The 440,723-nt window shown below is 60.4% G+C and carries 438 protein-coding genes, 4 tRNA genes and 4 pseudogenes (2 of these 446 cut by a window edge); 190 read left to right on the top strand and 256 right to left on the bottom strand.

All coding sequences use genetic code 11. From position 1 onward, the window contains the following. On the top strand, positions 1–876 hold the 3' portion of the coding sequence (locus FHT87_RS13815; protein ID WP_183735715.1) for a mechanosensitive ion channel family protein. 633 nt of this gene lie to the left of the window's left edge; only the last 876 of its 1,509 coding nucleotides appear in the window; its start codon lies off the left edge, out of view; the stop codon is at positions 874–876. 3 nt (positions 877–879) lie between these two features. On the opposite strand, the gene FHT87_RS13810 is transcribed toward FHT87_RS13815, so the two are convergent. Continuing rightward, complete coding sequence (locus FHT87_RS13810) at positions 880–1,365, bottom strand: YcgN family cysteine cluster protein (protein WP_183735714.1); 486 nt, start codon at positions 1,363–1,365, stop codon at positions 880–882. 188 nt (positions 1,366–1,553) lie between these two features. Here FHT87_RS13810 and FHT87_RS13805 point away from each other — a divergent pair, with 188 nt between their 5' ends. The 3 genes from FHT87_RS13805 (at position 1,554) to FHT87_RS13795 (ending at position 4,998) form a co-directional block, all read left to right on the top strand. After that, positions 1,554–3,740, top strand: a complete 2,187-nt coding sequence (locus tag FHT87_RS13805) for a transglycosylase domain-containing protein (protein ID WP_183735713.1) — start codon at positions 1,554–1,556, stop codon at positions 3,738–3,740. 129 nt (positions 3,741–3,869) lie between these two features. Next, the gene (locus tag FHT87_RS13800; RefSeq protein ID WP_183735712.1) at positions 3,870–4,457 is read left to right on the top strand and encodes a DUF1214 domain-containing protein; all 588 of its coding nucleotides are present in this window, start codon (positions 3,870–3,872) and stop codon (positions 4,455–4,457) included. Further along, positions 4,450–4,998 carry a DUF1254 domain-containing protein gene (locus FHT87_RS13795; protein WP_183735711.1) on the top strand — a complete coding sequence of 183 codons (549 nt, stop codon included), beginning with the start codon at positions 4,450–4,452 and terminating at the stop codon, positions 4,996–4,998. Before FHT87_RS13800 ends, FHT87_RS13795 begins: the two co-directional genes overlap by 8 nt. A 650-nt stretch (positions 4,999–5,648) precedes the next feature. Here FHT87_RS13795 and FHT87_RS13790 read toward each other — a convergent pair. The 3 genes from FHT87_RS13790 to FHT87_RS13780 all read right to left on the bottom strand — a co-directional run bounded on the left by FHT87_RS13790 (position 5,649) and on the right by FHT87_RS13780 (position 8,311). Beyond that, the gene (locus tag FHT87_RS13790; protein ID WP_183735710.1) at positions 5,649–6,299 is read right to left on the bottom strand and encodes a MarC family protein; all 651 of its coding nucleotides are present in this window, start codon (positions 6,297–6,299) and stop codon (positions 5,649–5,651) included. 191 nt (positions 6,300–6,490) lie between these two features. Then, entirely contained in the window at positions 6,491–7,360 is an 870-nt protein-coding gene (locus FHT87_RS13785; RefSeq protein WP_210277831.1) for a transporter, read from the bottom strand. A 780-nt stretch (positions 7,361–8,140) separates the two neighbouring features. Next, positions 8,141–8,311: a hypothetical protein gene (locus FHT87_RS13780; RefSeq protein ID WP_183735708.1), complete on the bottom strand. Its 171-nt coding sequence runs from the start codon at positions 8,309–8,311 to the stop codon at positions 8,141–8,143. Positions 8,312–8,853: 542 nt separating this feature from the next. Here FHT87_RS13780 and FHT87_RS13775 point away from each other — a divergent pair. Both FHT87_RS13775 and FHT87_RS13770 read left to right on the top strand, forming a co-directional pair. Further along, a complete protein-coding gene (locus tag FHT87_RS13775; protein WP_183735707.1) occupies positions 8,854–9,060 on the top strand; it encodes a hypothetical protein in 207 nt (68 codons plus the stop codon). Positions 9,061–9,317: 257 nt separating this feature from the next. Then, complete coding sequence (locus tag FHT87_RS13770) at positions 9,318–10,367, top strand: DUF2336 domain-containing protein (protein ID WP_183802537.1); 1,050 nt, start codon at positions 9,318–9,320, stop codon at positions 10,365–10,367. A gap of 130 nt (positions 10,368–10,497) precedes the next feature. On the opposite strand, the gene FHT87_RS13765 is transcribed toward FHT87_RS13770, so the two are convergent. From FHT87_RS13765 to FHT87_RS13750, 4 genes are all read right to left on the bottom strand, one after another. Continuing rightward, positions 10,498–12,084: an ABC-F family ATP-binding cassette domain-containing protein gene (locus FHT87_RS13765; RefSeq protein ID WP_183802534.1), complete on the bottom strand. Its 1,587-nt coding sequence runs from the start codon at positions 12,082–12,084 to the stop codon at positions 10,498–10,500. A 125-nt stretch (positions 12,085–12,209) separates the two neighbouring features. After that, the gene (locus FHT87_RS13760; RefSeq protein ID WP_183802531.1) at positions 12,210–12,548 is read right to left on the bottom strand and encodes a DUF1491 family protein; all 339 of its coding nucleotides are present in this window, start codon (positions 12,546–12,548) and stop codon (positions 12,210–12,212) included. 37 nt (positions 12,549–12,585) lie between these two features. Continuing rightward, positions 12,586–14,034 carry a methyl-accepting chemotaxis protein gene (locus tag FHT87_RS13755; protein ID WP_183802528.1) on the bottom strand — a complete coding sequence of 483 codons (1,449 nt, stop codon included), beginning with the start codon at positions 14,032–14,034 and terminating at the stop codon, positions 12,586–12,588. Between the two features lie 126 nt (positions 14,035–14,160). Next, positions 14,161–15,135: an oxidoreductase gene (locus FHT87_RS13750; protein ID WP_183802525.1), complete on the bottom strand. Its 975-nt coding sequence runs from the start codon at positions 15,133–15,135 to the stop codon at positions 14,161–14,163. 54 nt (positions 15,136–15,189) lie between these two features. Between FHT87_RS13750 and FHT87_RS13745 the strand changes: the two genes are divergently transcribed. Next, positions 15,190–16,257 (top strand): AraC family transcriptional regulator, encoded by a 1,068-nt coding sequence (locus FHT87_RS13745; RefSeq protein WP_183735701.1) that lies wholly within the window; start codon positions 15,190–15,192, stop codon positions 16,255–16,257. A 2-nt stretch (positions 16,258–16,259) separates the two neighbouring features. Here the strand turns inward: FHT87_RS13745 and FHT87_RS13740 are convergent, their stop codons facing one another. Both FHT87_RS13740 and FHT87_RS13735 read right to left on the bottom strand, forming a co-directional pair. Continuing rightward, on the bottom strand, positions 16,260–17,213 hold the full coding sequence (locus FHT87_RS13740) for a peptidoglycan-binding domain-containing protein (RefSeq protein ID WP_183802522.1): 954 nt from the start codon (positions 17,211–17,213) through the stop codon (positions 16,260–16,262). After that, on the bottom strand, positions 17,185–18,723 hold the full coding sequence (locus FHT87_RS13735) for a HAMP domain-containing sensor histidine kinase (RefSeq protein ID WP_183802519.1): 1,539 nt from the start codon (positions 18,721–18,723) through the stop codon (positions 17,185–17,187). Before FHT87_RS13735 ends, FHT87_RS13740 begins: the two co-directional genes overlap by 29 nt. Positions 18,724–19,173: 450 nt before the next feature. Between FHT87_RS13735 and FHT87_RS13730 the strand changes: the two genes are divergently transcribed. Continuing rightward, entirely contained in the window at positions 19,174–19,698 is a 525-nt protein-coding gene (locus FHT87_RS13730) for a DUF5330 domain-containing protein (protein WP_183802714.1), read from the top strand. Between the two features lie 210 nt (positions 19,699–19,908). After that, positions 19,909–20,331: a SufE family protein gene (locus FHT87_RS13725; protein ID WP_183802516.1), complete on the top strand. Its 423-nt coding sequence runs from the start codon at positions 19,909–19,911 to the stop codon at positions 20,329–20,331. Between the two features lie 59 nt (positions 20,332–20,390). Here the strand turns inward: FHT87_RS13725 and FHT87_RS13720 are convergent, their stop codons facing one another. The 10 genes from FHT87_RS13720 to FHT87_RS13675 all read right to left on the bottom strand — a co-directional run bounded on the left by FHT87_RS13720 (position 20,391) and on the right by FHT87_RS13675 (position 28,523). Next, entirely contained in the window at positions 20,391–20,816 is a 426-nt protein-coding gene (locus FHT87_RS13720) for a YciI family protein (RefSeq protein ID WP_183802513.1), read from the bottom strand. Between the two features lie 272 nt (positions 20,817–21,088). Beyond that, complete coding sequence (locus FHT87_RS13715) at positions 21,089–21,520, bottom strand: MucR family transcriptional regulator (protein ID WP_007821525.1); 432 nt, start codon at positions 21,518–21,520, stop codon at positions 21,089–21,091. Between the two features lie 438 nt (positions 21,521–21,958). Beyond that, positions 21,959–22,291, bottom strand: a complete 333-nt coding sequence (mnhG, locus tag FHT87_RS13710) for a monovalent cation/H(+) antiporter subunit G (RefSeq protein ID WP_183802711.1) — start codon at positions 22,289–22,291, stop codon at positions 21,959–21,961. A gap of 2 nt (positions 22,292–22,293) precedes the next feature. Then, positions 22,294–22,611, bottom strand: a complete 318-nt coding sequence (locus FHT87_RS13705; protein WP_183735696.1) for a cation:proton antiporter — start codon at positions 22,609–22,611, stop codon at positions 22,294–22,296. After that, positions 22,608–23,087 carry a Na+/H+ antiporter subunit E gene (locus tag FHT87_RS13700; protein WP_183802708.1) on the bottom strand — a complete coding sequence of 160 codons (480 nt, stop codon included), beginning with the start codon at positions 23,085–23,087 and terminating at the stop codon, positions 22,608–22,610. Before FHT87_RS13700 ends, FHT87_RS13705 begins: the two co-directional genes overlap by 4 nt. Further along, a complete protein-coding gene (locus FHT87_RS13695; RefSeq protein WP_183802510.1) occupies positions 23,087–24,631 on the bottom strand; it encodes a Na+/H+ antiporter subunit D in 1,545 nt (514 codons plus the stop codon). Before FHT87_RS13695 ends, FHT87_RS13700 begins: the two co-directional genes overlap by 1 nt. A 100-nt stretch (positions 24,632–24,731) precedes the next feature. Next, a complete protein-coding gene (locus FHT87_RS13690) occupies positions 24,732–25,109 on the bottom strand; it encodes a Na+/H+ antiporter subunit C (protein ID WP_183802507.1) in 378 nt (125 codons plus the stop codon). Beyond that, complete coding sequence (locus tag FHT87_RS13685; RefSeq protein WP_183735693.1) at positions 25,109–25,528, bottom strand: Na+/H+ antiporter subunit B; 420 nt, start codon at positions 25,526–25,528, stop codon at positions 25,109–25,111. Before FHT87_RS13685 ends, FHT87_RS13690 begins: the two co-directional genes overlap by 1 nt. Positions 25,529–25,826: 298 nt before the next feature. Next, the gene (locus FHT87_RS13680; protein ID WP_183802505.1) at positions 25,827–28,187 is read right to left on the bottom strand and encodes a putative monovalent cation/H+ antiporter subunit A; all 2,361 of its coding nucleotides are present in this window, start codon (positions 28,185–28,187) and stop codon (positions 25,827–25,829) included. 132 nt (positions 28,188–28,319) lie between these two features. Next, positions 28,320–28,523 carry a hypothetical protein gene (locus tag FHT87_RS13675; RefSeq protein WP_183735691.1) on the bottom strand — a complete coding sequence of 68 codons (204 nt, stop codon included), beginning with the start codon at positions 28,521–28,523 and terminating at the stop codon, positions 28,320–28,322. A gap of 213 nt (positions 28,524–28,736) precedes the next feature. On the opposite strand from FHT87_RS13675, the gene msrB reads away from it, so the two are divergent. Further along, positions 28,737–29,150: a peptide-methionine (R)-S-oxide reductase MsrB gene (gene msrB / locus FHT87_RS13670; protein WP_183735690.1), complete on the top strand. Its 414-nt coding sequence runs from the start codon at positions 28,737–28,739 to the stop codon at positions 29,148–29,150. A 30-nt stretch (positions 29,151–29,180) separates the two neighbouring features. On the opposite strand, the gene FHT87_RS13665 is transcribed toward msrB, so the two are convergent. Continuing rightward, positions 29,181–30,257, bottom strand: a complete 1,077-nt coding sequence (locus tag FHT87_RS13665) for an FAD-binding oxidoreductase (protein WP_183802502.1) — start codon at positions 30,255–30,257, stop codon at positions 29,181–29,183. Between the two features lie 77 nt (positions 30,258–30,334). Between FHT87_RS13665 and FHT87_RS13660 the strand changes: the two genes are divergently transcribed. Then, entirely contained in the window at positions 30,335–30,874 is a 540-nt protein-coding gene (locus tag FHT87_RS13660) for a GNAT family N-acetyltransferase (protein ID WP_183802499.1), read from the top strand. Continuing rightward, positions 30,871–31,617: a class I SAM-dependent methyltransferase gene (locus tag FHT87_RS13655; RefSeq protein ID WP_183802496.1), complete on the top strand. Its 747-nt coding sequence runs from the start codon at positions 30,871–30,873 to the stop codon at positions 31,615–31,617. The genes FHT87_RS13660 and FHT87_RS13655 overlap by 4 nt, the downstream gene beginning before the upstream one ends. Positions 31,618–31,652: 35 nt before the next feature. Here the strand turns inward: FHT87_RS13655 and FHT87_RS13650 are convergent, their stop codons facing one another. The 5 genes from FHT87_RS13650 to FHT87_RS13630 form a co-directional block, all read right to left on the bottom strand. Next, positions 31,653–32,351 carry a pentapeptide repeat-containing protein gene (locus tag FHT87_RS13650; protein WP_183735686.1) on the bottom strand — a complete coding sequence of 233 codons (699 nt, stop codon included), beginning with the start codon at positions 32,349–32,351 and terminating at the stop codon, positions 31,653–31,655. Between the two features lie 104 nt (positions 32,352–32,455). Continuing rightward, positions 32,456–32,965, bottom strand: a complete 510-nt coding sequence (locus FHT87_RS13645; RefSeq protein ID WP_183735685.1) for a GNAT family N-acetyltransferase — start codon at positions 32,963–32,965, stop codon at positions 32,456–32,458. Positions 32,966–33,063: 98 nt separating this feature from the next. Next, a complete protein-coding gene (locus FHT87_RS13640; protein WP_183735684.1) occupies positions 33,064–33,732 on the bottom strand; it encodes a hemolysin III family protein in 669 nt (222 codons plus the stop codon). Between the two features lie 121 nt (positions 33,733–33,853). Further along, positions 33,854–34,174, bottom strand: a complete 321-nt coding sequence (locus FHT87_RS13635; RefSeq protein WP_183735683.1) for a TraR/DksA family transcriptional regulator — start codon at positions 34,172–34,174, stop codon at positions 33,854–33,856. Positions 34,175–34,185: 11 nt separating this feature from the next. After that, on the bottom strand, positions 34,186–34,596 hold the full coding sequence (locus FHT87_RS13630) for a universal stress protein (protein ID WP_183735682.1): 411 nt from the start codon (positions 34,594–34,596) through the stop codon (positions 34,186–34,188). A gap of 196 nt (positions 34,597–34,792) precedes the next feature. On the opposite strand from FHT87_RS13630, the gene FHT87_RS13625 reads away from it, so the two are divergent. Continuing rightward, a complete protein-coding gene (locus FHT87_RS13625; protein ID WP_183802491.1) occupies positions 34,793–35,761 on the top strand; it encodes a VOC family protein in 969 nt (322 codons plus the stop codon). A gap of 64 nt (positions 35,762–35,825) precedes the next feature. Here the strand turns inward: FHT87_RS13625 and FHT87_RS13620 are convergent, their stop codons facing one another. Then, positions 35,826–36,899: an aldo/keto reductase gene (locus tag FHT87_RS13620; protein WP_183802488.1), complete on the bottom strand. Its 1,074-nt coding sequence runs from the start codon at positions 36,897–36,899 to the stop codon at positions 35,826–35,828. 96 nt (positions 36,900–36,995) lie between these two features. Here FHT87_RS13620 and FHT87_RS13615 point away from each other — a divergent pair, with 96 nt between their 5' ends. Together FHT87_RS13615 and FHT87_RS13610 are read left to right on the top strand one after the other, a co-directional pair. Beyond that, positions 36,996–37,895: a LysR family transcriptional regulator gene (locus tag FHT87_RS13615; RefSeq protein ID WP_183735679.1), complete on the top strand. Its 900-nt coding sequence runs from the start codon at positions 36,996–36,998 to the stop codon at positions 37,893–37,895. A gap of 366 nt (positions 37,896–38,261) precedes the next feature. Further along, complete coding sequence (locus tag FHT87_RS13610) at positions 38,262–39,428, top strand: AI-2E family transporter (RefSeq protein ID WP_183735678.1); 1,167 nt, start codon at positions 38,262–38,264, stop codon at positions 39,426–39,428. A 21-nt stretch (positions 39,429–39,449) separates the two neighbouring features. Here FHT87_RS13610 and FHT87_RS13605 read toward each other — a convergent pair whose 3' ends face one another. Together FHT87_RS13605 and FHT87_RS13600 are read right to left on the bottom strand one after the other, a co-directional pair. Further along, entirely contained in the window at positions 39,450–40,232 is a 783-nt protein-coding gene (locus tag FHT87_RS13605) for a polysaccharide deacetylase family protein (RefSeq protein ID WP_183735677.1), read from the bottom strand. A 149-nt stretch (positions 40,233–40,381) separates the two neighbouring features. Beyond that, positions 40,382–40,774 carry a DUF930 domain-containing protein gene (locus FHT87_RS13600; protein ID WP_183735768.1) on the bottom strand — a complete coding sequence of 131 codons (393 nt, stop codon included), beginning with the start codon at positions 40,772–40,774 and terminating at the stop codon, positions 40,382–40,384. 231 nt (positions 40,775–41,005) lie between these two features. Here FHT87_RS13600 and FHT87_RS13595 point away from each other — a divergent pair, with 231 nt between their 5' ends. After that, entirely contained in the window at positions 41,006–43,114 is a 2,109-nt protein-coding gene (locus FHT87_RS13595; RefSeq protein ID WP_183802485.1) for a S9 family peptidase, read from the top strand. A 51-nt stretch (positions 43,115–43,165) separates the two neighbouring features. Next, complete coding sequence (locus FHT87_RS13590) at positions 43,166–43,687, top strand: DUF1697 domain-containing protein (protein ID WP_183802482.1); 522 nt, start codon at positions 43,166–43,168, stop codon at positions 43,685–43,687. On the opposite strand, the gene FHT87_RS13585 is transcribed toward FHT87_RS13590, so the two are convergent. After that, positions 43,684–44,589, bottom strand: coding sequence for an SDR family oxidoreductase (locus FHT87_RS13585; protein ID WP_183802479.1), 906 nt, complete (start codon positions 44,587–44,589; stop codon positions 43,684–43,686). The two genes, FHT87_RS13590 and FHT87_RS13585, sit on opposite strands and share 4 nt — an antisense overlap. 87 nt (positions 44,590–44,676) lie before the next feature. Then, entirely contained in the window at positions 44,677–45,357 is a 681-nt protein-coding gene (locus FHT87_RS13580) for a TetR/AcrR family transcriptional regulator (RefSeq protein WP_183735673.1), read from the bottom strand. Positions 45,358–45,576: 219 nt separating this feature from the next. Between FHT87_RS13580 and FHT87_RS13575 the strand changes: the two genes are divergently transcribed. Both FHT87_RS13575 and FHT87_RS13570 read left to right on the top strand, forming a co-directional pair. Continuing rightward, positions 45,577–46,524, top strand: a complete 948-nt coding sequence (locus FHT87_RS13575; protein WP_183802476.1) for a homocysteine S-methyltransferase family protein — start codon at positions 45,577–45,579, stop codon at positions 46,522–46,524. Between the two features lie 29 nt (positions 46,525–46,553). Continuing rightward, positions 46,554–46,781 (top strand): hypothetical protein, encoded by a 228-nt coding sequence (locus FHT87_RS13570; protein WP_246698228.1) that lies wholly within the window; start codon positions 46,554–46,556, stop codon positions 46,779–46,781. A gap of 15 nt (positions 46,782–46,796) precedes the next feature. Here FHT87_RS13570 and FHT87_RS13565 read toward each other — a convergent pair whose 3' ends face one another. Then, on the bottom strand, positions 46,797–48,251 hold the full coding sequence (locus FHT87_RS13565; RefSeq protein ID WP_183735671.1) for a DHA2 family efflux MFS transporter permease subunit: 1,455 nt from the start codon (positions 48,249–48,251) through the stop codon (positions 46,797–46,799). A 257-nt stretch (positions 48,252–48,508) separates the two neighbouring features. Here FHT87_RS13565 and FHT87_RS13560 point away from each other — a divergent pair, with 257 nt between their 5' ends. The 4 genes from FHT87_RS13560 (at position 48,509) to FHT87_RS13545 (ending at position 53,626) form a co-directional block, all read left to right on the top strand. Further along, positions 48,509–50,011, top strand: coding sequence for a protein adenylyltransferase SelO (locus tag FHT87_RS13560; protein ID WP_183735670.1), 1,503 nt, complete (start codon positions 48,509–48,511; stop codon positions 50,009–50,011). Positions 50,012–50,045: 34 nt separating this feature from the next. Further along, positions 50,046–50,591 carry a glutathione peroxidase gene (locus FHT87_RS13555; protein WP_183802473.1) on the top strand — a complete coding sequence of 182 codons (546 nt, stop codon included), beginning with the start codon at positions 50,046–50,048 and terminating at the stop codon, positions 50,589–50,591. A gap of 119 nt (positions 50,592–50,710) precedes the next feature. Next, positions 50,711–53,050 carry a glucose/quinate/shikimate family membrane-bound PQQ-dependent dehydrogenase gene (locus tag FHT87_RS13550; protein ID WP_183802470.1) on the top strand — a complete coding sequence of 780 codons (2,340 nt, stop codon included), beginning with the start codon at positions 50,711–50,713 and terminating at the stop codon, positions 53,048–53,050. Positions 53,051–53,125: 75 nt separating this feature from the next. Continuing rightward, complete coding sequence (locus FHT87_RS13545) at positions 53,126–53,626, top strand: hypothetical protein (RefSeq protein ID WP_183735667.1); 501 nt, start codon at positions 53,126–53,128, stop codon at positions 53,624–53,626. 120 nt (positions 53,627–53,746) lie between these two features. Here FHT87_RS13545 and bla read toward each other — a convergent pair whose 3' ends face one another. The 3 genes from bla to dmeR all read right to left on the bottom strand — a co-directional run bounded on the left by bla (position 53,747) and on the right by dmeR (position 55,955). Beyond that, entirely contained in the window at positions 53,747–54,634 is an 888-nt protein-coding gene (gene bla, locus FHT87_RS13540; protein WP_183735666.1) for a class A beta-lactamase, read from the bottom strand. Positions 54,635–54,705: 71 nt separating this feature from the next. Beyond that, positions 54,706–55,659, bottom strand: coding sequence for a CDF family Co(II)/Ni(II) efflux transporter DmeF (gene dmeF / locus FHT87_RS13535; RefSeq protein ID WP_183735665.1), 954 nt, complete (start codon positions 55,657–55,659; stop codon positions 54,706–54,708). 23 nt (positions 55,660–55,682) lie between these two features. Then, on the bottom strand, positions 55,683–55,955 hold the full coding sequence (gene dmeR / locus FHT87_RS13530) for a Ni(II)/Co(II)-sensing transcriptional repressor DmeR (protein WP_183735664.1): 273 nt from the start codon (positions 55,953–55,955) through the stop codon (positions 55,683–55,685). A gap of 279 nt (positions 55,956–56,234) precedes the next feature. Between dmeR and FHT87_RS13525 the strand changes: the two genes are divergently transcribed. Continuing rightward, positions 56,235–56,729, top strand: a complete 495-nt coding sequence (locus tag FHT87_RS13525; RefSeq protein WP_183735663.1) for a GNAT family N-acetyltransferase — start codon at positions 56,235–56,237, stop codon at positions 56,727–56,729. A 39-nt stretch (positions 56,730–56,768) separates the two neighbouring features. Beyond that, on the top strand, positions 56,769–57,347 hold the full coding sequence (locus FHT87_RS13520) for a type 1 glutamine amidotransferase family protein (protein ID WP_183735662.1): 579 nt from the start codon (positions 56,769–56,771) through the stop codon (positions 57,345–57,347). Between the two features lie 17 nt (positions 57,348–57,364). Here the strand turns inward: FHT87_RS13520 and FHT87_RS13515 are convergent, their stop codons facing one another. From FHT87_RS13515 to FHT87_RS13500, 4 genes are all read right to left on the bottom strand, one after another. Continuing rightward, complete coding sequence (locus FHT87_RS13515; protein ID WP_183735661.1) at positions 57,365–57,643, bottom strand: hypothetical protein; 279 nt, start codon at positions 57,641–57,643, stop codon at positions 57,365–57,367. A 37-nt stretch (positions 57,644–57,680) separates the two neighbouring features. Then, on the bottom strand, positions 57,681–58,595 hold the full coding sequence (locus FHT87_RS13510) for a cytochrome c (protein WP_183735660.1): 915 nt from the start codon (positions 58,593–58,595) through the stop codon (positions 57,681–57,683). Between the two features lie 153 nt (positions 58,596–58,748). Further along, complete coding sequence (locus FHT87_RS13505) at positions 58,749–59,192, bottom strand: cytochrome c (protein WP_183735659.1); 444 nt, start codon at positions 59,190–59,192, stop codon at positions 58,749–58,751. A 134-nt stretch (positions 59,193–59,326) separates the two neighbouring features. Further along, positions 59,327–59,962 (bottom strand): LysE family translocator, encoded by a 636-nt coding sequence (locus tag FHT87_RS13500; protein WP_183735658.1) that lies wholly within the window; start codon positions 59,960–59,962, stop codon positions 59,327–59,329. A 126-nt stretch (positions 59,963–60,088) separates the two neighbouring features. Here FHT87_RS13500 and FHT87_RS13495 point away from each other — a divergent pair, with 126 nt between their 5' ends. Continuing rightward, positions 60,089–60,790, top strand: a complete 702-nt coding sequence (locus tag FHT87_RS13495) for a YafY family protein (protein WP_183735657.1) — start codon at positions 60,089–60,091, stop codon at positions 60,788–60,790. Between the two features lie 10 nt (positions 60,791–60,800). Here the strand turns inward: FHT87_RS13495 and FHT87_RS13490 are convergent, their stop codons facing one another. The 7 genes from FHT87_RS13490 to FHT87_RS13460 all read right to left on the bottom strand — a co-directional run bounded on the left by FHT87_RS13490 (position 60,801) and on the right by FHT87_RS13460 (position 64,777). Then, positions 60,801–61,838 (bottom strand): dienelactone hydrolase, encoded by a 1,038-nt coding sequence (locus FHT87_RS13490; protein WP_246698227.1) that lies wholly within the window; start codon positions 61,836–61,838, stop codon positions 60,801–60,803. 118 nt (positions 61,839–61,956) lie between these two features. Next, complete coding sequence (locus FHT87_RS13485) at positions 61,957–62,103, bottom strand: hypothetical protein (protein WP_183735779.1); 147 nt, start codon at positions 62,101–62,103, stop codon at positions 61,957–61,959. A gap of 9 nt (positions 62,104–62,112) precedes the next feature. Further along, the gene (locus FHT87_RS13480; RefSeq protein WP_183735655.1) at positions 62,113–62,958 is read right to left on the bottom strand and encodes a metallophosphoesterase; all 846 of its coding nucleotides are present in this window, start codon (positions 62,956–62,958) and stop codon (positions 62,113–62,115) included. 77 nt (positions 62,959–63,035) lie between these two features. Further along, complete coding sequence (locus FHT87_RS13475) at positions 63,036–63,257, bottom strand: hypothetical protein (RefSeq protein ID WP_183735654.1); 222 nt, start codon at positions 63,255–63,257, stop codon at positions 63,036–63,038. Positions 63,258–63,292: 35 nt separating this feature from the next. Continuing rightward, on the bottom strand, positions 63,293–63,703 hold the full coding sequence (locus FHT87_RS13470) for an SRPBCC domain-containing protein (protein WP_183735653.1): 411 nt from the start codon (positions 63,701–63,703) through the stop codon (positions 63,293–63,295). Beyond that, positions 63,700–64,023, bottom strand: coding sequence for a metalloregulator ArsR/SmtB family transcription factor (locus tag FHT87_RS13465; protein WP_183735652.1), 324 nt, complete (start codon positions 64,021–64,023; stop codon positions 63,700–63,702). Before FHT87_RS13465 ends, FHT87_RS13470 begins: the two co-directional genes overlap by 4 nt. Positions 64,024–64,174: 151 nt before the next feature. Then, entirely contained in the window at positions 64,175–64,777 is a 603-nt protein-coding gene (locus FHT87_RS13460) for a superoxide dismutase (protein ID WP_183735651.1), read from the bottom strand. 70 nt (positions 64,778–64,847) lie between these two features. Between FHT87_RS13460 and FHT87_RS31415 the strand changes: the two genes are divergently transcribed. The 4 genes from FHT87_RS31415 (at position 64,848) to FHT87_RS13445 (ending at position 68,477) form a co-directional block, all read left to right on the top strand. Continuing rightward, complete coding sequence (locus tag FHT87_RS31415; protein ID WP_281411217.1) at positions 64,848–64,970, top strand: hypothetical protein; 123 nt, start codon at positions 64,848–64,850, stop codon at positions 64,968–64,970. A 373-nt stretch (positions 64,971–65,343) separates the two neighbouring features. Further along, on the top strand, positions 65,344–66,885 hold the full coding sequence (locus FHT87_RS13455; protein WP_246699603.1) for a hypothetical protein: 1,542 nt from the start codon (positions 65,344–65,346) through the stop codon (positions 66,883–66,885). Positions 66,886–67,018: 133 nt separating this feature from the next. Next, positions 67,019–67,687, top strand: a complete 669-nt coding sequence (locus FHT87_RS13450; RefSeq protein WP_183735649.1) for a class I SAM-dependent methyltransferase — start codon at positions 67,019–67,021, stop codon at positions 67,685–67,687. A gap of 58 nt (positions 67,688–67,745) precedes the next feature. Continuing rightward, positions 67,746–68,477 (top strand): sulfite exporter TauE/SafE family protein, encoded by a 732-nt coding sequence (locus tag FHT87_RS13445; RefSeq protein WP_183802463.1) that lies wholly within the window; start codon positions 67,746–67,748, stop codon positions 68,475–68,477. 38 nt (positions 68,478–68,515) lie between these two features. Here FHT87_RS13445 and FHT87_RS13440 read toward each other — a convergent pair whose 3' ends face one another. Continuing rightward, entirely contained in the window at positions 68,516–68,863 is a 348-nt protein-coding gene (locus tag FHT87_RS13440; protein WP_183802460.1) for a nuclear transport factor 2 family protein, read from the bottom strand. A 190-nt stretch (positions 68,864–69,053) separates the two neighbouring features. Here FHT87_RS13440 and FHT87_RS13435 point away from each other — a divergent pair, with 190 nt between their 5' ends. Next, on the top strand, positions 69,054–70,280 hold the full coding sequence (locus tag FHT87_RS13435) for an MFS transporter (protein ID WP_183735646.1): 1,227 nt from the start codon (positions 69,054–69,056) through the stop codon (positions 70,278–70,280). Between the two features lie 11 nt (positions 70,281–70,291). On the opposite strand, the gene FHT87_RS13430 is transcribed toward FHT87_RS13435, so the two are convergent. Next, on the bottom strand, positions 70,292–71,179 hold the full coding sequence (locus FHT87_RS13430) for a branched-chain amino acid aminotransferase (protein WP_183802457.1): 888 nt from the start codon (positions 71,177–71,179) through the stop codon (positions 70,292–70,294). A 251-nt stretch (positions 71,180–71,430) separates the two neighbouring features. Between FHT87_RS13430 and FHT87_RS13425 the strand changes: the two genes are divergently transcribed. Then, on the top strand, positions 71,431–72,471 hold the full coding sequence (locus FHT87_RS13425; protein ID WP_183802454.1) for a zinc-dependent alcohol dehydrogenase family protein: 1,041 nt from the start codon (positions 71,431–71,433) through the stop codon (positions 72,469–72,471). Positions 72,472–72,577: 106 nt separating this feature from the next. Next, complete coding sequence (locus tag FHT87_RS13420) at positions 72,578–73,492, top strand: adenylate/guanylate cyclase domain-containing protein (RefSeq protein WP_183802451.1); 915 nt, start codon at positions 72,578–72,580, stop codon at positions 73,490–73,492. 43 nt (positions 73,493–73,535) lie between these two features. On the opposite strand, the gene FHT87_RS13415 is transcribed toward FHT87_RS13420, so the two are convergent. Beyond that, positions 73,536–74,354 carry a sugar phosphate isomerase/epimerase family protein gene (locus FHT87_RS13415; RefSeq protein WP_183802448.1) on the bottom strand — a complete coding sequence of 273 codons (819 nt, stop codon included), beginning with the start codon at positions 74,352–74,354 and terminating at the stop codon, positions 73,536–73,538. A 286-nt stretch (positions 74,355–74,640) separates the two neighbouring features. Here FHT87_RS13415 and FHT87_RS13410 point away from each other — a divergent pair, with 286 nt between their 5' ends. From FHT87_RS13410 to zwf (FHT87_RS13395), 4 genes are all read left to right on the top strand, one after another. Then, complete coding sequence (locus tag FHT87_RS13410) at positions 74,641–75,105, top strand: cupin domain-containing protein (RefSeq protein ID WP_183802445.1); 465 nt, start codon at positions 74,641–74,643, stop codon at positions 75,103–75,105. Between the two features lie 88 nt (positions 75,106–75,193). Then, positions 75,194–75,964, top strand: a complete 771-nt coding sequence (tam, locus tag FHT87_RS13405; RefSeq protein ID WP_183802442.1) for a trans-aconitate 2-methyltransferase — start codon at positions 75,194–75,196, stop codon at positions 75,962–75,964. Positions 75,965–76,160: 196 nt separating this feature from the next. Further along, positions 76,161–76,877 carry a hypothetical protein gene (locus FHT87_RS13400; protein WP_183802439.1) on the top strand — a complete coding sequence of 239 codons (717 nt, stop codon included), beginning with the start codon at positions 76,161–76,163 and terminating at the stop codon, positions 76,875–76,877. Positions 76,878–77,065: 188 nt separating this feature from the next. Further along, positions 77,066–78,574 (top strand): glucose-6-phosphate dehydrogenase, encoded by a 1,509-nt coding sequence (zwf, locus tag FHT87_RS13395; protein ID WP_183802436.1) that lies wholly within the window; start codon positions 77,066–77,068, stop codon positions 78,572–78,574. A gap of 34 nt (positions 78,575–78,608) precedes the next feature. Here zwf (FHT87_RS13395) and FHT87_RS13390 read toward each other — a convergent pair whose 3' ends face one another. The 3 genes from FHT87_RS13390 to FHT87_RS13380 all read right to left on the bottom strand — a co-directional run bounded on the left by FHT87_RS13390 (position 78,609) and on the right by FHT87_RS13380 (position 81,142). Next, on the bottom strand, positions 78,609–78,899 hold the full coding sequence (locus FHT87_RS13390; RefSeq protein WP_183802433.1) for a hypothetical protein: 291 nt from the start codon (positions 78,897–78,899) through the stop codon (positions 78,609–78,611). Between the two features lie 277 nt (positions 78,900–79,176). Continuing rightward, positions 79,177–80,535 carry a metallophosphoesterase gene (locus FHT87_RS13385; RefSeq protein ID WP_183802430.1) on the bottom strand — a complete coding sequence of 453 codons (1,359 nt, stop codon included), beginning with the start codon at positions 80,533–80,535 and terminating at the stop codon, positions 79,177–79,179. A gap of 214 nt (positions 80,536–80,749) precedes the next feature. Further along, positions 80,750–81,142, bottom strand: coding sequence for a hypothetical protein (locus tag FHT87_RS13380; protein ID WP_183735635.1), 393 nt, complete (start codon positions 81,140–81,142; stop codon positions 80,750–80,752). 228 nt (positions 81,143–81,370) lie between these two features. Here FHT87_RS13380 and FHT87_RS13375 point away from each other — a divergent pair, with 228 nt between their 5' ends. The 3 genes from FHT87_RS13375 (at position 81,371) to FHT87_RS13365 (ending at position 86,157) form a co-directional block, all read left to right on the top strand. Next, entirely contained in the window at positions 81,371–82,933 is a 1,563-nt protein-coding gene (locus FHT87_RS13375) for a helicase HerA-like C-terminal domain-containing protein (protein ID WP_183802427.1), read from the top strand. 227 nt (positions 82,934–83,160) lie between these two features. Beyond that, positions 83,161–84,957 carry a hypothetical protein gene (locus FHT87_RS13370; protein ID WP_183735633.1) on the top strand — a complete coding sequence of 599 codons (1,797 nt, stop codon included), beginning with the start codon at positions 83,161–83,163 and terminating at the stop codon, positions 84,955–84,957. A gap of 9 nt (positions 84,958–84,966) precedes the next feature. Further along, positions 84,967–86,157 carry a hypothetical protein gene (locus FHT87_RS13365; RefSeq protein WP_183802424.1) on the top strand — a complete coding sequence of 397 codons (1,191 nt, stop codon included), beginning with the start codon at positions 84,967–84,969 and terminating at the stop codon, positions 86,155–86,157. Between the two features lie 14 nt (positions 86,158–86,171). On the opposite strand, the gene FHT87_RS13360 is transcribed toward FHT87_RS13365, so the two are convergent. Both FHT87_RS13360 and FHT87_RS13355 read right to left on the bottom strand, forming a co-directional pair. After that, positions 86,172–86,474 carry an alkylphosphonate utilization protein gene (locus FHT87_RS13360; protein ID WP_183735631.1) on the bottom strand — a complete coding sequence of 101 codons (303 nt, stop codon included), beginning with the start codon at positions 86,472–86,474 and terminating at the stop codon, positions 86,172–86,174. Between the two features lie 185 nt (positions 86,475–86,659). Beyond that, entirely contained in the window at positions 86,660–87,163 is a 504-nt protein-coding gene (locus tag FHT87_RS13355; RefSeq protein ID WP_183735630.1) for a GNAT family N-acetyltransferase, read from the bottom strand. Positions 87,164–87,546: 383 nt separating this feature from the next. Between FHT87_RS13355 and FHT87_RS13350 the strand changes: the two genes are divergently transcribed. Further along, on the top strand, positions 87,547–89,070 hold the full coding sequence (locus FHT87_RS13350) for an ABC-F family ATP-binding cassette domain-containing protein (RefSeq protein WP_183802421.1): 1,524 nt from the start codon (positions 87,547–87,549) through the stop codon (positions 89,068–89,070). A gap of 201 nt (positions 89,071–89,271) precedes the next feature. Here the strand turns inward: FHT87_RS13350 and FHT87_RS13345 are convergent, their stop codons facing one another. The 3 genes from FHT87_RS13345 to FHT87_RS13335 form a co-directional block, all read right to left on the bottom strand. Further along, positions 89,272–90,048 (bottom strand): VOC family protein, encoded by a 777-nt coding sequence (locus tag FHT87_RS13345; RefSeq protein ID WP_183735628.1) that lies wholly within the window; start codon positions 90,046–90,048, stop codon positions 89,272–89,274. A 53-nt stretch (positions 90,049–90,101) separates the two neighbouring features. Then, positions 90,102–90,566, bottom strand: coding sequence for a DUF1579 domain-containing protein (locus tag FHT87_RS13340; RefSeq protein WP_183735627.1), 465 nt, complete (start codon positions 90,564–90,566; stop codon positions 90,102–90,104). Between the two features lie 77 nt (positions 90,567–90,643). Then, positions 90,644–91,384 carry a thioredoxin family protein gene (locus FHT87_RS13335; protein WP_183802418.1) on the bottom strand — a complete coding sequence of 247 codons (741 nt, stop codon included), beginning with the start codon at positions 91,382–91,384 and terminating at the stop codon, positions 90,644–90,646. Positions 91,385–91,473: 89 nt separating this feature from the next. Here FHT87_RS13335 and FHT87_RS13330 point away from each other — a divergent pair, with 89 nt between their 5' ends. From FHT87_RS13330 to FHT87_RS13320, 3 genes are all read left to right on the top strand, one after another. Continuing rightward, a complete protein-coding gene (locus tag FHT87_RS13330; protein WP_183802416.1) occupies positions 91,474–91,920 on the top strand; it encodes a MarR family winged helix-turn-helix transcriptional regulator in 447 nt (148 codons plus the stop codon). A gap of 112 nt (positions 91,921–92,032) precedes the next feature. Next, entirely contained in the window at positions 92,033–92,440 is a 408-nt protein-coding gene (locus tag FHT87_RS13325) for a MerR family transcriptional regulator (RefSeq protein WP_183735624.1), read from the top strand. Continuing rightward, a complete protein-coding gene (locus FHT87_RS13320; RefSeq protein WP_183802705.1) occupies positions 92,409–93,398 on the top strand; it encodes an aldo/keto reductase in 990 nt (329 codons plus the stop codon). The genes FHT87_RS13325 and FHT87_RS13320 overlap by 32 nt, the downstream gene beginning before the upstream one ends. Positions 93,399–93,493: 95 nt before the next feature. Here the strand turns inward: FHT87_RS13320 and FHT87_RS13315 are convergent, their stop codons facing one another. Beyond that, entirely contained in the window at positions 93,494–93,916 is a 423-nt protein-coding gene (locus tag FHT87_RS13315) for an organic hydroperoxide resistance protein (protein ID WP_183802413.1), read from the bottom strand. A 128-nt stretch (positions 93,917–94,044) separates the two neighbouring features. On the opposite strand from FHT87_RS13315, the gene FHT87_RS13310 reads away from it, so the two are divergent. Continuing rightward, positions 94,045–94,521, top strand: a complete 477-nt coding sequence (locus tag FHT87_RS13310) for a MarR family transcriptional regulator (protein WP_183735622.1) — start codon at positions 94,045–94,047, stop codon at positions 94,519–94,521. 61 nt (positions 94,522–94,582) lie between these two features. On the opposite strand, the gene FHT87_RS13305 is transcribed toward FHT87_RS13310, so the two are convergent. Further along, positions 94,583–95,983, bottom strand: coding sequence for an MFS transporter (locus FHT87_RS13305; protein WP_183802410.1), 1,401 nt, complete (start codon positions 95,981–95,983; stop codon positions 94,583–94,585). A 123-nt stretch (positions 95,984–96,106) separates the two neighbouring features. Between FHT87_RS13305 and FHT87_RS13300 the strand changes: the two genes are divergently transcribed. Further along, positions 96,107–97,069, top strand: a complete 963-nt coding sequence (locus FHT87_RS13300; RefSeq protein WP_183802407.1) for a LysR family transcriptional regulator — start codon at positions 96,107–96,109, stop codon at positions 97,067–97,069. Positions 97,070–97,297: 228 nt separating this feature from the next. Here the strand turns inward: FHT87_RS13300 and FHT87_RS13295 are convergent, their stop codons facing one another. The 5 genes from FHT87_RS13295 to FHT87_RS13275 form a co-directional block, all read right to left on the bottom strand. Then, positions 97,298–98,023, bottom strand: coding sequence for a L,D-transpeptidase (locus tag FHT87_RS13295; protein WP_183735619.1), 726 nt, complete (start codon positions 98,021–98,023; stop codon positions 97,298–97,300). Between the two features lie 273 nt (positions 98,024–98,296). Beyond that, positions 98,297–99,109, bottom strand: coding sequence for a L,D-transpeptidase (locus tag FHT87_RS13290; protein WP_183735618.1), 813 nt, complete (start codon positions 99,107–99,109; stop codon positions 98,297–98,299). A gap of 127 nt (positions 99,110–99,236) precedes the next feature. Beyond that, positions 99,237–100,160 (bottom strand): alpha/beta fold hydrolase, encoded by a 924-nt coding sequence (locus tag FHT87_RS13285; RefSeq protein WP_183802404.1) that lies wholly within the window; start codon positions 100,158–100,160, stop codon positions 99,237–99,239. 115 nt (positions 100,161–100,275) lie between these two features. Continuing rightward, a complete protein-coding gene (locus tag FHT87_RS13280; protein WP_183735616.1) occupies positions 100,276–101,901 on the bottom strand; it encodes a cisplatin damage response ATP-dependent DNA ligase in 1,626 nt (541 codons plus the stop codon). Between the two features lie 229 nt (positions 101,902–102,130). After that, positions 102,131–103,141 (bottom strand): ligase-associated DNA damage response exonuclease, encoded by a 1,011-nt coding sequence (locus FHT87_RS13275; protein ID WP_183802401.1) that lies wholly within the window; start codon positions 103,139–103,141, stop codon positions 102,131–102,133. A gap of 157 nt (positions 103,142–103,298) precedes the next feature. On the opposite strand from FHT87_RS13275, the gene FHT87_RS13270 reads away from it, so the two are divergent. Beyond that, a complete protein-coding gene (locus tag FHT87_RS13270) occupies positions 103,299–103,895 on the top strand; it encodes a DUF922 domain-containing protein (RefSeq protein ID WP_183735614.1) in 597 nt (198 codons plus the stop codon). Positions 103,896–103,900: 5 nt separating this feature from the next. Here the strand turns inward: FHT87_RS13270 and FHT87_RS13265 are convergent, their stop codons facing one another. Continuing rightward, a complete protein-coding gene (locus FHT87_RS13265; protein ID WP_183802398.1) occupies positions 103,901–104,467 on the bottom strand; it encodes a dienelactone hydrolase family protein in 567 nt (188 codons plus the stop codon). Positions 104,468–104,607: 140 nt separating this feature from the next. Here FHT87_RS13265 and FHT87_RS13260 point away from each other — a divergent pair, with 140 nt between their 5' ends. After that, a complete protein-coding gene (locus FHT87_RS13260; RefSeq protein WP_183802702.1) occupies positions 104,608–105,579 on the top strand; it encodes a glycerophosphodiester phosphodiesterase family protein in 972 nt (323 codons plus the stop codon). Here FHT87_RS13260 and FHT87_RS13255 read toward each other — a convergent pair whose 3' ends face one another. Then, entirely contained in the window at positions 105,580–107,877 is a 2,298-nt protein-coding gene (locus FHT87_RS13255; protein WP_183802395.1) for an EAL domain-containing protein, read from the bottom strand. A 226-nt stretch (positions 107,878–108,103) separates the two neighbouring features. Between FHT87_RS13255 and FHT87_RS13250 the strand changes: the two genes are divergently transcribed. After that, positions 108,104–109,486 carry a TIGR03808 family TAT-translocated repetitive protein gene (locus FHT87_RS13250; protein WP_183735611.1) on the top strand — a complete coding sequence of 461 codons (1,383 nt, stop codon included), beginning with the start codon at positions 108,104–108,106 and terminating at the stop codon, positions 109,484–109,486. Between the two features lie 97 nt (positions 109,487–109,583). Then, a complete protein-coding gene (locus FHT87_RS13245; RefSeq protein WP_183735610.1) occupies positions 109,584–110,249 on the top strand; it encodes a glutathione S-transferase family protein in 666 nt (221 codons plus the stop codon). A gap of 3 nt (positions 110,250–110,252) precedes the next feature. Here FHT87_RS13245 and FHT87_RS13240 read toward each other — a convergent pair whose 3' ends face one another. Further along, entirely contained in the window at positions 110,253–111,149 is an 897-nt protein-coding gene (locus FHT87_RS13240) for a LysR substrate-binding domain-containing protein (RefSeq protein ID WP_183735609.1), read from the bottom strand. A 174-nt stretch (positions 111,150–111,323) separates the two neighbouring features. Between FHT87_RS13240 and FHT87_RS13235 the strand changes: the two genes are divergently transcribed. Both FHT87_RS13235 and FHT87_RS13230 read left to right on the top strand, forming a co-directional pair. Beyond that, complete coding sequence (locus FHT87_RS13235) at positions 111,324–111,518, top strand: hypothetical protein (protein WP_183735608.1); 195 nt, start codon at positions 111,324–111,326, stop codon at positions 111,516–111,518. Positions 111,519–111,561: 43 nt separating this feature from the next. Then, a complete protein-coding gene (locus tag FHT87_RS13230) occupies positions 111,562–111,915 on the top strand; it encodes an MmcQ/YjbR family DNA-binding protein (protein ID WP_183735607.1) in 354 nt (117 codons plus the stop codon). Here the strand turns inward: FHT87_RS13230 and FHT87_RS13225 are convergent. Continuing rightward, the gene (locus tag FHT87_RS13225; RefSeq protein WP_183735606.1) at positions 111,912–112,532 is read right to left on the bottom strand and encodes a glutathione S-transferase family protein; all 621 of its coding nucleotides are present in this window, start codon (positions 112,530–112,532) and stop codon (positions 111,912–111,914) included. The genes FHT87_RS13230 and FHT87_RS13225 overlap by 4 nt on opposite strands. A gap of 87 nt (positions 112,533–112,619) precedes the next feature. Then, entirely contained in the window at positions 112,620–112,976 is a 357-nt protein-coding gene (locus FHT87_RS13220) for a DUF4406 domain-containing protein (RefSeq protein ID WP_183735605.1), read from the bottom strand. 124 nt (positions 112,977–113,100) lie between these two features. On the opposite strand from FHT87_RS13220, the gene FHT87_RS13215 reads away from it, so the two are divergent. Continuing rightward, the gene (locus tag FHT87_RS13215) at positions 113,101–113,856 is read left to right on the top strand and encodes a DeoR/GlpR family DNA-binding transcription regulator (protein ID WP_183735604.1); all 756 of its coding nucleotides are present in this window, start codon (positions 113,101–113,103) and stop codon (positions 113,854–113,856) included. A gap of 40 nt (positions 113,857–113,896) precedes the next feature. Here FHT87_RS13215 and FHT87_RS13210 read toward each other — a convergent pair whose 3' ends face one another. From FHT87_RS13210 to FHT87_RS13200, 3 genes are all read right to left on the bottom strand, one after another. Continuing rightward, positions 113,897–114,886, bottom strand: coding sequence for a hypothetical protein (locus tag FHT87_RS13210; protein ID WP_183802392.1), 990 nt, complete (start codon positions 114,884–114,886; stop codon positions 113,897–113,899). Positions 114,887–114,913: 27 nt separating this feature from the next. Further along, positions 114,914–115,921 carry an asparaginase gene (locus FHT87_RS13205; protein WP_183735602.1) on the bottom strand — a complete coding sequence of 336 codons (1,008 nt, stop codon included), beginning with the start codon at positions 115,919–115,921 and terminating at the stop codon, positions 114,914–114,916. Positions 115,922–116,108: 187 nt separating this feature from the next. Then, a complete protein-coding gene (locus tag FHT87_RS13200; RefSeq protein ID WP_183802389.1) occupies positions 116,109–116,732 on the bottom strand; it encodes a metalloregulator ArsR/SmtB family transcription factor in 624 nt (207 codons plus the stop codon). A 102-nt stretch (positions 116,733–116,834) separates the two neighbouring features. Between FHT87_RS13200 and FHT87_RS13195 the strand changes: the two genes are divergently transcribed. Next, positions 116,835–118,265 (top strand): MFS transporter, encoded by a 1,431-nt coding sequence (locus tag FHT87_RS13195; protein WP_183735600.1) that lies wholly within the window; start codon positions 116,835–116,837, stop codon positions 118,263–118,265. 75 nt (positions 118,266–118,340) lie between these two features. Here FHT87_RS13195 and FHT87_RS13190 read toward each other — a convergent pair whose 3' ends face one another. The 4 genes from FHT87_RS13190 to FHT87_RS13175 form a co-directional block, all read right to left on the bottom strand. Further along, positions 118,341–119,339 carry an NAD(P)H-quinone oxidoreductase gene (locus FHT87_RS13190; RefSeq protein WP_183735599.1) on the bottom strand — a complete coding sequence of 333 codons (999 nt, stop codon included), beginning with the start codon at positions 119,337–119,339 and terminating at the stop codon, positions 118,341–118,343. A 77-nt stretch (positions 119,340–119,416) separates the two neighbouring features. Then, positions 119,417–121,222 (bottom strand): EAL domain-containing protein, encoded by a 1,806-nt coding sequence (locus tag FHT87_RS13185; RefSeq protein WP_210276911.1) that lies wholly within the window; start codon positions 121,220–121,222, stop codon positions 119,417–119,419. Positions 121,223–121,375: 153 nt separating this feature from the next. Then, positions 121,376–121,618 carry a type II toxin-antitoxin system ParD family antitoxin gene (locus tag FHT87_RS13180; RefSeq protein WP_183735597.1) on the bottom strand — a complete coding sequence of 81 codons (243 nt, stop codon included), beginning with the start codon at positions 121,616–121,618 and terminating at the stop codon, positions 121,376–121,378. 211 nt (positions 121,619–121,829) lie between these two features. Next, positions 121,830–122,378, bottom strand: coding sequence for an HdeD family acid-resistance protein (locus FHT87_RS13175; protein WP_183735596.1), 549 nt, complete (start codon positions 122,376–122,378; stop codon positions 121,830–121,832). A 138-nt stretch (positions 122,379–122,516) separates the two neighbouring features. Between FHT87_RS13175 and betI the strand changes: the two genes are divergently transcribed. The 3 genes from betI to betA are packed head-to-tail and all read left to right on the top strand — an operon-like array spanning position 122,517 to position 126,306. Continuing rightward, a complete protein-coding gene (gene betI / locus FHT87_RS13170) occupies positions 122,517–123,104 on the top strand; it encodes a transcriptional regulator BetI (protein WP_183735595.1) in 588 nt (195 codons plus the stop codon). Between the two features lie 34 nt (positions 123,105–123,138). Then, a complete protein-coding gene (betB, locus tag FHT87_RS13165) occupies positions 123,139–124,602 on the top strand; it encodes a betaine-aldehyde dehydrogenase (RefSeq protein ID WP_183802386.1) in 1,464 nt (487 codons plus the stop codon). A gap of 51 nt (positions 124,603–124,653) precedes the next feature. Next, complete coding sequence (gene betA / locus FHT87_RS13160) at positions 124,654–126,306, top strand: choline dehydrogenase (RefSeq protein ID WP_183735593.1); 1,653 nt, start codon at positions 124,654–124,656, stop codon at positions 126,304–126,306. Here betA and FHT87_RS13155 read toward each other — a convergent pair whose 3' ends face one another. Together FHT87_RS13155 and FHT87_RS13150 are read right to left on the bottom strand one after the other, a co-directional pair. Next, complete coding sequence (locus FHT87_RS13155; RefSeq protein ID WP_183735592.1) at positions 126,307–126,606, bottom strand: type II toxin-antitoxin system RelE/ParE family toxin; 300 nt, start codon at positions 126,604–126,606, stop codon at positions 126,307–126,309. Next, the gene (locus tag FHT87_RS13150) at positions 126,603–126,875 is read right to left on the bottom strand and encodes a YlcI/YnfO family protein (protein WP_183735591.1); all 273 of its coding nucleotides are present in this window, start codon (positions 126,873–126,875) and stop codon (positions 126,603–126,605) included. Before FHT87_RS13150 ends, FHT87_RS13155 begins: the two co-directional genes overlap by 4 nt. Before the next feature lie 203 nt (positions 126,876–127,078). On the opposite strand from FHT87_RS13150, the gene FHT87_RS13145 reads away from it, so the two are divergent. Both FHT87_RS13145 and FHT87_RS13140 read left to right on the top strand, forming a co-directional pair. Next, a complete protein-coding gene (locus FHT87_RS13145; RefSeq protein WP_183802699.1) occupies positions 127,079–127,960 on the top strand; it encodes a sigma-70 family RNA polymerase sigma factor in 882 nt (293 codons plus the stop codon). Positions 127,961–128,052: 92 nt separating this feature from the next. Next, a complete protein-coding gene (locus FHT87_RS13140) occupies positions 128,053–128,634 on the top strand; it encodes a flavodoxin family protein (RefSeq protein WP_183802383.1) in 582 nt (193 codons plus the stop codon). Between the two features lie 22 nt (positions 128,635–128,656). Here the strand turns inward: FHT87_RS13140 and FHT87_RS13135 are convergent, their stop codons facing one another. From FHT87_RS13135 to FHT87_RS13125, 3 genes are all read right to left on the bottom strand, one after another. Beyond that, positions 128,657–129,127 carry a DUF6644 family protein gene (locus FHT87_RS13135; protein ID WP_183802378.1) on the bottom strand — a complete coding sequence of 157 codons (471 nt, stop codon included), beginning with the start codon at positions 129,125–129,127 and terminating at the stop codon, positions 128,657–128,659. A 9-nt stretch (positions 129,128–129,136) separates the two neighbouring features. Beyond that, the gene (locus FHT87_RS13130; protein WP_183735588.1) at positions 129,137–129,523 is read right to left on the bottom strand and encodes a DUF6152 family protein; all 387 of its coding nucleotides are present in this window, start codon (positions 129,521–129,523) and stop codon (positions 129,137–129,139) included. Positions 129,524–129,624: 101 nt separating this feature from the next. After that, positions 129,625–130,071, bottom strand: coding sequence for an Rrf2 family transcriptional regulator (locus FHT87_RS13125; RefSeq protein ID WP_183735587.1), 447 nt, complete (start codon positions 130,069–130,071; stop codon positions 129,625–129,627). 420 nt (positions 130,072–130,491) lie between these two features. Between FHT87_RS13125 and FHT87_RS13120 the strand changes: the two genes are divergently transcribed. From FHT87_RS13120 to cysN, 3 genes are read left to right on the top strand one after another with little or no spacing between them, the layout of a single operon-like run. Further along, on the top strand, positions 130,492–131,235 hold the full coding sequence (locus FHT87_RS13120) for a phosphoadenylyl-sulfate reductase (protein WP_183735586.1): 744 nt from the start codon (positions 130,492–130,494) through the stop codon (positions 131,233–131,235). 17 nt (positions 131,236–131,252) lie between these two features. Next, on the top strand, positions 131,253–132,206 hold the full coding sequence (gene cysD, locus FHT87_RS13115) for a sulfate adenylyltransferase subunit CysD (RefSeq protein WP_183802375.1): 954 nt from the start codon (positions 131,253–131,255) through the stop codon (positions 132,204–132,206). 1 nt (position 132,207) lies between these two features. Beyond that, positions 132,208–133,692 carry a sulfate adenylyltransferase subunit CysN gene (gene cysN, locus FHT87_RS13110; RefSeq protein WP_183802372.1) on the top strand — a complete coding sequence of 495 codons (1,485 nt, stop codon included), beginning with the start codon at positions 132,208–132,210 and terminating at the stop codon, positions 133,690–133,692. Between the two features lie 39 nt (positions 133,693–133,731). On the opposite strand, the gene FHT87_RS13105 is transcribed toward cysN, so the two are convergent. Beyond that, positions 133,732–134,784 (bottom strand): LacI family DNA-binding transcriptional regulator, encoded by a 1,053-nt coding sequence (locus FHT87_RS13105; RefSeq protein ID WP_183802369.1) that lies wholly within the window; start codon positions 134,782–134,784, stop codon positions 133,732–133,734. A 521-nt stretch (positions 134,785–135,305) separates the two neighbouring features. On the opposite strand from FHT87_RS13105, the gene FHT87_RS13100 reads away from it, so the two are divergent. Further along, complete coding sequence (locus FHT87_RS13100; RefSeq protein ID WP_183802366.1) at positions 135,306–136,811, top strand: DegQ family serine endoprotease; 1,506 nt, start codon at positions 135,306–135,308, stop codon at positions 136,809–136,811. A gap of 112 nt (positions 136,812–136,923) precedes the next feature. Here FHT87_RS13100 and FHT87_RS13095 read toward each other — a convergent pair whose 3' ends face one another. Next, positions 136,924–138,351 carry a PLP-dependent aminotransferase family protein gene (locus FHT87_RS13095; protein ID WP_183802363.1) on the bottom strand — a complete coding sequence of 476 codons (1,428 nt, stop codon included), beginning with the start codon at positions 138,349–138,351 and terminating at the stop codon, positions 136,924–136,926. Between the two features lie 99 nt (positions 138,352–138,450). Here FHT87_RS13095 and FHT87_RS13090 point away from each other — a divergent pair, with 99 nt between their 5' ends. Together FHT87_RS13090 and yghU are read left to right on the top strand one after the other, a co-directional pair. After that, on the top strand, positions 138,451–139,110 hold the full coding sequence (locus FHT87_RS13090) for a GNAT family protein (protein WP_183802360.1): 660 nt from the start codon (positions 138,451–138,453) through the stop codon (positions 139,108–139,110). 194 nt (positions 139,111–139,304) lie between these two features. After that, the gene (yghU, locus tag FHT87_RS13085) at positions 139,305–140,183 is read left to right on the top strand and encodes a glutathione-dependent disulfide-bond oxidoreductase (RefSeq protein WP_183802357.1); all 879 of its coding nucleotides are present in this window, start codon (positions 139,305–139,307) and stop codon (positions 140,181–140,183) included. A gap of 330 nt (positions 140,184–140,513) precedes the next feature. On the opposite strand, the gene FHT87_RS13080 is transcribed toward yghU, so the two are convergent. Together FHT87_RS13080 and FHT87_RS13075 are read right to left on the bottom strand one after the other, a co-directional pair. Beyond that, positions 140,514–140,699: a hypothetical protein gene (locus FHT87_RS13080; protein ID WP_183735579.1), complete on the bottom strand. Its 186-nt coding sequence runs from the start codon at positions 140,697–140,699 to the stop codon at positions 140,514–140,516. Positions 140,700–140,954: 255 nt separating this feature from the next. Then, positions 140,955–141,704, bottom strand: a complete 750-nt coding sequence (locus tag FHT87_RS13075; RefSeq protein WP_183802354.1) for a hypothetical protein — start codon at positions 141,702–141,704, stop codon at positions 140,955–140,957. An 851-nt stretch (positions 141,705–142,555) separates the two neighbouring features. Here FHT87_RS13075 and FHT87_RS13070 point away from each other — a divergent pair. Beyond that, positions 142,556–143,533, top strand: coding sequence for a hypothetical protein (locus FHT87_RS13070; protein ID WP_183802351.1), 978 nt, complete (start codon positions 142,556–142,558; stop codon positions 143,531–143,533). Between the two features lie 248 nt (positions 143,534–143,781). Here FHT87_RS13070 and FHT87_RS13065 read toward each other — a convergent pair. Continuing rightward, positions 143,782–143,858 (bottom strand) — tRNA-Pro (locus FHT87_RS13065). A 261-nt stretch (positions 143,859–144,119) separates the two neighbouring features. Between FHT87_RS13065 and FHT87_RS13060 the strand changes: the two genes are divergently transcribed. Then, a complete protein-coding gene (locus FHT87_RS13060) occupies positions 144,120–144,530 on the top strand; it encodes a hypothetical protein (protein ID WP_183802348.1) in 411 nt (136 codons plus the stop codon). Positions 144,531–144,670: 140 nt separating this feature from the next. Here FHT87_RS13060 and FHT87_RS13055 read toward each other — a convergent pair. After that, positions 144,671–144,745, bottom strand: a tRNA-Gln gene (locus FHT87_RS13055). A gap of 158 nt (positions 144,746–144,903) precedes the next feature. On the opposite strand from FHT87_RS13055, the gene FHT87_RS13050 reads away from it, so the two are divergent. Genes FHT87_RS13050 through FHT87_RS13040 form a run of 3 tightly spaced genes read left to right on the top strand, consistent with a single transcriptional unit; the run spans position 144,904 to position 146,575 of the window. After that, positions 144,904–145,200 carry a cupin domain-containing protein gene (locus FHT87_RS13050; protein WP_183735573.1) on the top strand — a complete coding sequence of 99 codons (297 nt, stop codon included), beginning with the start codon at positions 144,904–144,906 and terminating at the stop codon, positions 145,198–145,200. 2 nt (positions 145,201–145,202) lie between these two features. Next, positions 145,203–146,117 carry an MBL fold metallo-hydrolase gene (locus FHT87_RS13045; protein WP_183802345.1) on the top strand — a complete coding sequence of 305 codons (915 nt, stop codon included), beginning with the start codon at positions 145,203–145,205 and terminating at the stop codon, positions 146,115–146,117. A 2-nt stretch (positions 146,118–146,119) separates the two neighbouring features. Beyond that, positions 146,120–146,575: a DCC1-like thiol-disulfide oxidoreductase family protein gene (locus FHT87_RS13040; protein WP_183802342.1), complete on the top strand. Its 456-nt coding sequence runs from the start codon at positions 146,120–146,122 to the stop codon at positions 146,573–146,575. Positions 146,576–146,745: 170 nt separating this feature from the next. On the opposite strand, the gene FHT87_RS13035 is transcribed toward FHT87_RS13040, so the two are convergent. Continuing rightward, positions 146,746–147,651: a DUF1499 domain-containing protein gene (locus FHT87_RS13035; RefSeq protein ID WP_183802339.1), complete on the bottom strand. Its 906-nt coding sequence runs from the start codon at positions 147,649–147,651 to the stop codon at positions 146,746–146,748. A 225-nt stretch (positions 147,652–147,876) separates the two neighbouring features. Here FHT87_RS13035 and FHT87_RS13030 point away from each other — a divergent pair, with 225 nt between their 5' ends. Next, positions 147,877–148,266 carry a hypothetical protein gene (locus FHT87_RS13030; RefSeq protein WP_183735569.1) on the top strand — a complete coding sequence of 130 codons (390 nt, stop codon included), beginning with the start codon at positions 147,877–147,879 and terminating at the stop codon, positions 148,264–148,266. A 4-nt stretch (positions 148,267–148,270) separates the two neighbouring features. On the opposite strand, the gene FHT87_RS13025 is transcribed toward FHT87_RS13030, so the two are convergent. After that, positions 148,271–148,516, bottom strand: coding sequence for a hypothetical protein (locus FHT87_RS13025; protein ID WP_113427151.1), 246 nt, complete (start codon positions 148,514–148,516; stop codon positions 148,271–148,273). A gap of 109 nt (positions 148,517–148,625) precedes the next feature. On the opposite strand from FHT87_RS13025, the gene FHT87_RS13020 reads away from it, so the two are divergent. Both FHT87_RS13020 and FHT87_RS13015 read left to right on the top strand, forming a co-directional pair. Further along, the gene (locus FHT87_RS13020; RefSeq protein ID WP_183802336.1) at positions 148,626–148,823 is read left to right on the top strand and encodes a hypothetical protein; all 198 of its coding nucleotides are present in this window, start codon (positions 148,626–148,628) and stop codon (positions 148,821–148,823) included. Positions 148,824–148,914: 91 nt separating this feature from the next. Beyond that, complete coding sequence (locus tag FHT87_RS13015) at positions 148,915–149,190, top strand: hypothetical protein (RefSeq protein WP_183735567.1); 276 nt, start codon at positions 148,915–148,917, stop codon at positions 149,188–149,190. On the opposite strand, the gene ppdK is transcribed toward FHT87_RS13015, so the two are convergent. From ppdK to FHT87_RS12985, 6 genes are all read right to left on the bottom strand, one after another. After that, positions 149,184–151,850 carry a pyruvate, phosphate dikinase gene (gene ppdK, locus FHT87_RS13010; RefSeq protein ID WP_183802333.1) on the bottom strand — a complete coding sequence of 889 codons (2,667 nt, stop codon included), beginning with the start codon at positions 151,848–151,850 and terminating at the stop codon, positions 149,184–149,186. The genes FHT87_RS13015 and ppdK overlap by 7 nt on opposite strands. A gap of 428 nt (positions 151,851–152,278) precedes the next feature. Then, complete coding sequence (locus tag FHT87_RS13005) at positions 152,279–155,737, bottom strand: chromosome segregation SMC family protein (RefSeq protein WP_183802330.1); 3,459 nt, start codon at positions 155,735–155,737, stop codon at positions 152,279–152,281. Positions 155,738–155,821: 84 nt separating this feature from the next. Then, positions 155,822–156,520, bottom strand: coding sequence for a DsbA family protein (locus tag FHT87_RS13000; RefSeq protein WP_183802327.1), 699 nt, complete (start codon positions 156,518–156,520; stop codon positions 155,822–155,824). Positions 156,521–156,659: 139 nt separating this feature from the next. Next, positions 156,660–156,929 carry a type II toxin-antitoxin system RelE/ParE family toxin gene (locus FHT87_RS12995; protein WP_183802324.1) on the bottom strand — a complete coding sequence of 90 codons (270 nt, stop codon included), beginning with the start codon at positions 156,927–156,929 and terminating at the stop codon, positions 156,660–156,662. Further along, on the bottom strand, positions 156,913–157,137 hold the full coding sequence (locus FHT87_RS12990; RefSeq protein ID WP_183735562.1) for a DUF6290 family protein: 225 nt from the start codon (positions 157,135–157,137) through the stop codon (positions 156,913–156,915). The genes FHT87_RS12995 and FHT87_RS12990 overlap by 17 nt, the downstream gene beginning before the upstream one ends. A gap of 58 nt (positions 157,138–157,195) precedes the next feature. After that, entirely contained in the window at positions 157,196–157,684 is a 489-nt protein-coding gene (locus tag FHT87_RS12985) for a DUF721 domain-containing protein (protein ID WP_183802321.1), read from the bottom strand. A gap of 97 nt (positions 157,685–157,781) precedes the next feature. On the opposite strand from FHT87_RS12985, the gene mutY reads away from it, so the two are divergent. From mutY to FHT87_RS12970, 3 genes are read left to right on the top strand one after another with little or no spacing between them, the layout of a single operon-like run. Beyond that, positions 157,782–158,873, top strand: coding sequence for an A/G-specific adenine glycosylase (mutY, locus tag FHT87_RS12980; RefSeq protein ID WP_183735560.1), 1,092 nt, complete (start codon positions 157,782–157,784; stop codon positions 158,871–158,873). Between the two features lie 2 nt (positions 158,874–158,875). After that, positions 158,876–159,490 carry an HAD family phosphatase gene (locus FHT87_RS12975; protein ID WP_183802318.1) on the top strand — a complete coding sequence of 205 codons (615 nt, stop codon included), beginning with the start codon at positions 158,876–158,878 and terminating at the stop codon, positions 159,488–159,490. A gap of 3 nt (positions 159,491–159,493) precedes the next feature. Continuing rightward, positions 159,494–159,859, top strand: coding sequence for a nuclear transport factor 2 family protein (locus FHT87_RS12970; RefSeq protein ID WP_183802316.1), 366 nt, complete (start codon positions 159,494–159,496; stop codon positions 159,857–159,859). A 122-nt stretch (positions 159,860–159,981) separates the two neighbouring features. Here FHT87_RS12970 and FHT87_RS12965 read toward each other — a convergent pair whose 3' ends face one another. The 3 genes from FHT87_RS12965 to FHT87_RS12955 all read right to left on the bottom strand — a co-directional run bounded on the left by FHT87_RS12965 (position 159,982) and on the right by FHT87_RS12955 (position 161,947). Beyond that, positions 159,982–161,112: a site-specific DNA-methyltransferase gene (locus tag FHT87_RS12965; protein ID WP_183802314.1), complete on the bottom strand. Its 1,131-nt coding sequence runs from the start codon at positions 161,110–161,112 to the stop codon at positions 159,982–159,984. Positions 161,113–161,261: 149 nt separating this feature from the next. Continuing rightward, positions 161,262–161,621, bottom strand: a complete 360-nt coding sequence (locus FHT87_RS12960) for an antibiotic biosynthesis monooxygenase (RefSeq protein WP_183802311.1) — start codon at positions 161,619–161,621, stop codon at positions 161,262–161,264. Beyond that, positions 161,618–161,947 carry an NIPSNAP family protein gene (locus FHT87_RS12955; protein WP_183802308.1) on the bottom strand — a complete coding sequence of 110 codons (330 nt, stop codon included), beginning with the start codon at positions 161,945–161,947 and terminating at the stop codon, positions 161,618–161,620. Before FHT87_RS12955 ends, FHT87_RS12960 begins: the two co-directional genes overlap by 4 nt. Positions 161,948–162,018: 71 nt before the next feature. Here FHT87_RS12955 and FHT87_RS12950 point away from each other — a divergent pair, with 71 nt between their 5' ends. Both FHT87_RS12950 and FHT87_RS12945 read left to right on the top strand, forming a co-directional pair. After that, positions 162,019–162,705, top strand: a complete 687-nt coding sequence (locus tag FHT87_RS12950) for a helix-turn-helix transcriptional regulator (RefSeq protein WP_183735554.1) — start codon at positions 162,019–162,021, stop codon at positions 162,703–162,705. A gap of 160 nt (positions 162,706–162,865) precedes the next feature. Beyond that, on the top strand, positions 162,866–163,555 hold the full coding sequence (locus FHT87_RS12945) for an HAD family hydrolase (RefSeq protein ID WP_183802304.1): 690 nt from the start codon (positions 162,866–162,868) through the stop codon (positions 163,553–163,555). A gap of 157 nt (positions 163,556–163,712) precedes the next feature. Here FHT87_RS12945 and FHT87_RS12940 read toward each other — a convergent pair whose 3' ends face one another. Continuing rightward, on the bottom strand, positions 163,713–164,396 hold the full coding sequence (locus FHT87_RS12940; RefSeq protein ID WP_183735762.1) for a hypothetical protein: 684 nt from the start codon (positions 164,394–164,396) through the stop codon (positions 163,713–163,715). Between the two features lie 264 nt (positions 164,397–164,660). Here FHT87_RS12940 and thrC point away from each other — a divergent pair, with 264 nt between their 5' ends. The 5 genes from thrC to FHT87_RS12915 all read left to right on the top strand — a co-directional run bounded on the left by thrC (position 164,661) and on the right by FHT87_RS12915 (position 171,331). Beyond that, positions 164,661–166,061, top strand: a complete 1,401-nt coding sequence (gene thrC, locus FHT87_RS12935; protein ID WP_183802302.1) for a threonine synthase — start codon at positions 164,661–164,663, stop codon at positions 166,059–166,061. Positions 166,062–166,088: 27 nt separating this feature from the next. After that, positions 166,089–167,387: a pitrilysin family protein gene (locus FHT87_RS12930; RefSeq protein ID WP_183735551.1), complete on the top strand. Its 1,299-nt coding sequence runs from the start codon at positions 166,089–166,091 to the stop codon at positions 167,385–167,387. Between the two features lie 30 nt (positions 167,388–167,417). Next, positions 167,418–168,032: a GNAT family protein gene (locus FHT87_RS12925; RefSeq protein WP_183802299.1), complete on the top strand. Its 615-nt coding sequence runs from the start codon at positions 167,418–167,420 to the stop codon at positions 168,030–168,032. After that, positions 168,029–170,941, top strand: a complete 2,913-nt coding sequence (locus tag FHT87_RS12920) for a sensor domain-containing phosphodiesterase (RefSeq protein ID WP_183802296.1) — start codon at positions 168,029–168,031, stop codon at positions 170,939–170,941. The genes FHT87_RS12925 and FHT87_RS12920 overlap by 4 nt, the downstream gene beginning before the upstream one ends. An 81-nt stretch (positions 170,942–171,022) precedes the next feature. Then, positions 171,023–171,331 (top strand): Dabb family protein, encoded by a 309-nt coding sequence (locus FHT87_RS12915; protein WP_183735548.1) that lies wholly within the window; start codon positions 171,023–171,025, stop codon positions 171,329–171,331. A 12-nt stretch (positions 171,332–171,343) separates the two neighbouring features. On the opposite strand, the gene FHT87_RS12910 is transcribed toward FHT87_RS12915, so the two are convergent. From FHT87_RS12910 to FHT87_RS31410, 4 genes are read right to left on the bottom strand one after another with little or no spacing between them, the layout of a single operon-like run. Further along, positions 171,344–172,243, bottom strand: coding sequence for a zinc ABC transporter substrate-binding protein (locus tag FHT87_RS12910; RefSeq protein ID WP_183735547.1), 900 nt, complete (start codon positions 172,241–172,243; stop codon positions 171,344–171,346). 15 nt (positions 172,244–172,258) lie between these two features. Next, on the bottom strand, positions 172,259–173,131 hold the full coding sequence (locus FHT87_RS12905; protein ID WP_183735546.1) for a metal ABC transporter permease: 873 nt from the start codon (positions 173,129–173,131) through the stop codon (positions 172,259–172,261). Then, positions 173,128–173,868, bottom strand: a complete 741-nt coding sequence (locus FHT87_RS12900) for an ABC transporter ATP-binding protein (protein ID WP_183802293.1) — start codon at positions 173,866–173,868, stop codon at positions 173,128–173,130. The genes FHT87_RS12905 and FHT87_RS12900 overlap by 4 nt, the downstream gene beginning before the upstream one ends. Further along, a complete protein-coding gene (locus FHT87_RS31410; protein WP_281411216.1) occupies positions 173,865–173,993 on the bottom strand; it encodes a hypothetical protein in 129 nt (42 codons plus the stop codon). Before FHT87_RS31410 ends, FHT87_RS12900 begins: the two co-directional genes overlap by 4 nt. Before the next feature lie 133 nt (positions 173,994–174,126). Here FHT87_RS31410 and FHT87_RS12895 point away from each other — a divergent pair, with 133 nt between their 5' ends. Both FHT87_RS12895 and FHT87_RS12890 read left to right on the top strand, forming a co-directional pair. After that, positions 174,127–174,372, top strand: a complete 246-nt coding sequence (locus FHT87_RS12895) for a type II toxin-antitoxin system ParD family antitoxin (RefSeq protein ID WP_183735544.1) — start codon at positions 174,127–174,129, stop codon at positions 174,370–174,372. A gap of 1 nt (position 174,373) precedes the next feature. Further along, complete coding sequence (locus FHT87_RS12890; protein ID WP_183735543.1) at positions 174,374–174,682, top strand: type II toxin-antitoxin system RelE/ParE family toxin; 309 nt, start codon at positions 174,374–174,376, stop codon at positions 174,680–174,682. Positions 174,683–174,729: 47 nt separating this feature from the next. On the opposite strand, the gene FHT87_RS12885 is transcribed toward FHT87_RS12890, so the two are convergent. Further along, complete coding sequence (locus FHT87_RS12885) at positions 174,730–175,215, bottom strand: peroxiredoxin (RefSeq protein ID WP_183802290.1); 486 nt, start codon at positions 175,213–175,215, stop codon at positions 174,730–174,732. Between the two features lie 69 nt (positions 175,216–175,284). Further along, on the bottom strand, positions 175,285–176,064 hold the full coding sequence (locus tag FHT87_RS12880; RefSeq protein WP_246698225.1) for a protein-disulfide reductase DsbD domain-containing protein: 780 nt from the start codon (positions 176,062–176,064) through the stop codon (positions 175,285–175,287). A 201-nt stretch (positions 176,065–176,265) separates the two neighbouring features. On the opposite strand from FHT87_RS12880, the gene FHT87_RS12875 reads away from it, so the two are divergent. Together FHT87_RS12875 and FHT87_RS12870 are read left to right on the top strand one after the other, a co-directional pair. Further along, positions 176,266–176,871: a YqgE/AlgH family protein gene (locus FHT87_RS12875; protein WP_007818010.1), complete on the top strand. Its 606-nt coding sequence runs from the start codon at positions 176,266–176,268 to the stop codon at positions 176,869–176,871. An 89-nt stretch (positions 176,872–176,960) separates the two neighbouring features. Next, positions 176,961–178,037, top strand: coding sequence for a putative zinc-binding metallopeptidase (locus FHT87_RS12870; RefSeq protein ID WP_183802288.1), 1,077 nt, complete (start codon positions 176,961–176,963; stop codon positions 178,035–178,037). Here FHT87_RS12870 and rnhA read toward each other — a convergent pair whose 3' ends face one another. The 5 genes from rnhA to FHT87_RS12845 all read right to left on the bottom strand — a co-directional run bounded on the left by rnhA (position 178,038) and on the right by FHT87_RS12845 (position 181,705). Further along, on the bottom strand, positions 178,038–178,490 hold the full coding sequence (gene rnhA, locus FHT87_RS12865; RefSeq protein ID WP_183735539.1) for a ribonuclease HI: 453 nt from the start codon (positions 178,488–178,490) through the stop codon (positions 178,038–178,040). It abuts the gene before it with no gap. Next, entirely contained in the window at positions 178,487–179,452 is a 966-nt protein-coding gene (locus FHT87_RS12860; RefSeq protein WP_183802284.1) for a homoserine kinase, read from the bottom strand. Before FHT87_RS12860 ends, rnhA begins: the two co-directional genes overlap by 4 nt. 64 nt (positions 179,453–179,516) lie before the next feature. Continuing rightward, a complete protein-coding gene (gene ispH / locus FHT87_RS12855) occupies positions 179,517–180,521 on the bottom strand; it encodes a 4-hydroxy-3-methylbut-2-enyl diphosphate reductase (RefSeq protein ID WP_183735537.1) in 1,005 nt (334 codons plus the stop codon). A gap of 61 nt (positions 180,522–180,582) precedes the next feature. After that, positions 180,583–181,332 (bottom strand): SURF1 family protein, encoded by a 750-nt coding sequence (locus tag FHT87_RS12850; protein WP_183802281.1) that lies wholly within the window; start codon positions 181,330–181,332, stop codon positions 180,583–180,585. Continuing rightward, positions 181,325–181,705 (bottom strand): DUF983 domain-containing protein, encoded by a 381-nt coding sequence (locus FHT87_RS12845; protein ID WP_183735535.1) that lies wholly within the window; start codon positions 181,703–181,705, stop codon positions 181,325–181,327. The genes FHT87_RS12850 and FHT87_RS12845 overlap by 8 nt, the downstream gene beginning before the upstream one ends. Positions 181,706–181,828: 123 nt before the next feature. Here FHT87_RS12845 and FHT87_RS12840 point away from each other — a divergent pair, with 123 nt between their 5' ends. Together FHT87_RS12840 and FHT87_RS12835 are read left to right on the top strand one after the other, a co-directional pair. Further along, positions 181,829–182,485, top strand: coding sequence for a chloramphenicol phosphotransferase (locus FHT87_RS12840; RefSeq protein WP_183802278.1), 657 nt, complete (start codon positions 181,829–181,831; stop codon positions 182,483–182,485). Positions 182,486–182,577: 92 nt separating this feature from the next. Continuing rightward, positions 182,578–183,171 carry a GNAT family N-acetyltransferase gene (locus FHT87_RS12835; RefSeq protein ID WP_183802274.1) on the top strand — a complete coding sequence of 198 codons (594 nt, stop codon included), beginning with the start codon at positions 182,578–182,580 and terminating at the stop codon, positions 183,169–183,171. A 127-nt stretch (positions 183,172–183,298) separates the two neighbouring features. Here the strand turns inward: FHT87_RS12835 and FHT87_RS12830 are convergent, their stop codons facing one another. The 6 genes from FHT87_RS12830 to coxB all read right to left on the bottom strand — a co-directional run bounded on the left by FHT87_RS12830 (position 183,299) and on the right by coxB (position 188,619). Continuing rightward, positions 183,299–184,177, bottom strand: a complete 879-nt coding sequence (locus FHT87_RS12830) for a cytochrome c oxidase subunit 3 (RefSeq protein ID WP_183735532.1) — start codon at positions 184,175–184,177, stop codon at positions 183,299–183,301. Between the two features lie 57 nt (positions 184,178–184,234). Then, positions 184,235–184,840 (bottom strand): cytochrome c oxidase assembly protein, encoded by a 606-nt coding sequence (locus FHT87_RS12825; protein WP_183735531.1) that lies wholly within the window; start codon positions 184,838–184,840, stop codon positions 184,235–184,237. Between the two features lie 4 nt (positions 184,841–184,844). Then, positions 184,845–184,982, bottom strand: a complete 138-nt coding sequence (locus tag FHT87_RS12820; RefSeq protein WP_183735530.1) for a hypothetical protein — start codon at positions 184,980–184,982, stop codon at positions 184,845–184,847. After that, the gene (locus FHT87_RS12815) at positions 184,982–185,938 is read right to left on the bottom strand and encodes a heme o synthase (protein ID WP_183735761.1); all 957 of its coding nucleotides are present in this window, start codon (positions 185,936–185,938) and stop codon (positions 184,982–184,984) included. Before FHT87_RS12815 ends, FHT87_RS12820 begins: the two co-directional genes overlap by 1 nt. 66 nt (positions 185,939–186,004) lie before the next feature. Further along, entirely contained in the window at positions 186,005–187,708 is a 1,704-nt protein-coding gene (ctaD, locus tag FHT87_RS12810; protein ID WP_183735529.1) for a cytochrome c oxidase subunit I, read from the bottom strand. A 17-nt stretch (positions 187,709–187,725) separates the two neighbouring features. Further along, a complete protein-coding gene (gene coxB / locus FHT87_RS12805) occupies positions 187,726–188,619 on the bottom strand; it encodes a cytochrome c oxidase subunit II (protein ID WP_183802272.1) in 894 nt (297 codons plus the stop codon). A 314-nt stretch (positions 188,620–188,933) separates the two neighbouring features. Here coxB and FHT87_RS12800 point away from each other — a divergent pair, with 314 nt between their 5' ends. The 4 genes from FHT87_RS12800 to maiA all read left to right on the top strand — a co-directional run bounded on the left by FHT87_RS12800 (position 188,934) and on the right by maiA (position 192,254). Then, positions 188,934–189,587 carry an invasion associated locus B family protein gene (locus FHT87_RS12800; protein WP_183735527.1) on the top strand — a complete coding sequence of 218 codons (654 nt, stop codon included), beginning with the start codon at positions 188,934–188,936 and terminating at the stop codon, positions 189,585–189,587. 80 nt (positions 189,588–189,667) lie between these two features. Continuing rightward, positions 189,668–191,083, top strand: a complete 1,416-nt coding sequence (gene tldD / locus FHT87_RS12795; RefSeq protein ID WP_183735526.1) for a metalloprotease TldD — start codon at positions 189,668–189,670, stop codon at positions 191,081–191,083. Between the two features lie 12 nt (positions 191,084–191,095). Continuing rightward, positions 191,096–191,587 carry a GNAT family N-acetyltransferase gene (locus tag FHT87_RS12790; protein ID WP_183802268.1) on the top strand — a complete coding sequence of 164 codons (492 nt, stop codon included), beginning with the start codon at positions 191,096–191,098 and terminating at the stop codon, positions 191,585–191,587. 19 nt (positions 191,588–191,606) lie between these two features. Next, entirely contained in the window at positions 191,607–192,254 is a 648-nt protein-coding gene (gene maiA / locus FHT87_RS12785) for a maleylacetoacetate isomerase (protein ID WP_246699602.1), read from the top strand. 15 nt (positions 192,255–192,269) lie between these two features. On the opposite strand, the gene FHT87_RS12780 is transcribed toward maiA, so the two are convergent. Together FHT87_RS12780 and FHT87_RS12775 are read right to left on the bottom strand one after the other, a co-directional pair. Next, positions 192,270–192,578, bottom strand: a complete 309-nt coding sequence (locus FHT87_RS12780) for a pyrophosphatase (RefSeq protein ID WP_183802265.1) — start codon at positions 192,576–192,578, stop codon at positions 192,270–192,272. A gap of 62 nt (positions 192,579–192,640) precedes the next feature. Continuing rightward, on the bottom strand, positions 192,641–193,933 hold the full coding sequence (locus FHT87_RS12775; protein WP_183735523.1) for a D-alanyl-D-alanine carboxypeptidase family protein: 1,293 nt from the start codon (positions 193,931–193,933) through the stop codon (positions 192,641–192,643). Between the two features lie 232 nt (positions 193,934–194,165). Between FHT87_RS12775 and FHT87_RS12770 the strand changes: the two genes are divergently transcribed. Continuing rightward, complete coding sequence (locus tag FHT87_RS12770) at positions 194,166–195,200, top strand: polysaccharide deacetylase family protein (protein WP_183802262.1); 1,035 nt, start codon at positions 194,166–194,168, stop codon at positions 195,198–195,200. Between the two features lie 5 nt (positions 195,201–195,205). On the opposite strand, the gene pdxH is transcribed toward FHT87_RS12770, so the two are convergent. After that, positions 195,206–195,826 carry a pyridoxamine 5'-phosphate oxidase gene (gene pdxH / locus FHT87_RS12765; RefSeq protein WP_183735521.1) on the bottom strand — a complete coding sequence of 207 codons (621 nt, stop codon included), beginning with the start codon at positions 195,824–195,826 and terminating at the stop codon, positions 195,206–195,208. Between the two features lie 63 nt (positions 195,827–195,889). Here pdxH and FHT87_RS12760 point away from each other — a divergent pair, with 63 nt between their 5' ends. From FHT87_RS12760 to FHT87_RS12745, 4 genes are all read left to right on the top strand, one after another. Then, positions 195,890–196,348: an RT0821/Lpp0805 family surface protein gene (locus tag FHT87_RS12760; RefSeq protein ID WP_183735520.1), complete on the top strand. Its 459-nt coding sequence runs from the start codon at positions 195,890–195,892 to the stop codon at positions 196,346–196,348. 289 nt (positions 196,349–196,637) lie between these two features. After that, a complete protein-coding gene (locus tag FHT87_RS12755) occupies positions 196,638–197,822 on the top strand; it encodes a DnaJ C-terminal domain-containing protein (protein ID WP_183802259.1) in 1,185 nt (394 codons plus the stop codon). Positions 197,823–197,944: 122 nt separating this feature from the next. Next, the gene (fabI, locus tag FHT87_RS12750; RefSeq protein ID WP_183735518.1) at positions 197,945–198,763 is read left to right on the top strand and encodes an enoyl-ACP reductase FabI; all 819 of its coding nucleotides are present in this window, start codon (positions 197,945–197,947) and stop codon (positions 198,761–198,763) included. A 34-nt stretch (positions 198,764–198,797) separates the two neighbouring features. After that, positions 198,798–199,412, top strand: a complete 615-nt coding sequence (locus FHT87_RS12745) for a histidine phosphatase family protein (protein WP_183802256.1) — start codon at positions 198,798–198,800, stop codon at positions 199,410–199,412. On the opposite strand, the gene FHT87_RS12740 is transcribed toward FHT87_RS12745, so the two are convergent. Beyond that, positions 199,405–199,665 carry a DUF1344 domain-containing protein gene (locus FHT87_RS12740; RefSeq protein ID WP_112542941.1) on the bottom strand — a complete coding sequence of 87 codons (261 nt, stop codon included), beginning with the start codon at positions 199,663–199,665 and terminating at the stop codon, positions 199,405–199,407. The two genes, FHT87_RS12745 and FHT87_RS12740, sit on opposite strands and share 8 nt — an antisense overlap. Before the next feature lie 246 nt (positions 199,666–199,911). On the opposite strand from FHT87_RS12740, the gene FHT87_RS12735 reads away from it, so the two are divergent. The 3 genes from FHT87_RS12735 (at position 199,912) to ribB (ending at position 205,472) form a co-directional block, all read left to right on the top strand. Continuing rightward, entirely contained in the window at positions 199,912–203,085 is a 3,174-nt protein-coding gene (locus FHT87_RS12735; RefSeq protein ID WP_183802253.1) for an EAL domain-containing protein, read from the top strand. 175 nt (positions 203,086–203,260) lie between these two features. After that, positions 203,261–204,358: a chorismate synthase gene (gene aroC / locus FHT87_RS12730; RefSeq protein ID WP_183735515.1), complete on the top strand. Its 1,098-nt coding sequence runs from the start codon at positions 203,261–203,263 to the stop codon at positions 204,356–204,358. A 10-nt stretch (positions 204,359–204,368) separates the two neighbouring features. Then, positions 204,369–205,472 carry a 3,4-dihydroxy-2-butanone-4-phosphate synthase gene (gene ribB / locus FHT87_RS12725; protein ID WP_183735514.1) on the top strand — a complete coding sequence of 368 codons (1,104 nt, stop codon included), beginning with the start codon at positions 204,369–204,371 and terminating at the stop codon, positions 205,470–205,472. 27 nt (positions 205,473–205,499) lie between these two features. Here the strand turns inward: ribB and FHT87_RS12720 are convergent, their stop codons facing one another. Then, the gene (locus tag FHT87_RS12720; RefSeq protein WP_183735513.1) at positions 205,500–206,690 is read right to left on the bottom strand and encodes a winged helix-turn-helix domain-containing protein; all 1,191 of its coding nucleotides are present in this window, start codon (positions 206,688–206,690) and stop codon (positions 205,500–205,502) included. Positions 206,691–206,816: 126 nt separating this feature from the next. On the opposite strand from FHT87_RS12720, the gene FHT87_RS12715 reads away from it, so the two are divergent. Genes FHT87_RS12715 through FHT87_RS12705 form a run of 3 tightly spaced genes read left to right on the top strand, consistent with a single transcriptional unit; the run spans position 206,817 to position 208,686 of the window. Continuing rightward, positions 206,817–207,491, top strand: coding sequence for an ABC transporter ATP-binding protein (locus tag FHT87_RS12715; RefSeq protein WP_183735512.1), 675 nt, complete (start codon positions 206,817–206,819; stop codon positions 207,489–207,491). After that, entirely contained in the window at positions 207,491–208,099 is a 609-nt protein-coding gene (locus FHT87_RS12710; RefSeq protein WP_183802250.1) for an energy-coupling factor transporter transmembrane protein EcfT, read from the top strand. Before FHT87_RS12715 ends, FHT87_RS12710 begins: the two co-directional genes overlap by 1 nt. 23 nt (positions 208,100–208,122) lie before the next feature. Next, complete coding sequence (locus tag FHT87_RS12705) at positions 208,123–208,686, top strand: biotin transporter BioY (RefSeq protein ID WP_183735510.1); 564 nt, start codon at positions 208,123–208,125, stop codon at positions 208,684–208,686. On the opposite strand, the gene FHT87_RS12700 is transcribed toward FHT87_RS12705, so the two are convergent. Beyond that, positions 208,683–209,084, bottom strand: a complete 402-nt coding sequence (locus FHT87_RS12700; RefSeq protein WP_183735509.1) for an acyl-CoA thioesterase — start codon at positions 209,082–209,084, stop codon at positions 208,683–208,685. The genes FHT87_RS12705 and FHT87_RS12700 overlap by 4 nt on opposite strands. A 186-nt stretch (positions 209,085–209,270) precedes the next feature. Here FHT87_RS12700 and FHT87_RS12695 point away from each other — a divergent pair, with 186 nt between their 5' ends. The 3 genes from FHT87_RS12695 to FHT87_RS12685 all read left to right on the top strand — a co-directional run bounded on the left by FHT87_RS12695 (position 209,271) and on the right by FHT87_RS12685 (position 211,315). Further along, positions 209,271–210,206: a histone deacetylase family protein gene (locus FHT87_RS12695; protein ID WP_183735508.1), complete on the top strand. Its 936-nt coding sequence runs from the start codon at positions 209,271–209,273 to the stop codon at positions 210,204–210,206. Positions 210,207–210,208: 2 nt separating this feature from the next. After that, positions 210,209–210,460, top strand: a complete 252-nt coding sequence (locus FHT87_RS12690) for an exodeoxyribonuclease VII small subunit (RefSeq protein ID WP_183735507.1) — start codon at positions 210,209–210,211, stop codon at positions 210,458–210,460. 87 nt (positions 210,461–210,547) lie between these two features. Then, positions 210,548–211,315, top strand: a complete 768-nt coding sequence (locus tag FHT87_RS12685; RefSeq protein WP_183802247.1) for an SDR family oxidoreductase — start codon at positions 210,548–210,550, stop codon at positions 211,313–211,315. A gap of 87 nt (positions 211,316–211,402) precedes the next feature. Here FHT87_RS12685 and FHT87_RS12680 read toward each other — a convergent pair whose 3' ends face one another. Next, positions 211,403–211,915, bottom strand: coding sequence for a hypothetical protein (locus tag FHT87_RS12680; RefSeq protein ID WP_246698224.1), 513 nt, complete (start codon positions 211,913–211,915; stop codon positions 211,403–211,405). 4 nt (positions 211,916–211,919) lie between these two features. Further along, entirely contained in the window at positions 211,920–212,690 is a 771-nt protein-coding gene (locus FHT87_RS12675; protein ID WP_183802244.1) for a hypothetical protein, read from the bottom strand. 230 nt (positions 212,691–212,920) lie between these two features. Between FHT87_RS12675 and FHT87_RS12670 the strand changes: the two genes are divergently transcribed. After that, positions 212,921–213,844 carry a pirin family protein gene (locus FHT87_RS12670; protein ID WP_183802241.1) on the top strand — a complete coding sequence of 308 codons (924 nt, stop codon included), beginning with the start codon at positions 212,921–212,923 and terminating at the stop codon, positions 213,842–213,844. A gap of 102 nt (positions 213,845–213,946) precedes the next feature. Beyond that, positions 213,947–215,863 (top strand): 1-deoxy-D-xylulose-5-phosphate synthase, encoded by a 1,917-nt coding sequence (dxs, locus tag FHT87_RS12665; protein ID WP_183735503.1) that lies wholly within the window; start codon positions 213,947–213,949, stop codon positions 215,861–215,863. A gap of 24 nt (positions 215,864–215,887) precedes the next feature. Here dxs and FHT87_RS12660 read toward each other — a convergent pair whose 3' ends face one another. Both FHT87_RS12660 and FHT87_RS12655 read right to left on the bottom strand, forming a co-directional pair. Beyond that, complete coding sequence (locus FHT87_RS12660; protein WP_183735502.1) at positions 215,888–216,217, bottom strand: Atu4866 domain-containing protein; 330 nt, start codon at positions 216,215–216,217, stop codon at positions 215,888–215,890. 2 nt (positions 216,218–216,219) lie between these two features. Continuing rightward, complete coding sequence (locus FHT87_RS12655) at positions 216,220–216,957, bottom strand: SDR family oxidoreductase (RefSeq protein WP_183802238.1); 738 nt, start codon at positions 216,955–216,957, stop codon at positions 216,220–216,222. A 174-nt stretch (positions 216,958–217,131) separates the two neighbouring features. Here FHT87_RS12655 and FHT87_RS12650 point away from each other — a divergent pair, with 174 nt between their 5' ends. Next, positions 217,132–218,007: an AraC family transcriptional regulator gene (locus FHT87_RS12650; protein WP_183802235.1), complete on the top strand. Its 876-nt coding sequence runs from the start codon at positions 217,132–217,134 to the stop codon at positions 218,005–218,007. A gap of 66 nt (positions 218,008–218,073) precedes the next feature. On the opposite strand, the gene FHT87_RS12645 is transcribed toward FHT87_RS12650, so the two are convergent. Continuing rightward, a complete protein-coding gene (locus FHT87_RS12645) occupies positions 218,074–220,020 on the bottom strand; it encodes a methyl-accepting chemotaxis protein (protein ID WP_183802232.1) in 1,947 nt (648 codons plus the stop codon). A 311-nt stretch (positions 220,021–220,331) separates the two neighbouring features. On the opposite strand from FHT87_RS12645, the gene FHT87_RS12640 reads away from it, so the two are divergent. Both FHT87_RS12640 and FHT87_RS12635 read left to right on the top strand, forming a co-directional pair. Next, positions 220,332–221,078, top strand: a complete 747-nt coding sequence (locus FHT87_RS12640; protein ID WP_183735759.1) for a TlyA family RNA methyltransferase — start codon at positions 220,332–220,334, stop codon at positions 221,076–221,078. Beyond that, a complete protein-coding gene (locus FHT87_RS12635) occupies positions 221,075–222,325 on the top strand; it encodes a class I SAM-dependent RNA methyltransferase (protein WP_183802230.1) in 1,251 nt (416 codons plus the stop codon). The genes FHT87_RS12640 and FHT87_RS12635 overlap by 4 nt, the downstream gene beginning before the upstream one ends. A gap of 7 nt (positions 222,326–222,332) precedes the next feature. On the opposite strand, the gene FHT87_RS12630 is transcribed toward FHT87_RS12635, so the two are convergent. The 4 genes from FHT87_RS12630 to FHT87_RS12615 form a co-directional block, all read right to left on the bottom strand. Beyond that, positions 222,333–222,806, bottom strand: coding sequence for an SRPBCC family protein (locus tag FHT87_RS12630; RefSeq protein ID WP_183735497.1), 474 nt, complete (start codon positions 222,804–222,806; stop codon positions 222,333–222,335). 4 nt (positions 222,807–222,810) lie between these two features. Continuing rightward, positions 222,811–223,176, bottom strand: a complete 366-nt coding sequence (locus tag FHT87_RS12625; RefSeq protein ID WP_183735496.1) for a metalloregulator ArsR/SmtB family transcription factor — start codon at positions 223,174–223,176, stop codon at positions 222,811–222,813. A 131-nt stretch (positions 223,177–223,307) separates the two neighbouring features. Beyond that, positions 223,308–224,060 (bottom strand): crotonase/enoyl-CoA hydratase family protein, encoded by a 753-nt coding sequence (locus tag FHT87_RS12620; RefSeq protein WP_183802227.1) that lies wholly within the window; start codon positions 224,058–224,060, stop codon positions 223,308–223,310. A gap of 10 nt (positions 224,061–224,070) precedes the next feature. After that, complete coding sequence (locus tag FHT87_RS12615) at positions 224,071–225,849, bottom strand: acyl-CoA dehydrogenase (RefSeq protein WP_183802223.1); 1,779 nt, start codon at positions 225,847–225,849, stop codon at positions 224,071–224,073. 309 nt (positions 225,850–226,158) lie between these two features. On the opposite strand from FHT87_RS12615, the gene FHT87_RS12610 reads away from it, so the two are divergent. Then, positions 226,159–227,151, top strand: coding sequence for a transporter (locus FHT87_RS12610; RefSeq protein ID WP_183802221.1), 993 nt, complete (start codon positions 226,159–226,161; stop codon positions 227,149–227,151). Between the two features lie 54 nt (positions 227,152–227,205). Here FHT87_RS12610 and FHT87_RS12605 read toward each other — a convergent pair whose 3' ends face one another. Beyond that, positions 227,206–227,694, bottom strand: a complete 489-nt coding sequence (locus FHT87_RS12605) for a BA14K family protein (protein WP_183735492.1) — start codon at positions 227,692–227,694, stop codon at positions 227,206–227,208. Positions 227,695–227,837: 143 nt separating this feature from the next. Beyond that, a complete protein-coding gene (locus tag FHT87_RS12600) occupies positions 227,838–229,082 on the bottom strand; it encodes an aromatic ring-hydroxylating dioxygenase subunit alpha (RefSeq protein ID WP_183735491.1) in 1,245 nt (414 codons plus the stop codon). Between the two features lie 391 nt (positions 229,083–229,473). Between FHT87_RS12600 and FHT87_RS12595 the strand changes: the two genes are divergently transcribed. From FHT87_RS12595 to FHT87_RS12585, 3 genes are all read left to right on the top strand, one after another. Continuing rightward, on the top strand, positions 229,474–230,082 hold the full coding sequence (locus FHT87_RS12595) for a DUF6656 family protein (protein ID WP_183735490.1): 609 nt from the start codon (positions 229,474–229,476) through the stop codon (positions 230,080–230,082). A 91-nt stretch (positions 230,083–230,173) separates the two neighbouring features. Beyond that, positions 230,174–231,148: an L-threonylcarbamoyladenylate synthase gene (locus tag FHT87_RS12590; protein WP_183802693.1), complete on the top strand. Its 975-nt coding sequence runs from the start codon at positions 230,174–230,176 to the stop codon at positions 231,146–231,148. 19 nt (positions 231,149–231,167) lie between these two features. Further along, positions 231,168–232,598 (top strand): FAD-binding oxidoreductase, encoded by a 1,431-nt coding sequence (locus FHT87_RS12585; RefSeq protein WP_183802218.1) that lies wholly within the window; start codon positions 231,168–231,170, stop codon positions 232,596–232,598. Positions 232,599–232,651: 53 nt separating this feature from the next. On the opposite strand, the gene FHT87_RS12580 is transcribed toward FHT87_RS12585, so the two are convergent. Then, complete coding sequence (locus tag FHT87_RS12580) at positions 232,652–236,377, bottom strand: DUF1217 domain-containing protein (protein ID WP_183802216.1); 3,726 nt, start codon at positions 236,375–236,377, stop codon at positions 232,652–232,654. Between the two features lie 300 nt (positions 236,378–236,677). On the opposite strand from FHT87_RS12580, the gene FHT87_RS12575 reads away from it, so the two are divergent. Then, complete coding sequence (locus tag FHT87_RS12575; RefSeq protein ID WP_183735487.1) at positions 236,678–237,244, top strand: DUF6101 family protein; 567 nt, start codon at positions 236,678–236,680, stop codon at positions 237,242–237,244. Positions 237,245–237,305: 61 nt separating this feature from the next. Here the strand turns inward: FHT87_RS12575 and ubiA are convergent, their stop codons facing one another. From ubiA to FHT87_RS12550, 5 genes are all read right to left on the bottom strand, one after another. Continuing rightward, entirely contained in the window at positions 237,306–238,265 is a 960-nt protein-coding gene (ubiA, locus tag FHT87_RS12570; protein ID WP_183735486.1) for a 4-hydroxybenzoate octaprenyltransferase, read from the bottom strand. A gap of 55 nt (positions 238,266–238,320) precedes the next feature. Further along, positions 238,321–239,130 (bottom strand): MipA/OmpV family protein, encoded by an 810-nt coding sequence (locus FHT87_RS12565; RefSeq protein WP_183735485.1) that lies wholly within the window; start codon positions 239,128–239,130, stop codon positions 238,321–238,323. Positions 239,131–239,247: 117 nt separating this feature from the next. After that, positions 239,248–239,826: a histidine phosphatase family protein gene (locus FHT87_RS12560; RefSeq protein WP_183735484.1), complete on the bottom strand. Its 579-nt coding sequence runs from the start codon at positions 239,824–239,826 to the stop codon at positions 239,248–239,250. Between the two features lie 49 nt (positions 239,827–239,875). After that, a complete protein-coding gene (locus FHT87_RS12555; protein ID WP_183735483.1) occupies positions 239,876–241,135 on the bottom strand; it encodes a cyclopropane-fatty-acyl-phospholipid synthase family protein in 1,260 nt (419 codons plus the stop codon). A gap of 133 nt (positions 241,136–241,268) precedes the next feature. After that, the gene (locus FHT87_RS12550; RefSeq protein WP_183735482.1) at positions 241,269–243,578 is read right to left on the bottom strand and encodes a Tex family protein; all 2,310 of its coding nucleotides are present in this window, start codon (positions 243,576–243,578) and stop codon (positions 241,269–241,271) included. A 238-nt stretch (positions 243,579–243,816) separates the two neighbouring features. Between FHT87_RS12550 and glyS the strand changes: the two genes are divergently transcribed. Then, positions 243,817–245,994 carry a glycine--tRNA ligase subunit beta gene (gene glyS, locus FHT87_RS12545; protein ID WP_183802213.1) on the top strand — a complete coding sequence of 726 codons (2,178 nt, stop codon included), beginning with the start codon at positions 243,817–243,819 and terminating at the stop codon, positions 245,992–245,994. Positions 245,995–246,046: 52 nt separating this feature from the next. Here glyS and FHT87_RS12540 read toward each other — a convergent pair whose 3' ends face one another. Then, a complete protein-coding gene (locus FHT87_RS12540) occupies positions 246,047–246,256 on the bottom strand; it encodes a 4-oxalocrotonate tautomerase family protein (protein WP_007817881.1) in 210 nt (69 codons plus the stop codon). Positions 246,257–246,353: 97 nt separating this feature from the next. Here FHT87_RS12540 and FHT87_RS12535 point away from each other — a divergent pair, with 97 nt between their 5' ends. Further along, positions 246,354–247,262: a LysR family transcriptional regulator gene (locus FHT87_RS12535; RefSeq protein WP_183802211.1), complete on the top strand. Its 909-nt coding sequence runs from the start codon at positions 246,354–246,356 to the stop codon at positions 247,260–247,262. A gap of 100 nt (positions 247,263–247,362) precedes the next feature. Here FHT87_RS12535 and FHT87_RS12530 read toward each other — a convergent pair whose 3' ends face one another. The 14 genes and pseudogenes from FHT87_RS12530 to FHT87_RS12470 form a co-directional block, all read right to left on the bottom strand. Next, positions 247,363–249,186: a methyl-accepting chemotaxis protein gene (locus FHT87_RS12530; RefSeq protein WP_183802208.1), complete on the bottom strand. Its 1,824-nt coding sequence runs from the start codon at positions 249,184–249,186 to the stop codon at positions 247,363–247,365. Between the two features lie 277 nt (positions 249,187–249,463). After that, positions 249,464–251,287 (bottom strand): methyl-accepting chemotaxis protein, encoded by a 1,824-nt coding sequence (locus tag FHT87_RS12525; RefSeq protein ID WP_183802205.1) that lies wholly within the window; start codon positions 251,285–251,287, stop codon positions 249,464–249,466. A 350-nt stretch (positions 251,288–251,637) separates the two neighbouring features. Continuing rightward, on the bottom strand, positions 251,638–252,090 hold the full coding sequence (locus tag FHT87_RS12520; RefSeq protein WP_183729125.1) for a plant virulence effector HPE1-like domain-containing protein: 453 nt from the start codon (positions 252,088–252,090) through the stop codon (positions 251,638–251,640). A gap of 108 nt (positions 252,091–252,198) precedes the next feature. Beyond that, on the bottom strand, positions 252,199–253,470 hold the full coding sequence (gene purD, locus FHT87_RS12515) for a phosphoribosylamine--glycine ligase (RefSeq protein ID WP_183729121.1): 1,272 nt from the start codon (positions 253,468–253,470) through the stop codon (positions 252,199–252,201). A gap of 91 nt (positions 253,471–253,561) precedes the next feature. After that, positions 253,562–255,499 (bottom strand): DUF2207 domain-containing protein, encoded by a 1,938-nt coding sequence (locus FHT87_RS12510; protein ID WP_183802202.1) that lies wholly within the window; start codon positions 255,497–255,499, stop codon positions 253,562–253,564. A gap of 45 nt (positions 255,500–255,544) precedes the next feature. After that, positions 255,545–256,816, bottom strand: a complete 1,272-nt coding sequence (gene aroA / locus FHT87_RS12505; protein WP_183729115.1) for a 3-phosphoshikimate 1-carboxyvinyltransferase — start codon at positions 256,814–256,816, stop codon at positions 255,545–255,547. Positions 256,817–256,899: 83 nt separating this feature from the next. Next, positions 256,900–257,451: a LemA family protein gene (locus FHT87_RS12500; protein WP_183729112.1), complete on the bottom strand. Its 552-nt coding sequence runs from the start codon at positions 257,449–257,451 to the stop codon at positions 256,900–256,902. A 111-nt stretch (positions 257,452–257,562) separates the two neighbouring features. Next, complete coding sequence (locus FHT87_RS12495) at positions 257,563–259,275, bottom strand: DUF2207 domain-containing protein (protein ID WP_210277840.1); 1,713 nt, start codon at positions 259,273–259,275, stop codon at positions 257,563–257,565. Between the two features lie 269 nt (positions 259,276–259,544). Continuing rightward, positions 259,545–259,804 (bottom strand): annotated as a pseudogene (locus tag FHT87_RS31530) (hypothetical protein). Further along, complete coding sequence (locus FHT87_RS12490) at positions 259,801–260,760, bottom strand: glycine--tRNA ligase subunit alpha (RefSeq protein ID WP_246698105.1); 960 nt, start codon at positions 260,758–260,760, stop codon at positions 259,801–259,803. The pseudogene FHT87_RS31530 and the gene FHT87_RS12490 overlap by 4 nt, the downstream one beginning before the upstream one ends. 84 nt (positions 260,761–260,844) lie before the next feature. Then, positions 260,845–261,237: a PIN domain-containing protein gene (locus FHT87_RS12485; RefSeq protein ID WP_183729110.1), complete on the bottom strand. Its 393-nt coding sequence runs from the start codon at positions 261,235–261,237 to the stop codon at positions 260,845–260,847. Beyond that, complete coding sequence (locus FHT87_RS12480) at positions 261,237–261,467, bottom strand: AbrB/MazE/SpoVT family DNA-binding domain-containing protein (protein WP_183729107.1); 231 nt, start codon at positions 261,465–261,467, stop codon at positions 261,237–261,239. Before FHT87_RS12480 ends, FHT87_RS12485 begins: the two co-directional genes overlap by 1 nt. 60 nt (positions 261,468–261,527) lie before the next feature. Continuing rightward, positions 261,528–261,719 carry a hypothetical protein gene (locus tag FHT87_RS12475; RefSeq protein ID WP_183729104.1) on the bottom strand — a complete coding sequence of 64 codons (192 nt, stop codon included), beginning with the start codon at positions 261,717–261,719 and terminating at the stop codon, positions 261,528–261,530. Between the two features lie 18 nt (positions 261,720–261,737). Continuing rightward, positions 261,738–262,598: a S49 family peptidase gene (locus FHT87_RS12470; RefSeq protein ID WP_183802199.1), complete on the bottom strand. Its 861-nt coding sequence runs from the start codon at positions 262,596–262,598 to the stop codon at positions 261,738–261,740. A 192-nt stretch (positions 262,599–262,790) separates the two neighbouring features. Between FHT87_RS12470 and FHT87_RS12465 the strand changes: the two genes are divergently transcribed. After that, positions 262,791–264,134: an Nramp family divalent metal transporter gene (locus FHT87_RS12465; RefSeq protein ID WP_183802196.1), complete on the top strand. Its 1,344-nt coding sequence runs from the start codon at positions 262,791–262,793 to the stop codon at positions 264,132–264,134. A 28-nt stretch (positions 264,135–264,162) separates the two neighbouring features. On the opposite strand, the gene FHT87_RS12460 is transcribed toward FHT87_RS12465, so the two are convergent. Both FHT87_RS12460 and FHT87_RS12455 read right to left on the bottom strand, forming a co-directional pair. After that, the gene (locus tag FHT87_RS12460) at positions 264,163–264,939 is read right to left on the bottom strand and encodes a methyltransferase (RefSeq protein ID WP_183802193.1); all 777 of its coding nucleotides are present in this window, start codon (positions 264,937–264,939) and stop codon (positions 264,163–264,165) included. Positions 264,940–264,943: 4 nt separating this feature from the next. Then, positions 264,944–265,171, bottom strand: a complete 228-nt coding sequence (locus FHT87_RS12455) for a DUF2007 domain-containing protein (RefSeq protein WP_183729093.1) — start codon at positions 265,169–265,171, stop codon at positions 264,944–264,946. A 109-nt stretch (positions 265,172–265,280) separates the two neighbouring features. Here FHT87_RS12455 and FHT87_RS12450 point away from each other — a divergent pair, with 109 nt between their 5' ends. From FHT87_RS12450 to moaB, 4 genes are all read left to right on the top strand, one after another. Continuing rightward, the gene (locus FHT87_RS12450) at positions 265,281–266,297 is read left to right on the top strand and encodes a polyprenyl synthetase family protein (protein WP_183729088.1); all 1,017 of its coding nucleotides are present in this window, start codon (positions 265,281–265,283) and stop codon (positions 266,295–266,297) included. A gap of 191 nt (positions 266,298–266,488) precedes the next feature. Beyond that, a complete protein-coding gene (locus FHT87_RS12445) occupies positions 266,489–268,321 on the top strand; it encodes a tetratricopeptide repeat protein (RefSeq protein ID WP_183802190.1) in 1,833 nt (610 codons plus the stop codon). Positions 268,322–268,327: 6 nt separating this feature from the next. Next, entirely contained in the window at positions 268,328–269,221 is an 894-nt protein-coding gene (locus FHT87_RS12440; RefSeq protein WP_183802187.1) for a 4-(cytidine 5'-diphospho)-2-C-methyl-D-erythritol kinase, read from the top strand. Further along, positions 269,221–269,772 carry a molybdenum cofactor biosynthesis protein B gene (gene moaB, locus FHT87_RS12435; protein ID WP_183729081.1) on the top strand — a complete coding sequence of 184 codons (552 nt, stop codon included), beginning with the start codon at positions 269,221–269,223 and terminating at the stop codon, positions 269,770–269,772. Before FHT87_RS12440 ends, moaB begins: the two co-directional genes overlap by 1 nt. Positions 269,773–269,795: 23 nt before the next feature. Here the strand turns inward: moaB and FHT87_RS12430 are convergent, their stop codons facing one another. Both FHT87_RS12430 and FHT87_RS12425 read right to left on the bottom strand, forming a co-directional pair. Continuing rightward, the gene (locus FHT87_RS12430; RefSeq protein ID WP_183802184.1) at positions 269,796–270,110 is read right to left on the bottom strand and encodes a hypothetical protein; all 315 of its coding nucleotides are present in this window, start codon (positions 270,108–270,110) and stop codon (positions 269,796–269,798) included. Positions 270,111–270,288: 178 nt separating this feature from the next. Further along, a complete protein-coding gene (locus FHT87_RS12425) occupies positions 270,289–270,807 on the bottom strand; it encodes a glycosyltransferase family A protein (RefSeq protein WP_183729076.1) in 519 nt (172 codons plus the stop codon). Between the two features lie 139 nt (positions 270,808–270,946). On the opposite strand from FHT87_RS12425, the gene FHT87_RS12420 reads away from it, so the two are divergent. Then, positions 270,947–272,104, top strand: coding sequence for a PA0069 family radical SAM protein (locus FHT87_RS12420; RefSeq protein WP_183729073.1), 1,158 nt, complete (start codon positions 270,947–270,949; stop codon positions 272,102–272,104). Positions 272,105–272,380: 276 nt separating this feature from the next. After that, on the top strand, positions 272,381–273,073 hold the full coding sequence (locus FHT87_RS12415) for a ribonuclease HII (RefSeq protein ID WP_183729070.1): 693 nt from the start codon (positions 272,381–272,383) through the stop codon (positions 273,071–273,073). 229 nt (positions 273,074–273,302) lie between these two features. Here the strand turns inward: FHT87_RS12415 and FHT87_RS12410 are convergent, their stop codons facing one another. The 11 genes from FHT87_RS12410 to FHT87_RS12360 all read right to left on the bottom strand — a co-directional run bounded on the left by FHT87_RS12410 (position 273,303) and on the right by FHT87_RS12360 (position 284,444). After that, on the bottom strand, positions 273,303–273,794 hold the full coding sequence (locus tag FHT87_RS12410) for a F0F1 ATP synthase subunit B (RefSeq protein ID WP_183729067.1): 492 nt from the start codon (positions 273,792–273,794) through the stop codon (positions 273,303–273,305). Positions 273,795–273,797: 3 nt separating this feature from the next. Continuing rightward, positions 273,798–274,418, bottom strand: a complete 621-nt coding sequence (locus tag FHT87_RS12405; RefSeq protein ID WP_183802181.1) for a F0F1 ATP synthase subunit B — start codon at positions 274,416–274,418, stop codon at positions 273,798–273,800. Between the two features lie 78 nt (positions 274,419–274,496). Beyond that, a complete protein-coding gene (locus FHT87_RS12400) occupies positions 274,497–274,724 on the bottom strand; it encodes a F0F1 ATP synthase subunit C (protein ID WP_003588243.1) in 228 nt (75 codons plus the stop codon). Positions 274,725–274,791: 67 nt separating this feature from the next. Then, the gene (locus FHT87_RS12395; protein ID WP_183729061.1) at positions 274,792–275,544 is read right to left on the bottom strand and encodes a F0F1 ATP synthase subunit A; all 753 of its coding nucleotides are present in this window, start codon (positions 275,542–275,544) and stop codon (positions 274,792–274,794) included. 61 nt (positions 275,545–275,605) lie between these two features. Next, positions 275,606–275,944, bottom strand: coding sequence for an AtpZ/AtpI family protein (locus FHT87_RS12390; RefSeq protein ID WP_183729058.1), 339 nt, complete (start codon positions 275,942–275,944; stop codon positions 275,606–275,608). 283 nt (positions 275,945–276,227) lie between these two features. Next, positions 276,228–277,406: a cell wall hydrolase gene (locus FHT87_RS12385; RefSeq protein WP_183802178.1), complete on the bottom strand. Its 1,179-nt coding sequence runs from the start codon at positions 277,404–277,406 to the stop codon at positions 276,228–276,230. A 216-nt stretch (positions 277,407–277,622) separates the two neighbouring features. Beyond that, positions 277,623–279,521, bottom strand: coding sequence for a potassium transporter Kup (locus FHT87_RS12380; protein WP_183802176.1), 1,899 nt, complete (start codon positions 279,519–279,521; stop codon positions 277,623–277,625). Between the two features lie 18 nt (positions 279,522–279,539). Continuing rightward, entirely contained in the window at positions 279,540–280,517 is a 978-nt protein-coding gene (locus FHT87_RS12375) for a magnesium transporter CorA family protein (RefSeq protein ID WP_183729049.1), read from the bottom strand. Positions 280,518–280,920: 403 nt separating this feature from the next. Next, positions 280,921–282,075, bottom strand: a complete 1,155-nt coding sequence (locus tag FHT87_RS12370) for an Mrp/NBP35 family ATP-binding protein (RefSeq protein ID WP_183729046.1) — start codon at positions 282,073–282,075, stop codon at positions 280,921–280,923. Positions 282,076–282,611: 536 nt separating this feature from the next. Beyond that, a complete protein-coding gene (locus tag FHT87_RS12365; RefSeq protein ID WP_183729043.1) occupies positions 282,612–283,343 on the bottom strand; it encodes an autoinducer binding domain-containing protein in 732 nt (243 codons plus the stop codon). 276 nt (positions 283,344–283,619) lie between these two features. Continuing rightward, positions 283,620–284,444: an IclR family transcriptional regulator gene (locus tag FHT87_RS12360; RefSeq protein ID WP_183729040.1), complete on the bottom strand. Its 825-nt coding sequence runs from the start codon at positions 284,442–284,444 to the stop codon at positions 283,620–283,622. Positions 284,445–284,557: 113 nt separating this feature from the next. Here FHT87_RS12360 and FHT87_RS12355 point away from each other — a divergent pair, with 113 nt between their 5' ends. The 5 genes from FHT87_RS12355 to FHT87_RS12335 all read left to right on the top strand — a co-directional run bounded on the left by FHT87_RS12355 (position 284,558) and on the right by FHT87_RS12335 (position 288,645). Then, positions 284,558–285,319 carry an SDR family oxidoreductase gene (locus tag FHT87_RS12355; RefSeq protein ID WP_183802686.1) on the top strand — a complete coding sequence of 254 codons (762 nt, stop codon included), beginning with the start codon at positions 284,558–284,560 and terminating at the stop codon, positions 285,317–285,319. Continuing rightward, positions 285,319–286,236, top strand: a complete 918-nt coding sequence (locus tag FHT87_RS12350; RefSeq protein ID WP_183729037.1) for a 2-dehydro-3-deoxygalactonokinase — start codon at positions 285,319–285,321, stop codon at positions 286,234–286,236. The genes FHT87_RS12355 and FHT87_RS12350 overlap by 1 nt, the downstream gene beginning before the upstream one ends. A gap of 32 nt (positions 286,237–286,268) precedes the next feature. Then, entirely contained in the window at positions 286,269–286,901 is a 633-nt protein-coding gene (locus tag FHT87_RS12345) for a 2-dehydro-3-deoxy-6-phosphogalactonate aldolase (protein WP_183802173.1), read from the top strand. 4 nt (positions 286,902–286,905) lie between these two features. Next, on the top strand, positions 286,906–287,793 hold the full coding sequence (locus FHT87_RS12340; RefSeq protein ID WP_183802171.1) for an SMP-30/gluconolactonase/LRE family protein: 888 nt from the start codon (positions 286,906–286,908) through the stop codon (positions 287,791–287,793). A gap of 222 nt (positions 287,794–288,015) precedes the next feature. Next, positions 288,016–288,645, top strand: coding sequence for a PRC-barrel domain-containing protein (locus FHT87_RS12335; protein ID WP_183729028.1), 630 nt, complete (start codon positions 288,016–288,018; stop codon positions 288,643–288,645). A 68-nt stretch (positions 288,646–288,713) separates the two neighbouring features. Here FHT87_RS12335 and FHT87_RS12330 read toward each other — a convergent pair whose 3' ends face one another. Next, on the bottom strand, positions 288,714–290,081 hold the full coding sequence (locus FHT87_RS12330; RefSeq protein WP_183729026.1) for an EAL domain-containing protein: 1,368 nt from the start codon (positions 290,079–290,081) through the stop codon (positions 288,714–288,716). A 127-nt stretch (positions 290,082–290,208) separates the two neighbouring features. Further along, positions 290,209–291,921, bottom strand: a complete 1,713-nt coding sequence (locus FHT87_RS12325) for a response regulator (RefSeq protein ID WP_183802168.1) — start codon at positions 291,919–291,921, stop codon at positions 290,209–290,211. A 183-nt stretch (positions 291,922–292,104) separates the two neighbouring features. On the opposite strand from FHT87_RS12325, the gene mutL reads away from it, so the two are divergent. Further along, positions 292,105–293,919, top strand: a complete 1,815-nt coding sequence (gene mutL, locus FHT87_RS12320) for a DNA mismatch repair endonuclease MutL (RefSeq protein ID WP_183802165.1) — start codon at positions 292,105–292,107, stop codon at positions 293,917–293,919. Positions 293,920–293,986: 67 nt separating this feature from the next. After that, positions 293,987–294,214: a DUF2093 domain-containing protein gene (locus tag FHT87_RS12315; RefSeq protein WP_132652478.1), complete on the top strand. Its 228-nt coding sequence runs from the start codon at positions 293,987–293,989 to the stop codon at positions 294,212–294,214. Here the strand turns inward: FHT87_RS12315 and lpxK are convergent. From lpxK to FHT87_RS12285, 6 genes are all read right to left on the bottom strand, one after another. After that, on the bottom strand, positions 294,211–295,254 hold the full coding sequence (lpxK, locus tag FHT87_RS12310) for a tetraacyldisaccharide 4'-kinase (RefSeq protein ID WP_183802162.1): 1,044 nt from the start codon (positions 295,252–295,254) through the stop codon (positions 294,211–294,213). The genes FHT87_RS12315 and lpxK overlap by 4 nt on opposite strands. Positions 295,255–295,358: 104 nt before the next feature. Further along, a complete protein-coding gene (locus FHT87_RS12305; protein ID WP_183729012.1) occupies positions 295,359–296,081 on the bottom strand; it encodes an HAD family hydrolase in 723 nt (240 codons plus the stop codon). 9 nt (positions 296,082–296,090) lie between these two features. Continuing rightward, positions 296,091–297,410: a lipid IV(A) 3-deoxy-D-manno-octulosonic acid transferase gene (waaA, locus tag FHT87_RS12300; RefSeq protein WP_183802159.1), complete on the bottom strand. Its 1,320-nt coding sequence runs from the start codon at positions 297,408–297,410 to the stop codon at positions 296,091–296,093. A 167-nt stretch (positions 297,411–297,577) separates the two neighbouring features. Then, entirely contained in the window at positions 297,578–297,826 is a 249-nt protein-coding gene (locus FHT87_RS12295; protein ID WP_183729006.1) for a DUF4170 domain-containing protein, read from the bottom strand. A 62-nt stretch (positions 297,827–297,888) separates the two neighbouring features. Then, entirely contained in the window at positions 297,889–298,695 is an 807-nt protein-coding gene (locus FHT87_RS12290; RefSeq protein ID WP_183802156.1) for a 3'(2'),5'-bisphosphate nucleotidase CysQ, read from the bottom strand. 16 nt (positions 298,696–298,711) lie between these two features. Beyond that, the gene (locus tag FHT87_RS12285) at positions 298,712–300,061 is read right to left on the bottom strand and encodes a TldD/PmbA family protein (protein ID WP_183729001.1); all 1,350 of its coding nucleotides are present in this window, start codon (positions 300,059–300,061) and stop codon (positions 298,712–298,714) included. 115 nt (positions 300,062–300,176) lie between these two features. Between FHT87_RS12285 and FHT87_RS12280 the strand changes: the two genes are divergently transcribed. Further along, positions 300,177–301,988: a monovalent cation:proton antiporter-2 (CPA2) family protein gene (locus FHT87_RS12280; protein WP_183802153.1), complete on the top strand. Its 1,812-nt coding sequence runs from the start codon at positions 300,177–300,179 to the stop codon at positions 301,986–301,988. A gap of 21 nt (positions 301,989–302,009) precedes the next feature. On the opposite strand, the gene FHT87_RS12275 is transcribed toward FHT87_RS12280, so the two are convergent. From FHT87_RS12275 to FHT87_RS12265, 3 genes are read right to left on the bottom strand one after another with little or no spacing between them, the layout of a single operon-like run. Continuing rightward, positions 302,010–302,891 carry a patatin-like phospholipase family protein gene (locus tag FHT87_RS12275; protein WP_183802150.1) on the bottom strand — a complete coding sequence of 294 codons (882 nt, stop codon included), beginning with the start codon at positions 302,889–302,891 and terminating at the stop codon, positions 302,010–302,012. Between the two features lie 21 nt (positions 302,892–302,912). Continuing rightward, a complete protein-coding gene (rsmD, locus tag FHT87_RS12270) occupies positions 302,913–303,473 on the bottom strand; it encodes a 16S rRNA (guanine(966)-N(2))-methyltransferase RsmD (RefSeq protein ID WP_183728991.1) in 561 nt (186 codons plus the stop codon). Continuing rightward, the gene (locus tag FHT87_RS12265; RefSeq protein ID WP_183802147.1) at positions 303,454–305,433 is read right to left on the bottom strand and encodes a pseudouridine synthase; all 1,980 of its coding nucleotides are present in this window, start codon (positions 305,431–305,433) and stop codon (positions 303,454–303,456) included. Before FHT87_RS12265 ends, rsmD begins: the two co-directional genes overlap by 20 nt. Before the next feature lie 91 nt (positions 305,434–305,524). On the opposite strand from FHT87_RS12265, the gene FHT87_RS12260 reads away from it, so the two are divergent. Both FHT87_RS12260 and FHT87_RS12255 read left to right on the top strand, forming a co-directional pair. Continuing rightward, positions 305,525–305,962: a nucleoside deaminase gene (locus FHT87_RS12260; RefSeq protein WP_183802683.1), complete on the top strand. Its 438-nt coding sequence runs from the start codon at positions 305,525–305,527 to the stop codon at positions 305,960–305,962. Positions 305,963–305,988: 26 nt separating this feature from the next. Beyond that, positions 305,989–306,264, top strand: a complete 276-nt coding sequence (locus tag FHT87_RS12255; protein WP_183802144.1) for a hypothetical protein — start codon at positions 305,989–305,991, stop codon at positions 306,262–306,264. Between the two features lie 15 nt (positions 306,265–306,279). Here FHT87_RS12255 and FHT87_RS12250 read toward each other — a convergent pair whose 3' ends face one another. From FHT87_RS12250 to FHT87_RS12240, 3 genes are all read right to left on the bottom strand, one after another. Further along, the gene (locus FHT87_RS12250) at positions 306,280–306,909 is read right to left on the bottom strand and encodes a hypothetical protein (RefSeq protein WP_183728983.1); all 630 of its coding nucleotides are present in this window, start codon (positions 306,907–306,909) and stop codon (positions 306,280–306,282) included. Between the two features lie 131 nt (positions 306,910–307,040). Then, complete coding sequence (ileS, locus tag FHT87_RS12245) at positions 307,041–309,947, bottom strand: isoleucine--tRNA ligase (RefSeq protein ID WP_183802141.1); 2,907 nt, start codon at positions 309,945–309,947, stop codon at positions 307,041–307,043. 195 nt (positions 309,948–310,142) lie between these two features. After that, the gene (locus FHT87_RS12240) at positions 310,143–310,331 is read right to left on the bottom strand and encodes a hypothetical protein (protein WP_183802138.1); all 189 of its coding nucleotides are present in this window, start codon (positions 310,329–310,331) and stop codon (positions 310,143–310,145) included. Positions 310,332–310,366: 35 nt separating this feature from the next. Here FHT87_RS12240 and FHT87_RS12235 point away from each other — a divergent pair, with 35 nt between their 5' ends. Further along, positions 310,367–311,581 carry an MFS transporter gene (locus tag FHT87_RS12235; protein WP_183802135.1) on the top strand — a complete coding sequence of 405 codons (1,215 nt, stop codon included), beginning with the start codon at positions 310,367–310,369 and terminating at the stop codon, positions 311,579–311,581. Positions 311,582–311,643: 62 nt separating this feature from the next. On the opposite strand, the gene FHT87_RS12230 is transcribed toward FHT87_RS12235, so the two are convergent. Further along, positions 311,644–312,627: a bifunctional riboflavin kinase/FAD synthetase gene (locus FHT87_RS12230; protein WP_183802132.1), complete on the bottom strand. Its 984-nt coding sequence runs from the start codon at positions 312,625–312,627 to the stop codon at positions 311,644–311,646. A 14-nt stretch (positions 312,628–312,641) separates the two neighbouring features. Further along, complete coding sequence (locus FHT87_RS12225; protein ID WP_183802130.1) at positions 312,642–313,490, bottom strand: TIGR01459 family HAD-type hydrolase; 849 nt, start codon at positions 313,488–313,490, stop codon at positions 312,642–312,644. Positions 313,491–313,798: 308 nt separating this feature from the next. Between FHT87_RS12225 and groES the strand changes: the two genes are divergently transcribed. The 3 genes from groES (at position 313,799) to FHT87_RS12210 (ending at position 317,010) form a co-directional block, all read left to right on the top strand. Beyond that, positions 313,799–314,095 (top strand): co-chaperone GroES, encoded by a 297-nt coding sequence (gene groES, locus FHT87_RS12220; RefSeq protein WP_004675403.1) that lies wholly within the window; start codon positions 313,799–313,801, stop codon positions 314,093–314,095. 57 nt (positions 314,096–314,152) lie between these two features. Beyond that, positions 314,153–315,790, top strand: coding sequence for a chaperonin GroEL (gene groL, locus FHT87_RS12215; protein WP_183749093.1), 1,638 nt, complete (start codon positions 314,153–314,155; stop codon positions 315,788–315,790). Positions 315,791–316,563: 773 nt separating this feature from the next. Next, on the top strand, positions 316,564–317,010 hold the full coding sequence (locus FHT87_RS12210) for a hypothetical protein (RefSeq protein WP_183802127.1): 447 nt from the start codon (positions 316,564–316,566) through the stop codon (positions 317,008–317,010). A gap of 74 nt (positions 317,011–317,084) precedes the next feature. Here the strand turns inward: FHT87_RS12210 and FHT87_RS12205 are convergent, their stop codons facing one another. Beyond that, on the bottom strand, positions 317,085–317,795 hold the full coding sequence (locus tag FHT87_RS12205) for a glutathione binding-like protein (protein ID WP_183802124.1): 711 nt from the start codon (positions 317,793–317,795) through the stop codon (positions 317,085–317,087). A gap of 204 nt (positions 317,796–317,999) precedes the next feature. On the opposite strand from FHT87_RS12205, the gene FHT87_RS12200 reads away from it, so the two are divergent. Next, entirely contained in the window at positions 318,000–318,428 is a 429-nt protein-coding gene (locus FHT87_RS12200; protein WP_183802121.1) for a DoxX family protein, read from the top strand. A gap of 71 nt (positions 318,429–318,499) precedes the next feature. Here the strand turns inward: FHT87_RS12200 and hisG are convergent, their stop codons facing one another. From hisG to hisS, 3 genes are read right to left on the bottom strand one after another with little or no spacing between them, the layout of a single operon-like run. After that, on the bottom strand, positions 318,500–319,195 hold the full coding sequence (hisG, locus tag FHT87_RS12195) for an ATP phosphoribosyltransferase (RefSeq protein WP_183802118.1): 696 nt from the start codon (positions 319,193–319,195) through the stop codon (positions 318,500–318,502). Further along, positions 319,192–320,313, bottom strand: a complete 1,122-nt coding sequence (locus FHT87_RS12190) for an ATP phosphoribosyltransferase regulatory subunit (RefSeq protein ID WP_183802115.1) — start codon at positions 320,311–320,313, stop codon at positions 319,192–319,194. The genes hisG and FHT87_RS12190 overlap by 4 nt, the downstream gene beginning before the upstream one ends. A gap of 1 nt (position 320,314) precedes the next feature. Then, positions 320,315–321,829, bottom strand: coding sequence for a histidine--tRNA ligase (gene hisS / locus FHT87_RS12185; protein ID WP_183802112.1), 1,515 nt, complete (start codon positions 321,827–321,829; stop codon positions 320,315–320,317). A gap of 133 nt (positions 321,830–321,962) precedes the next feature. On the opposite strand from hisS, the gene FHT87_RS12180 reads away from it, so the two are divergent. The 3 genes from FHT87_RS12180 to FHT87_RS12170 all read left to right on the top strand — a co-directional run bounded on the left by FHT87_RS12180 (position 321,963) and on the right by FHT87_RS12170 (position 323,555). Beyond that, positions 321,963–322,721 carry a hypothetical protein gene (locus tag FHT87_RS12180; RefSeq protein WP_183802110.1) on the top strand — a complete coding sequence of 253 codons (759 nt, stop codon included), beginning with the start codon at positions 321,963–321,965 and terminating at the stop codon, positions 322,719–322,721. A gap of 40 nt (positions 322,722–322,761) precedes the next feature. Further along, positions 322,762–323,124 carry a hypothetical protein gene (locus FHT87_RS12175; protein ID WP_183802107.1) on the top strand — a complete coding sequence of 121 codons (363 nt, stop codon included), beginning with the start codon at positions 322,762–322,764 and terminating at the stop codon, positions 323,122–323,124. Positions 323,125–323,195: 71 nt separating this feature from the next. Further along, positions 323,196–323,555 carry a DUF305 domain-containing protein gene (locus tag FHT87_RS12170; protein WP_183802104.1) on the top strand — a complete coding sequence of 120 codons (360 nt, stop codon included), beginning with the start codon at positions 323,196–323,198 and terminating at the stop codon, positions 323,553–323,555. A gap of 65 nt (positions 323,556–323,620) precedes the next feature. On the opposite strand, the gene FHT87_RS12165 is transcribed toward FHT87_RS12170, so the two are convergent. Further along, a complete protein-coding gene (locus tag FHT87_RS12165; RefSeq protein ID WP_183802101.1) occupies positions 323,621–324,670 on the bottom strand; it encodes an aldo/keto reductase in 1,050 nt (349 codons plus the stop codon). Positions 324,671–324,912: 242 nt separating this feature from the next. Between FHT87_RS12165 and FHT87_RS12160 the strand changes: the two genes are divergently transcribed. Next, the gene (locus FHT87_RS12160; protein WP_183802098.1) at positions 324,913–325,617 is read left to right on the top strand and encodes an HAD family hydrolase; all 705 of its coding nucleotides are present in this window, start codon (positions 324,913–324,915) and stop codon (positions 325,615–325,617) included. A 6-nt stretch (positions 325,618–325,623) separates the two neighbouring features. Here the strand turns inward: FHT87_RS12160 and FHT87_RS12155 are convergent, their stop codons facing one another. Together FHT87_RS12155 and FHT87_RS12150 are read right to left on the bottom strand one after the other, a co-directional pair. Further along, positions 325,624–326,109 carry a hypothetical protein gene (locus FHT87_RS12155; protein ID WP_183802095.1) on the bottom strand — a complete coding sequence of 162 codons (486 nt, stop codon included), beginning with the start codon at positions 326,107–326,109 and terminating at the stop codon, positions 325,624–325,626. Positions 326,110–326,117: 8 nt separating this feature from the next. Continuing rightward, on the bottom strand, positions 326,118–326,747 hold the full coding sequence (locus FHT87_RS12150; RefSeq protein WP_183802092.1) for a DNA-3-methyladenine glycosylase I: 630 nt from the start codon (positions 326,745–326,747) through the stop codon (positions 326,118–326,120). A gap of 210 nt (positions 326,748–326,957) precedes the next feature. On the opposite strand from FHT87_RS12150, the gene FHT87_RS12145 reads away from it, so the two are divergent. The 3 genes from FHT87_RS12145 (at position 326,958) to FHT87_RS12135 (ending at position 329,336) form a co-directional block, all read left to right on the top strand. Further along, the gene (locus FHT87_RS12145; protein ID WP_183802089.1) at positions 326,958–327,710 is read left to right on the top strand and encodes a L,D-transpeptidase; all 753 of its coding nucleotides are present in this window, start codon (positions 326,958–326,960) and stop codon (positions 327,708–327,710) included. Between the two features lie 136 nt (positions 327,711–327,846). Continuing rightward, positions 327,847–328,518 (top strand): L,D-transpeptidase, encoded by a 672-nt coding sequence (locus FHT87_RS12140; protein WP_183802086.1) that lies wholly within the window; start codon positions 327,847–327,849, stop codon positions 328,516–328,518. A 122-nt stretch (positions 328,519–328,640) separates the two neighbouring features. Continuing rightward, entirely contained in the window at positions 328,641–329,336 is a 696-nt protein-coding gene (locus FHT87_RS12135; RefSeq protein WP_183802083.1) for an outer membrane beta-barrel protein, read from the top strand. A 16-nt stretch (positions 329,337–329,352) separates the two neighbouring features. Here FHT87_RS12135 and FHT87_RS12130 read toward each other — a convergent pair whose 3' ends face one another. From FHT87_RS12130 to FHT87_RS12115, 4 genes are read right to left on the bottom strand one after another with little or no spacing between them, the layout of a single operon-like run. Then, complete coding sequence (locus FHT87_RS12130) at positions 329,353–329,793, bottom strand: hypothetical protein (protein ID WP_183802080.1); 441 nt, start codon at positions 329,791–329,793, stop codon at positions 329,353–329,355. Between the two features lie 39 nt (positions 329,794–329,832). Then, entirely contained in the window at positions 329,833–331,143 is a 1,311-nt protein-coding gene (gene glcF / locus FHT87_RS12125) for a glycolate oxidase subunit GlcF (RefSeq protein ID WP_183802077.1), read from the bottom strand. A 1-nt stretch (position 331,144) separates the two neighbouring features. Beyond that, the gene (locus tag FHT87_RS12120) at positions 331,145–332,350 is read right to left on the bottom strand and encodes an FAD-binding protein (RefSeq protein WP_183802074.1); all 1,206 of its coding nucleotides are present in this window, start codon (positions 332,348–332,350) and stop codon (positions 331,145–331,147) included. Then, complete coding sequence (locus FHT87_RS12115; RefSeq protein WP_183802072.1) at positions 332,347–333,786, bottom strand: FAD-linked oxidase C-terminal domain-containing protein; 1,440 nt, start codon at positions 333,784–333,786, stop codon at positions 332,347–332,349. Before FHT87_RS12115 ends, FHT87_RS12120 begins: the two co-directional genes overlap by 4 nt. A gap of 136 nt (positions 333,787–333,922) precedes the next feature. Here FHT87_RS12115 and FHT87_RS12110 point away from each other — a divergent pair, with 136 nt between their 5' ends. Beyond that, on the top strand, positions 333,923–334,819 hold the full coding sequence (locus FHT87_RS12110; RefSeq protein ID WP_183728900.1) for a LysR family transcriptional regulator: 897 nt from the start codon (positions 333,923–333,925) through the stop codon (positions 334,817–334,819). Here FHT87_RS12110 and FHT87_RS12105 read toward each other — a convergent pair. Next, positions 334,804–335,682, bottom strand: a complete 879-nt coding sequence (locus FHT87_RS12105; protein ID WP_183802070.1) for a LysR family transcriptional regulator — start codon at positions 335,680–335,682, stop codon at positions 334,804–334,806. The genes FHT87_RS12110 and FHT87_RS12105 overlap by 16 nt on opposite strands. Before the next feature lie 116 nt (positions 335,683–335,798). On the opposite strand from FHT87_RS12105, the gene FHT87_RS12100 reads away from it, so the two are divergent. Continuing rightward, positions 335,799–336,785, top strand: coding sequence for a zinc-dependent alcohol dehydrogenase family protein (locus FHT87_RS12100; protein WP_183802067.1), 987 nt, complete (start codon positions 335,799–335,801; stop codon positions 336,783–336,785). A 64-nt stretch (positions 336,786–336,849) separates the two neighbouring features. Here the strand turns inward: FHT87_RS12100 and FHT87_RS12095 are convergent, their stop codons facing one another. The 3 genes and pseudogenes from FHT87_RS12095 to FHT87_RS12090 form a co-directional block, all read right to left on the bottom strand. Beyond that, positions 336,850–338,007 carry an adenosylhomocysteinase gene (locus FHT87_RS12095; RefSeq protein ID WP_183802680.1) on the bottom strand — a complete coding sequence of 386 codons (1,158 nt, stop codon included), beginning with the start codon at positions 338,005–338,007 and terminating at the stop codon, positions 336,850–336,852. A gap of 41 nt (positions 338,008–338,048) precedes the next feature. Continuing rightward, positions 338,049–338,275: pseudogene (locus FHT87_RS31525) on the bottom strand (hypothetical protein). 114 nt (positions 338,276–338,389) lie between these two features. Next, positions 338,390–339,268 (bottom strand): LysR substrate-binding domain-containing protein, encoded by an 879-nt coding sequence (locus FHT87_RS12090; protein WP_183802064.1) that lies wholly within the window; start codon positions 339,266–339,268, stop codon positions 338,390–338,392. A 269-nt stretch (positions 339,269–339,537) separates the two neighbouring features. Between FHT87_RS12090 and FHT87_RS12085 the strand changes: the two genes are divergently transcribed. From FHT87_RS12085 to FHT87_RS12065, 5 genes are all read left to right on the top strand, one after another. After that, positions 339,538–340,050: an NUDIX hydrolase gene (locus FHT87_RS12085; RefSeq protein ID WP_183728885.1), complete on the top strand. Its 513-nt coding sequence runs from the start codon at positions 339,538–339,540 to the stop codon at positions 340,048–340,050. A 62-nt stretch (positions 340,051–340,112) separates the two neighbouring features. After that, the gene (locus tag FHT87_RS12080) at positions 340,113–341,609 is read left to right on the top strand and encodes an inorganic phosphate transporter (protein ID WP_183802062.1); all 1,497 of its coding nucleotides are present in this window, start codon (positions 340,113–340,115) and stop codon (positions 341,607–341,609) included. Between the two features lie 13 nt (positions 341,610–341,622). Then, a complete protein-coding gene (locus FHT87_RS12075; protein ID WP_183802060.1) occupies positions 341,623–342,360 on the top strand; it encodes a 16S rRNA (uracil(1498)-N(3))-methyltransferase in 738 nt (245 codons plus the stop codon). A 142-nt stretch (positions 342,361–342,502) separates the two neighbouring features. After that, complete coding sequence (locus FHT87_RS12070; protein ID WP_183802057.1) at positions 342,503–343,876, top strand: glutamate--cysteine ligase; 1,374 nt, start codon at positions 342,503–342,505, stop codon at positions 343,874–343,876. 93 nt (positions 343,877–343,969) lie between these two features. Then, complete coding sequence (locus tag FHT87_RS12065; protein WP_183728873.1) at positions 343,970–344,860, top strand: DUF937 domain-containing protein; 891 nt, start codon at positions 343,970–343,972, stop codon at positions 344,858–344,860. An 86-nt stretch (positions 344,861–344,946) separates the two neighbouring features. Here the strand turns inward: FHT87_RS12065 and FHT87_RS12060 are convergent, their stop codons facing one another. Further along, a complete protein-coding gene (locus FHT87_RS12060) occupies positions 344,947–345,246 on the bottom strand; it encodes a DUF1127 domain-containing protein (protein ID WP_183802054.1) in 300 nt (99 codons plus the stop codon). 207 nt (positions 345,247–345,453) lie between these two features. Between FHT87_RS12060 and FHT87_RS12055 the strand changes: the two genes are divergently transcribed. After that, positions 345,454–346,413 carry a LysR substrate-binding domain-containing protein gene (locus tag FHT87_RS12055; protein ID WP_210276698.1) on the top strand — a complete coding sequence of 320 codons (960 nt, stop codon included), beginning with the start codon at positions 345,454–345,456 and terminating at the stop codon, positions 346,411–346,413. A gap of 7 nt (positions 346,414–346,420) precedes the next feature. Here FHT87_RS12055 and FHT87_RS12050 read toward each other — a convergent pair whose 3' ends face one another. From FHT87_RS12050 to FHT87_RS12035, 4 genes are all read right to left on the bottom strand, one after another. After that, on the bottom strand, positions 346,421–347,062 hold the full coding sequence (locus FHT87_RS12050) for a TetR/AcrR family transcriptional regulator (protein ID WP_183802051.1): 642 nt from the start codon (positions 347,060–347,062) through the stop codon (positions 346,421–346,423). 257 nt (positions 347,063–347,319) lie between these two features. Further along, positions 347,320–348,195 carry a dienelactone hydrolase family protein gene (locus FHT87_RS12045; RefSeq protein ID WP_183802048.1) on the bottom strand — a complete coding sequence of 292 codons (876 nt, stop codon included), beginning with the start codon at positions 348,193–348,195 and terminating at the stop codon, positions 347,320–347,322. A gap of 105 nt (positions 348,196–348,300) precedes the next feature. Next, the gene (locus tag FHT87_RS12040; protein ID WP_183802045.1) at positions 348,301–348,717 is read right to left on the bottom strand and encodes an MAPEG family protein; all 417 of its coding nucleotides are present in this window, start codon (positions 348,715–348,717) and stop codon (positions 348,301–348,303) included. A 101-nt stretch (positions 348,718–348,818) separates the two neighbouring features. After that, positions 348,819–349,592: an SDR family oxidoreductase gene (locus FHT87_RS12035; protein ID WP_183802042.1), complete on the bottom strand. Its 774-nt coding sequence runs from the start codon at positions 349,590–349,592 to the stop codon at positions 348,819–348,821. A gap of 102 nt (positions 349,593–349,694) precedes the next feature. Between FHT87_RS12035 and FHT87_RS12030 the strand changes: the two genes are divergently transcribed. After that, the gene (locus FHT87_RS12030; RefSeq protein ID WP_183802040.1) at positions 349,695–350,609 is read left to right on the top strand and encodes a LysR family transcriptional regulator; all 915 of its coding nucleotides are present in this window, start codon (positions 349,695–349,697) and stop codon (positions 350,607–350,609) included. A gap of 4 nt (positions 350,610–350,613) precedes the next feature. Here FHT87_RS12030 and FHT87_RS12025 read toward each other — a convergent pair whose 3' ends face one another. Continuing rightward, positions 350,614–351,162, bottom strand: a complete 549-nt coding sequence (locus FHT87_RS12025; RefSeq protein ID WP_183802037.1) for a hypothetical protein — start codon at positions 351,160–351,162, stop codon at positions 350,614–350,616. Between the two features lie 2 nt (positions 351,163–351,164). Next, positions 351,165–352,649 carry an IMP dehydrogenase gene (guaB, locus tag FHT87_RS12020; RefSeq protein WP_183802035.1) on the bottom strand — a complete coding sequence of 495 codons (1,485 nt, stop codon included), beginning with the start codon at positions 352,647–352,649 and terminating at the stop codon, positions 351,165–351,167. Positions 352,650–353,194: 545 nt separating this feature from the next. Between guaB and FHT87_RS12015 the strand changes: the two genes are divergently transcribed. Beyond that, positions 353,195–354,616: a DHA2 family efflux MFS transporter permease subunit gene (locus FHT87_RS12015; RefSeq protein WP_183728844.1), complete on the top strand. Its 1,422-nt coding sequence runs from the start codon at positions 353,195–353,197 to the stop codon at positions 354,614–354,616. Here FHT87_RS12015 and FHT87_RS12010 read toward each other — a convergent pair. The 3 genes from FHT87_RS12010 to FHT87_RS12000 are packed head-to-tail and all read right to left on the bottom strand — an operon-like array spanning position 354,609 to position 357,338. Beyond that, complete coding sequence (locus FHT87_RS12010; protein ID WP_183728841.1) at positions 354,609–355,007, bottom strand: VOC family protein; 399 nt, start codon at positions 355,005–355,007, stop codon at positions 354,609–354,611. The genes FHT87_RS12015 and FHT87_RS12010 overlap by 8 nt on opposite strands. A 55-nt stretch (positions 355,008–355,062) precedes the next feature. Beyond that, positions 355,063–355,782, bottom strand: coding sequence for an RlmE family RNA methyltransferase (locus FHT87_RS12005; protein ID WP_183728838.1), 720 nt, complete (start codon positions 355,780–355,782; stop codon positions 355,063–355,065). 2 nt (positions 355,783–355,784) lie between these two features. After that, complete coding sequence (locus FHT87_RS12000) at positions 355,785–357,338, bottom strand: Ppx/GppA phosphatase family protein (RefSeq protein ID WP_183802032.1); 1,554 nt, start codon at positions 357,336–357,338, stop codon at positions 355,785–355,787. A 246-nt stretch (positions 357,339–357,584) separates the two neighbouring features. Between FHT87_RS12000 and FHT87_RS11995 the strand changes: the two genes are divergently transcribed. Together FHT87_RS11995 and FHT87_RS11990 are read left to right on the top strand one after the other, a co-directional pair. After that, positions 357,585–357,658, top strand: a tRNA-Gln gene (locus FHT87_RS11995). A gap of 89 nt (positions 357,659–357,747) precedes the next feature. Then, positions 357,748–359,487, top strand: a complete 1,740-nt coding sequence (locus FHT87_RS11990; protein ID WP_183802029.1) for a site-specific integrase — start codon at positions 357,748–357,750, stop codon at positions 359,485–359,487. Between the two features lie 16 nt (positions 359,488–359,503). On the opposite strand, the gene FHT87_RS11985 is transcribed toward FHT87_RS11990, so the two are convergent. Beyond that, positions 359,504–359,740 carry a hypothetical protein gene (locus FHT87_RS11985; RefSeq protein WP_183802026.1) on the bottom strand — a complete coding sequence of 79 codons (237 nt, stop codon included), beginning with the start codon at positions 359,738–359,740 and terminating at the stop codon, positions 359,504–359,506. Between the two features lie 577 nt (positions 359,741–360,317). Here FHT87_RS11985 and FHT87_RS11980 point away from each other — a divergent pair. The 4 genes from FHT87_RS11980 to FHT87_RS11965 all read left to right on the top strand — a co-directional run bounded on the left by FHT87_RS11980 (position 360,318) and on the right by FHT87_RS11965 (position 363,707). Continuing rightward, on the top strand, positions 360,318–360,965 hold the full coding sequence (locus FHT87_RS11980; RefSeq protein ID WP_183802024.1) for a hypothetical protein: 648 nt from the start codon (positions 360,318–360,320) through the stop codon (positions 360,963–360,965). A 1-nt stretch (position 360,966) separates the two neighbouring features. Next, positions 360,967–361,356 carry a hypothetical protein gene (locus tag FHT87_RS11975; RefSeq protein ID WP_183802021.1) on the top strand — a complete coding sequence of 130 codons (390 nt, stop codon included), beginning with the start codon at positions 360,967–360,969 and terminating at the stop codon, positions 361,354–361,356. Continuing rightward, positions 361,349–361,651, top strand: coding sequence for a hypothetical protein (locus tag FHT87_RS11970; RefSeq protein ID WP_183802018.1), 303 nt, complete (start codon positions 361,349–361,351; stop codon positions 361,649–361,651). The genes FHT87_RS11975 and FHT87_RS11970 overlap by 8 nt, the downstream gene beginning before the upstream one ends. Positions 361,652–362,450: 799 nt before the next feature. Further along, positions 362,451–363,707: a hypothetical protein gene (locus tag FHT87_RS11965; RefSeq protein WP_183802015.1), complete on the top strand. Its 1,257-nt coding sequence runs from the start codon at positions 362,451–362,453 to the stop codon at positions 363,705–363,707. Between the two features lie 260 nt (positions 363,708–363,967). Here the strand turns inward: FHT87_RS11965 and FHT87_RS11960 are convergent, their stop codons facing one another. The 3 genes from FHT87_RS11960 to FHT87_RS11950 all read right to left on the bottom strand — a co-directional run bounded on the left by FHT87_RS11960 (position 363,968) and on the right by FHT87_RS11950 (position 367,604). Then, entirely contained in the window at positions 363,968–365,002 is a 1,035-nt protein-coding gene (locus FHT87_RS11960) for an HNH endonuclease (RefSeq protein WP_183802012.1), read from the bottom strand. A gap of 521 nt (positions 365,003–365,523) precedes the next feature. Next, positions 365,524–366,258 carry a DUF3800 domain-containing protein gene (locus FHT87_RS11955; RefSeq protein ID WP_183802009.1) on the bottom strand — a complete coding sequence of 245 codons (735 nt, stop codon included), beginning with the start codon at positions 366,256–366,258 and terminating at the stop codon, positions 365,524–365,526. Between the two features lie 191 nt (positions 366,259–366,449). Then, positions 366,450–367,604, bottom strand: a complete 1,155-nt coding sequence (locus FHT87_RS11950) for a RelA/SpoT domain-containing protein (protein WP_183802006.1) — start codon at positions 367,602–367,604, stop codon at positions 366,450–366,452. 247 nt (positions 367,605–367,851) lie between these two features. On the opposite strand from FHT87_RS11950, the gene FHT87_RS11945 reads away from it, so the two are divergent. Together FHT87_RS11945 and FHT87_RS11940 are read left to right on the top strand one after the other, a co-directional pair. Further along, entirely contained in the window at positions 367,852–369,123 is a 1,272-nt protein-coding gene (locus tag FHT87_RS11945; RefSeq protein ID WP_183802003.1) for a plasmid recombination protein, read from the top strand. Positions 369,124–369,256: 133 nt separating this feature from the next. Continuing rightward, a complete protein-coding gene (locus FHT87_RS11940) occupies positions 369,257–369,673 on the top strand; it encodes a putative Ig domain-containing protein (RefSeq protein ID WP_183802000.1) in 417 nt (138 codons plus the stop codon). A 75-nt stretch (positions 369,674–369,748) separates the two neighbouring features. Here FHT87_RS11940 and FHT87_RS11935 read toward each other — a convergent pair whose 3' ends face one another. The 5 genes from FHT87_RS11935 to FHT87_RS11915 all read right to left on the bottom strand — a co-directional run bounded on the left by FHT87_RS11935 (position 369,749) and on the right by FHT87_RS11915 (position 372,679). Then, entirely contained in the window at positions 369,749–370,168 is a 420-nt protein-coding gene (locus FHT87_RS11935; protein WP_183801998.1) for a hypothetical protein, read from the bottom strand. A gap of 6 nt (positions 370,169–370,174) precedes the next feature. Then, positions 370,175–370,996: a hypothetical protein gene (locus FHT87_RS11930; RefSeq protein WP_183801995.1), complete on the bottom strand. Its 822-nt coding sequence runs from the start codon at positions 370,994–370,996 to the stop codon at positions 370,175–370,177. Between the two features lie 53 nt (positions 370,997–371,049). Further along, the gene (locus FHT87_RS11925) at positions 371,050–371,274 is read right to left on the bottom strand and encodes a hypothetical protein (protein WP_183801992.1); all 225 of its coding nucleotides are present in this window, start codon (positions 371,272–371,274) and stop codon (positions 371,050–371,052) included. Between the two features lie 221 nt (positions 371,275–371,495). Continuing rightward, a complete protein-coding gene (locus tag FHT87_RS11920) occupies positions 371,496–372,137 on the bottom strand; it encodes a hypothetical protein (protein ID WP_183801989.1) in 642 nt (213 codons plus the stop codon). A 224-nt stretch (positions 372,138–372,361) separates the two neighbouring features. Continuing rightward, positions 372,362–372,679, bottom strand: coding sequence for a terminase small subunit (locus FHT87_RS11915; protein WP_183728830.1), 318 nt, complete (start codon positions 372,677–372,679; stop codon positions 372,362–372,364). A gap of 126 nt (positions 372,680–372,805) precedes the next feature. On the opposite strand from FHT87_RS11915, the gene FHT87_RS11910 reads away from it, so the two are divergent. After that, entirely contained in the window at positions 372,806–373,207 is a 402-nt protein-coding gene (locus FHT87_RS11910; protein WP_183728827.1) for a hypothetical protein, read from the top strand. 304 nt (positions 373,208–373,511) lie between these two features. Here the strand turns inward: FHT87_RS11910 and FHT87_RS11905 are convergent, their stop codons facing one another. The 5 genes from FHT87_RS11905 to FHT87_RS11885 all read right to left on the bottom strand — a co-directional run bounded on the left by FHT87_RS11905 (position 373,512) and on the right by FHT87_RS11885 (position 377,454). Then, positions 373,512–373,733: a hypothetical protein gene (locus tag FHT87_RS11905; RefSeq protein WP_183728823.1), complete on the bottom strand. Its 222-nt coding sequence runs from the start codon at positions 373,731–373,733 to the stop codon at positions 373,512–373,514. Positions 373,734–373,872: 139 nt separating this feature from the next. After that, positions 373,873–374,640 carry a hypothetical protein gene (locus FHT87_RS11900; RefSeq protein ID WP_183728820.1) on the bottom strand — a complete coding sequence of 256 codons (768 nt, stop codon included), beginning with the start codon at positions 374,638–374,640 and terminating at the stop codon, positions 373,873–373,875. Positions 374,641–374,926: 286 nt separating this feature from the next. Continuing rightward, positions 374,927–375,496, bottom strand: coding sequence for a helix-turn-helix transcriptional regulator (locus FHT87_RS11895; RefSeq protein WP_183728817.1), 570 nt, complete (start codon positions 375,494–375,496; stop codon positions 374,927–374,929). Between the two features lie 324 nt (positions 375,497–375,820). Next, entirely contained in the window at positions 375,821–376,696 is an 876-nt protein-coding gene (locus tag FHT87_RS11890) for a hypothetical protein (protein WP_183728814.1), read from the bottom strand. 44 nt (positions 376,697–376,740) lie between these two features. After that, complete coding sequence (locus FHT87_RS11885) at positions 376,741–377,454, bottom strand: hypothetical protein (protein WP_183728811.1); 714 nt, start codon at positions 377,452–377,454, stop codon at positions 376,741–376,743. A 465-nt stretch (positions 377,455–377,919) separates the two neighbouring features. Here FHT87_RS11885 and FHT87_RS11880 point away from each other — a divergent pair, with 465 nt between their 5' ends. Then, entirely contained in the window at positions 377,920–381,321 is a 3,402-nt protein-coding gene (locus FHT87_RS11880) for an AAA domain-containing protein (RefSeq protein WP_183801983.1), read from the top strand. Positions 381,322–381,409: 88 nt separating this feature from the next. After that, positions 381,410–381,967 carry a hypothetical protein gene (locus FHT87_RS11875; RefSeq protein WP_183728805.1) on the top strand — a complete coding sequence of 186 codons (558 nt, stop codon included), beginning with the start codon at positions 381,410–381,412 and terminating at the stop codon, positions 381,965–381,967. Here FHT87_RS11875 and FHT87_RS11870 read toward each other — a convergent pair. The 3 genes from FHT87_RS11870 to FHT87_RS11860 all read right to left on the bottom strand — a co-directional run bounded on the left by FHT87_RS11870 (position 381,964) and on the right by FHT87_RS11860 (position 384,008). Further along, positions 381,964–382,758, bottom strand: a complete 795-nt coding sequence (locus tag FHT87_RS11870) for an anti-sigma factor (RefSeq protein ID WP_183801980.1) — start codon at positions 382,756–382,758, stop codon at positions 381,964–381,966. The genes FHT87_RS11875 and FHT87_RS11870 overlap by 4 nt on opposite strands. Next, positions 382,755–383,360, bottom strand: a complete 606-nt coding sequence (locus FHT87_RS11865; protein WP_183801977.1) for an RNA polymerase sigma factor — start codon at positions 383,358–383,360, stop codon at positions 382,755–382,757. Before FHT87_RS11865 ends, FHT87_RS11870 begins: the two co-directional genes overlap by 4 nt. A 111-nt stretch (positions 383,361–383,471) precedes the next feature. Beyond that, entirely contained in the window at positions 383,472–384,008 is a 537-nt protein-coding gene (locus tag FHT87_RS11860; protein WP_183728796.1) for a tetratricopeptide repeat protein, read from the bottom strand. Between the two features lie 173 nt (positions 384,009–384,181). Between FHT87_RS11860 and FHT87_RS11855 the strand changes: the two genes are divergently transcribed. The 3 genes from FHT87_RS11855 (at position 384,182) to FHT87_RS11845 (ending at position 387,057) form a co-directional block, all read left to right on the top strand. Further along, on the top strand, positions 384,182–385,234 hold the full coding sequence (locus tag FHT87_RS11855; RefSeq protein WP_183728793.1) for a type III polyketide synthase: 1,053 nt from the start codon (positions 384,182–384,184) through the stop codon (positions 385,232–385,234). Then, a complete protein-coding gene (locus FHT87_RS11850; RefSeq protein ID WP_183801975.1) occupies positions 385,231–385,734 on the top strand; it encodes an isoprenylcysteine carboxylmethyltransferase family protein in 504 nt (167 codons plus the stop codon). Before FHT87_RS11855 ends, FHT87_RS11850 begins: the two co-directional genes overlap by 4 nt. A 75-nt stretch (positions 385,735–385,809) precedes the next feature. Beyond that, positions 385,810–387,057 carry an FAD-binding oxidoreductase gene (locus FHT87_RS11845; protein ID WP_183728787.1) on the top strand — a complete coding sequence of 416 codons (1,248 nt, stop codon included), beginning with the start codon at positions 385,810–385,812 and terminating at the stop codon, positions 387,055–387,057. Here FHT87_RS11845 and FHT87_RS11840 read toward each other — a convergent pair. The 9 genes and pseudogenes from FHT87_RS11840 to FHT87_RS11805 all read right to left on the bottom strand — a co-directional run bounded on the left by FHT87_RS11840 (position 387,047) and on the right by FHT87_RS11805 (position 395,608). After that, entirely contained in the window at positions 387,047–387,583 is a 537-nt protein-coding gene (locus FHT87_RS11840) for a gluconokinase (protein ID WP_183728785.1), read from the bottom strand. The two genes, FHT87_RS11845 and FHT87_RS11840, sit on opposite strands and share 11 nt — an antisense overlap. A 42-nt stretch (positions 387,584–387,625) precedes the next feature. Continuing rightward, positions 387,626–388,468, bottom strand: coding sequence for a dipeptide ABC transporter ATP-binding protein (locus tag FHT87_RS11835; RefSeq protein WP_183728782.1), 843 nt, complete (start codon positions 388,466–388,468; stop codon positions 387,626–387,628). After that, positions 388,468–389,319: an ABC transporter ATP-binding protein gene (locus FHT87_RS11830; protein ID WP_183728779.1), complete on the bottom strand. Its 852-nt coding sequence runs from the start codon at positions 389,317–389,319 to the stop codon at positions 388,468–388,470. The genes FHT87_RS11835 and FHT87_RS11830 overlap by 1 nt, the downstream gene beginning before the upstream one ends. Position 389,320: 1 nt before the next feature. After that, complete coding sequence (locus FHT87_RS11825) at positions 389,321–390,211, bottom strand: ABC transporter permease subunit (protein ID WP_183728777.1); 891 nt, start codon at positions 390,209–390,211, stop codon at positions 389,321–389,323. A 9-nt stretch (positions 390,212–390,220) separates the two neighbouring features. After that, entirely contained in the window at positions 390,221–391,225 is a 1,005-nt protein-coding gene (locus tag FHT87_RS11820; RefSeq protein WP_183801972.1) for an ABC transporter permease subunit, read from the bottom strand. 86 nt (positions 391,226–391,311) lie between these two features. Further along, entirely contained in the window at positions 391,312–392,907 is a 1,596-nt protein-coding gene (locus FHT87_RS11815) for an ABC transporter substrate-binding protein (protein WP_183728771.1), read from the bottom strand. 347 nt (positions 392,908–393,254) lie between these two features. Continuing rightward, a complete protein-coding gene (gene rirA / locus FHT87_RS11810) occupies positions 393,255–393,734 on the bottom strand; it encodes an iron-responsive transcriptional regulator RirA (protein ID WP_183728768.1) in 480 nt (159 codons plus the stop codon). 111 nt (positions 393,735–393,845) lie between these two features. Beyond that, positions 393,846–394,002: pseudogene (locus tag FHT87_RS31215) on the bottom strand (metalloprotease); the annotation flags it as partial. A gap of 109 nt (positions 394,003–394,111) precedes the next feature. Beyond that, positions 394,112–395,608 (bottom strand): CoA-acylating methylmalonate-semialdehyde dehydrogenase, encoded by a 1,497-nt coding sequence (locus FHT87_RS11805; RefSeq protein WP_183801970.1) that lies wholly within the window; start codon positions 395,606–395,608, stop codon positions 394,112–394,114. A gap of 173 nt (positions 395,609–395,781) precedes the next feature. Between FHT87_RS11805 and FHT87_RS11800 the strand changes: the two genes are divergently transcribed. Together FHT87_RS11800 and FHT87_RS11795 are read left to right on the top strand one after the other, a co-directional pair. After that, the gene (locus FHT87_RS11800; protein ID WP_183728756.1) at positions 395,782–396,093 is read left to right on the top strand and encodes a putative quinol monooxygenase; all 312 of its coding nucleotides are present in this window, start codon (positions 395,782–395,784) and stop codon (positions 396,091–396,093) included. Continuing rightward, the gene (locus tag FHT87_RS11795) at positions 396,093–396,974 is read left to right on the top strand and encodes a LysR family transcriptional regulator (RefSeq protein ID WP_183802676.1); all 882 of its coding nucleotides are present in this window, start codon (positions 396,093–396,095) and stop codon (positions 396,972–396,974) included. The genes FHT87_RS11800 and FHT87_RS11795 overlap by 1 nt, the downstream gene beginning before the upstream one ends. On the opposite strand, the gene FHT87_RS11790 is transcribed toward FHT87_RS11795, so the two are convergent. The 5 genes from FHT87_RS11790 to FHT87_RS11770 form a co-directional block, all read right to left on the bottom strand. Then, positions 396,971–397,141 carry a hypothetical protein gene (locus tag FHT87_RS11790; RefSeq protein WP_183801967.1) on the bottom strand — a complete coding sequence of 57 codons (171 nt, stop codon included), beginning with the start codon at positions 397,139–397,141 and terminating at the stop codon, positions 396,971–396,973. The genes FHT87_RS11795 and FHT87_RS11790 overlap by 4 nt on opposite strands. 30 nt (positions 397,142–397,171) lie before the next feature. Continuing rightward, a complete protein-coding gene (locus FHT87_RS11785; RefSeq protein ID WP_183801964.1) occupies positions 397,172–397,609 on the bottom strand; it encodes a DUF4174 domain-containing protein in 438 nt (145 codons plus the stop codon). A gap of 113 nt (positions 397,610–397,722) precedes the next feature. Next, positions 397,723–397,962, bottom strand: coding sequence for a helix-turn-helix transcriptional regulator (locus FHT87_RS11780; protein WP_183728749.1), 240 nt, complete (start codon positions 397,960–397,962; stop codon positions 397,723–397,725). A gap of 224 nt (positions 397,963–398,186) precedes the next feature. Beyond that, positions 398,187–398,263 (bottom strand) — tRNA-His (locus FHT87_RS11775). Positions 398,264–398,394: 131 nt separating this feature from the next. Then, a complete protein-coding gene (locus FHT87_RS11770; RefSeq protein WP_183801961.1) occupies positions 398,395–398,844 on the bottom strand; it encodes a phasin in 450 nt (149 codons plus the stop codon). 213 nt (positions 398,845–399,057) lie between these two features. Between FHT87_RS11770 and FHT87_RS11765 the strand changes: the two genes are divergently transcribed. Then, the gene (locus FHT87_RS11765; RefSeq protein WP_183801958.1) at positions 399,058–402,792 is read left to right on the top strand and encodes a PAS domain-containing sensor histidine kinase; all 3,735 of its coding nucleotides are present in this window, start codon (positions 399,058–399,060) and stop codon (positions 402,790–402,792) included. A gap of 275 nt (positions 402,793–403,067) precedes the next feature. On the opposite strand, the gene FHT87_RS11760 is transcribed toward FHT87_RS11765, so the two are convergent. After that, entirely contained in the window at positions 403,068–405,020 is a 1,953-nt protein-coding gene (locus FHT87_RS11760; RefSeq protein WP_183801955.1) for an acetoacetate--CoA ligase, read from the bottom strand. A gap of 159 nt (positions 405,021–405,179) precedes the next feature. Here FHT87_RS11760 and FHT87_RS11755 point away from each other — a divergent pair, with 159 nt between their 5' ends. Then, positions 405,180–407,078, top strand: a complete 1,899-nt coding sequence (locus tag FHT87_RS11755; protein WP_183801953.1) for an AsmA-like C-terminal region-containing protein — start codon at positions 405,180–405,182, stop codon at positions 407,076–407,078. Positions 407,079–407,096: 18 nt separating this feature from the next. Here the strand turns inward: FHT87_RS11755 and FHT87_RS11750 are convergent, their stop codons facing one another. From FHT87_RS11750 to FHT87_RS11730, 5 genes are all read right to left on the bottom strand, one after another. After that, entirely contained in the window at positions 407,097–407,915 is an 819-nt protein-coding gene (locus FHT87_RS11750; RefSeq protein ID WP_183801950.1) for an ABC transporter permease, read from the bottom strand. A gap of 3 nt (positions 407,916–407,918) precedes the next feature. Beyond that, on the bottom strand, positions 407,919–408,830 hold the full coding sequence (locus FHT87_RS11745; protein WP_183801947.1) for an ABC transporter permease subunit: 912 nt from the start codon (positions 408,828–408,830) through the stop codon (positions 407,919–407,921). 4 nt (positions 408,831–408,834) lie between these two features. Further along, entirely contained in the window at positions 408,835–409,977 is a 1,143-nt protein-coding gene (locus FHT87_RS11740) for an ABC transporter ATP-binding protein (protein WP_183801944.1), read from the bottom strand. Positions 409,978–410,065: 88 nt separating this feature from the next. Further along, complete coding sequence (locus tag FHT87_RS11735) at positions 410,066–411,163, bottom strand: polyamine ABC transporter substrate-binding protein (protein ID WP_183728724.1); 1,098 nt, start codon at positions 411,161–411,163, stop codon at positions 410,066–410,068. A 128-nt stretch (positions 411,164–411,291) separates the two neighbouring features. Continuing rightward, complete coding sequence (locus FHT87_RS11730) at positions 411,292–412,686, bottom strand: XRE family transcriptional regulator (protein WP_183801942.1); 1,395 nt, start codon at positions 412,684–412,686, stop codon at positions 411,292–411,294. 181 nt (positions 412,687–412,867) lie between these two features. On the opposite strand from FHT87_RS11730, the gene aceA reads away from it, so the two are divergent. From aceA to FHT87_RS11715, 3 genes are all read left to right on the top strand, one after another. Further along, positions 412,868–414,157 (top strand): isocitrate lyase, encoded by a 1,290-nt coding sequence (gene aceA, locus FHT87_RS11725; protein ID WP_183801939.1) that lies wholly within the window; start codon positions 412,868–412,870, stop codon positions 414,155–414,157. 13 nt (positions 414,158–414,170) lie between these two features. Beyond that, complete coding sequence (locus FHT87_RS11720; protein ID WP_183728715.1) at positions 414,171–414,407, top strand: hypothetical protein; 237 nt, start codon at positions 414,171–414,173, stop codon at positions 414,405–414,407. A gap of 106 nt (positions 414,408–414,513) precedes the next feature. Continuing rightward, complete coding sequence (locus FHT87_RS11715) at positions 414,514–415,611, top strand: helix-turn-helix transcriptional regulator (RefSeq protein ID WP_183801936.1); 1,098 nt, start codon at positions 414,514–414,516, stop codon at positions 415,609–415,611. Between the two features lie 7 nt (positions 415,612–415,618). Here FHT87_RS11715 and FHT87_RS11710 read toward each other — a convergent pair whose 3' ends face one another. Then, on the bottom strand, positions 415,619–416,488 hold the full coding sequence (locus tag FHT87_RS11710; protein ID WP_183728709.1) for a LysR family transcriptional regulator: 870 nt from the start codon (positions 416,486–416,488) through the stop codon (positions 415,619–415,621). A 14-nt stretch (positions 416,489–416,502) separates the two neighbouring features. On the opposite strand from FHT87_RS11710, the gene FHT87_RS11705 reads away from it, so the two are divergent. After that, entirely contained in the window at positions 416,503–416,820 is a 318-nt protein-coding gene (locus tag FHT87_RS11705; RefSeq protein ID WP_246698103.1) for a hypothetical protein, read from the top strand. Here FHT87_RS11705 and FHT87_RS11700 read toward each other — a convergent pair. From FHT87_RS11700 to FHT87_RS11685, 4 genes and pseudogenes are all read right to left on the bottom strand, one after another. Beyond that, the gene (locus tag FHT87_RS11700) at positions 416,793–418,634 is read right to left on the bottom strand and encodes a methyl-accepting chemotaxis protein (protein WP_183728707.1); all 1,842 of its coding nucleotides are present in this window, start codon (positions 418,632–418,634) and stop codon (positions 416,793–416,795) included. The genes FHT87_RS11705 and FHT87_RS11700 overlap by 28 nt on opposite strands. A 257-nt stretch (positions 418,635–418,891) precedes the next feature. Beyond that, a complete protein-coding gene (locus FHT87_RS11695) occupies positions 418,892–421,420 on the bottom strand; it encodes a HAMP domain-containing methyl-accepting chemotaxis protein (RefSeq protein ID WP_183801933.1) in 2,529 nt (842 codons plus the stop codon). Between the two features lie 308 nt (positions 421,421–421,728). Next, entirely contained in the window at positions 421,729–421,872 is a 144-nt protein-coding gene (locus tag FHT87_RS11690) for a hypothetical protein (RefSeq protein ID WP_183728701.1), read from the bottom strand. A 166-nt stretch (positions 421,873–422,038) separates the two neighbouring features. Further along, positions 422,039–423,260 (bottom strand): annotated as a pseudogene (locus FHT87_RS11685) (NAD(P)/FAD-dependent oxidoreductase). A gap of 89 nt (positions 423,261–423,349) precedes the next feature. Here FHT87_RS11685 and FHT87_RS11680 point away from each other — a divergent pair. From FHT87_RS11680 to edd, 5 genes are all read left to right on the top strand, one after another. Then, positions 423,350–424,786, top strand: a complete 1,437-nt coding sequence (locus tag FHT87_RS11680; protein WP_183801930.1) for a glutamine synthetase family protein — start codon at positions 423,350–423,352, stop codon at positions 424,784–424,786. A 9-nt stretch (positions 424,787–424,795) separates the two neighbouring features. Continuing rightward, complete coding sequence (locus FHT87_RS11675) at positions 424,796–426,091, top strand: FAD-binding oxidoreductase (protein WP_183801927.1); 1,296 nt, start codon at positions 424,796–424,798, stop codon at positions 426,089–426,091. Positions 426,092–426,226: 135 nt separating this feature from the next. Beyond that, on the top strand, positions 426,227–427,702 hold the full coding sequence (gene zwf, locus FHT87_RS11670) for a glucose-6-phosphate dehydrogenase (protein ID WP_183728688.1): 1,476 nt from the start codon (positions 426,227–426,229) through the stop codon (positions 427,700–427,702). Positions 427,703–427,719: 17 nt separating this feature from the next. Beyond that, positions 427,720–428,418: a 6-phosphogluconolactonase gene (gene pgl, locus FHT87_RS11665; RefSeq protein ID WP_183801924.1), complete on the top strand. Its 699-nt coding sequence runs from the start codon at positions 427,720–427,722 to the stop codon at positions 428,416–428,418. A gap of 68 nt (positions 428,419–428,486) precedes the next feature. Beyond that, complete coding sequence (edd, locus tag FHT87_RS11660) at positions 428,487–430,313, top strand: phosphogluconate dehydratase (protein ID WP_183801921.1); 1,827 nt, start codon at positions 428,487–428,489, stop codon at positions 430,311–430,313. 76 nt (positions 430,314–430,389) lie between these two features. Here edd and FHT87_RS11655 read toward each other — a convergent pair whose 3' ends face one another. Next, on the bottom strand, positions 430,390–430,803 hold the full coding sequence (locus FHT87_RS11655) for a hypothetical protein (protein ID WP_183728680.1): 414 nt from the start codon (positions 430,801–430,803) through the stop codon (positions 430,390–430,392). Positions 430,804–431,316: 513 nt separating this feature from the next. Here FHT87_RS11655 and FHT87_RS11650 point away from each other — a divergent pair. From FHT87_RS11650 to FHT87_RS11630, 5 genes are all read left to right on the top strand, one after another. Beyond that, entirely contained in the window at positions 431,317–431,631 is a 315-nt protein-coding gene (locus tag FHT87_RS11650; RefSeq protein ID WP_183728677.1) for a helix-turn-helix transcriptional regulator, read from the top strand. 180 nt (positions 431,632–431,811) lie between these two features. Further along, entirely contained in the window at positions 431,812–433,557 is a 1,746-nt protein-coding gene (locus FHT87_RS11645) for a type I secretion system permease/ATPase (protein ID WP_183728674.1), read from the top strand. A 3-nt stretch (positions 433,558–433,560) separates the two neighbouring features. Continuing rightward, positions 433,561–434,910 (top strand): HlyD family type I secretion periplasmic adaptor subunit, encoded by a 1,350-nt coding sequence (locus FHT87_RS11640; protein ID WP_183728671.1) that lies wholly within the window; start codon positions 433,561–433,563, stop codon positions 434,908–434,910. Positions 434,911–435,026: 116 nt separating this feature from the next. After that, a complete protein-coding gene (locus tag FHT87_RS31405) occupies positions 435,027–435,866 on the top strand; it encodes a hypothetical protein (RefSeq protein WP_183728668.1) in 840 nt (279 codons plus the stop codon). Positions 435,867–436,045: 179 nt separating this feature from the next. Then, positions 436,046–436,870, top strand: coding sequence for a calcium-binding protein (locus FHT87_RS11630; RefSeq protein WP_183728666.1), 825 nt, complete (start codon positions 436,046–436,048; stop codon positions 436,868–436,870). Positions 436,871–437,385: 515 nt separating this feature from the next. Here FHT87_RS11630 and ugpC read toward each other — a convergent pair. The 3 genes in view from ugpC to FHT87_RS11615 are tightly spaced (at most 35 nt apart) and all read right to left on the bottom strand, a layout consistent with a single transcriptional unit that may run on beyond the window. Beyond that, positions 437,386–438,486: a sn-glycerol-3-phosphate ABC transporter ATP-binding protein UgpC gene (gene ugpC, locus FHT87_RS11625; protein WP_183728663.1), complete on the bottom strand. Its 1,101-nt coding sequence runs from the start codon at positions 438,484–438,486 to the stop codon at positions 437,386–437,388. A gap of 21 nt (positions 438,487–438,507) precedes the next feature. Beyond that, a complete protein-coding gene (locus FHT87_RS11620; RefSeq protein ID WP_183801918.1) occupies positions 438,508–440,160 on the bottom strand; it encodes an alpha-glucosidase in 1,653 nt (550 codons plus the stop codon). Positions 440,161–440,195: 35 nt separating this feature from the next. Continuing rightward, positions 440,196–440,723, bottom strand: the 3' portion of a protein-coding gene (locus FHT87_RS11615) for a carbohydrate ABC transporter permease (protein ID WP_183801916.1). The gene runs 636 nt beyond the window's last position; only the last 528 of its 1,164 coding nucleotides appear in the window; the start codon falls outside the window, past its right edge; it ends in the stop codon at positions 440,196–440,198.

Raw genomic sequence — 440,723 nt, 5'->3', positions numbered from 1 at the left:
GCCAAGGCGCGGCTGACGAATCTGACGAGTCCTGAAGAAGCCCATGGCGTCTCGCTGAAGATCCGGGTCGTGCCCTCAAGCCCGCCGGCGACCATCGAAGAGACGATGCGCACGGTGCTGCTCAGCAGCAACGCCATCCTGAAATCCCCAGCCCCCGTCGTCAGCATCACGGGGCTGGACGGCAACGCTATCGAATTCGAACTCTCCTTCCGCGTCTCCGGACTGGGTGAGGCGACCGCTGCCAGGAACGAGGTTTACGATCTTGTCTATCGCCATACCAAGGCGGCAGGCCTGCAGCTTGCCGCACCCGCGGGTTCGCCGGCAATTCCCGTTGCCGATCCGCAGGAAGAAGCCGGAAAACATCCGAACTCGGCCTGGCGCCTGCTCAATGCCATCCCGCTTTTCTCGACGCTGACGGAAGACGAGAAGGAGTCGCTCGCCGCTGACATGAAGCGGCTGAACTTCCGCAAGGACGCCCTGATTGCGACGCAGGATACGTCGCTGACTTCCCTGATGATCGTGCGGCGCGGCGTTGCCATCGTCGAGCGGCACGAGGGCAGCGAGATCATCGAGCTTGCCAGAATTGCGCCGGGCGACCTGTTCGGGGAACGCGGCGTGCTGATGGGCGCGCTGGAGCCGGCCAATATCCGCGCGCTCACATCGGTCGTGGTCTACGAGATCGCCAAGGACCACCTCGCCGCGATCATGCAGGAGCGGCCAGCACTTGCCGAAGAGCTGGGTCTGCTGCTGTCTCGCCGGATCGAATCCGAGAAGCATCATTTCAGCGCAGGCGTGTCGGCCGAAGCCAGCCATCCAACCACACTGACGACACGCATCCGGCATCTCTTCCAGATCCCTCACAACACCTGGCAGTGACGATCAGCTAGCCTTTTCCTCGGCTTTTTCGGAGTCGTCACCGACCGTCAGCGGCCAGTCGACGACATAGTCCTCGAAATCGTCGATATCGACATCGTTTTCGCTGACGGTGCGGCCGCGAGCCGAGATGCCGGCAGCGTGGACGGTTTCCGGATCCCCCGAGACGAGTGGGTGCCACCAGTAGAGATCGCGCCCCTCGTTGACGAGGCGATAGCCGCAGGTGGGCGGCAGCCATTCGATCTCGGAAACGTTCTCCTTGGTGAGCTGAATGCAATCGGGCACGAAATCCCAGCGGTTCGGATAGCTGGAGCAGCGACAGCTCTCGCTGTCGAGCAGCTTGCAGCGGATCGAGGTGAAATAGACGTCGCCGCTATCCCATTCCTCGATCTTGTTGAGGCAACAGAGGCCGCAGCCGTCGCAGAGGCTTTCCCACTCCTCTTCATTCATTTCGGCAAGCGTCTTGCGCTTCCAGAAGGGCAGATCGTTCATCGTTCGTTTCTTGCAACAGCCGCCCGCAAATTCGCGTGACGACCGTTCAACTCTCTTGTTCTTGTGCGCAAAATCAACCAATTATTCAACATGCTCCGGCTATCCGGAGAGTTGCGGCCCCTTTCAGGCCCCGCTCCGGCGTCCGGGTTTTGACGGCCGCCGAGCGCGATCAGGCGGGAATACAGGACGTGCAGGATCCGGACAACCCACATAATGGGCCAAATAATGCGCCAGATGAGCCCGAAAACGGGCAAGGCAAGAAGCAGCCGTCGAAAAACCGGCATCTGTTGCTGCGCATCGATTCATGGATCGACTCGACCATCTGGAACGCCGGCTTCCGCGCCGCTGAAATCTGGGAAGACACCACCATCTTCTTCCGCCGCTTCCGTGTTCGCGGCTGGAAGCGCATGGTCTTCGAACTTGCCGGCGAAGGGCTGACACTTGGCGCCGTCGGCATGGTGCTGATGCTGGCGCTCGCTCAACCGGCTTTCGAGGCTACCAAGGAAGACTGGCGCAACCGCGGTGATTTCGCCGTCACCTTCCTCGACCGCTATGGCAATGTCATCGGCCATCGCGGCGTGATCCATCAGAATTCCGTGCCGATCGACGAGCTGCCGGATTCGCTGATCAAATCCGTCCTCGCGACCGAAGACCGGCGCTTCTTCGACCATTTCGGCATCGACGTCGTCGGCCTCTTCCGCGCCATGGTCACCAATGCCCAGGCCGGCGAAGTCGTCCAGGGCGGTTCGACCCTGACGCAGCAGCTCGCCAAGAACCTGTTCCTTTCCAACGAGCGGTCGATCGACCGCAAGATCACCGAAGCGTTCCTCGCCTTCTGGCTGGAAGCGAACCTTTCCAAGAAAGAGATCCTCGCCACCTATCTGGACCGCGCCTATATGGGCGGCGGCACATTCGGAGCCGCGGCTGCGGCGCAATTCTATTTCGGCAAGAACATCACCGACGTGAATCTGGCCGAATCCGCCATGCTCGCCGGCCTCTTCAAGGCACCGGCAAAATATGCCCCGCATGTGAACCTGCCGGCGGCACGTGCCCGCGCCAACGAGGTGCTGACCAACCTCGTCCAGAGCGGGCTGATGACCGAGGGACAGGTGATCGCCGCGCGGCGCAATCCCGCAACCGTCGTCGACCGCAACGAGGTGGAATCGCCTGACTTCTTCCTCGACTGGGCCTTCGACGAGGTGCAGCGCCTGTCGCCGCGCTTCCACCAGCGCTCGCTGATCGTGCGCACCACGATCGACATGGGCATCCAGCAGGCGGCAGACGATTCCATCGAGACGTCGCTGCGCGAATATGGCGAGGCCTATCACGCCAAGCAGGGCGCGATGGTGATGATCGAGAATGGCGGTGCCGTGCGCGCCATGGTCGGCGGGCGCGACTATGGCGAGAGCCAGTTCAATCGCGCCACTAGGGCGCTGCGCCAGCCGGGCTCATCCTTCAAAGTCTATACCTATTCAGTGGCCATGGAGAGCGGGATGACGCCGAAGACGACGATCATCGACGCGCCGATCTCCTGGGGCAACTGGAGCCCGCACAATTACGCAAACCGCTATGCCGGCCGCATCACGCTGGAAACCGCCGTTGCTCAATCGATCAATACCATTCCGGTGCGCCTTGCCAAGGAAAAGCTCGGCATTCAGCCGATCCGCGCCATGGCCAAGGCCATGGGTGTGGAAACGCCGATCCGCGACGACGTAACAATCCCCATCGGCACTTCGGAAGTGACTGTGCTCGATCAGGCGACCGCCTATGCGGTTTTCCCGGCCGGCGGCTACCAGTCGCGTCGCCATGGCATCACGCAGATCCTCGATTACGGTGGCGACATTCTCTACGACTTCGACCGTGACGAACCGCCCGCCAAGCGCGTGCTTTCCGAACAGGCCGACAGCTACATGAACCAGATGCTGTCGCGGGTGCCTTATGTGGGTACGGCGCGCAAGGCGGCCCTCGACAACGGCGTCGTCACCGCCGGCAAGACGGGCACGACACAGGCCTATCGCGACGCCTGGTTCGTGGGCTTTACCGGCAACTACACCTGCGCCGTCTGGTTCGGCAACGACGACTATACGTCGACCAACAACATGACCGGCGGCTCGTTGCCCGCCATGACCTTCAAACGCGCGATGGATTATGCCCATCAGGGAGTGACGCTGCGCCCCATTCCCGGCATCGAAAACCCGCTGCCATCCGAACAGGATATCGCCAAGGCGCAGGCCAACAAGCCGAAGGATGGCGCGCCGACCCTCGTCCGCCCGCGCATGCTCTCGGTGCAATCGACCGACATTCTCAAGGGCATCGGCGAAAAGCTGAAGGATGCTGCACCACTCGAGGCGCAGAAGGTCGCGAGCGCGCAGTGATGCTTTCTTATTTTGGCAAACCGGCATAGCTGGTTTGCCAAGACATGGGGGACACATCGCCCCATGGCATTCCACCCTGCCAGAATCAGTGGTAACCCTTTCAACTGATTTGATCTTCAAGGGCGCAAGGTGTTTCGGTTTCCCCTTTTCATCCTGATCACGCTGATCGTCGCCTTCGGCGGCGGTATCATGATTTCGCTTTACGCGCTGGATGCAACGCAGGGGTTCGGAGCGATCAGGCTCGGCGCCTGGGAGGCTTTTCCGGAGTTGCAGACTGTCGATGCGGACCCCTATGCGAAGTCGCATCGGGCGCGTGCCGGCAAGCTGCTCTACGGCAGCGCCGAAGGCCTGACCTTTACCGCGGCTGTGGATGACGACGGGGCGCGGCTCAATGCCGCCTGCCATTACCGCATCATCGGTCAGACGCCGCCGGCGCGCCTTTGGACGCTGTTTACTGCCGACAATGCCGGCAATCCGGCCTCGCTGCAGCCAGGCCTGCCGGCCGCGCTGAATTCATGGACCGTGCTGCGCCGGCCGGACAGCAGCTTCACCATCGACATTGCAACCCGTGCTGTGCCCGGCAACTGGCTGGCACTGCCACAGGCCGGCACGTTCCGGCTGGTGTTGACCCTGTTCGACACGCCGACGGCCGGCAGTTCCGGCGTGATCGACCTTTCGATGCCGAAGCTCACCAAGATCGGGTGCGGCAATGCTTAGGGTGTTCTTCGCCGTCATAACCGGGCTTTTCGGCGCAGCACTTCTGCATCTCGTCATCATTCTCGCGCTGCCGCACTTTACCGGCCGCGATGCGGCGACGCGCGTGGAGGCGGAAGGCGATCCGAACAATTTCTACCTGCTGACCAACCGCTATGACGAGGCCGGGCTCGCCAACGGCGATCCCTTCGTGCGCACCGCCGTCTGCTCCTTCGATGTGAGCGAGGCACCGGTGCATTTCACCGCCAAGGGCAATGTGCCCTTCTGGTCGATCGCGATCTACGACAGCGCCTCCAACGAGGTCTTCAGCATGAATGACCGCACCTCCGTCGGCGGCGCGCTTGACGTGATCACAGCCAGCCCGATCCAACTGACCGATCTGCGCAAGAACCTGCCACAGGAATTACAGCAGACGATCCTGGTGGAGATGGCGCATTCCGAGGGCTACGCCGTGCTGCGCACGCTGGCGCCGCAGGCAAGCTTCGACGAAGCTGCGCGAGCCTTCCTGACAGAAGCGGGCTGCGACGAACTCGACGCCCGCTAGGTGTTTCAATTGAAATCGCGAAGTAAAAGCCACATCCCCGAAAGGAGGGGGGAGGCGTGGGCCAAGCCTGTAAACCGGAGATTAGACAGCCGTTTGATTCGTCGCAAGCGTCGATGGGCGTTTCGGCCTAAATGCAGCGTCTGGAAATAACCTTAGAGTGTCATTTCGCCCTCAGCCGGAACCGACCTCTCCCGCTTCATCAGGCCCGCTGTCGTCGCGGATCACAGGAACGCCCCAATGAATGCCTTTGGTTACCTCCGGCTGCGCGACGACGGGCGCAGCTCGTGGGCGAGGTCGTTCAGTATTCGGGACACCTATCGGCTCTCCTACATCCGCGGGCCTGAAGGACGTCTCATCGGCCTCGCGCAAGAACTCAACTGAGCGCACCGGCGGTAAGTCGCACCGCCGCCAAGTTTGAACGAAGGTTGGCAGCACCCAACGAAAACGAAAAATCCCCATAGACCGGGAACCGCGCTTTCCATCCCGCGGGTTCTTTCCCTGGAGGCCTTCGGACGCCGACCCGGGCCAGCCCAAGACTTGGAGAGCCGGCATCCGAAACCCTTCACAGAAGCGGTCGGCGGCATAGGCAGCTGCGCGCGCTTACGATGAGGCAGGCCTGGTGGTGCGTGTCAATCGGACATTGCGCGGCATCAATGCAGGCCGATCACTCCGTACTCTTGAAGAGCTTCTACGATGCCATGGAAAATGAGCCCCCCGCCCATCGTCGCGACGAAGAAACCGACGATCCGAGTAACCGCATCAATCCCCATAGGGCCTACTCGGCCGATGACCTTTTCGGCATAAGCCAGGCACAGGTATGTCACCAGCATTGTCGCCAGGATAGCCCCCCCGATGGCGAGAAACGAGGCCAGTTCAAGCCGGGAGCCTTTTACAAGCGACGTCATGCCAATGATGGTTGCGATTGCACCGGGGCCGAACATAATCGGCATGGCGAGCGGCACAAAAGCGATATCGCCGTTTTGCCCTTCGGCTGCCGTTGTCGATCCGCCCGGAGGAGAGCCCGAAAACAACTGAAAGCCTATCCGGAGCAGAATGATCCCGCCGACGACACGAACCATGCTCAAGGAGATCCCAAATACTCTAAGTATAAATGTACCAAAAATAAGGAAGAAGAACATGAGGAGAGCCGCGTATATACATGAGCGGCGTGCAATGTCTCGATGCTGTTCCGAACTCTCACCTTTCAGTAGATTAATAAATACAGGTAATGCTTCCAGCGGGTTTATGATCGCCAACAATGTAGAAAAAGTACTGACAAACAATGTCAAAACCTGTTGCATGACCGCTTTGCCTCCAATTTCACGCACAAAGGCTATAAACTTAGCGAATGGCCTGTGGCAGGGCTATCAGGACGCAGAACGATATCGGCCCCTCAGCGGAGCGACGATCCTACGCATCAATAAGACCAGCGGAGTGAAGCCGCTTTCAGAGAGTACCTTCAAAGACTGCCCGATCGCTTGGCCCCTGCCGCTCAACGGGTCGGAAAGAGGAACGTCAACTGTGCGCGCAACTGCCAATCAGGGCCGGTGTCATCCGGCTTAACTATGTTGTAATAGGCGGATACCTGCGCATTGACCGGCTGATGACCTATCTCGAAGATGCGTCCGATGCCGCCGCCGGCCGGGACAGTCCAGCGATTGTCCCCAGCGGCCTCCCAGTTGGCGGTGATGACGGGGCTCGTCGTCAGGTACCAGCCGTTAGCGAGGTTGTAATTCAGAAACGGCTGGAACGTCAGGGCATTGACGTCGGAACGGTCGTCGTCTCCCGCAAAAGACCACAGATTTATGGCCAGAAAGCCCGTCGTTATTTTGAGTGGCTTGACACTCAAGAAGGTGACGAATCCAGGGCCGGCCGACCACTTTCCCGTTCCAAGGAGATTGTTGGTGGCAGTCGGGATTTGAAAGACCGGCCCAGCGCCCCAAACCAAGCTTACATCCGGAGCCAACTCCACGGGCTTGCTCGGCGAAAAGAAGAATTCCGGTGTGAGGTCTCCAAGACCAAAGTGGCTATTGCCAATGTCATCGCCAAATACCCTCTCAGCTTCCTGAAGCTCCTCTCCGGCGAGGAAGGGCTCCTGGTAGATTACTGGCAGGATCGGGCGAATGATCAGATTCCAGTCATCATTGAGGCGAACCGGAAAAACCGGCTGAATATTAAGAACGTTCTGAGTGTTGTCGGTGTTGCCGAGGCCAAAGTTGGTTTCATTCTGAAACGGTAGGCTGATCATATTGGCTATCGGGTTTTGTGCAGCCTCGCGTAAATCCTCTTGAGCACAGGCTGTCGAAACGTGGAACGCCAGCGCGGCTGCGGGAACCGCCACTCGAATCGCATTGCGCATCATCAATTGTCCCCCTAGGCAACGCCCAAGCTTTCGCCATCGCTAATATAGCATCTCCGTTGCTTCGTAGGTTGAATAATGCGGCTACGCAACCAAAGTCCTCGATGCCTGTTGCCAGTCGGCAACAGGCTGTCCCGCAACCGCGTCGATGGCACCATAATTACCGTATCGCCGTCAAGGAGCGCGCCCGCACCGGAACGCTCCTATCATGGGGAAGAATGACGATTCCCGCCCCGAGAAAACATCTGCGCACGACGGATATCTGAACCGCCATCGCGCTAGCGTGGCGGGATACGGATAGTAGCCGCACTGGTCGTAGCGGCCGTTGTAGTAGTTGGGGTATCCATAAGACCGCGCCGCAGTTCCAATAGCCAGTCCGGCGGCCACTGCCGGCGTACCGGCATACCAGGCACCATGGTAGACTGGCATGCCAGTAGTTGCCGCTGTGCCAGGCGTAGGTATTTCCTGTCCGGTCGTCGTGGTACACATGCTCGTTCCCGACACGCGCATAGCTCCCGGTGAAGTCTCCCGGCCAAAATCGCGACCACCAAAGTCTCCACCGCCGAAATCGCGGCCGCCAAAACCGTCGCCACCAAAGCCGCCACCTCCGAAGCCGCCGCCACGGTCGATGAAAAGTGCGGCAGGTCCGCTGGACCCACTAAAGCATGTCGCGCAAAAGTGTGCAGCGATTTTGCGATAACGACATGCGTAAAACAAAGGCCTAAAGCGTGGCAAGCGGATCTGAAAGATCGTAACAACACGCCTTAAAGTTGTTTCCGTGATTTACTTGTTCTTGACGCGCGGCGCGGGATGCGCCGGTTTCTTGTCAGGGGTTTCGACGATCCGCTCGTAACGGACGCCGGTGAACCAGAGGATTTTTGCTTCACGGGGCTCCTTGCCCGTGCGGCGCGGCGCCTCACGCAACCGGTCCGCCAATGCGACTACAATTGCCATTCTCGTCTCCATGCACTGCCCGAGACGGATGAACTTGCGATGGATTTCACCCTGCCCGCCATGCCGCGGGCCAGCGCGTCCTCAAGCGCCGGATGAACCGGACCGAGGGCATTCGCGCCTTTCTCACGGCACTTGATCGAAATACCGTGATGCTGCGGAGCTTCCACGATCCATATTCCCAAATCGCGTCGTTCCTGTCCGAATTGAGACACACGACCGTTAACAGATTACTAATATTCAGCCACTGCTTTAGGCAGTCTGCTTGGCAGTGAGATAACGCGCAGAATGGTTGTTTGGTTTCAGTCGAGGAAAAGAAAAGACAGGCTGAAAACCGGTCGATAAAATTAGAAACAATTCATATAGTTAACGGCTCTTCGCCGCTGAAGCGGCAACTGCGCCGGAGGTGTTGCAAATATGCGTCACGAAAATATTAATTGCGGTGGGGGTCGGCGGGTGTATTCTGCCCTCGTCGGCCAAAAGTTCTAAGGCGATGGCCGCTTGGGAGATTATACGTGCTCTTGCTGTCATACGGAGAGCAACCCATGCCCTTTCTGTATAACTCCGCATTCACTTCAGAAGATTTGGACGTGCTGCGCGGTGCGCTGGATGCCTGGTGCGCGGAAAAGCATATCGACATCAGAAGCGTCGAAGCGCAGTTGGCTGCTTCGACGGCACTCGACCTTTACCACTCGGGTCATGACAATCACGACAAACTGCTGTCGGCACTTAGAGGCCGCAAGAGCCGCTAGATTATTTGCCGGCTATTTATCCACACGTTTAAAAACTGGAAATCGCCCCACGTCCGGGGCGATTGATTTTATTTTGCTGACTCATCAAATTGCAACACGCGAAACGTGTATATTTCTGTTGCATTTTAATAGAATCTTCAGCATGCATTAACCGTGCCGGTGTAGGATTTGTTCATAACCATATGGTCCGACGTGCGTCCCGCCAGCGCTTGTCGGCCCACGGTTTCCCGCTTGTTCTGCGTTTTCAGGGTGTTCTTGTGCGTGACCGGTTTCGAGACCTAGAAGGCCCCATGGCCATCAGGAAGAAGGACGTGGTGTTGATGGCGACTGTCAGCAGTTTCGAGAACCTGTCACATCCGACACGCTCCGAACTGCGCCAGTTTGCCGAACTCTTCATGCCGCTTTTCCAGGCCTCCTCCGAAGAAGCGAGGCGGCAGGCCGTTGCAGCCCTTTCCCAATGCGAGAACATGCCGGCAGCCGTTGCGCTCTTCATCGGCAATCAGCCGATCGAGGTCGCAGCCCCCTTCCTCACCTCCTCCAAGGCAATCGATGACGACACGCTGATCACGATTGCCCGCACCCATGGTGCTGCGCATGTGAAGGCGATCGTCAGCCGCGATGCCCTGTCGCCTGATGTCATCGATGCGCTAGTGGCACTGCGCCAGGCCGAACCGCGTCCGTCCGCCGCCGCACCTGTCGAGCAGCCCGCCATGCCGCTTTCGCCGATGCCTGCTGCGCCGGAAGCAGACCAGGAGGAAGTACAGCGTCTTGCCAATGAAGAGGCGTTGCGCGAGCGCATCCGCAGCCTTGCCGGCCATCTCGGCCGCAATGATCAGGACCGGCTCGGCCTGCGCTCGCTGTCCGATATTCAGGAGGCGCTGCTGGTGCGCTTTGCGCGCTCGCGGGAAGCCAAGCATTTCGCCACAGCACTAGCCGATGCCCTGTCGGCCAGCCGCTGGCTTGCGGAGCGCATCATGCTCGACCTCTCGGGACAGCAGCTCGCCACGACGCTGACGAGCCTCGGCATGGGCTTCCTCGATTCCGTCTTCGTGCTGGAGAAGCTCTATCCGCATCTTGCCGAAGTACCGCACAATGTCAGCCGCGCCTTCCTCGTTCTCGATGCGCTGGACCCGGAAGAATGTCATGCCCGCGTGGAAACGTGGCGTCGCGCCGACCGCTACACCTACAATCCGGAAGCGCCGGCTGCAGCCCAGCCGGCTCCCGCCGCACAGGCACAGCCTCCCGCCTACCGCTTCATCCGGCAGGCGCCGGTGCGTGATCTCAAGAGCGTCAGCCGGGCACGCTAACCGCCAGCTCGGCATATCCTTCGCGGAACTAGAGCATTTCCGTTTATCTTCGAATCACGGAAGCGCTCTATATCCTAGTTTTCACGCAATTCCGGACGCAAAACCGCTACGCACTTTTGCTGGAATTGCTCTATCTTGCAGGCAACGCCAACCGGCGCGTGATCCCGACCATTTCCAGAAACACCTCATCGTGGCTGACGATCAGCAGCGCCCCGTCATAGGCCCTCAGGCCGGCTTCGACGGCGGCGATGGAATCGATGTCGAGGTGGTTGGTCGGCTCATCGAGGATCAGCAGCGCCGGCGGTGCTGCGCCGCCGAGAACGCAGGCAAGGCCGGCGCGCAGAAGCTGGCCGCCCGACAGTGTCGAGACGACCTGCAGCGCCGCATCGGCCCGGAACATGAACCGGGCGAGTGCTGCGCGGCAGGCATTCTCATCCGATTGCGGGTTCAGCCGCCGGAAATTGTCACGGATCGACGTCGCGGGATCGAGAAGGCTGACGCGCTGGTCGAGCATGGAGAAAGAGGTGAGGACGCGGACCGTTCCTTCCCATGGTTGGAGATCACCTGAAATCAGCGCCAGCAATGTCGTCTTGCCCGAGCCGTTCGGGCCGGTGACGGCAATGCGTTCGGGACCAGTGATATCGAAGGACAGTTTGCGGATGATCGGTTCGCCCGCCTCGTAGCCGGCGGTGACCGCATCGATCTTCAGCACCGATCTGCCGGGCGGCAGGCCGGTCGAGGGCAGCTTGACGGAGAGCGGCTGCAGGATCTCGATACGCTTGCGCGCCTCCTCGGCATCCGCAAGCGCCTGGGCGCGGCGGCGCTCGGCAAGGCGGGCATTCTCGCCGCTGGTATTTTCCGCCTGGCGCTTCAGGCCGCCGGCAACGATACGCGGCATGTCGCCCCTGGCGGCCTTCTTCTTGCCGGCGCTGTCCTTGCGCGCCTTGCGCTCGGCCGTTTCCTGTGTGCTGCGGGCGACCTCCGCCACGCGTTTCCTGGCATCGGCAAAATCGTGCTCGGCGGCGGCCAGTTCCAACGCCTTGCGGGCGCGGTAATCGCTCCAGTTTCCGCCATAGCGCGTGGCGCCAAGCGTCGTCAGCTCGACGATGGCATCCATCGTTTCCAGCAGTTCGCGATCGTGGCTGACGATCAGAGCGCCGTGGCGCCAGTTGCCGAGAAGCGAGATCATCGCCTCGCGGCCGTCGCGGTCCAGATTGTTGGTCGGTTCATCGAGAATGAGGAAATCCGGCTCCTCGAAGATCAGGGCGGCGAGTGCTGCGCGGGTGCGCTGGCCACCGGACAGCGCTGCCAGCAGCGTCTGCGGGGCCGCAGCAAGGCCTGATCGTTCCAGGGCTGCATCGATGCGGGCTTCGAGCGTCCAGTCGGCGACAGCAAGTTCGTCGGCGTCAGCCTCGCCGCTTTCGGCACGGCGGAGGACGGAGAGAGCGTCGGTCGCGCCGAAGAGATCGGCGATGGTCTCATCCGGCCCGACCTGCACGCTCTGGCGCAGGATGCCGATGGTACCCGATACGGCGATGGCACCGGTCTGCGGCTGCAGCTCGCCGGCAACCAGCTTCAAAAGCGTGGTCTTGCCAACGCCGTTGCGGCCGACGAGGCCGGTGCGCTCAGCGTTGAAGCTCAGATCGATATTGGAAAAAAGCGGCCGGCCGTCAGGCGTGGACCACGAAAGATTGGAAAGCGTCATGGATGCAGGCATGGAAATCCCCGATGGCAAGGCGAATTGGCGTTGCGATCAGGTTCATATCCATTGAGCACACATCCTGTTGGTATTGCGGATGGCGGTAAACTAGATGGAAAATGGCATAAATTCAAGGCAGGCCGTCAGCCGGCCATCGGCACGAGCGCCGAAACCTCGTCCGCTTCCAGTTCGACGATCCAGAGATCTGGGTCAAATTTGCGTTCGCGGTCCAGCATTTCCCGTACCTTGTCCGGCTCGGCGCGTTCGAGCCTGATTTCGAACAGGCGGTCGCCGCTGCTCTCCTCGTCGAAGAAGCTCTGCGGGGCGGGCGCATAGAGGGTTTCGAGACCATCGCGGAAGCGCTGGCGGATGAAGATGGCACCGGCCTCCTCCGCACCCTTCTTCTCCACGGCAGCAAAATCGCCCGCGGAAAAAACCCTGCGAACGAGAGCGGAAACGTAGATATCGGCGCGCAATCTCATGGGTGCGGTATAGACCGCTCGGCAGGTGGCGGCAACGCTATACCTTCACCGCCAGCCGTAGGCCGCCCCAATGGCGGCCGCGGACAGTGATCGGCGCGGAAATATCCTTCATCATGACGAAATTGCCGGCGCCCATGTCCCGCCGGTAGGTCTGGACGAGGAAGGGCGCGGTGCTTCTGCCGGCAGCAAGGCCGACGCGATCGTTGAAGATGCGGCGGTTACGGCTGTTGGCGGTATTCCAGACGATATCGCCGGGCCGCTGCGGCTGCGAGAACTTCTTGTTGTGGGTCGGCAGGTAACCGTTTTCATCGACGGCTGCACAGAAGGCGATGCGCTCGTCCGAGCCGGCCACCGGCTCCTGGATCGGCGGCAGCAGGCGGTCTGTGAGTTCGGTGAAGGGGGCCATCATCTGCACCGGATCGGTGCCTGATATCGGCTTGTACTGGCGGTTGAACAGGCTCTCCATGCCGATTGTGCCCTCGGCAACGGCACGCTCCAAGGCACGCGATATGTCTGCGGCGACGGATTGCGCCTGTTCGATCCAGTGGCGGTCGGCGGTTTCCACGCCGGCGCTTGCGGTCAGCTGGATTAGCGTTTCGGAGAGCCCGACGACGCTGTCGACGCGTTTGGCCGCTTGCTGCAGCCGGCCGTTGGAATCCAGCACTTCGGCGGACATTTCGCCGAGCTTGGCGACGAAGCCGGCGCAGTCCCTGTCCACGGCCTCGGTCGTATTCGCCATGACGGCGGAACTGTCGAGGATGCGGGTGATGACATGCTCCATGCTTTCGAAGGCGCCGCGCATCGCCTCGGATTTTTGGCGCACGCCGGCCGCACTTTCCCGCGCACCGCCGCCGACAACCGATAGTCGGTCGATCTTTGCGCGAAGCTGCTCCAGCGTTTCCTGGATGGAGCCCGTCGCCTTGGAGGTCTGCAGCGACAGAGCGCGGATTTCGGAGGCGACGACGGCAAAGCCCTTGCCCGCCTCGCCGGCACGGGCAGCTTCGATCGCCGCATTCAGCGCCAGGAGATTGGTCTGGCGGGCAATGGTGCTGATCTCGGCGGCGACCTTGTCCACATCCGTCAGCGAGCGGGAAAAGCCGGAGATTTCCGTGCTGATTTCTTCGGAAGACTGGACCATGTGACGGATTTCCTCGACCGAGCCGGAGAGGCGGTCGGCCGATTCCTTCAGCATATGGCGAGCCTCGGAAGCAGTACCGTCCGTCTCGCGAAGGGAAACGGCGACGGAGCGATTGGTCTCGGCGATCGAGAGAGCGGTGCGGGTGACATCGTCGAAGGCGGCGGCATGGCGGGCGGACATCGCCGCCATGTCCTGGATGGCGCCGGCAATATCGACGAGATCGACGCCGAGCGTGGAGGCCTCTTCGGCGAGACGCGAGAGGATATGGCGCAACGCGTCGCGATCCGGCCCATCCGGCTCATGGGCCGGACTTACGGTATTCTCCTCCACTACTTTCAGCGCCTGCATGATCGAGCTCCCCCAAGCTACATTAGGGAAGCTTCAAACAACATGGTTAACAATTGGCTAAGAATATCGAGGGTTATACTTAGGTCGTAAAGGCCCTACCCCGGCGCCGCATGTGAGCCTATGGCCTCAGCTCTGCGTGAGCCCTGTCAGTCTTTCACTCATCTGCCAGAGACGTTCGGCAAGTTCCGGATCGGTCGCCCAGGGGCGCACGCCGAGCAGTTCCTCGGAGTCGGCGGGCACAGCCTTGGCTATATCGCAGTTCTCGCAATAGACGCCACCCATGCCTTCCAGCTCATCGCTGACGGCGCACCAGATGGTGGTTGCCGCTCCCTGCGCAATGGTCTTCTTGTTGTTTTCGGGGTCGATGACCGGATTGCCGTCGGCATCCACATAGCCGCTCGCCAGCAGATATTCGCGCGACTGGTGGCGGATGAGATCGGTCGTGACGATGCCGCCGGGATGCAGCGAGAAGGCGCGAACGCCGTGCCTTGCGCCGAAAGCGTCCAGCGATACGGCGAATAGCGCATTTGCCGTCTTCGACTGACCGTAGGCGACATAGGGCTGGTATTCGCGGTCTTCGAACATCGGATCGTCGAAATCGATCCCGGCACGGACATGGCCGCGGGAGGAGACGGCAACGACGCGAGCGCCTTCCGCCTGCACCAGCGCCGGCCAGAGACGGGCAGCAAGCTGGAAATGGCCGAGGTGATTGGTGGAGAACTGGGATTCGTAGCCGCGGCCGTCGCGCGTCAGCGGGTTGGCCATGACGGCGGCGTTGTTGATGAGGAAATGCAGCGGCTCGCCGTCTTCAAGGAAGCGATCGGCGAAATCGTCGATCGAATCGGGATCCATCAGGTCCATATAGGCGAATGTCACGCTGGGAACGCTTTCACGTGCGGCCCTCGCCTTCTCGATATTGCGGGCGGGGACGATGACCTTGGCGCCGGCGGCGGCCATCACGCGGGCGGTCTCGAGGCCGAGACCGGCATAACCGCCGGTGACGATTGCCACCTTGCCGGAGAGATCATGGCCGGCAATCACGTCTTCCGCCGTGGACGCTGCGCCGAAGCGGGAACCGATGGGGGCTTGGGGAGTAGACATGAAATGTCTCCTTTCTAGTCGGAAAACATCTATGTCGGCCACGCGGGATTCTGAATGCTTGTAAATCCCGATTTCTTGCGCCATCGTACAAAGATGACCAGTGATCCCCTCTCCGAAATGCTCAGTCTGCTCGATGCCCGCTGCCTGATGGCCGGCGGGCTGATTGCCGGCGGGCCTTGGGCGCTCGCCTTTCCGCAGCCGAACCGCATCAAGATCAGCGCCGTCGCCAAGGGCCGCTGCTGGCTGGTGCTTGATAATGGCAGTGCGCCGATCCTGCTCGAAGCCGGCGACGTCATCCTGCTGAACGGCAAGCATTCCTTCGTGCTGGCAACCGATCTTGCGCTGAAACCGACCGATGCCGTCACGGCCTTCAAGGAGAAGAAGGTCAATGGCATGGCGCGGCACGGCGCGGGCGAGGATTTCCTCTATATCGGCGGGCATATCGCGCTTGGTCCCACCGGCACGGCACTGCTGCTTGATGTGCTGCCGCCCATCATCCACGTGCGGGCGACGCTTGCGGAAGCCGGTGTGCTGCGCTGGCTGCTGGATCAGCTCGTGCGGGAAATGGCCGCCGGCAAGCCGGGCGCGCTGCTTGCCTCGGCCCAGCTTTCGCAGCTCATCTTCGTGCAGGTATTGCGCGCCCATATCATGACATCGGAGCCGCTGACGGTCGGCTGGCTGCGCGCCTTCGGCGATGACAAGATCGCGCCTGCGCTGCGGCAGATGCATGCCGATCCTGCACGCGACTGGCAGCTTGGGGAACTGGCAAAGGCGGCCGGCATGTCGCGCACCAGCTTTGCGCTGCGTTTCAAGACTGTCGCGGGTGTGGCGCCGCTGACCTATCTGACCGCATGGCGCATGCGCCTTGCCGAACGGGCGCTGCGTGAGAGCTCCATGCCCGTCTCATTGCTGGCGCTGTCGCTCGGTTATACGTCCGAAAGCGCCTTCTCCAACGCCTTCAAGCGGGTGACTGGCATCGCGCCGAAACGCTACCGGAGCTCGGCCGCCATCAATATCGGGCCGATCGAAGAAGTGGTCGATGTGGAAGGACGGGCGCCGGCGGTGGACTATCGGCCCATGCGGCTTGCGAACCAGCCGTCAGTCCCGGCGCGGCAGGGATGATATCAGAGCGCGCCGATTTCCTTGAGCTTCTTCAGCACGGCTTCGCTCGGCTCGCCATTCTCAGGCAAATTGTAGTGCTTCTGGAAATGGCGGATGGCGGCACGGGTCTGTTCGCCGGCAACCCCGTCGACGCCGACATTGGCATAGGCCATGTTGGTCAGGCCCTTCTGGATCTTCAGCACCAGATCGACGTTTGAAATGCCTGACAGGGGAACCTGTTTCGGTGTTGATGGAGCCGTCTTGACGGTCTTTTCGGCGCTGCGGATGGCGGCCGCGACCGGATCTTCCTCCGTCGCCTTCGATGTCACGTCCTCCGGCGGTTTTTCGGCGGGAATGGTCGACGGGCCGGCAGCATCGGTCCTGAGCGCTGCGAGCACGTCCGGCGTCGCATCGCCCGACTGTGCCATGCCGACGGTTTCTTCGAAGAAGAGGATGGCAGCACTGGTGCGCGGGCCGATAACGCCGTCCGCATTGCCGTTATAGAGGCCACGGCGGATCAGCTCTTTCTGGATATCCATGACGAGCTGGTTCGGCTGCTGGCCGGGCACTGCAGGCGGTGGCGTGGTTTCGGTTGTGGCGGCGGCATCGTCCGGCCGCTCGATGCGGAATGTGGTAACATCGCCCTGCAGCTCGGGCTGTGGCCGGAAACCCATAACGTTCGGCGCGCCCGGATCGCGGGTGCGGAAGATCGGATGCGGGTGCGTACCGGGCTGATACCAGAGCGCGTTGGCGGCGACGAAGGAGAAGATGACGACGAAGGCGATCGTGCCGCCGGCAACGGAGGGATTGCGGCCGATGACGCCACCGAGCGCGCCCGCACCCTGAAGACCAAGGCCACCCAGCGCGGTGGCACCCTGCAGGCCGATGCCGCCGAGCGCCGCAGCACCGGTCATCAAAAGGCCCGGCTGCTGCCGTCCTTTCCTGCCCTTAGGCGATTTTCGCTTGCGCGCGGCCATCGAAGAGCCCCTCCTCCACTTCTGCGGCATCCACCGCACCCTTCAGCCGCGGCGGAAATTCGACCGCCCCCGTCCGGCTGGTATCCTCGCCGGTGCAGGCGCCGGAACCATCAGCCGCGATCTCGATGGTGATGATGGTGCCCTCGCCCGGCTGGCTGGCAATGGCGAAATGACCGCCATGCAGGGCGACAAGGCCCTTGACCAGCGAGAGGCCAAGACCCGTGCCCTCGAATCGGCGGGTATAATCATTCTGGATCTGGACAAAAGGTTGGCCAAGCGTCGCCAGCCGGTCGGCGGGGATGCCGATGCCGGTATCGCTAACCGTCAGCTTGAGGATGCCGTCGCGCATGGCCGCGTCGACGGTGACCACGCCGCCGGCCTCTGTGAACTTCACGGCATTGCCGACGAGATTGATGAGGATCTGCTGCAGTGCGCGCTGATCGGCCATCACTTCGCCGATGCCGCGCTGGATGCGGTTCGTCAGAGTGACGCCCTTGCTCTTGGCCTGCAGCGTCAGCATCGATTCACAGGAGCGGATCGATGCGCCGATATCGAAAGACTCGAGTAGCAATTCGTAACGGCCCGCCTCGATCTTGCTCATATCCAGCATCGTGTTGACGACGGAGAGCAGATGCGCGCCGGATTCGCGGATCAGGCCGACATATTCGCGCTGGCGGTCGTTTTCGAACTTGCCGAAATATTCGCCGATCAGGATATCCGAGAAGCCGAGGATGGCGTTCAGCGGTGTGCGCAACTCATGGCTGACGGCGGCGAGGAAGCGGGACTTGGCGTCGTTGGCCAATTCCGCATCGGCCACACGCGTCTGCGCCTCGGCGCGAAGCCGCTGCTCCACCGAAACATCATGCAGCTGGGCGATGACGGACGAAAGCATGCCGTCCATATCCCGCCGCGCGGTCATGTCCATGCGCAGATAAGCGAACTGGCGGTGATCGCGCGAGACGGAAGGACGCTCCAATCTCAGATCGACGGTTGCCTTTTCCTCGCCCTGGCGCAGGGCATCCAGCGCCTGCAGGAAAAGGATGCGGTCGGAGATATGAACCTGTTCGAAGAAGCCCCTGCCCTTCGGATCGCGCATCCACGCGAGATAATCGCGTCTGTCGCGACCGCCTGCCGCCGTCACGCTGCCGTGCGGATCGAGGAAGAGCACGAGGCCGGGGCTCATTTCAAGAAAGAGATCGTCGGCGCTGGCTGCTGCCGCGTTCTGGGGGATAGCCTGGCGGGAAAGCGCGATACTGCCGACGGCGGAAAACAGGAAGGCCGCGCAGACGGTGGCGACGCCGGCCGGAAGGGCGACAGCGGGGCTGGTGACGAGCGAGAGACCGAGGGGAGCAGCGACAAGGGCTGCGGAGGACAGGAAGACGAGGCGGCGCAGAATGGCGAGCTCGCTCTGGCGCACAGCTTCGCCGCCGCTCGTCCGGGAGAGCCAGCCTTCCGCTGCCCGGTCCACGAGGGCTGTCGCCCGGCCGCCAATGTCACTCAATACTCGCACGCAATACCTGCCCGAAAAGGCCTTTCATTGCCCCGGACAATAGGCCCCCGCGGCTTAAGGAAAGGATAAGGCAAAGTCGCCCTCCACAGTCCAAAAACGCCAAAAGTCCCGTTTTGGGCCATCCGCACGGCTCTTTGAATTTTGTGGTTAATAGCAGGTAAGCGACGGATTTTCCTTATATTTCAGTATCGCGTTAACTCTTGTGGCAGAGTGGTGGGCCAAAAGCCCAACAATTGCGGGCCGCAGTTGCCACCATGCTTAACGGCGATCATTAGAATTCGACTGAAATGCCCCGAAAATTGCGATCATTAAAATTCGAGACAAATTTGCCGCAAATGCCGACGAATTTCGAAAAGCGGCATTCGCAACTTGGCGGTAGGGTGAAAACACACCGGACAACCGGCCCGATTCGGCAGCAAGACCGGACGGGAAAACAGGATGGGCAAGACAATGTGGTTTCTGATCAAAGGATCATTCTGGTTTGGCCTTGTGCTCGTGGTGCTTTCCGTTTTCAGCTCGGAGAACCCCGACAATGCCGGCCACACGCAATTGCAGCTTTCCGACGCTTTCACGGCGGCTAGCGGCGCCTATGACTATCTGACCGGCATGTGCGCCGAAAAGCCTGAGGTCTGCACCAAGGGTGGCGAAACCTTGACGGCTCTCGGCTACCGGGCTCGCGAAGGCGCCCGTGTCGCCTACGAACTGCTTGACAGCCAGTTCAAGGACGATAATTCCAAAATGGCTTCCGCAAAATCGGCCGTGCCGCAGGCGTCTGTGGCGCTCGCCGCTCCTTCTCTGCCGGAAGCCGTCACCAATACCGTGCGCGAAGCACAGGCTGCGCTCAGCCAGCCAATGCCGCACATGCCGCAGCCCTACCGCCCGCCGGTGGAAGACGGCACTTCGGCCGAACAGGTCGTGACCGGTACCATTCCGGCCGGCACGATCCCGCTGCCGACGCCGAAGCCGGCCATCTGACGAATTTCGCGGGCAATCCGCCCGCACCCAAGCTTGCATCGGTGGTCCGCATGACGCGGAGATGCCCCATGCCTGACGTGCCTGCCCTGTTTATTTCAGCACTATGCTGCGCTGTGAGGATGCCCATCCCTCACGGCGTTTCTTTTTAACGGTTCAAATCTGCGGTCGCTTCGCCTATATGATCAGGTAACAGTGAAAGGCCTGATAAGTATGGCAACCCTCGACCAGATCATCGACGACTTCTCCTTCCTGGACGATTGGGAAGACCGCTACCGATATGTCATCGAACTCGGCAAGGCGCTGCCGGACCTGGCCGAGGAGAAGAAGACCTCTGAGAACAAGGTGATGGGCTGTGCCAGCCAGGTGTGGCTTGTGACGCATACATCAGGCAATCCGGACAATCCCATCATGACGTTCGAGGGCGATTCCGATGCGCATATCGTGCGTGGCCTCGTCGCCATCGTGCTCTCCACCTATTCCGGCAAAATGGCTTCCGAAATTGCTGCTCTCGATGCTTTTCAGATCTTCTCCAAGATCGGGCTCACCGAAAACCTCTCCTCGCAGCGTTCCAACGGGCTGCGCTCGATGGTGAACCGCATCCGCGAGGAAGCACGCGTGCGGGCTGCGGCCTGAGCAACCAAGCGCCCGGAGATATAGCCTCCGGACGCCTCGCGATTCAGTTTCCGATCAGATTATTTGCCGTCGGCCATCTTTTCGCGCAGGCGCTCTTCCTGTTCGACAAGCTCCGGCGTGAAGGCTTCGCCGAAATCGGCGGCTTCGAAGACCTGACGGATTTCGATCTCGCTCGGGCCTGGCATCGGATTGGGGCAACGCTTGATCCATTCGATCGCCTCATCCATGTCCTTGACCTGCCACAGCCAGTAACCGGCGATCAATTCCTTGGTCTCGGCGAAGGGGCCGTCAATCACCAGGCGCTTCGGACCATCGAAGGCGACGCGTTTGCCCTTGGAGGACGGATGCAGGCCCTCGCCTGCCAGCATGATGCCGGCATTGACGAGATCCTCGTTATATTTGCCCATGGCGGCCAGAAGCTCGGTCGAGGGCATGACGCCCGCTTCGCTGTCCGCAGTCGCCTTGACGATAACCATTACGCGCATTGTCTCTTCTCCTCTTATTGCGGCGGCGTGAGCGCCCGCCTTTCCTCAATCTTTTCATGCAATTCCGAACGCAAAACGCTCAAGCACTTTTGCGGGAATTGATCTAGAGACGGATGGGCTGTTGCCAGGCCGACATTTTTGTCGTGCTTTTTTTGAAGATAGATGACAATGGCCGAAAGTCATTCGAAGATGAGCGCCACCTTCGAAACGCGAATACAAAAAAGCCGGGCACCAGGCCCGGCTCTTCGTATCGTCCAGCGGAGGGAGAGGCCTCAGCCCCGGCCGCGCTTGCGGCGCTGTCCCAGGCCCATTTCCTTTGCGAGGCGCGAGCGCGCTTCGGCATAGGCCGGGGCCACCATCGGGTAATCGGCAGGCAGGTCCCACTTCTCGCGATATTCTTCCGGCGCGAGATTATGATGCGTCATCAGGTGACGCTTCAGGGACTTGAAGTTACCGCCGCATTCCAGGCACGTAATCTGCTCGTCCTGTACGGACTTGCGGACAGAGACTGCGGGCTTCTGCTTTTCGACGACCGCTGCCACCGGCTGCGGTACGGATGTGTTGCTCAATGCCGAGTGTACGTCGGAAATCAGATTGGCCAGGTCGCTGACCGGGACAACGTGGTTGCTGACATAGGCCGCGACGATATCGGCCGTCAGTTCCACGAGCAGCTCCGGCGCATTGCCGGTCGCCATATCCGTCATATTCTTTCTCCTGTTAGCATGCTCAAACGGTCCTTCTCCCAAAAGACGAAGAACCCTCTTCGTAGAGCCAAACAGCAAAAGAGCAGGTTGCAGCCTTTGTTTCGAAAAACCGGAAATCCACCCCTAGATTCCGAAGACCGTTCTCTGCGCCAATACTGCCTGAAGGTGAGCTACTACGTATTCTTCCAGGCCGTCACCCAGTTAGACATTGGCAATCAAGGCTAGGGGACTTGGAAGCAGTACGATTCTAATTCACAATCAGAACTCTACTTGAGTTTTCAAATAGCATCGTTTTCCGAAAAGGCCAATTATTAATTACGATTTTCCTAGAAAAAAAATCCATCACAAAGAATTGGTCAGCAGGTCAGCAAGCTTTACTCGTGCTTCCAGTGCATAAGTTTGCGTAAATTAGCTTAAAATTCTGAATAGCCCTCACTCTCAGCGCATTCGCATATCGTCACGTATTGAGATACGTGCTGGGAAATGCCCAGTTTTATGCGAAGCTCTCGCAAGAAGGTGTGCAGAAACAGGCGCCGTCAGGATGAAAAAGAGGAAACCAGCCAACGCTCTGGCAAGTACGGCAAGTTCGCCTGAGTAAAGCCCGGCGGCAAGCAACAATAGGCCGGAACCGACCGTGCCGGCTTTGGAGGCGGCATGCATGCGCGTGTAGAGATCCGGCAAGCGCACGATGCCGATCGCCGCCGCCAGCGCGAAGAAGGCGCCTGCCAGCAGCAGCACAGCGGTGATGACAGCAAGCGCATAGTCCATCATCATCAGCTCCTCCTTCGCGTCTCAGGTCCGGCCTCTCCCACCTCTCCGCGCGAGAGCACGAAACGGGCGAAGGCGACGGTTGCCAGGAAACCGACGAGGCCAAGCGCAATGGCGATATCGATGTAAAGCGAGAAGCCGGTGCGCACGGCGACGACGGCGATGAAGCCGATGGCGATGCCCGTCAGCATATCGAGCGCCAATATACGATCCGGCAAGCTTGGGCCGGCAATGACCCGCCAGACGGTGAGAAAGAGCGCCACGCAGAGGATGCCAAGCGCTGCGATGGCGGCGGCGGAAACGATGGCGGCGGGCGTTATCATCCGAAGGCCTCCATAATGCGGCGCTCGAATCCGTCGGCAATATCGCGTCTGACCGCCAGCGGATCGGCACAGTCCAGCGCATGCACGTAGAGCATGCGCCGATCCCCTGACACATCGACCGAGAGTGTGCCGGGCGTGAGCGTGATGAGGTTGGCAAGCAGAGTGATCTGGAAATCGCTCGTCACCGTCAATGGGAATGCGAGAATGCCGGGAGTAAGCTGCATGCGCGGCGAAAGCACCGTCAGCGCCACCCGCCAGGCCGAAAGCGCCAGCTCTTTCAGGAAAAGGCCGGCAAGCAGGAGGATGTGCAGCGGGCGGATACGGCGCGGCGGCGAACGGTCGGCAAAGGCCTCGCGCACGACGGAAAGCGACAGCAGCGACAGGGCTAGGCCGAAGACGAAATTATGCGGCGAGGCGCTGCCTGTCACGGCGACCCAGGCAATGGCGAGCGGCAAGCTCAGGAACAGGACGATCATCATATAGTCCCTTCCGGAAAGACGGAGAAGATATAGGCGGAGGGAGCGGCAAGCCCGTCGGCCGCCGACCGGGCGAACTGCAGCAATTGCTCCGGCAGGACGCCGAAGCCGATGACGAGGATCGTCAATGCCGCAAGCGGCAGGGCAACCGTCCAGCCGGTCCGCACTGGCGGGAGTGGCAGCGGGGACGGACGCCAATAGGCAAACAGGAAGAGGCGGCCGAAAGCGATGGTGAGCAGGAAGCCGCCGAGCAGGACGGCGCCTGCCAGCCACCAGGCACCGAGATCGAGCGAGGCCTTAACCAACAGCGCCTTCGGCCAGAAACCGGAAAAGGGCGGCAGGCCGCAGGCGGCGAAGAACAGCATGAGCGAAATCGCCGCGAACCAGCCGCTCTGGCGATAGAGCCCCCCCAGTGCGGCAATCGAGAAGGACCCGCCCCGCCTGCCCGCTTCGCCCGCCAGCAGATAGAGCGCCGTCATCAGCACGACCGAATGCAACGCATAGAAGACCGCACCGCCGAGGCCATCGGCCGTACCGAGAGCAATACCGACCAGCATATTGCCGATGCCCGAAATCACCATATAGCCGAGCAGCCGGCGCAGGTCGGTTTCGGCAAGCGTCCCCAATGCGCCGACGAGGATGGTCAGGGCACCGACGACTGATATCAGCAGGCTGAGTTCGTCTCGTTCGGCAGGCAGCAGCATGACGAGGACACGCAGCAGCGCATAGACGCCGACCTTGGTCAGCAGGCCGGCAAAGAGCGCGGAAACGGCGATGCGCGGCGTGTGATAGGAGGCCGGCAGCCAGAAATTCACCGGAAAGGCTGCGGCCTTCATGGCGAAGGCGAGGAGGAAGAGGCAGGCAAGCGTCATCAGCGGCGCGGTGCCACTGAGTCCCGCCGCCCGCTCGGCGATATCGGCCATGTTGAGCGTGCCGAAGCTCGCATAGAGGATGCCGACCGCAATCAGGAATAGCGTCGTGGCGATGAGGTTCAGTACGGCATATTTCAGCGCCCCATCGATCTGCGCCCGTTCGGAACCGAGGATCAGCAGGCCGAAAGAGGAGATCAGCAGTACTTCGAACCAGACATAGAGGTTGAAGATGTCGCCGGTCAGGAAGGCGCCGGTGACGCCTGATATCAGCAGCATCAACAGCGGGAAGAAACCGTACCGCCGGCCGCTTTCGGTGGTGTCCGACAAGGCATAGATGCCGGCGGCAAGGGCAGCGACGGCTGCGGCGAGTGCCATCAGCGCACTGAAGACATCCACGGTGAACGCAATGCCGAAGGGCGGCAGCCAGCGGCCCATCACCATGGTGAGCGGACCATTCTGGGCGACCTGCCGCAGCAGAGCGACGTCGAGAAGCAGCAGGACAACGAGGCCGGCAATGGCGATCCATGCCTGCAGGCGGGGAAAGCTGCGCAGCATCAAGAGCAGCGCGCCGAGGCTGATGCAGAGCGCGACCGGCAGGATCGCCAGCCAATGGACCGGCGGGATCGGGGTGGTGACCATCGCGGCCGAGAGGTCGGTGATGGGGGCGGCCATTAAGCGGTGCCTCCCATGAGGGTCGTCGGGTGGGCACCCCCCTTGTGGGGGAGATGCCCGGCAGGGCAGAGGGGGGTAGGCATCCGCATCTTACTCACCATCAATACCCCAACGGCGGCAACGGCCGGTCTTCAGGTTCGGCATCATGCATGCGGGTCGTATCGTCGGTGCCGAGCTCCTGATAGGCGCGATAGGTCAGGACCAGCAGGAAAGCGAGGAAAGAAAATGAGATGACGATCGCGGTCAGGATCAATGCCTGCGGCAGCGGATTGGCGGCACCCGACGGCAGCATATCGACGCCAGCGGGGATGATCGGCGGGACCTCGCGGGTCAGCCTTCCTGCCGCGAAGATCAGGAGATTCACGGCATTGCCGAGAATGGCGATACCGAGCATGATGCGGATCGAGAAGCGCGACAGCATCAGATAGACGGCCGCCGAAAAGAACAGGCCGACGAGAATGGCAAAGAGCGCCTCCATCACTCCACCTCCCTTTCTTCCAGCGCCAGCGCAATCGAGGCGACGGCGCCTAGCACGACGAAATAGACACCGAGATCGAAAAGCATGACGCTGGAGAGCGGCACTTCCACGCCGAAGACGGTGGGGTAGGCCCAGAGGCCGGTCATGAAGGGCACGGCGAAGAAAATGGAGATCAGGCCCGCGCAGCAGGAGAGCAGCAGGCCGAAGCCGGCAATCACCAGCGGATGAAAGCGGATCGCCCGGCGTACCGCCTGCACACCGAATGCAATGCCGTAAATCGCGAGCGCAGAAGCAGCAATCAGCCCGCCGATGAAACCGCCGCCCGGCTCGTTATGGCCGCGCAGCAGGATGAAGACGGAAAAGAGCAGCATCAGCGCAGTGATGAAGGGTGCGACGGTGCGGAAGATGAGGGTGTTCATGGGGCGCCTCCGCTTCGTCGCGTAGCCGAAATGGTGGACGAGGAAAGGCAAATTACGACCGATCTGGCGCGCCGAAACCTATCCTCCCTCATTCCTGTGCTTGTCACGGGAATCCAGCCACGGCGCATCCGCGCCGTGAAAGACTCATTCCTCATGGCGAAGAGAGTCTTCCGTGCCCAAGGACTTGGGCACGCTGGATTCCTGTGACAAGCACAGGAATGATGGGGAGATGTGTGGCGACGCGCCGCCATTGGCATCGCATTCGCTGCAAAGAAAACGCGCTTTGAAGAGACGTTTCTCATGCCTCCTCCGCATCCGGATCGTTCGTCGCCAGCCTGCGCTCCGCATTCCCGCGGATGCGGATGAGCGCGAGGATCGCGAGCCCCGTCACCGCGACGACGGCGATTTCGCCGAGCGTATCGGTGCCGCGGAAATCGACGATGATGACGTTCACGACATTGGCGCCGTGGGCGATCAGCTTCGAATGGGCGTTGAAGAAATCGCTGAGTGCCGTGTTGAACGGTGCTTCCGTGGCGCGCATCAACAACAGCGCGAGGCCGAGGCCGCAGGCAAGCGAAAGGGCGATATCGAAGAGGCGGCGGGCGCCGTGGCGCGGATCGGTCGGCGACAGGCGCAGCCGGGTCATGACGAGGGCGAGGATGACGACCGCGAGCGTTTCGACCATGAACTGGGTGAAGGCGAGGTCCGGCGCGCCGAAAAGCAGAAAGATCAGCGCAACCGCAAAGCCCTGAATGCCGAGCGAGACGATCGCCGTCAGCCGGTCGCGGGCGATCAGGACGGCAAGAAGGCCGAGCACCGCGATGAGCATGATGCCTGCCTCATGCGGGCGCAGGCCGGCGGGCCAGGCAAAGGCCTGCGGCAATTCGCCATGGAGGATAAGCGGCACGAGGAGGATCGCCGCGACTGAGACGAAGGTGGAGGCGACATAGATATCCAGTCGCCCCGGCTGAACGATGCCGATGACGCGATGGGCGAAACGGACCAGCCCGGCGATGACATGGTCGAAGCCGCGATCCGGACCCCGGACGGAATGCAGGAGAAACGCCACAAGAGTACGAGCGCGGTCGAGCTGCCAGTAGACGGCGATGCCGAGCACCATCGTCAGCAGCGACAGGGCCAGCGGCACGCCGACATGCGGCGCGAGCGTAATAGAGATGATGGTAGTTGTCTTGCCGGCAACGGCAGAGGTCATGGGCGAGGATATCGCGCCATGTGTGAAGCCGGAAAAGAGCGCAGCAAGCAGTCCTGCGAGCGCGAGGACTGCCGGGCCGAGCCAGAGCAGGACCGGCGCCTCATGCGGATGTTTCGGCGTTTCCACCGGCCGGCCGGTAAAGGGCCTCAGCGCCACGGCAAAGGCGATCGCAAACATCAGTGCATTGCCGAAAACCGCAATGGCCGCGAACAGGATGGAATAGGGATCGCCGGCAGCCAGTGCCGTATAGATTTCCTCCTTGGCGAGGAAGCCAAAAAAGGGCGGCAGGCCGGCCATGGAAAGGGCGGCGGCCATCGCGATCGCAAAGGTCAGCGGCATGGCCTTTCGCAGGCCCCGAAGCCGCGTGATGTTGCGCGTGCCAGTCTCATGGTCGATGATGCCGGCGACCATGAAGAGCGCGCCCTTGAAGAGCGAATGCGCCACCAGATAGAGCACCGCTGCCTTGATGGAATAGTCGGACCCGAAACCGGTGAGCAGCACCAGCAGGCCGAGGGAAGATACGGTCGTATAGGCGAGCTTCAGCTTCAGATCCGTCTGGCGGATGGCAAGCACCGAGCCGGTGACGAGCGTCAGGCCGCCGAAGACGGGCAGCAGGATCTCCCATGCCGGCGTCGCGCCCATGACCGGGTTCAACCGCATCAGCAGATAGACGCCGGCCTTCACCATGGTGGCGGAATGGAGGTAGGCGGAAACCGGCGTGGGCGCCTCCATGGCATTCGGCAGCCAGAAATGAAAAGGAAACTGCGCCGATTTGGTGAAGGCGCCGCCAAGCACCAACAGCAATGTCGCGAAATAGAGAGGGCTGCCCCTGACGACATCGCCGTATTGCATGAGCTCGGACAGCTGCGCGACACCGGTCATGCCCCAGAGCAGGAGCAGGCCGGCGAGCAGTATCAATCCTCCGCCCCCGGTGACGACGAGCGCCTGCAGAGCTGCACGCCGTGCGGCCTCGCGCTCGTGATCGAAGCCGATGAGCAGGAAGGAGGTGATCGAGGTGAGCTCCCAGAAGATGAAGAACATCAGGAAGCTGTCGGAAACCACGACGCCGAGCATCGCGCCCATGAAAAGGAAGATGAAAGAGAAGAACCGGCCCTGATCCGGATGCCCCCTCAAGTATCCGCCGGCATAGAGCACGATGAGCGTGCCGATGCCGGTAATGAGCAGGGCGAAGGTGAGCGACAAGCCGTCCAGGAACCAGGAAAAACGGACGCCCAATCCCGGTACCCAGTCATAACCGCCGGTTATGATTTCGCCGTGAGCGATCTGCGGCACCAGACGTAGGAAATGCAGGAAGGCGAGCAAAGGGGCGAGGGCGAGCATCCAGGCGCCGCCTGCGCCTAAAACGCGGATGACGAAGGGGGCAGCGAGAGCACCGATCAGCGGCAGACACAGGGCCAGAAATGTCAGAGCCGTAACATCGGCCATGTCCCCTCCCCGCGGTACGGATGAACGCCAGCAAAATAGCCTTTTCCAAGGCTTAGGTGAATCGGCCGATGGCCTCAAGCAATTTCGGGCGCCCGCAGTGGGTGCCGAAAGTTATTTTCACAGGCTTGACGTTCAGGAAAGGCGTGCGGCGAGACGGGAAACGGAACCATGCAGGATGAAGAAGGCAAGCGGCAGCGGCCAGAAAAGGCAGGCGATCAGCCCTGCAATGCGGTGTATGGTCCAGCGATCGTGGTTGACCCAGCCTTCCAGCAGGGTCACGCCCAAGGCGATCGCGGCGATTGCGCCGTATAGAACCAGAATTAAAGAATGAAACACCTGATGTCCCCGAAAAGCGCACTATTAAGCTTAGTGGCACACTAAAAATAAAGCACGGGTGATTCGTCGTCTTCCCCCAAATTGACTAGGCGACGAATAGGGCAATGAGACGGCAGGGTTTGATCCCAGACCGGATCCCGGACTTGATCAATCGTGCCCCGCGCCCCACATTTGCGCACGAAAAGAGATTGCCCCCGGCGAAAGGAGCACTCCATGGCCGAAACGACCACTAGCCCAAAAGTTCACAAAACCGATGCCGAATGGAAGGAACTGCTGACCCCCGAGCAGTACCGCATCACCCGTCAGCACGGCACCGAACGCGCCTTTACCGGTCCCTATTGGGATTCCTTCGAGACCGGTCTCTATCGCTGCGTCAGCTGCAATGCGCCGCTTTTCCGCTCCGATACCAAGTTCGATGCCGGATGCGGCTGGCCGAGCTATTTCGAACCGGTTTCCCCTGATGCGGTGACCGAACACCGCGACAGCACCTATGGCATGGTGCGCACGGAAATCCGCTGCGGCACTTGCGAGGCCCATCTCGGCCACGTCTTCCCGGACGGGCCGCCGCCGACCGGCCTGCGCTATTGCATCAACGGGCATGCGATGGTTTTCGAGCCCGGCAAGTAAAGGAAAGCGGACCCCACCGGGTCCGTTTTTTCATATCAGGCCAGCCGGCGGGATGAGCGGAGAGCGCCTGCCTTCCAGCACGTGGTCCGACGCGAGCCGGCCGAGCAGCGGCGCGAGAATGACGCCGGGGTGGCCGACCGCAGCATAGGCGCCCTCGACACCGGGCAGGAAACCAAGCCGCGGCATCCCGTCGGAAAAGAAAGGCCGGTAACCGGCGACGGCTTCGACGAGCGTCACGCCTTCGGGCAGGCGCAGGCGCTCATGCATGACCTTCAGTATCCGCTCGCCAACCCTCTCGGGTGCATTCTCCGCCGTATCGTCGATATAGCCCTTGGCGACATGCAGCATGTTGTCCGCCGACTGGCGGATTTCCAGGCCGGGGCCGCGCAGGATGCGCTTCGCGACTGGTTCAGGACAGCGATAGCGCAGGATGATCGAGGGCGAGGCTTCGACGCCGGTGCGGAAGCTCAGATTCTCCGTCAGGCGGTCGACCGCCGTTCCGCCCGCGAGGATCACGAGATCGGCTTCGATCACGCCATCAGGCAAGCGCACGCCACTCACCCGGTCGCCTGAAAGAAGGAGGCTTTCGACCCTCCGGCCGAACGTGGCGGTCGCGCCGGCGGCAATGGCGGCATCGATCAGGTCCCGCGCCAGCCTTGCAGGATCGAGCGCGAGATCGCGGGGCGAGAAGACGGCGCAGGCAGGAGGCTCAAGCAGATTGGGCTCCCATGCGGCGATCGTCGCGGCATCGACCAGTTCGACGTCCGTGCCTGCAGCGCGATGGGCTGCGGCGAAGGCTTCGGTTTCAGCGGAGCTTTCGAGCCAGAAGAGCGAACCGGGTCGCGCAGCGGTGAAGCCACCCGGCAGGTCTGCCTGCAGGCGGGCATATTCAGCCAGCGCTTCCTGCACCAGACCGTAATTTACGGCTCCCGGCGCAATATTGATGATATTCACCCAGCCGAAGGCACGTGCCGTCACGCCGCTGCCCGGTCGTGCGCCCTCCTCCACCACGTGAACGGTGGCCCCGCGCCGGGCGAAATGGAAAGCGAGCGAGGCCCCGACAATGCCGGCGCCGACGATGATGACGCTTATCTTGGCAGACGCCATGGCGCGGTCTCTCGTATAAAGCGGGTTGAAGACGTGGGCGCGGACTTAGGCGCGCTCCGTGACAGAGGGATGAAACAATGGCCGACGTGCGGGAAATCCTGCGCAGCGACAGGTTAATATTGCGCGAAATCACCGTTGCGGACCTGCCGGTGCTCGAGCGTATCTTCGGCGATCCCCTGTGCATGCGATACTATCCCTCCGTGAAGGATGCCGCGGCAACACGCGATTTCTTCGACAGGCTCGCCTTCGGAAGCTACGAGAAGAATGGCTTCGGCCTCTGGGCGGTGATCGACCGTGAGAGCGGCGACATGCTCGGCGACTGCGGGATTACGCTGCAGGACACATCGCGCGGCATGGAGCCGGAACTCGGCTACCATCTCTGGCGGGATTATTGGGGCAAGGGTTACGCCACCGAGGCCGCAACCGCCTGTCGCGACCATGCCTTCTCGGTCATGGGCCTGTCGCGCCTCGTCAGTATCGTCAGCCTGGAAAATCTTCCTTCGCAGAAGGTCGCCGGGCGGGTGCACCAGCGACGGGAGGTCTTCAGCAAGCAGAACGCGGCAGGCGAGACGGTGGAGCGCTATCTCTATATCAGTGACAGAAAGCCAGGTGCATGAGCAAGATTTCCGACGATCCCCTCTACCGCGACCCTTCGCTGGCGCAATTCTACGATGCCGCCAATCGCTGGGGGCCGGATTTCGATTTCTGCATGACGCTGGCGGAAGGCGCGCAGTCCGTGCTCGACCTCGGCTGCGGCACCGGCGAGCTGACGGCCGCCCTTGCTGCAACCCGTATCGTCACCGGCGTCGATCCGGCTGTGGCGATGCTCGATATCGGCAGGGCGCGGCCGGGTGGCGATAGAGTGGAATGGATCGAGGGCGACGCCCGCACCGTGCGCCTCGGGAAGAGATATGATCTCGTCGTGCTGACGGGCCATGCCTTTCAGGTCTTCCTGACGGAAGAGGACCAGCGTGCCGCCCTTGCGACAGTCGCCGTGCATCTCAACCCTGCCGGCCGGTTCGTGTTCGATACGCGAAATCCCGGTTTCCAGAGGGAGCGCAATGTACGCCACAGCAGCGTGCGTCAGCTCGAACATCAGGAGCTTGGTGTGATCGAGGCCTCGGGCGAGTCGCATTACGACGAGGCGACCGGCGTTCTTTCCTACGAGAACGGCTACCGCGTTCTTGCAACGGGCGAGCATTTCGCCGGTCGCTCGAAAATCCTCTATACCCCGCGCGACAAGCTCTCGGGTTTGATGCGCGATGCCGGACTAACCGTCGATGCATGGTACGGCGATTGGGAAGGCAACCCCTTCCATACGCAGTCGCGCGAGATCATTCCGGTCGGGCGGCTTGCCTGAACAGGAAAGGCTCTGTTTTCAAGCAGCTCCGGAGCTCAATCCTGCTCCTGCGGGCAGGGCCAGCTGGAAGGAACGGAAAGCCCCGAAGGCAGCTTGGTGGAGGAATCGCCGCAGGCAAGGTCGATCTGCGCCTGCTGCAGGCCGGTGGCGGCGGACAGATCCAGTCCCTCGATGCGGGTCAGAAACATGAAAGCGCGGTCGAAACTGATCGGTCCTTCAAAGCGCGCGCCCGTCAGATCGGCGCGGGAGAGATTGGCGAGCGCAAAGCTGACACCGGTCAGAACGGCCTTGTCGAAATTGGCGCGGCCAAGCTCGGCCTTCTCGAAATTTGCCTTTGTGAGTTGCGCGCCAGTGAAATCGGCCCGCTGCAATTCCGCGCCGGCAAAGCTTGCGCCATCGGCGATGGCCCCGGCAAAAGTCGATCGATAGGCTTCGATTTTTCCGAAATTGGCGCCCTGAACGCTTGCCTCGGCCAGCGAGGCACGTACGAAGGTCGCCTTTTCCGCATTGGCGGATTTGAGGTTGGCGCCGCCGAGATCGGTCAGCGAGAAATCCGTGCCGGCGAGATTGGCGCCCTGGAGGTCGCTGCCCTGAAGCATCAGGTTCTTCTTGTTGCAGTCCTGCCAGTCGAGTTCCGGCGAAGCCGTACTGCCGCAACTGGCAGCCGCCGCCGGCAGCGAATAGGCCGCCATGGCCAGGAAAGCCGAAAGACCGAGCACCGTGCGTCCAAACATCAACCTCTCCTCCGCGAGTCGCGCCACCAGAGATTCCTACAAGGCGCAGACTACGATAAAAATATGGTTAGTCCTCGCCGGCAATCAATCTGGACAAGGCCCCGTCAGGCCTTCGGCACGCGCAGTTCCATGCAGGTCAGATCGAGCCAGCGGCCGAACTTGATGCCGACTTCGAAAAAGGTACCGGCGACGCGAAAGCCGAGCTTCTCGTGCAGCCGGATGGAGGCGGTATTTTCGGCCTCTATACCGGCGATCATGACGTGGACATTGCCGGCGCTCGCACGCTCGATCAGCGCGCGCATCAGCTTCTCACCGATGCCGGCACCGCGGCAATCCTTGTCGACATAGACGGAATGCTCGACCGTGTGGCGGTAGCCGTCGAAGGCGCGCCAGTCGCCATAGGAGGCATAACCCGCGACCTTGCCGTTCATCTCGGCGACGATGACCGGAAAGCCCCTGCCCTTGCGGGTCTTGAACCATTCCAGGCGGTTGTCGAGATCGACGAGCGTTTCGTTCCAGATCGCCGTCGTGTGCTCGACGGCGTGATTGTAGATATCTCTGACAACAGGAAGATCGGCTTCGGTGGCGTCCCGGATGAGAACGGTATCGGTCATATGGCAGGCTCGGTTCGGAATGGTCTCGTCGGAGTAAGCTTGTTTTTGGGGCATACGCCGGGCGCGGGCCGATGTAAACGCCAGATATCAGCGAGGTATCACGCGGTGGAGACCGACAGGCTGAAGCAGGTCAGCACGGCCGAATAATGCACGGCGGCAGCTGCCACCACGAAGCCGTGCCAGATGGCATTCTGGAAGCGCAACCTCTCCCAGACATGGAAGATGACGCCCAGCGAATAGATGATACCGCCGATGACGATCAGCAGCATGGAGGCATAGGGAATGCGCGAGGCGACGGGTTCGGCCACCAATATGCCGCTCCAGCCCATGGCGAGGTAGAGCAGGATTGCCAGCCGGTCGTATTTGCCCGGAAAGACACATTTGACGAAGATGCCGAAGGCGGCGATCGCCCAGATGACGATCAGCATGCCAAAAAGCAACGAATCGTCGGCGCCACGCTCCAGAAAGGGTGTGTAGGTGGCGGCGATCAGGATGAAGATCGCCGAGTGGTCAAACCGGCGCAGATACCATTTGGTGCGCGAAACCGGCCAGATATTGTAGGAAAAGGAAATGCCGAGCGTCAGCACGAGCCCGACGCCGTAGATCCAGGCGGCAACGATCGCGCCGGCGGGGCTCCAGACGGTGGCATAGAAGATCAGCACGGTGGCACCGATCAGGGCAAAGAACAGGCCGACGCCGTGGACGATGCCGTCGGCGATCAGTTCATATCTGTCGTAAGCCCAACGAATGCCGTTGATTTCGCCCATACACGAACCCTTACCCAGCGGAAGGGATCGTCGCATCGAATTGGCAAAGGCGCAACCGGACGCCTGGTGGCGTCAGGTTAAATCTTTGTGACGAGCCATGCCCGATTTTGATGACCCAGCCTCACATGTCTGCCGCGCAATCCTCGCAAAGCGGCGTCTGCGGCAGGACCGCAAGGCGGGCTTCGGAGATCCGTGCCCCGCAGCGGGCGCAAGTGCCATAGGTGCCCCTGGCGATGCGTTCGAGGGCGGCGTCGATGGCGCGAAGCTCGTCCTCCCCGGCCTGGCCGAGACCTTCCAGCACCTCGTCATTCTCGTTTTCGATGGCACGGTCTTCATCATCGGCCGGCTTGGTGCGGCTGAGGTCCGTGTCGATCTTGCGCAGGCGCGCTGTCAGTTCGTGCCAGCGGTCGCGCAGGATCTTTTCCTGAAGTTTCGTGTCCATGGCTTCAAATCCTACCGATCCACCAGCACCGAGCACTTGGCGTGTCGCACCACGCGATCGGCGGTGGCACCGATGAAATAATTGTAGATATCTGGAATGTGCGAGGCGACCATGACAAGATCGGCGCCATGGCTTTCCGCCGCGGCAATAATGCTGTTGGCGGGCGGGCCGTTGCGGACTTCGACGGTGGCCTGAATGCCGGTCTTGGCGACGAGTTCATTCAGCCGGTCGCGGCCTTCCTTCATGGCATCTTCTACGATGTTTCCCGGGAGCTCGACGGCGACATAGGTCGGAATATCCTCGATGACATTGAGGAGGATGATCTCACCGCCATTGTCGAGCAGCTTTGCCGCCTTGCGGAGAATCTTCTCGCCTTTTTCGATGCCGCCGATTTCAACTGGAACGATGATCTTCTTGTACATGTGATCCTCCTTGAGGCGTTGATCTTCGTTATCAACCTCCTCCCTGGATAGATAAAGCGCATTGACTGATATCAAGTGGGCACCAGCGATCGTCAATGTTTACAGAACGCTTAATCGCCAAAAACGGGCCTTCTGTGAACAATGGGAATGAGCCATATAGGGGTCAAGTACAGCAGCCGAGGGAGCTTAAAGGCGAATGGACCGGCGAAAATTCCTCGCGCTCGCTACGGGCGGCACACTTGCCGCCACCGCCGGTACGCCTTTCAATTCCCGGACCAGTTCCAGGGCAGGAGACCACCCCATGACGTCATCAGAACCATCCTATGCGCTGACGCGCCCTGCCTATATCGACCAGTCGCATCTGGTCGTGAAAGACCTGGCCGCGGTCTCCGGTTTCTATCAGACGATCCTCGGCCTTTCGGTACTCGAAAAGACCGCAAGCGGCGACGTTCTTGGCGTCACCGGCCTGCCGCTCCTGACGCTGACGACCGACCGGGATGCGCGCGAAGCGCCCCGCAACGCCGCCGGCCTGTTTCACACCGCCTTCCTCATGCCCAACCGCACCGAGCTGGCGCGCTGGCTGCGCCATGCCGCGCATAACAATGTGGTGCTCGACGGTGCATCCGACCATCTGGTCAGCGAGGCGATCTATCTCTCCGATCCCGAAGGCAACGGTATCGAAATCTATGCCGACCGGCCGCATGAGAGCTGGAAATTTCACCAGGACGGCATGGTGGAAATGGCGACGCTGCGTCTCGACCTGCAGGCGCTCTATAACAGCGCGCCTGACGATGCCTGGGGCGGCATGGCGGATGGAACCGCGATCGGTCACATTCATCTGCAGGTCGGCGACATTCCGCAGGCAGACGTCTTCTACCGCGACGTGCTCGGCCTGAAGCTGATGGCGCGTTATCCGGGTGCGAGCTTCTTTGCGAGCGGCGGCTACCACCACCATCTCGGCGCCAATATCTGGAACAGCCGCGGCGCCGGCACGCGCGCCGACAACATGACCGGCCTTTCCGACTACACGATCCGCTTCAACGATCAGGAAACGCTCGGCAAGGCCGTCGCAAAGCTCGACGAGCTGGAGATCAAGAGCGAGAAGCGCAACGGCGGCTTCTTCCTTAGAGATCCGTGGGGTATCGGGCTTACGCTGTCGGCCTGAAGCAAACGACAAATGGCGCCGCTTCCGGCGCCATTTTCATTTAAGCTTCAGCCTCTTCCATCCCTCAACGACGGGGCTCGATCGTCACTTCGCCGAACATGACGCCGCGCGTCAGCGGCTTGGCGAGGAAATCGTGCGGGAAGCCGAGAGCGATGGCGCTTGCCTCGGCGAGGCGGGCGCGATGCTCATCCAACAGCACGACGTCGAGCGCACCAAGATTGTCTTCGAGCTGGGCCATCGTCTTGACGCCTATGATCGGCGAGGTGACCGCAGGATTGGTCAGCGTCCAGGCAAGCGCCACCTGCGCCGGCGTCCTGCCGATTTCAGCGGCAATCTCTTTGACCACGTCGGCAATACCGAGATTGCGCTCCGTCAGCGAACCATTGCCGGCGGCGACATTCTTGCGGGTGCCGACGGCGCTTGCCGTGCCGGCGCCGATATCGAGGTCGGCGCGGCGATATTTGCCGGTCAGGACACCCATGCCGAGCGGCGACCAGGGGATGACGCCGAGGCCGAGTTCATGGGCCATCGGGATGAGATCGCGTTCCACCGTACGTTCGATCAGGCTGTATTCGATCTGCAGCGCCACCAGCGGCGCCCAGCCGCGCAGGTCAGCAAGCGTCTGCATGCGCGCAACCTGCCAGGCGGGTGTGTCGGAAATACCGGCATAGACGATCTTGCCGGCGCGCACGAGATCGTCCAGCCCGCGCATCACTTCCTCGACCGAGGTCGTGAAGTCCCAGGCGTGCAGATAGAAGAGGTCGATATAATCGGTGTTCAGCCGCCTCAGACTATCTTCCACCGAGCGGACCATGCTGCGGCGGTGGTTGCCGCCGGAGTTCGGATCCCTAGGGCGCGAGGTGATCGTGTATTTGGTGGCGATGACAAGCTCGTCGCGGCGACCTTCGGCAAAGCGGCCGACAAGCGTCTCGGACGTGCCGCCTGTATATTGGTTGGCGGTATCGATGAAGTTGCCGCCGCGATCGACATAGGCGTCGAACATGCGGCGCGATTCCTGCTCGTCCGCACCCCAGCCCCAATCGGTTCCGAAGGTCATTGCGCCGAGCGACAGCGGCGAGACACGCAGGCCGGAACGGCCGAGCAGACGGTAGCGGTCAAGGGACAATGTATCGGTCATAGGACATCTCCTGTCGTTGCAGACAGAAGATGCGCCTTGCCGATACTAACAACAATGTTACATTATCGGCATGACTTCTTTAGAAAAGATGGCATAATGCGCGGCAGCGACTATGCGGAATTGAAGGCTTTTGCGGCGGTGGCCGAGCACGGCAATTTCGCGCGAGCCGCGGCACGCCTGGGCATATCGCCGTCGGCGCTCAGCCAGACGATCCGCACACTCGAGGAGCGGATGGGCATCCGGCTGCTCAACCGCACGACCCGCAGCGTGGCGCCGAGCGAGGCGGGCCAGCGGTTGCTCACGCAGCTTCTGCCGGCGCTTGCCGATCTCGATCGGGCGGTGGCCGAGGTCGCGGCGCTGCGCGATACGCCGGCCGGGCTGCTGCGCATCAACGCGCCGCGGGTCGCGATCGTCCACAGGCTGGCGCCGCTGATTGCGCCCTTTCATGCGGCCTATCCTGACATCCTCATCGATATCGTGGTCGAGGACAAACTCGCCGATATCGTGGCGGATCGTTTCGATGCCGGCATCCGGCTGGGCGAGATGGTGGAAAAGGACATGGTGAGCGTGAAGCTCGGCGGCGAGATGCGGCTGATCGTCGTTGCCTCGCCCGATTACATCGCCCGTCACGGCATGCCGAAGACGCCTCGCGACCTGCGCGACCACCTCTGCATCGTCTCCCGCTGGCCGACGGATGGCAGCCTCTATCATTGGGAATTCGAGCGCGGCGATGAAAAGCTCGAGGTGGCTGTCTCCGGACCGCTCACCACGACCGACAACGATCTGATGCTGCGGGCGGTGCTCGACGGGATCGGCATCGGCTATCTCTTCGATGATCACGTGGGCGGCCATCTCGCCGACGGCCGGCTGGTGAGCATGCTCGGCGACTGGACGCCGCCCTTCCCCGGCTTCCACCTCTATTATCCAAGCCGGCGCCAGATGCCGCCGCCGCTGCGCGCCTTCGTGGATTTCATCGGGCGACAGCGGGCTGCCTAGAGCCTTTCCTGGTCAGATTGAAGCATTCTGTTGGCTCAAACGGAGTCGGATGGTTGACCGGCCGGCGCGCGTCGTAGCCCAGATCTACGGCCAAGCCGGCCGGTCGATCAGGCGGCCCGTTTCAGCCAACCCCGGTGGTTTGCTTGCAAACCAGCTAGGGCCGGGCATCTTTGCGCCAGGATCAAAGGCGATCGGCTCGGACGTACCTTGGGGTATGCCCTTCTCCATCAGCCTTTGCCCTGACACAAACCTGCTCCGGCAGAATGCTTCAATCTAACCAGGAAAGGCTCTAGAGCCCCCGCGGAACCGGCAGGAACCCTTGCGCGTTGATTGCCGAAGCAATGGGGCTTCGGGGACAGATCGCACATGGATATCGCCAACGGCATCAAGAAACAGGCTGACAGGATCCGTCTTGGCGAGCGCCATATGAGCGCATGGGTACGAACGCTTCAGGAGGAGGTGGAGGAACTTCCGCAGGCACCGGTCCGCCGTGTCGAGAAGGATGGGCTCGACGTCAGCATGGCATGGGCCATTATCGGCATCTTCGGCATTCTGGGGCTTGCCGCCGTCTATCTGATGTCGCTGATCCTGATCCCGATCACGCTCGCGGTGGTCGTCGGCATGATCCTCGGGATGGCGGCGGAGAAGCTTTCGAAGATGGGCGTGCCGCGGCTTGCCAATGCGGTGATCCTTTCCAGCAGCGTTGCGTTCATCGTCTTCCTGCTCTTCAATTCGCTTGCCGGACCTCTGGCGACGCTCGCCAACGAGGCCCCCGGTTTCATCGACCGCACCACGCAGCGCGTGATGCCTTATCTGGAGCGGATCGAATGGCTGCATATCACGCCCGCGACCTTCCAGAGCGGCCCGATGTCCATCGATGCGCTGCTCGAAAACACCGGCAACGTGCTGCACCTGGTGACGACGAACCTGACGCCGGCGCTGGTGCAGGGGCTGATCTTCTTTGCGGCGCTGCTGCTTTTTCTTGCAAGCCGGGTTAGCCTGCGCAAGACGATCATCATGACCTTTCGCGACCGTGCGCAGCGGCTGGCGGCCATCCGCGTCATCAATGCCGTGGAGCAAGCGCTTGGCGTCTATTTCGCCACGGCTTCGCTGATCTATGTGGCGCTCGGCTTCATGATGACGGTCATCGCCTATGCCGGCGGGCTGCCCATGCCTGTTCTCTGGGGCTTCTTCGCCTTCCTTTCGAGCTTCATTCCCTATCTCGGCATCACGATGATGACCTTCGCAGTGGCCATTGCCGGCATCATCGCCCATGATGGTATCGTCATCGGCCTTATCCCCGCTGCGGCCTTCTTCACCGTGCATCTCGTGATGGAGAACCTGGTCTTTCCCGCGGTCATGGGCCGGCGGCTGGAGATCAATCCCTTCATCGTTTTCCTGGCGATCATCTTCTGGACATGGATGTGGGGGGCGGTCGGCGCGATGCTGGCGCTGCCGCTCTCGCTCATCGTCATGACCATCATTGATGAACTGCTGATCGAGGAAAGACCGCAGCCGCAACTGCCGAAGTGACCAACTGAGTAAGCTTCGGCCCTACTCCGTCGTCTTGTCGTCACCGGTATCGGCAACATCCTGCAGGCGGACGAACTCGGTACCCTTGGCCTTGAGGTCGACGAGTGCCCTGGCGACACCCTCGCCGGCCGCATGCGTCGGCTGGTTGATATGGGAGATGACGACGTCGCCATCCCCAGCCGAGGAAATGCGCTTCTCCGTCACTGCAGCACCGAGCAGCGAGCCGCCGTCGCCGTTTATGGAATAGCCAGCGATGCGGTAGCCCATGGCGCGGATCTGGCCGATGGCAGAGAGATCATATTTAGCGGTCGAACCGCGGAACCAGTGGGGTGCCGGAATGCCCGAAGCGAGCATGGCGGCAGCACCGCCTTCGACTTCCTGCCTGACGGCATCGGGCGAACCGGCGGATGGGATGCCATAGACCAGCACCGGCTTGTCGATTGCCGGAATGTGCTTCTCGCCGTGGTTCTCCAATTCGAAAAGATCGGGATTCCGAAGGAAGACGGCAACGGCCTTCGGATTGCGCTTCAGCCAGCGGGCGGTGACGAAGATCGTCGCGGGGATGCGCTCGTTGACCAGCGTCGAGAGAATACGCTCATCGGCCTCGCCCATGCAGGCGTCAAAGGTCAGCGCGACGCGGGCATGGCCTGCGATGTTCGAGCGGGCGATGTGCAGATGCGGCTCGACCAGCTTGGGACCCGCGGCAACGGGCGGATGGGCAGGCACAGCAGGGGGAACTTCCGCGGCAAATGCCGACGAGGCGGCGGCAAGCAGCAGTGCAGAGCCAAGAAGAAGATGCTTCATGAAGAATCAGATTCGGTTGATATTTTAGCTGAAATTAAAGCAAAGATTTAAAGCGGGCCATGTGGCCTGATGCCGCCCGGCGAAGCACGGCTGGCGTCTCAATCCGCCCGCATTCCTGTGCCTGTCACAGGAATGCGAAAGGGCAAAGCTCAATCGTAGAGGTAATATTTGGCCCACTTATCCTTCGGCACCTTGTCCCCGATCTTGTACTTCAGGTCGCGCACATTGATGTGCTGCGGGCCGGTGATGCAGGTGTAGGACAGATGGTACCAGTCACCCTTGCTGCGGAAGACGGCGCCCGGCGCTTCGAGCCGGTCGTCGCTCGGGATCGGATCCTTGAAGGTGTAGGCAATCACCTTGTCCGGCCTGAAACCACTGCCGTCCGCGTTGATGCGGCTCATGGCCTCGGTGTCGCAGCTCTGTTCGAGGCGGGTGGCGGGATCAAGCTTTTCGAGCTGCTTCTTGATGGCAGGATCAACCGCAAAGGCGGACGAAGCCGCAAGGCCGATGAGCGACATAAACAGGACCAGATGTTTCGGCATTGCGGAGAAACCTTTACTGTCATGCATTCTTCATACCGCCGCCGGCAGCCTGCCGTGGCCTGACGCGAGTGTAAATTTCGCGCAGCGCTAGCGGACATTCTTAAATAATGTGGTGACATCAAGGCATCGCGCCGGCCATTTTGTCCCAAGACGGTTCATCGGCTGGTGCTTGATCACGGACCGCCGCGCCTCTATCTCTTGCCCACCGATACCGCCTTTACGGAGCTTTCCTTGACCGCCTTCAAGAACCTGCCGACCCCGCCCGCCGCCGAAAAAAGGCCCGTCTCCGACACGCGCCACGGCATCACGCGCACCGACGACTATGCCTGGCTGCGGGCCGACAACTGGCAGGCCATGTTCAAGGATCCTTCGATCCTCGACCCGGCAATCCGCTCGCACCTCGAGGCCGAGAACGGCTACATGAACGCGGCGATGGAAGACACCAAGCCGCTGCAAAAGACGCTGTTTGCCGAGATGCGCGGACGCATCAAGGAAGACGACAGCTCCGTGCCGACGAAGGACGGCGCTTATGCCTATGGCACGTCCTACGTGACAGGCGGCGAGCAGCCGCGCTATTTCCGCATCCCGCGCGATGGCGACGTGAAGGACGAGACAATCCGCGCCATCCTGCTCGACGGCGACAAGGAAGCCACCGGCAAGGCCTATTTCCGTCTTGCCGGCCTCGACCATTGCACCGACCACAGCCGCGGCATCTGGGGCTATGACGACAAGGGCTCGGAATTCTTCACGCTGAGGGTTCGCGATCTGACGAGTGGGGAGGATCTGCCCGATCTCATCGAGAATACAGGCGGTGGCGGGGTCTGGGCGCCCGACGGTAAGAGCTTCTTCTATTCGGCCCTCGACGAGAACCACCGTCCGTCGAAGGTTTTCCACCATGTCATCGGCACGCTGCAGAGCGAAGACCGGCTGGTTTACGAAGAAGAGGATGCCGGCTTCTTCATGGGCGTCGGCGGCTCGCTGCTCGACGACTTCATCTATATCGACATCCACGACCACGAGACCAGCGAATATCGACTGGTCTCGACCAAGGATCTGACGGCAGAGCCGAAGCTGGTTGCCGTGCGCGAGGAAGGCATCGAATATTCGCTGACAGAAGGCGGCGACGTCTTCTACATCCTGACCAACGATGCCGGCGCCAAGGATTTCAAGATCATGGAGACGCCGGTTGACAGACCGGGCAAGGAGAACTGGCGCGAGGTCGTGCCGCACAAGCCGGGCACGCTCATCATCAGCCATATGGCTTATGCCCGCCACCTGCTGTGGCTGGAGCGCAAGGACGGCCTGCCGCAGATCATGATCCGCGATCGCCGCACCGGCGAGGAACATGCGATCGCTTTTGACGAGGAAGCCTATTCGCTCGGCCTTTCGGGTGCTGCGGAATACGATACCGACGTCATCCGCTTCTCCTATTCGTCGATGACGACGCCCTCGCAGCTCTACGACTACAACATGGTCACCCGCGAGCGCACGCTCTTGAAGACGCAGGAAGTGCCATCGGGCCATAATCCTGACGACTATGTCACCCGCCGCGTCTTCGCGCCGGCATGGGATGGCGAGAAGGTGCCGGTCACCCTTCTCTATCGCAAGGACACGCCGCTCGACGGTTCCGCGCCCTGCCTGCTCTATGGCTATGGCGCCTATGGCATCACCATCCCGGCCGGTTTCAACACCAACTGCCTGTCGCTTGCCGATCGTGGCTTCGTCTATGCCATCGCCCATATTCGCGGCGGCAAGGACAAGGGCTTTGCCTGGTACGAAGACGGCAAGATGGACAAGAAGACCAACACCTTCAAGGACTTCATCGCTGCTGCTGATTATCTGAATCAGGAGAAGTTCACGTCTTACGCAGGTATCATCGCCGAGGGCGGATCGGCGGGCGGCATGCTGATGGGTGCGGTCGCCAACATGGCGCCGGAGAAATTCGCCGGCCTCATCGCTGCCGTTCCCTTCGTCGACGTCTTGAACACGATGCTCGACGACACGCTGCCGCTCACCCCGCCGGAATGGCCGGAATGGGGCAACCCGATCGAGAGCCGCGAAGAATACGAGCAGATCGCCGCCTATTCGCCCTATGACAATGTCGGCGCAAAGCCCTATCCGCCGATCCTGGCGCTCGGTGGCCTGACCGACCCGCGCGTCACCTATTGGGAGCCGGCCAAGTGGGTCGCGCGGCTGCGCGACAAGACGACGGGCGCGGCGCCCATTCTGCTCAAGACCAACATGGATGCCGGCCATGGCGGCGCCTCCGGCCGTTTCCAGCGACTGGAAGAGATCGCGTTCGAATATGCGTTTGCGATCAAGGTGGCAGGCAAGATGTGAGGATTGGATGTGGCGTGCGGCGTGTGCGCCACATCATCAAGGGAGGGAGAAATGGCCGTCTATATCGCGCTGCTGAGAGCCGTGAATGTCGGCGGCACCGGCTCCCTGCCGATGACCGAATTGAAGGCACTCTGTGAAGAGCTCGGCTTTGCCGATGTGAAGACCTACATCCAGAGCGGCAATGTGCTGTTCCGCTCGGATGAGGCCGAAAAGGCGGTCGAGGAGAAGCTCGACGCGGCTCTCGGGAAAAAGATGGGCAAGCGGCCGGGCGTGATGGTACGCAGCCGCAAGGAAATCGACGGCATCGTCGCCAGGGCGCCCTTCCCCGAGGCCAAGCCCAATTTTCTGCTGGTCTATTTCCTGCCGGAGGCAGCCGCCTCCGATGCGCTTGACAAGATGGTGGCACCGGATGGCGAGGAGGCCAAGCTCGCCGGGCGCGAGATCTATGTGCACTATCCCATCGGCTCCGGCCGCTCGAAGCTGAAGCTGCCGGCGCTGAAGCCGGGGACCTCCCGCAACCTCAACACCGTGCGCAAGCTCGCCGATATGGCGGCTGAGATGGAAAACAACTAGGGCTGTCCGCTGCCGCCGGCTGCACCGTAAATCTGACCGGTGGCATAGCTCGCATCGGCAGCGGCAAGCTGCACGTAGATCGAGGCGAGTTCGGCCGGCTGGCCGGGCCGTCCGAGCGGCGTATTGCCGCCGAACTTGACCAGCTTTTCCTGCGTCTGGCCGCCGCTCACCTGCAGTGGCGTCCAGATCGGGCCGGGCGCGACACCGTTCACACGGATGCCTTTCGGCCCCAGCTGCTTGGCCATCGATTTGGTGAAATTCATCATCGCCGCCTTGGTCATGGCGTAGTCGACCAGATTGGCCGAGGGGTCGTAGGCCTGTTCCGACGTCGTCTGGATGATCGCCGATCCTTCGCGCAAGTGAGGCAAAGCCGCTTTTGTCAGCCAGAACATCGCATAGATATTGGTCTTCATCGTTGCATCGAAATCCTCGCTGGAGATATCGGCAAGCGACTGACGCTGCTGCTGGCGCCCGGCATTGTTGACGAGAATATCAAGTCCACCGAGCTGGCGCACGGCTTCGGCGACGATCTTCCGGCAATAGTCTTCATCCCTGAGATCGCCGGGAAGTGCGATACCGATACGTCCTTCCTTTTTAATCAGCTCGATCACCTCCCGGGCATCGGGCTCCTCATCCGGAAGATAGCTGATTGCGACATCGGCCCCTTCGCGGGCATAAGCAATTGCCGCGGCGCGACCCATGCCGGAATCGCCGCCGGTGATCAGCGCCTTGCGACCCTTGAGACGGCCACTGCCCTGATAACTCGTCTCGCCATGGTCAGGCTTCGGCTCCATGTCGCGGGCCAGCCCCGGAAAGGGCTGAGTCTGCGACGGAAAGGGCGGCTTTGGAAATTTGCCACGCGGATCGTGGAAGGTCTTATCGTTGGTGACGGGGCTGTCCATTGCCGCTCTCCCTTCGGTTTGTGCTGCGGAACATAACAGCGCAGGCACCTATCGGTTCCCTGCCGGGAGAGATATGGCATCGCCTGCCTACAGCTGGTCGCTGCCGCCGGCTGTGCCATAGATCTGGTCGCGCCTAACGGCAACGAGGGGCGACTCGATGGCCGGCAGGAACAGCATCTTCACGAAAGTGCGCAGCATCAGCACTTGTTCGGCAAGCGTGTTCGGCTCCTTCAGCGTCTTGGAGAGAACGATGCCGCCTTCCAAGACCGAGGAAACCATGTCGGCGAGTTGGTCGACATCGACGGGCTCGCGCGGCGTATAGACCTCCATGATTTCACGGAACATGCGGCCGAAGCGGCGGCGCCAGGCGAGCACGGCGTTACGGTTGGTCTCCTGTATCTCGCGGTCGAAGAGCCGTTCGTAATAGCAGACGGTCGCCACGAGGCAGCCGGGATGGCCGTTCGGCAGATCGGCGAGCAATTCGGAGAGCAGTTTCAGGCCGAGCAGGAAGGACTGCAGCGGATCATCCATCAGATCGCGCGCGCGGCTGAAGATCTCGTCATAGATGCGTTCGTCATTCTCGATGTAGCGGTTGAGCAGCGCCTTCGCGAGCTCGTTCTTGTCCTTGAAGTGGTAGAAAAAGCCGCTTTTGGTGATGCCGGTTTCGACGATCAGTTCCTCGATGGAAGTGCCGCCGAAGCCCTTCTGCAAGACCGCTGCTTCCGCCACATCAAGGATGCGATTCCGTGTTTCCTGGCCCTTTCGCATATGCCCCTCCTGTACCCACGGTACAGTTTTCAGTGCAACAGGATCGGACCTGCTTGCGCCCCCGGCAGCATCGGCCCATGCAAGGGATTGATTTCAATCCGCAAAATTCGAAACCCTCTGCAGTATACCGCAAGTCGCCTAGTTTGGCAGCCGAATAAGCGTCAGAACATCACCATCGATGGCAGTCATTTCAGGCGCCACGATTGGAGAGGCTTCACAATGGCAAAGTACAGGCATGGGCTTCCGCAGCTAAAGGGCGGTATCTTCATTAGCGATGGCGGCATGGAAACCACGATGATCTTCCATGAAGGCATTGATCTTCCACATTTCGCCTCCTTCGCATTGCTGGCTTCCGAGGACGGTCGTGAGCGCACGAAGAATTACTATCGCCGCTATCTGGATATTGCCCGCAGGCACGGCACGGGCTTCGTGCTCGACACCGCCACATGGCGCGCCAATCCCGACTGGGGTCAGAAGCTCGGCTACACGACGCAGGCCCTGCAGGCGGCAAACCAGCAGGCGGTCGACCTGCTCATCGGTTTGCGCAGCACCTATGAGCGGCCGGAACAACCCATCGTCATCAGCGGCGCCATCGGTCCGCGTGGCGACGGCTACAAGGCGGGTACAATGAGCGCGGACGAGGCGGAGGATTACCACGCCTTCCAGATCGACACGTTCGCCGGCACGGAGGCCGATATGGTCGCCGCCTTCACGCTGACCAATATCGACGAGGCGATCGGCATCGCGCGTGCGGCCAAGGCGCTCGACATGCCTTGCGCCATCTCCTTCACGCTGGAGACGGATGGCAGGCTGGTGACCGGCCGCAGCATTCAGGATGCGATCGAGACGACGGACGCGGCGACTGGCGGGTCTCCGGCCTATTACATGATCAACTGCGCACACCCGACGCATTTCGAGGCCGCGCTTGATCACGGCAGCGCCTGGGTGAAACGCATCTCCGGCATTCGCGCCAATGCCTCGACCATGAGCCACGAGCAACTGGATAACAGCGAGACGCTGGATGCGGGCGATCCTGATGATCTCGGCCGGCGCTATCGCAGCCTGCTTCGCCGCATGCCGCAGGTACGCGTGCTCGGCGGCTGCTGCGGCACCGACCACCGGCATGTCGCAGCGATCTGCGAAATATGCCTGCCCCAGGCGGCGTAAGGGGCGCGAGCGAGGGCAGGATGATGAGAATGGTTGGGGTAATGACGCGCCGGCGCAGCTGGCGCGATTTGTGGCTTGCGATCGCAGGGCGAAGGACGCAAGCCGAACCGGAGACAGTCGTAGAGGTGGCTCTGCAGGATATGGATCTTGCAGCTTTCGAGGACCTCGACGGCCGCATGGCCTACGGGCTTCAGGCGGACCAACGCAGGCAGCGCCCTTTGTGGCGCAGGCTATTGCGGGAACCCGTCGGCCTTTGATGAAGGGAAGGCGCCTCAGCTTCCGGCTGCGGCGCCTTTCGTCTGTTTGCTCCTGTAGCCGCTGATCTCCTCGCCGGCAGTCGGCGAAAAGCGCAGGTTCCAGAACGTGGCGCAGATCGAGATCAAGGCGACGATGATGAAGGCCGTGGAGAAATCGCCAAGCTCAGGCGTTTCGACACCATTGAAGGCCATGGAGCCGTGCAGCGCCAGCGCGCCGATGCAGATGCCGAGCGAGAGCATCAGTTGCTGGAAGGTCGTGTAGAAGCTCGTCGCCGAGCTCATGCGATCCTGGCCGATCTCGTCATAGGCGATGGTGTTATAGGCCGTGAACTGGAACGACATGAAGAAGGCGCTGAGCACCAGCGCGATGAAGATCAGCGGCATCGGCCAATCCGGCCGGAAGGCGGCGCAGAGGCCGTAGCCGATGGTGCCGAGAATGCCGTTGATTATAAGGCTTTTGCGGAAGCCGACGCGGCGGAAGAAGGCCTTAGCCAGCGGCTTCATGAACAGCGCACCAAGCGCGGTGGAAATGACGATCTGGCCCGCCGCGGCAGCCGAAAGACCGAAGCCGATCTGAAAGAGCAGCGGCAGCAGGAAAGGCTGCGCGCCCTGAGTGATGCGCGTCAACGAGCCGGCGATAACAGAGGTGCCGAAGCTCGGCACCTTCATCAGCGAGAAATCCATGATCGGGGCCGGATGCCTGCGGGCATGGCGGAGATAAGCGATGCCGAAAAGCAAGCCTGTCGCGATGAGGAAGATCGCGAGCGAGCCCTGCCCCTCATGGCTCGACAGTTCGAAACCGAAGAGCAGCGAGCCAAGCGAGATGCCCGACAGGATGAAGCCGATCGTGTCAAAGGGGCCGGCAGCCTTGCCCTTCACCTCGTCGATGTAGATCGAGACGAAGATCATGCCGATGATGCCGATCGGCACGTTGATGTAGAAGATCCAGCGCCAGTCGAGATAGGTGACGATGAAGCCGCCGAGAGGCGGGCCGACGATCGGGCCGATCAGCGCCGGCACCAGGAGCCAGGACATGGCGCTCACCATATCCTTGCGGTCGACGCTGCGCATCAGCACAAGGCGGCCGACGGGCATCATCATGGCGCCGCCGATGCCCTGCAGCAGGCGGGCGAGCACCAGGAGCGGCAAGGTCGGCGCGAAGGCACAGAGGATGGAGCCGACCACGAAGACGGCGATGGCCGAGCGGAAGACGGTGCGCGAACCGAAACTGTCCGCCATGCGGCCGCTGGCGGGAATGAAGATCGCCAGGCTGAGCAGGTAGGAGGTCAGCGCAATCGACATGGCCGGTGCGTCGACGCCGAAATCGCGCGCCATTGTCGGCAGCGCGGTCGCCAGCACGGTTGCATCCACGTTTTCCATGAGCATGGCACTCGCGACAATCATCGCGATCACCCGGAAATTGGGTGCTGCGCGCCGAACCATCGGCGCATGATAAATCTGATCCGACATCGTCAGGGATCACTCGCAGTGGCGCAGCGGAGCACACGGGGCGACAGGGCCGCGGGGATGACATGGCAAAAATGCCAAGAGGAGATGATTTTGCTATACGCCTGCAATCATGGCGGCGCTATGTCTTTTATGGCAAATCTGCCTTGCCGAGAGGTAAAGGCAGATCACCATTCCTTGCACTTCATTGCCCTTCGTGAAGGGTGGTTTGCGGCCAAAATCGGCTTGCGTGACCGCACCTGCGGCCCTACCTATTAGCCATGACCTCCGCCCTGCAGAAAAACCGGCCAGACACGGCCTTTTCATTCGACAACAGCTATGCACGGTTGCCGCAGCGCTTCTTTGCGACACAGGTGCCGACGCAGGTGGCAGAACCCTGGCTGATCAAGCTCAACGAGCCGCTGGCGGAGGAACTGGGGCTCGATGTCGAGACCCTGAGACGTGACGGCGCGGCGATCTTTTCCGGTAACCTCGTCCCCGATGGCGCCGAGCCGCTGGCGATGGCCTATGCGGGCCACCAGTTCGGCCAGTTCGTGCCGCTGCTCGGCGACGGGCGGGCGATCCTGCTCGGAGAGGTGATCGACCGCAATGGCCGGCGCCGCGACATCCAGCTTAAGGGTGCGGGGCAGACTCCCTTTTCCCGCCGCGGCGACGGGCGGGCGGCTCTCGGGCCGGTCCTGCGAGAATATATCATCAGCGAGGCGATGTTTGCGCTTGGCATTCCGGCCACGCGGGCGCTTGCCGCGGTGCTGACCGGCGAAGGCGTGCGGCGTGAAGAGATCTTGCCGGGCGCGGTCTTCACCCGCGTGGCGGCAAGCCATATCCGCGTCGGGACCTTCCAATATCTTGCCGCGACCGGTGACGAGGATGGCATCAAGGCGCTCGCCGATCATGTCATCGAACGGCATTATCCCGAGCTGAAGACAGCGGAAAATCCCTATCTCGCGCTCTATGAGGCGGTCTGCGAGCGGCAGGCGGCGCTGATCGCCCGCTGGCTGCAGGTGGGTTTCATCCATGGGGTGATGAACACCGACAATATGACGATCTCGGGCGAGACGATCGATTTCGGTCCCTGCGCTTTCGTGGATGCCTATGATCCGATGACGGTCTTCTCGTCGATCGACCAGCATGGGCGTTACGCCTATGCCAACCAGCCGGGCATCGGACAATGGAACCTCGCGCGGCTCGGCGAAGCGCTGCTGCCGCTGATCGATGCGGACAAAGACAAGGCGATCGAGCATGCCAATGCCAGCATCAAGGCCTATGGCGAGCGCTTCCACGCCCATTGGCTGCAGGGCATGCGCGGCAAGATCGGGCTGATCTCGGCAGAAGACGGCGATCTCGAGTTGATCCAATCGCTGCTGGCGCTGATGCACGCGCAGGGCGCCGATTTCACGCTGACGTTCCGGCGTCTTTCGGCGCTTGCGGACGATCCCGAGGCAGAGACCGAATTCGCCTCGACCTTCCGCGAACCGGCCGCCACCGCCGAATGGCTGGCGCACTGGCGCGAACGCCTGTTGCGCGATCCGCAGGCGCCAACCGAGCGCGCCGCGGCCATGAGACATGTCAACCCCGCCTTCATTCCCCGCAATCACCGTGTCGAGCAGGCAATCGAGGCGGCCGTGGAAGATGGCGATTTTTCGCTTTTCGAGGCGCTGCTGGCAGTGCTTTCGCACCCCTATGACGAGCAGCCGGCATTTGCGGCCTATATGGACCCGCCGAAGCCCGAAGAGCGAGTGCTCCAGACCTTCTGCGGAACCTGATTTCAACCAACAACCCTATTCACTGGAGATAGTGATGACCGACCTTCTCGATATCCCGGTCAAGACCGTTCAAGGGCGTGAGACGACGCTCAACGAATATCGCGGCCAGGTGCTGCTCATCGTCAATGTCGCCTCCAAATGCGGGCTGACGGTGCAGTATGAAGGGCTTGAAAAACTCTATGCCGACAAGCGCGAGAGAGGCTTCGTCATCGCCGGCTTCCCGGCCAACGACTTCAAAGGCCAGGAGCCGGGCACGGATGCGGAGATCCTCGATTTCTGCACCAGCACCTTCGGCGTCGACTTCCCGATGTTTTCCAAGATCTCCGTCAAGGGGCCGGACAAGCACCCGCTCTACAAGAACCTGACGAATTCCGGCGTGGAAACGACCGGCGAAGGGCCGATGCGCGAGCGGCTGAAGGGTGCCGGCCTTGCCGGCGACGACAGCGAAGTGCTCTGGAACTTCGAAAAGTTCCTGATCGGCCGCAACGGCAAGATCGTCGCCCGTTTCGCCCCTGATGTGACGGCTGACGACAACCGTCTCGTCTCGGCGATCGACCGCGAGCTTGCAAAAGCGTCCTAAAGCCGCATCCCAACGGCCACGAATTGTGGCGGTTGAAAGGCAGGCTTCCCGCTCTATCTGCCTGATCGGCGTGTGTTTTTCGCCACCCTCCGATCCGGCTAACCAGCGGGAGCTGCCTTATGGCAATCGTCATTACCTCCATCCTCTTCATTATTTTCGGACTTGCGCTCGGCGCAGGCGGGCTCTGGCTCGTCACGCTCGGCGGCAGCGTTTTTTATCTTTTTGCGGGGCTGATGTTCCTGCTGACGGCAGGCTTGCTACTCATGCGCAAGGCGGTAGCGCTCTGGGTCTATGCAGTGCTCGTGGTCGTTGCACTTGCCTGGGCGATCTGGGAGGTCGGGTTCGACTGGTGGCAGCTCGGCCCGCGCGGCGGCCTCATCATCCTCTTCGGACTCTGGCTGCTGACGCCCTGGATCCGCCGGCCGCTCGGTTTTCGCAGCCCGACCGGCACCTATTATGGCGCCAATCCCTGGCCGCTCGCCATTCCGGTCATACTCGCCATCATCGTCGCCTTCTATTCGATGACATCAGATCCGCATGATCTCGCCGGCGATCTGCCGATACAAACGGTTGCCACAACGCCCGCCTTCGGCGGCAATGTGCCCGATGGCGAATGGCACCAATATGGCCGCACGCCCTACGGCCAGCGATACTCGCCGCTCGACCAGATCACCGTTCAGAATGTTTCCACCCTGAAAGAGGCCTGGCGCTACCAGACCGGCGACGTGAAGCGGCCCGACGATGTCGCGGAAACGACCTATCAGGTGACGCCGCTGAAGGTCGGCAACACGCTCTATCTCTGCACGCCGCACAACTGGGCGATCGCGCTCGATGCCAAAACCGGGCAGCAGAAATGGAAATATGACGCCGATTCCGGCATGAACCCGGACCGCCAGCACCAGACCTGCCGCGGTGTGACCTATCACAGCGATGAAGCGATACCTGCCGGCCAGCCCTGCAAAGAGCGTGTCTACCTGCCGACGTCGGATGCGCGGCTGATCGCGCTCGATGCAACCAACGGGCAGGTCTGCACCAGCTTCGCCGAACAGGGCGTTCTCCATCTGGAAACCGGCATGCAATACAATCCTGCCGGCTACTACTATTCCACCTCGCCGCCAGTCGCCGTCGCGGGCAAGATCATCATCGGCGGGGCGGTCAACGACAATTATTCGACACGGGAACAATCCGGCGTCATCCGCGCCTATGACATCAACAGCGGCGCGCTGATCTGGAACTGGGATTCCGGCAATCCCGACCAGACCACGCCATTGCCGGAGGGCCAGCATTATACGACGAATTCGCCGAACAGCTGGTCGGTCTTCAGCGTCGATGACCAGCTCGGCATGGTCTATATCCCGCTCGGCAATCAGGTGCCGGACCAGCTCGGCATGAACCGCAGCGAGAATGTCGAAAAGTTCTCCTCCTCTGTCGTGGCGCTCGACATCAATACGGGCCAGCTGCGCTGGGTGCAGCAATTCGTCCATCACGATCTCTGGGATATGGACGTGCCGGCGCAGCCGGTGCTGCTCGATCTGACGAAACAGGACGGAACGGCGGTGCCGGCGCTGGTGGCATCCACCAAGCAGGGCGATATCTACGTGCTCGACCGGCGCACCGGCCAGCCGATCATTCCCTTCAAGGAAATCCCGGCGCCTGACGGAGCAATCCCGGAAGATCACACATCGCCGACGCAGCCGATCTCGGATCTCACCTTTTCCCCGGAACCGCTGCAGGAGAAGGATATGTGGGGTGTTTCGCTGTTCGACCAGCTTGTCTGCCGCATCGATTTCCACCGCTACAAATATGAGGGCCGCTATACGCCGCCCTCGCTGCAGGGCACGATCGTCTATCCCGGCAATTTCGGCACGTTCAACTGGGGTTCGGTCGCCGTCGACCCCGAACGACAGCTGATGTTCGGCATGCCGACCTATCTCGCCTTCACCTCGCGCCTGGTGCCGGCAGCCGATATTCCGCCGCGCGGGCAGGACGAGAAGGGCAGCGAACAGGGTCTCAACCGCAATGACGGCGCACCTTACGGTGTGTTCATGGGACCATTTCTCGGGCCGCTGCAGATCCCCTGCCAGGCACCGCCATGGGGCTATGTCGCCGGCGTGGATCTCCGCACCGGCCGTATCGCCTATATGCACAAGAACGGCACGGTGCATGACATGACGCCGCTGCCCCTGCCCTTCAAGGTCGGCGTGCCCGGCATCGGCGGGCCAATGATGACCAAGGGCGGCGTCGCCTTCCTGGGCGCAGCCGTCGACAACTATCTGCGCGCCTATGACGTGACCAATGGCCGGCAGCTCTGGGAAGCCCGGCTTCCGGCCGGCGGTCAGGCAACGCCGATGACCTATATGACCGATGACAACAAGCAATATGTCGTCATGGTCGCCGGCGGGCATGGTTCGGTCGGTACCAAGCCGGGCGACTATGTGATCGCCTACACGCTGCCGTAGTACCGCCGGAGGTAGACACAAGCTCCAGACAGGCTTGCCCCATCATGCTGCTGCTGTTTTTCAGGGGATTTTTTCATGGAAATCGGTAGCAGCCTTTCAATTTACTCCGGCCTTGGTTCGCTTTTCGAGCAGGGCAAATCCAAGAACAAGCAGACAGACGAATTCAGCAGCAGGACGCGCAATCAATCCGGCGCCGGCCTGCAGCCGAGCACGACACCGCCGTCCATCGCCAATACGATGTGGGCGGTGCAGGCCGGCAACGAGACCTATATCAACCCGCCGTCGGAGGCAGAGGCCGCAGCCAAGGCCGCGCATAGCAGCCTGGTCGACCAGTTCTCCGAATGGAGCAACATGGACCCTGCGGAATTCATCCGCGCACGGTATCTCGAAGCACACGGACTGACGGAAGACGACCTGAAGGCCATGCCCGCCGATCAGCGCGAAGCGATCGAGAAGGAAATCGCCGAGCAGATCAAGCGCGAGCTCGCCGGTGTCGAGGATGGCGGAGACGGCAACAAGGAATCCGCCGCGCAATCGACGAGCACGCAGGCCACCGACCAAAATTCGGCCGCCTGATCGCAACGCAAATTCAAAAAGCCGCGGGCAGTAATGCACCGCGGCTTTCGATGCTCGATGTCCGCCGCCTCCGATCCGACAGCCCAGCGGAAAAGATCGTAGAAAACCAGTCCGCCTCTCTCACACCATCTCCGTGATCATCTTGCCGACTTCGGCGAAGACGGGATTGAACTCGTCCATCTTTGCAGCCGTTTCCGCGATATAAACGGCGGCGACGATGGGGCCGCGGTTAGGCGGCCAGATGATGGCGATATCACCGGCCGCACCGTTATCGCCCGTTCCGGTCTTGTCGCCGATCTTCCAGTCGGAGGGCAAGCCTGCACGCAGGCGCGCGCCGCCGGTCGTGTTCGCAACCATCCAATCGACCAACTGATTTGCAGAACTTTCCGCCAGGACCGAGCCGAGGGCGATGTTGCCGAGCGTATCGAGCATGGCATCCGGCGTGGTCGTGTCGCGCGGGTCGCCTTTCGCCGCCTCGTTCAGCGCAGTTTCCATGCGGTCGAGCCTTGTCGTACCGTCGCCGATGGAGCGCAGCCAGTCGGTGAGTGCAGCCGGGCCGCCGAAACTTTCCAGCATCAGGTTGCCAGCCGTATTGTCGCTCAGCGTAATGCCGGCCTTGCAGATCTCGGCCATCGTCATGCCCTCGCCGCCGGCGTGCTTTTCGGTCTCGGGCGAATAGGTGACGAGCTTTTCCTTGCCGTAGGTGACCCGCCGGTCGAGCTTTTCATCACCCTTGTCGACACGGGCGAGAACGAGGCCGGCGGCCAGAACCTTGAAGGTGCTGCACATGGCGAAGGGCTCGCTGCCGCGATAGCCGAAGGAGATGTTCGTGTCGCTGTCGAGAACGGAGACCCCGAGACGCCCGCCGATACGCGCTTCCAGCGCTGCAAGCCGCTTGTCGATATCGTCGTCCTGTTGCTGCTGTGCGCGGACGCGGGTCGTAAAGCCCAGCCCAGGCAGCAGCAATGCTGAACCCATGAAGCTGCGGCGGGTCAGGCTGTGATTCATGAAGACCTCCGGGGAATCAGGTTCACAGGCGTAAGGCCCGATTGCGGCGGCATCTCGGCTTTTTGGCGGAATCAGGCGGCGCGCGTGACTTCCACAGTCACATGCGACAACTCGTCCAGGCTCGAAAGCCGCTCCTTGTAGAAGGCGGTGTCGCGCGACCGCGGCGTCAGCACCGCAACGATCGCAGCATGATGGCCGGGGCCGACCTGCCAGACATGCAGATCGGTAATGCGGTCGCCATCGCCCTCGATCACATCACGGATTTCATCCGGCAGCGTTTCACCCTCCGGGAGCACATCGAGCAGAACAGCGCCTGAGGATTTCAGCAGTCCCCAGGACCATTGGGCGATGATGAGAGCGCCGACGATGCCCATCAGCGGATCGAGCCAGAGCCAGCCATAGAGGCCGCCGAAAGTGAGTGCGGCAATGGCGAGCACCGAGGTCAATGCGTCGGCGATGACGTGCATATAGGCGGAGCGAATATTGTTATCCGCATGTCCATGGTGGCCATGATCGTGGCCGTGGTGATGATCGTGATGGTGATCATGCCCGTGTCCATGATGATGGCCGCCGCTACCGCTCAACATCCAGGCGCTGATGAGGTTGACGGCAAGGCCGATGACGGCGACGGCGATCGCCTGGCTGAAGCTGATCGGCACGGGCGACGTGATGCGCAGGAAGCTTTCCCATCCCATCAGCAGGGCAATCATCGCCAGAATGATGGCGCTCGCGAAGCCGGCGAGATCGCCGAGCTTGCCGGTGCCGAAGGTGAAGCGCGGGTTGCGAGCCTGTTTGCGGGCGAAGAGATAGGCAAGCGCGGAAATGAGCAGCGCGCTGGCATGGGTGGACATGTGCCAGCCGTCGGCCACCAGCGCCATCGAGCCATAGATCGTGCCGGCGGCGATTTCGACCACCATCATGACCGCCGTCAGCGCAATCACCAGCCAGATGCGGCGTTCGTTCCGGGCATGATCCTGCCCCAAGAAGACATGCTCATGTCCGTCTGTATTCGTTCCCGATATCATCGCCATCTCCTTATCGATCCGGCTCAGCGGATATAGGTTCGCAGTACTTCCGATATTTCCTCGACCGCTTCCGCCCTCGCCTTCTCGTCGGCGGCATGCAGCACATGTTCCTGCAGGTGATCGTCCAGCACCTCGCCCGTCAGCCCCGTCAGCGCTCCGCGCACGGAGGCGAGGAGCTGGAGAATTTCGCCGCAGGGGCGCTCAGCTTCCAGCGCACGCTCGACGGCTTCGAGCTGGCCGCGGAGGCGACTGACGCGGGCGATGAGCTTCTTCTTCTGATGAGTGGTGTGGGACATGGTCGTCTCGAAATTAGGATAGGGGGGTACCCTATCCTACATTCCATCAAAAGCAATCCGGTAATGGTCAGTTCCGCGTCCATCTGCCATTGACAAACGAGCGGTTTAGGAGGATTGATCTCCACATGATCGAGACCGCGCACCATAACCGCTCGTATTTTTGGCTGTACCTGTAAAGGGCGGCCGAGACAGATCATAATGTCAACAAGCCGCCGTCAGGCGGCTTTGTTGTATCGGCAGCGTCCTGGCGGCATAAACTTCGAAAAGGACGCGAAGACCATGCTTGAAATCGAAGACAGCGAAATATCGCTCATGCGGCCGCCGGTCGTGACGATCCGCACTGCAAAGCCCCGCGACATATCCGAACTCCACGAGATGATCGGCCTTCTCGCCATCCATCACGGCGATATTTCCGCCTCGACGCCGGACCAGCTCGAACGCGATCTCTTCGGTCCGACGCCATGGATTTCGGCCATCGTCGCCGACGGCAGCGAAGGTCTGATCGGCTATGCCATCCTCGTTCCGCTCTACAGGGCGCAGGAAGGCAAGCGCGGCATGGACCTGCATCACCTTTTCGTGCGTGACGGCCATCGCGGCCACGGTACCGGCCAGCTTCTCGTCGACCGCGCCCGTGAAACGGCACGGCTTGCAGGCTGCGACTACCTCTCCGTCAGTGCTGCGACCGGCAACCTCAAGGCACACCGCTTCTACGAACAGATGGACTTCACCCCTCGCCCGGTCACCGGCATGCGCTATATGCAGTCCCTGTCGTAAGTGGCACCAGCCGCTCGGCCATCTTGCAAGGAGGAAAGCATGACCCGACTGGCAGTGGTTCTGACCGAAGGGTTCGCCGACTGGGAAGTGGGGCAGCTTGCTGCCTCCGCCCGCACCCATTTCGGTTTCGACGTGGTGACGGCAAGCCCCGGCGGCGCGGAGGTGCGCTCGATGGGCGGCATGCGGGTGACACCCGATACGGTGGCCGAGAACCTGCATGGCGACGCTTTCGATGCACTTGTTATCTGCGGCGGCACGATCTGGGAGACAGAAAAGACGCCCAATCTTTCGCCTGTGATCAACGACTTCATCGCGCGCGGCAAACTCACCGCTGCGATCTGCGGCGGGACGCTGGCGCTGGCGCGCGCCGGTGCGCTCGATCAGGTTGCCCATACCAGCAACGCGCCCGACTTCCTCGCCAGCGCCGAGGGCTATCATGGCCAGGCGCATTACCGTGAGGGACCGCAGGCGGTTCGCGCCGGCATGATCGTCACTGCGCCGGGTTCGGCACCGATTACCTTTACGGCAGAGATCTACCGGGCGCTCGGCTTCGGCAGCGAAGAGCTCGACACCTATGTGCAGATCTTTGGTGCGGAGCATCAGCCGAAGGCGGCCTGACCCCACCAAGACACCGATCATTTGAGCCGTCGAGACTCTTTCGGCGGGCTGTCTCCAGGCGCCACCTCATGCACCGGGCGGGTCGCCCATTGGTGAAGCAACCTCTTTACGAACAGAAAGGCCGCAGTCCTTGCCTGCGCCCGATCGCCGGGGTCATCGAGACGGCTCGCGATTTTTGCCTCCATGACGGCAATCGTATCGGAAAACCAGCGCGCGAGAACGGCATTGCGCGCGGCAAGCCGGTCTTGCGTGCGAGCAATCGCAGCGTCTGTTTCCTCAAGGGTCGGGTGCTTCATTGTGGCAGTGTGGCCTGCAGCGCTTGCCCCAGGCAGGCTATTTGCTCGGCACCGCCTTCAGATAGGCGGAGATCGCCTCGATATCGGACTGCGGCAGATGGGCGATGTTCTGCTGCACGTCCACCATCTGGCCACCGGCGGAGTCGAAATCGGGGGTGAAGCCGGTCTGCAGGTAGTTGGTGATATCGGCCTCGCTCCAGGAGCCGACGCTCTTCGAGCCCGGCGTGATATCGGGTATGCGGCCCTTGCCTTCCGGGTTCGGGGCGCCGGCAAGCCATTGGTCGCGGACGAAGCCGCCGAGGGAATCGCGCGGGGTGTGGCATTCGCCGCAATGGCCGAGACCTTCGACCAGATACTGGCCGCGTTTTACCTTGTCGTCGGCATTGGCAAGCACGACGCGGGGTTGATCATTGAAATAGAGAAGCTTCCAGCCGCCGAGCGCCAGGCGGATGTCGAAGGGGAACGGCAATTCATGCGGCGGCGCGACGTTGGCGCTCTTCGGCAGGGTCTTCAGATAAGCGAAGAGATCATTGACGTCCTTGTCGCTCATGCGCGTGTAGGAGCCATAGGGGAAGGACGGGTAGAGATGTTGCCCGTTGGGGCCGACGCCGCGCTTTATCGCATTGCCGAACTGAGCCAGCGTCCAGCGGCCGATTCCGGCCTGCTCATCCGGGGAAATGTTGGGAACATGAAAGGTGCCGAAGGGGCTCTTCAGGGCGAGGCCACCGGCCAGCGTGAGTTTGGCATCGCCTTGCGCGCCGGGCGTGGCATGACAGCTGACGCAGCCGCCAGCCCAGAATACCTTCTCGCCATTCGCGACGTCAGGAGTGCCGAGATTGGCCCAGTGGCTTTCCGGAAACGGATCCGGCGCGGTGACGAAATAAAAAACTGCGCCGCCGATCACGACGACGCCGATGAGACAGAGCACAAAGCGGATGAACCTGCGGACCATGCGCCGCCTCTCCTTCTATCGATATCAAGGGCATTCCGGGATTCGCTGGCCGGAATTCGGTGGCCCGGCCCCACTGCCGGGAGAATAAGGCGATCCGCACCGGCGGCAAGAGCCGGTGCGGAGGACGGGATCATGCGCGAATAGCTCTATCGCCTAGTCCTTCTTGATGCGATAGAGCTGATGACAGCCACCGCAATTGCCGCCGACGGTGTTCAGCGCCGCGCCGACGCCGGCAGCATCGGCCGGAAGCTGGGCAAGCACGGTTTCGGCGTCGGTAGATAGTTTCGCGGCGCGTGCCTTGAAGTCATCCATGTTTTCCCAGATCTTCGGGCTCGCTTCCGGGTCGCCCGTCTCGGTGCCCGGCTTGAACTGGTCCGGGAAGGCTTTCGCCGTGGTGGCGATCGTCGTCAGCGCCGCCTTGACGGCATCCGCATCATAGGGCTTCGTGCCCTTGGCGATGGCGGACAGCGAGCCTGCTGCGCCACCGATCTGTTTCATCATTCCAATGCGCGCGTCATGCGTGCCGTCGGCGGCCATGGCCGAAGCGATGGCAATGCCGGCGAACGCCACAGCCGCCGCTACTGATTTCCAATTCATGATTCTCTCTCCAATGTTCCACCGGCGAAGCCGGCCGAGGGCAATCTGCACCGGGATCATGACAAAATCCATGTGGCCGCATAGTCACGTTTGGCCGGATCCTCATAAAAACAATGTGATAGGAACGAGCTGGCTCAGGCCGTCTTCCACCCTTGCCAAAGGCTGATCGCGGAGATGACGACCAGCAGCAGACCGGCAAGACGGCCGATGACGGCAGTCGTATTCGGGTTGGAAACTAGGAGATCACGGCTGCGGCCGGCGGTCATGGCGAGCGTGCCGTAGACGGCAAGCTGCGTCAGCACGGTCATGATGCCCATGATCAGACCCTGCAGCCAGATCGGCCCATATTCCGGCTTTATGAATTGCGGGTAGACGGCGAGCACGAAGATATAGGCCTTGGGATTGACGAGGCAGGTGACCGCCCCCTGCCGGAACGCCTTCCAAGTGGAACGCGCCGTGCCGGGGCCGACCGCCTCAACCTTGATCGAGCTCTTCATCAGCGAGATGCCGATCCAGATCATATAGCCGACGCCGGCAAAGAGCAGCAGGTTGAAGACACCGGGCAGCATGGCGACGAGGATGCCGACGCCCGCCGCGCCATAGGCCGAATGCACCGCCCCGCCCAGCATGATGCCGCTGGTGGCGGCCAACCCGCGTCTGGTGCCGCCGGTCAGCGCATTGGCGAGCACGAAAAGCATATCCATGCCCGGCACGATGATGATGCCGAAAAGAAGGGTGAAGTAGAGCCAGAGGCTTTCGTGATAGTCCATGTCAGTTGTCCGTCCGTATTTTCCTGCACTTTTTCTGGAAGTGCATTCATTTCAAATCGATAGGCATCTCTATACGGCAGGCCAACTGACAGTGTATTGTCAGGAGCGTGGGAGAAAGGACGATAGATGCGCAAGGCCTCCAGGCTTTTCGAGATCATCCAGATATTGCGGCTGGCGAAGCAGCCGATGACGGCGGCCACCATGGCCGAGAGGCTGGAGGTGACGGTGCGCTCGATCTACCGCGATATCGCTGCCCTGCAGGCGATGCGCGTGCCGATCGAGGGCGGGCGCGGTATCGGCTATATCATGCGGCCGGGCTTCGATCTGCCGCCGCTGATGTTTTCGATCGAAGAGACGGAAGCGATCGTGCTGTCGCTGGCGCTCCTGGAGCGCACCGGCGACGAGGAACTGAAGCTCGCGGCACGGCGCGTCAACCAGAAACTTGCCGGTGCCGTGCCGCCGCCGCTGCGGCAGGCGATGGAAAACAAGGCGTTGTTTGCCTGGGGCACGATCGCCCCGCCGCCCGCAGGCGTGGACCTTGCCATCGTGCGGCGGGCGATCCGCGACGAGCGCAAGCTAATCCTCAGCTATCGCGACGAAATGGGACGCGCGACCGAACGGATGATCCGCCCGATCGCGCTGATCTATTATTCCCAGACGGCCAATATCGTTGCCTGGTGCGAACTCAGGCAGGCGATCCGCAATTTCCGCGGCGACCGGGTGGAGGCCTGTGCCGAAGCCGACGTCTTCTTCAAGGGCGAAGGCGACGGCCTGCGCACGCTGTGGACCGAGAGCTGGACCGAAAGGCCAGTCGCGGCGAATGCCTGAACCGCCGCGGCTACTCCTTGCGCGCGAAATCGGCGAGGAAGGCGGCCTCGATCATCGCCGCCATCTGCACATGGATCTCCGCCCGCGTTCTCGGTTTTCCCGGCGCATCCTCGCAGATCGGGTCGGTCTCGCCGATGCTTTTCAGGAAGTCCGGTGCATCGGGACGGCATTCGGCAAGGAAGCTCAAGTGTACCGCGCCATCGACGGTCTGATAATCGGCACCAGGTATTTCGGCTGCGATATCGTCTGATCTGACCGCTATGGGGATGGTTTCCGGCCGGCCGATATTGATGATGTGAACGGGGATATCGATGGAGCGAAGGCTCTCGCTCGTGAATGCCCGCACGACGGAAGGGTCGATCGCGACGACGGAACGAATGCGCGGGTCACGGTTCGACTGCTCGAACAAGTGCTTGTCCGTGCCGCGCAGATCGACCTTGCCGCTTGCAAACCAGACGCAGTCAGCCATGGTCTTTTCTTCATCGCAGTAACGGGCGTAGGCCTCGCGATCGGCACGCACGCCGGCGACTGCCATCACCGTATGCCCGCCGAGAGAAAAGCCGAGCGCGCCGACATGTTTTCGGTCGATATGCGGCGCCCAGGCGGGATCGGCGGACAGTGCCGTCAGTACGTCGGACAGATCGGCGCTCCGCTGCCATAATTTCGTTGTGTCGGGCGGCGTCGAATCTCCGCGCGTCGTGCCGGGGTGATTGGGACCGGCGACGATGAAGCCGGCCGCTGCAAGCCGTATCGCAAGCCAGTCCAGATTGCCGATGCTGCCGCCGGACCCATGCGAAATCAGGACAAGCGGAAAGGAGCCCTCAGCGATCGGGGCATCCTTCAGCGCGGGTGTTTCCATGAACACCTTGTCCCTGCTGGGCGGCACCGGTGTTCCGGCGCTACCGGTCGGATACCAGATCATCATCTGAAGCGTCGCACTGCGTGCAGGCGCTGGAAGTTCGATCGTGCGCGTGCCGACCGGATCTGCCGCAAAAACGGAACTTGCCGCCAGAAGACCGGCGGCAAGCAGGAGGGAAAGCAATCTCATTTCAGGCCTCATTTCGTGGCTGCACCATCATCAGTGCAGCCGCATCTCGCCCGAAACGTGGAAAATAGAGACCCGGAACGCGATCGAGAGCGTCCTCGATCGCGTTCCGGGAAGCAATTCAGAGCGCCATGCCGCCGGAGACCTCGATGCGCTGGGCGTTGACCCAGCGATTGGCTTCCGTCAGCCGCGAATATGCGCGCATGTTCGGCACGTCAGCGAAGAAGGATGCGCTGGAGCATCGGGCACAGCCCGCGTCGATCGCCACAGAGGTCGCTTAGTAGGATAGCGTGCGGCTGTCTTCGCGACCGAAACCGCGGATCGCCATGCGATCCGTATAGACGTCGATGATGGCGAAGGTGTTTTCGCTCTCGGTATCGACCACGCCCTTGAAATTAACGAAGTGGCAGAAGCCGACCTTGCCGTAATTGCCGACATGGTTATGGCCGTTGAGATAGGCAACGACATTGTCCTGCGAGGACAGCAGTTCGACGACGCGCTCGCGGTCCCACATGTCATGCTCGCAGGGCGGATGAACGGGGAAGTGATTCATGACGATCACCTTCTCATCCGCAGCCTTCGCCGCTTCGATTTCGCCAGACAGCCAGCCGAACTGCTCGTCGCTCAGCGATGCGTTCCACTCATGGGCGTTATCGGCGCCTGCGGCCAGCAGAGTCGCCAGACGTTCGCGGCCGAGCGCACGGAAGGCATGGCCTTCCGGCGGCGCGAATGTGCTGACCTCGTTGCCGTTGAGCACGATGAAACGGAAAGCGTGGCGTTGGAAACTGTAATAGGGCGCCGGCATGCCGACCCGTTCGGCAACCTTTTCCAGATGTTCGGGGGCGACACCGAAATCGTGATTGCCGAGCAGGAAATATGCCTCGTGGCGCAGCGTTTCATAGACCGGCAGGATATCGTCGAAGCTCTTGAAATCGCGGTCGATGATATCGCCGAGCGTCATGACGAAGCTCAGTTCCTCGCCATTGAAGGTCTCGATCGCGGCAGCGACCTTGGCGAGGCTGTTGGCATAATAGCGCCCCATTTCGACCTGCGGTTCGATGGCGGCATATTGCGGATCGGCGATGACGCCGAAGCGGAAAAGGGGAAGATCGGCTGATGACATGCGGCGTGATGTAGAGACCGCGGATGACAGCGATGTGACGGTGCGGCCAACCGCGGTTCTAGCGGAACCCGCATTCCCTATCCTGCCGCCGATACCTGCTCGCGGCGACCGGTGAAATAGGGCAATGCGAACATATAGAGGCCACTGAAGAGCAGCAGGAAAAGCGGCGGCAGCGGCGAATAGACCACCCAGGCCGGCGGCGTGCCGAAGGCCATGGTGGCGAAATTGGCTATGACCGTCAGCGTGAAGATGATCGACAGCCAACGGTGAAGCTGGCGGATAGACTTGTTCCAGTTCAATGCTATTTCCTCCTCAACAGGCCGAAGTCTTTATCTCAGTCTTCGCGCCCCAGAACTTCCTGCAGATTGTCGACGAACCGCTGCCAGCCGAACTTGGCACCCTGATAGGCCTGTTCCTGATCCGGGCGGAAACCGGCCTGTTCCATGCGCAGACGCGTGCCTGCTCCCGCAGGGGTCAGCGTCCAGGTGACGGTGCTTTCGAGGCCATAGGCATCCCATGTGTAGGAGAGCGTCCTGTTCGGCTCGATCTCCAGCACCCGGCAATCGACGGAGCCCCATTCGGCGGTGAACTTGAAATTGTGATCGCGCACAGGCTTGAAGTCACTCTTCATCAGCCACTCCTCAATCAGTTGCGGCTGCGTCAGCGCACGCCAGATTTTCTCCGGCGGGAAAGCAATCTCCCGCTCGACGATGACGGAGCGGATCTCAGTTGCGGTTTCGTTCATTGGTCCATCCTTTTGAGCAAATCTTCCAGAGCGTCGAACCGGCCTTCCCAGAAGCCGGCCATCTCCGTCGTCCAGTCCGCCAGAGGGGCCAGAGCCTTGATCTCGGCGCTGTAATGCGTCTGGCGACCCTCATGGCGGTCGCGCACCAGGCCGGCGGTCTTCAGCACCGCCAGATGCTTCGAGACGACCGGCTGGGAAACCCCTGCCCCGGCCGTCAGAACGCCGACCGTCTTCTCGCCTTCGCGGCACAGACGTTCGAAGATGGCGCGTCGGGTCGGATCGGCAAGCGCCCGGAAAAGTGCGTCCTGAACATTCGACATTAGAATTCATACCTGATTGGCTATGGATTGACTTATAGCCATACGGGTATGAATGAGTCAAGCGGCCTTCGAAGTCATTTGTTTCAGCAGAAATGAAAACACCCGGCGCCTGGTGGCGCCGGGTGCTCAAAAACCAAAGCTTTAGAAGTGCTTACTTCGTAGCCGCTTCGTAGCGTTCCAGGACGTAGTCCCAGTTGATCAGGCTGTCGATGAAGGCTTCAAGGTACTTCGGGCGGAGGTTGCGGTAGTCGATGTAGTAGGAATGCTCCCAGACGTCGACGCCGAGGATCGGGGTGGCGCCATGAACGAGCGGGTTTTCGCCGTTCGGGGTCTTGGAGATTTCGAGCTTGCCGTTCTTGACGGAGACCCAGGCCCAGCCGGAGCCGAACTGGGTGGCGCCGGCAGCGGCGAAATCGGCCTTGAACTTGTCATAGCCACCGAGGTCGGACGTGAAGGCAGCTTCGAGCTTGCCCGGCAGCTTGTTGCCGCCGCCGCCCTTCTTCATCCACTTCCAGAAATGGATGTGGTTGTAGTGCTGGGCCGCGTTGTTGAAGAGGCCGGCATTGGTGCCGAAGGACTTCTTGACGACCTCTTCCAGGGAGAGATCGGCCAGACCAGCTTCCGCTGCAAGCTTGTTGCCGTTGTCGACGTAAGCCTTGTGGTGCTTGTCGTGGTGAAACTCCAGCGTCTCCTTCGACATGAAGGGCGCAAGGGCGTCGTAGTCATAGGGAAGTTCAGGCAATTCGAAAGCCATAACAGATCTCCTCTTGGCAATAGATTGCGTCATCGGCAGGTGAGGCGGAACATAGGAGGGGAAGCACGGAGTGGCAACCGGCGAATTATCAAAAAACAACGACTTCGAGGAAAAATTGCCTCTCGCAACGGGCTCTCTCCAAAAGCGCAAATCACAGGCCGTGCCGCGCTTTGCGGATATGAAGCTGGTATGACTGCAAGACGGGAAGATGGCATAGAAAGAAATAAAATCCCCTCCCCTGCCAAACCCGCATTTCCCTTGAACCACACACGTAAAATGAGCCCTGCTCGCGTCCCGCTCACTGCGCTTACTGCATAATTCAAAATGCCACAGCGTCCTTTGCGCGTCTGAAAAGACGCGCGGCGCTGTAGGGGCGGCCACCGGAATTTCAATAAAAATCTGTTAATTTCTTTTGGGCGCTTTTGACAGGCGATGAGCAGCGCGGCTTAGATGCAACCTATGGCCATCGAAGAGTTTTAGCACAACCTTCGACAGGATTAACTTAATTAGCATAGCATAAATCATTTCAGGGACTTCTGACATCAACTTCGGGGCGTGTGATGGTCATGAGCTTTTTTCGTCGTAATGAAGAACCCGCCAAGCCGGGTTTGAGAGTATCCAGCCATCGCCAGACGTTGTCCGTCACCGAACAGACTGTCCTCGTGGACAAGCCGCCGGTGCAGTACAGCGTTTCGGAAGTCGACGATTTCCAGGCTTTCGGCACAGCGATCGAGGAGAACAAGCAGTCTTCGGAAGAGCTGCTGGTCAGCCTGACGTCGTTGCAGGAGCGGGTTTCCTCGCTGCTCGGCGCACACAGCCACTCGCTCAATGAAACAGGTGCGCTGAGAGCGGAATGTTCGCGTTTGAGCTCTCTGCTCGACTATGAGAGCAATGCGCGGCGCAAGGCCGATCAGGAAAACCAGCGTCTCGTGATCGACAACAAGGAACTGAAGCTCGACAGCAGCCAGCTTCGTGTCGAGGCCGGCACTTACCGCGAAGAACTGGTGAAGCTGCAAGGCGTGCATGAGCTGGCGCGGGAGGAATTCACCGTCGTCGAGGCGCGGCTGATCGATGCCGAGCGCGAGATTCGCGACCGGGCGCTGCAATTCGACGAGGTTTCCTCGCAGCTTCGCCGCACGCAGCAGGACCTTGACGCGCGCAGCCGCGAGCTGGCGAGCACCCGCGAGAAGCTGGAGCTGGAAACCACGGCCCATCAGCTGCTGGCCGAAAGCTCGCGCCGGGAAAACAGCATCCAGCTTCGCGAAATCGCCCGCCTCAATGAAGAGCGCAGCCACCTCAGGACCAATCTTTCGGAGCATGAGGCGCTGGCACGCGGCCTGCAGTCCTCCGTTTCCAACATGAAGCAAGATCTCACCGCTTCCGAGGAGCGTTATCGCCGCCTGGAAGCTGAATTCGAGACGCTGGAAACCTCTTCGACGCTGGAGATCGCCAACCTGCGCACCAAGCACGAAGCAATCGGTTCCAAGTCTGAACTCGTCGAGAAGCTGCTGTCGACCGCCAACAGCCGCAACAAGATGACGGACGAAGAGTTGCAGTCCACCCGCGTGGAACTGAAGCGTACCAAGTCCGAGCTTGCCACGGCTTTGGCGCGACTGGAGCGGATGACCGACGAGATCAACCGCGTGCGCCTCAACGGCACGGAAAGCGAAGCGGCCCGCCGCGAGCTTGCGGCTCACAGCAACGATCTCGTCATGAAGCTGCGCGAGGCCGAAAGCCAGCGCAACAAGCGCGACCGCGAGATCGAAGCTTTCAAGCACGATCTCGATACGCGCCTCGATACCGACCGTTACGAAATCAGCCAGCTGCGGACGAGCCTGGAAATCGCCAAGTCGGAAATCCGCCAGCTTCGCGCCGAACGCGCGATCCTCAGCGGCCAACTCGAAGTGGCACGCGGCGATCGTCCAACCCTTGCCGACGCATTGCCCGTCGAAGAGCCCGTGAAGGAAGAAGTCCGCATGCCGGCTGCCACCTTCGCGCCGATGATCGACATTTCCAACAAGTCGCTGCGCAACGGCATGATCGCCGGCTCCGTCAATGACGAGCTCGCCGCCATCGAAGCCGATCTGCGCACGCCGCCGGCAGAGTGATCCAGGCTCTCTTCGGCGGGAAGAGAACTTTCCGCCGAAAACAAAATGACACGCCTGACAGTCCTTTGCCGTGCCGCCGGAACCGGAGCCTGCCTTCGCGAGTTTGAAGGCAGGGTCTGGAGGAGGCGCTCACATGGAACAAGTTCGAAATCGGGGACACGTACAAAAACAGGCTGAAGACCAGCAGAAGATCTATCAGCGCTGGGCACCGGTCTATGACAGGATCTATCGCAGCATCCTGCGCGACGGGCACCGCACGCTGGCGCGGCTCGCTGCTAACGCCGGCACCGACATTCTGGAAATCGGCGTCGGCACAGGGCTGGTGCTTTCCCACTATCCGCGACGCTGCCGGGTGACGGGAATCGACATTTCCGAGCACATGATCGCCAAGGCGCGAGAAAAAATCGCCCGCCACAAGCTTTTCCATGTGCAGCAATTACAGGTGATGGACGCGCATGCGCTGGCCTTCGACGACAAATCTTTCGATGCTGTCTGCCTGCCTTTCGTCATCACGCTCATCCCCGATCCGGAACGGGTGCTGGACGAATGCGCCCGCGTTCTGCGGCCGGGCGGCGAGATCATCCTTGCCAGCAAGCTCGGCGATGGTATCGGGCTGCAGGGCGCAATCGAGGAGGTGGTGGCGCCGCTTGCCCGGCGAATCGGCTGGAGCTCGTCTTTCCGGATCAGTCGGATCACCGACTGGGCGCGAGCGAGCGGTTTCGATGCGATCGAAATACTACCGGTTTTCCCAAACGGCTTCTTCAAGGTCATCCGCCTCAAGCGGCGCTCGCCGAATGTTTGAGGAGCTTTTTTCACCCTTAACGTGTTTGCATCAGGATCTTCGCTCGTCAGGGATTTTCATGATCACGGATTTTTTCCTCTTCATCGTCGTCGGTTTCTGCGCCCAGATCGTCGATGGCGCTCTCGGCATGGCCTTCGGCGTGCTGTCCACGACCAGCCTGCTGGCGCTCGGCGTGCCGGTCGCCAATGCCAGCGCCATGACCCATGTGACGGAAATGTTCACGACGGCAGCGTCGGGCATTTCCCATGTCTGGCACCGCAATGTCGACTGGAAGCTCGTGGCGCGGCTTGCACCCGCCGGCATGATCGGCGGGGCGGTCGGCGCCTTCCTGCTTGCAAGTGTCGACGGCAAGGTGATCGAGCCCTTCGTCTCAGCCTATCTGATCGCTATTGGCCTCATCATTCTCTGGAAAGCCTTCCACCCGACGCGCAAGCGCGACGTCCGCGACTGGATGGTGCCACCCGTCGGGCTTTGCGGCGGCGTGCTGGATGCGGTCGGCGGCGGCGGATGGGGACCGATCGTCACCAGCTCGCTCGTCGGCCGCGGTCACGATCCGAAGCGAGTGATCGGCTCGACCAGCTTCACCGAATTCGCGGTCACGCTGATTATTTCGATCACCTTCGTGCTGACGCTCGGCTGGTCGGAGCTCGGCTCGGCGGTCGGGCTGATCATCGGCGGCGTGATCGCCGCCCCCTTCGGCGCGATCCTCGTCAAGCGGCTGCCGATGAAACCGTTGATGATCGCGGTTTCGCTCGTCATCATTACGACTTCGGCCATGCGATTCTTCTGAAGAGCGTGGCGCGATCTTTCAGATTCGCTTGACATGCTTCAGGCCGTGTTGCGGCCGAAATAGACATCGACGGATGCTATCCGGTCGCCAGCGAAGCGAAAGCTCTCCATGTTGCGGAAGGCCTTGCCGCCAGCCATTTCGGCGCGGTAACGCACGACCGCCTCATCACCCTGAACCGACAGGAACTCGATGTCGAAGGCATTCAGCGCCGGCTCGTTCGGCCAGCAACGCTCGAAATAGGTCGCGCGGTCGATGTGATCGTCCTGCGGACTGGAAAAAGTGAAATCATCCGTCAGCATCGCGCCGACGATATCCTTGCGGTGATCGATATAGGCTGCGTAGAGATCGCGCAGCATCCGGGCGCGGTGTTCATCCCTATTGCTCATGTCTGCTTCTCCCTATTACCGATTGCATCTTGCAATCAGTTAGAGGCGAGATTGCGACTTTCAAGTGGCTTTTCCCTTTGCCGGCAGGTCTGATTGGGCGGAATCCGTCCTTGGCAGCCTTTGGGGTGATGCGTAAAGTGAGGATCGCCTCATCTTGGCCGCGGCCAGACTGTACCGAAGAAGATCCGCAATGACCGATACCCAATGGGATGCCGCAAAGGCGATGCCCGGCTCCGCCTACTGGAAACGCAATCTCGTCATCTCGCTGCTCGGTTCGTTCACGACCATCGTGGCGATGACGCTGCTTCTTCCCTTCCTTCCGCTCTATGTGGAAGAGCTCGGCGTGAGCGACCATGCGGCTATCGTGCAGTGGTCGGGCATCGCCTATGGCGCGACCTTCTTTGCCGCCGCATGCGTCGCGCCGCTCTGGGGCCGGCTCGGCGACATCTATGGGCGCAAGCTGATGCTGGTGCGCGCCAGCCTCGGCATGACCATCGCCATCTCGCTGATGGGCATGGCCGGCAGCGTCTGGCAGCTCGTGGCGCTGCGTCTCTTCGTCGGCCTGGCGGGCGGCTATGCCTCGGGCTCAATGGTGCTGGTGGCAACAGAGACCCCGAAAGACCGGTCCGCCTGGGCGCTCGGCGTGCTGTCGTCGGGCATCATGGCCGGCAATCTCGTCGGCCCGTTGATCGGCGGGGCACTGCCGCCCATCATCGGCATCCGTGGCACGTTTCTGGCCGCCGGCGGCATGATCTTTCTCGCCTTCCTCGCCACCACCTTCCTCATCAAGGAGGAGAAATCGGCGGCCCGCAAACAGGCGGCCAAGGCATCCGGCGGCTGGAAATCCATTCCCGACAAGGGACCTGTGGTGGCCATGCTCGCAACTGGCCTGCTGCTGATGCTCGCCAATATGTCGATCGAGCCGATCATCACCGTCTATGTGGCACAGCTCGTGCCCGATCAGGGTCAGGTGACGATGGTAGCCGGTATCGTCATGTCGGCGGCAGCGCTCGGCAGCATTCTCTCGGCCTCGCGGCTCGGCAAGCTTGCCGACCGGATCGGCCACTGGCCTGTCATTGCCGGGGCGCTGGCGGTCGCCGGCCTGTTGCTCATCCCGCAGGCCTTCGTCACTGCCTCCTGGCAGCTCATCGTTCTACGCTTCCTGATGGGCGTCGCGCTCGGCGGCCTCCTGCCCTGCATCGCCGCCGTCATCAGGCATAGTGTGCCCGACAGCGCTGCCGGCAGTATCCTCGGCCTTTCCATCTCGTCGCAGTATGTGGGCCAGGTCGCGGGACCTGTTCTCGGCGGCTTCGTCGGCGGGCATATCGGCATGCCGGCGGTCTTTCTCGGCACCTGCGTTCTGCTGCTCGCGGGCGCAGCCTTCACATGGCTGGTGCGAACGAAGGAGGAAGCCTGAGGCTCAGGCTTTTACTCGTCACTCGCCGAGCGGCCATAGGCCCAGTCCATATAGAGCTCCAGCGCCTTGCGGGTGACCGGGCCTTCCTGAAAATTATGGCCGTCGAGCCTGTTGACGCCGACAACCTTGGAATAGTTGCCGCTCGTGAAGATCTCGTCGGCGCCCATGAAATCCTCGACCGACAGTGTCGCTTCGCGCACGTCGAAGCCGGCCTTGCGTAAGAGGACGATGACGCGCTGGCGGGTGATGCCGGCAAGGAACGTGCGGTTGGCGACCGGCGTGAGGACCACGCCGTCCTTGACCATGAAGACGTTCGAGGAAGCGGTTTCGGCCACGTTGCCGTTCATGTCGCGCATCAGGGCATTGTCAAAGCCGCGGCTTCTTGCTTCGGCGATCGCCCGGCCACTGTTCGGATAGAGCGAGCCTGCCTTGGCGTCCGTCGTCGCGGTTTCCGGAGTCGGGCGACGATAGGGCGAAACGGTGAGCGAAGAGCCGCCGTGGCCGCCCATTGCCGCTTCGAACAGGCAGAGCGCAAAACGGGTGGATTCGCCGTCAACGGTCACGACACTGCCTGCCGAGCCGTGCTCGCCCCAATACATCGGCTTGATGTAGATCGGCGTCTTGCCGTCGAATTTCTTGACACCTTCCCAGGCGAGCGCCTCGATCTCTTCGGCCGTCTTGACCGGCTTCAGGCCCATGGCAACGGCAGAGCGGTTGATGCGCTGGCAATGCAGGTCGAGATCGGGTGCAATGCCATCGAACCAGCGGGCGCCGTCAAAGACGGTGGAGCCGAGCCACATGGCGTGCGAGGTCGGCCCGATCAGCGGCGGATTGCCGGCGATCCACTCTCCGTCGACATAGGTCCAGGTGGTCGTGCGGGGTGACGTATCGACGGGCATTGCGGCTCTCCTTGTGAAGTCGGCAAAGCAAAATCCTCCATGCCGGGTACGGTCAAGCGCAAATTGACGGTTGAAACATCGAAGCAAGAAAATGCCGAAGACCGCGTTACGATTGAAATATTGATGCGCGTGTCCTGGTGCTAAAACGATGGGTCCATAAAAGAAAATGATCGAAAGCCGACTGGATGGATGCCACTGCCGCATGCCATCATGGCAGACGGAAAACGCATGCCGGTCCAGGAGATGAACAGATGAAAGCCATGTATTACGAAGCCTTCGAACAGGCGCCTGAGATCCGCACCGTGCCGGACCCGACGCCTTCGGAAGATGGCGTGGTCATCAAGATCGGCGCAACCGGGCTTTGCCGCAGCGACTGGCACGGCTGGATGGGGCATGACCCGGATATCCGCCTGCCGCATGTGCCGGGACACGAACTTGCCGGCCAGATCGTGGCAACCGGCAAGGGCGTGGTGCGTTTCAAGGTCGGCGACCGCGTGACCGTGCCTTTCGTTTCCGGCTGCGGCCATTGCGCCGAATGCCATTCCGGCAACCAGCAGGTCTGCCCCAACCAGTTCCAGCCGGGCTTCACCCATTGGGGCTCGTTTGCCGAATATGTCGCCATCGATTACGCCGATACCAATCTGGTGCATCTGCCCGAGAGCGTGGACGACGCGACAGCAGCAAGCCTCGGCTGCCGCTTCGCCACCTCTTTCCGTGCGGTTGCCGATCAGGCGCGCACCGGCCCCGGCGAATGGATCGCGGTGCATGGCTGCGGCGGTGTGGGGCTTTCGGCGATCATGATCGCCAGCGCGCTTGGCGCCAATGCGATCGCCGTCGATATTTCCGAGGAGAAACTTGCCTTTGCGCGTGAATGCGGGGCGGTGGCCACGATCAATGCCTCCTCGGTTGCCGACGTGGCTGAAGCCGTGCGCGAGATTACCAAGGGCGGCGCGCATGTCTCGATCGATGCGCTCGGCCATCCCGTCACCTGCTTCAATTCGATCAAGAACCTGCGCCGGCGCGGCCGGCATGTGCAGGTGGGCTTGATGCTCGGCGAGCATTCGACGCCGCAGATCCCGATGGCGCAGGTGATCGGCCACGAGCTGGAAATCTATGGCAGCCATGGCATGCAGGCCTGGCGCTATGATGCCATGCTCGCGATGCTCGCCGCCGGAAAGATCGCGCCGCAGAAACTGATCGGCCGGCGCATCAACCTTGCCGAAGCCGTGCCGGCGCTTATGGCGCTCGACAAGGCCGAGGGTACGGGTATCAGCGTGATTACGCAGTTCTAGGACGGTGGGAGGCAGTTCGCGCCAAGGCGGATTACCGGATACGAGATTGCGATCCCACCTATGGATAGGAGAAGCCGCCGGCCCGCCGGCGGCGATGGGGGAGTCCATGAGCGAGACACAACGCAAGCTGACGACGATCTTCTCGGCCGATGTGCAGGACTATACGCGCATGATGGGCGAGGACGAGGAAGGCACGCTCGCCATGCTGAAGCACTATCGCGATGCCATGTCCCGCCTCATCGCCTCGCATGGCGGACGGGTGGTCAACACCTGGGGCGACGGGCTGCTTGCCGATTTTCCGAGCGTCGTCGAAGCCGTTCGTGCGGCGATCGACGTACAGAACGAGCTTGCCGGCAAGAATACGGCGCGGCCCACGGACGGGCGCATGCTCTTCCGCATCGGCATCAATCTCGGCGATGTCATCGTCGAAGGCGACGATATCTATGGCGACGGCGTCAATATTGCCGCGCGGCTGCAAACCTCAGCGCCGGCGGGCGGGATCGTGATCTCGAATACCGTCTACGATCAGGTGCGCAACAAGGTGGCTGTTGGATTCGACTTTCTGGGAGCACTGGAGATGAAGAATGTCGCCGATGCCGTGCCGAGCTATGTCGTGCGCATCGGCGATATCGGAATTCAGCCGCAGGAGCCGACAGCCTCTCCGGATCGTACCGTCGAAATGCCGGCGCCGAGGCCGGCCCCGGCCCCCCCGCCGCGCGGCCGGCTGCGCAAGCTCGCCGGCATCCTGGCCGTCATCGGCGCCATGCTCGTCGTCATCAATATTGCCACTTGGGAAGGCGAGTTCTGGGCCGTCTGGCCGCTGCTTGCCTTCGGCTTCGTGGCGGCCATGATATGGGTACGGATGCAGGACCGGTTCGACCAGCGGATTGCCGCACTTGCCGTTGTCGGGGTCGGCATTGTCGTTATCAACATGCTGACGTGGCATGGGATATTCTGGGCGATATGGCCGCTTCTCGGCCTCTCTGTCGCCGCCGGCATTCGCTGGGCGATGCGCGACTGAGGCTCGGGATGGCGGCGAGATATCGTCCCGCCGCCTGTTTCTATTATTGAGCGACGCCGATCGAGGCGAGGTATTCGGCCGAGGCGATGATCTTCGACTTGTCCTTGATTTCGATGATGAGGCGCGGATTGCTTTCAAGCTTGGCAAGGGCAACGAAGATTGCGCGCCAGTTGACGGTGCCTTCGCCGAGCGCCCAGTGGCGGTCGGCATAACCGTCAGCATCCTGCAGGTGGACGTGGCCGAGCCGGTTGCCGGCGGCATGGACGTAATAGTCGACGGGCGGGGCGCCGGTGGAGCCGTGGGCGTAATGCGCATGGCCGGTGTCGATCGAAACGGCGACGGCCGGTGAGTTGAAGCTCTCGGCAAGTGCCACGCGGATATGCGGGTCCTTGTCTTCGATGTTTTCGATGACGATCGTGCAGCCGATTTCCTCGGCGCGCTTTACCGCGTCGCGCATCGTCTGATGGCAGTAGTCGACGATGTTCTCGCGTTCACCGGGATTATTGTCGAGGTTGTTGTAGCCCCAGGTCGTGTAAGGGCTATGGACGACCATGTGCGTGCCGCCGATCGCGGCGCAGACATCAAGGCCCTGCATCAGGCGGCGGGAGACGACGGAGCGGATATCCGGATCCTGCGAGGCGATGATGAAGCCCCAGAACGGGCCATGGATGCCGACGCGGCCCTTGAAGCCGTCGAGCAGCTTCCTGGCGCGCTCGGCCCGCGGCGTCCAATCGCCGTTCAGAACGTCGGCATTTATGAAGCTCTGCAGCTCGAGATCGCGGGACTTTTCGAAGAGCCAGTCGCGATGGTTTTCGAGTTCGTCGATCGTCATGGCAGCGCCGACGACGGGAAGAGAAGACATGGGGTTGCTCCGCTGATGGTATGCCTGATTGGCGGGGAAGGATCGGCGCGTTCTATGCGCCTCTTCTGTGTCGCCGATATTACAGGGCCGATATTACAGGAATGGCAGCGGCCAACCTGTCGCACTTGCGCAGCGGACGCTTCGTACCGATATGTCCGCGATCGGCTCCAGGGCCTGAAAACATGCAAAAGCCGCATGTTTGCCGCCCCTCCCCGATTTTGCGGCGGTTGCCAAAACGGCCGCGAAGGTCTATCGGACCGCCCCGCAAGAACAAGAAAGAGACATCATGTCCAACTCATTTGTGAAAACAGATACCCGAACGGAAGCAAAAAGCTTCTTCGTACTGGGCGACAAGGTCGAGCGACGGGCTCGCCTGACAGGCAACTGGCTCAACATCTTCGATGTGACCGTCGAGCCCGGCGGCAGGACGCCCCGGCACGCGCATGCGAGCCCGGAAGTCTTCCGGATCATCGAGGGCACGCTGACGATCTGGCGGCTGACCGATACCGGGCCGGAAGAGATCCAGGCGAGTGCAGGCGACATCGTCAGCATCGCGCCTTTCATGGTGCACGGCTATTCCAACAACGGAACCGTCCCCGCGGTCTTTTCGGCCATCGTTGACCGCGACATGGCCGAGTTCATCGAGACCGAGGGCGTTACCGAACAGCCGCAGGGCAGCCCGTCACCGGAAACGGTGGCGCGCATGCGGGCAGCGGCAAACGCCCACGGGATCACGATCCTGGCGGCGTAAGCGCCGTCAGTTTCTCTGCATGCCGCGCAGCGGAGACTGCCCATCATCCGCCGCGTCGAGGACGTGGCCTGATATCAGGAGCAAGACGATGGCATGGTCAGCCAGCCAATATGTGAAATTCGAGGATGAACGTACCCGCCCGGCGCGCGACCTGCTGGCGCAGGTACCGCTGACGGAACTCCGCCACGCGGTCGATCTCGGCTGCGGGCCGGGCAATTCGACCGAGCTGATCATCGACCGCTATGGCGCGCAAAACGTGTCGGGTCTCGACAGCGACCTGAACATGCTGGAGGCGGCCCGCAAGCGCCTGCCGGGCACGGCTTTCGTGGAGGCCGATCTTTCCACGTGGCAGCCCGCCGAGCCGGCGGACCTGCTCTTTGCCAATGCCGTCTTCCAGTGGCTGCCCAACCATCTCGATATTTTCGACCGGCTGATGGACGGGCTGGCGCCGGGCGGCGTGCTTGCCGTGCAGATGCCTGACAATCTCGGCGAGCCGAGCCATCTGATGATGGAGGAAACGGCGCATGCCGGGCCTTGGAAGACGGCGTTTGAGAGGAAGAGCGTTCGGCGCAACGTGCTGCCGCCGCCATCCACCTATTACAGCCGGCTGATCGCCAAATCCTCCCGCGTCGACATCTGGCACACGATCTACAATCACCCGATGGAGAGTGCCGCGGCAATCGTCGAATGGGTCAAGGCAACGGGCCTGCGGCCCTATCTCGACCATGCCGGCGAAGAGCATCGCGAGGCGTTTCTGGCTGACTATCTCGAACGTATCGACCGGGTCTATCCGAAGGCTGCCGATGGTAAGCTTCTGCTCAAGTTCCCGCGGCTCTTCATGGTGGCCGTAAAGGCCTGACCGGGAAATCCCGACGTCCTTGATGCCGGCGGCGCGCTTTGTCGGTCTCCGCAAGCCACACGCAAAGTTTGAAGCGTAGCGGTTCGTCCTGGGATTTCTCAATCCGGACGTGCTTTCGCGACGTTACCGGCGTCGATCGCTATCCATTAAACGCCTTTGCGCCACCACGTGCGGGGCCTGACAAAGAGATTTTGAGATGGTTTCTTCTGTTTCCAATATCCGGCTGCAAATGGCGCAGATAGCGTTGCAGACGATCAAGGGCGGCTCCTCGGAGAGCAGCTCCGGCAGCTTGACCGATCACGACTATTCCAGCCTTCCCTCGCAGTCCCGCTCGGCGCTGTCGGTCATGCTGGACAAGATCAACTCCGGCAAGGCCGGATCGACGGATACCTCCGGCAACACCACCGCCAGCACCGATATCACCACTGCCTCCTTCATGGCTCTGCTGCGCCAGAACATGACGGCTGCGGCAGAGGCCAAGGGCGAAGGCAGCCAGGAGGCTGCGATGCTTGCCGCCTTCAAGAAGGGCCAGCTGACAGTCACCGATCCGACCCAGGGCGTTTCGATCAAGGCCTGGGATGTCACCGATCCCAAGGAAGCGGATGTCGACCAGAAGAAGGGCACCGCAATCGAGACCAGCGACTGGAACGAATTCCTGCGCGACCATCTGCAGCGCGATTCCCACGGGCGCCTCGTCAGAAGCGAAAACGGCAGTTTCATCGAGAAGGGCACCGGCAACGAAGTCTATTTCGGGCAGGTCGGCACGCAGAATTATTACATCACCTGGCCGGTGAAGACCGAAACGAAGCCAGCCACGTCGGATGCCGGCAAGTCGGATACGAGCACGGGCACGTCCAATACCCAGACGCCGGCAGCCGACAGCAGCACAGACAAGTCGACCAAGAGCAGCTAACCTGCTCCTGCGAAACGGATTTCATGGCGCTCGTTTCCGGGGCTTCGGCCCCGGAACTGTTTTCAGGGCATAGCGCCGCACCCGTACCGCCCTGTCAAATGCTTGTTATCATTGGGCTGCAGGTTCTCTTGCGGTAAAGCGGAAGCGCTTTATATTCGGCCGGGACAATCCAGCAGGAGATGGCACGCATGGACGCTCACCCCACACCGCCCGTCACTCTCGTCATCTTCGGCGCCACGGGCGATCTGACACGGCGACTGCTGGTTCCGGCCATTATCAATCTCACGCGCAGCCACCTCGTCGGCAGCGACCTGCATATCCTCGGCGTCGGCATCGAGCCCGGTGACGACGAGTTCCTGCGCAAGCGGCTGGATGACTTTCTCAGTCAGATCAGCAGCGAGGAAGAAACAATAAAGGACGAAGCCTGGGAGAGCCTGCGGTCGCGCATCTCCTATCTGCAGGGGGATTTCACCAGGGACGATATCTTCCTCGAAATCGGCAAGCGCCTCGGCACGACCTGCAATGCAGCCTTTTATCTTGCCGTGCCGCCAAGCTTCTTCGGCCCGATCGTCGAAAAACTTGCCGATCTCGGACTGATGGAAGAAAGCGGGGACTGCTTCCGGCGCGTGGCTATCGAAAAACCCTTCGGCACCGATCTCGAATCCGCCAAGGCGCTGAATGCGCGTATCCTTGCCCGCGTGAAGGAAAGCCAAGTCTACCGACTCGATCATTTCCTCGGCAAGGAAACGGTGCAGAACCTGATGACGGCGCGTTTCGCCAACATGATGATCGAGTCGCTGTGGAACAATCGCTATATCGACCACGTACAGATCACCGCCTCGGAAATCGTCGATGTCGGCACGCGCGGGAAATTCTATGATGCGACCGGCGCGCTGCGCGACATGATCCCCAACCATCTCTTCCAGCTTCTGGCGATGATTGCCATGGAGCCGCCGAACAGTTTCGACGCCGAGGCGATCCGCAACGAGAAGAGCAAGGTGTTGAAGGCACTGCGCATTTACACACCGGAGGAAGCCAGGGCGAATGGCGTGCGCGGTGCCTATACCGCCGGTCCGCTCAATGGCATCGATCTGCCCGCCTATCGCGATACGAAGGATGTTTCGCCCGACAGCAAGACCGAGACATATGTGGCACTGAAGCTCTATGCCGATACCTGGCGCTGGGCCGGCGTTCCCTTCTATCTGCGCACCGGCAAGGCGATGACGGCGCGCGATACGGAAATCGTCATCACCTTCCAGCCGGTGCCCTTTGCGCAGTTCCGCGAGACAGGGGCCAACCGCCGCCTGCCGCCGAACAAGCTCGTCATCCAGGTGCAGCCCGATGAGGGTATGAGCATGGAAATTTCCATCAAATCACCGGGGCAATCCGTCGATACCGTGCCGGTGGCGCTGGATTTCCGCTATGCCGACAAATTCGATATCAGCAAGACGACCGGTTATGAATCGCTGCTCTATGACCTCTTCATCGGCGACCAGACACTCTTCCAGCGCGCCGATGGTATCGAGGCCGGCTGGGCGGCGGTGCAGCCCTTCCTGGACGAATGGGCAAAGGATGACCGCGTTCCGGATCCTTATGTCCCGGGCACAATGGGACCTGCCTGCGGCGACGAGCTGATCGAGCGCGACGGCCGCCAATGGCACGAACTGGGCGTGCTTCTGCACAGGAGCGGCAAATAGCCATTCCTGCCGCTAATCCGATAGAGTAATCCCGTCAGCGGCAGGCGGCAGGCAGCGTGTGGTCACGCTCAGCCGTGCGATAGGCACGCGTGCCCGGCTGTGGGCAAGGCGGCCGGTCGGGCGGAACAACGACGCGGATATTACCGGTTTCGAACGTGTCGAGCGGAATGGAGATACCGCCGCCGCTCGCGTTCGCGTCCGGCACGGTGCCGGGCGGCATGCCGCCGAAACGGCCGGAGTAATCCATATCACCGAGGGCCTGGGCAAAGACCGGAGCGGCGAAACCGAGGAGAATGATCGAGGCTGCTGCAACGACCTTACGCATGACCATATTCCTTCTTATCTGGCCGATATGAAACGAGAATTGGATATCCATCGTTCCAGCCGATCCGGCCGTCGGTGAAAAAATCCGGCATAATTTAATCTAGGAAAGGTCGGTGCGGATTTCCATCCGGCGGCTGATATCGTCGGATGGATTGATCAGATCTCAAAAGGCGATCGATGCGTTGACGAAGGAGGTGCGCGGCTGGCCCACGAACTTGCCGCCATTATTGTCGGTCGAGCGGGCAAAATGCTCGTTGTCGAACAAGCCAGGGCGTTTCTCAACCTGTAACACTTAAGCTCAGGCTCTCGCCCGCGAACGGCCGATCGCCCTCACCTTTCTGACCATGGCCGACGCTCCAGCGAGACGGCCAGACAAGGCGATCAAGCCCTGTCGAGGCGATTGCCTCGAAGGATGACCATGCCTCGGTGCCTGTCCGGCGCCAGAGCACGCCGCCCGGCCCCATGCCGCCGTGCAGAATGATGTGGAGATCGAAATCCTCGCCCGGCGGCAGGTCGGGACCGAAGAAATAATAGGGACTGCGACCGGGATCGCGGCCGAGGACGAGCGCCAGTCGCTGCTGTTTGCCACGCAGGCCGAGCCATAAGGGTGGCAGTCCTTGATCGCCGAAAGCCGAGAAGATCGTCTGCGAAGCGGCACAGGCGTCCGGTGCCATCCGGCCGCTCAGGCGGAGTTCGATGATCCGGTCCGTGCCCATCGGACCCGACCAGAGAGCGTCGCTCACGCCATGGGCAAGGCTGTGCCATTTATGCTCGCTCGCAAGAACAGGAGGCCATTGCAGGCGTTCGCGTACAACACCTTCCGTATCGAGAACCTGATAGCGCAGGCTCTCCTCATCGAGGGCCGCCTGGATGCAATGAAGATATTCGACACCCTCGGGCATTCTGTGCGCGGTCCCCGCCCCCGCCGTGCATATCTGCAGCACACCGCGATGGGCCTGCACATCGAAAGCCAGGATATGGCTGCAGCAATAGGCGAAGACATCCGCCTCCACGAGAATATCCCAGAAACGCTCAGCATATTCATGGCCGATCTCACGCTGATAGGTACCGGCGTAGCCATTGACCGGAAAGACCGGGTGATGGCCGAGCACCAGCTTGTAGCGGGCATCGGCATGCGCCTTCAGCGTCGCTTCCAGCCACTCCGTTTCGACATGGCCTTCGCCGCCGAGACCGCTCCAGAGCGTATGGACGAAGACCATGAGCAGATCGCCTCGGCGAACCCAATAGGCCAGCCCCTCCTGCTCCGCCGGCCCGTTTGCCGGAAGGTCGAGCACGTCGCGGAACACGGCCTCGCTCATCTCGTCATAGGTCGTGTGGTTGCCGGTCGTGTGCCACATCGGAATGTTCGCCCGATCGAGCCAGGCCATCTCGACATCGAACCAATGCCGCCATTGGGCGCGCAGCGAGGCTTCATCCGCCGTCAGACCGACGATCTCATCGCCGGGAAAGAGGATGAACTGCGGCTGCGGCTCGAGCCTGCGCAGGACGGCATTGACGGACGCGAAGGTTCGCTCATGCAAGGCGCCGGCAACACCCGAGCAGGAGTCGCCATAGAGCACGAATTGGTGGCCGCCCGACTTCGGCAGCAGCGCTTCGATCGGAGTTGCGTCGGTCATGAAACACCCGGAAAAGAACGAGGAAATGTTCAAAAACAAAAAACCCGAAAGTTCATGTCAAACTTTCGGGGGTCAGTGCAACGATGCCGTGGGCTTACTGAATTGATGGATCGCCTTACAGCATCGGCCCGAAAATCGGAATCGATTTTCGGAAAGCCTGATGCGTAGATGCAAAGAGTTAGAGCACCGTGCGTCCGAATGGACGCACGGTGCTCTAGACGAACTGGCTGAGGCCAGGAACGGAGGCGACGACCTGGTCGACCACTTCCTCACCGGCATGTTCCTTGGCAATCGCGATGGTCTCCTTGGCGAGCGAGGTGATCTCGCTCATGCCGAGACCTTCACTCATCAGCTGCTGGCCGAGGCCCATGATGCCGCCGCCACCAAGCGCGCTCATGAGGCCGCCGAGCAGGCCGCCATTGCTGGAACCTTCGCCGTTGAACTGGGCGACGAGTTCGGTGGCGCCGGGGATCTTCTCGATCATCTCGGCAACCGGGCCGTCGGCCGCTTCGCGCTGCAGGAAACCGAGCATCATGCCGAGCGCCTTTTCGGCCAGTTCAGGCGAAATGCCCACACGATTGGCGATTTCAGTCACAATCTCATTCATCGTCTGCCTCCTGTTTTGACGTTAACGTCAACGTAATCGAATCGAGGCGGCAACTCAAGCGGCGCTTTGTGAGGCGCCTCTTTCCTGCTTTTCGTTTTAACACAGACAGTTGTCCGTCTCCTGTCGCCTGCTTATAACAGACAAACGATATTTGCATGAATGTGCGGAAAGAGGATTATCGCATATTCTGGAATGAAGCGGCGGCATCGACCGAGGGAGACATTTTACATGCTCGAAGACGGCAAGATTTTCATCGGCGCAAGCCGCAATCCTGATGACAGCATCAACAAGGGCGAATATCTCGACCTCAAATTCGGCAATCGCCACGGGCTCGTGACGGGTGCGACCGGCACCGGCAAGACGGTGACGCTACAGGTGCTGGCAGAGGGCTTCGCGAGAGCCGGCGTGCCGGTTTTCGCCGCCGATATCAAGGGCGACCTTTCGGGCATCGCCGCCAGGGGCGAGCCGAAGGATTTCCTCACCAAACGCGCCGAGCAAATCGGTTTTACCGACTATGAGTTCGACCAGTTCCCGGTCATCTTCTGGGATCTCTTCGGCGAGAAGGGCCATCGCGTGCGCACGACCGTCGCCGAGATGGGGCCGCTGCTGCTGGCACGACTGATGGACGCTTCCGAGCCGCAGGAAGGCGTCATCAATATCGCCTTCAAGATCGCCGACAAAGCCGGCCTGCCGCTGCTCGACCTCAAGGATTTCACGGCGCTGCTCAACTATATGGGCGAGAACGCGTCGGAGCTTTCCAGCCAGTTCGGCCTGATTTCCAAAGCGTCCGTCGGCTCGATCCAGCGGGCGCTGTTGGTGCTGGAACAGCAGGGTGCCGAACATTTCTTCGGCGAACCGGCACTGAAGATTTCCGATATCATGCGCACGTCGAACAACGGTTACGGGCAGATCTCCGTGCTTGCCGCCGACAAGCTGATGATGAACCCGCGCCTCTACGCCACGTTCCTGCTGTGGCTGCTTTCCGAGCTCTTCGAAGAGCTGCCTGAGGTCGGCGACCCCGACAAGCCGAAGCTCGTCTTCTTCTTCGACGAAGCGCATCTGCTCTTCAACGATGCGCCGAGGGTACTGACCGAGCGCGTGGAGCAGGTGGTACGCCTCATCCGTTCGAAGGGCGTCGGCGTCTATTTCGTCACGCAGAACCCGCTCGACGTACCGGAGACGGTACTCGCCCAGCTCGGCAACCGCCTGCAGCATGCTTTGCGCGCCTATTCGCCGCGTGAGCAGAAGGCCGTAAAGACGGCCGCCGACACGTTCCGCCCGAACCCGGCTTTCGATTGCGCCACCGTCATCACCAATCTCGGCACCGGCGAGGCGCTGGTCTCGACGCTGGAAGCCAAGGGCGCGCCTTCGATCGTCGAGCGCACGCTGATCCGCCCGCCGTCCGGCCGCGTCGGACCGGTGAGCGATGCCGAGCGTCAGCAGATCATGGACCGCAGCCCCGTGCTCGGCGTCTATGACGAGGACGTCGACCGTGATTCTGCCTTCGAGATGCTGGCCGCACGCGCCAAGAAAGCCGCCGATTCGGAAGCTGCCAAGCGGGCGCAGGAAGAGGCCCTGGCGCCACAGGAAGGCAGCACCACGTCCGGCTGGACGCTCCCCGGCTTCGGTGGTGGCGACGACGACCAACCCGTGCGAGGCCAGTCCCGCGGCCGCTCCGGCTATCAGCGCGAAACGGTCGTGGAAGCGGCGATGAAGAGCGTTGCGCGCACCGTGGCGACCCAGGTCGGGAGGGCGCTGGTACGGGGCATATTGGGAAGCCTGAAGCGGTAGTACACAGCTGAGGTTGCAGTACTGAGGCCGATAACAAAAAGTTGCAAATAACTTAAGTATCCGCTAAATTAACTTCGGGGATCAGCTTGGAGTACTGCGATGCTGAAGTACCTTATTGCAGTTGCCTTTATTGTTGTCGCCGGAATAACCAGTCCCGAACAGACAAATGCTGCGGGTCCGTGTAATCCTGCGGTTCAGAAGTGTATCTAGGCAAACGATAAGACGCCATGAGCGATCTTATTTACGTTGGTTTCGTAGTAGCCGGCGCGATGACACTTGTCATTGAGGCCTACAGAAACTTCAACGCCCCCAACGCCAGGCATCCATTCGAGCTGCACCCAATTTTGAAGGATGTAGAGGTTCGTAACCTTTGCACGACGGGCGAGATTGTTGCGGGCTTTGCCTTCTATGCGGCGCTTTACCTAATTGCCTATTCTGTCGTCCTGAGTTCCGCCGAGGTCTACGGGCTGCTTTCACAAGCTAACAGCGCGCTCGGTGAGATCGGCGCGACCGATGGCGGCAGCAGCATAACGGAACCCGATATCAATAACGTGCTGCAACTGTCGTCAGGCGACTACAACAAACCAATAATCGTTTCTGCCCTGATCATCTCGTCGCTTTCCATTGGAGCGGTGAAGCCCATAGAAACGACCATGCGGTCGCTCGCCCACCGTCTCGCCGGCGTGCCCAGAGGCATCTATCGCGTCATCGAACACCTGCGGGATGCTGACTATGCCGTGCTGATGGCCGAACACCCAAAGCCGCTTGTAGAGAGCTTCGAAGAGCATGCGGGAGACAAAATGCCCGAGTGGCGAGAACAGATCGTCGATTCGCTTACGGCCATCGATTGCCTGCTGGTCGCAACGGACAGCAAGAACAGGCTGCTTTATTTCCCGCTCTACAATCTGGAACGACTGAGGGGCCTTTCTGAAAAGATTGCGAACGATATCGCCGATCTGCAGGATTCAATAGAAAAGCTGTCCAACGAGGACCCATCGACGCTGCATATCAAATACGCCGAACTCGCAGGCAAAGCGATCATGTGCCGCTCCAACATCATGGCCTTCTTTGCGGTGCTCTACATCCGCAATGATCACGCCGTCTTCAGCTCGCGCAGTCAGCGAGCACGCAAGGGAGATCCGATTGCCGGCCTTAAAGAGGAAATCGAGGCCGCAGAAAAGGATGAGCAGAACTCATTCGGCCTCAGCATTCTGACCGCTTTCGTGCTCGCGTTCCTGGTCACCTTCGCGCTGTACTACAAATGGCACTATTGGCAGGGTATCGACACGCCGACGATTTTCCAGCCTGCAGCCTACGCTCAGAACGTCGACGCTGACCTGCTGACAAGCTGCCAGAAGGCATTCAGCAGTGAGTGCGATCCCATCGTGTATGCCTGGCGCAGTACGCAGATCCGAACCATCCTCGCAACGGTTACCTGGGATCAATTGCAGACGCTGTTGCTGACGGTCTTCAGTGTCCTGTTCGTCATCTTGGGGCGTGAGGTCCGCATCGAGCAACAATCCTGGAGAAGCAACTGGAAATTCACCCAGTTTCCGTTCTTGAAGCTGCTCTCCATGTCGCTTCTATCGGGGCTCGCTGCAGTCTTTTTAACTGCCCTCGTTCAATTGGTACGTCTGTGGTGGGACGCCAATTTCGAACTCACGCAATCACAGATAATCATACTCTTTCAGGATAATGGCCGCTTTTTCGCCCTGCAGGCCATCTCGGGCATTATCTTGGCAATGGCAGCACTGGTCCTGATGGACAAGCACAGTGAACGGCCCGGACGCTCCACGATGATAATCGCAGCAGTGGCAGGAGCAATCTACCTGCTCTATCAATGGGCTCTTGTGTTCCTGAGCTACGGTTTCACACCAGGCCCGTCGCAGGCCTATTTCTCATGGACATTTCGCGATGCTCTGATCTTCAGCATCCTGCCGGTTTCCTTTCTACTGATTTTCGCCTTTCTTCTGGAAGTCGGCGAAGACAAAGCTGAAGGGGATACTTCCAAAGACCAAAGTTAGGGTGGCCAGATGAAAGCAAGCACGCGCTTTACTTTCCTCTTCTGCATGATCTTTCTCGCCGCAGGCCTCATCACGCCACTGCGGTCAACGGCGTATGGTCAGGAGAAGCCAGAACAAACCGGACGGCTGGCGATCGGGGTACGCAGCAAGACTCAACCCTTTTCATACAAGCTGCCACCAGGCGTGATTGACAGTGATGCGACGCGCGGCCCGCTGAGCCGGGCGGGTTATGGCGGTTATATGATCCGTCTCTGCGATGCTGCGCTTGCTGAGATGCTGGTTGATCCGGATATCTCCCCGCCTATCAAGATGGAGAATATCAAAGTCTATGACATCGACGAAGGTACCTGGGTTGGAGAAAAAGCCGCAGTCTCAAACAATCTGGTCGACGGACAGCAGGAGCCTGCCGCATCTCGTTTTCTGAATCTCGGTAGGAAATTCGATATTCTCTGCGACGCTGCGACAATTACCAATGGGCGTCGCGATACCATCGTTTCTCCTCCGGTATTCCTGACGGGAATTGGCTACCTGGCATTGAGAGGTCAGCCTGCACGGAGCGATCCCTGTGGAAAGGCAGATGCGACGCAGAAACTGGTGGACGGCAAGCCTATATCCGAATCCTCGCCCGCGCTGATTGGGCTCGTCGGCGGGACGACGGCGCAAACTCGTGGATTGCAGGCTCTCGTCGACGCAAGGGAGATGCCGGAATACGAGAGTAACCTGATCGCGGAGCTACGACAGGACAAGTCACATATGTGCCAAGACGGAAAGGTTCTCGTGAGAACTTACAAAACCCACGAGGATGCGGCAAAGGCCTTCTGCAATGATCAATCCTTCCGCTATTATGTTGGCGATCTTGAGATCATCCGCACTTATGTCAGCGCAATACCCGGCTGCAGATTCGACAATGGTGCGATCACCTACACCAACGACCGCTACGCCATATTCGGCAAAGCGGTCGGAAGCGACAATACATCCCCGGCCTCAAAAAACATGGAGCGAGAGCTTCTGGTGGCACGCTTTTTTGTCACTCTCAATCAGAAGGTCGTGTTCAACCCTTCGATCCTGGATAAGGCCTACGACGACAGCTTTCCCGGCCTGCCGCAAAGCCGCAAACTGAAACTCTTCTATTGGAGTATTCGCGGAGAACACCTGCCCGATGCAACCGACTCAGCGCCGGAGATCGATAAATCTCAGTGACGCGTTAAGTCGCGTCAGCGCTTACGGACAAATTCCGTGCGCAGGACGAGACCTTTGATCGTATCGTGACGGCAGTCGATCTCCTCCGGATTGTCCGTCAGACGGATCGAGCGAATGACCGTGCCCTGCTTCAGGGTCTGGTTGGCGCCCTTGACCTTGAGGTCCTTGATAAGCGTGACGGAATCGCCATCCTTCAAGACGTTTCCCGAGGCGTCGCGAACCTCGGACGCGGCCTGTGCGGCTGCGGCCATCTCGGAGGCCGGGCGCCATTCGCCCGTCGCCTCGTCGTAAACATATTCGTCGTCGCCACCGGCCATGATATTCACCCTCGATCAGGAATTTCTTCAGTTCATGATCGGCCGCTTATACGATCACGCGCTGTTGCGCAACCGCAGTGACAGACTGGGAAGCGCGTCACGTGGGCCTGCCGGCAAATGGGCGATAAGCATGCCACGCTTCCCTGACAATGCGTCAACATCGGTGAGCGGCAATAGTGTCGGGATCAAAGCGGCCGCGACATGAAGACTTCGGTGTGGCTGATTTCAGCGGGCACAGCGTGAAAAGGCGGGCAATGAACGAAGCCGAAGGCTTCGTAGAGGGAGAGCGCGCTCTTCAAATAGGCTGCGGTATTGACGAGCATGGTAGTGCGTGCGCTCTTCTTCGCTTCGTCGAACACCCTTTGCATCAGCACATTGCCGACGCCCCGGCCGCGAAAAGCGGGGTCCACGAAGAATTTATGGATCTCCATGGCATCCGTCTCGAATGGCGCGAGTGCGATGCAGCCCGCCGGCGCTCCCTCCCATCGGGCGATGAACATCATGGCGTCGTCGGAGCCGTATTTCCGGGCGAGGCTTTCGTGATTTTCGCCGTGGAAAAGCGCCATGACGATTTCGGCGGGAACGCCGTGGGCACGCCCGAGCTCCACATCCAAGGCACCGAGCGCCTCGCAGAAGCCGGCGGCGATCACGAAATCTTCTCTGCTGCCTACCCTTGAAACGGAAATCATCTCAGGTCCCCGATCCCGGCTGATGAAGGTCTTTCATACCATCTGAGCGTGTTTACTGCCATCGTGATCCCTTGTTTCCAGCCGCAAGCAATGGTATTTCTCCGCTGCAACCGAGAAAAAAAAAGGAGGGCTGCGCGTGAATACCTACTTCCGGCATCATCGCCAGCCTGGCCCAGTCAATGCCCTGCAGATGCGTTTGCAGGGCTGACCAGAGACCGTTTCTCGCTAATCTCTTCCTGGTCTGCCCCTAGTGGCATTGCTGCACCTGAATGCCCGCCGTTCAAGCTGCAGCATTTCATAATCCGCCAAGCATAACGCGCTTTTCCGTCGATGGCTGGAAGCCCCGGATATGCGCGATCGCTCGGCAAGACCAGGATCAGATCATGACCCTCATCAATATCCACAATCTCGGCATCGTGCTATCCACGCCGCTGTTTTCGAAGCTCAACCTCGTCGTCAATGCCGGCGACCGGCTTGGCCTCGTGGCCGCGAACGGGCGCGGCAAATCCACCCTGCTCAGGATCATGACTGGCGCACTGGAGCCGACCGAAGGCGAGATCACCAAAGCGCGGGGGCTCACCATCGGCCATGTCGAGCAGAATGTGCCGTCAGCACTTCTCGACGCCACTTTCCGCGACGCCGTCTTGCACGCCCTTGCGCCCGATCAGGCCGAAAGCGAAAGCTGGCGGGCGGATGTCGTGCTGGAATCTCTCGAAGTGCCCGAGGAGTTGCGCGAACGGCAGCTCCGGCAGCTCAGCGGCGGCTGGCAGCGCTTGGCATTGATCGCCCGCACATGGGTGAATGAACCCGATGTGCTGCTGCTCGACGAGCCGACCAACCATCTCGACCTCGAAAAGATCGCACAGCTCGAGAACTGGCTGAATATGCTGCCGCGCGACACACCCGTCATCATCTCCAGCCACGACCGCGCCTTTCTCGATGCGACGACCAACCGGACCCTCTTCCTGCGGCCGGAGCAATCGGCTGCCTTCTCCCTGCCCTACAGCCGGGCGCGTGCCGCGCTCGACGAAGCGGATGCTTCGGATGCGCGACGCTACGAAAAGGATATGAAGACGGTCGAGCAGCTTCGCAAGCAGGCGGCGAAGCTCAACAATATCGGCATCAATTCCGGCAGCGACCTGCTGGTGGTCAAGACGAAGCAGCTGAAACAACGCGCCGAAAAGCTGGAGGAGACGGCAAAGCCCGCTCATCTGGAACGGTCGGCCGGTGCAATCCGGCTCGCCAACCGCGGCACGCATGCCAAGGTTCTGGTGACGCTTGGAGATGCCGAGGTCACGACGCCTGACGGTACCCTGCTCTTTCGCACGGGCCGGCAGTTCATCTGCCAGGGCGATCGCATCGTGCTGCTCGGCCTCAACGGCGCCGGCAAGTCGCGTCTGATCTCGATGCTGAGGGGCGCGATTGCAGAGCCGGAGACGACAAAAGCCGGCATTAAGGCCACGCCCTCGCTGGTGCTCGGCTATGGCGACCAGCTGCTGGCCGATCTCAGCGATGCCGACACACCGCTGCAGACGATCATCCGCCGCTTCGATGTCGGCGACCAGCGGGCGCGTTCGCTGCTGGCCGGCGCCGGGATGACGATCGAGATGCAGGGCAAGCCCGTGAAGCTGCTCTCCGGCGGGCAGAAGGCGCGGCTCGGCATGCTGGTGCTCAGGCTGACGCAGCCGAATTTCTACCTGCTCGACGAGCCCACCAACCACCTCGATATCGAAGGGCAGGAGGCGCTGGAGAGCGAGCTGATGGCGCATGAGGCAAGCTGCCTGCTCGTCTCGCACGACCGCAGTTTCGTGCGGGCGGTCGGCAACCGCTTCTGGCTGATCGAGCGGAAAAAGCTGGTGGAAGTGGAGAGCCCGGAAGGGTTCTTTGCGAGTGTGGGGGCTGGGTAACGGAAATTGGGGGTGGATTTCGTCTGCTGGTGTGCCATTTAGCCCCCTCATCCGACCCTTCGGGCCACCTTCTCCCCGCTGGGGAGAAGGGACGGAGACGTTGCAGCCCCCCACTTCTCCCCATCGGGGAGAAGATGCCGGCAGGCAGATGAGGGGTCACGCGGCACCCCTTACCCTCCTCATTCCGACATTCGGCCACCCCTACCGCTTGCCCGCCGAGAGGCAGAAATAGGCCCCCTGCGGATCCATCCCCTGACAGACCCAGCCGCCGGGAACTTCCATGGGACCGTTGACGACCTTGCCGCCGCCGGCATTGACGCGCTCGATCGCAGCATCGAGCGCCGGCACGGTGAAATAATAGGACCAGAAGGCCATGCCGACCTCAGGCGGGCGGGTCATCATGCCGCCGGTCTGTTTTCCGTGTTCGGCGAAGATGTGGTAGACGCCCATCGGCCCCATGTCGAAGTCCTGATCCTTCGTCCAGCCGAAGAGCTTGGAATAGAAGTCGAAGGCCTTGGCGCCATCATTGGCGTAGAGCTCGCGCCAGCCGACATGGCCGGGCGTGTCGAAAGGCAGCTCCGGCGGCGGATTTTCCATCGGCAGCGGCGTCATGATGCAGAGCACCGCCCCGTCAGGATCGGCGACGACGGCGAAGCGGCCGATGCCCGGAATATCGGCCGGCTGGCGGCGGATGGTCCCGCCATTTGCCGAGAAGTCGCGCGCCGACTGATCGACATCGTCGACGGCGACGTAACCGGTCCAGTTCGGCGGAATGCCCTGCCCTTCCAGCTCTGCCGGAAAAGGCATCATACCGGCGACCCTGACACCGTTTGCTTCGAAGATGGTGTATTCCGGCTGGTCTGCCGCCGGCATTTTGCTCGACGTCCAGCCGACGACCGAGCCGTAGAATTTCGCCGCCGCATCGGGGTCCGGCGTCATCAGTTCGCACCATATGAACTTGCCATGCGTATTGGACATCGTGTTCTCCTCGGTCCACGCTTGAGTTCAGTCTTGAAATTTGCCCGGCGATTTCAGCCCTTTCGGGTATATCTGGCTTCCATGAACTGCTTCCAAGAGCCGTCAGGCTCACGGGTGCTCGATGTGAAGGTTCTCGTGATGTCATCGAGGAAGGTGATCTGCTCGCGATAGTCGGCAAGGCCGCTGCCGTCGAAGGCCGGCCCCTTTGTATAGAGCGACAGGACATTGCCTGACGGCTCGACCTCGCCTTCATAAGTCCACATGTAATCCATCATGGAGCCGATCCAGCTGCCGACATATTTACCCTTGCTCGGGTCGTAGCCAAGCGTGAGTATCGTCGTCGCCTGCTTGCCATCGGTCATTTCGCCGCTGCCTTCAGCGACGAACCAGATACCCTGCAGGGACCGAACGGTCTCTTCCCAGGGCTTCTGACCGGTCATGTCCGGGGCATTGACGGTCCATCGACCGACCATTCTCTCCAGAAAACTATGCTCCTTCAGCACTTCTGCAGTCTTCATCGTCCTTCTCCTCCGGATGATGGGTGGCTGACTAGATGCTTCATGCAATTCCGGACGCAAAAGCGGCTGGAATTGCGTTAGTGGCAGGATGAGGCTTGAGGGGCTTCCTCATATTCATCGTGGCGTTTTACGAAATCCATGGTCGAATCTTCGTTGCGGCCCTTGGGCGCGTGATCCAGGATCATCAGCGTACCGAGGATTTCTTCCGCGCCGCGGGCATAGCTCGAATAGGTATGGAACACTTCGCCCTTCTCATTCCGGTAAAAGGCCGAAAGTCCGGGCAGCTCGTCATTGGCGTCAGAGGGCGCTATTGGAGAGAAGTTATAAAAGACCTTGTCTTTGGCAAGGTCCTCAGGCGTGAAAGATACGTGATAATCGAAGTTGAAATCGCTGCCGAAGGACGAAACCCAAGGGAAATTCCAGCCCATGCGCTTCTTGTAGGCCTCGATCTTGGCGAGCGGCGCACGGGCGACGGCAACAAGGGTCACGTCGTGGTGGTTGAGGTGGGGCAGCGTGCCGTCAAGATGATCGGCGAGGAATGAGCAGCCGGGGCAACCTGCCTCCCATTCGGGGCCGAACATGAAGTGATAGACCATCAGCTGGCTGCGGCCATCGAAAAGGTCGGCGAGCGATTTCGGCCCTTGCGGCGTGTCGAACATATAGTCCTTGTCGACTTTCACCCAGGGCAAAGCCATGCGCTCGGCATTCACCTTGTCTCTCAGATGGGTCGCCTCTTTCTCTCTCAGGAGCAAAGCTCGGCGGGCTTCGAGCCATTCCTCGCGGGAAACGACGGGATTTTGAGTCATCTTGTTCAACATGGTCTGCGCCCTCCTCCGGCGCGCCGGTATTTTCCGGCAGATAGTCTCCTCTTCTTGACTAAATACATTGATATCAATAGAAATAGACCATGTCAAACTCGATCGCGATTCCTTTTTCCACAACGCTTCTGGTGCGGGACACGTGCCTGTGCCTGCATGTGCAACGCGCCGCCCGTGCGCTCGCAAGGCTGTTCGACGACGCGCTGCGGCCCGTCGGCCTTACCAACGGCCAGTTCTCCCTGCTGATGTCACTGAACCGACCGGAGCCGCCGCCGATGGGTCCCGTCGCAAGCCTGCTCGCCATGGACCAGACGACACTGACCGCGGCACTGAAGCCACTGCAGCGCAGGGGCTTCGTCGATGTGGTGCCGAACCCGAGGGATCGGCGCGGCCGTCTGCTCTGCCTGACGGATGATGGGCGGGCGGCACTAAGAGAGGCGCTGCCGATCTGGGAAAGCACGCACGCGGCACTGGAAGCAAAACTGCCGAATGGCGATGCGGATGGGCTGAGGCGCGACCTGCTGCACCTGGCGTGATCCTGCAAAGCCGGGAATCTGACGACTGCAAAATCAGCCACAAAAAGCCTCTTGACTTAGAGTGCACTCGAAGCCGTAGCTTCCTTGGCGTCGTGACGAGAACAGGTGTCTCATGAAGATCAGTGACCTCGCGAAACGGTGCGGTCTGTCGGCTCATACACTGCGTTACTACGAGCGTATCGGCCTGCTGCCCTATGCTGATCGCGACCGATCCGGACAACGCGACTACGACGCTTCCATCCTTTCCTGGATCGAGTTTGTCGGCCGTCTGAAGACGACGGGCATGCCGATCCGCGACATGCTGCTTTACGCAAAGCTTGCCGACAAGGGGAAAGCCACTTTCAGCGAGCGTCGAGAGATGCTCGAAGAGCATCGTGAGCGTGTCCGGGTCCATTTGGCCGATCTCGAAGCCTGCCTTCGCGTCCTCGACGGCAAAATCGCTTCCTATGCGGAGGCGGAAGAAAGGATGAGAGATGACAAACGGAACATTGCAGACACGCCAGCTCGGGCAAGGACTTGAGGTCGGATCGATCGGCCTCGGCTGCATGGGCATGAGTTGGGCCTATGGCGCAACGGAAGCGGACAGGGGCGAGGCGATTGCGACGATCCATCATGCGCTCGATCGCGGCGTAACTCTGCTCGATACCGCCGATGTCTACGGCCCGCATACCAACGAAGAGCTTGTGGGGGAAGCGATCAGAGGCAGGCGTGAGCAGGTTGTGCTTGCGACCAAGTTCGGCATTATACGCGGATTGGAAGCAATGCCTGGCACCCAGACAGTCAACGGGCGGCCCGACTATGCCAAGGCCTCCTGCGAAGGGTCCTTACGGCGCCTCGGCGTCGACCACATCGACCTCTATTATCTCCACCGCGTCGACCCCAACACCCCGATCGAGGAAACGGTCGGCGCGATGAAGGAGCTCGTCGAAGCCGGCAAGGTCAGGCATATCGGCCTGTCGGAAGCCAGCCCTGAAACGATCCGCCGGGCGCATGCCGTGCATCCCGTCACGGCTGTCCAAAGCGAATATTCGCTCTGGTCGCGCGATCCTGAAAACGGCGTGTTGCAGACGCTGCGCGAACTCGGGATCGGGCTCGTCGCCTATTCGCCGCTTGGGCGCGGCTTACTGTCGGGCGCGATCCGGTCCGTCGACGATCTTGCGCCTGACGACTACAGGCGGAACTCGCCGCGATTCATGGGTGACAATTTCGAGCGCAATCTCGAACTGGTCGGCGTGGTCGAAGAGATTGCGCGCCGCAAGGGCGTGACACCGGCGCAGCTGGCGCTTGCCTGGGCGATGGCACAGAGCGAACATATCGTGCCGATCCCCGGCACCCGCCGCCGCAGCCGGCTGGACGAAAATCTCGGAGCGGCCGCCATCGATCTGACGGCACAGGATCTCGAGGAAATCGCCAGGACCCTGCCCCGCGCTGTTGGAGATCGCTACGGCGAAATGGGCATGCGCGAAGTCAACGGATGAACATCCTGACAGTACGAAGTCTTCTCCCCGGCATCCGGGGAGAAGACAGGACATTGTCGCGGCATCAGCGCGTCAGGTCGAGCGCTGCAAGATGATCAGGCAACCGTGACCGGAACTTCGGTCGAGGTGCGCATGGCGTGGCTGTAAGGGCAGACGATATGGGCGGCCGCAGCGAGCTTTTCGGCGGTGGCCTTATCGACACCCGGGATGTTGACCGTCAGCGCAACTTCGATGCCGAAGCCGCCGCCATCTTCACGCGGGCCGATGCCGACGGTTGCGGAAACCGTTGTTTCCTCGGGAATCTTGACCTTTTCCTTGCCGGCCACAAATTTCAAAGCACCGAGGAAGCAGGCCGAATAGCCGGCTGCGAAGAGCTGTTCGGGATTGGTGCCGGTTGCGCCGTCGCCGCCGAGTTCCTTCGGCACGGTCAGCGTGACGTCGAGAACACCGTTTTCAGAAACGGCGCGGCCTGCGCGGCCACCGGTGGCGGAAGCTTTGGTCGTGTAGAGAATAGGCATGACAATCTCCTTTGGTTGGCCCTGTTCGATCGGGTTGGATTTCTAGTATCGCACAATTAAATTGTACGCAAGTGAATTTTGCAAATTGCATTCGGAATCTGAAAGGAGGAGAATGAAGACCTCCAGGGATGGCAGACATGAAGGCGAGAACGGCGAAAGTGATGGAAATACCGGAAGAGGAAAAGCGGCTGGAGAAGCAGCTCTGTTTCGCGGTCTATGCGACGGCGCATGCCTTCACCCGTGCCTACAAGCCCATACTCGACAGGGTGGGCCTCACCTATCCGCAATATATCGTCATGCTGGTGCTTTGGGAAAAGGCCGAACTGCCGGTCAAAACGATCGGCGAACAGCTCGATCTCGATTCCGGCACGCTCTCCCCCCTTCTCAAGCGGCTGGAGCAGAACGGCCTCATCAAGCGCCTCCGCGATTCCCGTGACGAACGGCAGGTCATCGTGTCGCTGACGCCGAAGGGTCAGTCGATGAAGGGCGAGATCAATACGATCATGTCTTCTATCGGCGAGGCGATCGGCTGCACGCTGGAGGAAATGGCCGCCATGCGCGACATGCTGCACCGGCTGCGGGGCAATCTCAACGCCAGCATATAGGCGGAGACGGATTACGGTCTGAAACAGAATGCCCGCGCCTGATAGACGCGGGCAATTTGCGTTATTCCGCGGCCTGATAGGCCGGCTGGCGAACCGTTGCGGTCTTCGGACCGACAGCGGCAAGCAGGGTGATCAGGATCGCCAGCAATGCCACGAAGATGATGCCGCCGACATAGGGATCCCAGCCGAAGTGCGGGGCCGCAGCAAAGATCGCGGAAGCCGCCGCCAGCACGACGCCGCCGCCGATCTGGAAGGAAGCAAAGAGCAGACCGGAAGCAAGGCCCGACTTGTCCTCCTCGACATCGGAGAGCGCGGCGACCTGGATTGCCGGATAGGTCATGGCATAACCGATCCCGAGCGGGATCTGGTTGAGGGCAACCAGAATGATCGGATCGATATGGCCGACCAGTGTCACCCAGAGGATGTAGCTTGTGGCCTGCAGGCCGACGCCGACCGCCATCAGGCCCGTCGTGCCGCGGTTCTGCGCCACCGTGGCAAAACGCGGCGCGAGGAACATGACGCAGACGCCGCCGAAGGCGAAGCAGAAGCCGGTGGCGAAGGCCGACCAGCCGATGACATCCTGATAGTAGAGCGTTGCGATGAACTGGAAGCCGACATAGGCCCCCTGGAACAGCGCGGCAATCGCGTTGGCATGGCTGAGCTTTGCCCTGCGGAAGATATGCAGCGGCACCATGGGATCGGCATGGCGCGATTCCACGATCAGGAAGAGTGCGATCAGTACCACGGAGGCGACGAGCGACCCCCAGGTGAAAAAGTCATGCCAGCCGGCAGCCGCGGCATTGGTGATGCCGAAGACGAAGAGCAGCAGGCCGGGGGTGATTGTCAGCGCGCCGGCCCAATCGAAATGCTTGCGCCCCTCGCCGCGGCGCTCATCCGCAGGCAGGACGAAGGGAGCGATCGCAAGTGTGAGGATCGCGACCGGGGCGCCCATGACAAGCGTCGCCCGCCAGCTGAAGATGGTGGCCGCGCCGCCGAGCACCATGCCGAGCACGAAGCCGGTGGCCCCCGTCGAGGCGAAGACGCCGAGCGCCTTTGCCCTTTTCTCGCCTTCACCGAAGACGGAGAGCAACAGGGCGAGCGCCGCCGGTGCCGTGAAAGCGGCGGCGATGCCCTTTACCAGACGGGCGGCGATCAAGGTCGGGCCGCTATCGACGAAACCGCCGGCGATGCTGGCGGCCGCGAAGATGCCGAGCGACCAGAGGAAGACGCGGCGGTGGCCGAAAAGGTCGGCGACGCGGCCGCCGAGCAGCAGGAAGCCGCCATAACCCAGCACATAGGCACTGACAGCCCATTGAAGCGAGGTTGCCGGCATACCAAGTTCGGTCTGGATCGCAGTCAGGGCGACCCCGATGGTGGAAACATCCATGGCATCAAGGAAGTTCGCAGCGCAGAGCAGCAGCAACGCCAGGCCGGCTCCGCGTGGAGATGGGGAATTGGTCATCAATCTCAGTTCCTTCTTTGCTGCCGCTCTCGCCGGGAGGCTGGCGGGCGGCAGGGAACGAAAAAATGTACAGCTTCAAACCCCATTGCAAATTGATAGTAACCATGCCAGGTATTACTCGTAATGATGAATGATGCCGTCCTTCGCAAAATCGATCTCAACCTTCTGCTCGCCTTTTCAGTGCTGATGCAGGAGCGCAATGTCAGCCGTGCAGCCGAACGGCTGCTGCTCGGCCAGCCCGGGCTTTCCGCCGCGCTCAAGCGGCTGCGCGAGGCGCTGGATGACGAGCTGTTCGTGCGCGTCGGCCGCGGCCTGCAGCCGACGGCGCGGGCGCTGGCCATCGCACCGGCGATCGAGGATGCGCTGTCCGGCATCGAACGGGCGATCCGCCCGCCCACTGGCTTCGATCCGTCAACCTGGCAGGGTGAATTCCGCGTCGGCATGTGCGACAATCTGGAGACGGCCTTTTTCGGCCCTCTCGTCGCGCGGCTGCGCCAGCTTGCACCCGGTGCGCGGCTCGTCGGCATTGCCGCCGACAAGCGCGACGCCGCTCAGATGCTCGATGACGGTGCTTTCGAATTCAGCATCTCCGTTCACGGCGAACCGGCTTCCTGGCATATCCGCAAGCCGCTTTTCGAGCAGTGCTCGATCGCCATCTACGATCCGCAGCAATTGAAGCTGAAGCCGCCGATCAGCGTCGAGGATTTTATCGCCGCGCCGCATATCGCCATCTCCTTCCTCGGCAACGCGAGCACGGCGCTCGATGCTGCGCTCAACAAGGTTGGCCTGAGCCGGAATGTGGTGGCGACGGTTCCCCGCTATTCGGCCGTGCCGCCGGCATTGAGAGCCATGCCGTCGATCGCCGTCGTGCCGGAATCGCTCGGCCGTTGCATGGCGCAGCTTCATAATCTCGAGGTGTCGATGCCACCGATCGAGCTGCCGGCTGACCCGGTGTCGATGCTGTATCGGCGAGTGGACAGGGCGGACGAGCGGGCGGCCTGGTTTCGGCGGTTGTTTGTCGAGGTGGCGGATGCGGCGCTGCTTGCTTCGGGGTGCAAGGCGGGGATTTGCGCTGAGGCGGCTTGAGAATACTTCAAATGGAAAAGGAAAACCGCCCGATCGGGCGGTTTTTTGTTTTGGCTTGGCACCCCTCCAGCCCTTCGCCTGGGCTCAGGGCGTTCGTCGTTACAATCGATTCACTGGATCGATTGTTGCCGCTGCGCGGCATCACTCCGGCCCGGCGCTTTCGCTTCGGGCGTTCGTCACTGCAATCGATTCACTGGATCGATTGCTCGGGCTTCGCCCGACCGCTCCTCACTGCCAAACAACAACAGGGGTTTTGTTGGGGACGCGATCGTAGAGGTCGATGATGTCCTGGTTCAGCAGGCGCACGCAGCCCGAAGAGACGGCCTTGCCGATGGAGCGCCATTCGGGATTGCCGTGCAGGCGGTAGAGCGTATCTTCGCCGTTGGAGAAGATATATAGAGCGCGCGCACCGAGCGGATTCAAGAGGCCTGGCTCCATGCCACCACGCTCGATCGAGTATTTCGCAAGCTCCGGCTGGCGGGCAACCATCTCATTCGGCGGCTTCCAGCGCGGCCATTTCTGCTTCCACTGGATCACACCGTTACCCGACCATGCAAAACCTTCGCGGCCGATGCCGACGCCGTAGCGCATCGCCATGCCGCCGGGCTGGACGAGATAGAGGAAACGCGAGGGCGTATCGACGACAATGGTGCCGGGCGGCTGGCCTGTCGGATCCACGACCTGCTGGCGATAGTAGCGCGGATCGATCTGCTGGTAGGGAACGGCGGGGATGAGGAAGCCGCCGTCTTCGATTGGACCGTACATGACGGCAAGTTCTGCTTCACCGGGCACGCTCGTCGTCTGGAACGGGCGGAAAGGAGAGCGGTAGCTGATCTGCATGCCGCCATTTTCGACCGTATTCGACGTGGAGGCACAGCCTGCCAGCGCGGAAGCCGCTGTCAAAGCCGAAAAGGAAAGAAAGCTACGACGGGAGAGAGGTTTATCGAGGCTCATGACGCGGGACTGATTTCCTTCGTGATGCGGGGCTTGCAATAACGCAGCTCACCCCTGATTCGTCCAATGCCGAAATCGGCTACAGCGCCGCGCGCCTTCAGACGCGCAAAGGACGCTGCAGCACTTTAAATTGCTCATAATTTTATCCCTAAAGCGATTCCGATTTAAGGAATTATGCCAGGGAAAAATCTATCGGCTTAAACTAAATAAACCATAGCATCACGCAGACGTGTCCAGCCGCGGGCAGACGATCTCGCCTGCCCTGTTGCAGCCCTACATCACAACGATCTCGGACTTGGCCGGAACGCGGTCGTAGAGGTCCACTACATCCTGATTGAGCATGCGCACGCAACCGGAAGAGACAGCCTTACCGATGGACTGCCAGTCGGGCGTGCCGTGGATGCGATAGAGGGTGTCCTGGCCGTTCTTGAAAATATACATGGCGCGGGCGCCGAGGGGATTTGCAAGGCCCGGATTCATGCCGCCATTTTCCGCAGAGAAGGGACGAACTTCCGGCTGGCGGGAGACCATTTCGACCGGCGGTGTCCAGCGTGGCCACTTCTGCTTCCACTGGATGACGCCGCGGCCCTTCCAGCCGAAGCCCTCGCGGCCGAGGCCGACACCGTAGCGCATGGCCTTGCCATTGCCTTCGACGAAATAGAGGAAGCGGTCCTGCGTATCGACAACGATCGTGCCGGGGCGTTCGTTGGTCTGGTAATCGACCTCCTGGCGCAGATATTCCGGACGGATGCGAGTGGCGGGGATGGCCGGCAGCGTGAAATCGCCGTCCCTAACCTGGCCGTACATGCCCATATCGAGGCGCAGCGGGTTGCTGACCGGCAGGCCGTAGGTCTGGTTGAACTGCGTCTGATAGAGTTCGCGCGTATGCGGCACCGGCTGATCGGGAAGGGGCTTGACGCGACGCGGATCGACACCCGGCGGCTCGTAGAAGACCGGCGAAGTTTCCAGCACGAAGCGCGCCGGGGAATCAGCTGCGACATCCGGAACGAGAATGTTGCAGCCGCTAAGCGACGTTGCGGCAGCAACGAGCCCGGCAAACGGGAAAGCCCGGCGCAGAAAATTCATGAAACCATCCTCATCAGCGATAACAGAGACAGCATTATCTGCCCGCAGGATGGCATTCGCGGCTGGCGCGAGGCTGGCGGCCGAAGGTGAAATCGACCGAAAAAGCCTGACCCGCATCCGGCAGCTATCAGGCGGCCACACCGTGAAAGAACTGGATGCTTTGCGCGATCTCGGCCGGCAGCGCCGAGGTGTGGTTGCCGGCGACCGTATCGGCTTCGATCTGCGTACCCGCCGCACGGGCACGCGAGACGAGCAGATCGGCGCGATCGTTGAAGTGGGACTCTTCCTTGCCGTGCAGCACGCGCACCGGGCATTTGAAGCTGTGCGCGTAGCAAAGCGCCGTGCGCACCTCGAATTCATGCGCGTTGGAATCGTCGAAGCGGATGTCTTCGGGATAGCGGTTGAAGAAGCGGAAGGCATCTGCGTTGCCTGAAATCGGCACGGCGGCCCGAAAATGATGCGTACTCATCGCCGTCAGCATGGTCAGCGTGCCGCCGACGCTGTGACCGGCGATGAACAGGCGCTCGGGATCGACGCCCGGCAGATGGCGCAGACGCTCGGTCGCGGCGAGCACGTCGTCCACCTCGTCATAAAAGCCGGAGAAATTGCCCATCTGGCCGTTTTCGCCGCGCACGGACGGCATCATCACGACATAGCCGGCATCCATGTAAGGCTTCACGAGCTGCCAATGGCCGATGCCCATGGCATTGCCGCCGTGGAGGAAGAGGATGCCGGGCTTGGGCTTTCGTTCGCGCTTGTACTTCGAAACCCAGGCGGTCAGTTCCAATTCGCCGCCGTAGCCGGAGCGATAGAAGATGCGGTCGGCATCGGCGGGTGCTGTCAGCGGCTCGTATTTGTCCGGCGCCGGCCCCTTCTGCAGCAGCTTGGTGCGGAAGTGGCGACGAACGCCGGCATAATCATGCTTGGCGAGCCTCGGAACGTCGGGCACATCGAAGGCATTCGCAAGGCTTGGCAGCAAAAGAGAACCGGCCATGCCTGCAAGCAGGCCGCGGCGTTGACGGAAAAAGGCATTTCGTTCTTGCGAGCTCATACGCGGCACCCATCATTTCCCCGGCTCAAAAAATCTGCACCGGAAGAGCGCTGCCGCCAATACACATGCTGTTGAAAACGGCGGGCCTGCGTCATTGTTGCGCAGGCAGATGCCATCAACCCGCCTTGGCATCGATCATAGCAATGAGGGTGCGCAGGCGATCGGCCTCGTAGGAGGGCTTGTCGGGGCGCAATCTCGCGATGCGGGGAAAGCGCATGGCGACGCCTGACTTGTGACGAGTGGATCGATTGATTCCCTCGAAGGCAACTTCCACCACGAAGCCGAATTCCTTATCCGCCCGCACTGCCCTGACCGGACCGAAGCGTTCCGTCGTATTGTTGCGCACGAACTTGTCCAGCACTTCGAGCTCAGCATCGGTAAAGCCGAAATAAGCCTTGCCGACGGGAACAAGCTGCTCGCCGTCCTCGTCGTCCGCCCAGACGCCGAAAGTGAAATCCGAATAATAGCTGGAGCGCTTGCCGTGGCCGCGCTGGGCATACATCAGCACGGCATCGACGTTGTAAGGGTTGCGCTTCCACTTGAACCACGGCCCCTTCATGCGGCCAGCCTGATAGATGCTGTCGCGGCGCTTGATCATCACGCCTTCGATGACGGGATCGGGCGGTGCTGCGCGCAGATCGTCCAGCTCCTCCCAGGTCGAGAACGGCACCAGCGGCGACAGGTCGAAGCGGTCATGGGGCGCGCGATCGATGACGTCGGAGAGCCGCCCGCGGCGCTCGATATAGCTGTTGCCGCGCACATCCTGCTCGCCGTCGAACAGCATGTCGTAGGCGCGGATGAAGGCGGGATATTCCTCCAGCATCCTTGAGGTGACCGTCTTGCGATTGAGACGCTGCTGCAGATCGGAGAAGGTGCGGGTCGGACTGTTGGAACGCGCCGTACCGCCGACCAGCAATTCGCCGTCGATGACGCCGGAAAAGCTGATCGATTCCAGGATATCCGGAAAGGCACCAGAGATGTCGTCGCCGGAACGGGAGTAGATCCTGCGCGTCTCGCCGGAGCGGGACAGCTGGACGCGGATCCCGTCCCATTTCCACTCGGCGGCATAATCGGCAGGGTGGAGGGTACCCAGATCGCCCTCTTCTACCGGATTGGCAAGCATGACGGAATGGAAGATGGCGGGCGTGGCGAGCACCGGCTTTTCTTCTCCGCCTTCCAGCCATTTGAACAGGCTTTCATAGGGCGGCTGGAGGCCATGCCAGAGGGTCTCGATCTCGGTGACGTCCCTGCCGCCGAGATCGGCGAGCGCCTGCTTGGCGAGACGGGCGGAAACGCCGATACGCAGCGCCCCGGTCGCCAGCTTGATGAAGGCGAAGCGGCCGGAGGAATCGAGCCGGTCTAGCAGGTCGCGCACGAAGCTGCGCACCTCCGTACGGCCGAGCGAATTCATTTTGACGACCACTTCGCCGAGGCGCGGTTGGGCGAGTGCGGAGCGGTCAATATCGCGCTCATTGTCCCAGACCAGCGAGATCGTTTCGGCAAGGTCGCCGACATAGTCATAGGAATAGTGAAAGAGCACCTCGTCCATGCGCTCCAGCACCAGTTCGCGCAGCATGGCGGGCTTGACGTTGCGCACCTCCAGCGTGCCGGCAATGACGGCAAGGCCGTAGCCGCGGTCTGGGTCCGGCGTGTCGCGGAAATAGTCGGTCAGCAGCTTCAGCTTGCCGTTGCGGCTGGGAGTGAGGACCAGGCGGTCGAGGAGGTCGGCGAAGGCTTTCATGCTGAGCCTCCATCCCTTCTCCCCCGCGGGGAGAAGGTGGCCCGAAGGGTCGGATGAGGGGGCCTCCAGCGCCGAATGTGAATTGTTCGTGTGACAGATAGCTCTTGCCGTGCGGCCCCCTCATCCGGCTGCCGCCACCTTCTCCCCGCTGGGGAGAAGGGATGTTTGGTCGGCCGCTCGCTAAACTTTGCGATTCGTGGTGAGGGGTTTTCGGCAACAAACTCCATCCTCAATCCCCCTCATCCTCATAGCCCACCAGATGCAGCGGCTTGGCCTTGATGCCCTGCAGCTCGCACCAGCGCACCAGCGCCTCCTCGCGGCCGTGGGTAACCCAGACCTCCTGCGGGGCAAGCTCGGTGATCGTCTTGGTCAGTTCCGGCCAGTCGCAATGATCGGAGATGACGAGCGGCAGTTCGACGCCGAGCTGCTTGGCGCGCTGGCGCACCATCATCCAGCCGGACGCGAAGGACGGCAGCGGATCGTTGAAGCGGCGTGCCCAGCGGTCGGCAAAAGCCGAGGATGGGCCAACGACGACGGCGCCCTTGAAGGCGGACTTGTCACGGCTTTCGATCGTCGCCGGAAGGAGTTCGCCGAGGTCGATGCCCTGGCTGATATAATAGTCGCAGAGCCGTTCCATGGCGCCGTGGATATAGATCGGCTCGCCATAACCGGTATCGCGCAGCAGGCGGATGACGCGCTGCGCCTTGCCGAGCGCATAGGCCCCGACGAGGTGCGTGCGTTCGGGAAACTGGCGCAGCGAGGCGAGAAGCTTGCCGGTCTCGTCGATCGGATCGGGATGGTGGAAGACCGGCAGGCCGAAGGTCGCCTCGGTGATGAAGACATCGCAGGGTACCGGCACATAGGCCTCGCAGGTCGGATCCGGGCGACGCTTGTAATCGCCTGATACGACGATGCGCGTGCCGTTCTTCTCGATGGCGATCTGCGCCGAGCCGAGCACATGACCGGCGGGATGGAAGCTCACTTTCACGCCGTTGACGACGAGCTCCTCCCCGAAAGCGACGGGCTGTTGGCTGGCTGAGAAGCCGTCGCCGTAGCGGATGCGCATGATGTCCAGCGTCTGGCGAGTGGCGAGCACATTCACATGGCCCGGACGGGCATGGTCGGAATGGCCGTGGGTGATCAGCGCCCGCTCCACCGGCCGCACCGGATCGACGTAGAAGCCGCCTTCCGGACAATAGAGCCCTTCGGGGGCGGGATAGAGCAGCGCGTCTGGTCTCATGATAGCAAAGATAGTGGGAAATGCGTTTTGCGCCAGAGGGATACACGGTGCCAAATTTAGCCGTGAAGGCGGGCCATGCCGCCCTCCGTCCATTGCATCCGCCCACAAGCCTCGTTAGCTTCGCCCGCGCAGCAGCAGGGAAGCGAATGAGAGACGCATGCGGACTGTTATCGAATACGGACTACTGGCGCTCGGGTTGATGCTGCCTGCCGCGGCCGCGGCAACCGACTGGCAGCCGAGCGAAGAGGTGAAGGCTTATGCGATCACCGGCCGCACCGGCATGGAACTCTACCGGTCCATCGGCGAACGCGGGCCGCAGGCCGGGCCGGGACGGGTCATCGCGCATACGACTTTCAAGCTGACTTGGACGCGCAAATACGAACAGCAGGGCAGTGCCTGCACGCTCACCTTCGCGAGACCGAAGCTCACCATCATCTACACGCTGCCGAAAGCGCCGAATGACCTCCCAGCGGCCACCAAGGCAAGCTGGGAGAGCTTCATCGCTGGCGTGCGCACCCATGAGCGCTGGCATGGCGAGACGATCATCGAAATGGTCAAGGAGATCGAGACGCTGAGCAACGGCTTCTCCGTGCCCGACGATCCCGGCTGCAAGAAGATCAGGCCCGAGCTGACGGTGCGGCTTGGAGAGCTCTCCAACAAACAGCGCCAGCGCGGCCGGGATTTCGACCGCGTGGAGATGAGCGAGGGCGGCAACATTCAGCAGCTCATCCTGAAGCTGGTGAACGGTCCCTGACAGGTTCAGAGCACGGCGAGAAAAGCGTCGACGCGGCTCCAGGTGGCATCCGCCGCCTTTGCATCGTAATCGGGCAGCGACGGATCGGTGTAGAGATGACCGACGCCGGGATAGAGAAAGACCTCCAGGCCGATATTGGCTCTTGCAGCATGCGCGCGCCATGCCGCCACTTCATCTGCCGGCTCGAAATCGTCGGGGTCTGCCAGATGGACCTGAACGGGAATGCCTTCGCGCGCATTGGCCGGAATCTCCGCGATACTGTGCAGCAGGAGCATGCCCGATGTCTGCGGTCGGCTCGACCAGAGGCTTGCGGCAATGCCCGCCCCCATGGAGAAGCCGCCGAGGACGGCCGATGCCGGCAGGTCGGCAACCGCCTTTTCGGCCCGCTTGCAAAGTTCGGCCCAGCCGATCTCCTTGCGAATAGAGAAACCTTCCTCGATCGTCTGCCCTACCCTGCCGCCGTAGAGATCGGGTGTCACAACCTGATGGCCGGCCGCGCGCAGACGGGCCGCGGCATCCCGTTCAAGGGACCGAAATCCGTAGACCGAGTGAAAAAGTGCAATCGCTGCCATCACTATCTCCCTCTTTTGTGGGCTCAACATAGGGTTTCTGCAACGTGAAGGCGAGACTTAGCCGATTAATGCCGCAAATGAGCCAAAGAACCACCGGAATCGCTTTCTAGGCATTTGCCGGCGCACGACCGGAGGGGATGATGGGACAGAAGCTCAAATATGCAGGCGTGGCGGTTCTCGCCTTTGCCGCCGCAGTTTATCTCAACAATACCAGCTTTTTAGCCGAACATCGCGAGAGCAAGCCACTGCTTCTGGCGCATCGCGGCATCGCCCAGCGTTTCGACGAGACGGACCTCAAGAACGACACCTGCACGGCCGCGCGCATGCTGCCGCCGAAGCACGATTATCTGGAGAATACGATCCGCTCCATGCAGGCGGGTTTCGATGCCGGCGCCGACGTGGTGGAGATCGACGTGCATCCGACAACCGACGGGCAGTTCGCCGTCTTCCATGACTGGACGCTCGATTGCCGCACGGATGGGCATGGCGTCACACGCGAACACTCCATGGCCGAGATGAAGACACTCGACATCGGTTATGGCTACACTGCCGACGGCGGCAAGAGTTTCCCCTTCCGGGGCAAAGGCGTCGGTCAGATGCCGACCCTTGACGAGGTACTTTCCACCTTCCCGGACAAACATCTGCTCATCAATGTCAAAAGCCGCGACCCTTCCGAGGGCGAAAAGCTCGCGGCCGTGCTGAACGGCCTGCCGGTTGAGCGGCGCGCCAGGATCATCGTCTATGGCGGCAACGAGCCGATCGACCGGATCCGGCAATTGGCGCCCGATATCCGCACGGCTTCGCGCGCCAGCCTGATGGGCTGCCTCACCGGCTATATCGGCTATGGCTGGACGGGTCTTCTGCCTGACGATTGCAAGAATGTGATGATGCTGGTGCCGATTAATTATGCGCCCTGGCTGTGGGGCTGGCCGGACAGGTTCCTGAACCGCATGCAGGACGCAAATACGCAGGTCTTCGTCATCGGCCCCTATCACGGCGGCGGCTTTTCGACGGGCATAGACAATGCCGAACGCCTCGCGCAACTGCCTGACAACTATTCCGGCGGCATATGGACAAACGAGATCGAGACGATCGCCGATCTGGTGAAGTGATCAGGCGCCGCGCGCCAGCAGCATGACGACGATTTCTTCCGGCGCCACGGGCTTGGAGAAGCGGTAACCCTGCGCCTCCTCGCATCTGGCATGGCGCAGGAACTCCAGCTGCGCGTCGGTTTCCACGCCTTCGGCGAGCACCGAGAGCTTCAGCGTCTGGGCGAGCGAAATGACGGCCGACGCAATGGCGACGGCGGTCTTATCGGCAGGCAGAGCCTCGACCAGCGAGCGGTCCATCTTCAACCGATCGAAGGGGAAGGTCTTCAGCGCGGCAAGCGAGGAATAGCCGGAGCCGAAATCGTCGATCGACAGACGCACGCCAAGCGTGCGCAGCGACAGCATCATGGAGAGGGCACGGGCGGCATCCTGCATGATGACGCTTTCGGTCACCTCCAGCTCCAGCCAGCGCGCATTGAGCCGATGAGTGTCGATCGCCTCTGCCACGTGGGAGGCAAAATCGGGATCGGCGAACTGCTTGGGCGAGACGTTGACGGCAATGGTCAGCGGCGTCAGGCCCATGTCCTGCCAGGCGCGAGCCTGGCGACAGGCCTCGTTCAACACCCAGAGGCCGAGCGGCACGATGAGGCCGGTCTCCTCGGCAAGCGGGATGAAATTCATGGGCGGTATCACGCCCTTTGCCGGATGGTTCCAGCGCACTAGGGCTTCGAGACCGGTGATACGGCCGGTCGCAACATCGACCTGCGGCTGGTAGAGCAGGAAAAGCTGGTTGGCAACGATCGCCTGGCGCAGTTCCTCCTGTTCGCTGAGCGGCAGGTCGACGGCATTACTCACGACGCCGTCGTGATATTGCAGCGTGTTGCGGCCAAGCTGCTTGGCACGGTACATGGCGCGGTCGGCATTGGCGAGCAATTCGTCGGGCGTCGCACCATCCCATGGGAAGGCGGCAACGCCGATGCTCGAAGTGACGGCGATCTCACCAACTTCGGAGCGGACAGGCTTGGAAATCGCCTTCTGCAGCTCGCGCAGACGCCGCATGATGCCGGCATCATGGCTGGACTGATGGACGAGCACGACGAGGAATTCATCGCCGCCGAGGCGCACGACCATATCGGAGGCGCGCACGCAGTTCGCCATGCGGGCAGCTGTCTCCTTGAGCACCTCATCGCCGGCGGCGTGGCCGCTCGTGTCGTTGATCTCCTTGAAATTGTCGAGATCGATGTAGGCAACGGTGACCTTGCGGTTGTTGCGCCGGGCCTGATCGAGGATCTTCGCCATGCGCTCCTTCAGGAAGGCGCGGTTCGGCAGGCCCGTCAGATCGTCGTGATGGGCCATGAAATGAATGCGGTCATCGACACGCTTACGTTCCACGGCAATGCCGGCGATATGGGTGGCGAGCGCCACCAGCTTCATCTCCTGCTCTGTCGGACGCCGAGGCTCTTTCGAATAGAGCGCGAACGTGCCGAGCACATTTTTCTGCGAGGTGCAGATCGGCGTCGACCAGCAGGAGCGGAAGCCGAACTGGCTGACCATCGCCCGGAAATCCTCCCAGAGCGGATCGGTCATGACGTCCTCGACGATGATGGTTTCGCCACGCCAGGCTGCCGTGCCACAGGAGCCGACTTTCGGACCGATGGCGACACCATCGATCATCCGGCTGTAGGCGCCGGGCAAATTGGGAGCCGCGCCGTGGTAAAGCCGTGTGCCCTCGCTGTCGAGCAGCAGCACAGAGCCGGAAATGCCGGTCATCTGGCGCTCGATCATCAGCACCAGTGCTTCGAGGATCATCGGCAGGGGTTCGTTGCGGGCGATCATTTCCAGCAGGTTCGCCTGGCCGCGATAGAGCTCCTCCTGCCGCTTGCGCTCGGTAATATCGCGAGACACGCCGATGAGGCCGACGACCTCGCCGCGATCGTTGCGCAACGGTATCTTGGAGGTCAGGCGACACATGGTGCCGCCATCCGGCATCGGCACGAGTTCTTCCATGTCGATGCGAGGCTCTCCGCCCGACATGATCTCTTGCTCGACATCGAAACACCGGCGGGCCGTCTCAAAATCGAACAGGTCGAAGTCACGCTTACCGGCGATCTCGGCAGCGTTCTCCAGCCCATGACTGCGCGCCACGACAGCATTGGCGAAGACGAAGCGGCTGTCGCGGTCCTTGACGTAAAGAAAATCGGGAAGCTCGTGGACGATCGCCTTGAGGCGGAGGTTCTCTATGCCTTCGGAAAGATGATGGGCAGTCGCGACCATCATTGCCTCCGTGGCAGCTACGATACGTTGTGTCTCGGCACTGAAGCTATCACCAGATTCCCAACGCCGGGCACCCATTCCTTTCATGACGCTGTTTTCTCCCGGTAACCGCAGGCCTATCCACAATAATCACAATTGAAACCGCTTTCTAAAATAACGAGCATTTCCTTCGGGGTGCTTAAATGGAAAGGTGAACAAGACGACAATATTTTTGGGGTTTCTCTTGCTACTCGACCGACGGTTATTCTGCTGTTGCGGATATGTGTCGAAAAGCGACATTTCAGCTGGCATGAATCCTGCGTGAGACCATGACATGAAGAAAGATTTCAGCAGAGTCTCCCGGCGGGATATACTTCGCATTCTGGCGACCTCCGGAGCGGCCATGATGGCGCCGCGCGCTTTTGCGGCTCCGCTCAGTGCGGAGCAGCCCGGCATGCGCGGGTCGATCGATGCGGTGCAGTATCGCGCCATTCCCGAAAGCGGCGACAAGAAGAACCGCAATCTGCAGCAGACGATCGAGAAAGCGGCGCGCGAGAACGTGCCGGTCTTCCTGCCGCCGGGCAGCTATCGCATCTCCAACCTGACGCTGCCGGACAATACGCGGATTATAGGCGTGCCGGGCGCGACGCGGATCGTCTATACCGGCGAAGGTCACCTCTTTGCCGCAGAGAATGCAGGCCGCATCGAGCTTTCCAATCTCGTCATCGACGGATCGAACCGGTGGCTGGCAGACTATGCCGGCGCCCTCCTCCAGTTCACCGGCGTCGGTGAGGTGCTTATCGACAATTGCGAGATCGGCAGCAGCCGCAAACACGCGCTGCAGCTCGAGCGCTGTGGCGGGCGGATCGAACGCAGCCGTATTTCCGGCGCCGGGCAATCCGGCATCTATGCGGTGGAATCGGCAGGCCTCTCGGTCACAGACAATACGGTTTCCGACTGCGGAAATGGCGGTATTCTCGTGCATCGCTGGAAGAAGGCCGAGGATGGCACGATCGTTTCCGGCAACCGTGTTACCAATATCCGTGCCAATGATGGTGGCACCGGCGAAAACGGCAACGGCATCAATATCTTCCGCGCCGATGGGGTGACGGTGACCGACAACCAGATCTCCGACTGCGCCTTTACCGCCATCCGCGCCAATTCCGGCTCCAACATCCTGATCAGCAACAACCAGTGCCGCCGCTCCGGCGAGACGGCGATTTATGTGGAGTTCGAATTCGTCGGCGCCGTCGTCTCCGGCAACATGATTGACGGAGCGGCGAACGGCATTTCGATCGCCAATTTCGATCAGGGCGGCCGGCTGGCCAGTGTCACCGGCAATGTCATCCGCAACCTGACGCTCAAAGGCCCTTACAAACACGAGGTCGGCTTCGGCATCGGCATTGCAGCGGAGGCCGATACGCTGGTGTCCGGCAATGTCATCGAGGACGCGCCGCGCTGGGGGCTGCAGATCGGCTGGGGTCCTTATCTGCGCAATGTCGTCGTCAACGGCAATGTCGTGCGCAAATCGCCGGTCGGCTGCGCGGTTTCCGTCGCCGAAGGCGCGGGTTCCGCCGTGATCACCGACAATATCTTCCAGGAGATGGGCAAGGGCGCCGTCATGGGCTTCGAATGGGACAAGCAGGTCTCCGATGAGCTTGCCGATGATAGCTCCCGCTATAAGCAGCTGACCGTCGGGCGAAACCGCATTTCCTGAGCGCTATCAAAAGCTTTCATCGACATATCATCCGCAGGTGCTTTCTTCGCGGCTGCGCTGGCTTTAGGGTCTGTGTGCAGAAGAAGGGGACATTGCCATGCTGACAATCTACGGGGTCTACCGCTCGCGTTCCGCACGCGTTTACTGGATGGTCGAGGAACTGGGGATCGAATTCCAGTCGGTGCCGGTGCTGCAGGCCAGGCGGCTTGCTAATCCGCTGTCGCCGGAAGCGCCCATCAATACGCTCTCTCCGGAATTCCTCGCCATCAATCCGATGGCGCTGATCCCAGCCATCAAGGATGGCGATCTCGTGCTGAACGAGTCTCTGGCGATCAATCTCTATCTCGCGCGCAAATACGGCGGCGAGCTCGGCGGCAAAACCGTCGAGGAAGACGGTTTGATGACGATGTGGACGGTCTGGGCGGTTTCCGAACTCGATGGCAACACGGGCAAGATCGTCTCGACTTATGATGACGGCAAGCAAAACACCGAGGCGGGACGCGCCGTGATCGATGTCGCCTGCCGCACCATGAAGCGGCCGCTTTCGGTTCTCGAAAAGCACCTCGACGGCAAGGACTGGATCGTCGGCGGGCGCTTCACGGTCGCCGACCTCAACATCGCGGAAGTGTTGCGCTACGCCCAGAGCGAAACCGCTCTCTTCGAGGCGCATCCGAACATCGATGCCTGGATCAAGCGCTGCCAGTCGCGCCCGGCCTATCTGGAAATGCAGCGCAAGCGCTCGCTGGAGCCGGTCGAGGTCTGACGATCAGCCGAAGATCGCCGCCGTTTCAGCCATTTCCTCGCGGATCCAGGCCTTGAAGTCGCGAACCTTCTTCGGCTCGCGGCTGCCTTCGGCGGTTACGAAATAATAGCCGTCGCCGGTATTGGCGCGGATGCCGAAGGGTGCCACCAGCCGCCCTTCCTGCAGCGAAAAGCCGGCAAGGGTCTGCCAGGCGAGCATGACGCCCTGCCCGGCTATCGCCGAATCGAGGCAGAGCGAGGCATCGTTGAAAACATGGCGCACGGCCGGCGGTGCGCCCGAGAGCCCGGCCGCCTGCATCCAGACATCCCATGTGAACATGGCATGGGCATCGATGACGGCCGGCAGCTTCAGGATATCGGCAGGCTCCTTCAGCTTCGCGGCCATCTCGGGAGAGCAGACGGGAAACACCACCTGCTCCAGGAGATGCTCGACCTTGACGCCCGGCCAATGGCCCTTGCCGACACGGATGGCGACATCGATATCGGAGGCGGCCAGATTGACGAGTTTGGTGGTCGCGTCGAGGCGCAGGTTGATTTCCGGATGGCGCTCCATGAACCGGTCGAGCCGGCAGACCAGCCAGCGGGCTGCGAGAACAGGCGCCACCGATATGGTCAGGATGCATTCGTCCTTGCGCTGCGCCATCGCAACGGCTTCCGACAGATGGAGGAAGCCTTCGTTCAGGGCGGCAAGAACGGGCGCGCCTGCTTCCGTCACCAGCATGCCCTTCGGCGTGCGCTCGAAGAGCAGCCGGCCGAGTTGGGCTTCGGCCTTGATGACCTGCTGGCTGACGGCTCCAACGGACACGCCGAGCTCATCCGCGGCCGCCTGAAGCGAGCCAAGCCGACCGACGGCCTCCAGCGCGCGAAGGCCATTGAGATGCACGGAATTGAGATTTCTCATATAGTTTTCCTATAGCAAGAAATCGGTAATCTCAATTGAAAAGCAAGCGCTCGCCGCCGATATTGGCACCATGAGACGATTATCTCCGAGGCTATTGCATGCCCGTGCCGCCAAAGGCGATTGCAATGTCTTGCGCCGATGGCCTTCTTATGCCCTCGAGAAAGGAGAGCCACGATGTCACTGCTGAAGTTTTTCTGGAGCCAAAGAGATCCTGGCACAAGGACCGCAGAGACCAAATATGATTGGGATGACGATCTGCTCGGCCACCCCGATATCGCCTCCATGTCGCAGCGGGAGCTGGCGGACCTGCCTCTGCCGGTGCCCGCACCCAAACGTCCTCTGCAACGACAACTAGAGAAATGCGCCTGAAGCTGTACTATATTCCCGTCGAAGAATAGTCAGGGCGGGCGGTATGACGAAAAGCGTAGACGGAATTCTGGCGCGATTGAAGCGGCTGGCGAAGGAAGCCGGCCTGTCTGGCATCGAGGAAAGCACCTCTTATGGCAACCTGGCGCTGAAGGTCGGAGGCAAAAGTTTCGTCGCGGTCAAGGACGATGAAACGGTGGTGATCTCGATCCCGATCGACCACAAGGAACACCTGCTGACGATGGCGCCCGACATCTACTTTCAGACAAACCATTATGTCGGCTGGCCGCACCTGCCGGTCCGCATCGCCGCTATCGGCGACGACGAACTCAAGCAGCGGCTGATCGACGCCTGGATCTACCGAGCGCCGAAGAAGCTGATTTCCGCCTATCGCGGTTAGACCTTTTCGCGCGCCAGCGCACGCTGGACAGCAGGGCGCTGCAGCATGCGTGCATGATGCTCGCTGACCTTGGGGAAGCGCGTGGGATCGACGCCATCGGATGGCAGCCAGCCGGTCATGACGAAAAGATAGGGATCGGCGACCGTATAGGCGTCGCCCATGACCCACGGCCCCTCAAACATCGTCTTCTCGATCAGTTCGAAGCTTTCGGTCATGGTCTGCGGCACCTTGGCCTTCATGGATTCCAGCGCCGCTTCATCATCGGCCCAGCGAGAACCGCGCGGGCGATGCGCATGGTTCACGTGCACTGTCGATGAGATATACCCGTTGAACGCCTGCAGCCGGGCAAATTCGAAGGGGTCGTCGAGGGGCGCGAGCCTAGCGGCGGGCGCCATCTGGGCAATGTAAGCGAGGATCGCCGTCGACTCGGTCAGCACGCCGCAGTCGGTGGCAAGTGCGGGAACGCGCCCCTTCGGATTGATCTTCAGATAGGCTTCAGAGCGCTGTTCGTTCTCGCGCGTGTTGACCTTCTTCGTATCGAAGGAAAGGCCGGATTCCTCCAGCGTAATCAGGCTTGCAAGTGCGCAGGTACCGGGTGCGAAGTAGAGTGTGAGCATAGTGAGACTCCCCTTTCGGGGAGCCTTATAGCGCGGGTATCATGGCCAGCGGAAGACAAGTTTCATCATTCGCGCGGCTTGCACCCATCACGCGCAACCCGGCACGTCCTCCAGCCGGTACCAGACCGGAATGCCGCGCTCCCTAGCGATGCGCACGTCGTTGTCGGCGCCCTTGGAGTCGCCCGGCAGGCGCAGCACGCCTTCGCAGAGCTGCAGCAGGCGGCCGGCGACGGGATGGAAGATTTCCTCGTAGAGGTCGTCACCGACCGATTTGCCGCCGGCGGCATGCCAGATGGGCAGCGCCACCCATTCGCCAATCATCGGCACATGGCCCGCCTTGAAGAGCGCATGGGACGGCTCCTCCAGGTGCTTCAGGTTGGCAGCCATCTTTGCCGGGTCATCGCCCGTTCCGGACCTGTAAGGCCCGGCAATCAAAATCAACATTGGTGTCTCCATCAACTCCCGGCCTCATGCACGGGATTTCGCGAAAATGCACGATATTTCTTGAATGTCGAGTCAATTCGTGCATATTCACGATGTTTCGTAAATTTTCGTGCAGAGATCATCCATGCTGACCACGCAACGTAAAACTCTCATCCTCGACATTCTGCGCCGTGACGGACAGGTGATCGCCAAGCGGGTGGCTGAAGATTTCGAGCTGTCGGAGGATACGATCCGCCGCGATCTCCGGGAGATGGCAGCGGAAGGGTTGCTGAAGCGCGTCCATGGCGGCGCCCTGCCCATTGCCCCCGACCTGCCTGACCTCACGGCCCGCCGCAATGTCGCTTCCGATGTCAAGGCGCGGCTCGGCGCAAAGGCGGCGCAGATGGTGAAGGCCGGACAGATGGTGTTTCTCGACGGCGGCACGACGACGGCGGAGGTGGCACGTCACCTGCCGCGTGATATCCCCTTCACCATCGCCACCCACAGCCCGACGATTGCCGCAGAACTGGAGCATCACCCGACCGCCGAGGTGATCCTCTGTGGTGGCAGGCTCTACAAACATTCGATGGTGGCGACGGGAGCAGCCGCCATGGCCGCGATCTCCGCTCTGCGGCCGGATATCTTCTTTCTCGGCGTGACGGCTGCCCATCCCGTGCATGGATTTTCGACCGGGGATTTCGAGGAAGCGGCGATCAAACGGCACATCGCCCGCTGCTCGGGCGAAACCCATGTCCTGCTAACAGAAGAGAAGTTCGACCTCGTCTCTCCCTGCGCGGTGCTTGGAATTCCCGACGTGGCGGGACTGGTCGTGCCAGCGGAGATGACGGCCGAACGGCTGAAGCCCTATCGCGATCTCAACGCTGCGATCGTGGCAGCGTGATTGCCCTGCGAGACAGTGAACAGCGTGACACTTCGACCACTTAACGTGTGATTTCGATGCGGTCGATCGAGTAATCAGAGGCGCCGAGATCATCCGATTGACTGTGCATGACCAAGAAGTAGCGAAGTTCCTCGATATAATATCCGCTTTCCTTCCAGCTTGTGCGGTCGCACTGCAGCGGCCAGGCGCGGCCTTCAAGAGCAGCGTGGACAGTCTTCGCTTCGACCGACCGGCCAATCATGCAGGAGTTTTTTTGAAGCCCGGCTCCTCCGGACATTTCCGTATCGAAGGAAAAGGAGGCATCAGCAGCCCAAGCCGAGACGGTCAACGTCAGTTCTGTCGTGATCGCTATCCTCTGGTTTTCCGGAGGGCCGTATAAGCCCCGCTGGTTGTTTTTGGATTTCAGCTGCACCGGACCCACCTCTTCACGGTCCATGACGAAGCTTGGACTATAGACTTCCCGAACCCGGGTCGTCCCGCTTTTGCCTGGTTTGACGACAAGGGTGACCTGGTGGCCGGGCCTTGTGCTGCTCGTCGTCGTAATGCTGGCCTCTAGTGCGACAGGTCCGTTGGGCAGGATCGCCTGCAGCTTCGCGGCCGTTGCCTGCACATTTGCGGGAACGGCGACATCATCCAGCCCAGGTTCGTCGCCGTAGCCAGGCTGGCTGATCTCTTGAAGAATCGATTGAAACGATGCGCGCCCCTGGCTGAAGATTGTTTCGTCGGGATGACTGAGGCATCCCCTGAATGATCGTTCGATGAGCTGCTGGGCTTCCCTCTCACCGAATTTCTGCCTTATGACATCGAAATTCTCCATCACCGATATGAAGATGGCATTGGCACCCTCATTGATGACGGTCTGGTTATTGTCGCGCATCGCGTCGACCAGGATTTGACATTTGGATTCAGTCGTCAAACTGCCGAGGAGCGGGTTAGGCGAACCGCCGGAGGATTCTGCCGCCTGTGCGCACCCAACCCCTGCCCAGAATGCCATGACGGCAATGATGCCGAACGACCCGAATCTTGCCACCCAGATATTTTCCTTGTTGACCCGCGCTCACTCGGTCAAAGCCGAGGTCACCCTGACATCACCGACATGGATGCCGTTCCAGTTGCGCATCGATTTATTTGCCAGAGCGGTCAGCGCAGCATGTTCCTTACCGCCCTTCTCGAAGTAGCGGGCAAGCGTCGCAGCAACCATGGCTTCGGCAGCGCGTGTGGTGCCGTCATCACACTTCAGCGCAATCGCAATGCCCTGTTCCGGAATGGCGGCGCAGAAGACGCCTTCCGCGCCCGTCTTGCAAAAGATCCGTCCAGGGGCGATCTGCATCAGCTCGGTGCAGGCGCGACCGGTGCCGGCCACATAGAAGGGCTCGGCCATGCAGGCTTCGATGAGCCGGCGGGAAGCTTTCGCACGTTCGGGGCCAAGGCCATGACCCGTCGCCATCTTCGCAAAACCATGGGCAAGCGCCTTCAGCGGCACGGCGTAAGTCGGAATGGAGCAGCCGTCGGTGCCGCAGACGTCATGACCGAGTGCGGCGCCCGTCAGGTTCTCCATGGCATCGCGGATCTGCTGCTGCAGCGGATGGTCGTAGCCGATGTAACCTTTGCTATCGATGCCCTGATGGCAGCAGGTGCAGACGAAGCCGGCATGTTTGCCGGAGCAATTGTTGTGAAGCGCAGTCGGTTTCTCCAGCGTGCGCGCCTGGTGGATCAGCGTCTTCTGATCCGAGGACCAGTGCGCGCCACATTCCAGCGCCTCCACGTCACGGCCGGCCCGCGACAGCATGGAGGCGGCAAGTACCACATGTTCGTCCTCGCCGCTATGGGAGGAACAGGCGAGCGCCAGTTCCTTATTGCCGAAGCCATAGGCATCCGCCGCGCCGCTTTCGACCAGCGGCAGCGCCTGCATCGCCTTGCAGGCCGAGCGCGGAAAAACGCCCGCCTCGATATCACCCAGCGAAAAGGCGACACGGCCATCGCCATCCACGACCGCAACCGATCCGCTATGGCGGCTTTCGACGAGCAAGCCTCGAGTGACTTCGACGAGGACGGGATTGGGCATGGGCAAGAATCCGGATTGTGGGCAGAGACTGAAGGCATAGCCTCTCGCCCTCCGAAAGCCAACGGAATTTGCGGGAGATATCGGCCGATCACAGCATCTGAACAACCATCACACGAAGTGACTGCTGGTGCGGCAAACTATCGTTTTTCCGTGTAGACGCGATGCCGCGTGCGCCAGCCCGCGTAAATTATCTCGGCGTGATCCGATAGGCACAACGCCGTGCGCCAAGCAGGATATGCTCGCTGCGCTCGACATTGGCCGAGAGCACGCTGCGGAAGGTTTCGATTTCCGAACGGCAGAAGCCGGCGCAGACCGCGGCCGCCGCGCAGATCGGACAATGGTTTTCGACAAGCATCAATGACCCATCCTCCTCCTGCCAGCTATCGGCCATATAGCCCTCGCGGCTTCTGATGGCGGCCAGCCCTTCGACGCGGGCGGCAAGATCCGGCCTGCCGGCGAGTTCATCGCGATAGCGTGTCAGCGTTTCACTTTCGCGGGCGGCAATGACGGTATCGAGCGCGGCCGGGCCGAGCTGCTCGATAACGGTCGTCAGCAGGGCCGCCGTCAGTTCGGCATGCCCATCCGGGAAATGCCTGTTACCCTCAGCCGTCAGGTGCCAGAGCTGGCTCGGGCGTCCCCTGCCCTTGGCGGCTACGGTCATGGCTTCGACCAGCCCCTCCTCCGCCATTTTGGCAAGTTGCTGGCGGGCGGCCTCGCCTGATATGCCAAGTGCATCGCCGACTGCGGCAGCGAGCTGCGGCCCCTCGGTCTTCAACAGGATCAGGATGCGGTTGATAGGAGACTGGCGCATATTTTTCCAAGTTATCTCTTGTTTTAATCCCATGCCCATGTAATTTTCCAATTCATAACTTGGAAAATAATCAAGGGTCAGGAAAAACGCAAGGATTCCATTATGTCCGAGACCGCTTTGGAGCCACCCGGCTCGTCAACCTCCGTCTTCCGGCTGTTTTCTCCCGCACTTCTGCCGGCGACTTTGATGCTTGGCGGCGGCATGACGATCTCCGCAGTCGAAAGTTATATTACAGCGACGATAGCGCCCAGCATCGTGCGCGATGTCGGCGGGCTGGAGCTGTTTTCGCTGGTGACGACGCTCTACGTCGCCGCCACCATACTCGGCTCGATTTTCGTGGCGATGCGGCCGAGACGTATCGCGCTGCGCAGCGTCTATGTCCTGGCGGCCGTGGTCTTTGGCGTCGGCAGCCTGCTTTGCGCGGCTGCACCGTCGATGCCGGTCGTGCTGATCGGACGAACGGTGCAGGGCCTTGGCACCGGCGCGCTTGCCGCCCTCTGTTACGCCTTCATCCGTTTCGTCTATCCCGAGCCGCTCTGGTCGAAGGCTTCGACGCTCTATGCGGCGATCTGGGGTGTTTCGACCGTCATAGGCCCAACGCTCGGCGGCTTCTTCGCACATGACAGCGCCTGGCGTTATGCCTTTGCCGTGCTCGTTCCGCTAGGCGTGCTGATGGCATTGCTGGCGCCGCGGCTTTTACCCCAGGCTGAGGACGACCGCGAACAGACGAAAGTGCCTGCCGTACAGATCTGCCTGCTGCTTGCGGCGGTGCTGCTCGTCAGCACGGCAGGCACGGTCGAGGCGATGACGGCGAAAATCGGATTGCTCGCCATCTCGGTCGTCGCCATCGGCGCGACACTCGTCATGGAACGCAAGGGAGACAACCGGCTGCTGCCATCTGGCGCGGTAACGCTCGGCCAGCCGATCTCGCGGGTGTATCTGACGATGCTCGGCCTGAACTTCGTGCTCGTCAGCGATATCTTCATTCCCTATTTCCTGCAGACCCTGCATGGGGTGACACCGCTGATCTCGGGCTATCTGGTGGCACTTGTCGCGCTCGGATGGACGGTGGCGGCCTTCTTCAGCGCTTCCTTCTCCGGACGGAAAGCCAATGCAGCTATTGTCGCGGGCTGTGTGACGGAGGCTGTTGCGACAGCCGTTCTCGCTGCCTTCCTTGCCCGCGAGAACTCAGAGGCGAATCTCGCCATCCTCGTACCGGCGGCGATCGCCATGTTCATGATGGGCTTTGGCGTCGGCCTCGGCTGGGCACATCTCGTCGCCAAGGTTCTGAAACTGGTTGCCGACAACGAGCAGGATAAGGCATCGGCAGCCATCCCCACCATAAGTTCACTCGGCAGTGCTTTTGGCGCAGCCTTTGCCGGTGTCATCGCCAATGGCGCGGGTCTAGTGGAACCGGGCGGCATTGTTGGCGCGCTATCGGCGGCGAGCTGGCTCTATCTGATCATGGCCTTGCCGGGACTGATTGCTATCGGCGCTGCGGTGTCGCTTACTTCATCGGCCCGAAAATCGTAATCGATTTTCGGAAAGCCTGATGCGCACTCAAGGAGGTAGAGCGTCCTTTGTGCATCCAAACGGACGCACGGCGCTCTAGCCGAGCTTCAGCATGATCTTGCCGATGTGGTTGCTGCTCTCCATCAGCCGATGGGCGGCGGCCACATCTTCGAAGGCAAAGGTCTTGTAGATGACGGGGGCGACCGTGCCGGCTTCCAGAAGCGGCCATACCTCGGAAAGAAGATCGTCGCGGATCGCCCGCTTCTCCTCCGCCGTGCGCGGACGCATGGTCGAGCCGGTCACCGTCAGCCGCTTGACCATGATCGGGGTCAGGTTGACCTTCTCGGCAACCGCACCCTGCAGGAAGGCGATGATCGACAGGCAGCCGTCCTTCGCCAGCGAGGCGATGTTCTTCTCGAAATAGGCCGCGCCGATCATGTCGATGATGATATCGACGCCCTGGCCGGTCTCTTGCCTGATGACGGCGGCAAAATCCTCTTCCCGATAATTGATGGCGCGCTTGGCACCGAGCTTCTCGCAGGCCTCGCATTTCTCGTTCGAACCGGCGGTCGCATAGACCTCGGCGCCGAAAGCCCGGGCAAGCTGGATCGCAGTCGTGCCAATGCCGCTGGAACCGCCATGAACAAGCACTTTCTCGCCTTCCGTCAGGCCGGCCATCTGAAAGAGATTTGCCCAGACGGTGAAGAAGGTCTCCGGAAGAGCCGCCGCCTTCACCGCGTCGTAGCCTTTCGGGAAGGGCAGCGCCTGGCCGGCGGGCAGAAGGCAATATTCGGCATAAGCGCCACCATTGGCGAGGCCGCAGACCTTGTCGCCCAGCGAATAGCCGGTCACGCCGGTACCGATCGCGACGACCTCACCGGCAAGTTCAAGGCCGAGAACGGGGCTTGCATCCTTCGGCGGCGGATAGCTGCCCTGGCGCTGGGAAATATCCGGGCGGTTGACGCCGATCGCTTCGGTGCGAACGAGGATCTGGCCTTCGCCGGGCACCGGCACCGGCCCGTTTGCAATGACCATCGCCTCCGGCCCGCCGAAAGACGGCAGATCGACAAAGCGCATATGCGATGGCAACGACATGGCCCGGCTCTCCCTATTCCGAAGCACTGGGATAAATCAGGGCCTGGGGCTTGGGAAGGCCGGAAGTGACAGAGGCGTCAATTCGCCTCGCCTAGCGCATGAAATACGAGGCCGTCTTCATTTTCCTTGGCGGCAGACTTTACGAGGGCAATCTCGGCGCTGACACGGTTGATATCGTCGATGACGAGACCTTCGGGCAGTTCCAGGACGCCGATCGAGCAGCGCATCAGCGGGAAGAAGGCTTCCGCGCCGGTGCGATCGTGGCCGCGGATACGACCGGCGGCGCGGTCCTCATCCGAATAGAGATCGAGCACGTCATCGTGGAAATCGCTGATGAGCCGATCGAGGATTTCCGTCAGTTCCTCCTTCGTCCAGCCGACGACACCGATGAAGAAATCATCGCCGCCGACATGGCCGAGGAAGTGGCGCTCGGCGAAGAAATAGCGGCGCATCAGCGCGGCGAAGAGCGAGATCGCATGGTCGCCGAGATGGAAGCCGTAAGCATCGTTGAAGGGCTTAAAGTTGTCGAAGTCGCAATAGCAGAAGTGGCGCACTTCATCGCCGTCGCGGCCGGAATGGCGCATGAAATCGCGGATAGCGCGGTTGCCCGGCAAACCGGTCAGCGGGTTCTGATCCTGCGCCGTCTTCAGCTGCTTCTCGTTGATGACCTTGATCAGCGAGGCGGCGGAGACGACACCGGCATAACGCATGTTGTCGGTGAGGATCAGGCAGTTGCTGCCTTCCATATTGGCGAAGATCACCATGAGTTGATCAGCATCGCTGTCGAGGCCGACGATCGGCGCACGCTCGACGAAATGCGAGATGGTGCGCTCGTAGTCCTTGTTCTTCAGAAGGTCGCGGCCGAAGGGCTGATAGATATATTCCTTGAGGTGGTGCTCGTGAATGATGCCGCGCGGCTCGCCATTGGCATTGAGAACCGGGAAATAGGCCTGGCGCGGGTTGCGGCGGAAGAGTTCGAAGACCGTATCGATGGCGTCGCTCTCATAGACGGTCGGCAGCATTTCGATCTGCTTGCGAATGAGGATTTCATCGAGCGACTGGCTGTTGCCCTTGTTCTTGCCGAGCTCCTGCAGGTGCGGGAAGGCGGGCACGAGCTCGGAGAGATGCGTCGACGGACGCGAGATGAACCAGCCCTGCACGAGGTCGACGCCATAGTCGCGGCAGACGATGAATTCGGCTTCCGTTTCGATGCCCTCGGCGATCACGCGGGTGCCGAGAACGTGGGCCATGTTGACGATGCTCTTCAGCAGGTGCCGCTTGCGCGGGCTGCGATCGATATCGGCGACGAAGTGACGGTCGATCTTCAGGTAATCGACGGAATAATCGCAGAGCAGCTTCATCTCGCCGTGACCGACGCCGAAATCGTCGATCGCCAGCTTGAAGCCGGCCTTGCGCAGGCGCGAAACGAGATCCGCGAATTCCGGCACGCTGGTATTGTCGAAACGCTCGGAGAATTCGAAGCAAACGGAAGACGGCGGGATACTCGCCGTTTTCAGCTGCAGCAGCAGGCTCTCGACAAGGCGATTGCCCTGCGGGATGAGGCGGACGTCGAGATTGAGGAAAAGCGTGGCGGTTGCGAAATTCGAGAGCGTGGAAAATTTGGCAACGGCGCGGCTCGCGACCATCTGCTCGAGCTGCAGAAGCTGCCCGTGCTCATAGGCTTCGTCGAGGATTTCGACCGGCGTTTCGAAACCGATGCGCTCCTGCCCGCGCATGAGGGATTCATAACCGAAGACCGAGCCGGTACCGGCTTCGACGATCGGCTGAAACGCATTTTCGATGACGAGTTTGGCGAGGGTGACGATCTGATCGCTGGCGTAACGACGCACGACACCCGGTTCGACGCTGGCAGCCAAAGACATGCCAATCTCCACTGTGACCTTTTCTTTTTCGGTCGGACAATGGAGCAGAAGGGTCAACGAACTCTTTCGTCAGTGTGAAACTTTTATGAAACGCGCAGGCTTTCATGCGCGCTCAGCGTTTATTAGATTTCATATTTACAATCAAAGGCTTATTCAAGCCGAGCGGCGGTGTTCCGCTTCATGATCTGCAAACATATCGGCGACGCATCTGCCGCCGCTGGGAGCACTTTCATCGGCCAAGACGTCGCTGTGATATTCACTCAGTTTGCGGGCGGCATCCCACAGGCGCAGTGCCTCACGCACGACCTCGCTGCTCGATGCATATCCGCCTTGATCGACAGCATCGCGGATGCCGGCCGCCTGGAGCGGTGAGATGGAAACGGTGACCATCGGCATGGAATTCTCCTCCCATTCTATTCGGCAGAGACTGCCTCGGGGGTCTATTTTCGGCTTCTGGGGCGACAAGCGCCAATGCCGAAGTGCCTTAGCACAGGAGGCGGCTCTTCTGCGGAGCCGGCCTTCAATGACAGAATTTTAGTACCCCATCATCTTCTTGTCAAAAAAGAAGCAGCCGAAACGGACCAGCCGGCGGCCTCTCTCCACAGTTTCAAGACCGGATACCTAGGCCGAAGGCGAGCATTGTCCAGCCCTGGACAACGAGATCGATCGCCAGGAACAGGCCGAGAATCCAGAGGCTGTTGACCGGCCAACCGAGCGCAATCACGAAACCTGCAAGGGCAGTGATGACACCGCTCGTGACGATCCAGCCCCAACCTTTGAGCGGCCGCATGCGCCTGCCGACGAAGACACGAAAGACACCGGCAATGAGCAGCGCGATGGCAAGAAACAGAGTTAAAGCGGCGGACGTAAGGATGGGGTTGATGAAGGCGCAGATGCCGGCGAGCACATAGAGCACGCCGCTCAACGCCCAGAAAAGTACATGATCCCAGCCGCGCACCTGGAAGGCGTGGATGAGATAAATGATGCCGCCGGCCAGCATCAGCATGCCGACATAAAAGACTGAAGCGACGGTCGCCAACAGCAGGTTGCTGAGAGCGATGAGACCACAGATGAGGAGCAGCACGCCGAGACCAACGAACCAAACCCATTTCGACCGCAACGGGGATTCGGGCATTCCGTCGTAAATATTGGCCATTGGCGCATCTCCTGATTGCTGAAGATATGCTGCAACAATTTTGCACGGAAAGAGGTGACCCAGATCAATCGACGAAAGATTTTTATTGATTGATCAGTCAATCAAAAATACGCTCCACTTATTCTCGGAGGATTGAACTTGCCGAAGGTCGGAATGGAACCGGTGCGCCGCAAGGCGCTTGTGGATGCGGCGCTGCGGGTGATCGGCGATCACGGCTCGCTGACCGTCACCATGTCCGACATCGCCCGGCGAGCTGGCGTATCGCCAGCCCTTGCGCATCACTATTTCGGCAGCAAGGAGCAGTTGTTGATCGAGACCATCCGTTTCCTGCTACGGCAATTGCGCAACGACGCGGTGACGGCACTGAGACAAGCGGCAACGCCGCGCGAGCGGATCTCGGCCATCATCCGGGTCAGCTTCCACGCCGATCAGTTCGCGCCGCAGACGATCGCCGCCTGGCTCGCCTTCTATGCCGAGGCGCAGCGATCCGAAGAGACGCGGCGTTTCCTCGTCGTCTATGCGCGGCGCCTGCGCTCCAACCTGCTTGCGCCGCTCAAATCGCTTTGCCCTGCCGATGCCGCAGAACGCATTGCGGAGGGCGCGGCCGCGATGATCGACGGTCTCTATATCCGGCAAAGTCTGAAATCGGCGCCGATCGGCATCGAAGCCTCGATCGCGCTGACGGAAGACTATGTAACGACACAGCTCGCCCACATCAGGGCATGAGCATCAACCGCACGTCAAACCAGGGACCAGCGACATGAAAGCCCAGCCGAAAGCATCGCACTTCATCGACGGGGAATATGTCGAGGATGAAGGCGGCACCGTCATCGAGAGCATCTATCCGGCGACCGGGGAAGTGATCGCCCGGCTCCATGCCGCAACGCCTGCCATCGTCGAAAAGGCGATCGCAGCGGCCAAGCGCGCGCAGCCGGAATGGGCAGCACTAAGCCCGATGGCACGCGGGCGCATCCTGAAGCGCGCAGCCGAGATCATGCGTGAACGCAATCGCGAACTTTCGGAGCTGGAAACGCTCGATACCGGCAAGCCGATCCAGGAAACCATCGTCGCCGACCCGACCTCGGGCGCCGATGCCTTCGAATTCTTCGGCGGCGTGGCACCCGCGGGACTGAACGGCTCGCATATCCCGCTCGGCCAGGATTTTGCCTATACGAAGCGTGTGCCGCTTGGCGTCTGCGTCGGCATCGGCGCCTGGAACTATCCGCAACAGATCGCCTGCTGGAAGGGCGCACCGGCGCTGGTCGCCGGCAATGCCATGGTCTTCAAGCCATCGGAAACCACGCCGCTCGGTGCGCTCAAGATCGCCGAGATCCTGCATGAGGCCGGCCTGCCGAAGGGGCTTTACAATGTCATCCAAGGCGATCGGGACACCGGACCCCTGCTCGTCAATCATCCTGATGTCGCCAAGGTGTCGCTGACAGGCTCGGTTCCGACGGGACGGAAAGTGGCTGCCGCGGCCGCAGGCCAACTCAAGCATGTGACGATGGAGCTCGGCGGCAAGTCACCGCTGATCGTCTTCGACGATGCCGATCTCGACAGCGCGGTCGGCGGTGCGATGCTCGGCAATTTCTATTCGACAGGCCAGGTCTGCTCCAACGGCACGCGCGTCTTCGTGCAGACGACGATCAAGGGCGAATTCCTGAAGCGGCTGAAGGCACGCACCGAGGCGATCCTGATCGGCGACCCCATGGACGAAACCAGCCAGCTCGGCCCGATGGTGTCCTGGGCACAGCGCGAGAAGGTGTTGGCCTATATCGAGAAAGGCAAGGTCGAGGGCGCGACACTGGTGACCGGCGGCGGCATCCCGAACCATGTGACGGGTGAAGGCTATTATGTGCAGCCGACAGTCTTTGCCGATGTGACTGATGGCATGATGATTGCCCGCGAAGAAATCTTCGGCCCGGTCATGTGCGTCCTCGATTTCGATGACGAGGCCGAGGTGATCAAGCGCGCCAACACGACGGAATTCGGCCTTTCCGGCGGCGTCTTCACTGCCGATCTGACGCGCGCTCACCGCGTCGTCGACCAGCTCGAAGCCGGCACGCTCTGGATCAACACATACAATCTCTGCCCGGTCGAAATCCCGTTCGGGGGATCGAAGCAATCAGGCTTCGGGCGCGAGAATTCGCTGGCAGCGCTCGAGCACTATAGCGAGCTGAAGACGGTTTACGTCGGCATGGGGCCGGTCGCTTCACCCTACTGACCTCATCGGAAATCGACGCGGCAGTTGCACACGACATCCAAAGGGAACAGCATGCAACAGGCAGATTTCGTCATCGTCGGCTCCGGCTCTGCGGGTTCGGCACTGGCTTACCGGCTTTCGGAAGACGGCAAGAATACCGTCATCGTCATCGAGGCGGGCGGTTCGGATTTCGGGCCGTTCATCCAAATGCCGGCAGCACTTGCCTGGCCGATGAGCATGAAGCGCTATAACTGGGGCTATCTTTCCGAGCCCGAGCCGAATCTCAACAACAGACGCATCACCGCGCCGCGCGGCAAAGTGATCGGCGGCTCGTCCTCCATCAACGGCATGGTCTATGTGCGCGGTCATGCGGAAGACTACAATCGATGGGAAGAGCTCGGCGCGAATGGCTGGGCCTATGCGGATGTGCTGCCCTATTTCAAGCGCATGGAGAACTCGCACGGCGGCGAGGAAGGCTGGCGCGGCACGGACGGGCCGCTGCATGTGCAGCGCGGTGTGATGAAGAACCCGCTGTTTCATGCCTTCATCGACGCCGGAAAACAGGCGGGCTTCGAAACAACCGAGGATTATAACGGCTCGAAGCAGGAAGGCTTCGGGCTGATGGAACAGACGATCCATCACGGCCGGCGCTGGTCGGCGGCGAACGCCTATCTGAAGCCGGCGCTGAAACGGCCGAACGTTGAGCTCGTCCGGGGCTTTGCGCGCAGGATCGTGATCGAGAACGGTCGAGCGACAGGCGTGGAGATCGAGCGCGGCGGCGCAACCGAAATCGTCAAGGCCAACCGTGAGGTGATCGTTTCAGCCTCCGCCTTCAACTCACCGAAGCTTTTGATGCTGTCGGGCATCGGTCCCGGCGCGCATCTGCGGGATATGGGCATCGAGGTGAAGGCCGACCGGCCGGGCGTCGGCGCCAATCTGCAGGACCATATGGAATTCTATTTCCAGCAGATCTCGACCAAGCCGGTGTCGCTCTATTCCTGGCTGCCGTGGTTCTGGCAGGGGGTCGCCGGCGCACACTGGCTGCTTTCCAAGGGTGGGCTTGGCGCCTCCAACCAGTTCGAGGCCTGCGCCTTCCTGCGTTCCGCGCCGGGGCTGAAGCAGCCGGATATCCAATATCACTTCCTGCCGGTCGCCATCAGCTATGACGGCAAGGCGGCAGCCAATACGCACGGCTTCCAGGTGCATGTCGGCTACAATCTCTCGAAATCGCGCGGCAACGTGACGCTGCGCTCGACAGATCCCAAGGCCGATCCGGTGCTGCGTTTCAACTATATGAGCCATGCCGAGGATTGGGAAAAATTCCGCCATTGCGTGCGCCTGACGCGCGAGATCTTCGGCCAGAAGGCTTTCGACCATTATCGCGGCCCGGAAATCCAGCCTGGCGAGAAGGTACAGACGGATGACGAGATCGACGCTTTCCTGCGCGAGCATCTCGAGAGCGCCTATCACCCGTGCGGCACCTGCCGCATGGGCGCGAAGGACGACCCGATGGCGGTTGTCGATCCCGATACAAGGGTGATCGGCGTGCATGGCCTGCGCGTCGCAGACAGCTCGATCTTCCCACATGTCACCTATGGCAATCTGAATGGTCCGTCGATCATGACGGGCGAGAAGGCCGCAGACCATATTCTCGGTACGCAGAGGCTGGCGCGCTCCAATCAGGAACCGTGGAGCAATCCGCGTGCGGCGGTGAGCGACCGGTAGTCAGTGATAATCTTCTTCGCGCTGATGACGGATGGCGAGGATCGTTACCTTATGGTCTTCTTCAATTTCGAAAAGTGCGACATATCCCGTAGAGCCGAACGGAACGACCAGTTCTCTCAGAAAAGAACTGTCGCCTGCCGCCTTGCGACAACTGAAGGGAAAATCCTCAAGTAAGTTTATCGCTCGTTGGAGAACGGCGTAGGATTTTTCAGCGGCATCAGGGTCCCATGTAATGAGATAGTCGTAGAGCCGCTCAAGATCCTCCAACGCTTCATCGGAATAGCGGACTTCATATTTCACTTTTTACGCGCAGCCTTCGCTGCATCGAGTTTTGCCCTTATCCGGCCGAGCACTTCTTCGGACGTGTGGTAACGGCCGGTCTGCTTTGCCAAGTCGCGAGAAGCAAGGCCTCTCGCGACAAAATCGGCCTGTATCTTGCGAAAATCGATTTGCTGCTTCACGGCCGTTTCAAGAAAGGACGAAAGCGTCTCACCCTCCCTGAGAACGCTTTCGGCGGCGGCGCGCAGTTCGGGGTCCACACGTAGCGAGGGAAGCGATGCGGTTTTCATGATTCACCTCATGCATTGCAATTGCAATGCAATATGACGGATCGCCGTGTCATGTTCAACTCTCCTATATCGTCTCCTCTCGGCCAGAGCACAAAAAACTGGACAGCATGTCACAAATGGCCGCCTCATCTCGTCCAGCCTTCTCGAACGGACAAGGTGAAGGAGATGGCGATGGCGACGCGGGATCGAAGAAGGGCCAAGCGATGACGGCGGCGGCAGAGGGAGAAGATGCCATTGCCGTCTTCAATCCGCTGCGCCCGCGATTGACGCGGGTAGCTTATCGCATGCTGGGCTCGGTGGCCGAGGCCGAGGATATCGTCCAGGAGGCGTTCCTGCGCTGGCTCGATGCCGATCGCGATGCGGTCCGTGAACCGACCGCCTTTCTGCACCGGATCGTCACACGGCTTTGCCTCGACCAACTGAAATCGGCCCGGCGCCGGCGCGAAACCTATATCGGGCCATGGCTGCCGGAGCCGATCGTCGTGGCGCCGGAAGAGGAAGTCGATGACGTTACACTACCGCTGATGCTGGCGTTGGAACGGCTCTCGCCGCTCGAGCGGGCGGTTTTCGTGCTGCATGACGTCTTCGGCGTCGATTTCGAAGAGATCGCCACGACGATCGGGCGTAAGCCGGCTGCCTGTCGCCAGCTTGCCAGCCGGGCGCGGACCAATGTTAGAAGCGCGCGGCCACGCTATGTCTTGCCGCCGGAGCACGGCTTGCAGATCGCCTCCGCCTTTTTCACGGCATCACGAAGCGGCAATGTCGAAGAGTTGCAGGCGCTGCTTGCGGATGATGCAACCGTCTATACGGACGGTGGCGGTAAGGCAGTGGCACCACGAAAGCCGGTTATCGGTCGTGACAAGGTGACGAAGCTCTTTGCGGCGCTGGCACCGATCTTCTCCGCACATATGTCCCGGCTGCTGCATTACGGTCTCGTCAACGGGTTGCCGGGCTTTGTCAGTATCGAGGAAGGCAGTTGGCTGCAGACCACGGCCCTTCAGATCGACGGTGGCAGGATCACCGCGATCTATGTGACGCGCAATCCCGAAAAGCTTGCGCATCTGGAACAGAACGCCCTGCATTAGGGCGCAACATTCACCTCAGAGGTATTCCTTTCACCCTCCGCAGCCGACTGCGGAGGCAGGCATCTGTTTTTCAAATCGGAGGAGATCGACCCATGACAAACATCGCCATCGTCTATCATAGCGGTTACGGCCATACGGCGCGACAAGCGCAAGCGGTGAAGGCCGGTATCGAACGGGTCGCCATCATGCGTGGCCTGCTGCTGACAACAGAAGAAGCGCAGAGCCGCTGGGATGATCTCGCGGCGGCAGAGGCGATCATCTTCGGCGCGCCGACCTATGTCGCCGGGCCGTCTGCCGCCTTCAAGGCCTTTCAGGAGGCGAGTTCGCATGCCGTCATGGCGAAGGGCTATCGCTGGAAGAACAAGATCGCCGCCGGCTTCACCAATTCGGGCGCCCAAGCTGGCGACAAGCTCGCCACACTGATGCAGATCGCCCTCTTTGCCGCCCAGCACGGCATGCACTGGATCAATCTCGATCTGCCGCCGGCAAACAACTCTTCTTTCGGCTCGAAGGCGGAACTGAACAGACTGGGTTTCTGGCTCGGGGCTGCCGCACAATCGAATGTCGATGAAGGCTCGGAAATCGCGCCGCCCGAAGCCGACCTTGCAACCGCCCGCCATCTCGGCCAGCGGGTCGCCGAGGCGACGCTGCAATTCGTGCGCGGGCGCAGGTGAACGAAATCGGAAGGGCATCGTGTCAGAGAAAGCCGACCCATCGCCCTGCCACGACGGCTGCGATCCATATCAACGCCGAAAGGGCCGCGGAAAACCGTAGCGCGGGACGGACGATGCCGATCGCGATCGCGGTTCGCCACCCCTTACCGGCATGAACGATGAGCACATTGAGAAGACCAAAGGCGATCAGGCCGAGTTTGGCAAGGAAGGCGGTATTTGCGGCATATTCGGCGGGGCGGACAGAGAAGAGACAAAAGCCGGTGAGCAAAGCCAAGGCGAGGCCGATGCCTGCCGAGCGGGACAGGAAGGGTGCGATGACCTCCACCGGCACCTTGGCGAAGAGGCCGGCGAGCCTGAGATCAAGCGGGAGAATGGCGCCGACCAGAAGGCCGATCGCCAGGATATGGGCGGCGTTGACGAACATGTAGAGCGTCGCGGAGCGCCTGAGCTCGACCGCAAGCGTGGTGGCAGCCAGCCATTCGAGAAGCTCCATGACGAAGCGTCAGTTCGTCTGGATGCGTTCCGGATAAATGTCGTAGCGCTTTTCACCGATGGTGATGCGCACGGCCTTCAGCCGTTTCTCATTGCGGTCCTGCGAGCGGTTTCCGAGTGCTGTGATCTGATCGCCGGGCTTTGCGACGCCCTCCACGAAGCCGGAGCGCTCCGTCTGGCGCGGGTTGCCGAGCTCGACGCGCCACACGCCGTCATCAACGGTTGCGACATCGAGCGTCGGATGCGGCCCGCCCATGGATATCTGCTGGATGGTGCCGCGGAGCTCGATCTGGTCGGCTTCCGCCCATGACCAGCCATGATGCGCCGCTGCACCCGTTGCGAATGCGGCCGAGAGCATGGCAGCTGCCAGCACTCGCTTGCCTGAAAGTGCAAACATGATCTTCTCCCTACCCGAATGCACGGGCAGGTGGAGCATGGACGACATATGAAAAGAGCACTCACCGAATCTTGAAGACCGGTGAGTGGGAGGAAAACGGATCAGGCGAGCAGGCGCGTGACCTCCGCACCCTGTTTGGTTCCCACGGCATCGGCAATCGTCGTCGAGAACAGCACCTTGCGGGTGGCGTCTGCCACCTTGGCGAAGACGTGGCGGATTTCGCAATTCTGCTCGCCGTCGCAATCATCGCACTTGCGGTAAGCAGTGATCGACAAGCACGGGAGTGGCGCGATGGGACCGTCGATGATGCGCAGGATCTCGCCGAAGGTGATGTTGTGGGCCGGCTTCAGCAACAGGTAGCCGCCCTGCTTGCCACGGCGGCTGACCACGATGCCGTGATGCTTCAAATCGAGCAGGATCTGCTCCAGAAACTTCTTCGGGATCTTCTGCTGCACGGCAATGTCGGAAATCATGACGGGTTCGTCGGCCGCAGCTTCCGCCAGAACCGTCAGCGCCCGCAGCGCATATTTCGCTTTTTGCGTAATCATCTCGGACCGTCGAACACACACAAAGCGGTGCCGAATCCCGGCATCGCACGAAAGCTATTCGCCTCTATTGCACAGCCAGCATGAACGGAATTTGAACGCGCCGGAAAAAGCCTTGAGAGACAAGTGTTTTGGCCCTGTTTTTCACCCTCGGCCAACAGTTGATAATCTACTTCAAAAAACGGCAATTTTCATCATTATCGCCATCACTTCCGATTTCCAATTGACAGGCGCCGTGTAACACTACTATTTCTATAGACATTAAGTTTGAGGCGTCTTCTTGACGTCGGCGGCTGCTTTTCTGCATTGCGGCAGGATGGGAGAGATATTTGCTCCGCTAAGCAGTCCTTTCGAAATCCCTTTTTCTGTCCGATCCGTCCTTCAGCTGTAATACTCCGGCCAACATCAAGGACAGGATCCCCCATGACTGTTATCAATCCGATCGAAGAAGCCGAGGCTTTGGCTGACAAGCTTTCGGGCCTCGACCTCGCCGGCCGGCTTTCGTTCGTCGCCGGCCTTGGCGGACGTGTGGTCTTCACCACCTCGCTCGGCATCGAAGACCAGGTCATCACTGCAGAAATCGGCACGCATCGCCTGCCGATCGACGTCGTGACGCTGCAGACGGGCCGGCTTTTCAAGGAAACGCTTGATCTGATTGGCGAGACCGAGAGCCAGTACGACATTCACATCACCCGCTATGAACCGGAGCAGGCCGACATCGACGCTTACGCGGCGAAATACGGCATGAACGGTTTCTACGAGAGCGTCGAAGCCAGGCATGCCTGTTGTGGCGTGCGCAAGCTGAAGCCGCTTGCGCGGGCTCTGGCAGGCGCGACGATCTGGATCACCGGCCTGCGCCGTGGCCAGTCGGCCAACCGCGCCGAGACGCCGTTTGCGGAATACGACGCCGAGCGCCACCTCCTGAAGGTCAATCCGCTCGCAGATTGGGATATCGACAAAATCAAGGCCTTCGTCGCCGATAACGGCGTGCCGATCAACCCGATGCATGCCCGTGGCTATCCTTCGATCGGCTGCGAGCCCTGCACCCGCGCCATCAAGCCCGGCGAGCCGGAACGCGCCGGCCGCTGGTGGTGGGAGCAGGATGAGAAGCGCGAATGCGGCCTGCATGTCGCCGAAGAAGCGGCTTCAATCGTCGCGCAGCAATAAGAAGTCTGGAGTACGAAATGCCCGATACCCGTCAGGATACGGAACTGACCAATCCGCAGAGCGCCAAGCCGCCGCTCGACCCGCATCTGAAGGCGCTGGAAAACGAAGCGATCCATATCTTCCGCGAAGTTGCCGCCGAATTCGAGCGTCCGGTGATGCTCTATTCGATCGGCAAGGATTCCTCCGTGCTGCTGCATCTTGCCCGCAAGGCCTTCTATCCCGGCCGCGTGCCCTTCCCGCTGCTGCACGTCAATACGGGCTGGAAGTTTGCGGAGATGATCACCTTCCGCGACGAGATCGTGAAGAAGTACGATCTCGACCTGATCGAGTATATCAATCCGCGCGGTGCGGCTGAGAATATCACGCCGTTCACCTTTGGCTCCGCCCGCTACACCGACATCATGAAGACGGAAGCGCTGCGCAACGCGCTGGACGCCGGCCAGTACGACGCGGCCTTCGGCGGCGCGCGGCGCGACGAGGAAGCCTCCCGCGCCAAGGAGCGCATCTATTCGTTCCGCACGCCCGACCATCGCTGGGATCCGCGCAACCAGCGCCCGGAACTCTGGAACATCTATAACGGCCAGATCCGCAAGGGCGAAAGCGTCCGCGTCTTCCCGCTGTCGAACTGGACCGAAGTCGATATCTGGCGCTACATCCAGGCCGAGGACATCCCGATCGTGCCGCTTTATTTTGCCGCCAAACGCCCCTATGTCGAGCGCGACGGCATGATGATCGCCGCCTCCGATCCGCGTCTGGAGCTGCTGCCCGGCGAAACGAAGCAGGAAGATTCCATCCGCTTCCGCACGCTCGGCTGCTTCCCGCTGACGGGCGCGATCCGCTCCACTGCCACCAGCCTTGAAGAGATCATCGCGGAGCTGGAAATCGCTACGGTTTCCGAGCGCCAGGGCCGCGCCATCGACCGTGACCAGTCCGGTTCCATGGAAAAGAAGAAGCGTGAAGGATATTTCTGAGATGACTGCAGCCGTTCCCGCAAACGTCGTCGCCGTACCCGCCGCCGAGCCTCTGAAGGCCGTGCGCGACTCGCGCCCGTTGCGCCTCATCACCTGCGGCAGCGTCGATGACGGCAAGTCCACGCTGATCGGTCGCCTGCTTTGGGATACCAAGGCAGTGAAGGAAGATCAGGCGGCAACGCTCCGCCGCGATTCCACCGGCAAGCAGAACGATCTTGGCCTGCCCGATTTCGCGCTGCTGCTCGATGGTCTGCAGGCAGAGCGCGAACAGGGCATCACCATCGATGTCGCCTATCGCTATTTCTCGACCGACAAGCGCTCCTTCATCGTCGCCGACACGCCCGGCCACGAGCAGTATACCCGCAACATGGCGACCGGCGCCTCCACCGCCGATCTCGCCGTGCTCTTGGTCGATGCCCGCGCCGGCATCCTCGAGCAGACGCGCCGTCATGCGACGATCGCCTCGCTGCTCGGCATCAAGCAGTTCGTGCTCGCGGTCAACAAGATCGACCTGACGAACTATGACCGTGCCGGCTTCGACAAGATCACCCACGAGTTCAGGGAATTTGCGCTGTCGCTCGGCGTCAAGCAGATCACCGCGATCCCGATGTCGGCGCTGAAGGGGGAAAACGTCGTCTATTCCGGCCAGGCAGCAATGCCCTGGTACAATGGTCCGACGCTGGTCGAGACGCTGGAACATGCGACCGTCCGTTCCGGCCAGTCGACCGGCTTCCGTCTTTCCGTCCAGCGCGTCTCGCGCCCCGGCGAAAGCTTCCGCGGCTATCAGGGCACGGTTGCCGGCGGTTCGGTCAAGCCGGGCGACAGCGTCATGATCCTGCCCTCGGGCATGGTCGCCAATGTCACCAAGATCGTCACCTTCGATCTGGTGCGCAACGCGGCCGTTGCCGGTGACGCGGTCACACTCGTTCTCGACCGTCAGGTGGACGTGGCGCGCGGCGACATGATCGTTTCGATCGACTCGCAGCCGCAGACGGGCCTTTCCTTCGATGCGCAGGTCGTTGCCCTGCAGCCTGAGGGTATCGAGGCCGGCAAGCGCTACTGGCTGAAGAGCGGCTCGCGCCGCCAGCGCGTTCAGGTCGAGCCCATCAGCCAGCTGGAGCTGAAGACCGGCACGTGGAATTCCGCCCAGCGGCTCTACATGAACGCCATCGGCAAGGTGCGCCTCGTATTCGACGAAGCCGCGATCTTCGATCCCTACGAGCAGAACCGCGCTACCGGTTCCTTCATCCTGATCGACCCGGAGACGAACAACACCATCGCCGGCGGCATGGTGACCGGCAAGCGCGCCGATGTCAGTGGCCTGCACGGCAGCGATGCCCGTGTGATCCTCTCGCTTCCGGCCGATCTTGCCGAGCAGATCATGGCGAGCGAGCTGTTTGCCCAGCGCCGCCATGAGGCGGAAGTGCGCCGCATGACAGCATCGGAAGCAGCCGAGCTCTGGTCGAGCGCGGCAAGCGACATCTAAGGAAAAGGGGCCGATCGGCCCCTTTTTTATGCTCTTCGTTTACTGCTGCGGTCCCGGGCGCGTCGAACCGCGCTCGATGATCGAGAATCCGAGATCGACCCTGTGTTCTTCCGGCGGCTCTTCGCGAATGGCGCGCAACAGCATGTCGGCGACGCGGCGGCCGAGGTCGTGACGCGGGACATGAACCGTCGTCAGAGACGGCGAGGTGAATTGTGCGAATTCCAGATCGTTGAAGCCGCAGATGCCGAAATCATCGGGCACGCTGATACCGCGTTCGTTGCATTCGATCAGCGCGCCAAGGGCGAGATCATCATTTTGCGCAAGGATCGCATCGAGATCCGGTACCCGCTCCAGCAGCTCGCTGAACAGGCGCCGTCCGAGACCGATGCTGGTGGAACCGTCTTCGCCATGCATCAGCGACGGATTGTCGAGACCGGCCTGGCGCATGGCTTCCTCATACCCCGCTCGGCTGCGGCGCGAGCGGATATCGCCGAGCCCGCCGATGAAACCGATTCGCTTGTATCCCTTCGACAGAAGGAAACGGGTCGCGGCAGCAGCAGCAACATGATGCGACATGCCGACGAGCAGCGTTGCCGGCGGTTGGCTGAGGTCGGCGACGTGGGCCACCGGAAATGCGGCCGTATCGATCAACAGCGCGAGCCCGTCATAATATTCCGCATTGATAAGGATAATGCCGGCCGGCTTCTGCGCCAGGAAGGATTTGAACTGGCTGATCTCCTGATCGCCGTCATCGAGCGTGTTGGCATATTGCACCCGCAGATCCGTGGCACGCAGCCGCTCCTCGATGCCCATCATGACGCCTGTGAAGCAGGGGTGATGAAGCGACGGCGTGATGACGCCGACGATGCCGCTGTGGCGGCCGGCAAGCGCGCGGGCGGCAAGATTGGGGATGTAACCCATCTCGTCGACGGTGCGCAGAATGACCTCGCGCAGCTCTTCGGAGACGATATCCGGGTTGTGAAGCGCACGCGAGATAGTGATCGGACTGACCCCTACCCTCTTTGCAACATCACTCAACTTTACATGGGAACTGCGCTTCTTTTCCCGCCCCGGCTTCACTGAATCCCTCATCGCTTTCCCGCACGTCGCCGCGAACCTCGCCCCCGTCGATTCGCAACTCCTTCTTTCTGAAGAATAAATAATTTAGAGTCTACTAACATTTTAAGTTCCCGCATCAACCGAAACGCGAAAAATCCCAAATAAGTGCCGCGAGTGGTTCAATTTATTACGTAGCCGAGAGGGCGGCGGATCACAGCAAATGAAATATGTTTCACTGTTCTGGCCCTTCAGACGCGGTCAACAGGAGAGCATTCACGAAACTACGGCGACGTCGGGTCAGACAAGATTAAATTATAGTAATGTCTTACGATACCGTAATATAAACATGATCAATGTTTAATTTGTAAATCCCACAGAACGGATCATATAGGTATTAAGCGCCAATTGTTTCCGACCACAGTAATATCCGCTTTCAACCAGTGAAACACAAGTAAAAGTCAGCAATAATTGGCGGAAATACTCCTCGACGCCTAGGTCCATGGCATGGAACCAAGCGTCATCTGATGCCAACGCTCTCGCAAGGGACTTCCACCATGTCAAACATTCTTCGCAAGCACCGGGCTGCAGCACTTGTCGGAGCGGCTATCGTTCTCGGCGCGGCCTCCCTGCCCTTCGCCATCTCTTCCTCCTCGACGGCTCTTGCTGCACCGGCCGAGACCGGCGGCATTCTGGCCTCCAACGGCTCCTTTGCTTCCATCGTCGATGCCGACAAGCCGGCTGTCGTGACCATCACGACGACGATGAAGGCCACCAATGCCAGCGCCGACAGTTCACCGATGGACGAGCAGTTCCGCCAGTTCTTCGAACAGCAGGGCATTCCCCTTCCGCATCAGGCGCCGCAGCAGCACGAGTCACAGCATGCCATGGCGCTCGGCTCCGGCTTCATCATCAGCCCCGACGGTGTGATCGTCACCAACAATCACGTCATCGACAATGCGATCGACATCAAGGTCACGCTCGACGACGGCACCGAGCTGCCGGCCAAGCTGCTTGGCGCCGATGCCAAGTCCGACCTCGCCGTTCTGAAGGTTCAGGCTCCGCATCCGCTTGCGACCATCGCCTGGGGTGATTCCGACAAGCTGAAGCTCGGCGACCAGATCCTTGCCATCGGCAATCCGTTCGGCATCGGCACGACGGTGACGGCCGGTATCGTCTCGGCCCGCGGCCGCGACCTGCACAGCGGCCCCTATGACGATTTCATCCAGATCGATGCGCCGATCAACCACGGCAATTCCGGCGGCCCGCTGGTCGATCGTGACGGCAATGTCGTCGGCATCAATACCGCCATCTACTCGCCGAACGGCGGCAGCGTCGGCGTCGGCTTCGCCATTCCTTCATCTGAAGCAAAGACGATCGTCGCCAAGCTGCAGAAGGACGGTTCGATCGATCACGGCTATCTCGGCGTGCAGATCCAGCCGGTCACCCAGGATGTCGCCGATGCCGTCGGCCTCTCCAAGGCCGAAGGCGCGCTGGTTGCCGCCGTTACCAATGGAACGCCTGCTGCCCATGCCGGCATCAAGACGGGTGACATCGTAACGGCCGTCGGCAGCGAAAACGTCAAGACCCCGAAGGACCTGTCGCGCCTCGTTGCCGACCTGTCGCCGGGTGCCAAGGAAACGCTGGCCGTCTGGCGTGACGGCAAGACGGTCGATCTCAACGTCACCGTCGGCGGCAATGAAGACACCCAGAAGCAGGCCGCCGCCGTCGAGAGCAGCGACGATCAGGGCCAGGCTGCCGGCCAGCCGAGCCTCGGCATCGGCCTTGCCGATCTGACCCCTGATGTCCGCCAGCAGCTCAACCTGCCCCACGGCGTCAACGGTGCCGTCGTTGCCAACGTCAACCCGGACAAGTCTGCCGCTGCCGCCGGCATCCAGCCCGGTGATGTGATCGTCTCGGTCAACGACAAGCCGGTGCATGATGCCCGCGACGTCAAGACCGCCGTTGCCGATGCCGGCAAGGCCGGCCGCAAGTCGGTACTGCTCCTGATCGAACGTGGCGGCAACAAGACCTTCGTGGCCGTGCCCTTCGCCGCCGCTTGAAGGGCACCCACGTGAGCGCTGCGCCCGGACCAGTTCCGGGCGCATGCGTTTCTAAGCAATTCCAGCAAAGTGTGCAGCGGTTTTGCGTCCGGAATTGCGTGAAAACAAATGGCTAGAGCACAGCCTTGAGATCGGCTGCCAGTCTTTGAACGGCGGCCGCTTCCGCTTGCGAGATACCGAAGAGAATGCCGGGGGCGGATTTGCCGATAAAGAAACCCGACATCGGCATCAGACCATATCCTGATGCATTCACCTTCGCGACGACCGCCCGGTCATCCACCGTCTCATCGCGAAACCAGGCCGCAAGCTGCAATCCGCCATTGCCGCCCGAAATGAAAAGCCTTCCGCCAAAGTGGCTTTCCAGCATTCCGATCGTCCGGGCCATGCGCTCGGCATATTGCTGGTTCATGCGCCGCAAATAGGCGCGCAGACGGCCCTCATTGATGAAATCGGCAAGGGCGGCCTGGACATGGGTGGAGACGGCAACACCCCTGCGATGCAGCGCCTCGGAAGCCTCCGATACCAGCCAGCGCGGCACGACCGCGTAGGCGACGCGCAGGCCGGGCGCCAGCACCTTCGAGAAGGTGCCGACATAGGCCACGACCTCCGCCCTGTCGATGCCCTGCAAGGCGGCGATCGGCCGCGAGCCATATTGAAAGTCGCTGTCGTAGTCATCCTCGACGACAAGGCTCTCGTGACGGCGCGCCGCCTCCAGCAGCGCCAGCCGGCGCGGCAGGCTCAGCGTGGCGCCGGTCGGATATTGATGGGATGGCGTCACATAGATCAGTGCTGGGATCAGCGCTGGGATCAGCGCCGGCTGCGGGCCGTCCATCCTGGAAACGTCGATGCCCTGATCATCGCAGGGAACCGGCACGACGTCGGCGCCGGCATCGCCAAGCAGCAAGCGCGCGGCGGGATAGCCGGGATCTTCCATCCATGCGGCTCTGCGCCCGCTCCTTCGCAACATGGTTCTCGCCAGCATGTCGATCGCCGCGCGCGTGGAGGGCACGATCATGACCTGCTCCGGCTCGGCGACCACGCCGCGCGTCACCGAGACATGCTCAAGGATGGCTTCGCGCAGTTCGCGGATACCGGTTGCATGCTCATAGCCGAGATGATGGATGCGCAGAGATCGGCTGCGTGCAGCAAGATGGCGGCTCCAGACGGCATGCGGGAAATCCGATATGTCAGGCGCGCCCGGCCGGAACAGGGCGCGGTAGGGCGGCTGCTCCGGACTTTCCTCCTTCATCGGCACGCGGTCGCCCTGCTGCCGTTCGGGCCGCATCCGTGCAAGGGCGGCAATCCGTGTCGCGGCGCCGGCGGAGGCTTCGATATATCCTTCGGATTTCAGGCGGTCGTAAGCCTCGACGACCGTCGAGCGCGCAACACCAAGAGACGCCGCAAAAGCGCGGGTCGACGACAGCCTATGACCGGCCGGAAGCTGGCCGAGCAGGATACGGTCGCGCAGGCTTCGATAGATCTGGCCGGCGAGATCGCCTCCGTCGCGATCGAGGTCGAGCCATGCAGGTGTCGGCGTCATTCTTCCACTGGTCTGCTCAAAAGGTCAGAACTGGACTTTTACTCCAGTCCATTTGCAAGGCAAGACCGGTCAGGTTTGATGCAACAATGGATAAAGACGATGGATCTCTCCAACTGGAAGGGTGTCGCCCGCCCCGCCCGCGCCCCGATTGAGGGCCGTTACACCCGCCTGGAGCCGCTGGACGCCGCAAGGCACGGCGCCGATCTGCTTCGCTCGGCGCAACAGCCCGGCGCGGAAGACCGCTTCCGCTATCTCTTCGAAAGCGTACCCGCCGATATGGCAGCCTTCACCCCCTGGCTCGAAAGGTCCGTGGCAAGCGAGGATCCGCTGTTCTTCGCCGTCATCGACAAGGCGACGGGACGGGCCGAGGGCCGGCAGGGACTGATGCGCATCGATACCGCGAACGGCGTCATCGAGATCGGCAACATTCTCTGGGGACCCTCGATCGCCCGCACGCGGGTTGCGACCGAAGCGCTCTATCTCTGCGCCGCTTATGTCTTCGACACGCTCGGCTACCGGCGCTTCGAATGGAAGTGCAACAACCTCAACGAACCGTCGAAGCGGGCGGCACAACGCTTCGGCTTCTCCTTCGAGGGCATCTTCCGCCAGCATATGGTGCAGAAGGGCCGCAACCGCGACACCGCCTGGTTTGCCATGACCGATGGGGACTGGCCGAAGCTGAAGGCAGGATATGAGGCATGGCTCGCGCCTGAGAATTTCGAAGCCGACGGCCAGCAGAAGAGCAAGCTCAGCTTCTGAATGAACTCCCAGCGTGCCGCGATCTTTCAGATACGCTGTCACGCTTTGGACGACATACTGAAAGCGGCGGCGACAAAAAAGCCGCAGCCCCGATGACAAGAACTTCATTGCTACCAATATGTTCATGGGCCTCAATTGCCGTTAAGGATTGGGCCTTTCACGTAAAGCACGAAGTTATTCTGTCAGGAGCTCATATGACCAGTTCGTCCGAGTATACGCCCCCCAAGATCTGGACCTGGGACAAGGAAAACGGCGGCCAGTTCGCCAGCATCAATCGCCCGATCGCCGGGCCGACGCATGACAAGGAACTGCCAGTCGGCCGCCATCCGCTGCAGCTTTATTCGTTGGGAACGCCGAATGGCGTGAAAGTCACCATCATGCTGGAGGAGCTGCTGGCGCTCGGCCACAGCGGCGCGGAATATGATGCCTGGCTGATCAGGATCGGCGATGGCGACCAGTTCGGCAGCGGCTTCGTCGAGGTCAACCCGAATTCCAAGATCCCGGCGCTGATGGACCGCAGCGGCGAAAAGCCGGTGCGTATCTTCGAATCCGGCGCGATCCTCACCTATCTCGCGGAAAAATTCGGCGCCTTCCTGCCGACCGATCCGGCCAAGCGTGCCGAATGCTTCTCCTGGCTGTTCTGGCAGGTCGGCAGCGCGCCTTATCTCGGCGGCGGCTTCGGCCATTTCTATGCCTATGCGCCGACGAAGATCGAATATGCGATCAACCGTTTCGCCATGGAAACCAAGCGCCAGCTCGACGTGCTCGACCGGCGCCTGGCCGAAAGCGAATATATCGCCGGCGACGCGTTCACCATCGCCGACATGGCGATCTGGCCCTGGTATGGCGGCCTCGTGAAGGGCTGGATGTACGGTGATTCCGCCGAATTCCTGCAGGTGCAGGAATACAGGAACATGAAGCGCTGGGCCGACCTGATCGGCGACCGCCCGGCCGTCAAGCGCGGCCGCATGGTCAACCGCGTCAGCGGCGAGCCCTCCAGCCAGCTCCACGAACGCCATGACGCCAGCGACTTCGAGACGAAGACGCAGGACAAGCTGCAGGCAGCCGAGTGACGATACCGGAAAGGCGGCGCGTCGTTACGACGGCGTGCTCTCCTTGCCAAAAAACGGCGCAAGGCCGAAATCGCAAATTTTCCCACTAAAAATTACGGGTTTTTAAGCGAACTGTACCGAATCCGGCAAAAGTGCCCTCGCCTCATTCTTCCAGTCTTGCTGAAATGCAAACGCTCTCCTGCCACCTTTCGGAGAGCTTTCCCTATCTACCCCGCCGAAAGCCACCGGCGGGGCTTTTTATTTCAGCATCCGGGACATGGGAAAACGCTGCGTCAGAGCAGAGCGACGCGCAACGATCATTCATAGCTTGAGGTGAAGACAGCTTCCGGTCTAGCGCCACTTCGGCTGAGGCGTGGACGCGTTTGCCTGGATCTCGTGGAGTGGTGCCCGATGGCCCAGGAGCTTCTTCAGCTTCTTCTCCTCGGCCGGGCCTATCCCGAATTTTCGGCAATGTTCAGCGATATCCTGATCTTTCGGGCCGGGAATCCGGACTTGGCGATTGTTCATCTGCTTCATTGACGCTTCCTCCTCCGAGGGAAACTAGCTTAGCGGCTATTTGTTCGTTAGCAATGTCTAAAATTTAGAGTTTTGCTTGTTCAAATCGGTTCGGAGAAGTCCGCAGGCGAACTCATTCACGTCAACCTGACGCATTTGACCAACCAAGCCCTTTGTGAACTCGCCGCTCAGAAGACTCCGCTGGAAGCTCGAGAAGAAATAGACGGATGATCGATGCCCCGGATTTTTCTCAATTGTGATTTTCGATGAGCTGCATCATTTGCTGGCGAGCAAAGGAAGAAATATAGTTGCGGCCGTACCTAAATTTGCCAGGAATGAAACTCCCGAAATCGTGGAAGAAGAAAGCTTACCGGCAGCGATTTTTATCTTTGCAAAAATGACTTCTTTGTTTTCAAGCTTTGCGATCAAGGGATGGGTTTGGATAAACATCCCGAATATCTCTTTGTAAGTTTTCCAAAACAGCTCATCACCGAACGCTGCACTCGACCGATACACCGTCTCGATTTGAATAAGGTAATGTTCGAGTACATTCGCTACACGCCGGTCAAGCTGGCCAGCTTTCAACATCTCCCGGATTGCTTCGTGAATTGCATTTAATGCTGTTTCGAGTTCATCATTTGGTGTTTCGTAGAGTTCCACAGCCTGCAAACGCTCGGACATAGCATCAAGGGCTTGGAGGTTCGTAGCTGTATAATGATTACCCAGCACCTGGTCGGTTCTGGTGAGCAAATTTTTCACATCAAATGTTAACGAGAGAGCTTCAACGCAACTTAGCCAGTGCTCCCTTACGCTTTCCTTCTTTAAAGGCACCGCTTCTACATCACGGCGCAGGGCTCCGCACAACGACTGATATTGGAAATGAAATGAAGCATAATTTTCGGAACCCGTACCTGCTGCTAAGGCAGCAAGATTATGGAATAATTCTTGGCCTTGATTCCGCTTCGCTAAAATTTCCCTGATATTTTCAATCAGTAAGTGAAGCCGCTCGGCTCTGTCGGTCGTCATGGTTATTCAAATCATCCTCTTTTGTCAGATCATTCAGGTATTTCGCAAATGCAGAAAAGGCAGATCGCAGGTATGGAAGTACTTGTTGTCACGCATTTTCTTGAAACGCACCCATCTTCCTCCCGACTCAGCAATATGCTCTCATAGCGCGCAGCCAAAATGCAACAGAAGGGGAAGCGCTAATGGGCGCCATACACGAGCCAGATGGCTCGCCTAGGCCAGTGTTGAAACCGAGCAGGCGGCAGCAGCATTGTGGACGACGGCGGAAGAGTTTGAACGGATCTATGCGCGTGCAAGCCCGGACTTCCAGCAGGCGGCAGCGAACCCCTTCTGAGCGGTCCGCTATTTCAAACGGTCCGCAATCGGTCCGTCGATCTCGTTTCAAAGCCGTCGTCCGAAGCATCGAAAACGTGGAACGACGATCAAGGAGCTTGGCCCCGACAAATCCGCGTGAAGTCTAGAAAGACCCGGCGATTGTTGACTTGGGAAAGAAAGGATAGAGGTACCAGAGCATATAGATGAACAGGCAGCCGCTGACGATTGCCAGGAAATAGACGGCACATACCGGAAGGCAGTCCTTCCAATATCTGCGCGGCATCTCCGCGTCCTGTCTAACGAAACCATCATCGCGTGGGAACCCAGTAGCACTAAGGCGGCCCCTCATTTTTTCAGCCTTATCATAAAGCCACTTGGCCGCGATCGCTGATAACACGAGCACCAAGATTCCTGCTGCGTGATTAATTATGAAATCAATGTATACCATTGGTAGAAGACTTTCGAATTACTGCAGATAATGCCTTTCAGCACACCGAGGTGTGTAATTCGTAAATTCAAAGCAGAGGATTTTCTAAGTGGCTGTTATCGTCTACCAATGTACCGCTGATCCCCCCAACTGGAATTTTTTCAGCAAAACGCCGCGTGGTATAGCGTACGAAACCAGTACTCATTTTGTACATCAGTACGGCGGTGGCGACGGCGTATACACGATTTCACCTGGCTTAACTGTTACCGAGGCCAAATCAGGCTCGTCGCTTCAAAGCTGGGTCGTACAGCGGTTTGGCGCTCAGGGGATTGAAACGGCAAGGTTGGCCGAAGGCGAAGTGATAGATAAAGTGTGGCGACCTGGCCTCTATTACGAGGTCGACATCCTTCAAGCACTCAATCTGTCGATGCATGAAATTCAGCAGACGGAGAGAAGTCTTCTCTTGCTTTTCCATCGATTAAACGAGGTACTGAACTTTATTGAGCCCTCAACCCAAGGGTTGGCCTCGTACGGTCATCGCACCAGAGAGTTGTTGATACTGGCATGCACCGAGGTTGAAGATCAATGGAGCCAGATGCTCCGCTCGGCCGGCGTTACGCAAGCTATCCTCAAGACCAAGGACTATTTCCGTCTAAAGGCACCCCTGCATCTTGCCGAATTCGAGGTTGGGATGCCGACTTACGCAAATGTTGCTGCAGTCGCCCCATTCCGTGGTTGGTCAACGCCTGCAACAACCCAGTCGCTCCCTTGGTATGACGCATATAACAAAACGAAACACGACAAGAAAAATCACTTCGCCGACGCGACGCTGCAGCATTGTATTGAAGCGGTCGCAGCCAATGTGGCGCTATTCTGCGCGAGATTTGGTCCCTATCGGTTGATTGAAAACCGTGGCACGATTGGAACGCAGTTCAATGAGCTGTTTAGGATTTCAATGCTCAATCCGAACTTCAAGACGTTCTATGTCCCTAAAATCGATATTACAAAAATAACGAACCCGCAGTTGATCGTGTTTAACGGGAGCGACCATGCGCTCGGGCGGACAGCGCATCCGCTCACAGTTTAGACGAATAAGGTGCGCAGGTGCAACCTGGCTGGCTCAGGCAGGCGTTGATACAGAGCAAGCAGCGACATCTCTCGGCATGACGGCTGAGGAGTTCGAGCACCTGCGCCCATGCAAGTCCGAACTTCCAGCAGCAAGCGGCCAATGCATTTTAACCGGTCCGCCGAAGCAATCGGTCCGCTTATATTGATTTGGGTTTGTTGAAGAAATCTGTTCGGGAATGAAAACCCTTATAGGCCAAGGGTTTTAGCTGGTCGGAGTGGAGTGATTCGAACACTCGACCCCCACGTCCCGAACGTGGTGCGCTACCAGACTGCGCTACACTCCGTGACCAGCGGCGCCTCTATAGACCGGCCTATCATGTTGTGCAAGCACCAAAATTCAAAAAGCCGCGGGAATTTTTGACAGGCTCGTGACAAACCCCTTCAGCCGGCCGTGCAGCAAAAAGCCACACCCGCGGCAAATTCCTCAGAAGCGGCCAAGTGGCAATTTTCTTTTGCCGGGTTACGCGCTAAAGGGCTTGGCGGGACAGGCGAAACCGTCGTGAAGGCGGCTTCGCAGCCACTGGCTAGATATCAGGGACGACACGATGAAATTCCGCACCATGACCGGGGCCGCCGCGCTTGCGATTGCGCTTGCCGGATGCACCACCATACCTACTCCCGGCAACCCGATCGAGGCACGCTGGGTCGGCCAGTCGGCCGGCAAGTTCTTTGCCGCCTACGGCCCGCCGCTCAGCGACCGCGACGAAGGCTCTTCGACGATCTACACCTGGAAGGGCGGTTACAAGACGGTGCGCGTTCCCGCGAAATATGCCGAAGGTGCTGACGGTAAGCGCGGCAAGCAGATTGCGAGCGCCCGCACGCTCTACCTGCGCTGCCAGGCCGAAATCACCACCAATTCCGACTACACGATCCGCGACATCCGCACCGTCAACGATATCCCCGGCGTGGACGGACCGTCCTATTGCGCCGAATTCCTGGCACCGGCTCAGAAGTAAGTCTGACTGCCTGAAAGACGTTCGATCGAGGCTCGCCGGTGAAAATCGGCGGGCTTTTTCTTTGCGTGGCTAGAAAAGCGCAAAAGCCTCGCCCTGCTTCGCGACAGGGCCTTCGATAACATGATCGGTATCTGGAAATGTGGCTGGGGCGCCTGGATTCGAACCAGGGGATGGCGGTACCAAAAACCGCTGCCTTACCGCTTGGCTACGCCCCACCAGAGCCGAAGCGCGTGCCGCTTCGCCAAAACGTGGCCTGATTAGCAAAGGTCTGTCTGCCCGACAATCACTAAGTTCACTGCGACGTCATATTTGTATGCGCTGTCCCACCGGCATGGTAGGACTTCTGGGATCGACACAGCCAATGGAGCTACCGTTGAGCCAATATCGCGCCCGTCCGCCCGCGCTTGCCACGCTGATCCTCGACGATGCCGTCGTGCGCATCACCCAGTGGGATTTCGAGCCGGGTGCCGATACCGGCGTTCATACTCATGGGTTCGGCTATGTCGTGGTGCCGATGACCGATTGCCAGTTCCTGATCGAGGATGCCGAGGGCAGTCGCAGGGTGGATGTCGCCAAGGGAGCGGCCTATCGCCGTGAGGCCGGGACGGAACACAATGTCGTCAATGCCGGCGACAAACCCATGTCCTTCATCGAGATCGAATATAAATAGACATGTCCGGCGCGAACTTCGATCTCTTCTTCGATCCGGCCTATGGCCAGGCAGTTGCCGTCGCCGATGGTATCCAGCGCCTGACGGCAAAAAATCCGAGCCCTTTCACCTTCCATGGCACGAACAGCTATATCGTCGGCAGCTCGTCGGTCGCCGTCATCGATCCGGGTCCTGAGAACGAAGCGCATTTTGAAGCGCTGATGGCAGCGCTTGCCGGCCGGCAGGTGACGCATATCTTCGTCAGCCACACCCACCGCGACCACTCGCCGCTCGCAAGGCGACTGAGCCAAGAAACGGGAGCGCTGACGGTCGGCGAAGGGCCGCATCGCCCATCACGACCGCTACGCGACGGCGAGATCAATCCCTTTGCGGAGAGCTCGGACATGGATTTCCTGCCCGATATCGCTATTCGTGATGGAGAGACGATTTCCGGCGACGGCTGGGCGCTGACGGGCGTGCTGACGCCGGGCCACACGGCCAATCACGCGGCCTTCGCGCTCGAGGGCCGCGGCATCCTGTTTTCTGCGGATCATGTGATGGCCTGGGCGACGACGATCGTCGCACCCCCCGATGGTTCCATGGCGGACTATATGGCCTCGCTCGACAAGCTGCTCGACCGCGACGACCAATTGCTGCTGCCCGGCCATGGCGGACCGGTCACCTCGCCTGCGCCCTTCCTGCGCGGATTGAAGACGCACAGGCGTCTGCGCGAGCGATCCATCATCGAGCGTCTTCGGAAGGGGGACAGCACCATCCCCAAAATGGTCGAGGTGATCTACCGCGATACCGATAAGCATCTGCATGGTGCTGCGGCACTCTCGGTGCTGGCGCATATCGAGGAATTGATGGAGCGCGGCGAGGTCAGCGCCGACGGGCCGCCGTCTCTCTTTGCGCATTATCGATTGGCGGGAGACTGACGATGGCGGCGCGTGCGGATTACAGCTATCGCGACGATCCGTCCGTGCCAGCTTTTGCCGACGACAAGCCGCTGATCCTCTTCGATGGCGAATGCGTCTTCTGCTCCGGCTGGGTGCAGTTCCTGCTGAAGCGGGACACGGAAAAGCGCTACCGCTTCATCGTTGCCCAGACGCCGCTCGGCGAGGCGCTTTACCGGCATTACGGGCTGGAGACGCGGAACTACGAGACCAACCTGCTCATCGACAAGGGCCGCGCCTATTACAAATCCGATGCGACGATCCGCATGCTGGAGGGGCTCGGCATGCCGTGGGCTCTGGCCGCTCTGCTCAGGATCGTGCCGCGGTGGATTGCGGATGCGGCTTATGGGGTGGTTGCGCGGAATAGGCTGAGGATCGCGGGGCGCAGGGAGAGCTGCGTGGTGCCGACGGCGGATATGCGGGAGCGGTTTTTGGGGTGAGGCGTGCGCTGGACCGCACGGGACTTGCTGGCACGTCGCATTCCAGGAGAGGTTAGTAATAGGGGTGTTTTAATATGCCTCACCGGATCCCGGCCCTTCGCATGGCTCCGGGCGTTCGCCCCTGTAATCGATCCACTGGATCGATTACTGCCGCTTTGCGGCACCGGGGCTCACCCACCCGCGATCCCCAGGAGTTCGGAGTCGAGAGCACCCAGATATTGCTCGGCCACTTCGGCGCTGAAGCCGAGATCGTGCTGGCCGTAGCGGGAGGCGACGCGCACGTCGACGAAGGTGGTTTCAGCTTCTTCACGCAGACGGATGATGATGTCGAAACGCAGGCCGAGGATGAAGGTGCGGGTCGTGCCCTGCACGATCACGCCATTCGCCCCGCGGATCAGCTTGGCAACACTATCCTCATAGGGCCGCGGCGTCGGCACGGGGATGACATCGGGTGAGTCGGCCACACCGTTTTCCGGCTGAGCGGGAACGGGCTTGTCCTCCAATTCGCGGCCGGGCGTCGTATCGCCTTCGCTTTTGGTGATGGTGATGCCGTTCTGCTTGGCGACCTTCTTGACCGCCTCGAGAACGCGGTCGAGCGCGCCGTCGTAGCGGCGGCCGGTCAGCTCAGGATAGGCGACAAGCTGCCTCTCGCGGTCGCCCGGCGTGATCACCGGGTCGCGCGGAAGCCAGATCTGGTCGGCCTGCGGCGGCGAGAGCCAGTCGGGTGTGGCGGCCGTATCCGTGGTGACGTCATAGATCGCCGGCAGGGTGAAGTAGCGCTCTGCCGCAAAAGCGCCGATGCCGAGCGGAAAGGCGGCGTAGATGAGGGCCGCCAGCGCATTCAGCCCGCCTTCGGCACCCGTCATCCAGAGGCTGCGCAGGCCGATCGCGGCCAGCAGGGTGGCGAGGACAGCGCAGCCGACGGAAACGAGCAGCACCAGGATGAGATAGGGGGTCGCCAGCCCGCCGAAGCGATGGGCGATCAGCACCGCCACCGAAAGCACAAGCGCAAACGCCCCGAAATGCCGCGAAAAGCGGGCAGCGCTGGAAACGGGACGATCGAAGCGGATGGCCATTAAATTTACCGGTTGGTCGGCGGCAGCTTTTGAATGCACCTGCCGCCATCAACTTTTCTAGTGCAAGATTCGTCTAAATTGAAACTCTTGTCTGAGGATTGCCGAAGCAATCCACTTCAAAGGCCAAATCAAAGAGCACACGATCTACATAAGCCATTGCTGATATGCCGTAAAAAGGCCATTCTGCCGGGGTCTCATGTATTTCCCACGAAACAGGAGAGACAGATGATCTCATCCCAGACGATGGAAAGGCAGCAGGCTTCCTCGCTTGGCGGCATTGACCGCGCCGAGCCGCTGCTGCCGCTGGAACTTCTCGAACTCGAACTTTCACTGGAAGGTTATGCTGGCGGCGAGGCCGGCTTCTGCGAGGCGGTGCGCAAGGCAGCGACTGAAACGCGCGGCGAATTTCTCTTCGACCTGCCGGCGGCAGGTCTTGTCGAGGATTGCCGGCGCATTGCCGTGCTGCGCATCCCGACGTCGGACAAGAAGATGCGTGTGGTTCTTGCCCTGCTCGATCAGAATGGCACGGAAATCCGCATGCAGGCGCCCGATGAAAATACCGAGCATCTTGTGCGTTTCGCCGATGCCTTCATCGAAGTGCTGGAGCGGATTTAGAGCATCAGTCGCGGCCGGCTGCGGCTTCCGCCAGCGAGCGGAAGGGAAACTTGCGGCCGCATTCGCATTTCAGCATGAAGCTTTCCTGATGGACCGAGGGGCGCTGCACGAAGAAACCGCGCGGCAGCTGATCCACCTTGAAGTCGGGGGTTTTGCGCTTGGCGTCGTCGATCTCGGAGGCTTCGGCAAAGCCACTATTGCCGCATTGCGGGCAGGTAAGTTTCTTCGAAAATCGATCGCGGATCGCCATGGTGCTCTTTCCAGTGCTGCTGTCTTTGCTCTTACATAGGAACGCATGGCGGGGAAAGTGGAACCAAGCATGCATCCTGTCGTTCCTTCCTCGATGAAGGAGGCGAATCATGCCGAACAAAGATCCGATTCCCACTCCCGGCGAAGAGACGCCGCTTGGCCCGCAGCCGACCCCAGGCATTCCCGACCGCATTCGGGAAAAACCGCCGCTGCCGCCAGTACAGGACCCGAGCGACACGAAGAACCCGGAAGGCAAGCCGCTTGACCCGGCGCTGCTGCCGATTGGCGACCCTGCGGGCGCGGCCTGATATCACAGTCAGGTTGATGAGCCTGGCAGGTTGACGGCGCCTGGGAGATGGATTTTCCTGGTCGGACGTTGATGCTCCAAGGAATAGACCGATGCGCCCATATGTTCTGCCGCTTCTTGCCGTTCTGGCCGTCGGGCTTGCCGCCTGCCAGACCCTGACGCCCGAGGAGCGCCGGGCTCGTGACGAGCAGACCTGTCTCGGCTACGGCTTCAAACGCGGTACGGACGGTTTTGCCAATTGCCTGCAGCGCATCGATCTCGACCGCCGCGCCCAGGCCCGCTACGACAGCGACTGGGTGATGGCCGACATGGCCTATAATCTGAACGGCCCCTACGTCTATCCGCGCTATTACCGCTATCGTCACTGAGCGCCTGAGATCACCGCCTGGGCCGCCGCAAGTCGGGCGATCGGTACGCGGAAGGGCGAGCAGGAGACATAGTCGAGGCCGATCGTCTCGCAGAAATGGATCGAGGCGGGATCGCCGCCATGTTCGCCGCAGATGCCGAGCTTCATGTCGTTGCGCGTGCGCCGGCCGCGCTCTGCGGCGATGCGAATGAGTTCGCCAACTCCATCGAAATCCAGCGAGATAAAGGGATCGTGCTCGATGATGCCCTTACGCTGATAGGTCGGGATGAAGGCCGAGGCATCGTCACGTGAAATGCCGAAGGTGGTCTGCGTCAGGTCGTTGGTGCCGAAGGAAAAGAATTCGGCCGCTTCCGCAATGACATGGGCGCGCAGTGCGGCGCGTGGCAGCTCGATCATCGTACCGACGAGATAGTCGATCCGCATCCTGGCCTCCGACATGACATCCTGCGCCACGGCATCGATCTTCGCCTTGACGTAATCGAGCTCGGAACGCAGGCCGACGAGCGGCACCATGATTTCGGGAACGACGGCGGCACCGGTTTCCTGTGCCGCGGCGACGGCTGCCTCGAAGATGGCACGGGCCTGCATCTCGACGATTTCGGGATAGGAGATGGCAAGGCGGCAACCGCGATGCCCGAGCATCGGATTGAACTCATGCAGCGCATCGACGCGCTGGCGCAGCGCCGTGGGTTCCATGCCCATTGCATAGGCGACCTCGGCAATCTCCTCATCGCTCTTCGGCAGGAATTCGTGCAGCGGCGGATCGAGCAGGCGGATCGTCACCGGCAGGCCGTGCATGACGGTGAACAGGCCGGTGAAATCGCTCCGCTGCATGGGCAGAAGCTTGTCGAGAGCGCCCCGCCTGCCCTTCTCGTCCTCAGCCAGGATCATCTCGCGCATGACATGGATGCGCTCACCCTCGAAGAACATATGCTCGGTGCGGCAAAGCCCGATGCCCTCGGCGCCGAAGGAGCGCGCCGCGCGGGCATCCGCCGGCGTGTCGGCATTGGTGCGCACGGTCATGCGGCGGGCGCGGTCTGCCCAGCCCATGATGCGGCCGAAATCGCCCGACAGTTCCGGCTGGATCATCGGCACTTCGCCCTTCAGCACCTGGCCGGCGGAACCGTCGATGGTGATGATATCGCCCCTCTTCAGCGTCACGCCGATACCGATCAGCCTTTCGTTGCGGGCGTCGATGCGCATGGTGCCGGCGCCGACGACGCAAGGGATACCCATGCCGCGGGCAACGACGGCCGCATGGCTGGTCATGCCACCACGCGTCGTCAGGATGCCTTCCGCCGCATGCATGCCGTGAATGTCTTCGGGGCTCGTCTCGACGCGCAGCAGAATGACCTTGCGTCCTTCGGCCTCCGCCTCGACCGCCTCTTCCGCCGTGAAGACGATCTCGCCGGTTGCCGCCCCGGGCGAAGCCGGCAAGCCGGAACCGATCACCTGGCGGCTGACGCGCGGATCGATGGTCGGATGCAGGAGTTGGTCGAGTGTCGAGGGCTCGATACGCAGGACGGCCTCATCCTCGGTGATCACGCCTTCGTCCACCATGTCGACGGCGATCCTCATCGCCGCGCGCGTCGAACGCTTGCCGGAGCGCGTCTGCAGCATCCAGAGCTTGCCGCGCTCGATGGTGAATTCGATATCCTGCATGTCCCGGTAGTGAGATTCGAGCTCGGCGCAGATGCTGCCGAACTCCTTGAAGGCCTCCGGCATCAGCTTTTCCATCGAAGGCTTCTCGGAGCCTGAGGCGATACGCCCCTCCTCAGTGATGCTCTGCGGCGTGCGGATGCCGGCCACCACGTCTTCGCCCTGCGCATTCACAAGGAACTCGCCGTAGAGGATCTTCTCTCCGGTCGAGGGATTGCGGGTGAAGGCAACACCTGTCGCTGACGCATTGCCGAGATTGCCGAAGACCATGGCCTGGATATTGACCGCCGTGCCCCAGGCTTCCGGGATATTGTGAAGCTGGCGATAGGTGACGGCGCGTGCGCTCATCCAACTTGCAAACACCGCACCGACAGCGCCCCAGAGCTGTATTGCCGGATCCTGCGGAAAAGACTCGTCCAGCTCTTCCTCTATCAGCGCCTTGTAGAGCGAAACGACGTGCTGCCATTCAGTCGCGCTGAGCTCGGTATCGAATTCATGGCCAAGGCGTGCCTTCTCATCCTCGAGAATTTCCTCGAAGAGATCGTTGCCGAGACCCATGACGACATCGGCATACATCTGGATGAAGCGGCGATAGCTGTCCCAGGCGAAGCGCGCGTCACCGGCATCATGGCCGAGCGCCTGCACCGTCTCGTCATTCAGGCCGAGATTGAGCACCGTATCCATCATGCCCGGCATGGAAACACGGGCACCAGAGCGAACGGAGAGCAAAAGCGGCTGGTTGCCCGCACCGAAACGGCGGCCGGTTGTCTGCTCGATGCCGGCAATGCCCGCAAGCACCTGCTCCTTCAATGCCGGATCGATCTTGCGGCCGTTCTTGTAATAGGTGTTGCAGGCTTCGCTGACGATAGTGAGGCCGGGAGGAACCGGCAAACCGAGGCTGCACATTTCGGCGAGATTGGCGCCCTTGCCGCCAAGAATCTCCCTATCTCGCGCCCGGCCTTCAGCCTGCCCGTTGCCGAACGTATAGACCCACTTGGTCATCTTCCCCCCAACACCATTTCGGGGACCAGCTTAATCCCTTGGTGTTGAAATGAAAATCGACAATTGCGGCGAAATGTTGCGCCGCACAATAAATCCCTAAGGGTATACAGAATCAAACGATTGAAAATCGTGAGGCGCATAAAAAAAGCTTTGCGGGACTGCAACAACGGTCCCGCAAAGCCTTGTTTCCGTCCGGCCAGGAAAACCGGACGGGGGGTCCACTTATGCCTGGCGGCCTTCGGTCCCCACCCCGCCCGAAGACTGCATTGCAAATTCCACTGAACGCAACGACCGATTGCTACTTATCCGCAATGACACGGTTGCGATAAAACAACTTCTAATGCAATACGCGCAAAAGAGCATCACCCAAATGGGGTACGTACCCGATGTGAAGGTGACCTTTTTTGGTCTTTAATTAAAATGCCGCCTCACGCCGTCTCGCGCAGACGCTCTGCGGTCTGCAAATCGACCGAAACAAGCTGGGAAACACCCTGCTCGGCCATTGTGACGCCAAAGAGGCGATTCATACGGGCCATGGTGATGGGATTGTGGGTAATGATGACGAATCGCGTCTCCGTAGACGCTGCCATCTCATCCATCAGATTGCAGTAACGCTCGACATTATGGTCGTCGAGCGGGGCGTCCACTTCATCCAGCACGCAGATCGGCGCAGGATTGGTGAGAAAGACGGCAAAGATCAGCGCCATCGCCGTCAGCGCCTGTTCGCCACCCGACAGCAGCGTCATGGTCTGCGGCTTCTTGCCCGGCGGGCGGGCGAGGATTTCGAGGCCAGCTTCCAGCGGATCGTCTGATTCGATGAGCTGCAATTCCGCCGTGCCGCCGCCGAAGAGGTGAGTGAAGAGGCGCTGGAACTGCGCATTGACGACATCGAAGGCGGCGATCAGGCGTTCGCGACCCTCGCGGTTCAGGCTCTGGATTGCGCCGCGCAGCTTGCGGATAGCGTCGATGACGTCGTCGCGTTCCTTGACGAGCGTCTCCAGCTTCTCGCTGAGCTCCTTCTGCTCCTCCTCTGCCCGCAGGTTGACGGCGCCGAGACGCTCGCGCTCGATCCGCAGCCGCTCGACCTCGCGCTCGACCTCATGCGGATCGGGCAGGCTCTGCAGCCCCGGCCGGCCGGCAAGGCGCAGCGCCTCATGCGGAGCCACGCTCAGCGCCTCGCGAATGCGCTGCTCGCTCTCCTGCCGCTTCTCGCGAGCGGAGACGAGGCGTTCCTCGGCGCGGCCGCGGCGCTCGCGGCTTTCGGCGAGTTCGGAAAGTGCCGTCGCCGCCTTGTGGTCGGCATCGCGCTGCAGCAGTTCGGCCTGGGCCAAGAGATCGGCAGCATGGCGACGGGCTTCCTCGGCCTTCTGCAGCTCCGTCAGCAGCGCGCGGCGCTTGTCGTCGAATTCGTCCGGCGCCATTTCCAGTTCGGCGGCCTCTTCACGCGCCTCTTCTTCGCGCTCGCGGAGCGTGGCGATGTGGTCCTCGGCGCTGGCAGCGCGCTGGCGCCATGTCTCGCGCTCCTGGCCGATGGCGACGATGCGGCGCTGGCGGGCGTCATTCTCCCGGTTGAGGCTCTCGTGGCGGGCGCGGGCTTCGGCAAGGGCGCCGCGATCCGTCGCGACCTCGGCCTGCTGGAAGCGCAGCCGTTCATCGAGCGCAGTCAGATCCGGCGCGTCTTCGAGTTCGATACGGGCATTTTCTTCCTGAACGGCGATATCCTCAAGCTGGGCCTGCAACTGGCTGACAGCTTCGGCAATGACATCGCGGCGGCGAATGAGATCACCGGAAGCGCGCTCGGCAGCGGCAAGCGCTTCCCGCGCTTCAGCCAGATGGCGGGCGGACAGGCGGCTCATATCACGGGCGTCAGCAAGCCGGCGCTCTTCGCCGCGGATGGTTTCAGCAGCGGCGGCGAGTTGTTCTTCGGCTTCAGCGAGGACATCGCGGGCAAGCTCAGCCTCGCCTTCCAGCTCGGCGAGGCGGTTCTTCTGGGCAAGACGGAGTGCTGCCGCACTCGGCGCATCCGCGCCAGTGACATGGCCATCCCAGCGATAGACCGCCCCTTCCCTGGTGACCAGCCGTTGGCCGGCCTTGAGCTCCTTCACCAGACGCGGTGCGTCAGCGGCAGTGACCAGACCGATCTGGCGCAGGCGGCGGATCAGAGCGGCAGGTGGGCGGACATGGTTCAGCAACGGATCGGCGCCGGCAGGAAGGGTCGGATCGCCGACACCGTCGCCGTTTTCCGACCAGTAGGCAGGTGCATTCGGATCGAGCGGGGATTCGAGATCGTCTCCGAGAGCGGCACCGAGCGCCGTCTCGAAACCACGATCGACCTTCAACTCCTCGGCAACCGGCGGGAATTCCCCTGCCGCGGCGCTGGCCAGCATGCGCTGGATGGTACGGGCTTCCGTTTCCAGCGCGTTGAGCTTGCTGCGCGCCTGCTCAAGCGGGGCGCGGGAGAGCGCCTCGGTCTCGCGCGCTTTAGCAAGCGCCTGTTCGACAGACTGGATCACCGCCTCAGCCTCCGCGACGGCAATCTCGCCGGCATCGACCATGGCGCGCTTTTCGTCCGGATCCGGCAGTGTCGCGATCTTCTGCTCGATGCCGGCGAGCTCACGGTTGGCCTCTTCCATCTGACGTTCGAGGCGCAGCTTGCGGTCGGAGAGGTCGCGGATGGCGCGTTCAAGCTGATTGCGGCCGGCGGCGGCTTCGGCGCGGTCTGCCGTCAGGGTGGTGAAGATGCGCTCGCTGTCGGCAAGCTTGGCGGCAGCCTCCTCGAAAGCCTGCCGCGTCTCCTCGGCATAACGGCCGGAATCGGCCAGGATTTCGGCGATATCGGCCTCTTCGGCATCAAGCCTTGCGAGGATCGTGGCATTATCGGCGACAAGCCGCTCCTCACGCCTGATGTCTTCGGCAAGCTGCGTCAGACGACGGGTAAGTTCGTCGCGGCGGCGCAGGATGCGGTTGGCATCTTCCTCGAGCTGGCTGCGGGCGATCTGCAGGCGCTGAAGTGCGGCGGCAGCCTTCGCCTCGCCTTCACGCAGTTCCGGCAGCTTCAGGGCGGCGATGCCCTGGTTCTTTGCCGCATCCATCTGGATCTGCGCCTTCTCGGCGACGACGACGGTTGCCTGGTTGAGCGCGCTGTCGGCTTCGGCCTCGGCCTCCTTCGCCTGCACCCAGCGGATATGCAAGAGCATCGCTTCGCGGGCACGGATATCGGCGGAAAGCGTCTTGAAGCGGTTTGCCTGGCGGGCCTGACGCTTCAGGCTCTCGATCTGGCTTTCGAGCTGAGAGGTGACGTCGTCGAGACGCTCCAGATTGCTTTCGGCCGCGCGCAGGCGAAGCTCTGCCTCGTGGCGGCGGGAATGCAGGCCGGAAATGCCGGCGGCCTCTTCCAGCAACTGACGGCGAGCCTGCGGTTTTGCGGCGATCAGCTCGCCGATGCGGCCCTGCCCGACCATGGAGGGAGAACGCGCGCCGGTGGAGGCGTCGGCGAAGAGAAGTTGCACGTCCTTGGCCCGGCTTTCCTTGCCATTGATGCGGTAGATCGACCCCTGTTCGCGCTCGATGCGACGCGTGACCTGGATTTCATCGCTGTCATTGAAGGCGGCGGGTGCGGTGCGCTCGCCATTATCGAGATAGAGGCCGACTTCAGCGGTGTTGCGCGCCGGGCGGTTTCCCGAACCCGAGAAGATCACGTCGTCCATGCCGGACGCGCGCATGTTCTTATAGGAATTCTCGCCCATGACCCAGCGCAGGGCCTCGACGAGATTGGACTTGCCGCAGCCGTTCGGACCGACGACGCCGGTCAGGCCGCGCTCGATGATGAATTCGGTCGGTTCGACGAAGGATTTGAAGCCGACAAGGCGAAGCTTGTTGAACTTCATGCCGCCGCCTCACCAAATGCTTCACCAAACGAAAAAGCGGGCGCACGGCTTTCGCCGTCGCCCGCCTTCGCAAAACGGTACGGATCAGAGGAGGCTGTCGATGAGGGCCGACATGGTGTCAACCGGCATGTCTCCAGAATAGCGCTTGCCATTGATGAGGAACGTCGGTGTGGCGTTGACGCCAAAATCCTTGGAACCCCTTTCCCGCGTGGCATTCACTTCATCCAGCAGCTTCTGGTTCGTCAAGCACTTCGTGAAGCTATCCTCAGTAAATCCGGCGAGCTTCGACATCTGAAGCAGCGCGGCGCGGCCATCATCGGCGGCAGCCCAGACCTGCTGCTGCTTGAAGAGCATGGCGACCATCGGGAAATATTGCTCGGGCGTTGCGAGCTCTTCCGGCTTCTGCGGGTTGCAGCGGGCGAGCATGAAGGCAGCGGCAGCGCGCGGATCGAAGGGGAATTCGCGCAGAACGAACTCGACCTTGCCGGTGTCGATATATTTCTGCTTGATCGTATCGAAGGTGGTGTTGTGGAAGTGGGCGCAGTGCGGGCAGGTCATCGACATATATTCGACGATCTTGACCGGGGCATCGGTCTTGCCGAGCGCCATTTCCGGCAGCGCGCCAGGGGTCATCACCTTGGCCATATCCACATCGCCATCCGGCTTCGGGATTTCGACGGCTGCCTGCGCCTGCGCCGTGCCGTATACCGCCATGGATGCAGTTGCGGTGGCGACACCGCCCAGAAGCTGGCGTTTCGTCAGTTGCATTTCAGAGATGCGCATGGGTTCCCCATAAACAAGTGTGGCAGCTGATTGTGCGATATAACGGCCAGAAGCCACGAACAAGGCACGCTTCGCCAACTTTCTTCAAAGAATTGTGACCTACGAAAGACGAGTAGTCAAAACCACGCAGGATTTCTCATTATCGATACACATCGCGGCGATTGCCGATGCGCACAATCAGAATGCGAACCGCGCCATCATTGATGTCAGCGATTACGCGATAGTCTCCGACACGGTATTTCCAGAAGTTTCCCAGCTCGGCGTCCTTCAGCGCCTCTCCGACCGATCTTGGATCGTCCAACTTTGAAATGCGGTCGTTGAGAAAGCGGAGGATACGGCTGGCGGCGTCGCGGCCGAGCTTTTCGAGTTCACGCTCCGCAGCCCGGTGAAACTCAATTCTCCACGCCATACCGCGCCATCAAGTCCGAGAGCGGCACAGTATCGGTTTCTCCCTTGCGAAGCTCCTCAAGGCGCTTTTCGGCAAGGAAGATGTCTTCCATATCATCAAGGTGTTCGAGGATGGCCTGCCGCGCATAAAAACTCTTGCTTCGCCCGGTGCGCTTGGCAAGCGCATCCAGGCGAGCTTCAATCTCCGGCGGCAATCTTAAAGCGAGCATAGGAGCCTCCATTGCTATACTTGTATAGCACCTGGGCCGATACGATATCAAACGAAACCTATCTGCCCCGTTTTCCCAATACCGCCGTGCCGAGCCGGGTGATCGCCTGTCTGATCTTTTCGTCCTCCAAGCCCTGCATCATGCTTTCCAGCTTGCGGGCCGCCTCGCCCTTCAGTGGCGGGGGCGTGCGGGAGCGCTTCACCGGCTGGTAGACCGGCTTCTGGACGATGCGGATCTGATGGACGGCGGCAAAACCGAAGAAGCTGTTGATGCGCTGGATCAGCTCGCCCTGGGCGTGGGTGAGAAAAAGCGCGCGCGCCCCCTCGCAGGCAACCGTCAGCACGCCGGGGCGGAAGCTGCCGTCATCACCGCCGCGCGCCCAGGCGATCTTTTCCGGGCGGGTGCAATCGGCGAAATCCTCGCCGGCGATTTCGTCCCAGGAACCAAGAAGCGCGGAGTTGATGCCGGCGCGGCGGGCGAGAACGGGATCGATGATGCCGTTCGTCAGCTCGGAAATCTGCTTCTCACCTTTGCGTGGATAACTCATCGAAACCTTGGTAAGCGGTGGTCTTTCGAAGCCGCCGGCTTGATCGCGCTGCGTTGTTTCGCCAAGTATAGAGCACTTCCCCTGATCGCGGCAAATAATGACGACACGCACACTGGACGCGCCGACCGCCTCCTTACTCCTTGAATGGTATGACCGCCATCACCGCGACCTGCCCTGGCGCGTATCACCGCCGATGGCGAAACGCGGCATCAAGGCCGACCCGTATCGCGTCTGGCTGTCGGAGGTGATGCTGCAGCAGACGACGGTTCCGGCAGTAAAGCCCTATTTCGCCAATTTTCTGGCGAAGTGGCCCTCGGTGATCGATCTCGCAAAGGCGCCGAGCGAAGAAGTGATGGCCGCCTGGGCGGGGCTTGGCTATTATGCGCGGGCACGCAATCTGAAGAAATGCGCCGAAGCCGTTGCCAGCGAATATGGCGGCATTTTTCCGGACTCCGAAGAGGGTCTGAAATCCCTACCCGGCATCGGCGACTATACGGCGGCAGCGGTTGCGGCAATCGCCTTCAACCGGCAAGCGGCCGTTATGGACGGCAATGTAGAGCGGGTGATCTCACGGCTCTATGCCATTGCCACCCCACTTCCGGCCGCCAAGCCGCTGATGCGCCAGAAAGTGGCACTGCTGACGCCTGCCGACCGGCCCGGTGATTTTGCGCAGGCCATGATGGATCTCGGCGCGACGATCTGTACGCCGAAACGCCCGGCCTGTTCGCTCTGTCCCTTCAACGGGTCGTGTGAGGCCCTGCGGTTGCACGATCCCGACCAGTTCCCGGTCAAGGCTGCGAAGAAGGAAAAGCCGATCCGCCGTGGCGCAGCTTTTGTGGCAGTTACCTCCGAGGGTGAGATCCTGTTGCGGCGGCGTGTGGAAAGCGGCCTGCTCGGCGGCATGACGGAAATTCCGACGACGGCGTGGACGGCGCGACAGGATGGCGAAACGTCGGCAGAGGCTGCACCTTTCGAAGCCGGCTGGGAAAGTGCCGGCACCGTCACGCATGTCTTCACGCATTTCGAGCTCAGGCTTTCGATCTTCCGTGCGGCAATCCCGGCCCCTGTCCAGACCAATGACGGATGGTGGGAACCGGTTACAAATCTTGAAGCTCAGGCGCTGCCGACCATCATGAAAAAAGCGATCGCAGCGGCTATTCCTCTCGCGTTCAAAACAGCCAAGGGATGACTATGGCAAACGACATCAAGCATATCGTTTTCGATATCGGCAAAGTTCTTATTCACTACGATCCCCATATTCCCTTCAGTCGCCTCATTCCCGATGAGGCCGAGCGCAACTGGTTTTTCGCCAATATCTGTACCCATGACTGGAACATCGAGCAGGACCGCGGCCGCACCTGGGCCGATGCCGAGGCATTGCTGATCGAGCAGCATCCGACCCGCGCGGAGCATATCCGCGCCTTCCGCAAGCACTGGCACGAAATGGTGCCGCATGCCTATGAAGACAGCGTCGCGATCATGGAAGGCTTCATCAACGAGGGCCGGGACGTGACGATGCTGACGAACTTCGCCTCCGACACGTTCCGCGAGGCGCAGGAGCGCTTCGCCTTTCTCAAGAAGCCACGCGGCGTGACCGTTTCGGGTGATGTCGGCCTCATCAAGCCGGATATCGCGATCTACGAAACCCATACGAAGAGCTTCGACCTCGATCCATCCGCGACAATCTTCATCGATGACGCACCCGCCAATGTCGAGGGCGCAAAGGCAGCCGGATGGAATGCCGTGCTCTTTACCGGCGCCGACAAGCTGCGCGCCGATCTTGCCACCTATGGACTGAAGGCCTGAGCCATGTCTTTCGATCCCGCTGATGCCATCGACCGCTTCCACGCGGCGATCAACGCGCTCGATTTTCCCGAGATCGAGAACTGGTTCGCCGAGGATGCGACTTATGTCTCCAACGGCGTCGGCAGCCTTGCCGGCCGGGCCGAGATCATGGCCGCCTTCCGCCGCTACTTCGACGATTATCCGGATCAGACGGCGGAGAATTCTCTGGTCGAGACCCTGACGCCGCTTTCGGGCCGCGCCGTCTGGTCCGTTCGGGCGACGCACAGCAAGACCGGAAAGCCGTTGATCCGCGAAGGCGAAGAGACGATCACCTTCAACGAGGACGGCAAGGTCACGCGCGTCGACGTGACCGACTATCAGGAATTCTGAAGAAGAATTTCAGTCCTGAAACAAGAGGCCCGGGGTTTTTCGACCCCGGGCTTCTTTTTCTTCTTCCGTAACTGGAGGTACAAACCGGAAGAAAGGTAAGTCTCAACCTTGCAAGGTGCTGCTCAGCCCACCTTTGCGAGGTCAGTGCGGATGATGGATCGCAATTCGTCGATCGGGCGCAGGGATTGCCCGTCGTCGAAATGCCAGAAGGTCCATCCGTTGCATGCATCGAGGCCCTGCACTTTCGCGCCGAGGCGATGAATGGAACCGGCCTCGCCACCAGCGGCGACCGTGCCGTCCGCGCGCACCACGGCGCTGTAACGGCGCTTGGCATCCGTCAGCACCTGGCCGGGCTTGATGAGGCCGCTTTCGACCAGCACGTTGAAGGCGATGCGCGCTTCGGCCTTCTTGCCGGTCATGACGGTCAGTTCCGCCTTGCCGAGCGGTTCGACGGCGGCGATGCGGGCAGAGGCCGCATCGATATAGTCCTGCTCGCGCTCGATGCCGACGAAGTGACGGCCGAGACGCTTGGCGACGGCGCCGGTCGTTCCCGAACCGAAGAAGGGATCGAGAATGATATCGCCGGGCTTCGACGAGGCCATGATGACGCGGGCAAGCAGCGCTTCCGGCTTCTGCGTCGGATGCACCTTCTTGCCGTCCTCACCCTTCAGGCGCTCGTTGCCGCTGCAGATCGGGAAGAGCCAGTCGGAGCGCATCTGCACATCGTCGTTGGCGGCCTTCATGGCATCGTAGTTGAAGGTATAGCCCTTGGCCTTGGCGTTCGGGCTTGCCCAGATCATCGTCTCATGGGCGTTCTGGAAGCGGCGGCCCTTGAAGTTCGGCATCGGATTGGTCTTGCGCCAGACGATATCGTTGAGGATCCAGAAGTTCAGATCCTGCAGCGTGGCGCCGACGCGGAAGATGTTGTGATAGGAGCCGATGACCCAGATCGTGCCCGTCGGCTTCAGCACGCGGCGGCAGGCGAGCAGCCAGGCGCGGGTGAAGGCGTCATAGGCTTCGAAAGAAGCGAACTGATCCCAGTCGTCATCGACGGCGTCGACCAGCGACTGGTCCGGACGGTGCAGTGTGCCGCCGAGCTGGAGGTTGTAGGGCGGATCGGCAAAGATGACGTCAACCGACTGGTTCGGAAGAGCCTCGAGGGCTGCAACGCAATCGCCCTTGATGATCGTGTCGACCCAAGAGCCCGGCTTTGCGGAAGTCTTCAGGTCGGCAAGCGGGAAAACAGACGCCATGTAGATACTCACTCATACGCTCTACGCTTAACTCTCCGTTATGGTTACGCAAGTTGGTTACCAAAGCCTGAAGCACCGACCCGTTTCGAGAAAATATTCCGGTTTGCGTATGATTAAGAGGCGGACTCCCGGCACAGCCCGCCCCGATTTCACTGCGCCGCCTGAGGCGCGTGAACCTGCCTGCTGTCCTCAGGTGCCTCGGCCCGCTCAAGCATGCCGTAGTCTCTGACGACATGGCCGATGCGCAGACGATAATCGGCGAAAATACCGTTGCGGCCGGCCTTTTGCGCCGCCCGATGGGCTTCGAGATTGCGCCACTCGCGCACCGCTTCCTCATCCCGGAAGAAGGACAGCGAGAGGATCTTGCCGCGCATCGTCAGGCTCTCGAAACGCTCGATGGAAATGAAGCCGTCGATCTTCTGGAGTTCGGATCTAAGTTCGCCGGCAAGATCAAGATATTTGTGGCGCTCGCCGAGATAGGGAATGACTTCGAAGATGACGGCGATCATGGCAGCACCAGCTTCGCATGCGGGACCGAGACGTTCTTGAGAAAGATCCGGTCCTCTTTGAGAATAAAGCGCTCGCGGCGGGCGAACTCATAATTCTCCCGGCCGAGCGGATCGGCGGTTAGCCTTGCACGGTAGGCCTCGTAGGCTGCGAGGCTTTCGATGTTATAGACGCCGTAGGCCGTCGTCGCTGAACCCTCGTGCGGGCCGAAATAACCGATCAGGTCGGCACCGTTGCGCGGGATCGCCTGTCCCCAGTTGCGGGCATATTCGGCAAAGGCATCCTTGCGGAAGGGGTCGATCTCATAGCGGATGAAGCAGGTAATCATCGGTTTCTCCTTTCGTATGAGAGGAGTTTTCACACATTGCGCTGCAGAGATGCTTCGGTTACGATCGAACTATGAAGGAAGGACCTGACATCGCGCAGATCGGTGCGCTCATCGGCGATCCGGCCCGCGCCAACATGCTGGCGGCACTGACGGGCGGCCGTGCGCTGACGGCGACGGAGCTCGCCGCAGCCGGCGGCATCACGCTGCAGACGGCGAGCTCACATCTCTCAAAGCTGGAAGGCGGTGGCTTGCTTGCCCAGCGCAAACAGGGGCGGCACCGCTATTTCACCCTGGCCGACGAGGCGGTGGCCCGGCTGATCGAAAGCATGATGGGTCTTGCCGCAAGCCGCGGGCATCTGCGCCACCAGCCCGGACCGAAGGATCCGGCACTGCGCAAGGCGCGCATCTGCTACGATCACCTCGCCGGCGATTACGGCGTGCGCATGCTGGACAGCCTGGTCGCATCGGGATCGATCGATGCCATCGGCGACGGGCTTGCGGTAACAACCAAGGGCGAGAGCGATCTGCAATGTATCGGCATCGATATCGGCAGCCTCAAATCCTCTCGCCGACCGCTCTGCCGCTCCTGCCTCGACTGGAGCGAACGCCGCGCCCATCTCGCCGGCAGCCTCGGCAAAGCACTGCTGGCGAGTTTCATGGAGAAAGGCTGGGCGCGACGAATACCGGAAAGCCGCTCGGTGGTCTTTTCACCCGAGGGCGATCGGCAGTTTCTGAAGCTGTTTCCGCTGCAAAGTTAGCAGGGCACGACTTGGTCCCTAAATGATGGTGAGCGGCCGTGCCGCAGCCGCTCGCCGCAAAAGCTGCCCGCGCCGCGCATTCCAGCCATGCCCCACCATCGGTTGAGCTTTCGTCCGCCATCGTGTAAAGCCGCATCATCCCCGAACAAGGCATGAGTATATGGACGGTTTCGACCTCATCATTTTCGACTGTGACGGCGTTCTGGTCGATTCCGAAATCATCGCAGCGGATGTCGAATCCAAGCTGCTGACGGAAGCAGGCTATCCGATCAGCATCGAGGAGATGAACGAGCGCTTCGCCGGTCTCACCTGGCACGACATCCTGCTCCAGATCGAACGGGAAGCGAGCATTCCGCTCTCAGCGTCCCTTATCGATCAGTCGCAGAAGCTTCTGGATATCCGGCTCGAACAGGAAGTCCAGGCCATTCCCGGCGTCGAATTCGCCATCAGCCGCCTGTCGATGAAGCGCTGCATCTGCTCGAATTCATCGAGCCAGAGGCTCGACATGATGCTTGGCAAGGTCGGCCTGAGGAAGCTCTTCGCGCCCAACATCTTCTCTGCGAAGGATCTTGGCCCCGATCGCGCCAAGCCGAAGCCGGATATCTTCCTGCATGGCGCAAGCCAGAGGGGCGTTTCGCCTTCCAAGACAGTCGTCGTCGAAGATTCCACGCACGGTGTCCACGCTGCGCGCGCTGCAGGCATGCGGGTGATCGGCTTCACCGGCGGCTCGCACACCTATCCCTCGCATGCCGACAAGTTGACGGATGCAGGCGCGGAGACCGTCATCTCACGCATGAACGATCTGCCGGGCGTGGTCGCCGCGCTGGCAGAGTGGGAAGGCGTGCCCTAAGCCGCAGCCTTGCTGCCTCCAGCCTCCCACCGAAGCTCGCACACTGAGCCCCCAGATTCGCGCGCGCTTTTATATGTGGATGACGGTTTGTCGCGTGCCGCACGTTCCGCGCCACTACAGCGCGTTCGACCGTACGAGATCGCGAGCAGCCGATTGCCTAGCTGCTCTTCTTGGAATTTTTGGCGTTCTTGGCGGGCTGGGTGTCGAAGCCGACATTGACGCGAACCAACGCACCGGAGCCGACCGGCATCTTGATGCCTTCGTGGCGGAAGATGACCTGCGTGGCAGGGGAGCCCGCCGGAATTTGCGTCGGGAAGTTGACGACTTCCGATGACAGCACGTCCTGACCATCCAGCACCGAGATGCGGATCGGCAGGGTGACCGGACCCGGCGTGCCGCCCGGACCGGCGACGAGGCGAAGCTGCGCCACGACGGTCATGGAGAGTGCCGTGTCGCTGAGCATGCACTGGCGGCTATAGTCGCCGAAAGATGCCTGGAAGACGACCTGCTGCGGATCACCGGTCTTCGCACCTTTCGCATAGGTGCGGTAGATCGCGTCCTTGTCACGCATGAAGATCTGCGGGCATGCACCCTGCACAACGGGTGCGACCGTTCCTTGCGCCGTGATGCCGGTGCCGATCGGGGCCTGGTTCGACGAAGGATTGGTCGGCGCGACCGGCATGATCTGGGCATTGCCATTCGGCTGAAGCGGAGCGGGGCCGCTGCTCGCAGCTGCGGCTTCAGGCTTGCTGTCGCCGCCGAGGCCGAGCGAATTGCAGCCAGCGAGGGCGGCAAAAAGCGATGCAGAAACAATGAGACGCGAGACCTTGCCGAGCACGATATTCCACCCCTTGCAAACGCTTTTCTTCTAGGTGCTTGCGACTTTCGCGCAAGGCCTTTCATGACAGTTGGCGATGGTCTATATCAGCGGCGCAAAGAAAAATCGATTGGGTAAGCACCGTTTTGATGCACTTTTCGGCGCCGGATGCAGGCAAGTTCAATAGGATACCTGCGACATTGCCCCAACAGGCCGGCAAGCTTCCGGTTTTCGGCGGAACGGCAGCGTCTCGTTTCCGCACCGACTTTCTCCAGCCATAGATCAAGGATGACGAACGTGGACTATATCTCGACCCGCGGCGAGGCCCCTTCCCTCGGCTTTTGCGACGCCCTGCTGACGGGGCTTGCGCGCGACGGCGGGCTCTACGTTCCGAGAAAATGGCCGAGTTTTTCCAAGAAGGAAATCCGCAGCCTGCGGGGCAAGACCTATCAGGAGATCGCCTTCACCATCCTGTCGCCCTTCACCAATGGCGAGATCCCCGAAGACACTTTCCGGGCGATGATCGACGAGGCCTACGGCACTTTCCGCCATCCGGCGATCGCACCGCTGGTCCAGACCGGCCCGAACAGTTTCGTGATGGAACTCTTCCACGGCACGACGCTCGCATTCAAAGATGTGGCGATGCAGCTTCTTGCCCGTCTGATGGATTACGCCCTGGAAAAGCGCGGCGAGCGGGCGACCATCGTCGGCGCCACCTCGGGCGATACGGGTGGCGCTGCGATCGACGCCTTTGCCGGCCGCGAGCGCACCGACATCTTCATCCTCTTCCCGCATGGCAAGGTTTCGCCGGTACAGCAGCGGCAGATGACGACGTCAACGGCCGGCAACGTGCATGCGCTTGCCGTCGAGGGCAATTTCGACGATTGCCAGAACCTCGTCAAAGCCATGTTCAACGACGTTGCCTTCCGCGACAGGGTGAAGCTCTCGGGTGTCAACTCGATCAACTGGGCGCGCATCATGGCCCAGATCGTTTATTATTTCACGACGGCGGTGGCACTCGGCGGACCGGACCGGAAGATCTCCTTCACGGTACCGACTGGGAATTTCGGCGATATCTTCGCCGGCTACTGTGCCAAGCGCATGGGCCTGCCGATCGACAAGCTCGTCATCGCCACCAATGAGAACGATATCCTGGCGCGAACGCTGAAGACCGGCCGTTATGACATGAAGGCGGTGAAGGCCACCACCTCTCCATCCATGGATATCCAGATATCTTCCAACTTCGAGCGGCTGCTGTTCGAAGCCTATGACCGCGACGTCTCCAAGGTGCGTGCCGCAATGGAGAGCCTCAAGCAATCCAATGGTTTCGAAATTTCGCCCGAAGCGCTGAAATTCATCAAAAAGGATTTCCGTGCCGGCCGCGCAAGCGAGCGCCAGGTGGCGGAAACGATCCGCAAGACCTATGCGGAAACCGGCTATCTGCTCGATCCGCATTCGGCGATCGGCGTCTTCGTGGCCGCCAAGAGGGAAAAGCCTGATACCCCAATGGTGACGCTTGCCACCGCCCATCCGGCAAAATTCCCGGCGGCCGTAAAATCCGCCTCCGGTATTGACCCGGCGCTTCCGACGTGGCTTGCTGATCTGATGCACAGGGAGGAGCGCTTCCAGATCATCGAGCCCGAGCTCAAAGCGGTTGAAACCTTTATCGGCAAGCATGCCCGCAGCTAGATGACGGCAGGCGCAGAAAGATAGCACATGACAGTTGAGTGCACCCGGCTCAAATCCGGGCTGACAGTAGTCACACAGACCATGCCGCACCTTGAAAGCGCTGCGCTCGGAGTCTGGATCAAATCAGGTTCGCGCAACGAGACGGAAGACGAGCATGGCATCGCCCACCTGCTCGAGCACATGGCCTTCAAGGGCACGGGGCGACGCTCCGCACGCCAGATCGCCGAGGAAATCGAGGATGTCGGCGGCGAAGTGAACGCCGCTACCTCCACCGAGACGACCTCCTATTATGCCCGGGTTCTGAAGGACCACGTGCCGCTCGCCGTCGATATCCTGGCCGATATCCTGACGGAATCCGCCTTCGAAGAGGAAGAGTTGGAACGCGAGAAGCAGGTCATCCTGCAGGAGATCAATGCGGCCAACGACACGCCCGACGATGTCGTCTTCGACCGTTTCTCCGAGGTGGCCTATCGCGGCCAGACGCTCGGCCGGCCGATCCTCGGCACTCCGGAAACCGTCGTTTCCTTCACACCACAGCAGATCCGCACCTATCTCGGCCGCAACTATACGACCGACCGGATGTTCGTCGTGGCAACCGGCGCCGTCGAGCATGACGAATTCGTGCGTATGGTCGAAGACCGTTTTGCAAGTCTGCCGACCGCGCCCAATGCGCCGCCGGTCATGGAAGCCGCACGTTATATCGGTGGCAATGTGCGCGAACCGCGCGATCTCATGGACGCACAGATTCTGCTCGGCTTCGAGGGCAAGGCCTATCACGCCCGCGATTTCTACTGCTCGCAGATCCTCGCCAATATCCTCGGCGGCGGCATGTCCTCCCGCCTGTTCCAGGAAGTGCGCGAGTTCCGCGGTCTCTGTTATTCGGTCTATGCCTTCCACTGGGGCTTTTCCGATACCGGCATCTTCGGCATCCATGCCGCAACCGGCGGTGAAAACCTGCCGGAATTGGTGCCCGTCATCATCGACGAACTGCACAAATCGGCCGACAATATCGACCAGAAGGAAATCGAGCGAGCCCGCGCCCAGATCCGTGCGCAGCTTCTCATGGGCCAGGAAAGTCCTGCGGCGCGTGCCGGTCAGGTCGCCCGACAGATGATGCTCTACGGCCGTCCGATCTCCAATCCGGAGATGATGGAACGCTTGGAAGGCATCACGATCGAGCGCCTGACCGATCTTGCCGGCCGCCTCTTCTACGATACCGTCCCGACGCTTTCGGCGATCGGCCCGCTCGAGCAGCTTGCCCCGATGGAAGACATCACCGCCTCGCTTTCGGTTTCGGCACCGAAGACGAGGCAGGCAAGCCGCTGACGGACATATCCGTTGCGTCGGGGGTTATCGATGCCAAAATCGGTTTTTCGGTTCCTGTCGCGACAGCCTGAAGCGGTCGAACTCGAAGACGACAAATATATCCTGCGCCTGCCGCGCTACCAGGATTTCAACCAGTGGCACAGGCTTCGCGCCGACAGCCGCCGTTTTCTGGAACCCTGGGAGCCGACATGGCGCCGCGACGAGCTGACGGAAGGTTCTTTTCGCGCCCGGGTGATCCGCGGTAAGCAGGAATATGCCTCGGGACAGGCGATCCCGCTCTTCATTTTCCAGAAAAAGGATATGGCGCTCGTCGGCGGTATCACCATCGGCTACATCCGCCGGGGAGCCGCCCAGAGCTGCATGATCGGTTACTGGATGGGCGAGCGTTATGCCGGCCAGGGCCATATGTTTGCCGCACTTCAACTGGTTATTCCCTATATCTTCGCAGGGCTTGAGTTGCACCGTATCGAAGCAGCCTGTATTCCAGACAACGCACGGAGCATTCGCCTGCTTGAGAAAGCCGGGTTCCAGCGGGAAGGCTACCTGCGCGGATATTTGAAGATCAACGGTCAGTGGCACGATCACGTGATGTTTTCACGCTTGGCCACCGACGCGGATACAGGCAGGAAACCCAACAGCCGATGAACAAAGACCGCATGCTGCCGACGTCACCGTCCGGACGAGTGATCGCGGTGATCGCAGCCCTTCTCCTGTCTGTGTTCGCCCTTGCGGCGGGAACCGCGCAGGCGGCCGAACCGGTGAAGATTTCCCGCGACGACACCGCGCTGGACCTGACTGCCACGACTGAAATCTACGCCAATCAGGGCGAGGCCTTCCAGGTTTCCACCGCTGCCGGCGCCGACGGCATCCGCCGGCGCATCGAGGTGCGGTCGAGCTCGGAAAACCATCAGGGCGACTGGGCGGTCTTTGCGCTTGCCAACGTTTCGGAAGAGCAGCTTGAGCGCGTCATCGTCGCGCCGCACTTCCGTCTCGTCAATTCCAAGCTGTTCTGGCCCGACCTCGGCTCGCAGCGCATCATCGCGATCACGCCGAGCGAGGGTTTTGCACTCGACCGGCAGCCGAGTGACGATGCCGACGTCTTCCGCATCACGCTGAACCCCGGCGCGGTCATCACCTTCGTCGCCGAGCTTGCAACGCCCAATCTGCCGCAGATTTATCTGTGGGAGCCGAACGCCTATAAGGACACGATCAACGCCTTTACGCTTTATCGCGGCATCGTTCTCGGCATTGCCGGCCTGCTCGCCGTCTTCCTGACGATCCTCTTCGTCGTCAAGGGAACCTCGATGCTGCCGGCGACGGCGGCTCTCGCCTGGGCTGTGCTCGGCTATATCTGCGTCGACTTCGGCTTTCTCGGAAAGCTGATCAGCGTCGCCTCGGCGGATCAACGAATATGGCGCGCCTGTGCGGAGGTGGCGCTCGCCTCCAGTTTCGTCATCTTCCTGTTCACCTATCTCAATCTCAATCGATGGCATGTGCATCTCGGCTATGCCACGCTTGCCTGGGTGCTGGGCCTCGCGCTGCTGTTCGGCGTTGCGATCTACGATCCGTCGATCGCGGCCGGCATCGCGCGGCTGTCCTTCGCGCTGACGGCGGCGACCGGCCTGTTGCTCATCATCTATCTCGGCTTCAACCGCTATGACCGCGCCATCCTGCTCGTGCCTGCATGGGCGCTGACGCTCGTCTGGCTGTTCGGTGCGTGGCTGACGATTACCGGTCGGCTCGATAATGACATCATCCAGCCGGCACTTGGCGGTGGCCTCGTTCTCATCGTGCTCCTGATCGGCTTTACCGTCATGCAGCATGCCTTTGCCGGCGGCGCCTTCCAGCAAGGTCTCTTCTCCGATCTCGAGCGCCAATCGCTGGCGCTGACGGGCTCGGGCGACACGGTCTGGGACTGGGATGTGGCGCGCGACCGCGTCGTCACCATTCCCGACGTTTCCGTCAAGCTCGGGCTGTCGCCGGGTGCGATGCACGGCGCGGCGCGCAACTGGCTGCCGCGGCTGCACCCTGACGATCGCGATCGCTTCCGCGCCACGCTCGACGTGCTCTTGGAACATCGCCGCGGGCGGCTGAACCACGAGTTCCGCATCCGCGCCGAAGACGGCCATTTCCATTGGCTGCTGATCCGCGCTCGGCCGGTTCTCGGCTCGAACGGCGAGATCATCCGCTGCGTCGGCACGATTGTCGATGTGACCGAACAGAAGAATTCCGTCGAGCGGCTGCTGCACGATGCATTGCACGACAACCTGACGGGGCTGCCGAACCGGCAGGTGTTCCTCGACCGTCTGCAGTCGGTGCTGACGCTGGCGCCGGGCGGCGAGACGCTGCGCCCGACCGTCATGGTGATCGACATCGACCGCTACAAGCTGGTCAACGATTCCCTCGGTGTCGCCGCAGGCGACAATATCCTGATCGCGCTTACCCGCCGTTTGCGTCGCCTCCTGAAACCGCAGGATACGCTGGCGCGCCTTTCCGGCGATCAGTTCGGCCTCATCCTCGTTTCCGAGCATGATCCGGCCAAGGTCGCGGATTTCGCCGATGCAATGAGCAAGGCGATCATGGTGCCGATCAACTTCTCCAACCGGGAGATTATCCTGACAGCCTCCATCGGCCTCGCCTCCTGGGTGGACCAGCAGGAGAGCGCGTCGGGTCTGCTCAGCGACGCCGAGCTTGCCATGTATCGGGCCAAGCGCGCCGGCGGCAACCGCGTGGAGCCCTTCCAACCGGCCTTCCGCGATTTCGGCACCGACCGTTTGCAGCTCGAATCGGATCTGCGCCGCGCCATCGAGCGCAAGGAGCTTTCGATGGTCTACCAGCCGATCGCCCGGCTGGAAGATGTCGAGATCGCCGGCTTCGAGGCATTGATGCGCTGGGAACACCCCAAGCGCGGCAATATCCCGCCATCCGAGTTCATCCCGATCGCCGAAACATCCGACATTATCGGCGCACTCGGCATTTTCGCACTGGAACAGGCGACCAACGACCTGATGGCCTGGCAGAACCAGACCGGCGAACTGCCGATTTTCGTTTCCATCAATCTGTCCAGTGTGCAGCTACTCAACAACGAGCTCTACGACGACGTCCGCTCGGTGCTGGCGAAGACCCATTGCAATCCTTCGCAACTGAAGCTCGAGCTGACGGAATCCATGGTGATGGAGAATCCAGAACAGGCGCGCCTGGTGCTGCAAAAGCTGAAGGAAGCCGGCCTCGGCCTGGCGCTCGACGACTTCGGCACCGGCTATTCCTCGCTCGCCTACCTTACTCGCTTCCCCTTCGACACGATCAAGCTCGACAGGGCACTGGTGCGCGACAATAGCGACAAGAAGGCGACCGTGCTGAAATCAGTCATTTCCATGGCGCGCGAGTTGGAAATGAAGGTTGTGGCCGAAGGTATCGAATCCAACGAGGATGCGATCGAGCTTGCCAAGATGGGCTGCAGTTATGGCCAGAGCTACCTCTTCGGCCCGCCGATGCCGTCGGAATCGGTGCTGCGGCTGCTGAGGGAACGCTTCCCGCTGACGAAGCGGGCTTGAGACGGGGAAGAAGCGGTTTACCGCCTTGCCCTCACCGCCATGACAGCTATTCTGCCGAAAAATACAACCGGGAGGCACCATATGATCCTGCACTGCGTATTCATGCGACTGAAGAGCGCCATGACGCCAGACGACAAGCAGGCGCTGTTCGACGCCATCGTGGCGCTGAAGCAGGTGATACCGGGGATCCTCGATATAAAATACGGGCCGAATGTTTCGCCCGAGGGGCTGCATGGCGGTTTCGTCGACGGCTTTGCCGTGACCTTTGAAAGCCCCGAGGCCCGGGACGCCTATCTGGTGCATCCCGAGCATGTAGCCGTTGGCGAGCGTATCGTTACGTCGACGGATGGAGGCCTTGCTGGCCTCCTGGTTTTCGATCTCGTCATCTGAGACCTTGGTAACTCAGCTCGACTTCGCCATGGCGGTGGAGAGCTGGTCGACATTGTAGCGGAACATCTTCTCGTAGGTCGGGGCTGGGCCTTTCGAGTCCGAGAGAGATTCGACATAGAGCTCACCGCCCGGCTCGGCACCGGTCGCGGTGGCGACCTGCTTGACGAGGCGCGGATCGTTGGAGTTTTCGAAGAAGTAGGTCTTTACGTGTTCCTGTTTGATCTGCTCGATCAGCTTGGAGACGTCGGCTGCGGAGGCTTCGCTTTCTGTCGAGAGACCAAGCGGTGCCAGGAAGCTGACATTATATTCACGGCCAAAATAGCCGAACGCATCGTGGCTCGTCAGCACCTTGCGGCGGTCATCGGCGATCTTGTCGAATTTGGAATGCGCATAGGCATCCAGTTCGTCCAGTTTCTTTGTATATTTCTCGGCATTGGCCTTGTAGGCGGCGGCATCGGCCGGGTCGGCGTCGGACAACGCCTTCTCGATATTGGCGACCCAAACCTTCACGTTGACGGGGCTGTTCCAGACATGCGGATCGGTGACGGTCTTGCCGTCCTCTTCCATCGTGCGGGTATTGATGCCCTCGGAGACCGTGACCGGCTTGCCCTTGTAGCCAGAGGCAGTGATCAGGCGGTCCATCCAGCCTTCCAGCCCCTCGCCGCTGACGAAGGTGACTTTAGCGGCATTCAGCGCCTTCGCATCGGCCGGCGACGGCTCGAATTCATGGGGATCGCCGTTCGGTCCGACGAGGCTCGTGACCTTGACGTGGTCGCCGCCGACCTGGCGGACGACATCGGCAAGCACGGTGAAGGAGGCGACGACCTTCAGCGTGTCGGCGGAAGCCGGCACGGCCGAAAGCGTCATCAGGACAGGCAAGGCGGCGGAAAGAAGCAATCTGCTAGGTAACATCGATGTCTCCTGTAATCAGCCCTTCAGATGCGGGCGGGGGAAGAACCGCCGGGCAAGGCCCGACGGCGCGAAGAAAATGGAGAGACCGTAGAGCAGAGCCGCGGTCATGATGATCGTCGGGCCGGAGGCAAGCTCCAGGTGATAGGAGGCGATGAGGCCGAGATAGCCGGAAGCCGCGGCACTTGCCGCCGCAATGATCATCATGGCGGACAGGCTGCGCGACCAGAGTTGGGCGATCGCAGCCGGCAGCATCATCAGGCCGACGGCCATCAGCGTGCCGAGCGCCTGGAAGCTCGCAACGAGGTTCAGCACGACCAATAGCAGGAAGAGGAAATGATAGACCGGTCCGCGCCCGCCGACGGCGCGCAGGAAGCCCGGATCGAAGCATTCGGCGACCAGCGGCCGATAGATGACCGCGAGCGCCAGTAGTGTGACCGACGTGATGGCGCCGATCTGCGTCAGCGCCGGCGCATCGATGGCGAGGATGGTGCCGAAAAGCACATGCAGCAGATCGATGTTGGAGCCACGCAAGGAGACTATAAGAACGCCCAAGGCCAGCGATGCGAGATAGAAGCTCGCAAAGCTTGCATCCTCCTGCAGCACGGTCATGCGGCTGACGACACCCGACAGCAGCGCGACGGAAAGACCGGCGACAAGTCCGCCGATACCCATCGCCGTCAGCGACAGCGAGCCGGCGACAAGATAACCGACCGCCGCACCGGGCAGCACGGCATGGCTCATGGCGTCTCCCATGAGGCTCATGCGGCGAAGCATCAGGAAAACACCGATGGGGCCGGAACCAAGCCCCAGGCACAGGCAGGCGACGAGGGCGCGGCGCATGAAGCCATAATCGGCAAAGGGGGCGAAGAAGATATCGTAGGCCGTCATGCCGCCGGCTCGCAGGCTTCGGCATCCTCATCCCAACGTTCGGCCATGGCGCGGGCCTGCAGAAGATTGGCAGACGACATGACCTCCTGCGTCGGCCCCCAGCCGACCAGCCGGCGGGCGAGCAGCAAGGTCTCCGGGAAATACGCCCTCACCTGTTCGAAATCATGGAGCACGGCAATCACCGTCCGCCCGTCGCCATGCCAGCGGACGACAATGTCGAGCAGATCCCTGGTCGTGCGGGCATCGATGGCGGTGAAGGGTTCGTCAAGCAGGATGATGCGCGCATCCTGCAGCAGCAGGCGGGCGAAGAGCACACGCTGGAACTGGCCGGCCGAAAGCGAGCCGATATGGCGCTTTTCGAACCCCTCGAGTCCGACGGTGGCGAGTGCGTCGCGGGTGCATGCGGCGTCTTGCTTTGCGATGCGGCCAAAGGCACCGGCCGAGCGCCAGCTTCCGAGCAGCACGGTATCCAGCACCGAGATCGGAAAGCGCCTGTTGATGTCAGCCGCCTGTGGCAGATAGCCGAAATCAGTGCGTTGCAGCCGATGCTCCACCCTGCCCTCGGCCGGGCGCAGTTCCCCCATGATCGCCTTGAGCAGCGTGGATTTTCCCGCACCATTCGGCCCGGCGATTGCCGTCAGGCTGCCGGACTGGAACGTGCCGGAGAGATGATGGACCGCAGGATGACGGTCGTAGGAGACCGTCAGATTGTCGAGGCGGATAACCGGCACGCTCATGGCAGCAGGATCGCCCAATGGATCGCCAGCCAAAGAAGCGCGACGATGGCACCCGCACCGCTCAGGCGCAGAAACGCCGACTGCCCAAGGAGACTAATGGCAAAATGTGCGGATATGGGCGGCATTCTCAATTCCTTTACGTAATAACATTACCGTTATGTTATAACAATTGCGGCAGGAATGAGGCGAGGTTCATTCTTGACGTGATGCTATTCAATGCGCATATTTTGTTATCGAGATTGGACGGAGACGATTGCTATGAACGTGTCCATTGGTGAACGCTGGGAGAAATTCGTCGAGCAGGCCGTCAAGGATGGCCGATATGGTTCGGCAAGCGAAGTTGTACGCGAAGGATTGCGACTGGTGGAGGAGCGGGAGGCGAAGCTGAATGCGTTGCGCCGTGAAATCGGTGAAGCAATCACAGCGGGCGGCGAGATCACTGAAGAGGAGCTACAGGCATCGCTGGACGAAGTAGAGGCCGAATTGGCAAAGGAAGGTTATTGATATGCCGCAACTTCGCTTTCTACAGAGCGCGAAGGCGGATATCGGCCAGATCTTCAGGTTTCTTACCAGAGAAAGCGGCAATCGCGGCATTGCACGCAATTTCACGAATAAGCTCATCCAGAAATGCTCGGATCTTGCATCGCTCCCCGGGCACATCGGACGACCGCGCCCGGAACTTGGCGACGGAATCCGCAGCTTTGCCTACAACAACTATGTCATCATATTCCGCTATGTCGGCGATGACTTCGAGGTCGTCAAGATTTTCGAAGGCCATCGCGATATCGATGCGCATTTCAACACCCAGCATTAAAAAGGCGCCCAAGGGCGCCTTTTGATCGGTATCGATCCGTTTCCGGCTCAGAGTTGCTCAAGCATCGCCGCCGCGCCGGAAACCGTTGCCTGGCCGGGCGTTTCTTCGACATTGAGCGACTTCACGACACCGTCCTCGACCAGCATGGAATAACGCTTGGAGCGCACGCCGAGGCCACCGGCAGAGAGATCGGCATCGAGACCGACAGCCTTGGTGAAGCCGGCATCCCAGTCGGCAAGAAAATGGATCTTGCCGAGGCCGCCCGAAGACTGTGCCCAGGCGCCCATCACATGCCAGTCGTTGACGGCAAGAACGGCGATTTCGTCGACGCCCTTGGCAAGAATGGCATCGCGGTTTTCCAGATAGCCCGGCAGGTGGTTCAGCGAACAGGTGGGCGTGAAGGCGCCGGGCACGGCGAAGAGCACAACGCGCTTGCCGCCGAAGAGTTGCTCGGTGGTGATTTCGACCGGGCCGTCGGCAGTCTTTTCCTTGAAGGTGGCGGCAGGAAGCTTTTCGCCGATCGCGATGGTCATGGATTTTCTCCTCGGTTCAGGCTGGTCGCGGCATGGCCGCAGGGGATCGAGAGGGACTATAAGATGCGGTCAATCAAAGGCAAGCGTAGTCTCCATGGCACGGGCACCGTCAACGATGAGCACCCCCCACTGTTTGCCCTTGATATCGTAATTTTTCGGGAGCTTTCCGATGGCGATATCGGCGGAATAGGCCTTGCCGCTGCGCCCCACATTCATCTGCTTGGTGAAGGCATAGCCGCTCGGGCCGGTGACGGTGATTTCGGGCGTTCCATTCCCCGCTTCCGGCAGAGTAACTTTCAGCGAGAGTTGCTTCAGGTCGGATGACATCGCATGTGCGACAACCTCGAAATCAGCAGACGGCGCTTCGGGAAGGCGGGCAGCGGCGCTCTGAAGAATCATCTCCTCCTGCGGGCGCGACTGGGCGGCAGCACCAATTTTCAGTGAAAGCTGCGCCTGGAAAGGAATGCAGATATCCTTGCAGATGCCAATGAAAGCGGTAGCGTCGAGAACGACCGGCCCCACTTTCGAAGCCGTCAGCGATAATGGCAGGGTCACCGGCGCCTCATAGCCGATGTCCTCGACCTTGCCGTTAGAGATATGTTTCGGAACGGGATAGGAAATGGCGTCAAGCGTTATGCCGCTTTGCGGTGCGATGGTGATCTGCGGCGGGATGCCGTTATTGCCCGGTTCACGCCAATAGGTGATCCAGCCAGGCTTCGGCTCGATCTGGAGGCCTGCCCTTATATGGCCGGCAGCGTCCGGCGGCAGTGCCACGAGACGCATCCGGCCGCCGTCGTTCTGCGCCCAGTCGCTCATTTCCGCATGCGCCGGACGCAACAATCCGAGCATGGACGCAGCCAAAATGACCGCAATTAATGGCGCGCGCGCGAGCAATGAAATAACTCTCATGGAACAAGGGTTTACCGAAACTTGCCAATTGCCGCCAGAAGTCCTGCCCATTTAAATCTTCATTTTCAGTTGATTGATTTGTGACATTGCCCCATGTTTCTCTTGTCGGAGCCTTTGTGCGGTCTGGCGGCAGGAGGAACCATGTCCCTAGCAACGCTGAAGAACAGACGGGAACGCGGATTTTTCGACGGTCAGTTTCTGATCGCCATGCCGGGCATGGAGGATCGCAACTTCGCGCGCACAGTGATTTATATCTGCGCCCATTCGGATGCAGGGGCCATGGGCTTCGTCATCAATCGCCCGCAAAGCCTCACCTTCACCGATGTCCTGCTGCATCTCGACATGATCAAGCAGGAAGATTCCATCGTACTGCCGAAGGATGCGCGGGAGTTTCCGATCCAGACCGGTGGGCCGGTCGAGAGCGGGCGGGGTTTCGTGCTGCATTCCGACGATTATGTCAGCGACTCCTCCATCCCCGTCAGCGACGATATCTGCCTGACGGCGACGCTCGATATCGTGCGCGCGATCTCCAAGGGCGGCGGCCCGAAGCGGGCGACCATGCTGCTCGGTTACTCCTCCTGGGGCGCGGGCCAGCTCGAAAACGAGGTGGCCTCCAATGGCTGGCTCAATTGCGCGGCCAATGAGGAATTGATCTTCGATCGCTGCCTCGATGACAAGTATGAGCGGGCGCTCGCCAGCATGGGTATCACGCCTGCCATGCTTTCGGCCGAAGCCGGCCACGCCTGACTGCATCATTCCGGAACGAAACTCATTCATTAGCGTTTTCCGTCGGCAATGCCTGCGGCACCCCAGCGGCGGGCATTTAGGGGGCTGCCATGAGGTTGTTTGCCTGCGACAATTGCGATCAGGTCATCCATTTCGACAACAGGCAGTGCGTGCGCTGCAATCATCGCCTCGGCTTCTTTGCGGGCGATCTTTCCACGCATGCACTGGAATCGTTCGATGAGGCAAATTGGCAGCTCGTCTCCGATCCGAACCGGCTCGTGCGGTTCTGCGCCAATGCGGGCCTCGATATCTGCAACTGGCTGGTCGATGACAACAATGATTTCTGCATCGCCTGCCGGCATAACCGGCTGGTGCCGAACACCGATACGCCAGAAGGCATCGACCGCTGGCGGCGCATCAGCCAGGCGCAGCGCCACCTCTTCTATTCGCTGCTGCGCTGGAACCTGCCGCATCCGGATCGGCAGGAAGACCCGCAAGGCGGGCTCGTTTTCGACTTCCTCGAAGACGCCGTTCAAAACGACGGCAATGTGGTCCCGGCCATGACAGGGCATGAAGAAGGGCTGATCGCCATCCGTGCGGCGGAGGCGGATGACGTGACCCGCGAGCAGGCGCGCACGGCGATGGACGAGCCCTATCGCACCCTGCTCGGCCATTTCCGTCACGAGGCCGGGCATTTCATCTGGAACAAGCTGGTGCGCGACCGCAATGGTTTCGACGAGTTCCGCGCCGTCTTCGGCGACGAGCGGCACGACTATAGCGCGGCATTGCAGGACCACTATGCCAATGGGCCGGTTCCCGGTTGGCAGGAGAGCTTCATCAGCGCCTATGCCTCCGTCCATCCCTGGGAGGATTTTGCGGAATGCTTCGCGCATTACCTGCACATCGTCGATACGCTGGAGACCGCGCGCAGCTTCGGCATGGCGATCGATCCGCGCGGCCATGAAGAGATTGCGGCGGAGGTGGATTTCAGTCCCTATCGGGCACAGAGCGCCGAACAGCTCGTCAGCGCCTGGGTGCCGCTCAGCCTTGCGATCAATGCGATCCAGCGCAGCATGGGCCAGCCGGATTCCTATCCCTTCGTGCTGTCTTCGCCAGTCGTAACGAAGCTCGAATATCTGCACCGACTGATACAGAATGCAGCCAACGAGCAGCGACAGGCAGCTTGATCAGCCTGCCTTCTTGCTCTTCTTGAACGGCTCCATGCCCTTGCGCGCCAGTTCGTCGGCACGCTCGTTCTCAGGATGGCCGGCATGGCCCTTGACCCAATGGAGCGTCACTTTATGCTTGTTGCGGGCCTCCTCCAGCGCCTGCCAGAGCTCGGCATTCTTCACCGGCTTATTGTCCGATGTCCTCCAGCCGTTCTTCTTCCAGCCGAAGATCCATTTGGAAATGCCGTCTTTCACATAGGCGCTATCGGTATAGAGATCGACCTCGCAGGGCTCTTTCAAGGCGCTCAGCGCGGAGATGGCAGCCAGAAGTTCCATGCGGTTGTTGGTGGTTTCAGCCTCGCCGCCGGAGAGCTCCCTCTCGACCTCGCCGTAGCGCAACACGGCACCCCACCCGCCGGGGCCGGGGTTGCCGGAGCATGCCCCGTCGGTGAAGATATCGATGTGCTTCATAGGCTCAGTCCATATTCCGCCGGCGAGGAAATCTGGCGGTGGAAGCGCAGCTTGCGCAGATATTCGAGCGGGTCCTTCTTGGTGACCATCGCGCCTTCCGGCGTCGTCAGCCAGTCGTAAAGACGGGTCAGGAAGAAACGCAGGGCCGAACCGCGGGAGAGGACCGGCAACGCCGCGATCTCCTGACCACTCAGCGGCCGCACGCTCTGGTAACCCTCGAGCATCTGCGTGCCCTTGGTGATGTTGTAGGCACCATCCTTCTCGAAGCACCAGGCATTGAGGCAGATCGAGACGTCATAGGCGAGCAGATCGTTGCAGGCGAAGTAGAAATCGATGAGGCCCGAGAGTTCGTCACCAAGGAAGAAGACGTTATCAGGGAAAAGATCGGCGTGGATGACGCCAGCGGGCAAATCCTTCGGCCAATAGGCCCGCAGGAAATCGAGATCGCTGCGGATTTCGTTCTGCAGGCCGAACTCCACCTCGTCGGCGCGTGCCTCTGATTTGTCCCAGAGCGTCTGCCAGCCTTCCAGCGACAACGCGTTCGGCCGCGTCAGCGCAAAACCTTCGCCAGCGACATGCATCTGCGCCAACGCCTTGCCGACTTCGCGGCAATGTTTCGGTTCCGGCTTTCTCAGCCACATGCCTTCGAGGAAGGAAATGAGCGCTGCGGGACGGCCTGACAGCGTGCCAAGCAGAGCGCCGTCCTTGCGCGGCAGCGGCAGCGGGCAGGACAGGCCGCCGGCCGACAGATGCTGCATCAGGCCGAGGAAGAACGGCAGATCGCTCTTTTCCACCCGCTTCTCGTAAAGCGTCAGGATGAGCGGCGCCTTAGATGTATGCAGCAGGAAGTTGGAATTCTCCACGCCTTCGGCGATGCCCTTGTAGGAAAGCAGCGTGCCGGCATCATATTCGGTGAGAAACCATTTCAGATCGTCTTCGGCGATATCAGTATAAACTGCCAAGGTGGGTCTCTCACTGTAGAGGCGGTCTGATCAGATGGGGCAGGATGGAGGGGATCCCCTCGCCTCACTCCCCGTTCACGAATGCCATGTCAGCCGTGGTCAGTTCAAGACTGCGCAGCTCGCGATTGACGAGGAAATGTTCGTTTTCCTGCACGGTTTCGGCAAGCTCGACGCGGGCATCGAAGCGGGTGCGGAAGGCCTCGATGATCTCGTTGACGATCACTTCCGGGGCGGAAGCACCGGCGGACAAGCCAAGCGTGGCAATCGGGCCGATCTCATCCCAGTCGAGTTCGGAAGCGCGCTGCACGAGGATCGACTTCTTCGCCCCGGCCCGGAGCGCCACTTCGACGAGCCGCTTGGAATTGGACGAATTCGGCGCGCCGACGATGATGAATAGATCGCAGCCGGGGGCAGCTTCCTTCACCACTTCCTGGCGATTGGTCGTGGCATAGCAGATGGAATCGGCAGCCGGCGCCTTCAGATTGGGGAAGCGTTCTTCGAGCCGCTTGATAACGCCGGCGGTATCATCGACCGAGAGCGTCGTCTGGGTGACATAGCCGAGATTATCGGGATCGGCGGGCTCATAGGCATCGACGTCCTCGACGGTTTCGACCAGAGAGACAGTACCCTCGGGAAGCTGGCCCATGGTGCCGATAACCTCGGGATGGCCGGCATGGCCGATCAGGACGACATGGCGGCCGAGGCGATTGTGGCGCATCGCCTGCTTGTGGACCTTAGAGACCAGCGGACAGGTGGCGTCGAGATAGAAGAGGTTGCGGGCATTCGCATCCTCGGGCACGGATTTCGGCACGCCATGGGCGGAAAAGACGACAGGCTGGGCACGATGTTCAGCCGGGATCTCGTCAAGCTCCTCGACAAAGACCGCGCCCTTGGCTTCCAGCCCTTCCACGACATAGCGGTTATGAACAATCTCGTGGCGGACATAGACGGGCGCGCCATAGGCCTTCAGCGCCAGCACGACGATCTGGATCGCCCGATCGACGCCGGCACAGAAGCCGCGCGGACCGCAGAGCCTGATCGTCAAAGGAGGTTTTGCCGCAATGTTCATGACATATCCAGGTTAAGCTTCAGGGACCTCTAACCCAATATGGGATGGAATTGAAGCGATACTATTGCGCGGCACCCTTGCGGCGGAACCAGGAGATTGCGACGACGACGGCCAGCACCACCGCCAGCCCGTACCAGGTGAAGGCATATTGCAGATGGTCGTTCGGTAGATCAATCTGTGTCACGCCACCGATCGGAAAACCCGCTGGGTTGGGCGTGGAATCGGCATCGACGAAGAAGGGCACGACATCAGCCTTGTCGAGATCGACGCTCGATGCCATCACATCGAGATCCTTCCAGTAGAAGATGTTCTTCGCCATGTCATTGTCAGGCACGAGCGAGGAAGGTTTGCCAGGGAGTTTGGCACGCGCGAGGCCGGTTACCGTCTGCTGGCCAGTCAACTGACCCTGCATGCGCATTTCCGGCTCCTTGTTCTCATAGGGAACGAAGCCTCTGTTGACGAAGAGGTAGCGCCCGTCTTCAAGCTGCAGCGGGGTATAGACGTAATAGCCGGTCTGACCATGCCAAGTGGCGAAGAAGTGGCGTTCTTTGTTGTTGATATAGCGGCCGGTGGCGGTCACCGTGCGGTATTCGATATCACCGCCCTGCTCCGCCATAGACTCTATGTCCGCAAGCGGAACCGGGACGGCTGCACGACGCTCGGCGATGTCCGCGAGCAGGCCTTCCTTCCAGTGAAGGCGCTCCACCTGCCAGGTGCCGAGCGAGATCAGGATGGCGAGCGCAATGAGAACCGCCATGCCGGTAAAGACCGGCAGCTTGCGGCGCGGGGCCGGACTTTCAATATCAATCACTCAAGCGTCCCTCACGGGCATTGTGGCGATATTGCATGGCGATGAGGATACCCTTGCACCAGCGCAGCGCTACCAGGGAAAGGATGACCGTCAGCGGACCGAAGAGCAGGATGTGGACCCAGATCGGCGGAGCGTAGTTGACCTGCAGCCAGAGCACCGAACCGATGATGATGAAGCCGACGATGAGGATGACGAAGACGGCGGGACCATCGCCTGCATCGGCGAAGGAATAGTCCAGGCCGCAGGCGGCGCAGCGTGGTTTCAGGCCAAGGACACCATCGAAGAGCTGACCATGACCGCAGCGCGGGCAGCATCCCTTGATGCCGGTCTTGACCGGGTCGACCGGTGGAAATTGTGCGTTGTCTTCACTCATGACCATCTCCCTGCCGACGGCTTTTCGTCGTCTGCCTTAACTCTCCCATAAAGTATTCGCATCCCGAATGGAAAGGCCTGCGCGTTTTCGCCTCAGTGATTCGCGCCAAACAGAAGAAGACTGATGAGCGATGATAGCCATGCCGGACAGATCATAATCCTGAACGGCGCGCCGCGAAGCGGCAAATCCAGCATTGCGCGTGCAATCCAGGAAGAATTCGAGGGGCCGTGGATCAACCTCGGCGTCGACACCTATAATGCCATGACGCCGAAGCGCTACCTGCCCGGCATCGGGCTGAGGCCGGGCGGCGAACGCCCGGACCTGGAAGAACTGGTACCGTTCCTCTACGCAGCGCTCTATGAATCGATCGCCATCCATGCCGGATTGGGCCTCAACGTCGTCGCTGATCTCTGCCATCATGACAGCTACTCCCAGCCGCTCGGCATTCTCGGAGATTGCGCCCGGCGGCTGGAGGGCTTTCCGGTCCTGTTCGTCGGCGTCAAATGTCCGGTCGAGACGATCATGCGGCGGCGGGAGATCGCGGAGGAAGGGCGAGAGACCCTCTACCTGCGCGCCACCGAGGAGACACCCGTGCCCGAACCGGTGCAGCGCTGGCAGGACGAGGTGCATCGTCCGGGTCTCTACGACATGGAGGTCGATACATCCGTGCTGACTGCGCTCGAATGCGCCGAGGCGATCCGCCATCAGCTGGATCTCGGTATTCCCGAGCCTTCGGTCTTCGAAAGGCTGGCCAACGGTAAGATGACGGGCAGCGGTTGAGACAAAAAGACTCGGGATTTACACCGATCCCGACAGCAATAAACTTCGGGCTGTCTGCTACGCGAACGACTGAGATACCTTTGGGAGGCGGAATGGCTGATACGTTTGATATCCACCCATTGACGGCCGATCGTTGGGCCGATCTTGAAGACCTTTTTGGTCCATTGCGCGGAGCCAATTCGGGATGCTGGTGCATGTGGCCTCGCATCAAGGGCGCTGACTACAAGGCGATGGAGAAAACTGGCCGGAAAGATGCCTTCCGGGCGATCGTGGAGGCTGGGCCACCGCCGGGGCTGATTGCATATCATCGCGGGAAAGCGGTCGGTTGGTGTGCGATCGGCCCGCGGCCTGCCTCCTCACGCTTCCAGGCCGCAAAAACTTCACGGCCGCCGGAGGATGTGAGCGAGCCTGACGCTTCGAGTGTCTATGCCATCACGTGCTTCTTCATTCGCACGGGCTATCGCCGGCAAGGCCTCATGCGGCATCTTGCCAGCGCCGCTGTTGAATTCGCGATAGCCAATAATGCGGTTGCAGTTGACGCCTGCACTATCGATCCCGAAAAACCTCTGACATGGGGGGAGGGTTTTGTCGGCATCGCCTCGGTATTCAGGAACCTTGGATTCTCGGAGATCGCGCGCCGATCCCCGAGACGACCGTTGATGCGGCTCAAACTCTCCGAGCGTTAAATCAAACTCCTGCCTCAAAAACCGCAAAGTCAGAAATTCGCGCCTAATACTTGCGACAGGGAATATTCCACATTTCGATCAGGCGGGTCAGAGCACCCGCCTTTTCAATTTCTCTATCCGGTCTCGATCAGCCTGCGGCGACCGGAGCGCCCCAGCCGCCCCAGACGTAGATGCAGAAGAACAGGAACAGCCAGACGACGTCGACGAAGTGCCAGTACCAGGCAGCCGCCTCGAAGCCGAAGTGCTGCTTCGGCGTGAAGTCGCCGCGCAACGCACGAAGGAGGCAGACCAGCAGGAAGATGGTGCCGACCAGAACGTGGAAACCGTGGAAACCGGTGGCCATGAAGAAGGTCGCGCCGTAGATCGAGTTGCGGAACTCGAACGGTGCATGGGCATATTCATAGGCCTGGACGGAAGAGAAGAGCACGCCGAGCAAAACAGTCAGCGTCAGGCCCTGGATAAGGCCCTTGCGGTCGTTGTGCAGCAGAGCGTGGTGAGCCCAAGTCACCGTCGTGCCCGAGAGCAGCAGAATGACGGTGTTGTAGATCGGCAGGTGCCAGGGATCGAGAACCTCGATACCCTTCGGCGGCCAGACACCGCCGGTATAGGCAAGGCGCGAAGCCTGGATGGCTTCGTGCGGAAAGAGGCTGGCGTCAAAATAGGCCCAGAACCAGGCGACGAAGAACATCACCTCCGAAGCGATGAACATGATCATGCCGTAGCGCAGGTGCAGAGACACGACGCGCGTATGGGCACCCTCGTGGGCTTCCTTCACGGTGTCCGACCACCAGCCATACATGACGTAGAAAACGACAGCGAGGCCGATGAAGAAGACCCACGGATGAGCCCACTCGATACCGAGAACATGCAGCGAGCCGCCGTTCAGGTAGCGCATATAGCCGACGCCGCCGAAGGCCATCAGGAATGCGCCGAGCGAGGCCAGTATCGGCCACGGGCTCGGAGCTATGATGTGATAGTCGTGATTCTTCTGATGAGCATCGGCCATGTCAGATCCCCGGTGTCTTCCTTCTCCGCTTCCGGCACCGCCGGAAACACTCCTCAATCAAAGTTTCTTTTCAGCCTGTCCCGTTCCACCCTCATTCGAAGCCACCGGCTTCGGACCCTCTTTGGGATAGAACGTGTAGGACAGCGTGACCGTGTGAATGCTTTTCGATTCAGCGGCCTTGGTAATATCCGGATCGATGTAGAACACGACCGGCATTTCAAGCTTTTCGCCCGGCTTCAGGTCCGTTTCATTAAAGCAGAAACATTGCACCTTGTTGAAATAGGCGCCCGCCTCGCCCGGCGTCACATTGAAGATCGCCTGGCCGCGCTGGGTTTCGTTGGAACGGTTTTCGGCGATGAAATTGACCTGGATGGTCTCGCCGATCTTCGGATTGACCTCGCGTTCGACCGGCTTGAATTCCCACTGCAGGCCAGGAGCGACGTTGGCGTCGAACGTGACGCGCATCGTGCGGTCGAGAATGACGCTCGAAACCTGATCGACACGCTGGGTCGTACCGTTATAGCCGGTCACTTGGCAGAAGAGGCGATAAAGCGGCACGGCGGCATAGCTCGCCGCGCCCATGCCGACGACGAAGCTCAGGCACATGAAGACGACGGCGGCATTGTTGCGCGGCTTCTTCGGTGCGTTGACGGCATCGCTCATCGTATCAGCCTCCATGTCCCAGGAATTTGATGATGGTGATGGCGTAGAAAAGAACCACCAGACCGGCGAGCACGACACCAAGCGCGATGTTGCGATTACGGCGCGACTTGCGTTGCGCCTCAGTGAGCTTGACCAATTCCATCAGAACGAGCCTCCTGCATACGAGACCAGCATCGCAACCAGCCGGTCGAGCATCAGCGCGGAGAACACGGCAAAGAGATAGAAGATCGAGAAGCCGAACAACTTCTTCGCCGGGATCATCTTGAGATCGCCATCGGGCATACGCCAGACGGCGATGGAACAGTATATGAAGACCGCGCCAAGCGCTGCGGCCACCACACCATATCCGACGCTGGCAAAACCGAGGAAAGTCGGCAGCACGGCGCAGACTGCGGTCAGCACGGCATAGGCGACGATCTGGTGCTTGGTGGTGCGTTCACCCGAAACGTTCGGCAGCATCGGCACGCCGACAGCTTCGTAATCGCGCATCTTGAAGAGGGCGAGCGCCCAGAAATGCGCCGGCGTCCACAGGAAGATGATGAGGAAAAGAACAGTGCTTTCGATCGTGACGGAATTGGTCACGCAGGCCCAGCCGATCATGGGCGGGAAAGCGCCGGCCGCGCCACCGATGACGATGTTCTGTGGCGTCGAGCGCTTCAGCCACATCGTGTAGATGACGGCATAGAAGAAGATGGTGAAAGCGAGGATGGAGGCCGACAGCCAGTTGACGGCGAGACCCAGGATCGTCACCGAGAAGCAGGAGAGGACAAGGCCGAAGGCCAAGGCTTCCTTGGGCATGATGCGGCCGGCCGGGATCGGGCGATTGGCAGTGCGGCTCATCACGGCGTCGATGTCGGCGTCATACCACATGTTCAGCGCACCCGACGCGCCTGCGCCGACGGCAATGCAGAGAATGGCGATCAGGCCGAGGACCGGATTGATGTGGCCTGGCGCCAGCACGAGGCCGGCAAAGGCCGTGAAGACCACGAGCGACATGACCCGCGGCTTCAGAAGCTCGAAATAATCGCGCGCACCGGCTTCCGACAGGCGAAAATCGCCTTCGTCCGCAAGAGCCTCGTGATTGTCGACAACCGTCATCATTCCGTCCTGATCTACTAATCGCCAGACGCCGCAGAGGCCTGCGGCGTCTGGAAGTCCGGCATCTTACTTAATGCGCGGAAGCTGTTCCCACTGGTGGTACGGCGGTGGTGAAGGCAACTGCCATTCGAGGGTCGTTGCACCCTCACCCCACGGATTGTCACCGGCAACGCGCTTCCTGGCGAAGGCTTCCCAGACCCCAACGAGGAAGATGATCACGCCGACGAAAGAGATATAGGAGCCGATCGACGAGACATAGTTCCAGCCGGCGAATGCATCCGGATAGTCGATGTAGCGGCGTGGCATGCCTGCGAGGCCGAGGAAATGCTGCGGGAAAAACACCAGGTTCACGCCGACGAACATGACCCAGAAGTGCAACTTACCGAGGAACTCGTTGTACATGTAACCGGTCATCTTCGGGAACCAGTAGTACCAGGCAGCGAAGATGGCGAAGACGGCGCCGAGCGACAGAACGTAGTGGAAGTGAGCCACGACGTAATAGGTGTCATGCAGCGAGCGGTCGAGGCCGGCGTTTGCGAGCTGGACGCCCGTGACACCACCAACGGTGAAGAGGAAGATGAAGCCGATCGCCCAGATCATCGGCGTGCGGAAGGTGATCGAGCCACCCCACATCGTTGCGATCCAGGAGAAGATCTTCACACCCGTCGGAACGGCGATGACCATCGTCGCGAAGACGAAATAGCGCTGCGCGTCAAGCGACAGGCCGACCGTGTACATGTGGTGAGCCCAGACGACGAAGCCGACGGCACCGATGGCGACCATGGCGTAGGCCATGCCGAGGTAACCGAAAACCGGCTTCTTCGAGAAGGTCGACACGATGTGGCTGATGATGCCGAAGCCCGGCAGGATCAAGATGTAAACTTCCGGGTGACCGAAGAACCAGAAGAGGTGCTGGTAGAGAATCGGGTCACCGCCGCCTTCCGGCGCGAAGAAGGCCGTGCCGAAGTTACGGTCGGTGAGCAGCATGGTGATTGCACCAGCCAGAACCGGCAGCGACAGCAGCAGCAGGAAGGCGGTGATCAGCACAGCCCAGGCAAAGAGCGGCATCTTGTGCAGCGTCATGCCCGGAGCGCGCATGTTGAGGATCGTGGTGATGAAGTTGATCGCACCGAGGATCGACGAGGCGCCGGCGATGTGCAGCGCGAAGATCGCAAGGTCGACCGCCGGTCCCGGCTGACCGCCGACTGCGAGCGGCGGATACATGGTCCAGCCGCCGCCTGTGCCGTATGCGCCGGCCGGGCCTTCGACGAACATCGAGAGGCACAGCAGCAGGAAGGCGGGAACGATCAGCCAGAAGGAGATGTTGTTCAAACGCGGGAAGGCCATATCCGGCGCGCCGATCATGATCGGCACCATCCAGTTGGCGAAACCGCCGATCATCGCCGGCATGACCATGAAGAAGATCATGATCAGCGCGTGAGCGGTGGTGAAGACGTTGAACATATGCTTGGCGCCGTCGATGGCGGCATCGCCTTCGAAGCCGTAGACCATAGAGGCGAGGCCGTGGAAGATCTGGATGCCCGGCTCCTGCAACTCCATGCGCATGGCGACGGAAAGCAGGCCGCCGACGATACCAGCGAAGATTGCGAAGATCAGGTAGAGCGTGCCGATATCCTTATGGTTCGTCGAGAAGAACCAGCGGTCGGCAAAGCTCGGCGCATGAGAGTGATCGTGGTGGTCGTCATGCGCATGAGCGTCATGAGCATGGTGATCATGAGAATGATCGTCGTGAGCGGAAGGTCCAGCCATTGTCCCGATCCCCTATCTTACTTTGCGACGTTTTCAGCGACATCGACGGTCTTTGCAGAACCATCGGCAGCGGCGATCAGTGTCTTGTAGGCGCCGGGCAAGTCGCTGGCGGCCGTGGTCAGCCACTGCTTGTACTTGTCTTCGGAAACGACGCGGATGGCGATCGGCATGAACGCGTGGTCCTTGCCGCAAAGCTCGGAACACTGGCCATAGAAGAGACCTTCACGCTCGGCGCGGAACCAGGTTTCGTTCAGGCGGCCCGGAACGGCGTCGATCTTGATGCCAAAGGACGGCATGGCGAAAGCGTGGATGACGTCGGTGGGCGCGGCGGTGACGAGAACACGGACGGTCTTGTCGACCGGCAGCACGAGTTCGTTGTCGACGGCCAGCAGGCGCGGATAGACGGAAAGATCAGTCTTGCCGGCAGCGGCACGATCCGGCTCCTTCAGAAGATAGGAGTCGAAGGCAACGGGCGTTTCGCCCGAGCCTTCATATTCATAGTTCCACTGCCACTGGGTCGCGGTCGCCTTGATGGTCACATCGGGGTTTTCCGGCAGCGTCAACTGCGCAGTGAGCAGGTTAAAAGAGGGAACTGCAAGGAAGAGAAGCACGAGGACCGGCCCCACGGTCCAGATGACTTCGATCAGCGTATTGTGGCTCGTCTTAGAGGGAACCGGGTTCGCCGAAGCGCGGAACTTGAAACAGACGACGATAAGAAGAACGAGAACGAACAGTGTGATCGGAACAATGAACCACAGCGTATATTGTTCGAACCAGCGGATCTCCCGCATGATCGGCGTCGCTGCCGGCTGCAGGGTAGCCTGCCACGGCATCGGCTGATCGGCATATGTGCCGGAAGCAAAAAGCAGACAGACCAGCGCGGTCAGAGCTGCAAAAGCCTTCTTAATCACCTTGTAATCTCCCTCGAGCGCTGATCTGCATCAATTCGGACGCAGAATCCTTGCCATCTTCTGCGCTTCAAACCACAGTTTGGCATCCGCCGCAACAGGCAGAAGCAATTGTCTATGCGGCATTTTTGCTCCAGCACCGCATCGTCGGGTATGGCAAAACATTGCAAGCTTTTCATCAGCATACGAAAAACGCGCTTTGGGGCCAATCCGCTCGCGGCACATTCTTTTGGCGAGGTCCTATTTCTGCCGCAGTCCCCCGGTTTTCACGGGGTGGGGCTTTTCATTTTTTGTGGGCAGCTTCACAAATAGCGGCAATGATTCGATATCCAGAGGTTTTCATGGGTTTCCGTTCCCTCGCGCGGTCGTTTGTTCTGACCGCAGGCATCGCGGCCGCCGCGACGAGCCCCGTTTTCGCGCAGCAGGCACCAGCGCCCGCGCAGTCGCGTCCCGCCACGCCTGCCCCGAAGCCCGCTCCGGCACAGCCGTCTGCGACGCCGAACGTCGAGCAGGTGACGCCTGGGCAAACGCAGCCACCGGCTCCCGGCACGGTTCGTTCCAACCACGGCGCATGGTCCGTCGTCTGCGACAAGCCGCCCGGCGCTTCGACCGAGCAGTGCGCATTGATGCAGAACGTCATCGCCGAAGACCGGCCGGAGGTCGGCCTGTCCGTCGTCGTCCTGAAGACGGCTGACCGCAAGTCGAAGATCCTGCGCGTGCTGGCACCGCTCGGCGTGCTGCTGCCAAACGGCCTCGGCCTCAATGTCGACGGCAAGGACATCGGCCGCGCCTATTTCGTGCGCTGCTTTGCCGATGGCTGCTATGCCGAAGTCGTTCTCGAGGACGAACTGCTCAAGACCTTCCGTAGCGGCGCCCAAGCGACCTTCATCGTCTTCCAGACGCCGGAAGAAGGCATCGGCATCCCCGTCGACCTCAAGGGTTTTGCGGAAGGCTACGACGCCCTGCCCTGATCCGTCGGGGCTTGCTCGCGCAGCACAACAGACCTACATCGGCTATTGAGCACTCCCGCTCTTCTTGCGGAGCAAAAGACATGACCACCGATCTCTTGACGCTTTTCGATGCCGACGAAGCGACGATGCGCAAGCATGTCGCCGAGGCGCTTTCCGGCGCCGATGACGGCGAGCTCTTCATCGAGCACGCGCAGGCGGAATCGCTTACCTTCGATAACGGCCGCCTCAAGGGCGGCAGCTTCAACACCGAGCAGGGTTTTGGCCTGCGCGCCGTGGCCGGCGAAGCTGTCGGTTATGCGCATGCGGGTGACCTCTCCGTCTCGGCGCTGAAGCGGGCCGCCGATGCGGTCGGCGCCGTCACGCGCGGCTATTCCGGCAGCTATGCGGCAGCGCCCCAGGGCACCAACCGCAAGCTCTACACCGACGAGAACCCGATCGGTTCGCCGACCTTCGAAGAGAAGGTGAAGGTGCTGACCGATATCGACGCCTATCTGCGCGGCAAGAACGACAAAGTGCGGCAGGTGACGGCCTCCGTCGCCGCAAGCTGGCAGGTGGTCGACATCCTGCGCGCCGACGGCCATCGCGTACAGGACATCCGGCCGATGACGCGCATCAACATCTCCGTGATGGTCGGCGAAGGCGATCGCCAGGAAAGCGGCTCCTACGGCCAGGGCGGCCGCATCGGCTTCGGCGATTTCATCGCGACGGGAAGCTGGCAGCACGGTGCCGACGAAGCGCTGCGCCAGGCACTCGTCAATCTCGAAGCGATCGACGCGCCGGCAGGCACGATGGACGTCGTGCTCGGCTCCGGCTGGCCGGGCGTCATGCTGCATGAGGCCGTGGGTCACGGCCTCGAGGGCGATTTCAACCGTAAGAAGACCTCCGCCTTTGCGGGTCTCCTGGGCCAGATGGTGGCAGCACCAGGCGTGACCGTCGTCGACGACGGCACAATCGACAGCCGCCGCGGCTCGATCACCATCGATGACGAAGGTACGCCTTCGGCCTATAATGTGCTGATCGAGAACGGCAAATTGGTCGGCTACATGCAGGATCGGCAGAATGCCCGGCTAATGGGCATGGCGCCTACCGGCAACGGCCGCCGCCAGGGCTATGCGCATGTGCCGATGCCGCGCATGACCAACACCTATATGCTCGGCGGGGACAAGTCACCGGAGGAGATCATCGCCTCGGTGAAGAAGGGTATCTATGCCGTCTCCTTCGGCGGTGGTCAGGTGGATATTACATCAGGCAAATTCGTCTTCGGCTGCACCGAGGCCTATCTCATCGAAAGCGGCAAGATCGGTGCGCCAATCAAGGGCGCCATGCTGATCGGCAACGGCCCGGATGCGATGAAGCGTGTGTCTATGGTCGGTAACGACATGAAGCTCGACACCGGCATCGGCAATTGCGGCAAGGCGGGCCAGTGGGTGCCTGTCGGCGTCGGCCAGCCGCATCTGCGCATGGATCAGGTCACCGTCGGCGGCACGCAGGCCTGAGGCGATACAATCATGGTCGAGATCGAAATCAGAACCTTCGCCCCTGACGATGCCGATGACGTGATCTCGGTCATCCTGCCGATCCAGCGTGAAGAATTCGGCATCGACATCACCGCTGACGCGCAGCCGGACCTGCGCGTCATTCCCGACTTTTACCAGTCGGGCAAGGGTCAGTTCTGGGTCGCGATCAAGGACGGCGCCATCGTCGGCACGCTCGGCCTCAAGGATATCGGAAACAATCAGGCTGCGCTCCGGAAGATGTTCGTGGCCGCCGAGGTGCGAGGCCGCGAACACGGCGTCGCCAACCGGCTGCTCGAGGCGCTCTTTGCCCATGCCGGCGAAGTCGGCGTGACCGATATATTCCTCGGCACCACCGATAAGTTTCTTGCTGCACAGCGGTTCTATGAAAAGAACGGGTTTTCAGAAATTCCCAAGAAGGACCTGCCGCGGGCGTTTCCACTCATGGCGGTGGACAGCAAATTCTACCAATATAAGCTCGGCTGACTCAGGCTCTCAGAAGGTTATGATGCGGCTGATCTCGCGATGGCAGAATTCGGCAGGAGAACGGGTGCGGATCGCGCTCAACCTCAAAGGTATTTCCTATCGCTACATTCCGGTTAGCTCGCTTGAAACAGGCGAGTATCACCGGCTCAATCCGCAAGGATTGCTGCCGGCGCTGCATATAGGCGACCATGTCGTGCCGCAGTCGTCGGCCATACTTAGTTATATAGAGGAGCGCTATCCCGATCCGAGCCTCCTGCCCGACGATCCGGCGCTTCGTGCGCAAGCGAGAGGTTTTGCTGCCCACATTGCTTCGGAGATGCATTCCCTAACGGTCCAGCGCGTCCGACATTTCCTGCGGGACAAACTCGGTGATAGCGAGGCGGAGGTCAAGCAATGGGTGCTGCACTGGCTAGGCCTCGGCTTCACCGCCCTCGAAGAAACGCTCGCGCAGCGTCAGATTCAGTCGCCCTTCTGTTTCGGCGACCGCCCGGGCTGGGCTGACTTGCATCTTATCCCGCAGATGAGCAACGCCCGTCGTCTCGGCCATGATCTCTCACCCTACCCCCTATTGCTTTCGGTTGAGCAGCGCTGTGTGGTGCTCGATGCATTCCGATCGGCAAGACCGGAAGCGCAGCCGGATTTCCCAAAACCGGATGATCTAGCCTAAAGTGCTTCAGCCCTCTCACGTCTGTGCCGGCTCGAACCGCCATTTCCGTTCGATCGCGGCGGCGAGATCGATATCGTTACGGCGGGCAAACAGCAGAATATGGCCCAGCAGGTCGGCGGTCTCATCGGCGAGGTCGCGTTCCATCTCCTCGGGCGAACGGCCTTTGGCACGACCACGACCGGTCAGGCGGTTCCAGGCCTGGGTCAGTTCACCCATCTCCTCCTGCAGCTTCAGCAGGAACCAGTCGGCATCGCGCTCAATGCCGTTGGCGCTGGCATAGGTTGACGATGAGGTCTCGAACTGATCGGCGAGCCGTTGCAGCATGACGTTCTCCTTTTGTTTATGAGGAGAGCGCCGATTCCCGGAAATTGTCCAGAGCGTGCAGCTCAGCCCTGGTTCGGCAGGAGCATGCAGTCGTAAGAGCGTTTCTTGAGAGCGTCGCAGGCAGAGGTCGCGTCTTCCTTGCTCTGAAACCCTGTGAAGCGGGCGCGGTAAACCGCATTGGCGCCCTTGCCGACAGCTTCAGTATAAGGCGAGGCGGAGACCAGCGGTGCACCGGCCTCGGACTGAGCCTGCGCAAGAAGCGCGCGGGCGGCATCAGCGCTCGGGGCGGCGGAAATCTGGATCTGCCAGCCGCCTGCCTTGCCGGCTGGTGCGTTGGCGACTGGCGCTTTCGACGCCTTGCCGGCATTGATGATCTCGTCCATTGCCGCCGGGCGCTCCAGCGGAATAACCCCATCGCTGGCATAACCGAGCGCCTTTGGTGCGGGTTCGTCCACAACGCGCGGTGCGCTCGCCGGCACGGGAGCATCGGCGTCATCGGCGGCCGAGGCGACCTCGACCTGCTGCTTGGCATTGATGCTGGCGGTCAGCCTGGCGCCGCCGGAGGAGGCACGTCCCATGTAGCGGTCGAAGAGTGCTGCCATCTTGGCGTCGCGGCTGCGGGCCGTGCGGCCGCCGAGCACCACGCCGACCACGCGGCGGTTGCCGTCCTTCACGGCGCTGACGATGTTGAAGCCGGAGGCATTGGTGTAGCCGGTCTTGATGCCGTCCATGCCCTCGTAGCGATACATTAGATTGTTGTGGCCGCGGATGGTCTTGCCGCGGAAATTGAAGCTCGCGATGGAGAAGAGGCGATATTCGCTGGGATAGTTCTTCATCAGCGCCACGGCGAGCGTGGACATGTCGCGCGCCGTCGTGATCTGGCGCTTGTCCGGCAGGCCGGATGCATTGACGAAGACCGTGCGGCTCATGCCGAGTTGGCGGGCCTTCTGGGTCATGAGCCGGGCGAAATTGCTTTCCGAACCGCCGAGTTTTTCACCGATGGCGGCAGCAGCATCGTTCGCCGACTTGACGATCATGCCATAGACCGCCTCACGCACGGTGATCGTACCGCCCGCTTTCACGCCGAGCTTCGTCGGCGGACGGGAGGCCGCATATTTCGACATCGTGACCGGCGTATCCCAGGTGATCTTGCCGCGATTGAGCGCCTCGAAGGTCAGATAGAGCGTCATCATCTTCGTCAGCGATGCCGGATGGTTCAGCGTATCGCCGTTTTCGGACGCAAGGACCTTGCCGGTGCGGGCATCGAGCACGAGGGAAGCGCTGCCGGCAAAGGCCGCAACGGGTGCAGAAAGTGCCAGCGTCGCGGTCAAAATGGCAGCCAGAAGCCTTCTCATGCACTTCCCCTCATTATATCCGGCGAGTCGCTCCAACCGGAATTATGTCCCGTATTGTGACAGATGCCCACAATCTGGCGCGACTTTGAGGCAACGCCCAAGTTTTTTCCAAGCTTTTGTTTCGCTTGGTTAACAGCCGATAAAGAAGCCACTTTCCAGGCCGGATTCAGCAAGGTTTAACGGCAGATTGGTAGCTTGTGTGACACGATTACAAAGCGGGGTCACGGGAAAAATGGGTCAGTGGAAGCGGCGTCTGAAGCGCATCGCGATCGGCGGCGGGCTGGAAGCGGCGTGGCTGGCGAATGCCGCAGGGCTCATGAAAGAGGCCCACGGACGCGGTGTCATCTTCACGCTCCATCACGTGCGCCCGCATATCGCTCAGCCGTTCGAACCCAACGAACATCTTGAAATAACGCCGGAATTTCTGGACGCGGCGCTTCGGCGACTGAAGCGGAGCGGCTATCGTTTCGTACCGCTCGATGCCGTGCCCTCGCTATTGTCGGACCCGCAGGACGATCGCCTGTTCGCCGCCTTCACGCTGGATGATGGGTATCGCAACAATCTCGTCCATGCCCTGCCCGTTTTCGAGCGGCATCAGGCACCTTTTACCGTTTTCGTAACGCAAGGCTTTGCCGAGGGCTCGCACAGCATCTGGTGGGAAACCCTGGCGCTGCTGCTCAGCAGGGAGAACAGCATCGAGTTCAACTTCGGCCGCGGGAGGGAGAGACTGGCGCTCGACACGGACGTCCGAAAATGGGACGCTTTCGACCGGCTTGCCAAGCTTATCCACAGGCAGGACGAGAGCCGCGCCATCTTGGAGGTGGATGCGCTGGCCCGGCGCCACGGAATCGAGCCCGTCGACATCACGCGGGAACTGGTCATGGCGCCGCAGGAGTTGCGCAGACTTTCGGCAAGCCCGCTCGCCAGTCTCGGCGCCCATACGATCAGCCACCGGGCGCTGGCCCGGCTGCCGCAGGCGGAAGCACGGATCGAGATGGAAATCTCGGCCGATTATGTCGAATCGATCACCGGCATCCGCCCGCGGGCGATCGCCTATCCCTATGGCACGCGGGAAGCTGCGACAGGCCGCGAAGCGGAGCTCGCGGCAAAGCTCGGCTTTGCCGTAGCCGTGACAACGCAGCCGGGATTTCCGGCTGCAAGTCGGCCCACCTATATGCCGCGTATCTCGCTCAACGGCCTTTACCAGAAGCCACGCTATGTTTCGGCGCTGGCATCAGGCATTCCATTGAAACTGCTCGGCAAATAAACTCTTTACGGGTACATCCGCACCTTGTCCCACCCCCCCTCGGGCGTCGGCCGGCGGAATTCGATCCGGTCGTGCAGCCGGAACTTCTGGTCCTTCCAGAACTCAATCGAAGTTGGGCGTATCCGGAAGCCGGACCAGTAGGATGGGCGCGGAATCTCGCCGATTGCGTAGCGCGCGGTATATTCGGCAACCGCCTTTTCCAGTGCAAAACGGCTTTCGAGCGGGCGCGACTGCTTGGAAGCCCAGGCGCCGATGCGGCTGCCGCGGGCGCGGGTGGCGAAATAGGCGTCGGCTTCGGCATCGGTGACCATTTCGACGGGGCCGCGTACACGCACCTGACGGCGCAGCGTTTTCCAGTGGAAGCACATGGCCGCCTTCTTCTGTCCCAAAATTTCGCGACCTTTCTGGCTCTCGAAATTCGTGTAGAAGACGAATCCGTCGGTATCGAAACCCTTCAGGAGAACCATGCGGACATTGGGCAGCCCATCTTCATCGACCGTCGCGAGCGCGACAGCATTGGGGTCGTTGACTTCGGAAGCCTCCGCCTCCTTCAGCCATTCCCCAAAGAGCTTGAAGGGCTCCTCACTTTCGGTAAAGTCACCACCTGTTAACCCGTTTGCCGACATATTAATTCAAATCCCGCGGTTTATTAAACTGACCCAGCCTTCGACGCTGGGGAAGAACACAGGGTGGAAGTCATAGCAAAGACACATCGCCATACAAAGGGTTCGCTGCGCCGCAGCGTCAGACTCTCCATCGTCGGTATCGCGATTCTGTCCCTCTCCGGCTGCGTGGCCGGAGGGTTCGATTTCCTGAGTTCGGCAAAGGTGGATCGTTCGGTGGCGACAGGCACCGTGCCACAGCCCGCTCCCAGCACCGATACGCTTTCCGACGAGATGACGGTGCGCAACGCCGTAACCTCAGCCGATATCCAGAAGCTCGAGGGACAGCCCCTTCCCTGGGCCAATGCCTCGACCGGCAGCGCCGGTGTCATCGATACGATCGTCGAGAACAATGACGCCGGCCAGGTCTGCCGCCAGTTCCGCACGACGCGCCACTCCTATGTCGGCATCGCCAAGTTCTATGGCAAGACCTGCCTTGTCGGCGGCGGCAACTGGCAGCTTCTGAGCTTCCAGCCGGAAAGCTGAGCCCGTCTGCTCAGCTGTTTCGGCGGGATGCACGCCTGACGCGCCAGGGTTAATGTGTCGTGCCGATTCGCCTCAATGTTTAGTGAAAGACTAACCATTCGCGGCAAAACACTCCATGTCCAACTTCGGAAATAAGAAGTGATTAGCAACTCTCCCGCACGATCGGCCGACGAGCGGGCTTTCCTGTCGCATAAGCGAACGGGACGGCGCGTCATGAGTTGAGTATTCGGTTTCCGGGAACGGCCACGAGGAACATGCCTCCCGGATTGCGACAGCGGCGGTGCGAACAATGCGTGATCCATACAAGGTACTGGGCGTCAAGCGCGACGCGGGAGCGGATGAAATCAAGGCGGCCTGGCGTAACATGGCCAAGGCCGTGCATCCCGATCACAATCAGGGTGACCCGACGGCGACCGCACGTTTTGCCGAGATCGGCCGCGCCTATGAGACGCTGAAAGATCCAAGGAAGCGCAATCTCTTCGACAGCGCGGTGCGTATGGCGGAGGCCAAGAAGCAAGAACAAACGATCATGCAGCAGCGGCACGCAGCCCGTGAGGCGGCCGAGCGCGCAAAGGCCGCGCAGGCCAATGCCGAACGCGTGATGGAAGAGCTTGCGCGCGCCAACGCCAATGCACAAAAGGCCGCCGCGGCAGGTGCCAAACAGCAGCAGGCCGGCACTGCCGAAGCCGCCGAAGAGATGGTCGAACGGATCTTCGGTGCGCAGACAGCCCGCACTGCCGGCGCACAGGCCCAATCCCAGGCGCATTCGCAGCAAGCACAGGCCAAGCCGCATGCAGCGGAGGCCGCCAAGCAGCCGGAACAGGAAACCACCGAATCCGACCCCGCCAAGGCAGAGGACGAGCATATGGAGGCCTCCGCTACCGGCGGCACCAACATGTCCCTGCCGCTCAGTCTGCTGACCTCGCTTGTGCGTCGCTTCACCGGCGCCGGCCAGCCGGGCCTTGAAAAGGCGCCGGATGAAGTGGCGACCGCGACCGTGACGATCGAAGACATCATGAAGGGAAGCTGGACGACGGTTTCCCTTCCCGAAGGCCGCGAAGTGGGCTTTGCCCTGCCGGCCGGCACGACCGAAGGCCATCAGATCCGGCTCAAGGGCCAGGGTTTCAAGCTGCCTGGCATGCAGCGCGGCGATGCCGTGATCAATATCCACATCGCCCCCGACCCACGCTTCACCGTCGACGGTTTCGACGTGCATGCGGTGCTGCCGCTGAACATCGAGAATGCGGTGCTCGGCACTGAGGCGCGTATCGACGGGCCGCAGGGACCGCTCAATGTAACGGTCCCGGCCTGGTCCGGCTCCGACAAGACGATCCGCATTCCCGACCAGGGCCTGCCCAACGACAGCGGCGGAAAAGGCGATCTCGTCGTCGAATTGCGTATTATGTTGTGGGAAAAACCCGACGATAAAGTCACCGATCTCATGCGAAGTATGCGTGAAGGGCTGTTTTTATGAAATTTCAGTGACAATCGCACCCTTTGTTACGATCCCTAACAGTTGATGATCTTAGCCAAGCTTGAACCGATTAACGGCCTATGCCATAGGCAGGATCATCAGAATTCCTAGGGAAGCGAAATATGGCTCAAGCATCCGGCCTCATGGCAGGCAAACGCGGCGTCATCATGGGTGTCGCCAACAATCGTTCGATTGCGTGGGGTATTGCCAAGGCCATTCATGCGCAGGGCGGGGAAGTTGCATTCACCTACCAGGGCGATGCCCTGAAGAAGCGCGTGGAGCCACTGGCTGCCGAAATCGGCGCCGTCATGGTCGGCCATTGCGACGTCAGTGACGAATCCACGATCGATGCCGTTTTCGACAATGTCGAGAAGCTGTGGGGCAAGATCGATTTCATCGTGCACGCGATCGGTTTTTCCGACAAGGACGAACTGACCGGCCGTTACGTCGATACGACGCCGGACAATTTCGCCAAGACGATGCAGATCTCCGTCTACTCCTTCACCTCGGTCGCTCGCCGCGCCGAGAAACTGATGACGGAAGGCGGCTCGATGCTCACCCTCACCTATTACGGTGCAGAAAAGGTGATGCCGAACTACAACGTCATGGGCGTCGCCAAGGCTGCTCTTGAAGCGAGCGTCAAGTATCTCGCCGTCGATCTCGGACCGAAAAACATCCGCGTCAACGCCGTTTCGGCAGGTCCGATCAAGACGCTGGCTGCTTCGGGCATCGGTGATTTCCGCTATATCCTCAAGTGGAACGAGTACAATGCGCCGCTGCGCCGTACGGTTACCATCGAGGAAGTCGGCGATGTCGGCCTCTACCTTCTCTCCGACCTGTCGCGTTCGGTGACCGGTGAGGTGCATCACGCCGACAGCGGCTATCATGTCATCGGCATGAAGGCTGTGGACGCGCCTGATATTTCCGTCATCAAGGACTGAGGCGTCCTACTACCCTCGAGCGGAGCCGATCCCCGTGCTTATCTATGTGATCAGACACGGCCAGACCGACTGGAATGCGGAGCGTCGCCTGCAGGGGCAGAAGGATATTCCGATCAATGCGATCGGCCGCGAACAGGCAAGACAGAACGGGATCGCCCTTGCGGCGATCCTGAACGGCGAAGATACGGAATTTGATTTCGTCGCAAGCCCGCTCGGCCGCACGCGCGAGACCATGGAGATCATGCGATCAGCCATGGGGCTCCCGCCCAAGGACTACCGCACCGACGAACGCCTGGTCGAAGTCTCCTTCGGCGATTGGGAAGGCTATACGCTGAAGCAGCTCAGGGCCTCGCAGACCGAGCGCGTCGCAGAACGCAACATCAACAAATGGGATTTCATTCCGCCGGGAGAGGATGCGGAAAGCTACGAGATCATGTCGTGGCGGACCGGCGCATGGCTGAATTCGGTCGACCGGCCGACGGTCTGCGTCACTCATGGCGGCGTCATTAGAAGCTTATTCAAGATAATCTCCGACCTGCCGAAGGACATCGCTTCCGAGGGCGAAATTCCGCAGGACCGGATTTTGAGGATCGAGACGTCGCAGAGCCTGATCGGCTGGATCCAGCCCGGAGAGGGCTTGATTACTTGACGATGTCGAGATCGTTGATGACGCGCTTGCCGTCTACTTCCGTATAGAAAATCACCACCTTGACGCCGGCCTTCAGGCCTTCGAAATCGAATTCCTCGGGCGCCTGATAGGTCTTGCCGTCGTCCAGCGTCAGAACGAGATTGGTCGTGTCGACCTTTTTGATGGTCGCCTCGACATCAGCGCTCTCGGCAAAACTGCTCATGGGCGAAAGAAAATTTGCCGTGGCCAGAAGCGTAGCAATAACGAAACGCATGTCGGCAATCCCTTTGAAACGCTGCCGTTGATATCGAGTGGCCACAGATAAACTCCTGAATATGGCGAAAATTGCCCGGAAGAATGGCTTTCGGCGCCCAATTGATGAATAGGATTTTACGGATAATCAAGAGGCTCCGTTGACCGTCTTTTTCTCTCCGTTTACGCGATTTAGCAGCCACGAATGCGCGCAATCGTAAATTAACTCCTGCACCCTAAAGTCAATGCGAATGTAGGGGTGTGTGATTTGCAATTCCGGCCAAGCAACAGCAACCGGCTGCGGCGTGTTCTGAAGAATACGCGTGTCTCGCTGCTGGTTTCCGCCCTCATGGCTGTCGTCGTTATTGCCGTCGGCTTTGCGCTCGACAGCGCGAATACTGCCGCCTATCTGCGCGAGCTGCAAATCCGAACTGCAAACGAGACGAACCTGATCCGCGCCCGCATGCAGGCGCAGATCAACATGGACATCACCGCCGTCCGCGACCTTTCCAACCTGATCTCGCTCAGCACGCAGGCGAACGAAGTGGAGATGGAACGGCAGATCAACTGGCTGCTGATCCAGAACCCGCATTTCATCCATATTGCGGTCGCGCCTGATTTCATCGTCAAGTCGGTCTATCCGGCGCAATCAGGCAAAGACCGGATCGGCAGGGATGTGCGGGACGTACTGCTGCAGCGCATGTCGATCAGCCGCAATTCCGGCGATCAGGCGGCCCGCTTCTACGGTCCCTTCAAGACGACGGATGCAGAAACCGCCTTCGCGATCTTCTTCCCGGTTTTCGTCAAGCAGGACGGCAAACGCCGCATCTGGGGCGCGGTCGAGGCGGTCATCGACCAGAACATGTTCTACGAGGCGACGGGCCTTAGACCCGCGCGCAACAGCGAGAACCAGGAGCGCTACCCGCATCTCGACCATCTGTCGATCGCGGTGCGCGACATCGGCACTCCGGACGAAACGGCCGCGCCCTTCTTCGGCCCCTCCGATATTTACGGCAAAGATCCGCTCCGCCGTAAAATCAATTTCGCGGGCGGGCGGTGGGAATTGGCGGCGGTACCGAACACAGGCTGGAAGGCCGTTCCAGACAATCAGCCCGAACTGCGATTGATCATCGTCGCCGCAGGCTGCGTGATCATCATCCCGATCTTCTTCGCCACGTTGCTGCTCGGCGAACGCAATCGCAATATTACGCAGCTTGAAGCGCGCGAGGCCAAGCTTCTGGAACTGTCGCAGCGTCTCAACCTGGCACTCGAATCCTCCCGGATCGGTATTTGGGAGTTGCCGGAAAACGCCACCAGCCTTTCCTGGGATGCGCGCGCATCCTCGCTTCACGGCCTCAAGGCGATCGAGGGTATCCGATCACAGGCAGTGTGGCTGTCAACGATCGTGCCCGAAGACCGCGAAATCGCAGAGGTTCATTTCTTCGGCTGCAGCATCGCGGGGGAAGCCTGTACCGCGCAATACAGAGTGATGCGGGAGGATGGCCGCATCCGCCACCTGCGGTCCATCGGCGCCTTCTATACGGATGCCGGCGGCGCAGGAAAGACGATCGGCATCGTCTGGGATGTCACGGCCGACGCGGAAGTCACCAACACGCTTCGTCTCGCCAAAGAAACAAGCGAACTCAAAAATGCCGAGCTGGAACTCGCACTGGAAGAGCTTTCAAGCCGCGAGGCCGAACTTTCCGTACTCTCCAGCAAGCTCGATCTGGCACTCGATTCCTATCAATGCGGAATCTGGGAAGCCGTTCTTGGCAAAGCCGGCTCGATCTGGGACGAGCGCATGCACGAGCTCTACGGGTTGAGGCAGAGCAATGCCTTCGTGACCGAAGACGCCTGGCTCTCCCGCATCCATCCCGATGATCGCGGGCTGGCGCTCGAAAGCGCCCGACATTTCAGGCAACTCGGGGACACGCATACGCTTGTCGCCCGTGTGCCGGACGAGAATGGCGGCTTGCGCTACGTGCGTTCTGTCGGCAAGGTGCACCGCACGCCGACCGGCGAGATGAAAATCATCGGCATCGCCTTCGATTCGACCGAGGACGCGTTGATGACGCTGCGCCTCAAGTCCGCGAAGGACGAAGCGATCGCCAAGAACATCGAGCTGGAGCTTGCCAAGAACAGGATCGAGCACAATTCTCTCCACGACCCGCTGACCTCGCTCGCCAACCGCCGCAAGCTCGACATAGCACTGGAAAGCCTGACGGATGCCGGCCGCAGCGAGCGGCAGACATTCGCGATCCTGCATATCGACCTCGACCGCTTCAAGGAAATCAACGACACACTGGGGCATGCCGCCGGCGACGCGATGCTGGTGCATGCATCCCGCGTGCTTTCGAGAAGCGTGCGTGACAGAGATGTCGTGGCGCGTATCGGCGGCGACGAATTCGTCATCCTCTCCTTCGACACGGGCGACACGGAGATGGCGGAGCTTGCAGGCCGCATCGTCGAGGAAATGCGTCAGCCCATCGATTTCCAGGGCTTCTCCTGCCGCTGCGGCGTGTCGATCGGCATAGCGCTGGCGAACGGCATCCATGTCGATGCGCGCAAGGTGCTGATCAATGCCGATATCGCGCTCTATCGCGCCAAGAGCCTCGGCCGCAACCGCTTCGAATTCTTCAATCACAATCTTCAAGCCGATATCATCAACAACAAGCGCACCGCAGACGAGATCCTCGCCGGCATCGACAATGGCGAGTTCACGGCCTGGTACCAGCCGCAATTCTGCGCCCGTTCGATGAAGCTGACCGGGGTGGAGGCGCTGGTGCGCTGGCGCCATCCCTCCAAGGGCTTGCTGACGCCGGATAAGTTCCTGCGCATTGCCGACGAGATCAATGTCGTACAGACGCTCGACCGCATCGTGCTGGAGACCGCATTGCGCGACAAGATGCGCTGGGCCGCTCAGGGCATCTCCGTGCCGAAGGTTTCGGTCAACGTCTCGGCGCGGCGCCTGCACGACGGCAGCCTGCTGGAATCGCTTGGCGACCTGCAGATCCGCCCCGGCGAAATCTCTTTCGAACTGGTGGAATCCATCTTCCTCGACGAGAGCGAGGATGTGGTCTCGCAGAATCTCGAACGGATCAAGGCGCTCGGCATCGATATCGAGATCGACGATTTCGGCACCGGCCACACGTCGATCGTGTCCCTGCTGAAACTGAAGCCGAAGCGGCTGAAGATCGACCGGCAGCTCGTGCAGCCGATCGTCGCCTCTTCGCAGGAGCGTGCGCTCGTCAGCTCCATCATCGAAATCGCCCGCTCGCTTGGCGTCGAGACGGTGGCCGAGGGCGTCGAGACGCTTGATCATGCCGAACTGCTGCGCGATCTCGGCTGCGATCTTCTGCAGGGCTATGCCTTCGCACGCCCCCTCTCCTTCGACGATTTCGCCATCGAGGCGCGCGGCACGGCTTGGCTGCTGGCATCCTAGAGCCCAGTGTCCACCTTCCACCGTTCGCAAATCCAGGGGACACCATTTCCCGGAGAGTACCTTTCGGCGCAAAGAAAGGCTTTTGCCTGAGCGTTTTTTTGGCCTATGAGTGTCGCGCCTTTTTAAGTAATGGCGCGGCCGGTGACGACCGGCTCCGCGCATCCGGCGGGAACACATGTCGCATAATACATTCGGTCACCTCTTCCGTGTAACCACCTGGGGCGAAAGCCACGGATCGGCGCTCGGCGCCGTCGTCGACGGCTGCCCTCCGGGGCTGCGCTTCAAGCTCGAGGACCTGCAAGTCTGGCTCGACAAGCGCAAGCCCGGCCAGAGCCGCTTCGTCACCCAGCGGCGCGAGGACGATCTGGTGAAGGTTCTCTCCGGCGTGATGATGGATGCCGACGGCGAAACGATGATCTCGACCGGCACGCCGATTTCCATGCTGATCGAAAATACCGACCAGCGTTCCAAGGACTACGGCGAGATCGCCCGACAGTATCGCCCCGGTCATGCCGATTACACCTATGACACGAAATACGGCATTCGCGACTATCGCGGCGGCGGCCGTTCGTCTGCACGCGAGACGGCGGCACGCGTGGCAGCCGGCGGCATTGCCCGCCTCGTCGTGCCCGGTGTCACCATCCGTGGCGCGCTGGTGCAGATCGGCAAACACAAGATCAACCGCGTCAACTGGGATTGGGACCAGGTCGGCCAGAACCCATTCTTCTCCCCCGATGCCGAGATCGTACCCGTCTGGGAAGAGTATCTCGACGGCATCCGCAAGGCCGGCTCCTCCATCGGCGCGGTCGTCGAAGTCGTTGCCGAAGGTGTTCCGGCAGGCCTCGGTGCACCGATCTACGGAAAGCTCGACCAGGATATCGCTTCGCTGCTGATGTCGATCAACGCCGTGAAAGGCGTGGAAATCGGCAACGGCTTTGCCGCCGCCGAGACGAGCGGCGAGGACAATGCCGACGAGATGCGCATGGGCAATGACGGCAAGCCGATCTTCCTGTCCAACAATGCCGGTGGTATTCTTGGCGGTATTTCGACTGGCCAGCCGGTCGTCGCCCGCTTCGCCGTCAAGCCGACCTCTTCCATTCTCACCGAGAGGCAGTCGATCGATGCCGACGGCAAGAATGTCGATATCCGCACCAAGGGCCGTCACGACCCCTGCGTCGGCATTCGCGCCGTGCCGATCGGCGAGGCGATGATCGCCTGCGCCATTGCCGACCACTATCTTCGCGACCGCGGCCAGACCGGCCGGCTGAAATAGGACTTGTCCCATGCCTTATGACCAGAAGCGCGTTGTCGATGCCATCAGGGCTTTCGAAGCCGGCGAAATCGTCGTCGTCATGGACGACAATGACCGCGAAAACGAGGGCGACCTGATCGTTGCCGCCGTGCATGCGACGCCGGAAAAGATGGCCTTCATCGTGCGCCACACATCAGGCATCGTGTGCGCGCCGATGCCGAAGGAAGAGGCCAAGCGGCTGAACCTCAACGCCATGGTGGCGGAAAACGATTCCGCCCATACGACGGCCTTCACCGTTTCCGTCGATTTCAAGCACGGGACGACGACGGGCATTTCCGCCGACGACCGCACGCTGACGGTGCGTAATCTCGCCAATCCGAATGTCGGCGCCTCTGATTTCGTCCGCCCCGGCCATATCTTCCCGCTGGTTTCCCGCGAAGGCGGCGTCCTGATGCGCTCGGGCCACACGGAAGCGGCGGTCGATCTCTGCAAGCTTGCCGGCCTGCCGCCGATCGGTGTTATCTCAGAACTCGTCAATGACGACGGCACGGTGACGCGCGGCCCGCAGGTGGTGGATTTCGCCGAACAGCACGGCCTGAAGCTCCTCTCGGTCGCCGATCTCATCGCCTATCGCCAGCGCAAGGAAACGCTGATCGAACTCGGTTCGAGCTTCGATATCGAGACGCCGTTCGGCAAGGCCAAGGCCTACACCTATTCCCTGCCCTGGGACCCGATGCAGCACCTCGCCGTCGTCTTCGGCGATATCCGTGACGGTGTCGATATTCCGGTGCGCCTGCATCCGGAAAACGTCGCCGAGGACCTGTTCGGCAAGCGCAAGCCGGTCGATTTCTACATGCAGAAGATTGCGGAACTGGGCCGTGGCGTCATCGTCTACCTGCGCGAAGGCTCTGTTGGAGTCGGCCACTATGATAACGGCCGCAAGGCACGCAATCAGGGCCGCGAGGCCCATGCCGAAGCGCAGACGCGCGAAAACGAATGGCTGGAAATCGGCCTTGGCGCGCAGATCCTCAAAGATCTCGGCGTCAGCTCGATCACGCTGATGACCAGCCGCGAACGGCACTATGTCGGCCTGGAAGGATTCGGCATCAAGATTTCCAAGACGGAAATCTGCTGATTATCCTTTCTCCCTCGGGAGACGGGACTACCCTCTCCAGCCGTCCAGATAAACGACTTGCTCCACACCGGCAAAGCGCGCCAGGCGATCGAGCTCGGCTTCCAGCTTTTCGATCCGACCGGCAGACGCTTTCACGCGCGGCTCCAGCCACAGCCGCTTCACATCGAGCGTGCCCCTTTTCCTGTCTGCCTTCATATCGATGCGGCCGATCAGCCGGTCGCCTTCCAGGAGCGGAAAGACGTAATAGCCATATTCACGCTTCGGCTCCGGCACAAAGATCTCGATGCGATAGAAGAAGCCGAAGAGGCGCTCGGTCCGGTTTCTGTCCCGAATCATCGGGTCAAACGGGCTGAGCACCCGGATGCGCGGGGGCGCTTCCGGATAAGTGTCTATCGTGCCGAGGAAATCGGCAAAAGCCCATGAAGAGCGCGGCTTACCCCCAAGCGCCGGTTCGATCAGCACTTCGATCAGCTCATCCCCATGTTCGGTTACCCAGGCCTTCGCCTCATCCGGTGACAAGAGGTCCCAGAAGGCGGCGATTTCGCCGTGGGTGGCAAAGCCCAAGCGGGTGAGCGCACTGCGGCACGCCCAGTCGACGAAATCCTCGCGGCTCACCTCCGGCTCATGGAATTCGGCCGGAATGACGCGCTCGACGAGGTCGTAGATCTTCTGGAAGTTGGAGCGGCCGGCGATGGCGAACTTGCCGGTACGCCAGAAATATTCGAGCGCCGTCTTGTTCGGATGCCAGTTCCACCAGCCGCCGGAGACGTGACCGTCCGCCTTCATGTCACGCGCCAGGATCGCTCCGCCCTTGACCACCCGCTCGTAGGTTTCCTCGAATGAGGCTTCGAAGCCCTCGCCGCGCCATTTGCGCCAGCGCTCGATGATCGCCTTCTCCTCGTCGCGAAATTTGTGCTTCCAGTATTTGAAGAAGGCGCTCGGCAGGATGGAGGCATCATGCGTCCAATGTTCGAAGAGCGCGCCTTCCTTTTCCAGGAGCGCGGTCAAGTGCTCGCGCCGATAGGTCTGATTGCGGGAAAAGAGGATCTGGTGATGAGCGCGCTCGACCGTCTGGATGCTGTCGATCTGCACGAAGCCAAGATCATGGATAAGATCCAGCAGGCCAGCCTTGGTCAGCGCGCGGTTCGGAGGCGCGCTCAACCCCTGCTTGGCGAGAAAGACACGGCGAGCATCTGAATTGGAGAGCAGATTCGTCATGCCGCCATCATAGCGCGGAAAATCTTCCTAGCCACCCGATACCATATTGGAGCCGATTTGATTTTTGATCCTTTATCGGGTCATCACCGCCCTATAGAAGCAGGAACTCTAACAAGGGGACCAGATTTGGATATTCGTTTCGAGAGCGCAGGTGCCAGTTTCGGGCCAAGGGTCGCGGTCGAACCGCTGACGCTCTCGCTCACCGAAAACCGGCTAGGCGTCATCGGGCTCAACGGTTCGGGCAAGACGACCTTCGCGCGGATGATCAATGGGCTGATGAAGCCCACCACGGGCAAGGTCCTGGTCAACGGTCGCGACACGCGCGACGAGAAGACGGCGCTTGCCGATGTCGGCTTCATCTTCCAGTCGCCGCAGAACCAGATCATCCTGCCTATCGTCAGGGACGACATCGCTTTCGGATTGAAGGGCCGCGGCTTAACCAAGGCGGAGATCGATCGGAAGGTCGAGCTGGTGCTGGCTCGCTTCAACGCCAGGGAACTGGCCACTCGCCGCGCGCACGAGCTTTCCGGCGGCGAATTGCAGATTGCGGCCCTCTGTTCGGTGCTGGCGACCGGTCCCGACATCCTGATCCTCGACGAGCCCACCAACCAACTCGATCTGAGGAACCGCGCATTGGTGCAGAAGACCATCGACGGGCTCGAAGAAAACGTCGTCGTCATCACCCATGATCTGGAGCTGATCTCCGGTTTCGAGCGGGTGCTGCTCTTCCATGAAGGCGAGCTTGCTGCCGATGCGCCGGCGGCGCAGGCAATCGCCCGTTACAAGGAGCTCGCGGCCTGATGCAATCACTCTATGTCGAAGGCAACAGCGCCCTGCACCGGCTTTCGCCGCGGGCCAAGATCCTTGCCCTCTTCCTGCTCGGCTTCGTGCTGTTTTTGAGTAACAACCTTCTGCTGCTTGCGGTCGTCATGCTGTTGACCGTACTCATCTATCGCAGCGTCGACATGCCGGTAAAGGAATCGGCCGCCCGGCTGAAACCGATCTTCTTGACGATCGCATTCGTGGCGCTCGTCACCCTTATCGTGAATCCATGGCATCAGGCTTTCGCAACATTGCTACGGCTGACCGGGCTGATGCTGTTTGCCGCCGCCGTGACAGCCACAACGACGATCGCCCAGTTCATGGACGAGATCACGACGCTTGTGCGGCCACTGGAACGCACCGGCTGGGTGAGGGCTGACGATGTTGGCTTGGCGGTCGGCCTCGTGCTGCGTTTCGTGCCCGAGATCATTGCCCGCTACCATGCAATCAGCGAGGCGCATGCAGCGCGGGGGTTGAAACTGCGACCGACGACGATCCTTACCCCGCTCATCATTCTGACGCTCAGGGATGCGGATAACGTTGCTGCGGCGATTGACGCGCGCGGCATTCGGCGGCATGTCAGTTAACGTTTTGTGAACTGGAGATCACGATGAGCACGCGAGACCTCGTCCTTACCGCTCTTTTCGCCGCGATCATCGTGGCCCTTGGCTTGCTGCCGCCAATCTATGTCGGCATTGTTGCAGTTCCGATCACGGCGCAATCGCTCGGCGTGATGATGGCAGGTGTCGTCCTTGGCGCGAAACGGGGCTCAATTGCGGTGCTTATCGTGATTGCACTTGTCGCAATGAACCTGCCGGTGCTTTCGGGCGGCCGCGGTGGAATGACGGCCCTTGTCGCCCCTACGTCGGGCTTCCTGTATGGCTGGGTCTTCGCTGCCTTCGTTACGGGCTTCCTCAGCGAGCGGCTGGTCAACGCCAGTCAGTCCGGCCTTGTGCAGACGGTGAGCTTTTTCCTTGCTGCCATCATCGGCGGCATCTTCGTGCTCTATCCATTTGGCATTGTCTTTGCGGCTATCGTGGCCGATGTCACCTTGCAGAAGGCCTTCCTCGGCAGTTTCTTTTATATCCCAGGCGATGTGATCAAGGCCTTCGTTGCAGCGCTCGTCGGCCGGGCCGTCATGGTCGGCTATCCGTTGCTGCCGGTTCGCGCTTAATCCAGAAAGCCATAGAGCCAGTCGCGCGTCTCTTCGGGAAGCGCGGCCGGCGAGCCGTCCTCACGGCTGCGTGCCTGCCAGGTGATCTCAACCTCGGCTGCACGCTCGTCTTCGATCTCGGCAGCGATAAGGAAGCCGATAGACCGGACGCCGATCTTGTCGACGCCAGCGGTGAAGGTTACCGTCTCGTGATAGTGCAATGGCCGATGAAGGATGCAGGACACCTTGGCGGGAGTATAGGCAGGCTCGTCCTCCACATCAGGTCTCAATGACCAGAAACCTGCAAGTACGGATTCCGCATAGGAAATATAAGAGGCCAGAAACATCTGGCCGTTCATATCCACATCGCGAAACGGCACACGCAATTCCACCATGTCCGGGCGGTTCGTCTTACTCATTTACAGGTCTGCCTTGCATGTTATCACTTAGACCCTAACACGGGGTCCGGCGAAGTAAACGAAACAATTAAATTAGCGTAAACGCCGGCACACGGCTCTTAATTGCGGCGATGCCGCTTGTTGAAATCGGCAGGCGGCGCCCCATCTCGTGTGGATCATGACATATACGACCGATAGAGTGCCGGCATGAGCACCCGTCTTTACGAACATCCCATCTTTCTCGAGCACGTGACGCCGTCTGGCCATCCCGAGCGCTCCGACCGCATCCGCGCGCTCAATGTCGCGCTGGAGCATCCGAATTTCGAGCGCCTCGACCGAAAGGAAGCACCGCAGGCGAATGAGGATGCGGTGCTGCTTGCTCATCCGGAAGAGCATCTGATCGCCGTCATGCGGCAGATTCCGGAAGAGGAAGATCAGATCAACCAACTCGAAGCCGATACTTATGCGAGCCAGAAGAGCCTGCAGGCCGCGTTGACCGGTATCGGCGGGGCAATGGCCGCAGTCGACGATGTGTTCCGCGGCAAGGCGGACAATGTGTTCGTCGCTGCTCGGCCGCCGGGACATCACGCCGAGAAAATGACGGCCATGGGCTTCTGTTTCTTCAACAATGCGGCGATTGCCGCCCGCCATGCACAGAGGGCGCACGGGGCAGAACGTGTGGCTATCGTCGACTGGGACGTGCATCATGGTAACGGCACGCAGGATATTTTCTGGGATGATCCTTCCGTGCTTTTCTGCTCCACTCACCAAATGCCGCTATATCCCGGCACGGGCGCCAAGGATGAGAACGGTGCGCATGGCACGATCGTCAATGCGCCGCTTTCGCCCAATGTCGGCAGCGATCATTTCCGTGAGGCGTTCAAGTCGCGCGTGCTGCCGGCACTCAACGATTTCCGGCCGGATCTCATCATCATCTCGGCCGGCTTCGACGCGCATCACCGTGATCCGCTGGCGCAGATCAACCTGACGGGTGAGGATTTCGACTGGGCAACCGGCCGTCTTCTCGAAGTTGCCGACCGCAGCGCCAATAACCGGGTCGTCAGCCTGCTGGAAGGCGGGTATGATCTGGAAGGGCTTGCCGAGTCGGCGGGTATGCATATCCTCAGAATGATGAAGGGTTGAGAATGACTGACAGCGCCAAGCCGGAGGTTTCCGGTCTTTCCTTCGAAAAGGCAGTTGCCGAACTCGAAAGCATCGTTGCCCGCCTGGAACGCGGCGACGTAGCGCTGGACGAATCCATCGAGATTTATGAGCGCGGCGAAGCGCTGAAGAAGCATTGCGAAGCGCTGCTGACCGCTGCCGAAAACCGCATTGAGAAGATCCGCCTCGACCGCGCCGGCAAGCCGCAGGGCGTCGAACCGCTCGACGGCGCTTAAGCAACAATAAAACTTCCTGTCTTAGACGCTTGGCCGCCGGCTTCCTGCCGATCTATGATCCCTCGACAACATCAAGGGAACAGCAGAATGACGGACAGATTGAAGGGGAAGGTCGCCATCATCTCGGGCGGCGCCACCGGCATGGGCGGCGCGGCCTCGAAGCTCTTTGCGGCTGAGGGTGCGCGTGTTGCGATCATCGATCGGAATGGCGAGGCGGCAGCCGAAACCATGAAGCAAATCCGTAATGCCGGCGGCGAGGCCGATTACTGGACGGCGGATGTCTCGGACGAAGCAGCGGTCAATGCCGCGGTGGCAGGCGTCGAAGAGCGCTATGGGCCGGTCACCGTGCTTTTCAATCATGCCGGCACGATCGTCATCAAGCCGTTCCTGGAAACCACGCTGCAGGAATGGGACTGGCTGCATGCGGTCAACGTCCGCTCCATGTTCCTGATGACCAAGGCGGTGTTGCCCAAGATGATCGAGGCCGGCGGCGGATCGATCGTCTGCACCTCCTCGATCTCGGCGGTTGCCGCCACGCCGATGGAAGTGCTCTACGACACGACTAAGGGGGCGGTGCATATGTTTGCGCGCGCCATCGCTGTCGAATTCCGGGACCGTAATATCCGCTGCAATGCCGTCTGCCCCGGCTTCATCCGCACGCCGCACGGCCTGCGCGAGGTGAAGGAGCTGCAGGCACATGGCGTCGATGTGTCCGATGCAGCAATTGCCGCACAGCAAGGCCGGATCGGCGAGCCGGAAGATGTCGCCCGCGCTGCGCTCTATCTTGCCAGCGATGAATCGATCTTCGTCAACGGCGCCCATCTTTTTGTCGACAATGGTTTTACCGCGATCTGAGCAAGCGCCGGTGAAGCCCTCTGAAAAAGTCCTGCGAAACGCTGCTTTCGGCCGCCGAAAGCAGCGTCGAGAAGATCAGGCTCCAGGCTATTTCTCCAGACTTAGCATCACGTAAGCCTCGCCGCCTTTCCGGTCATGCTGGAAGACGAAGCGATGTCCCTTGACCATGCCGGGGAAGGGCGTCCCTGCCTTGTTGGCCTGCGGCGTCTTATCGGCAAACTCGCTGATGGCGCGCAGGAATTGTGCATGCAAGGCCGGATTGGACCGGTTGGGACTCGTTACCGCGCATTCGCGATTGGGCTCGATTTGAACGGACAAAGACTTGTCATCCGTCATGCCCATGGCGGCATTGCCGAACGTGAGGAGTTTCTTGATGCCATAGCGTTTTGCCTTGGCGGAAGCGGCGGCAAAGGATGGTGCGGAGCGCAGGCAGACATCCTTGAAAGCGGTAATGGCGACATCGACGCCCTTACCGGCCTCAACGGGTGCCGCCGCCGCGATTTGTTGGGTTGCGAGGTATGCCGCGAATGTCGCCGCCAGCAAGGTGCGGGCCGCCCCGCCGTTCATCCAGCCGGTGGTGCGATGTTCAACCAATGTCATGATCTTATTTTCCCTTTGGTTTCGGATTCTCTGGAAGCAGGAGGCCGCCGTAGGCGGAGAACTTGGTGTAGGTCATGCGGGCATAGATCTCAGGCAGATTGAGCTTCATCGCCTCCCGCAACGGCTGCGGCGCTTCGGATCCGGCAAGGCGGGCCGTGTCATGCCCGAAAAACAAGCCGGTCGAACCCGTGGACACGATATCGACGATACCGGCATCGACGATTTCACCCTTGCCGATCACAATGGAATTGTCTCCGAGCAGCGGGATTTGGGGCTTGTCCCCCTTCTCGCCCATCCATCCGAGATTGGCGAACCCCATCGCCGCATTGTTGTTGCCGTTGTCGCAATAGACCATGGTGATGATATAACGACCGGGTTCGATCGCCCGGAACGACGTGCGGATGTCCTCGATAGCGGTCGCCTTGGCGACCGCAGCCAGGTTCAATGTCAGCATCTGAACCGAAAGCTTGGCGAAGTCCTTCAATGCCGCGTTGCCATAGACGCCGGTCGGCTGTCCTATCTCGACGAAGGGGCCTGGATCGATCCTGCCATCGACGATCTTCTGGAGGCGAACCCGCCCCCTCGAACAATATGTGCCGTCCCAGGAGACACGCACCACGGCTGCCGCCCCCTTTTCCCGAACCATGGTTTCCGCTCGCTTGCCGGCAACCTTGGTGCTCTCGCTCATTTTCAGTGAATTGGGATTTTCTGCGCAGGATGAAAGAACAGTCAGGGCCGCAATCAGACCGGCGGCCAGCGGTCGCATATTTCTCATTTTAAATCCGTGGCGTCCTATATATGCCCTTGCTCTTTAATGCCTCTTTCGGTTGCAAAATTTTCAACTCAGGACAAGCATTTTCCATTTTCTCACATCGCAAAAGTGTGCCTTGGTGAAAGAGTCATTGATGCGAAAGAACAGATTGAGCGGTTCGGATATCAGGCCCTGCGGCGGTCTTGCCTCCGTCGCCGTTCTGACTAAGGTGCGCAAACTGAACGGAGATCCCCATGTCCTTCTTCCCCGGTAAAGATCCCCTGCCCGGCGACGCCTTCGCCTGTGACGCGATCGAGAACCTGATCATTCCGCGCACCAGCGATATCGGCGGCTTCCAGGTGCGGCGCGCCCTGCCGACGCGCCAGCGCCGGCTCGTCGGGCCTTTCATCTTCTTCGACCGCATGGGGCCGGCCATCCTGAAGCCCGATGAGGCGCTCGACGTGAAGCCGCATCCGCATATCGGACTTTCGACCGTCACCTATCTCTTCGACGGGGAAATCCGCCATCGCGACAGTCTCGGCACGGAAAAGGTCATCCGCCCTGGTGATATCAACCTGATGACGGCCGGCCGCGGCATCGTGCATTCGGAGCGCACGCCGGACAATCTGCGCGGCCATCCGCTCTCCATGTCCGGCCTGCAGACATGGCTGGCGCTGCCCGATGACAAGGAGGAGATCGATCCTTCCTTTGCCCATACCGAAAAGACTGATATGCCCGTCATCGACGATGGCGGGGTGACCGGCCGTGTCGTCATCGGTTCGTTCGAAGGGCTGACTTCGCCGGTGAAGGTCTTCACCGATACGCTTTATGCCGATATCTCCCTGCAGCCGGGCTCGAAATTTCCCTTCGGTGCAGCGCATGAGGAGCGTGCTGTCTACGTGCTTGCGGGCGAGGTCGTCATTGCCGGCGACCGGTTCGCGGCGGACCAGCTTCTCGTCTTCCGGCCAGGCGATGCGATCACGCTCGAAGCGGGCGCCGAGGGCTGTCATCTGATGCTGTTTGGCGGTGCGGCGCTGAACTCCAAGCGCTACATATGGTGGAATTTCGTGTCCTCCTCGAAAGAGCGGATCGAGAAGGCCAAGGAGGAGTGGCGCACCGGCCGCTTCGATATCGTTCCCGGCGACGAAGAGGAATTCGTGCCTTTGCCGGAGGGCTGAAGTGCTCTAAGGTGAAAATCTTGCGGTTATGCAAATGCAGTTGTTTTGCCGCAATTCAATCGAATAAAGCAAAGCCGATCAGTCAAAGAAGAGCGCCCGCCCGTGACACAATCCCCGAAGACCCCGCTGCTCGATCAGGTCGCCTACCCTGCCGACCTGCGCAAGCTCGAGGATCGCGATCTGCCGCAGCTTGCACGCGAAGTCCGGGACGAAATGATCGATGCGGTGTCCCGCACCGGCGGGCATCTCGGCGCGGGTCTCGGCGTGGTGGAATTGACGATCGCCATCCACAGCGTCTTCAACACGCCCGATGACCGGCTGATCTTCGACGTCGGCCACCAATGTTATCCGCACAAGATCCTGACCGGGCGCCGCGACCGCATCCGCACGCTGCGCCAGGAAAACGGCCTCTCCGGCTTCACCCGCCGGGCCGAGAGCGAATACGATCCGTTTGGTGCGGCACATTCCTCGACCTCGATTTCGGCCGGTCTCGGCATGGCAGTCGCCGCCGATATAGACAAGACGGACCGCCGCGTGATCGCCGTTATCGGTGACGGAGCGCTGTCGGCGGGCATGGCCTATGAGGCGCTGAACAATGCCGGTGCTCTCGATGCTCGGCTGATCGTCATTCTAAACGACAACGACATGTCGATTGCGCCGCCGACGGGCGCCATGAGCGCCTATCTCGCCCGCCTTGCTTCCGGCCGCACCTATATGGGCTTCCGCGATTTCGGCAAGAAATTGACGGCTTACCTCGGCAAGAACATCGACCGGGCGATCACCCGCGCCGTCGAGCATGCCCGCGGTTACGTGACCGGCGGGACGATGTTCGAGGAAATGGGCTTCTATCATATCGGCCCGATCGACGGTCATTCCTTCGATCATCTTCTGCCGGTGCTGCGCAACGTGCGCGACAATGCGAACGGCCCGGTGCTGATCCATGTCGTGACGCAGAAGGGCAAGGGCTATGCGCCGGCGGAAGCTGCAGCCGACAAATATCACGGCGTCAACAAGTTCGATGTCATCACCGGCACGCAGGCGAAGGTGAAGCCGAATGCACCGAGCTATACCAATGTCTTTGCAGAAACTCTGGTCCAGGAAGCCACGCTCGACGACCGCGTCGTCGGCATCACAGCGGCGATGCCGAGCGGCACCGGTCTCGACAAGTTCGCCGAGATCTTCCCGTCACGCTATTTCGATGTCGGCATTGCCGAACAGCATGCCGTGACCTTTGCCGCGGGCCTTGCCGCCGAAGGTTTCAAGCCATTCGCAGCGCTCTATTCCACCTTCCTGCAGCGCGCTTATGACCAGGTCGTGCATGATGTGGCGATCCAGGGCCTGCCGGTGCGCTTCCCCATCGATCGCGCCGGTTTCGTCGGCGCCGACGGCCCGACGCATGCGGGCTCCTTCGACACGGCCTTCCTTGCCACCCTGCCCGGCTTCGTGGTCATGGCGGCCGCCGACGAGGCGGAGCTGAAGCATATGGTGCGCACGGCCGTTGCCTATGATACCGGCCCGATCTCGTTCCGCTATCCGCGCGGCGAAGGTATCGGCGTCGACATGCCGGAGCGCGGCCAGATTCTCGAGATCGGCAAGGGGCGCATCGTCAAGGAAGGCACCAAAGTCGCGCTTCTCTCTTTCGGGACGAGGCTTGCCGACTGTCTGTTGGCGGCCGAAGATCTCGATGCCGCAGGCCTGTCGACGACGGTTGCCGATGCGCGCTTTGCCAAGCCGCTCGACCATGCTCTGATCCGCCAGCTTGCACGGCATCACGAAATCCTCATCACCGTGGAAGAAGGTTCCGTCGGCGGCTTCGGCAGCCAGGTCATGCAGTTCATGGCGATGGACGGGCTGCTCGACCGCGGGCTGAAGGTCCGTTCGCTCGTCATGCCCGATATCTGGATGGAGCAGGCGAAGCCGGAGGCAATGATCGCCCATGCAGGTCTCGATCGCGCCGGCATCGTCTCGACCGTCTTCAACGCGCTCGGACGCGGTGTTGCGGTCGGTGTGGCCGGTTAAGGCCGCACACCGACCGGCATCTGCTTATTCCGGCTTCTTGCCGTCGCGATAGAAGATCATGCCGCCGTGATGCAGCACACCGTCGATGAAATCGCCGTCGGCGGTAAAGCCGGTATCGTCCCAGTATTCGATATGGTCGCCGGTCACTTCATAGCGGCCCTGATAGGCGCTCTTTCGCGTGCCGCGCGCCTCGTCATATCGCCCGTTCGGCAGCAGCTCCTGACGGATATGCCCGTCACCGGTGATCCACATGCCGAGATAGGGATGGTTCTGCATTTTCTGTTCCTCTGAAAGAGCCGATGAAGAGGCTGCGAACGAAAAGACCGCGGCTGCAAGTGCCGAACGGATTGCCATGGTCAGAGCCCCACATTTTCGGTCGGACGAACCGAGATGTCGTTGACGTCGACATCGTAGGGCTGCTCGATGGCGAAGCGGATTGCCCGGGCGATGGCGTCGGGCTTCAGGGCAATCGCCCGGAAGGAGACCATGGCTTCAGCCGAGAAGGGTTCGGTAATCGTCGAAGCGAGTTCGGATTCGACCACACCAGGATAGATGCAGGTGACCCGAAGTTTCTTATTTTCCTGACGCAGACCGTCGGAAATCGCCCGCACCGCATATTTCGTCGCGCAGTAGACGGCGGCGGTCGGCACGACCGCCAGGCCGCCCACCGAGGAGATATTGATGATCTGGCCGCGATCCTGCGCATTCATGATCGGCAGTACGGCGGCAATGCCGTAGAGCACGCCCTTGATGTTGACGTCGATCATCTGATCCCATTCCTCGACCTTGAGCGAGGACATGAGCGACAGCGGCATGATGCCGGCATTGTTGATGAGGACGTCGATGCCGCCGAAAGCATCGACCGCCGCCTTGGTGAAAGTCTCGACGTCGGCTCGATCGGTCACGTCGAGCGCGCGGAATTCCACCGTGCCGCCGCCGTCACGGATTTCCCGTGCCAGTTCTTCCAGCCGGTCGGTGCGGCGCGCACCGATCATCAGCTTCGCGCCTGCCGCACCGAGTTCGCGCGCCACGCCGGCACCAATGCCGCTGCTGGCGCCGGTGATCAGAACCGTCTTGTCCTTGATACCAGTCATGTCTCTTTCCTCATGCTTCAATGATGGCCGCAGCCGGATGCTGCCGATCCATGCGCATGAGATTGGGTCCGAGGGGCGGAAGCCGATAGCAAGCTTCTCCGGATTTCTTGCACGATCTTCCGAAACCAGCCGAGAGCACTTGGCATTTGCCGCAGTGTCGGCCATGCTGCTTGAATGGAAAAAATTGCCGAACTTGCAGAATTGATCGATCGCCACACGGGTACGGACGGCAGCTTCGATACGGCGCTGCCGCGTGTCGGCATCATACGATCCTCCGCCCGAACGGAACCGATCCACACACTCTACGAACCTTCCTGCTGCATCGTGGCGCAGGGGCGCAAACGCGCTGTGATCGGCGACAGCGTGCATGTCTATGATGCCGCGCATTATCTCGTCGTCGGCGTCGACCTGCCCGTCATCGGCGCGGTCGTCGAGGCGAGCGCCAACCGGCCCTATCTGTGTCTGAGGCTGCAACTCGACCGCAGCCTGCTTGCCGAGATGCTTCCTGCCGTCTGCGGACGGCCGCCGGAGAGCCCAGCGGCGGGCGTCAGCGCCACGACGCCTGAGCTGATCGATGCCGCCGCGCGCATGCTGCGGCTGCTCGACACGCCCGACGATGCGGAGCTTCTGGCGCCTTTGGTCGAGAGGGAAATCCTCTATCGCCTCATACGCGGGCCGCAGGGCGCACTGCTGCGGCAGATTGCCAATGGTGAAAGCCGGCTCAGCCAGATCGGCCGGGCGATCGACTTCGTTCGAAAGAATTTCAGCGAGCCCTTCGCCATCGAACATCTGGCTTCTGTGGCAGGCATGAGCGCGTCATCCTTTTACGAACACTTCAAGACGGTGATGGCGATGAGCCCGCTGCAGTTTCGCACCCAACTGCGTCTGCAGGAGGCGCGGCGGCTGATGGTGACGGAAGGGTTGACCGCGGCTGAGGCGGGTTTCCGGGTGGGCTATGACAGCCCTTCACAGTTCAGCCGCGATTATGTCCGCGTGCATAATGTCCCGCCGCGGCGGGATATCGAGCGGCTGCGCGCCTCCGCCGGGTGAGACCGCAAAAAAGAAAAGGCGGCACCGAATGCCGCCCTGCCCTTTTCATCAATGAGGCGATTGCTCTCAGAACTCGGTCCAATCTTCCTGGACAGCAACGGCGGCTGCCGATGCCTGCCTGCCGCCGAAGGCCTTGGTGACCTTGCCGGCGAGCGCACGGGCCGGAGAGGCGACCGGGCGGGACGCGGCGGTTGCGGCTACCGTCCGCTGGACCGGAGCGGCAGCCTGGGCGCCAAGCTTGAACTGTCGCAGCAGTTCGTCGAGGGCAGAGGCTTCCTGGGCAAGCGCGTGACTGGCAGCCGTCTGCTCTTCAACCATGGCGGCATTCTGCTGTGTGCCCTGGTCCATGTTGTTGACGGCGGTGTTGATCTCCTGCAGGCCGATCGACTGTTCGCGGGTGGCTGTGACGATCGCGCCGACGTGGCGGTTGATTTCCTGAACCTCGGCGACGATCGCCTCCAGCGCCTTGCCGGTTTCGCCGACGAGGCCGACGCCCGAGTTGACCTGTTCGCTTGATGTGTTGATCAGCGCCTTGATTTCCTTGGCAGCATTTGCCGAGCGCTGGGCGAGTTCGCGGACTTCCTGTGCGACGACGGCAAAGCCCTTGCCCGCTTCACCGGCACGTGCCGCTTCGACGCCGGCGTTCAGAGCGAGCAGGTTGGTCTGGAAAGCGATGTCGTCAATGACGCCGATGATGTTGGAGATCTCGCCCGAGGACTTTTCGATCTGCTGCATGGCCGAAACCGCCCTGCGGACGACTTCGCCGGACCTTTCGGCGCCGAGGCGGGTGCGCTCGACAAGGTTGCCGACATCTTCGGCACGCTTGGCGGAGTCGCGCACCGTGGTCGTGACCTCCTCGAGAGCGGCTGCAGTCTCTTCGACGGCAGCGGCCTGCTGTTCGGTGCGGTGGGCGAGGTCGTCCGCCGCAGAGCGGATTTCGCCGGCGCCGGCATTGATGGCGGACGCGTTGCGGCCAACGGACTGCAGGGCGGCCTGCAGCTTTTCGACGGCATTGTTGAAATCGTTGCGCAGGCTGTCGTATTGCGGCGCGAAGGGCGTATGGATGCGGGCTGCGACATCGCCATTCGCAAGCCCTGCAAGGCCGCCGGCCAGAGCTTCGACCGCAAAGCGGAGTTCGCCTTCTTCACGGGCTTTTTGCTCATCGCTGATCTGGCGCTGACGTTCGGCTTCGCCGCGCATGCGGTCGGTTTCGCCGGCAAGCTGCTGCTTTTCGATGGCCGCTTCCTTGAACACGAGCACCGACTGGGCCATGCGGCCGACTTCGTCCTGCCTGTCGGTGGCCGGAACTTCGATATTGTTGTCGCCGCCAGCGAGACGATCCATGGCGGCCGTCATGCCGACGATCGGACGAACGATGGTGCGCGACAGAGCCCAGGCGAGTGCGGCAGCGGCGAGTGCAGCAGCAATGCCACCGGCCAGAAGCGTGGTCTTGAGGTCGCTGTTGGCATCCGCCCGCGCCGCAGCGAGTGCTATGGACTTGTCGCGGGCGAGAGACTTGATCTTGGCGGAAGCGGCACGGAAACCGTCGAGCTGGCCCTTGGTGGCGTTGACGCCGATCTTGACGACGTCTGCGATCGGCGTCTCTGTTTCCTTGCGAGCCTTGGCCTGCGGCTCGGCAAGCTCGTGGAAATACAGGTCGGCCGCCTTCTGCATGTCGTCGATCATCGAGACCAGCTCAGGCTGGGAAGCAGCAGTCTGCTTGGCAGCGGCAATCGCCTTCAGCATGCGGTCGCGGTTGGCGAAAATATCGCCATAAGTGCTGTCGCTGCGGAAGAGGATGAAGCCGCGCAGGTTGACGGCCTGCTCGAGCATGGCCTGCAGCGCGTCGTCGATCTGATTGACCAGAAGCTCGGACTTTTCCTGCTCGGCGGAAGCGCTCGCCGACGTGGTTGCCTTGGAATAGACGAAAGCGGAAACGGATACGAAAATAAGGATGAGTGCTGCGAACGTGGCCGCAAGCTTACCATTCAAGGATATGTTTCGGGCGAACATCGGTCAATTTCTCCTGGCGACATCAGGCGCGACAAGGGGCGACCGCGCAAACGCGCAGCCACGAGACTTCTTATAAGGACATGATCGGCGGGGAGGACGCGGCGCCTTCATGGCACGAAGCGATTCAAAAGCGAACCGCTGCAATCAAAGGGAACCTATGCGAGCAGGGATTTAAATTTGTTTAAATTTGTGCGCCGCAGCACAAGTTGGCTCTGATTATTGCAGTTCCGGTGATGTGAAGCCGTGACAGCATATCCGTCATGCCAACAAAAATGCTTGCAACCGGCGGCTTTGCCGGTCATTCACAGCCGATGTCAGATCAAAACAGCCAGCGCCTCGACCAACTTCTCGTCACTCTCGGCCTCTTTGCGAGCCGCTCACGGGCGCGCGATGCCGTGGCGCGCGGCACGGTGAAAGTCGCCGGCAAAGTAGTGACGAAGGCCGGCGCCGTCTTCGCTTCGGATGCGACAATCGAGATCGACGATCCGGCACAGGATTATGTCTCGCGTGCAGCGTTGAAGCTTGTGGCAGCACTCGACCATTTCGGGCTCGACCCGGCCGGGCGGCACTGTCTCGATGTCGGCGCATCGACCGGCGGCTTCACGGAAGTGCTGCTGGAACGGGGTGCGGCGCATGTGACGGCAATCGATGTCGGCCACGGGCAGATGCATCCGAGGATATCGGCCGATCCGCGCGTGACCAATATCGAGGGGTTGAACGCCCGCAGCCTGACGGCCGAGGATATCGGCCACGCGGTGGATTTCATCGTCTCCGACGTCTCCTTCATTTCGCTGAAGCTGGCGCTCGCTCCGGCGCTCGATATCGCAGAGCCGGGCACCCTCGCCGCAATTCTTGTCAAGCCGCAGTTCGAGGCGGGACGCGAAGCAATCGGCAAGGGTGGTTTGTTGAAGGATCCGGCTTCCGGGCCTGATGTGGCGGCGGAACTCGAACGCTGGTTCAGCGAGGATATGGGCTGGAAGAGTTTCGGGCTCATCCCCTCGCCCATTTCGGGCGGCGACGGCAATCAGGAATTTCTACTGGCAGGGACGAAAGCGTGAGCACGGAAACAATCACGATCGACAGACTCGGTGCACAGGGCGACGGCATTGCCAACGGCAAGGATGGGCCAGTCTATGTGCCCTTCACCCTGCCCGGCGAGACGGTAGCGATCGCCCGCGTCAAGAACCAGGGCACCGTGATGTCGATCGCCTCGGCTTCCGCCGACAGGCAGGAGCCGCCCTGCCGGCATTTCGGTCCCGATGGCGTCAATGGCACCTGCGGCGGCTGCACCCTGCAGCACATGGCGGATGTCCCCTACCGCGCCTTCAAGCGGCAGCTCGTCATCGATGCGCTGAGGTCCAAAGGACTGACGCCTGAGGTCAGCGAGATCGTGGCCGCCCATCCGGGTGAGCGGCGGCGGGTGGTTTTTGCGGCGCGCAAGACCGAGAAGGACATGCTCATCGGCTTCAACCAGGCCGAAAGCCACCACATCGTCGCCATCGAGGAATGTCCCATCTCGTCGACGGGGATCGTTTCCCGGCTGCCGGCGATCAAGGCCGTCGGTGCTGCCGTGGCGACCAATGCCGAGGCCTTCCGCATCGCGGTTCTGGAAACGCTCTCCGGTCTCGATCTTGCGATCGAAGGCGTGAAGAAGCTTTCCGACCAGCAACGGCGCAAGGCGGTCGAGGTCGTGCTTGGCCTTCGCGGCATTGCGCGCGTTTCGCTCGACGGCGAAATTCTCGTCGAGCCGGTGAAGCCGATGATCGAGTTCGGCGGCGTGCAGGTTTCCCCGCCCGCCGGCGGTTTCACGCAGGCGACGAAGCCGGCCGAAGAGGCGATGGCAAACCTCGTGCTTGCCCATGTCGGCAAGGCCAAGCGGATCGCCGATCTCTTCGCCGGTGCCGGTACGTTTTCGCTGCAACTTGCTCGTCTCGGCCGCGTGCATGCCGTTGAAGGCGACGGCAAGGCGATTGCGGCACTCGACCACGCGGCGCGCAACACGCAGGGCCTGAAGCCCGTGACCAGCGAAAAGCGTGATCTCTTCCGCCGCCCGCTGATGACCTCGGAGCTCAAAGTCTTCGATGCCGTCGTCTTCGATCCGCCACGCGCAGGCGCGGAATTCCAATGCAAGGAGCTGGCGCGCTCGATCGTCAAGAAGGTCGTCGCCGTCAGCTGCAATCCGCTGACGCTTGCCCGCGATCTCGCCCTCCTCGTCGAGGGCGGCTACCGCATTACGTCGGTTACGCCCATCGACCAGTTCCTCTGGACCTCGCATGTCGAGATCGTGGCCACGCTGGAAAAATGAGCAGCCGTCAGCCGACCTTTTCGCCGGCGAGATAGCGGCCGAGCTGATCGAGCTGTCCGGCGATACCGGCCTGGCGGTATTCCACCTTATCGCCACCGTCGAGGATGGTGATCTGCTCCGTCACCACGACATGCGTGCCTTCCGGCACCGGCGTCAGGCTGATGGTCGTCAGCGACGAAGAGATGCGCCGCTCATTGTGCGACATCGTATAGGCGTAGACGATACGGCGATCCCTGACGATATCCTCATAGCGGGCGTCGGCGACATATTCGTCGCTCTTGCCGAAATTGAACCGGCTGATATCGCGGCCGCCGACGCGGAAATCATTCTCGGTATAGGTGGTGGTGAAATCCTCGCCGATCGCCTCCCACTGCAGGCGTGCTTTCGGATCGGACCAGGCGGCAAAGACGCGCGGGGCCGGCACGTCATAGGTGCGCTCGACGGAGAAGGTGGAATGAAGGGTGCTGTACTCTTCCTGCATGATCTTACTCCTTTTCGTTCTGCTTCTCAGGGTTGTCAGACATTTCCGGATTGGCATCGAGATATGCGCCCAGCCTGTCGAGGCGGCGCTCCCAGAGCGTGCGGCGCTCGTTGATCCAGGCTTCGGCAGAGCGTAGCGCCTGCGGCTCGATCCGGCAGGTGCGCACGCGGCCGGTTTTTTCCGAACGCACGAGGCCACTCGCTTCCAGCATCTGCAGATGCTGGAGGACCGAAGGCAGCGCCATGGACAGGGGCGCGGCCAGTTCCTTAACGGAAGCCGGCCCCTTGCAGAGCCGATCCACCATGCTGCGCCGGGCGGGATCCGCCAGAGCCTGAAACATCAAATCAAGGGCATGCGATTGGTTAGGCATATGCCTAACTATAAGCGACGCAATACGGGAGTCAATAAATAGTTTGGCGAATACCTAACTATCCAGGATCAGGGAAGACGCTGTCGGTGTGTCTTGACATGCCGTTCTTCCAATAGCTTCTTTTTAGGGGCTCAGCGGCGCATGAAGGCCTCGAAGGCGGCGCGTGCTTCATCACTTCTCAGGCGGGCGGTGAAATGACGAGCCTCTTCATCGATCCGGGCAATGACCTCCTCCCGCGGGCCGCGAACGAGGTCGCGGGCGATCTTCAACGCTTCCGGCGGCTTGGCGGCAAGCTTTGCGGCTGCAGCCAGCGCCTGCTTTTCAACCTCTTCCGGGCTCGTCACCTTCCAGATGAGACCGGCTTGCCTCGCATCCTCGGCCGTAAAGGCCTCTCCGGCGGCGAGCATGGCGAAGGCGCGCTGGTGCCCCATGATACGCGGAGCGATTAGACTGGAACCCGCCTCCGGCACCAGTGCCAGATCGACGAAGGGCGTGCGGAACTGGCTGCGGTCGGAGGCGATCGTCAGGTCGCAATGCAGGTTGAGCGTCGTGCCGATGCCGATTGCCAGACCATCGACGCCCGAGACGAGAGGCTTTTCGGCATTGACGAGCGCATAGAGGAAATCGATCAGCTCCAGCCCCACAGTGCCGCCCATGGCCGCGGCGAGGAAATCGCCGATGTCGTTGCCGGCCGAGAAGCTGCCTTCGGTGCCGAAAAAGACCGTCACCCTGATTCCGGCATCGCTGTTTGCGGCATTCAGGGCATCCGTCATCGTGCGATACATGTCGCGGGTAAAGGCATTCTTCTTTTCCGGCCGGTTGAAGCGGATGATCTGGACGGCCGGATCTTCCGCGGATCGCTCGATGACGATGGGATCACTCATTTTCAGCTCCTTAGGCAAGGACGGCGCGGGCCGCGGCAAGGCTCCCTGCGCCGTTGACGACACGGTCCTTCAGCGCCGCCGTTTCGGACAGCAGATTCTCGGCGGCGAAGCGGCAGAGCGCGATACGGCTTTCACCCGCCCCATCCGCTACGCGAGCAAGGCCGCCTTTTGCGAGATAGCAGCCGGTCAGAGCAAGCCCGAAGAGACGCTGATAGGGCGTGGCGCCGGACAAGGCCTCTGCCGATTTGCCCTCTGCGAGGCGGGCCAGCAGCCAGTCTGTCGCCTTCTCCAGATCGGCGAGCGCAGCTCCGAGCCTGTCGGCCGTCGCGCCGAAACCCTCGATGTTCGAACTGGAGACAGCCTCAGCGATCGCCTTCATCTCGGCGATGAAGCCCCTGACCTGCTCGCCGCCGGACAAAGGCAGCTTACGGATGACGAGATCGATTGCCTGAATGCCGTTCGTGCCTTCATAGATCGGGGCAATGCGGGCATCGCGCAGATAGCGGGCCGCACCTGTCTCCTCGATGAAGCCCATGCCGCCATGAACCTGAATGCCAAGAGAGGCGACATCGACGCCGGCATCAGTCGCAAAGGATTTGGCGATCGGCGTCAGCAGTGCTGCGCGCTCCTGCCAGTCCGCGCGGCGTTCCGTAGCGCGATGCGCCATGTCGATCGCATGGGCGCAGGCATAGGCGATAGCGCGCGAACCCTGCGTCAGCGCCTTCATGGTCAGCAGCATCCTGATGACATCGGGATGGTCGATGATCGGGCTCATGCCGGATCCGCTCCAGCCAGGCGCCCTGCCCTGCGCGCGCTCCCTGGCATAGGCGATCGCCTTCTGCGTCGCCGCCTCGCAGATCGCCACACCCTGCATGCCGACGGCGAGGCGCGCATTGTTCATCATCGTGAACATGCAGGCGAGGCCCTTGTTCTCCTCGCCGATCAGCCAGCCGACCGCCCCCTTCTCATCGCCGAATTTTCCGTCGCCGTAGATCATCGTGCAGGTGGGCGAGCCGTGGATGCCGAGCTTATGCTCCAGCGAGTGGCAGTGGAGATCGTTGCGGGCACCCGGCGAGCCGTCATCATTGACGAGGAATTTCGGCACGAGGAAGAGCGAGATGCCGCGCGTGCCGGCAGGCGCGTCCGGCAGGCGAGCGAGCACGAGATGAATGATGTTGTCTGCCGCGTCATGCTCGCCCCAGGTGATGAAGATCTTCTGGCCGAAGAGACGGTAGGTGCCATCGTCGCAACGTTCGGCGCGCGCTTTCAACACGCCGAGATCGGAGCCGGCATGGGGTTCCGTGAGGTTCATCGTGCCGGTCCATTCACCAGACACCATGCGCGCCAAATATTTTTCCTTGAGGGCGGCACTGCCATGTACATTCAGGGCCTCGATCGCGCCCATGGTCAGCGTCGGGCAGAGCGCGAAAGCCATGGAGCCGGAGTTCCACATCTCGAGTGCCGCAACGTTCAGCATGTGCGGCAAAGCCTGGCCACCGAAGTCCTCCGGTGCGGTCAGGCCGTTCCAGCCGCCGGCGGCCCAATTGCGATAGAGATCACGCCAGCCGTCCGGCGTTTTCACCTCACCGTTGGAAAGGCGGGCGCCCTGGCGGTCGCCGATGTCGGCCAGAGGGGCGATTTCCTCCGTGGCGAATCGTCCCGCCTCGGCAAGGATGGCATCGACTAGATCTTCACCAAGATCGCCCAAAAGACCGCCGTCGATCGCTTCTGCCATGCCGGCGACGTGCTTCAGCGTGAACGCGATTTCCTCGACGGGCGCCTTGTACATCTTATTTTCCTCCGCATTCGGCTTACGCACGGCCAAGCCGGTGCACAAGCGCTTCCATTTGAAGAGCTAATTGATTTTTACGTAAACGTCAATTTTGTTTCCGTCGATAACCTTGATCGGGAGCGCCTTTTCGCTTGTGCACTTGCACAAACAAACGTCATGGAGAATCTCTAAGCGTGTCGCGATCTTTCAGATCCGCTGCCACGCTTAGGTCTTGTTTTGACGCATGTCGTTATCGCAAAACCGCTACACACTTTTGCGCGACATGCTTTAGTAGGATTGATCGCCTTCGCGAGAGGATCGGCAACAATGGATACCTTGCCCGTCAACATACCCGGCCTCGTATGGGCCTACCGTTTCTCGCCGGAAAGCAAGAAGGCCGCGCGGCTGCAAAACAGCGCGACGGCCGCGGAGTTGACCGCGGACGACGGTTTCTATTGGCTGCATCTCAACCTCGCCGACGCCCGCGTACCCGCCCTGCTCGACACGCTCGGCGTGATGGATGACGCCAAGTCGGCTCTGACCACGCGCGATACGCACGCGGTTCTGACTGTCGACGAGCAGATGCTCTACGGCACGCTGGTGGACTGCCAGCGTGAGTTCGATCAGGACACGGCCGATCTCGGCTGGCTGCATTTCGCGATTTCCGACCGGTACATAATCACCACACGCCTGCAGCCGTTGAGAAGCGTGGAGCGGACACGTGTGATGATCGAGAAGAATCCCGGTAAGTTCACCCGCCCCGTCGACCTCTTCGAACTGCTTGTGACCGAGTTCCAGCGCACGCTGATATCAGTCGTCATGGAGCTCACCGAAGAGCTCAACCTGATCGAGGATTTCGTCTACGACAGCGCCTCGCGGGACGAGCGCCGCAGGCTTGCTCCCGTCCGTCGCACGATCGTGCGCCTGCACCGCCACCTGCGCACGGTCCTCGCGCTGATGCGGCGAGCCGCAGCCTCAGACGAAGATGAAATGCCCTTCGGCTTTGACGATATTGCCGGGCGACTGACGAGCCGGCTGGAGACGGTCGACCATGATGTCTATGCGCTGCAGGACCGGGCAAGGCTGCTGCACGAAGAAATCGATTCCAAGCTCTCCTCCGAGACGAACCGCCACCTTTATATCCTGTCGATCATGACGGCCTTCCTGTTGCCGCCGACGCTGGTGACCGGCTTCTTCGGCATGAACACGGCCAACCTGCCCTTCGCCGTCGGAGACTACGGTACGGAATATGCCGTGGTGCTCATCATCGCCTCCATCGCTTTGGCTTATTGGCTCTTGAAGCGGGTAAACATCCTCTAAAATGAAACGCCCGGCACGATGGCCGGGCGTTCTATCTCGATCTCTGGCTTCGCCTCAATAATAGGGTGAATAGCACTGTTGGCGCGGACCGTTATAGGGCTGGAACGTATTGTCATAGGCCCGATAAGAACGGTAGCGGTTTTCGCACCAGGCGACATGACTCGGATTGATGCCCGAGGGAGCCGGTGCGGGTGCATAGTAGCGCGGCTGTGCGGCGATGGCGCCACCAATGATCGCGCCGGCACCGAAGGCTGCCAGCGGATACCAGTAGCCATTATAGTGACGGTAACCCGGGCGATAATAGGAATAGCCGCGGTAGCCGCCGTACCAGCCAGGGCGATAGGCCGGACGGTAGCGCGGATAGTAACCGGGCCGGTAGTAGCCCCCACCATAGTAGCGGCGGTATTGGACGTTTTCGACAGGCGAAGATTTTTCCACCTGCGGGGCGGCCGGCATTTGAATTGCCTGCGACGGCACGAAGCTCGTCACAACGACGGCGGCGGCCATAACCGCAGTCGCGACCTTCTTACTCAGCCCAAACATTGCGTATCTCCGATCAAGAGCGAAAAAGCCTGCTGACCAACGGATAAAACGGAAAATTGTTCCCGAATGACCCGAAAGCAGCCTTTACGCTCCATCTCTACCGGAGGTGAAATGAACCGGACATTAACCGGTCATGAACGCTCTCAGGCGACGACTGAAAGCTTGGCCTGATCGCCCTGCAGGCGATTGATCATGAAATTCGAATACCATTCGAGGAACTGCATGACGCCGCCTTCGTGGGCAGTCGAATAAGGACCGGGCTCATAGGCCGGCGAGCGGATGCCAAAGGCATTCTCTTCGACGATGCGGCGATCCTGATCGTTGGTCTCGGTCCAGACATGTGTCAGGTCTTCGAGATTGTAATCCACGCCTTCGACAGCATCCTTGTGGACGATCCACTTGGTGGTCACGGCCGTCTCGTTGGCGCTGAGCGGCAGCACGCGGAAGGAGATGGCGTGATCGCCGAGCAGATGGTTCCAGGTCGTCGGATAGTGGAAGAGCAACATGGTGCCGATGTGGCTGATCTTCACGTCGTCGGAGAGTGGGCGCTTGACGGCGGGCTTGCCGGACATGGTGTAGCTCTCGGCATCCTCGATCAGCGGCATGCGAGCGGTGCGGAACTGTCCGTCCGGCGAGATCTGGAACTTGCTCGGCAGGCCGGCCGCCTCGCAGCGCGCCCAGTGGCCGGCAATCTCCGGATCGTCAGCGCCACCGTCCGTGCCGGTCACGCTCGGTGCTTCCGGATAGGTGCGGCAGAGTTCAGGATGGTTTGCGGCGCAGTGATAGCACTCACGATTATTTTCCCAGACCAGTTTCCAGTTGCCCTTCTCGATGATGGTGCTCTGGAAGGCGATCTTGGCCTCGCCGATGTGATGCGGGGCCATGTAAGGCTCGATCTTGTCGCGTACTGACTGGAAGTCCGGCGCGACATTGGCGAGGCAAATGAAGACGTAACCGGCGACGATCTCGCAATGAACCGGCTTCAAGCCGTAACCGCTCTTGTCGAAATCATCGCCCATGTGGCGGGCGAAGGCGAGCTTGCCGTCGAGATCGTAGGTCCATTGGTGATAGGGGCAGACGAGACGCACCGACGAGCCATGCTCCTTGGTGCAGACACGCGAGCCGCGGTGGCGACAGCTATTGTGGAAGGCGCGAATGACATTGTCGCGTCCGCGCACGATGACGACGGGATAATCGCCGATCTGGACGGTGAAGTAGGCGCCCGGCTTCGGCAATTCGCAATCATGGCCGATGAACAGCCAGTCGCGATAGTAGATCATCTCCATGTCCAGACGGAAATAATCCTCGTCAATATAGAAGGGCTGTTCGAGACTGAAACCCTCGCGGCGGCTCTTGAGCTGGCGCAAAACGTTGCTGCGAATATCCATCTGCCTATCCTTATGCATGTGGCTGCTGCCCTTTTCGAGCACCGCAGCGGAAGCGCGCCCGCTTCCTTCTCTCTCCGGAGAACTGGTCATGGGGTTATTTAAGCACCGAGCATGCCGGTCGCTTGGTTGTAAAGCGACATCCGCTTCGAAATTGACGACAGGGAGTCGAGCGGTCCTCAGAAACATTCATTCGCCTTTGATTATCGTCAATTGCGACATTTCCTGGCCCTTCAGACATAAGCGAATCCAATGCGCAGATAAAATCCTGTCGTATTTACGACATGTCGGCCTCAAACCCGGCTCTCGCGCCTTCTTCGCGCTATTTTAACAGGGCGTTAAGCACGAAATCCTATCCTTGCCGGTGACCCACACAGCGAAGACTGCGGAAACCATGGCCAAACTTCGATATTTCGACACGCGGGAAGAGATCAAGCCTACGGAACCGCGGCTTTTCGCCAAGCACTCGGAATTCCTGCGCACCGGCCGTATCAGCCGCCGTCGCGAAGACTGGCTCCCGGAGGAGCGCCGCTATCTCACACATGAGGAAGTGGCCGAAAAGACCGCACGAAAGCTGCAGGCCGCCGGTGAAAAAACCCACCAGAACATCAACGGTTTCCACCGCGCGATCCAGTTTCCGAAGATGATCTTCCACCGGACGCTGGCCGACAGCCCGCATCTCGGCTACTGCCACGTCACGGCCGCACGCACCAAATTCGCCCACTACGACGAAGTGGCATGGGCCTTCTACATCGCCAACTTCTATTCCGACATCGGCGACAACGACAATTTCTTCGACAATATCGCGGTACAGAATTCCCGCATGTATTTCGCCGTGGCGGTCAAGCCGGGTGAAAGCACGCCGGAGAAGATGGTGGTCGACCGCTCCGTGCGGGGCAACGGCCTGCTCTTCCGCACAAACGATCCGCAGATCGCCATCCGCAACATCCTTCTGCTCGGCGCCCGCAACGAGCAGCTTCGCCAGATCATCCGCCAGCTATAGGTCCGCCGGCTGTTGGTCCGCTCGTTCTGGACGGGATTGATCGCGTCGCAAGGAAGGCCTAATGACTGCCGCAGTAAAAACCGGGCAGGACATGGCACGCATTATCGACATCAAGGCGGACAGGCAGACGGCGCTCGAAGCCGGCTGCGCGGCACTTGCCGAAGGCTTTGCTATCGCCATTCCTACCGAGACCGTCTATGGCCTTGCCGCCGACGCCACCAATCCGGCTGCAATCACCCGCATCTACGAGAGCAAAGGGCGGCCACGCTTCAATCCGCTGATCTGCCATATGGCGGATCTTGCGATGGCAGAGACCTATGCGGAATTCGATCCGATCTCGCGCGCGCTCGCAGAAACCTTCTGGCCCGGCCCGCTGACGCTGGTCCTGCCGCTGAAATCAGGCACTACGATCCATGCGCTGGCGACAGCGGGCCTCGACAGTGTCGGCATCCGCATACCGAAGGGCTTTACGGGTGAACTGATCCGCGCCTTCGGGCGACCGCTCGCGGCTCCGAGCGCCAATACATCAGGCAAGGTGAGCGCCACGAGTGCTGTCCATGTCGAAGCCGATCTCGGCGCAAAGATACCGCTGATCCTCGACGCGGGCGCGAGTGCAGTCGGCGTGGAATCGACGATCGTGAAGGTCGAGAACGGCGAACTTCGCTTGCTGCGGCCAGGCGGTCTGCCGGCCAAGGAGATCGAGCGGGTGGCCGGCAAGCGATTGCTGCGTTCAAAGAAGGCGGCCGCAGCGATCGAAGCGCCGGGCATGCTCGCCTCGCATTACGCACCGGGTGCGGCCGTCCGGCTGGATGCCACCGATCTTCACCCCGGCGAAGCGCTGATCGCCTTCGGACCGGAGACGGTGACGGGCGCCGAGCATGCCGCGATCACGCTGAACCTCAGCCCGCGCGGCGATCTCTCGGAGGCGGCCGCCAATCTTTTCGACTACATGAAGAAGGCCGATGCCAGCGGCGCGGCCACGATCGCCTTTTCGCCGATCCCCGATGAAGGGCTTGGAGAAGCGATCAACGACCGACTGCGGCGGGCGGCAGCACCGCGTGAGTGAGGAAGAGGAACCGGGCTCCATGAGCAGCACAAGCATTTCTGCAGAGATCATCGCGCGTTTCACCGCCATCGTCGGCGAGAAATATGCGCTGCACAGCGAGGCCGATCTCGCGCCGCACCTGATCGAGAACCGCGGCCTCTATCACGGCTCCTCCCCTCTCCTGCTGAAGCCCGGTACGGTCGAGGAAGTCTCCGCGATCATGAAGCTCGCCACCGAGACCGGTATCGCAATCGTGCCGCAGACGGGCAATACCGGCCTCGTCGGCGGGCAGACGCCGCGCGAAGGCAAGGCGGATGTCATTCTGTCGCTCGAACGCATGAACAAGATCCGCGATGTCGATCCGGTCGCCAACGTGCTGGTCGCCGATGGCGGCGCGATCCTTGCCGAGGTGCAGAAGGCCGCCGAGGCGCATGGCCGGCTGTTTCCGCTGTCGCTCGGCTCCGAAGGGTCCTGCCGCATCGGCGGAAACCTTTCCACCAATGCCGGCGGAACCGCGGTTCTTGCCTATGGCAATATGCGCCAGCTCTGCCTCGGCCTCGAAGTCGTACTGCCGACGGGCGAAATCTGGGACGGGCTCCGCCGCCTGAAGAAGGACAATACGGGCTATGACCTGCGCGATCTCTTCATCGGCGCGGAGGGCACGCTCGGCATCATCACCGGTGCGGTGCTGAAGCTCTTCCCGCAGCCGCTCGGCCATCAGGTGGCCTTTGCAGGGCTTTCGTCTGTCGAGGATGCGCTCGCCTTCTTCAATCTTGCCTCCAGCCTCTGCGGCGCTTCTCTCACCGGCTTCGAGCTGATGCCACGCTTCGGCGTCGAGATCACCGCGCGCAATATCGACGGCGTGCGCGATCCGCTGGAGACGCCGCATGACTGGTATGTGCTGGTCGATATCTCTACCTCGGATTCCGCTGAAACGGCCGAGCGAATGATGAATGCCGTGCTGGAACAGGGTTTCGAAGCGGGACTTGTTCAGGATGCGGCAATCGCCTCCTCCGTCGCACAGCAGAAGGCACTCTGGCATATGCGCGAAAGCATGTCGGAGGCCCAGAAGCCGGAGGGCGGCTCGATCAAGCACGATGTTTCCGTGCCGGTTTCGAAGATCCCGCACTTCATGAACGAGGCTGGAGAGGCGGTGATGTCGGCAATGCCCGGCGCACGCATCTGCGCCTTCGGCCATATGGGCGACGGCAATATCCACTACAACATCTCGCAGCCTGTTGGTGCCGACAAGGATGCCTTCATCGCCCGCTGGCACGAAATGAACCATATCGTGCACGGGCTGGTGCTTGCCCATGGCGGATCGATCTCCGCCGAGCACGGTATCGGTCAACTGAAGCGTGATGAGCTGGCGTCGATCCGGCCTGATATCGAGATGGAGCTGATGCGCCGCATCAAGCGCGCCTTCGATCCGGCCGGCATCATGAACCCGGACAAGGTAGTGAGCCTCTAGAACCTTTCCTGGGCTCAGGGAGGCTCACACCATTATCAAAGCAACGACGACGCCTAGCCGGTGCCGCCGGTCAGGAGCTGAAGCGCCGGCGACTGCTGCGTGTTGTTCTTGATGTCGTACATGGCCGTGAAGCGCTTGACGAGCTTGTCGATCTTCTTGGGATCCTGCAGGTCCTCGAGCTTCACGAAACGGCCGAGAAGATCGACCTGCTTGGCCACGTCCATCGACGAAATCTGCGCCGGCAGGCTATAAGTCGTCTGGACGACCTGATAGAGCGCCTTGTCGCCGAGGATCTGGTAGAGCGAGGTGACGTCACCAGCCTTTCGCTTGAAATAGAGCGCCAGGCGAACGCCATCATTCTTTTCGCCCTCCTGGGTTTCCAGGGTCATCTGTACATATTGCTGCTGCGTACTCGCCTCGGCCTGCTTGTCCTGGATCGTACCCATCTTGGCGCGTGTCAGGTTGCCGTCCTTGTCGAAATTGAAGGAAGCGACGATCTCCTTGAAGCGCGCGTCAGCCGTAGTGTTGAGATAGCTCTTCTTGTCATCAGGATCGGAGGTGAAGATCTTCTTCAGCGTATCCTTGTCATACTTCTTCGGATCGAGACCGTTTGCTTTCAGCACGAGATCCGTCAGGCGTTTGTCGGCCAGGAAATCGTCGAGCGACGTTACGGTTGGTATGGTCTTGCCGAAATAATCCACTTCCTTGGTGGCATCCTTGGAAGCGCGGTCCTTTGCGGGACCGTCTTTCATGAGCATGGTCGCATGCGACTTATAATCGGTCGCATATTTCGCCATCGTGGCGGCGGAAAGAGCCGACAGGGGCTCGGCAGCCTTACCGTCAGCACCGAAGTTGAACGCGCGCACCATCTTGGTGATGCGGTCGTCCTTGAAGGATGCGACATATCCCTTCGGATCATAGGGGTCGCTTGCAAGCAGCTTGCGCATGGTGGAGCGCGAAACGTCGTTCGTCGTCAGGCCATAAGCCTGCAGCGCCATCTGATAAAGATCCGGATAGGAGTCGTTGCCGAGGAGCGTATCGGCGGTGGCGTTGGTTTTCATGAAATCATTGATGTTCTTTACGCCCTTGGCGTCGTCCATTCGCGACTTGTAGTTCGCGATGATGCGGTCAATGAGATCATCGCCCTGATTGTTGGCGCGAGCGCCGTAATTATCTGCCGTGTTGATCGTCTGCTCACCGGTCTGAGCGGTCGTCGAGGTCGGCAGCGAACCGTCGGCCGCGAAATTGAAGGCAGCGTTGAGATCGCTTTGGCCGACGGAAGCGGCATGGGCCGGGTCGGTGAGGATATTCCTCAACTCGGCGCTGCTCGTGTCGTAGGCCAGGCCATAGGCCATCTTCAGATAATCCGTCAGGGACGAGTCAGCGAGGAGCTGATCGACATCATTGACGTCGCCCATCCGGTCCAGAACGCCCTGTTCCCGCGCGTTAGCCGCCGAATTCACAGAAGCCATCTGTGCGGAGGTCTGCGCCCAACCGGGAGTGACAGTGCCGTCCGCCGCGAAATTGAACGCCGCCTTCACATTGGCATAGAGTCCGGTGTCGCTCTGATCGATGAGAATGTTGCGCAAATCGGTATCCGTAACGCTCGTCGGAATACTGAAGGCATAACGGATGTAACTGTTGAGCTTCTGGTCGCCCAGCAACTGATCGACGCTGGTGATCGAAGACATCGTGCTGCCGTAATAGGTGGCGGCGTCGTCTGCTTTATTCGTCATCGCGGCCACCTGGCCGGCGTTCTGCGACAGGGTGTTTTGGGCGACCGTGCCATCCTGGTGGAAATTGAAGAGCTGATAGACGTCGCTGTAGCCCTGGGCAGCCGCGACCGTCGGATCGGTCAGAATGCCGCGAAGCGTGCTGTCGCTGATATCATTACCGATCTGCATGCTGGAACGGAGGAAGCTGACCAGCTTGCTGTCGGCAAGGAACACGTCGACGGCCGCAGTCGAGCCGTTATTGGAGAGATCGCTGACCTTCGTCTGGTAATAGGAAGAGTTGTTTGAGGCGAGCTGGTTGATGCCCTGAAGCTGCGTGATATTCTGGGCGCCGACAACACTGCCATTCGGCTGCGTCTGAAAGGTGACCGAGCCATCCGCGTTGAAATTGAAGGCATCATGGATGTTCTGATGGCCTGCGGTAGCCGCATAAGCGGAATCCGTCAGGATGTTCTTCAGTTCGGCATTGCTGAAATCCTGACCGAGGCCATAGGCATCCTTGATATAGGAGGTCAACATCTTGTCGGAAAGCAGTTCGTCGACATTGTCGATCGGGCTGACACCACCCGGCGGCATCATCATGTTCGAGAAGTAGCTCGAGACGTTCGTCGCGCCACTCACTATGCCCGTCAACTGGTCATAGGACTGCGCGCGCTCCGTCGGAGAGACCGTACCGTCGGACTTGAAATTGAAGGCCTCGTAGGCGTCTCCCAAATCGACCGAACGGGCATAGGCAGGATCGGTCAAGACGTTTTTCAGCTGCGTAAAGCCCGGATCCATGCCGAACGCGGAGCGAACATAGTCTGCAAGCCGCTTGTCACTGACCAATTGATCGACATTGGTGATCGTGCCGATCTTGGACAGATAGTAGCTCTTGTTGAGATCGGACATCACCGCGCTGGTATAGTACACATCGCTCGCCGTGCCGTCGCGGTCGACGATCTGCGTTGCAGTCTTGATGTTATACTGTTCGATGACGTTGTTCTTCTGCGTCGCAGTCTGGGCGGCGCCGACTACGGGAGCGCGGAAGGCGTATAGTTCCGCGACCGAGTCGGTCTGGCCGGAATTCTGCGCCGAACCACTGACCGAACCATCGGCGTTGAAGTTGAAATAGGAACGAAGTTCCTTGTATTTGTCGCCGACATAGTTGAGCGACGGATCGGGGTTGTTGAGCGGCGCATCGCCGCCGAGGGTGGCCGGATCGCTTGTCAGCACCATCTTGATGAAAGCGTTATCGGCCGTTGCCGGATCGATGCCGACGGACTGCAGCGCCACCGTGCGCAGGCGCGGATCGGCTAGAAGGTCGTCGACCGACTGCACCGAACCGATATTGTCGCGGAAATACTGTGTGTCGCCATTGTCGGGTTTGAAGTTGAATTGCTGGGCGAGCGCATAGAGCTTGTCGCCGACATATGTCTTGGTCGGATCGTAAGTTGGATCGCTCGCATCAGGCGCCTTGCCACCAAGCTTGCTGATGTCGGTGGTCAGGACACCAGCAATATAGTCCTTCGACATGTAGGTCGGGTCGATGCCGACACTCTTCAACGCGTAATTCAGGAGACGGGAATTGCCGACGAAGTCCTGGACGGTCTTCACATCGTCCATCTGCGCGCTGTAATATTTCGTCTCTGTGGCAGTCTGTTGTGCCGCATTGGCAAAGGACTGCTTGTAGAGGCCGATCAGATCGTCTTCCTGCGCGTCCGTCTGAATATCCTTGGGCGGCGCGTTGAAATTGAAGGCGGCGGCAAATTCCTTGTAACGCGTGTCAGAGAGCTTATTGGCGAAGCTGTTTGCGTCCGTGAGATCGCTCTGCAGGACCTTCTTCATGAAGGCCTTGGCATAGATCATGTCGTCGAGACCGTAGGCTTTCATGGCGTAGCTGTAGAGCTTGTAGTCGCCAAGGAAGTCGTCGACGTCCTTCACCTTGTTGATGTTGTCGGCGTAATATTGGGCGTCTTTCTTAACCTGCGCCTGATTGGCGACGCGGTCGAGGCTCTTAGGCATATCGCGAGACAGAATGGTGTATGCCAGGGATGCCGTGATCATAAATGCGCCCTTTTCAGCAAAGTCTTTAAAGAATGACGGACCATTGGTGCGAGCATTTTGCCACGCAAAACTTACCCGAGACTTACCTGAAGCTGTCCCGCTTTAAGACACGGGCGCGTTCACCATCTGGAAACCCTGCCATATTCAGTTTTGCTAACCATTCCCGGAGGCAGGATTTCTTTAACCGCAATTTTTAAGCTGTACGGAACGGGGGCCGCCTATTGTCGGGCCATAGAGGACGAAAAGTCCCAAGGAGAAGACCGGAAACCGGCTCTCAGGTAAGACAAGGGTAGAAATGAAATGAAGAATACCGTTCTGAAGCCCGTCTGGGCTGGCACGACATTGCGTCTTGATCCGTCTCGCTTTCCGCAGCAGGTAAGCTATGCCATCCACGACGATGCCGGTGACGTCAGCATAACGATCGACGAACGCGGCGCGGTCCTGCGCAAAGTTCTCCCCTCCAGCGGCCTGCCGCTCTCCATCGCCCTGCCGCGGCGGGTTTTCAAGGGCGTTGCGGCCCGCGCCATCGACCACGGCGACGGAGACGTCACCGTTACGCTCGAACTGCACCATGAAGATCCGGAACTCTGCATTCCGCTGCTCGTCGCCCATGATCTCGGCGATATCGCCGCCGACTGGCGCAGCTGGTCGGAAGCCTTCGGCATTCCGATGCTGATGGTGGAAGCCGACGGCGTCGCCCGCCCGCTCGAGGAGCATCTCGGCGGCCTGCGCACCAGCGAAATGAAGCCGCGCCGTCGCCATTCCTATTTCGCAAACCGTCGCCCGCGCTTCCTCGTGCGCCGCACGACCGGCAAGCTCGGTGTCATTATGAAGATCGAGGGCAAGGAAATCATCGCCCGCAACTGAGCGTTCTCTTCAGAACCGATCCCGAAACCCGGCCGTCGCGCCGGGTTTTTTCATTTCGCGGTCAGGGAATGGCGAACAGCAGCGAAACGAACAGGCCAAGGAAGATAATCAGCCCGACGCGAGTGTTCGATTTGAAGAGCGCCAGGCACTGGGCGCCGTCATTGATATCGAGCGTCCTGATCTGCCAGGCAAACATGCCGGCCGCGATCAGCAGGCCGATGAAGGCGAGAAGTCCGACGCCAGCAAGTGCGAAGGACAGGAACATCAATACGAGCGTCAGACCATAGAGGCCGATCAGCGCCAGGCGCGTGCGGTCGCCGAACAGCCGGGCGGTGGAACGAACCCCTATCAGCTCGTCATCCTCCTTGTCCTGGTGGGCGTAGATCGTGTCGTAACCGATCGTCCAGACGACGGAAGCGGCATAAAGGAGGACGGCCGAGAAGGCCAGACTGCCGAAAATCCCCGCCCAACCCATGAGCGCACCCCAAGAAAAGGCGAGACCGAGGAAGAATTGCGGCCAGTCGGTAAAGCGCTTGGCAAAGGGATAAAGCGCCACGATACCGAGCGACAGCACCCCGAGCAGCACAGCAAACCAATTGAACTGCAACAATACGAACAGTCCGACCAGCGCTTGCAGGCCGATGAAAATTTTCGCTTGCCGTCGCGTCACGCGACCCGAGGGCAACGGGCGCGAGCGGGTGCGCGCCACCTGCATGTCGATCTCGTGGTCGACAAGGTCATTATAGGTGCAGCCGGCGCCGCGCATGGCAACCGCGCCGATGAAATACAGGAACAGATGATAGAGCAGCAGGGCGCCGGAAAAGACGCGCGGCTCGATTGCCGCATTAGCGGCGAGCGTCGCCGACCAGAAGCACGGCCACATGAGAAGCTGCCAGCCGATCGGCCGGTCCCAGCGCGCCAGCTGTGCATAGGGCCACAGCCAGGGCGGCAGGATGCGGTAAACCCAATTATCCGAGGGCGCATCGGCAACGCGCCCGTTGAGACCATCAATCTGTTGCATGGAACCATCTAGCGACGGCTGGGCTCCATGGTCAAGGCACGACCACGCAGCCGGATCAGTTCAGCGTGAAATTGAACTTGTAGCTCGCGGACATACCGATCAGGAACTGGTTCTTGGAACCACGCTCGCGCACGAGGCTGCTGTCAGCCGCCGGACCGGCGAGGCGCCTGTATTCCGCGAAGGCACTCGTCGACAGATTCTCCGTCGCGTTCCAGGTGAGCGCAGTGCCGGCACCGTAGGACTGGATGCCGCCCGAGGGATCGTAAGGCTTCAGCCCGCTTGCAGCCGACTGCGCTTCATTGACGCCGTAGTAGGAATGGAAATAGCCGCTCGTTGCAAAAGTGGCACGCGGGCCGCCTGACAGTTGCAGGTCGGGCGCGATATCGGTGAAGGCATCGAGCGCCACGTCGGCCACGAGGCCGTCATGGGAGCGGATACCCTGGCGCACGTCGGCGCGGGCACGCAGCCAATCGGTCGGATAGACTTCGGCGAAGCCACCGACTTCGGCGCCCCACTTCACTTTCTTCAAACCGCGCAGATCGCTGTCGTCGTCTTCGTCACGCTCAGGCACATAGCGGCCGACGATACCGGCGCGGAAGCCGCCGTTGTCGGTCAACGCGAAGGAGGGATTATCGTTGCGCGAGGAAAAGCGCGGGCCGGCGCCCTGACGGCCGACCGAGATCAGCGGGCTGAACTTGAATTCATTGCTCGACGCACCCTCGAACTTCGGAGCGGAAAAGCCTGATACGCCGACCTTCAGATACCAGTCACCGGACCACCAGTGGCCGCCTTCCTGAGCGGAGGCGGTGCCGAAAGAAACAAGGGCAATAGCTAAAGAGATCGATACGACAGATCGATTAAACACATCCGCACTCCAGAAAACACAATACAAGAACGGCCGCGGACGGCGGCGATCGGTACATTTACGGCGAGGGTGTTACCTCAATCTTAACCACGGCGGCGAGATCGAAGGGATGTGAAATTACCTCTGGTTCCAGCAGCGAATGACCGGTTCGGTCAGATCGTGCTCGTAGCCGAGAACGCTGATGCTCGTCGTATCCAGACTGAAACGGGAGCCATCTTCCGCCGGCAGGCCGAGCCAGCGGGCGCCGAGCACACGCAGGAAATGCGAGCTCGAAAAGATCAGGACCGGCGCATCGATCTGCCGAAGCTCCGCGATGATGCGATCGGCACGGGCGCCGACATCGGCTGCTGCTTCGCCATCCGGGCAACCATCGCGGAAAAGCTGCCAGCCGGGGCGCTTCGAGAGGATTTCCTTGGTCGTGATGCCTTCGTAAGCGCCATAGTCCCATTCCGCGAGATCGGGCTTGATGATCGCCCCTTCCCCGAAACCCGAGAGCGCGCAGGTGTTGCGGGCTCGCTGCGAAGGGCTCGACCAGACCGCGGAGACGGAAAGACCCGCAAGCCGCGAAGCAAGCGCGCGGGCCGCAGCTTCGCCATTGGCGGTGAGCGGAATATCGGTCCGGCCGGTATGCTGACCGGACAGCGACCATGCCGTCTCGCCGTGGCGCACGAGGGTGATTTCAGGAAATGCGCTCATATCCGTCTCTCCAAAAAAGAAAAAGCGCGGTTGGACCGCGCTTTCGATATCAGAAGGTGAACTTCTCCAGGGGTGGACGCGTCGCCTCGAATTCCCGAAGCTTCACCTCGTTCTGCGCAATGTAATTGCGGTTATCAGGTGTCGCGAACTGATTCTTAGTGATCTGGATTTGCTCGATGAAAAGCTCGTCCCAGCGGAAGCCCATTTCGGAGCCGGCCAGATAGAATTCCCACATGCGGAAGAACTTCTCGTCGTAAAGCGCCACGGCTTCGGCCTTGCGGGCGACGAAGCGCTCACGCCAGTGGCGCAGAGTGTAGGCGTAGTGCAGGGGCAGCACCTCGACGTCGCGGGTCAGCAACCCCGCCTTTTCGAGCGGCACCAGCGTTTCTGCAATCGAGGGAATGTAGCCCTGCGGGAAGATGTACTTCTCGATGAAGGCGTTGGTCGCAAAACTCGGCTTCGGACGCGCGATCGAATGCAGCAGCATGACGCCGTTGTCATCCAACAGCTCGTACACCTTTTTGAAGAAGTTGGGATAATTGCCGATGCCAACATGTTCGAACATGCCGACCGAGACGATGCGGTCAAACTTCTTACCCGTGAGGTAGCGATAATCCTGCAGTTCGAAACGGACACGATCGGCAAGACCGCGCTTCTCCGCTCGTTCGCGTGAGATCTTCAGCTGCTCTTCGCTGAGCGTGATACCGGTGACATCGAGGCCGGGCGTCGATTCCGCCAGATACATGGCCATGCCGCCCCAGCCCGAACCGATTTCCAGCACGCGCTGGTTCGGCTGCGGCATGAGCTTTGCCGCGATGTGGCGCTTCTTGGCGACCTGCGCCTCTTCCAGGCTGATATTAGGCGGATCGAAATAAGCGCAGGAATACTGCCAGTCCTCGTCGAGGAAGAGTTCGAAGAGCTTTTCGGAGAGGTCGTAATGATGGGCGACATTACGCTTGTTGTGATTGATCGGCATGCGGCTCTTGAGCTGTTGCATGGCAATGCGGCCGATCAGCAGGGCAGCCATCTTGAAATCGAAGATCTCATTGGTGGTATTCTGCTTCACTAGGGCGAGGAAGTCGTAGATGTCACCCTGTTCGAGAATGAACCGGCCTTCCATATACATTTCGCCGAGCTTCAGCGTCGGATCGCGACGGATCGCATCCTCGGCTTCCTGATCGGCAAGACGAACGGCAACCAATTCCCCGGTGCCGTCGCCAATCGTGTGGGTCTCGCCATTGGCAAGAGTAAGGGCCAAAGAACCCTTTCGGACAATTTTTTGGACAATCGATAAGAATGCCGACGCCATGGACGCCTCGCAAATGTGACAGGATGGTCACATCAACTTAATAGCTCTCTTCTGCCTTACAAGCGCCGGATTTAGCACTCCGCAGATTCAATTGCCAAACTGTGACATTTTTGCAAACTTGAGGGCTAAGCCCTTATTTTCGCTTCATGGCTTCGGCGAGCGCCGCACCGAACGCACCCTGGCTCTGCGGCTTTGGCGGCGCGGGCTTGCGATCCTGCTGCGGACGCGGGCCGGTATTTGCGCGCGACTCACCGCGCGGAGAACCCGCCGGAGCGCCGTCATCTTTGCGCATGGAAAGGCCGATGCGCTTGCGCTTCACATCGACTTCGACGACGCGAACCTTGACGACGTCGCCCGCCTTCACGATTTCGTGAGGGTCCTTGATGAAGCGGTCGGCAAGCTGGGAGACGTGGACCAGGCCATCCTGATGCACGCCGATATCGACGAAGGCGCCGAAGGCCGCGACATTGGTGACGGTGCCTTCCAGCACCATGCCGGGCTTCAGGTCGCTGATCTCATCAATGCCCTCCGCAAAAGTCGCAGTCTTGAAGCTCGGGCGCGGGTCGCGGCCCGGCTTATCCAGCTCGGCGATGATATCCTTGACGGTCGGTAGGCCGAACTTCTCGTCGATGAACTTGCGCGGGTCGAGCGCCTTCAGGGTGACGCTATCGCCCATCAGCGAGCGGAGGTCACGGCCGCAGGCAGCAACAATCTTCTTCGCTACGCCATAGGCTTCCGGATGCACCGAGGAGGCATCGAGGGGTTCCTTGCCATTGGGGATGCGCAGGAAGCCGGCCGCCTGTTCGAAGGTGCGCTGCCCGAGGCGGGCCACCTTCAACAGGTCCTTACGGCTTTCAAAGGCGCCATTCTGGTCTCGATGCAGCACGATCGCATCGGCAATCGAGCGGCCAAGGCCGGAAACGCGCGAAAGCAGCGGCGCAGACGCCGTGTTGAGATCGACGCCGACGGCATTCACGGCGTCTTCGACGACCGCATCGAGCGAGCGTGAGAGCTTCGTCTGATCGACGTCGTGCTGGTACTGGCCGACGCCGATCGACTTCGGCTCGATCTTGACGAGCTCGGCGAGCGGATCCTGCAGGCGCCGCGCGATGGAGACGGCGCCGCGCAGCGATACGTCGAGCTGCGGGAATTCTGCAGCAGCGGTTTCCGAAGCCGAGTAGACGGAGGCGCCGGCTTCAGAGACGATGACCTTGGTGGGCTTTGGCGCCGGAAGAGCCGTCAGCATATCGGCCACCAGCTTTTCAGTCTCGCGGCTGCCCGTGCCGTTGCCGATCGCGATCAACTCAACATTGTGCTTGCGAATGAGGGAAGCGAGCTCGGCCTGCGTGCCGCGCACGTCATTCTTCGGCGGGAACGGATAGACCGTGGTCGTATCGAGCAGCTTGCCGGTGCCATCGATGATCGCGACCTTGACGCCGGTGCGGATGCCCGGATCGAGGCCCATCGTGGCGCGCGAGCCGGCGGGGGCTGCCAAAAGCAGATCCTTGAGATTGCGGGCAAAGACGTGGATCGCTTCTTCCTCGGCCCTTTCGCGCAGTTCGCGCATCAGGTCGAGCGAGAGCGACATGGAGAGCTTCACGCGCCAGGTCCAGCTCGCGACATCCATCAGCCAGCGATCGCCCGGACGGCTTGTGCCGATCTCGTAAGCAGCGGCGATCATGCGCTCGACCGGCTTGTTCGGCGAGGCAATCTCGGCATCGGCATCGATCGTCAGCGTCAGCACTTCCTCGTTCCAGCCGCGCAGCATGGCAAGCGCACGGTGGCCGGGGGCGGTTGCCCAGCGTTCGGAATGATCGAAATAGTCGGAGAACTTTTCGCCGGTCGCTTCCTTGCCTTCAACGACCTTCGCCTTGAGAAGCGCGGCATTGCGCATATGGGCACGCAGCTTGCCGAGCAGATCGGCATTTTCGGCAAAACCTTCGGCGACGATGTCGCGGGCACCGTCGAGGGCCGTCTTCACGTCAGGCACATCGGCGGTGATATAGGCTTCCGCAAGTGTGGCCGGCTCCTTGCTGCGATCGGCAAGGATTGCTTCGGCAAGCGGACCGAGGCCGCGCTCGCGGGCGATTTCGGCACGGGTGCGACGCTTCGGCTTGTAGGGCAGGTAGAGGTCTTCCAGCTCGGCCTTGGTCGTGGCAGCACTGAGCTTGCCCATCAGTTCCGCGGTCATCTTGTCCTGACCATTGATCGAACCGATGATCGCATCACGGCGGGCTTCGAGCTCGCGTAGGTATACGAGGCGTTCGGCCAGCGTGCGCAGCTGCGTATCGTCAAGGCCGCCCGTCATTTCCTTGCGGTAGCGGGCGATGAACGGCACCGTTGCACCCTCGTCCAGCAGCTCGATCGCCGCCTTGGCCTGATCGGGCCGGGCGTTGATTTCGGCGGAGATGCTTGCTGCGAGCGAACGAAGGTCAGCGGCCATGAGATTTCCTGCAATTTATTAGGGTTGGCGGACCATAGCGGCGAAAAGCGGCAAGGCAATGCCTACCGCCGCTTTCCACAGCGGAAGGGAATGCTCTCGTCGGTTTAAGCCATATATCTGAGGCGCAATTGAGCCTTCCTCATCCCGTTTTTGCGGTTGTGCAGATGCGGCATTCTTTGGTAGCAGAGGCGACCATTTTTGATTGCCCCTGCCCTGCAGGCGCCAGGAAAAGAGTATCATGCCGAACCTGCTTCTCGAACTTCGCTCCGAAGAGATCCCCGCCCGTATGCAGCGCAAGGCCGCCGGTGACCTCAAGAAGCTCCTCACCGACGCCCTGGTGGAAGCAGGACTGACCTATGAGGGTGCGCGCGAATACTGGACGCCGCGCCGCCTGACGCTCGACATTCACGGGCTGACGGCCCGCTCCGCCGATGTGCGTGAAGAGCGCAAGGGGCCTCGCACCGACGCCAACGAAAAGGCGATCGAGGGCTTCCTGCGCGGCGCGGGCCTTTCTTCCATTTCCGAAGCGCAGGTCGTCAGCGATCCGAAAAAGGGCGATTTCTATGTCGCCGTCATCTCCAAGCCGGGCCGCGGCGCCGAAGAGATCATTGCCGAAGTGATGCCCGGCATCATCAAGGATTTCCCATGGCCGAAGTCGATGCGCTGGGGCAAGGCCTCGTCGCAGCCCGGTTCGCTGCGCTGGGTGCGCCCGCTGCAGTCGATCGTCTGCACCTTCGGCAGCGAGCATGAAGAAACCGTGGTCATCCCCTTCGAGATCGACGGCCTCGTCGCCTCCAACGTGACCTACGGCCATCGCTTCCACGCGCCAGACGCCATCACCGTCAAGCGCTTCGATGATTACGTTGCGAGCCTTGAAAAGGCGAAAGTCATTCTCGATGCCGAGCGGCGCAAGGACATCATCCTGCATGATGCCCGCGACGTCGCCTTTGCGAACGGGCTGGAACTGGTCGAGGATGAGGGCCTGCTGGAAGAAGTGTCCGGCCTCGTCGAGTGGCCGCAGGTGCTGATGGGATCCTTCGAGGAGGACTATCTTTCGATTCCGTCCGAGATCATTCGCCTGACTATCAAGACCAACCAGAAATGCTTCGTCACCCGCAAACAGGGTGAAGAGACGCTTTCGAACAAATTCATCCTCGTCTCCAACATCCAGGCAACTGACGGCGGCAAGGAGATCGTCCATGGCAACGGCAAGGTCGTGCGCGCGCGCCTCTCCGACGCGCTGCATTTCTGGAAGCGCGACCAGGGCAACCTGCCGGACCTCGAAACGCTGGAAGCTTCCGCCAAGAAATTCGGCCTCGATCTGACCAAGCCGCTTGACCAGCGCATGGCCAAGCTCGACGCGCTGAACGTGACCTTCCATGCCAAGCTCGGCACGCAGGGCGATCGCGTCGAGCGCATCCGCGCGATGGCCGCCAAGATCGCCATGCCTGTCGGCGCCGATTACAAGGTGGTGGACCGCGCCGCGGTGCTCTGCAAGGCGGACCTGCGCACCGAAGCGGTTGGCGAATTCCCGGAACTGCAGGGTGTCATGGGCCGCAAATATGCGGCTCTGCAGGGCGAAGACGTCTTGGTTTCCACCGCGATCGAAGACCATTACAAGCCGCAGGGCCCATCCGACCGCGTGCCCGACGACAAGGTGGCGATATCAGTGGCGCTGGCAGACAAGCTCGACACGCTCATCGGTTTCTGGGCGATCGACGAAAAGCCGACCGGCTCGAAGGATCCGTTTGCTCTTCGCCGTGCGGCGCTCGGCATCATCCGCATCCTGCTCGAAAAGCGCGCCCGCGTGACGCTCTTGCCGCGCATCGTCTCGCATATGCAGCGCATCGACATGGATATCGGCGCCAATGTTGCCACCGACGACCTGTCGCGGCAGTTCGATCTGCTCTCCTTCTTCCACGACCGCCTGAAAGTCTATCTGCGCGAACAGGGTGCGCGCCACGACCTCATCGATGCCGTGCTGACACCTGAATCCGACGACCTCCTGATGGTCGCCCGCCGCGTCGAGGCGCTGACGGCCTTCATCACCTCGGAAGACGGCATCAATCTGCTCGCCGGCACCAAGCGCGCCACGCAGCTTCTCGCAGCCGAGGAAAAGAAGGGCACGGTTGTTGCCGACGGCGTTTCCGAGGCATTGCTGAAGCTCGACGCCGAGAAGGAACTGTTCGCCGCCATCACCAAGGCTTCGTCGGAAGCTGCCGGCGCGGTTGCGCATGAAGACTTCCGCTCGGCCATGGAAGCGCTGTCGAAGCTGCGCGCTCCCGTCGACCGTTTCTTCACCGATGTGCTGGTCAATGACGAGGATGCCGCGATCCGCGCCAACCGCCTCGCCCTGTTGCGGATGATCCGCGCGGCGACCGGCACGGTGGCGGATTTCTCCAAGATCGCCGCCTAAACGGCCGACAGACAAAAAATGGGGCCGGACGGCCCCATTTTGCTTTTTGCCCTCATCGTCCCTTTTGCATCTTGGCGATCGTGAGGGTTTCGCCTGCGCGGCCATAACCGCCGTCGACGACCTCATCGACGAGGACCATGGTGTAGGGGCGAACGCCCTCCCCGAAAAAGTCGACGAACATGGCCGTCGTTCGGAGGATGATGTCCTCCTTCTGCTCTGCGGTCAGAGTACCCTCGGGAAACTTGTAGTTTGCAAATGGCATGATGAACTCCTGCCCGGTTTGTGTTGTGACAAAGCAAACCTAGCGGCATCGGGAACATGCTTGAAATTGATATGAAGTATATGCATTCATCCATGCCATGGATTTGCACGGTATCGATCTCAATCTGATTGTCGCCTTCGACGCGCTCATGAAGGAACGGAGCGTGACGAAGGCCGGCATTCGCATCGGCCGAACGCAGCCGGCGATGAGCGCTGCTTTGGCCCGGTTGCGCAACCTTCTCAAGGATGAGTTGCTGGTGCGCGGGCCGCAGGGGTTGCAGCCGACACCACGGGCGCTTGATCTCGCCGAACCCTTGTCGCGCGCCCTTGCCGAAATCCAGCGCACGCTTGCTTTTACGCAGGCGTTCGATCCCTCGACCTCGTCCGCCACCTTCACGATCGGCCTTTCCGACCATCCGACTTTCGCGCTTCTCCCGCAGCTCGTTACTCTTCTCGCCAAGGCGGCTCCGGCCACGACATTGCAGGTCAGGAATTTCAGTGCGCGTGACGACGCCATCGACCTGCTGGATTCGGGAGAAGTTGATGCTACGGTCGGCGTGCCCGCAACGAAAACAGGACGCATTCTGACCCAGCCTCTGTTCGAGGAGCGTTTCGTCTGTATCGTCAGGAAGGGTCATCCAGCTGCAAGGAGCGCGCTCAATCTCGATGCATTTCTGGCTCTTCCGCATCTGCTCGTCTCGCCAGAGAACGAGCGCTTCGGCCATGTCGATGCAGCGCTGGCGAAAAAAGGGCATCAGCGACGGCTCGCGCTGACCCTTCCGAATATGTATGCCGCACCGCTGCTGATTGCCCGCTCCAACATGATCGCCACCTTGATGGCCGGTGTCGTGGCGGCTTCGGGTCATTCGGACGAGCTCGCCTTGCTGGAGCCGCCTATCTCGCTCGACAGCATCCCTTTTGTCCTGTCATGGCATCGGCGCAATGATGCACATCCAGCGCAGCGCTGGTTCCGGGCCTGCATTTCCGATGCAGCGCCCAGTATATAGCGCTTTCCGACATCTTCCCGGAAAAGAACACGACCGCCGGATTTACATCCGGCGGCCGCTAATGCTTTGGTGATGAAAAGGCCTGACGTCTGCGCCCCGTTTATGCGGCGCGGCGCCCCTGATGCATGGCGGGAGCCGCCGCAGCGTTGCCGACGCGGAAGCCTCTGATAAGGCCGAGCAGTTCGTCGGTGTCGGCAGCCAGCGTTTCGGCCGATGCCGTGGTCTCTTCGGCCATGGCGGCGTTCTGCTGGGTGGCGGCGTCGAGCTGGTTCATCGAGGACGAGATCGAGCGCAGCGTCGTATCCTGTTCAGACGCGCTGTGGGCGATCTTGGCAACGATCTCGTTGGCAGCCTTGATCTGGTCGGAGATGCGCTTCAGCGCTTCGCCGGCCTCGCCGACGAGGCGGACACCGTGGTCGACCTGGCTGGAGGAGCGGGCGATCTGGTCCTTGATCTCCTTGGCGGCAGCCGCCGAGCGCTGGGCCAGTTCACGCACTTCCTGAGCGACGACGGCAAAGCCCTTGCCGCTTTCGCCGGCACGTGCTGCCTCGACACCGGCATTCAGAGCCAAGAGGTTGGTTTGGAAGGCGATTTCGTCGATGACGCCGATGATCTTGGTGATCTCAGACGAGGACTTTTCGATGCCGCTCATGGCTTCGATCGCCTGCGTGACGATCGCATCGCTGTGGGTGGCTTCCGTCGAGACCGAGTGAACCCGCTTGCTGGCCTCATGAGCGCCATCGGCGGTCTGGCGCACGGCAACGGTCAGCTCGTCGAGAGCAGCCGAGGTTTCTTCCAGGCTTGCGGCCTGACGCTCGGTGCGTTGCGACAGTTCGTTGGAGGCGCGACGGATCTCTTCCTTGGCGACGCCGATGTCACCGCCCTTGGCGCTGACCTGGGCCATGGCCGCTTCCAGATGCGAGAGCGCATCGTTGAAGTTGTCGCGCAGAGCCGCGTATTTCTGGCCGATGTCGGCGCAGCGCACCGTCAGGTCGCCGTGGGCGATCTGCTCCAGAGCCTGGCCGATGGTGCTGACGACACGGGCCTGCAGCGAGGCTTCGTCCTGCTGATGGCGCAGGTTGGTTTCGCGCTCGTTTTCGAGCGCCAGCTGCTGGGCAGCCTCGCGATCCGACATCGCGTGACGCTCCCGGATCTTTTCCTGCAGCGATTGCGTCGCCTTCGCCATCATGCCGACTTCGTTGTTCATGCCCGTATGCGGGATATCAAGCGAGACATCTTCGTCGGCAACCGCCTGCAGAGCGGTATGCACGTCCTTCAACGGGTTCGATATGCCGCGGATGACCAGATAGGCGGCGACAAGGGCGAAGAAGAACAGGACGATGCTGCCAGACAGCGCCGCCAGGATCTTGTCGTTCACCTGGGCATCGAGATCGTCCATGTAGACTCCGCTACTAACAACAACCTTCCAGGGATCGAAGGCCATTGCATAGGCCGTCTTGCGATAATCGCCAACAGGCTGGCCGGGTTTGGCTGTGGAATAATATTCGACAAGACCGCCGCCCTGCTGCCCGAGCTTGACCAACTCTTCGCGATAGAGCTTGCCTTTGCTGTCCGGCTGCCCCTTGTTGATCTGCCCGACTTTCGAGGCGTCATAGTGGAATATCATCTTAACGTCGTAGTCATAGCCGAAGAAATAGCCATCCGGATCGTATTTCATAGCATTGACGGTGGCGTAGGCCTGTTTCTGGGCGTCTTCCAGCTTCATTTCGCCTGAAGTCACCTTCGCCTGATAGAACTTGAGAACGGAGACCGCGGACTGGACCTCCGAACGCAGCATGTCATAGCGTTCCTTATAGATCGCATCGACCGAGGAGCGGACCTGGAGGGTGGTTGCGATCGCAAACGCTACCATCAGGCCGACGACCAGCAAGATAAGCTGCTTCGATATTTTCAGATTCTTCATGATGCCTCGCAACAGGAATGGGGGTTGCATTCCGGTGCGGTTTTCTACCGCCTGTGCGAGCGCGCCGGATGAAGGCGACGCATCTACCGCTGCTAAAAGAACATGCTGCGACCGGTTCGCTACGATTGGCATTCATCCTATAATAAAGCTTTAATTTTATTAGATTTTGAGCAAAATTTCCCTGTAAATCTGGGGGCGTCAGAAGCAAAACCGCCGGATTTACATCCGGCGGCCGCTAATGCTTTGGTGATGAAAAGGCCTGACGTCTGCGCCCCGTTTATGCGGCGCGGCGCCCCTGATGCATGGCGGGAGCCGCCGCAGCGTTGCCGACGCGGAAGCCTCTGATAAGGCCGAGCAGTTCGTCGGTGTCGGCAGCCAGCGTTTCGGCCGATGCCGTGGTCTCTTCGGCCATGGCGGCGTTCTGCTGGGTGGCGGCGTCGAGCTGGTTCATCGAGGACGAGATCGAGCGCAGCGTCGTATCCTGTTCAGACGCGCTGTGGGCGATCTTGGCAACGATCTCGTTGGCAGCCTTGATCTGGTCGGAGATGCGCTTCAGCGCTTCGCCGGCCTCGCCGACGAGGCGGACACCGTGGTCGACCTGGCTGGAGGAGCGGGCGATCTGGTCCTTGATCTCCTTGGCGGCAGCCGCCGAGCGCTGGGCCAGTTCACGCACTTCCTGAGCGACGACGGCAAAGCCCTTGCCGCTTTCGCCGGCACGTGCTGCCTCGACACCGGCATTCAGAGCCAAGAGGTTGGTTTGGAAGGCGATTTCGTCGATGACGCCGATGATCTTGGTGATCTCAGACGAGGACTTTTCGATGCCGCTCATGGCTTCGATCGCCTGCGTGACGATCGCATCGCTGTGGGTGGCTTCCGTCGAGACCGAGTGAACCCGCTTGCTGGCCTCATGAGCGCCATCGGCGGTCTGGCGCACGGCAACGGTCAGCTCGTCGAGAGCAGCCGAGGTTTCTTCCAGGCTTGCGGCCTGACGCTCGGTGCGTTGCGACAGTTCGTTGGAGGCGCGACGGATCTCTTCCTTGGCGACGCCGATGTCACCGCCCTTGGCGCTGACCTGGGCCATGGCCGCTTCCAGATGCGAGAGCGCATCGTTGAAGTTGTCGCGCAGAGCCGCGTATTTCTGGCCGATGTCGGCGCAGCGCACCGTCAGGTCGCCGTGGGCGATCTGCTCCAGAGCCTGGCCGATGGTGCTGACGACACGGGCCTGCAGCGAGGCTTCGTCCTGCTGATGGCGCAGGTTGGTTTCGCGCTCGTTTTCGAGCGCCAGCTGCTGGGCAGCCTCGCGATCCGACATCGCGTGACGTTCCCGGATCTTTTCCTGCAGCGATTGCGTCGCCTTCGCCATCATGCCGACTTCGTTGTTCATGCCCGTATGCGGGATATCAAGCGAGACATTCTCTTCAGCCACAGCCTGCAGAGCGGTATGCACATCCTTCAGCGGACTGGAGATGCCGCGGATGAAATAGGCGGCGGCGCCGATACCGCAGACGAAGACGATCAGCGAGGCGGTCAACGCCTTCCAGATCGTCGCATTGACCTTCTGCTGGAGGTCGTCGAGATAGACGCCGGTGCCGACGACGATCTTCCAAGGTTCGAAGGCCTTGGAATAACCGCCCTTGAGGAAGAGCTGGTCTTCCGGCTGGCCGGGCTTGCTCCAATAGTAGAGGGTACGGCCGCCGCCGGCCTTGCCGCGGTCGACGAGCGCCTGGCTGAATTTCGCGCCTGTCTTGTCGATCTGTCCGCTCATGTCCTTGCCGATATTGGCCGGGCTCGGATGGAAGAGCAGGACGACATTGTAATCGAAGCCGAAGAGATAACCTGATGGCTGGAAGGTAACGCGCTTCAGGACGTCGAAAGCTTCGGCCTGGGCGGCCTCATGCGTCATCTGGCCGGCTTTTTCGCGTTCGTAGAAAGTATTGAGGACGGAGATGCCCGATTCGACCTGCGTGCGAAGCATATCGAAACGCTCATCATAGATCGCCTGCTCGGATGTACGGATCTCAAAATAGGTTGCGACTGCAAATGCAGCCATCAAAACACCAATCAGCGCAAAAAGCTGATGGGCAATCTTGAGCTTCTTCATGATTGACCTCACGGAAAAGGTGAAAAGCAGTATCCCGGATCGGTCAACTTCCGACCTGCGCGCGAAACATCGGGCGCTCAGCTAGCGCAATCATGCGTCCTCCGGTCCCTCGGTAAGTAAAATTAATGTGAATGATTAAATTATCTTTTAACAAAGGCAGAGCTTCTACTCGGCGAGCCTAGTAAAATTGATGGGTATCTTCTTGCAGAATTGTATAAGTTGCAGTTCTTTGTAATTGCAATCAAATAAATTAGAATATTCTTATTTAAAATAGACAAAACGCACCCTGCTTTTCTTCAGGGTGCGTTCGCGACGATCGAAACTTTGATCGGAGTGGCAAGAGGTCTGAATTAGAAACGGAGCTCAAACGCGGAAACGTCGAGAGGTGTGATGCCACCCATACCGGCCGCCACGGGCTTCGCATCGCCGCCGATCACAGCTGCCGTCGCCTCATTGTCGATACCTTCGCTGGGCACCGGCGGGGCCAGTGCAAGCATCTGCTCGGGCGTTGCCTTGCTCACGAAGAGGACGGGGGAACCACCCATCCAGTTTTCGGTGCGATAGATCTTCTTTTCTCCATCGACATCACGGACCTCGGCCTGCTGGAAAGCGCCGGGACGCAGCTCCGGTACCGAATAATCCTTCTTGGAGGCTTCCGTCCGAAGCGGCGGGCAATGGTCGCAGGTCTCAGTAATGATGCTGCCAGCGTCCTTCGGCTTGCTCGGCCCGACCACTTCGATCGAGCCGGCCATGGCGGAACCAGCCGCCAGCAGAAATACTGCACTGAGGAAAATCCGATGCATCAGCCCTACTCCGTCTTATATCGGGAGCCAGATTAGCGCAGCTTTGTTTCCATCCCGTCAGAGGAAAGAGTAAAAATTTAGCGAAGCGAGCCGTTGTCTGGCCGCGCCCTATGCCTTTTCGCGTTCGACCGCGCGCCAGCCGATATCGCGGCGGCAGAAGCCGTTTTCCCATTTCACCCCGTCCAGCAGGGCATAGGCGCGGTCCTTCGCCTCGCCGACCGTGCGACCCGTCGCCGTCACGTTGAGGACGCGGCCGCCGGTGGCGACAAGCGCGCCATCCTTCAGCGATGTGCCGGCGTGAAACACCTTCTCTCCCTCACCGGCTTCCGGCAGCGCGAGGATCGGGGTGTTCTTCTCATAGGCGCCCGGATAGCCTTTCGAGGCCATGACGACGGTCAGCGCCGGATCCTCGGTCCATTCCGCCTCGAGTTGGTCCAGCGTGCCATTGGCACAGGCGAGCAACAGCGGCAGGAGATCGCTTTTGAGCCGCATCATCAGCACCTGGCATTCCGGATCGCCGAAGCGGACATTGTATTCGATGAGTTCCGGCCCCTTGGCGGTGATCATCAGGCCCGCAAAGAAAACCCCGCTGAAGGAATGGCCGCTTTCGGCCATGCCGCGAATGGTCGGCTCGATAATCTCCTTCATCGTGCGCTCGGTCATCTCGGCCGTCATGACGGGTGCCGGCGAATAGGCGCCCATACCGCCGGTATTCGGGCCGGTATCGCCTTCGCCAACGCGCTTGTGGTCTTGTGCGGTTGCCAGCGGCAAAGCGCTCTTTCCGTCGCAAAGGCAGAAGAAGCTCGCTTCCTCGCCATCGAGATAGGCTTCGACGACGACTTCGGCCCCGGCCTCGCCGAAAGCACCTTCGAAACAATCGTCCACAGCGGCCAATGCCTCGTCCAGTGTCATGGCAACGGTGACACCCTTGCCGGCGGCAAGACCATCGGCCTTGACGACGATCGGCGCGCCCTGTTCACGGATATAGGCCTTGGCCTTTGGCGCGTTGTTGAAACGCTGATAGGCACCGGTCGGAATGTCGTAGCGGGCGCAGATATCCTTGGTGAAGCCCTTGGAGCCTTCGAGCTGGGCAGCGGCGGCCGACGGGCCAAAGACGGCAAAGCCTGCGGCGCGTAGTCGGTCGGCAATGCCGGCAACCAGCGGAGCCTCCGGTCCGACGACGACGAAATCGATCGCCTTTTCGCGGCAGAAGGCGACGACCGCATCGTGGTCATCGATATCGACCGCAACCAGTGTCGCATGTTCGGCGATGCCGGGGTTGCCGGGCGCGGCGTAGAATTCCGTCATCAGCGGCGATTGCGCCAGCTTCCAGGCGAGTGCGTGCTCGCGTCCGCCCGATCCGATCAACAGAACCTTCATGCCTGATCCCTTTCCTACTGGTCTGGCCTATTGGCCGGGCCTGTTGGTCTGGCGGTTAAGCGGGAAGGCCCGAAAGGTCAAGCGGGAAAGCTCACCAGCCCCCGCCTCCGCCACCACCGCCGCCTCCGCCAGACGAGCCGCCGCCGGAAAAACCCGAGGACGAACTGGAGGGCGGCGGTGACGGAATGGTGGAGGCAATCGTCGAGGCCATCGATGAGGAGAAGCTGCCGATGCGATCGGAAAAACTGCCGCTGTTGAAATTGCCGGAATACCAGCCAGGATTATAGGCAGCCGCGGCCGCCCCTGCGGAAGCCGCAGCCAGCCAAGTCTCGAAGGTGCGCGACCAGGGTTTTTCGACACCGAGCGCCACGGCATAGGGCAACAGGGTTTCGAAATGCTGCGGCGACATTTGCGGTGCGCCCGCCATGTTCATGCGGTCTTTTTCGGCGAGCGTCAGATATTGCCGCAGGCCATCGACACCGGCCGTCATCTTGGCGCCAAGCGGCGTCGGCGCCCCCATGATGAAGAAATAGAGGATATTGAAGAGCACGATGCCGCCGACCGCAAAGAGCATGGGCGTTTCGTGGAATTCCATCAGCGAAGAGCCGAGCGCCAGCACGACGGCCGAGAGAATGCTTAAGCCCACAAAAACGGCGATCGCAATGGCAATGACCGCGAAAATCTTGCTCACAAGCGAACGGCCGCGATGCAGGGCCTTCGCAAAACCCGCGACGAAGACGGACAGAAAGACGGAAATGCCGATGGGGATGATCATCAGCACGATCGTATCCGGCTCCAGCGAGCCGAAGACGAAGAGCGCTACCAGGGCCGCGGCGCTCAAGATCACGCCGCCAGTGATATAACCGGCATTGGAATTGTAATATTTGCCGCGATGCTCCCGTTCGATCGAGGACCGGAAGCTCTGCCCGACGGATTTGACCTTTTCGCCGTTGGCCTTGTCGATCGTAAGCGTATCGCCGCTGCCGCCGACGGCCTTCAGGAGTTCCGCCTCGCCAACCTGGAGCTTCTCCTTGCCGAGCGGCTTGTCGGTGCGGCGGATGATGATGGAGTCCTTGAGATCTTCCAACCTGACGTAACCACGCACGGCAAGATCGAGCGCCGTGGCCGAAAGCGCCGTCCAGCCCTGGCCGGAAAAACCCCTGTTGTCGATGTAATTGACGAGCGCCGGAGAGATGCCGGAGGGCGGATCCCAGCGCGGTACGACGATCTCACGTGCCGGATCGCGGCCAACCTTCAGCCAGGAGCGCGTGTAATAGAGAAAGACGAGGATAAGACCGCCGAAACCGATGAAATAGTTCCTGTTATCGCTGAACCACCAGCTGCTTTCCTGATCGGCGCTCGGTGGATCGATCGCACCTTTCGGCAGTTTCGCCGCAAAGGTCAGTCCCTCCTCCTCGCCGAGGGGAGCGGTGGTTGCAACGACCAGTCGGCCGTCGTCCACGTTCGCTCGCGCATTCTTGCCAGTGGCACCGACGGGGCCAGTGAAGACAGTGACATCTTCCGGCACGACGCCCTGCGGAAAGGTGACCGTCACTACTGCCGAGCGGATCGGAAAAATCCAGCCGTTGCCGGTGACGTTCCAATAAAGCTCATCATGATCGTCGAAGTAACGGATCTGGCGGTTCGTTTTATAGGTGAAGACATATTGGTGGCGGCCGGGAGAGATCGTCACGTCTTCGGAGCCGGCATAGATGCGGATACCGCCGGTGACGGACTCCGTATGCCAGGGCTCGTCCCTGCCGTCGCGCTTGACCGAGACGACGCTGAAATCGACGCTGCGGCGTCGTCCGCCCGCATCCCTGAAGGTCAGCGGAATATCGCGGAAGATGCCTCGCCGGATGCGATTGCCTTCGGCATTGACGGTGATCGTTTCCGCCACCGTCATCGCTCCGCTCTTTTCCAACTGGATGGCGGAATCGAAGGAGGCGATGAATTCGGCGCCTATGGCTGCCCGCGCCGTCAGCATCAGCAATAGCGCGAAGCAAATGCCGATAAACCGCTGGACCATGTCCCCTCCCCCGATTGCGGTTCAGCCTATGGCGTCTCGCGATCCCTAGGCCTCGTCTTTGTAGGCTACCCCCAGCCCCGCAAGCGTGCGCCAGTAAGCCGGGAAGGTCTTGCCGACGCAGTCAGGGTCGAGAATCGTGATGCCATCGATCTTCAGGCCGGCAAGCGCAAAACTCATGGCGATGCGATGGTCGGCAAAGGTGTCGATCTCGGCCGGCAGCGTCTGACCCGCGAGATCGGGATCGGAATGGACGATCAGATCGTCACCTTCCTCGACTGCCAGACCTTCGCGGATATTGTTGAGCCCCGTCGACACGGCACGAATACGGTCGCATTCCTTGACGCGCAGGTTGGCGATGCCGACGAAGCGGACCGGCGTCTCGTTGAAAGCGGCGAGAACGGCGATCGTCGGCACAGCGTCCTGCATCTGCGAACCGTCTATTTCGGCCGGCAGATGCGGGAACTTGGCGATCGTCTCATAAGCCTTGGCATCCGGCTGGGTGAAGGCATCGTTCGCCACGCCAAGGTCGATCTTGCCGCCGCTCAAAACTTCGGCCGCCCAGAGATAAGTCGCTGCGGATGCATCCGGCTCGATGACGAAATCGGCTGCTGTATAGCCGGTCGGCTGGACACGCCAGGTCGCCGCATCGAGCTGTTCCACCTTGGCGCCGAAGGCTTCCATGGCGGCAAGTGTCAGATCGACATAACCGCGGGCGCCGATATCGGTACCGGCAAGCGCAATCGTGACAGGCGCATTGGCGCCTTGCTTAGCAAGCGGTGCCGCCATCAGAAGCGCGGATACATACTGGCTCGACAGCCCCGCATCGATCTCAACACGGCCCGAAGCGAAATGCCCGTTGCCGCGCACGGTCACCGGCGGGCAGCCGGTCGGCGCCTCCGCATCAAGTCCAAGTGACTTCAGCGCTGCAACCAGCGGGCCGATCGGCCGCTTGCGCATATGCTCGTCGCCATCGACCACCACCGTGCCTTCGACGGAGGCAACGGCAGCCGTCAGGAAACGCGTCGCCGTGCCGGCATTGCCGAGGAAGAGCGGCGCTTTCGGCTGATGAAGCTTACCACTGCCGGTCACGACGAAGGTCGTCTCATCGGGCTCGTCGATCTGCACACCCATGGCCCTGAGCGCCTCGGCCATATATTTCGTGTCGTCGCTCTTCAGCGCGCCGGTCAGCCGGCTCGTGCCCTTGGCAAGGCCTGCCAGCAGCAGCGCACGATTGGTGATCGACTTCGAGCCCGGCGGCACGGCACGACCGGCCAGCGGCTTGCCCGGCGGGATGATGGTGAGCTTGGCTTTACTCATTGCGCTTGTCTCTTCTGTCGATTGCAGCGGCCGTGGACGGCCTTGTCGGACTGCTCATAGCAGTTTTTGCGCAAAGACAAAGGTCAGAACTTGACCGTCGGTACGGCGCGGTCCGCCTCGTTGGCGATTTCGAAATATTCGCGCTTGGAGAAGCCGAACTGGCCGGCGACGAGGTTCGACGGGAAGCTCTCGACCTTGACGTTCAGATCGCGGGCAGCGCCATTGTAATAGCGCCGCGCCATCTGGATTTCGCTTTCCATCGTTTCCAGCGAGGCCTGAAGCTCGGAGAAATTCTGGTTGGCCTTGAGATCGGGATAGGCTTCGGCGAGCGCCAACACACGGCCGAGCGCCTGGCCGAGCAGACCTTCCGCCTGCGCCCTGCCGGCCACATCGCCAGCGGGAACGGCCTGCGCCTTGTTCCTGAGTTCGACGACCTCTTCGAGCGTGTTTTTCTCGTGGGCGGCATAGCCTTTAACCGTCTCGATCAGGTTCGGGATCAGGTCCGCGCGGCGCTTGAGCTGGACGTCGATGCCCGACCAGGCTTCCTCCGCCATCTGCCGGGAGCGTACCAGGCCGTTGTAGATGAAGACGACGTAGAGTGCGATGACGACGAGAATAGCGAGTATCACGTACATGCAGATGGGCTCCCCGATTTGATGATCGCACGTTAGTGATTCGGGTTGGGAAAGTCATCTCGGCGCGGACGTCTTCGCGGAATTCAAGCAGACTTCGAATTCACAATGTCTCTAAGAACTGATCCGCCAATCCGGAGCATAGGCATCCATCTTTTGGCTCTCTCGCCACAGATTGAAGCGTTCGGTCCAGCGTTGCTCGACATCAAGCGCAACCGCGAACGGGAGATAGTGCTCGTAGCATTCGACCGACATTGCCGGGCCATCCATCTCGCCGTTGAAATAACGACTCAAATTTAGAATGTTGTTGCGGATCCGCCGCTGCTTCGACGTTGGCATGCGCAACATCGCCAAAACCGCAATGATGCCGGCAATGTGCAGCAAGATCGCCATCAGATACGGCCACTGTTCGCTGATCACCTCAGTCGTGCCGATATAAACAAGTGCAACAATCACCATCACCGGAAGACCCACCATCAAACCAAGCGCCTGCTTGAACTGCTCGGCGGTGCCGGTTGCCACAGGAAACCGCTCAGGATGGCGGAATATGGTTACAACCACAAAAACAATCAACAATAACCCTGAGATGGCGGCGGAATAGCGCAAAAGACCGGTAAAATAGGCGACGGCAACGCCAAGGGCCAGAATGATAGCCGCAGTTGCCAGCCGTGTTCGATCAACACCGCCTCTGATTTTCCGATATTCCTCAGCGACGATCTGATGCAAGTCACGTTCGAAACCGTACAGGGCATTTACGACTGTCCGCCGGTCATTGACAGGCCGTTCCCCTTCAATTCGGCCAAATACCGAACGCGTCACAGCTGGAAGACCGTACCATCTGGCGCGCGCCACCTTACCCTTCTTCCGCACCTGTCTGGCAGACAAATCCGAAGCTTCGCAATCCTCGCCGAGGCCAGAAAGGCGAAGCATTCTTTTCATTGCGAGATGGCAGGCAGACGCCATGAAGGCCGCCTTTGCAGCACCGGGCTTCCAGTCCAAGAATAAATAGGCGGCTAGAGCAGGCGATATGCTCTCCGTCTCCTTGCTATCGACAGCAATCGAACATGCAGGCAATCGCCAGCCCCGCCACCTATTGAGGATAAACAGACCGGCGATGAGCAGTCCCGAAATGCTGATGAATGGGAGAAAGTGATCGGAGAGCCACCACTCTACCCGCTTGCCACTCGTTACGGTCACAAAGGTCCCAGCGGGATATTCGACCTCGATGTTAGGTAGGACTCGGTCCCCTTTACCTGCTGGAATAGACACCTGGATCTCATTCGGTGCGCTCCTCACCACGTCATAGGCCGCCGTCCGATCCTGTTGCGAAGGGCGCAACGTTCCCCCTGGCGGCAGCTTCAGAGTCAGCGTTTTTTTGGCACCCTGGCCGTGCACGCGGCCCATATAGGCAGGCAGGAAGAGAACCTCGCGGCCGCCTTCCTGACGAACCAGGCGTCCGAGCCAGTAAACGATCTGGATCTTTGTAAGACCGGTGGGCAGATCTGCAGAGCAGTTTTTGCAGTGCTCCGCTCCGATGTAGATCGAGTAGCCCGGTACGTTGTTTTCCCGGGAAAAGTATTCGTCGCGTCCGTCGCGCCGGGCTGCGGCCAATTGGAAATCTCGCCAGTGAACACCCCCTGACGCATCCGTGAAACGTTGAGGGATATCGACGTAGACGCCGCCGTAATTTTCTGCCTTTTTTACTGCGATGTCGAAGAACTCCGACACGAAGCCAGTGCCGTCGGTGTAGACTTCAACCGTACTGTTTGCCGACTGGACCGTGAACTCCTTGTCAAAATCGCTGCACGACGTCAGAACGACCAGCATGGCGCATAAGATGGGCCATGCTAAAAGACGCAACACCTTGGCGGCGAAATTCTCATCTGAAAATTTAAAGTAAAGAATATCGTTCTTCAAAAAGAGATACCGAAGCTTACGTTGTCACAACAGCTGACAACGTAGTGGTGTTTTACGCAATACAAAAGAAGGTTGGCCCTGAAGCGACGGGAATTTTCGAGTCGCTCGTCAGTTGACGCCGCCAGCACGGCAAGGTTTCGCGGAAATCTTCGGGCAACGACGCAGGATCTCGGCTGTCGTCAACCACTGATATGCGCGAGAATTCGAGCCGCCGTCCGCTCCGGCGAAAGGTCCGTCGTATCGATTTCGACCGTGTGTTCAGCCAGCCCGCGCAGCAATTTATAGGTTGCCCGGAGCTGCTGCAGCCTCGCCGTATCCGTCAGCTTGAGCGCCTCGGATCGGCGATGAGCCGCGCGCCCAAGCTTTTCGCCAGCAAGCGGCCGACAGTCAACTTCCCGGTGCCTTGCCAGACGATACGGCTAGCAGGCTTTTGCGTCATGCCGCCTCGCTGTTCAGGTTGACGCCGCCGGCATCAGTCAGCAGGAAGGCTTCGCCGCAGGCTTTGGCGAGCGTGCGCACGCGCAGGATGTAGCTCTGGCGTTCGGTCACGGAGATAACACCGCGGGCATCGAGCAGGTTGAAGACGTGGCTGGCCTTGATGCATTGGTCGTAGGCCGGGAAGACGCATTTGTGCAGGCGCTGGTTGGCATTGTCGCCCGGCGCGCCGGCGGCGAGCAGCGCCTGGCATTCCTTCTCGGCATCGATGAAATGGCGATGCAGCATCTCGGTATTGGCGAATTCGAAATTATGGCGGGAATATTCCTGCTCGGCCTGCAGGAAGACATCGCCATAGCTGATCTTCTCGTCGCCTTCGCGGCCATTGAAGTTCAGGTCGTAGACGTTGTCGACGCCCTGCACATACATGGCGAGGCGCTCGAGACCGTAGGTCAGTTCACCCGCAACCGGCGAGCATTCGATGCCGCAGATCTGCTGGAAATAGGTGAACTGCGAGACTTCCATGCCGTCGCACCAGCATTCCCAACCAAGGCCCCAGGCACCGAGCGTCGGGCTTTCCCAATCGTCCTCGACGAAGCGGATATCGTGCAGCAGCGGATCGAGGCCGATGGCGGCGAGCGATCCGAGATAAAGCTCCTGCAGGTTCGGCGGGTTCGGCTTCAGGATGACCTGGTACTGGTAATAATGCTGCAGGCGGTTCGGGTTCTCGCCGTAGCGGCCGTCGGAGGGACGACGGGACGGCTGGACATAGGCTGCCTTCCACGGCTTCGGGCCGAGCGCGCGCAACGTAGTGGCCGGGTGGAAGGTGCCGGCGCCGACTTCCATGTCATAGGGCTGCAGAACCGCACAACCCTTGTCCGCCCAGTAATTATGCAGGGTCAGGATCAGCGCCTGGAAGGAGCGCTTGGGGTTCATGTGATCGGGAATGGCAGCAGACATGGGACGGTACCGGTTGCTTGGAATATGAGCGCGACAGGTGCCACGGAGGGCGACAGGGGTCAAGGGCCTCGCCGTCCGAGTACGCTACAGAAACGGATTGACGATCGTCAGTTGCTTTTCGACAATCAATCCGGCCTGCATGTCTTCGGAATAGAGTTGGTCGCAACCGGCCCTGAGAGCGGCAGCGACAATCAGGGCGTCATAGAATGAAAAGCGATAATGGTCGGCAAGATCGAGCGCGGCGATGGTAAGATCGTCATCCAGCGCCACAACTGCTGACACCAATATTAGAATGCTTCCCACCGCCTCCCGAATTTCGGACCATGACATAGCCAGCTTCTTGCGGCCGATATTGGCAAACTCGTTCAGTACCTGAGCGCTGATGACCGGCGAAGCGGCGAGCAATGCTTGCGCCTTATCCGACCGAACGTCATCGCTGAACGCATAGACCACGATGTTTGTGTCTATAAAAGGCATCAGCGAGCGTTTGCTTCGTCGCGATCAAACTTCCAGTCCGGCGGCAGCTTGCGCCTGAAGCGTCTAATTCTTTCCAATGCCCTTTCGCGGCTATCGTCCCTCTTTATTTCGAAGGCATTGTCCTCGGCGATGCGTACGACGACATCGTCGCCTTCCTTCAGCCCCAGAGCATCGGCAACTTTCGCAGGGATGCGGACCGCCAGGCTATTTCCCCATTTTGCGACTTGCATGGTCACCTCAGGATATACTTTTATTTATGTATATCATTATGCTGTCTTCCCAGGAAGCTTCTATTCGTCTTCCCGCTTGAGGCGATATTCACCCGTCGCCGGGTCCTTCACCAGCGTGCCGATAGCTCCGGTCTGCCGCTCCTTCTCGGCGCGGCGGGATTTTTCAGCAAGCTTCCGCGCATCAGAGACGAAGCGGCGATACAGCCACCAGCCCACGCAGACGAGGATCAATAACGTGATAAGCTGTGCCATGTCCCCTCGTTTCTCCCGTCAAAGCCCGTAACGGCTCCACAATGCTCTTTCCTCAGCCGCTTCGACAAGCCCCGATGCGAGGCCTGATGCCGCGCTTTCGAGCGAGACCGGCGAGATACCGGGAATACGGCGGCCGAGCAGGCCGCGAGTGGCCGTAACGAGCTGCAGCTTCGTCTTCGGGCCATAGCGTTTCTTCAGTTCCTGGCGCATGTCGCCGAGCCCATCGATGAGGCCGAGCTCCAGGCCGCGCGTGCCGCTCCAGAAGAGGCCGGAAAAGACGGTCGTATCATCCGTCAGCTTGCCGGTGCGCCGCTCGCGCACCATGGAGATGAAGACCTGGTGGATCTCGAGCTGCAGGCTCTTCAGATATTCGATGTCCTTTTCCTTCTCGGGCTGGAAGGGGTCGAGGATCACCTTATTTTCACCGGCCGTATAGACGCGACGTTCCACGCCAATCTTCTTCAATAGTTCCGGAAAACCGAAACCGCCCGAGACGACACCGATCGAGCCGACGATGGACGTCGGGTCGGCGATGATCTCATCGCCCGCCAGCGCGATCATGTAGCCGCCGGACGCCGCGACATCTTCCACGAAGACCAACACCTTCTTCTGCTTTTCGCGCGCAAGTTCGCGGATGCGCGTGAAGATGAGGCGGGACTGGACAGGCGAGCCGCCGGGCGAATTGATGGAGATGGCAACGGCGGGCGTGTCCTTCACGGAGAAGGCCTTCTCCAGAACCGGCGCGACATTGGCGAGATTGAGGGTCGGGCGGAATTGGCCGCCACCACTGATGATCGCGCCCTGCAGCCTGACGACGGGGATGACGATCCCGTCCGCGCGAAACCGCTTCGGCATCAGCTTTCTCAGAAATCCAGCCATTTCTCTTCCTTCACCATGATCGGCAGCGCCAGCATGCATATGCACATTACAAGGGCATTGCATGTATGCGCTGCAGCGACAAACGCAATGGCTACGTTTCCAAAACGTCGTTCTCCGATTCCTTATTGCGAATGACTTGCATTGTCATTCTAATCAGGCATAGTGCCGGCCTGGCAAACAGGTGAGAATGGCATGGACATTATAAATCCGAATGCAAAGGGCGGCTGGCGGACCGAGCGCGGGGAAGCTTCACTCTCCGACGTCTACCGTACGGTTGGTACGGGGCGGCACAGCTCCACGTGGCGGCGCGCGGCAGCCTTCCTCGGCCCGGGCTACATGGTTGCGGTCGGCTACATGGACCCCGGCAACTGGGCGACCTCGCTCGCCGGCGGATCGAAGTTCGGCTATGCGCTGCTCACCGTCGCACTGCTTTCGAACATCATGGCAATCGTGCTTCAATCGCTTTGCGCGCGTCTTGCGATCGGCTCCGGCCGCGACCTGGCGCAGGCCTGTCGCGATGCCTATCCAAGCTATGTCGCAGTGCCGCTCTGGGCCTTTGCGGAAATCGCCATCATCGCCACCGATATCGCAGAGGTGATCGGCACGGCGATCGGTCTCAATCTGCTTTTTGGAATTCCGCTCGAAATCGGCGTGCTGATCACCGCGCTCGACGTCTTCGTCATCCTTCTGCTGCAGAGGCTCGGCTTCCGCTGGATGGAGGCCTTCATCATCACGCTGCTCGGCGTCATCGCGATCTGCTTTGCGGTGCAGATCTTCCTTGCCGACCCGCAATGGGGCGCCGTCATCAAGGGCTTCTTCCCCACGACCGAGGTCGTCACCAATCCGGAAATGCTCTACCTGGCGCTCGGTATTCTCGGCGCGACCGTGATGCCGCACAATCTCTACCTTCACTCCGGCATCGTGCAGACACGCTCCTACGGCCATACCGTGCCAGAGAAGAAGGAAGCGCTGACCTTTGCGACGCTAGACTCCACCGTGGCTCTCTGCTTCGCACTCCTGATCAACGCCTCGATCCTGATCCTTGCCGCGGCCGCCTTCAATGCCAACGGCAAGACAGACGTGGTGGAACTTGGTGAGGCGCATTCGCTGCTGTCGCCGCTGCTCGGCCTTGCGATTGCGCCGACCCTCTTCGGCATTGCGCTGCTCTGCTGCGGCCTGAACTCCACGGTCACCGCCACGCTTGCCGGGCAGATCGTCATGGAAGGCTTCCTGAAAATCCGGCTGAAGCCGTGGGTGCGGCGCCTGATCACCCGCGCCATCGCGATCGTTCCCGCGGCTTTCGTGACGATCTGGTATGGCGATCAAGGCACGGCGGAACTGCTGATCCTGACCCAGGTGGTGCTCAGCCTGCAGCTTTCCTTCGCTGTCTTCCCGCTCGTGATGTTCACGGCGAGCAAGGCGAAGATGGGCGAGTTGGTGGCACCGAAGTGGCTGAGCGCCATCGCCTATGTAGTTGCCGTGGTGATTGCCGGCCTCAACGTCAAACTGCTCCTCGACTTCGTGACTGGCGGTTAGGATTTGCTCTCATGCAAATCCAGTTGATTTAAAGCCTGGCATAGGCCGCACGGCCATTGTTGAAATCATCGACGAGAGGGGAGAACTTGTGGCTCCCCTCTTCGTGCATGATGAGGGGCGCACGCAGCGAAAGCCGTGCGCGTGAGCCCTTGATCGCCGTCACGAGGATGCGGACGGCATTTTCCCCTTCACGCGGATGGATGGCAGTGATCTCGATGCCGCCGAAGCGCTTGCCGCAGGCATCAATGATCTCGGCGATCGATTGCGGCCTCGCGATCAGCGACAATTGTCCGCCCGGTATCATGATGGCGCCGGCCGTGCGAACCCAGCGTTCGAACAGGCCATCGGTCATGGCATGCGCCTCGGCCTTCAGCGCATCCGGCGTCCTGCGATCGCCGGCATCGTTGAACGGCGGGTTCATAATAACGTGATCGAAGCTCTCGTCGATCAGGCCCGCGTCATTGCGTGCCTTGGCCGTCAGCGTGACATCGGCCTCGATGACCGAGATGCGGCCCGCCATATGGGCGTTGTCAGGCAGGTCGATGCTGCGGCGGGCGTAGTTTGCCATCTCGGCCGATCGCTCGAATAGCACGACCTCAGCCTTCGGAAGGCGGGACGCGACGGCAAGACCCGCCGCACCTGCACCAGCACCGAGATCGGCCACTTTTATTGGGCGATCATCGGCGACGAGGGCAGCCAGTAGCATGGCATCCATGCCGGCACGATGCCCCCTGCCCTTCGGCTGGACGATATGGAAGAGGCCGCGATGGAAGGCGTCTATGGTGTCAGCCACGGCCTGCGTCATTTTTTCACTTCCGCTCCCGAAGCTCGGCCCCGAGGCCGGCATCGGTCAAGATGCGCCGAGCTTGATCGGCCATCGCCTCGTCTACCAGCAGGCGGCGCGGCAGCATGCCGAGCGAGCCCTCCAGCACGCTCATGCCCTGATCTGCGATGAAGCACGCAATTCCCGCATCCTTCATGAGGCTCTCGGCAAATGAGAGCAGAACGGGATCGTTTGCGCGGATAAGCTCATGCATTTGCCGTCATTTTCCCTTCCGAATTTGCTGGCAGCGACAATTCACCCCTTGCCGCCTCCATCGCCCCTTTCTATTGTCAAAGGCAACGAATGAACAGGAGTCCGGGTCGTTGGGCGTGGTCATACCGCTTGAAGAAAACAAAAACAAACTGGCTTCCATAAAGCCGCTGGTGGACCTCACCAAGGCTGACATGGAGCGGGTGAACCAGCTTATCCTTTCCAAGGCCGGCTCCGATGTCCAGATGATTCCGGAGGTGGCGAACCATCTCATCTCCTCCGGCGGCAAGCGCCTGCGGCCGATGCTGACGCTCGCCGCGGCCTCGCTCTTCGGCTACCGGGGCGAGAACCACATCAAACTCGCGACCTCGGTCGAGTTCATGCATACGGCGACGCTGCTGCATGACGACGTGGTGGACGAAAGCGACCTGCGCCGCGGCAAGTCGACCGCTCGCACGATCTGGGGCAATCAGGCAAGCGTTCTCGTCGGTGACTTCCTGCTCGGTCAGGCCTTCCGCATGATGGTGGAGGTCGGCTCGCTGGAGGCGCTCGACGTGCTTTCCTCTGCAGCTTGCGTCATCGCCGAGGGTGAAGTGCTGCAGCTTTCCGTCGCAAAGAATATGGAAACGACCGAGGACGACTACCTCTCCGTCATCCGCGCCAAGACGGCAGCACTCTTTGCCGCCGCCGCCGAAGTCGGACCGATCGTTGCCGAGACCAACAAGTCCGGCCGCAATGCGCTGAAATCTTACGGCATGAATCTCGGCCTCGCCTTTCAGCTCGTCGACGATGCGCTCGACTACGGCGGCAAGGCTGCCGATCTCGGCAAGAATGTCGGGGATGATTTCCGCGAGGGCAAGATTACCCTGCCGATCATCCTCGCCTATCGCCGCGGCACGCAGGACGAACGTGCTTTCTGGCGCGATGCGATCGAAGGCGGCAACAGCAGCGATGCCAATCTGGAAAAGGCGCTTGGCCTGATCACCAAATATGGCACGCTGAACGACACGATCCAGCGGGCGGTCCACTATGGAACGATTGCGCGGGACGCGCTCGCGCCGCTGCCGGACAGCCTCTGGAAATCAGCCCTGATGGAAGTCATCGACTTCTGCATCGAGCGCGTGAACTAAGGCGTGTCGCGATCTTAGGCACAAAGCCGCCCGCACAGCTTTGGGCGGCGCGCGCCGATCAAACGTCCTTGAACGTGGGCTGAATTTCTTGCAGGGCCGCTTCAAAAAAGCCATCCTGTTGTGAATCAGTGTTTGCAACTGATTTTGCGGTCGGCGCGTTGTTCCGGCCGTTCCTGAAGAAAGGTTTTCTAATGCGGCAGAGATTTGTCACCCGTCTCCTTTCGAGCGCAGCCCTGGCGGCGGTCCTTTCGCTCGGTGGGATCGGCGGCGTGAGCGCCGAAGACGCGGCCAAGGCAGATGACGCCAGCAAAACCGTGACCTTCGATCCGGACAGCGTTTCCACGTTCTCGGGCGCGTTCCTTGCTGCCCGCACAGCCGATGTGGATCACGACTATCCGACCGCAATCGAGCTCTACAAGAAGGCCCTGCAGATCGAGCCGGGCAATCCGGAAATTCGCCAGCGCCTGATGATTTCGCTGCTGCTCAATGGCGACATCAAGGACGGCGTGAAATATGCCAACGACCTGAAAGGCGATCCGACCGTCGAGCGTATCACCACGATCGTGCGCGGCATGGATGCGATGCGCCGCGGCGAATTCAAGACCGCGGAATCGATCCTGAAATATGACGGGCCGAACGATCTCGACCGCATGATGAACGACCTTCTGCTTGCCTGGGCGCGCGTCGGTGCCGGCCGCGGTAAGGAAGGGCTCGCCATGGTCGAGAAGATGAAGGGACCTGATTGGGTCCGCATCTTCCAGAATTACAATGCCGGTGCGATCGCCATCGTCAACGGCGACGTCAAATCCGCCCGCCGGCATCTCAACGATGCTGTGCTGGACAAGGAAGGCGGAGCGACTGCCCCTGATACGTTCATGCGCGCCATCATGGCGCTCGCCCGCCTCGAAGCCTCGCAGGGCAACAGGCAGAAGGCGCTCGACGCCGTCTCGGTCGGCGACAACCTGCTGCCGAACTACGCCCCCCTGAACGCGCTGCGCGACAGCATAGAGAAGGGCGAAAAGCAGGAACAGCAGGTCAAGAGCGCCGAAGAAGGGGCTGCCGGCGTGCTCTTCTCTGTCGGCGGCGCGCTGAACCGTGACGGCGCCGAAGACATTGTCTCGCTCTATCTGCAGACGGCCAACGCGCTCGATCCGAACAGCGCCGATACGCTGGTGCTGCTCGGCGGCATTGCCGAAAAGCAGAACCAGATGGACCGCGCGATCGCGCTTTACCAGAAAGTGCCGGCGAATTCGCCGATGCGCCGCATTTCCGAATTACAGCTGGGCCTGGCGCTCGCCCAGGGCGGCAAGGTAGACGAGGCCCGCAAGCACCTGCAGGCGTTGATCACGTCTGACCCGAAGGATGTCAGAAGCTATCTCGCCTATGGCAGCGTGCTTTCCGACGCCAAGGACTATCAGGCGATGGCCGATAATTACGACAAGGCTGTCGAAGTGATCGGGCCGTTGCCGGGCCGCGCAGACTGGAGCGTCTTCTTCCAGCGCGGCATCGCCTATGAGCGGCTGAAGAAATGGGATCAGGCGGAACCTAACTTCCGCAAGGCGCTCGACCTCAATCCGAACCAGCCGCAGGTTCTGAACTATCTCGGCTATTCCTGGATCGACATGAACCGCAACCTCGACGAAGGCCTTGAGATGATCAAGAAAGCCGTTGAGCTGCGTCCTGACGACGGCTACATCATCGATTCGCTCGGCTGGGCCTACTTCCGCCTCAACCGTTACAACGATGCTGTCGACGAGTTGGAACGTGCGGCGCAGATCAAGGCTGGCGACGCGACAATCAACGACCACCTCGGCGATGCCTACTGGCGCGTGGGCCGCAAGCTGGAAGCCGTCTATCAGTGGAACCGGGCGCTTGCCTCCGAACCCGAGGAAGCTCAGATCCCGAAGATCAAGGAAAAGGTCGCCAACGGCTTGCCTGCACAGGATGACGACTCCAAGACCGTCGACAAGAAGCAGCCGGACCCGCAGCCGGTGACGCCGCCGCCGGTCGACAAGAAATCCTGACGCCGCATGCCTGAAACGGGCATGCTGCTTTCCGGGCTCGGCGACTTCGCCATTACTGAAGATGCCTGCGCAAAAATCAATCTTGCCCTGCATGTGACGGGCCAGAGGCCTGACGGCTTTCATCTTCTCGAAATGCTTGTGACGTTCGCACGGCACGGCGACCGGTTGGGTTTTGCGGCTGCCGATGCCGATGATTTCACGCTTTCCGGCCAGTTCGCCGATGTGCTCGCCGATGATCCCGGCACTAATCTGGTGCTGAAGGCGCGTGACCTGCTGCGGGAAGCGGCAGGCGGGACTCCGCCTGTTCGCATCCATCTGGAAAAGAACCTGCCGGTCGCTTCCGGCATCGGTGGCGGTTCCGCCGATGCCGCAGCGACGTTGCGCGGGCTGGTGCGCCTGTGGGATGTTGCACTTCCGGCTGACATCATTGCCGCACTGGCACTGAAACTTGGAGCCGACGTGCCGATGTGCCTCAAAAGCGCGCCGTTGATCGCACGCGGTATCGGCGAAGAGATCGAGACGGCCGACGCCCTGCCCTCCTTCGCCATGGTGCTTGCCAACCCTTTGAAAGGTGTTTCCACGCCCGAGGTTTTCCGGCGGCTTGCGACCAAGAACAATCCTCCGCTGGTCCTGATCAAGGCGCCGCACTGGATGGAAGCCATACGGGCGACACGCAATGATCTCGAGCCGCCGGCGCGAGAGCTGGTTCCCGAAATCGCCGAGATTTCGAACATGCTCACAGCGGAAGGCGCGCTTTTCACCCGCATGTCCGGCTCTGGCGCGACCTGCTTCGGCATCTTCGAGACACCCGTTGCTGCGTTGCGCGCAGCCGAGCGTCTTCACGCCGCCCGCCCGGGCTGGTATTTCCAGGCAACGGAGACTTTTGCAGGAGGTGCATGATGGCAGGCTTGGACGAAACACGCGCTTTTGTTCCCCTCGGTATCGCCGTGCTGACGGTTTCGGATACCCGCACGCTGGCCGATGACAAATCCGGCGACACGCTGGCGGCACGGATTGCGAAAGCCGGACATCAGTTGATCGACCGCGACATCGTGCCTGACGACCGCGAGAGGATCACTGCACGCGTGCGCGCCTGGACGGAGGCCAAGGAAATCGACGTCGTCATCACCACGGGCGGGACCGGCTTTACTGGCCGCGACGTGACACCCGACGCTCTGGAATCGCTCTTCGAAAAGCGGATGGATGGATTTTCTGCGGTATTCCACCGCATTTCCTATGACAAGATCGGCACCTCGACAATTCAGTCGCGCGCCACGGCGGGCGTCGCCAACGCTACCTTCATCTTCGTGCTGCCGGGCTCTCCTGGCGCCTGCAAGGATGCGTGGGACGGCATCTTGGAGGCACAGCTCGACTATCGCCATATGCCCTGCAATTTCGTGGAGATCATACCGCGTCTGGACGAACACCTGAAACGCGGCGCGACGAAGTAGACTGGCCACAGCAGCATCATTCCCTATGTCGCAAGGCCCGGCAGGGCGGGCATTGTGTCCCAGCTATCACCAAACAGCACCACGCAGCTTATGCCGTGAGCATCCGTGACGACGAGCGTCCAGGTGCCGCTCTCAGCGGCATAAACCTCAAGAATGGCGTTCTGATTGATCAGTCCGACTGCCTTGAGCTTTTCAGCAAAGTTGCTGTCCAGGAAATTGACGATCTCGGATCGGCCTGCGCAACTGCGCATCATCTGCGATGCTGCCGGATGCGGATGCGCGATCACCAATGTCGTCAATATGACGGCCAGCAGGCCGTGGACCATATTGCGCAGCATGACGCACCTCCTTTCGCCGGGAACCCGGCAGAAGAGGAGATTTTCGCTGACCTGCTCTGCCGTTCACCGGCATTCCATGGCCATCCGTTGCGAAGCGAGGCGCTTCGGCGGCGCCATATCCAGATTATAGCGCGAAATTCTATTGAGCGCCATCTTTTCGCAATATCGAGGAGTGCAGCTATCGCGCGGCGCGGGCAACCCAGGAGGGAATCAATTCACTGGAGAGTTGGCGTGGTTTCTGCGCCTTGACGAATTCGGTAAGGCGCATGCCGCTCTTTGCAGCGGATACGGCAAGTTTCTTGGGCATGAGCAGGCCGAGTTCCAGCGGTGGTCTGGCACGGCCGACACGCTGGAAAAAGGGGCGTCGATAGCCACGCGAGGCAGTAAAGCGCGCAGAGACCTTATTCAAGGCCACATATTCCGAGACTTCGTCGATCCAGCCCGCTTGCGGTCTTGCGCCCGGCTCGACGAAGAGCAGCCACTCGCCGCGGGCGGATCGGATGATATCCTTGATATCCCATTGTGAATGGAAACGGCAGCCGGCAGCATCCGCCACCCGCGCCGTGCCGTCGCGCGAGCCGTGATCGAGCACGACCACGTCGCTGACGAGGCCTTCCACGGCGCCTGCCACCAATACCGATAGAGTCTGGGCCAGCTCGGATTCCTGATCCTGGCATTCAAGAACAACAGTCAACATTGCCTGTTTATAGAGCGCCGCACAAAATTTTGCCAGCGGGACTTTCCTCATTTTGTTCTTGCATTGTTCTCTTTTTGCCGATAGGAATTTAATCATCAAAACGAGCGGGATCGAGCGTTTTCCGCCGGTGGAGAATCCGATGAGACCACAGTCCCTTGCAGGGCAGGCCGCATTTGCGCCTGCCAATACGGCTGATATTGCCGACGCGATGATCGCGGCCTCGGGGCTGCGCATCGAAGTTGACCGGCGGCGTGGCCGCGGCGCGGGGCTGAACCCCAGCGGCCGCTTCGAGCCAACACAACGCGAAACCTTCGATGATGGCTGGCAGACGCTCGAGGAACTGCCGCCCTTCAAGACGGATGTGCAGGTCGAAAAGCCGCGCACGGCGATCACCCGCAACGAATCTCCCGATCTCTCCTTCGACCGGTCGATCAACCCCTATCGCGGCTGCGAGCATGGCTGCATCTACTGTTTCGCCAGGCCGACGCATGCCTATATGGGCCTTTCGGCGGGGCTGGATTTCGAAAGCAAGCTCTTCGCCAAGCCGGATGCGCCGAAGCTTCTGGAGCGCGAGCTCGCCAAGCCGGGCTACAAGGTGCGCGTCATCGCGATCGGTACCAATACCGACCCCTATCAGCCGATCGAGAAGGAATGGCGCGTCATGCGGCAACTCCTCGAAGTGCTGAATAAGGCCAATCATCCCGTGGCGATCGTCACCAAGTCGGCGATGATCCTGCGCGACCTCGATATACTCACGGAGATGGCGGCAAAGAACCTCGTACGTGTCGGCATTTCGGTAACGACGCTCGACCGCAAACTTGCCCGCCTCATGGAGCCGCGGGCATCGACGCCGACGCGCAGGCTGGAGGCGATCCGTGGGCTTTCCGCGGCTGGTGTGCGCACGTCAGTGATGGCCGCGCCGGTCATCCCCGCACTCAACGACCACGAACTGGAACGCATCCTGGATGCCGCCAAGGCGGCGGGTGCCGAAGAAGCGAGCTATGTGCTTCTGCGGCTGCCGCTGGAAGTGAGCCCGCTGTTCCGCGATTGGCTGTTGCAGAATTATCCTGATCGTTATCGCCATGTCATGTCGCTGGTGCGCTCGATGCGCGGCGGCAAGGATTATGATGCCGAGTTCGGCAAGCGCATGAAGGGTGCGGGACCCTATGCCTGGCAGATCGCCCGCCGCTTCGAGATGGCGGCAAAGCGGCTGGGGTTGACCCGTCGAAGCCTTGCCCTGCGCGACGACTTGTTTGTGCCGCCTGGTGGCAGCGGCGTGCAGCTTTCGCTGCTCTGACTGATTGTTTTCAGGCAATTCCGGGCGCAAAGCGCTCAAGCACTTTTGCTGGAATTGCTTTTTTTTACGCAATTCCGGACGCAAAACCACTGCGCACTTTTGCTGGAATTGCTCGTGAGCTTGCGTGAGGCGTGAAGAAGACCTGCCCTGCGTCTTCTGCCTTGCGCAATTCCTGCGGATGGCCCTGACCGCACCATCCGCTGGACCGCCCCCGGCCGTCGCCGCCCTGATCCGGGGGCTTGCAGGAAATCGGGTTGGCGTGCGAGGTTCAACCGCATGAAACGTCGCACGTCACCCGATTCTCCTCTGCTCTTTGAAGAGGCTCCCCTTGTGCCGGATTTCCGGCTGGAGCTGAAAGCCCGCAAGGCTGGCCACTGGCCTGTCGCCGGCGCAGACGAGGCCGGACGCGGACCGCTTGCCGGTCCTGTCGTTGCTGCAGCCGTGATCCTCGATCCCAAGCGCATTCCCGAGGGTCTCAACGATTCCAAGCAGCTTTCAGCGCAGCGGCGCGAGGAACTGTTCGTCCAAATTCTCGCGACCGCAACAGTCTCCATCGCCTCCTCCAGCTCTACACGCATCGACGAAACCGATATCCGCAAAGCAAGCCTTGATGCTATGCGCCGTGCGATCTGCAGCCTTTCCATACCGGCAAGTTATGTACTGACGGATGGGCTGGACGTGCCTATAGGGCTCGACTGCCCCGGACAGGCCGTGGTGAAGGGTGACGCACGCTCCGTCTCGATCGCCGCCGCTTCCATCGTCGCCAAAGTGACGCGCGACCGGATGATGGCGCGGGCGCATCTGGTGTTTCCCGAATATGGTTTTGCCGCTCATGTCGGGTATGGCACGGCGCAGCATCGCTCCGGCATCGAGAAGCACGGGCCGTGCCCGCTGCACCGGATGAGCTTCCGGCCACTCCGCAAGGACGGCGTCGTGGTAGAGGGGAATGGGGAAATGCTGGAGGATTAGACTCCAGCGCCACCGCCTCGTTTCCTTGCGAGCCGCAGGGGCGGGAAAGCGCCGGAGGCGGGCCATTGCCTCATGCAGAGCGCTTCTGAGCCAAGTTCCCAAAGGGCCGGCTCTTTGGTGCGTCGCGCAGCCATCACAAGCTCGCACATCACGCCAATCACACGGCATCTGCCAAAAAGCAAAAAAGCCCCACCGAAGCGGGGCTTTTCCAATCCTGCAGCGCTGCAGCTCAGTTCAGACGGGTCTTCACTTCGCCAACGGCCTGACCGAAGAGCTCAGACTGAATCTTGCCATCAGCCTGCTTACCGATAACGGATTCAGCGGCTGCAATGGCGAGATCGACTGCAGCAGAGCGAACAGCCTTCATTGCGTCGGCTTCGGCCTGCTTGATCTTCTGCTCGGAAAGAGCCGTGCGGTTGGCGACGAATTCTTCCGTCTTCTTCTTCGCTTCAGCGGTCAGCATTTCGGCTTCGCGCTCGGCAGCGGCAACGATATGCGCTGCTTCAGCTTCAGCTTCCTTGCGCTTGCGCTGGTATTCAGCGAGCAGATGCTGGGCTTCTTCACGCAGACGCTTGGCTTCCGCCAGCTCATTGCGGATCTGGTCGGCGCGGTCGTCAAGCGACTTCGCCATCATGCCCGGAACCTTCAGGTAGACGATCAGCGCCAGGAAGAGAACAAGGCCAACAAAGGCGAAGAAAGTTGCATCAAAAGCAAATTCCATCGATCAAGCCTCCTTCTTGGCTGCTGCAACGGCAGCAACGACATCAGACTGGGCAGCAGAGCCGCCGATGAGCTGTTCGACAACGGCTGCTGCGGTTTCCTCGGCGATGGCGCCGACATCGGCAAAGGCCTTTGCCTTCACATCGGCGATACGGGCCTCGGCAGCCTTCAGCTTTTCGGTCAGGCTTGCCTCGACAGCGCGACGATCACCCTCAGCCTTTACCTTGGCGGCGTCGCGAGCGGCAGTACCGATCGAATTTGCCTTGGCGCGGGCAGCGGCGAGTTCGCCTTCGTAGGTTGCGACAGCGGCATCAGCCTCAGCCTTCAGGCGGCCGGCCTCGTCGACATCCTGCGAGATGCGGTTGTGACGCTGCTCGAGGATCGAGCCGATGCGCGGTGCGATGACCTTTTGCATGAGCAGGTAGAAAATGACGAACGTGATCACCAGCCAGAGAAGCTGGGATGCGTAGGTCGACGAATCGAAAGGCGGGAAAGGCCCACGCGCGTGCTCGCCTTCGGCAATGCCGGTCTCGGTATGAACCTCGCCGGCAGCCGGAGCGGCATGCGTATCCGTCGCAGTTCCCGCCGGGGCTTCTTCAGCGTAGGCCGGGGTCACAAAGTACATGCTCACCTCCAGGTGTACTGCAAATGCAAAGGATCACGGCTCGCTGTTCGCAGGCCGTGATCCATCAATCCACCGATATTAAACGGCGAAGAGGAGGAGAAGAGCGACGAGCAGCGAGAAGATGCCCAGAGCTTCCGTAACGGCGAAGCCGAATACCAGACGGCCGAACTGGCTGTCAGCGGCAGACGGATTGCGCAGAGCGCCGGAGAGGTAGCTGCCGAAGATGTTGCCGAGGCCGAGAGCCGTACCGGCCATACCAAAGCAAGCCAGACCTGCACCGATGAACTTTGCTGCTTCCGCTTCCATGTTGAACTCCTTTGAAATGGTTGTTGCGGCGAATGACTGACGCCCTTTGACGTCGATGTCGTTATCCTTAGTGCCCGCCCGGATGGATCGCGTCATTGAGGTACATGCAAGTCAGCACCGCAAAGACGTAAGCCTGGAGGAAGGCGACGAGGAACTCGAGACCGGTCAGGGCGACGGTCATGATGAGAGGAAGAACGGCTCCGCCGACACCGACTGCACCGAAGGCTCCAAGCGAGGCGACGAAGCCTGCGAACACTTTCAGCGTGATGTGACCGGCGAGCATGTTTGCGAAAAGACGAACAGAGAGTGAAATCGGACGGGACAGGAAGGAAATGACTTCGATCGCGACGACCAGCGGCAGCAATATTCCCGGCACGCCCGAGGGCACGAAGACATTCAGGAAGTGGAAGCCGTGCTTATAGAAGCCGTAGACGAGCACCGTGCCGATGACGAGGATCGCCAGCGCGAAGGTGACGATGATCTGGCTGGTGATCGTGAAGAAATACGGGAACATGCCCAGCAGGTTTGCCGTCAGCACGAACATGAAGAGCGAGAAGACCAGCGGGAAGAACTTCATTCCCTTGGTGCCCGCCCCTTCCTTCAGCATGCCCGCAATGAACTCGTAGGACATTTCGGCGAGCGACTGCGAACGACCGGGAACGACGGCGCGGTTCGAGGTCGAGAAATAGAGGAAGCCAGCGGCAACAGCAGCCGAAGCCACCATGAAGAGCGATGCGTTGGTGAACGAGAAATCAATCCCGCCGATCTCGATCGGCACAATCTTGAAGATCTGGAACTGATGAGTCGGATCGCTGGACACCGGTTGCTCTCTCTCTTTGACCCGCCCAAGAGGCGGAAATTGCACTGGACCGAAACGGTCCTTATTTCTCAGGCGTTCTGCGGTCCAGGGGTTGGGTGACCTTCCCCGCGGCGCGCAGAACATTCAGTACGCCGGCACAGAATCCAAGAAGCAGAAGAACAATCAACCCCCAAGGCGCCGTACCGACAAAACGGTCGAGGAGATAGCCGAGCACAGCACCGACAACGATGGCGGAAATGAATTCGCTCGAAAGCTTCATCGCCTGCGCATAGCCCTTACGGCTCTGCTCGGCGCTGGCCTCCCGCGCTTCTTCCTTCCTGTCATCGACACGCTTGGAGGCAAGTTCCGCCTCCAGCTGCCGACGGCGCTGCTCAAGACTTTCTTCGCGGTCATCCGCCATCGTGCTCTCCTCCGCTTCCGTCGCCCGCAATCCCGCTACCCCGGTTTTCCGAACCACGGACGCGAAGGTTAAAGAACCTTCCGGCCCGTTCTGAAGTCGCGCGCAACATAGTTTTAGGAATTAGCATAGTCAAGGCGTAGAGAGCTGGTGTCCAGCCATAAAATAACTGTAAAAAATCAGGTATTTAAGCGGAATCCGGCCGCTCGGACAGGATTTCATCCAAAGAATCCGCCTTCGAACGGCGCCGGTCGGCGCAAAATCCACAATCAGCAGCCCTTTTGCCTCAGCTCCAGCCGCCGCCATAGGTGCGGTAGAAGACATGCATGCCGATGCGGCCGACCTTTTCCATGGTCCTGGCCCAATTCGGCCGGACGTAGACGGCATGGTAATGCGTGGCCGAACCGACCTGCGGCAGCCAGATCCTGCCTGATGTCACGGCCATGGCGACATCGCGGGCGACGCGCCAGTGATATTGCGAATTTACCCGGTCCTTGATGTTGTCGCAGGCGAAGGAAAACTGGCAGCGGTTGCGCCAGTCTTCGTTCTGGTAGACGACGCCGCAGATGGTCTTCGGATAGGCCGGGTTGCGGACCCGGTTGAGGATGACCTGCGCGACAGCCGCCTGCCCCTTCACGGATTCACCGCGCGCCTCGAAATAGATGCCCGATGCCAGGCACTGCTGTTCGCGGGCGGAAAAGACACTGGGCGGCAGGATGCTTGCGGCCCAGGCATGGTCCTTCGGGCCGATCTGCGGCACGAAACGGCCTTCGTCCTTGTCGGTCAGGATCGAATCGAAAGGCGACTGACGAGAATAATCTGGCGCGGCAGGCGCATAGGCCGCCGCCAGCGCATCCGCCTTGTCATTGGTCACGAGGCCAGCCAGCAAGGCCGGCATGGCATTGTCCTGCTGTGGTGCCGGCTGCTTCTTGTAGAAGGCCATGGCGATCTCGATCTCCTTGCCCTTGATCGTCGGCTTCACGAAGGCCGACTTGTCCTTGAGATCGAAGACCGGACGAAAGAGGAGCTTGGTGCGCTCTAGGATGGAGCCGGCCGAGAAATCCTTCGGCGGCTGCACCTTTTCGACGGCGACGACGCGGCCCTTCTTGGCGTTGCGATTGACACGATCCTCGTCCGTGGTCCCCTCATTGCCCTTCTCACCAGAGACGAAAGCAACCTTGCGGCCGTCGGGCAGCAGCATACCTGCACCTGATGCGATCGAGCCGGTGGCAGCGGGATCGGCAAAGGCGAGCTCGGCCTGGTGGATGGAGCCAGCCGGCGAATTGGTCAGAACCATGCGCCAGCTTTCGCCATCATTGTCGAGACCGGCGAGCATGGTGGCGAGATCGGCATGGGAGGCGACGCTCGGAAAGATCAGCCATCCGGCCACGCCGAAGATCGCGGGAGAGACCCAGTTCTGGGGCAAGAGACGCAGCTTGCTGCGGGAACGACCATTTCGACGCAACGCGGACTCCGGGTATGGGACGCAGGAACAGTCCCAAGAAAATCCCGCATTAACCTTGATAGCTGGTTAACGACCTGTCCCGGAATATGCCCATGAGGATTTCTGCATATTCTAATGGGGCTGATATTTTCGCGAGGCGGATCATCTCGCCTGCTCATTCCCGTGCCCGTCACAAAAATGGGAGAGGGCGAGATGGTGCCCCCTCCTTGCTTCCCGTCAGATGATGACGTGCGAACCCAGTTCCACGACGCGGTTGGCCGGCAGACGGAAGTAGTCGGAGGGGTTGGCGGCAGCGTTGGCGAGCGCGATGTAAAGGCGGTCCTGCCAGTAGGGCATGCCGGACTTGGCATCGGGCACCAGCTTGCGGCGGCCGAGATAGAAGGACGTCGTCATGATGTCGAACTTCAGGCCGGTCTTGCGCAATGCCGCCAGCGCCTGCGAGACATTCTGCGATTCCATGAAGCCGAAGAGCAGTTCAACACGCGAGAAACGCTCGGAGATCTGCTCGACTTTGTAACGCTCCTGCGGCGAGACACGCGGTTTGTTCACCGTGCGGATCGTCAGGATGACGTTGCGGTCATGGAGCACGTGATTGTGCTTGAGATTATGCAGCAGCGCGGCGGGCGCCGAATCCGGATCGCTGGTCAGGAAAATCGCGGTGCCTGGAACATGGGCCGGAGAATGCTCGCTCTTACGCTCGATGGAGCTGACGAAAGAGGCGAGCGGAATGTCGGTATGGCGGGTCTTTTCCGTCAGGATCGCCGTACCGCGGCGCCAGGTCCACATGATGACGGTGAAGGCGGTCGCAATCATGATTGGGATGTAACCGCCGTCATGGATTTTCAGAAGGTTGGCGCCGAGGAAGATCAGCTCGAGAACGAGCAGCGGCAGCAGAGCGATGATGGCAACCGGAAGCGACCAGTTCCAACGGACGCGGACGAACTCGAAGGCCATGATCGAGGTGACGAGCATCGCGCCCGTGACCGAGATGCCGTAGGCGGTCGCCAGCGCATCGGAGGTCTTGAAGCCGAGCACCAGGAAGATGACGCCGAAGAACAGCACCGCATTGACCGAAGGCACAAAGATCTGCCCGGTATTGGTCTCGGACGTGAAGAGAATTTCCATGCGCGGCAGGAAGCCGAGGTTGATCCCCTGGCGCACCAGCGAGAAGGCACCGGTAATGACGGCCTGGCTGGCAATGATGGTAGCGGCAGTCGCGAGGATGACGACCGGCAGCAGCGCCCACTGTGGGTACATGAGATAGAAAGGATCGGACATCGTCGCCGGATTGCCGAGAACGAGCGCGCCCTGCCCCAGATAGTTCAGCGTCAGTGACGGGAAAACCAGCACAAACCACGCCCACTGGATCGGACGCCGACCGAAATGGCCGAGATCCGCATAAAGCGCTTCCGCGCCGGTGACGGTCAGGAAGACGGCGCCGAGAACGACAACGCCGTAGAAACCCTCATGCAGCAGAAAGCTGACGGCATAATAGGGATTGAAGGCGGCGAGGATGCCGTAATCATCCGAAATATGGGCGATGCCGGCGGCAGCCATGACGAGGAACCAGAGCGCCGTGATCGGGCCGAAGAGGCGAGCAACGGCCCCCGTGCCATGCGACTGCACGACAAAGAGCAACGCCAGGATCGCCACGGATATGGGCACGATATATTCCGACAGGCTCGGGGTCACGAGCTTCAGACCTTCGACGGCCGAGAGGACGGAGAGCGCCGGCGTGATCATAGCGTCGCCCAGGAAGAGCGCTGCGCCCATCAGGCCGAGCAGCATCAAGAGCGCAGTATGGCCGTTGGCGGTCTTCATCAGGAGGGCAAGCAGCGACAGCGTACCGCCTTCGCCGTCGTTGTCGGCGCGCAGCAGGAAGAGCACGTATTTGATGGTGACGATGATGGTCAACGCCCAGATCATCAGGGAAATAAGGCTGACGACCTCGAAACGGGTGAGACCATCATGGGCGACCGGCTTCAGCGCTTCACGGAAGGCATAAAGCGGGCTCGTGCCGATATCTCCATAAACGACGCCTACCGAACCCAGCGCGAGATAAAAGAGCTTGCGCGGCCCAAGGTGACGTTCGTGAGAATGGCTTTCTTCAGACATGAAGCAATTACAGGCTCCTCAGAGCCAGCCTTTCCAGCGAAAAAAGAAGAAGGGGACGACGGCGGAGATCACCATGAGGCCCAGCGAGTAGGGATAACCCGCGGTCAGGTGCAACTCCGGCATGAATTCGAAATTCATGCCATAGATGGAAGCGACCAGCGTCGGCGGCAAGAACACAACCGAAGCGATCGAGAAAATCTTGATGATGGCATTCTGCTCGATATTGATGAGGCCGAGCGAGGCGTCGAGCAGGAAGGTGATGTTGCCGGCGACGAAGGCAGCGTGTTCCGAAAGGGACTGGATGTCACGCGAGATCGTTCGGCAAAGTTCCTTGGTTTCCTGATCGTGCTGCACGACAGGGATCGTATAAAAGAAGGTGAGCAGGCGCGAGAGCGAGCCGAGGCTGTCACGCAGCTTGCTGATCATGCGGTGATGACCGGCAATGTCCTTCAGTTTCTCTTCCAGATAGTTCGAGGGCTTGCGCACCTTCTTGGCGCGATCGCCGAAGACGTGGACCGACAGGATATCCAGCCGGGACACCGAGGCTTCCAGGACTTCTGCCGTGCGGTCGACGATCGTTTCCAAAAGCTTGGCGAGCAGGGCAGCGCCACTGCGCCATTGCTCCGGTATGCGGTGCAGGGCAGCGATGAAAAGCGCGAAAGACTTCGGATGGGCGTAGCGGATGGTCACCAGCCGGTCGCCGGCCAGAATGAAGGCGACATCCGTCAAGGTCGGGGCTTCCGTCTCTGCCTTCCATATCAGCGAAGCTGTCATATAAACTGCGTTGTTTTCGACATAAAGGCGCGCGGACGGCTCGATCGCCCTGAGATCGTCACGCGTCGGCACTTCAATGCCAAGAACCTTTTCGACATGCAGCTCCTCCTCGCGCGTCGGTTCGACCATGTCGATCCATATCACATCCGCCGGAAACTCAGGAGGGTTCGCAAGATCGCGAATCTCGATCGATTTGCAGTTGGAACAGTATGCGGTGATCACAGTCCGCATCTCCGGCGCCGGCAATGCCCGGCCGTCCTGGCTCTTTTCATCGAGAACCCTTCCATGCGGCCGCGAGCGCGGTGACGCCAGGCGCACTCGTCATCGATCGTAGCGGAAGTGGATAAAAAGAGTTCATGCAACTCCGGCCATATGCGGCCTTTCCGGCCGGGTTGCTCCACCGCATCGCAGTCACCAATCCTTCGATCGACAAGTCAACTCCGAACATGCAGAGAGGCCGAACCTTCATCGACAGGCGGCCATCGCAGAGCATTTGCAGACGCGCCATCATGACGCCGGCGCGCATATGCAGCAAAGCCGGAAAATAATCAAGACATCTTACCTGAACCGCGCCCTTTCATCTCATTTCCCCCACAATTCGGGGTGAGTAGCCAAGTGATTCGCGCTATTCGAAGACGATGGCAGGTGCGGCGCGCTGTGGCTTTTGGCCGACCTGTTCCCAGACCTTGGCGGCGATGGCACGGTAGATTCCGGCCACGATGCCATTCGGATCGGAGGCAACGAGCGGCGTTCCGGCATCCGAGGTCTCGCGGATATTCATGGTCAACGGAACTTCGCCGAGGAAGGGTACGCCGATGCGCTCGGCTTCCTTGCGAGCACCGCCGTGGCCGAAGATGTCGTAGCGCGTGCCTGTATCGGGCGCGACGAAATAGCTCATGTTCTCGACGATGCCGAGAACCGGCACCTCAACCTTACGGAACATGTTGAGACCCTTGCGAGCATCGATCAACGCCAGGTCCTGCGGCGTGGAAACGATGACGGCGCCGGCAAGCGGCACCTGCTGGGCCATGGTGAGCTGGGCGTCGCCGGTGCCGGGCGGCATGTCGACGACGAGAACATCGAGTTCACCCCAGGCGACTTCACGCAGCATCTGCAGGAGGGCGGACTGAACCATCGGCCCGCGCCAGATCATCGCCGTTTCCTCATCGACGAGGAAGCCCATGGACATGACCTTGAGGCCGTAATTCTCCATGGGATTGATGATGCGGCCATCGATCTGCGTCGGGCGGCCGGAAATCTTGAGGAGGCGCGGCATGGAGGGACCGTAGATATCGGCATCGAGAATGCCAACGCGAAGACCGTTGGCCAGCAGGCCGAGTGCCAGATTGACCGCCGTCGTCGACTTGCCCACACCGCCCTTACCCGATGCGACGGCGATGATGGCGCCGATACCGGGAACGCCGATCTTGGCCGTGCGCGGAGGCGGTTGCTGCGGCGTATGGGAGTGGCCGTGATGGCTGTGGTCAGCCTGTGGGGCCGGGCGCGCTGCAGGTGCATTTGCGGCGGCCTTCTTGTCTGCCGTCAGCGCCACAAGCGCGCCTTTCACACCCGGCATTTCCTTGATGACACGCTCTGCGGCAAGCCGCATCGGCTCCAGTTCCTTGGCGCGTTCCGCCGGCACGGTAATGGAGAAATAGACCTTGCCGTCGGAGATGAAGACGTCGGAAACCATGCCGAGTTCGACGATACTGTGCTCCAGATCCGGCCCGCGCACGGTCTTCAGCGTTTCCAGAACCTGTTCCTTGGTGACCTCGGTCATTCCGCCCTCACTGCTTTTCTTTGTCTGTAAATAGTGGAGGCGGGCGGCTTCGCCAAACAAAATCGGGCGGCAGGCACATCTCGTATCGAAGGAAAGGCAGCGGGCTCTCTCTCCGTTGCGGCCATCAAGTCCGCCGGGCTTTCGCCCTGATGGCCGCAACGGCCTCCCCGAGAACCGACGCAATTCGGGGCGAATTAGCGCAAGCGAAAAAAAAGACCAGAAAAAACTAAAGGAAATCGTCCGGTTTCGAAACAGCGGCAAAAGGCGGTTGCCTAAACGCAACAACCGCCCCCAACATCGTAGGGCCGGGAGAAAAGCGGCAACGATATCAGGCGGCGGCGTGTCGGTCGCACCATTGGGCTGGCGCTGTTATCAAAGTCCCCTCTGGACCTCTGCCAATAACAATGCAGGAAGCGTGCCAACTGCGAAATTGACGAAAAGGGATGACAATTGTCAATTTGGACAGCGAGCAACGAAAACGGCGCTCAGATATTGAGCAGCCCGGCAGCGCCTGACGTTATTTTAGGCTGGTGACGTTACTTGATGAGACCGATGCGCAGCGCCTTGGCGACGGCCTGCGTGCGGTTGACCGTATCCAGCTTCTTGGTGGCGCGGTTCAGGTAATGATTGACCGTGTGCTCCGAGAGATCGAGGATTTCGGCGATCTCGGCGCTGGTCTTACCTGCGGCAGTCCAGTTGAGGCAGTCGATCTCGCGGTCCGTCAGCGTATCGGTCATGCGCGTATCGAGATTACGGATCTCGGCGAGCCGGTCGAAGACGTGGATGGCGATGTAGCTGAGCTCACGCATCTCGGTGGGCGTATAAGGTTCGCGATCGCCGGCGAAGGAGACCGCACCGCGCGCGCCTGATGGTTCATGTGTCGGAAAAAAAGCGCTACGCACCATCTTGAAGCGTTCGAAGAGAGCGGCAACCAAGCCCGTTTTGCCATCATCGCGCGGCCAGGCGGTCCGTGCCGTATCGTGGAAGAACGGCAGGGTTGAGGTACGCAGCCGCCGCAGGACCGGGCTGTTCATCATCAGCCCTTCCTGGTCGTAGGTGGACAGCAGTTCTGCCGGCCAGCTCGTGATAATCGTGTTGCCCTGCAGATCGAAAGAGGTGATCGGCGGCAGGTTCAGAACCATGAAGGCTCGGCTGCGATAGGTCTCCGTCACCCGCTTCATGAAGCGGAAGATGTCGAACTGCGTCTTTAGACTGGCGACCTCCTGGACATAGGCGTCTTCCACCGAAGTTTGCGGTAAGCTTGCCATCAGATTTTTTCGCCTTCGAACCGGGGTTTGGGTAAACCGCCGGCAGCCTGTGTGGAAAAACGGTCAGGTGCAGGGTGGGTTACACAACGCCCGTCAGATCAATAGGATTCAGCCTCGGCGCGCAGCGCGTTCGGCCGGTGAATTGTCGATGATTTCGCGGACGACCCCAGTTGGCGTGATTCGCCGTCAAATCTCAATAACGCACTCATCATAAGCATGCTACGTATACGACGTCCAGCAGTTGATCACGGTCAGATCGTTTCAACCAGATCGGTTTCAACGCCTCGGCCCGAGGCGGATGCGCATTTCGTCCATGATCTTCCGCGCCGTCACCTGAACCGGGACGGCCCATTCGTGGAGAAGTTCCATCGACAGGCGGTAGGCGGGACCGGTGACAGAGACCCCGCCGATGAAGGAGCGGTCGTCCGACCAGATGGGGGCGGCGACGCAGCGGATACCCGCCTCGTGCTCTTCCCGGTCGTAGGCATGACCGGCAGAGACAATATCGCCGATTTCCGTCAACAGGGTTTCACCGCTCACATGCGTCGAGGGCGTGAAGCGGTTGAAACGCAGGCTGGGAAGCAATTCGCGGAGTTTGTCCGCCGGCAGAACCGAAAGGGCCGCCTTGCCGACACCGGTGCAATAGCAGGGTGAGGCATTGCCGATCTGTGAATACATGCGCACCGGCTGGTGCCCTTCGACCTTGTCGAGATAGATGATGGAGGAGCCGCGCAGCACGCCGAGATGGACGGTCTCGCCTGTCTCCCGATGCAGGGCGGCGAGATGCGGCGCGGCAATCAGGCGGAATTCGTTGCGCGCCCAACTCCGTGAGGCGAAGTCGAGCAATCGCAAGCCAGGCGCATAACGTCCCTCCGCATCGATTTCGAGAAGCCCCTCCTCCACGAGATGGCCGAGCTGGCGGTGCAGCGTACCGCGCGGCTGGCTGGCAAGCGCGAGGATATCGGTGAAGCGCAAGGGAGCATCAGCATGGGTGACGAGATCGAGCACGGCCATCAGCTTGCCGAGCGTGCCGGTATCACGCGGCGTGCCGGTCGCCCCCTTGTCATCTGCCTGCGCCATGCTGTCGCCGCCTGATATCATCGCCTACTACCCTTGACAGGTAAGGCAGCCTAATCGGATAATTCCATATAGTCAAATTAAGTTCCAAATAATGGAATTTACAGCATGCCGGGAGGAGAGAGACGGTGAGCGCTATGTCTGCACAATTTCCCGAATTCAGGGATCGCGCAGTGCTGGTGAGCGGAGGCGGCTCCGGCATCGGTGCTGCGCTCGTCGAGGGTTTTGCAAGGCAGGGCGCAAAGGTTTCCTTCCTCGACATCGCCGAGGCAGAGAGCCGGGAACTGGCGGAACGGCTTTCCGGAGAGGCTGCGCATCCGGTCAGCTTCTACCACACCGACCTGCGCGATATCGACGCTATCAGGCGCACGGTGAACGAGGTTGTCGAAAAGTCCGGGCCGATCCGGGTGCTCGTCAACAATGCAGCCTGGGACGACAGGCACGAATTCGATGATGTGACCGAGGACTATTGGGACAACAACCAGGCAGTCAACCTGCGCCATGTCTTCTTCACCTCGCAGGCAGTGGTGCCTTCGATGCGGACGGCCGGCGGCGGGGCGATCATTAACATGTCGTCCATCGCCTTCAAATTGAACATGGGCGTTTTCCCCGCCTATGCCGCCGCCAAGGCCGCTGTGATCGGCCTGACGAAGAGCATGGCCGGAAGGCTGGGACCTGAGAATATCCGCGTCAACTGCATCCTGCCGGGCATGGTGGTGACCGAGCGGCAGATGAAGCTGTGGCTGACGGAGGAGAGCATTGCCCGTTCCATGCAGGGGCAATGCCTGAAGATCGTATTGAAGGCGGACGCAATTGTCGGTCCGGCTCTGTTTCTTGCATCCGACTGCGCAGCAGGCATGACCGCGCAGTCCCTTATCGTTGATGGAGGCGTTCTCTAATGGCAAATCCCGCTTATGTCGCGGTCGACTGGGGCACCAGCAGCTTCCGGCTCTGGCTTATCGGTGCCGACGGCAGCGTTCTTGCCGAACGCCGTAGCGGCGAAGGTATGACGACGGCCGCCAAGACCGGCTTTTCCCAAGTTCTGGCTGGACATCTCGCAGCGGTCGAAGCGCCTGATGACCTGCCGGTCATCGTCTGCGGCATGGCGGGCGCACGGCAGGGCTGGGTGGAGGCCGGTTATATCGACGTGCCGGCTTCGCTTTCCTCGATCCTATCAGGTGCAGTGTCCGTGCCGGGCGAAAACCGCGATGTGCGTATCCTGCCCGGCCTTGCCCAGCGCGATGCGGCGATACCCGATGTCATGCGCGGTGAGGAAACACAGCTTCTCGGCGCGCTCGGCCCTGCGAGCCGCGGTGCACAAGCCGTCTGCATGCCGGGCACACATTCCAAGTGGGTGCATGTGGAAGACGGCAGAGTGACCGGCTTTGCCACCTTCATGACGGGTGAGCTTTTCGACGCGATTACCAAGCATACCATCCTCATGCATGCCGTTGCCGGCGCCGAGGATCAGCCGGTCGATGCGGCCGCCTTCGAGGCTGCGGTCGCAGCGGCCTTCGAACGGCCGGCACTCGCCTCCAACCTGATTTTCACCGCCCGCTCCGGTCAGCTTCTGCACGGTATTTCGGCCGCTGCCGCACAAGCTAAGCTCTCGGGCATCTTGATCGGCCTCGAAATCGCCGGTGCGCTGCAGGATGCCGGCAAGGGTACGGCCATCACACTCGTCGCGTCCGGACGCCTGCAGGCTCTTTACGAGCAGGCCTTCCGCACACTCTCCCTTTCCTTCACCGCCATCGATGCCGATGCCGCCGTTCGCGGCGGGCTTTCGGCTGCTGCCCAAACCATCTGGCCAAATTGAGCCATCTGGCCGAACCGAGAAAGACACCTTCCATGAACCGTATCCCCTTCCCCGATATGAAGCGTCCGCTGATTGCCATTTTGCGCGGCATCAAGCCCGAGGAAACAGAGGCCGTGGTCGGCGCGCTGATCGAAAACGGCTTGACGGCGATCGAGATCCCGCTCAACTCGCCGGAGCCTTTCAAATCGATCGAGATTGCCGCCAAGATGGCGCCGGCTGATGTGCTGATCGGAGCCGGCACCGTATTGACCACAGAGGCCGTCGACAGCCTGCATGCCGCTGGCGGCAAGCTGCTGGTGACGCCGAATGTCGAGCCCGACGTCATCATCCGTGCCCGCGACTATGGGATGGTGACAATGCCGGGCGTCTTCACGCCCACAGAGGCGCTGCAGGCGGCCCGCGCGGGTGCGACTGGCCTCAAGTTCTTTCCCGTCAGCGTTCTCGGCCCTTCCGGCATCACCGCGATCCGCGCCATCCTGCCGCCGGAGCTGGTGATTGCGGCGGTCGGCGGTGTGTCGGACAAGAACTTCTCCGACTACACCAAAGCCGGCATTCTCGCCTTCGGCCTCGGCACCAGCATTTACAAGCCCGGAATGACTGCTGCAGAGGTTGCCGAGCGAGCCAAGGCAACCATCTTAGCCTATGACGCAGCCATAGGAGCATAGGCATATGACTGATATTTATGAATTCGAGGGCAAAACGCTTTGCAATACCAATTCGGTTCTCGGTGAAGGCCCCACTTACGATCCCGTTTCCAACACCGTCTGGTGGTTCAACATTCTCGGCAAGGAGCTGCACGAGCTCAATCTTTTGACGGACGAGAAGAAGGTGCATCCGCTGCCAATGATGGCGAGCGTGCTTGCCCGCATCGATTCCGGTCGTCAGCTGCTGGCGACCGAAGAAGGGCTTTTCGTGCGGGATATCGCGAGCGGCAACCTGACCTTCTATGCGGCGCTCGAAAACGACAAGCCGGAAAACCGCTCCAACGACGGGCGCACGCATCCCTCCGGCGCATTGTGGATCAGTACCATGAGCAAGCGCGCCGAGCAGCAGGCGGGTGCGATCTATCACGTGGCTGCCGGCAAGGTGACGAAGATCTTCAGCGGTATCAGCATTCCGAACTCCATCTGCTTTTCGCCCGACGGTACGATCGGCTATTTCACCGATACCCGCATCAGCCGCCTGATGCGGGTCATGGTCGATCCGCAGACCGGCCTTCCCTCGGGCGAACCGATCGTGATGGTCGACAGCATGGACGAACCCGGCGGCCTCGACGGTTCAGTCTGCGATGCCGACGGGTATATCTGGAACGCGCGCTGGGGTGCCGGCGTCGTCGACCGCTACAGCCCGGATGGCTTGCGCATCGCCCGCTACAAGGTGCCGGCCGCACAGCCTTCTTGCCCGGCCTTCATCGGTGCCAATGCCGACCGGCTTGTGGTGACGACAGCCTGGGAGGGGTTGGACGAGGATGCCCGCTCCGCACAGCCGAGCGCAGGCGCGCTGCTCGAGCTCGGCATCACGGTGAAGGGCGTTTTCGATCCTGCCTATGTGATCTGAACGTTGAAGCCCGCATTTACAAAGGCACTCTGTTGCAGGGTGCCTTTTCTTTTTGGATCGTTTTCCGATCAAGGTTCCGTGAAAACCGCAAAATTTTCCGTGTCTTCGTCCGGAACCAATAAGCGCACCGGTCATTTCATTCTTGAACCGGCGCGGCAGGAATGCCTGAAAAACAGGCGCTGCTGCGCCAGGGATCACTCAAGGAACGAAAGTAGGTTCGAAATGACACGCAAACTCCTGACGACCGTTGCCGCTGGCGCACTGTTTGCCACGGCTTTCGCACCGGCGGCATTTTCGCAGACGGCTCCAGAGCCGGCGAATCCTGCTGCCCCGACACAGTCTGCGCCCGCCGATCCGGCAGCCCCTGCACCGGCAGAGCCGGTCAAGCCAATGGCGCCCGCAGGTGATGCCGCCCAGGCTCCGGCCCCGGCACCGAGCACTGATACGGCTCAAGCGGGTGGCGACAGCTATCTGACGCAGCAGGCCCCGGACCAAATCAGTGCCAACACCTATATCGGCCAGTCGGTCTATAACGCCAACAATGAGAGCATCGGCAGCGTCAATGACCTGATCATGAAGAAGGACGGCGGCCTTGTTGCAGCCGTGATCGGTGTTGGCGGCTTCCTGGGCATCGGCGAAAAGAACGTCGCCGTTCCGATGGGGAAGGTCACCGTCGCCCAGAACGCGCAGGATGGCTCCGTCAAGCTGACGACCACGGAAACCGCGGAATCGCTGAAAGCGGCTCCGGAATTCAAGACACTGGCAATGCAGGCGGCTGAAAAGGCTCCGGCAGCAACCGGCACGGCCATGCCGACGGACACCACCGCGACGGGATCCACGACCAACAAGTAATTCCGTACGGAGAATATAGCGCAGGCGATGGCGTCCCGTGGGGGTGCCATCGTTTTTTGCCTCCGGCGTTATGCGCTGGCGCGTTCCGTTTCGCTGGTATCGTAGTAATAGTTCTCGTGCAGGAAGCGCAGCGTGGCGATGCCGTCGGCCGGCCGGCCGAAATGATAGCCCTGTCCCATGCCGCAGCCGAGCATGCGCAGCTTGACCGCTTCCGAATAATCCTCGATGCCTTCAGCCACGACTTCCAGCTCGAGGCCCTCGCACATGGCAAGGATCGCCTTGATGATGTGTTCGGAGGCACGGTCGGAATTGATGCGAGAGACGAAAGCGCGATCGATCTTGATCTTATCGAAGATGAAATCGCGCAGGCGCCCGAGGCTCGACTGGCCGGTGCCGAAATCGTCCAGCGAGATGCGCACACCCGCAGCTCTGAGATCAGCAATGATCCGGTGCGCCGTGTCGGCGGAACTCATGACAGCCGTTTCGGTGATCTCGAGCTCGAGACGGTGCGGGTCGAAACCGACGCGACCGAGAATCGACAGAATGCTGCCGCTCGTTCCCGGATCCATGAGCTGGGCCGAAGACAGGTTGAAGGACAGAAACAGTTCGCGCGGCCAGGAGAGTGCCGTTTCCGCAGCCTTGCGCAGCAGCGCTTCCGACAGGGCGTCGATAAAACCGCGCTCCTCGGCGAGCGGCACGAAGACACCCGGCGAGACGAAGCCGAGATCGGGATCATTCCAGCGAGCCAGAGCCTCGAAGCCCACCACCTGATTGTTGGCGAGCGAGACGATCGGCTGGAAATGCACGTCGATCGCATCTGATATGATGGCGTTTCTGAGCGCCTGTTCGAGCTGGGTCGCCCGTTTCATCTCCTGCGCGATCTCGCGTGAATAGACGGTGATCTGCCCGCGGCCGCGGCGCTTGGAGCGGTAGAGTGCGGTTTCGGCGCTCTTCAGCAACTCCTCGCAATCCTCGCCGGCAAAAGGATAGATCGCAAAACCGAAGGAAGCTGAAAGGCGCACGTTACGGTCGCCGAGATCATAGGGGGCCGACAGGACCTCGCGGATCATCTGACCGAATTTCTCAGCACTGGCGCGCTCAAAAATCAGCGGCAGGACGAAAGCAAATTCGTCGCCGTCATGACGCGTCACCAGCGCGCCATCCGGAATGCAGGCCTTCAGGCGATGGGCGACCTGGCACAGGATTTCATCGCCGGCGGCAGAGCCGAAGAGATCGTTGATCGGCTTGAAACTGTCGAGATTGGCAATGCCGATGGTGAAAGGTGCCGGATCGCTGGCACGCTCGGCAGAAATCTGCATCACCTTGTCCCGCATGCGATGCCGGTTTCCCAACCCGGTCAGCGGATCGGTATAGGCCATCGCCTGGAGGTCGTTCTGACTCACGGTCATGAATGGTATTTCTGCCGACGCCATCACTCCAAACCCGAGATTTTCCTCCACACCCTGGTGAAGAATGACCGGCAAATCTTAACAATTCGATAGTAAATCGGCCGCGATACAACCCGAAGCATTCCCAAAAACTGGGGGTTGACCTGTATTTTATTCAGCTTCGAACCTCGATCGGCTCGTCCATCAGGTATTTCTGAAATACCGTTTCAAGGATATCCGGGCTGACCGGTTTCATGATGACGTCATCCATGCCGGCCTTGGCGCATTCAGCCCGATCGCGCTCGAAGGCCTGTGTCAGCACACCGATAACAGGAGTTCGCGTGCCCTGTCCCTCTTCCATCTGGCGAATGAGGCGCGAGGCTTCAAAGCCGTTGAAGACCGGCAGCGAAATATCCATCAGCACGATCTGCGGCCGATGTTCGGCCCAGAGGCGAACAACCTCTTCGCCGGTTGTCGCGATCCGATGGCGGTAGCCGAGACCTTCGAGGATCTGCGTGAAGACGATCTGGTTGATGTCGTTATCCTCGGCGACGAGAACCTGAAGGCCCACGTTTTCTTCAGTCGTAGTGATTTCCCAGTCGCCTTCTGTGCCGCCGCGTCCATTGCGGTTGAAGTGGCGGGCGATCTGGAAGGTCAACTCGTTGGCGATCTGAAAGCCATCCATGACAAGGGCGGGAATGCCGTATCGTTCGGCGAGCTCCAGACAGCGCATGCCCATCTGGTTATCGATGATCAGGAGATCAAGCGAGATGCCGGAGCAGCTGGCGATATCGAGGAACTTTTCTTCCTCGTCCTCGCCGCGGACGGAGCAGGATTCGAAGCCGTATTTGGCAAGCGTGCGTAGCGCGGCAGTCTCGGCGGCGAGATCCGCCGTGACGACAAGTATCTTTCGGCCGGAGAAGTTTTCCGGAACGATCGCCTCCATCGCCGCCGGCTCGCGGCGCTGAGATGCGTTCGGCACCGGCACATAGGCGCGGCGATAGGTCTGGTTGCTGGAGGTGGTGATCTCTGTGGCCTGATTGAATTCGTCGAGATCGCCGCCGTCGCGCGGCAGGTCCTGCATGGTCGAGACGAGGAAATAACGTCCAGGCTTGCCGATCCTGTGCTTGCGGCTGACAATGTCACGCTCCGTGCCGTCGCGGGCGATCTGGCGTTGGCGGGCGACCGACATTTCACCGGTTTCCAGCACGTGGCGGTCGCTTTCCTCGAAGCGCTTGGCGATATCAGGCGAAAACAGATCACCGCTCTTGCGGCCGAGAACCTCGTCCGCCGTCGTCTGGTATTTCTCGCAGAAGGCCTTGTTGACGGCGACATAGGTGAGGTTGCGATCCTTGACGAAGAGCGGGAACGGCAAATGGTCGAGAATGTCCTCGGTGAGCTGCACGCGCTCCAGATCGTAGCGCCACTGTTCCTCGCGCTTACGCGCCTCCGAAATATTGGAGATGATGGTCACGCCGTAGCCGTTCGGCAGGCGGCGCTTCAAAAAGCGCACCCAGCGGTCGGCACCGTGGCGCTCGACGGCTTCGAAACGTTCGCGCCAATGGGAGGCGATGCGCTGGGACAACCAGTCCTCGCGGCTGAGCGAAACCACCTGGTGCACAAGGGTCTGCTCGCGGAGGCCGGTATCGTAGACCGCACCCAGGAAATCACGGAGCCGGGTACCCGGCCGCAGCACATCCCCGGGTACCGGAAAGAATTCCATGACCTGGCGGCTGGCGAAGATAAGAAGATCGTTGCGGTCATAGATGACGAACGCAGCAGAAAGACTGTCGCATGCCGCGTCCAAAAGCACCGTCTGAAGATCAGCCTCAGGCGGCAGCGCGTCACTGGCAGATGATGTGTCCGCCTTTTCGAAGCCGGCACTCATTCATTCACATCCCACATCTGTCCGATTTTCGCAGTTTCGGAGGCATATGAATAAAATGCCGTTTTTGTCTTAAAAGCCGCTTAACAATAGTGACCCCCAAATTTGGGGGAGAAGCCTCCAGCACTTGCCCGAGGCCCGCTGAAAACCCTTTCCTCCGGACCGCGAATCCTGGAGAATAGGCTCATGGCCATCAGACAGCTCTCCGAAACGCTCATCAACCAGATTGCCGCCGGCGAAGTCATCGAACGGCCGGCGAGTGCTGCGAAGGAGCTGATTGAAAACGCGCTCGATGCGGGCGCCACGCGCATCGAAATCGCAACCGCCGGCGGCGGGAAGGCGCTTCTGCGTGTCAGCGATAACGGCTCCGGCATGGATGCCACCGATCTTGAGCTTGCCGTGCGGCGGCACTGCACCTCGAAGATATCGGATACGCTAGACGATATCCGCACGCTCGGCTTTCGGGGCGAAGCGTTGCCCTCGATCGGCTCGGTGGCGCGGCTCAGCATTTCGAGCCGCAGACGTGACAGCGCTGCAGGCAACGAAATTTCGGTTGCCGGCGGCAAGATCGTGCATCTGCGCCCGGCAGCGGCCAATCCGGGAACGATCGTCGAAGTGCGCGACCTGTTCTTCGCCACACCGGCGCGGCTGAAATTCCTGAAAACGGAGAAGGCGGAAGCGGCGGCCATCACCGAGATCGTCAAACGCATGGCGATCGCCTTTCCGCGCGTGCGTTTCGTGCTGTCGGGTCCCGATCGTTCGACGCTGGAATTTCCGGCAACCGGCGAGGATCATCTGGCGCGCATGGCGCAGGTGCTCGGCAAGGATTTCCGTGACAATGCGATCGCCATCGACGCCGAACGCGAGGACGTTCAATTGACCGGCTTTGCCGGCGTGCCGACCTTCAACCGGGGCAATTCGGCCCACCAATATGCTTTCGTCAACGGCCGCCCCGTGCAGGACAAACTCATCCTCTCGGCAATCCGCGGCGCCTATGCCGAAACAATACCGGCGGGCCGTTATGCGGTCGCGGTGCTGTCGATCACGCTCGATCCGGCACTGGTGGACGTCAACGTGCATCCGGCAAAATCCGACGTCCGCTTCCGCGATCCGGGACTGGTGCGCGGGTTGATCGTCGGCGCTGTCCGCGAGGCACTGGCGCGAGACGGCAGCCGCGCTGCAACGACAGGCGCAAGCGACATGCTGCGCGCCTTCCGCCCCGGCTTCCAGGCAGCACCGCAGCGGCCGCAGGCGCCGTGGTCTGCGGCAACCTCCCCTTCCCGGCCATACCAGGCGACTGCCGGTTTCGGCGAGCGGCCGCAGGCTTCCTTCGATGGGCTCGTCCACCCGACGGCGCGTTCAGAACCGGGTTTCGAGCCGGTACCGCAAGCGCAGGCAGCCGCCGCCGAACCGGTGGCGCGCTACCCGCTTGGGGCCGCAAGGGCGCAGATCCATGAAAACTATATCGTTGCCCAGACGGATGACGGCATCGTCATCGTCGATCAGCATGCGGCCCATGAGCGGCTGGTGTTCGAGGCGATGCGCAAGGCGCTGCATTCCAAGCGGCTCGCCTCACAGGTGCTGCTGATCCCTGAAATCGTCGATATTCCCGAGGAGGATTGCGACCGGCTGATGGTACATGCGGCAGAGCTTTCCGAACTCGGCCTTGCGATCGAACGCTTCGGGCCGGGCGCCATTGCCGTGCGCGAGACGCCAGCCATGCTGGGCGAAGTGGATGCGTCAGGCCTCATCCGCCAGCTTGCCGACGAGATCGCCGAATGGGATACGGCCTCCGGTCTCTCCGCCAAGCTCGAATATGTGGCGGCGACCATGGCCTGCCATGGCTCAGTGCGATCAGGGCGGCGGATGCGGCCGGAAGAAATGAACGCACTCTTGCGTCAAATGGAAGTCACTCCGGGCTCCGGTCAGTGTAATCACGGACGCCCGACCTATATCGAACTCAAACTTGCCGATATCGAGCGGCTGTTCGGCCGGAGCTGAAAAAGCTGGCAAAACTGCCTCTCGGGGAGTATGGCAGACAGATGACAGACCACAGGGAATGGAGCGCATGAACTTGTTCGAAGGACACGGGAACCGCGAAGCGAAGATCCGTTATCTCGACGGCGACTTCCAGATTCTGTCACCCGGCTCCTATGTTGTCTGCGCACTCACCGGCAAGCAGGTCCCGCTCGACGAGCTTCGCTACTGGAGCGTAGCGCGACAGGAACCCTATGCCGACGTCGCCTCGGCGCTCGAAGCCGATCGGCGTGCCGGCGTTCTGCCGACCCAACGCTAAGTTTTTGCCTTTGCCTCCTTGAGCCGCCGTTCCCGGCAGGCCTCGAAAGCCCGGTCGATGATGAGGCCGGGGGCGAGCGGGTCTGTGAAGGCCATTTCCACCTCCACCACGCGGCAGCGGGCCGCAAGTTGTTCCGCCTTGCCGTGATGGCCTGCAAGGCGCACGAAGTCCTTCGAAGTCGTGACGATCGTCAGGTTCTGCTGGTCCGCGGTCGTCAGGAGACCGTCGATCTCTTCTTCGCTGAGGTGTTCGTGATCGCCGAAGGAGGTCGCGACCTCGATGGTTGCGCCGAGCGAACGTACAGTGCGGAAGAATTTCTCGGGATCGGCAATGCCGGCAAAGGCAAGCACCTTCAGGCCTTCGAGATGGTTCTCGCCCGGCACTTTCAGCGCAGCCGTGAAATAGGGCTTTGCCGCGCGGGCTGCGATACGGACGATGCGGTCGGCCGCATTGCCATCTCCGACCTTCAGAAGTGCGGTCGCCTGGCGCAGTTGCAGGCCCACCGGTGCACGCACCGGTCCGCTTGGCACGATATAGCCATTGCCGAGACCCCGCGTCGCATCGATCACCAGAAGCGCATAGTCGATCGCGAGGCGTGCGCTCTGGAAGCCGTCATCCATGATAACGAAATCGGCGCCTTCCTCGACCAGTCTGACCGCACCATCGACACGCCGGCGGGAGATTACCGTCAATGCTTCCTGCGCCAGCAGTAACGGCTCGTCGCCGACGGCAACGGCACGATGGTGCGCGGGATCGACAACAACAGTCACATCGAGGGAGCCGCCATGGCCGCGGCTCAGGAAACCGGGCTTCAGACCCTTGGCCTTCGCGGCACGGGCAATCGCAATCGCGGTCGGCGTCTTGCCAGCGCCGCCGACGGTGAAATTACCGACGCAGATGATGGGGATCGGAACCGAGGCGCGGCGCGCATGGGCCATGCGGTAACCCGCCACGCGGCCATAGAGGAAAGAAAGGGGCGATAGGATCCAAGCCTGCCAACCTGCCCGCCTCCACCAGAAAGGCGGCGCTTCGGATATCATGATGCCGTCCTGTTTCCCTTGCCCCGCCCTTCATGACGAGGTCCTCCAAAATCGACCGGGCGGATTGAGAAGCCAAAACGCATGAAAATGCAAGTCTTTGCGCGTCAGGCCAGCTGAAGATCCGACAGCAGGGCCTCGATGCCGGTTATGTCGTCGAAGACATGATCGGCTGCACCGGACAGGGATTCACGCGAGCCGGTGCCTGTCAGAACCGCGATCGTCAGTCCCACTTTCGCATTCCTGCCCATATGAAGATCGTGGTTGTTGTCGCCGACAATGGCGACCTCTTCCGGCGACAGGCCGGTCGCAGCGCAGAAACCGAGCACCATGCCGGGCTCCGGTTTGCTGCCGAAACCACTGTCATAACCGGCGATGTAATCGACATAGTTGGAAATACCAAAACGCTGGGCCGTCTGGCGAATCGAGCGTTCGTTGTCGCTGGAGGCGATGCCGAGCTTGAAACCGCGTTTGTGCAGGCGGCCGAAGAAGACCGAGAGATCGGTGACCGGCACGGAGAATTCGGCGGCATTGGCGAAGAGATCGTCGAGCTTGATCGTCAACTCGATGACCTCGACCTTCGAGCCGGCAGCGACGAGGCCTTCGGCGATCTGACGGGTATTGCCGGCGGCAAGCAGGCTGTCGGGAACGATATGACCCGTCACGGGATCCATTCCGCATGTGGCAAGCAGATGGTCGGCCAGAGCTGTGTCGCCTTCGGCGGCGATGCGGGCCAGTTCGCGGTTCACCGGCAGCCAGCTTTCGTCATAATCGAGCAGCGTACCGTCCTTGTCGAAGAGGATGCCCTTGATCTTCACCTCTGCCGACATGACAGCTCCTCAAGCCTGCGCCACGGCCTTCGGCAGCAGGCGCGCCTTGACCGTCAGCGGATTGATATAGGGCTCCAGTCCCTTCAGGGTGGCGGTGAGCGCGCCGCGCATTTCGTGCACGGTGGCAATGCCAGCCTGGATCATATTGCCCCGCGCCTCATCATTGGTCAGCAGATAGTGCACGCCCTTCGCCAGCATCTCGGTATCGCGCACCATGCGGGCGCTGCCGCTGCGGGCGAGCTTCTGATAGGCCTCGCGGAAGTTCTGCACGTTGCCGCCCGAAAGGATGGCACAGCCGAGCATCGCCGGCTCCAGTGGGTTCTGGCCGCCTTCGGCAAAAAGCGAGCGACCGACGAAGGCGACTTCCGTCAGGCGCAGATAAAGGCCCATCTCGCCGATCGTATCGCCGAGGAAGATATCGATATCGGGAGAAAGTACATCATCGCGCGTACGGCGAGCGACCTTCAGTCCCTGCTTGACGAGGGCGGCCTCGATCTCGTCACCGCGCTCGGGATGCCGCGGCACGATGATCGTCAATTGCCTGTCGCGGTCGCGGAGCGCCCGATGAACGATTCCGGCAGCATTCTCCTCGCCGTCGAAGGTGGAGATCGCCGCCCATGTCTTGCGGTCGCCGATCTGCTTCTTGTAGCGGGCGAAGACAGCGCTATCATAGGGCGGCGCGTCCGTATCGACCTTGAGATTGCCTGAGGTGATGACCGGTACGGCGCCGAGATCGCGGAAACGCTCGGCATCCAAATCAGATTGGGCAATCACGAGCGCCAGATTTTCAAACAGCGCCTCGGCAATCGCCGGACGGCGGCGCCAGCGGGCGAAGGAACGATCCGACATGCGGGCATTGACGAGGATCTGCGGAATGCGGCGACGGCCGAGTTCCAGCACGGTCGCGGGCCAGATCTCGGACTCGGCGATAATGGCACAATCCGGCTGCCAGTAATCGAGGAAACGACCGACGGCGGGCTTCAGGTCGAGCGGTACATATTGATGGATCGCTTCGTCGCCGAGACGTTCGGCGGCAAGCTTTGCCGAGGTGATGGTGCCGGTTGTCAGGATGACGTTGATGTCACGGCGGCGAATCTCACGGATCAGGGGAATGACGGCATTGGTTTCGCCCACGCTTGCGGCATGGAACCAAACAAGCGGGCCTTGCGGCCGGTTGGCGCTCGCATAGCCGAACCGTTCCAGCCGGCGGGCACGGTCCTCCTTGCCCTTGGCCGTACGGTAGGTGATGTAGAGGCCGACGACCGGCGACGCCACAGTTCCCGCCAGACGGTACGCGTTCAGACCGATCCGCGCCATCCGGGAGCTCATTCGGCAGACCTCCGATCCATGCAGATCGACATCAATCCAATTCCCTAATTATCGTTGCGGCCGCAATGACCGATTAATTTGTCCAGAATGCGTCGATCGACGGCGAGGAACCGATACGCAAAAGCCTCCGCTGTGGACAGCGGATGGCCAACAGATTGCTGCGAGGCTCACTTGCTCCCAGTCGTATCCTGCGGGTCGAGCAGACGATGCATGTGGACGATGAAATAACGCATGTGCGCATTGTCGACCGTCTGTTGCGCCTTGCCCTTCCAGGCCGTCAGTGCCGTAGCATAGTCGGGGAAAATACCGACAATATCGAGATCCTTGAGATCCCGAAACTGGATACCTTCGAGGTTTTCGAGTTCGCCACCGAATACGAGGTGCAGGAGCTGCTTTTTACCGCCGGAGTCCGTCATTTTTATTCTCTTTTCTGCCTATTCTCCTCCGGCCCCTCATCTGAGGGATTTTGACGAAAACGTCAACCGTCTCTTAGCTGAGTGAGCAAGTCCAGATATTCTTGGAGACGGGTTGTTGGCGTTGCACAAAGAGCGTCGTGGCTGATTTTTTCTCTATTATAGGTTGCCGAGCGACCCAAGAGATCCACAAGGCGGCCACCGGCGCGATCCAGAATGAGATCGGCAGCGGCAATATCCCAGTCGTGCGCGTTGCGCCCTACAAATGTCGCGTCCAGACGTCCATCGGCTACCATGGCGATACGGTAGGCAAGCGAAGGGATATGTTTGACACGCTCACTGCGATCGCGGACCGCTGCCGGCAGGATCTTGAACAGTTCCTCGCTGACGGCAAGCTGGCTGATATCGCCTTCACCGCGCATGGACACAGCGATCGGCTTGCCGTTTTTCAGCGCCGGACCGGCTTCCACTGCCTCGTAGAGTTCGTCCAGTGCAGGTGCGTAGAGTACGCCGGCAACGGGACGGCCGCGATGGACGATGCCGACGCTCACGCACCAGAGGTCCTTGCCGGCCAGAAATGCCCTGGTGCCATCGATCGGATCGACAATGAACAGTGTATCATATTGCAGGCGGCCGGCATCGTCGTCCGTCTCTTCCGACAGCCAACCATAGTCCGGCCGTGCCCCGCGCAGGATGGTTTCGAGCGTTTCATTGGCGGCAAAATCGGCGGCGCTGACGGGCGAGCGTTCCTCGTTCTTCCACCAGACTTCCGGTGACTTGTTGAAGAAACCAAGTGCGACGGCGCCCGCCTGTTTTGCAGCATCGGCGATCAGTGCAAGATCGCTCTGCCAGCGGTTGTCCGTGTCGCTCATCTCGTCGATCCGTTCGTCAGCGGCCGGCAAGCGTCATGCCTTCAATGGCGAAGGTCGGAGCCGCCACACCGAACTTGCGGTCGATGTCGTTGGCGAGCGTCAGCCGCATGAACATGTCCTTGAGGTTCGATGCGATCGTCACCTCCGATACCGGGAAGGTGAGTTCGCCGTTCTCGATCCAGAAACCAGTCGCGCCTCGGCTATATTCGCCGGTTATCATGTTGACGCCCTGGCCGATCAGCTCGGTCACGTAGAAGCCGTTGCCGACGCTGCGGATCAATTCTTCGGGCGAAATGTCGCCAGGCTCCAGCGCCAGATTGGTGGAGGCGGGTGTAACCGACGTGCCGCCGCGTACGCCGCGGCCGTTGGTTTCGAACCCGCCGATTTCATTTGCGGTGGAGGTGGACAGGAACCAGTGCTTAAGCACGCCGTCCTCGATCATCACGAGCCGTTCGCCCGATACACCTTCGCCGTCGAAGGGACGCGAGGACGGGCCACGCACGATCAGTGGATCGTCCGTGATCGACAGGCCGGCCTTCAGAACCTGCTCACCCATCTTGTCACGCAGAAAGCTCGTCTTGCGGGCAACGGACGCTCCATTGATGGCGCCGGCGATATGGCCGACGAAACCACGGGCAATGCGGGGATCAAAGATGACGGTGATGCCCTTGCCGGTCGGCACCTGCCTGGGATTGACGCGTTTGATAGCGCGCTCGCCGGCCCGGCGGCCGATTTCGGCAGGATCGTCCAGCTCGGAATAATAGAGGCGGCTGTCGAAATCGTAGTCGCGTTCCATGCCGGTGCCCTCACCGGCGATCACGCTGACGGAGTTGCCGAAGCGCGAAGCCATATAGCTGCCTTCGAAGCCATGCGAGGTGGCGAGCACGAGCCCGCCCATGCCGGCAGAGGCGCCAGCGCCGGAGGAATTGGTGACACCTTTGACTGCAAGTGCTGCGGCTTCGGCAGCAAGAGCCGCCTCCCGCAACTGATCGGCACCAACCTCGGTCGTGTCGAGAAGCTGCAGATCGGGATAGGTTTTTGCCAGCCGGTTCTCATCGGCGAGGCAGGCGAATGGATCTTCCGGCGAGACCTTGGCCATGGCGACGGCGCGTTCTGCCAGCGCCGTGAGGTCGAAACCCGGATTGGCGGAAACGCTTGCCACCCGCTTGCCGACGAAGACACGCAGCGAAAAGTCGTCGCTTTCGGAAGACTCGGTTCCTTCGACCTTGCCTAAGCGAACGCTGACCGATTGCGCACGCGAGCGGACGACGACGGCGTCGGCAGCATCGGCACCTGCCTTTTTCGCCAGATCGATCAATTGACTTGCACGGGAAAGAAGTGTCGAGGAATCGATTTCAGAGGACATGATTTGGCCTTTCCTTCCAGTTCCATTTATTGTGCACTCCCGAAAGCATCAAGGCCGTGGATGCCGATTCTTTTCCTGGCTGCCTGCTTGCCCCGCCACCCGAAAGAAATGAAGCATGTCCGCACCCAACGCGCTTTTCACCGAAATGATCCTGCTGCTCGGCGGCGCGGTCGTTGCCGCACCGATTTTCAAGAAGCTCGGGCTCGGCACGGTTCTCGGTTATCTGGCGGCGGGCATCGTCATCGGGCCGATCTTTCACGGCATCACCGATGGCGAACAGATCCTCAATGTCGCAGAACTCGGCGTCGTCTTCCTGCTCTTCATCATCGGGCTTGAGCTGAAACCATCGCGCCTCTGGCAGATGCGCCGCGACATCTTCGGTCTCGGTACGGCGCAGGTGGTGGTGACGGGTCTGGCGTTGACGGCACTTGCCTGGGCCTCCGGCGTGCTCGAATGGCGCGGCAGCATCGTCGCCGGCTTCGGGCTGGCACTTTCCTCCACGGCCTTCGCCATGCAGATCCTCGAAGGCGATGGCGACGTGAACACCCGTTACGGGCAGCGCTCCTTCTCCATGCTGCTGTTCCAGGATCTTGCGATCGTGCCGCTTCTGGCTGTCGTCACCATTCTCGACAGTGACAAGGGCAGCGGCGACCCGTTGATCGATTTTAGCATATCCGTCGCAGCGGTCGGTGCGATGATCGTCATGGGCCGATACCTGCTGACACCACTCTTCCAAGTGATCGCCCGCACCGGTGCACGCGAGGCGATGATCGCAGCAGCCCTTTTCGTCGTCATGGGATCGGCGAGCCTAATGCAGCTTGCCGGGCTTTCAATGGCGATGGGCGCCTTCCTTTCCGGCGTCATGCTGGCGGAATCCTCCTATCGCCATGAACTGGAAGCCGATATCGAACCCTTCCGTGGCGTGCTGCTCGCCATCTTCTTCATTGCCGTCGGCCTGTCGCTCGAACTCCAGGTCCTCATCGACAACGCACTCTTCATCATCATCGCCGTGCCCGTTATCATGGCCGTGAAGGCGCTGATCATCTATGCGCTCTGCCGCCTGGCACGCTCCTCGCATGATGATGCCGTGCGCATCGCCTTCCTGCTGCCGCAGGGCGGCGAATTCGGCTTCGTCCTCTTCACCGCGGCAGCCGTCAGCGGCTTGATGCCAAGCAGCACCGCCTCACTGCTTGTTGCGATCGTCACCCTTTCCATGGCGCTGACCCCGCTGGGGTCTGCCCTTTCCAAGCGGATGCTGACGGGAGACGAGCATGAGGAACTGGACGAGGATTTTGAGGGAGCCGGTGCGGATGTGCTGATGGTCGGCTTCTCGCGTTTCGGCCAGATCGCCGCGCAGATCCTGCTCGCCGGCGGCCGCAGCGTCACCGTCATCGACTTTTCCGCCGACCGTATCCGGCAGGCATCGTCCTTCGGTTTCCGCATCTATTTCGGCGATGGCACCCGTAAGGACGTGCTGCGCTCGGCGGGTATCGACAGGGCGAAGATCGTGCTCGTCTGCACGCAGAAGAAAGAGATTACCGACAAGGTAGTCGAGCTGGTACAGGCCGATTATCCCCACACGACACTCTTCGTTCGTTCCTATGACCGCATTCACTCCATCGAACTGCGCAACAAGGGCGTCGATTACGAGCTGCGCGAAACGCTCGAATCCGGCCTGCTGTTCGGCCGGCGCACGCTGGAAGCGCTTGGCGTTGCCGAAGTCGATGCCTATGAGATCGGCGAGGACATCCGCAAGCGCGACGAGGCGCGGCTGGTACTGCAGGTCTCCGAAGGGTTGCAGGCGGGACAAGATCTCTTATTTTCAACGCCGATCAAGCCGGAACCGCTGGTCAAGCCGAAGCGTACGCCCGATCCTTTCGACAGCGATCCGCTGGCAAACAGATCAGACGTGACGGCCGATGCCTAAACTTCAGCGCGATATCCCGGACTAGCGCTTCAACCGCGCTTCGATTTCCCGATCGAGGGCATATTTCAATTCCTCCTTCACACTGACGGACATGGCGAGCACGTCGCGCGCTTTCAGGAAATCCATGACGCCGGTACGGCCCACCGTGGGACGCAGGAAGATGTGCGGCCGCAGGAGCTTCAGTTTCAGGGAAATCGCCGCCTGCATCATCAATTGCCCTGAGCCGAAGATGCTTTCCATGCGGTTCGGGATATGGGTGCCGTCGCCTTCGGGTGCGCCGACGACATCGATGCCGATGACGATATCGGCAAGGTCCATCAGGCATTCGTAAGGCACGGGATTAGCGATGCCGCCATCGATCATGACCCGCCCATGCAGTCTCACCGGCATGAAGACGGCGGGAATGGCGGATGATGCAGCGAGCGCCGGAAAGAGCTGGCCATGCTCGATTATCACCTCGGCCTGACCGTAATAATCCGTGGTGATCACCTTCATCGGCACCAGGAGATCCTCGAATTTCTGGGGAAGCTCCGACGGCAGGAAGGCTTTCAGGATACGTTCGAGATTGAACTGGCCGATGCGGATGCCCTTGGCCACGGCATCGCGCACGGTCGTCGGGCGCAGCCCCCAGATGCGGCTGACGACGGCGGCCTTGTTGCCCACTGTCGCCAGCGCATGTTCGCGAATTTCCGCGCCGGACATGCCGGCGGCCATGCCGGAGCCCATGATGGCGCCGATGGACGAGCCTGATATCGCCACTGGGCGAATGCCGAGTTCATCCAGCGTTTCGATGATGTGGATATGCGAGAGTCCGCGGGCACCGCCGCCGCCGAAGGCGACGGCCACCGTCGGGAGATCGCTGATCGCAGGCGATTTCGGACTGATGATTTCCGCCTGCGGCACGATCTACTCCCAACGCGCCGGCTACTGCGGCTGATACCGGAAGAAATGCACTCTGGTGTCGCCGAATATTCGGCTTTCGAGGAAAACATAGGAGGGATGAACCGAAACGGCAACCTCCGCGCGCTCTTCCAGAACGACGATCGCGCCAGGCTTCAGCCAGCCACCGTCGGCAGCAGCCGCAAGCGCCCTCTCGCCCAGACCCTTGCCATAGGGCGGGTCGGCGAAAAGCATGTCGAACGGTTCGAGATTGCCGACACTGCCGAGATCGGTCGCATCGCGACGCAGGATACGCGTGCGGCCGTGCAGACCGAGCGCATCGATGTTTTCCCAGAGAAGCGCCCTACCCTCCACGCTGTTTTCAACGAACAGCGCATGGCGACAGCCGCGCGAGACGGCTTCGAGGCCGACAGCCCCGGTACCGGCGAAAAGATCGAGAATCCGGGTGCCATCGATGCATTCCGGATAGGCATGGCTCAGAATGTTGAACAGGCTCTCACGCGTCCGGTCCGCAGTAGGCCTGATGTCGTTGGATTTTGGTACGGCAAGCGGCCGTCCGCGAAACTCACCGCCGACGATCCGCACCGCGCGTCATTCCCTTACCTTTCGCACCACCTCTGGACGGCCCGCCACTCGGCTTGCCGCCACCACCCGGCCGATCGCCCTTCGGCTTGCCGGAGAAACTCTTTGCGCCACGAGGCTTATCCCCGAATGGCTTGTCGCCGCGCGGGCGCTCGGAGCGGCCTTCGCCGCCAAAGCTCCTCGCCGGACGCTGAGAGCGTTCGCCACCTTCCTCACGCGGACGATCACGGAAAGAACGCGGACGCTCTTCTCCCTCGGTCCGTGGACGACGTTCGCCACGCGGCTTGTCGCCGAAGGATTTGTCGCCACGGGGACGCTCCGAGCGGCCTTCGCCGCCGAAGCTTCTGGCCGGGCGGGAAGAGCGTTCGCCGCCTTCATCACGCGAGCGGCTGCGGAAAGGACGGGAGCCCTCTTCGCCTTCCGTGCGCGGACGACGTTCGCCGCGGGGCTTGTCGCCAAAGGGTCTGTCGCCACGCGGACGATCGGAGCGGCCTTCGCCGCCGAAGCTTCTGGCTGGGCGGGAAGAACGTTCACCGCCTTCCTCGCGCGAACGATCGCGGAAGGAACGCGGCTTGTCGCCAAAAGAACGCTTGCGGTCGGAACCCTCATCCTCGTCGCGCTTGCGAGGCGTCTCGCTGGAGCGGATCCACTCGCCATCCTCTTCGTGGACGCGATTGATCTGCGCACGCGGCCGATCGGCTGCGCGATCGAAGCGGGGGTCCTTCACCGGAGCCGTTTCACCGCGACGGCGCGCGGTCTGGGCGTTCTTGGCGGCCTTGGCCGCAGCCTTCTCACCGAGTGGGCGAGCGCCAGGCGCCATCCACACATTGGCGTTGCGCCGGCTGCCGAGAGCCGGGCGCTTCGGACGATCTTCATCGCTATGGCGGTCGTCTGCGCGGCGATCATCTCTACGATCGTTCTTACGATTATCCCGGCGGTCGTCGCGCTTGGTGTCGAGGCGACTCAGCGCACGTTCGCGCTTGTCTTCGTCGCGACGCGGACGCTCGCGGCGCTCGGGCGTTGCCGGTTCCTCAGCCTCTTCGGCGGCAACGGCAGGCGCATTATAGAGCGGCGCATCGAAATTCGCCTTGGCATCTTCGATCAGGCGCGGGCCGAGCTGGTCGCGCAGCGTACGGCCGCGCACCTCGATGACATGCCCCTCGGGCAGTTCACCGAGCTGGAAGGGGCCGTAGGAAATGCGGATCAGACGGTTGACCTCGAGACCAAGCGCGCCGAGCACGTTCTTGATTTCGCGGTTCTTGCCTTCGCGCAGACCCATGGTAATCCAGACGTTGGATCCTTGCGTGCGGTCGAGCGTCGCTTCGATGGAGCCATAGAGGACGCCGTCGACAGCAATGCCCTCTTTCAGCTTGTCCAGCGCATCCTGATCGATATCGCCATGCGCACGCACGCGGTAGCGGCGCAGCCAGCCGGTGGTCGGCAGTTCCAGCGCGCGAGCGAGACCGCCATCATTGGTGAGCAGCAGCAGGCCTTCGGTATTGATGTCGAGACGGCCGATCGACATGACGCGCGGAAGCTCTTCCGGCAGATTGTCGAAGACGGTCGCGCGTCCCTCGGGATCGGAATTCGTCGTCACGAGGCCCGGCGGCTTATGATAGAGCCAGAGGCGCGTGCGCTCGATGCCACGGATCGGCACGCCATCGACCTCGATCTTGTCTTCGAGCGTTACGTTGACGACGGGCGTGTCCAGGAGCCTGCCGTTCAGCGTGACGCGGCCGTCCATGATCATGCGTTCGATATCGCGACGGGAGGCGACGCCGGCGCGTGCCATCACCTTGGAGATGCGTTCCGCCTTGCTGTCGCCATCCGCTTCGCTCGCAGCGGCTTTCCCGACCGCAGCCTTGAACGGCTTCTCGCCGCCGGTCTTCGGGCCGCTTTTTGACCGGGCTTCGCGCGGGGGAGCCTTGATGCCTGGGCGTTTTGGCTTGTCTTTGGGTGTCATTTGTTGTTTGCCTGCCTTTTCCGGCCTGTCTATCAGGTCATGCACCTGCGGTTAAGTGGAAATTCTTGCGAACGTGAAGACAAATCGATTTATGGAGATGGCACTTGAAGAAGCGCGCGCCGCCGGAGAGCGCGGCGAAGTGCCGATCGGCGCCGTCGTCGTCGTCGATGGCATCCCGGTCGCTGCTTCCGGAAACCGTACGCGGGAGCTCAACGACGTCACCGCCCATGCCGAGATCGCCGCCATCCGCATGGCCTCGGACAAGCTCGGCCAGGAGCGGCTTGCCGGCGCCGATCTCTATGTCACCCTGGAGCCGTGCACCATGTGTGCGGCCGCCATTTCCTTCGCCCGCATCCGCAGGCTCTATTACGGGGCGGAAGACCCGAAGGGCGGTGCGGTAGATAATGGCGTGCGCTTCTTTGCACAGCCGACCTGCCATCACGCGCCGGACGTCTATTCCGGCTTCAACGAGACCGAATCCGCAGATATGCTGCGGGCATTCTTTTCCGAAAAGAGAGACCTGCCGTGATCATCGCTATAGGAACCGTCATACTCATGAGCGTTCTTGCCGCTTATGCCAACCGGACCATCGCGCCCGATGTGGCGAAGCTGCCGATGCAATGGTCGCTGACGGGAAAGGTGAACTGGACGGCGCCGCGAGCAATCGCTTTCGCCTTCATTCCGGCGCTGGCTGCCGTCGTTTTGGCCGCGATCCTGCTGAGCGGCCGGGCGCGCAATACAAACATCGCCTTGATGAGCGGCATCTTTCTGGCCTGCCAGCTTCTGCATATCACGCTGACGCAACGCTGGTTCACAACGTCGCGCCGCTAGTTGTTTCACGCGATCTTACTGAAGGATCTGCCACCACTTGGTGCCGCTGTTTGCGACTGCGGCATCTTTCTTGCGCTGCTTGGCCTTCTTCTGCTCCGGCGTGCCGAGGTCATCGAGCTTTGCCGGATCGTCGACGGCGCGATATTCGGTCGGCGGATCGGAAATGTAGCGGCGCTGGTCGATATAGGCACCCTTCTGCAGGGCGCGCGCTTCGCGATAAGCCTTGGTCTGGGCTTCGGTCGTCTGGCGACCGCCTTCGATGGCGGAACTTGCGAGCGGCGAACGATAGCTCGGATTGTCCGAATTTTCATCGGCTTCCTTGACGAGGCGCGCACGGGCCTCTTCCGGCGATTCAACCCACTGAGGATTATCCTTGTTGGCCACCGTTTCCTGCGGCTGAACGAGGGTCTCCTTCTGGTCTTGCGCGGGCATGACGAGCGTCGGGCGCGGGGTGTATTTCACGCCGGTATTCTTGGGACCGGGACCGGTCAGCGAAACGGACTGGCCGAGGTCGTCGGCAAGCTGCTCCATGGCGGTCTTGTCGGTGCCGTAGGTCGGGCTGCTGGCGCAGCCGGACATCGTGGAGCTTGCTGCCATCACAAGAGACAGGCAGGCGCCCAAACGGAACCAATGCGTCGCTAACATGAAAACCCTTCCCGCATGCCGGAATCAGTAATGCCCACCGGACAATCGTCCCCCTGACGCAAAAATCCGGCCATTTTCAGGCAGCTTTTACCGGATGAACGCCGCAAAGGCAATTCACCCGGTAAATATCTTCAGGCATGGATGCCGAGTTCGCGCAGGGCCGCAGCATCACGCGCCGAGACGTCGGGATAATCCGGATCGGAGCCGACATCAGTGGTGATGCGCCAGGAACGAGCGCATTTCACGCCTTCGGCAAGCTTCGGCACGACCGCAACTTCAGGCACTTCCGACAGACGGAAGGCGTCGGCCGGGCCAACGTTCGCCTCGACTGCGATACCCGAGGTGATGCAGACTTCGCTGAAATCCTGCCCTTCGAGCGCCTTGCGGAGTTCCGCATCGGCAACGTAGACCACGGGTGCCGCTTCCAGCGACGAGCCGATGCGCTTGTCCTTGCGCTCGATTTCGAGCGCGCCGGTCACGACGCTGCGGATCGCGCGGATCTTCTTCCACTTTTCGGCAAGAGCCTCGTTGCGCCACTCCTTGGCGACCGGGGCGAACTGCTCCAGATGCACAGAGACAGCCGACGGATTGCGCGAGAGCCAGGCCTCTTCCATGGTGAAGGGCAGCATCGGCGCAAGCCATGTCACCATGCAATCGAAGATCGTGCGGATGACATAAAGCGCCGAGCGGCGGCGAAGGCTGGAGGGCGCATCGCAGTAGAGCGCATCCTTGCGGATGTCGAAGTAGAAGGCCGAGAGCTCGACATTGGCGAAGTCGATCAATGCCCGGGCGATCTTCTTGAACTCGAAGGCGTCATAACCTTCGCGTACGAGCTGATCGAGCTCGGACAGACGATGCAACATCAGCTGTTCCAGCTCCGGCAGATCGGCTGATGCGATAACTTCGCCCTTGTCGTGCGCCAGCGTGCCGAGCATCCAGCGGATGGTGTTGCGCAGCTTGCGGTAAGCATCGACATTGGTCTGGATGATCGTCTTGCCGAGGCGCTGGTCGTCCCAATAATCCGTCGTCATGACCCACAGACGCAGGATATCGGCGCCGGCATCCTTCATCACTTCCTGCGGAGAGACGACATTGCCCTTGGACTTCGACATCTTCTCGCCCTTCTCGTCCATGGTGAAACCATGGGTGATAACGGCGTTATAGGGCGCACGGCCACGCGTCGCAGCCGATTCCAGCAGCGAGGAATGGAACCAGCCGCGATGCTGGTCCGAACCTTCCAGATAGACGTCGGCCGGCCATTTCAGGTCGGGGCGGTCTTCCAGCGTGAAGGTGTGCGTCGAGCCCGAGTCGAACCAGACGTCCAGAATGTCCATGACCTGCGACCACTTGGCCGGGTCATGCTCGTTGCCGAGGAAACGTTCCTTGGCGCCTTCGGCAAACCAGGCATCGGCGCCTTCGGCGTCGAAAGCATCGAGGATACGCTGGTTGACGGCATCGTCCTGCAGCACGTCGCCATGCTCATCGACGAAGACGCAGATCGGCACGCCCCAGGCGCGCTGACGGGACAGAACCCAGTCCGGGCGCTGCTCGATCATGGCGCGCAGACGGTTCTGGCCGGCGGCGGGCACGAAGCGCGTATCGTCGATCGCCTTCAGCGCCCGGGTGCGCAGCGTCGTTCCATCCGTCAGCGTCTTGTCCATATAGACGAACCACTGCGGCGTGTTGCGGAAGATGACCGGCTTCTTGGAGCGCCAGGAATGCGGATACTGATGCTTCAGGCGGCCGCGGGCAAAGAGCGCATTGCGCTCGATCAGCGCCTTGATGACGCGGTCGTTGGCATCGCCCTTCTTGCCGTTGTCGTCGATGACGCGCGCGCCTTCGAAGCCGGGGGCGTCAGCCGTGTAGAAGCCGCCATCGTCAACCGGGAACGGGATCTTGGTCTCGATGCCGCGTGCCTCGATCTCGCGGCCATGTGCCATCCAGACGTCAAAGTCCTCGCGGCCGTGGCTGGGCGCCGTATGAACGAAGCCGGTACCGGCATCGTCGGTGACGTGGTCGCCATCGAGCAGCGGCACCGCAAATTCATAGCCGCCGTCGAGACCCTTTAGCGGATGGGCGCAATTGACGCCGGCGAGGTCGGCAGCCGTGACGTCAGCGAGACGCTTGTACCGCAGCTTTGCCTTGGCGAAGGATTCTTCGGCGAGCTTGTCGGCGAAAACAAGCTTTTCGCCCGGACGCGGGCCGAAATCGTTCTCGGCGGCCGTCACTTCGTAAAGGCCGTATGCCACGCGCGACGAATAGGCGATCGCCCGGTTGCCGGGGATCGTCCAGGGAGTGGTGGTCCAGATGACGACGAAGGCGTCCTTGAGGCCATCAGAGCCCTTTGCGACCGGGAATTTCACCCAGATCGTGTCGCTCTCATAGTCATGATATTCGACTTCGGCTTCCGCGAGCGCAGTGCGCTCGACGACCGACCACATGATCGGCTTTGAGCCGCGGTAGAGCTGGCCGCTCCTGGCGATCTTCAGCAGTTCGCCGGCGATACGGCTTTCCGCATGGAAGTTCATCGTCAGATACGGGTTTTCGAAATCGCCAACAATGCCGAGGCGCTGGAATTCGCCGCCCTGGATGGCGATCCATTTTTCGGCATAGGCGCGGCATTCGCGGCGGAATTCGATCATCGCCGACGGCTCGGTCAAGTCAGGCTTGGCCTTGCCCTTGGCGCGATAGTTCTCTTCCTCGATCTTCCATTCGATCGGCAGGCCGTGGCAGTCCCAGCCGGGAACGTAATTGGAGTCGTAACCGCGCATCTGGAAGGAGCGGGTGATGACATCCTTGAGGATCTTGTTCAGCGCGTGGCCGATATGGATGTTGCCGTTGGCATAGGGCGGGCCGTCGTGCAGGACGAACTTTTCCCGGCCGGCGGCGGAAGCGCGAAGCTTCTTGTAGAGGTCCATCTGCTGCCAGCGGGCAACGAGTTCCGGCTCCTTCTGCGGCAGGCCGGCGCGCATCGGAAAATCCGTTTCGGGCAGGTAGAGGGTCTTCGAGTAATCGATCTTTTCGGCTGTGTCGGTCATGTGTGACAATCGCTTCTGGCGGCCCGGACAAGGGCACGCGGATATGAAATCTGTGGTGACGGAAAGCGCTCGCGCAAGCCAAGCGCCAAAAACCCGGACCTTCCGGCCGCTCAGCGCGCGCGGAAGACCGGGCCGATAATTCGTATCGAATGCGCCAGCCGGAATTTACTCATAGCGCCGGTTCATAGGCGCTTTTCAGCGGAAAAGGAAGAGGGATTTCAGTCCCTCGGCTTCACGAAGGATGCCCGCCAGCGACAGGTCGGCAAACGCCCGCAACATGCGATGGCTGCGATTTTGTTGCTCCCGATACAAAAAATCCAAAGCGCCTGTCGAATTCCGGATTGCCCGAACGTCTTTGACTCGCAGGCATGGGAAATTCATCATGCCGATCAAACCCGCCCGCAAGGAGTGATGAGGATATGAGCAGTTCCTATCGTTGGGTTATCGTCGCGGCCGGCGCACTGATGACGTGCGTTGCTCTCGGCGCCATGTTTTCTCTCGCAATTTTCCAGCAACCGATCGCCGACGCGACCGGCTGGTCGCATGCCGGCATCGCCAGCGCCATGACGCTGAATTTCATCGTCATGGGCATAGGCGGCTTCTTCTGGGGGGCAGCCAGCGACCGGTACGGACCGCGCCCGGTGGTGCTGATCGGCTCCGTGATCCTCGGGCTGGCGCTGATGCTGGCGAGCCGTGCAGAAACGCTCCTGCAGTTCCAACTGACCTATGGCGTGTTGGTCGGGCTTTCGGCCAGCGCTTTTTTCGCACCTATGATCGCCGCGACGACGGAGTGGTTCGACGAAAACCGCGGCCTTGCCGTCTCCTTGGTTTCGGCGGGCATGGGTGTTGCGCCGATGACGATCTCGCCCTTCGCGCGCTGGCTGATCACATCATATGAATGGCGCCCGGCGATGATGATCATCGGCATCGGTGCGCTCATCCTGATGATCCCGGCAGCACTTCTCGTGCGTCGGCGCCCGTCGCCGCCGCAGGATACGCATGAGGCCATCGTGTCAGCCGATGGCAGTGCCCCCAATCTGTGGATGGTTTTCCGCTCGCCGCAATTCATCGTGCTCGGGCTGACCTTCTTCGCCTGCTGCGCCGCCCATTCCGGACCGATCTTCCATATGGTGAGCTACGCAACGTTCTGCGGCGTCGCCCCGATGGCTGCCGTCAGCATCTACAGTGTTGAAGGCCTCGCTGGCCTCGGCGGGCGCCTGCTTTGCGGCACGCTGGCGGACCGGATCGGCGTGAAGCCGGTCATCATCGCAGGCCTGCTGGTGCAGGCGGCGGCCCTTGCCACCTATCTTGCCGTCAGCAAGCTCGGGGAGTTCTATGCGCTCGCCGTCATCTTCGGCAGCGCCTATGGCGGGGTGATGCCACTCTATGCCGTGCTGGCGCGTGAATATTTCGGACCGCGCGTCATCGGCACGGTGTTCGGGGCGGCGACAATGCTCTCCAGTATCGGCATGGCCTTCGGCCCACTGGTCGGTGGCTGGATCTATGACACCTATGCCAACTACTCGTGGCTGTTCATCGGCTCCGCGCTGGTCGGGCTCGGTGCGGCGGCGATCGCGCTCGCATTCCCGCCATTGCCGCGCCAGAAATCACAGCCCGCGCTCGGCACGGCCTGAGCATTTCTTTGTCTTTACGCAATTCCGAACGCAAAACACTCAAGCGCTTTTGCTGGAATTGCTCAGTCGAAACAGAGCTTGCGGTCGAGCTCGCCGAGCGGTCTCACACCTGCGAGAAGCGCCCTCGCCTCCTCCTCGTCGCGCTTGATTTGCGCGACGAGCGGATCGAGCCCGTCGAACTTCAGTTCGGGGCGAAGATAGCCGAAGAAGGAGACCGAGCAGGTCTGGCCGTAGAGATCGCCGCTGAAATCGAAAAGATAGGTTTCGAGCAGCGGCACGCCGTTTTCCGTCACCGTCGGACGCCGGCCATAGCTTGCCACCGCATCATAGAGCCTGCCGTTTTCGAGGCGGAAACGAACGGCGTAAATGCCGGCTGCAAGTTCCGCTTCCGGCGGCAGTTGCATATTGGCGGTCGGGAAGCCGAGCTGGCGGCCGAGCTTCTCGCCATCGATCACCTTCGCCTGCACCGTATAATGATAGCCGAGCATGGCGGCGACCGAGGAGACATCGCCTTCTTTCAGGAGCGCACGGATATGGCTCGAAGAGACGACATCCGTGTTCTCGTCGCGGAATGCGTCGATCAGGGTGACGCCGAAACCATATCTGTTGCCGGCATCCATCAGGAAGGCAGGTCCGCCCTCGCGGCCGCGGCCGAAATGGAAGTCGAAGCCGGTCACAACTTCGGACGCGCCGAGCCAGTCCTTCAGGATGGAATGGATGAAATCATCCGCCGAGCGCTGCGAGAATTCGTAGTCGAAGGGATATTCGATGACAGCGTTGAAGCCCAGCTCCTCCAGGATGCGGGCCTTGAAAGGCGCCGGCGTCAGGCGGAAGACCGGCGCATCCGGCTTGAAAACGGTGCGCGGATGCGGCTCGAAGGTCAGCACAAGGGCGGGAATGCCGCGCTCCCTTGCGATATCGAGAGCCCGGTTCAGCACCGATTGATGACCGCGGTGGACGCCGTCGAAATTGCCGATGGCGATGACGCCGCCCTTCAGATGCTCGGGCAGCGGATCGCGGGTTTCATTGCGGTGAAAAACGGTCATCGGCTTCAATTCTCTTATGCGAGGCGCGGCATCCACCACTTGGGCGCGGCTTTTTCCCGTTCGAGATAGGCATGCAGGATCGCCTCGTCGGTCTCGCCGTTCAGCGTATATTCCTTCGCGTGGATACCACCGCTGATGTAGAGAAGATCGAGCCCATAATTCAAGGCGCCGCGGACATCCGTCGGCATGCCATCGCCGATCGCCAGCACGCGGTCGATGGGGAAATCACCGCGGACCTCGCGGGCAGCGGCAAGGGTTGCCTCATAGATCGGCCGATGCGGCTTGCCGGCGATGCGGGTGGAGCCGCCGAGCTGCTCATAATAGGCGGCCATGGCGCCGGCGCAGGGGATGATGCGGTGGCCGCGCTCGACCACGAGATCGGGATTGGCGCAGATCATCGGCACGTCGCGGGCTTTGAACTCCAGCAGCATGTCCGTGTAATCCTCAGGCTTCTGCGTCTCGTCGTCGAAGAAACCGGTGCAGACAACCGACGTGGCTTCGCCGGCGGCGGCGCGCTCGATATCGAGGCCTTCGAGGATCGGGTTGTCACGTTCCGGGCCGAGCAGGAAGACCTTGCGCGGACCTTCGGCAATTAGCGCCCGCGTGACATCACCCGAGGTGACGATGCGGTCATAGGCACCGTCGGGCACGCCGATCTGACGCAGCTGCTCGACCACTTGCCAGGAGACGCGTGGCGAATTGGTGATGAGAACGACGGCTAGGCCCGCGGCGCGAGCCGCCTGCAGCGCCTCACCGGCCTTCGGAAACGGATCGACGCCGTTATGCACGACACCCCAGACATCGCAGAGCACCGCGTCATAACGATCGGTGATCTCGGAGAAGTTTGTAATCCGCTTTGCCATTCCGCTTTCCTGCTTCGCTTTCAGTCACCGGTGACATTGCAAAGGCGGGCTTCAATGGCAAGGCATTTTCTATATCAGGCGAAGAACGCCGGAGGCTCAAAAGCTGGACGTGAGCAAAGCTCGGTAACCACGCCGGACAAATCCGCCCATCTCCACAATTCCGGCACAAAAATCCGTGATGGCTCTCCTTGACTCCTTCAGGAGCCATCCCTAAATGCACGGCGTTAGCACTCACGGGAGTTGAGTGCTAGCATCCACCTTGTGGGCCACCCCGGTCCGCGAATGTCATTTGATCGAGGGATTAGACAATGGCAAGCACCAATTTCCGCCCGCTTCACGATCGCGTCGTCGTTCGCCGCGTTGAATCCGAAGAGAAGACCAAGGGCGGCATCATCATCCCGGACACAGCCAAGGAAAAGCCGCAGGAAGGCGAAATCGTCGCTGTCGGCTCCGGCGCCCGTGACGAATCCGGCAAGGTCGTAGCACTCGACGTCAAGGCTGGCGATCGCGTTCTGTTCGGCAAGTGGTCGGGCACCGAAGTCAAGATCAACGGCGAAGACCTTCTGATCATGAAGGAAGCCGACATCATGGGCATCATCGGCTGATCCAGCCGTTCGCCTTTTACCCGATATCGTTGACACCCCTTTTCAGGAGTTCTCAAAATGGCAGCTAAAGAAGTAAAATTCGGCCGCGGCGCGCGCGAAAAGATGCTGCGCGGCGTCGATATCCTCGCTGACGCAGTGAAGGTCACGCTCGGCCCGAAGGGCCGTAATGTCGTCATCGACAAGTCCTTCGGCGCTCCGCGCATCACCAAGGACGGTGTTTCGGTCGCCAAGGAAATCGAACTCGAAGACAAGTTCGAAAACATGGGCGCCCAGATGGTCCGCGAAGTTGCTTCGAAGACCAACGACGTCGCCGGCGACGGCACCACGACTGCTACGGTTCTCGCACAGGCCATCGTTCGCGAAGGCGCCAAGGCAGTTGCTGCCGGCATGAACCCGATGGACCTGAAGCGCGGTATCGACCTCGCTGTTGCCGAAGTCGTCAAGGATCTCCAGGCCAAGGCCAAGAAGATCAACACGTCGGAAGAAGTTGCCCAGGTCGGCACGATCTCCGCAAACGGCGAAAAGCAGATCGGTCTCGACATTGCTGAAGCAATGCAGAAGGTCGGCAACGAAGGCGTCATCACCGTCGAAGAAGCCAAGACCGCTGAAACCGAACTCGAAGTCGTCGAAGGCATGCAGTTCGACCGCGGCTACCTGAGCCCATACTTCGTCACCAACCCGGAAAAGATGGTTGCTGACCTCGAAGACGCCTTCATCCTCCTGCACGAAAAGAAGCTCTCGAACCTGCAGTCCATGCTCCCGGTTCTCGAAGCTGTCGTTCAGACCGGCAAGCCGCTCCTCATCATCGCTGAAGACGTCGAAGGCGAAGCCCTTGCAACGCTCGTCGTCAACAAGCTGCGCGGCGGTCTCAAGATTGCTGCCGTCAAGGCTCCGGGCTTCGGCGACCGCCGCAAGGCCATGCTGGAAGACATCGCTATCCTCACGGGCGGCACTGTCATCTCCGAAGACCTCGGCATCAAGCTCGAGTCTGTCACCCTCGACATGCTCGGCCGCACCAAGAAGGTTTCGATCTCCAAGGAAAACACCACGATCGTCGACGGCGCTGGCGCCAAGTCCGACATCGAAGGCCGTGTTGCCCAGATCAAGGCCCAGATCGAAGAAACCACCTCCGACTACGATCGCGAAAAGCTGCAGGAACGTCTTGCCAAGCTCGCTGGCGGCGTTGCCGTCATCCGCGTCGGCGGTTCGACGGAAGTCGAAGTGAAGGAAAAGAAGGACCGCATCGACGACGCCCTCAACGCAACGCGCGCTGCTGTTCAGGAAGGTATCGTACCGGGCGGCGGCGTCGCTCTGCTGCGTTCTTCCACGAAGATCAAGGCCAAGGGCGAAAACGACGACCAGGAAGCCGGCATCAACATCGTTCGCCGCGCTCTGCAGGCTCTGGTTCGCCAGATCGCTGAAAACGCAGGCGACGAAGCTTCGATCGTTGTCGGCAAGATCCTCGACAAGAACGAAGACAACTACGGCTACAACGCCCAGACCGGCGAATATGGCGACCTGATCCAGCTCGGCATCGTCGACCCGGTCAAGGTTGTCCGTACGGCTCTGCAGAACGCGGCTTCGGTTGCTTCGCTGCTGATCACCACGGAAGCCATGATCGCCGAGCTGCCGAAGAAGGACGCTCCGGCAATGCCGGGCGGCATGGGCGGCATGGGCGGTATGGACATGATGTGATAGGCCGAGGGCCTTTCACAGCATCGTTCATGAAACCGCCCATCATCTAAGATGGTTCAGCGCGCCAAGCGTGCTGAACTGGTGGTATGGACATGATGTAAGACCCCCTGGGTCGCACATTTGAGCCATTAGGTTCAGTTCAGGAAGGGCGGTCCTCGGGCCGCCCTTTCTTTTATTCAAGCGATTCGAAAAACACCTTGTTTAATAAGCCGCTTGAACGTTTAATCTGCTGCGGGAAGCGGGATTTTTGATCGAGGCTTTCGCGAAGCTTGCGCCGTGGTACATTTTACAATTGCGAAGAATTCGAGTGCAAAGCTCATAATTTACGAAGATTGCATGCTGTGCGGCGAGTGGAACCGTTTCCACGGCACGAAAAGCTGAGTTTCAGCCACAGAATTAGTGAGAAACCCACAAATCTGTAGAAAACCCTGATAATAACGTCAGCCTAACGCCCGGAAAAAGCCGTTGCCGTTTGCGCAAAAGCTCCTATAAATCCGCGCTGCAATTGACGTTCAGCCCGGAAGAATACTCGCCGCAGACGAGACCGGAGCACGCCAAAGGCCAATGCGTGAACATTCGGGCTTTCGAAGGTCTCCGCGAACATACGAGAGTAAATCTTGCGGAAGGCATTCGAGCGGCGACCATCTGAGGCGCCGCCGAGCAACTGTTCCCGCGAGATCAAGCACAGGCATGATGCCTGGCGCTACGTGATCCTGTTTCTTTGTGTTTGCCGAGTGTGCGGCGGGGCAGCCGCACCCGAACTGGGGAACGCCTTGTTTAAGATCGCCAAAGCCAATGCTGCCGCACCCTTGATGCCCGGCTCGCTGGACTACAACAATCATAATCACGAAATGTTGGCACAGTTTTCCGTGTCCGAAAGCTGGATCGGAGATTTTTCGACAGGTGTGATCAGGCTCGGAGAATGGAGCGCGATGCTGCACGGTCTCTCGGCGCAGGAATGCGGCCTGCTGAGCCTGGTGCGCTGCTATAACACTAGGGATCGCAACCACGTCCTGCAGCTCTTCGAGCAGGCGGCGACGCTTTCTTCATCCTTCTGTTTCTCGACGACCATCATCATGCCGAACGGTTTCCGTCAGCCGCTCTTCTGCATGGGCGAATCCAATGGGCTGGAAGAAAAATACAGCGGCAGCATGGTCGGTGTTTTCATCTTCCCGCGCTTCAAGCTGGAAGGTACCAGCCAGATCGCCAGCCGGCAGTAATCTGCCGTCAGGCACGCAAGAAAAAAGCAAGGCCGGTCCCACGACCGGCCTTTTCTGTTTCAATCCGAAGACCGTCAGGCGGGCTTCACCGGAATGTTGAGGCCCTTTTCGCTCGCCGGTCGGGCGATGCAACGCTGCAGCCAATCCATGACGGCAGGGAATTTCGCATAGTCCAGCACCTCGCGGCCGCCATAGAAGATGTCGGCGCCGCGGATCCAGGGGAAGGTCGTGATGTCTGCGATGGTGTATTCGTCGCCCATGATCCACTGACGACCCTGCAGGCGGCTTTCCAGCACGCCGAGCAGGCGCTTGGCCTCATCGCGGTAGCGCTCCACCGGATAGGAATTGTTGGCAACCTTGTCGGCGGCGAATTTATAGAAATGGCCGAACTGACCCAGCATCGGGCCGATGCCGGCCATCTGGAAAAAGACCCACTGGATGGTTTCATAGCGGCCCGCGGCATCAGCCGGGATCAGCTTGCCGGTCTTTTCCGCCAGATAGAGCAGGATGGCGCCGGATTCGAAAAGGCCGATCGGTTTTCCGCCCGGGCCGTTGGGATCGATGATCGCCGGAATGCGGCCGTTCGGGTTCAGCGAGACGAATTCAGCCGTCTTCTGATCCGTCGTCGCGAAGGAAACATAGTGGGCCTCATAGGGCAGAGCGAGCTCCTCCAGCGCCACTGAGATCTTCACGCCATTCGGTGTCTGAAGGGAATAAAGCTGGATAATGTCGGGGTTTTTCGCCGGCCAGCGGCTGGTGATCGGAAATGCGGAAAGATCGGCCATCGGTTTCTCCTTGGGTGAGGATGGCGACCATAGAAGACGCCTGCACTGCAAGGCAAGTCACCCGATCGTTTCGTATTAGTGAACAAACTGTCCGCTGGCGTTTATCTTTCCCTGACGCCAAAAAAAAGCGAAACAGGTGTCATCCGAGGTCCACCACGGTGCCGGGGCATCAAGACCTCTAAGTCATTCAACGGAGCAACGTCCATGTCGAATACGAACAACGTCCTCATCCTTCTTGCCCGCATTCTTCTGTCCTTCATGTTCATCCTTGCCGGCTTCGGCAAGGTAACCGATGCTGCCGGTACTGCGGGCATGATCGCCGGTGCCGGCCTGCCGGCAGCAACCCTTCTGGCCTATGTCGCAGGCCTCTTCGAACTGCTGGCCGGCCTCGCGGTTCTCACGGGCTTCCAGGTCCGCATTGTCGGCTGGCTGCTCGCCGGCTTCTGTGTCTTCACGGCCGTTGTCTTCCATCTGCCCTACGCAAGTGGCGCGGAACTCGTGAATATCCTCAACCAGATCATGGTCATGAAGAACATCACACTGGCCGGTGCGTACATCCTGCTCGCCACCGTCGGCGCCGGTGCCTATTCGATCGACGCACGCCGCGGCCTGCAGGCCGTCGCTGCCCGCTAATTCCATCTCCTCCCAAACATGCAAAACCCGCCGTCTGCTGACGGCGGGTTTTGCATGTTCAGTAATTTGGTTCAGAGAACCGCGCGGACAGCCTCGGCAATCGCCGTTACCGTCGGCGTATCGGCATGCGTATCCTTGCGGGCACGCACCAGGCAGGCTTCCGAGCGCAGGATGACGCCATCGGAGAGCACCTTGAGATGATTGGCGCGCAGCGTCGAGCCGGTCGAGGTGATATCGACGATGATGTCGGCCGAGCCGGAGGCCGGCGCGCCTTCGGTGGCGCCGAGGCTCTCGACGATGCGGTAGAGCTGAATACCGTGCTGGCTTGAGAAGAACTGCTGGGTCAGGCGCCAGTATTTCGTGGCGATCGCCAGGCGGCGGCCGTGACGCGCGCGGAAATCGGCAGCGACATCTACGAGATCGGACATGGTATCGACGTCCAGCCAGATCTCCGGCACGGCGACGACGACATCGGCATGGCCGAAGCCGAGGCGGGCGCAGAATTCCACCCGTCTGTCGGCTTCCGCCAGTCCCTCGCGCACGAGGTCTTCGCCGGTGACGCCGAAATCGATCGAGCCGTTGCCGAGCTCGCGGGAAATTTCCGAGGCCGAGAGGAAGGCGATCTCCACATCGTCCCAACCTTCGACGCGGCCGCGATAAGAGCGATCGTTGCCGACGGCATAGATTTTCATGCCGGCACGTTCGAAGATCGCAGAGGCGTCATCCTTCATTCGGCCCTTGGAGGGAAGCGCAATGGTAATCGTCATGCGGCGGCCCTTTCGGTTTCGATACGGTCGAGCCAGAGGGAGAAGCCGACGGCAGGAATACGGTCCTTGGCGCCGAGGAAGGTCATCAGCCGGTCGAAACGGCCGCCACCGGCGAGAACGGCTGAGGACCCCTCGACCATCACTTCGAAGACGAGGCCGGTATAATAATCGAGCGGACGGCCGAACGCGGCGCGGTATTCGATGAGCGAAAGATCGACGCCGGCATTGGCAATCGCTGCGACGCGACCATCGAAACGCGCCAGCGCATTGCCGAGCTTCAGTCCGGCCGCGTCAGCGAAATGCGAAAGTGCTGCAGAAGCATTGACGAGCGGCACGTTGAGCGACAGGAACTGCTCCAGCACCTGGAAAGCGGCGTCATCCAGCCGGGTCTCGGACAGGACGAGCTTTTCCTTCAGGCGGCGGGCGATCTCCTGCGGCGAGCGGCTGGCATTGGTGGAATAACCGGTCGCCTGCATCGTCTCGTCGATATAGGAAACCAGGGCCGCCTCATCATCCTCACCGACGAGCCGGGCGACATCATCATCAAGGCCGGTCACGAATTGCGGGCTGACGAGACGCGCCAGCAGCGTCTCCAGCTGGATCATGTTGCCGAAGGCATGGATCAGCCGCTTCTGCCAGCCAAGCGGCAGACCGAGCGCCTGCACCACTGCTTCGAACACGGCCTGATCGCCGATCGTCACCGAGAGTTGCCGGCCGGGCAGCAGACGAGACAGGATGCCGACGGCATCACCGATCGCGCGGGCATCGGCGCTCGCAAGGTTGATATCGCCGAGATCTTCGATGCCGGCCTGATAGAACTCGTTGCTGCCGTCGCGGCGCTGGCGGAAGACTTCGCCGAGATAGGAGTAACGCTTCGGCGTGCCTGTCGCGCTCTCGATATGGCGCAGACAGACGGGAATGGTGAATTCCGGGCGCAGGCACAGGCTGGCGCCGGTTTCGCTTTCCGTCATGAAGATGCGCCTGCGAAGATCCTCGCCGGCGATATCGAGAAAGGGTTCGGCCGGCTGGATGACCGGCGTGTCTATCCGCTCCGCCTTGCGGGTGGCGAATTCGTCCAGAAGCTCGCCGGAGAATTCGGGGAGGTTGATGAGGGCCATATCAGCCCGCCCTCTTCCGGTCCTCCGCCTGCGCGGCGAGGATTTCCTTCACCTTGGCGACGAGATCGGTTTCAACAACGGTTTCCTGCGCCACACGCGCCTCGCGCCAAGTCGTATTGTCCTCGATCTCGCCGGAGAGGCGCTTGCCTTCGATGAGATCCTTGATCTGAACGACACCCTGCGCACGCTCGTCGCCACCCTGGATGATGGCGATCGGGCAGCCGCGGCGGTCGGCATATTTCAGCTGGTTGCCGAACTTCTTCCAGTTGCCTTGGAACATCTCGGCACGGATGCCGGCGGCGCGAAGCTCCTGCGTGAAGCGCTGATAGCGGCCCATGGCCTCGACATCGCCATCCATGACGGTGACGAGCACCGGCTCGATGACATCCTGCTGGCCGAGCTTGCCGAGGTTCTTCAGCGCCGTCATCAGGCGCGAGACGCCGATGGAGAAGCCTGTTGCCGGGACGGGCTGGCCCATGAAGCGGGAGACGAGACCGTCGTAACGGCCGCCGCCGCCGACGGAGCCGAAGACGACCTTTTCGCCCTTTTCGTTGGTGACGTCGAAGAGCAGCTCGGCCTCGTAGACCGGGCCGGTATAATATTCGAGGCCGCGCACGACCGAGGGATCGATCTTGATGCGATCGGACTGATAACCGGCGCTGGTGACGAGTGCGCCGATGAAATTCAGCTCCTCGACGCCTTCGCTGCCCTTCTCGGTGCCTGCAACCAGTTCGGCGAGCCGGACGGCGCTTTCGGCATAGTTCTTGATGCCGACGAAGAAGAGGACCTTCTCGATCTGATCGTCGTTGAGTTTCGCGCCCTTGGTGAAGTCGCCGGATTCGTCCTTGCGGCCTTCGCCAAGCAGCAGGCGCACACCATCAGGGCCGAACTTGTCGAGCTTGTCGATGGCCCGCAGCACGTTGAGACGCTGGCCGGCCTTATCGTCGCCGCCGAGGCCGATCGCTTCGAGCACGCCGTCCAGAACCTTACGGTTGTTGACGCGGATGACATAGTCGCCGCGCTTGATGCCGAGGGCTTCCAGCGTATCGGACATCATCATGCACATTTCAGCGTCGGCCTGCACGCCCGGTGCACCAACCGTATCGGCATCGAACTGCATGAACTGGCGGAAACGGCCCGGACCCGGCTTCTCGTTGCGGAAAACGTAGCCGGCGCGATAGGTGCGGTAGGGAAGCTGGATCTCGTTGAAGTTTTCGGCAACATGACGGGCGAGCGGCGCCGTCAGGTCGTAACGCAGCGAAATCCACTGCTCGTCATCGTCCTGCAGCGAGAATACGCCCTCGTTCGGACGGTCGCTGTCCGGCAGGAACTTGCCGAGCGCATCGGTATATTCAAGCAGCGGCGTTTCGACCGGATCGAAACCATAATGCTCATAGACCTCACGGATCTTCGCGGTCATTTCGTTGACGGCGCGGAGATCGGCTGCGGAGCGGTCGACGAAGCCGCGCGGAAGGCGGGCCTTGAGCTTTTGTGGTTTCTTCTGCTTGTCGTTCATTTCGGGGGAGTTCCACATATGTGATAGTGGCGGTTTCCTAGCGGATTGGGCGGTTAGCGGCAAGGGCAGGGCCTTGATACGGCGACCAGAATCGATTGATCGATGAGGAAATGACCGAAACTCGGATATCGCCATGATCGCAGAAGCCCTGCAGTATCTCGCCACGTCAGCGCTCACGGGCAGCGCGCACGGCAGCTATATCCGTTATTCGGTCAATCTCTGGTCCCGCGCCGGACGATGCAGCAAGGACTGGGCCGCGCATGAGGAGAGCTGCAAGAATGCCATTCGCACTGCAATCGCGGGCCTTTCACAGCGGCGGACTGCCGTCGTGCTCGGCTCCGGACTGCTCCGGGATGTGCCGGTCGAGGAGCTGGCGAAGAGCTTCGACACCGTCGTCCTCGTCGATCTCGTGCATCTGGCATCGGTACGCCTGTGGCTGAAAGCCAAAGGCTTGCGGAACGTCCGGCTGATCGAACGCGATCTCTCCGGCTATGAGGCGCTTGCAGCCAAAGAGGCAGCGGAACCGCTCGGCTTCCTGCGCAACGTGCCCTATCTCGATTTCGTCGTCTCGGCCAATCTGCTCTCGCAAATCGGGCGCGGCGTAAAGCGGCGATACGAGACGAATGCTTCATCCGGGATGCCCACGGACACGGTCGAACGGCTGATCGCAGCGCATCTTCGAGGGTTGGCAGACCTGCCCTGCCGCACCTGCCTGCTGACGGACGTTTCCTATACCGTCATCGACCGCACCGGCAAAGTGCATGAGGGCGCGGATCTGCTGCATGGCATTGCGCCGCCCAAGGCAAAGGCCGGCTGGGACTGGCCGGTGGCGCCGCTTGGCGAGGAAAGCCGCGACTACCAGATCGTTCACAAGGTGATCGCCGCCTGGTGAGGTCCTTGGCTTTTTGCCTGTAGCTGCCTATGTTTTTCCCATGCGCGCTTTGGCCCTCATGACGATGTTCTTCGGCTGGCTGGTCTACAGCACCATGTCGGCATGGGCGGGCTGTCCGACCTGCGCATCGATGAATATGGCGGTTCAGCCAGAAACCACGTCGCACCACCATATGGACGGCATGGCCACGCCCGATATGGCAGCCAAAAGCGATTCCGCGAAAGATCCCTGCTCGACGAGCGCTGCGCATATGCCGCTCTGTGCCGCCTGCATGGTGCTGCCGGTCGCTGATCTGATTGCCGCCGGTGGCAAACCGGTTTTCGCCTACCCTTCTCCCGCACTCGACCGCGCGCTCAGAGATAACAGGCCCGCGCCGCAGGCGCCTCCTCCTCGTTTTATCTGACGATTTCTTTCACAGAACGGCAGCCGTGAGCTGTTACGCTAACCTATCATCAGACAGAGGAAGGAACTCTCATGTCTCTGAAAATCATCACCCTTTCCGCACTCATCGCCCTTGCTGCGCCGGCCTTTGCCGAGGACACGCCTGGCATGGACATGTCCAAGCCGATGGGCGATCACGGCCCGTCCAGCCATGCCTTCACCGAGGCCAATGACAAGATGCACAAGGATATGATGATCCAATTGAGCGGCGATACCGATGTGGATTTCGTCCGCAGCATGATCCCTCACCATCAGGGAGCGATCGACATGGCGAAGATCGAGCTGCAATACGGAAAGGATCCGGAAATCCGCAAGCTTGCGGAGGGTGTCATCAAGGCGCAGGAGGCTGAAATTGCCGAGATGAACGCCTGGCTCAAAGCACACGCCAAGTAGTTCGGCCAGAAATGCGAGGGCCGCAGTCGAAACCGCGGCCCTTTGTTTGAGCAGGCCCTACTTGATCAGGCCTTGGGCTCGAAATCGGCCGGGCGGCGGCCGGCGGCCTGACGGGTAAGCATCCAGCCCGGATATTCCGGCGCCAGCGCGCTGACCTCATCGAGCCGCTTGATCTCGTCGGCATCGAGCTTCAGCTTGACGGCGGCAAGGTTCTGGTCGAGCTGCTCGACACGCTTGGCGCCGATGATGACGGTCGTGACAAAGGGCTTGGCGAGGATATAGGCGAGCGCCACGGTGGCGACGCTGACGCCATGCCTTTCGGCGATTTCGCGCATGACGGCAACGCAGGCCCAGGCCCGGTCCTTATCGACTGGCGGGAAGTCGAAATTGGCGCGGCGGCCTTCGCCATTGCCCGGTGCGCCCGGGCCGTATTTGCCCGAGAGCAGGCCGCCTGCGAGCGGCGACCAGACCATGAGGCCGAGCTTTTCTTCCTGCAGCAGCGGCACGATATCGCGTTCGAGGTCACGGCCGGCGATTGAATAATAGGCCTGCACGGTCTCAAAACGGGCATAGTCCTTGCGCTCCGAAATCCCGAGCGCCTTGGCGATGCGCCATGCCTGCCAGTTGGACACGCCGACGTAGCGCACGAGCCCACGGGAGACGAGATCGTCGAGTGCGCGCAGCGTCTCGTCGATCGGCGTCACCGGATCGGTGGCATGGATCTGGTAGAGATCGATATGATCCGTCTGCAGGCGTTTGAGGCTGGCCTCGACGGAATCCATGATATGGCCGCGAGAGGCGCCGCGGTCGTTCGGCTTATCGCCCATGACGCCATAGACCTTGGTGGCGATGACGACATCCTTACGGGGGACGTTGAGGTTCTTCAGCGCCTGACCGAGCAGCCGCTCGGATTCGCCGAAGGAATAAACGTCAGCAGTATCGATGAAATTGACGCCAGCCTCCAGCGAGCGCCGGACGATCTCATCGGCTGCCTTCTGGTCGACATCGGCGATGGCACCCCAAGGAGTACCTTCCTTGGCTTCACCGAAGGTCATGGTGCCAAGGCAGATTTCAGATACGAAAAGTCCGGTATTTCCGAGTTGATTGTAACGCATGTCGAGAAATTCCCTTGTGTCTGCCGCTATAGGGGGTTGCGGACTGCTGAACTCTATTTTTTGATTATTGGCCTGCGCGTGACAGGAACAGCCGGGGCTGGCTGCAAGGTGAGGCAAGCTTCATGTAGGTCGCCGGCCCGCGTTTTTCAACGGAACACGGGCACCGTGCCGACCCGTGGCAACGCCCTTGTCTCGACACAGGCCGAGAATAGATTACCTGTCGTATTTCTAGAGGTGAGCATATGAGCACCCGACCATTGACCACGATCGGTTTCGATGCCGACGATACGCTTTGGCAGAACGAACATTATTACCGGCTGACGGAAGAGCATTTTACCAGGCTTCTTGCCGATTTTGCCGATGGAGCGACGATTTCCGAACGGCTTCTGGAAGCGGAGAAACGCAACCTCGCCCATTACGGTTTCGGCATCAAAGGCTTCACGCTGTCGATGATCGAGACGGCGATCGAGATCACCGAGGGCAAGGTGCCGTCGAAGGTGATCGCCAAGATCCTCGATACCGGACGCGACCTTCTGTCCCATCCTGTGGAGACCCTGCCGCATGTGCGCGACACGCTGGAGACGCTTGCCGGGAAGTATCTGCTGGTGCTGATCACCAAGGGCGACCTTTTCGACCAGGAGCGCAAGCTCGCCCAGTCCGGGCTCGGCGATTTCTTCGATGCGGTCGAGGTCGTTTCCGATAAGACGGCCGTTACTTATCGGCGCATCTTCTCAAAGGTCGGCGACGGGCCGGAGCGGGCAATGATGGTCGGCAATTCGTTGAAGTCCGATATCGTACCGGCCATCGCCGCCGGCAGCTACGGCGTCTTCGTGCCCCATGAACTCACCTGGGTGCTGGAGCGCGTCGAGGAGCCGAAGGACGCGCCGCGCTTCCGCAAGATCGGCCATCTTGGAGAACTGCACGGGCTGATCGACGGGTTACATTAAGCGAAACTATTTCCGCTTCGGAAAGAGGGACGGCTGCTCCTGCTGGGCAGGTGCCGGTTGTGTCGGCTGGGGAGCGGCGGCAAGCGGCTCGATCAGGATACTATAGGGGGCGCCCAGCCCGCGGCGCGGGGAGACCTTTGAATAATAGGGACGCAGCAACCAGGTGGCATTTTCCTTGACCGTCGTCTCGTAGCTCGTGCCGTCCTCATCGGTGCCGAAAAAGGCCTCGTCATCGGGCTTCGACAGGTCGAAGATCGCGAGAAAGGCATATTTGCTCTTCGTCTCGAAGCTGATCTTCACATGCTGGCCGGTGCGCACCGGCAGAGTATAGACATGGCTGTTGCCGAACTTGGTCCAGCCTTTCAGCTGCATGGTCACGGCCGGAAACTGCAGCTTTTCGAGCTTCTCACCGGGATCGAGCTGCGGCGTCTGCGCAAGGGCTGCGGAGGCGGACAGGAAAAGTGCTGCGGCAAGGGTGGTAATTGATTTCATGGGCGATTTCATGGACGCACCAATGCTGCGCGCATCGCCTCCACTTCAGCGCGGCAGAAGCAGCCTTCGAGATGATCGTTGACGAGACCCATAGCCTGCATGAAGGCATAAACTGTGGTCGGTCCGACAAACGTCCAGCCGCGCTTCTTCAAATCCTTCGATATCCTGACTGATGTTTCGGTCGTCGGGTTGGCGACGATATGCTCCCTGTCGACGATATCCGGCCGATCCTCGGGGCGAGGCTCGTAGCGCCAGAAATAGCGCGCGAGGGAGCCGAATTCACTGCGCAGATCGATCGCGCGCCGGGCATTGTTGATCGTCGAGACGATCTTGCCGCGATGGCGGATGATTCCAGCATCGGCGAGGCAGCGGGCGATATCCTCGTCGCCGAAGCGCGCCACCTTCTCGAAATCGAAACCGGCGAAAGCAGCGCGAAAATTCTCGCGCTTGCGCAGGATCGTCAGCCAGGAAAGACCGGACTGGAAGCCTTCGAGGCAGATCTTCTCGAAGAGCCTGATATCATCGGTCACCGGCCTGCCCCACTCCTCATCATGGTAGCGCAGATAGTCGGGCAGATTCGCATGCCAGTGGCAGCGGCTCTTGCCGTCCTCGCCGATGATGATGCCGGTTTCGCTCATATTTTCTTCTCGTTTTCTGCCTGCGAACCCGGCTTTACCATTTGCAAACCTTCTTTCCAAACCGAACGATAACCCTGACGAAAAGTTTATTCGGTCCTTCGTCTTTTAATGAATCCACATTTACCATTCGCTGGCGGGCGCGGTGGCAGCATGACCGCAGGCGGACAATTCCGCCAGCACATTTTCGGTCATTTGTAGAGAGTTCGTCCGATGATGAAATCCCTTGTTCTTGCCGCAGCCATGCTCGGCATTCTGTCCACGGCCGCCCTTGCAGACGACCGCTATGCCAACCGTCCACCCGTCGTGCTGAGCCCCGATCTCACCGCTCCCTGGGTCAACCAGCTCGGCGGAGGCCCGGTTCGTCCCGTCGTCTACCAGCGGCCGGTCGTCGTGCAGCAGCGCGGCCTCTTCCAGCAGCGTCGCACGGTCATCCAGCGCGCGCCGCAACCGGCGCCGCAGACCGTGTCTGCCATCCGTCCCGGCATTCCCGTCATCCGCGGACAGGTCGAGCCGCAATTCCTACCGCAGATGGTCGACTACGACACGAAGGAAAAACCCGGTACGCTTGTCATCGACACCAACAACCGCTTCCTTTACCTCGTTATGGATGGTGGCAAGGCCCGCCGCTATGGCGTCGGGGTCGGCAAGCCCGGCTTCGAATGGGCCGGTGCCCACAAGATCACCCGCAAGTCGGAGTGGCCGGACTGGACGCCACCCTCGGAAATGGTGAGCCGCGAAGCCGCCAAGGGCCATTATCTTCCTGCCCGCATGGATGGCGGCCCGGAAAATCCGCTCGGCGCCCGCGCCATGTATCTCGGCTCCACCCTCTACCGCATCCACGGCACGAATGCGCCCTGGACGATCGGCAGCGCCGTCTCCTCCGGCTGCATCCGCATGCGCAACGAAGACGTGGTCGACCTTTACGATCGCGTCAATGTCGGCACCCGCGTCATCGTGATGTAGAAAGCAAATAACGGCCAGCGGGCGGCAAGAACAGCCGCCCGCTGGACAACAAAAAATCGCGTCCCTCACCTCTCCGACTTGAAATTCAAACCGATTTGACTAGCCTCTAGCGGTCCTGAAGGAGAGGGTATCGAAAATGAAGCAATTTCTGAGGCTCGCGGCGGCGGCTGCCGTTGCGTTGTCCTGTACGGTCGTGACCGTCAGCGCGGAACCGGTCATGACGGCTACGGACGCCGTGCGTGGCGTCAAGCAGACCCGCGAGATCAAGCCGCAGTTCCGCAAGCGTGTCGTCCGTCTAGCTACCAGCGAAAAGCCCGGCACTGTTATCGTCGACACCAATAACAAGTTTCTCTACCTCGTCGAAGGCAACAACCGCGCCACGCGCTACGGTATCGGCGTCGGCCGCGACGGCTTCGGCTGGTCGGGTGTCGTAACGGTCGGGCGCATGGCCGAATGGCCGAGCTGGACGCCGCCGGCTGAGATGCGCGCCCGCGAAGCGCGTGCGGGTCACAATCTTCCCGCCGTTCAGCCCGGCGGCCCCGACAATCCGCTCGGCGCGCGTGCCATGTATCTCTACAAGGGCGGCCGCGACACGATCTTCCGCATTCACGGCACGAACCAGCCCTGGACGATCGGCCTCAACATGTCCTCCGGCTGCATTCGCATGATGAACGACGACGTGTCGCATCTTTACAAGCGCGTCTCCGTCGGCACCAAGGTCATCGTCGTCGGCCCCGGCAACAAGCAGGGCAACGTCGCTTTCCAGGACAAGGGCATCGATATCCTGCGCACCATGTTCGGCGGTTGAGCGACGCTTCCGGCAAAAAATGAAGGCGCACTCGGATGCGCCTTTTTATTTTTTAAAATTGTGACACAGAACTCTGCCAATGAATCGAACTGATAACCTTTTTGGTCGTTCGGGGATATTCAATGGCATATGCATTGCGTCTTTCCACCTCGCTTCTGGCCACCTCGCTTCTGGCAGGCCTTGCGTTTTCCGCTCTTGCATCGGTTGCCGGCACGGCTTCGGCCGAAGATCTGGAATTTTCCATCTACGGCGGTTACCAGACGGCACCGCACAGCCACGTCGATGTTTCCGACGGCACCTCCTTCAGTGCTGGCTGGGAAGGCAAGTCCTTCGGCAGCCCGCCCTATTACGGCGGCCGCGTCACCTGGTGGCTGGGCGACTTCAACCTGCCGAACTGGGGCGTGTCGCTCGACTACACCCATGACAAGGTCTATGCCGACGACGAAACCATGGCGCGTTCGCCGGGCTGGACGCATTTCGAATTCACCGACGGCCTGAACCTGCTGACGGTCAACGGCCTCTATCGCTTCAAGGACCCGGCGCGCCGCTGGACCCCCTATCTCGGCGCCGGTGTCGGCGTGAACATTCCGCATGTCGAAGTCACCCGTCCCCAGGGCACGACCTTCGACTACGAATTCGGTGGCGTGACCCTCCAGGCGCAGGCCGGCGTCGACTTCCGCGTCACCGACAACTGGTCGACCTTCGTCGAATACAAGGGCACCTATTCGCGCGTCGACGTGCCGATCGACAGCGGCGACCGTCTGAAGACGAACATCGTCACCAACGCGGTCAATGTCGGTATTTCATACCACTGGTAGAATTCGAGCCGCGGGACTATTTCGTGCCGCAGATCACCTTGCCTTCCACAACGAAGAAGCTGGCGCCGCTTTCGATCCGCAGCGCGTAGGTGCCGCCGAAATTCGGCGAAGACTTGCCTTTCCCGCCGGCGAGAACCGCGAGATCCAGCGACTCGCTTCCGGTGTCGTCCCCTTCCGTATCGAAGACTTCCAGGCGCAGGTCGCCATCGCGCGACCAGCGGTTCGTCAGGTCCTTCGATTCGAAGATCCGCTTGCTGAAGTTTTCGGATTTGGAAGCGTCCTTGAGCATCAGCGCGCCGCGAAAATGGATGAGCTTGTGGCCGCCTCCGTCTTCAAACGCGCTTTCGAGGGTAAAGCGCACGTCCTTGTCATCGGCAGAACAGAAATATCTGACATCGGCGTGCGCCGCACCAGCCGCGCCGAGCAACATGCCAAGCACCATCAATCCGCGCCACATAGCCAAAACTCCCTGCGATCCGCCAATGAATCGGTACTCTCAGGCTAGCTGCAAACCTCTTAATTTTTCAGGCACAGAGCCTCCGTAAGCCCAATCCAGGAGTTCGACCGTATGCAGGATCGGCGTTGATGTGCCCGACCTTATCTGCGTGATGCAGCCGATATTGCCTGTCGCGATGATATCCGCCTTCGTGGCCTCGATGTTCTTGACCTTGCGGGTCTTGAGGGCCGCGGAAATATCCGGCTGCATGATGTTGTAGGTACCGGCCGAGCCGCAACAGAGGTGGCCTTCCGCCGGATCGCGAACGGTAAAACCTGCCGCCTTGAGCAGATGCTTCGGCGCCATGGTGATCTTCTGGCCGTGCTGCATGGAGCAGGCGGAATGATAGGCAACCGTAATGCCCCTCGGCATGTGCGCAGGCAGTTCGAGTCCAGCAAGATACTCGGTGATATCCTTGGCAAGAGCCGAGACGCGCGCCGCCTTGCCGGCATAGGCCGCGTCAAGGCGCAGCATGTGGCCGTAATCCTTGATCGTCGTGCCGCAGCCGGAAGCGGTGATGATGATCGCGTCGAGGCCGCCAGCCTCGATTTCGCGGGTCCAGACATCGACATTGGCGCGGGCCGAAGCCAGGGCCTGTTCCTCGTGTCCCATGTGGTGGACCAGGGAACCGCAGCAGACTTCGCCCTCGGGGACGACGACCTCTATACCAAGGCGCGTCAGCAGCCGGATGGTCGCCTCGTTGATGGCGGGATCGAGAACGGGCTGTGCACAGCCGGTGAGGATCGCGACACGGCCGCGGCGTTCGGCCTGCGGCTCATGTCGGCCGGGCCGAGCGAAGGGCGAAGGTGCCGGAATGCTGCTCGGCGCAAGCGCCAGCATGGCGGCAAAGGGCTTCAGCGCGGGTCCGCGCATCAGGCCGGCAAAGGGACGGCCGATGCGGGCCAGCGCAAGAGCCGCCCGAAAGCGGCCGGGATAGGGCAGCACCGCTGCGAGGATGGCCCGCGTCAGCCGGTTCATGAACGGCCGCTTATAGGTCTTTTCGATATGGACCCGGGCATGGTCGACGAGATGCATGTAATCGACGCCGGAAGGACAGGTCGTGGTGCAAGCGAGGCAGGACAAACAGCGGTCGATATGGGTGACGACCTCGGTATCGGCCGCACGGTCGTTTTCCAGCATGTCCTTGATGAGGTAGATGCGCCCGCGCGGGCTGTCGAGCTCGTTGCCGAGGGTCACATAGGTCGGACAGGTGGCGGTGCAGAAACCGCAATGCACGCATTTGCGCAGGATCTGCTCGGATTCGGCCACATGCGGATCGGCAAGCTGGGCAAGGGTGAAGTTGGTCTGCATTTCAATGTCTCGCCATCTTGTCCGGATTGAAGATCCCTGCCGGATCGAAGCTTTGTTTCACCCGGCGCGACAGCAATGCCACGGCCTCCTCCTCAGGCTGAAAGGTCGATATCGCAGCCCTAGCACCAGCGGGTGCACGGATCAGCGTCGCATGACCGCCGCCAAGCGCCTTGACGAAGCGGCGGACGAGATCGGCCTCCGGATCGGCTTCCATGCGCATCCAGACGAGACCACCCTGCCAGTCATAGAAGGCATCGACGCCGGCTTCGAGCCTCAAGGCCGCAACGAGCTGGTGGCCGATGCTTGGCGCCATGGACACGCGCCAGACGGGCCGCGCGGTTCCATCGGCATAGGGTGCCACGTCGCGGATCTCCTGCCAGAGCTGCCGGCTGGCGGCCTGATCGAGTCTTACGGCCTGACCGAACGACCCCATCGCCGACAGAAGCTTTGCCGCGCGTGAGTCCACCGAGCCGGGCAGGCCTTCGATGCGCAGCACCGTCGCCTCTCCCTCCGGCAGCTTGCCGCCGAGGAATTTCCAGGTCACGGTCAACGGCAGATGGGCGGCACCCGAGACTTCCACCGGCCGAGCCATGGCCGCTGCCATCACATTTGCAGCCTCGGCATCGTTGAGACCGGAGATGACGATGGTTTCCTCAGTCTTGGGGCACGGCGGCACGCGGAAAGTCACCTCTGTCAGGAAACCGAGCGTGCCGTACGAACCGGCAAGCAGCTTCACCAGATCGAGGCCGGTGACATTCTTCATCACCCGGCCGCCGGCCTTGATGATCTCGCCCCTGCCATTGACGAAGCGGATACCGAGCAGGCTGTCGCGCGCCGCACCCGCCACGAAGCGGCGCGGACCGGAGACGTTGGCGGCAAAGACGCCGCCGATCGTCGGTTCACCCGACGTGCCCATCAGGGCGCGGTGATCCATGGGCTCGAAGGCCAGCATCTGGCTGTTTTCGGCCAGCGCTGCCTGGACTTCGGCAAGCGGCGTGCCCGCCTTTGCGGTCATCACCATTTCACCGGGATTATAGGCGACAATGCCGGAAAGGCCGGTCGAGCGCAGGCGATCCTTCGCCTCGACGGCATTGCCGAAGCCCGAGCGCGTGTCGCCGCCGCTGATGGCAAGCGCACGGCCCTCTTGTGCATGCGCACGGATGATTGCTGCGGCTTCCTCTTCGCTTGCCGGCACCAGATCGATCATGCGGCCGAACGCCCCTCAAGCGGGAAGACCTTGGACGGGTTTAGCAGCCATTGCGGATCGAACGCGGCGCGTGCCGCCATCTGCTGGGCGAGATCGGCCTCGGAATATTGATGGCGCATCAGGTCACGTTTCTCGATACCGACGCCGTGTTCGCCGGTCAGGCAGCCGCCGGCATCGACGCAGAGCTTCAGGATGTCGTTGCCGGCCGCTTCGGCCTTGGCGGCATCCTCTGGATCATTGGCATTGAAGAGGATCAGCGGATGCATGTTGCCGTCGCCGGCATGGAAGACGTTGGCGACGCGCAGGCCGTAACTTGCAACGATCTCCGACGTGCGTTGCAACACATGCGAAAGCTGGCTCAGCGGCACCGTGCCATCCATGCAGATATAATCGGCGATGCGGCCGGTGGCGCCGAAAGCAGACTTGCGACCCTTCCAGATCAGCGCCGCCTCGGTCGCCGACTGGCATTCGCGCACCGTCTTGACGCCATGGGTGCGAGCGATGTCGACGATGCTTTTCAGCATGTCGTCCATTTCCGTTTCCGATCCCTCGACCTCGACGATCAGCAACGCGCCGACATCGAGCGGATAACCGGCATGGGCGAAGGCCTCGCAGATCTCGATCGCCGGCTTGTCCATGAATTCGATGGCAACGGGAATGATGCCGGCGGCGATCACATCGGCAACGCAGCGGCCGGCTTCCTCGGAGCTTTCGAAACCAAATAGTACCGGGCGGGCACCCTCCGGCTTGGCGATGAGCCGCACGGTCGCTTCGGTGACGATCCCGAGCTGGCCCTCATGGCCGCAGACGAGGCCGAGCAGATCGTAGCCTGCTGCATCCAGGGCCTTGCCGCCGAGTTCGATCACCGTGCCGTCGGTCAGCACCATTTTCACACCGAGCAGGTTGTTGGTCGTCACGCCATATTTCAGACAGTGTGCGCCACCGGAATTCATGCCGATATTGCCGCCGATCGTGCAGGCGAGCTGGGAGCTCGGGTCCGGCGCATAGAAGAAACCATCCGCGGAGACGGCTTCCGAAATGTTGAGATTGGTGACACCGGCCTGAACGACGGCGCAGCGATTGGCAAAGTCGATTTCGAGGATGCGGTTCATCTTCGACAGGCCGAGCACGACTGCATCTTCCTGCGGGATCGCACCGCCCGAAAGCGACGTGCCGGCGCCGCGCGGGACAACCGGAATGCCGTAGCGATGACAGTATTTCATAACGGTTGCCACTTCCGCCGTCGAGCGTGGCAGGGCGACGGCGAGCGGCAGGCGGCGGTAGGAAACGAAGGCATCCGTCTCGAAGGGCACGAGTTCGCGCGCTTCATGGATCAGACATTCCGGCGGCAGGAGATCGATAAGATCGGCAACGATTTCCTTGCGGCGCGCCAGGACATCGGGACGTGGAGCGAGAAACGAAATGGCGTCGGACATGGCGTTCTCCCTCGGCCGGCATCACGGAAACCGGCCGCAAATCCTCCCTGCGAACGGTTCCTTCGGCTTAGCACTTTCCCGAAACCGGCGCAAATGTTAAGCACTTATGCCAAAAGAGAAAAAGTTATAAAAGCTTATGACCAATCTGGGTGATCTCGAAATCTTTGCCAAGGTCGTTTCGACCGGCAGCATGTCGCTCGCCGGCCGCGCGCTCGGCTTTTCCCCTGCCGTCGTTTCCAAGCGCATCAAGCGGCTGGAAGACCGGCTCGGCACACGGCTTCTGCAGCGTACAACGCGGCAGATCTCGCTGACGGAAGCCGGCCAGGGTTTTTACGACCGCGTGCTCGGCATTCTGGCGGGGCTGGAAGAGGCGGAATTCTATATTTCCGGTCGCTCGGCGCAGATGCACGGCACGCTGAAGATCTCCGCCCCCACCTCCTTCGGGCGGATGCATATCGCGCCGCATCTGAAAGCCTTCATGGAGGCGCATCCGGAACTCGCCATCAACCTGGTGTTGACGGATGAGTTCAGCGATATCATTGGCGGCGGCTTCGATCTTGCCATCCGCATTGCGGAGCTGACCGATTCCAGCCTTGTCGCACGCCGGCTGGCGCCCGTGCGCCGCGTGCTCTGTGCCTCGCCTGACTATGTTGCCGCCCATGGCATGCCAAAACATATCGAAGAGTTGAAGCAGCACCGCTGCCTGCCGGCCCACAACAACGACGTCTGGCGGCTCGACGGCCCGGATGGAGCCTTCAGCCTGCGGCCGGAGGGCATGCTGATCACCAATTCCAGCGAGGTAATCCGCGAAACGGTGATTGCCGGCCTCGGCATTGCGCTGCGCTCCACCTGGGACATTGGCGAGGAGCTGAAGAACGGCAAGCTCGTGCAGGTGCTGCCGGCCTATGAGGGCTCGCACAATGTCACGCTCTCGGCGGTTTACCCAAGCCGGCAGTTTCTGCCGGCCAAGGTTCGGCTGTTCATCGATTTTCTGGCCGAGCTCTACGGCCCGGTTCCCTACTGGGAGCGCTGAGGTTCAGCTGATTGATGCGCGAGCCGTTCGATGATGAGATCGAGCAGCGCCCTCAACCGGGCGAGCCGCCGCATGTCGCGGTGATAGCCGACCCATGTGTCGCGGCCGGGCGGCGCTTCGCCAAGATCGACCGGCTCGATGGCTGGAATGGCATCGCCAAGCGGCCGCGGCAGGACGGCAAGACCGGCGCCTCTGACACAAAGGGTCGCCTGCACATCCCTGTTATTGCTGCGCATGGTGATCTCGGCCTTCGGCAGCAGCCGCTGCAACCAGCCGACGTCGGGCATGCCGCCGAAGGCCTCGTCCATGGTGACGAGCCGGGAGCCCGCGCCATCGCCCGCCTTCGGATGCGGCAAGCCGCGGCGGATATAGAGACCATAATCGATATGCAGGAGCTTGCGGGACATGACCTCCGTCTCGGTGAAAGGCGCGATCCGGAAGACGATATCGGCCTCGCGTCGTGAGAGGCTGAGAAGCCGGCTGTCGGTCAAGAGTTCGATGACGACCTTGGGATAGGTGGTAGAAAACTCCGCCAGAACCGGTGACAGGACATGGGCGCCGAACCAATCCGACGAGGAGAGCCGCAGCAAGCCGTCGAGCTGCCTGTTCTGGCCGGCGAGTTCGCGCTCCAGACCGAACGCCTCCTCTTCCATGCGTTCGGCATGGGCAAAGACCGTCGCTCCCTCATCCGTCAGCACGAACCCTTCGGCCGTGCGCTGGAAAAGCGTCTGGCCGAGCGAGGCCTCAAGCGCCCGCAGCCGGCGTCCCATGGTCGGCTGGGTCAGACCGAGGCTTCGTGCGGCAGCACCCAGCGTCCCGAGCCGGGCAATCGCCAGGAAGAGTTTCAGGTCGCTCCATTCCAAGTGCTTAATTCCAGGGCTCAGCTTCAAACAAAAATGCATGGCTTTCATTCGTTATCTTTGATTTCCATTCAGAATTCAATGCGGCATTCTGCGGCCAACAAACCAAGGAGAGTTTCATGAGCACGATGAAAGCAGCACTTGTCGAAGCACAGAATACCGAATTCACCATTGCCGAGATCGAAAAGCCTGTTGCCCGGGCGGGCCAGATCCTCGTCCGCATCAAGGCCGCGGCGCTCAATCCGTTGGATCTCAAGATCCGGGCCAATGAGGCTGCTCATGCCCGTCATCCCCTGCCCGCCATTCTCGGCATCGATATGGCCGGCATCGTCGAAGCGGTCGGCCCCGGTGTGACCGGCTTTCGCGCCGGTGACGAGGTCTATGGCATGACCGGAGGCGTGGGTGGCCTGCAGGGATCGCTTGCCGAATTCGCAGCCGTCGATGCCGATCTCGTCGCGCTCAAGCCGCGTAATCTTTCCATGCGTGAGGCCGCTGCCCTGCCGCTGATTGCGATCACCGCCTGGGAAGGTCTCGAAGAACGCACCCAGGTGAGAGCGGGCCACAAGGTGCTGGTCATCGGCGGCGGTGGTGGCGTCGGCCATATCACCGTGCAAATGGCCGTTGCCGCCGGTGCCGAGGTCTATGCCGTCGACGGCGGTTCGAAGGCTGAATACATCAGCAGTATCGGTGCCACGCCGATCGACTATGGGGTTGCGACCGTCGATGACTATGTCGCCCGGTATACGGACGGGAAGGGTTTCGACATCGTCTATGATACGATCGGCGGAAAGGGCCTCGATGCTGCCTTCCAGGCCGTCGCCAAGTTCGGCCATGTGGTCACCAGCCTGGGCTGGGGTACGCATTCGCTGGCACCGCTCTCCTTCAAGGGAGCGACCTATTCCGGTGTCTTTACGCTGGCACCGCTTCTGACCGGCGAGGACCGCGCCCATCATGGCGATATCCTCAGGCATATTGCCATACGCGTCGAAGCCGGAACGTTGATGCCGAATCTGGACCCGCGGCAGTTTTCTCTTGCCGAGGTAAGTGATGCCTATCGTCTGCTCGAAAGCCGGCAGGCCAAGGGCAAGGTCGTCGTGGAAATCTGACGCGCTATTTTTTGTTTTCCCGCAATTCCGGACGCAAAACCGATACCCACTTTGCTGAATTGCTTTAGCGCGCCAGATCGAGATAGGCGCTCGCGACCATCGCGTCGATATCCGCCGGCACCGGCACGATGCAGCATTCTGCGCGGACACCGCGCTTTGCGACCCGCTCTAGGCAGCGGGCCTGCAAGGTGAAGCCGAGGTCCATGGACTCGACCGAGTTACCGAGCGGGCGCGGACCGGCGAGATTGGCCATATGGCCGCCGCCGAGTACATGGAAGGACCGGCCGTCCTTCAGGTGGAAGGTCTCGATATGATCGGCTTCGTAGCGATCGATACCAACGACATCGGGATGGCTGCGGAAGGCTGCGACATCGATCTCGTGCGGGAAATGACCGCCATTCATCAGGATCGCGCCGTCCTTGATGAGCGGCAGATCAGCTGACGTGACGATATCGGGGAAGCCGGTCACTGTCGCGATGACATCGGCAGAACGGATCGCCTGTTCGCGCACCGGCGTGACGAAACCGTCGAGATGCGCCTCGAGGCTGGTGACCGGGTCGATATCGACGACACTGACCGTCGAAAAGGCGTTGCGGAAGCAGGCCGCCGTGCCCTTGCCGCAGGCGCCGTAACCGAAGACCGTCACGCGCTTGCCATTGGTGGAGCGGTTGGTGAAGCGCATGTAGCTTTCGAACAGGCTCTGGCCGACGGCATGCTTGTTTTCGGCGAATTGCTTGATCGGACTGTCGTTGATGACGAGGATCGGCATCGCGAGTTTCTCGCGCATCGGCAGCAGCCGGGTGCGGCCTGAGGTCGTCTCTTCCGTGCCGCCGAGCAGATTGGCGTAGGGCCTCTCGGCTGCGATGGCGAAAAGATCGCCGCCATTGTCCAGCAGCAGATCAGGCTTTTCGGCGACGACGGCCTCAAGGCTCTGATGATGGGCGATGGAGTCGGTCGTCTGGGTTGCGAAGACGGTGAAGCCTTGGGCGCGCAGGAATTCTACCGTCGCCGGTTGCGTGCTGTTCAGGTTGCCGGTGCAGACGAGGTGCGCGCCGCCGGCCCGCAAGGTCATGAGCAGAGCCACGGTCTTCGGCTCCAGATGAATGCCGGTGCCGATGGACAGGCCATCAAAAGGCCGCGTCCTTTCGAATTCCGCTGCCGTTGCCTTCAGCAGGCGGCAACTGTTGCCGATCCAGTCGATGCGTGTCGCAAGCTTTTCCATCATATGCCCTTTCGTTTCCTCTGATCTAGAGCCTTTCCTGGTTAGATTGAAGCATTCTGCCGGAGCAGGTTTGTGTCAGGGCAAAGGCGATTGGCGACGGGCATACCCCTCGGTACGTCCGAGCCGATCGCCTTTGATCCTGGCGCAAAGATGCCCGGCCCTAGCTGGTTTGCAAGCAAACCACCGGGGTTGGCTGAAACGGGCCGTCTGATCGACCGGCCGGCTTGGCCGTAGATTGGGCTACGACGCGCGCCGGCCGGTCGACCATCCGACTCCGTTTGAGCCAACAGAATGCTTCAATCTAACCAGAAAAGGCTCTAGCGAAGCGGAGATAGGGCCGGCATGGAGATATTTCTGATGAAAGGGCAGAAAAACTGCCCCTTCAGGATGCGCCGCCGGAGCGCAGCAGCCAGTTTCGGAGCGCAGTAAGGGCAGGCCGTTTTGCATCTGATGTGCGGCAGCAGAGGCTATAGCCTGCCGGGCGGCGGATGAAGCCATAGGGGGCAACCAGGATGCCGCGGCTGAGATCGTCCTCGATCGAGGCTTTCGGCGCCAGCGCAATGCCGAGGCCGGATCGGGCTGCACCCAGCGCCAGCAACAGATCCTCGAATTCGCGCCGGCGGGAAAAGACAACCGGCAGCGTGCCGCTTTCGGCGAACCATTCGGCCCAGAGCTTCGGCGCGCTACGGCTGACGAGAATGGTCATATCCGCCATTGCTTCAGGATCACCTGAAAGTCCGGCAGCAAGCGCCGGTGTGACGACCGGTCCGAACTCATCCTCCATGAAGCGCGTTTCTGTCATCCCGGCAGAGGAGCGCTGCTCGCCTCCCATGATGACGGCATCGAAATCCGGATGTTGGGACAGCGGCTCGACGACGGTCATGGGAACGATATCGATCTCAACAGCGCCGAGGCTTGTCTGCATGTCAACCGCGCGCGGCATCAGCCACCAGATGGCAAAAGCCGAGGGTACGCCGAGACGGATGCGCTTCCTATCCGCCTCCTCAAATTCATCGGCCGCCCGCTTCAATATGGTCAGGGCAGTACCGGCGGCCTCGGCAAAGGCGCTCGCCTTTTCGGTCGGGACCAGCCTGCGGCCGTCACGCACGAAGAGCTTCCTGCCGAGGTGATCTTCGAGTGTCGCAATCTGCTGGCGCACGGCGCCGCGCACCACGCCCAGCTCTTCGGCCGCCTTCAAAATGCTGCCAAGGCGGCATACGGCTTCGAAGGCGCGGATCGCATTGAGAGGTGGAAGTCGCATAGTTACCACATTGTCGAAAATCGCAGTGGATCAGATGATCGCGGCATTGAACGGAATGCAAGATCGGACCATATTGTACAGCTGTGCAAGACGACGTATTCGGGACAGGAAATGGCGGAATTTCCGAACCTGCTCCACTTTGATTTTTCCTATGTACAATGAATCAAATCGTGTTCCGGCTCGTTTTGCACGTATGGATCGCGCAAGCTTTTCATAGGATGCTAAAATAATAACGACTCAGATCAACGATCGTAAAGGTGACCCGACAATTGACCCTTCTTGCCCGCCTGGCTTCTGATGTGCAACTCATGTTTCGGCGTCCGCCGCGACAGCAATATGCTGCGCTCTGCTACCGGGTGAAAAAGAAGTCGGGTGAGCTCGAAGTTCTGCTGATGACCAGCCGTGATACAGGGCGCTGGGTGATCCCCAAGGGCTGGCCGATGAACCGCAAATGCGCCTATGAAGTTGCGGCGCAGGAAGCCCTGGAAGAGGCCGGCGTGCGCGGCACGGTGGAGACCGAAACGCTCGGCCACTATACCTACCAGAAGGTCTTGCGCGACGGCCTGAAGGTGACCTGCAAGGTTCAGGTCTATGCCCTCGAAGTGACCGGTGCGACGAAGAATTTCAAGGAAAAGGGCGAGCGAACCATCGAGTGGGTTTCCTGCGACGAAGCGGTCAAGCGCGTCCAGGAACCCGAATTGCGCAACCTGTTCCTCGCCTTTAAACGGCGCATGGCCGAAAAGCTTTCCAGCGGCATTCCGAAACAAATTCCGGCGGAATGAGTCTTGCCATCTTGTGCTGCTAGAAAAGGCGGCGCAAAAGCAGGACTTAGCCAGGAAACAGAATGCCGCAACGCAACGCCGTCCTCACGAAACGCACGCTTGATAAGGATCTCGACAAATTTACCCATGTCGAGGATGCGGCCAAGCATGTCTCGCGACGGTTGGTGACGCCGGGACTTGGCCTGATCTTTCTCGGCCTCGCCATGCTTTTTGCCGGCGTCTACGTGTTCGACAGGCCGGGCGCAGTGCTGGTAATTGCTGCCGCAGCACTTGCCGCCTACATGGCCATGAACATCGGTGCCAACGACGTGACGAACAATGTCGGCGCGGCCGTCGGCGCGCGTGCTATCACCATGAAGCAGGCGCTGATCATCGCCGCAATCTTCGAGGTGCTAGGGGCGACGATCGCGGGCGGCGAGGTCGTCAAGACGATTTCCTCCAGCATCGTCGATACGGTGCAGGTCCCTCCGGCGACACTCGGCTGGATCATGATGGCGGCGCTCACGGCTGCCGCACTCTGGATCAACCTCGCCACATGGATGAATGCACCGGTTTCGACGACGCACGCGATCGTCGGCGCCGTGATCGGGGCAGGCTTCGGTGCTGCAGGACCGGAGCCCGTCAACTGGCGGGTGATGCTGGAAATCACGGCAAGCTGGATAACTTCGCCATTGATCGGCGGGCTGATCGCTGCCGGGCTGCTCTATCTGGTGAAGACCCTCATCGTCTATCGCGAGGACAAGATCGCTGCCGCCCGGCAGTGGGTGCCCGTGATGATCGCCGTCATGGCCGGCGGCTTCACGGCCTATATGGTGTTGCAGCTTGCGCCGCAGGGACGGTATTCGTCGCTGACGATCCTTCTGATCGGCATCGGCATCGGGCTCGTCAGCTGGCTTGTCGTGCGGCCGCTCATCCTGCGGCAGGCGGAGAACCTCGAAAACCGCAACAGCTCACTTCGCACGCTGTTCCACTTTCCGCTAATCGGCTCGGCCGCGCTGCTCTCCTTCGCGCATGGCGCAAACGACGTTTCGAATGCGGTCGGCCCACTCTCGGCCATCGTTCACTCGGCCGGTATCGCTGATAACAGCATGACCGGTCATCCGCCGCTCTGGGTCATGCTGATCGGCGCTTTTGGAATCTCGGTCGGCCTCCTGCTTTTCGGGCCGCGCCTCATCCGGCTCGTCGGTGAGGAGATCACCAAGCTCAACCCGATGCGTGCCTATTGCGTGGCGCTCTCGACTGCCTTCACCGTCATCTTCGCCTCCTGGCTCGGCCTGCCGGTCAGCACCACGCATATTGCCGTCGGTTCAGTCTTCGGCGTCGGCTTCTTCCGCGAATGGTACACGCGCCATTCGAAGCGTCGTATCGAATTCATACGCCGCAAGGGCGAAAGCTTCGAGATCGACGAGCCTGAGCCGAACGTCCACGAAGCCCGTCGGCGCTATCTCGTCCGCCGTTCGCACGTCATGACGATCGTCGCAGCCTGGGTCATCACCGTGCCGGTTTCGGCTGCGCTTGCGGCCATGATTTATTGGGTTATGTTCGCGCTCTTCCTATGAGTCAGGTCCCAGGATGCGCGCCAATTTCCGCATGCAGCGGCTTTTCATCGATGCCCCCTTGTCAAAGGGCGCTGCCATCGAGGCCAATGCCGACCAGTTCAACTATCTCGCCAACGTCTTGCGCATGGAAGAGGGTGCGGACATCCTTCTCTTCAACGGCCGCGACGGCGAATGGAAGGCGAGCCTCTCCTTCCCGACCCGCAAGCGCATCCTGCTGTCAGCCACCGAGGAGACGCGGCCGCAGCCCGCACCCTCCGACCTGCACTATCTTTTCGCGCCGCTGAAGGTCGGCCGCATGGATTATCTGGTGCAAAAGGCAGTGGAAATGGGCGCCGGCCTGCTGCAGCCGGTCATCACCCAGCATGTGCAGGGCAAGATCACCAATCTCGACAAGATCCGCGCCAACGTCATCGAGGCAGCCGAACAGTGCGGCATTCTCGGCATTCCCGATGTCGCCAAGCCCGTGCGGCTTGCCGATCTGCTCGACCACTGGCCTGCAGACCGGCGCATCATCTATTGCGATGAGGGCGATGCCGGGCAGAACCCGCTGCCGCTGCTTTCCAGGGTGACGGAAAGGAAGCTTGCGCTTCTGGTCGGCCCGGAAGGCGGCTTCTCCGAAGAGGAGCGGACACGCCTGCGCAGCCTCGACTTCGTGACCGCAATCCCGCTCGGTCCGCGCATCCTGCGCGCCGACACGGCAGCGGTCGCAGCGATGGCGGTGATACAGGCTGCAATCGGCGATTGGAATTGACTTTTGAACGTCGGTTCTCTGGAAGGGCCTGCTATTTTTTTGATGACCTGTTGAAACAATTTCACTTGCAACTTAGCTGGCTTGGGCACTAATCACCCTTCCAATTGCCCCGGCTCCGGCCTTCCCGAATACAGGTACTTTCATGGCTCGCGATACTACCGACCAGACGCCGATCTCTTCGGTTCAAGAGCTGACCGATTATCTTGCTGCGGGCAACAAGCCGAAGGAGCGTTTCCGCATCGGCACCGAGCATGAGAAGTTCGTCTTCTTCCGCAAGGACAACAGCCCCGTTCCCTATTTCGGCGATGCCAGCATCTCGGCGCTCCTGAAGGGCCTGCAGGCCAAGAGCGGCTGGGAGCCGATCATGGACGGTGACAACATTATCGGCCTCGGCGAGCAGAACGGCATGGGCGCCATTTCGATCGAGCCCGGCGGCCAGTTCGAGCTTTCGGGCGCACCGCTCGAAAACATTCACCAGACCTGCAAGGAATCCAACCAGCATCTGGCGCAAGTGCGTGAGATCGCGGAGCCTATGGGCATCGGCTTCCTCGGCATCGGCGGCAGCCCGACATGGACCTATGCGGAAACTCCGCATATGCCGAAGTCGCGCTATGAGATCATGACCAGTTACATGCCCGAGGTCGGCACCCGCGGTCTCGACATGATGTACCGCACCTGCACGATCCAGGTGAACCTCGACTTCTCGTCGGAAGACGACATGCGCCGCAAGATGCGCGTGTCGATGAAGCTGCAGTCGCTGGCAACCGCGCTATTCGCCTCCTCACCCTTCACCGAAGGCAAGCCGAACGGCATGTTCTCTTGGCGCGGCGATGTCTGGCGCGACGTGGACAACCAGCGCAGCGGCCTTCTGGATTTCACGTTCCGCGACGATTTCGGTTTCAAGGATTATGCCGAATGGGCGCTCGACGTGCCCATGTATTTCGTCATGCGAGACGGCCACTATCACCGGGCGACCCATGTCACCTTCCGGCAGTTCATGAACGGCGCGCTGAAGGGCGAAATTGCCGCCTATGAACCGACGATGGGCGACTGGACGAACCATCTTTCGACGCTCTTCCCCGATGTGCGTCTGAAGCGTTTCCTCGAAATGCGCGGTGCTGATGGCGGACCCTGGCGGCGCATCTGTGCTCTGCCGGCCTTCTGGGTCGGCCTGCTCTATGATGACGCCGCTCTCCAGGCCGCTGACGAACTGACGAAGGACTGGGGTTTCGACGAGGTCAATGCGTTGCGCAACGCGGTGCCGGAGGAAGGGCTCAAGGCCGAGTTCCGCGGACATGCACTGATCGACACGGCGCGCGAGGTCGTCAATATTTCCCGGACCGGCCTCAAGACGCGCAACAGACTGAACGGCGACGGCGTTGACGAGAGCATCTTTCTTCAGCCGCTCGACGAGGTTCTGGCCAAGAAGGCGACGCTCGCCGAAGACCTGCTGGCGCTCTATCACGGTCGCTGGAACGGCTCGGTCCAACCAGTCTTCCAGGAATATCAATACTAAGAGGCAAGCCGCCCTTCCAAAAAGCCGTTTGCGCATTCCCATTTCGAGCTATAGTGGCGCGAATATGCGCCGCTATCCGGGAAAGGGACTTTCATGCTGCCACTCTTCGATATGATGATGCAGGCGCAGAACGGGGCGGCGATGGATGCCGTTGCCAAGCAGTTCAACCTCGCGCAGGAACAGGCGACGAAGGCGATGGCCGCGCTGACGCCGGCCTTTTCCGCCGGCCTCAAGCGCAGCACCAGCAACCCCTATGATTTCGTGGGCCTGATGCAAGCGGTCGCGTCCGGCAATTATGCCAAATATTTCGAGGACATGAGCAAGGCGTTCACGCCCGAAGGCATTTCCGACGGGAACAACATCCTCTCCCAGCTCTTCGGCTCCAAGGAGGTCTCGCGCGCCGTTGCTGCGCAGGCGGCGCAGATGACCGGCATCGGCCAGGAAATCTACAAGCAGATGCTGCCCGTCATGGCCGGTACGCTGATGGGAGGGCTCTTCAAGCAATCGACCGGGCAGATGGCCTCGCCAGTCAACCCCTTCGTCAATACCGCCATGGGCGAAACAGTCCAGAAATGGCTTGAGAGCACCGGCTTTGCGCCGAAGCCGAAGACGGCACCCGAACCCAGCATTTTCGATAATCCGTTCACCCAGGCCATGCAGCTGATGTTCAGCGTGCCGAAACCGGCGCCCCAGGCGCAGCCCGTCAATCCATTCCTCGACAATCCTTTCGCCAAGGCATTCCAGGAAATGATGGCAGGGCTTCAGCAGCCAGCGGCAAAGGCTCCGGAACCGCCGAAAGAAGAACCGAAAGCCGAAAACGACAGCTATACCCAGATGCTGAACGCCATGTTCGACAGCGGTCTCGAGGTGCAGAAGAGCTATCAGAAGAGCCTCGAAGCGATCTTCGAAGCCTATCGGCCGAAACCCACACCCTCTCCCGAAGATCCCGCCCCCTCAGGCCCCTCTGCAACGGGCAAGAAATAAAAAAACCCGGAGACGGCTTGGGAAAGCCGATCACCGGGTTAAGCAGCAGGGCTATTGGCTATCACCCTGCGGGGAAACGCGTGCGCTCAGTCCCTGTAAGGGCGCGTGACCGCAATGTGCCGGCGGCGCTTGGCCGCCCGCGTCAGATGCTCCGACGGATCTTCAAAGAAGGTCGAAGCGAGGAAGGCGGAGGTGACATCGGCCCGCGTCAGGCCGATATCCCGCAACTGATTGTCATCAAGGTCGTGCAGTCCATTCACCTGCGAGCGATTGCGCACAATGCGAAGAGCGGCTGCCAGCGGCGCGAAAGCGGCCATGAGACGCTGGGTAAACGTCGGGGCGAGCTTGCCGCAGTCGAGTTCTAGTGTCTGTTCATGAGTGCGCATCGAACTCTCCTTTCTTCGGGGCGCAGAACAGCCCGCCCCGCCTGCGAGGTCGTGCAGGAAGGGTGAAGCTGGTCACAGGCTGGACAGGCAGGGCGTCTGTCCTTCACTTTGCTTGATTTGCATTCCGAAGATGCCAAAGGACTATTGATCAGTCCAACGAATGTTTCTAATGATTAACATCAGAGATCTTTATGGATGGACAAGATCATGTCGGCGCCTCTTGATATCGACCAGTTGCAGACCTTCATCGCGATCGTGGATTCCGGCAGCTTCACCAAGGCTGCCGACAAGGTCTACAAGACACAGTCCGCCGTCTCCATGCAGATGCGGCGCCTGGAAGAGCGCATCGGCAAGCAGCTCTTCATCAAGGACGGCCGCGGCAACCGGCTGACGGTCGAAGGCGAAAAGCTGCTCAATTATGCGCGCCGCATCATCCGCCTGAACAATGAGGCGATCGCCGCCTTCGACGACAACAGGCTGGAAGGCACGCTGCGCATCGGCACGCCCGATGATTATGCCGACCGTTATATGCCCGAGATCATCGGCCGGTTCGCCAAGACGCATCCGAATGTCGAGCTCTATATCGTCTGCGAGCCCTCGGTCGACCTCGCCGAACGCATGCACAAGGGCGAACTCGATATCGCGCTCGTCACCCACAATCCGCGCGAGCGTATTTCGGATGTGGTGCGAACGGAACCGCTCTGCTGGGTGAGTTCGGCCAACCATCCGATCCGCGACGATGCACCGGTGCCGCTTGCCGTCGGCCGGCGCGACTGCCAGTGGCGGCAGCTCGCCTGCTCGGCGCTCGATGCTGTCGGCCGCGAGTATCAGATTCTGTTCACGAGCTGGTCCTGCACCGTGGTCGCTTCGGCCGTGCTTGCCGGCATGGCGGTTTCGGTCATGCCGGAATCGGCGCTTCGCACAGGCATGAAGGTGTTGAGCCAGGCAGACGGTTTCCCGGCGCTGCCGCCTGTGCAGATCGGCATCATGAAACGGCCGGGCGTTTCCCTGTCGCTGATGAATGCCATTACGGCACATATCACGGCCTGCCTCGACAACATCACGCCGACCGTCATCGAAGACAGCCTGGACCAGGATGTGAAGACCGGTCACGCTCGTCACTATCCGCGGCTGAAGGCTGCGGCCAGCATGATGCCCAGCTGGTAGGCAAGTCTTACGTTGCTGAAGCGGACGTCGGAGCAAATAGGGAGGCGCGGATGACGCGCTTCCATTCCTCGAGGATGCGCTCGCCGAAACCATCTTCGCTCAAGACCGCAAGGCGGATCGCAGCACCGATCAGGTGGCTGAAAAGGTAAGTGCGTGCTTTCATCTGCTCATCGCAGAGTTCCGGCGAGAGGCGGCGCACGGCCTCCTGAAAGATCGCAGCAATCTGGCCGCTATGCTCGATGTTCAGGCGTAGGAGATCCTGATCGGTCTCCGTGCCCATCCAGACACCGAGATAGGCGGCATCGTTACGATATTCGGCATAGTACCAGTCGATCACCCTGGAGATGAGATCGAGCGCCTCGTCGAAGGACTGAACGTCTGCGAACATCTCGGCCGTCTTCTGCTGGATCGCCTGGGCGTGACGGTCGAAGAGCGCTTTGACGATCGCCGCCTTTTCGGGAAAATATTGATAGACCGAGCCGATCGGGACCTTTGCTGCGGCCGCGAGTTCGGTCATCCGCATGGCGCTGACGCCCTTTTCGGCGATGATGGTGGCTGCAGCGTTCAGGATGAGATCCAGCCGCTGGATGCTGCGTTCCTGTTTCGGCTTCCTGCGAAGAGCAATACGATCCGAAATGTCCGCGCCCATGTGGTTCCCATCTGTCTCGTTATTGAGCGGCGGAAATGATGTGTCATACCGACGCGTCGGGCCGATATGACATGCAGGTATTCATCCGTCGTAAAGGGAAATGGTCGGATTTTAAGCAATGGCAAGAGCTTATGGAAAACGGGGCGTTATGCCCCGTTTTTGGCCTGTGCAAAAGGCTTCTTAACACCTCATTCAGCAAGCAGGTTGAGCACCTGCCGGCCCGCCTTTGGGCCTTTTGGTACATTGCAGAAGGCGGGTCAGGCGAGGTTCTGTTTCAGGAACGCGACCGTTCGGCCCCAGGCGAGATCGGCTGCCGCCTTGTCATAGCGGGCAGCGGACGTGTCGTTGTTGAAGGCATGATTGGCGCCGTCATAGATGTAGATCTCAAATTTTTTACCATTCTCCTCCAGCGCCTTCTTATAGGCATCGATGCCGGCATTGATGCGGTCGTCGAGGCCGGCATAGTGGAGCAACAGGGCCGCCTTGATATTGGCGACTTCCGAGGCCGGTGGCTGCGCGCCGTAATAGGCCACGCCTGCCTTCAACTCCGGCGATTTGACGGCGAGATTGTTGACCGCGCCGCCGCCCCAGCAAAAGCCGATCGCGCCGACATTGCCGTTCGTAGCCTCGAGCTTGGAAAGATAGACGACGGTCGCCTCGCCGTTTGCGACGGTCGTCGCGGCATCGAGCTTGCCGAACATGTCGCGCGCCTGATCCTCATTTTCCGGCGTGCCGCCCTGCGGCGAGAGGAAGTCCGGAGCGAGCGCCACGAAGCCTTCCAGTGCCACGCGGCGAGCGACATCGCGGATATGCGGATTGAGGCCGCGGTTCTCATGGATGACGATGACGGCGCCGAGCTTGCCGGATGCATTCTTCGGCTGAACCAGATAGCCCTTCATGTCGCCGCCGCTGCCGGGATAGGTGATATCCTGGCCGGTCAGACGATCGTCGTTTTCGGCGACGACCTCGGCGGCTGCCTTGTTGGCGGCCAAGAGCGGCGCGATTGCCGCTGCCGCGGTTGCCGAGCCGGCAAGCTTCGTCAGCTTGTCCATGAAGCTGCGGCGATCCAGCGTCAGATGCGTATATTCATCATAGGCGTTGATCATTGCCTGCGTAATGACGGTCTTTTCCATGACAGACCTCCTCTGTTCCCTACCCCATGCCCAATCGGCAAGAGGGAACATAGGTCAGCGCCCGATAACGGAGGAACAAAACTGTGTTACCGGGCTGTTATCCGGTCAGGAGAACATCATCCATCCGGCAAGCCAGGCCCACATGGCACCGAGCACAACGAAACCGGCGGCGAAGAACGGGCTGCGGAAGCGCAAATCGTTGCTGGTGACATGCACATAGGCATGGGCATAGCGCAGGATGACGAACAGCCAGGCCAGCACGACCGCCACCAGATTATCCGCCTCGGTTATATAGAGAAGGATGCAGCAGGCATAGAAGAGCACCGGCAACTCGAACTGATTGGCGAGGCTGTTCTTGACGAAAAGGCTTTCGGCCGGTTCGTCGCGGTTCTCGCGATAGTCGGATTTCTTGATCCGGCCTTCGCGGACATCCTTGCCCCGGCGCAGGCTGAGCAGCCCGTAGAGGATATAGACCAGCAGGACGTGGGCAAGCAGAGGCCAGAACATCTCAAAGCCGGTCATCAATCATTCCCTTCGTTTCGGTGACTGCGGGAGCAGTAGCGGAAAGACCGGGCGGATGCCAGAGCCACGACGGCCCGCTATGGAGCGGGCCGTCTTCAGGGTCAGACCTGGGCGATACCACCATCGACGAAGATTTCGGCGCCGGTGATGAAGCTCGAATCTTCCGACGCGAGGAACAGGGCCGTTGCAGCGATTTCTTCCGGGCGGCCGACGCGGCCCATCGGAACCTGCGATGCCATATAATCCAGCAGGCCCTGCTGCTGTGCCTTATCCTGGCCTGCAAGCTCAACGAGACCGGTGGTTTCCGTCGGGCCGGGGCTCAGCGTGTTGATGCGGATGCCGCGATCCTTCAAATCGAGGATCCAATTGCGGGAGAAGTTGCGAATTGCTGCCTTCGAAGCGGCATAGACGCTGAAGGCCGGCGTGCCTGATGCGCCCGCCGTGGAGCCCGTCAGGATGACCGAGGCACCTTGGCTCAGGAGCGGCAGAGCCTTCTGCACGGTAAAGAGCACGCCCTTCACATTGCGGCCGAAGGTATCGTCATATTGTTCTTCGGTGATGGCGCCGAGCGGCGCAAACGAGCCGCCACCAGCATTGACGAAGAGCACGTCGATGCGGCCTGCTTCAGCCTTCACCTCATCATAGAGGCGGTCGAGATCGGCAAGCTTTGCCGAGTCCGCCTGGATGCCGATGACGTTTCCGCCGATTTCGGCGACTGCCGCGTCCAGCACATCCTTGCGGCGGCCGGTGATGAAGAGCCGGGCGCCTTCGGCTGCGAAGCGCTTTGCGGTGGCAAGGCCGATGCCCGAAGTGGCACCGGTGATAACCGCGATCTTTCCATTCAGTCTATGTGTCCCGTTCACTGCCTGGCTCATTGTCGTCGTCTCCCCTGTTGTGTTCGACTGAACCGAAGATGTGGACGGGCCTTTCGTTTCTGAATAGAAAGAAATGAAAGGTATCATTGCAGGAATGAAACGATGAGCGTTCCGGATTTCGAGGGTCTCGCCATGTTCGCCAAGGTGGCGGAGGAGCGCTCCTTCGCCCGGGCGGCCAAGACGCTCGGCGTTTCCGTGCCGACGGTATCGCGGGCGGTCAGCCGGCTGGAAGACCGGCTTGGCGCGCGGCTCTTCAATCGCACGTCGCGGCAGCTGGCTCTCACCGATTTCGGGCTGCGGCTCGTCGACCGCGCGCAGCGCATCTATGCGGAGGCGGAAGCGGCCGAGAATGCGGCCCGCGAACTTTCCACCCAGCCGCGCGGGCTGATCCGTCTTGCCGTTCCCATGGTTTTCGGGCGGCAGTGGCTGGCGCCGATCCTGCCTGACTTCTTCGAACTCTATCCCGAAGTTTCGATCGACCTGCATATGAGCGATGCGGTCGTCGACCTTGTGGGCGACGGCTTCGATGCGGCGCTGCGCATCGCGGTGCTGCCGGATTCCTCGCTCGTGGCGAAGAAGCTGGCACCGGTCGCACCCTTCATTCTCGCCGCCCCCTCCTATCTCGAGAAATACGGTTGCCCCCAGCACCCGCGAGACCTCGCGGCACACCACTGCCTCGGCTATGCCTACCGGCCGCGGCAGGATATCTGGCGCTTCGGCAACGAAGCGGGGGAAGAGGAGGTCATCGTGCCGGCCGGGCCGCTGCGGGCGACCAATTCGGAGGCGCTGATCCCGATGGCATTGCGCGGCCTCGGTATCGTCGAACTGCCGGAATTCATGGCCCACGAGTACCTTGCCGACGGACGCCTCAAAGCAATCCTGACCGACTGGAGCCTGCCGAAGGGCGCGCTTTATTTCGTAACGCCAACGGCGCGTGCCCGGCCGGCGAAGGTGGAAGCACTCGGGGACTTCTTCTCGGCGAGGCTTTCGCACCCGGCATGGCGCTGGCCACAGTAAGCGCTCAGTCCTCGCGCGTTTGATGAAGAATTGCGCCTCGTAGGATGAGGATGGCGCAGACGGCGAGACTTGCGAATTTCAGCTTCGTCATCCACGGCAGGATCTGCGCGGCAAATCCTGCCGCACCGCTGTCGCTGAAGGCGACGAGGCTCGACAGGTTTTCGGCATAATCGGCAAAGCCATAGATGAAAGGCAGGACATAGGTGATCCGACCGAGCAGACCCGGAGCCTGCCTGCCGCGCCATGTCTCGATCGGTCCGAGCCGCAGGAAAATCAAAAAGAGAAGTGCGGTCAGCAGAGCCGGAAAGATGAGTTCCGGGCCGAAATACATAGCCCGGAGAATGCGGCTTGCCGCCTCGTTCTGATCGAGCAGCGTCTGCATATGAAAGACGGCGGGCTCGTCATAACCAGCAAAATAGGTGTCGAGTACCGCCTGCCCCGTCTCATGCTCGAAGGGCACGGTGAAACCGAAGGTGGTCCAGCCAAGGACGACGAGGCAGAGGGCTGCGAGCAGCGCGATGATCCATAGCGGAATCGAGCTGCCCGTTTTCATGATCAGACGCCGACGCCCGGATAGTTCGGGCTTTCGCGCGTAATGGTCACGTCATGCGGATGGCTTTCGCGCAGGCCGGCACCAGAGATGCGCACGAAGGTGGCGCGCTCCTGGAACTCCTTGATATCCTTGCCGCCGACATAACCCATGGCAGCCTTGAGGCCGCCTGCAAGCTGGTGCAGGACGCCGGATACCGGACCCTTGTACGGCACCTGGCCTTCAATGCCTTCAGGCACGAGCTTCAGCGTATCGCGCACTTCAGCCTGGAAGTAGCGGTCTGCCGAACCGCGCGCCATGGCGCCAACGGAACCCATGCCGCGATAGGCTTTGAAAGAGCGGCCCTGATAGAGATAGACCTCGCCCGGGCTTTCATCTGTGCCGGCGAGCAGCGAGCCGACCATAACGGCCGAAGCGCCGGAAGCGATGGCCTTGGCCACGTCGCCCGAGAACTTGATGCCGCCATCGGCGATAACAGGAATATCCTGATCCCGTGCAGCCTCGACTGCCGACATGATGGCGGCAAGCTGCGGAACGCCGACGCCGGCAACGACGCGCGTCGTGCAGATCGAACCCGGACCGATACCGACCTTGACGGCATCAGCACCGGAATCGATCAACGCCTTCGTGCCGTCGCCCGTTGCGACGTTACCGGCCATGATGCGGACGGAGTTGGAGAGCTTCTTGACGCGGGCGACGGCTTCCAGAACGCGAGCCGAATGACCATGGGCCGTATCGACGACGAGCAGGTCGACGCCGGCATCGATCAGCCGTTCGGCACGCTCGAAACCGTCGTCACCGACGCCGACGGCAGCGGCAGCACGCAGGCGGCCCTGCGCATCCTTGGAGGCGTTCGGGTTGAGCTGCGCCTTTTCGATGTCCTTGACGGTGATCAGACCAACGCAACGGCCTTCGCCATCGACCACCAGCAGCTTCTCGATGCGGTGAGAATGAAGCAGGCGCTTGGCTTCCTGCTGATCGACGTTTTCCTTGACCGTCACCAGATTCTGATGGGTCATGAGTTCGAAGATCTTCTGCGTCGGGTCGGATGCAAAGCGGACGTCGCGGTTGGTGACGATGCCGACGAGGCGGCCCGTTTTCTCGACGACCGGGATGCCGGAGATGCCGTGCATCTTCATCAGCGCCAGGGCATCGGCGAGCGTTGCATCCGGACCGATGGTCACCGGGTTGACGACCATGCCGCTTTCGAACTTCTTGACCTGGCGGACCTGCTCGGCCTGCTCGATCGGTGTCAGGTTCTTGTGAATGACGCCAAGGCCACCCGCTTGTGCCATGGCGATCGCCAGGCGGCCCTCGGTCACCGTATCCATAGCAGCTGATATGATCGGGATATTCAGCTCGAAGTCGGGTGCGAGACGCGTTGCAACACTCGTCTGACCCGGCAGGACTTCGGAATGACCGGGTTGCAGCAGCACATCATCGAAGGTGAGTGCGTCCAGTCCGGTCGGCGTTTCTATGATGCGAGCCATGGCCAAATTCCTTCAAGAAAGAAAAATGCGACCCACCCGGTACGAATCGTCCGCACCGGCGGTGTGCATGAGTTTATGGAAGTTGGCGAGGGCTGGTAACACGTCTATGACAGGAAGGAAATAGCAAAAAGGCCCGGCATGCGGCCGTGCTCGGTATAGGAGCCATGCGCATGGCTCAAATGTCGAACCGGTAGGATGAGTGGTTTGCCGTGTCGCCGCCGGTGACCAGCCGCTTGTCGTCGAATTCGACGTAGCCGGATTTCTTGCCTCGGCCGGGTAAGCATATTTCAATCTTGAGCGGCAAAAGTATCGGGCAAGCCGTCTCACGCAGTCGTGATCCAAACGTCTATAGCATCGGCCCGAAAATCGAAATCGATTTTCGGAAGCCTGATGCGTAGATTTAAAGAGTTAGAGTGTCCTTTGTGCGTCCAAATGGACGCACGGCGCTCTAATGGAACCCGATTGGGGGATTGGCAGAGCCTGTAACTGGGACTACACAGCACGGGCTTCCCAAGCCCCATCCGCATCCATCAAGGCATTCGCCTATGAATCGCATTGTCCCGCTGATCCTTGCCGTCGCCCTCTTCATGGAACAGATGGACTCGACCGTGATCGCGACGGCCCTGCCGGCGATTGCGGCCGATCTGCATGTCGGGCCGATCACTCTGAAACTGGCGCTCACGTCCTACATGGTGGCGCTCGCAGTGTTCATTCCGATCAGTGGCTGGATGGCGGACCGCTTCGGCGCCAAGAATATCTTCCGGCTTGCAATCTGCGTCTTCGTCGTCGGCTCTATCTTCTGCGCCTTCTCATCCAATCTCATCGAATTCGTCTTCGCACGTTTCCTGCAGGGCATGGGCGGCGCGATGATGACGCCCGTCGGACGTCTCGTGCTGGTGCGAACGACGCAGAAGAGCGAACTCGTCTCGGCCATGGCGCTCTTGACGATCCCGGCCCTTGTCGGCCCGCTTGCCGGCCCACCGCTTGGCGGCTTCATCACCACCTATTTCAGCTGGCACTGGATCTTCCTGATCAACGTGCCGGTCGGCGTCGCCGGCGTATGGCTCGCGACGATCTATCTGCCGGAAATAGAGGCGACAGCCCCGCCGAAACTCGATTTCAACGGCTTTATCCTGACGAGCCTGGCGGCGGCCGGCGTCGTCTTCGGCCTCTCGGTCGTCAGCCTTCCGGCCCTGCCGCCGATCATCGGCATTGCGGCCACCGCCATCGGCATCCTCTGCGGCGTGCTCTATGTGCGCCACGCCAGGCGCTACCCGACGCCGATCCTCGATCTCAACCTGTTCAAGAATTCGACCTTCCGGGCCTCGACGAGCGGCGGCACGCTGTTTCGCATCTGTGTCGGAGCCATGCCGTTTCTGACGCCGCTGATGCTGCAACTCGGATTTGGCCTTACGCCTTTTCAGTCAGGCCTCATTACGTTTGCCGGCGCGATCGGCGCGATCACAACGAAGTTCATCGCGCGGCGCGTCTATAAGGCGATAGGCTTCCGCACCACGCTTCTCTGCGCCGGTGCGGTGACGACGGTCGTCACCGCCGTGACCGGCCTCTTCACGCCGGAGACGCCACATCTTGTCATCATCGGCGTGCTGCTGCTTGGCGGCTTTTCCCGCTCCTTCATGTTCACCGGCGTCAATGCGCTGGCCTTTGCGGATATCGACGATGCGCAGGCAAGCCAGGCGACCTCCATGGCCTCGGTGATGCAGCAGATCAGCCTGGCGCTCGGTGTTGCGCTTGCCGCCTCGATCCTGGAAACCTCGATCTATTTCCGCGGAGCCGAGCTGCAGGTCATCGACTTCCACATCGCTTTCTTCGTCATCGCTGGGCTGACTGTCATCGCCACCATTCCCTTTGTCCGCATGGCCAAGGACGCGGGGGCTTCCGTGTCCGGCCACCGCGTCAAGCGCGTGCCGCCGACGATCAACGCCGAGCAGCAGCCGGTCAAGTAAAGGGCGGCTCTTCGGCCTTCTCGCAGACGGCGCATAGCTTGTTGCCGTCGAGATCTCTGACATAGGCTGCGTAGAAATGCGCGTGATAGGAGCGCAGCCCCGGCTTGCCTTCATCGACAGCGCCGGCCGCAATCGCCGCTGCATGGAAGGCATCGACCGCCGCTCGCGTTTCCGCCTCAAAGGCGACCATGGAGCCGTTGCCATTCATCGCCCGGCGCCTGTTGAACGGGGTTACGACCCAGAAGCGGCAGCGCGTATCGCCATCGGCGGCATAGCCGATCTCCTCCTCCGAATAGCGCTGGCGCCGATAGCCGAGCACCGGCAGAACAGCATCATAGAAATGCCGGGCGCGATAGAGATCGTTGGTTCCGAGTGTAACGTAAAGAAGCATGGGATCGATGGTATCCAGTCCTGGGAAATCATCATCCGCAGGACCGACCCAAAGATCAAGCGTCCTCGGGCTCCGCCTCGGCCTTGCGGCCTTTGAAACCCTTCGCGAGCAGAAACATCTCCACCGATTCGGCGCGCGAGGAAGCCGGCTTGACGTGGACGACCTGACGGAAGTGCTGCTTGAGCATGGCGAGCAGATCCCGCTCGGTGCCGCCCTGGAAGGTCTTGGCCAGGAAATGCCCGCCCTCGCCCAGCACTTCGACGGCGAAATGGGCGGCCACCTCGCAGAGATGCATGGTGCGCAGATGGTCGGTGCGATGATGACCGGTCGTGGGGGCGGCCATATCGGAAATCACCAGATCCGGCGTGCCGCCGACGGCCTCCATCAGCTTTTCCGGGGCCTCGGGATCGAGGAAGTCGAGCTGCAGCACCTTGACGCCGGGCAGCGGCGCCATCTCCAGAAAGTCGATCGCGGCGACGCGGATATCCTCGTCCGTCGACCCCGTTACCTTCGCGGCGATCTGCGACCAGCTGCCGGGTGCGGCACCCAGGTCGATGATGCGCCTTGCACCCTTGAGGATATGGTACTTCTCATCGATCTCCAGCAGCTTGAAGGCCGCGCGGGCGCGATAACCTTCGAGTTGGGCGCGCTGCACATAGGGATCGTTGATATGGCGCTCCAGCCACTGGCGCGAGGAGGCCTTCAGTTTCTTTTTCTTGACGCGCTGGCCGAGCTTACGGCCGGTGCGGTTTCCCGCAATCGTTGGCTTGGTCATGCCTACCCCTTGTTTCCCCGCTGGCCGCGGCGATTGCGATGCCGCCGCCAGACGCCGTCATCGGCCATCATGTCGGTGAGCAGGCCTTCCCTCAAGCCGCGATCGGCGACGCGCATGCGCGGGCTTGGCCAGCGGCGGCGGATTGCCTCCAGAATGGCGCAGCCCGCCAGCACCAGGTCGGCGCGATCCGGTCCGATGCAGGGATTGGCGGCGCGGCTTTCGAAATTCCAGGAGAGAAGCTTCGCCTGCATGGCGGAGACTTCATCATCCGACAGCCATATGCCATCGACCTTGCGGCGGTCGTAACGCGGCAGATCGAGATGCACGCCGGCAAGCGTCGTTACCGTGCCTGACGTGCCGATCAGATGAAAATCGCCATCCTCGGCAATCTCGATTTCAGGGCAATCGAAACTAGACAACATGCCCGCGACTTCGCTCACCATGCCCTCAAAAACCTCCGGGGTCACATCGCGGCCGCCGTGGCGCTCCGACAAGGTGACCACACCGACGGGCAATGAGGTCCAGTGCGTGATGTGATTGGCAAGACGGGCGAAACGGCTATCGCCGATGCGGATGACGGCAATTTCCGAGGAACCGCCGCCGATATCGAAGAGGACGACGGAGCGCGTCTCGCGGCCGACCAGCGAAGAGCAGCCGGAAACGGCAAGTCGCGCCTCGGTTTCGCGATCGATGATTTCGAGCTCCAGCCCGGTCTCGGCCACGACTCGCTTCAGGAATTCCTCGCCATTGGCCGCCTGACGGCAGGCCTCGGTCGCAATCAGCCGCATGCGGCGGATATCACGGTTCCGGAGCTTGGAGGCACAGATTCTGAGCGCATCGACCGCCCTTTCCATCGCCTCGTCCGACAGCCTGCCGCTGGCGGCAAGCCCTTCGCCAAGACGCACGATACGGGAAAAGGCATCGACGACACGAAACTGGCCGGGGCGCGTCGGTTGGGCGATCAGCAGGCGGCAATTGTTGGTGCCGAGATCGAGCGCGGCATAGAACTCATCCGACCAAGGGTGTTCACTCCCTGCCCGCTCCTCCTCATGCCCGGCCTGGCGGTTCCTGCGATTTGCCGCTTCGGCGTCTTGCGCTTGCTGCGGGACAGAACGCGGAGCCGTATCGGCACGATGTTCGGGCCTGGCGGATGGTGGCGACTGGACGGGGGCAAGCGGCCTGCCCTGCAGACCTCGCTTGTTGCGATGCTTGCGCCGGTTGCGGCGGCTGGAGGGCGAATCGCCGTCCGGACGCGACGCTTGAACATGATTGCCGATCTGAACAGCAACCTCAGATTGCACAGAAATATCCGTCTGTGATGAACCATGTCCCCCACGCCGGCGGCGTTTCCGCTTGCGGGCCGGGCTTTCCGTGTCTTCCTTCGGGCGCGCTGCCTCGCCGGCATGGCCGGAGAGATCATGCGAAGCGGGATGGGCGGCGCTGCGGGATTGCCCGCCTCGCTTGCCCTTGCGGCGCCTGGACTTCTTGCCGTCCTTGCGCCCTGCCGCCGACGCCCCGTCAAATTGCGGCCTTGCGCCGCCTTCGGGGTCTTCCACGTTCTTTTTCCATCGCGCCGCGCAAGTCCAGAAAGGTATGCAGCAGGCGCTCATTTGATTTTTGCGTTGCGGCGAGAATATCAGCGACCGGCGAAATCACCAAATTCTTTTTGATTCCACATTGTAAGTCTGAAATTTTCGTCCGGATCGGAAGGGTCGAATTTTTTCAAAACGGGTATTTGCAATCCGCCAGCTTTTGTTTATAAGCGCCGCACACCAGCCGAGCCAAGTTGGGTTCGCAGCTGCTGGGGAATAGTTCAATGGTAGAACAGCGGACTCTGACTCCGTCGATCTTGGTTCGAATCCAGGTTCCCCAGCCAAAAACATTGTTTTAATTCAATAATTTGCGCTGATCTCGTCGATGGCGGGAATAACCCCACATTGCACCCCCACATGGACGATTTTTGCGATGTCGAAATACCTGCGGCGAGAAGCCGATTCCTTCTTCTTTCGAAGGCGCGTTCCTCCTCATCTCCAAAGCCGTTTCGGAATTAAGGAAATATACCGGTCATTAAGAACGACCGTGCGAAAAACAGCCAAGGTCCGTGCGGCGCAACTGTACGTTTCAAGTGAAAGGCTGTTTGACTTGGCCGCAGATGACACTCTAGCTGACGAAGATTTCCGCGCCGCCGCACGCTATTGGATGAGCCAACCGCGCATTAAACAGTGGTTGAAGAAGTACGTTGATGACTTACCGCCGGGCACGCTGAAAGCACATTCGAAATTCTTCCCCGATACTCTGCTTGTCACGGTCTCTCCGGATGGCGACTACGACGAACGCACGATAATGCTTGAAGAGGCGGGCGACGCGTTGGAAGACGCTGGTTATCGCGAAACGCCAGAGTCGCTAGACCTGATGCTTGACGCGATGCGCCAGGTTCTTGACGAGTATGTCGGAAAACGGATGAGGACTGTATTCCAACCGGAGCTTGATCAAGTTCCGACCGCAATAGCGGTACCGGCTACGTCGCAGGCGACCTCTGCGGCTTCTGCAAGTTTCAGCAAAATTTCAAGCTTCATCAAACCGTGGCAGAAGGACATCATCGCAGGATACAACCACGGTAAACCCGTTAAGGACGCCGATCAGTACCTAAAGACCGTCGAAATGTTCATCGGGCTCATGGGCGACTTGCCTTTGGGGAGCATCACTTTTGAAAAAGCGGCCGAGTTTCGGGAGCTTGTTCTCCAAATGCCCAATACGCATGGAAAGGGTGCAACTGGTTCGCCGAAGCAAGAACTCGCCCGTGCCCGCGCAGACAGCACTTTGCCGCGCGTGTCGATGAAGACCACAAAACGCCACTTCTCCGGGATGAATTCTATCTGGAAATGGCTGATCTTCAAGAAGCATGTTCCGGCCAATCTACTTCCTTTTTCGGGACATTCATTTCCAGGAACCAAATCTAAGAAATCGGCTAGGGACGATTGGTCCAGGGAAGACCTTCAACGCTTCTTCACGTCGCGCATTTATCGTGATGCGCCGGGCGGAAGCGCACTCCGCTGGCTGCCGCTCGTATCTCTTCATTCCGGCATGCGACTGGAAGAGATATGTCGGCTGCGTCCCGCCATCGACATCACCGTGAAGGATGGCATGCCGTGCTTCGACATCGCACCTCGTGATGGCTGGGACCCGAAATCCGAGGCTGGAACACGCATCATCCCCGTTCATTCATGGCTGATCCGGCACGGGTTCATGGACTTCGTGAAGCAGCAACGCGCCAGACATGCAGAGCACTTATTTTCTCCTGAACTAGCGTTGCATAAGGACAGCCTCAGCTCGGCATTCAGCCGCGAATTCTCAAAGATCAAGATCGATCTAGGCGTCGGCTCGAAGACAACATTCCATTCATTCCGCCATACTTTCCGAACTGTCTTGGAATCCACTGACCTGAAAGACTCACACATTGATGCCGTCATGGGGCATGAGGGCGGAGGCAGTGAAGGGCGTACTTACACCAAGCGTGTCAGCACGGCAAAACTCAAAGAAGTGGTAGAAGCTTTCGAGCCGCCGCTTGATCTCTCTTTCCTCGATAAGGGGAACTCCGACAATTCACTTCCCCCGCTTAGGACGCAGATCAAGAAGCGAAAGTTAACGCCGCCTGTTTTCGATATAGACGGCAAGTTGGTACGGACGCCTGCTAAGCGGCGGTAGTGCACTCAGCAGGCCGTCATGCCTTGATCCGGTCGAAGGCTCGCAATCCGTCGCGTTGGATTTCCTTGCGCAATTCCGCCGCCGCTCCAGGCAGTCGGGATTTGCGTATCAGCGTCTTTTCCGCGCTTCCGTGCGTCTGAATCCAGATAGCAGCATGATACCAAAGAACACCGCCGTTCGCATCTGTCTGGCAGACCTCTACGACCTCGATATTAACCGTCAAACCCTTAATTCTGGTGATCGTCTGCTTCATTGAAAATCCTCATTTCTCTTTGATTTCATTGAGGATTTTATAACATAAATGGGGATTCTTGAGAATCCGGCGCGGGGAAATGATGTCGCGTATGGGATTCTAGCCGTAAACGGAATTGGTTGGATTTTAATGGTTTTATAGAGTGATCGTTTGCCGTGATGCTGGTGCTGAGCGGGAGAGCAGTCAGGCAGAATCTGACGGGTGGTGCGGGCGCAGCGCAGCGAGCCACGGCCCGGCTGATTGTGCTTGACGGATCGGAGCGACCCAATCCTGCCGCAACCGGGGGCAGACAGAAGGGAGAAAAGGCCAAAGGCCGTACCCTTGTGCCTGCCCCCGGACTAGATGTGTCGATCATGCGACCGGGGCGGCCAAGCCGAAGGCGCGGCAGGGGCTGGCCCCGCGAGGCTATTTGAGCCTTTACGCTAGCTTTGCTGACTGGGAAAATCGAAATCCCGAGACATTCGATTTCGCCCAAGAAGACGTTTGGACATTCTGATCTGGCCCGTGCTTGAAAAGGGGCCGGTCGTGACTTTTATCTGTGAAATAGTCAACGCGTTTTGTAAGGAGTAGCGCAAAGATGGCAAATGTAATTGACTTAGATGAATACAAAGAACGCCGGATACACAAGTCTTTGATGGAAGAACTCGGGGTGGACTACGGCCACATGATTTCTTTGTGTGCTCCGCTTCTGGCCTACATCAACGATGTAATCTGCGGTGGTGACGAGCGAGTCAGCAGATGGTTTCTGGCCTACCTTGCACGCTCGGTTCAGCACGGTGAATTTCCTTTTCAGGAATTTCGGGCTGCACCGGCAGGCTTCGCGATCATTGGTGGTGATGATGGTAATGTCCGGGATTTCATCGAGCTTGTTGCTGAAAAGCTCTACATGCCGGGGCAGTCCGTCACGGTAGACAGTCAGAGTGGTCTCTTGAAGCAAGCGGCCAGCACAAAATCCCTACTGATCTATAACGCTGTAACTAGCGGTTCACCTGAGCTTGAACAACTGACGCAGGCTCTTCATAGCAGCCGTTTGGTCCCGAACCTGATCGTGCTTCTACCAGTTTCCAGGGCTCCGCCCCAATATCCCGACCGCCGTTTCACTATTGCCACGGCCATCGCGTCCCCTCCTGCTTTTGAAATTGATTTGGAGCAGGTCGATGCCTTTTGTGTCCTGATGACAAATCCCGCGCTGGTGAGTGCGGTCGATTTGCGCGAGGTCATTTGACATGGCCTTGTCTCAAGAACAGCACGCCCCCTCATTCGACAAGCATTTTATGATCGGCGACCAAGGCGCGATCTGGCAGCTCAAAGGGAATTCACCAGTCGAGCTTGTTGAAGAGGCTACACCGTCGGAAATTCAAGAGTTTCGAATGGTCTGGGAAACCTATTACGACCATGATGACACTGAGTTTTCAACCCGATTGGCGGTGCGAAGCGTTTATGTCGGTCGCCTTCGCCACATTGAATCTCTGACGGAAAAGCTTGGCGAGTACCGCAAGGAGCTTGATGAATCTATTGATGAAATTAAGGCTCTGGAAGAACAGAACCGCATTCTCCTGCGCGGCATCTCGGAAGCGGTCAAAATTCTTGTTCCTGAAGGAGCCGCACATGTCTGATGTGAAAGGAGTCACGTCAATGAGTGACATGATGCGTATTGTCCGCGAAAAGATCGATGGGATCGATAGCGGCAAATATCAGATAACCAGCTTCCCCGGCTCAACGACTGTGACGTACACTGTGGGCTTTGCGCTCGACCGCTTCGCCGAAATTGGCAGCGAGCGTTCAGCACAAGACGCTTTCGATTGGTTAGACCGGGAGCAGATTGAGATCGTGCAAACGATCCGCGCTGAACGTGGTTTGCGTTCGCTCCAGTATCGGCAGCAGCACCATCGCAACGGCTTTGGTTATTAGGAAGCACGGCGATTGACGCCGACAGTTTTTCCCCTGACCATGAAAAAACCGCCATCAACGGGTTGGCCCCCTCCGGCGGTTTTTTGTAGGAATGTTTGGTAATGATGAACAATCTTTATGACATTGTAAAGCAGCCGTTGACCGTTGATTGAGCGGCGGGCTGGGACATAGCCCAGCCGACAACCAGCGCCCCACTACAACAAAAAAATGTCAACATATCTCGCCTTCAGGTAGCACCAAGGCGAAGAACAAAACTTCCTTCAAACTCCTTTTTGACGGTCCTGCAAACACGCCCGTTATCGATCCTCGTTCGGAACGTGAGCGGCGCGTTCGTGCTGCCGTCACCGTGCAACCGGATGCTAGGACCGCAAGGCCGCAGGCCGCGCAGCAGCCGCCCGGAATGGGTGGCCTTGGGAGTGGAGGAACTACGGTTCCACGCAGTGGGAACGGAGGTCATACGCTCCTTCTTTCTTCTTCTCCTTCTGAAATCAATCAATTCAAAGGGTCGTCCACGGTCTCAAGATGGGCGTTGCTGGCTAAAGTCCAGAAGCTTTGCAAGCCTAAAAATGAAGGTGAGAGAGGACCTGCCGTCTGCGGTTGTGGACACCCAGGAGACGGCGCTTCGCACGTAAATATCCACCTGAGGTACGGCGAACACACTGGCGAACTGCGGGCTGGCGTGAGCGGCATTTACCGATGTGGCTCGCCGTGGCTTTGCCCGACTTGCGCTCCGGCCAAGGCTCTGAAACGTGCTGAGCGCGTGCAGGCAGTTGCTGAGGCGACGTTCAAACGCGGCGGAATGTCTGCACTTGTCGTCCTGACTGCTCATCACTCGAAAGACATGCCGCTCGCCTTCGTCAAAGACCTCATCCAGACCGCTTCGAGCAAAGCTCGGAAAGGTCGGAAGTGGGTCGATGCGCAAGAAGGATTTGGAATCCTGGGCGTGATTTGCGGGCCGGAGGTTACATACAGTCAGGATAACGGATGGCATTTTCATCAGCATCTTTCCGTTCTCGTCGACGGCCCTACGGTGTTCGAGATCATTGCCGCGAACGGCGATGCTGAGAAGCTTCGAGAGATGGTCGCCAAGCGCACAAAAGCGGCTGGCGACTGGCTGGCAGAGGCTTACAAGGATAAAATCCGCTGCGCTGGCGGCAAGGTATCAGACAAGCACGGCTGCAAGGTCCGCATTGCGCATGATGCCGAAGACGCCAGCGATTACACGGCCAAGGGTAGCATGGCATGGGAAATCAGTGGCGGGTACAAGGATGAAACCAAGTCCGACGCGTCGCTGACGCCTTGGGATATCGCCAATCGAGCAGCAGAAGGCGATAAGTTTTTGTACGCTCGATGGAAGGAGTACGAAGCGACCATGCCCGGTACACGATCATGCGTCGTGTCCGCTGCGCTTGCGAAAAAGCTCGGGATCACTGTCGAACGCGACGATGAGGGCGACGAACCGGTGCTGCACGAAAACGACGATGTCGTCGGTCGCGTCGTCTCGCCGCTCTGGAAGCGTTGGATGCGGCACGGCCTTGCCTCCACGTTCCTGTTGCGTGTCGAGGCAGGCGGCGAAGCAGGTTTTGCGGATGCGGTCGAAAAGACAAATGCCGACTCGGATGTGATCGGCAAGGAAAAAGACGAAGAGACCGTGGCGACGCTGCTCGCCCGGCTCGACGTCCGGCGCGAGGAAGAGACCGCCGCCCACCTTCTGCGCCTCGAACGGGAGACCGTCGAATGGCGAGAAGCGCCGAAGCGCGAACGCGCTGCAGCGGAAGCTTACCAGCATCGCTTTGATATGACGGCGACCCCAGCGAGCATCGCGCTCATCGCGGGCGAACGCATCCGGCAACGCGCCGATGCGATGGGGCAGCGAGCTGTCGTGGCGGGCATCGTGGGCGAGCTGGCGGAGAGCTATGGCGTGCAAATCGCCGAGAGCGACGCCCTGCGGGCCGCAAATGCGGTGCCGGATTGGCTGCGCGAGATTGAGGCGATCATGCCGGGACGCTGGCTGTCGGACAACGAGAGCGCCGCGCTACTTCGGATGGCGGCATAGCTCATCCGCATGTTGACCTCCCCGGTCATGGAGGGGGCACCTGGCAAGGTCTCGATGAAATCGTCCCTCGGAAGGAGCCGACGATTGCTTGCAATCAGTAGTCGGTCACTACCAATATCGGTTCCTTTCATTCTGCACTTCCGCCAATGGCTCTTGCCGCTGCCAATCAGGTACGGTCGCCCATCACTTATATGGCTGAGTTCGGCCCTAAGCCGACCCGCTGGAAAAGGCAAAATCGACTCCAGCATCCTCAAGGGCGATTATGGCCTACCCGCATCAATCCAGGACCGAAGCTCCGCCAAGCTATACGGCCTCAATTTGTCTGGCGATCTGTGCGCTCGTCGATGGCAAGTGGGGCAAAGGATGAGGAGATGCTCCACCCGAGTGATCCTCTTCCCCACAAATAAAGGAGTGATGTGATGAGCATCGAACATGGCACCATCGGAGCTAGTTAGATTGCATGCCTCACATGCGTACGTGCCATGGCGATGGAAGTTATGCCGTTTGGCCGCAGCGCGTAGCCCAGCGTCTCTCTCGGCCTCAAGCTGATATCTCCAAACCCGGTCGCCTTCCTCCTTTTGCTTTGCTGAAATGAACGGAAGTTTCGTCCCCGCCCGTCGCGGCTTGCCGCTGTCGTAGAAGTTTGCAGGCGGTGGCAGGTTGGCAAGGGTGACCGGCCAATTTCGTAAGGTCTCCCATAACAGCGACATCTTCTCCGATGGGCGGATGATACCGTCCTGAGAACCGCCTAAAATCGTCTTATCGGGCATCCGGAGATCACGTACCAGATGGGGCTTCCCATTGAAGTGCCAAACCTCCAAGAGATTTACCGATACCGGCCAGCGAGCGAGCCGTTTAATTTCGTCCTCATCTTGTAGAAGTAGGCTTGTAGGCCCGAAAACTGTGCCAGCTCGCGCGATGCTGACAACGCATCCATCGGCATCGGGCCGAACTTCCTCGCCTCCGCCAATGGTGATAATGAACGGTCGCTCGACAGCGGATCGCGCAGCATTTGCTGCCTGATAATAGAAACTCGTTGAATTTGCATCGCCTCGACCAGCAAAGCAAAGTACATATGAGGATATTGGGCCGAATACAGCCTTGACCCCTTGGACCATGTCCAAGCTTGGGCAGACGTCTTGTAGCAGTAGTTGCTGCGGCTGTTTCCGGGATCGCTCGTCCTGAATGATTTTCCGGATGCGCTCTTCCACTACAGGACCTACATGTTCCGCCGGATTGTACCCCTTGATCCAGGGTTCCTTCAGCTTCTTCAGCACCTCCGAAATGTTTTCCATTCTGAACTCTACCGCACCCTCCGTTCTCGTCGGGAGCTGCTGTTCGATCAACCGACGTCGGAATTCCGCCTTTACATATGGCTCTTCTCGCAACTCCAGTTCCAGCATTTGGAAATATGTTCGAACGGCTGAACGAAGTTCATCGTCCGTCCAGTCAGCTTCCTTATCCGCAGGCACAGTTAGATTCCCTCAGGTTCGCTTTCTGCTCCGAACGTCTTATGGTGACACCGTTACATGTCCCTTAAGTTTTGGCGGCAAACGGGCTGACGCGGCATACTCGACTGCAATGAGGGAGCCCCAAGGAGGGCGGCTAATCCGCTATCCTCATCATTAGCCGCCAAGGCGCGTATCGAGCGGTTGCAGACTTCAGGTCTGCCGCAATCCCTCAAAGTGAAACAAGGGTGTACGCGCGAGATTCCGTGAGTTCAGGCTCTGGGAAACTCGTTCCTGTTGGCAAGGCATTGATGTTATTCACGACTCGCGCAATTGGGCCTTGATCCTCGTTTGGGTCGGTGTTGATGCTAATGGATGCAGCCAACCCAAACGGAGCCGAAGCGCCGCCGGGCAGCTTCAACTACTCTTGGATCGCAGCCGTCAGAAAATACTAGGCCGAACGGCTTAAACAGCGGTTCGTGAAAACCGTCATCATCCGGGTCGCCTATCGGCTCATTGCCCGCGAGAGCGTAGCGTATTGACGCCCATAGTTCCCACGCAAGTTCGAGGTCACCGTCATTTCCGGGATACACGCGGCGTGCTGGTACCATTTTTCTTGCGACCCCCAGCTCATCCAAAAGGATTGTTGCGATGAAATGGGCGCAACAATCGGCAAGCTGAATTCCGATAACGGTTTTGGAGTCGCAATCTGCTCTGAGTAGGAAGCCAGTCGGCAGCCTGATTGACTGCGGCTTAATGCCTTGATCGAGATGGATGATGCCGTTTTCGGCCCGATTCTGAGAAGCTATGGCTTTGCCGATGCTTGCGGCCAGAGACATCAGTTGGTGCCGTTCGTTCACGGCGCAAATTCCTATTGCGATTTTGCAGCGACCAATGATTGCCCGAAAGTGCTCTCGCAAATCTTGAGCATGGCTGTTCCCGTTCATTTTCATGCTGCTCTTGAACTCGTCGCGACCCGGAACAAAACCACATTTGGATAGAGCTTCCGTCGCCATGCGAATTTCATCGGGCTGGGCCCAGACAGCCGCAAGCACGATAAAATTCCCCCGATCATGGATGCTTTCGTCAATGTAAATGTCCATCCGACAAATGCGCCGATGTTGGATAGCCTTGTCAATGCTGCCCCAACCACTTACGGGATGTTGTGTAATGACAGCTGCTGGTTGGGGACTTCTTTGCTTTAAGGGCGGTCGAGTTCGATTCCCACTGATCGCAACCGTGCCGCAGCCGCCTCCGCTTAGAGGCTCGCAAGCTCAATCATCGGATTATGCCTCTATTCGCGCCCCCACCGCGTATAGCGTCGGACCAAAAGCCGAGGGTCAGGCATTTCCTGAGGGCGTGGACGAACGACCTGTTGCGGCGAAAGGCTATATTCGCGAGCATCCTGTCCTTTGGTAATCCGCAGGAGATTGTTCAGGAACAGGCTGACATCACCGAAATAGTTCGGATAAGTGCGGACTAGATTTTCGACCTTATCGACCTCTACTACGACCGCTTTCGAGGCACTGACACCATCCTCGATCTGGCGTTCGTACATTGCCAATCGCGATGTCACTTGGATTGAATCGTCAAAATTCTCGACCTCGACCGTATGGTCCGGCTTATAAACGATCAGGAAAAACTTCCCGCGTTCGTAGACGAAGGTTTCAGCGTAATGGGTTGCCGACCGGATATTTTGCAACACGTTCGCTGCGCCGAGCCGGTCGTTCAGGCCTTTGATTTCCTCGATGCGCTCGCGACGGCTCGGGACACCGGGTCCGACAGGGCAGCCTTCGACATGCGAGAATTCCGCTGACATCAGTTGAAAAAGCCGCAGCCAATCCTCGCTTCCTTTGTGGTGCTTGAGGTCCACGCCGTTGAAAAGGCCAACAGCCTCGACTGCTGTTGCCCAGCTATGTTGGAGTCTGGTCCTGATCTGGAGTTCGATGCGGCGACCTGTGAAAGGTTCCTGGTCTTTTTTTCCGGGGCAGAAGTGAAAAACCAGATGATGGCTACGATATCCATCTTCCTTCGGCGCGTCGATATAGGCCCATTCCTGTCGGAGGGTGTGCGGAAACTTTTGCTGAATGCTGGCGGTCAGAGCGCGAACCCCTGCAATATCATCCATGATCGCTCGAACGCCTGCTATGTCCTGCATCTGGTCAAGCTTGGTCGAACTTTCACGAAGCTTCCGCCGTATGGACGACATTCGCTTGGGCCGCGCGGCGACATCGCCCGCAAGACCATTTCGAAGCATCTTAAAACGCAGCGATAGATACGCGCTTCGCATTGGCAAAAAGTGACTGTCGCGCCAGGAGTTCGCGATGCGAAAAACGTCGTTTGCTTCTGTATAGTCACCGTTGTCATGCAGATACAGTTTGCCAGCCAGTTTCTGCCCTGCTTTGCGGACAGTTTGCATGGGATACTTGAGATGTGGGTATTGTGCCATCGCGAATCACATCCGACAAAATGTTGTGCCGGATGATAGATATTCGTGTTTCATTCTTAAATACTGGTCGTATGCGATATTCACATCCAATACGGCAATTTAGGCAAAGTCTTTCAAATTCTTTTCTTCGCGTCATTCCACCGGTTTATCTGCCATAAGGTCTCAGATTGGGAGAAATCTTCATCGGACCTAGCTGGTGACTTGCACGGCCTACAACGATCTTCTTGAAATTCATGGAGATCACTGCATGGGCTATCAATTCATCCATCTGGAATCCTATGCCCGTAAAGCTGATGCGAAAGGCCGGTCCACGGATTTCATCTTTTCGGAGGCTTCCCGCAAGCCTGAAGCGTCCGTCCATGTTGCGAATCCCTTACCGCCTGTCGTCGTCTACGGCCTCGGCGTCCAGGAAGTGCAAGAAATGCACGATGCCGCTGCCTCCGCCGCGACGATCACGGTGAAGGGTGGCCACGTCCGAAAGGTCGCAAAAGATAAGAAGACGTTGCATACGGTCGTCGCGTCGTATCCGGCGACAATGGCCGAAATCCATGCCGATCCGGCTAAACGGGCGGAAGCGGAAGAGTGGGAAAAGCGAACAATCGCATGGCTTCGTTCGCAGTATGGCGACGATCTGAAGTCCGCAATTCGTCACGAAGATGAATCGCACTATCATCTTCATGCGTATATCGTGCCGGTTGATGAACCTGGAATGTCGGCACTCAAATATCACCCAGGCGTGTCGGCAAAGCGCAAAATCATGTCTGTCGGTCCAGCCGAAGGCGAGGACGCCAAGGCGCTTGGAAAACGTGCGGACGCTGCATACAAGGCCGCAATGAGGGAATGGCAGGACTCCTATCACGAGGCCGTCGCTGTTCCATGCGGCTTGACGCGCCTTGGCCCACAGCGCCGCCGCTTGACAAGAGAAGAATGGCAGCGCGAGCAAGTGCAAGCCGAAGCTCTTCAAAAAACAGTCCAGCAGGCAAAAAGGGTAAAAGCCTCCGGCGACCAGTTCATAGCCCGCGTCAAAAATGAGGCCGATGCAATCCGTACCGCCGCAGCACGGGACAAGGAAGCTGCCGAAGAAGCCAACGCTGCTGCAATGGCTGCACGGGAACAGGCGGAGAAGGCGCAGGAAAAGGCCGAGGAGGCGGTTTCTCGTGCGGAAAGATATTCCGGCATCTCGGGCAGGTTGCGAGCGATGTGGGACGCCCTCGGCGAATCGAAGCTGGCAACCAAAATCAGAGAGGAATTTGCTGCCGAGATCGCCCGTGTCCAGGCCTTTGCTCGATCTTTGCAAACACGGCTGAAGGACGAAGAAAAGCGCCGTCATGAAGCCGAACGGAAAGCCCATGAGGCCGCGCAGGACGCCGAGCGAGCGCGTGACGCCGCTTTAAGAATGCAGATCGAAAGGGATCGAGCATGGTCGCTTCTGCCGCCTGAAAGACAACAGGAACTGGCGATGTCGGGACCTGCCATGAAGATGACGCTGCAGCCTTCGCAGACAAAAGAAAAGAGATAGGTCGGCTACTACCGGGGGGCCGGGTTCGCCGTATTTATTGAAACCCGGCTTTCTCATCGGCGCAAATCCAAAATGGGTTTGTCGCTTGCGTGAAATCCTGTCGCAATCTCAGTGTGTCCATTGAGATATCACCATGCGTCTACTTCCCACGGTCCTCGCCGCTGCCATGCTCACGTCGCCAGCATTTGCCGGACAGATCGTTTTTCGGCCTGTCACCACCGGCACCTTGCAATTTGTCGCGCCGCCACCGGAACTGGAAACTCCCGATCCGGTGGAACCGCAAGAGCCCGATTTTGGTGTATCTTACGGAGTGACAAACCTTCGGGCGGGTACCACGTTGTCAATCTCGCCGGTCTGGTCGTCCGGTCATCCGCAATCTGAAGTCACCTTTGCCAGCCTTTCCGCCCTGCCTACCGGGATTGTTCTGGATATGCTTTCAGGCGTGATTAGGGGCAAAATCTACGTCCCAGGGACATATGATTTCTCAGTCCGCGTTACGGACGGCACGGGCGCGGCGCAAATGGTCCTGGTTGCAATCATCGTGGAATAGTTTGGCGGCTTGGCTACCCACCAAGATGAGAGCGGCGACGTTCACGCCGCTCCTCTTATTTTCATGGAGCATTCCCTATGCCCGCTTTCGCCGTCGCCGCTCCGGCTTAGCTTCCAGCAAAATAAAGATCGCGCTCGCATCCCAGTCAAATGTTGTTCCCATACATTGTGACAGGCATTTCCCGCAGACCTTTTCTGCAAGCTCTTCCATCTGCTCGGTCGTCTTACATTTGCCCTCGGCAAAAAGCTCGGCGATCCTGGCTTCCAAACGGCGCGGCGTGATGCAGCTCTCGCATCGACCTTCGCCCAAGGCTCGAACTCTCTCGAAATTCTCGATGTGATCAATCAAATCGTAGTCTCCTGCTTCGTCTGCGGCGGACAAAGCAAGATCATGAAAATAAAAACAAAGCAATTCAATATAGTTGAAGCAACTATCAGAATTATTAAGTTGACAAGGAAATATCATAAAAAGATTTACTTTCTTATCAAGGTACATATTTGGCTATTTCCTTGGTGTCAACGGATAATATTTCGCCATTTCCTTAGTCGAGGCCGGGCGACTTCGGGCCATTTTCAGTGTTTCCTTGGCCTCTTTTTTTCGTTCCTCGGCTTCACGGCGCAATTCCTCTCGCCACCGCGCCGCCGCTCGTGGAAACTCGCGGATCGTCATTTCTGGTGTCCGGCGACGACATTGCCGCCGCAGGTCTTTCCAGGTTAGCCCGTTCGTTTCGGCTGCACAGGCATCCACCCAGTCGTGAGATTCCGTGTCGACAACGAGCTTCAGAGCCTCGATTGCCGCTGGTCGGTGATAATCAGAGGCAAGATGGTCAAACAGCGTCCAAATGTGAACTGGCTCGTCCTTGTATTGATCCGGCATGCCGGGGATAGGCGTGAATGCCGGGAAAAGCCACGGTCGATGCTCGCGGTTGTATTTGATGATGTCGCCCCAAGTCAGGCCGTCGTAAACTTCGAGATGCTCTTCGCCATACCGGGTCGAACAGTCGGACAGGTAGAGGCGGTCATATTCAGTTCGCTGATCCTGACGCTGATCAAAGCCGTCTTTTTTCGGCGATTTCCTTGGCGGCTGCGGCTGTCGTTTTTGCTGTGGCGGGTCCGGTTCCGCGAGAACGAGAGGGAAAAATGCCTGCACCGGCTTGGATTCGAGCAGCGCGAGAAGGAGAGCAAGCAGCCATCTGCGGCGACGGTCGCGCTCCTGTTGCTGTATCTGACGGCGGCGTAGGTCTTTGATCCATTTGCGCCAGCGCTCGGCGGCGTGACGAGACTTGCGGTATTCTTCCTTTTGGATTTGTCCGACGGTTTTCATGTAAATCTCCTTGAGATTGATCGTCTCAAGGAGATTTGTGGGCGGCAAGAAAATTAGAATCCTAAACCACCCATACCGCCAGAACCGCCCGGCTTGGGATCGGGTTCAGGCTCCTGTGAGGGTGGCGGTTCATTACTCCCACGAGGATACCGCTTTTCATTCTTTTCCTTGGCTAAAGCCTTGGCCATGAATTCTGGAAGAGGACCAGCTACTGGCTGTGGATCGTCTCCGTCATATACGTACCAGCCGTCCGCGCCTTCTTCAGCATAAAACTCCATCCACTATCTCCTTGCTTCACAACGACAGCAAAGTCGCCTGCAAAAGTTGAGATAGCTTGAACGCGCCCGCTCTATCGGTATCGGTGGCGATATCGGTGGCGACAAATTTACCCTTTATTTCAGGCGGGGAGATTTTGCTTCGGGAAAACAATAGCTTACGACTGGTCGGAGTGGAGTGATTCGAACACTCGACCCCCACGTCCCGAACCACGTGGACGTTTTCATTCAGGTGCCTCGGCGAACCAGACATTCGCCCGCCCGGCATTGCTGGTATCCGCAAGTACCGCAATCAAATGTTGACTGTTCTGAGACGAGGATATGCGATGCGACTGTAGCAAACCGATAATCTTCTGTGCGGTGTCGAGAGTTTTCTGGAAATCGCCGCCGGACTGACGTCCGTGATTTTTGCGGATTTTTAAAGCGGACCCCTTATGAACCTTTGCCCCACACTGGTTCCAGACTTGGACGAGTTCCGACTGGGTAATGCTCGGACCATCGTATTCGTCCAGGTGCAACCGCCCCGGTGAAAAGATGAGCTTAACAGGCTTGGGAAAAAAGTTAGGATTGAGTTCTTCCATAGCGGCCATGATCTTCGACGGCTCATAGCTCTTCATGATTTTCCTGGTTGGCACATCTCCATGCGCGATTAAGCAACCAATCGCGACCTGCTCGCAGAGCAACCGAACCTGAAGGTACAGAACCTCTTCGACGAATTGATTGGCCCAAGCCATTTTGTTTTCGGTGATCGAGTTTATGACAGCTACACGCTCTCGAACTTCGTCCATCAGGTCGGCGTATATCCGCAGCGTCGTTTCGTCGCCCGCTAACCGGGTCTCGACCATCTCTTCATTCTGCACGTCCATTTTTACCTTGCCTTGTATGTCACAATTTTTAGGCGGGGTTATATGCAACACAATAGAAGCGGAGTGTGTCCGCCTGATAGCCATCTGGACTCGCGACGCGGATAAGGATTGACAGCACCGAATCTCGCCCCCAATATGTTGACATGAGATTGCGTAACTAACTGACAGTCAACAACTTTTCGCTGGCGATAGTCATCATCCAGGTTCCCCAGCCAAACACTTTGCTACATAGAAATCAATAGATTAAGCGCCTGATCGAGATGGGTGAAATCTTCTCGCGCTCGGTATCCATCCCATCTGCGGCGGACGATATCGAGGAAGATGCAGAGACCCGAAATGGTCATGGCACGCGTCTTCGGCAGCTCTTTCACAATGACCTTGCCACCGGATGCGAACGCTTTCGTCTCATAGAGCGGGTTGGCTTCGACCCATGCGAAATATTCGACCGATGCATTCCAGAGAATGTCGGGGCTCGTGAACATCAGCTTATCACCGTGGCTGCTGCGAACCATCCAGAACTTGTTTCCCTTTGGGGCTGCCATTGGTCACCTTTGCCGGTCTGAGCGGCTGCGAATTTCGATTATGGGTTGCATTTCTCACTTGGCGGAGCGACCTTCTTATGCCGTGCATTTTTCAGGCTTGGCATTGGCTACACAAGGAGGCGATTGATGGAACAAGCAGAACGCTTTCGAGCTCTTGAAGGCGCAGCGATGGAGGCTGCGGGCCAGGGATTGAAGGCCCTCTTGCTTTTGAATGGTGGAGCTTGTGTAGCGTTACTCGCCTTCGTTGCGGGAACGGCAACCAGCTCCAGCCTGCAGAAGGAGTTTATACCGCTCGTCACAGTAACGGCTCATTCGCTGATATGGTTTGCAAGCGGAGCCGGCTTCGCCGTGTTTGCGTGCATTCTCGCGTACCTCACGAACCAAGCCTATGCGAACCATTTGATCACTCCCGAAAAGTCAAAATGGAGGACAGGAACCTGGTTCAACGTGGCGGGGCTTTTTACTGCTTTCATCTCGCTAGGCTGTTTCGCGGTAGGCGTAGGAGCGATTGCACTCGCTCTGCCGTGAAAAGCCAGGTCACAGTGCCCGCCAGATCCCTACACTGGCGGCTGATCCGACTGGCATCCGGACGGAGCGACCGAAACGCCGAGCGCGACGGAGAGGGCCGCGAGTATCCAGAGGGTGACGATGATCACCAGCTTACTCAAAAGAAACCATCTCGCTCTTCAAAAAGAAAACCCGCCTTGGCGAACCGGGCGGGCTGTGATGGTCGGGAACCCTTGCCGGGAAGGCCAAGGATCATTTTACCCTATCGAGCCAATGTGTCCCGGTTCCTACTGAGGCAGAGGCGGTACGCCTCGGCGTGAGCTGCTTACATCATGCCCGAATAGTCTACGTAGATTTCTCCGACCTCTTCGCCGTTCTCGTCTTTCACCGGATGAAAACCGTCTTCGAATTCATCCTTTTCGAGACGTTCTGCCAAAGATCGAAGCACCGCGGCTGCGCGCTTGTTCACAAGGGCTGGTATTGGCCCGGTGAAATTCAATTCAACATCACACTTTAGGACCGTGACCATTTCGTCGTTGTCATTCATGAGCATCCCCCTCTGTTTCTTTCGGAAAACATATAAGAGGCGAGACGCACAAACGACAATCGCACATCGCTCAATTTATGCCGCACCCCGGTCATCCGATGTTCGGGTTGCCTTCGTGGCGAACAGTGGCCCTGGCCCCTCAAGGGCCGATCGTTAGCGGAACTGGCCCGTCTCCTGCTGCCTTGCCATTGGCCTCGCAAGTGAGGACCGCCTCCCATTTGGAAGTTATTTTACTTTTATTCTGCAAATCTTTGGGAAGTAGCAGCCCGAATTCATAGTAGTTCTTCCAGGTCCCAGCCGGAAGGTCGATAGAATTGTAGGTCTCTTTGCTGTCGCCGCTAGGATAATAGACTCGAATTTTACAGCTTCCTAGGCTCGGAACTGTGTTCTTTTGGATCAACACGCGCAGTTGTGCGAGAGTAAATTTCGCCAACTCGACGGGATCGATCAGCACAAATCTGTCAGCCGGCCGACTTTTGCGCCCCTCGATTGCCAAAGCCAGTAATTGATTCAACCCAAACCCTTCTTCCGATCGGCCTAGATGTCTCTGTATAACCACAGCTGCCAGATCGTCTACCTCGGCAAATTTGCCATGGTTCAACCGATCCCCTTGTGCGACTTGTTGGAGATCAATAAAAATTTGGCCTTCACCGAGCTCGACATCCTCGCCATTCTGGAAGCCTGCAGGCATTGTTGCAGAAAAGTCTATTCCGGGAACTTCATCCGGGATCGGGATGCTTGGCGAACTAAATATTAGGCGCGATTGCAGCAGCTTTACGTCTGCACCAGAAGATGAGAAAAGCTTATCGATCGTCTCCTTGATCGTACCTACATTTGTGATGACAGTGGTCACAAATACTAGGACCGCGACAATGCCGCCTGAAATTACGCTGACTTTCCCCCACATGGCCCCCACCGATCAAAGCTTGCGGCCAGATAAGGCTCTCATGCTCCGGTAGAGTGCGCAAGCCCAGAGTTGTGGGAGGGTCAGGGGGCTGAATCTATGCCGCGCCCGGATTGTCCGGTGTTCGAATTCTCGACGAGAAGGGTCGATTGCGGCTTCACCGCTCGGCCCGCTCAATAAGTTGCCGGCGGCGTTCGTTGCACCAGTGAGCGTGGGCGAGTGTGTCGGCTCTTATCCATGGACGCACTTCAGGCGCGGGCTGCCGCCAGCAGGAAGACGGTGAAGTAGCCTAGCCGCTCTCCTTCTCCGGGCGGCCAACCTGGGTGGCGACGAGTTTCGCCACCAGATGGACGAGGTTCTTCGCTTCAAATCGGTTCTTCAGCCTATCGATCCGATGCTCGATCGTCCTCGGAGACAGATGCAGGAACTCGGCGATTTCTTTCGTACTCTGCCCCTCAATGAGTAGCTGGATGATATTGTCATCCGTGATGTCGGTCTTCGCCTCCTGCATCGGAGAGACGAAGAAACGCCCTTCAATCAGGCTGATGCACCAGCCAGGCTTTCCATCGCATTTCTGCGGCAGAATAAGGCGCTCGTAGCCGATCCGGACACCGAGGAGTTTCGTCCTCACGAGGTCAATCGCGGGGCGCTTCACCTCCAGAGCCCGCAAATAGGCGGCAATGATCGCATCATCAATGAAGCGTCGATCGAGGTCGCGCAGCGCGGCATCGGGAAATTGCTGCTTCATCCGGTTCAGTAGGCTGCTCTTGAAGCCGAAATCCTTTACCCGACGGAACCGCCAGTCATAAGGATCGTCGGCTACCGTCGTAACGACGGAGAGCGCCATTTTGATGGTCAATCTGTTGATGATCCCGGCATACAGGCTCTCCGGGTTTGTCATCTCATCGGACCGTAGCCACACATCGATGAGGTCTTGGGAAATCGTATTGAATGAACTCATATTCTTCGGCAGGAGCAGGAGAAATTTCTATTTGTTTCAACTGCATATACATCGAGTATTTGTTATCAAATGATTGCCGGAACGCGAACATTGGCCAACCGCCTCGTTTTCATGGAGATGAGTGCCTTGGCGCACGACATCCACGAATGCTAGCTGCTGCGCAGCATCCGAGATTTCCTTTGGAGTTCACGGCTCTGCGGCCTGGAAACCTACTGCTATCCATCATTCACCACGATCAAAAACAAGTTTTGCATTGGGACCCTTGTCGCTGTACCCGACGACATTGCATCCATCACGGACCGGTGCCTTGCCCTGCAATGTCAACTGCAGTGAGCCATTGTCGTATCCGCTGACTAGGTATGGTGCCGGATCGCAGCCCTTCTTGAATGTGTATGCGACGCCAGAAATCCACTCGTTCGGAACACTCCAGCCACGGAAAAGGACTGTTTCGGGCTTGATGGATCCTGCGATCGAAGCCTTGGGTTCCGAGTAGACGATGATGTGCTGCTTCTGATGATGGAACATCAGGGATCCGTTGTGGCCCATGAACTCACCGTAGCGATCCTCGGTTTCGAAGGTCGGCTGAACGGGGGTATCATTGTAAGGCCATCCCACCGGACACAGCTTGAGCCACATAGCTCCGAATTCGCGGCCACGATCTGCATTCGACATTCCGACGCGTTTACCTGTCTCGGTATCTTTCATGCTGATGTAGCCGTAGAAGTCCTTGTTTTCGGTTTCGGGGCCATCAAAACGGTAGTGCTTGTCCTCCGTCCATAGGTCGCCCGTTTCGCAGTCTGCGCGGGCTTCATACACCTTTCCGTCGACTTCTCGCGACGCAGCACATGAGGCATCTCCCGGATGCCAGTTAGCACACCAACTCTGAATGGATTCAGGTGTGATCCTCGCCTTCATCGTCGAGCTTTTGCCGCCGTAGTCCGAGAACTCGTATATTATCGGAGCGACCGCTTTGGAATTCCACGGAAATTCGTCACCGATGGGCGGCGACGGCATTGAGGGAATGGTGGAAGCGAAAAGAACGAGAGAAGATAAAAACGACATAAAACACCCAGCGCAATCAGTTGCTGCATTCAGCACAATGCCTCGCCTTCAGGCTGGCGAAGCGCGTTCCTCTTGGATGGCTACCACGCAGAAAAATCGTCAAAAAACGCCTGGAGCTGCCGATTTGTCCTGGGCCAGACGGCGATGACATAGGGCAGGAGAACCAGATACTGAAACGCGAGGACGAAAAGCCCAGACAGAAGGACGCCGCCGATCAGCGCCAGCAAGACACTACCAGACAGGCCGTAAAGTGAAACCGCCAGCAATGCGAGGACAATCAGAAATGCCTTGTTGTTGAGGAATACCGACGGCTTGAATACGCCAAGGCGAGCACATACATGCTGCAAACCATTGCGGTCCTGTGTGAACGATTGGCCGATATTATGGTTCTGAGCCGCGGCCGTGTATCCGTCTCCGCCTACCCTGTAGAGACTGATGATGCTCATCATATCGTCTTCACCGACGCTGACGGCAAATGGCAGCTTGAAGAGCTTTTCTTTCCCGTCCTCAAATCTTAACCGGACTTCGCTCGTTTCCCATTGTTCGTTTCGAACCGTAGAATATACGTGATTATCACCGTTAGCCATGTAGTTGTTGTGATGAGTTGTATAGATTTGATTGTGCTGCTTTATCCTTGAGCCGACAACTCTTCCGGAGATGCGCTCTGCATCGAGCTCCACGCCGTTGATGAAAACACGCTTGCTCTCCTCGCGAGGAAGGACAACATCATCACGATGGTTGGGCGAATACTGTGGATTCTGAATTTCAGGCAGGAGAACTGCGGAAAGTGACATAGCTACCCTCTATTGTTGACAATTTTAAACGCTAGAAAGCAAAAACTGTTCTGCTAAGGAAACTAAGTCAGCCACAAACGTTAGTTTTTTGAAAAAGGGCGAGGGGGAAAACCCCACATCGGTACGAAATTGCGCCAAAGAGAGGTGTAGCGTTAAAGAACTATGCCGTCATTTCAAACAAAAATAAAAGCTTCTGATTAAAAAGCGGAAGTATCGAGTTCCTGAGCCACGGCCACAAACGCAAGGTGGAAAAAAGAGACGGTCCACGGAAGCGTTCCGGGAGAGGTATGGAATGCGGGCATCGGGGGCAGTCAGTCCCGCGTCTCGCCTGGCGGCGTTTCGCTGACCCTCCTATGGCTGCCACCGGAACCGAGAGACGCCGAAGGCCCCTGATATATGCCGGGTTTCCCGAACAGGTGATCGTTGATAGAACACTCAGCGAATTTATCTGTGCCGAGAGACGCCATGCAGATCCCTACAGGTAACGAACGCGAGCGGCTGCTGGCAATCCTCGACCTCTGGCACAAGATCGAGTTCTTCATCCCGTACGACCTTTCCATGCGGGCGACGGAAGACGAAAACAAGAAGGCTTTTTGGTTGCATGCCGAAACACTTGAGGATGACAGCGACGCCGTGAGGCGTCCGGTCGTCCCCGAGCACAAGGAGATCACCGGACTTACCCTTTTCCTCGGCGTTTTCAGCAAATCGGAGATCTCCAAGGTCAGCCGGAATTTCGCCAGCGCCAGCAACGGCATGACGGATTTCGAGGATGCAGAGCGGGGCGATCTGGATGGCGACACCTGCTTTGCAAGCCTGGAACTCGACCCGCAGGGCAATCCGATTTTCACGGCGTTTTCCATCTCGACGCTTCCCTGGGCGCTTGGGCAAGTCCAGAAACGTGGTCTTGCCGCGCTGAGCTCGGAAGCATTTGCCGATGGCAGACAGCGCCTGCAGGAATTGCTGGGAAATTTCCAAGCCCAGCGACGTCTGCACCATCAACCGTCTGAGGATACCGACGACCAGCCGCTCACGCCTGCTGAAATTCTCGCCCTTCATGCCTTGCTTTGCGACTGGGCAGGCTTCGCGCCTGATGGAGACAGGCCCGTCGCTCTTGTTGAAATCCGCTATAGGGACAAGCCGTCGAGGCCGACGGCAAAGCTCCTGCCTGCGCCGCCTCAGCATAACGCGGCGGGTGACGACGATGACGAGGAAGATGGTACTCCCGAACAGGAAATCGGGATTCTGAACAGCTTCTTCATCGAGGACATCGAAAAGGCCATGGGCTGCGTTCGCAGCGGCACTATCCCCGAACCGCTGCGGCAATATTTGACGCCGCTCGCTTCCGACGCGCGGATCGACCTTTATACGGAGACAGGCCGCCGCGCCCTCATCCGGTCACTGCATCCGCGAAACCTCAATGCCGGACGCTGGCTGGCAGAAGCCCATCATGCCATGAGCCTGATGCAGCAATTCGCGATCAATACCGCCCTGGAAACCCTCTCGGAAACCGGGCTCTTTTCGGTCAACGGTCCACCGGGCACCGGCAAGACGACACTGCTGCGCGATATCTTTGCGGACAATATCGTCCGGCGGGCGCGCGCGCTCGCCGCCTTGAGAACGGCGCGGGATGCCTTCGACGGCGCATCGAGAAAGGTCAATTTCAAGGACGGCAGCACCGCCTGGATATCGAGCCTGAACGCCAGTCTCACCGGCTTCGAGATGGTCGTCGCCTCGTCCAACAACGCTGCCGTCGAGAATATCTCGCGCGACCTTCCCAAGCAAAGCTCGATTACGAAAGGCAAGTCATTCGGCTATCTGCAGACCGTTGCCCACAAGATCGCCGCGCAAAAAGACAATGGCAGCTTCACCACGCTGACGGATGAAAACCGCCCGTGGGGATTGATCGCCTGTGCACTCGGAAAAAGCGGGAACCGGCGGGCGTTCAAGGAGCGCTTCGCCTTCATGCCGGCCAGGGACGACAAGGCGAAGCCAGACTGGTCCGGCTTCGACAGGCCGCAGACGATCTGGGAGTGGCGGGACAGCTACAGCGGGCCAACATTCGCCGAGGCAAGCCGTCGATTTCGCAACGCCGACAAAGCGGTTCGCTCCATGATCGACGAATACGGGCATTTCGCCGATCTGTACGGCGAAATCGCCTTGACCTCATTCGACGCTTTCTGTGCCCTGGCGCGTGAGGCACTGGAGACAGCGGAGACGGCAGTTGGGTTGGCTCGGGATCGGTATGCAGCGGCCGAAGCCGAAACCCTCGCCGTCCGTAGCGAATTGGACCGGCTCAGGGAAGAGGAGCGGCTTCTCGACCGTTCGACGCCGGTCTGGTGGAAAAGGATGCTGCCGAACAGTGAAAACCAACGGCACAGGGACAATGTGAAATCGAATGCCCGGGAGCAAATCGCCCTCCGCAAGACGCTCGCCAACTGCGAACGAGATCTTGCGGGAAGGCACCGGCTTTCCCTGGAGAAGGCTCTTCGGCACCAGGAGCAGGCCGAACGGGAACTGCATGCGAGACAGGAAACCTGGTCCGAGAAATCCGCAAGGTTCGAAGAGCTGCGGCAGAGACTGGGCGAGCCGGCCTTGCCCACAAACCTTGACGATCTCGAAACCGACCGTTTTCAGATCGAAGGGCTCTGGCACTCCGACAGGCTGGCTGGCCTGCGCTCCGCCTTGCTGGAGACGGCGCTGACGCTGCATGAGGCATGGCTGGCGGAAGTCAGCCGGTCGAGCGGAGGTTTTGGCGGAAACATCGTCGCCATTACGAAGCTGCTCTCCGGAAATGCTCCTGACGACGGGGCGGATATCCCGCCCATATGGCAGAGCCTCTTCATGATCGTTCCCGTCGTTTCGACGACGTTTGCCTCTTTCGCTCGACAGTTCGCAGGGCTCGGACCGGCGTCGATCGGCTGGGTTTTCGTCGATGAGGCCGGTCAGGCCGTGCCGCAGGCAGCCGTCGGCGCCCTGATGCGGGCACGCCGCCTGATGGCGATCGGCGACCCCTTGCAGATCGAGCCGGTCTTTACCCTGCCCGGCGCGCTCATCAAGGCCCTCAGCCGCCTGTCGCCATACACTTCCGCGGAGAGTTATTCGCCCAACCGCGTTTCAGTACAGACGCTCGCCGACGCAGCAAACTGCTATGGAACGGCACTGCCGTCGGAAGATGGCAACGGACTTTGGATCGGCAGTCCGCTGCGTGTGCACCGCCGCTGCATCGACCCGATGTTTTCACTCGCCAACCGGATCGCCTATCGGGACAAGATGGTATTCGGATTGAAGGAACGATGGCCGACCGACGATGCTCCGCCGTTTTATGGCGACAGCGCCTGGATCGACGTCGGGGGCAAGGTTTCCGGCCGACAGCGCGTTCCCGAACAGGTCGACTTCATCGTCGATGTCCTGGTCGCGACTTACCGCCGGGACGGAGCACTGCCGGACCTTTATGTCATTTCTCCATTCAAGGAGATCAAGAATGCGCTGAAGACGGCGCTGGGAAAGGCAAGATGGGTCAATGACATCGGTTCTCCTCGCACATCGCCTCCGCAACTGAAGAAGTGGCTGAAAGACAGGGTCGGGACAGTTAATACCTTTCAGGGCAAGGAAAGAGACACGGTCTTCATGATACTTGGCGCCGACAAGGAGCACGCTGGCGCAGCCGCCTGGGCTTCGTCAAAGCCCAATCTGCTGAACGTAGCTCTAACCCGCGCCCAGCGGCGTTTTCATATCGTTGCGGACCGGAGCTTTTGGGAAGCCATGCCGTATTTCAGGGACGTCGCCGGCGCTCTGCAAACGGTCGATGCCGACGAATTCCTTCATTCCCTGCGATCTTCATCACCGATCCAGAGGGTTGCACGATGAAATGAACATGGCTTTGAACCACCGCGGTAGCAAAACTTCAACCTTCCGCCGCTAGAATCACCCTCACTCCCTGGAGACGATTCGAGCCATGAAGACCTTTTCTGCCCTGTTGCTGACGGCACTCCTTATTCCGGCAATCGCACGCAGCGAGACGGCCCCTGGCGGGACGGAATGGATGGGCGATGCGCGGCAGTGGTCGGTCGGGTTCGTTGGCGAGAAGCCGTCCTATTGCCGGCTGGTCTGGAACGATGAACTCGGCAAGACGGTCGAATTCCGCCAGAGCCTCGACAGCATCATGTGGCTCGTATCGAAGGATGGCTGGGAGATCCCTGAGGGCACCACGACCAAGGTGACGCTTGTGGGCTATTCCGGTACCAAGACCGTACCGGCCGAATTCTTCGACGGCAAGACGCTTCGCATCCTGCCGTCCGCCGAGAAGACGGGGGTGGCGCAGATCAAGAAGATCCTCAAGAATTCCTTTGTCGGCACCCCGGATATGGAACTGGATTTTGCCGGAAACGAAGGGCATTGGGTAGTGCCGCTCTCGCGGCTTCAGCAGATGTATACGACCTACGTCAACTGCCTGAACCGCCTCGTCCCTGCCAATCAGGTCAGCCCGGTTTCCGACAAGACCCAGCCGTTCTAGACGGAAATCTTGCTCCGTACCGCATCGGCGATCTCAGTCATGCGATCGACCGGGGCGTGGCCGATCAGCATGAAGGCGTGGGTGGCATTCGCCCAATAGACGACATTCATGCCCTTGCGGCCTTCGATATCGGGAGCCTTGGGGCCGCGTTCGGAGGCGACGATGCAGAGCGCCATGGGGCCGGTCTCGGGATCCAGATAGGCGATCTGGGCGAGCGGCTTGCCATCATATTGCAGGATCTGGGCGCGCTTGAAATCGATATCCGGCAGGGCGACCTGCTCCGGCGAGAGTTGCAGGCGGAGGTCGCCATCCAAACTGGCGAGCTGTGCTGCCTGCACATCTCTGGACGGGACGGGACCGGCGAGCGTCTCCGGCGTATAGAGCGAGATATATTCGGCAACGACGGCGCGCCATTCGCTGTTTTCATCCTTGCCCGCGAAACTTGCGCCGACACCGATCACGGCGCGGTCTATAGCGATGCCGGCAACGACCGAAGCGGCAAGCGCGCCGAAAAAGCCTCGACGGCTCATGAAGGCAGCCGGTCTTGCAGGCCGAGCGGCGGGAATGGCAGACAACATGGCTTCGAGCCTTGCCTGCGGAGCGGCATCGAGCAGCGGCGCAAAGGCTTGCTTGTAAGGCAGGCTTGCACGCGCCAGAAACTCCAGCCGTTCGGCGACAGCCTCGTCGGCCTCGACCATAGCCTCGATGCGGGCGGCCTCTTCGGCGCCGAGTTCACCATCGATGAAGGCGGTCAGTTCCTCGTCGGAGGGCATTCTGTGCTTCGTGCTCATTCAAATCCTCCCGCCGATACGGTTTCGGAGAGCTTCGCGCGGGCGGCTGCCAGCCGGCTCATCACGGTGCCGATCGGAACATCCATGACGGAGGCGACCTCGCGATAGGAAAGCCCTTCCACATAGGCGAGGAAAACCGCCGATCGCTGCGCTTCCGGCAGCGTATTCACCTGTTTCAAGACCTGGTTCGCCATGACATGCGTTTCGGTGTCGCGGGCGCCATCGAAACTCAGCGTATCCTGGGCATCGACAAAGCCCTGCCCCTGGCGGACGCGGCGGGCACGGATCTCGTTCAGCCAGATCGAATGCAGGATCGAAAACAGCCAGCGGTCGAGCCTCGTGCCCGCTACAAACTGATCGGCCCGCTCCAGCGCGCGAACGCAGGTCGCCTGCACGAGATCGTCGGCCACATCGCGCTGATGCGAAAGAACGAGGCCATAGCGCCACAGACGGGCAAGATGTTCCGTCAGGCCGCTCCTGATATCCGCTTCGCTCGCGATGGCCGCCTCCGCGCGTATTGGCTGTTTCGGAACCGCCGGTCGGGCCGGCGATTCCGTTCTGGCGCGACTATAGGCAGGAAATGTGGTGTGTGCGACCGACATCCGGAAATACCCTTCAATCAACCTTATCTCTCTCCTGCCTCACGCAGGTGTGCAGCTTTGTTTCACGCAATTCCGGACGCAAAACCGCTGCACACTTTTGCTGGAATTGCTTTAGATCTTCGACGGATCGAGGATGGCAGCGTTGAGATCCTGATATTCCTCGCAGCCGGTGCCGCAGATCGCCTTGATGGTGGTCAGCTGCTCCTTGGCGAGGTCGAGCTCGCCCTTGATGACATAGGCTTCGCCGAGATATTCGCGGACCTTGGCATATTGCGGATCGAGCTTCACCGACTGCAGATAGTAGGAGATGCCCTCATCCGTGCGGCCGAGCTTGCGGGTGGCGTAACCGCGATAGTTCAGCCATTCGGCATTGTTCTGATCCTTGACGGTGTCGAGCATGGCGAGCGCTTCTTCATAGCGGCCGGCCTTGGCGAGCGAGTAAGCGTAATCGGTACGGTTTTCGTCCGTCACGTTGGCGCTCTGCTGCTTGACGCATTTCTTTGCCTTCTTGTCGTAGATCTCGCCCTTCTTGCAGACCGGCATGGTGCTGCTGTCGTCGCCAATCGCGAAGACGGGGCCGGAGAAGACGGAAGCGGCAATGCAGCTGCCGAGCACGAGGGAAGCGATGCGGACAGTCTTGGTCGTCATGGGATAACTCCTCGGAAAATGACGTTGCGAGGAGTGAACACCGCTGCCACCAGCTTTATTCGGCCGTCTCCAGAATTTTTCCGATCACTGCTTCGTGAAAAGCATCAAGTCGAATAAACTCGCCAGCCTGCGTGTTTTCCGCTTGTTCCGCCGGGAACGACAAGGAGAATATTGTGTTGCAATCTGTCAGACTCTTAAGTCTCGTCACCGCAGTGCCAGACCATATCATCCCCCAGAGCCAGGCTGCCGAGGCCTCGGCCCGTCTGTTTGCCGACCGCTTCAAGGAATTCCGTCACCTCGCGCGCGTCTTCGAGAATGCCGGCATCCAAAAGCGTCATGCCGCCCGCCCCCTCTCCTGGTTCGAAGAGACCCACGGCTGGCAGGACAGGATGGAGGCCTATGAAGAGGTCGCGGGTGCGCTGTTCGTCGCAACGGCAAAGCGCGCGCTTGATCAGGCGGGACTGACCGTCGATCAGGTCGATTGTGTGGTAACGGTCTCCTCCACCGGCATCACTACGCCGAGCCTCGATGCGCGACTTGCCGGCCGGCTCGGGTTTCGCGCGGATATCGAGCGCGTCCCCGTCTTCGGTCTCGGCTGCGCTGCCGGCGTTTCCGGTTTCGGCATCGCCTCGCGGCTGGCGCGCAGCCGCCCGGGTGCCGTAGTGCTCTTCGTCGCGATTGAGCTCTGCACACTCGCCTTCCGTCTGGATGAGTTGACGAAGCCGAACATCATCGCCACGGCGCTTTTCGGCGATGGGGCTGCGGCCTGCGTGCTGCGGTCGGGCGAAGGCGGCGTGGCGGAAGTGGAATCGGCCGGCGATCATCTGTTTCCCGATACGCTCGATATCATGGGCTGGAAGATCGACGACACCGGGCTCGGCATCCTGCTGGCGCAGGGGCTACCGCCTTTTGCAGAAAAGGAACTCGGCCCGGCAATCGATGGCATTCTGGCCCGCAACGGGCTAAAGCGCGGCGATATCGATCGTTTCATCTGTCATCCCGGCGGCACCAAGGTGCTGACTGCAATGGAGAGCACGCTTTCAATGGCGCCCGATACGCTCGACATCGAGCGTTCGGTGCTTGCCGATTACGGCAATATGTCCTCGCCAACAGTGCTTTTCGTTCTGGAGCGGGCCATCCGCGCAGGACTGCCGGACCGCACGGCGATGATCGCCATGGGTCCGGGCTTTACGGCAAGCTGCGTGACATTGCGGAGGGTCGCATGATGTGGCCCTCCATCGCCCTTCTCGCCTTCGTGACCGCCCAGCGGCTCTCCGAACTGGTGATCGCGCGCCGCAACACGATGGCGCTCTTCGCAAGGGGGGCGCGCGAGATCGCGCCCGATCATTACCCCTACATGGTGGCGCTCCACACGGGCTGGCTCGTCGGGCTATGGATGCTGGCGACGGGACAGCCAGTTCAGCTCTTCTGGTTCGGTCTTTTCATGCTGTTGCAGGTGCTGCGGCTATGGGTGCTGACCACACTTGGGGAGCGCTGGACGACGCGTATCATCATCCTGCCCGGTGCGCCGCTCGTCGAAGGCGGCCCCTACCGCTTCTTCAAACATCCGAACTACATGATCGTGACAGGCGAGATCGCCGCCCTGCCGCTTGCCTTCGGCATGCCGCTTTATGCGCTCGTCTTTTCGCTCCTCAATGCCGCCATCCTGACGATCCGCATCAGGGCCGAAAATGCCGCACTGAAAAGCGCAATGATTTTGAAATGAAATGCGATTTTTCGTTTGCGCCGCAGCATTGAGATGGGCATTTTAGGGCCTAAAACATAGCGGAATGCAGGGAAAATGACGAAGAACGCAATCGTGCTCGGCGCCGGTATCGTCGGGGTTTCGACGGCCATCCATCTTCAACGCCGCGGCCGGCAGGTAACGCTTATCGACCGCAAGGAGCCGGGTAACGAGACCTCTTTCGGCAATGCCGGCCTGATCCAGCGCGAAGGCGTCATGCCCTACGGTTTTCCGCAGCAGCTCGGCCTTTTGCTGCGCTACGCGCTGAACAACCGCATCGATGCGCACTATCACCTGAAGGCACTGCCGAGCCAGCTCGCCTTCCTCGCCCGCTATTGGTGGAACTCCAATCCGAAGCGGCACGAGATGATCACCAAGGCCTATGCGCCGCTGATCGAGAACTCGATTAGCGAGCATAAGGACCTGATCGAGGCCTCACAGGCACAAGCGCTGATCCGCAAGGATGGCTGGATGAAGATCTTCCGCACCGAGGCCAAACGCGACGAGGCCTTTGTGGAGGCAGCCCTTTGGAAGGATCAGTTCGGCGTCGGCTACGAGAGCCTGACCTCATCTGATATCGCTCGCCTGGAACCGAACATCATGGGCGATTTCGTCGGCGGCCTGCGCTGGATCGACCCGTGGTCGGTTCTCGATCCGCATGCGCTGACGCGCGCCTACCGCAGCTATTTCGAAAGCCTCGGCGGCAGGTTCGTGACCGGGGATGCGGCCTCGCTCGGGCAGGCCGGCTCCGGCTGGAAGATCATGACGGCAGAGGGATCGCTGGAGGCCGACGACGCCGTCATGGCGCTCGGTCCCTGGGCGGCGGTCGCGACCCGTCGCCTCGGCTATTCCTTCCCGCTCGGCGTCAAGCGCGGCTACCACATGCATTATGGCGTCAAGGGCGATGCGGTGCTCAACAACTGGACGCTCGATTCCGAGCGCGGCTATTTCCTGGCGCCGATGAACCGGGGGGTGCGCCTGACGACGGGTGCGGAATTCGCAGCGCTGGACGCGCCGAAGACCCCGGTGCAGCTCGACCGGGCCGAAGCCGTGGCGCGCACCATATTTCCGCTGGGAGAGAGGCTCGATCCGGAACCGTGGATGGGCGCCCGCCCCTGCACGCCCGACATGATGCCTGTTATCGGCAAGGCGTCGCGCCACGAGGGCCTGTGGTTTGCCTTCGGCCATGCCCATCACGGGCTGACGCTCGGGCCGGTGACGGGGCGTGTGCTGGCGGAACTGATGACCGGCGAGACGCCGTTCATCAATATCTCGGCCTATTCGCCCAGCCGGTTCAACCCGTAACACCGAGAGCGGCGAGAGCCTTCAGGGCTTTCGCCGCGATCGTCTCGATCGTGTCGTCGATATCGACGGTGACGACACCCTTTTCGCCTGTCGGTACTTCCAGCGTCTGCAACTGGCTCTGAAGCAGCGAGGCCGGCATGAAGTGGCCCTTGCGGTGACCCATGCGGTCCGTCAACAGTTCCTTCGAGCCTTCGAGATAGACGAAATAGAGATTGCCGCCGACCGCCGCGCGCAGCCTTTCGCGATAGATGCGCTTCAGCGCCGAGCAGGAAACGACGATGCCTTCGCCCTTTGCAAGCGAGGTCTCCATCGTCTCGCCGATGCGGTCGAGCCAGGGCATCCGGTCCTCATCGGTGAGCGGAATGCCCTTCGACATTTTCTCGACGTTGGATGCGGGGTGAAGAGCATCACCCTCGACAAACTGAAGGCGCAAGCCCCTGGCTATTTCTTCGCCGATAGAGGATTTACCGGAACCGCTGACGCCCATGACGATGATCGCATGGAGAGTTCCGTTATTCTCTGTCATTGCTCATCTCGCTGATCGTTCCGGCACTGGAAATCTGCGGCCTCAAGAGGCCGCGGACAGGGCAGCATTCTTGCGTGCAAGACGGGCTTTGATCGTATCGACATCCGCACGCGGCGTCGCTGCAAACAAGGTCTTTGTATAGCTGTGCTGGGGATCGTTGAAAACCTGATCCCGCGTGCCGTATTCGACCGCCTCGCCGAAATACATCACCATCACTTCGTCTGCCATATAGCGAACGACCGAAAGGTCGTGGCTGATGAAGACATAGGTGAGGTTCAGTTCGTCCTGCAGGTCCGCGAGCAGGTTCAGCACCTGCGCCTGCACCGACAGATCGAGTGCGGAGACCGGCTCGTCGAGAACCAGAAGCCGGGGCTTCAGCATCAGTGCGCGTGCAATGGCGATACGCTGGCGCTGACCGCCCGAGAACATGTGCGGAAAGCGGTTGAAGTGAACGTCCTGCAGGCCGACCTTCTTCAGCATCGCCATTGCCAAGTCGCGACGCTCGGAAGCGGGCGTATTGGTATTGATGATCAGCGGTTCCATCAGGATGTCGCCGATCTTCTTGCGTGGGTTCAGCGATCCATAGGGATTCTGGAAGACGATCTGGACCTTCCGGCGGATTTCCGGCGTCAAATCGCCCTCGAAGATATCGACCTTCTTGCCGTCGATGAAGAGTTCGCCTGATGTGGCCGGGTCGATCATCGTCACGATACGTGCAAGCGTCGACTTGCCGCAGCCGCTTTCACCGACGATCGCCAGCGTCTTGCCTTGCTCGACGCTGAAGCTCACGCCCTTGACGGCATGCACGGTTCTCGCCTTCTTGAAGAGGCCGCCCGGCAGGTAATAGTCGCGGACGATGTTCTTTCCTTCGAGAACTGGCGTCATCAGGCCGCTCCCTCCACAGTCTTGTTCGGATTGAAAAGTTCGCCGATGGTCGGCAGCCGGTCGCCCGTCGCATTGTCGGGAAGTGCTGCAAGCAGTGCCCGCGTGTAATCGCTCTTCGGCGCTTCGAAGAGGGAGAGCACGTCAGCCTCTTCCATCTTGCGGCCCTTGTATTGAACGATCACCCGGTCGGCGGTTTCGGCGACCACACCCATATTGTGCGTGATCATGATCAGACCCATGCGATGCTCCGTCTGCAGGCGCATCAGGAGATCGAGGATCTGCTTCTGGATGGTCACGTCGAGCGCGGTGGTCGGCTCGTCAGCGATCAGGAGCTTGGGGTTGCAGGCAATGGCGATGGCGATCATGACGCGCTGGCACTGACCGCCCGACATCTGATGCGGGAAATGGCCGAGCCGCTCGGCGGGATCGGGAATACCGACTGCCTGGAAAAGCTCGATTGCCCGCTTGCGCCGCGCCGCCTTGTCAAGACCGAGATGAATGCGCAGCACCTCTTCGATCTGGAAGCCGACGGTGAAGCAGGGATTGAGGCTGGCGATCGGCTCCTGGAAGATCATCGACATATCCTTGCCGATGATCTCGCGCCGCTTGGCTGCGGACATGCCGAGCAGGTTCTGGCCGTCGAAGACCATCCTGTCGGCCGTCACCTTCGCCGTCCAGGGCAGAAGCCCCATAGCGGCTAGCATCGAGACCGACTTGCCCGAACCGGATTCGCCGACGATCGCCAAAACCTCGCCGGCATCGACCTTCAGCGAAACGCCGTCGACGGCGCGGAAAGGTCCGGTCGAGGTCTGAAATTCGACGACGAGATTTTCAATTTCGAGAAGCGCCATCTCAGGACCTCTTCATCTTGGGATCGAGCGCATCGCGCAGACCGTCACCCATCAGGTTGATGGCGAGAACGGTGACGAGGATCGCAAGACCCGGAAATGTAACGACCCACCAGGCGCGCGATATGAACTCGCGGGCTTCGGCAAGCATCGTGCCCCATTCAGGTGTGGGCGGCTGTGCGCCCTGGCCGAGGAAGCCGAGGGCGGCTGCATCGAGGATCGCGGCGGAGAAGGCAAGCGTTGCCTGGACAATCAGCGGTCCGAGGCAGTTCGGCAGGATCGTCTTGAACATCAGCCGGAAGGTGCCGGCACCCGCGACGCGGGAGGCCACAACATATTCCTTTTCACGCTCGCTCATGACGGCGGCACGTGTCAGGCGCACGAAATGCGGCTGGTTGACGATCGAGATCGCGATCATGGCATTGAGCAAGCCGGGACCGAGCACCGCAACGAGCACGAGGGCCAGAAGCAGCGACGGGAAAGCCAGGATGATATCCATGAGACGCATGATGACGATATCGACGCGGCCACGGAAATAACCGGCAACGAGGCCGATCAAGACACCCGCAACCACCGACAGCGTGACGACCACGAGACCGATGAACAGCGAGAAGCGTGCACCGAAGATCAGACGCGAGAGAATATCGCGGCCGACGGCATCCGTTCCGAGCGGATAGGAGAGACTGCCGCCATCCATCCAGAAAGGGACGGACAAGAGAAGCTGGCGGTTCTGCTCGGTTGGCGCGTGCGGCGAGACGAGCGGCGCGAAGATTGCCATGAGAAGAATGATAATGAAGACGAAGAGGCCGATGACGGCGCCCTTGTTTCGCGAGAAGTAATACCAGAATTCCGTAAGGGCGGAGGGCTGGTCGGATTTTGCAGTAACCGTGCTCATGGACCGCTCCTAGTGCCTGATACGCGGATTGATGAAGCCGTAAGCCAGGTCGACCATCAGGTTCACCAGCATGATAATGCCGGCAATCAACAGAAGACCGCCCTGGACGACTGCATAGTCGCGCTTGAAGACAGCATCGACCATCCACTTGCCGATGCCCGGCCAGGAGAAGATCGTTTCGGTCAGAATGGCGCCTGCGAGCAGCACGCCGACCTGCAGGCCGATCGTGGTGACGACCGGGATCATGGCGTTTCTGAGCGCATGAACGCCGACGACGCGCAGTGGTGCGAGACCCTTGGAGCGGGCCGTGCGCACATAATCCTCGCCCAGCACTTCGAGCATGGCCGAGCGCGTCTGGCGGGCGATGACGGCAAGCGGAATGGTGGCAAGCACCACGGTCGGCAGGATGAGATAGCTGACGGCCGAGGCGAAGGCGCCCTTCTGGCCAGAGAGCAAACTGTCGATCAGCATGAGGCCGGTGACAGGTTTGAAGAAATACATCAGCGAGATGCGGCCGGAAACGGGCGTCCAGCCAAGATAGCCGGAGAAGAAGATGATGAGCAGCAGGCCCCACCAGAAAATCGGCATCGAATAGCCGATCAGGGCGACGCCCATCACGCTCTGATCGAACCAGGTTCCGCGCTTGACGGCAGCGAAGACGCCGGCCGGCACGCCGAGAAGGATTGCCAAGAGGATGGCGCAGAGCGAAAGCTCAAGCGTTGCCGGGAAAAGCGTGAAGAACTCGCCGAGAACGGGGCGCTTGGTGACGATCGAGCTGCCGAGATCGCCGTGCAGCACTTTGCCGAGATAATCGAAATACTGCACATACATGGGTCGGTCGAAACCGAGATCATGCATGATCTGGGCGTGACGTTCGGGTGCCATCGTTCGTTCGCCCGACAACAGCATGACGGGATCGCCGGGAAGCAGGCGGATGAACGAGAAGGCAATGAGCGAAACGCCTAGGAAGGTCGGTATCAGGACCGCGAGGCGCCCGATGAAAAATCGCAACATAGCAGGTTGTCCAATAGTTTCCGGCGGTCAGGTGGAACCTGACCGCCGGTCAAGCCCGGTTTCAGCCGGGCAGTTTATCATTTTTCTTATTCGGCGATATCAACGCCGTCGAAGCGATGGATGCCGAGCGGGTCCATGTGGAAGCCCGACACCTTCTTGCTGACCGGAACGAAGACCAGCGAGTGGTCGAGCGGAGCCCAGGGAGCTTCCTTCTTGAAGATTTCCTGTGCTTCTTCGTAGAACTTCGTACGGGCAGCGACGTCAGCCGTTTCCTTGGCCTTCGTCATCAGAGCGTCGTAATCCTTGTTGCACCACTGAGCGCGGTTGTTACCGCCGACAGCGTCACAGCCGAGCAGCGTGTCCATGAAGTTGTCCGGGTCGCCGTTGTCGCCCGTCCAGCCGAGGATGACAGCGCCATCGCGCTTCGTGTCGGAGGAGAGCTTCAGGTATTCGGCCCATTCATGGGTGACGATCTCGACGTTGACGCCAACCTTGGCAAAGTCTGCCTGGATCAGTTCGGCGGCGCGGCGAGCGTTCAACATGTATGGACGCGAAACCGGCATTGCCCAGACCTTCATCGACAGGTCCTTGACGCCAGCGGCTTCGAGAGCCTTCTTGGCACCTTCCGGATCGTACTTGTCGTCCTGGATCTTGTCATTATAGGACCACATGGTCGGCGGGATCGGGTTCTTCGCAACCTGGGCGGCGCCCTGGAAGACGGCGTCGATGATCGCCTGCTTGTTGATCGCCATGTTCAGTGCGCGGCGGACTTCCGGCTTGTCGAACGGAGCCTGCTGGGTGTTGTAGGCGAGGAAGCCGACGTTCAGGCCAGCCTGTTCCATGACCGTGAGGTTCGGATCCTTCTTGAGGTCGGCAACGTCAGCAGCGTTCGGATACGGGACGAGGTGGCATTCGCCGGCCTTCAGCTTCTGGGCACGGACAGCGGCGTCCGGGGTGATCGCGAAAACGAGATCGTCGATCTTTTCCTTGCCCTTGAAGTAGCTTTCGTTCGCCTTGTAGCGGATGACGGCATCCGTCTGGTAGGCAACGAAAGTGAACGGGCCGGTGCCGAGCGGCTGCTGGTTGAGCTGAGCCATCTTGCCGTCAGCAGCGAGCTTGTCGGCATATTCCTTGGAAACGATGGAGGCGAAGTCCATGGCGAGATCGGCCAGGAACGGCGCTTCCGGATTGTTCAGCGTGAACTTGACGGTCAGATCGTCAACCTTCTCGATCGACTTGATGAGGTCAGGGAAGCCCATGCCGGCAGCATATTCGTAGGAGCCGCCTTCGACATATTTGTTCCACGGATTGTCCGACTTGATCTGGCGCTCGAACGAGAAAACCACGTCGTCGGCGGTGAGATCACGCGAGGGGGTGAAGAAGTCGGTCGTCTGGAACTTCACGCCGGGATGCAGCTTGAAGGTATATTCCTTGCCGTCGGGAGAAACCGTCCAACTGTCAGCGACACCCGGCTCGATCTCCGTCCCGCCGTGCTTGAATTCAACGAGGCGGCTATAGACCGTACGCGAAGACGCGTCGAAGGTCGTGCCTGCCGTGTAGAGGCTCGGATCGAAGCCTTCCGGCGATCCTTCGGCGCAATAGACAAGCGTCTTGGAATACGCGGCGGTAGCCATGACCGAGGCCAGGGCTGTCGCTGCGAGCAGGACAGAGAACTTTTTCATGATGTCGTTTCCCAGGTTTGTTCTTTTTTGATCTTTAGAGATCGGGCGCTCATTACCCCGATCGCCGGGCCGATGGAACGATATTTATTTGCTGAAAGCAACGGGATCCGCAGAAAATTTTTCCAGAAAAGCAATTTTAGAAATTTTCGGTCAAAAATAGGCCAAAATTTGCAAGATTGAGGCAGATTTAATCCGATTCTCGTCGCTTTTGGTATAATTTCGCGTCGTGAAACGACCTTGAAAACGGTTTCAAGGCACCTGATATATCAACAGTCCGTGAGCACCAATGAAAAACCACGGCCATCGAAAATGACCGTGGTCTATGAGGGTATCAGAGCATTCCGATATCAGGCGGCCGGCGCCGGAACAGCGGGCTTACGATGATCGTGGTCGCCGGTGAGGCCGAGCAGGAAATTGATCTGCGGCCGCGCCTTGACGAGGTCGTCGATCGAATATTCGGTCAGCACATCGAAAAAAGCATTCAGCGCCTTGCGCAGTGCCGAGTTCAGGCCGCAGCTGTCAACCAGCGGGCACTCGATCGCGCCGTCTTCAAAACATTCCGCCATGGCGAAGCTGTCTTCGGTAACCCTCACCACGTCGAAGAGGCTGATATCGGTCGCCGGCTTGCCAAGGCGCACACCGCCATTGCGGCCGCGCACGGTTTCGACAAGGCCCGCCTTGTTGAGCGGCTGCAAAATTTTGAAAAGGAAGAGCTCGGAAACTCCGTATGCCCTGGCAATTTCCGGAATCCGGCTCAAATGTCCTTCATTGGCTGCACAATACATCAACATGCGAACCGCATAGTTGGTCTGCTTCGTCAACCGCATGCCAATCTCCTGAATCGTCTTTACAAAGCGTATATAGTGGCTTTCGCAGTTTTGAACAATTCCAAAATATGAAATTCACATTCAGCTTAACTGAGGCCGATTGCCGCTGGCTTATCGGCCTTCAAGGCTCTTCGCGTAATCAAGGATCGCCTGCCGGCGCTCGGGCGTTCCCGGGTGTCGACAGCATGCTCGTTCCGGAATGATCTCCAAGCTTGTCCTCGAGCTTTTCGAAAAACCGGGCTATCGCAAGGGGATCCATCCCCCATCTTGCACGTAAACATGGTTTGAGAAGCAAAAACAGGCGAAACTAACAACCAGCAATCGAACAAAAAGAGGGCCTCTCGGCCCTCAAATTGCAAATTCATGTGGCTTTCGCATTACTTCATCGTCGGCATGACGAACTCGGCATCGCCCTTGATGCCGGAAGGCCAGCGGGCGGTGATGGTCTTGGTGCGGGTCCAGAACTTGATGGAATCCGTGCCGTGCTGGTTCAGGTCGCCGAAGCTCGAAGCCTTCCAGCCGCCGAAGGAGTGGTAGGCGAGCGGCACCGGGATCGGAACGTTGATACCGATCATGCCGATGTTGATGCGGGAGGCGAAGTCGCGGGCGGCGTCACCGTCACGGGTATAGATCGCGACACCGTTGCCGTATTCGTGCTTCATCGGCAAGGAAAGCGCTTCCTCATAATTATGGGCGCGGACGACGGACAGAACCGGTCCGAAGATTTCCGTCTTGTAGATCTCCATCTCGGGCGTGACGTTGTCGAACAGGCAGCCGCCGACGAAATAGCCGTCCTCGTAACCCTGCAGCTTGAAATCGCGGCCGTCGACGACGAGCTTGGCGCCTTCTTCGATGCCCTTGTTGATCAGGCCCTGAATGCGGTTATAGGCGTCCTTGGTGACAACCGGACCCATATCTGCCTTGTCGTCCGTATAAGGACCGATGCGCAGGGATTCGATCTTCGGTACCAGCTTCTCGACGAGGCGGTTAGCGGTTTCCTCGCCGACCGGTACGGCAACCGAGACGGCCATGCAGCGCTCACCGGCCGAGCCGTAGCCCGCACCCATCAGGGCGTTGACGGCCTGGTCCATATCGGCATCCGGCATGATGATCATGTGGTTCTTGGCGCCGCCGAAGCACTGGGCGCGTTTGCCGTTCATCGCAGCCGTGCCGTAGACGTAGCGGGCAATGGGCGTGGAGCCGACGAAGGACACGGCGCCGATATCGGGATCGGTGAGGATCGCGTCGACCGCGGTCTTGTCGCCGTTGACGACGTTGAGGATGCCAGCCGGCAGACCGGCCTCGATCATCAGTTCGGCAAGACGGATCGGCAGAGACGGATCACGCTCGGAAGGCTTGAGGATGAAGGCGTTGCCGCAGGCGATCGCCGGGGCAAACATCCACATCGGGATCATGCCCGGGAAGTTGAAGGGCGTGATGCCGGCGCCGATACCGACCGGCTGACGGATGGAATACATATCGATCGCCGGGCCGGCACCTTCGGTGAACTCACCCTTGGCAAGATGCGGGATGCCGCAGACGAATTCGCAGACTTCGAGGCCGCGGATGACATCGCCCTTGGAATCCTCAACCGTCTTGCCATGCTCGCTGGAGAGCAGCGTTGCAAGCTCATCCATGTGCTGGTTCAGGAGATCGACGAACTTGAAGAAGACGCGGGCGCGGCGCTGCGGGTTGGTGGCCGCCCACTTCGGCTGCGCAGCCTTGGCGTTTTCGACAGCGGCGCGCAGTTCCTCGACGCTTGCGAGCGCGACCTTTGCCTGTACTTCGCCGGTTGCGGGGTTGAAGACGTCGCTGCTGCGGCCGCTGGTGCCGGCGACCTTCTTGCCGCCGATGAAATGACCAATCTCACGCATGGGTGTTCCTCCTGATCTCTTTTGGATGGCACAACAATCGCACTTCAATTTACACAAATCAATGCGCTGGAATAAGCAACCGTTGTGCGTATATTATAGTTCTTTCGCTTTGGCGTGCGCTCCTGCATCAAAACTGGAGCCGCACGCGGACAAGTCAAAGGGAGGTCGAACCGATGAGCGGGAAACCTGTCGTCAGGATGGCGGAACTGGAGATCGATCCGGGGACGATCGAAACTTATCGCGCGCTGCTGACCGAGGAAATCGAAGCATCCATCGCGCTGGAAGACGGTGTGCTTTCGCTGAATGCCGTTTCCATCAGGGATCATCCGAACAAGATCCGCATCCTCGAAGTCTATGCCAACAGGGAAGCATATGAAGCTCATCTGCAGACGCCGCATTTCCTTAAATACAAAATCGAGACGGCCGGAATGGTGAGAGCGCTGACCCTCATCGACGTCGATCCGATTGCGATGCGTTCAAAGTGATGAACTGGGATGACGTTCGCATTTTCCTGGCCGTCGCCCGCACCGGGCAGATTCTCGCTGCGTCGAAGAGGCTGGGGCTCAATCACGCCACGCTCTCGCGCCGGCTGACGTCACTGGAAGAGGCGCTGAAAACGCGGCTTTTCATCCGCCGCACGAATGGCTGCGAACTGACCGCCGAAGGCGCAGTCTTTCTTGCGTCGGCAGAACGGATGGAAACGGAAATGCTCGCCGCGCAGGCCAATCTCGGCCACACGGATACGGCCATTGCCGGAACGGTGCGCGTCGGCGCACCCGATGGGTTCGGAGTCTCCTTTCTTGCGCCGCGCATGGGCCGGCTGATCGAGCGCCATCCGGAATTGAAGATCCAGCTCGTGCCGGTACCGCGCTCCTTCTCGCTGTCTCAGCGTGAGGCAGATATCGCCATCACGCTGGAACGGCCGGAACAGGGACGGCTCGTCTCGTCCAAGCTGACCGACTATACGCTCGGCCTCTACGCATCGGGGGATTATCTGGCGCAGCGTGGAAAGCCCGAGGATATCGATGCCTTGAAGGCCCATCCGCGCATCGGCTATGTCGAAGACCTGATCTTCACTGCTTCCCTGAATTTCTCTGGCGAGGTGATGCGCAGCTGGGATGCGGGGTTCGAGATCTCGACTGCGATCGGCCAGACCGAGGCCGTGCGCTCCGGCGCCGGCATCGGTATCCTGCACGACTATATCGCCCGGCAATACCAGGAACTGGTGCGCATCCTGCCGCTGGTATCCATCCGGCGCGCCTACTGGACGACCTATCACGAAAGCGCGCGCGATCTGGTGCGCGTGCGCAGCGTCATCGACTTCCTTCGGGAACTCGTCGATGAGGAAAGGCAGATCTTCCTCTAAAAATGGTTTTCCAGATGCCTTGCCGGTTCCTCGTTCTCATCAGGATTGGGAAGCGGCGTTTCATCCGGCAGGCGATCAGGTTCCGGCTCCTTGATCGGCGGCTCCGGCTTCCAGCCTGGCGGGGGCATCGGCGGCTGGTCGGGGATAGGTTCGTTCGGGACGGACATGGCCGGCTCCTTTACGAGTGCAATATTGAATTACTGGTCTTGCCTGACGGCTTCGGCAGCGCGCACCGGCATGCTGTCGATGATGGCGAAAAGTTCGCCTGCGCTGATTGGCTCGCTGGCCTTCAGCTTCACGGTGCCATCCTTGCCAAGCAGGAAGGCTGCAAATTCGCCTGTGTCCGGCGCGTCCAGCTCCTGTCGGAGCGCCTCGCCGTTCAGCCCATCGCCGCTTCCGAAGAGCGGCTTTATGCTCGATCCGGCAAGCCTGAGAATAACCATATCCCGTTCCTCAAGAGCGACGCGATCGGCAAGCAGCTGGTTTTCCTGACGGGCGGCGCGGGAATTGTCCCGATCGGCAATCACAATGAAGACGCGGTTCTTCCATTGGAACTGTTCGAGACTTGCGACAGCCGCATAGGCGGCATTCGTCTCATCGATCTTGGTTGCGCCGTAAAGAAGGGTCTTGGACATACACATACTCCCGTCGACCGTTGAACGGCGCGGGAGGCGCAAGAGTTCCAACCATGTCCCGTAAAAAGGGGACGACGGCCGATCAGAAAATGCCGATCGGCCCTGTCGCCTCGTCAGATATGCAAAAAGGCGGAAATCGGAACCTGCAGGGCTGCAGCAATACGCCTCAGCTTTGCCGGATCGGCACTTTCGCCATTTTCGATTTCGAGGATTTCGCCATTGGCCAGACCGCAGGTCACTGCGAGATCTTCAATGCTGTAGCCAACCGCACTGCGCGCGCCCTTAACCGCAGCTGCCACGTCGATCGGGGAAACAGCGGTCGATTCCTCTATGTTCTGAACAGAAATGGACATCAAATTCTCCTTAATGCCTCGGTGGATTGTCCCTACCCCCAGGCGGCAGGCCGCCAGCATTTCGCAACGCAACGGAAACATTGGGCAATTGCTGCATCGCACCGCACATAAATAGGTAAACGAATGTTAACGGCAATAGCAAAATGCGAGCAGGCGTCATTTTGGCATCAAAAAACGCCGATGCCGTGCATTGCCGAACAGGCAAACCAACTTATGGGAGAGAATGGTACGGTTGGGGGGTCTCGAACCTCCGACCTCAGGTGCCACAAACCTGCGCTCTAACCAACTGAGCTACAACCGCACAATGCCGCGCTCGGCGCGACGGGGGTCACATACGAGGACTTGAACTTTAATTCAAGCCCCGATTTGCACTCAATATACAAAAAGGCTGAACGCGCAGTCCAGCCTTTATTGCCTATCGAACATAGGAGATCAGGCGACCTTGAAGGATGCCATGACTTTTTCAGCAGCTTCCTTGGAAGGCTTTGCGACCTTCTCGGCAACCTGCTTGGTGGTTTCCTGCAGCGACTTCGCCTGCTCGACGGTCAGTTCAGCCTGCTTGCGCAGGAAAGAGGTCTGCAGCTCGACGAATTCGGCGACGGACTTGACGCCGAGAAGCGCTTCCATGTGGGAGAGCGAGCTTTCGGCATTGACGCGGAGCGCGTCGATCGCCTTGAGGCCGATTTCAACGCTGCCGGCCTGCGCGGTCTGTACCGTAGCTTCCAGCGTCTTGCCGGCTTCTTCGCCTGCGGACTTCAGCTTGGCATAGGCTTCCTTGGACTGCTGAGCACCCTTTTCGGCAAAGTCGCGGAAGGACTCAGCCAGCTTGCTCGGGTCGAAAGAGGCAATTGAAAAAACGTCGTCGGTCTTTATGGTAGCCATCGGATAGCGTCCTTTGAGATGGGCAGATCCCCTGCCGCAATAAATTGGATAAATCTTATATAGCGCATCTTATTGTGCATTGCAACATCATTGTGCGCTGCACAATACGTTAACCTTGCTGGCCGAAAGCTCCCCGCTCTTCTGGACCGGTCGCAGACCTGCAGTTATTAATAAGCAGTTAATTTCAAGAGGCCGAAAGCGACAGGTTCGATCATGCCCGCAGTCCAGTATCCGTTCATCGACATTGCTGTGCATGCGCGGGTGCGTGAACGATTCTCGCGTGGCGAGGCCATGGTGCTTTTCTCTGCAGATCTCACACGTTTGCTCTGGGCGAACGGTGCCGGCGCCGAGCTGTTTGGCCATGCAGCGGTTTATGACCTGCTCGATCAGGGCGTCAGCCATGCCGACATCACCTTCCGCCAGCTCGAGGCGGCTGCCCGCCAGCTTGGCGAGATCGGCGACCAGAAAACCTTCATCATCCGCATCGCCAAGGGCTTCCAGCGCGTTCAGGCGCCGGCGTCATCGGAGCTCATCCGCCTCGCTTCGGGCGAGAAGGCCATCCTGTTTTCCGTTCCGGTCTCCGCGCACTCGCTGACGGCAGGCGCAAGTGCTGCGCAGATGCTTCAGGGCCTCGATGACCCGGATACGCATATGGCCGTGATCGGAGCAGAAGGCGAAGTCATTGCCGCTTCGCCAGGTTTTGCCTCGCTCGGCATCACACAGCAGGCGGCAAGGACGCTCATCACGCTTGCCGGCGCCCAACCGGACCGCCTGGTGAAGCGGCCGGTTGCGACCGGCCGTGGTTATTTGCCGGCTGCCGTTGGTAAACTCAACGACGAGCCGGCACTCCATCTTCTCTTCGCGGTCGAAACGGCGATCGGTCACCTCGACCCGATCGAGCCCTCTGCCAATATTGAAGAGACTGCGCCGCAGGAAACTGCACCAGCAGAAGCCGCAGCGCACGAAATTCCTGGTGTTGCAGCACCTGTGGCGGGCTTTACGGAAGCGGAGGCCATCGACGCAGTTTCCGGCATTGAAGAGGTTGAGGAGACGCTGGAGGAGATCACCGGCGAGACCGGGGACCCGGTTGAGGTGAGCGAACCAGTCGAAGCCCAGTCCGAGCAGCCGACAAATCAGACCATTTCCGAACCTGAAACAGTCGTCGTCGAGGACGCCGGCGAGCAGGTCGAGCAGCCGACCGAAGCGTCTGTTCCCGAGGAAGAAACCGTAGAGGCAAACACAGAGGTTCCGGTTGCCGAACAGGTTGAGCCGGCCGCTTCCGTTGCTGAAAACTTCGCGGCGGCACCTGTCGTGCCGGAAGAGCCTGCAACCGCCCCGAAGAAGAGCAGCTTCGTCTTCAAACCGAACAGCCGTGCCACCCGCTTCGTCTGGAAGATCGACGCGGAAGGCCGCTTCAGCGAAGTTTCTCATGAATTTGCCGAGGCCGTCGGCCCGCACGCGAGCAACATCATCGGCAGCGCTTTTTCCGATGTCGCCGCCCTCTTCAACCTCGATCCGGAAGCCAAGCTTTCCGAGGCCTTAGCGCGGCGCGATACCTGGTCCGGCAAGACGATCTACTGGCCGATCGAGGGCACAAGCCTCGTGGTACCCGTCGATCTGGCCGCCCTGCCGACCTATACGCGCAACCGCGACTTCGATGGTTTCCGCGGCTTCGGCGTGGTACGCCTGTCGGACGCCCAGGAAGATCCCCTCGCTCTCGGCCTGACGCTCGGACCTGACGGCATCGGCCATGATGTATCCCATCTTGGCCTGGCCAATGAAACTGCGTCGGAAGAGATCGCACAGGAAGCGCCTGAACAGCCGGAGGAGCAGACTGAAGTCATTGCCGAAGCTGCGCCGCAGGCCGAAGAAGCGGTGAATCCGGAACCTGATTCCGAAGAGCATACCATACCGCAAGTGGAAGCGGCGACGGAAGTAACCTCCCCGGAAGAGACGGCAGCACCGAAACCTGCCGTCGGATATCAGTCCGCCTCCGAGCCCGATGTCGCCGAGCAGCAGGAAGAGCTGCAGCCGCGGAATACCCAGGACGAACCGCCGGCCCTTCGCATTTCCGAAACGCCCAACCGCCGCTTCACCGACAAGATCGTGCAGCTTCACGGCGCCGGCAACGGCCTGACGGCTGCCGAGCAGGCGAATTTCCGTGAGATCGCCAAGCGCCTCGAAGCCTTCGGTGCGCGTGGCGATGAGCCGGTCGTCGCATCGCAGCCGGAACCTGATGTCGAGAAAGCGTCGGTCGTAGAAGAAACCGCTGCCGAAACGCCTGTCACCGAGCAGACAGCTCCGCAGGAGGCGATTTTCGAGGCTGCGGAGGAAGCTGATGCAAAGGCCGAGGAGATCACCGTAGCCGAAGACGACGTGACCGAGGGTCTGCAGGAGACGGTCAGCCAGATCGAGGTTCTGACCAGCTTCATTCCGCCGCGTGTGAAGATGACGGACGGCCTTTCGGCTGCGACGGTCGATCTGCTGCCTGTTGCCGTGCTGATCCATGCCGGCGACCAACTGATCCATGGCAATCCGGAATTCCTGCGGCTGACGGGCTACGATTCCGTCGAAGCCCTCTCCGAAGTCGGCGGCATCGATGCATTGCTGCAGCGCCACGACCTCGAAAACGGTTCGGGCACGATGATGCTCGTCAAGGCCGATGACAGGCTGGTGCCGGTCACGGCCCGGCTGCAGTCGGTTCGCTGGGAAGATTCCAACGCCCTGATGCTGGCGCTGATGCCGGTCGAAAACCGGGAGGAAGGCAGAGGCGAGGTTATCCGCCTCGACCAGCGCTCCGACCGGATGGTGGAGAAGGTCGCCAAGCTGCAGGTCGAGGTGGAGGAACTGCGCTCAATCCTGGAGACGGCAACCGATGGCGTCGTCGTCATCGGCACGGAAGGCGATATCCGCTCGATGAACCGCTCGGCAAGCGCCCTCTTCAACTATGACGAACAGGAGACGCGCGGCAAACCTTTCGTCATGCTGTTTGCACATGAGAGCCAGAAGGCGGTTCTCGACTATCTGCATGGGCTTTCCGGTCATGGTGTGGCAAGCGTGCTGAACGACGGACGCGAGGTGATCGGCCGCGAGGCCGCCGGCGGTTTCGTGCCGCTGTTCATGACCATGGGTCGCCTGACGTCATCCAACGGCTATTGCGCCGTCATCCGCGACATCACCCAGTGGAAGCGCACTGAAGATGAGTTGCGCAATGCCAAGGGTGCAGCCGAAACCGCCAATGCCCACAAGACGGATTTCCTTGCGCGTGTCAGCCATGAGATCCGCACGCCGCTCAACGCCATCATCGGCTTTTCCGACATGATGGCGAGCGAACGCTTCGGGCCGATCGGCCATCCGCGCTATATCGAATATGCAAACGATATCGGCCGTTCCGGGCGGCATGTTCTCGATATCGTCAACGACCTGCTCGATATTTCCAAGATCGAGGCAGGCGAGATGGATCTCGACTTCGCCTCCGTCGGTCTCAACGAAGCGATCTCGGAAGCGGTTGCACTGGTACAGCCGCAGGCCAACAGCCAGCGGGTCATCATCCGCACTGCCCTTTCGCAGTCGGTGCCCGATGTCGTCGCCGACCTGCGCTCGATCAAGCAGATCGCGCTGAACATCCTGTCGAACGCCATCCGCTTCACGCCGTCGGGCGGGCAGATCGTCGTTTCCACCTCTTATGAGGCGAATGGCAGCGTAGCGATGCGGGTGCGGGATACCGGCATCGGCATGACACGCAGCGAACTCGACCAGGCGATGAAGCCATTCCGCCAGGTGTCGTCCACGCAATCGCGCCATCGAGGCGATGGCACCGGTCTCGGCCTGCCGCTAACCAAGGCGATGGTCGATGCCAACAGGGCGATCTTCTCGATCAATTCGGCACCGAACGAGGGCACGCTGGTGGAGATCACTTTTCCGTCACAGCGGGTGCTTGCCGGCTAAGGCATTCGTTTCCAAGCGATTCCGGACGCAAACGGCTATGCTCTTTGCTGGAATTGCTCGCCAAAGAAAAGGCAGCCAATGGCTGCCTTCGAGAGTTGGTGCTGGTAAAACAAGAGCTTAGTCTGATAACGTCATGTTTCGGGAACCGCAGTTCCAGACCATCTCTTCATGTATGGTCTCCAAGTTGGCTTCACCTTTGACAAACCTTTCTTAACGAAAGGTTTCCAAAAGACGGAATTGATCAACGGCAAAAGCTTGTAGTTTAGCGTCCTCTTTCAAACCTTTAGCTCTTCCAGCCCCGCAAAAAGCTGGAGCGACTCGGGGTTGGCGAGCGCCTCCTGATTTTTCACCGGCCGGCCATGAACGACCTCGCGCACGGCAAGTTCGACGATCTTGCCGGACTTGGTGCGCGGGATATCGGCAACCGCGATGATCTTGGCCGGCACATGGCGGGGAGAGGCGCCGACGCGAATTCGGGTCTTGATCGCCTTCACTAGATCCTCTGACAGTGTGACGCCAGGCGCCAGACGGACAAAGAGAATGACGCGCACATCGTCATCCCAGTCCTGGCCGATGCAGAGCGCCTCGGCCACTTCGTCCATCTGCTCAACCTGGTTGTAGATTTCCGCCGTGCCGATGCGCACGCCGCCAGGATTGAGCGTCGCATCCGAGCGGCCGTGAATGATCAGGCCGCCATGTTCGGTCCATTCGGCGAAATCGCCGTGGCACCAGACATTGTCGAAGCGCTCGAAATAGGCGGCGCGGTACTTGGCGCCATCAGGATCGTTCCAGAACATGACCGGCATTGATGGGAAGGCCTTGGTGCAGACCAGCTCGCCCTTTTCCTGACGAACCGGCTTGCCCTCATCATTCCAGACGTCGACGGCAAGACCGAGGCCTGCTCCTTGGATTTCGCCGCGCCAGACGGGCTGCAGCGGATTGCCGAGCACGAAGCAGGACACGATATCCGTGCCGCCGGAAATCGAGGCAAGCTGGACATCTTCCTTGATACCCTCGTAGACGAAGGCGAAACCTTCAGGCGACAGCGGCGAACCGGTGGAGGTGATCAGCCGCAAGCTCGATAGATCATGGCTCGTGCGCGGCGTCAGTCCACTCTTGCGCACGGCGTCGAGATATTTGGCTGAGGTCCCGAAAATCGCGAATTTCTCCTCGGCCGCATAGTCGAAGAGCACATTGCCATCAGGCGCAAAAGGCGATCCGTCGAAAAGGCAGAGTGTGGCACCGGAGGCAAGGCCGCTTGCCAGCCAGTTCCACATCATCCAACCGCAGGTGGTGAAGTAGAAAAGCTTGTCTCCGGGCTGGAGGCCACAGTGAAGGCGATGCTCCTTCAGATGCTGGAGAAGTGTGCCGCCGGCCGAATGCACGATGCATTTCGGTACGCCTGTCGTGCCTGAGGAAAACAGGATATAGGCCGGATGGGCGAAGGGCAGCTGGACGAAGTCGATCTGCTTCGGCTCGAAGGGAGCGATGAATTCGGTAAGCGTCTTGCCACCGGCGGTTTCGCGCGCGACCTCTTCGGCATCGCCGGCATAGTGGACGACAATGGTCGGCACACCGAGGCTCTTTGCAACGTTCGCCACCTTCGACTTCACGTCCTGCAGCTTGCCGTTATACCAATAGGCATCGCAGGCGATGAAAAGCTTCGGCGCGATCTGGCCGAAACGGTCCAGCACGCCCTGCTCACCGAAATCGGGCGAACAGGACGACCAGATGGCGCCGATCGAGGTTGCCGCGAGCATGGCAGCTATCGTTTCCGCCATATTGGGCATCATGGCTGCAACACGGTCGCCCTCGCCAATGCCGAGCGCGCGAAAGCCCTGCTGGAGCTGTGATACGAGCGAGCGCAGGCGATCCCACGACCAGCGGTCTTCGACCTTGTCCTCACCGCGGAAAATGATGGCATCGCCCTGCCCGCTTCCGCTCAGCAGGTTTTCGGCGAAGTTCAGGCGCGCCTCAGGAAAGAAGCGCGCTTCCAGCATGCGGTCGTCATTCACGAGAATATCCGCGCCGCGCTCTCCCTTCACGCCACAGAAATTCCATAGGGACGACCAGAAGCTCTCCCGATCGGCGATCGACCAGGCATGCAGATCCTCAAAGCCTTTCAAGGCGAGACCGAAGTCTCCATTGCAGCGCTGCATAAAAGCATGGATCGGGCTATTTCCGATCCCATCTTCCGTAGGCGTCCAAAGCGGCTGATTTTCTTGCATTCAATCCTCCTCCCGAATGCGGAACTTATAGCATGCTGCATTGCATTATAAAGTGTGCAGCGACGCGATCCGCGCGTGGGATTTGCATATGCCCGGTATTTCATATATCCGGCAAAATTAGAAAATAACGGGTAACCGGCTGAAGTTCCGGCGGAGCTCATGGGTACGTCAAGACAAGGCAGATGGCGAAAAAGGATCGGCCCCGTCTCACGCTGGCTGCCGGCATTTGCCCGTGTCTCCACCATCATATTGTTAATCGGGCTTGCCTTCTTCCTCTCACTCAGGCTTGCCGCCCCCTATCTCATCTCAACCGGCTTCGTGCGCTCCGGCATGGAGGATGCTCTGTCGAAGTGGACGGGCTATCGCGCCGAGATCAAGGGTAATCCGGTCCTCGAATTCTGGCCGACGCCGCGCATCACGCTCAACGACGTCACCATACGCCAGCCGCGCGGAAGCGGCGACAAACTACTCGGCCGCATCGAGAGCCTTTCAGCCGATTTCAGCCTGATCGATGCGCTGCGCGGCCGCACTCGCTTCCACGAATTTCACCTGCTGCGGCCCAGCCTCTCGCTAACGCGCGATGAAAACGGCCTGATCGACTGGAGCTATGCCGGCCTTCTAGCGCGGGCCATCGCAGGTGTGCAGGACAACAACGGCACCGAGATTCTTGCTCCGAAGTTCGACGCCGATATCGGCGCCGTCACGGTCGAAGACGGCACTCTGACCCTGACCGATACACGGACGGGCAATATCTACCACTTCGACAGCGTCGCAGCCGATATCGCCTGGCCGAAGCTGTCGAGGGCAATTTCGGCCGTCCTCATCGCCCGATTCAACGGCCAGGACCTGAAGATCGATTTTTCCTCGGCCGCGCCACTGCTCGTCTTCGCCGGCAAGAATGCCGAGATGAAGGCCTCGATCGCTTCCAATCTGATGACCGCGCGTTTCCAGGGCATTGGCAGCATGGTGAGCCTCTCCTCTGTCTCCGGCAATATCAACGCCAGCTTTCCTGACGTGCCGGCCCTCCTGAAATGGTCCGGCAGATCAATCCCGGGGATCGAGTCGCTGAAGAGTGCCTCGATGACCTCGGATGTGTCGTCGGTATCAAACGGCTTCCGCTTCAACAATGTCAGCATGACGCTGAACGATGCGAGCGCCACCGGTGTGATGGATTTCACCCTCGCACCCGGCAAGCGGCCGAAGATCGGCGGGACGCTTGCCTTCGACCAGATGAACCTCAAACCGTTCCTCGATGCCTTTGCGCTGCGGCTTGCCGCCGGCGGTCTGGGCGATCTGCTGTTGTCGAGCCCACTCGGACCACTGCAACTTCTCGATCTCGATGTGCGGCTCTCCGCGCGACAGGCGCAGATGGGTATCTTCTCGCTTGCGGATGTCGGCGCCAGCGTGATTGTCGCCGGCGAGGAAGCGAAGTTCGATATCGGTGACAGCCAGTTCGAGGGCGGCGAAATGACTGCCCATCTGGAGGCGACCCGCCGCGATTTCGATGGTGGCGGCAAATTGCAGCTTTCGATCCGCAATGCGGACTTCAATGCGCTGGCCGAGAAATTGCAGCTCAAGGGGCCGCTGCCGCATGCGATCGGCTCCCTCGACCTTTCGCTGGAGACGCCGAAGGCGATCTGGACGACGGGGCTTGCCGATGTAACCGGCAAGCTCCGGTTCTGGACGGCAGCGGGCTCCATTCCCGGTGTCGATGTCTACGCACTCCGCACGCAGGCAGCGCAGAAGCCGTTCTTCGCGCTAAGCTCCACTGGAAACGGATCCTTCGCCTTCAGCAAGCTCGATCTTCGGGCCGACTTTGCCAATGGCACCGCGGAAATCCACGATGCGCGATTTGCCGGCTCCGATCAGACGCTGACACTATCAGGCGTCATCACCTATCAGTCGAACGGACTTGCGCTCTCCGGCGTGCTGGAAGCGATCGATCCGGCAAAAGCGGTCGATCTGCCGCGCCTGCCCTTCTTCATCGGCGGCTCGTGGCCGAACCCTGTCATTTCGCCGGTGCCGCTGTTCAACGCACCGACGAAAACCCAGCCTTAAAACCTTTCCCGCTCAGCTCTATGCGGTCGCCGCCGCGGCCCTCTCATCGCGCTCGCGCTGCACTTCGCGACGCTTGGTGACGACAGATGCGCAGATGACGCCAACCGTCACGATGGCAATCAGGATGGTGCAGACCGCGTTGATTTCGGGCGTGACGCCAAGACGCACCTGGCTGTAGATCTTCATCGGCAGCGTGGTTGCGCCCGGTCCTGATGTGAAGCTTGCAATCACGAGGTCGTCGAGCGACAGGGTGAAGGCGAGGACCCAGCCGGAAAATACGGCAGGCGAGATGATCGGCAGCGTCACCTCGAAGAAGGTCCTGACCGGCGGGGCGCCGAGATCCTGAGCGGCCTCCTCGATCGACTGGTCGAAGCTCAGAAGCCGTGACTGCACGACGACGGCAACGAAGCACATGGTCAGCGTCGTGTGCGCCAGCGTGATGGTCCAGAAGCCGCGGTCAAGGCCGATTGCCACAAAGAGGAGCAACAGCGACAGGCCGGTGATGACTTCGGGCATGACAAGCGGCGCATAGACCATTCCCGAGAAAAGCATGCGGCCCCGGAAGCGCGTGTAGCGCACCAGCGTCAGCGCCGCCATCGTGCCGAGGACGGTCGCGAACGTGGCCGAAAGCAGACCGACGCGGATCGTCACCCATGCGGCATCGAGCAAAGCCTGGTTCGAGAGCAGCGAGACATACCATTTGGCGGAGAAGCCGCCCCAGACGGTGACGAGCTTCGACTCATTGAACGAGAAGACGACAAGAAGCACGATCGGCAAGTAGAGGAAGGCAAAGCCGAGCACCACGGAGATGATATTGAAGCGGGTCCACCTCAGCATGACTTATCTCCCCCGCTCTTCGGCTTTGGCCTGCGCGTTCTGGAAGAAGACTATAGGGATCACCAGGATCAGCAGCAGGATCGTTGCTACGGCCGAAGAGACCGGCCAGTCGCGGTTGGAATTGAATTCGCTCCAAAGTGTCTTACCGATCATCAGCGTCTGCGAGCCGCCGAGAAGATCGGGGATGACGAACTCACCGACAGCCGGGATGAAGACCAGCATGCAGCCGGCAATCACACCGGGGATCGACAGCGGGAAAGTGACGCGCCAGAAGGCCCGGATCGGCGTGCAGCCGAGGTCCTGCGCCGCCTCGATCAGCGTGCCATCCATCTTTTCGAGAGCCGAATAGAGCGGCAGCACCATGAAGGGCAGATAGGAATAGACGATGCCGATATAGACGGCCGTATTGGTGTTGAGGATGATCAGCGGGCTGTCGATGATGTGCAGCGACAGGAGGAGCTGGTTGAGCAATCCCTCCGGCTTCAGGATTGCGATCCAGGAATAGACGCGGATCAGGAAGCTCGTCCAGAACGGCAGGATGACGAGCATCAGCAGCGTTGGCCTGATAGTACGAGGCGCCTGCGCCATGCCATAGGCGATCGGATAGGCGATCAACAGCATCAGGGAAGTGGAAATCCCAGCGATGATGACGCTCGACAGATAGGCGTTGAAGTAAAGCGGATCGTCCGTCAGATAGCCGTAATTGTCGAAAGAGAAGGTCGCCACCTTGCTCCAGAAACCGCTCCAGCCATCGGCAAGTGAAAACACCGGCTCATAAGGCGGAATGGCGATTGCCGTCGTCGACAGCGAAATCCGAAAGACGATGAAGAACGGCGCCAGGAAGAAGAGCAGCAGCCAAGCATAGGGAATGATGATGACAAGACGGCTGTAGAAGCGTGAGGCAAATGTTTCCATCGGCTCAATCCTTCAACAGCACGCCGGCATCCTCGTCGAAAGAGACCCAGACTTCCTGATCATAGGTGAAGGGGTCGTCGACGGAACGCTGTGCGTTAAGAGAGGAGGCTCTGACGAATTTGCCGCTCGGCAGCTTGATATGGAAGACGGTCATGTCGCCGAGATAGCCGATATCCCAGATCTCGCCCTTGGCGGCATTGAACGAGGCATTGGCGGGTGCTGCACGCGTGACGCGGATCTTTTCCGGGCGAATGGCAAAGCCGACCGTGTTGCCGACAGCAGGCGCCTCGGTGGTGGCGATGCGGATCGAGAAGCCGCTTTCGACTGAAATCTCAAGTGCGCCGCTTCCAGTGCTTGTCGCCTTGCCGTCGAAGATGTTCACGTCGCCGATGAAATCGGCCACGAAGCGTGAATTCGGCGCCTCATAGATCTCGGCAGGCGTTGCCACCTGCACCACCTTGCCATGGCTCATGACGGCGATACGATCGGCCATGGTCATCGCCTCTTCCTGGTCGTGGGTGACGACGACGAAGGTGAGGCCGAGGTTCTGCTGCAGGTCCATCAGTTCGAACTGGGTTTCCTCGCGCAGCTTCTTGTCGAGCGCACCGAGCGGTTCGTCCAACAGAAGCACTTTCGGGCGCTTGGCGAGCGAGCGGGCCAGCGCCACACGCTGGCGCTGACCGCCGGAGAGCTGGTTCGGCTTGCGGGAGGCGAATTGCTCCAGCTTCACGAGCTTCAGCATCTGCAACACGCGCTCGGCTATCTCGTCCTTCGGCATGCCATCCTGCCGGAGGCCGAAGGCAATGTTCTTCTCGACCGTCATATGCGGGAAAAGAGCGTAGGACTGAAACATCATGTTGACCGGCCGCTTGTAGGGCGGCGTACCCGACAGGTCCGTGCCGTCGAGAACGATCTCGCCCGCCGTCGGCTGTTCGAATCCGGCGAGCATGCGCAACAGCGTGGACTTGCCGCAGCCGGACGCGCCGAGCAGTGCGAAGAATTCGCGATGATAGATATTCAACGACAGATCGTTGACGGCGGTAAAATCACCGAAGCGCTTGGTGACATTCTTGAAAGCGATAAAGGGTTTTGCAGACGGATCGGTCCAAGGCGCAAAAGCGCGGCGGATATTACCGAGAGACTTCATATTATTCCCCGAATACAGGTTTCAGCCGGCCTCCACCCGGGCCGGGAATTGAAAGGCCCGGACGTTTCCGTCCGGGCCTGGTATCGACTTACTGGCCAGTGACGACCTTGGTCCAGATTCGCGTCGCCGTGCGCTGGGTCTTCGGATCCCACGGCCGCACCGTGAAAAGACCCTTCATCACCTCATCCGTCGGATAGATGGCCGGATCCTCCAGCACGTCCTTGCTGACGAATTGCTGCGAGGCCTTGTTGCCGTTGGCATAGAATGTGAAATCGCTCGCCTTGGCGATGACTTCCGGCTTCATCATGTAATTCAGGAATTCATGTGCTTCGGCCACATGCTTGGAATCGGCAGGGATCGCCATCATGTCGAACCACATCTGCGCACCCTGTGTCGGGATTGAATAGTTCACTTCGACGCCGTTATTGGCTTCGGACGCACGGTCGCGTGCCTGCAGCATGTCGCCGGAGTAGCCAAAGGCGATGCAAATATCGCCGTTGGCAAGGGCGTTGATATATTCGGACGAATGGAATTTGCGGATATAGGGACGAACGGCCGTCAGAAGATCCTCAACCTTCTTGAAATCCTCCGGCTTGGTGGAGTTCGGGTCGAGGCCGAGATAACGCAGCGCCGTCGTCATTACATCCTTCGGCGTGTCGAGCACGTAGATGCCGCAGTCCTTGAACTTTTCGGCCACCTTCGGATCGAAGATCACCTCAAGGCCGGGCTTGACATCGGGACCGAGGATTTCGGCGACCTTCTTGACATTGTAGCCGATACCGTCGGTACCCCACATGTAGTCGACAGCATATTCATTGCCCGGATCATATTCGCCGGTGCGCTGCTGAATCACGTCCCACATGTTGGAAAGGTTCGGCAGCTTGGACTTGTCGAGCTTCTGGAAGACGCCGGCCTGGATCTGGCGCTGCAGGAAGTCGGCGGTCGGAACGACGACGTCATAACCGGTGCCGCCGGCAAGCAGCTTGGTTTCTACGGTTTCGTTGGAATCGAACGTGTCGTAGACAACCTTGATGCCGGTTTCCTTGGTGAAGTCCTCAAGGATCGAGTTGTCGATATAATCGGACCAGTTGTAGACGTTGACCACACGCTCCTGGGCGAAGGCCGGCGCGGCGGCAAGGAGAGCAACGACGGCAACTGCCGTCAGATTGGCTATTCTTGACCTCATGATATCTCCTGTTTTTTTAAAGGCATCGCGCCCCCGGACGCCTCTTCTTCCCTCTGGTTACGTTGCAGATTAAGAAGGATTTTCAGCGCCTACAAGCGCAAAATCCTGCAGTGTCAATGATTTCACAATCACTGAAAATCGAAGGCTCCGAGGCCGGCAGCGGTCTCGTCCAGAGCGAGCGGACGGGTAAGCGGCGGCTCGGCGCGCGAAAGACAGCCTCGCCTCTCGCAGAGGCGGCAGGCAGGACCGATCATGATCGGCGAAGCATCGCTTCGGCCGTAGACCAGACTGTCGCGCAGGGCGGCATCACAGCCGAGCAGCAATGCCGTGCGCCGCACCCGTTCGCCGAATTCCACAACCGGCCCTTCAAGCGTGCGCGCCACCGTCAGAAAGGTTGAACCGTCAGGCATGGCGACCGTCTCGGCCAATATCCTGCCCGGCTCCAGAAAGGCCGCGTGGATATTGAGCTTCGGACAGTTGCCGCCGAAGCGCGCCTGCGGAAAACCCTGCGCTCCAGCCCTGCGGATGACATGGCCTGCCGCATCGATCTCCACGAGGAAAAATGGAATGCCGCCGGCACCGGCACGCTGCAGCATGACGAGGCGCGCCGCAGCCTGCGCGAAGGACACGCTGAAACGGGCGCGGATCAGATCGATATCATAGCGGGTGTTTTGCGCCGCCAGAAGAAAGGCGCCATAGGGCATCGTCAAGGCCAGAGCGGCATTGCGCGTCAGCTCGAAACGGGCAATGCGCCGCGCCTCGTCGGATGACAGCGGCAGATCCTCGAGTTCGGCTTCGATCTGCTGGCGCAGAGCGAGCCTTGCCACCTCGATCGCGATTTCCTGCGCCTGTTCGGTCGCCGAAAGCCGTTCGGAGAGGAAAAGACGCATCGAGTGGCGATCGAAACGACGACGCAGATCCGGCATGACATGGACGGGCAGGACGCGGACACTGATGCCGCGCTCGCTTTTCAGCCAATCCTTCAGACTGGCTCCCGCGACAAGTCCGTTGGTGAAGCTTTCCGCCGCCGCCTCGATATCCTCGAAATAGGCGGAGCGGCGCTCCAGCACCTCCCTAACCTCGTCCAGAGGCAAGCGGCCGGGAGCGACAGGCGCACCCCCCTCCCCGACCATCAGGGCCGTCAGATCGGAAAGCCGGGCGGCCTGTTCGCGATAGGCGCGATAGAGCTTGATCATGCCGCTTGCCGCATTTGGCGCGGCATCGGCCACTTCGACAAGCTCCTGATCGCCCGGCAGCTCACCTGACAGCAACGGATCGGCAAACACCTCCTTCAACTGGCCAAGGCCTCCGGCGGATTCGCCCTGCAACTCCTCCAGATCGATACGGTAGACGGCCGAGAGCTTCAGCAGCAACTGTACTGTTAGAGGGCGCTGGTTGCGTTCGATGAGGTTCAGGTAAGAGGGGGAGATTTCCAGCGCCTCGGCCATGGCGGTCTGCGTGAGCGCCAGCGCATTGCGGATGCGCCGGACCTTTGGCCCCGCGAATATCTTTCGTTCAGCCATGTCACATCCTTTACATCGTTGTATTTACAAACTTTTACAAAATTACAAAATGAGCCTGTAAATCCTCTTCATCTTAACCCCTTTTCTTGCCTGAAATCAAAGGTTCTTCTGGCCAATTGGCCAAATTTTGTAAATCCTGTCATCAGCGCTCAAGCGTTGGAAAGCTAAAGAGGAGATTGGCATGACAGATTTTTACAAACTGATCCGCAATACACCTGACGGACGTTTCGACGGCATCGAGAGGCCTTATTCGCCTGAGGATGTCGAACGGCTGCGCGGCTCGGTGACGCTGCGCCACACACTGGCAGAGATGGGAGCTGCGCGGCTCTGGCAGCTTCTGCATGAGGAGAATTTCGTCAACGCGCTCGGCGCGCTCTCGGGCAACCAGGCCATGCAGATGGTGCGCGCCGGGCTGAAGGCGATCTATCTCTCCGGCTGGCAGGTCGCGGCCGACGCCAACACGGCATCATCGATGTATCCGGACCAATCGCTCTATCCGGCCAATGCCGGGCCGGAGCTGGCAAAGCGCATCAACCGCACGCTGCAGCGCGCCGATCAGATCGAGACGGCTGAAGGCAACGGGCTTTCGGTCGCGACCTGGTTCGCGCCCATCGTCGCCGATGCCGAGGCCGGCTTCGGCGGCCCGCTCAACGCTTTCGAGATCATGAAGGCCTATATCGAAGCGGGGGCCGCCGGCGTTCACTTCGAGGATCAACTGGCGTCCGAGAAGAAATGCGGCCATCTCGGCGGCAAGGTGCTGATCCCGACCGCAGCCCATATCCGCAACCTCGATGCCGCACGGCTTGCGGCCGATGTCATGGGCGTTGCAACACTCGTGATTGCCCGCACGGATGCCGAGGCGGCGAAGCTCCTGACATCCGATATCGACGAACGCGACCAGCCTTTCGTCGATTATGATGCCGGTCGAACGGTCGAGGGCTTCTATCAGGTACGCAATGGGCTGGAGCCCTGTATTGCGCGCGCCGTTGCCTACGCCCCGCACTGCGACCTCATCTGGTGCGAAACGTCGAAGCCGGATCTGGAACAGGCGCGCCGCTTTGCCGAAGGCGTACACAAGGTGCATCCCGGCAAGCTGCTCGCCTATAATTGCTCGCCGTCCTTCAACTGGAAGAAAAACCTCGACGATGCGACCATCGCCAAGTTCCAGCGCGAACTCGGTGCCATGGGCTACAAGTTTCAGTTCATCACGCTCGCCGGTTTCCACCAGCTGAACTACGGCATGTATGAACTCGCCAGCGGCTATCGCGAGCGGCAGATGGAAGCCTATTGCGAGCTGCAGCAGGCGGAATTCTCCGCCGAGGCGCGCGGCTATACCGCCACCAAGCATCAGCGTGAAGTCGGCACGGGCTATTTCGACGCCGTGTCGCTGGCAATCACCGGCGGCCGGGCTTCGACCACGGCCATGGGGGAATCGACCGAACATGCGCAATTCAAACCGGCTGCCGAATAGAGGAGGAAACGCTATGGCATCCCTTGCACGCGTCCGCGAACGGACGGAAGAACAGGCAAGCAGCATGACAGACGACCAGCAGGCAGTGATCCGCATGCTCGCCAATGATCTGCACAGGCTGAATCTATCAGTGATGAAGGCAGTCGAGGCCGGTGTTTCGGTCGAGCTGGTGCGCTCTGCCCGGCATCACGGCGGTGACGGAAACTGGGGCGATCTGCTGATACCCGTGATCGTCGCCAACAGGAACTGACACCAGAGGTCCGGCGGCACAATCCGCCGGGCCTACGCTATTTGACGCAATTGTCACCACAGCGGAGTCGCGGCATAATTGAGCATCTCTTCGAACGGAACTGCATATGCCCGGTTCGCCGCACGCAAAACTCGAAGTTCTGACCGATCTGATCTACGGCGCGCTCTTTGGCGAGACGTCGTGGCAAGCCTTTCTCGATGCGCTGGCAGCGACAATGCCGGACGCCAAGTCCACGCTGTTTTTCCACGATGCCGTCGCGCGAGCAGGCGGGCTCTCGCTGTCCTCAGGTCTCGAAAACACGGAAACCGAGGCCTATAACCGCTATTACGCGGCCATCAATCCATGGATGCCGCGCGCCGCCACCCGGCCGATCGGCCTTGGCGTGGTCGCCGATCAGATGCTGCCGCGCGAGCAGCTTTTGAAGACGGAATTCTACAACGATTACATCAGATGGATAGGCTGCGAAAGCAGTGTCGGCGTGACGATCATGCGGGAACGCGGACGCTCCTTCAATCTTTCGACGCTGACCTCGTCCGCAGATCCGGATTTCAACCGCAGCAATGCCGAGTTGCTCAGCGAGCTCGCACCGCATCTGCGCCGCGCCTTCGATTTCATCCGCCGCGAGCACCGCGATCCCAATAATGAAAACGGATTGGCGCTCTTCGACGCGATCGGCGTTGGTATCGTCTATATCGGCGAGGATCAGAATATCCGCTCGATTAACAGCGCGGCGGAGCGGATGATCGCCGAGGGCGAGGTGATCGGCGTGACATCGACCGGGCGGATCATGATCAATGACGGAGAACTCGCCTCCCGCCTGTCTGCTCTGCTGCGCAACCGCTTGCAGACAGCTTCGCCGGCGACCACCCTGATGAGGATGAAGAACACCAGCTTCAAATGCACGCTGGTGAAAATGCAGTCGGATTTCATCACCGAATTTCTCGAGGGACCGACGGTGGCGATGATCATCGAGCGGGCGAGCCTGCCGTTGCGCCCCGATCTCAATGACGCCCTGCTGCGTATCGACCAGCTGACGGCAGCGGAAATGCGGATTGCCGCCGGCATCGCGGCTGGCCTGTCGCTGCGCGAAGTCGCACGAACGAACGATGTCAGCTACGAGACGGCACGCTCGCATCTCAAGAACATCTATTCGAAGCTCGGGGTGAACAGCCAGGTGGGGCTCGTGCGGCGGCTGATGCCGTAGCGCCAGATCATCCGCGACTGGCGCGCTTGCCGGCGAAGAGGTCGGTATAGCTTTTCAAAAGCCTCGTCATGCGGTCGGCAACCGTGCGGATTTCCGGGCGGTGACGATCCTCGGCATTCATGACGATCCACTGGCGGTGACGCAGCTCCGGCAGTTCGCCACCGCATCGTTCCAGTTCGGGATCGAGATCGCCGACGAAACAGGGCAGCACCGCCTTTCCCGCCCCCGTACGCACCAGGTCCGGCAGGGAGCGCGGACGGTTGACCGTCGCGACGATCGCGGACGCAGCATTCTGATAAGGCCAGCGCAGATAGGCGGAGATCGCATCCTCCGCGCCGACGGCGATCCATCTGGCATCGTCCCGGCTGGCATTGCGCCTGACATAGACCGCATAGGCGACTTCGCCGAGCTGACGGGCGGCGAGATTGCTTTCGTCCGGCTCGAAGGCGCGGATGCCGATATCACTTTCCCGGTAATTCAGGTTCGCCCGCGCTTCGCCGATAACAAGGGAAATGGCAAACGTGTCCGCCGGCATGCGGATTGCCGAAAAATTCTCCGTCAACAGCCAGGAGATCCATGTGCCGGCCGTAATCCTGACGGTGCCCCCACCCTCGGAAGATTGCCGCCACGCGTCGACCTTCCGGGCGGCAGCCTCCATTTCCTGCAGATGATCGACGAGGATCTGGCCATCTGATGTCAGGCGGTAGCCTGTCTGACTGCGGTGAAAGAGTGTGCGGCCGAGTTCCTGCTCGAGCTCGAGCATGCGGCGGCCGATGGTCGCCGGGCTCAAAGCAGTGGCGGCGCTTGCGCCCGTCAGACCGCCAGTGCGGGCGACCTTAAGGAAAAGCTGATAGGAATCCCAGTTACTGTTTTTCATGAGTGAAAAACATAATGGGATTTCGCCTGTTTAAGAAGCGTTTTTTGATGTGTAGATCAATTGATGTCCACAAACGAAAGGACATCATGATGATCGAAAGTTTCCTGATCGCCGACATTGCTGGCCGGATGCAGCGGGCAAGATTGCTGCAGCGAACGAGACGCGACCGGATTAAAGACGAAGACGCGTTTTACAATACGGTCGCAAGCAGCCCCTTGGTGCGATTTGCCGCCTGGCTAACCGAGCCGAGAAATCGAGGCGCCGGGCACACGAAAGTGCAGCCCGGCAGAAATGAATGCAAATATCAAGCCGCCTGTCTCACGCGGCCATGACTGGCAGCGCCTTCGGCGAGGCGGAACTGCTCGATGAGCGCCATCAGCATGTCGGCCTCTTCCGCCAGCTGGCGGCTTGCCTGCGTGGCTTCGGCAACCATGGAGGCATTCTTCTGCGTCATCTGGTCCATGGCGTTGACGGAGCTGTTGACATCCTGGAGGGCGGCCGACTGGTCGCGGCTTGCCGTGGCGATGGTTTCGACATGACCGCTGATCGCAATGATCTCATGGCTGATCGAGGCGAGCACGCTGCCCGTCTTCTGCACAAGCTCGGAACCGGCATTGACCTCGCGCGTCGACTGGTCGATCAGCGCCTTGATTTCCTTGGCGGCGGTTGCCGAGCGCTGGGCAAGCTCACGCACTTCCTGGGCGACGACGGCAAAGCCCTTGCCAGCCTCACCGGCACGAGCTGCCTCGACGCCGGCATTCAGTGCCAGCAGGTTGGTCTGGAAGGCGATATCGTCGATGACGACGATGATCTGCTCGATGCGCTGCGAGGCGTCTTCGATGCGGCCCATCGCAGCGACCGCGTCACTGACGACGGCACCGGAACTGTCGGCCGTCCGCTTGGTTGCGGCAACGACATTGTTTGCCTCGTGCGCGCGCTCGGCGGAAGAGCGGACTGTGACGGTGATCTCTTCGACGGCGGCTGCCGTCTCCTCAAGGCTCGCGGCCTGGGATTCGGTGCGCTTGGAGAGCTCGTCAGCCGAGGCCGAAACCGAACCGCTGTTGCGTTGAATAGAAGCAGCGCTCGCCCGAATGCGCGTGAGCGTATCCTGGAGGCGCAGGAGCGAGGTGTTGAAGTCCATGCGGAGCTGTTCGAGCCGGCCGACGAAAGGCGTTTCGATGGTCTGCGAGACGTCGCCCTGCGACAGGCGTCCGAGACCGGCGGCAAGCTGATTGACGGCAAAATCGATTTGGCCGTCCAGCGTGCGCTTCTCCGCATCGTTGCGGCTGCGCTCGGCATCGTTCAGGGCGCGCTGTTCGGCGGCCTGCGTTTCCAGTTCCTGGCGGGCGACCGCGCTGTCGCGGAAGAGAGCGAGGGCACGGCCGATGTCGCCGAATTCGTTCTTCTTTTCGACGCAGGGAACGGCGCTGACGAGATCACCCGACGAAATGGCGCGCACGCTTGATGTCAGCGCCTGCATCGGCCTGACAGAACGGCGGATCGCATAGAAAGCGAGCACGCCGACGAGCAGCATCACCACGGCGCCGACACTAAGAACCAGCGTCTGCAGTTCGTTCATACGCTGGTAATAGACTTCCATGGGTATGCCGATGAAGAGGATGCCGATTGTGGCGCCCGAAGGATTCTTGACCGGGAAATAACCTGTCATGAACTTGCGGCTGAACAGGTCCGCCGGACCGTAATAGGCATTACCCTGTGCGAGCACAGGCTGGGCGGGATGATCCGCGGCAAGCTTGGTGCCGACGGCACGGTCGCCATTTTCCTTCTTCACATTGGTGGAGACGCGGACGTAATCGCCTCCCTGTTTTTCGAAGATGGTGGCGACGCCGGCGATCGATTGCGCCGTGCGATCAACAAGCGAATAGTCGCCGAAGGCCGGGATCTTGTCTTCGGTGACGCCGGACAGAACATTGTCCTTCAGATCGATGCGGACGTCAGCATCGCTTGCGCCATAGAGAACCGCCATCGAGCGGCTTGCATCCTTCGCGTCGGATACCGCGCTGTCCATGACATAGCTGCCGAGGTTGTAATAGGTCACGCCGACAATCGCTGCGGTGCTGACCGCAAGCAGAAGCAGCGTGATAGCAACGATCTGCCGCACGATGGATGTCGAAAAGAAACGCATCTGGAACCTCTGGCGAACACAACCTCTATGACGTTCATAAGACTGCGTTAGGGAAAATTTTCTCTTAACGCAGGGTTCGCGCTGCCCCTTTTTCTTGTCTTTTTTCAAATCCAGTATGACTTCATGCGTGCATCATCCGTCATCAAGGCGGAAAAATTTCAATCCGTCTCTTTTTTCACAACCTTAGCATGTTTTGATCGGTGAATAAAAATGGCCCCGAAAACGGGGCCATTTGCATTGCGAATGGAAGGCTGGAATCAGGCGGCGCGGTAGATGTGCATGTCGCTGCCGCCGTCGATCTTGAACTGCTGCACGAGATGCAGCAGCGCATCCGCCTCGTTTGCCAGCTCGCGGCTTGCGGCAGTGGTTTCTTCTACCATCGCAGCGTTCTGCTGGGTCATCTGGTCCATCTGGTTGACGGTGGAATTGACCCCCTGCAGCGCGCTCGACTGGTCGTGGCTGGCGCGGGCGATCATTTCGACGTGCTGGCTGATCGTCACGATCTGGGCGCTGATCTTGGCGAGAACCGTTCCGGTTTCCTGTACGAACTGCGAACCGGAATTGACCTCGTTCGTTGACTTGTTGATGAGACCCTTGATCTCCTGCGCGGCAGCGGCAGAGCGCTGGGCAAGCTCGCGGACTTCCATGGCGACGACGGCGAAGCCCTTGCCGGCTTCACCGGCACGGGCGGCTTCGATGCCGGCATTGAGTGCCAAAAGGTTGGTCTGAAAGGCGATCTCGTCGATGACGCCGATGATCTGCTCGATCTGGCGCGACGCATCCTCGATGCGTCCCATGGCGTCGATCGCATTGTTGACGACGACAGCCGAGTCATCGGCACTGCGCTTGGCCTGACGGACGATCTGGTCGGCATCCTTGGCGCGCTCGGCAGACGAGCGGACGGTGACGGTAATCTGGTCGACGGCGGCGGCGGTTTCTTCCAGCGACGCGGCCTGCTGCTCAGTGCGCTTGGAGAGATCCTCGGCGGACTGGGCCATCTGGTTGCCGTTGCCCTGGATCATCTGCACGTTGTCGCGGATCTGGCTCATCGTGGCCTGAAGGCGCATCATCGAGCCGTTGAAATCCTGACGGAGTTGTTCGAGGCGACCGATGAAGGGCGTATCGATCGTCGTCGAGATATCGCCCTGAGACATGCGCTCAAGACCGGCGGCAAGCTGGTTGACGGCATATTCGATCTGCCTGTCCATCTCGCGCTTTTCAGCATCGTTGCGCTGGCGTTCATGCTCGGCGGCCTGACGCTCTTCGTCACTCTGCTCCTCGATACGGATCTTGGAGATGGCATTTTCCTTGAAGATGCCGAGCGCGCGAGCAATATCGCCGATTTCATCGGAACGCTTCTCGCCGGAGATGTTGGTGTCGAGCGCACCTTCCGCAATGCGGCGCATGGCTGCGGTGATCTGGGCGATCGGCCGCTGCAGCGTCAGCACCAGCGCAATGCCGCCGATGATGGACACCAGGATGCCGAGCGCAGTCGTGCCGACGGAGATGCTGTTGGCCTGATCGCGCTCTGTACCGGCGGTCTGCTTCTGCACTTCCGCGAAGCTCGTCAATTGGCGCCAGACGCCATCAAGCTGCTGTCGTGCTGCGGCATAATCGGTCGTGCGCTGATTGATCACATCGACGAGGGACTGTGCGCCCTTGTCCATCGAGACGAGAGCCGGCGAAATCGCGTCGACAATGTCCCCGGCGAAATTCATACCCTTGGCACTTGCCTGAAGGGTGTTCAGCATGGTGTTGAGCGTGGCGATTTCCTGGTTCAGACGAACGCGATTTTCCTTGTTCGGCTTGGCATTGAAATCGGCAAGCACGAGCTGCAGCGAATAGATGGAGCTTTCAAGGCGCCGCGTATCCTCCAACACCGAGTTGGTCTGGGCGATGCGGCTGTCGAGCTCCACGAAGGTCGTCGTTGCCTCGCGCATCATCTGCGTGGCGGTGAGCTGCGTGTAAGTCGACATCTGGCGGAAGCGGGAAACGAGACGACCAAGGTTGGCAACGCCCTCATCCGTGCCGGCATCGGGTGCTGCCGCCTGAGCTTTCAGATCGCTGACGGTCTGCGCCATCGACTGCGTCATGCTCTTCTGGTTCTGCGGTACGGAGATCTCGATCATGCGCTGCGCCTTGATGATCTGAGGCAGCGCATCGGTCACGACCTTCAGCTTGTCAGGCGAAGTCTGCGCCTTATTGAAATCATTCATGGCGGCTGCAAGCGTATCGCCGCCCTTCAGCAGACGATCAGCAGCGCGCAGCGTTGCCGTCGCGTTGCCTTCGTCGGTGCGGACGTTCTCTTCCAACTGCTTGGCGTCGTAGCTGACGTTGAAGCGGTTGGTGATCATCACTTTCTGGGCGTCGTCGATCTGCTTGCGGAGGGCCACTTCCTGCTCGTGCAGGGTCCAGAGCTTGCCGACCGTATCCGAAATGCCGTTCGTGCCCTCGATGGCAGCCTGCAGGTTGTCATGACCGGCATTGTCGCCGATCTGCGCCATGGTGGCGTTCAGCGTCTGCCCCTGGGTCTTGATATCGGCGTAGAGCTTGTCGCGCGCCTGCTCGTTGGTCGTCTGCAGGAAGTCGTCCATCGACGCGTAGAGATCCTTGAACCCGCTCAGCGACTGGAGAACGCTGTTGGAAATCTCCATCCGGCCCTGCAGCAGACCGGAGGCATAAAGACCAGTCAGACCGACGGCGGAAATGGTGATGACGAATGGCAGAACAAAAATCAGAACCTTGGTCTGAATCTTGAAACGAGAAAGAATCTTGTCAATGAACATGGCGCGCCGTGCCTTTCATACACCACTCCTCCCGCCGGCAGCCTTCTGGCGCCAGCCGGGTGCATATCGAGCTGATCTACTAACAGTTGGGAAAACCCTGGAGCGGGCGGCAATCATTGCCAGTTCATCTCCGGCAAGACCGGAAACACCCAAATATTCGTCTACAATGTGTCGGATTATATATTAATTTTCGGATAAGCGATGAGAGCGCGTTAGCCGTGATCGCACAATAGTTGCAAATTGCACGGTGCGGAATCGCGATATATCAGTCGCGAAACCGAGCATTTCCATTTCAAGCTGCGAAAAGATCAGATGAAGTGGGAAAGAAGAACAGCAATGCTGGCGGCGGTCGCGCCGGCGGCGAGCATCAGATAGCGCAGAGTTACGAGCTTTGCATCAGGCTTTGCCTGGGCGATTGCGATGGCGCGGGCGCGTCGAGTGTTTCTGTTCATTGCGAAACCTCACTTCTGTCTAAATACAACAATCCAACAAAACAGCTTGCCGGTAAAGCTTAATTTAGGAACGGCTTTGCCAACCTGCCATTGAGACAGGATGGCGCAGCCAACCTTAAGAAGTCTTGAATCGCCCAAAAGGTTTCGCGTCTATAAATATTAGCGTTTACAATGTCTCACCGGCCGCAAAACCGGATGCCCAGGCCCACTGGAAATTATAGCCGCCGAGCCAGCCGGTCACATCCACGCATTCGCCGATGAAATAAAGACCGGGAACGGCCTTGGCCTGCATGCTGCGGGAATCGAGCGCCGTGGTGTCGATGCCGCCGAGCGTGACTTCCGCCGTGCGGTAGCCTTCGGAACCGGAGGGCCTGACGGACCAGTTCTGCGCCGCGTCGGCAAGCCGGGTCAGCAGCTTGTCGGAGAGGTCGGCCATATTGCCGCCGATCGCCTCGCGTTCGACGATATATTGCGCCAGGCGCTTCGGCAGGATTTCGCCGAGTGCGGTCTGCGCCGACTGGCGTCCGTTCGTCTGCTTGGCCTTCTTCAGATGGGCGGCGATATCGACATCCGGTTCGATATCGATCGTGATGGCATCGCCTTCCCGCCAGTAGGAGGAAATCTGCAGGATGGCGGGGCCACTGAGACCGCGGTGGGTGAAGAGCAGGGCTTCGCGGAAAGCGGTCTTTCCGTGGCGGATCTCGGCTGGCGCGGAAATGCCTGACAGTGGCGCGATGCTTTCAAGCAGGATCGGGTCGAGCGTCACGGGCACGAGGCCGGGGCGCGTTTCGGTGAGAGCAAGACCGAACTGCTCGGCAATGCGATAAGCAAAGCCTGTCGCCCCCATCTTGGGAATGGATTTTCCACCGGTTGCGATGACGAGCGAGGAAGCTTCGAAGAGGCCTTCCGATGTGGAGACACGGAAGCCGCTTTCGGTCTTCTCCACGCCCGAGATTTCGATGCCGAGATGCCAGGCGGCACCCGCCGCGCGCATCTCGTCGAGCAGCATGAAGATGATGTCCTTGGCGCTGTTATCGCAGAAAAGCTGGCCAAGCGTCTTCTCATGCCAGGCGATCCCGTGACGATCCACCATGGCGATGAAATCGGCCGGAGTAAAACGGGCAAGCGCCGATTTGCAGAAATGCGGGTTGGCGGAGAGGAAGTTCTTCGGGCCGGCGTTGATATTGGTGAAGTTGCAGCGGCCGCCGCCGGAGATGCGGATCTTCTCACCCGGCGCGCGGGCGTGGTCGAGCACGGTGACAGAACGGCCGCGCTGCCCGGCGCGGATGGCGCACATCATGCCCGCGGCACCCGCCCCGATGACGATTACATCGCTCTTGCGCTGCAAAATCCGTTTTCCCTGCTGAAATCGCGTCTTCTTTTTCCATCAAAGGGCTGATGTCAACGCCTTCCACCCCCTCGCCAATTGCCAAACTCCGGTTATGATGGCGTTACGATCAACACAAACCGGTGTGTCATGTCCCCAAAAAAGACGACGCTGAAGCCTGCCAGAAACGTACCCGCCTCAAAGAAATCCCCTCCCGATCCCGGATCTCTGCGCGGTGTTGCGAATTGGAAGGAAGCGGCGCAGTGGCTGAGGGCACGCGGGATCGAAGACATCGAATGCATCACGCCGGACCTTGCCGGCGTGCCGCGCGGCAAGATGATGCCGTCCTCCAAGTTTACCTCCAACACGTCGCTCGCACTGCCTTCGGCGATCTACCGCCACACGATATCAGGTGAATATCCCGAGGAAACCGAGAGCTTCCGCTACGAGCCGCGCGATAGCGACCTGAAGCTCGTGCCCGACCTTTCCACCCTATCCGTAGTACCTTGGGAAACCGACCCGACCGCGCAGGTCATCTGCGACATCGTCAATTCCGACGGACAGGAAGTTCCCTACACGCCGCGCAACGTCTTGAAGCGCATTCTCAGCCTCTATGCCGAACGCGGTTGGAAGCCGATCGTGGCGCCGGAAATCGAATTCTACCTGGTCGCCACGAATGACGACCCGGACTATCCGCTGCATCCGCCGAAGGGTCGTTCGGGTCGTTCGATCCTCGGCGGCCAGGGTTATTCGATCGCCGGCATCAACGAGTTCGACGAACTGATCGACGACATCTACCACTTCTCGGAAAAGCAGGGCCTCGAGATCGATACGCTGATCCACGAGGAAGGACCGGCGCAGCTCGAAATCAACCTCCGTCACGGCAATCCGATCGAACTTGCCGACCAGGTGTTTCTCTTCAAGCGCACGATCCGCGAGGCGGCACTGAAGCACGATATCTACGCGACCTTCATGGCAAAGCCGATGCAGGGGCAGCCGGGTTCGGCGATGCATATCCACCAGTCCGTGGTGGACATCAACACCGGCAAGAACGTCTTCTCGAACAATGACGGTTCGGCCTCGAAGGAATTCTTCCACTTCATCGGCGGCATGCAGAAATACGTGCCGAGCGCGCTTGCCATGCTGGCACCCTATGTGAACTCCTACCGCCGCCTGCAGCCGGACATGTCCTGCCCGGTCAACAATGCCTGGGGTTACGACAACCGCACGACGGCCTTCCGCGTGCCGGTTTCCGATCCGCAGGCGCGGCGCGTGGAAAACCGCCTGCCGAGTTCGGATGCCAATCCCTATCTGGCGCTTGCCGCCTCGCTGGCATCCGGCCTACTCGGCATCCAGAGAGAGATCGAGCCGACGGCGCCGACCGAGGATTCGGCCAATGAAGGCTCTATCGACCTGCCGCGCGGCCTTCTTGAAGCCGTGGCGCTGCTTGAAGACGAGCCGGCTTTCGAAGAAGTCTTTGGCGCAGAGTTCATCGGCCTTTATGCCGGCGTGAAGCGGGGCGAATTCGAAACCTTCATGCAGGTGATCAGCCCCTGGGAGCGGGAATTCCTCCTTCTGAACGTGTGAGGGACCGCCATGACGAAAGAGACATGGCAAAGCCCCATCGCACCCGGTGTATCCTGGTATCAGGCAACAGTTGACGAGCGCCCGGACTATCCGGCGCTCGACGGCTCAAGGCAATGTGACGTCGCTATTATCGGCGGCGGTTATACGGGTCTGCAGGCCGCCTATAATCTCGCCAAAGCCGGGGTCTCCGTGACGCTCATCGAGGCCAACAGGCTCGGCGACGGCGCCTCGGGACGCAATGGCGGGCAACTTGGCACCGGTCAGCGCTGGTGGCCGGAAGAGCTGGAAAAGGAGATCGGTTACGAGCGCTCCAAGGCGCTTTTCGGTCTCGCCGAGGACGGCAAGCGGCATCTCATGGATTTTGCGACCGAACACCAGATCGACTTGGATTATGTGCCCGGCCAGCTCAATGTCGCTCACAAGGAAAGCTACAAGCGGGAATATTACGAGAATGCGGAGATCGCGGCCCTCCGCTACGATTACCCGCATATTCGCTTCATGGACCGTGAGGAAACGCAGGAGCGGCTCGGCTCCAAACGCTTCTATTGCGGCGTTCGCGATACCGGCACCGGCCATATCCATCCGCTGAAGCTGCTGGTCGGCCTTGGCCGGGTGGCTGCCAATGCCGGCGCCGATATTTTCGAAATGACCAGGGCAAAGTCGATCGGTCAGGGCAGCGGCAGAGTTATCATCGAAACCGAACGAGGCACGATCACCGCCGACCGGGCGCTGATTGCCTGCAACGGGTATATCGGCAATCTGGAACCGGTCACAGCAAGCCATGTGATGCCGATTCGCTCCTTCATCGGTGCGACCGTGCCGCTTGAGCGGTTTCCCAATGTGTTGCCGGGCGGCGAGGCGGTGGCGGATTCGCGCTTCGTGGTGCGCTATTTCCGCAAGTCGAAGGACGGGCGGCTGCTCTTCGGCGGGCGCGAGGCTTATACTTCGGACAATCCGCGGGACATTACGCAACATATCCGCCGGCAGATCGCCGAAATCTATCCCGCCTTGAAGGATATCGAAATCACCCATGCCTGGGGTGGCTCGGTCGGCATCACCATGCCGCGCCAGCCTTTCGTGCGCGAGGTGATGCCTGGCGTGACCTCGATCGGCGGTTATTCCGGCCACGGCGTCATGCTGTCAAATTACTGTGGCAAGCTCTACGCAGAAATGGTGCTGGGAAAATCGGCCGATCTCGATCTCTTCAAGGCGCTCGATATTCCCGCCTTTCCGGGCGGCGCGCGCATGCGGGCGCCGCTGCTTTTCCTTGCCCTGTCGTGGTTTGCCCTCCGCGACAAGTTTTAGTTCGATTGCGGATTTCCTCTCCGGGAAATTCGCTTTAAAACCGATGACCGACAGATTCATTGCACCGCACACTGGCTTTTTTAAATCGATTAGATTAAAACGGCCGCCAACCAAGCCTGATTGAGAGACAAGCTCATGAGCAGCCAGATCATTCCCGTTGAGCCTTTTGATTACGTCGTCTTCGGCGGCAGCGGCGACCTTGCCGAGCGCAAGCTTCTGCCCGCGCTGTATCATCGCCAGATCGAAGGCCAGTTCTCGGAACCGACCCGCGTCATCGGCGCTTCGCGCAGTCCGCTTTCGCATGAGGAATATCGCAAATTCGCCAAGGACGCGCTCAAGGAGCACCTGAAGAAGGGCGAATATGACGAAGCCGAAGTCGAGAAGTTCTGCGCCCGTCTCTACTACGTTTCCGTAGATGCCCGCACCGACACCGGTTGGGATCATCTGAAGAAGCTGCTCGACGACGGCAAGGACCGCGTGCGCGCCTTCTATCTCGCCGTCGCTCCGGGCATCTTCGGCGACATCGCGCAGAAGATCCACGAGCACAAGCTGATTACCAAATCGACCCGCATCGTCGTCGAAAAGCCGATCGGCCGTGATCTGGCTTCGGCCCTGCAGCTCAACGACAATATCGGCCGCGTCTTCAAGGAAGAGCAGATCTTCCGCATCGACCACTATCTCGGCAAGGAAACGGTGCAGAACCTGATGGCGCTGCGCTTCGCCAACGCGCTCTATGAGCCGCTGTGGAACGCCAATTATATCGACCACGTGCAGATTACCGTTGCCGAATCCGTCGGCCTGGAAGGCCGCGCCGGTTATTACGACACGGCCGGCGCACTGCGCGACATGGTGCAGAACCACATCCTGCAGCTTCTCTGCCTCACCGCGATGGAAGTCCCCTCCTCCATGGATTCGGAAGCCGTTCGCGATGAAAAGCTGAAAGTTCTGCGCGCGCTGAAGCCGATCAATGCTTCCAATGTCGAGCAGGCGACGGTTCGCGGCCAGTACCGCGCCGGCGCTTCCGGCAGCGGCCCGGTCAAGGGCTATCTGGAAGAGCTGGAAGGCGGCGTTTCGAACACGGAAACCTTCGTCGCCATCAAGGCCGAGATCAACAACTGGCGTTGGGCTGGCGTTCCCTTCTACATCCGCACCGGCAAGCGTCTCGCCGGTCGCGTTTCGGAAATCGTCATCACCTTCAAGTCGATCCCGCACTCGGTCTTCGACCAGGCCGCCGGCCGCATCAGCCAGAACCAGCTGATCATCCGCCTGCAGCCGGACGAAGGCGTCAAGCAGTCGCTGATGATCAAGGATCCGGGTCCGGGCGGCATGCGCCTGCGCAACGTCTCGCTCGACATGAGCTTCGCCCAGGCCTTCAACGTCCGCAATCCGGACGCCTACGAGCGCCTCTTGATGGACGTCATCCGCTCCAACCAGACGCTGTTCATGCGCCGCGACGAAGTCGAGGCCGCATGGCAGTGGGTCGACCCGATCCTCAAGGGTTGGGAATCGACCGGCCAGCAGGTGCAGGGTTATACGGCCGGCACCTGGGGTCCGAGCCAGGCCATCGCGCTGATCGAACGCGACGGCCGCACCTGGCACGACGACATCTAGTCCAAGGGTCTGAAGATATGGCATCGACACTGCATTCCTTCGCAAACGCCGCCGAACTCGCCGCCAACCTTGCAGACAAGGTTTCCGGCGCCCTTTCGGCAGCTATCGCAGCCCGTGGAGAGGCAAGCATTGCCGTTTCCGGCGGTTCCACGCCGAAGGCCTTCTTTCAGGCGCTTTCGACGCGTAATATCGACTGGGCCAAGGTGACGATCACGCTTGTCGACGAACGCTTCGTACCTGCCGACAATCCGCGCTCGAACCATCTGCTGGTCGATGCCAATCTTCTCCAGAACAAGGCGAAGGCGGCGCGTTTCGTGCCGCTTTACCAGCCGGCGGCCTCGGTCGAGGAGGCTGCAAAGCTTGCGACGGCAAAGAGTGCGGAGATCGGCATCCCCTTCGATGTCGTCATTCTCGGCATGGGCGGCGACGGCCATACGGCCTCATTCTTCCCGGGCGGCAACAATCTGAGCGTCGCGCTCGACGCAAAGACGCCGCGTGGCATCATCACCATGGACGCGGAAGGGGCCGGCGAACCGCGCCTGACCTTCACCTTCTCCGCTCTCGAAGATGCCAAACTGCTCATTCTCCACATTGAGGGCGAAGGTAAAAAAGACGTTCTCGCCAAGGCAGAAGGTACAGGCGAAGAGGCAGAAATGCCGATCCGCGCCATTCTGCGCCGGGCCACTTCCCCGGTCGAGATTTACTGGGCTCCCTGATACGGCCTGACAGGCCGCCGGAGCCGGCGAACAGATACAGACGAACCAGAACAAGGCAGGGATTTTCCATGTCCGCTCACGCACGCATTGCTGCGATTACGAATCGCATTGTCGAACGCTCGAAGCCGACCCGCGAGCGCTATCTGGAGCGCCTGCGCGCTGCCGCCTCTCAAGGCGTCAACCGTTCGGTTCTCGGCTGCGCCAATCTCGCCCACGGCTTCGCCGTCTGTTCCCCCGCCGAGAAGGATGCACTTGCGGGCGACCGCGTGCCCAATCTCGGCATCATCACCGCCTATAACGATATGCTCTCGGCTCATCAGCCGTTCGAGACCTATCCGGCTGTTATCCGCGAGGCGGCGGCGCAGGCCGGCGGTATCGCCCAGGTTGCCGGCGGTGTGCCGGCCATGTGCGACGGTGTCACCCAGGGCCAGCCCGGCATGGAGCTGTCACTGTTTTCGCGCGACCTGATTGCCATGGCGGCCGGTGTGGGCCTGTCGCACAACATGTTCGATGCCGCCCTCTTCCTCGGCGTCTGCGACAAGATCGTGCCCGGCCTCGTCATTGCTGCGCTTTCCTTCGGCCACCTGCCGGCGATCTTCATTCCGGCCGGCCCGATGACCTCGGGCCTGCCGAACGACGAGAAGTCACGCGTGCGCCAGCTCTTTGCCGAGGGCAAGGTCGGCCGCGCCGAGCTGCTGGAAGCCGAATCCAAGTCCTATCACGGCCCCGGCACCTGCACTTTCTACGGCACGGCCAATTCCAACCAGATGCTGATGGAGATCATGGGCTTCCATATGCCGGGCTCCTCCTTCGTCAATCCCGGCACGCCGCTGCGCGAAGCGCTGACGCGCGAGGCAGCCAAGCGGGCGCTCGCCATTACCGCGCTCGGCAACGAATTCACACCGGCCGGCGAGATGATCGACGAACGCTCTGTTGTCAACGGCGTTGTCGGCCTGCATGCGACCGGCGGATCGACGAACCACACGATGCACCTCGTCGCCATGGCGCGCGCCGGCGGCATCGTGCTGACCTGGCAGGACATTGCCGAGCTTTCGGAACTGATCCCGCTGCTCGCCCGTGTCTATCCGAACGGTCTTGCAGACGTGAACCACTTCCAGGCGGCCGGCGGCATGGGCTTCCTCATCAAGGAACTGTTGAAGCAGGGACTCGTGCATGACGACGTGCGCACCGTCTTCGGCCAGGGTCTCGAAGCCTATACGGTCGATGCACAGCTCGGCGAAAACGGCGCGGTCGTGCGTCAGCCTTCGCCGGAGAAGAGCCACGATCCGAAGGTGCTCGCCAGCATCGAGGCGCCCTTCCAGGCAAATGGCGGCTTGAAGATGCTGCGCGGCAACCTCGGCAAGGCGGTCATCAAGATCTCCGCGGTCAAGGCCGAGCGCCACATCATCGAAGCACCGGCTGTTATCTTCCACAGCCAGCAGGAGCTGCAGGACGCCTTCAAGGAAGGCAAGCTGAATCGTGACTTCGTTGCCGTCGTGCGCTTCCAGGGACCGAAGGCCAACGGCATGCCGGAATTGCACAAGCTGACCCCACCACTCGGCGTACTGCAGGACCGCGGTTTCCGCGTGGCATTGCTCACCGACGGGCGTATGTCCGGCGCATCCGGCAAAGTGCCGGCGGCGATCCATGTCACGCCGGAAGCCGTCGATGGCGGGCCGATCGCGCGTATCAAAGACGGCGATATCATCCGTCTCGACGCCATCAGGGGTACGCTTGAAGTTCTGGTCGATGCCGCCGATATGGCCGAACGCGAACCTGTGACCATCGATCTCTCGGACAATGAATTCGGCATGGGCCGCGAGCTCTTCGCGCCGTTCCGCCATGCGGTCGGCCCGTCCGACCAGGGTGCCAGCGTGCTCTTCCACGCCCACTGACATCCCCTCATCGATGCAAAAGAAAAACCCGCGGCCGGAACCGCGGGTTTTTCATATCCAGCGAGACGCGAGACTGTTACGCGCGGATATCGAGGACATAATCCTTGTGAGCCGGGTGCGTGCTGTAGACGAAGATCTTGTTCAGCTCCTTCTGCGTCAGCAGGCGCAGGAAGCGAACTTCGATCGTGTTGTTCGGGAAGGTCTTCATCAGCAGGCAACCCACCTTGGTAATGCGGGCGTCCGGAATATCCAGATAGAACTGCTTCGGCAGCGTATACTGCGTGAGGATCGCGAGGATCGCGCTGCTCATGGATATACGGACGATATCGCAGCGGCGCGAGGCGGCGTGCATGACGCCCTTTTCCGTATATTCGATGCGCGCCGCGTTCATCGTGTCTTCCATCTTGAACCGCGATTCGCGGTCGTACATGAAAGATTCTTCCTTCGCCAGGAAGTGCGATTTCGGAGGTGTTGGATTCGATGCGGCCATGGCCTTAGTCCCCTCAGTCTTGATTGGGAAAAGGCTAGCACCGCATGTTTAACAGAAAGTGAGAATCCTCCCTCTCCACAGCCTCAGGAAGAAGGATTCCACCAAAAATGGATGGTCATTTCTTAGATTCTGTCTTGGCTAGCTTGCAGCATTCTATTGGGTCAAAACGGAATCGGATGTTCGAACGGCTGGCGGGGGTAGAGTGCTGAAGGTTCTGCAAATTTCCTAAAGAGGGCGGCCATGGCAGACTGGTGATGTTCAACGTCACCTATTCCCCGGAGGGAAAGGCGCCATGACCAAGACCGATGGTAAGACAGCCAGTGCCTCGGCATGACGGCCGTCAGGGAGGCGCAACCGACTGCCTCCGCCCGTGCGCTCAGCTTTTACACCTTCGCCGGCGGAAAGCCCGTTTAACGATACGATCGTGAATAATAGTCATTCATAAGTTGCATTGCGCATGCTATCTCCGGTAGTCCAAATAAAGCATCTCATCCGTAGCGCAGGAGAAAATTCATGACTGGACTGCAAACTCTTCACGATAAAAAGCCCGCAACTGGCGGCGAACAACTCAGCCGTCAGGAGCGGCGATGCCTCCAACTCTACTTGAATGGACTCAAGGATGCGGAGATCGCAAGGAGGCTGGGCCTTTCGATACATACCGTACGCATGCATCTCACCCGCGCACGTCAGCGCTTACGCGCTCAGTCAAGAGTTGAGGCTGCCGCCAAAGCTCTCAGAAGCGGAATGATACACGCCAGCTTTCTACTTCTACTGAATTTATCGTTTTCTGTTGGCACGATCCTCGACGAAATAAGTCCTGTGATTTGATGAACGGAAGAATGAAATCCCAAATTTCGGAGAAACCCATTTTTGAGAAAATCTCACTTAGCGTATAAAATCATACAATTAACCTCGAAAATACATGACTCCTCATAGATTGCATGCCAGAAAGATTCGCCTAAAGATTTAATTCTACCTCAAAGAGGAATGAGAATTTCGGGGACGGGCATGCCAATTCACGATCGCGAAGTTCCCGGCGGAGCTCTCGGAATCCTTTCATGGCCTATTGCCGGCGCAGCGGTCTTTTCGGGAATCATCAATATTCTCGGCTTCACAGCTCCGCTTTTCATGCTGGAGGTTTACGACCGCGCCATCCCGAGCGGTAGCATCCCCACCCTGATCGCCTTGATGCTACTTGCCGGCGGTCTTTATGTTTTTTCAGGTCTTCTCGACATCATCCGCGGCCGCGCGATGAATCGCATCGCCGGGACGCTGGATGCGAAGCTCACGCAGCGCGTATTTGCCATCGTTGCAGGATCGCCATTGCGTCTACGCAATGGCGGCGATGCGTTGAGACCTGCCCAGGAAGCCGACCAGATACGGGCTTTTATGGCCGGTCCCGGCCTTGCCGCCCTTTTCGATCTCCCCTGGATCCCCGTGTACCTCTCCGTCTGCTTCTTGTTACATCCAACGATCGGATGGCTTGCCGCTGGCGCCATGATCGTTCTGACAGGGCTGACCGTTCTGACAGATTGGCGAACCCGCTCGTTGACGAGACAGGCCGCGACAGCCGTCGCGCGGCGTAACCGCTTTGGCGAAGCCTCGCACGCCAATGCGGAGGCAATGGCCGCAATGGGAATGACGAGCCGGGCCGCGACGCGATGGGATGAGGCACACCGACATTACACGACTATCCAGCGTCAGATAGGCGATATCGCCGGTCTGTTTTCGGGGATGTCGAAAACTGTACGTTACATTGTTCAATCAGGGTCGCTGGCGCTCGGCGCTTATCTGGTGATCCAGGGAGACATGTCGGCTGGATCAATCGTCGCTGCCTCGATTATCGTCTCCCGCGCGCTATCGCCGATCGAACAAGTCATCGGCAACTGGAAAGGCCTCTTGGCCGCACGGCAGGCTTGGCTTCGGCTGAAAGAGGCGATGCTCTTGTTTCCCCAGGAGCAATCACGGACCACGCTTCCTCCTCCGTCGTCGTCGCTCACGGTTGATGCGGTTTTCACGTCGCCGCCCGGCGACCGCCGCATGACCGTGCAGAGCGTGACGTTTCGCGCTGATCAAGGAACGGTTGTCGGTATCATCGGACCGAGCGCTTCCGGAAAATCGACGTTGGCACGGGCGATCACAGGCGTTTGGCCCTTGGCACGGGGAGCCGTCCGTCTGGATGGCGCAAGCCTTGATCAATGGCCGGATGACGAACGTGGCAGGCATATTGGCTATATGCCTCAAAGCTCCAATCTCCTTCCCGGTACCATCGCGGACAATATTGCGCGCCTGGAACCTGAGCCGGACCACGCTGCGATTGTCGCAGCAGCTCAGGCCGCCGGTGTCCATGACATGATTGTCAGACTTCCGAACGGTTATGAGACAGAGGTCGGCGATGGCGGTCTCAATCTGTCGGGCGGCCAGCGCCAGAGAATTGCGCTCGCTCGCGCTCTCTATCGCGACCCTTTCCTGGTCGTGCTGGACGAGCCGAATTCTAACCTTGACGGAGAAGGCGATATTGCCCTTGCCAAGGCCATAGCAGGCGTCCGCGCCCGCGGCGGGATCGTGCTGATCGTCGCTCATCGAAGCAATATTCTCGCGCTCGTTGACCTTCTGCTCGTCATGGAAAACGGCGTCGCAAAGGGTTTCGGACCTCGTGATGCGATTCTCAAATCGATCCAGCAACGTCAACCAAAGCCGCTGCGTTCAGCCCCCGGCCCGGCCTTGACGCTCATTGATGGCGAGGGGGCATAAGATATGCGTGGCGTTACGCGGCTCGGTACCATCTCCCACCGCCCGAAACCAGACGATGTTCATTCCCTCTCGCGGTCGCTGCGTCGGCATCTGGTCGCCGGCCTCGCCACGGTCGGCCTCCTATGCGGTGGGCTCGGTGGCTGGGCGGCGACGACGGAACTTTCCGGCGCCGTAATCGCCTCGGGGCGTCTCGTCGTTGAAGGCAACGTGAAGAAGGTTCAGCATCAGGTTGGGGGCACTGTCGCCGAACTACTGGTACGGGAAGGGCAAGTCGTCGAGGCCGGCGAAGTTGTCGTTCGCCTCGACGCCACGGTCACGCGCTCCAACCTTGCGGCCGTCTCCGCCAGCCTGAATCAGCTTTATGCGCGCAAGGCCCGTCTCAAGTCCGAACTTGACGGAGTTTGGCATGTGGAGACCCCGCTGGAGTTGCATCAGCGGCTTTCGCCCGAACAGGCCGAAGCCGCAATGGCGACGGAACGGAGAGTGTTTCAGGACCGCGCCGCGGCACGTGACGGGCAGAAGGCGAGATTGCGCGAACAGACCGCACAACTCCGGGAGCAGATCTCCGGGCTGGATATGCAGCAGCAAGCCAAAACACGAGAGATCGCGCTCATTGGCAAGGAGCTGGAGGGTCAACGCCGACTCTTTGACATGGGCCTCACCTCGATGAACCGGGTCAACAGCCTCGAACGCGATGCCACGCGGCTTGAGGGCGAGCGCGGCCAGCTCATCGCATCAATCGCAGCGACGAAGGGCCGTATCGCTGAAATCGAGTTGCAGTTGCTTCAGGTCGATCAAACCATGCGGGCGGACGTGGCAACCGAGTTGCGGGACATCGAAAGCAAAGAATCCGAGTTGATCGGGCAAGAAGTGGCTGCGCTCGACCAGCTCAAGCATATCGATGTAAAGGCGCCGATCGCAGGCACCGTCCATCAACTCTCGGTTCATACCATCGGTGGCGTCGTTACTCCGGCCGAGACGCTGATGGAGATCGTTCCGCGCGAAAGCCTGCTTACAGTTGAGGCCAGAATCCCCCCTCAGGACATCGACCAGGTCGCACCGGGCCAGCCCGCAACCCTCAAATTCACGGCGTTCAACAGGAACACGACACCTGATCTGAGAGGTTCCGTCCTGCGGGTTGCGGCGGACCTAGAGACCGATGACAGGACGGGCGTCAGCTTCTACCGGGCGGCTATTTCCATTCCGGCATCAGAACTGAGCCTCCTTCATGACTTGAGGCTCATACCGGGCATGCCCGTAGAAGCCTTTGTCCGGACCGACGATCGTACCGTGGTGTCGTATCTCATCAAGCCAATTCGCGATCATGCCGCTCGCGTCTTCCGCCACGATTAGCCAATCGGCTGTCCCGGCAGTGGGATAGCCCCAAAATATCCGAGCGAGGAAATATCTCTTCGCAACGATGAGCAGGGCTGTCGATGCCCATCCCAAACTTCAAGGAGTAAGAAAGAATGGCATATATAACCGGCACAAATAGTGCGAATTCACTTTCGGGAACGAGCAGCCCGGACCTGATCTATGCCTATAACGGCAACGACACGGTTTTCGGCGGCGACGGCGGCGACTATATCAATGGCGGGCGCGGGAACGATAACCTCTATGGTGAGCTCGGCGATGATATCTTTGAGATCGGAGGTTCCGGCAGCGATATGGACCTCAGCCCCGCAGGCGGCCTCAACAACGGTTGGGACAACTTCTTCGGGGGGGACGGCTATGACACGATCCGTATCTTGCCGACGTCCGGCTATTCCTGGACGGCGATCATGGTCAATTCGCTCAGCAGCATCGAGGCGCTCGACAATACCAGCGGCGGTCCCGGCTATGTCTTCTTCCAGGGCACGGTTGATTTCTCGTCCGTCGTTTCGATGACCAACATCACCCAGATGCAGGGCACGATCGGCAATGAAACCTACATCGGCGGAGGGCTCGCTGAAACGGTGTTCGGCGACGCCGGCAACGATACGTTGAGGGGCAATGGCGGCGATGACTACCTTTCCGGCGACGACGGGAATGACAAACTTTACGGCGGCATCGGGAATGATGACCTGCATGGTGGAAACGGCACGGACGAGTTCTGGTTCCAGGTCGGCGAAGGCACCGATATCATCTATGACTATGTGGATGGGGTAGACAAGATCGGCGTCGGAACGTCCATAGCAGGGATCAACCTGTACAACTACAATGGATCAGCGTTGCTTGAATTCGTCGCCACAGGCGCTGCATCCACCTTCGCGCTGCTGAATGGTGTAGCCCCAACCGCAATCGACGGTACGGATTTCCTGTGGGCTTGAAGTGATGGAGAGGTCGCCGCCAATAAGGTTTTGGCGGCGACTTTTATTCGCGCGGCGATTGCATATCAATATTATATTAATGTTGCCGTTGCATTCTGACGATACTTAATGACTCACGTTCGTCATGATGACGATCTCCAACGCCGCCTCATGAGGGGGTGCTCAACAGAGAGGACATCATGGTTTCCGTTTTATCTTCCACGGCTTCCGGCAATTCAACGGCGCTAGCCCTGCTTAAGGGTTCCGCCAAGTCGGCAGCGGCAGCTACAAAGCAGTCAGCCGCCAGCCAGATTCTATCATCCATTTCTGACGTGCGTCCCGATCCGCTAAAGCAGGCCGAAGACCAGATCACCAGCATTCTGCTTCAGAATGGCGGACGGTTCATCGTCGGCGGTGTGTTCTCGAACATTACCGGCACCGACAAGGACGACGTTATACGGGCCGGGCCGAACAGCTCGGTGAATGCTGGCGCCGGCGACGACGATATCAGCGGCAGCTTTCTCATGAATATCAACGGCGGAGCAGGCAATGATAGGATTTCTGTCGGCTCCGGTAGCACGGTCGATGGCGGCGACGGCGATGACACGCTCTTTATCGGGATCAGCAACACCGTGAACGGCGGTGCCGGCGACGATACGATCTCCGCCGGGATTGGAAACACGATAGTTGCCGGAGCCGGTAACGACAAAATCACGATTGGCGGCAATCAGGCAAATCTTGGCTCTACTGTCAAATTTGCAATCGGAGATGGACAAGACTCCATTACTCTTCTGCGATCGTCGTCGACCCTCGAACTGGGCGAAGGCTTCACTGCGGCAAACACCAAGGTGACGATCAGCGACAACAAGGCAACGATCTCATTCGACGGCAACGAGAACGATGGGATCTCGGTCGATTTCTTCCTGGGCAGTGCGCTGACACTGTCCTTTGCCGATGGCAGCACCGTGGAGGTCAAGCCTGCCGAAACGGCGCCCAGCTTAGTGTCATCATACGGAAAAATTTGACGAAGAAGTTCGCTGACAAGGTGATGCGCCGCAAAAGAAGCGGCGCAACATCCCTAAAGCCGGTATGGCTTTCCTATAGTTCAACGATATGGTGGAACAAGGTTCGGAATAAGTAACTCCCCACTGGAAAGGCCCGGCGCGAACCACGCCGGTGATCGGGAAATGCGACCCAAGCCCTCTCCTCGCCTATAAGGATCTCACTCATCTCGAACGCAGGTGACGAACCCGATCTATCCGCCTTCAGCCGGCGTGCGTTGTAGCCTAGATCTATGGCCAAGCCGACGGTTGATCAGGCGGCCCGCTTCAGTCAACCCTCCCGCAGGTTTGCGCAGCAAATCTGCAAGACTTTGAAACGCCGGACGCACATGTCGCTTCGCCATGCGAAGTGGTGCGGCCGGTGGGCCAAGCATCTTTCCGCCAGGATTAAAGGCTATCGGCTCGGACCTACCTTGAGGTATGCCCTTTTCGATCAGCCTTTGCCCTGACGAAACCATGCTCCGGCAGAATGCCGCAATCTAACCAGGAAAAGCTCTATAGGTGTGACCCGCCGCGTCGAAGAGGTGCAGCTTTTGCCTGTCGGCGACGAAATGCATCTTCTGGCCCCTCTTCACGTCATAGATGCCGGGCAGCTTGACGATGATCGGCTCCCCTTGAACAAGACCTTCGATATAGAGAAGCGTCACTTCGCCGAGCGCCTCGACGATCGAGACTTCACCTTCAAATAGGTAATCCTCGTTGGGATCCGCGACGCGCAAATCCTCCGGGCGAACGCCGAAGCTTGCCTGCTTGCCCTTCTCGGAAGCCGCTGTGGCAATATCGAGCGTCACAGACTTTCCGCCAGTCAGCGTCACCGTCGTGTTCTCACCGGCGTCGGTGATCGTTGCGGGGATGACGTTCATGGCTGGAGAGCCGATGAACTTGGCAACGAAAAGGTTCGCCGGGCGCTCATAAAGCTCCAGCGGCGCGCCGACCTGCTCAATATTGCCGGCCGAGAGAACGACGATGCGGTCCGCGAGCGTCATCGCCTCGACCTGGTCGTGTGTGACATAGATCATCGTCGTGTCGGCCATCTGCTCGTTGAGCCGCGCGATCTCGATGCGGGTCGCAACGCGCAGTGCCGCATCGAGGTTCGAGAGCGGCTCGTCGAAAAGGAAGACCTTCGGGTTGCGGCAGATGGCTCGGCCGATCGCCACGCGCTGCCGCTGGCCGCCGGAGAGTGCCTTGGGCAGGCGGTCGAGATATTTTGTCAGTTGCAGGCTGTCTGCTGCTGCCCGCACGCGGCGGTCGATCTCCTGCTTGCTTTCGCCCGCGATTTTCATGCCGAAGGCCATGTTGTCGAAGACCGTCATGTGCGGATAGAGCGCATAGGATTGGAACACCATGGCGATGCCGCGCTTGGAGGGCGGCACGTCGTTGACCAGCATGCCGTCGATATACATCTCGCCGCCGGTGATGTTTTCCAGGCCGGCGATCATCCGCAGAAGCGTCGACTTGCCGCAGCCGGAGGGGCCGACGAAAACGATGAATTCGCCCTGGTTGATTTCCAGGTCGATGCCGTGGAGCACGTCCACGGAGCCATAGGATTTGCGGATATCCTTAAGCGTCAGTCCAGTCATTTTCCTCTCCCCTCCTGATCCTTAAGCGAGGCGGGCGAAATACGCCCCCCAAGCCGGAATATCGATCCTGTCGCCGTAATTGTTGCTGTTAAAGCCGTGGCCCGTCAAAGCCTGCCATTCGCCCGCAGGCAGGGTGACACTGGCTTCTGCCGGTCCCATGTTGAAGATGCAGAGCAGCGTCTCATTGCCGTATTCGCGCGTGAAGATCAGTGCGTCATCCTGCGGATCCTCGAACTCGATCTCGCCCTTGGCGAAAGCCGGGTACAGCTTGCGGAAGGCGATGAAGCGGCGGTAGTGTTCGAGCACGGAATTCTCGTCGCCCTGCTGCACACTGACGGCGCGCAATATGTGTTCGACCGGCACCGGCAGCCAGGGTTTCACCGTCGAAAAGCCGCCCTGGGCAACCTGGCTGTCCCAGACCATTGGTGTGCGGCAACCGTCACGGCCCTTGAATTCGGGCCAGAACTGGATGCCGTAGGGATCCTGCAGGTCCTGATAGGCGAGATCGGCTTCGGTGAGGGCAAGCTCTTCGCCCTGATAGAGGCAGACCGAACCGCGCAGCGTCATCAGCAGCGACGCATAGAGCTTGGCGAAGGCATCGTGATCGGCAACCAGCGAGCCCCAGCGGCTGACATGGCGCATGACGTCATGATTCGAGAAGGCCCAGCAGGCCCAACCATCGGGAGCCGCCGCACCAAAATCCTTCATGACTTCCTCAACGCGCTCCGGCGTGAGCGGATCGGGCGCCAGGAATTCAAAGGCGTAGCACATATGCATCTTGTCGTTGCCGGACGTATATTCGCCGACGATTTCGAGACCCCGCTGACTGTCACCAACTTCGCCGACCGCAGCGATTGCCGGAAACTCCTCGAGAACCGCGCGGAAACGCTTCAGGAATTCGAGGTTTTCCGGGCGGTTCTTGTCGTAGAGGTGCTCCTGGAAGTTATAGGGGTTCACGGCCGGAGCCGTCGACGCATTGCGGCGTTCCGGAGCGAGCGCCGGATTGTCGCGCAAGAGCTTGTCGTGAAAATAGAAGTTGATCGTATCGAGGCGGAAGCCATCGACGCCACGCTTCAGCCAGAACCGGACGACATCGAGCAGTCGGTCCTGCACTTCCGGATTGTGCAAGTTCATGTCCGGCTGCGAGGTCAGGAAGTTGTGCATGTAATACTGCATGCGCGTTGGATCCCACGCCCATGCGGAGCCGCCGAAGATCGACAGCCAGTTGTTCGGCGGCGTGCCATCCGGCTTGGCGTCGGTCCAGACATACCAATCGGCCTTGGCATTGGTCTTGCTCGAGCGGCTTTCGACAAACCATGGATGCTGGTCGGACGAGTGCGAGATGACAAGGTCGATCATCACGCGGATACTCAGGCGATGGGCTTCAGCAATCAGCGTGTCGAAATCGACAAGCGTGCCGAAGATCGCATCGACGTTTTCGTAGTCCGAAACGTCGTAACCGAAGTCCCGCATCGGCGAGGTAAAGAAGGGCGAAATCCAGATCGCGTCAGCCCCGAGGCTTGCCACATGCGGCAGGCGGGCGGTGATGCCCTTGAGGTCGCCGATGCCGTCACCGTTCGAATCCTGGTAGGAGCGCGGATAGATCTGATAGATCACCGCGCCGCGCCACCAGTCCTTGTCGGCGGTCAGAATGGATTGGGAAGCCACGCTCATGGAATATCCTGTTTGAAATTACGTCTTGGGATGGATCAGCCTCCCTTGACCGATCCCGCCAGCAGGCCGCGCACCAGATAGCGCTGCAGCCCGAAGAAGACGAGCAGCGGTATGATGATGGTGACGAAGGCTGACGCCGTCAGGATTTCCCAGTTGCCGCCGCGTGAGCCGAGCAGCGCATTCAGCGCTCCCGTCAGCACGAGGTGATCCTTGTCGGTGCCGAGGAAGACCATGGCGACGAGCAGGTCGTTCCACACCCACAGGAACTGGAAGATCGCGAAGGAGGCGAGCGCGGGGAAGGACAGAGGCAATACGATGCGCGTGAAGATCTCGAAGTCGCTGGCGCCATCGACGCGGGCGGATTCGATGATCTCCTTGGGCAGGCCGGCAATATAGGCCCGGAGCAGATAGATGGCGAGCGGCATGCCGAAAGCCGTATGTGCCAGCCAGATGCCGGGATAGGTCTTCGACGGCTGGCCGATCGCTGTGCCGATCTCGTTATAGAGGCGCAGCAGCGGGATGAGCGACATCTGCAGAGGCACGACGATGAGGCCGACGACGAG

The organism is Rhizobium sp. BK316 (assembly GCF_014193695.1).
Lineage (GTDB): Bacteria > Pseudomonadota > Alphaproteobacteria > Rhizobiales > Rhizobiaceae > Rhizobium.
Note: the sequence above shows the minus strand (reverse complement) of the source record. Positions and strands in the feature narration are given on the sequence as shown.

What these genes read in the sequence shown, in the direction of transcription:
- FHT87_RS13810 (WP_183735714.1), bottom strand. Translation starts at nt 1,365, where the DNA reads ATGAACGATCTGCCCTTCTGGAAGCGCAAGACGCTTGCCGAAATGAAT.
- FHT87_RS13795 (WP_183735711.1), top strand. Translation starts at nt 4,450, where the DNA reads ATGCTTAGGGTGTTCTTCGCCGTCATAACCGGGCTTTTCGGCGCAGCA.
- FHT87_RS13790 (WP_183735710.1), bottom strand. Translation starts at nt 6,299, where the DNA reads ATGCAACAGGTTTTGACATTGTTTGTCAGTACTTTTTCTACATTGTTG.
- FHT87_RS13785 (WP_210277831.1), bottom strand. Translation starts at nt 7,360, where the DNA reads ATGATGCGCAATGCGATTCGAGTGGCGGTTCCCGCAGCCGCGCTGGCG.
- FHT87_RS13780 (WP_183735708.1), bottom strand. Translation starts at nt 8,311, where the DNA reads ATGGCAATTGTAGTCGCATTGGCGGACCGGTTGCGTGAGGCGCCGCGC.
- FHT87_RS13775 (WP_183735707.1), top strand. Translation starts at nt 8,854, where the DNA reads ATGCCCTTTCTGTATAACTCCGCATTCACTTCAGAAGATTTGGACGTG.
- FHT87_RS13765 (WP_183802534.1), bottom strand. Translation starts at nt 12,084, where the DNA reads ATGCCTGCATCCATGACGCTTTCCAATCTTTCGTGGTCCACGCCTGAC.
- FHT87_RS13760 (WP_183802531.1), bottom strand. Translation starts at nt 12,548, where the DNA reads ATGAGATTGCGCGCCGATATCTACGTTTCCGCTCTCGTTCGCAGGGTT.
- FHT87_RS13755 (WP_183802528.1), bottom strand. Translation starts at nt 14,034, where the DNA reads ATGCAGGCGCTGAAAGTAGTGGAGGAGAATACCGTAAGTCCGGCCCAT.
- FHT87_RS13750 (WP_183802525.1), bottom strand. Translation starts at nt 15,135, where the DNA reads ATGTCTACTCCCCAAGCCCCCATCGGTTCCCGCTTCGGCGCAGCGTCC.
- FHT87_RS13745 (WP_183735701.1), top strand. Translation starts at nt 15,190, where the DNA reads ATGCTTGTAAATCCCGATTTCTTGCGCCATCGTACAAAGATGACCAGT.
- FHT87_RS13740 (WP_183802522.1), bottom strand. Translation starts at nt 17,213, where the DNA reads ATGGCCGCGCGCAAGCGAAAATCGCCTAAGGGCAGGAAAGGACGGCAG.
- FHT87_RS13730 (WP_183802714.1), top strand. Translation starts at nt 19,174, where the DNA reads ATGTGGTTTCTGATCAAAGGATCATTCTGGTTTGGCCTTGTGCTCGTG.
- FHT87_RS13725 (WP_183802516.1), top strand. Translation starts at nt 19,909, where the DNA reads ATGGCAACCCTCGACCAGATCATCGACGACTTCTCCTTCCTGGACGAT.
- FHT87_RS13720 (WP_183802513.1), bottom strand. Translation starts at nt 20,816, where the DNA reads ATGCGCGTAATGGTTATCGTCAAGGCGACTGCGGACAGCGAAGCGGGC.
- FHT87_RS13715 (WP_007821525.1), bottom strand. Translation starts at nt 21,520, where the DNA reads ATGACGGATATGGCGACCGGCAATGCGCCGGAGCTGCTCGTGGAACTG.
- mnhG (WP_183802711.1), bottom strand. Translation starts at nt 22,291, where the DNA reads ATGATGGACTATGCGCTTGCTGTCATCACCGCTGTGCTGCTGCTGGCA.
- FHT87_RS13705 (WP_183735696.1), bottom strand. Translation starts at nt 22,611, where the DNA reads ATGATAACGCCCGCCGCCATCGTTTCCGCCGCCGCCATCGCAGCGCTT.
- FHT87_RS13700 (WP_183802708.1), bottom strand. Translation starts at nt 23,087, where the DNA reads ATGATCGTCCTGTTCCTGAGCTTGCCGCTCGCCATTGCCTGGGTCGCC.
- FHT87_RS13695 (WP_183802510.1), bottom strand. Translation starts at nt 24,631, where the DNA reads ATGGCCGCCCCCATCACCGACCTCTCGGCCGCGATGGTCACCACCCCG.
- FHT87_RS13690 (WP_183802507.1), bottom strand. Translation starts at nt 25,109, where the DNA reads ATGGAGGCGCTCTTTGCCATTCTCGTCGGCCTGTTCTTTTCGGCGGCC.
- FHT87_RS13685 (WP_183735693.1), bottom strand. Translation starts at nt 25,528, where the DNA reads ATGAACACCCTCATCTTCCGCACCGTCGCACCCTTCATCACTGCGCTG.
- FHT87_RS13680 (WP_183802505.1), bottom strand. Translation starts at nt 28,187, where the DNA reads ATGGCCGATGTTACGGCTCTGACATTTCTGGCCCTGTGTCTGCCGCTG.
- msrB (WP_183735690.1), top strand. Translation starts at nt 28,737, where the DNA reads ATGGCCGAAACGACCACTAGCCCAAAAGTTCACAAAACCGATGCCGAA.
- FHT87_RS13665 (WP_183802502.1), bottom strand. Translation starts at nt 30,257, where the DNA reads ATGGCGTCTGCCAAGATAAGCGTCATCATCGTCGGCGCCGGCATTGTC.
- FHT87_RS13660 (WP_183802499.1), top strand. Translation starts at nt 30,335, where the DNA reads ATGGCCGACGTGCGGGAAATCCTGCGCAGCGACAGGTTAATATTGCGC.
- FHT87_RS13655 (WP_183802496.1), top strand. Translation starts at nt 30,871, where the DNA reads ATGAGCAAGATTTCCGACGATCCCCTCTACCGCGACCCTTCGCTGGCG.
- FHT87_RS13650 (WP_183735686.1), bottom strand. Translation starts at nt 32,351, where the DNA reads ATGTTTGGACGCACGGTGCTCGGTCTTTCGGCTTTCCTGGCCATGGCG.
- FHT87_RS13645 (WP_183735685.1), bottom strand. Translation starts at nt 32,965, where the DNA reads ATGACCGATACCGTTCTCATCCGGGACGCCACCGAAGCCGATCTTCCT.
- FHT87_RS13640 (WP_183735684.1), bottom strand. Translation starts at nt 33,732, where the DNA reads ATGGGCGAAATCAACGGCATTCGTTGGGCTTACGACAGATATGAACTG.
- FHT87_RS13635 (WP_183735683.1), bottom strand. Translation starts at nt 34,174, where the DNA reads ATGGACACGAAACTTCAGGAAAAGATCCTGCGCGACCGCTGGCACGAA.
- FHT87_RS13630 (WP_183735682.1), bottom strand. Translation starts at nt 34,596, where the DNA reads ATGTACAAGAAGATCATCGTTCCAGTTGAAATCGGCGGCATCGAAAAA.
- FHT87_RS13625 (WP_183802491.1), top strand. Translation starts at nt 34,793, where the DNA reads ATGGACCGGCGAAAATTCCTCGCGCTCGCTACGGGCGGCACACTTGCC.
- FHT87_RS13620 (WP_183802488.1), bottom strand. Translation starts at nt 36,899, where the DNA reads ATGACCGATACATTGTCCCTTGACCGCTACCGTCTGCTCGGCCGTTCC.
- FHT87_RS13615 (WP_183735679.1), top strand. Translation starts at nt 36,996, where the DNA reads ATGCGCGGCAGCGACTATGCGGAATTGAAGGCTTTTGCGGCGGTGGCC.
- FHT87_RS13610 (WP_183735678.1), top strand. Translation starts at nt 38,262, where the DNA reads ATGGATATCGCCAACGGCATCAAGAAACAGGCTGACAGGATCCGTCTT.
- FHT87_RS13605 (WP_183735677.1), bottom strand. Translation starts at nt 40,232, where the DNA reads ATGAAGCATCTTCTTCTTGGCTCTGCACTGCTGCTTGCCGCCGCCTCG.
- FHT87_RS13600 (WP_183735768.1), bottom strand. Translation starts at nt 40,774, where the DNA reads ATGCCGAAACATCTGGTCCTGTTTATGTCGCTCATCGGCCTTGCGGCT.
- FHT87_RS13590 (WP_183802482.1), top strand. Translation starts at nt 43,166, where the DNA reads ATGGCCGTCTATATCGCGCTGCTGAGAGCCGTGAATGTCGGCGGCACC.
- FHT87_RS13585 (WP_183802479.1), bottom strand. Translation starts at nt 44,589, where the DNA reads ATGGACAGCCCCGTCACCAACGATAAGACCTTCCACGATCCGCGTGGC.
- FHT87_RS13580 (WP_183735673.1), bottom strand. Translation starts at nt 45,357, where the DNA reads ATGCGAAAGGGCCAGGAAACACGGAATCGCATCCTTGATGTGGCGGAA.
- FHT87_RS13575 (WP_183802476.1), top strand. Translation starts at nt 45,577, where the DNA reads ATGGCAAAGTACAGGCATGGGCTTCCGCAGCTAAAGGGCGGTATCTTC.
- FHT87_RS13570 (WP_246698228.1), top strand. Translation starts at nt 46,554, where the DNA reads ATGGTTGGGGTAATGACGCGCCGGCGCAGCTGGCGCGATTTGTGGCTT.
- FHT87_RS13565 (WP_183735671.1), bottom strand. Translation starts at nt 48,251, where the DNA reads ATGTCGGATCAGATTTATCATGCGCCGATGGTTCGGCGCGCAGCACCC.
- FHT87_RS13560 (WP_183735670.1), top strand. Translation starts at nt 48,509, where the DNA reads ATGACCTCCGCCCTGCAGAAAAACCGGCCAGACACGGCCTTTTCATTC.
- FHT87_RS13555 (WP_183802473.1), top strand. Translation starts at nt 50,046, where the DNA reads ATGACCGACCTTCTCGATATCCCGGTCAAGACCGTTCAAGGGCGTGAG.
- FHT87_RS13550 (WP_183802470.1), top strand. Translation starts at nt 50,711, where the DNA reads ATGGCAATCGTCATTACCTCCATCCTCTTCATTATTTTCGGACTTGCG.
- FHT87_RS13545 (WP_183735667.1), top strand. Translation starts at nt 53,126, where the DNA reads ATGGAAATCGGTAGCAGCCTTTCAATTTACTCCGGCCTTGGTTCGCTT.
- bla (WP_183735666.1), bottom strand. Translation starts at nt 54,634, where the DNA reads ATGAATCACAGCCTGACCCGCCGCAGCTTCATGGGTTCAGCATTGCTG.
- dmeF (WP_183735665.1), bottom strand. Translation starts at nt 55,659, where the DNA reads ATGATATCGGGAACGAATACAGACGGACATGAGCATGTCTTCTTGGGG.
- dmeR (WP_183735664.1), bottom strand. Translation starts at nt 55,955, where the DNA reads ATGTCCCACACCACTCATCAGAAGAAGAAGCTCATCGCCCGCGTCAGT.
- FHT87_RS13525 (WP_183735663.1), top strand. Translation starts at nt 56,235, where the DNA reads ATGCTTGAAATCGAAGACAGCGAAATATCGCTCATGCGGCCGCCGGTC.
- FHT87_RS13520 (WP_183735662.1), top strand. Translation starts at nt 56,769, where the DNA reads ATGACCCGACTGGCAGTGGTTCTGACCGAAGGGTTCGCCGACTGGGAA.
- FHT87_RS13515 (WP_183735661.1), bottom strand. Translation starts at nt 57,643, where the DNA reads ATGAAGCACCCGACCCTTGAGGAAACAGACGCTGCGATTGCTCGCACG.
- FHT87_RS13510 (WP_183735660.1), bottom strand. Translation starts at nt 58,595, where the DNA reads ATGGTCCGCAGGTTCATCCGCTTTGTGCTCTGTCTCATCGGCGTCGTC.
- FHT87_RS13505 (WP_183735659.1), bottom strand. Translation starts at nt 59,192, where the DNA reads ATGAATTGGAAATCAGTAGCGGCGGCTGTGGCGTTCGCCGGCATTGCC.
- FHT87_RS13500 (WP_183735658.1), bottom strand. Translation starts at nt 59,962, where the DNA reads ATGGACTATCACGAAAGCCTCTGGCTCTACTTCACCCTTCTTTTCGGC.
- FHT87_RS13495 (WP_183735657.1), top strand. Translation starts at nt 60,089, where the DNA reads ATGCGCAAGGCCTCCAGGCTTTTCGAGATCATCCAGATATTGCGGCTG.
- FHT87_RS13490 (WP_246698227.1), bottom strand. Translation starts at nt 61,838, where the DNA reads ATGAGATTGCTTTCCCTCCTGCTTGCCGCCGGTCTTCTGGCGGCAAGT.
- FHT87_RS13480 (WP_183735655.1), bottom strand. Translation starts at nt 62,958, where the DNA reads ATGTCATCAGCCGATCTTCCCCTTTTCCGCTTCGGCGTCATCGCCGAT.
- FHT87_RS13470 (WP_183735653.1), bottom strand. Translation starts at nt 63,703, where the DNA reads ATGAACGAAACCGCAACTGAGATCCGCTCCGTCATCGTCGAGCGGGAG.
- FHT87_RS13465 (WP_183735652.1), bottom strand. Translation starts at nt 64,023, where the DNA reads ATGTCGAATGTTCAGGACGCACTTTTCCGGGCGCTTGCCGATCCGACC.
- FHT87_RS13460 (WP_183735651.1), bottom strand. Translation starts at nt 64,777, where the DNA reads ATGGCTTTCGAATTGCCTGAACTTCCCTATGACTACGACGCCCTTGCG.
- FHT87_RS13455 (WP_246699603.1), top strand. Translation starts at nt 65,344, where the DNA reads ATGAGCTTTTTTCGTCGTAATGAAGAACCCGCCAAGCCGGGTTTGAGA.
- FHT87_RS13450 (WP_183735649.1), top strand. Translation starts at nt 67,019, where the DNA reads ATGGAACAAGTTCGAAATCGGGGACACGTACAAAAACAGGCTGAAGAC.
- FHT87_RS13445 (WP_183802463.1), top strand. Translation starts at nt 67,746, where the DNA reads ATGATCACGGATTTTTTCCTCTTCATCGTCGTCGGTTTCTGCGCCCAG.
- FHT87_RS13440 (WP_183802460.1), bottom strand. Translation starts at nt 68,863, where the DNA reads ATGAGCAATAGGGATGAACACCGCGCCCGGATGCTGCGCGATCTCTAC.
- FHT87_RS13435 (WP_183735646.1), top strand. Translation starts at nt 69,054, where the DNA reads ATGACCGATACCCAATGGGATGCCGCAAAGGCGATGCCCGGCTCCGCC.
- FHT87_RS13430 (WP_183802457.1), bottom strand. Translation starts at nt 71,179, where the DNA reads ATGCCCGTCGATACGTCACCCCGCACGACCACCTGGACCTATGTCGAC.
- FHT87_RS13425 (WP_183802454.1), top strand. Translation starts at nt 71,431, where the DNA reads ATGAAAGCCATGTATTACGAAGCCTTCGAACAGGCGCCTGAGATCCGC.
- FHT87_RS13420 (WP_183802451.1), top strand. Translation starts at nt 72,578, where the DNA reads ATGAGCGAGACACAACGCAAGCTGACGACGATCTTCTCGGCCGATGTG.
- FHT87_RS13415 (WP_183802448.1), bottom strand. Translation starts at nt 74,354, where the DNA reads ATGTCTTCTCTTCCCGTCGTCGGCGCTGCCATGACGATCGACGAACTC.
- FHT87_RS13410 (WP_183802445.1), top strand. Translation starts at nt 74,641, where the DNA reads ATGTCCAACTCATTTGTGAAAACAGATACCCGAACGGAAGCAAAAAGC.
- tam (WP_183802442.1), top strand. Translation starts at nt 75,194, where the DNA reads ATGGCATGGTCAGCCAGCCAATATGTGAAATTCGAGGATGAACGTACC.
- FHT87_RS13400 (WP_183802439.1), top strand. Translation starts at nt 76,161, where the DNA reads ATGGTTTCTTCTGTTTCCAATATCCGGCTGCAAATGGCGCAGATAGCG.
- zwf (WP_183802436.1), top strand. Translation starts at nt 77,066, where the DNA reads ATGGACGCTCACCCCACACCGCCCGTCACTCTCGTCATCTTCGGCGCC.
- FHT87_RS13390 (WP_183802433.1), bottom strand. Translation starts at nt 78,899, where the DNA reads ATGCGTAAGGTCGTTGCAGCAGCCTCGATCATTCTCCTCGGTTTCGCC.
- FHT87_RS13385 (WP_183802430.1), bottom strand. Translation starts at nt 80,535, where the DNA reads ATGACCGACGCAACTCCGATCGAAGCGCTGCTGCCGAAGTCGGGCGGC.
- FHT87_RS13380 (WP_183735635.1), bottom strand. Translation starts at nt 81,142, where the DNA reads ATGAATGAGATTGTGACTGAAATCGCCAATCGTGTGGGCATTTCGCCT.
- FHT87_RS13375 (WP_183802427.1), top strand. Translation starts at nt 81,371, where the DNA reads ATGCTCGAAGACGGCAAGATTTTCATCGGCGCAAGCCGCAATCCTGAT.
- FHT87_RS13370 (WP_183735633.1), top strand. Translation starts at nt 83,161, where the DNA reads ATGAGCGATCTTATTTACGTTGGTTTCGTAGTAGCCGGCGCGATGACA.
- FHT87_RS13365 (WP_183802424.1), top strand. Translation starts at nt 84,967, where the DNA reads ATGAAAGCAAGCACGCGCTTTACTTTCCTCTTCTGCATGATCTTTCTC.
- FHT87_RS13360 (WP_183735631.1), bottom strand. Translation starts at nt 86,474, where the DNA reads ATGGCCGGTGGCGACGACGAATATGTTTACGACGAGGCGACGGGCGAA.
- FHT87_RS13355 (WP_183735630.1), bottom strand. Translation starts at nt 87,163, where the DNA reads ATGATTTCCGTTTCAAGGGTAGGCAGCAGAGAAGATTTCGTGATCGCC.
- FHT87_RS13350 (WP_183802421.1), top strand. Translation starts at nt 87,547, where the DNA reads ATGACCCTCATCAATATCCACAATCTCGGCATCGTGCTATCCACGCCG.
- FHT87_RS13345 (WP_183735628.1), bottom strand. Translation starts at nt 90,048, where the DNA reads ATGTCCAATACGCATGGCAAGTTCATATGGTGCGAACTGATGACGCCG.
- FHT87_RS13340 (WP_183735627.1), bottom strand. Translation starts at nt 90,566, where the DNA reads ATGAAGACTGCAGAAGTGCTGAAGGAGCATAGTTTTCTGGAGAGAATG.
- FHT87_RS13335 (WP_183802418.1), bottom strand. Translation starts at nt 91,384, where the DNA reads ATGTTGAACAAGATGACTCAAAATCCCGTCGTTTCCCGCGAGGAATGG.
- FHT87_RS13330 (WP_183802416.1), top strand. Translation starts at nt 91,474, where the DNA reads ATGTCAAACTCGATCGCGATTCCTTTTTCCACAACGCTTCTGGTGCGG.
- FHT87_RS13325 (WP_183735624.1), top strand. Translation starts at nt 92,033, where the DNA reads ATGAAGATCAGTGACCTCGCGAAACGGTGCGGTCTGTCGGCTCATACA.
- FHT87_RS13315 (WP_183802413.1), bottom strand. Translation starts at nt 93,916, where the DNA reads ATGCCTATTCTCTACACGACCAAAGCTTCCGCCACCGGTGGCCGCGCA.
- FHT87_RS13310 (WP_183735622.1), top strand. Translation starts at nt 94,045, where the DNA reads ATGGCAGACATGAAGGCGAGAACGGCGAAAGTGATGGAAATACCGGAA.
- FHT87_RS13305 (WP_183802410.1), bottom strand. Translation starts at nt 95,983, where the DNA reads ATGACCAATTCCCCATCTCCACGCGGAGCCGGCCTGGCGTTGCTGCTG.
- FHT87_RS13300 (WP_183802407.1), top strand. Translation starts at nt 96,107, where the DNA reads ATGATGAATGATGCCGTCCTTCGCAAAATCGATCTCAACCTTCTGCTC.
- FHT87_RS13295 (WP_183735619.1), bottom strand. Translation starts at nt 98,023, where the DNA reads ATGAGCCTCGATAAACCTCTCTCCCGTCGTAGCTTTCTTTCCTTTTCG.
- FHT87_RS13290 (WP_183735618.1), bottom strand. Translation starts at nt 99,109, where the DNA reads ATGAATTTTCTGCGCCGGGCTTTCCCGTTTGCCGGGCTCGTTGCTGCC.
- FHT87_RS13285 (WP_183802404.1), bottom strand. Translation starts at nt 100,160, where the DNA reads ATGAGCTCGCAAGAACGAAATGCCTTTTTCCGTCAACGCCGCGGCCTG.
- FHT87_RS13280 (WP_183735616.1), bottom strand. Translation starts at nt 101,901, where the DNA reads ATGAAAGCCTTCGCCGACCTCCTCGACCGCCTGGTCCTCACTCCCAGC.
- FHT87_RS13275 (WP_183802401.1), bottom strand. Translation starts at nt 103,141, where the DNA reads ATGAGACCAGACGCGCTGCTCTATCCCGCCCCCGAAGGGCTCTATTGT.
- FHT87_RS13270 (WP_183735614.1), top strand. Translation starts at nt 103,299, where the DNA reads ATGCGGACTGTTATCGAATACGGACTACTGGCGCTCGGGTTGATGCTG.
- FHT87_RS13265 (WP_183802398.1), bottom strand. Translation starts at nt 104,467, where the DNA reads ATGGCAGCGATTGCACTTTTTCACTCGGTCTACGGATTTCGGTCCCTT.
- FHT87_RS13260 (WP_183802702.1), top strand. Translation starts at nt 104,608, where the DNA reads ATGGGACAGAAGCTCAAATATGCAGGCGTGGCGGTTCTCGCCTTTGCC.
- FHT87_RS13255 (WP_183802395.1), bottom strand. Translation starts at nt 107,877, where the DNA reads ATGAAAGGAATGGGTGCCCGGCGTTGGGAATCTGGTGATAGCTTCAGT.
- FHT87_RS13250 (WP_183735611.1), top strand. Translation starts at nt 108,104, where the DNA reads ATGAAGAAAGATTTCAGCAGAGTCTCCCGGCGGGATATACTTCGCATT.
- FHT87_RS13245 (WP_183735610.1), top strand. Translation starts at nt 109,584, where the DNA reads ATGCTGACAATCTACGGGGTCTACCGCTCGCGTTCCGCACGCGTTTAC.
- FHT87_RS13240 (WP_183735609.1), bottom strand. Translation starts at nt 111,149, where the DNA reads ATGAGAAATCTCAATTCCGTGCATCTCAATGGCCTTCGCGCGCTGGAG.
- FHT87_RS13235 (WP_183735608.1), top strand. Translation starts at nt 111,324, where the DNA reads ATGTCACTGCTGAAGTTTTTCTGGAGCCAAAGAGATCCTGGCACAAGG.
- FHT87_RS13230 (WP_183735607.1), top strand. Translation starts at nt 111,562, where the DNA reads ATGACGAAAAGCGTAGACGGAATTCTGGCGCGATTGAAGCGGCTGGCG.
- FHT87_RS13225 (WP_183735606.1), bottom strand. Translation starts at nt 112,532, where the DNA reads ATGCTCACACTCTACTTCGCACCCGGTACCTGCGCACTTGCAAGCCTG.
- FHT87_RS13220 (WP_183735605.1), bottom strand. Translation starts at nt 112,976, where the DNA reads ATGTTGATTTTGATTGCCGGGCCTTACAGGTCCGGAACGGGCGATGAC.
- FHT87_RS13215 (WP_183735604.1), top strand. Translation starts at nt 113,101, where the DNA reads ATGCTGACCACGCAACGTAAAACTCTCATCCTCGACATTCTGCGCCGT.
- FHT87_RS13205 (WP_183735602.1), bottom strand. Translation starts at nt 115,921, where the DNA reads ATGCCCAATCCCGTCCTCGTCGAAGTCACTCGAGGCTTGCTCGTCGAA.
- FHT87_RS13200 (WP_183802389.1), bottom strand. Translation starts at nt 116,732, where the DNA reads ATGCGCCAGTCTCCTATCAACCGCATCCTGATCCTGTTGAAGACCGAG.
- FHT87_RS13195 (WP_183735600.1), top strand. Translation starts at nt 116,835, where the DNA reads ATGTCCGAGACCGCTTTGGAGCCACCCGGCTCGTCAACCTCCGTCTTC.
- FHT87_RS13190 (WP_183735599.1), bottom strand. Translation starts at nt 119,339, where the DNA reads ATGTCGTTGCCATCGCATATGCGCTTTGTCGATCTGCCGTCTTTCGGC.
- FHT87_RS13185 (WP_210276911.1), bottom strand. Translation starts at nt 121,222, where the DNA reads ATGTCTTTGGCTGCCAGCGTCGAACCGGGTGTCGTGCGTCGTTACGCC.
- FHT87_RS13180 (WP_183735597.1), bottom strand. Translation starts at nt 121,618, where the DNA reads ATGCCGATGGTCACCGTTTCCATCTCACCGCTCCAGGCGGCCGGCATC.
- FHT87_RS13175 (WP_183735596.1), bottom strand. Translation starts at nt 122,378, where the DNA reads ATGGCCAATATTTACGACGGAATGCCCGAATCCCCGTTGCGGTCGAAA.
- betB (WP_183802386.1), top strand. Translation starts at nt 123,139, where the DNA reads ATGAAAGCCCAGCCGAAAGCATCGCACTTCATCGACGGGGAATATGTC.
- betA (WP_183735593.1), top strand. Translation starts at nt 124,654, where the DNA reads ATGCAACAGGCAGATTTCGTCATCGTCGGCTCCGGCTCTGCGGGTTCG.
- FHT87_RS13150 (WP_183735591.1), bottom strand. Translation starts at nt 126,875, where the DNA reads ATGAAAACCGCATCGCTTCCCTCGCTACGTGTGGACCCCGAACTGCGC.
- FHT87_RS13145 (WP_183802699.1), top strand. Translation starts at nt 127,079, where the DNA reads ATGACGGCGGCGGCAGAGGGAGAAGATGCCATTGCCGTCTTCAATCCG.
- FHT87_RS13140 (WP_183802383.1), top strand. Translation starts at nt 128,053, where the DNA reads ATGACAAACATCGCCATCGTCTATCATAGCGGTTACGGCCATACGGCG.
- FHT87_RS13135 (WP_183802378.1), bottom strand. Translation starts at nt 129,127, where the DNA reads ATGGAGCTTCTCGAATGGCTGGCTGCCACCACGCTTGCGGTCGAGCTC.
- FHT87_RS13130 (WP_183735588.1), bottom strand. Translation starts at nt 129,523, where the DNA reads ATGTTTGCACTTTCAGGCAAGCGAGTGCTGGCAGCTGCCATGCTCTCG.
- FHT87_RS13125 (WP_183735587.1), bottom strand. Translation starts at nt 130,071, where the DNA reads ATGATTACGCAAAAAGCGAAATATGCGCTGCGGGCGCTGACGGTTCTG.
- FHT87_RS13120 (WP_183735586.1), top strand. Translation starts at nt 130,492, where the DNA reads ATGACTGTTATCAATCCGATCGAAGAAGCCGAGGCTTTGGCTGACAAG.
- cysD (WP_183802375.1), top strand. Translation starts at nt 131,253, where the DNA reads ATGCCCGATACCCGTCAGGATACGGAACTGACCAATCCGCAGAGCGCC.
- cysN (WP_183802372.1), top strand. Translation starts at nt 132,208, where the DNA reads ATGACTGCAGCCGTTCCCGCAAACGTCGTCGCCGTACCCGCCGCCGAG.
- FHT87_RS13105 (WP_183802369.1), bottom strand. Translation starts at nt 134,784, where the DNA reads ATGAGGGATTCAGTGAAGCCGGGGCGGGAAAAGAAGCGCAGTTCCCAT.
- FHT87_RS13100 (WP_183802366.1), top strand. Translation starts at nt 135,306, where the DNA reads ATGTCAAACATTCTTCGCAAGCACCGGGCTGCAGCACTTGTCGGAGCG.
- FHT87_RS13095 (WP_183802363.1), bottom strand. Translation starts at nt 138,351, where the DNA reads ATGACGCCGACACCTGCATGGCTCGACCTCGATCGCGACGGAGGCGAT.
- FHT87_RS13090 (WP_183802360.1), top strand. Translation starts at nt 138,451, where the DNA reads ATGGATCTCTCCAACTGGAAGGGTGTCGCCCGCCCCGCCCGCGCCCCG.
- yghU (WP_183802357.1), top strand. Translation starts at nt 139,305, where the DNA reads ATGACCAGTTCGTCCGAGTATACGCCCCCCAAGATCTGGACCTGGGAC.
- FHT87_RS13080 (WP_183735579.1), bottom strand. Translation starts at nt 140,699, where the DNA reads ATGAAGCAGATGAACAATCGCCAAGTCCGGATTCCCGGCCCGAAAGAT.
- FHT87_RS13075 (WP_183802354.1), bottom strand. Translation starts at nt 141,704, where the DNA reads ATGACGACCGACAGAGCCGAGCGGCTTCACTTACTGATTGAAAATATC.
- FHT87_RS13060 (WP_183802348.1), top strand. Translation starts at nt 144,120, where the DNA reads ATGAAATTCCGCACCATGACCGGGGCCGCCGCGCTTGCGATTGCGCTT.
- FHT87_RS13045 (WP_183802345.1), top strand. Translation starts at nt 145,203, where the DNA reads ATGTCCGGCGCGAACTTCGATCTCTTCTTCGATCCGGCCTATGGCCAG.
- FHT87_RS13040 (WP_183802342.1), top strand. Translation starts at nt 146,120, where the DNA reads ATGGCGGCGCGTGCGGATTACAGCTATCGCGACGATCCGTCCGTGCCA.
- FHT87_RS13035 (WP_183802339.1), bottom strand. Translation starts at nt 147,651, where the DNA reads ATGGCCATCCGCTTCGATCGTCCCGTTTCCAGCGCTGCCCGCTTTTCG.
- FHT87_RS13030 (WP_183735569.1), top strand. Translation starts at nt 147,877, where the DNA reads ATGATCTCATCCCAGACGATGGAAAGGCAGCAGGCTTCCTCGCTTGGC.
- FHT87_RS13025 (WP_113427151.1), bottom strand. Translation starts at nt 148,516, where the DNA reads ATGGCGATCCGCGATCGATTTTCGAAGAAACTTACCTGCCCGCAATGC.
- FHT87_RS13020 (WP_183802336.1), top strand. Translation starts at nt 148,626, where the DNA reads ATGCCGAACAAAGATCCGATTCCCACTCCCGGCGAAGAGACGCCGCTT.
- FHT87_RS13015 (WP_183735567.1), top strand. Translation starts at nt 148,915, where the DNA reads ATGCGCCCATATGTTCTGCCGCTTCTTGCCGTTCTGGCCGTCGGGCTT.
- ppdK (WP_183802333.1), bottom strand. Translation starts at nt 151,850, where the DNA reads ATGACCAAGTGGGTCTATACGTTCGGCAACGGGCAGGCTGAAGGCCGG.
- FHT87_RS13005 (WP_183802330.1), bottom strand. Translation starts at nt 155,737, where the DNA reads ATGAAGTTCAACAAGCTTCGCCTTGTCGGCTTCAAATCCTTCGTCGAA.
- FHT87_RS13000 (WP_183802327.1), bottom strand. Translation starts at nt 156,520, where the DNA reads ATGCGCATCTCTGAAATGCAACTGACGAAACGCCAGCTTCTGGGCGGT.
- FHT87_RS12995 (WP_183802324.1), bottom strand. Translation starts at nt 156,929, where the DNA reads ATGGCGTGGAGAATTGAGTTTCACCGGGCTGCGGAGCGTGAACTCGAA.
- FHT87_RS12990 (WP_183735562.1), bottom strand. Translation starts at nt 157,137, where the DNA reads ATGCTCGCTTTAAGATTGCCGCCGGAGATTGAAGCTCGCCTGGATGCG.
- FHT87_RS12985 (WP_183802321.1), bottom strand. Translation starts at nt 157,684, where the DNA reads ATGAGTTATCCACGCAAAGGTGAGAAGCAGATTTCCGAGCTGACGAAC.
- mutY (WP_183735560.1), top strand. Translation starts at nt 157,782, where the DNA reads ATGACGACACGCACACTGGACGCGCCGACCGCCTCCTTACTCCTTGAA.
- FHT87_RS12975 (WP_183802318.1), top strand. Translation starts at nt 158,876, where the DNA reads ATGGCAAACGACATCAAGCATATCGTTTTCGATATCGGCAAAGTTCTT.
- FHT87_RS12970 (WP_183802316.1), top strand. Translation starts at nt 159,494, where the DNA reads ATGTCTTTCGATCCCGCTGATGCCATCGACCGCTTCCACGCGGCGATC.
- FHT87_RS12965 (WP_183802314.1), bottom strand. Translation starts at nt 161,112, where the DNA reads ATGGCGTCTGTTTTCCCGCTTGCCGACCTGAAGACTTCCGCAAAGCCG.
- FHT87_RS12960 (WP_183802311.1), bottom strand. Translation starts at nt 161,621, where the DNA reads ATGATCGCCGTCATCTTCGAAGTCATTCCCTATCTCGGCGAGCGCCAC.
- FHT87_RS12955 (WP_183802308.1), bottom strand. Translation starts at nt 161,947, where the DNA reads ATGATTACCTGCTTCATCCGCTATGAGATCGACCCCTTCCGCAAGGAT.
- FHT87_RS12950 (WP_183735554.1), top strand. Translation starts at nt 162,019, where the DNA reads ATGAAGGAAGGACCTGACATCGCGCAGATCGGTGCGCTCATCGGCGAT.
- FHT87_RS12945 (WP_183802304.1), top strand. Translation starts at nt 162,866, where the DNA reads ATGGACGGTTTCGACCTCATCATTTTCGACTGTGACGGCGTTCTGGTC.
- thrC (WP_183802302.1), top strand. Translation starts at nt 164,661, where the DNA reads ATGACGAACGTGGACTATATCTCGACCCGCGGCGAGGCCCCTTCCCTC.
- FHT87_RS12930 (WP_183735551.1), top strand. Translation starts at nt 166,089, where the DNA reads ATGACAGTTGAGTGCACCCGGCTCAAATCCGGGCTGACAGTAGTCACA.
- FHT87_RS12925 (WP_183802299.1), top strand. Translation starts at nt 167,418, where the DNA reads ATGCCAAAATCGGTTTTTCGGTTCCTGTCGCGACAGCCTGAAGCGGTC.
- FHT87_RS12920 (WP_183802296.1), top strand. Translation starts at nt 168,029, where the DNA reads ATGAACAAAGACCGCATGCTGCCGACGTCACCGTCCGGACGAGTGATC.
- FHT87_RS12915 (WP_183735548.1), top strand. Translation starts at nt 171,023, where the DNA reads ATGATCCTGCACTGCGTATTCATGCGACTGAAGAGCGCCATGACGCCA.
- FHT87_RS12910 (WP_183735547.1), bottom strand. Translation starts at nt 172,243, where the DNA reads ATGTTACCTAGCAGATTGCTTCTTTCCGCCGCCTTGCCTGTCCTGATG.
- FHT87_RS12905 (WP_183735546.1), bottom strand. Translation starts at nt 173,131, where the DNA reads ATGACGGCCTACGATATCTTCTTCGCCCCCTTTGCCGATTATGGCTTC.
- FHT87_RS12900 (WP_183802293.1), bottom strand. Translation starts at nt 173,868, where the DNA reads ATGAGCGTGCCGGTTATCCGCCTCGACAATCTGACGGTCTCCTACGAC.
- FHT87_RS31410 (WP_281411216.1), bottom strand. Translation starts at nt 173,993, where the DNA reads ATGCCGCCCATATCCGCACATTTTGCCATTAGTCTCCTTGGGCAGTCG.
- FHT87_RS12895 (WP_183735544.1), top strand. Translation starts at nt 174,127, where the DNA reads ATGAACGTGTCCATTGGTGAACGCTGGGAGAAATTCGTCGAGCAGGCC.
- FHT87_RS12890 (WP_183735543.1), top strand. Translation starts at nt 174,374, where the DNA reads ATGCCGCAACTTCGCTTTCTACAGAGCGCGAAGGCGGATATCGGCCAG.
- FHT87_RS12885 (WP_183802290.1), bottom strand. Translation starts at nt 175,215, where the DNA reads ATGACCATCGCGATCGGCGAAAAGCTTCCTGCCGCCACCTTCAAGGAA.
- FHT87_RS12880 (WP_246698225.1), bottom strand. Translation starts at nt 176,064, where the DNA reads ATGCTCGGATTGTTGCGTCCGGCGCATGCGGAAATGAGCGACTGGGCG.
- FHT87_RS12875 (WP_007818010.1), top strand. Translation starts at nt 176,266, where the DNA reads ATGTCCCTAGCAACGCTGAAGAACAGACGGGAACGCGGATTTTTCGAC.
- FHT87_RS12870 (WP_183802288.1), top strand. Translation starts at nt 176,961, where the DNA reads ATGAGGTTGTTTGCCTGCGACAATTGCGATCAGGTCATCCATTTCGAC.
- rnhA (WP_183735539.1), bottom strand. Translation starts at nt 178,490, where the DNA reads ATGAAGCACATCGATATCTTCACCGACGGGGCATGCTCCGGCAACCCC.
- ispH (WP_183735537.1), bottom strand. Translation starts at nt 180,521, where the DNA reads ATGAACATTGCGGCAAAACCTCCTTTGACGATCAGGCTCTGCGGTCCG.
- FHT87_RS12845 (WP_183735535.1), bottom strand. Translation starts at nt 181,705, where the DNA reads ATGAGTGAAGACAACGCACAATTTCCACCGGTCGACCCGGTCAAGACC.
- FHT87_RS12840 (WP_183802278.1), top strand. Translation starts at nt 181,829, where the DNA reads ATGAGCGATGATAGCCATGCCGGACAGATCATAATCCTGAACGGCGCG.
- FHT87_RS12835 (WP_183802274.1), top strand. Translation starts at nt 182,578, where the DNA reads ATGGCTGATACGTTTGATATCCACCCATTGACGGCCGATCGTTGGGCC.
- FHT87_RS12830 (WP_183735532.1), bottom strand. Translation starts at nt 184,177, where the DNA reads ATGGCCGATGCTCATCAGAAGAATCACGACTATCACATCATAGCTCCG.
- FHT87_RS12825 (WP_183735531.1), bottom strand. Translation starts at nt 184,840, where the DNA reads ATGAGCGATGCCGTCAACGCACCGAAGAAGCCGCGCAACAATGCCGCC.
- FHT87_RS12820 (WP_183735530.1), bottom strand. Translation starts at nt 184,982, where the DNA reads ATGGAATTGGTCAAGCTCACTGAGGCGCAACGCAAGTCGCGCCGTAAT.
- FHT87_RS12815 (WP_183735761.1), bottom strand. Translation starts at nt 185,938, where the DNA reads ATGACGGTTGTCGACAATCACGAGGCTCTTGCGGACGAAGGCGATTTT.
- ctaD (WP_183735529.1), bottom strand. Translation starts at nt 187,708, where the DNA reads ATGGCTGGACCTTCCGCTCACGACGATCATTCTCATGATCACCATGCT.
- FHT87_RS12800 (WP_183735527.1), top strand. Translation starts at nt 188,934, where the DNA reads ATGATTCGATATCCAGAGGTTTTCATGGGTTTCCGTTCCCTCGCGCGG.
- tldD (WP_183735526.1), top strand. Translation starts at nt 189,668, where the DNA reads ATGACCACCGATCTCTTGACGCTTTTCGATGCCGACGAAGCGACGATG.
- FHT87_RS12790 (WP_183802268.1), top strand. Translation starts at nt 191,096, where the DNA reads ATGGTCGAGATCGAAATCAGAACCTTCGCCCCTGACGATGCCGATGAC.
- maiA (WP_246699602.1), top strand. Translation starts at nt 191,607, where the DNA reads ATGATGCGGCTGATCTCGCGATGGCAGAATTCGGCAGGAGAACGGGTG.
- FHT87_RS12780 (WP_183802265.1), bottom strand. Translation starts at nt 192,578, where the DNA reads ATGCTGCAACGGCTCGCCGATCAGTTCGAGACCTCATCGTCAACCTAT.
- FHT87_RS12775 (WP_183735523.1), bottom strand. Translation starts at nt 193,933, where the DNA reads ATGAGAAGGCTTCTGGCTGCCATTTTGACCGCGACGCTGGCACTTTCT.
- FHT87_RS12770 (WP_183802262.1), top strand. Translation starts at nt 194,166, where the DNA reads ATGGGTCAGTGGAAGCGGCGTCTGAAGCGCATCGCGATCGGCGGCGGG.
- pdxH (WP_183735521.1), bottom strand. Translation starts at nt 195,826, where the DNA reads ATGTCGGCAAACGGGTTAACAGGTGGTGACTTTACCGAAAGTGAGGAG.
- FHT87_RS12755 (WP_183802259.1), top strand. Translation starts at nt 196,638, where the DNA reads ATGCGTGATCCATACAAGGTACTGGGCGTCAAGCGCGACGCGGGAGCG.
- fabI (WP_183735518.1), top strand. Translation starts at nt 197,945, where the DNA reads ATGGCTCAAGCATCCGGCCTCATGGCAGGCAAACGCGGCGTCATCATG.
- FHT87_RS12740 (WP_112542941.1), bottom strand. Translation starts at nt 199,665, where the DNA reads ATGCGTTTCGTTATTGCTACGCTTCTGGCCACGGCAAATTTTCTTTCG.
- aroC (WP_183735515.1), top strand. Translation starts at nt 203,261, where the DNA reads ATGTCGCATAATACATTCGGTCACCTCTTCCGTGTAACCACCTGGGGC.
- ribB (WP_183735514.1), top strand. Translation starts at nt 204,369, where the DNA reads ATGCCTTATGACCAGAAGCGCGTTGTCGATGCCATCAGGGCTTTCGAA.
- FHT87_RS12720 (WP_183735513.1), bottom strand. Translation starts at nt 206,690, where the DNA reads ATGACGAATCTGCTCTCCAATTCAGATGCTCGCCGTGTCTTTCTCGCC.
- FHT87_RS12710 (WP_183802250.1), top strand. Translation starts at nt 207,491, where the DNA reads ATGCAATCACTCTATGTCGAAGGCAACAGCGCCCTGCACCGGCTTTCG.
- FHT87_RS12705 (WP_183735510.1), top strand. Translation starts at nt 208,123, where the DNA reads ATGAGCACGCGAGACCTCGTCCTTACCGCTCTTTTCGCCGCGATCATC.
- FHT87_RS12700 (WP_183735509.1), bottom strand. Translation starts at nt 209,084, where the DNA reads ATGAGTAAGACGAACCGCCCGGACATGGTGGAATTGCGTGTGCCGTTT.
- FHT87_RS12695 (WP_183735508.1), top strand. Translation starts at nt 209,271, where the DNA reads ATGAGCACCCGTCTTTACGAACATCCCATCTTTCTCGAGCACGTGACG.
- FHT87_RS12690 (WP_183735507.1), top strand. Translation starts at nt 210,209, where the DNA reads ATGACTGACAGCGCCAAGCCGGAGGTTTCCGGTCTTTCCTTCGAAAAG.
- FHT87_RS12685 (WP_183802247.1), top strand. Translation starts at nt 210,548, where the DNA reads ATGACGGACAGATTGAAGGGGAAGGTCGCCATCATCTCGGGCGGCGCC.
- FHT87_RS12680 (WP_246698224.1), bottom strand. Translation starts at nt 211,915, where the DNA reads ATGACATTGGTTGAACATCGCACCACCGGCTGGATGAACGGCGGGGCG.
- FHT87_RS12675 (WP_183802244.1), bottom strand. Translation starts at nt 212,690, where the DNA reads ATGAGAAATATGCGACCGCTGGCCGCCGGTCTGATTGCGGCCCTGACT.
- FHT87_RS12670 (WP_183802241.1), top strand. Translation starts at nt 212,921, where the DNA reads ATGTCCTTCTTCCCCGGTAAAGATCCCCTGCCCGGCGACGCCTTCGCC.
- FHT87_RS12660 (WP_183735502.1), bottom strand. Translation starts at nt 216,217, where the DNA reads ATGGCAATCCGTTCGGCACTTGCAGCCGCGGTCTTTTCGTTCGCAGCC.
- FHT87_RS12655 (WP_183802238.1), bottom strand. Translation starts at nt 216,957, where the DNA reads ATGACTGGTATCAAGGACAAGACGGTTCTGATCACCGGCGCCAGCAGC.
- FHT87_RS12650 (WP_183802235.1), top strand. Translation starts at nt 217,132, where the DNA reads ATGGAAAAAATTGCCGAACTTGCAGAATTGATCGATCGCCACACGGGT.
- FHT87_RS12645 (WP_183802232.1), bottom strand. Translation starts at nt 220,020, where the DNA reads ATGTTCGCCCGAAACATATCCTTGAATGGTAAGCTTGCGGCCACGTTC.
- FHT87_RS12640 (WP_183735759.1), top strand. Translation starts at nt 220,332, where the DNA reads ATGTCAGATCAAAACAGCCAGCGCCTCGACCAACTTCTCGTCACTCTC.
- FHT87_RS12630 (WP_183735497.1), bottom strand. Translation starts at nt 222,806, where the DNA reads ATGCAGGAAGAGTACAGCACCCTTCATTCCACCTTCTCCGTCGAGCGC.
- FHT87_RS12625 (WP_183735496.1), bottom strand. Translation starts at nt 223,176, where the DNA reads ATGCCTAACCAATCGCATGCCCTTGATTTGATGTTTCAGGCTCTGGCG.
- FHT87_RS12620 (WP_183802227.1), bottom strand. Translation starts at nt 224,060, where the DNA reads ATGAGTGATCCCATCGTCATCGAGCGATCCGCGGAAGATCCGGCCGTC.
- FHT87_RS12615 (WP_183802223.1), bottom strand. Translation starts at nt 225,849, where the DNA reads ATGTACAAGGCGCCCGTCGAGGAAATCGCGTTCACGCTGAAGCACGTC.
- FHT87_RS12610 (WP_183802221.1), top strand. Translation starts at nt 226,159, where the DNA reads ATGGATACCTTGCCCGTCAACATACCCGGCCTCGTATGGGCCTACCGT.
- FHT87_RS12605 (WP_183735492.1), bottom strand. Translation starts at nt 227,694, where the DNA reads ATGTTTGGGCTGAGTAAGAAGGTCGCGACTGCGGTTATGGCCGCCGCC.
- FHT87_RS12600 (WP_183735491.1), bottom strand. Translation starts at nt 229,082, where the DNA reads ATGGATATTCGCAGCAACGTTTTGCGCCAGCTCAAGAGCCGCCGCGAG.
- FHT87_RS12595 (WP_183735490.1), top strand. Translation starts at nt 229,474, where the DNA reads ATGGCCAAACTTCGATATTTCGACACGCGGGAAGAGATCAAGCCTACG.
- FHT87_RS12590 (WP_183802693.1), top strand. Translation starts at nt 230,174, where the DNA reads ATGGCACGCATTATCGACATCAAGGCGGACAGGCAGACGGCGCTCGAA.
- FHT87_RS12585 (WP_183802218.1), top strand. Translation starts at nt 231,168, where the DNA reads ATGAGCAGCACAAGCATTTCTGCAGAGATCATCGCGCGTTTCACCGCC.
- FHT87_RS12580 (WP_183802216.1), bottom strand. Translation starts at nt 236,377, where the DNA reads ATGATCACGGCATCCCTGGCATACACCATTCTGTCTCGCGATATGCCT.
- FHT87_RS12575 (WP_183735487.1), top strand. Translation starts at nt 236,678, where the DNA reads ATGAAGAATACCGTTCTGAAGCCCGTCTGGGCTGGCACGACATTGCGT.
- ubiA (WP_183735486.1), bottom strand. Translation starts at nt 238,265, where the DNA reads ATGCAACAGATTGATGGTCTCAACGGGCGCGTTGCCGATGCGCCCTCG.
- FHT87_RS12560 (WP_183735484.1), bottom strand. Translation starts at nt 239,826, where the DNA reads ATGAGCGCATTTCCTGAAATCACCCTCGTGCGCCACGGCGAGACGGCA.
- FHT87_RS12555 (WP_183735483.1), bottom strand. Translation starts at nt 241,135, where the DNA reads ATGGCGTCGGCATTCTTATCGATTGTCCAAAAAATTGTCCGAAAGGGT.
- FHT87_RS12550 (WP_183735482.1), bottom strand. Translation starts at nt 243,578, where the DNA reads ATGGCCGCTGACCTTCGTTCGCTCGCAGCAAGCATCTCCGCCGAAATC.
- glyS (WP_183802213.1), top strand. Translation starts at nt 243,817, where the DNA reads ATGCCGAACCTGCTTCTCGAACTTCGCTCCGAAGAGATCCCCGCCCGT.
- FHT87_RS12540 (WP_007817881.1), bottom strand. Translation starts at nt 246,256, where the DNA reads ATGCCATTTGCAAACTACAAGTTTCCCGAGGGTACTCTGACCGCAGAG.
- FHT87_RS12535 (WP_183802211.1), top strand. Translation starts at nt 246,354, where the DNA reads ATGGATTTGCACGGTATCGATCTCAATCTGATTGTCGCCTTCGACGCG.
- FHT87_RS12530 (WP_183802208.1), bottom strand. Translation starts at nt 249,186, where the DNA reads ATGAAGAATCTGAAAATATCGAAGCAGCTTATCTTGCTGGTCGTCGGC.
- FHT87_RS12525 (WP_183802205.1), bottom strand. Translation starts at nt 251,287, where the DNA reads ATGAAGAAGCTCAAGATTGCCCATCAGCTTTTTGCGCTGATTGGTGTT.
- FHT87_RS12520 (WP_183729125.1), bottom strand. Translation starts at nt 252,090, where the DNA reads ATGCATCGGATTTTCCTCAGTGCAGTATTTCTGCTGGCGGCTGGTTCC.
- purD (WP_183729121.1), bottom strand. Translation starts at nt 253,470, where the DNA reads ATGAAGGTTCTGTTGATCGGATCGGGCGGACGCGAGCACGCACTCGCC.
- FHT87_RS12510 (WP_183802202.1), bottom strand. Translation starts at nt 255,499, where the DNA reads ATGGTCCAGCGGTTTATCGGCATTTGCTTCGCGCTATTGCTGATGCTG.
- aroA (WP_183729115.1), bottom strand. Translation starts at nt 256,816, where the DNA reads ATGAGTAAAGCCAAGCTCACCATCATCCCGCCGGGCAAGCCGCTGGCC.
- FHT87_RS12500 (WP_183729112.1), bottom strand. Translation starts at nt 257,451, where the DNA reads ATGTACGTGATACTCGCTATTCTCGTCGTCATCGCACTCTACGTCGTC.
- FHT87_RS12495 (WP_210277840.1), bottom strand. Translation starts at nt 259,275, where the DNA reads ATGCTGGTCGTTCTGACGTCGTGCAGCGATTTTGACAAGGAGTTCACG.
- FHT87_RS12490 (WP_246698105.1), bottom strand. Translation starts at nt 260,760, where the DNA reads ATGTCTGCTGCCATTCCCGATCACATGAACCCCAAGCGCTCCTTCCAG.
- FHT87_RS12485 (WP_183729110.1), bottom strand. Translation starts at nt 261,237, where the DNA reads ATGCCTTTTATAGACACAAACATCGTGGTCTATGCGTTCAGCGATGAC.
- FHT87_RS12480 (WP_183729107.1), bottom strand. Translation starts at nt 261,467, where the DNA reads ATGCAAGTCGCAAAATGGGGAAATAGCCTGGCGGTCCGCATCCCTGCG.
- FHT87_RS12475 (WP_183729104.1), bottom strand. Translation starts at nt 261,719, where the DNA reads ATGGCACAGCTTATCACGTTATTGATCCTCGTCTGCGTGGGCTGGTGG.
- FHT87_RS12470 (WP_183802199.1), bottom strand. Translation starts at nt 262,598, where the DNA reads ATGGCTGGATTTCTGAGAAAGCTGATGCCGAAGCGGTTTCGCGCGGAC.
- FHT87_RS12465 (WP_183802196.1), top strand. Translation starts at nt 262,791, where the DNA reads ATGGACATTATAAATCCGAATGCAAAGGGCGGCTGGCGGACCGAGCGC.
- FHT87_RS12460 (WP_183802193.1), bottom strand. Translation starts at nt 264,939, where the DNA reads ATGACGCAGGCCGTGGCTGACACCATAGACGCCTTCCATCGCGGCCTC.
- FHT87_RS12455 (WP_183729093.1), bottom strand. Translation starts at nt 265,171, where the DNA reads ATGCATGAGCTTATCCGCGCAAACGATCCCGTTCTGCTCTCATTTGCC.
- FHT87_RS12445 (WP_183802190.1), top strand. Translation starts at nt 266,489, where the DNA reads ATGCGGCAGAGATTTGTCACCCGTCTCCTTTCGAGCGCAGCCCTGGCG.
- FHT87_RS12440 (WP_183802187.1), top strand. Translation starts at nt 268,328, where the DNA reads ATGCCTGAAACGGGCATGCTGCTTTCCGGGCTCGGCGACTTCGCCATT.
- moaB (WP_183729081.1), top strand. Translation starts at nt 269,221, where the DNA reads ATGGCAGGCTTGGACGAAACACGCGCTTTTGTTCCCCTCGGTATCGCC.
- FHT87_RS12430 (WP_183802184.1), bottom strand. Translation starts at nt 270,110, where the DNA reads ATGCTGCGCAATATGGTCCACGGCCTGCTGGCCGTCATATTGACGACA.
- FHT87_RS12425 (WP_183729076.1), bottom strand. Translation starts at nt 270,807, where the DNA reads ATGTTGACTGTTGTTCTTGAATGCCAGGATCAGGAATCCGAGCTGGCC.
- FHT87_RS12420 (WP_183729073.1), top strand. Translation starts at nt 270,947, where the DNA reads ATGAGACCACAGTCCCTTGCAGGGCAGGCCGCATTTGCGCCTGCCAAT.
- FHT87_RS12415 (WP_183729070.1), top strand. Translation starts at nt 272,381, where the DNA reads ATGAAACGTCGCACGTCACCCGATTCTCCTCTGCTCTTTGAAGAGGCT.
- FHT87_RS12410 (WP_183729067.1), bottom strand. Translation starts at nt 273,794, where the DNA reads ATGGAATTTGCTTTTGATGCAACTTTCTTCGCCTTTGTTGGCCTTGTT.
- FHT87_RS12405 (WP_183802181.1), bottom strand. Translation starts at nt 274,418, where the DNA reads ATGTACTTTGTGACCCCGGCCTACGCTGAAGAAGCCCCGGCGGGAACT.
- FHT87_RS12400 (WP_003588243.1), bottom strand. Translation starts at nt 274,724, where the DNA reads ATGGAAGCGGAAGCAGCAAAGTTCATCGGTGCAGGTCTGGCTTGCTTT.
- FHT87_RS12390 (WP_183729058.1), bottom strand. Translation starts at nt 275,944, where the DNA reads ATGGCGGATGACCGCGAAGAAAGTCTTGAGCAGCGCCGTCGGCAGCTG.
- FHT87_RS12380 (WP_183802176.1), bottom strand. Translation starts at nt 279,521, where the DNA reads ATGTCTGAAGAAAGCCATTCTCACGAACGTCACCTTGGGCCGCGCAAG.
- FHT87_RS12370 (WP_183729046.1), bottom strand. Translation starts at nt 282,075, where the DNA reads ATGACCGAGGTCACCAAGGAACAGGTTCTGGAAACGCTGAAGACCGTG.
- FHT87_RS12365 (WP_183729043.1), bottom strand. Translation starts at nt 283,343, where the DNA reads ATGGCAAGCTTACCGCAAACTTCGGTGGAAGACGCCTATGTCCAGGAG.
- FHT87_RS12360 (WP_183729040.1), bottom strand. Translation starts at nt 284,444, where the DNA reads ATGATATCAGGCGGCGACAGCATGGCGCAGGCAGATGACAAGGGGGCG.
- FHT87_RS12355 (WP_183802686.1), top strand. Translation starts at nt 284,558, where the DNA reads ATGTCTGCACAATTTCCCGAATTCAGGGATCGCGCAGTGCTGGTGAGC.
- FHT87_RS12350 (WP_183729037.1), top strand. Translation starts at nt 285,319, where the DNA reads ATGGCAAATCCCGCTTATGTCGCGGTCGACTGGGGCACCAGCAGCTTC.
- FHT87_RS12345 (WP_183802173.1), top strand. Translation starts at nt 286,269, where the DNA reads ATGAACCGTATCCCCTTCCCCGATATGAAGCGTCCGCTGATTGCCATT.
- FHT87_RS12340 (WP_183802171.1), top strand. Translation starts at nt 286,906, where the DNA reads ATGACTGATATTTATGAATTCGAGGGCAAAACGCTTTGCAATACCAAT.
- FHT87_RS12335 (WP_183729028.1), top strand. Translation starts at nt 288,016, where the DNA reads ATGACACGCAAACTCCTGACGACCGTTGCCGCTGGCGCACTGTTTGCC.
- FHT87_RS12325 (WP_183802168.1), bottom strand. Translation starts at nt 291,921, where the DNA reads ATGAGTGCCGGCTTCGAAAAGGCGGACACATCATCTGCCAGTGACGCG.
- mutL (WP_183802165.1), top strand. Translation starts at nt 292,105, where the DNA reads ATGGCCATCAGACAGCTCTCCGAAACGCTCATCAACCAGATTGCCGCC.
- FHT87_RS12315 (WP_132652478.1), top strand. Translation starts at nt 293,987, where the DNA reads ATGAACTTGTTCGAAGGACACGGGAACCGCGAAGCGAAGATCCGTTAT.
- lpxK (WP_183802162.1), bottom strand. Translation starts at nt 295,254, where the DNA reads ATGATATCCGAAGCGCCGCCTTTCTGGTGGAGGCGGGCAGGTTGGCAG.
- FHT87_RS12305 (WP_183729012.1), bottom strand. Translation starts at nt 296,081, where the DNA reads ATGTCGGCAGAGGTGAAGATCAAGGGCATCCTCTTCGACAAGGACGGT.
- waaA (WP_183802159.1), bottom strand. Translation starts at nt 297,410, where the DNA reads ATGAGCTCCCGGATGGCGCGGATCGGTCTGAACGCGTACCGTCTGGCG.
- FHT87_RS12295 (WP_183729006.1), bottom strand. Translation starts at nt 297,826, where the DNA reads ATGACGGACTCCGGCGGTAAAAAGCAGCTCCTGCACCTCGTATTCGGT.
- FHT87_RS12290 (WP_183802156.1), bottom strand. Translation starts at nt 298,695, where the DNA reads ATGAGCGACACGGACAACCGCTGGCAGAGCGATCTTGCACTGATCGCC.
- FHT87_RS12285 (WP_183729001.1), bottom strand. Translation starts at nt 300,061, where the DNA reads ATGTCCTCTGAAATCGATTCCTCGACACTTCTTTCCCGTGCAAGTCAA.
- FHT87_RS12280 (WP_183802153.1), top strand. Translation starts at nt 300,177, where the DNA reads ATGTCCGCACCCAACGCGCTTTTCACCGAAATGATCCTGCTGCTCGGC.
- FHT87_RS12265 (WP_183802147.1), bottom strand. Translation starts at nt 305,433, where the DNA reads ATGACACCCAAAGACAAGCCAAAACGCCCAGGCATCAAGGCTCCCCCG.
- FHT87_RS12260 (WP_183802683.1), top strand. Translation starts at nt 305,525, where the DNA reads ATGGAGATGGCACTTGAAGAAGCGCGCGCCGCCGGAGAGCGCGGCGAA.
- FHT87_RS12255 (WP_183802144.1), top strand. Translation starts at nt 305,989, where the DNA reads ATGAGCGTTCTTGCCGCTTATGCCAACCGGACCATCGCGCCCGATGTG.
- FHT87_RS12250 (WP_183728983.1), bottom strand. Translation starts at nt 306,909, where the DNA reads ATGTTAGCGACGCATTGGTTCCGTTTGGGCGCCTGCCTGTCTCTTGTG.
- ileS (WP_183802141.1), bottom strand. Translation starts at nt 309,947, where the DNA reads ATGACCGACACAGCCGAAAAGATCGATTACTCGAAGACCCTCTACCTG.
- FHT87_RS12240 (WP_183802138.1), bottom strand. Translation starts at nt 310,331, where the DNA reads ATGATGAATTTCCCATGCCTGCGAGTCAAAGACGTTCGGGCAATCCGG.
- FHT87_RS12235 (WP_183802135.1), top strand. Translation starts at nt 310,367, where the DNA reads ATGAGCAGTTCCTATCGTTGGGTTATCGTCGCGGCCGGCGCACTGATG.
- FHT87_RS12230 (WP_183802132.1), bottom strand. Translation starts at nt 312,627, where the DNA reads ATGACCGTTTTTCACCGCAATGAAACCCGCGATCCGCTGCCCGAGCAT.
- FHT87_RS12225 (WP_183802130.1), bottom strand. Translation starts at nt 313,490, where the DNA reads ATGGCAAAGCGGATTACAAACTTCTCCGAGATCACCGATCGTTATGAC.
- groES (WP_004675403.1), top strand. Translation starts at nt 313,799, where the DNA reads ATGGCAAGCACCAATTTCCGCCCGCTTCACGATCGCGTCGTCGTTCGC.
- groL (WP_183749093.1), top strand. Translation starts at nt 314,153, where the DNA reads ATGGCAGCTAAAGAAGTAAAATTCGGCCGCGGCGCGCGCGAAAAGATG.
- FHT87_RS12205 (WP_183802124.1), bottom strand. Translation starts at nt 317,795, where the DNA reads ATGGCCGATCTTTCCGCATTTCCGATCACCAGCCGCTGGCCGGCGAAA.
- FHT87_RS12200 (WP_183802121.1), top strand. Translation starts at nt 318,000, where the DNA reads ATGTCGAATACGAACAACGTCCTCATCCTTCTTGCCCGCATTCTTCTG.
- hisG (WP_183802118.1), bottom strand. Translation starts at nt 319,195, where the DNA reads ATGACGATTACCATTGCGCTTCCCTCCAAGGGCCGAATGAAGGATGAC.
- FHT87_RS12190 (WP_183802115.1), bottom strand. Translation starts at nt 320,313, where the DNA reads ATGGCCCTCATCAACCTCCCCGAATTCTCCGGCGAGCTTCTGGACGAA.
- hisS (WP_183802112.1), bottom strand. Translation starts at nt 321,829, where the DNA reads ATGAACGACAAGCAGAAGAAACCACAAAAGCTCAAGGCCCGCCTTCCG.
- FHT87_RS12180 (WP_183802110.1), top strand. Translation starts at nt 321,963, where the DNA reads ATGATCGCAGAAGCCCTGCAGTATCTCGCCACGTCAGCGCTCACGGGC.
- FHT87_RS12175 (WP_183802107.1), top strand. Translation starts at nt 322,762, where the DNA reads ATGCGCGCTTTGGCCCTCATGACGATGTTCTTCGGCTGGCTGGTCTAC.
- FHT87_RS12170 (WP_183802104.1), top strand. Translation starts at nt 323,196, where the DNA reads ATGTCTCTGAAAATCATCACCCTTTCCGCACTCATCGCCCTTGCTGCG.
- FHT87_RS12165 (WP_183802101.1), bottom strand. Translation starts at nt 324,670, where the DNA reads ATGCGTTACAATCAACTCGGAAATACCGGACTTTTCGTATCTGAAATC.
- FHT87_RS12160 (WP_183802098.1), top strand. Translation starts at nt 324,913, where the DNA reads ATGAGCACCCGACCATTGACCACGATCGGTTTCGATGCCGACGATACG.
- FHT87_RS12155 (WP_183802095.1), bottom strand. Translation starts at nt 326,109, where the DNA reads ATGAAATCAATTACCACCCTTGCCGCAGCACTTTTCCTGTCCGCCTCC.
- FHT87_RS12150 (WP_183802092.1), bottom strand. Translation starts at nt 326,747, where the DNA reads ATGAGCGAAACCGGCATCATCATCGGCGAGGACGGCAAGAGCCGCTGC.
- FHT87_RS12145 (WP_183802089.1), top strand. Translation starts at nt 326,958, where the DNA reads ATGATGAAATCCCTTGTTCTTGCCGCAGCCATGCTCGGCATTCTGTCC.
- FHT87_RS12140 (WP_183802086.1), top strand. Translation starts at nt 327,847, where the DNA reads ATGAAGCAATTTCTGAGGCTCGCGGCGGCGGCTGCCGTTGCGTTGTCC.
- FHT87_RS12135 (WP_183802083.1), top strand. Translation starts at nt 328,641, where the DNA reads ATGGCATATGCATTGCGTCTTTCCACCTCGCTTCTGGCCACCTCGCTT.
- FHT87_RS12130 (WP_183802080.1), bottom strand. Translation starts at nt 329,793, where the DNA reads ATGTGGCGCGGATTGATGGTGCTTGGCATGTTGCTCGGCGCGGCTGGT.
- glcF (WP_183802077.1), bottom strand. Translation starts at nt 331,143, where the DNA reads ATGCAGACCAACTTCACCCTTGCCCAGCTTGCCGATCCGCATGTGGCC.
- FHT87_RS12120 (WP_183802074.1), bottom strand. Translation starts at nt 332,350, where the DNA reads ATGATCGATCTGGTGCCGGCAAGCGAAGAGGAAGCCGCAGCAATCATC.
- FHT87_RS12115 (WP_183802072.1), bottom strand. Translation starts at nt 333,786, where the DNA reads ATGTCCGACGCCATTTCGTTTCTCGCTCCACGTCCCGATGTCCTGGCG.
- FHT87_RS12110 (WP_183728900.1), top strand. Translation starts at nt 333,923, where the DNA reads ATGACCAATCTGGGTGATCTCGAAATCTTTGCCAAGGTCGTTTCGACC.
- FHT87_RS12100 (WP_183802067.1), top strand. Translation starts at nt 335,799, where the DNA reads ATGAGCACGATGAAAGCAGCACTTGTCGAAGCACAGAATACCGAATTC.
- FHT87_RS12095 (WP_183802680.1), bottom strand. Translation starts at nt 338,007, where the DNA reads ATGGAAAAGCTTGCGACACGCATCGACTGGATCGGCAACAGTTGCCGC.
- FHT87_RS12090 (WP_183802064.1), bottom strand. Translation starts at nt 339,268, where the DNA reads ATGCGACTTCCACCTCTCAATGCGATCCGCGCCTTCGAAGCCGTATGC.
- FHT87_RS12080 (WP_183802062.1), top strand. Translation starts at nt 340,113, where the DNA reads ATGCCGCAACGCAACGCCGTCCTCACGAAACGCACGCTTGATAAGGAT.
- FHT87_RS12075 (WP_183802060.1), top strand. Translation starts at nt 341,623, where the DNA reads ATGCGCGCCAATTTCCGCATGCAGCGGCTTTTCATCGATGCCCCCTTG.
- FHT87_RS12070 (WP_183802057.1), top strand. Translation starts at nt 342,503, where the DNA reads ATGGCTCGCGATACTACCGACCAGACGCCGATCTCTTCGGTTCAAGAG.
- FHT87_RS12065 (WP_183728873.1), top strand. Translation starts at nt 343,970, where the DNA reads ATGCTGCCACTCTTCGATATGATGATGCAGGCGCAGAACGGGGCGGCG.
- FHT87_RS12060 (WP_183802054.1), bottom strand. Translation starts at nt 345,246, where the DNA reads ATGCGCACTCATGAACAGACACTAGAACTCGACTGCGGCAAGCTCGCC.
- FHT87_RS12055 (WP_210276698.1), top strand. Translation starts at nt 345,454, where the DNA reads ATGTCGGCGCCTCTTGATATCGACCAGTTGCAGACCTTCATCGCGATC.
- FHT87_RS12050 (WP_183802051.1), bottom strand. Translation starts at nt 347,062, where the DNA reads ATGGGCGCGGACATTTCGGATCGTATTGCTCTTCGCAGGAAGCCGAAA.
- FHT87_RS12045 (WP_183802048.1), bottom strand. Translation starts at nt 348,195, where the DNA reads ATGGAAAAGACCGTCATTACGCAGGCAATGATCAACGCCTATGATGAA.
- FHT87_RS12040 (WP_183802045.1), bottom strand. Translation starts at nt 348,717, where the DNA reads ATGACCGGCTTTGAGATGTTCTGGCCTCTGCTTGCCCACGTCCTGCTG.
- FHT87_RS12035 (WP_183802042.1), bottom strand. Translation starts at nt 349,592, where the DNA reads ATGAGCCAGGCAGTGAACGGGACACATAGACTGAATGGAAAGATCGCG.
- FHT87_RS12030 (WP_183802040.1), top strand. Translation starts at nt 349,695, where the DNA reads ATGAGCGTTCCGGATTTCGAGGGTCTCGCCATGTTCGCCAAGGTGGCG.
- FHT87_RS12025 (WP_183802037.1), bottom strand. Translation starts at nt 351,162, where the DNA reads ATGAAAACGGGCAGCTCGATTCCGCTATGGATCATCGCGCTGCTCGCA.
- guaB (WP_183802035.1), bottom strand. Translation starts at nt 352,649, where the DNA reads ATGGCTCGCATCATAGAAACGCCGACCGGACTGGACGCACTCACCTTC.
- FHT87_RS12015 (WP_183728844.1), top strand. Translation starts at nt 353,195, where the DNA reads ATGAATCGCATTGTCCCGCTGATCCTTGCCGTCGCCCTCTTCATGGAA.
- FHT87_RS12010 (WP_183728841.1), bottom strand. Translation starts at nt 355,007, where the DNA reads ATGCTTCTTTACGTTACACTCGGAACCAACGATCTCTATCGCGCCCGG.
- FHT87_RS12005 (WP_183728838.1), bottom strand. Translation starts at nt 355,782, where the DNA reads ATGACCAAGCCAACGATTGCGGGAAACCGCACCGGCCGTAAGCTCGGC.
- FHT87_RS11990 (WP_183802029.1), top strand. Translation starts at nt 357,748, where the DNA reads ATGTCGAAATACCTGCGGCGAGAAGCCGATTCCTTCTTCTTTCGAAGG.
- FHT87_RS11985 (WP_183802026.1), bottom strand. Translation starts at nt 359,740, where the DNA reads ATGAAGCAGACGATCACCAGAATTAAGGGTTTGACGGTTAATATCGAG.
- FHT87_RS11980 (WP_183802024.1), top strand. Translation starts at nt 360,318, where the DNA reads ATGGCAAATGTAATTGACTTAGATGAATACAAAGAACGCCGGATACAC.
- FHT87_RS11975 (WP_183802021.1), top strand. Translation starts at nt 360,967, where the DNA reads ATGGCCTTGTCTCAAGAACAGCACGCCCCCTCATTCGACAAGCATTTT.
- FHT87_RS11970 (WP_183802018.1), top strand. Translation starts at nt 361,349, where the DNA reads ATGTCTGATGTGAAAGGAGTCACGTCAATGAGTGACATGATGCGTATT.
- FHT87_RS11965 (WP_183802015.1), top strand. Translation starts at nt 362,451, where the DNA reads ATGTCTGCACTTGTCGTCCTGACTGCTCATCACTCGAAAGACATGCCG.
- FHT87_RS11960 (WP_183802012.1), bottom strand. Translation starts at nt 365,002, where the DNA reads ATGGAAAACATTTCGGAGGTGCTGAAGAAGCTGAAGGAACCCTGGATC.
- FHT87_RS11955 (WP_183802009.1), bottom strand. Translation starts at nt 366,258, where the DNA reads ATGGACATTTACATTGACGAAAGCATCCATGATCGGGGGAATTTTATC.
- FHT87_RS11950 (WP_183802006.1), bottom strand. Translation starts at nt 367,604, where the DNA reads ATGGCACAATACCCACATCTCAAGTATCCCATGCAAACTGTCCGCAAA.
- FHT87_RS11945 (WP_183802003.1), top strand. Translation starts at nt 367,852, where the DNA reads ATGGGCTATCAATTCATCCATCTGGAATCCTATGCCCGTAAAGCTGAT.
- FHT87_RS11940 (WP_183802000.1), top strand. Translation starts at nt 369,257, where the DNA reads ATGCGTCTACTTCCCACGGTCCTCGCCGCTGCCATGCTCACGTCGCCA.
- FHT87_RS11935 (WP_183801998.1), bottom strand. Translation starts at nt 370,168, where the DNA reads ATGTACCTTGATAAGAAAGTAAATCTTTTTATGATATTTCCTTGTCAA.
- FHT87_RS11930 (WP_183801995.1), bottom strand. Translation starts at nt 370,996, where the DNA reads ATGAAAACCGTCGGACAAATCCAAAAGGAAGAATACCGCAAGTCTCGT.
- FHT87_RS11925 (WP_183801992.1), bottom strand. Translation starts at nt 371,274, where the DNA reads ATGGAGTTTTATGCTGAAGAAGGCGCGGACGGCTGGTACGTATATGAC.
- FHT87_RS11920 (WP_183801989.1), bottom strand. Translation starts at nt 372,137, where the DNA reads ATGGACGTGCAGAATGAAGAGATGGTCGAGACCCGGTTAGCGGGCGAC.
- FHT87_RS11915 (WP_183728830.1), bottom strand. Translation starts at nt 372,679, where the DNA reads ATGGCAGCCCCAAAGGGAAACAAGTTCTGGATGGTTCGCAGCAGCCAC.
- FHT87_RS11910 (WP_183728827.1), top strand. Translation starts at nt 372,806, where the DNA reads ATGGAACAAGCAGAACGCTTTCGAGCTCTTGAAGGCGCAGCGATGGAG.
- FHT87_RS11905 (WP_183728823.1), bottom strand. Translation starts at nt 373,733, where the DNA reads ATGAATGACAACGACGAAATGGTCACGGTCCTAAAGTGTGATGTTGAA.
- FHT87_RS11900 (WP_183728820.1), bottom strand. Translation starts at nt 374,640, where the DNA reads ATGTGGGGGAAAGTCAGCGTAATTTCAGGCGGCATTGTCGCGGTCCTA.
- FHT87_RS11885 (WP_183728811.1), bottom strand. Translation starts at nt 377,454, where the DNA reads ATGTCACTTTCCGCAGTTCTCCTGCCTGAAATTCAGAATCCACAGTAT.
- FHT87_RS11880 (WP_183801983.1), top strand. Translation starts at nt 377,920, where the DNA reads ATGCAGATCCCTACAGGTAACGAACGCGAGCGGCTGCTGGCAATCCTC.
- FHT87_RS11875 (WP_183728805.1), top strand. Translation starts at nt 381,410, where the DNA reads ATGAAGACCTTTTCTGCCCTGTTGCTGACGGCACTCCTTATTCCGGCA.
- FHT87_RS11870 (WP_183801980.1), bottom strand. Translation starts at nt 382,758, where the DNA reads ATGAGCACGAAGCACAGAATGCCCTCCGACGAGGAACTGACCGCCTTC.
- FHT87_RS11865 (WP_183801977.1), bottom strand. Translation starts at nt 383,360, where the DNA reads ATGTCGGTCGCACACACCACATTTCCTGCCTATAGTCGCGCCAGAACG.
- FHT87_RS11860 (WP_183728796.1), bottom strand. Translation starts at nt 384,008, where the DNA reads ATGACGACCAAGACTGTCCGCATCGCTTCCCTCGTGCTCGGCAGCTGC.
- FHT87_RS11850 (WP_183801975.1), top strand. Translation starts at nt 385,231, where the DNA reads ATGATGTGGCCCTCCATCGCCCTTCTCGCCTTCGTGACCGCCCAGCGG.
- FHT87_RS11845 (WP_183728787.1), top strand. Translation starts at nt 385,810, where the DNA reads ATGACGAAGAACGCAATCGTGCTCGGCGCCGGTATCGTCGGGGTTTCG.
- FHT87_RS11840 (WP_183728785.1), bottom strand. Translation starts at nt 387,583, where the DNA reads ATGACAGAGAATAACGGAACTCTCCATGCGATCATCGTCATGGGCGTC.
- FHT87_RS11835 (WP_183728782.1), bottom strand. Translation starts at nt 388,468, where the DNA reads ATGACGCCAGTTCTCGAAGGAAAGAACATCGTCCGCGACTATTACCTG.
- FHT87_RS11830 (WP_183728779.1), bottom strand. Translation starts at nt 389,319, where the DNA reads ATGGCGCTTCTCGAAATTGAAAATCTCGTCGTCGAATTTCAGACCTCG.
- FHT87_RS11825 (WP_183728777.1), bottom strand. Translation starts at nt 390,211, where the DNA reads ATGAGCACGGTTACTGCAAAATCCGACCAGCCCTCCGCCCTTACGGAA.
- FHT87_RS11820 (WP_183801972.1), bottom strand. Translation starts at nt 391,225, where the DNA reads ATGTTGCGATTTTTCATCGGGCGCCTCGCGGTCCTGATACCGACCTTC.
- FHT87_RS11815 (WP_183728771.1), bottom strand. Translation starts at nt 392,907, where the DNA reads ATGAAAAAGTTCTCTGTCCTGCTCGCAGCGACAGCCCTGGCCTCGGTC.
- rirA (WP_183728768.1), bottom strand. Translation starts at nt 393,734, where the DNA reads ATGCGGTTGACGAAGCAGACCAACTATGCGGTTCGCATGTTGATGTAT.
- FHT87_RS11805 (WP_183801970.1), bottom strand. Translation starts at nt 395,608, where the DNA reads ATGCGTGAGATTGGTCATTTCATCGGCGGCAAGAAGGTCGCCGGCACC.
- FHT87_RS11800 (WP_183728756.1), top strand. Translation starts at nt 395,782, where the DNA reads ATGAGCGGGAAACCTGTCGTCAGGATGGCGGAACTGGAGATCGATCCG.
- FHT87_RS11795 (WP_183802676.1), top strand. Translation starts at nt 396,093, where the DNA reads ATGAACTGGGATGACGTTCGCATTTTCCTGGCCGTCGCCCGCACCGGG.
- FHT87_RS11790 (WP_183801967.1), bottom strand. Translation starts at nt 397,141, where the DNA reads ATGTCCGTCCCGAACGAACCTATCCCCGACCAGCCGCCGATGCCCCCG.
- FHT87_RS11785 (WP_183801964.1), bottom strand. Translation starts at nt 397,609, where the DNA reads ATGTCCAAGACCCTTCTTTACGGCGCAACCAAGATCGATGAGACGAAT.
- FHT87_RS11780 (WP_183728749.1), bottom strand. Translation starts at nt 397,962, where the DNA reads ATGTCCATTTCTGTTCAGAACATAGAGGAATCGACCGCTGTTTCCCCG.
- FHT87_RS11770 (WP_183801961.1), bottom strand. Translation starts at nt 398,844, where the DNA reads ATGGCTACCATAAAGACCGACGACGTTTTTTCAATTGCCTCTTTCGAC.
- FHT87_RS11765 (WP_183801958.1), top strand. Translation starts at nt 399,058, where the DNA reads ATGCCCGCAGTCCAGTATCCGTTCATCGACATTGCTGTGCATGCGCGG.
- FHT87_RS11760 (WP_183801955.1), bottom strand. Translation starts at nt 405,020, where the DNA reads ATGCAAGAAAATCAGCCGCTTTGGACGCCTACGGAAGATGGGATCGGA.
- FHT87_RS11755 (WP_183801953.1), top strand. Translation starts at nt 405,180, where the DNA reads ATGGGTACGTCAAGACAAGGCAGATGGCGAAAAAGGATCGGCCCCGTC.
- FHT87_RS11750 (WP_183801950.1), bottom strand. Translation starts at nt 407,915, where the DNA reads ATGCTGAGGTGGACCCGCTTCAATATCATCTCCGTGGTGCTCGGCTTT.
- FHT87_RS11745 (WP_183801947.1), bottom strand. Translation starts at nt 408,830, where the DNA reads ATGGAAACATTTGCCTCACGCTTCTACAGCCGTCTTGTCATCATCATT.
- FHT87_RS11740 (WP_183801944.1), bottom strand. Translation starts at nt 409,977, where the DNA reads ATGAAGTCTCTCGGTAATATCCGCCGCGCTTTTGCGCCTTGGACCGAT.
- FHT87_RS11735 (WP_183728724.1), bottom strand. Translation starts at nt 411,163, where the DNA reads ATGAGGTCAAGAATAGCCAATCTGACGGCAGTTGCCGTCGTTGCTCTC.
- FHT87_RS11730 (WP_183801942.1), bottom strand. Translation starts at nt 412,686, where the DNA reads ATGGCTGAACGAAAGATATTCGCGGGGCCAAAGGTCCGGCGCATCCGC.
- aceA (WP_183801939.1), top strand. Translation starts at nt 412,868, where the DNA reads ATGACAGATTTTTACAAACTGATCCGCAATACACCTGACGGACGTTTC.
- FHT87_RS11720 (WP_183728715.1), top strand. Translation starts at nt 414,171, where the DNA reads ATGGCATCCCTTGCACGCGTCCGCGAACGGACGGAAGAACAGGCAAGC.
- FHT87_RS11715 (WP_183801936.1), top strand. Translation starts at nt 414,514, where the DNA reads ATGCCCGGTTCGCCGCACGCAAAACTCGAAGTTCTGACCGATCTGATC.
- FHT87_RS11710 (WP_183728709.1), bottom strand. Translation starts at nt 416,488, where the DNA reads ATGAAAAACAGTAACTGGGATTCCTATCAGCTTTTCCTTAAGGTCGCC.
- FHT87_RS11705 (WP_246698103.1), top strand. Translation starts at nt 416,503, where the DNA reads ATGGGATTTCGCCTGTTTAAGAAGCGTTTTTTGATGTGTAGATCAATT.
- FHT87_RS11700 (WP_183728707.1), bottom strand. Translation starts at nt 418,634, where the DNA reads ATGCGTTTCTTTTCGACATCCATCGTGCGGCAGATCGTTGCTATCACG.
- FHT87_RS11695 (WP_183801933.1), bottom strand. Translation starts at nt 421,420, where the DNA reads ATGTTCATTGACAAGATTCTTTCTCGTTTCAAGATTCAGACCAAGGTT.
- FHT87_RS11690 (WP_183728701.1), bottom strand. Translation starts at nt 421,872, where the DNA reads ATGAACAGAAACACTCGACGCGCCCGCGCCATCGCAATCGCCCAGGCA.
- FHT87_RS11680 (WP_183801930.1), top strand. Translation starts at nt 423,350, where the DNA reads ATGTCCCCAAAAAAGACGACGCTGAAGCCTGCCAGAAACGTACCCGCC.
- FHT87_RS11675 (WP_183801927.1), top strand. Translation starts at nt 424,796, where the DNA reads ATGACGAAAGAGACATGGCAAAGCCCCATCGCACCCGGTGTATCCTGG.
- zwf (WP_183728688.1), top strand. Translation starts at nt 426,227, where the DNA reads ATGAGCAGCCAGATCATTCCCGTTGAGCCTTTTGATTACGTCGTCTTC.
- pgl (WP_183801924.1), top strand. Translation starts at nt 427,720, where the DNA reads ATGGCATCGACACTGCATTCCTTCGCAAACGCCGCCGAACTCGCCGCC.
- edd (WP_183801921.1), top strand. Translation starts at nt 428,487, where the DNA reads ATGTCCGCTCACGCACGCATTGCTGCGATTACGAATCGCATTGTCGAA.
- FHT87_RS11655 (WP_183728680.1), bottom strand. Translation starts at nt 430,803, where the DNA reads ATGGCCGCATCGAATCCAACACCTCCGAAATCGCACTTCCTGGCGAAG.
- FHT87_RS11650 (WP_183728677.1), top strand. Translation starts at nt 431,317, where the DNA reads ATGACTGGACTGCAAACTCTTCACGATAAAAAGCCCGCAACTGGCGGC.
- FHT87_RS11645 (WP_183728674.1), top strand. Translation starts at nt 431,812, where the DNA reads ATGCCAATTCACGATCGCGAAGTTCCCGGCGGAGCTCTCGGAATCCTT.
- FHT87_RS11640 (WP_183728671.1), top strand. Translation starts at nt 433,561, where the DNA reads ATGCGTGGCGTTACGCGGCTCGGTACCATCTCCCACCGCCCGAAACCA.
- FHT87_RS31405 (WP_183728668.1), top strand. Translation starts at nt 435,027, where the DNA reads ATGGCATATATAACCGGCACAAATAGTGCGAATTCACTTTCGGGAACG.
- FHT87_RS11630 (WP_183728666.1), top strand. Translation starts at nt 436,046, where the DNA reads ATGGTTTCCGTTTTATCTTCCACGGCTTCCGGCAATTCAACGGCGCTA.
- ugpC (WP_183728663.1), bottom strand. Translation starts at nt 438,486, where the DNA reads ATGACTGGACTGACGCTTAAGGATATCCGCAAATCCTATGGCTCCGTG.
- FHT87_RS11620 (WP_183801918.1), bottom strand. Translation starts at nt 440,160, where the DNA reads ATGAGCGTGGCTTCCCAATCCATTCTGACCGCCGACAAGGACTGGTGG.